General features: G+C 39.2%; 377 protein-coding genes, 3 tRNA genes, 8 pseudogenes and 1 riboswitch (2 of these 389 running past the window's edge). Of the genes and pseudogenes, 197 read left to right on the top strand and 191 right to left on the bottom strand.

Going from position 1 to position 461,373, the window contains the following annotated elements; translation table 11 throughout:
- The 3 genes from GYM62_RS09815 to GYM62_RS09805 form a co-directional block, all read left to right on the top strand.
- Positions 1–2,638, top strand: partial view of a PKD domain-containing protein gene (locus GYM62_RS09815; RefSeq protein ID WP_219959276.1) — the 3' portion only. Its footprint begins 371 nt before the window's first position; only the last 2,638 of its 3,009 coding nucleotides appear in the window; the start codon falls outside the window, past its left edge; it ends in the stop codon at positions 2,636–2,638.
- A 71-nt stretch (positions 2,639–2,709) separates the two neighbouring features.
- Positions 2,710–3,720 (top strand): UDP-glucose 4-epimerase GalE, encoded by a 1,011-nt coding sequence (gene galE / locus GYM62_RS09810; protein WP_219959275.1) that lies wholly within the window; start codon positions 2,710–2,712, stop codon positions 3,718–3,720.
- A gap of 205 nt (positions 3,721–3,925) precedes the next feature.
- Positions 3,926–4,879 carry a CHRD domain-containing protein gene (locus GYM62_RS09805; RefSeq protein ID WP_219959274.1) on the top strand — a complete coding sequence of 318 codons (954 nt, stop codon included), beginning with the start codon at positions 3,926–3,928 and terminating at the stop codon, positions 4,877–4,879.
- 95 nt (positions 4,880–4,974) lie between these two features.
- On the opposite strand, the gene ggt is transcribed toward GYM62_RS09805, so the two are convergent.
- Positions 4,975–6,669 (bottom strand): gamma-glutamyltransferase, encoded by a 1,695-nt coding sequence (ggt, locus tag GYM62_RS09800; RefSeq protein WP_219959273.1) that lies wholly within the window; start codon positions 6,667–6,669, stop codon positions 4,975–4,977.
- Between the two features lie 1,256 nt (positions 6,670–7,925).
- On the opposite strand from ggt, the pseudogene GYM62_RS09795 reads away from it, so the two are divergent.
- A pseudogene (locus GYM62_RS09795) lies at positions 7,926–9,411 on the top strand (IS1182 family transposase).
- Between the two features lie 1,117 nt (positions 9,412–10,528).
- On the opposite strand, the gene GYM62_RS09790 reads toward GYM62_RS09795, so the two are convergent.
- Positions 10,529–10,602: transfer RNA gene (locus GYM62_RS09790), tRNA-Asp, on the bottom strand.
- A gap of 209 nt (positions 10,603–10,811) precedes the next feature.
- Between GYM62_RS09790 and GYM62_RS09785 the strand changes: the two genes are divergently transcribed.
- From GYM62_RS09785 to GYM62_RS09765, 5 genes are all read left to right on the top strand, one after another.
- A complete protein-coding gene (locus GYM62_RS09785; protein WP_091655597.1) occupies positions 10,812–11,759 on the top strand; it encodes an acetyl-CoA carboxylase carboxyltransferase subunit alpha in 948 nt (315 codons plus the stop codon).
- Between the two features lie 50 nt (positions 11,760–11,809).
- Entirely contained in the window at positions 11,810–12,649 is an 840-nt protein-coding gene (locus GYM62_RS09780; RefSeq protein ID WP_219959272.1) for an MBL fold metallo-hydrolase, read from the top strand.
- A complete protein-coding gene (locus GYM62_RS09775) occupies positions 12,639–13,442 on the top strand; it encodes a patatin-like phospholipase family protein (RefSeq protein WP_091655595.1) in 804 nt (267 codons plus the stop codon). The genes GYM62_RS09780 and GYM62_RS09775 overlap by 11 nt, the downstream gene beginning before the upstream one ends.
- Entirely contained in the window at positions 13,439–13,999 is a 561-nt protein-coding gene (locus GYM62_RS09770; RefSeq protein WP_219959271.1) for a 1-acyl-sn-glycerol-3-phosphate acyltransferase, read from the top strand. Before GYM62_RS09775 ends, GYM62_RS09770 begins: the two co-directional genes overlap by 4 nt.
- A 95-nt stretch (positions 14,000–14,094) precedes the next feature.
- Positions 14,095–15,237 carry a DUF4221 family protein gene (locus GYM62_RS09765; protein ID WP_219959270.1) on the top strand — a complete coding sequence of 381 codons (1,143 nt, stop codon included), beginning with the start codon at positions 14,095–14,097 and terminating at the stop codon, positions 15,235–15,237.
- A gap of 16 nt (positions 15,238–15,253) precedes the next feature.
- On the opposite strand, the gene GYM62_RS09760 is transcribed toward GYM62_RS09765, so the two are convergent.
- Positions 15,254–15,778, bottom strand: a complete 525-nt coding sequence (locus tag GYM62_RS09760; RefSeq protein ID WP_139217522.1) for a hypothetical protein — start codon at positions 15,776–15,778, stop codon at positions 15,254–15,256.
- Between the two features lie 295 nt (positions 15,779–16,073).
- On the opposite strand from GYM62_RS09760, the gene GYM62_RS09755 reads away from it, so the two are divergent.
- The 13 genes from GYM62_RS09755 to GYM62_RS09695 all read left to right on the top strand — a co-directional run bounded on the left by GYM62_RS09755 (position 16,074) and on the right by GYM62_RS09695 (position 33,908).
- Entirely contained in the window at positions 16,074–17,219 is a 1,146-nt protein-coding gene (locus GYM62_RS09755; RefSeq protein ID WP_219959269.1) for a DUF4221 family protein, read from the top strand.
- Positions 17,220–17,271: 52 nt separating this feature from the next.
- A complete protein-coding gene (locus GYM62_RS09750) occupies positions 17,272–18,393 on the top strand; it encodes an aminotransferase class V-fold PLP-dependent enzyme (protein ID WP_219959268.1) in 1,122 nt (373 codons plus the stop codon).
- Between the two features lie 84 nt (positions 18,394–18,477).
- Positions 18,478–18,909, top strand: coding sequence for a hypothetical protein (locus tag GYM62_RS09745; RefSeq protein ID WP_219959267.1), 432 nt, complete (start codon positions 18,478–18,480; stop codon positions 18,907–18,909).
- Between the two features lie 124 nt (positions 18,910–19,033).
- Positions 19,034–19,600, top strand: a complete 567-nt coding sequence (locus GYM62_RS09740) for a restriction endonuclease subunit S (protein ID WP_219959266.1) — start codon at positions 19,034–19,036, stop codon at positions 19,598–19,600.
- Complete coding sequence (locus tag GYM62_RS09735) at positions 19,593–21,161, top strand: type I restriction-modification system subunit M (protein WP_219959265.1); 1,569 nt, start codon at positions 19,593–19,595, stop codon at positions 21,159–21,161. Before GYM62_RS09740 ends, GYM62_RS09735 begins: the two co-directional genes overlap by 8 nt.
- A gap of 2 nt (positions 21,162–21,163) precedes the next feature.
- Positions 21,164–22,156: a virulence RhuM family protein gene (locus GYM62_RS09730; RefSeq protein WP_219959264.1), complete on the top strand. Its 993-nt coding sequence runs from the start codon at positions 21,164–21,166 to the stop codon at positions 22,154–22,156.
- Between the two features lie 4 nt (positions 22,157–22,160).
- A complete protein-coding gene (locus tag GYM62_RS09725) occupies positions 22,161–23,411 on the top strand; it encodes a hypothetical protein (RefSeq protein WP_219959263.1) in 1,251 nt (416 codons plus the stop codon).
- A complete protein-coding gene (locus GYM62_RS09720; protein WP_219959262.1) occupies positions 23,408–24,628 on the top strand; it encodes a restriction endonuclease subunit S in 1,221 nt (406 codons plus the stop codon). The genes GYM62_RS09725 and GYM62_RS09720 overlap by 4 nt, the downstream gene beginning before the upstream one ends.
- A gap of 6 nt (positions 24,629–24,634) precedes the next feature.
- Positions 24,635–26,914 carry a Piwi domain-containing protein gene (locus tag GYM62_RS09715; RefSeq protein WP_219959261.1) on the top strand — a complete coding sequence of 760 codons (2,280 nt, stop codon included), beginning with the start codon at positions 24,635–24,637 and terminating at the stop codon, positions 26,912–26,914.
- On the top strand, positions 26,902–27,801 hold the full coding sequence (locus tag GYM62_RS09710) for a hypothetical protein (RefSeq protein WP_219959260.1): 900 nt from the start codon (positions 26,902–26,904) through the stop codon (positions 27,799–27,801). Before GYM62_RS09715 ends, GYM62_RS09710 begins: the two co-directional genes overlap by 13 nt.
- Positions 27,798–29,519, top strand: coding sequence for an ATP-binding protein (locus GYM62_RS09705; RefSeq protein WP_219959259.1), 1,722 nt, complete (start codon positions 27,798–27,800; stop codon positions 29,517–29,519). Before GYM62_RS09710 ends, GYM62_RS09705 begins: the two co-directional genes overlap by 4 nt.
- 448 nt (positions 29,520–29,967) lie before the next feature.
- Complete coding sequence (locus GYM62_RS09700; protein WP_219959258.1) at positions 29,968–33,216, top strand: type I restriction endonuclease subunit R; 3,249 nt, start codon at positions 29,968–29,970, stop codon at positions 33,214–33,216.
- Positions 33,213–33,908 (top strand): M48 family metallopeptidase, encoded by a 696-nt coding sequence (locus GYM62_RS09695; RefSeq protein WP_219959257.1) that lies wholly within the window; start codon positions 33,213–33,215, stop codon positions 33,906–33,908. The genes GYM62_RS09700 and GYM62_RS09695 overlap by 4 nt, the downstream gene beginning before the upstream one ends.
- Positions 33,909–33,910: 2 nt before the next feature.
- On the opposite strand, the gene GYM62_RS09690 is transcribed toward GYM62_RS09695, so the two are convergent.
- On the bottom strand, positions 33,911–35,263 hold the full coding sequence (locus tag GYM62_RS09690) for a PAS domain-containing sensor histidine kinase (RefSeq protein WP_144602906.1): 1,353 nt from the start codon (positions 35,261–35,263) through the stop codon (positions 33,911–33,913).
- Positions 35,253–36,641 (bottom strand): sigma-54 dependent transcriptional regulator, encoded by a 1,389-nt coding sequence (locus GYM62_RS09685; protein WP_091655588.1) that lies wholly within the window; start codon positions 36,639–36,641, stop codon positions 35,253–35,255. Before GYM62_RS09685 ends, GYM62_RS09690 begins: the two co-directional genes overlap by 11 nt.
- A gap of 319 nt (positions 36,642–36,960) precedes the next feature.
- Here GYM62_RS09685 and GYM62_RS09680 point away from each other — a divergent pair, with 319 nt between their 5' ends.
- The 6 genes from GYM62_RS09680 (at position 36,961) to GYM62_RS09655 (ending at position 45,555) form a co-directional block, all read left to right on the top strand.
- Entirely contained in the window at positions 36,961–38,208 is a 1,248-nt protein-coding gene (locus GYM62_RS09680) for an efflux RND transporter periplasmic adaptor subunit (RefSeq protein ID WP_219959256.1), read from the top strand.
- Between the two features lie 128 nt (positions 38,209–38,336).
- A complete protein-coding gene (locus tag GYM62_RS09675; RefSeq protein WP_144602912.1) occupies positions 38,337–38,690 on the top strand; it encodes a four helix bundle protein in 354 nt (117 codons plus the stop codon).
- 135 nt (positions 38,691–38,825) lie between these two features.
- Positions 38,826–39,524 (top strand): ABC transporter ATP-binding protein, encoded by a 699-nt coding sequence (locus tag GYM62_RS09670; protein ID WP_091655584.1) that lies wholly within the window; start codon positions 38,826–38,828, stop codon positions 39,522–39,524.
- Between the two features lie 215 nt (positions 39,525–39,739).
- Complete coding sequence (locus tag GYM62_RS09665) at positions 39,740–42,109, top strand: ABC transporter permease (RefSeq protein WP_219959255.1); 2,370 nt, start codon at positions 39,740–39,742, stop codon at positions 42,107–42,109.
- 250 nt (positions 42,110–42,359) lie between these two features.
- Positions 42,360–43,049, top strand: a complete 690-nt coding sequence (locus tag GYM62_RS09660; RefSeq protein WP_219959254.1) for a head GIN domain-containing protein — start codon at positions 42,360–42,362, stop codon at positions 43,047–43,049.
- 79 nt (positions 43,050–43,128) lie between these two features.
- Entirely contained in the window at positions 43,129–45,555 is a 2,427-nt protein-coding gene (locus GYM62_RS09655; protein WP_219959253.1) for an ABC transporter permease, read from the top strand.
- 39 nt (positions 45,556–45,594) lie between these two features.
- Here GYM62_RS09655 and GYM62_RS09650 read toward each other — a convergent pair whose 3' ends face one another.
- Positions 45,595–46,581, bottom strand: coding sequence for a bestrophin family protein (locus GYM62_RS09650; protein WP_219959252.1), 987 nt, complete (start codon positions 46,579–46,581; stop codon positions 45,595–45,597).
- A gap of 623 nt (positions 46,582–47,204) precedes the next feature.
- Here GYM62_RS09650 and GYM62_RS09645 point away from each other — a divergent pair.
- From GYM62_RS09645 to GYM62_RS09625, 5 genes are all read left to right on the top strand, one after another.
- Entirely contained in the window at positions 47,205–49,649 is a 2,445-nt protein-coding gene (locus GYM62_RS09645; RefSeq protein WP_219959251.1) for an ABC transporter permease, read from the top strand.
- A 93-nt stretch (positions 49,650–49,742) separates the two neighbouring features.
- Entirely contained in the window at positions 49,743–52,217 is a 2,475-nt protein-coding gene (locus GYM62_RS09640; RefSeq protein WP_219959250.1) for an ABC transporter permease, read from the top strand.
- A 30-nt stretch (positions 52,218–52,247) separates the two neighbouring features.
- Positions 52,248–54,659 (top strand): ABC transporter permease, encoded by a 2,412-nt coding sequence (locus GYM62_RS09635; protein ID WP_144602954.1) that lies wholly within the window; start codon positions 52,248–52,250, stop codon positions 54,657–54,659.
- Positions 54,660–54,841: 182 nt separating this feature from the next.
- Entirely contained in the window at positions 54,842–55,516 is a 675-nt protein-coding gene (locus GYM62_RS09630) for an ABC transporter ATP-binding protein (protein WP_091655573.1), read from the top strand.
- Positions 55,485–56,840, top strand: coding sequence for a TolC family protein (locus GYM62_RS09625; RefSeq protein ID WP_219959249.1), 1,356 nt, complete (start codon positions 55,485–55,487; stop codon positions 56,838–56,840). The genes GYM62_RS09630 and GYM62_RS09625 overlap by 32 nt, the downstream gene beginning before the upstream one ends.
- Positions 56,841–56,917: 77 nt before the next feature.
- On the opposite strand, the gene GYM62_RS09620 is transcribed toward GYM62_RS09625, so the two are convergent.
- The 3 genes from GYM62_RS09620 to GYM62_RS09610 all read right to left on the bottom strand — a co-directional run bounded on the left by GYM62_RS09620 (position 56,918) and on the right by GYM62_RS09610 (position 59,672).
- Positions 56,918–57,763, bottom strand: coding sequence for an OmpA family protein (locus GYM62_RS09620; protein ID WP_091655571.1), 846 nt, complete (start codon positions 57,761–57,763; stop codon positions 56,918–56,920).
- 240 nt (positions 57,764–58,003) lie between these two features.
- Complete coding sequence (locus GYM62_RS09615; protein WP_219959248.1) at positions 58,004–58,594, bottom strand: DUF4136 domain-containing protein; 591 nt, start codon at positions 58,592–58,594, stop codon at positions 58,004–58,006.
- Between the two features lie 379 nt (positions 58,595–58,973).
- Entirely contained in the window at positions 58,974–59,672 is a 699-nt protein-coding gene (locus tag GYM62_RS09610; RefSeq protein ID WP_255590658.1) for a DUF2490 domain-containing protein, read from the bottom strand.
- A gap of 40 nt (positions 59,673–59,712) precedes the next feature.
- Here GYM62_RS09610 and GYM62_RS09605 point away from each other — a divergent pair, with 40 nt between their 5' ends.
- A complete protein-coding gene (locus tag GYM62_RS09605) occupies positions 59,713–60,291 on the top strand; it encodes a uracil-DNA glycosylase family protein (RefSeq protein WP_219959247.1) in 579 nt (192 codons plus the stop codon).
- Here GYM62_RS09605 and GYM62_RS09600 read toward each other — a convergent pair.
- From GYM62_RS09600 to GYM62_RS09550, 11 genes and pseudogenes are all read right to left on the bottom strand, one after another.
- Entirely contained in the window at positions 60,284–61,180 is an 897-nt protein-coding gene (locus GYM62_RS09600) for a cation diffusion facilitator family transporter (protein ID WP_219959246.1), read from the bottom strand. The genes GYM62_RS09605 and GYM62_RS09600 overlap by 8 nt on opposite strands.
- A 2-nt stretch (positions 61,181–61,182) precedes the next feature.
- Positions 61,183–62,103 (bottom strand): NAD-dependent epimerase/dehydratase family protein, encoded by a 921-nt coding sequence (locus tag GYM62_RS09595; protein WP_219959245.1) that lies wholly within the window; start codon positions 62,101–62,103, stop codon positions 61,183–61,185.
- A 237-nt stretch (positions 62,104–62,340) separates the two neighbouring features.
- Entirely contained in the window at positions 62,341–63,264 is a 924-nt protein-coding gene (locus GYM62_RS09590) for a DMT family transporter (protein WP_219959244.1), read from the bottom strand.
- Positions 63,265–63,428: 164 nt separating this feature from the next.
- The gene (locus tag GYM62_RS09585) at positions 63,429–64,367 is read right to left on the bottom strand and encodes a DDE-type integrase/transposase/recombinase (RefSeq protein WP_219959243.1); all 939 of its coding nucleotides are present in this window, start codon (positions 64,365–64,367) and stop codon (positions 63,429–63,431) included.
- Complete coding sequence (locus tag GYM62_RS09580) at positions 64,364–64,750, bottom strand: hypothetical protein (protein WP_219956550.1); 387 nt, start codon at positions 64,748–64,750, stop codon at positions 64,364–64,366. Before GYM62_RS09580 ends, GYM62_RS09585 begins: the two co-directional genes overlap by 4 nt.
- Positions 64,751–65,036: 286 nt before the next feature.
- Entirely contained in the window at positions 65,037–65,327 is a 291-nt protein-coding gene (locus tag GYM62_RS09575; RefSeq protein WP_219959242.1) for a GIY-YIG nuclease family protein, read from the bottom strand.
- Positions 65,328–65,537: 210 nt separating this feature from the next.
- Positions 65,538–67,024, bottom strand: a pseudogene (locus tag GYM62_RS09570) (IS1182 family transposase).
- A 225-nt stretch (positions 67,025–67,249) separates the two neighbouring features.
- Positions 67,250–67,540 (bottom strand): GIY-YIG nuclease family protein, encoded by a 291-nt coding sequence (locus GYM62_RS09565; RefSeq protein WP_219959241.1) that lies wholly within the window; start codon positions 67,538–67,540, stop codon positions 67,250–67,252.
- Positions 67,541–67,659: 119 nt separating this feature from the next.
- Positions 67,660–67,950: a GIY-YIG nuclease family protein gene (locus GYM62_RS09560; protein ID WP_219959240.1), complete on the bottom strand. Its 291-nt coding sequence runs from the start codon at positions 67,948–67,950 to the stop codon at positions 67,660–67,662.
- Between the two features lie 120 nt (positions 67,951–68,070).
- A complete protein-coding gene (locus tag GYM62_RS09555) occupies positions 68,071–68,361 on the bottom strand; it encodes a GIY-YIG nuclease family protein (RefSeq protein ID WP_219959239.1) in 291 nt (96 codons plus the stop codon).
- Positions 68,362–68,403: 42 nt separating this feature from the next.
- Positions 68,404–68,477, bottom strand: a tRNA-Ile gene (locus GYM62_RS09550).
- 127 nt (positions 68,478–68,604) lie between these two features.
- Here GYM62_RS09550 and GYM62_RS09545 point away from each other — a divergent pair.
- Entirely contained in the window at positions 68,605–69,237 is a 633-nt protein-coding gene (locus GYM62_RS09545) for an HAD family phosphatase (protein ID WP_219959238.1), read from the top strand.
- Positions 69,227–70,339: a site-2 protease family protein gene (locus GYM62_RS09540; protein ID WP_219959237.1), complete on the top strand. Its 1,113-nt coding sequence runs from the start codon at positions 69,227–69,229 to the stop codon at positions 70,337–70,339. Before GYM62_RS09545 ends, GYM62_RS09540 begins: the two co-directional genes overlap by 11 nt.
- A 129-nt stretch (positions 70,340–70,468) precedes the next feature.
- On the opposite strand, the gene GYM62_RS09535 is transcribed toward GYM62_RS09540, so the two are convergent.
- From GYM62_RS09535 to GYM62_RS09510, 6 genes are all read right to left on the bottom strand, one after another.
- Entirely contained in the window at positions 70,469–70,765 is a 297-nt protein-coding gene (locus GYM62_RS09535) for a rhodanese-like domain-containing protein (protein WP_091655562.1), read from the bottom strand.
- A gap of 2 nt (positions 70,766–70,767) precedes the next feature.
- Positions 70,768–72,594, bottom strand: a complete 1,827-nt coding sequence (locus tag GYM62_RS09530) for a T9SS type A sorting domain-containing protein (RefSeq protein WP_219959236.1) — start codon at positions 72,592–72,594, stop codon at positions 70,768–70,770.
- A gap of 6 nt (positions 72,595–72,600) precedes the next feature.
- Positions 72,601–73,365 (bottom strand): PASTA domain-containing protein, encoded by a 765-nt coding sequence (locus tag GYM62_RS09525; RefSeq protein WP_219959235.1) that lies wholly within the window; start codon positions 73,363–73,365, stop codon positions 72,601–72,603.
- Positions 73,366–73,484: 119 nt separating this feature from the next.
- Complete coding sequence (locus GYM62_RS09520; protein ID WP_255590656.1) at positions 73,485–76,562, bottom strand: M43 family zinc metalloprotease; 3,078 nt, start codon at positions 76,560–76,562, stop codon at positions 73,485–73,487.
- Positions 76,563–76,576: 14 nt separating this feature from the next.
- Positions 76,577–76,825 carry a NifU family protein gene (locus GYM62_RS09515; protein WP_091655559.1) on the bottom strand — a complete coding sequence of 83 codons (249 nt, stop codon included), beginning with the start codon at positions 76,823–76,825 and terminating at the stop codon, positions 76,577–76,579.
- 4 nt (positions 76,826–76,829) lie between these two features.
- The gene (locus tag GYM62_RS09510) at positions 76,830–77,924 is read right to left on the bottom strand and encodes an Mrp/NBP35 family ATP-binding protein (RefSeq protein ID WP_219959234.1); all 1,095 of its coding nucleotides are present in this window, start codon (positions 77,922–77,924) and stop codon (positions 76,830–76,832) included.
- A gap of 156 nt (positions 77,925–78,080) precedes the next feature.
- Here GYM62_RS09510 and dnaG point away from each other — a divergent pair, with 156 nt between their 5' ends.
- The 5 genes from dnaG to GYM62_RS09485 all read left to right on the top strand — a co-directional run bounded on the left by dnaG (position 78,081) and on the right by GYM62_RS09485 (position 84,914).
- The gene (gene dnaG / locus GYM62_RS09505) at positions 78,081–80,021 is read left to right on the top strand and encodes a DNA primase (protein ID WP_219959233.1); all 1,941 of its coding nucleotides are present in this window, start codon (positions 78,081–78,083) and stop codon (positions 80,019–80,021) included.
- Positions 80,022–80,084: 63 nt separating this feature from the next.
- Positions 80,085–81,317, top strand: a complete 1,233-nt coding sequence (locus tag GYM62_RS09500; RefSeq protein WP_091655556.1) for a bifunctional 3,4-dihydroxy-2-butanone-4-phosphate synthase/GTP cyclohydrolase II — start codon at positions 80,085–80,087, stop codon at positions 81,315–81,317.
- Positions 81,318–81,405: 88 nt separating this feature from the next.
- The gene (locus GYM62_RS09495) at positions 81,406–82,044 is read left to right on the top strand and encodes a hypothetical protein (RefSeq protein ID WP_175557946.1); all 639 of its coding nucleotides are present in this window, start codon (positions 81,406–81,408) and stop codon (positions 82,042–82,044) included.
- A complete protein-coding gene (surE, locus tag GYM62_RS09490) occupies positions 82,045–82,827 on the top strand; it encodes a 5'/3'-nucleotidase SurE (RefSeq protein WP_091655554.1) in 783 nt (260 codons plus the stop codon).
- Positions 82,828–82,946: 119 nt separating this feature from the next.
- On the top strand, positions 82,947–84,914 hold the full coding sequence (locus GYM62_RS09485) for a tetratricopeptide repeat protein (RefSeq protein ID WP_219959232.1): 1,968 nt from the start codon (positions 82,947–82,949) through the stop codon (positions 84,912–84,914).
- Here GYM62_RS09485 and GYM62_RS09480 read toward each other — a convergent pair.
- From GYM62_RS09480 to GYM62_RS09455, 6 genes are all read right to left on the bottom strand, one after another.
- On the bottom strand, positions 84,900–85,757 hold the full coding sequence (locus GYM62_RS09480) for an ABC transporter substrate-binding protein (RefSeq protein WP_219959231.1): 858 nt from the start codon (positions 85,755–85,757) through the stop codon (positions 84,900–84,902). The genes GYM62_RS09485 and GYM62_RS09480 overlap by 15 nt on opposite strands.
- 160 nt (positions 85,758–85,917) lie before the next feature.
- Positions 85,918–87,198, bottom strand: coding sequence for an MFS transporter (locus tag GYM62_RS09475; RefSeq protein WP_219959230.1), 1,281 nt, complete (start codon positions 87,196–87,198; stop codon positions 85,918–85,920).
- Positions 87,199–87,270: 72 nt separating this feature from the next.
- Positions 87,271–89,712 (bottom strand): glycoside hydrolase family 31 protein, encoded by a 2,442-nt coding sequence (locus GYM62_RS09470; RefSeq protein ID WP_219959229.1) that lies wholly within the window; start codon positions 89,710–89,712, stop codon positions 87,271–87,273.
- Between the two features lie 1,902 nt (positions 89,713–91,614).
- Entirely contained in the window at positions 91,615–92,490 is an 876-nt protein-coding gene (locus GYM62_RS09465; RefSeq protein WP_255590689.1) for an IS3 family transposase, read from the bottom strand.
- A gap of 35 nt (positions 92,491–92,525) precedes the next feature.
- Entirely contained in the window at positions 92,526–92,945 is a 420-nt protein-coding gene (locus GYM62_RS09460; RefSeq protein WP_144607063.1) for a hypothetical protein, read from the bottom strand.
- 225 nt (positions 92,946–93,170) lie between these two features.
- The gene (locus GYM62_RS09455; RefSeq protein ID WP_219959228.1) at positions 93,171–94,208 is read right to left on the bottom strand and encodes a LacI family DNA-binding transcriptional regulator; all 1,038 of its coding nucleotides are present in this window, start codon (positions 94,206–94,208) and stop codon (positions 93,171–93,173) included.
- Between the two features lie 344 nt (positions 94,209–94,552).
- Here GYM62_RS09455 and GYM62_RS09450 point away from each other — a divergent pair, with 344 nt between their 5' ends.
- The 10 genes from GYM62_RS09450 (at position 94,553) to GYM62_RS09405 (ending at position 112,747) form a co-directional block, all read left to right on the top strand.
- The gene (locus GYM62_RS09450) at positions 94,553–95,587 is read left to right on the top strand and encodes a SusE domain-containing protein (RefSeq protein WP_219959227.1); all 1,035 of its coding nucleotides are present in this window, start codon (positions 94,553–94,555) and stop codon (positions 95,585–95,587) included.
- A 170-nt stretch (positions 95,588–95,757) separates the two neighbouring features.
- On the top strand, positions 95,758–98,556 hold the full coding sequence (locus tag GYM62_RS09445; RefSeq protein ID WP_219959226.1) for an alpha-amylase family glycosyl hydrolase: 2,799 nt from the start codon (positions 95,758–95,760) through the stop codon (positions 98,554–98,556).
- A 141-nt stretch (positions 98,557–98,697) separates the two neighbouring features.
- On the top strand, positions 98,698–99,759 hold the full coding sequence (gene fbaA / locus GYM62_RS09440) for a class II fructose-bisphosphate aldolase (RefSeq protein ID WP_091655547.1): 1,062 nt from the start codon (positions 98,698–98,700) through the stop codon (positions 99,757–99,759).
- A 177-nt stretch (positions 99,760–99,936) separates the two neighbouring features.
- Complete coding sequence (locus tag GYM62_RS09435) at positions 99,937–101,493, top strand: alpha-amylase family glycosyl hydrolase (RefSeq protein WP_219959225.1); 1,557 nt, start codon at positions 99,937–99,939, stop codon at positions 101,491–101,493.
- An 880-nt stretch (positions 101,494–102,373) separates the two neighbouring features.
- Positions 102,374–103,183 (top strand): polysaccharide biosynthesis/export family protein, encoded by an 810-nt coding sequence (locus GYM62_RS09430; RefSeq protein ID WP_219959224.1) that lies wholly within the window; start codon positions 102,374–102,376, stop codon positions 103,181–103,183.
- A 3-nt stretch (positions 103,184–103,186) separates the two neighbouring features.
- Complete coding sequence (locus tag GYM62_RS09425; protein ID WP_144604288.1) at positions 103,187–105,631, top strand: polysaccharide biosynthesis tyrosine autokinase; 2,445 nt, start codon at positions 103,187–103,189, stop codon at positions 105,629–105,631.
- A 3,185-nt stretch (positions 105,632–108,816) separates the two neighbouring features.
- Positions 108,817–110,028 carry a hypothetical protein gene (locus GYM62_RS09420; protein ID WP_219959223.1) on the top strand — a complete coding sequence of 404 codons (1,212 nt, stop codon included), beginning with the start codon at positions 108,817–108,819 and terminating at the stop codon, positions 110,026–110,028.
- 208 nt (positions 110,029–110,236) lie between these two features.
- Positions 110,237–110,842 (top strand): hypothetical protein, encoded by a 606-nt coding sequence (locus tag GYM62_RS09415; protein WP_219959222.1) that lies wholly within the window; start codon positions 110,237–110,239, stop codon positions 110,840–110,842.
- A 440-nt stretch (positions 110,843–111,282) separates the two neighbouring features.
- The gene (locus GYM62_RS09410; protein ID WP_144604285.1) at positions 111,283–111,669 is read left to right on the top strand and encodes a four helix bundle protein; all 387 of its coding nucleotides are present in this window, start codon (positions 111,283–111,285) and stop codon (positions 111,667–111,669) included.
- Positions 111,670–111,748: 79 nt separating this feature from the next.
- A complete protein-coding gene (locus tag GYM62_RS09405; protein WP_219959221.1) occupies positions 111,749–112,747 on the top strand; it encodes a mannose-1-phosphate guanylyltransferase in 999 nt (332 codons plus the stop codon).
- Positions 112,748–112,828: 81 nt separating this feature from the next.
- Here the strand turns inward: GYM62_RS09405 and GYM62_RS09400 are convergent, their stop codons facing one another.
- The gene (locus tag GYM62_RS09400) at positions 112,829–113,824 is read right to left on the bottom strand and encodes an IS110 family transposase (RefSeq protein ID WP_219959220.1); all 996 of its coding nucleotides are present in this window, start codon (positions 113,822–113,824) and stop codon (positions 112,829–112,831) included.
- Between the two features lie 769 nt (positions 113,825–114,593).
- Here GYM62_RS09400 and GYM62_RS09395 point away from each other — a divergent pair.
- The 22 genes and pseudogenes from GYM62_RS09395 (at position 114,594) to GYM62_RS09295 (ending at position 138,430) form a co-directional block, all read left to right on the top strand.
- Positions 114,594–114,968, top strand: coding sequence for a GxxExxY protein (locus tag GYM62_RS09395; protein ID WP_219959219.1), 375 nt, complete (start codon positions 114,594–114,596; stop codon positions 114,966–114,968).
- Positions 114,969–115,219: 251 nt separating this feature from the next.
- Complete coding sequence (locus GYM62_RS09390; protein WP_219959218.1) at positions 115,220–116,185, top strand: GDP-L-fucose synthase; 966 nt, start codon at positions 115,220–115,222, stop codon at positions 116,183–116,185.
- A gap of 554 nt (positions 116,186–116,739) precedes the next feature.
- Positions 116,740–117,594, top strand: coding sequence for a glycosyltransferase family 2 protein (locus GYM62_RS09385; protein ID WP_219959443.1), 855 nt, complete (start codon positions 116,740–116,742; stop codon positions 117,592–117,594).
- Positions 117,595–118,518: 924 nt separating this feature from the next.
- Positions 118,519–119,697: a GDP-mannose 4,6-dehydratase gene (gmd, locus tag GYM62_RS09380; protein ID WP_219959217.1), complete on the top strand. Its 1,179-nt coding sequence runs from the start codon at positions 118,519–118,521 to the stop codon at positions 119,695–119,697.
- 352 nt (positions 119,698–120,049) lie between these two features.
- Complete coding sequence (locus GYM62_RS09375; RefSeq protein ID WP_219959216.1) at positions 120,050–121,138, top strand: lipopolysaccharide biosynthesis protein; 1,089 nt, start codon at positions 120,050–120,052, stop codon at positions 121,136–121,138.
- Positions 121,139–121,143: 5 nt separating this feature from the next.
- Positions 121,144–122,055 (top strand): bifunctional 2-polyprenyl-6-hydroxyphenol methylase/3-demethylubiquinol 3-O-methyltransferase UbiG, encoded by a 912-nt coding sequence (locus tag GYM62_RS09370; protein ID WP_219959215.1) that lies wholly within the window; start codon positions 121,144–121,146, stop codon positions 122,053–122,055.
- A gap of 10 nt (positions 122,056–122,065) precedes the next feature.
- Positions 122,066–123,328, top strand: a complete 1,263-nt coding sequence (locus tag GYM62_RS09365; protein WP_219959214.1) for a glycosyltransferase family 4 protein — start codon at positions 122,066–122,068, stop codon at positions 123,326–123,328.
- A gap of 3 nt (positions 123,329–123,331) precedes the next feature.
- Positions 123,332–123,943: a DapH/DapD/GlmU-related protein gene (locus GYM62_RS09360; RefSeq protein WP_219959213.1), complete on the top strand. Its 612-nt coding sequence runs from the start codon at positions 123,332–123,334 to the stop codon at positions 123,941–123,943.
- 12 nt (positions 123,944–123,955) lie between these two features.
- Positions 123,956–125,146 (top strand): hypothetical protein, encoded by a 1,191-nt coding sequence (locus GYM62_RS09355; protein WP_219959212.1) that lies wholly within the window; start codon positions 123,956–123,958, stop codon positions 125,144–125,146.
- Positions 125,109–125,957, top strand: a complete 849-nt coding sequence (locus tag GYM62_RS09350; protein WP_219959211.1) for a glycosyltransferase family 2 protein — start codon at positions 125,109–125,111, stop codon at positions 125,955–125,957. The genes GYM62_RS09355 and GYM62_RS09350 overlap by 38 nt, the downstream gene beginning before the upstream one ends.
- On the top strand, positions 125,935–126,849 hold the full coding sequence (locus GYM62_RS09345) for a glycosyltransferase (RefSeq protein ID WP_219959210.1): 915 nt from the start codon (positions 125,935–125,937) through the stop codon (positions 126,847–126,849). The genes GYM62_RS09350 and GYM62_RS09345 overlap by 23 nt, the downstream gene beginning before the upstream one ends.
- Positions 126,850–126,871: 22 nt before the next feature.
- Positions 126,872–127,087: pseudogene (locus tag GYM62_RS21150) on the top strand (2Fe-2S iron-sulfur cluster-binding protein); the annotation flags it as partial.
- Positions 127,088–127,102: 15 nt separating this feature from the next.
- Entirely contained in the window at positions 127,103–127,843 is a 741-nt protein-coding gene (locus GYM62_RS09340) for an FAD-binding oxidoreductase (protein ID WP_255590651.1), read from the top strand.
- A 7-nt stretch (positions 127,844–127,850) separates the two neighbouring features.
- Positions 127,851–128,624: a glucose-1-phosphate cytidylyltransferase gene (gene rfbF / locus GYM62_RS09335; protein ID WP_219959208.1), complete on the top strand. Its 774-nt coding sequence runs from the start codon at positions 127,851–127,853 to the stop codon at positions 128,622–128,624.
- A complete protein-coding gene (gene rfbG, locus GYM62_RS09330; protein WP_219959207.1) occupies positions 128,615–129,682 on the top strand; it encodes a CDP-glucose 4,6-dehydratase in 1,068 nt (355 codons plus the stop codon). Before rfbF ends, rfbG begins: the two co-directional genes overlap by 10 nt.
- A 3-nt stretch (positions 129,683–129,685) precedes the next feature.
- Positions 129,686–131,002: a lipopolysaccharide biosynthesis protein RfbH gene (gene rfbH / locus GYM62_RS09325; RefSeq protein WP_219959206.1), complete on the top strand. Its 1,317-nt coding sequence runs from the start codon at positions 129,686–129,688 to the stop codon at positions 131,000–131,002.
- Positions 131,002–131,835, top strand: coding sequence for an NAD(P)-dependent oxidoreductase (locus tag GYM62_RS09320; protein ID WP_219959205.1), 834 nt, complete (start codon positions 131,002–131,004; stop codon positions 131,833–131,835). Before rfbH ends, GYM62_RS09320 begins: the two co-directional genes overlap by 1 nt.
- Positions 131,836–131,837: 2 nt before the next feature.
- A complete protein-coding gene (locus GYM62_RS09315; RefSeq protein WP_219959204.1) occupies positions 131,838–132,986 on the top strand; it encodes a glycosyltransferase in 1,149 nt (382 codons plus the stop codon).
- A 32-nt stretch (positions 132,987–133,018) separates the two neighbouring features.
- Entirely contained in the window at positions 133,019–133,729 is a 711-nt protein-coding gene (locus GYM62_RS09310; RefSeq protein WP_219959203.1) for a WecB/TagA/CpsF family glycosyltransferase, read from the top strand.
- Positions 133,726–135,378 carry a capsule assembly Wzi family protein gene (locus tag GYM62_RS09305; protein ID WP_219959202.1) on the top strand — a complete coding sequence of 551 codons (1,653 nt, stop codon included), beginning with the start codon at positions 133,726–133,728 and terminating at the stop codon, positions 135,376–135,378. Before GYM62_RS09310 ends, GYM62_RS09305 begins: the two co-directional genes overlap by 4 nt.
- Before the next feature lie 837 nt (positions 135,379–136,215).
- Positions 136,216–137,292, top strand: a complete 1,077-nt coding sequence (locus GYM62_RS09300; RefSeq protein ID WP_255590650.1) for an IS110 family transposase — start codon at positions 136,216–136,218, stop codon at positions 137,290–137,292.
- 748 nt (positions 137,293–138,040) lie between these two features.
- Positions 138,041–138,430 (top strand): hypothetical protein, encoded by a 390-nt coding sequence (locus tag GYM62_RS09295; RefSeq protein WP_219959201.1) that lies wholly within the window; start codon positions 138,041–138,043, stop codon positions 138,428–138,430.
- Between the two features lie 82 nt (positions 138,431–138,512).
- Here GYM62_RS09295 and GYM62_RS09290 read toward each other — a convergent pair whose 3' ends face one another.
- Complete coding sequence (locus GYM62_RS09290) at positions 138,513–139,415, bottom strand: Abi family protein (protein ID WP_219959200.1); 903 nt, start codon at positions 139,413–139,415, stop codon at positions 138,513–138,515.
- A 779-nt stretch (positions 139,416–140,194) separates the two neighbouring features.
- Between GYM62_RS09290 and GYM62_RS09285 the strand changes: the two genes are divergently transcribed.
- Both GYM62_RS09285 and GYM62_RS09280 read left to right on the top strand, forming a co-directional pair.
- A complete protein-coding gene (locus GYM62_RS09285; protein ID WP_219959199.1) occupies positions 140,195–141,322 on the top strand; it encodes a Shedu immune nuclease family protein in 1,128 nt (375 codons plus the stop codon).
- A 47-nt stretch (positions 141,323–141,369) separates the two neighbouring features.
- Entirely contained in the window at positions 141,370–141,747 is a 378-nt protein-coding gene (locus tag GYM62_RS09280; RefSeq protein WP_219956869.1) for a transposase, read from the top strand.
- 41 nt (positions 141,748–141,788) lie between these two features.
- Here GYM62_RS09280 and GYM62_RS09275 read toward each other — a convergent pair.
- From GYM62_RS09275 to GYM62_RS09265, 3 genes and pseudogenes are all read right to left on the bottom strand, one after another.
- A pseudogene (locus GYM62_RS09275) lies at positions 141,789–143,290 on the bottom strand (IS66 family transposase).
- Between the two features lie 266 nt (positions 143,291–143,556).
- Positions 143,557–143,826, bottom strand: a complete 270-nt coding sequence (gene tnpB, locus GYM62_RS09270; RefSeq protein ID WP_219959198.1) for an IS66 family insertion sequence element accessory protein TnpB — start codon at positions 143,824–143,826, stop codon at positions 143,557–143,559.
- Position 143,827: 1 nt separating this feature from the next.
- Positions 143,828–144,106 (bottom strand): IS66 family insertion sequence element accessory protein TnpB, encoded by a 279-nt coding sequence (locus tag GYM62_RS09265; RefSeq protein ID WP_219958384.1) that lies wholly within the window; start codon positions 144,104–144,106, stop codon positions 143,828–143,830.
- A gap of 48 nt (positions 144,107–144,154) precedes the next feature.
- On the opposite strand from GYM62_RS09265, the gene GYM62_RS09260 reads away from it, so the two are divergent.
- Both GYM62_RS09260 and GYM62_RS09255 read left to right on the top strand, forming a co-directional pair.
- Positions 144,155–144,985 (top strand): IS3 family transposase, encoded by an 831-nt coding sequence (locus tag GYM62_RS09260; protein ID WP_219959197.1) that lies wholly within the window; start codon positions 144,155–144,157, stop codon positions 144,983–144,985.
- 236 nt (positions 144,986–145,221) lie between these two features.
- The gene (locus tag GYM62_RS09255; RefSeq protein WP_219959196.1) at positions 145,222–145,707 is read left to right on the top strand and encodes a hypothetical protein; all 486 of its coding nucleotides are present in this window, start codon (positions 145,222–145,224) and stop codon (positions 145,705–145,707) included.
- Positions 145,708–145,806: 99 nt separating this feature from the next.
- Here the strand turns inward: GYM62_RS09255 and GYM62_RS09250 are convergent.
- From GYM62_RS09250 to GYM62_RS09240, 3 genes and pseudogenes are all read right to left on the bottom strand, one after another.
- A pseudogene (locus GYM62_RS09250) lies at positions 145,807–147,306 on the bottom strand (IS66 family transposase).
- A gap of 192 nt (positions 147,307–147,498) precedes the next feature.
- Positions 147,499–147,843: an IS66 family insertion sequence element accessory protein TnpB gene (tnpB, locus tag GYM62_RS09245; protein ID WP_219958385.1), complete on the bottom strand. Its 345-nt coding sequence runs from the start codon at positions 147,841–147,843 to the stop codon at positions 147,499–147,501.
- 1 nt (position 147,844) lies between these two features.
- Positions 147,845–148,123: an IS66 family insertion sequence element accessory protein TnpB gene (locus GYM62_RS09240; RefSeq protein WP_219958384.1), complete on the bottom strand. Its 279-nt coding sequence runs from the start codon at positions 148,121–148,123 to the stop codon at positions 147,845–147,847.
- A 13-nt stretch (positions 148,124–148,136) separates the two neighbouring features.
- On the opposite strand from GYM62_RS09240, the gene GYM62_RS09235 reads away from it, so the two are divergent.
- Complete coding sequence (locus GYM62_RS09235; RefSeq protein WP_219959195.1) at positions 148,137–149,237, top strand: FRG domain-containing protein; 1,101 nt, start codon at positions 148,137–148,139, stop codon at positions 149,235–149,237.
- Positions 149,238–149,400: 163 nt separating this feature from the next.
- Here GYM62_RS09235 and GYM62_RS09230 read toward each other — a convergent pair whose 3' ends face one another.
- Both GYM62_RS09230 and GYM62_RS09225 read right to left on the bottom strand, forming a co-directional pair.
- Complete coding sequence (locus GYM62_RS09230; RefSeq protein WP_219959194.1) at positions 149,401–149,682, bottom strand: helix-turn-helix transcriptional regulator; 282 nt, start codon at positions 149,680–149,682, stop codon at positions 149,401–149,403.
- Complete coding sequence (locus tag GYM62_RS09225) at positions 149,682–150,086, bottom strand: helix-turn-helix domain-containing protein (protein ID WP_219959193.1); 405 nt, start codon at positions 150,084–150,086, stop codon at positions 149,682–149,684. Before GYM62_RS09225 ends, GYM62_RS09230 begins: the two co-directional genes overlap by 1 nt.
- 859 nt (positions 150,087–150,945) lie before the next feature.
- On the opposite strand from GYM62_RS09225, the gene GYM62_RS09220 reads away from it, so the two are divergent.
- The 3 genes from GYM62_RS09220 to GYM62_RS09210 all read left to right on the top strand — a co-directional run bounded on the left by GYM62_RS09220 (position 150,946) and on the right by GYM62_RS09210 (position 157,509).
- Positions 150,946–152,787 (top strand): thioredoxin family protein, encoded by a 1,842-nt coding sequence (locus GYM62_RS09220; protein WP_219959192.1) that lies wholly within the window; start codon positions 150,946–150,948, stop codon positions 152,785–152,787.
- 20 nt (positions 152,788–152,807) lie between these two features.
- Positions 152,808–155,987: a SusC/RagA family TonB-linked outer membrane protein gene (locus GYM62_RS09215; RefSeq protein WP_219959191.1), complete on the top strand. Its 3,180-nt coding sequence runs from the start codon at positions 152,808–152,810 to the stop codon at positions 155,985–155,987.
- 163 nt (positions 155,988–156,150) lie between these two features.
- Positions 156,151–157,509: a RagB/SusD family nutrient uptake outer membrane protein gene (locus tag GYM62_RS09210; RefSeq protein WP_219959190.1), complete on the top strand. Its 1,359-nt coding sequence runs from the start codon at positions 156,151–156,153 to the stop codon at positions 157,507–157,509.
- Between the two features lie 45 nt (positions 157,510–157,554).
- On the opposite strand, the gene GYM62_RS09205 is transcribed toward GYM62_RS09210, so the two are convergent.
- Together GYM62_RS09205 and GYM62_RS09200 are read right to left on the bottom strand one after the other, a co-directional pair.
- Positions 157,555–157,836: a hypothetical protein gene (locus GYM62_RS09205; RefSeq protein WP_219959189.1), complete on the bottom strand. Its 282-nt coding sequence runs from the start codon at positions 157,834–157,836 to the stop codon at positions 157,555–157,557.
- Between the two features lie 2,181 nt (positions 157,837–160,017).
- Positions 160,018–160,455, bottom strand: a complete 438-nt coding sequence (locus tag GYM62_RS09200; protein ID WP_219959188.1) for a MauE/DoxX family redox-associated membrane protein — start codon at positions 160,453–160,455, stop codon at positions 160,018–160,020.
- A gap of 293 nt (positions 160,456–160,748) precedes the next feature.
- Here GYM62_RS09200 and GYM62_RS09195 point away from each other — a divergent pair, with 293 nt between their 5' ends.
- From GYM62_RS09195 to GYM62_RS09105, 19 genes are all read left to right on the top strand, one after another.
- Entirely contained in the window at positions 160,749–161,336 is a 588-nt protein-coding gene (locus GYM62_RS09195) for a Crp/Fnr family transcriptional regulator (protein WP_219959187.1), read from the top strand.
- Entirely contained in the window at positions 161,333–162,229 is an 897-nt protein-coding gene (locus tag GYM62_RS09190) for a hypothetical protein (RefSeq protein WP_219959186.1), read from the top strand. Before GYM62_RS09195 ends, GYM62_RS09190 begins: the two co-directional genes overlap by 4 nt.
- A gap of 11 nt (positions 162,230–162,240) precedes the next feature.
- Positions 162,241–162,435 carry a hypothetical protein gene (locus tag GYM62_RS09185; protein WP_219959185.1) on the top strand — a complete coding sequence of 65 codons (195 nt, stop codon included), beginning with the start codon at positions 162,241–162,243 and terminating at the stop codon, positions 162,433–162,435.
- A 342-nt stretch (positions 162,436–162,777) separates the two neighbouring features.
- Positions 162,778–163,422, top strand: coding sequence for a DUF6266 family protein (locus tag GYM62_RS09180; protein ID WP_219959184.1), 645 nt, complete (start codon positions 162,778–162,780; stop codon positions 163,420–163,422).
- 124 nt (positions 163,423–163,546) lie between these two features.
- On the top strand, positions 163,547–164,296 hold the full coding sequence (locus GYM62_RS09175; protein ID WP_219959183.1) for a hypothetical protein: 750 nt from the start codon (positions 163,547–163,549) through the stop codon (positions 164,294–164,296).
- A complete protein-coding gene (locus GYM62_RS09170; protein WP_219959182.1) occupies positions 164,296–164,724 on the top strand; it encodes a hypothetical protein in 429 nt (142 codons plus the stop codon). Before GYM62_RS09175 ends, GYM62_RS09170 begins: the two co-directional genes overlap by 1 nt.
- Complete coding sequence (locus tag GYM62_RS09165) at positions 164,700–164,927, top strand: hypothetical protein (protein ID WP_219959181.1); 228 nt, start codon at positions 164,700–164,702, stop codon at positions 164,925–164,927. The genes GYM62_RS09170 and GYM62_RS09165 overlap by 25 nt, the downstream gene beginning before the upstream one ends.
- A 34-nt stretch (positions 164,928–164,961) precedes the next feature.
- Positions 164,962–165,213: a hypothetical protein gene (locus GYM62_RS09160; protein ID WP_219958101.1), complete on the top strand. Its 252-nt coding sequence runs from the start codon at positions 164,962–164,964 to the stop codon at positions 165,211–165,213.
- Between the two features lie 166 nt (positions 165,214–165,379).
- Complete coding sequence (locus tag GYM62_RS09155) at positions 165,380–165,892, top strand: N-acetylmuramoyl-L-alanine amidase (RefSeq protein ID WP_219959180.1); 513 nt, start codon at positions 165,380–165,382, stop codon at positions 165,890–165,892.
- 1,735 nt (positions 165,893–167,627) lie between these two features.
- Positions 167,628–168,149, top strand: coding sequence for an RNA polymerase sigma-70 factor (locus GYM62_RS09150; RefSeq protein ID WP_219959179.1), 522 nt, complete (start codon positions 167,628–167,630; stop codon positions 168,147–168,149).
- Positions 168,150–168,286: 137 nt separating this feature from the next.
- Positions 168,287–169,258 (top strand): FecR family protein, encoded by a 972-nt coding sequence (locus GYM62_RS09145; RefSeq protein WP_219959178.1) that lies wholly within the window; start codon positions 168,287–168,289, stop codon positions 169,256–169,258.
- A gap of 73 nt (positions 169,259–169,331) precedes the next feature.
- A complete protein-coding gene (locus GYM62_RS09140; RefSeq protein WP_219959177.1) occupies positions 169,332–172,808 on the top strand; it encodes a SusC/RagA family TonB-linked outer membrane protein in 3,477 nt (1,158 codons plus the stop codon).
- A gap of 10 nt (positions 172,809–172,818) precedes the next feature.
- Positions 172,819–174,249, top strand: coding sequence for a SusD/RagB family nutrient-binding outer membrane lipoprotein (locus GYM62_RS09135; protein ID WP_219959176.1), 1,431 nt, complete (start codon positions 172,819–172,821; stop codon positions 174,247–174,249).
- 1,297 nt (positions 174,250–175,546) lie between these two features.
- Complete coding sequence (locus tag GYM62_RS09130) at positions 175,547–176,704, top strand: glycosyltransferase family 4 protein (protein ID WP_219959175.1); 1,158 nt, start codon at positions 175,547–175,549, stop codon at positions 176,702–176,704.
- 129 nt (positions 176,705–176,833) lie between these two features.
- Positions 176,834–177,970: an aminotransferase class I/II-fold pyridoxal phosphate-dependent enzyme gene (locus tag GYM62_RS09125; protein ID WP_219959174.1), complete on the top strand. Its 1,137-nt coding sequence runs from the start codon at positions 176,834–176,836 to the stop codon at positions 177,968–177,970.
- 4 nt (positions 177,971–177,974) lie between these two features.
- Positions 177,975–178,604: a sugar transferase gene (locus GYM62_RS09120; protein WP_339816477.1), complete on the top strand. Its 630-nt coding sequence runs from the start codon at positions 177,975–177,977 to the stop codon at positions 178,602–178,604.
- A 575-nt stretch (positions 178,605–179,179) separates the two neighbouring features.
- Positions 179,180–181,090, top strand: a complete 1,911-nt coding sequence (locus GYM62_RS09115) for a nucleoside-diphosphate sugar epimerase/dehydratase (protein WP_219959173.1) — start codon at positions 179,180–179,182, stop codon at positions 181,088–181,090.
- A gap of 437 nt (positions 181,091–181,527) precedes the next feature.
- The gene (locus GYM62_RS09110; RefSeq protein ID WP_144603005.1) at positions 181,528–183,108 is read left to right on the top strand and encodes an NAD(P)/FAD-dependent oxidoreductase; all 1,581 of its coding nucleotides are present in this window, start codon (positions 181,528–181,530) and stop codon (positions 183,106–183,108) included.
- A 60-nt stretch (positions 183,109–183,168) separates the two neighbouring features.
- Positions 183,169–184,548, top strand: coding sequence for an exonuclease domain-containing protein (locus GYM62_RS09105; RefSeq protein ID WP_219959172.1), 1,380 nt, complete (start codon positions 183,169–183,171; stop codon positions 184,546–184,548).
- A gap of 444 nt (positions 184,549–184,992) precedes the next feature.
- Here the strand turns inward: GYM62_RS09105 and GYM62_RS09100 are convergent, their stop codons facing one another.
- Entirely contained in the window at positions 184,993–186,186 is a 1,194-nt protein-coding gene (locus GYM62_RS09100) for a sorbosone dehydrogenase family protein (RefSeq protein ID WP_219959171.1), read from the bottom strand.
- Positions 186,187–186,273: 87 nt separating this feature from the next.
- On the opposite strand from GYM62_RS09100, the gene GYM62_RS09095 reads away from it, so the two are divergent.
- The 3 genes from GYM62_RS09095 to tnpA all read left to right on the top strand — a co-directional run bounded on the left by GYM62_RS09095 (position 186,274) and on the right by tnpA (position 190,636).
- The gene (locus GYM62_RS09095) at positions 186,274–188,205 is read left to right on the top strand and encodes an ABC-F family ATP-binding cassette domain-containing protein (protein WP_219959170.1); all 1,932 of its coding nucleotides are present in this window, start codon (positions 186,274–186,276) and stop codon (positions 188,203–188,205) included.
- Positions 188,206–188,243: 38 nt separating this feature from the next.
- Positions 188,244–189,515 (top strand): type IX secretion system plug protein domain-containing protein, encoded by a 1,272-nt coding sequence (locus GYM62_RS09090; RefSeq protein ID WP_219959169.1) that lies wholly within the window; start codon positions 188,244–188,246, stop codon positions 189,513–189,515.
- Between the two features lie 659 nt (positions 189,516–190,174).
- On the top strand, positions 190,175–190,636 hold the full coding sequence (tnpA, locus tag GYM62_RS09085) for an IS200/IS605 family transposase (RefSeq protein ID WP_144603020.1): 462 nt from the start codon (positions 190,175–190,177) through the stop codon (positions 190,634–190,636).
- Positions 190,637–191,307: 671 nt separating this feature from the next.
- Here tnpA and cas6 read toward each other — a convergent pair.
- The 7 genes from cas6 to GYM62_RS09050 all read right to left on the bottom strand — a co-directional run bounded on the left by cas6 (position 191,308) and on the right by GYM62_RS09050 (position 202,696).
- Positions 191,308–192,198 carry a CRISPR-associated endoribonuclease Cas6 gene (gene cas6 / locus GYM62_RS09080; RefSeq protein WP_144603026.1) on the bottom strand — a complete coding sequence of 297 codons (891 nt, stop codon included), beginning with the start codon at positions 192,196–192,198 and terminating at the stop codon, positions 191,308–191,310.
- 97 nt (positions 192,199–192,295) lie between these two features.
- Positions 192,296–193,393: a redox-regulated ATPase YchF gene (ychF, locus tag GYM62_RS09075; protein WP_219959168.1), complete on the bottom strand. Its 1,098-nt coding sequence runs from the start codon at positions 193,391–193,393 to the stop codon at positions 192,296–192,298.
- The gene (locus GYM62_RS09070) at positions 193,393–194,487 is read right to left on the bottom strand and encodes an AI-2E family transporter (RefSeq protein ID WP_219959167.1); all 1,095 of its coding nucleotides are present in this window, start codon (positions 194,485–194,487) and stop codon (positions 193,393–193,395) included. Before GYM62_RS09070 ends, ychF begins: the two co-directional genes overlap by 1 nt.
- Positions 194,488–194,567: 80 nt before the next feature.
- Positions 194,568–194,897, bottom strand: a complete 330-nt coding sequence (locus GYM62_RS09065) for a DUF3276 family protein (RefSeq protein ID WP_091649772.1) — start codon at positions 194,895–194,897, stop codon at positions 194,568–194,570.
- Between the two features lie 1,366 nt (positions 194,898–196,263).
- On the bottom strand, positions 196,264–196,674 hold the full coding sequence (locus tag GYM62_RS09060) for a response regulator (RefSeq protein ID WP_219959166.1): 411 nt from the start codon (positions 196,672–196,674) through the stop codon (positions 196,264–196,266).
- Positions 196,655–201,862: a PAS domain S-box protein gene (locus GYM62_RS09055; RefSeq protein WP_219959165.1), complete on the bottom strand. Its 5,208-nt coding sequence runs from the start codon at positions 201,860–201,862 to the stop codon at positions 196,655–196,657. The genes GYM62_RS09060 and GYM62_RS09055 overlap by 20 nt, the downstream gene beginning before the upstream one ends.
- Before the next feature lie 486 nt (positions 201,863–202,348).
- Positions 202,349–202,696 carry a 4Fe-4S binding protein gene (locus GYM62_RS09050; RefSeq protein ID WP_091649774.1) on the bottom strand — a complete coding sequence of 116 codons (348 nt, stop codon included), beginning with the start codon at positions 202,694–202,696 and terminating at the stop codon, positions 202,349–202,351.
- 122 nt (positions 202,697–202,818) lie between these two features.
- Here GYM62_RS09050 and GYM62_RS09045 point away from each other — a divergent pair, with 122 nt between their 5' ends.
- The gene (locus GYM62_RS09045) at positions 202,819–203,841 is read left to right on the top strand and encodes an acyl-CoA reductase (protein ID WP_370627666.1); all 1,023 of its coding nucleotides are present in this window, start codon (positions 202,819–202,821) and stop codon (positions 203,839–203,841) included.
- On the opposite strand, the gene GYM62_RS09040 is transcribed toward GYM62_RS09045, so the two are convergent.
- On the bottom strand, positions 203,838–204,140 hold the full coding sequence (locus tag GYM62_RS09040) for a sensor histidine kinase KdpD (protein WP_219959164.1): 303 nt from the start codon (positions 204,138–204,140) through the stop codon (positions 203,838–203,840). The genes GYM62_RS09045 and GYM62_RS09040 overlap by 4 nt on opposite strands.
- Before the next feature lie 6 nt (positions 204,141–204,146).
- Positions 204,147–205,595 (bottom strand): histidine kinase N-terminal 7TM domain-containing protein, encoded by a 1,449-nt coding sequence (locus tag GYM62_RS09035; RefSeq protein WP_219959163.1) that lies wholly within the window; start codon positions 205,593–205,595, stop codon positions 204,147–204,149.
- A gap of 101 nt (positions 205,596–205,696) precedes the next feature.
- On the opposite strand from GYM62_RS09035, the gene GYM62_RS09030 reads away from it, so the two are divergent.
- The 5 genes from GYM62_RS09030 to GYM62_RS09010 all read left to right on the top strand — a co-directional run bounded on the left by GYM62_RS09030 (position 205,697) and on the right by GYM62_RS09010 (position 213,896).
- Positions 205,697–207,004, top strand: coding sequence for a TIGR00366 family protein (locus tag GYM62_RS09030; protein WP_219959162.1), 1,308 nt, complete (start codon positions 205,697–205,699; stop codon positions 207,002–207,004).
- 139 nt (positions 207,005–207,143) lie between these two features.
- Positions 207,144–209,405, top strand: a complete 2,262-nt coding sequence (locus GYM62_RS09025; RefSeq protein WP_219959161.1) for an aconitate hydratase — start codon at positions 207,144–207,146, stop codon at positions 209,403–209,405.
- 74 nt (positions 209,406–209,479) lie between these two features.
- Entirely contained in the window at positions 209,480–210,052 is a 573-nt protein-coding gene (locus GYM62_RS09020; protein ID WP_219959160.1) for a hypothetical protein, read from the top strand.
- Positions 210,052–210,864, top strand: coding sequence for a DUF2490 domain-containing protein (locus tag GYM62_RS09015; protein ID WP_219959159.1), 813 nt, complete (start codon positions 210,052–210,054; stop codon positions 210,862–210,864). The genes GYM62_RS09020 and GYM62_RS09015 overlap by 1 nt, the downstream gene beginning before the upstream one ends.
- A gap of 134 nt (positions 210,865–210,998) precedes the next feature.
- Positions 210,999–213,896 (top strand): ATP-binding protein, encoded by a 2,898-nt coding sequence (locus GYM62_RS09010; RefSeq protein ID WP_219959158.1) that lies wholly within the window; start codon positions 210,999–211,001, stop codon positions 213,894–213,896.
- Here GYM62_RS09010 and GYM62_RS09005 read toward each other — a convergent pair.
- From GYM62_RS09005 to GYM62_RS08980, 6 genes are all read right to left on the bottom strand, one after another.
- Positions 213,893–214,846 (bottom strand): tetratricopeptide repeat protein, encoded by a 954-nt coding sequence (locus tag GYM62_RS09005; RefSeq protein WP_219959157.1) that lies wholly within the window; start codon positions 214,844–214,846, stop codon positions 213,893–213,895. The two genes, GYM62_RS09010 and GYM62_RS09005, sit on opposite strands and share 4 nt — an antisense overlap.
- Positions 214,809–215,915, bottom strand: coding sequence for an AI-2E family transporter (locus GYM62_RS09000; protein WP_219959156.1), 1,107 nt, complete (start codon positions 215,913–215,915; stop codon positions 214,809–214,811). The genes GYM62_RS09005 and GYM62_RS09000 overlap by 38 nt, the downstream gene beginning before the upstream one ends.
- A gap of 35 nt (positions 215,916–215,950) precedes the next feature.
- Positions 215,951–217,990 (bottom strand): M3 family metallopeptidase, encoded by a 2,040-nt coding sequence (locus GYM62_RS08995; RefSeq protein WP_219959155.1) that lies wholly within the window; start codon positions 217,988–217,990, stop codon positions 215,951–215,953.
- A gap of 264 nt (positions 217,991–218,254) precedes the next feature.
- Complete coding sequence (locus GYM62_RS08990; protein WP_219959154.1) at positions 218,255–220,690, bottom strand: zinc-dependent metalloprotease; 2,436 nt, start codon at positions 220,688–220,690, stop codon at positions 218,255–218,257.
- Between the two features lie 161 nt (positions 220,691–220,851).
- Positions 220,852–222,954, bottom strand: a complete 2,103-nt coding sequence (locus tag GYM62_RS08985; RefSeq protein WP_219959153.1) for a helix-hairpin-helix domain-containing protein — start codon at positions 222,952–222,954, stop codon at positions 220,852–220,854.
- Positions 222,954–223,775 carry a hypothetical protein gene (locus GYM62_RS08980; protein WP_219959152.1) on the bottom strand — a complete coding sequence of 274 codons (822 nt, stop codon included), beginning with the start codon at positions 223,773–223,775 and terminating at the stop codon, positions 222,954–222,956. Before GYM62_RS08980 ends, GYM62_RS08985 begins: the two co-directional genes overlap by 1 nt.
- Positions 223,776–224,340: 565 nt before the next feature.
- On the opposite strand from GYM62_RS08980, the gene GYM62_RS08975 reads away from it, so the two are divergent.
- A complete protein-coding gene (locus GYM62_RS08975) occupies positions 224,341–225,339 on the top strand; it encodes an IS110 family transposase (RefSeq protein WP_144602881.1) in 999 nt (332 codons plus the stop codon).
- A 130-nt stretch (positions 225,340–225,469) separates the two neighbouring features.
- Here the strand turns inward: GYM62_RS08975 and GYM62_RS08970 are convergent, their stop codons facing one another.
- Entirely contained in the window at positions 225,470–226,876 is a 1,407-nt protein-coding gene (locus GYM62_RS08970) for a POTRA domain-containing protein (RefSeq protein WP_219959151.1), read from the bottom strand.
- 107 nt (positions 226,877–226,983) lie between these two features.
- On the opposite strand from GYM62_RS08970, the gene yidD reads away from it, so the two are divergent.
- Positions 226,984–227,208, top strand: a complete 225-nt coding sequence (gene yidD / locus GYM62_RS08965; RefSeq protein ID WP_219959150.1) for a membrane protein insertion efficiency factor YidD — start codon at positions 226,984–226,986, stop codon at positions 227,206–227,208.
- On the opposite strand, the gene GYM62_RS08960 is transcribed toward yidD, so the two are convergent.
- Genes GYM62_RS08960 through GYM62_RS08940 form a run of 5 tightly spaced genes read right to left on the bottom strand, consistent with a single transcriptional unit; the run spans position 227,205 to position 232,431 of the window.
- The gene (locus tag GYM62_RS08960) at positions 227,205–228,308 is read right to left on the bottom strand and encodes a prolipoprotein diacylglyceryl transferase (RefSeq protein ID WP_219959149.1); all 1,104 of its coding nucleotides are present in this window, start codon (positions 228,306–228,308) and stop codon (positions 227,205–227,207) included. The genes yidD and GYM62_RS08960 overlap by 4 nt on opposite strands.
- 13 nt (positions 228,309–228,321) lie before the next feature.
- Complete coding sequence (gene nadE / locus GYM62_RS08955; RefSeq protein WP_219959148.1) at positions 228,322–230,160, bottom strand: NAD(+) synthase; 1,839 nt, start codon at positions 230,158–230,160, stop codon at positions 228,322–228,324.
- A 16-nt stretch (positions 230,161–230,176) separates the two neighbouring features.
- Positions 230,177–230,917, bottom strand: coding sequence for a ribonuclease III (rnc, locus tag GYM62_RS08950; protein ID WP_255590645.1), 741 nt, complete (start codon positions 230,915–230,917; stop codon positions 230,177–230,179).
- 7 nt (positions 230,918–230,924) lie between these two features.
- Entirely contained in the window at positions 230,925–232,175 is a 1,251-nt protein-coding gene (gene fabF, locus GYM62_RS08945; RefSeq protein ID WP_219959147.1) for a beta-ketoacyl-ACP synthase II, read from the bottom strand.
- Positions 232,176–232,194: 19 nt separating this feature from the next.
- Entirely contained in the window at positions 232,195–232,431 is a 237-nt protein-coding gene (locus tag GYM62_RS08940; protein WP_024282156.1) for an acyl carrier protein, read from the bottom strand.
- A 152-nt stretch (positions 232,432–232,583) separates the two neighbouring features.
- Between GYM62_RS08940 and GYM62_RS08935 the strand changes: the two genes are divergently transcribed.
- The 6 genes from GYM62_RS08935 (at position 232,584) to GYM62_RS08910 (ending at position 238,744) form a co-directional block, all read left to right on the top strand.
- Positions 232,584–233,012, top strand: coding sequence for an IPExxxVDY family protein (locus tag GYM62_RS08935; RefSeq protein ID WP_219959146.1), 429 nt, complete (start codon positions 232,584–232,586; stop codon positions 233,010–233,012).
- 6 nt (positions 233,013–233,018) lie between these two features.
- Entirely contained in the window at positions 233,019–234,443 is a 1,425-nt protein-coding gene (gene pyk, locus GYM62_RS08930; RefSeq protein ID WP_091649817.1) for a pyruvate kinase, read from the top strand.
- Between the two features lie 183 nt (positions 234,444–234,626).
- A complete protein-coding gene (locus tag GYM62_RS08925) occupies positions 234,627–236,492 on the top strand; it encodes a fasciclin domain-containing protein (RefSeq protein ID WP_255590644.1) in 1,866 nt (621 codons plus the stop codon).
- Between the two features lie 108 nt (positions 236,493–236,600).
- Positions 236,601–237,665, top strand: a complete 1,065-nt coding sequence (locus GYM62_RS08920; RefSeq protein WP_219959145.1) for a sensor histidine kinase — start codon at positions 236,601–236,603, stop codon at positions 237,663–237,665.
- Complete coding sequence (locus tag GYM62_RS08915; protein WP_219959144.1) at positions 237,604–238,374, top strand: LytTR family DNA-binding domain-containing protein; 771 nt, start codon at positions 237,604–237,606, stop codon at positions 238,372–238,374. Before GYM62_RS08920 ends, GYM62_RS08915 begins: the two co-directional genes overlap by 62 nt.
- A 1-nt stretch (position 238,375) precedes the next feature.
- Positions 238,376–238,744: a hypothetical protein gene (locus tag GYM62_RS08910; protein WP_255590643.1), complete on the top strand. Its 369-nt coding sequence runs from the start codon at positions 238,376–238,378 to the stop codon at positions 238,742–238,744.
- Here GYM62_RS08910 and GYM62_RS08905 read toward each other — a convergent pair.
- The 5 genes from GYM62_RS08905 to GYM62_RS08885 are packed head-to-tail and all read right to left on the bottom strand — an operon-like array spanning position 238,737 to position 242,477.
- On the bottom strand, positions 238,737–240,311 hold the full coding sequence (locus GYM62_RS08905) for an NFACT RNA binding domain-containing protein (RefSeq protein WP_219959143.1): 1,575 nt from the start codon (positions 240,309–240,311) through the stop codon (positions 238,737–238,739). The two genes, GYM62_RS08910 and GYM62_RS08905, sit on opposite strands and share 8 nt — an antisense overlap.
- Complete coding sequence (locus tag GYM62_RS08900; RefSeq protein WP_144603109.1) at positions 240,311–241,075, bottom strand: MBL fold metallo-hydrolase; 765 nt, start codon at positions 241,073–241,075, stop codon at positions 240,311–240,313. The genes GYM62_RS08905 and GYM62_RS08900 overlap by 1 nt, the downstream gene beginning before the upstream one ends.
- Positions 241,072–241,350, bottom strand: coding sequence for a hypothetical protein (locus tag GYM62_RS08895; protein ID WP_091649833.1), 279 nt, complete (start codon positions 241,348–241,350; stop codon positions 241,072–241,074). The genes GYM62_RS08900 and GYM62_RS08895 overlap by 4 nt, the downstream gene beginning before the upstream one ends.
- Positions 241,351–241,728, bottom strand: a complete 378-nt coding sequence (locus GYM62_RS08890; RefSeq protein ID WP_091649836.1) for a response regulator — start codon at positions 241,726–241,728, stop codon at positions 241,351–241,353.
- A complete protein-coding gene (locus GYM62_RS08885; RefSeq protein WP_144603113.1) occupies positions 241,725–242,477 on the bottom strand; it encodes a response regulator in 753 nt (250 codons plus the stop codon). The genes GYM62_RS08890 and GYM62_RS08885 overlap by 4 nt, the downstream gene beginning before the upstream one ends.
- A gap of 42 nt (positions 242,478–242,519) precedes the next feature.
- Here GYM62_RS08885 and miaA point away from each other — a divergent pair, with 42 nt between their 5' ends.
- A complete protein-coding gene (miaA, locus tag GYM62_RS08880; RefSeq protein WP_219959142.1) occupies positions 242,520–243,437 on the top strand; it encodes a tRNA (adenosine(37)-N6)-dimethylallyltransferase MiaA in 918 nt (305 codons plus the stop codon).
- On the opposite strand, the gene GYM62_RS08875 is transcribed toward miaA, so the two are convergent.
- Complete coding sequence (locus GYM62_RS08875) at positions 243,415–243,750, bottom strand: hypothetical protein (RefSeq protein ID WP_144603117.1); 336 nt, start codon at positions 243,748–243,750, stop codon at positions 243,415–243,417. The genes miaA and GYM62_RS08875 overlap by 23 nt on opposite strands.
- Before the next feature lies 1 nt (position 243,751).
- Positions 243,752–244,726, bottom strand: coding sequence for a 6-phosphofructokinase (gene pfkA, locus GYM62_RS08870; protein ID WP_144603120.1), 975 nt, complete (start codon positions 244,724–244,726; stop codon positions 243,752–243,754).
- A gap of 215 nt (positions 244,727–244,941) precedes the next feature.
- Between pfkA (GYM62_RS08870) and GYM62_RS08865 the strand changes: the two genes are divergently transcribed.
- Both GYM62_RS08865 and GYM62_RS08860 read left to right on the top strand, forming a co-directional pair.
- Positions 244,942–245,832 carry an aldo/keto reductase gene (locus tag GYM62_RS08865; protein ID WP_219959141.1) on the top strand — a complete coding sequence of 297 codons (891 nt, stop codon included), beginning with the start codon at positions 244,942–244,944 and terminating at the stop codon, positions 245,830–245,832.
- A gap of 71 nt (positions 245,833–245,903) precedes the next feature.
- Positions 245,904–248,078 carry an acylase gene (locus GYM62_RS08860; protein WP_144603126.1) on the top strand — a complete coding sequence of 725 codons (2,175 nt, stop codon included), beginning with the start codon at positions 245,904–245,906 and terminating at the stop codon, positions 248,076–248,078.
- Positions 248,079–248,320: 242 nt separating this feature from the next.
- On the opposite strand, the gene msrB is transcribed toward GYM62_RS08860, so the two are convergent.
- From msrB to GYM62_RS08825, 7 genes are all read right to left on the bottom strand, one after another.
- A complete protein-coding gene (gene msrB, locus GYM62_RS08855; protein WP_144603131.1) occupies positions 248,321–248,740 on the bottom strand; it encodes a peptide-methionine (R)-S-oxide reductase MsrB in 420 nt (139 codons plus the stop codon).
- A gap of 43 nt (positions 248,741–248,783) precedes the next feature.
- Entirely contained in the window at positions 248,784–251,168 is a 2,385-nt protein-coding gene (locus GYM62_RS08850; RefSeq protein ID WP_219959140.1) for a penicillin acylase family protein, read from the bottom strand.
- Between the two features lie 564 nt (positions 251,169–251,732).
- Positions 251,733–252,116, bottom strand: coding sequence for a magnesium citrate secondary transporter (locus GYM62_RS08845; protein ID WP_219959139.1), 384 nt, complete (start codon positions 252,114–252,116; stop codon positions 251,733–251,735).
- Positions 252,116–252,400 (bottom strand): hypothetical protein, encoded by a 285-nt coding sequence (locus tag GYM62_RS08840; protein WP_091649860.1) that lies wholly within the window; start codon positions 252,398–252,400, stop codon positions 252,116–252,118. Before GYM62_RS08840 ends, GYM62_RS08845 begins: the two co-directional genes overlap by 1 nt.
- Positions 252,401–252,417: 17 nt before the next feature.
- Positions 252,418–253,602, bottom strand: a complete 1,185-nt coding sequence (locus GYM62_RS08835; protein WP_219959138.1) for an aspartate aminotransferase family protein — start codon at positions 253,600–253,602, stop codon at positions 252,418–252,420.
- A gap of 10 nt (positions 253,603–253,612) precedes the next feature.
- Complete coding sequence (locus tag GYM62_RS08830; RefSeq protein ID WP_219959137.1) at positions 253,613–254,509, bottom strand: class I SAM-dependent methyltransferase; 897 nt, start codon at positions 254,507–254,509, stop codon at positions 253,613–253,615.
- A gap of 33 nt (positions 254,510–254,542) precedes the next feature.
- Entirely contained in the window at positions 254,543–255,370 is an 828-nt protein-coding gene (locus GYM62_RS08825) for an SDR family NAD(P)-dependent oxidoreductase (protein WP_219959136.1), read from the bottom strand.
- Positions 255,371–255,533: 163 nt separating this feature from the next.
- On the opposite strand from GYM62_RS08825, the gene GYM62_RS08820 reads away from it, so the two are divergent.
- From GYM62_RS08820 to GYM62_RS08810, 3 genes are read left to right on the top strand one after another with little or no spacing between them, the layout of a single operon-like run.
- Positions 255,534–256,355, top strand: coding sequence for a 1-acyl-sn-glycerol-3-phosphate acyltransferase (locus GYM62_RS08820; RefSeq protein WP_219959135.1), 822 nt, complete (start codon positions 255,534–255,536; stop codon positions 256,353–256,355).
- A complete protein-coding gene (locus GYM62_RS08815; RefSeq protein ID WP_255590642.1) occupies positions 256,330–257,319 on the top strand; it encodes a GNAT family N-acetyltransferase in 990 nt (329 codons plus the stop codon). The genes GYM62_RS08820 and GYM62_RS08815 overlap by 26 nt, the downstream gene beginning before the upstream one ends.
- A complete protein-coding gene (locus GYM62_RS08810; protein WP_219959134.1) occupies positions 257,306–257,680 on the top strand; it encodes a CoA-binding protein in 375 nt (124 codons plus the stop codon). Before GYM62_RS08815 ends, GYM62_RS08810 begins: the two co-directional genes overlap by 14 nt.
- On the opposite strand, the gene GYM62_RS08805 is transcribed toward GYM62_RS08810, so the two are convergent.
- The 3 genes from GYM62_RS08805 to GYM62_RS08795 are packed head-to-tail and all read right to left on the bottom strand — an operon-like array spanning position 257,661 to position 260,475.
- Positions 257,661–258,554, bottom strand: a complete 894-nt coding sequence (locus GYM62_RS08805; protein ID WP_219959133.1) for a Brp/Blh family beta-carotene 15,15'-dioxygenase — start codon at positions 258,552–258,554, stop codon at positions 257,661–257,663. The two genes, GYM62_RS08810 and GYM62_RS08805, sit on opposite strands and share 20 nt — an antisense overlap.
- Complete coding sequence (locus GYM62_RS08800; RefSeq protein ID WP_219959132.1) at positions 258,541–259,683, bottom strand: lycopene cyclase family protein; 1,143 nt, start codon at positions 259,681–259,683, stop codon at positions 258,541–258,543. Before GYM62_RS08800 ends, GYM62_RS08805 begins: the two co-directional genes overlap by 14 nt.
- Positions 259,684–259,725: 42 nt before the next feature.
- Positions 259,726–260,475: a bacteriorhodopsin gene (locus GYM62_RS08795; protein ID WP_091649886.1), complete on the bottom strand. Its 750-nt coding sequence runs from the start codon at positions 260,473–260,475 to the stop codon at positions 259,726–259,728.
- Positions 260,476–260,823: 348 nt separating this feature from the next.
- On the opposite strand from GYM62_RS08795, the gene gyrB reads away from it, so the two are divergent.
- Both gyrB and ppk1 read left to right on the top strand, forming a co-directional pair.
- The gene (gyrB, locus tag GYM62_RS08790) at positions 260,824–262,782 is read left to right on the top strand and encodes a DNA topoisomerase (ATP-hydrolyzing) subunit B (RefSeq protein WP_219959131.1); all 1,959 of its coding nucleotides are present in this window, start codon (positions 260,824–260,826) and stop codon (positions 262,780–262,782) included.
- 78 nt (positions 262,783–262,860) lie between these two features.
- Positions 262,861–264,984: a polyphosphate kinase 1 gene (gene ppk1, locus GYM62_RS08785; RefSeq protein WP_219959130.1), complete on the top strand. Its 2,124-nt coding sequence runs from the start codon at positions 262,861–262,863 to the stop codon at positions 264,982–264,984.
- Positions 264,985–265,009: 25 nt separating this feature from the next.
- On the opposite strand, the gene GYM62_RS08780 is transcribed toward ppk1, so the two are convergent.
- The 3 genes from GYM62_RS08780 to GYM62_RS08770 all read right to left on the bottom strand — a co-directional run bounded on the left by GYM62_RS08780 (position 265,010) and on the right by GYM62_RS08770 (position 267,348).
- The gene (locus GYM62_RS08780) at positions 265,010–265,222 is read right to left on the bottom strand and encodes a hypothetical protein (RefSeq protein ID WP_219959129.1); all 213 of its coding nucleotides are present in this window, start codon (positions 265,220–265,222) and stop codon (positions 265,010–265,012) included.
- A 67-nt stretch (positions 265,223–265,289) separates the two neighbouring features.
- Positions 265,290–267,071, bottom strand: a complete 1,782-nt coding sequence (locus GYM62_RS08775; protein ID WP_219959128.1) for an SLC13 family permease — start codon at positions 267,069–267,071, stop codon at positions 265,290–265,292.
- A 1-nt stretch (position 267,072) separates the two neighbouring features.
- Positions 267,073–267,348, bottom strand: a complete 276-nt coding sequence (locus GYM62_RS08770) for a YidH family protein (protein ID WP_144603186.1) — start codon at positions 267,346–267,348, stop codon at positions 267,073–267,075.
- A gap of 44 nt (positions 267,349–267,392) precedes the next feature.
- Here GYM62_RS08770 and GYM62_RS08765 point away from each other — a divergent pair, with 44 nt between their 5' ends.
- Entirely contained in the window at positions 267,393–268,274 is an 882-nt protein-coding gene (locus GYM62_RS08765) for a DUF3078 domain-containing protein (RefSeq protein ID WP_219959127.1), read from the top strand.
- A 368-nt stretch (positions 268,275–268,642) separates the two neighbouring features.
- Here the strand turns inward: GYM62_RS08765 and GYM62_RS08760 are convergent.
- Positions 268,643–268,716: transfer RNA gene (locus GYM62_RS08760), tRNA-Arg, on the bottom strand.
- Positions 268,717–268,725: 9 nt separating this feature from the next.
- On the bottom strand, positions 268,726–269,940 hold the full coding sequence (gene sucC / locus GYM62_RS08755; protein ID WP_091649907.1) for an ADP-forming succinate--CoA ligase subunit beta: 1,215 nt from the start codon (positions 269,938–269,940) through the stop codon (positions 268,726–268,728).
- Between the two features lie 151 nt (positions 269,941–270,091).
- Between sucC and GYM62_RS08750 the strand changes: the two genes are divergently transcribed.
- Positions 270,092–270,745 carry an ABC transporter ATP-binding protein gene (locus GYM62_RS08750; RefSeq protein ID WP_144603191.1) on the top strand — a complete coding sequence of 218 codons (654 nt, stop codon included), beginning with the start codon at positions 270,092–270,094 and terminating at the stop codon, positions 270,743–270,745.
- Between the two features lies 1 nt (position 270,746).
- On the opposite strand, the gene GYM62_RS08745 is transcribed toward GYM62_RS08750, so the two are convergent.
- A complete protein-coding gene (locus tag GYM62_RS08745) occupies positions 270,747–271,196 on the bottom strand; it encodes a peroxiredoxin (protein WP_219959126.1) in 450 nt (149 codons plus the stop codon).
- Between the two features lie 143 nt (positions 271,197–271,339).
- On the opposite strand from GYM62_RS08745, the gene GYM62_RS08740 reads away from it, so the two are divergent.
- From GYM62_RS08740 to GYM62_RS08730, 3 genes are all read left to right on the top strand, one after another.
- Positions 271,340–272,143, top strand: a complete 804-nt coding sequence (locus tag GYM62_RS08740) for a DMT family transporter (protein WP_144603230.1) — start codon at positions 271,340–271,342, stop codon at positions 272,141–272,143.
- A gap of 57 nt (positions 272,144–272,200) precedes the next feature.
- Positions 272,201–273,058, top strand: a complete 858-nt coding sequence (locus GYM62_RS08735) for a hypothetical protein (RefSeq protein WP_219959125.1) — start codon at positions 272,201–272,203, stop codon at positions 273,056–273,058.
- Between the two features lie 101 nt (positions 273,059–273,159).
- Positions 273,160–275,820, top strand: a complete 2,661-nt coding sequence (locus GYM62_RS08730; RefSeq protein WP_219959124.1) for a CHAT domain-containing protein — start codon at positions 273,160–273,162, stop codon at positions 275,818–275,820.
- Between the two features lie 48 nt (positions 275,821–275,868).
- Here GYM62_RS08730 and GYM62_RS08725 read toward each other — a convergent pair whose 3' ends face one another.
- The 3 genes from GYM62_RS08725 to GYM62_RS08715 form a co-directional block, all read right to left on the bottom strand.
- Positions 275,869–276,603 carry a hypothetical protein gene (locus GYM62_RS08725; protein WP_245756357.1) on the bottom strand — a complete coding sequence of 245 codons (735 nt, stop codon included), beginning with the start codon at positions 276,601–276,603 and terminating at the stop codon, positions 275,869–275,871.
- Positions 276,604–276,711: 108 nt separating this feature from the next.
- Positions 276,712–277,461, bottom strand: coding sequence for a hypothetical protein (locus GYM62_RS08720; protein WP_144603199.1), 750 nt, complete (start codon positions 277,459–277,461; stop codon positions 276,712–276,714).
- A complete protein-coding gene (locus GYM62_RS08715; RefSeq protein ID WP_144603201.1) occupies positions 277,454–278,062 on the bottom strand; it encodes an RNA polymerase sigma factor in 609 nt (202 codons plus the stop codon). The genes GYM62_RS08720 and GYM62_RS08715 overlap by 8 nt, the downstream gene beginning before the upstream one ends.
- Before the next feature lie 160 nt (positions 278,063–278,222).
- On the opposite strand from GYM62_RS08715, the gene GYM62_RS08710 reads away from it, so the two are divergent.
- The 4 genes from GYM62_RS08710 (at position 278,223) to GYM62_RS08695 (ending at position 281,809) form a co-directional block, all read left to right on the top strand.
- Positions 278,223–279,710: a nicotinate phosphoribosyltransferase gene (locus tag GYM62_RS08710; RefSeq protein WP_144603203.1), complete on the top strand. Its 1,488-nt coding sequence runs from the start codon at positions 278,223–278,225 to the stop codon at positions 279,708–279,710.
- A complete protein-coding gene (gene pncA, locus GYM62_RS08705; RefSeq protein ID WP_370627665.1) occupies positions 279,697–280,326 on the top strand; it encodes a bifunctional nicotinamidase/pyrazinamidase in 630 nt (209 codons plus the stop codon). The genes GYM62_RS08710 and pncA overlap by 14 nt, the downstream gene beginning before the upstream one ends.
- A gap of 4 nt (positions 280,327–280,330) precedes the next feature.
- Complete coding sequence (locus GYM62_RS08700; RefSeq protein ID WP_144603206.1) at positions 280,331–280,846, top strand: thioesterase family protein; 516 nt, start codon at positions 280,331–280,333, stop codon at positions 280,844–280,846.
- Between the two features lie 375 nt (positions 280,847–281,221).
- Positions 281,222–281,809, top strand: coding sequence for a hypothetical protein (locus GYM62_RS08695; RefSeq protein WP_091649934.1), 588 nt, complete (start codon positions 281,222–281,224; stop codon positions 281,807–281,809).
- A gap of 66 nt (positions 281,810–281,875) precedes the next feature.
- Here GYM62_RS08695 and GYM62_RS08690 read toward each other — a convergent pair whose 3' ends face one another.
- On the bottom strand, positions 281,876–282,838 hold the full coding sequence (locus GYM62_RS08690; RefSeq protein ID WP_144603208.1) for a phosphotransferase: 963 nt from the start codon (positions 282,836–282,838) through the stop codon (positions 281,876–281,878).
- A 162-nt stretch (positions 282,839–283,000) separates the two neighbouring features.
- Here GYM62_RS08690 and GYM62_RS08685 point away from each other — a divergent pair, with 162 nt between their 5' ends.
- The 3 genes from GYM62_RS08685 to GYM62_RS08675 all read left to right on the top strand — a co-directional run bounded on the left by GYM62_RS08685 (position 283,001) and on the right by GYM62_RS08675 (position 287,215).
- On the top strand, positions 283,001–284,158 hold the full coding sequence (locus GYM62_RS08685) for an acyl-CoA dehydrogenase family protein (protein ID WP_144603211.1): 1,158 nt from the start codon (positions 283,001–283,003) through the stop codon (positions 284,156–284,158).
- 52 nt (positions 284,159–284,210) lie between these two features.
- Positions 284,211–285,896 (top strand): AMP-binding protein, encoded by a 1,686-nt coding sequence (locus GYM62_RS08680; RefSeq protein WP_144603214.1) that lies wholly within the window; start codon positions 284,211–284,213, stop codon positions 285,894–285,896.
- Between the two features lie 86 nt (positions 285,897–285,982).
- Positions 285,983–287,215 (top strand): IS110 family transposase, encoded by a 1,233-nt coding sequence (locus tag GYM62_RS08675; protein WP_219959123.1) that lies wholly within the window; start codon positions 285,983–285,985, stop codon positions 287,213–287,215.
- Between the two features lie 269 nt (positions 287,216–287,484).
- On the opposite strand, the gene GYM62_RS08670 is transcribed toward GYM62_RS08675, so the two are convergent.
- The 6 genes from GYM62_RS08670 to uxaC form a co-directional block, all read right to left on the bottom strand.
- Positions 287,485–288,417, bottom strand: coding sequence for a UDP-glucuronic acid decarboxylase family protein (locus GYM62_RS08670; RefSeq protein WP_091649949.1), 933 nt, complete (start codon positions 288,415–288,417; stop codon positions 287,485–287,487).
- 104 nt (positions 288,418–288,521) lie between these two features.
- Entirely contained in the window at positions 288,522–290,297 is a 1,776-nt protein-coding gene (locus GYM62_RS08665; protein ID WP_219959122.1) for an acyl-CoA dehydrogenase, read from the bottom strand.
- Positions 290,298–290,307: 10 nt separating this feature from the next.
- Positions 290,308–290,859, bottom strand: a complete 552-nt coding sequence (locus GYM62_RS08660) for a sugar O-acetyltransferase (RefSeq protein WP_219959121.1) — start codon at positions 290,857–290,859, stop codon at positions 290,308–290,310.
- Positions 290,856–292,034 carry a mannonate dehydratase gene (gene uxuA / locus GYM62_RS08655; RefSeq protein WP_255590637.1) on the bottom strand — a complete coding sequence of 393 codons (1,179 nt, stop codon included), beginning with the start codon at positions 292,032–292,034 and terminating at the stop codon, positions 290,856–290,858. Before uxuA ends, GYM62_RS08660 begins: the two co-directional genes overlap by 4 nt.
- A gap of 41 nt (positions 292,035–292,075) precedes the next feature.
- A complete protein-coding gene (locus GYM62_RS08650; protein ID WP_219959120.1) occupies positions 292,076–292,894 on the bottom strand; it encodes an SDR family oxidoreductase in 819 nt (272 codons plus the stop codon).
- 2 nt (positions 292,895–292,896) lie between these two features.
- On the bottom strand, positions 292,897–294,336 hold the full coding sequence (gene uxaC / locus GYM62_RS08645; protein WP_219959119.1) for a glucuronate isomerase: 1,440 nt from the start codon (positions 294,334–294,336) through the stop codon (positions 292,897–292,899).
- A 126-nt stretch (positions 294,337–294,462) separates the two neighbouring features.
- Here uxaC and GYM62_RS08640 point away from each other — a divergent pair, with 126 nt between their 5' ends.
- The gene (locus tag GYM62_RS08640) at positions 294,463–295,533 is read left to right on the top strand and encodes a LacI family DNA-binding transcriptional regulator (protein WP_255590636.1); all 1,071 of its coding nucleotides are present in this window, start codon (positions 294,463–294,465) and stop codon (positions 295,531–295,533) included.
- A 95-nt stretch (positions 295,534–295,628) separates the two neighbouring features.
- On the opposite strand, the gene GYM62_RS08635 is transcribed toward GYM62_RS08640, so the two are convergent.
- The 4 genes from GYM62_RS08635 to GYM62_RS08620 form a co-directional block, all read right to left on the bottom strand.
- On the bottom strand, positions 295,629–297,302 hold the full coding sequence (locus GYM62_RS08635) for a RagB/SusD family nutrient uptake outer membrane protein (protein ID WP_219959118.1): 1,674 nt from the start codon (positions 297,300–297,302) through the stop codon (positions 295,629–295,631).
- Positions 297,303–297,319: 17 nt separating this feature from the next.
- Positions 297,320–300,337, bottom strand: coding sequence for a TonB-dependent receptor (locus tag GYM62_RS08630; protein ID WP_219959117.1), 3,018 nt, complete (start codon positions 300,335–300,337; stop codon positions 297,320–297,322).
- A 335-nt stretch (positions 300,338–300,672) separates the two neighbouring features.
- Positions 300,673–302,022 carry a Gfo/Idh/MocA family protein gene (locus tag GYM62_RS08625; RefSeq protein WP_219959116.1) on the bottom strand — a complete coding sequence of 450 codons (1,350 nt, stop codon included), beginning with the start codon at positions 302,020–302,022 and terminating at the stop codon, positions 300,673–300,675.
- A gap of 12 nt (positions 302,023–302,034) precedes the next feature.
- Positions 302,035–303,420, bottom strand: a complete 1,386-nt coding sequence (locus GYM62_RS08620; protein WP_219959115.1) for a DUF1080 domain-containing protein — start codon at positions 303,418–303,420, stop codon at positions 302,035–302,037.
- A gap of 164 nt (positions 303,421–303,584) precedes the next feature.
- On the opposite strand from GYM62_RS08620, the gene GYM62_RS08615 reads away from it, so the two are divergent.
- A complete protein-coding gene (locus GYM62_RS08615; protein WP_144602722.1) occupies positions 303,585–304,745 on the top strand; it encodes a class I SAM-dependent RNA methyltransferase in 1,161 nt (386 codons plus the stop codon).
- A gap of 66 nt (positions 304,746–304,811) precedes the next feature.
- Here GYM62_RS08615 and GYM62_RS08610 read toward each other — a convergent pair whose 3' ends face one another.
- From GYM62_RS08610 to GYM62_RS08595, 4 genes are all read right to left on the bottom strand, one after another.
- A complete protein-coding gene (locus GYM62_RS08610; protein WP_219959114.1) occupies positions 304,812–306,323 on the bottom strand; it encodes a DUF4301 family protein in 1,512 nt (503 codons plus the stop codon).
- Between the two features lie 116 nt (positions 306,324–306,439).
- Positions 306,440–307,315, bottom strand: coding sequence for a biotin-dependent carboxyltransferase family protein (locus GYM62_RS08605; protein WP_219959113.1), 876 nt, complete (start codon positions 307,313–307,315; stop codon positions 306,440–306,442).
- Positions 307,312–308,010, bottom strand: coding sequence for a 5-oxoprolinase subunit PxpB (gene pxpB / locus GYM62_RS08600; protein WP_219959112.1), 699 nt, complete (start codon positions 308,008–308,010; stop codon positions 307,312–307,314). The genes GYM62_RS08605 and pxpB overlap by 4 nt, the downstream gene beginning before the upstream one ends.
- Positions 307,998–308,720 carry a LamB/YcsF family protein gene (locus tag GYM62_RS08595; RefSeq protein ID WP_091649985.1) on the bottom strand — a complete coding sequence of 241 codons (723 nt, stop codon included), beginning with the start codon at positions 308,718–308,720 and terminating at the stop codon, positions 307,998–308,000. The genes pxpB and GYM62_RS08595 overlap by 13 nt, the downstream gene beginning before the upstream one ends.
- A gap of 106 nt (positions 308,721–308,826) precedes the next feature.
- On the opposite strand from GYM62_RS08595, the gene GYM62_RS08590 reads away from it, so the two are divergent.
- A complete protein-coding gene (locus GYM62_RS08590) occupies positions 308,827–308,952 on the top strand; it encodes a 30S ribosomal protein THX (RefSeq protein WP_219959111.1) in 126 nt (41 codons plus the stop codon).
- A gap of 37 nt (positions 308,953–308,989) precedes the next feature.
- Here GYM62_RS08590 and GYM62_RS08585 read toward each other — a convergent pair whose 3' ends face one another.
- Together GYM62_RS08585 and GYM62_RS08580 are read right to left on the bottom strand one after the other, a co-directional pair.
- Positions 308,990–309,541, bottom strand: a complete 552-nt coding sequence (locus tag GYM62_RS08585; RefSeq protein WP_219959110.1) for a dihydrofolate reductase family protein — start codon at positions 309,539–309,541, stop codon at positions 308,990–308,992.
- Between the two features lie 4 nt (positions 309,542–309,545).
- Positions 309,546–310,070 carry a YdeI/OmpD-associated family protein gene (locus GYM62_RS08580; protein WP_255590635.1) on the bottom strand — a complete coding sequence of 175 codons (525 nt, stop codon included), beginning with the start codon at positions 310,068–310,070 and terminating at the stop codon, positions 309,546–309,548.
- 119 nt (positions 310,071–310,189) lie between these two features.
- Between GYM62_RS08580 and GYM62_RS08575 the strand changes: the two genes are divergently transcribed.
- Positions 310,190–311,344, top strand: a complete 1,155-nt coding sequence (locus tag GYM62_RS08575; RefSeq protein WP_219959109.1) for a methionine aminotransferase — start codon at positions 310,190–310,192, stop codon at positions 311,342–311,344.
- A 49-nt stretch (positions 311,345–311,393) separates the two neighbouring features.
- Here the strand turns inward: GYM62_RS08575 and GYM62_RS08570 are convergent, their stop codons facing one another.
- Complete coding sequence (locus tag GYM62_RS08570) at positions 311,394–312,422, bottom strand: sugar phosphate isomerase/epimerase (protein ID WP_219959108.1); 1,029 nt, start codon at positions 312,420–312,422, stop codon at positions 311,394–311,396.
- A 283-nt stretch (positions 312,423–312,705) separates the two neighbouring features.
- Between GYM62_RS08570 and GYM62_RS08565 the strand changes: the two genes are divergently transcribed.
- From GYM62_RS08565 to arfB, 4 genes are read left to right on the top strand one after another with little or no spacing between them, the layout of a single operon-like run.
- A complete protein-coding gene (locus tag GYM62_RS08565; RefSeq protein ID WP_219959107.1) occupies positions 312,706–313,575 on the top strand; it encodes a TraB/GumN family protein in 870 nt (289 codons plus the stop codon).
- A gap of 16 nt (positions 313,576–313,591) precedes the next feature.
- The gene (locus GYM62_RS08560; RefSeq protein ID WP_219959106.1) at positions 313,592–314,644 is read left to right on the top strand and encodes a sensor histidine kinase; all 1,053 of its coding nucleotides are present in this window, start codon (positions 313,592–313,594) and stop codon (positions 314,642–314,644) included.
- A 1-nt stretch (position 314,645) separates the two neighbouring features.
- The gene (locus GYM62_RS08555) at positions 314,646–315,362 is read left to right on the top strand and encodes a LytTR family DNA-binding domain-containing protein (protein ID WP_219959105.1); all 717 of its coding nucleotides are present in this window, start codon (positions 314,646–314,648) and stop codon (positions 315,360–315,362) included.
- Positions 315,363–315,371: 9 nt separating this feature from the next.
- The gene (gene arfB, locus GYM62_RS08550) at positions 315,372–315,797 is read left to right on the top strand and encodes an alternative ribosome rescue aminoacyl-tRNA hydrolase ArfB (RefSeq protein ID WP_144602697.1); all 426 of its coding nucleotides are present in this window, start codon (positions 315,372–315,374) and stop codon (positions 315,795–315,797) included.
- A gap of 3 nt (positions 315,798–315,800) precedes the next feature.
- Here the strand turns inward: arfB and GYM62_RS08545 are convergent, their stop codons facing one another.
- Entirely contained in the window at positions 315,801–316,469 is a 669-nt protein-coding gene (locus GYM62_RS08545) for a metal-dependent transcriptional regulator (RefSeq protein WP_219959104.1), read from the bottom strand.
- Between the two features lie 131 nt (positions 316,470–316,600).
- On the opposite strand from GYM62_RS08545, the gene GYM62_RS08540 reads away from it, so the two are divergent.
- Positions 316,601–318,877 (top strand): TonB-dependent receptor domain-containing protein, encoded by a 2,277-nt coding sequence (locus GYM62_RS08540; RefSeq protein ID WP_219959103.1) that lies wholly within the window; start codon positions 316,601–316,603, stop codon positions 318,875–318,877.
- Positions 318,878–319,011: 134 nt separating this feature from the next.
- Here the strand turns inward: GYM62_RS08540 and GYM62_RS08535 are convergent, their stop codons facing one another.
- From GYM62_RS08535 to GYM62_RS08445, 19 genes and pseudogenes are all read right to left on the bottom strand, one after another.
- The gene (locus GYM62_RS08535; RefSeq protein WP_144602689.1) at positions 319,012–319,710 is read right to left on the bottom strand and encodes a PepSY domain-containing protein; all 699 of its coding nucleotides are present in this window, start codon (positions 319,708–319,710) and stop codon (positions 319,012–319,014) included.
- 46 nt (positions 319,711–319,756) lie between these two features.
- Positions 319,757–320,341 (bottom strand): DUF2911 domain-containing protein, encoded by a 585-nt coding sequence (locus GYM62_RS08530; RefSeq protein ID WP_219959102.1) that lies wholly within the window; start codon positions 320,339–320,341, stop codon positions 319,757–319,759.
- A gap of 100 nt (positions 320,342–320,441) precedes the next feature.
- Entirely contained in the window at positions 320,442–322,415 is a 1,974-nt protein-coding gene (locus GYM62_RS08525) for a copper-translocating P-type ATPase (protein ID WP_219959101.1), read from the bottom strand.
- A gap of 51 nt (positions 322,416–322,466) precedes the next feature.
- On the bottom strand, positions 322,467–322,898 hold the full coding sequence (locus GYM62_RS08520; protein WP_144602682.1) for a CHY zinc finger protein: 432 nt from the start codon (positions 322,896–322,898) through the stop codon (positions 322,467–322,469).
- A 135-nt stretch (positions 322,899–323,033) separates the two neighbouring features.
- A complete protein-coding gene (locus GYM62_RS08515) occupies positions 323,034–324,008 on the bottom strand; it encodes an IS4 family transposase (RefSeq protein WP_255590686.1) in 975 nt (324 codons plus the stop codon).
- Positions 324,009–324,655: 647 nt separating this feature from the next.
- The gene (locus GYM62_RS08510; RefSeq protein ID WP_219959099.1) at positions 324,656–325,228 is read right to left on the bottom strand and encodes a DUF3347 domain-containing protein; all 573 of its coding nucleotides are present in this window, start codon (positions 325,226–325,228) and stop codon (positions 324,656–324,658) included.
- Between the two features lie 67 nt (positions 325,229–325,295).
- Entirely contained in the window at positions 325,296–327,014 is a 1,719-nt protein-coding gene (locus GYM62_RS08505; protein ID WP_219959098.1) for an efflux RND transporter periplasmic adaptor subunit, read from the bottom strand.
- 3 nt (positions 327,015–327,017) lie between these two features.
- On the bottom strand, positions 327,018–328,424 hold the full coding sequence (locus GYM62_RS08500) for a TolC family protein (RefSeq protein WP_219959097.1): 1,407 nt from the start codon (positions 328,422–328,424) through the stop codon (positions 327,018–327,020).
- Positions 328,425–328,428: 4 nt separating this feature from the next.
- A pseudogene (locus GYM62_RS08495) lies at positions 328,429–332,262 on the bottom strand (efflux RND transporter permease subunit).
- A gap of 81 nt (positions 332,263–332,343) precedes the next feature.
- Entirely contained in the window at positions 332,344–332,676 is a 333-nt protein-coding gene (locus GYM62_RS08490) for a hypothetical protein (protein ID WP_219959096.1), read from the bottom strand.
- Positions 332,677–332,830: 154 nt separating this feature from the next.
- The gene (locus tag GYM62_RS08485) at positions 332,831–333,040 is read right to left on the bottom strand and encodes a heavy-metal-associated domain-containing protein (protein WP_144602665.1); all 210 of its coding nucleotides are present in this window, start codon (positions 333,038–333,040) and stop codon (positions 332,831–332,833) included.
- 37 nt (positions 333,041–333,077) lie between these two features.
- Positions 333,078–334,079 (bottom strand): kelch motif-containing protein, encoded by a 1,002-nt coding sequence (locus tag GYM62_RS08480; protein ID WP_219959095.1) that lies wholly within the window; start codon positions 334,077–334,079, stop codon positions 333,078–333,080.
- 110 nt (positions 334,080–334,189) lie between these two features.
- Positions 334,190–335,038 (bottom strand): prephenate dehydrogenase, encoded by an 849-nt coding sequence (locus GYM62_RS08475; RefSeq protein ID WP_219959094.1) that lies wholly within the window; start codon positions 335,036–335,038, stop codon positions 334,190–334,192.
- A 4-nt stretch (positions 335,039–335,042) separates the two neighbouring features.
- Positions 335,043–336,185: a pyridoxal phosphate-dependent aminotransferase gene (locus GYM62_RS08470; protein ID WP_219959093.1), complete on the bottom strand. Its 1,143-nt coding sequence runs from the start codon at positions 336,183–336,185 to the stop codon at positions 335,043–335,045.
- A complete protein-coding gene (locus tag GYM62_RS08465) occupies positions 336,185–337,006 on the bottom strand; it encodes a prephenate dehydratase (protein WP_219959092.1) in 822 nt (273 codons plus the stop codon). Before GYM62_RS08465 ends, GYM62_RS08470 begins: the two co-directional genes overlap by 1 nt.
- Positions 336,996–338,225, bottom strand: coding sequence for a 3-phosphoshikimate 1-carboxyvinyltransferase (locus GYM62_RS08460; RefSeq protein ID WP_219959091.1), 1,230 nt, complete (start codon positions 338,223–338,225; stop codon positions 336,996–336,998). The genes GYM62_RS08465 and GYM62_RS08460 overlap by 11 nt, the downstream gene beginning before the upstream one ends.
- Before the next feature lie 25 nt (positions 338,226–338,250).
- Positions 338,251–339,285 carry a 3-dehydroquinate synthase gene (gene aroB / locus GYM62_RS08455; protein ID WP_219959090.1) on the bottom strand — a complete coding sequence of 345 codons (1,035 nt, stop codon included), beginning with the start codon at positions 339,283–339,285 and terminating at the stop codon, positions 338,251–338,253.
- A gap of 89 nt (positions 339,286–339,374) precedes the next feature.
- Positions 339,375–340,472 (bottom strand): chorismate mutase, encoded by a 1,098-nt coding sequence (locus GYM62_RS08450; RefSeq protein ID WP_091650053.1) that lies wholly within the window; start codon positions 340,470–340,472, stop codon positions 339,375–339,377.
- 391 nt (positions 340,473–340,863) lie between these two features.
- A complete protein-coding gene (locus GYM62_RS08445) occupies positions 340,864–341,943 on the bottom strand; it encodes a chorismate mutase (protein WP_219959089.1) in 1,080 nt (359 codons plus the stop codon).
- Positions 341,944–342,100: 157 nt separating this feature from the next.
- Between GYM62_RS08445 and GYM62_RS08440 the strand changes: the two genes are divergently transcribed.
- Entirely contained in the window at positions 342,101–343,276 is a 1,176-nt protein-coding gene (locus GYM62_RS08440; RefSeq protein WP_219959088.1) for a proline dehydrogenase family protein, read from the top strand.
- A gap of 100 nt (positions 343,277–343,376) precedes the next feature.
- Positions 343,377–345,083 carry a lysine--tRNA ligase gene (gene lysS / locus GYM62_RS08435; RefSeq protein WP_219959087.1) on the top strand — a complete coding sequence of 569 codons (1,707 nt, stop codon included), beginning with the start codon at positions 343,377–343,379 and terminating at the stop codon, positions 345,081–345,083.
- 222 nt (positions 345,084–345,305) lie between these two features.
- Here the strand turns inward: lysS and GYM62_RS08430 are convergent, their stop codons facing one another.
- Entirely contained in the window at positions 345,306–346,061 is a 756-nt protein-coding gene (locus GYM62_RS08430; protein WP_219959086.1) for a DUF4197 domain-containing protein, read from the bottom strand.
- Positions 346,062–346,260: 199 nt separating this feature from the next.
- Here GYM62_RS08430 and GYM62_RS08425 point away from each other — a divergent pair, with 199 nt between their 5' ends.
- Positions 346,261–347,475: an arginine deiminase family protein gene (locus GYM62_RS08425; protein ID WP_219959085.1), complete on the top strand. Its 1,215-nt coding sequence runs from the start codon at positions 346,261–346,263 to the stop codon at positions 347,473–347,475.
- 38 nt (positions 347,476–347,513) lie between these two features.
- Here GYM62_RS08425 and GYM62_RS08420 read toward each other — a convergent pair whose 3' ends face one another.
- The 8 genes from GYM62_RS08420 to GYM62_RS08385 form a co-directional block, all read right to left on the bottom strand.
- The gene (locus GYM62_RS08420; RefSeq protein WP_219959084.1) at positions 347,514–348,581 is read right to left on the bottom strand and encodes a branched-chain amino acid aminotransferase; all 1,068 of its coding nucleotides are present in this window, start codon (positions 348,579–348,581) and stop codon (positions 347,514–347,516) included.
- Between the two features lie 71 nt (positions 348,582–348,652).
- Entirely contained in the window at positions 348,653–349,201 is a 549-nt protein-coding gene (locus GYM62_RS08415) for a cob(I)yrinic acid a,c-diamide adenosyltransferase (protein WP_219959083.1), read from the bottom strand.
- Between the two features lie 59 nt (positions 349,202–349,260).
- Positions 349,261–349,977: an ABC transporter ATP-binding protein gene (locus GYM62_RS08410; RefSeq protein WP_091650073.1), complete on the bottom strand. Its 717-nt coding sequence runs from the start codon at positions 349,975–349,977 to the stop codon at positions 349,261–349,263.
- A gap of 71 nt (positions 349,978–350,048) precedes the next feature.
- A complete protein-coding gene (locus GYM62_RS08405; RefSeq protein WP_219959082.1) occupies positions 350,049–352,838 on the bottom strand; it encodes a hypothetical protein in 2,790 nt (929 codons plus the stop codon).
- Positions 352,838–353,125 carry an Asp-tRNA(Asn)/Glu-tRNA(Gln) amidotransferase subunit GatC gene (gene gatC, locus GYM62_RS08400; protein ID WP_091650078.1) on the bottom strand — a complete coding sequence of 96 codons (288 nt, stop codon included), beginning with the start codon at positions 353,123–353,125 and terminating at the stop codon, positions 352,838–352,840. The genes GYM62_RS08405 and gatC overlap by 1 nt, the downstream gene beginning before the upstream one ends.
- Positions 353,115–353,861: a lysophospholipid acyltransferase family protein gene (locus tag GYM62_RS08395; protein WP_370627663.1), complete on the bottom strand. Its 747-nt coding sequence runs from the start codon at positions 353,859–353,861 to the stop codon at positions 353,115–353,117. Before GYM62_RS08395 ends, gatC begins: the two co-directional genes overlap by 11 nt.
- The gene (locus GYM62_RS08390) at positions 353,854–354,231 is read right to left on the bottom strand and encodes a cyanoglobin (protein ID WP_219959081.1); all 378 of its coding nucleotides are present in this window, start codon (positions 354,229–354,231) and stop codon (positions 353,854–353,856) included. The genes GYM62_RS08395 and GYM62_RS08390 overlap by 8 nt, the downstream gene beginning before the upstream one ends.
- Before the next feature lie 26 nt (positions 354,232–354,257).
- A complete protein-coding gene (locus tag GYM62_RS08385) occupies positions 354,258–355,610 on the bottom strand; it encodes a nodulation protein NfeD (protein WP_091650085.1) in 1,353 nt (450 codons plus the stop codon).
- 220 nt (positions 355,611–355,830) lie between these two features.
- Between GYM62_RS08385 and GYM62_RS08380 the strand changes: the two genes are divergently transcribed.
- The 4 genes from GYM62_RS08380 (at position 355,831) to GYM62_RS08365 (ending at position 359,086) form a co-directional block, all read left to right on the top strand.
- Complete coding sequence (locus tag GYM62_RS08380) at positions 355,831–356,976, top strand: LysM peptidoglycan-binding domain-containing protein (RefSeq protein ID WP_219959080.1); 1,146 nt, start codon at positions 355,831–355,833, stop codon at positions 356,974–356,976.
- A gap of 90 nt (positions 356,977–357,066) precedes the next feature.
- The gene (locus GYM62_RS08375; RefSeq protein WP_219959079.1) at positions 357,067–357,669 is read left to right on the top strand and encodes a hypothetical protein; all 603 of its coding nucleotides are present in this window, start codon (positions 357,067–357,069) and stop codon (positions 357,667–357,669) included.
- A 95-nt stretch (positions 357,670–357,764) separates the two neighbouring features.
- A complete protein-coding gene (locus GYM62_RS08370; RefSeq protein WP_091650090.1) occupies positions 357,765–358,319 on the top strand; it encodes a hypothetical protein in 555 nt (184 codons plus the stop codon).
- Entirely contained in the window at positions 358,319–359,086 is a 768-nt protein-coding gene (locus GYM62_RS08365; protein ID WP_219959078.1) for a TIGR02757 family protein, read from the top strand. The genes GYM62_RS08370 and GYM62_RS08365 overlap by 1 nt, the downstream gene beginning before the upstream one ends.
- 2 nt (positions 359,087–359,088) lie before the next feature.
- Here the strand turns inward: GYM62_RS08365 and GYM62_RS08360 are convergent, their stop codons facing one another.
- The 4 genes from GYM62_RS08360 to aceK all read right to left on the bottom strand — a co-directional run bounded on the left by GYM62_RS08360 (position 359,089) and on the right by aceK (position 364,645).
- Positions 359,089–360,306, bottom strand: coding sequence for an acetyl-CoA carboxylase biotin carboxylase subunit family protein (locus GYM62_RS08360; RefSeq protein ID WP_219959077.1), 1,218 nt, complete (start codon positions 360,304–360,306; stop codon positions 359,089–359,091).
- A 1-nt stretch (position 360,307) separates the two neighbouring features.
- Complete coding sequence (locus GYM62_RS08355; RefSeq protein WP_219959076.1) at positions 360,308–361,729, bottom strand: M17 family metallopeptidase; 1,422 nt, start codon at positions 361,727–361,729, stop codon at positions 360,308–360,310.
- Between the two features lie 5 nt (positions 361,730–361,734).
- The gene (locus tag GYM62_RS08350) at positions 361,735–362,859 is read right to left on the bottom strand and encodes an alpha/beta hydrolase (RefSeq protein ID WP_219959075.1); all 1,125 of its coding nucleotides are present in this window, start codon (positions 362,857–362,859) and stop codon (positions 361,735–361,737) included.
- A gap of 61 nt (positions 362,860–362,920) precedes the next feature.
- Complete coding sequence (aceK, locus tag GYM62_RS08345; protein ID WP_219959074.1) at positions 362,921–364,645, bottom strand: bifunctional isocitrate dehydrogenase kinase/phosphatase; 1,725 nt, start codon at positions 364,643–364,645, stop codon at positions 362,921–362,923.
- 408 nt (positions 364,646–365,053) lie between these two features.
- Between aceK and GYM62_RS08340 the strand changes: the two genes are divergently transcribed.
- Genes GYM62_RS08340 through GYM62_RS08325 form a run of 4 tightly spaced genes read left to right on the top strand, consistent with a single transcriptional unit; the run spans position 365,054 to position 367,924 of the window.
- Entirely contained in the window at positions 365,054–365,719 is a 666-nt protein-coding gene (locus tag GYM62_RS08340; RefSeq protein ID WP_219959073.1) for a bifunctional isocitrate dehydrogenase kinase/phosphatase, read from the top strand.
- Between the two features lies 1 nt (position 365,720).
- Positions 365,721–366,356, top strand: coding sequence for a CoA pyrophosphatase (locus tag GYM62_RS08335; RefSeq protein WP_219959072.1), 636 nt, complete (start codon positions 365,721–365,723; stop codon positions 366,354–366,356).
- A 57-nt stretch (positions 366,357–366,413) separates the two neighbouring features.
- On the top strand, positions 366,414–367,667 hold the full coding sequence (locus GYM62_RS08330; protein ID WP_219959071.1) for a DUF819 domain-containing protein: 1,254 nt from the start codon (positions 366,414–366,416) through the stop codon (positions 367,665–367,667).
- Positions 367,667–367,924 (top strand): (2Fe-2S) ferredoxin domain-containing protein, encoded by a 258-nt coding sequence (locus tag GYM62_RS08325; RefSeq protein ID WP_091650115.1) that lies wholly within the window; start codon positions 367,667–367,669, stop codon positions 367,922–367,924. Before GYM62_RS08330 ends, GYM62_RS08325 begins: the two co-directional genes overlap by 1 nt.
- Before the next feature lie 2 nt (positions 367,925–367,926).
- Here GYM62_RS08325 and GYM62_RS08320 read toward each other — a convergent pair whose 3' ends face one another.
- Positions 367,927–368,247, bottom strand: a complete 321-nt coding sequence (locus tag GYM62_RS08320; protein WP_091650119.1) for a YbjQ family protein — start codon at positions 368,245–368,247, stop codon at positions 367,927–367,929.
- Positions 368,248–368,448: 201 nt separating this feature from the next.
- Here GYM62_RS08320 and GYM62_RS08315 point away from each other — a divergent pair, with 201 nt between their 5' ends.
- From GYM62_RS08315 to GYM62_RS08270, 10 genes are all read left to right on the top strand, one after another.
- Positions 368,449–372,741 (top strand): PAS domain S-box protein, encoded by a 4,293-nt coding sequence (locus tag GYM62_RS08315; protein WP_219959070.1) that lies wholly within the window; start codon positions 368,449–368,451, stop codon positions 372,739–372,741.
- A 69-nt stretch (positions 372,742–372,810) separates the two neighbouring features.
- Entirely contained in the window at positions 372,811–374,127 is a 1,317-nt protein-coding gene (locus GYM62_RS08310; protein WP_255590630.1) for a hypothetical protein, read from the top strand.
- Positions 374,128–374,238: 111 nt separating this feature from the next.
- A riboswitch (SAM riboswitch) is annotated at positions 374,239–374,338 on the top strand.
- A 62-nt stretch (positions 374,339–374,400) separates the two neighbouring features.
- Complete coding sequence (locus GYM62_RS08305; protein ID WP_219959431.1) at positions 374,401–375,453, top strand: homocysteine S-methyltransferase family protein; 1,053 nt, start codon at positions 374,401–374,403, stop codon at positions 375,451–375,453.
- A complete protein-coding gene (gene metH / locus GYM62_RS08300; protein ID WP_219959069.1) occupies positions 375,443–378,160 on the top strand; it encodes a methionine synthase in 2,718 nt (905 codons plus the stop codon). Before GYM62_RS08305 ends, metH begins: the two co-directional genes overlap by 11 nt.
- Positions 378,157–379,110, top strand: a complete 954-nt coding sequence (metF, locus tag GYM62_RS08295) for a methylenetetrahydrofolate reductase [NAD(P)H] (RefSeq protein ID WP_219959068.1) — start codon at positions 378,157–378,159, stop codon at positions 379,108–379,110. The genes metH and metF overlap by 4 nt, the downstream gene beginning before the upstream one ends.
- Before the next feature lie 74 nt (positions 379,111–379,184).
- Positions 379,185–379,919 carry an energy transducer TonB gene (locus GYM62_RS08290; protein WP_219959067.1) on the top strand — a complete coding sequence of 245 codons (735 nt, stop codon included), beginning with the start codon at positions 379,185–379,187 and terminating at the stop codon, positions 379,917–379,919.
- Between the two features lie 175 nt (positions 379,920–380,094).
- The gene (locus GYM62_RS08285; protein ID WP_219959066.1) at positions 380,095–380,337 is read left to right on the top strand and encodes a type II toxin-antitoxin system HicA family toxin; all 243 of its coding nucleotides are present in this window, start codon (positions 380,095–380,097) and stop codon (positions 380,335–380,337) included.
- The gene (locus GYM62_RS08280) at positions 380,334–380,675 is read left to right on the top strand and encodes a type II toxin-antitoxin system HicB family antitoxin (RefSeq protein WP_219959065.1); all 342 of its coding nucleotides are present in this window, start codon (positions 380,334–380,336) and stop codon (positions 380,673–380,675) included. Before GYM62_RS08285 ends, GYM62_RS08280 begins: the two co-directional genes overlap by 4 nt.
- 258 nt (positions 380,676–380,933) lie before the next feature.
- A complete protein-coding gene (locus GYM62_RS08275) occupies positions 380,934–381,785 on the top strand; it encodes a hydroxymethylglutaryl-CoA lyase (protein WP_091650139.1) in 852 nt (283 codons plus the stop codon).
- A 3-nt stretch (positions 381,786–381,788) separates the two neighbouring features.
- Entirely contained in the window at positions 381,789–382,340 is a 552-nt protein-coding gene (locus tag GYM62_RS08270) for a PepSY domain-containing protein (RefSeq protein WP_219959064.1), read from the top strand.
- Between the two features lie 2 nt (positions 382,341–382,342).
- Here the strand turns inward: GYM62_RS08270 and dprA are convergent, their stop codons facing one another.
- From dprA to GYM62_RS08205, 13 genes are all read right to left on the bottom strand, one after another.
- Positions 382,343–383,470 carry a DNA-processing protein DprA gene (dprA, locus tag GYM62_RS08265; protein ID WP_219959063.1) on the bottom strand — a complete coding sequence of 376 codons (1,128 nt, stop codon included), beginning with the start codon at positions 383,468–383,470 and terminating at the stop codon, positions 382,343–382,345.
- The gene (locus GYM62_RS08260; protein WP_219959062.1) at positions 383,442–383,795 is read right to left on the bottom strand and encodes a MerR family transcriptional regulator; all 354 of its coding nucleotides are present in this window, start codon (positions 383,793–383,795) and stop codon (positions 383,442–383,444) included. The genes dprA and GYM62_RS08260 overlap by 29 nt, the downstream gene beginning before the upstream one ends.
- A gap of 87 nt (positions 383,796–383,882) precedes the next feature.
- On the bottom strand, positions 383,883–384,587 hold the full coding sequence (locus GYM62_RS08255; protein ID WP_219959061.1) for a 16S rRNA (uracil(1498)-N(3))-methyltransferase: 705 nt from the start codon (positions 384,585–384,587) through the stop codon (positions 383,883–383,885).
- Positions 384,588–384,659: 72 nt separating this feature from the next.
- Positions 384,660–386,423 (bottom strand): DEAD/DEAH box helicase, encoded by a 1,764-nt coding sequence (locus GYM62_RS08250; RefSeq protein WP_219959060.1) that lies wholly within the window; start codon positions 386,421–386,423, stop codon positions 384,660–384,662.
- Positions 386,424–386,652: 229 nt separating this feature from the next.
- Positions 386,653–387,444 (bottom strand): queuosine precursor transporter, encoded by a 792-nt coding sequence (locus tag GYM62_RS08245; protein WP_219959059.1) that lies wholly within the window; start codon positions 387,442–387,444, stop codon positions 386,653–386,655.
- Positions 387,441–388,361 (bottom strand): ribonuclease Z, encoded by a 921-nt coding sequence (locus tag GYM62_RS08240; protein WP_219959058.1) that lies wholly within the window; start codon positions 388,359–388,361, stop codon positions 387,441–387,443. The genes GYM62_RS08245 and GYM62_RS08240 overlap by 4 nt, the downstream gene beginning before the upstream one ends.
- Positions 388,358–388,741 carry an STAS domain-containing protein gene (locus GYM62_RS08235; protein WP_091650162.1) on the bottom strand — a complete coding sequence of 128 codons (384 nt, stop codon included), beginning with the start codon at positions 388,739–388,741 and terminating at the stop codon, positions 388,358–388,360. Before GYM62_RS08235 ends, GYM62_RS08240 begins: the two co-directional genes overlap by 4 nt.
- Before the next feature lie 105 nt (positions 388,742–388,846).
- Entirely contained in the window at positions 388,847–389,788 is a 942-nt protein-coding gene (locus tag GYM62_RS08230; protein ID WP_219959057.1) for a phosphoribosylaminoimidazolesuccinocarboxamide synthase, read from the bottom strand.
- Between the two features lie 58 nt (positions 389,789–389,846).
- The gene (locus GYM62_RS08225) at positions 389,847–390,935 is read right to left on the bottom strand and encodes a toxin-antitoxin system YwqK family antitoxin (RefSeq protein ID WP_219959056.1); all 1,089 of its coding nucleotides are present in this window, start codon (positions 390,933–390,935) and stop codon (positions 389,847–389,849) included.
- A gap of 52 nt (positions 390,936–390,987) precedes the next feature.
- The gene (locus GYM62_RS08220; RefSeq protein WP_219959055.1) at positions 390,988–392,169 is read right to left on the bottom strand and encodes an acetyl-CoA C-acyltransferase; all 1,182 of its coding nucleotides are present in this window, start codon (positions 392,167–392,169) and stop codon (positions 390,988–390,990) included.
- 38 nt (positions 392,170–392,207) lie between these two features.
- On the bottom strand, positions 392,208–392,810 hold the full coding sequence (locus GYM62_RS08215; protein ID WP_219959054.1) for a hypothetical protein: 603 nt from the start codon (positions 392,808–392,810) through the stop codon (positions 392,208–392,210).
- On the bottom strand, positions 392,807–393,451 hold the full coding sequence (locus GYM62_RS08210) for a hypothetical protein (protein WP_219959053.1): 645 nt from the start codon (positions 393,449–393,451) through the stop codon (positions 392,807–392,809). The genes GYM62_RS08215 and GYM62_RS08210 overlap by 4 nt, the downstream gene beginning before the upstream one ends.
- Entirely contained in the window at positions 393,451–394,416 is a 966-nt protein-coding gene (locus GYM62_RS08205) for a VWA domain-containing protein (protein WP_219959052.1), read from the bottom strand. Before GYM62_RS08205 ends, GYM62_RS08210 begins: the two co-directional genes overlap by 1 nt.
- A gap of 143 nt (positions 394,417–394,559) precedes the next feature.
- Between GYM62_RS08205 and GYM62_RS08200 the strand changes: the two genes are divergently transcribed.
- The 6 genes and pseudogenes from GYM62_RS08200 to GYM62_RS08180 all read left to right on the top strand — a co-directional run bounded on the left by GYM62_RS08200 (position 394,560) and on the right by GYM62_RS08180 (position 399,998).
- Positions 394,560–396,959 (top strand): TonB-dependent receptor, encoded by a 2,400-nt coding sequence (locus GYM62_RS08200; RefSeq protein WP_219959051.1) that lies wholly within the window; start codon positions 394,560–394,562, stop codon positions 396,957–396,959.
- Positions 396,959–397,786, top strand: a complete 828-nt coding sequence (locus tag GYM62_RS08195) for a DUF4249 family protein (RefSeq protein ID WP_219959050.1) — start codon at positions 396,959–396,961, stop codon at positions 397,784–397,786. The genes GYM62_RS08200 and GYM62_RS08195 overlap by 1 nt, the downstream gene beginning before the upstream one ends.
- A gap of 87 nt (positions 397,787–397,873) precedes the next feature.
- The gene (locus GYM62_RS08190; protein ID WP_219959049.1) at positions 397,874–398,248 is read left to right on the top strand and encodes a BlaI/MecI/CopY family transcriptional regulator; all 375 of its coding nucleotides are present in this window, start codon (positions 397,874–397,876) and stop codon (positions 398,246–398,248) included.
- A pseudogene (locus tag GYM62_RS21145) lies at positions 398,245–398,979 on the top strand (M56 family metallopeptidase); the annotation flags it as partial. The gene GYM62_RS08190 and the pseudogene GYM62_RS21145, both read left to right, overlap by 4 nt.
- A 213-nt stretch (positions 398,980–399,192) precedes the next feature.
- Positions 399,193–399,516, top strand: a pseudogene (locus GYM62_RS20990) (energy transducer TonB); the annotation flags it as partial.
- A gap of 74 nt (positions 399,517–399,590) precedes the next feature.
- Positions 399,591–399,998, top strand: a complete 408-nt coding sequence (locus tag GYM62_RS08180; protein ID WP_219959048.1) for an energy transducer TonB — start codon at positions 399,591–399,593, stop codon at positions 399,996–399,998.
- 162 nt (positions 399,999–400,160) lie between these two features.
- Here the strand turns inward: GYM62_RS08180 and GYM62_RS08175 are convergent, their stop codons facing one another.
- Positions 400,161–400,943, bottom strand: a complete 783-nt coding sequence (locus GYM62_RS08175; RefSeq protein ID WP_219959047.1) for a DUF1080 domain-containing protein — start codon at positions 400,941–400,943, stop codon at positions 400,161–400,163.
- 195 nt (positions 400,944–401,138) lie between these two features.
- On the opposite strand from GYM62_RS08175, the gene GYM62_RS08170 reads away from it, so the two are divergent.
- Positions 401,139–402,029 carry a neutral zinc metallopeptidase gene (locus GYM62_RS08170; protein WP_144602543.1) on the top strand — a complete coding sequence of 297 codons (891 nt, stop codon included), beginning with the start codon at positions 401,139–401,141 and terminating at the stop codon, positions 402,027–402,029.
- 3 nt (positions 402,030–402,032) lie between these two features.
- On the opposite strand, the gene GYM62_RS08165 is transcribed toward GYM62_RS08170, so the two are convergent.
- From GYM62_RS08165 to GYM62_RS08125, 9 genes are all read right to left on the bottom strand, one after another.
- Entirely contained in the window at positions 402,033–402,953 is a 921-nt protein-coding gene (locus GYM62_RS08165) for a universal stress protein (RefSeq protein WP_091650203.1), read from the bottom strand.
- 434 nt (positions 402,954–403,387) lie between these two features.
- Positions 403,388–404,863, bottom strand: a complete 1,476-nt coding sequence (locus tag GYM62_RS08160; protein ID WP_219959046.1) for a lipopolysaccharide biosynthesis protein — start codon at positions 404,861–404,863, stop codon at positions 403,388–403,390.
- Positions 404,864–404,911: 48 nt separating this feature from the next.
- A complete protein-coding gene (locus tag GYM62_RS08155) occupies positions 404,912–405,028 on the bottom strand; it encodes a FeoB-associated Cys-rich membrane protein (RefSeq protein WP_091650209.1) in 117 nt (38 codons plus the stop codon).
- A gap of 1 nt (position 405,029) precedes the next feature.
- Entirely contained in the window at positions 405,030–407,165 is a 2,136-nt protein-coding gene (feoB, locus tag GYM62_RS08150) for a ferrous iron transport protein B (protein WP_219959045.1), read from the bottom strand.
- A gap of 6 nt (positions 407,166–407,171) precedes the next feature.
- The gene (locus GYM62_RS08145; RefSeq protein WP_219959044.1) at positions 407,172–407,393 is read right to left on the bottom strand and encodes a FeoA family protein; all 222 of its coding nucleotides are present in this window, start codon (positions 407,391–407,393) and stop codon (positions 407,172–407,174) included.
- A gap of 103 nt (positions 407,394–407,496) precedes the next feature.
- Positions 407,497–408,129 carry a hypothetical protein gene (locus tag GYM62_RS08140; protein ID WP_219959043.1) on the bottom strand — a complete coding sequence of 211 codons (633 nt, stop codon included), beginning with the start codon at positions 408,127–408,129 and terminating at the stop codon, positions 407,497–407,499.
- A gap of 106 nt (positions 408,130–408,235) precedes the next feature.
- A complete protein-coding gene (locus GYM62_RS08135; RefSeq protein WP_255590629.1) occupies positions 408,236–408,613 on the bottom strand; it encodes a hypothetical protein in 378 nt (125 codons plus the stop codon).
- An 84-nt stretch (positions 408,614–408,697) separates the two neighbouring features.
- Complete coding sequence (locus GYM62_RS08130) at positions 408,698–410,029, bottom strand: IS4 family transposase (RefSeq protein ID WP_255590684.1); 1,332 nt, start codon at positions 410,027–410,029, stop codon at positions 408,698–408,700.
- Between the two features lie 222 nt (positions 410,030–410,251).
- Positions 410,252–411,076 (bottom strand): FAD/NAD(P)-binding oxidoreductase, encoded by an 825-nt coding sequence (locus tag GYM62_RS08125; RefSeq protein ID WP_219959042.1) that lies wholly within the window; start codon positions 411,074–411,076, stop codon positions 410,252–410,254.
- 192 nt (positions 411,077–411,268) lie between these two features.
- On the opposite strand from GYM62_RS08125, the gene GYM62_RS08120 reads away from it, so the two are divergent.
- The gene (locus GYM62_RS08120) at positions 411,269–411,925 is read left to right on the top strand and encodes a Crp/Fnr family transcriptional regulator (RefSeq protein WP_091650226.1); all 657 of its coding nucleotides are present in this window, start codon (positions 411,269–411,271) and stop codon (positions 411,923–411,925) included.
- On the opposite strand, the gene GYM62_RS08115 is transcribed toward GYM62_RS08120, so the two are convergent.
- Entirely contained in the window at positions 411,926–412,729 is an 804-nt protein-coding gene (locus GYM62_RS08115; protein WP_219959041.1) for a universal stress protein, read from the bottom strand.
- A 208-nt stretch (positions 412,730–412,937) separates the two neighbouring features.
- Here GYM62_RS08115 and GYM62_RS08110 point away from each other — a divergent pair, with 208 nt between their 5' ends.
- Genes GYM62_RS08110 through GYM62_RS08095 form a run of 4 tightly spaced genes read left to right on the top strand, consistent with a single transcriptional unit; the run spans position 412,938 to position 415,246 of the window.
- Positions 412,938–413,744: a sulfite exporter TauE/SafE family protein gene (locus GYM62_RS08110; RefSeq protein WP_219959040.1), complete on the top strand. Its 807-nt coding sequence runs from the start codon at positions 412,938–412,940 to the stop codon at positions 413,742–413,744.
- Position 413,745: 1 nt separating this feature from the next.
- A complete protein-coding gene (locus tag GYM62_RS08105) occupies positions 413,746–414,630 on the top strand; it encodes a sterol desaturase family protein (RefSeq protein ID WP_219959039.1) in 885 nt (294 codons plus the stop codon).
- Positions 414,600–414,884 carry a hypothetical protein gene (locus GYM62_RS08100; RefSeq protein ID WP_219959038.1) on the top strand — a complete coding sequence of 95 codons (285 nt, stop codon included), beginning with the start codon at positions 414,600–414,602 and terminating at the stop codon, positions 414,882–414,884. The genes GYM62_RS08105 and GYM62_RS08100 overlap by 31 nt, the downstream gene beginning before the upstream one ends.
- 26 nt (positions 414,885–414,910) lie before the next feature.
- Positions 414,911–415,246 (top strand): rhodanese-like domain-containing protein, encoded by a 336-nt coding sequence (locus tag GYM62_RS08095; protein WP_219959037.1) that lies wholly within the window; start codon positions 414,911–414,913, stop codon positions 415,244–415,246.
- An 18-nt stretch (positions 415,247–415,264) separates the two neighbouring features.
- Here GYM62_RS08095 and GYM62_RS08090 read toward each other — a convergent pair whose 3' ends face one another.
- Positions 415,265–415,549, bottom strand: a complete 285-nt coding sequence (locus GYM62_RS08090) for a TIGR03643 family protein (RefSeq protein WP_219959036.1) — start codon at positions 415,547–415,549, stop codon at positions 415,265–415,267.
- A 39-nt stretch (positions 415,550–415,588) separates the two neighbouring features.
- Here GYM62_RS08090 and GYM62_RS08085 point away from each other — a divergent pair, with 39 nt between their 5' ends.
- Together GYM62_RS08085 and GYM62_RS21140 are read left to right on the top strand one after the other, a co-directional pair.
- A complete protein-coding gene (locus GYM62_RS08085) occupies positions 415,589–417,058 on the top strand; it encodes a cryptochrome/deoxyribodipyrimidine photo-lyase family protein (RefSeq protein ID WP_219959035.1) in 1,470 nt (489 codons plus the stop codon).
- Positions 416,974–417,198, top strand: a complete 225-nt coding sequence (locus tag GYM62_RS21140) for a DUF2256 domain-containing protein (RefSeq protein ID WP_370627662.1) — start codon at positions 416,974–416,976, stop codon at positions 417,196–417,198. The genes GYM62_RS08085 and GYM62_RS21140 overlap by 85 nt, the downstream gene beginning before the upstream one ends.
- Here the strand turns inward: GYM62_RS21140 and GYM62_RS08075 are convergent.
- Positions 417,195–417,845, bottom strand: coding sequence for a sulfate ABC transporter permease (locus GYM62_RS08075; protein ID WP_219959034.1), 651 nt, complete (start codon positions 417,843–417,845; stop codon positions 417,195–417,197). The genes GYM62_RS21140 and GYM62_RS08075 overlap by 4 nt on opposite strands.
- Before the next feature lie 136 nt (positions 417,846–417,981).
- Between GYM62_RS08075 and GYM62_RS08070 the strand changes: the two genes are divergently transcribed.
- The 5 genes from GYM62_RS08070 (at position 417,982) to GYM62_RS08050 (ending at position 423,196) form a co-directional block, all read left to right on the top strand.
- Positions 417,982–419,124, top strand: a complete 1,143-nt coding sequence (locus tag GYM62_RS08070; protein WP_255590683.1) for a tol-pal system protein YbgF — start codon at positions 417,982–417,984, stop codon at positions 419,122–419,124.
- 210 nt (positions 419,125–419,334) lie between these two features.
- Positions 419,335–419,817: an Lrp/AsnC family transcriptional regulator gene (locus tag GYM62_RS08065; RefSeq protein WP_091650251.1), complete on the top strand. Its 483-nt coding sequence runs from the start codon at positions 419,335–419,337 to the stop codon at positions 419,815–419,817.
- Positions 419,818–419,873: 56 nt separating this feature from the next.
- Positions 419,874–420,416, top strand: a complete 543-nt coding sequence (locus GYM62_RS08060) for an NUDIX hydrolase (RefSeq protein ID WP_219959032.1) — start codon at positions 419,874–419,876, stop codon at positions 420,414–420,416.
- Position 420,417: 1 nt separating this feature from the next.
- Positions 420,418–421,767, top strand: coding sequence for an MATE family efflux transporter (locus GYM62_RS08055; protein ID WP_091650256.1), 1,350 nt, complete (start codon positions 420,418–420,420; stop codon positions 421,765–421,767).
- Positions 421,768–421,843: 76 nt separating this feature from the next.
- Positions 421,844–423,196 (top strand): M24 family metallopeptidase, encoded by a 1,353-nt coding sequence (locus GYM62_RS08050; protein WP_219959031.1) that lies wholly within the window; start codon positions 421,844–421,846, stop codon positions 423,194–423,196.
- A gap of 453 nt (positions 423,197–423,649) precedes the next feature.
- Here GYM62_RS08050 and GYM62_RS20985 read toward each other — a convergent pair whose 3' ends face one another.
- The 8 genes from GYM62_RS20985 to GYM62_RS08015 all read right to left on the bottom strand — a co-directional run bounded on the left by GYM62_RS20985 (position 423,650) and on the right by GYM62_RS08015 (position 431,531).
- Positions 423,650–424,126: an IS110 family transposase gene (locus tag GYM62_RS20985; protein WP_255590627.1), complete on the bottom strand. Its 477-nt coding sequence runs from the start codon at positions 424,124–424,126 to the stop codon at positions 423,650–423,652.
- 92 nt (positions 424,127–424,218) lie between these two features.
- Positions 424,219–424,644 (bottom strand): transposase, encoded by a 426-nt coding sequence (locus GYM62_RS20980; RefSeq protein WP_255590626.1) that lies wholly within the window; start codon positions 424,642–424,644, stop codon positions 424,219–424,221.
- A 365-nt stretch (positions 424,645–425,009) separates the two neighbouring features.
- A complete protein-coding gene (locus GYM62_RS08040) occupies positions 425,010–426,179 on the bottom strand; it encodes an MFS transporter (RefSeq protein ID WP_219959030.1) in 1,170 nt (389 codons plus the stop codon).
- Between the two features lie 50 nt (positions 426,180–426,229).
- Positions 426,230–427,331, bottom strand: a protein-coding gene (prfB, locus tag GYM62_RS08035; RefSeq protein WP_139217432.1) for a peptide chain release factor 2 whose coding sequence is annotated in 2 segments (ribosomal slippage) — positions 426,230–427,270 and positions 427,272–427,331 — 1,101 coding nt in all. Because the reading frame shifts where the segments join, the coding sequence is not laid out codon by codon here.
- A gap of 69 nt (positions 427,332–427,400) precedes the next feature.
- Complete coding sequence (locus GYM62_RS08030; RefSeq protein WP_219959029.1) at positions 427,401–427,919, bottom strand: hypothetical protein; 519 nt, start codon at positions 427,917–427,919, stop codon at positions 427,401–427,403.
- Positions 427,920–428,002: 83 nt separating this feature from the next.
- On the bottom strand, positions 428,003–428,989 hold the full coding sequence (pfkA, locus tag GYM62_RS08025; RefSeq protein WP_219959028.1) for a 6-phosphofructokinase: 987 nt from the start codon (positions 428,987–428,989) through the stop codon (positions 428,003–428,005).
- Positions 428,989–429,363: a methylglyoxal synthase gene (locus tag GYM62_RS08020; protein ID WP_091650278.1), complete on the bottom strand. Its 375-nt coding sequence runs from the start codon at positions 429,361–429,363 to the stop codon at positions 428,989–428,991. Before GYM62_RS08020 ends, pfkA (GYM62_RS08025) begins: the two co-directional genes overlap by 1 nt.
- 113 nt (positions 429,364–429,476) lie before the next feature.
- On the bottom strand, positions 429,477–431,531 hold the full coding sequence (locus GYM62_RS08015; RefSeq protein WP_219959027.1) for a S9 family peptidase: 2,055 nt from the start codon (positions 431,529–431,531) through the stop codon (positions 429,477–429,479).
- A 173-nt stretch (positions 431,532–431,704) separates the two neighbouring features.
- Between GYM62_RS08015 and mscL the strand changes: the two genes are divergently transcribed.
- Entirely contained in the window at positions 431,705–432,130 is a 426-nt protein-coding gene (gene mscL / locus GYM62_RS08010) for a large-conductance mechanosensitive channel protein MscL (protein ID WP_219959026.1), read from the top strand.
- A 35-nt stretch (positions 432,131–432,165) separates the two neighbouring features.
- On the opposite strand, the gene GYM62_RS08005 is transcribed toward mscL, so the two are convergent.
- From GYM62_RS08005 to GYM62_RS07990, 4 genes are read right to left on the bottom strand one after another with little or no spacing between them, the layout of a single operon-like run.
- A complete protein-coding gene (locus tag GYM62_RS08005) occupies positions 432,166–432,609 on the bottom strand; it encodes a Spy/CpxP family protein refolding chaperone (RefSeq protein WP_219959025.1) in 444 nt (147 codons plus the stop codon).
- Positions 432,606–432,968, bottom strand: a complete 363-nt coding sequence (locus GYM62_RS08000; RefSeq protein WP_219959024.1) for a hypothetical protein — start codon at positions 432,966–432,968, stop codon at positions 432,606–432,608. Before GYM62_RS08000 ends, GYM62_RS08005 begins: the two co-directional genes overlap by 4 nt.
- A 33-nt stretch (positions 432,969–433,001) precedes the next feature.
- Complete coding sequence (locus GYM62_RS07995) at positions 433,002–433,547, bottom strand: RNA polymerase sigma factor (protein ID WP_219959023.1); 546 nt, start codon at positions 433,545–433,547, stop codon at positions 433,002–433,004.
- A gap of 56 nt (positions 433,548–433,603) precedes the next feature.
- Positions 433,604–434,836 (bottom strand): Nramp family divalent metal transporter, encoded by a 1,233-nt coding sequence (locus GYM62_RS07990; protein WP_219959022.1) that lies wholly within the window; start codon positions 434,834–434,836, stop codon positions 433,604–433,606.
- Between the two features lie 84 nt (positions 434,837–434,920).
- On the opposite strand from GYM62_RS07990, the gene GYM62_RS07985 reads away from it, so the two are divergent.
- From GYM62_RS07985 to GYM62_RS07970, 4 genes are all read left to right on the top strand, one after another.
- A complete protein-coding gene (locus GYM62_RS07985) occupies positions 434,921–435,940 on the top strand; it encodes an alpha/beta fold hydrolase (RefSeq protein ID WP_091650305.1) in 1,020 nt (339 codons plus the stop codon).
- Complete coding sequence (locus tag GYM62_RS07980) at positions 435,930–437,174, top strand: DNA recombination protein RmuC (RefSeq protein WP_219959021.1); 1,245 nt, start codon at positions 435,930–435,932, stop codon at positions 437,172–437,174. The genes GYM62_RS07985 and GYM62_RS07980 overlap by 11 nt, the downstream gene beginning before the upstream one ends.
- 139 nt (positions 437,175–437,313) lie before the next feature.
- A complete protein-coding gene (gene trkA, locus GYM62_RS07975; protein ID WP_091650315.1) occupies positions 437,314–438,660 on the top strand; it encodes a Trk system potassium transporter TrkA in 1,347 nt (448 codons plus the stop codon).
- A gap of 3 nt (positions 438,661–438,663) precedes the next feature.
- A complete protein-coding gene (locus tag GYM62_RS07970; RefSeq protein ID WP_219959020.1) occupies positions 438,664–440,112 on the top strand; it encodes a TrkH family potassium uptake protein in 1,449 nt (482 codons plus the stop codon).
- Here GYM62_RS07970 and GYM62_RS07965 read toward each other — a convergent pair.
- Complete coding sequence (locus GYM62_RS07965; protein WP_219959019.1) at positions 440,109–442,568, bottom strand: ligase-associated DNA damage response DEXH box helicase; 2,460 nt, start codon at positions 442,566–442,568, stop codon at positions 440,109–440,111. The genes GYM62_RS07970 and GYM62_RS07965 overlap by 4 nt on opposite strands.
- Positions 442,558–444,150: an ATP-dependent DNA ligase gene (locus tag GYM62_RS07960; protein ID WP_219959018.1), complete on the bottom strand. Its 1,593-nt coding sequence runs from the start codon at positions 444,148–444,150 to the stop codon at positions 442,558–442,560. Before GYM62_RS07960 ends, GYM62_RS07965 begins: the two co-directional genes overlap by 11 nt.
- Before the next feature lie 87 nt (positions 444,151–444,237).
- Here GYM62_RS07960 and GYM62_RS07955 point away from each other — a divergent pair, with 87 nt between their 5' ends.
- Positions 444,238–444,750 carry a hypothetical protein gene (locus GYM62_RS07955; protein WP_219959017.1) on the top strand — a complete coding sequence of 171 codons (513 nt, stop codon included), beginning with the start codon at positions 444,238–444,240 and terminating at the stop codon, positions 444,748–444,750.
- A gap of 40 nt (positions 444,751–444,790) precedes the next feature.
- Here GYM62_RS07955 and GYM62_RS07950 read toward each other — a convergent pair whose 3' ends face one another.
- The 5 genes from GYM62_RS07950 to GYM62_RS07930 all read right to left on the bottom strand — a co-directional run bounded on the left by GYM62_RS07950 (position 444,791) and on the right by GYM62_RS07930 (position 451,422).
- On the bottom strand, positions 444,791–445,393 hold the full coding sequence (locus GYM62_RS07950; RefSeq protein WP_219959016.1) for a hypothetical protein: 603 nt from the start codon (positions 445,391–445,393) through the stop codon (positions 444,791–444,793).
- 14 nt (positions 445,394–445,407) lie between these two features.
- Positions 445,408–447,714: a TonB-dependent receptor gene (locus GYM62_RS07945; protein WP_255590624.1), complete on the bottom strand. Its 2,307-nt coding sequence runs from the start codon at positions 447,712–447,714 to the stop codon at positions 445,408–445,410.
- Between the two features lie 125 nt (positions 447,715–447,839).
- Positions 447,840–448,715 (bottom strand): carbohydrate kinase, encoded by an 876-nt coding sequence (locus tag GYM62_RS07940; RefSeq protein WP_219959015.1) that lies wholly within the window; start codon positions 448,713–448,715, stop codon positions 447,840–447,842.
- The gene (locus GYM62_RS07935) at positions 448,705–450,051 is read right to left on the bottom strand and encodes a sugar porter family MFS transporter (RefSeq protein ID WP_219959014.1); all 1,347 of its coding nucleotides are present in this window, start codon (positions 450,049–450,051) and stop codon (positions 448,705–448,707) included. Before GYM62_RS07935 ends, GYM62_RS07940 begins: the two co-directional genes overlap by 11 nt.
- Before the next feature lie 78 nt (positions 450,052–450,129).
- Complete coding sequence (locus GYM62_RS07930) at positions 450,130–451,422, bottom strand: acetyl-CoA hydrolase/transferase family protein (protein ID WP_219959013.1); 1,293 nt, start codon at positions 451,420–451,422, stop codon at positions 450,130–450,132.
- 222 nt (positions 451,423–451,644) lie between these two features.
- On the opposite strand from GYM62_RS07930, the gene GYM62_RS07925 reads away from it, so the two are divergent.
- From GYM62_RS07925 to GYM62_RS07905, 5 genes are read left to right on the top strand one after another with little or no spacing between them, the layout of a single operon-like run.
- A complete protein-coding gene (locus tag GYM62_RS07925; protein WP_219959012.1) occupies positions 451,645–455,022 on the top strand; it encodes a methylmalonyl-CoA mutase family protein in 3,378 nt (1,125 codons plus the stop codon).
- Between the two features lie 36 nt (positions 455,023–455,058).
- Positions 455,059–455,475 carry an OsmC family protein gene (locus tag GYM62_RS07920; protein ID WP_219959011.1) on the top strand — a complete coding sequence of 139 codons (417 nt, stop codon included), beginning with the start codon at positions 455,059–455,061 and terminating at the stop codon, positions 455,473–455,475.
- Positions 455,472–455,711, top strand: coding sequence for a hypothetical protein (locus GYM62_RS07915; RefSeq protein WP_091650345.1), 240 nt, complete (start codon positions 455,472–455,474; stop codon positions 455,709–455,711). Before GYM62_RS07920 ends, GYM62_RS07915 begins: the two co-directional genes overlap by 4 nt.
- A 22-nt stretch (positions 455,712–455,733) precedes the next feature.
- Positions 455,734–456,741 carry a cache domain-containing protein gene (locus GYM62_RS07910; RefSeq protein WP_144602464.1) on the top strand — a complete coding sequence of 336 codons (1,008 nt, stop codon included), beginning with the start codon at positions 455,734–455,736 and terminating at the stop codon, positions 456,739–456,741.
- Positions 456,741–459,587, top strand: coding sequence for a PAS domain-containing hybrid sensor histidine kinase/response regulator (locus tag GYM62_RS07905; RefSeq protein ID WP_219959010.1), 2,847 nt, complete (start codon positions 456,741–456,743; stop codon positions 459,585–459,587). The genes GYM62_RS07910 and GYM62_RS07905 overlap by 1 nt, the downstream gene beginning before the upstream one ends.
- A gap of 25 nt (positions 459,588–459,612) precedes the next feature.
- On the opposite strand, the gene GYM62_RS07900 is transcribed toward GYM62_RS07905, so the two are convergent.
- Both GYM62_RS07900 and GYM62_RS07895 read right to left on the bottom strand, forming a co-directional pair.
- Positions 459,613–460,899, bottom strand: a complete 1,287-nt coding sequence (locus tag GYM62_RS07900; protein ID WP_219959009.1) for a dihydrolipoamide acetyltransferase family protein — start codon at positions 460,897–460,899, stop codon at positions 459,613–459,615.
- Between the two features lie 86 nt (positions 460,900–460,985).
- Positions 460,986–461,373, bottom strand: the 3' portion of a protein-coding gene (locus tag GYM62_RS07895; protein ID WP_219959008.1) for a competence/damage-inducible protein A. The gene runs 869 nt beyond the window's last position; 388 of the gene's 1,257 nt are visible here — the last part of the coding sequence; its start codon lies off the right edge, out of view; it ends in the stop codon at positions 460,986–460,988.

Genomic DNA, 461,373 nt, shown 5'->3' with positions numbered 1-461,373 from the left:
TGAAAGTACTTTACTGGTTGTTGCCACAGAAAATGATACAGAAATTGAGATCATTCCTGCTGCAAGAACAGTCAATACCATTCCTGCTGGAGCACCAATTCGGATTGTGTTGAATGAGGGAGAAAGTTATCAAGTCAAGGCAGAAGGAGATTTGACAGGTTCCAGAATAAAGGTTTTAAATGCCAATCAAAATAATTGCAAACTCATAGCAGTTTTTGGAGGTAATAAGACCAGCTCTGCAGGAGATTGCGGAACCAGTGGAGACCACATTTTCCAGCAGGCATATCCTATTCAAACCTGGGGTAAAGAATATATTCATATTCCTTTAGCAGGAAGAACATCCGGTGAAATAGTAAAGGTATTAGCCTCACAGGATGGAACTATTGTACGAATAAACGGAGAGGTGAAGGCAACTTTAAATGCCAGACAAAGCGCCAAATTTGAGTTTGGTAAGAATGACATCGCCAGAATAGATGCAAATAAACCCATCTCTGCGGCTGTGATTGCAAAAAGTGCGGCTTGCAATGAATTTGGCGTTGCGCCTTTAGGAGATCCTTCTTTATTTGTTTTGAGTCCAAACTCACAAATGCTCAAGAATATAATTTTTTCTACCGGCAAGCTCATTGGTGGGTTTAATCAAAATATCGAGCATTATTTAACGCTATTAGTAAATTCAGGTACAGAGGGTCAAACTACCCTGAATGGCCAAAACGTTGGTGGTAATTTTTTACAAGTTTCCGGCACGAACTTGAGCTATACGAGAATCAAAGTTCCATTTGGAGTTAATTCTGTTTCAAACCCAGAAGGTTTGATAGGATATGTGTATGGGTCTGGCTCTATTGAGTCCTATGGATTTGCTATTGGTGCAAGTTTAGAAAATGTCCAGTTTGAAACTGAAACGAGCTATGAATTTGAAGTAGAAGGAGAGAGGGTTGCCTGTCTCAATCAAGAAGGGCTTTGGAAGATTATTCCCGAAGATCCCAAATTCATTAATTTCTTTTGGAATTTTGGTGATGGGACTACAAGTAAAAGTGGTCAGGAAGTCTCTCATATTTTTACAAAAAAAGGGACTTATGAGGTAGTTATAACTGCTTCTACAGGAACAGGAGCTTGTGATAGCGAAACAGAATTCAAATTTGAAATAGAAGTTACTTTTGTCGAAGCTGACTTGAAAGGGCCTGCCTCTCTTTGTCCCGGTGCTGAAGGTATTCGATATTATCTTGAAAATTCTCTCAATATAGATCAAGTGATTTGGGAAATAGAAGGAGGGGAGATCACTCAAAGTAATGAGGAATTTGCCTTAGTGAATTGGGATGTAGTTGAAGGCACAGGACTTATTCGCCTTACACCTATTGCTGAGAATGGTTGTCTAGGAGAGGTTTTGGAGATCGAGGTAGAAATCCAGAATAATATTGAGCCAGAAATACCTTCCGGACAGGCAGGACTATGCGGAAGTACCATCGAGCCGCTAACCTACACTGTACCTTATCCAGTGGATGGAAAAGATTATTTCTGGCAGGTTAGCGGAGGTCAAATTCTATCCGGTCAATCGACTGAAGAGATCGTAGTTTTGTGGGATGAAAATGCCTCTGAAAGAAGTGTTTTTTATGAAGAAAGCTTGTCATCTGATCCCTCTTGCTTCGGCGTTTCCAAAATTTTAAACATCGGATCTTTTGATGCACTTACTGTAACTGAAGGAAATAAAATTTCTCCTTCATGTCCTGGAGAAAGTGATGGGGAAATTTTCCTATCCATAGAAGGAGGTTCTGGAGATTTTATATTTGAATGGGAGGGATTTCCGGAAAATCAGGAGGATTACTTAAAAAACATACCTGCTGGTAGCTATCAGTTGAAAGTGATCGATCAAGCCGGCTGCGGAGAAATTCAGTTGAATATATCCCTGGAGGATCCTAAACCCATTTTGATTAATAGAATTGCGGTGACCGATGTAAGTTGTGCTGCTGAGTCCAATGGAGGAGCTGTCTTGGAAATTTCTGGCGGTGAACCGCCTTATCAAGTAATTGGATTTGAATCTGAATGGGATGGGGCCCGTCTTTCATTTTCAGGATTGAGCAAAGGAACTTTCCAGCTTTTACTAGAAGACTCCAAATCTTGTACTTTACCATTCGAATTGGTGATTAATGGTCCTGATCCCCTTGATTTGGAATTTGAGGAACTGGCACCGGGTTGTCCAGGAGGGCTTGATGGGGCATTGGAAGTTAAAGTTTCTGGAGGAACTCCACCTTATACTTATCAGTGGGAAAATGGCGAAGCATTGGCACTTTTGGAAAACCTTCCTTCAGGTGAATTTTCGGTGATAGTCACAGATTCACAAGGCTGCCAAATTTCAGGTTTGGGTAAGGTGTCGGAATCGAGGCCTCAGGTTCGAATGCCTACCGGTTTTTCCCCCAAGGAGGGCCCTTATCAACCTATATCCAATTGTAGCATCAGTTATAAATTAATGATTTTCAACCGATGGGGACAATTGATTTTTTCTGGGACAGAAGGATGGGATGGGAATCACAATGCCAATCCTATGCCGCCTGGAGCCTATTCCTACTATATATCCTATCAGTATAGCTTGGAAAATGGTTTGAATACTGATGAGAAACGAGGAACATTTACCTTAATCAATTAAAGATTTGATCAAAAATTCGGGAGATCTTATCCTTTGGATTAGATTTGTTCTTTAGGAATTTTTAATCAAGAATGAAAAAAATATTAATTACCGGTGGGGCAGGATATATTGGCTCACACACTGCCGTAGTTATGGCAGAAGCGGGTCTAACCCCAATTATTTTAGATGACTTATCAAATTCCAGTGAGTCAGTTATCGATAGACTGGAAGAAATCATGGGTTACAAACCAATTTTTTACAAAGGAGATTGTAATGACTCATCAATTTTAAATCAAATAGGAAAAGAACATCAACTTGCCGGAGTAATTCATTTTGCGGCTTTTAAGGCAGTGGGAGAGAGTACTCAAGAGCCATTGAAGTATTATCAGAACAACTTAGGTTCTTTAATGGTCTTGTTAAATTTTATGAAAAGGGAAGGAATTCAGGATTTGGTTTTCTCTTCATCCTGTACAGTATATGGGCAACCGGATGTTTTGCCTGTTACAGAATCCACACCTCGAAAAGATGCTGAAAGTCCCTATGGGAACACCAAGAAAGTATGTGAGGATATTTTGGTTGACTATGTGAAAAGTAAAGCTGGAGTTAGAGTGATTTCACTCCGCTATTTCAATCCAGTTGGTGCGCATCCAAGTGCTAAAATCGGAGAGTTGCCCAATGGAGTTCCAAATAACTTGGTGCCCTTTGTTACCCAAACAGCCGCTGGATTAAGAAACAAATTGACTGTCTTTGGAAATGATTACGATACTTCAGATGGTTCTTGTGTAAGGGATTTTATTCATGTGATGGATTTGGCAGATGCACATGTGAAAGCGCTTAATTATTTGGGCGAGCAGGATGCCAATTTTTACGATGTATTCAATGTCGGAACTGGCCATGGGAATACGGTATTAGAAGTAGTTGAGACTTTTGAAAAAGTCAATCAAATAACACTCAATTATGAAATCGGACCTAAGCGTCCCGGGGATGTAGTTAAAATCTGGGCAGATACGAAAAAAATCAATCAGATATTGGGCTGGTTTCCGAAATACTCTTTGGAAGATTCCCTTCGGGATAGTTGGAATTGGCAGAAAACTTTGAATTAAAAAAAAAATCAGCTCTCTAAAGCTGATTTTTTTTTGGTTATACATACCTGTTAATAATCATTTGGTATAAGAACTCACCCTTCCTATATCAATTTCTGCATTTTGCACTTATAAAATTGCAACTTTTTGAAAATCAGGTCAATCCAATTCCTGTTGACCTTACGTAATTCTCTTATTCGATTTTAACATTCAAACCCAAAAAATCATGAAAAATTTATTTCAAAGTGTGTACTTCAGCATTTTTGTAATGCTGTTTTTTGTTGCCTGCCAAGGCATGGAGGATGCTCAAATTCCTATGGCAGATGATTCAAATGTAGAGTTTACTGGTGACGAAAATGCCAGAAAAGGCCAAATGATGGAATTTGGTTCCTTTTTGATTGGAACTGAAGAAGTTCCTGCTGTCAATTCTTCCGGCGCGGGCGCTGCTTTTTTCTCTTTAAGCCCTGATGGCAAAAGCCTGAATTTCGAAGTGAGAGTTGCAAACACCACAGGAATTATTTTTGCTCACTTGCATAATGCAGCAGAGGGAGCAAATGGTCCTGTAGTAGTAACCTTGATTCCCGCTCAAGATCCATCTGGACTGGAGAACGGAGTGGTTGCAGAAGGAATGATCAAAATGGAAGACCTTTCAGGACCTTTAGACGGAAAAATGATTTCTGACTTAGTCCGGGAAATCAACATGGGTAGAATTTATGTGAACATACATACCTCTTCTTTTCCTTCAGGGGAGCTACGAGGACAAGTTAGCATGGTTCAACCTAACAATAATGATAATTTCACTATCAAGCTTTCTGGCTTGAATGAAGTTCCAGCTGTAGAAACTGATGCGACTGGGGTAGCTATTTTCAGATTCAATAAAAAGAATTCCTCAGTGGAATTTCAGGTGAATGTTGACAATATTTCAGATATTCGATTCTCGCATATACATCTTGCTGAACCAGGAGCTAATGGCCCGGTGGTAGTAACTTTAGATGGTGAAAAAAGAGAAGGACCTGTAGAGGGAGTATATGTTAAAGGAACCTTAACGAGCGAAAGTCTAGGAGGTAAGTTAATGGGTGGAGACCTGATGATCTTGAGGGAAGCGATGAGAACAAGCTATGCTTATGTTAATGTGCATTCAGATCTAGTTCCAAGCGGAGAGTTAAGAGGTAACTTCTAAGGATTCATTCTTTAAATGACATATAAAAGCCCTTCAGAGAATTTCTTTGAAGGGCTTTTTTTAGAGGTTGAGGTAAGAAAATACCTCTATTACTTTTAGTATCCAGCAGCTTGACCGTCTTTTCTGGATTCGGATGCGCCAAAATAAACTTTTTGAATAGGGTCATATCGGATTGCTTGATAGCCTCCATAGGGCCCAACACTAAACTCCACCCTATGTCCCATTTCCTCTAAGGTTCGAATCACTTCGTAGGAGAATCCACTTTCTAGGTTGAGCGAACCTCCGGAAGTCATACGGGAGCCAGTAGGCTGGGAGGAGCCAACATGACGCATTCTAGGAGCATCTCCTGCCTCTTGTATATTCATTCCAAAATCGATGATATTGACAACAATTTGGGCATGTCCTTGCGGCTGGACAGCACCACCCATTAAGCCAAAACTCATAAACGGCTTTCCGTCTTTGGTGATAAATGCAGGTATAATAGTGTGAAATGGTCTTTTGCCTCTTGCTAAGGAGTTCCAGTGGTTTGGGTCCTGAACGTTAAACATTTGCCCTCTGTTTTGTAAGACAAATCCCAAACCGTCAGGTACCATGCCAGACCCAAATTCATCATAAATGCTTTGGATAAAGGAGACCATATTTCCTTCCGAATCAGCAACAGTCAAATAGGTGGTATTCCCTTTTTCAATATCTCCAGCAGGATATTCATCTGCAGCTTGGTGGAAATCTATTAATTTTCGTCTTTCAGCAGCGTATTCCTTTGAAATCAGGTAATCCACAGGAATTTGATTGAAAGCTGGGTCCGCATAATATTTTGCCCGGTCTTCGTATGCTAGCTTTTTTGCCTCAGTCAATACATGTAAATATTCAGCACTTCCAAAGCCCATGGATTTGATGTCAAATCCTTCCAAAATATTTAGCATTTGTAAGGCGGCGATTCCTTGCCCATTTGGAGGAAGCTCCCATACATCATAACCTCTGTAATTGGTGCTTACTGGTTCCACCCACTCAGATGTATGATTTTTTAGGTCCTCGTAGCTTAAGTAACCTCCATGTTCTTTCATAAAACGATCTATTGTCCTCGCTATCTCCCCTTCATAAAAGGCCTTTTTCCCTCCTTTGGCAATTAGATCATAAGTTCTTGCGAGATCAGGGTTTTTGAAAACATCCCCCTTTTTAGGGGTTGATACACCATTTGGCATATAGGTCTTCCTGAAACCCGGAAGGTCTTGCATTCGAGGCCAGTTATTATTCATCTGCCAGGCAATAACCTCTGATATAGGGAAGCCCTTGTTTCCGTAATCAATGGCAGGTTGGAGGATTTCCTGCATGGAAAGCTTTCCAAAGCGCTTGTGCATTTCAAACCAACCGTCCACAGTACCGGGAACAGAAATAGGAAGAGGCCCTAAGAAAGGGACATAGTTTAGCCCTTTTTCTTTAAATACTTCCATGGTCAAACTAGCTGGAGCTCTTCCACTTCCATTGAAGCCATAAAGTTTTTGAGTTTTGGCATCCCAGATGATGGCAAAAACATCCCCGCCAATTCCACAGGCATGAGGTTCTACCAAACCCAACATGGCATTGGCTGCAATAGCTGCGTCCATGGCAGTTCCTCCTTTTTTCAAAATATCCAAAGCAGCTTGTGTCGCTAAAGGCTGGCTGGTAGCAGCCATTCCATTTTGAGCGACGATTTCAGATCGAGTAGCAAAGTTCTTTCCTGTAACCCGATCTTGTCCTTTGGTTCCCAAACTGATCAGCAAGAAGCTAATCATCAAAGCAATATATTTCATATGATTTGTCGAATTTGATTCGATATTAAGTTGGAAGCTTAATTTGGGCAAGGCAAACTTGGTTGAATGGTGAATATCTCAGATTTGGGCTTGCTATACTTTGGAGAAATAAAGTAGAAATATTTAGAAATACGCCTTCGGCGAAATAATAGAAAAGATACTTTTAAGATAATTTCAAGATACGCTTGCGGCAAGATAGACCTTGAGACCATCCCGCATCAAAAGCTCCTTAGGAGCGAAAAATAAAATAGCCCCGCCTGAGGCGGACAGGCAGGGGTTTTAACCCCTGGATCATTGTACCTAACCTCAACCCAGCGCTAACCCGAGAACTCCTTTTGGAAAAGAGGTGTCATGCCAGCAAGGCAGGACAAGGTTCTGTTTAAATCGGATTGAAAATCCTACGATAGGGCCTCGGAATTGCAAATTCCGAGGAGCTAATACGCCTGTGGCGAAATAAACCTTGAAGACAGCCTGGATCAAAAGCTCTGAAAGAGCGTAATTTATTAGCCATGCCTGAGGCGCGCAGGCCCAGGTGCAACTCAGCGTATAAATAGAAAAGGTAACCAACCCGGCGCTGGCCCGAGAACTCCTTTTGAAAAAGAGGTGTCATGCCAGCTAGACGGAGAATGAAATACAGTAGAAATATATTGAAATACGCCTTCGGCGAAATAATAGAGAAGATACTGTTCAAGATAATTTTAAGATATGCCTTCGGTAAGATATACCTTGAGACCATCCCGCATCAAAAGCTCCTTAGGAGCGAAAAATAAAATAGCCAGGGGTTTTAACCCCTGGATCCTTGTACCTAACCTCAACCCAGCGCTGGCCCGAGAACTCCTTTTGAAAAAGAAGTTTCATGCCAGCAAGACAGGACAAGGCTCTGTTTAAATCGGATTGAAAATCCTTCGATAGGGCCTCGGAATTGCAAATTCCGAGGAACTAATGGGTACAAAAACAAAAAAGTCCCGAATCTCTTCGGGACTTTAAGCGGAATGGACGGGACTCGAACCCACGACCTTCCCGAGAATCGGGACAGGCATTCTAACCAGTTCGTTTATTGAGTATTAATAAATAAAAATAAGGTTTTAACTCTCTCAGGCTACAAAAACAAAAAGAGGCTGTCTCAAAAGTAGATAGTTTAATAGGCTAGCTGATTTCTCGGCTAGCCTTTCTTGTTTAACTCAAAATAGGTATTTTGAGGTGTGCAAAAACAAGACACGAATATAGTCTTTAAAGACTATTCTCCCAACCAGCTGATGCTTCTTCCTCCGAGTTTGGAAGAATTAATTCCAGCCCATCATCCAGCCCGAACCGTTAATTCGGTGATGGATCAGATCGATCTTTCCTCGGTGTATGCCTATTATTGGCAAAACGGTGCCAGCAGCTACCATCCCCGGATGCTGCTGAAGATTTTGGTTTATGGCTATCTTGAAAATTGCTTTTCGTCCCGTAAGCTGGAGAAGGCTACCCGGGAAAACATCGTGTACATGTGGCTTTCGGGGATGCAGCGTCCCGACCACCACACGATCAACCGCTTTCGTTCCGAACGGCTCAAGCCGGTGATCGGCGATATATTCTCCAAAGTGGTACTGCTGCTTCATCAAGAAGGCCTTCTGGATATCAAGGAGGTCTATACCGACGGTACCAAGATAGAGGCCAATGCCAACCGTTACACGTTTGTCTGGGGTAAGGCGATCAAAAAGAACAAGGAGCGGATCAGCAAACAGCTCCAGGAACTCTGGGAATACGCAGGTTCGGTAGCCGCCCGGGAGCTGGGAGCCGAAGAGCCCGACTTTATCAACCCCAGTCCGGAGAAAGTGTCTCAGACCGTGGACAAGATCAACCGGGCCCTGCAGGACAAGCCTGTGGACAAAAAAGTGAAGCAGAAACTAAACTACGCCAAAAAGCACTGGCCGGCCAAACTGGAAGAATATGACCAAAAAGAACAGATCCTGGCAGGACGCAACAGCTACTCCAAAACCGATCCCGATGCCACCTTCATGCGGATGAAGGAAGACCACATGAAAAACGGACAGCTCAAGCCCGCCTACAACCTTCAGCTCAGTACCCACGGACAGTTTGTGGTCAACTACTCCCTGCATCCCAATCCCACCGATACGCTGACCCTCAAACCTCATCTGGAAAAATACTGTCAGCTCTACGGTTTCTATCCCTCCAGCTACACAGCCGATGCGGGATACGGCAGTGAGGAAAACTACTGCTTCCTGGAGGAAAACCAGATCGAAGCCTTCGTCAAGTACAACTATTTCCACAAAGAACTTCAACAGGAATCCAAAGCAAAGAAAGTCTACGGACTACTCGACAACCTCCATTACGACCCGCAAAACGACCGCTACATCTGCCCCATGGGACAGCCCATGGAAAAGAGCGGGAAAAGCACCAGTAGAAACATCAACCGGATTCGTTCAACACTATCGCCACTATCAGGCTAAAAACTGTTCCGGCTGTCCACTCTCCGCAGCTTGCCATCCCGGGGAGGGAAACAAAGTCATCAAGGTCAACACAAGACTCCAGCAACAGAAAGCCAAAGCAAAGGAACGGCTAACCTCAGAGCGAGGTATTCAGAAAAGAAAGCAACGGGCCATCGATGTCGAACCGGTCTTCGGACACTTCAAATACAACAAGGGCAGAAGCCGTTTCATGCTCCGCGGTAGCGCAAAAGTGGCCGTTGAAACAGGCCTTCTGGCCATTGCCCACAACCTGGCCAAAAAGGCGGGATGAACAGCCTTAAATGTCCATTTTTTCATCCCAAAACAAAGACAAAAGCAAGTGGAGCACAGTATCCATCCATGACCCTAAAAAACAACTCATGTGAACCCCGGTCAAAAAAATAGAGGCCGAAAATCAAAAATCGGCCTCTATTGCGCAAAATCGAATATCTCTAAATGTGAAAACTATTTATGAGACAGCCTCTTAAGCGGAATGGACGGGACTCGAACCCGCGACCTTCCCGAGAATCGGGACAGGCATTCTAACCAGTTCGTTTATTGAGTATTAATAAATAAAAATTAGGTTCTAACTCTTTCTGGCTACAAAAACAAAAAAGCCTTAGAAAAATCTAAGGCTTTAAGCGGAATGGACGGGACTCGAACCCGCGACCTTCCCGAGAATCGGGACAGGCATTCTAACCAGTTCATTTATTGAGTATTAATAAATAAAAATTAGGTTTTAACTCTCTCAGGCTAGAAAAACAAAAAAGCCTTAGAAAAATCTAAGGCTTTAAGCGGAATGGACGGGACTCGAACCCGCGACCTTCCCGAGAATCGGGACAGGCATTCTAACCAGTTCGTTTATTAAGTATTAATAAATGAAAAAAACAGGTTCTAACTCTTTCTGGCTAGAAAAACAAAAAAGCCTTAGAAAAATCTAAGGCTTTAAGCGGAATGGACGGGACTCGAACCCGCGACCTTCCCGAGAATCGGGACAGGCATTCTAACCAGTTCGTTTATTGAGTATTAATAAATAAAAATTAGGTTCTAACTCTTTCTGGCTAGAAAAACAAAAAAGCCTTAGAAAAATCTAAGGCTTTAAGCGGAATGGACGGGACTCGAACCCGCGACCTTCCCGAGAATCGGGACAGGCATTCTAACCAGTTCATTTATTGAGCATTAATAAATAAAAATTAGGTTTTAACTCTCTCAGGCTACAAAAACAAAAAAGCCTTAGAAAAATCTAAGGCTTTAAGCGGAATGGACGGGACTCGAACCCGCGACCTTCCCGAGAATCGGGACAGGCATTCTAACCAGTTCATTTATTGAGCATTAATAAATAAAAATTAGGTTTTAACTCTCTCAGGCTACAAAAACAAAAAAGCCTTAGAAAAATCTAAGGCTTTAAGCGGAATGGACGGGACTCGAACCCGCGACCTCCTGCGTGACAGGCAGGCATTCTAACCAGCTGAACTACCACTCCGTTTTGTGTGCTTCTCGTTTGAAGTGATGCAAAGGTAGGTATTTCGACTTTTTCCGCAATACCTTACCATAAAATTTTTTTAACTTTGATTCTATCTCTTTCTAATTCAGGAGAATAATTTTCAATATTTTTGAATTTAGTCTATTTCCACGAAAGGGTTTGCCTCTGAAGGATATTCCTTATCTTTGTTCCATTCAAAAATCACCAAAATGGTATTAGAATTCGAAAAACCAATAGCTGATTTAGAGCAAAAACTTCAGGAAATGAAGGATTTGGCCAAAGGTAGAAATATCGATTTAAGTTCAGATATTGAGTCCCTGGAAGAAAAAATCCTCGCTTTGAAAAAAGAAACATTTCAGAATTTGACTAGATGGCAGCGGGTTCAGCTTTCCCGCCACGCAGACAGACCTTATGCATTGGATTACATTTATGAAATCACCAACGATTTCATCGAATTGCATGGAGACCGTTCTGTAAAAGACGATAAAGCAATGGTCGGTGGTCTTGGAGACATTGATGGCCGCACTGTCATGTTTATTGGTCAGCAAAAAGGTCGCAACACCAAACAGCGTCAGGAGAGAAACTTTGGGATGGCAAATCCTGAAGGTTACCGAAAGGCACTTCGCCTGATGAAAATGGCTGAAAAATTCGGTAAGCCGATAGTAACTCTGATTGATACTCCGGGTGCATTTCCAGGCTTGGAAGCTGAAGAAAGAGGCCAAGGTGAAGCTATTGCTAGAAATCTCAAAGAGATGTTTATGCTGAAAGTCCCTGTGATTTGTATTATCATTGGCGAAGGTGCTTCAGGAGGTGCGTTAGGGATTGCAATCGGAGACAGAGTTTACATGTTGGAAAACACTTGGTACTCTGTAATTTCTCCTGAGTCTTGTTCTTCAATTTTATGGAGGTCATGGGATTATAAAGAACAGGCAGCTGAAGCATTGAAGCTGACAGCAAAAGACATGAAAGGAAATGGATTGATTGATGATATCATTCCTGAGCCACTTGGAGGAGCACACAAAGACCTAAAGTGGATGTCTAAAACTATCAAAGAAACCATCACTTCTGCCTTGAAAGAATTGGATAAGATCAAGCCAGAAAAACGAATCGACCAACGCATCGACAAGTTCTGCTCGATGGGTGTGGTAGTAGAATAAAATTTCAATCCCGGACTCATCCAAGTCCGGGATTTCTTTTGAATCAATAAATGGAATTACACGTAGTCAATACCGGTTTTTTTAAATTGGATGGAGGGGCCATGTTTGGGGTAGTACCCAAAGTTCTTTGGTCACGAACCAACCAAGCAGATGAAAATAATCTATGCACCTGGGCCATGCGCTGCCTTTTGGCTGTAGATGGAGATCGTGTGGTGTTGATTGATAATGGAATAGGAGATAAGCAAGACGCAAAGTTTTTCTCTCATTATTACCTGCATGGAGATGATTCTTTGGAAAAATCTCTTCGAAAATTAGGAGTAGGCTTTCACCAGATTACCGATAATTTTCTGACCCATTTGCATTTTGACCACTGTGGAGGTGGAGTTAAGTATGGAAGTCATGGACAGTATGAAATGGCTTTTCCCAGAGCGAACTATTGGTCTAACCCAGATCATTGGAAATGGGCAACTGAGCCAAATCCAAGAGAAAAAGCATCTTTTTTAAAGGACAATATTGAACCAATGGAAGAACTGGGTCATCTGAAAATGGTGGACTTGAGTTCCAAAACTCTATTCCCTGGTTTTGACTTCATCACAGTTGATGGGCATACGGATAAGCAAATGCTTCCAAAAATCCAGTATAAAGGAAAAATATTGGTTTTCGTTGCAGATTTACTTCCTTCTGTAGGCCATATTCCTATTCCTTATGTGATGGGATATGATACCAGGCCTTTGTTGACCATGGATGAAAAAGCCAAATTTCTGGAAGAAGCGGCAAGAGAAGAATACATTCTGTTTTTTGAACATGATCCTGTCAATGAATGTTGCACCGTTAAAATGACCGAAAAAGGTGTTCGGGTAGACCAAACATTCAAACTTGATGAAATCTGAATTGAAAATAGGAGTGGCCCTCTCAGGCGGAGGAGTTCGGGGTATTTCACACCTTGGAGTTTTAAAGGGGCTGAATGAAGCCGGGATTTACCCTACGCAAATCAGTGGAACTTCTGCAGGTGCAATCGCTGGTGCTATGTATTGTCAAGGTTATCAGCCGGAAGAAGTTTTAAAAATCATTGTAGAGACTAACTATTTCAAATTTTTAAGACCTGCCATTTCGTGGACTGGGATCCTCAAAATGAGCAGTATCGAAAGCCTTTTCAAAATCTACATGGCTCATAATGATTTTGGACAGTTGAAAATTCCTTTAACTGTGGCTGCAACAGATATCAAAAGAGGAAAAGCGGTCTATTTTTCAGAAGGAGAATTGATTCGTCCGGTAATGGCTTCTAGTTGTATCCCGGGGATGTTTGAACCCATTGAAATCGAAAATAAGTACCTGGTCGATGGAGGAGTGCTGAATAATTTGCCAGTTGAGCCCTTGGACGGAATCTGTGATTTTGTCATCGGCGTAAATTGCAATCACTTGCCTGAGGAAAGCAACATAACCAATATGAAAAAGCTGATCGAGCGATCAGTTATCATGGCGATGAATTACAATGTTTATAGCCGAAAGGCTAAATGCGATTATTTCATAGAGGCTCCTGGATTAGGCAAATTTGGTGTTTTTGATATCAAAAAAGCTTCCCAATTATTTCAGGCGGGTTATACCCAAACCATGAAATATATTGAAGAGAATCCATCTATCTTAGAATTGAGTAAACCCAATAAATCCACCCTCAGCGCATGATGAAGTTTCTATCCCGGATTGTTTTCTGGATTACCGGTTGGTCATTGAATACCAATTGGCCGGAAGGAGTAAAAAAGGCAGTTTTAATTGCTATTCCCCACACTTCGAATTGGGATTTATTATATGCCAGAGCAGCTTTTTTCCTGATGGATATTCCTGTGAAATTTACCATTAAAAAAGAAGTAATGGTTGGACCATTGGGTTGGTTTATCAAAGCTTTAGGAGGTATAGCCATTGATAGAAAGCGAATTCCAGGAGGAAGAAAACAAACTTACACTGAGGCTATGATTTCCATGCTCAAAGAATCAGAGGAATTGGTGATCATGGTTACTCCTGAAGGCACTCGAAGTGCAGTAAAGAAGTGGAAAACCGGCTTTTACCATATCGCGCTGGGAGCTGATGTTCCAATTGTTGTGGGCTATCTGGATTATAAGAAAAAAGAAGCAGGTATAGGACCATGGATACAGCCCAATGGAGAAATGGATACTCAGATTGAAGAATTAATGGCTTTTGGAAGAACAGTGACTCCAAAACATCCTGAGAAGGGGATTCAGTAAGAATAAGTTTAACTTTTTATAAGATTTTTTTAGTCGTTTTGCCTAAAAACTCTTCATATATTTTCTCCTGATTAACATTACTCATTCGAAATATTATGAAGCCTATCTTTCTATTAGTTTTTACCGCTTTTATATTTTCTTGTAATACTAAAAAAACCAAATCAAATGAAATATCAGATTCTTTTGAAATAACACTTGACACCTTGATTTTTGAATCTAATGATCAATTTCTTTATCTAGAAGAGGGGTTGAAAAGGTCTTGTTTGACGCCTGATAAAACTTTTTTATTTAATTATAATTGGAGAGACCATGCAATAGAAAAAATTGATTTAGAAAGTTTAAAGCTTGACTCTCGGATCAATTTAGAAGAGGAAGGGCCAAACGGGATTTCTAAATATATCACAAATTTCAAAGTAGAAACAAGCGGAGTAATTCTCATTTGGGGCAGTAGGTTTCATTTCGAACTAGATACCAAGTGGGATAAAACGACAGATTTTAAACTTGATGTATTGATCGAAAATAAACTTGGCAAGAGTTTGTTTCCAGTTTCTATTTTTTCAGATAAATATAACGAAGATCGTTTGGTGGGTTTTTATTATGATATTAAAGAATTCACTCCTCTACTTATAGATTTTGATTTGAAAAATCAAGGCTTGAAAATAGTAGATCTTCCTGAAATCGATGACATGAAAAAATATGTGGTCGAATTATACTCGAATGGATTAATTGGAGGAACTTATGGATTGGAGTTTTACTCTATGATGCAGAATAATAAAGTGATAATTAATTCAAATGTGTTGAATGAAGTTGTGGTTTATGATCTGAATTCGGGAGAATTAAATGTGAAAAAGTGGGATTCCCAGTTAATAGGATCTCGAAGAAAATATATCCCTCCGAAACAAGCAGATTATTTCTCTGATGAACTAGTACACCTTGTAAGGAAATCAGAGGAGGATATAACCTATGGTCCAATGTTTTGGGATGGTACAAATCAAAATTTCTTTAGATTTTCCTATAAAGGTCATTTTACTGAAGAAAAAAATGAAAATGGTTTTTTTATAAAAAATAATGTTGATGTTTTTCTAACCCGATTTGATGAGCAGCTCAATATTGTTAAAGAGTCTGAGATTCCCGAGCTTAATTCTAATTTAAACCTTCATTTCGAAAAAAATGGAGAAATATGGATTTTTGAAAACATCAATGATGAATTAGCATTTGTAAGGATGAAATGGTCTTAAAAAATTTAAGAAAAACCTAAACAACTTGAATTAACAAGCCCATATAATCTTTCAAAATCCTAAACTCGGCATCATCTACTTTGCCGTCTTCCCAGATCTTATCGATAAGCTCTTTAAGACCATTAAATTTAGACTTCAAATTCTCATCGTCTTGGTTTTCTAAAAACTGTTTTAGCTTGTAGACTTCCTGATCGTTAATGTCTCCCGAGGAAAGGATTCCCTTTAGTAATCCTTTGATAAATAGTTTGTTGGAATCTTCAACCCGTTGTTTGGATCCGATTTTCTCCAAAAATTTATTAAGAATATCCTCAATCTCTTCCAACTCCTCCTTATTCACGGAACCTGAGTCAACAATGGGTTTAATCTTAGAATATAAACCATTGAAAGGTTCATGTTCGCATAAAGACTCATTGTCTGCACACCAATTTTTCAAGGTTTCATATTCATTTCTGGTTACAACTCCGTCCAGAGAAACCCCATAAATCATTCCCGCAAGCTCTGTCGCAGCGTTTTTCCATTCAGTACTTTTCGCTTTTTCCATTCCTGTCTTTATTTGAAAAAAAATATACAATTTATCTCCTGCATTTTTATACCCTGTACAGGGTATTTTTCTGATTATGAAAGAATTGAAGTGTTTTTTATGAATTATCAAATATCCTCTTCTAGAACCTTGATAACTGTCTAAATGGCTGGAAAGCGAATTTCTTTAGGGCTGAAAACTGTTTAAAATTTACTAGTTGTTATGAATTTAACATTTAATAAAAAGCTATTAGTAGAAATAAAATCCTGTTTTTTCTATCTTTTGCCAAATTCATTTTTCACTTAAAATTTCCAATATGAGGTACTTATTTCTATTTGCTATTATTCCTTTTTTGTTTTCCTGCGGCAAAACAGATGATAAGGGGGGATTTTCAGGCGAGATTAAATTATCCATAGACACTGTGATGGTAGATGCCGGAGAGGAATTTCTTTCTCTCAATTACGATCTTAATTTTTCCTCACTTTCTCCGGATAAAAGTTATTTGATCAATTTTAATCCGGAAAGTCAAGTGGCAGAAAGAATTGATTTGAATGAATTGAAACTTGTGAGAAAGATTCAGTATGAAGCGGAGGGACCAGACGGAATAGGATCTCGAACTGCTAGTTTTTCTATTTTGCCAAATGAAAATTTGCTGTTCAAAAACTACATGGTTTACAAAGTTCATGATCAGAAAGGAAAATTGGTTGAGAACTTGGAGCTAGAAAAAATCGCTTCTGATATTTTGGGAGAGACTAATTACTATCCCCTGCAAGTTTTCAGAATCAAGGACAATCCTACCAGAGTTTTTGTACTAACGCTTCACTGGGAAAATTACAGTTATTCTCTGATCGACTTTAATTTAAGCGAAAGAACATATAAAGAAATCCCGCTGCCTATTTTCGATAAAGGGAGGGATTATAGATTGGAAATCCTTTACAATGGAAATCCTGCAGGAGGCTATGGACCAAGTGTTTATTCCTCACTTGAAAATAATAGGATTTACATGACCATGAATGCATTCAATGAGGTTCATGTATTTGACTTGGAAAAAGATAGTCTTTATTCAAAAACTTGGGATAGTCCTCTTTTGGGGAGTAAAAGTACTTACAAACCTCCAAAGGAAGTGGAAATGACAAGCGGCGAACTCAAAGAAATTACACGGAAAGCTCAGGAAGATATTTCCTATAAGCATTTGATTTGGGACGATCGCAAAAATGTGTTTTATAGGTTTTCTGAGAAAAAGAAATTCAGCGAGGAAATAAATGAATATGATGAGTATACTGTAACAGGTTCTACCCTTTATTTAAGTGTCTTTGATCAAGATTTGAATCTTTTGATAGAGTCCGAAATTCCGGAACTCACATCTTTATCCTCAAGGTATTTTGTGAAAGACGGAGCTATTTGGATGTATTCCAATATTGATGATGAATTGGCTTTCACTAGGATAAATTTTGTGGATTGAGTGATTGTTGATAGCCATCTATTAAATTTATTCTGTTAAACCTCAGCTCGAATTGGACTGTCAAAAACACTTATTTTCTATTGATTCTGAGATTTCCTATCTCAACAATGCATATCGGGGGCCTTTACTCAAGGCTTCTGAAAATGCTGCATTGACGGATTTGGGCAAAATGAGGAATCCTCAGGAATTGCAGCCTTCGGATTTTTTCACAGAAACCGAAGAGGTGAGGGGGCTATTTGCGCAATTAATTTCAGCCCAATCCGATGAAATTGCCATTATCCCAAGTACCTCCTATGGATTTGCAAGTGCCTTGTCTAACTGGACTGACCAGAAGGGCAAAAAAGCCATTACGGTGAAGGATGAATTTCCGAGTGGATATTTTGCTGTTAAACGCTGGGCGGAAGAACAAGAAGCTAGCCTTGAAGTGATTGGGGAAGATGCTGAGCTGTCTTGGAATAATAAAATTCTAGCTGCTATCGATGAGCATACTGCCTTGGTTTTGATTTCCAGCGTTCACTGGATGAATGGCTACATTTTTGACCTGGAGGCTATCGGAGCAAAATGCCAAAAAGTAGGGGCATGCTTTATAGTGGATGGCACTCAATCGGTAGGGGCAAAGCCTATAGACGTGAAGGCATGTAAAATCGATGCCTTGATTTGTGCTACCTATAAATGGCTATTAGGTCCTTATTCTTTGGGCCTAGCATATTTTGGTGAAAAATTTGAAGGTGGTAAGCCCTTGGAAGAGTCTTGGATGAACAGGACAAATTCCAGGAATTTCTCCGATTTGACGAATTATAGGCAGGAATTCTTACCCAAAGCTCACAAATTTGATGTAGGAGAAAGCAGTCATTTCATCTTGATGCCGATTCTAAAAAAATCATTGGAACAAATTCTCCAATGGAGCACAGAAGAAATTCAGCATTATACTTCAGATTTAAAAAAGTACTTATTTGAAATTTTAGAACTGGACCTTTTCCATTCTCAATCAAGTTCCAATCACCTATTTGCTTTGCCTTTAAAATCTGGTTTAAATCCACAGGCTCTTAAATCTGACTTGGAAAACGAAAAGGTTTTTGTCTCTGTCAGAGGACAATCCCTCAGGGTTTCTCTTCATCTCTATAATGACCAAAATGATATAAAAAGGCTGGTTTCTGTTTTGGAAAAAAGCTGATTTTTGACTTAGTTAAGGTAATTACGTGGCTACTTGTGTAGCATTTTGCACATTCAAAGCGTTAAGTTTTAAATGAGAGAGACCATGCTTAAAAGATATATACCCTTTGTCTTAGTTTTTATCTTGTTTTTTTCCTGTTCTGAAAAAAACGATTCAACTGCATTTCAGATTGATCAACTGCTTAGATCTGCAACCTGGAGAATAGCCGATTATTCTGAGGATGGAACTGATCAGACCAGTCAATTTAGCGGGGGAACTTTGAATTTTATTTCTGGTTCAGAAATTCAGACCCGAATCAACGGTGGTGTGGAAAATGGAATCTGGACTTTGAGTATTGATCCTGCTGATCCCAATCAAAACACGGTCAATATTGCCTTCTTTTTTAATTCAGGTTCAACATTTTCAAAAATTAATAGGGATTGGACAGTGGTGAGTTATTCCAATACAAGGATCGACATGATTTATAATCGACCTTCCGATCAGGCTGTGTTTGACTTGGTATTGCAGAAGAATTGATTATTTGAGGGTATATTTTTATAGTTAGTATAAAATATACTAAGAAAAAAAATTAAAAATATTTTGATAGTTTTCTCAAGTTTTTCTAGATTTATTTTTGTAATAAATATACTAGAATAAAAATTTGAAAAAATTACTAAAAGAAATTGCCCTCGTTCGCTCAGGTGTATTTCTTAAGTCACACGAGCCTGCAGTTGTGAATTATCTACAAACCAAGGATTTTGACATTGATGGGAAATTGAAAAATAAGCTGTATCCCAGCGTGAGCAAATCTCAGGTTTCAGAAAATCATTTTTTAAAATCAGGAGAAATATTGTTTGCAGCTAAAGGGTGGAAAAATTTTGCGGCAATTTGTGACAACAATATGCTTCCAGCCGTAGCTTCCACTTCGTTTCTAGTTATTTCTCTTTCAGTGGATTATATTAGCCCTAGATTTTTGGTTTGGTGGTTGAATTCAGAAAGGATTCAAGAGTTTTTGAAAAGTGTTGCCAAAGGAACTGCTATTCCATCTATTACTAAATCTCAACTAGAAAATATTGAGGTGATTGCTTTTCCGATGGATATACAGGAAAAGTTAATTCGGCTTTCTGAGTTAAGAATCCGAAAAAAGAATTTGATCCTCGATATTGAAAAGCTTAATGAATTTAAACTTGAGTTGAATCTCAATAAAATCATTCAAAACTATGAGTAAGAAAATTACCCAAAAAGATATAAACGATGCAGTCTGGAGAGCCTGTGATACCTTTCGGGGTAGTATAGATCCCAGTGTATATAAGGATTATGTGTTGACAATGCTTTTTGTCAAATATCTCAGTGATGTTCATGATGATAAGCAGGAAGAGTATCTCAAAAAGTACAATGGAGATCAAGAACGAGCTAAGCGTGCCATGCAATACGAGCGCTTTATTGTACCCGAGCACAGCCATTTCAAATACCTATACGAAAATAGGAATGCAGTCAATATCGGTGAATTGATCGATATCGCCCTAGTAGATTTGGAAGAGGCGAATCGGGAAAAGCTCTATAGTGAAGATGGTGCAGGGATTTTTAAAAATATCAGCTTCAACAGTAGTGTGCTCGGGGAGCCCAAAGACAAAAATACTAGACTAAAAAATCTTCTTTTGGACTTTAATCGGCCTGAACTAGATCTCCGCCCATCACATCTGGCTGGAGTGGATATTATTGGAGGGGCATACGAATACCTGATTTCCAACTTTGCCTCAGATGCGGGTAAAAAGGCGGGAGAGTTCTTCACCCCAAGTGAAGTATCTACACTTTTGGCAAAGCTCACCAAATCTGCACAGGGTTCGCGTATCTGTGATCCTACTTGTGGTTCGGGTTCTTTGCTGATCAAAGCAGGACAGGAGGTGGGTTCGCCCAACTTTTCCCTCTATGGACAGGAAGCCAACGGCAGTACATGGGCCTTGGCGGTGATGAATATGTTTTTGCATGGCTTTGACAATGCCAAAATCCGCTGGGGAGACACAATCCGAAACCCGAAGTTAAAAGAGGGCGATGCCTTGATGAAGTTTGATACAGTGGTAGCCAATCCTCCCTTTTCCTTGGATAAATGGGGAAAGGTAGAAGATAAAGACGGAGAGAAAACCACCATCACATGGGACCCTGAAACGGACCGATACAATCGCTTCTGGCGTGGAATTCCCCCCAAAAGTAAAGGGGACTGGGCTTTTATCTCGCACATGATTGAGACTACATATGAAGGTAAAGGTAAAGTCGGAGTAGTGGTGCCCCATGGTGTACTTTTCAGGGGGAGCTCCGAAGGTAAAATCCGTCAAAAAACCATTGAAGAAAACCTGCTCGAAGCGGTAATCGGCCTACCGGCAAACCTCTTTTTTGGCACAGGTATTCCGGCTGCGATTCTGGTTTTTAACAAGGGGAAAGGTTTCCATTCCGAAGTGCTCTTTATTGACGCTTCTCAGCACTACGAAGCTGCCAAAAATCAAAACAAACTCCGTGTATCGGATATCAACCACATCGTGGATACCTACCGGGATTTTCAATCAGGCAAATTTCAACCCGGCGTGGTGGAGGAGAAGTATAGCTATGTGGCCACGTTTGAGGAGATCAAGGAAAATGACTTCAACCTGAATATTCCCCGCTATGTGGACACCTTTGAAGAGGAACCTGAAGTGGATATCGCGGCGGTGCAAAAGGAGATTGATAAATTGGAAGGTGAACTGAAGGAAGTACAGGCAGAAATGGATCGATATCTCAAAGAACTAATGGGCTAAACATGGAAAGCAGCATCCTAATCTATCAGACGGAAGATGGTAAAACCAAAATCGAAACCCGCCTTGAAAATGAGACGGTATGGTTAACCATTGATCAGATGGCGGAACTTTTTCAAAAGTCTCGATCCACCATCAATGAGCACATCCTGAATATTTATTCAGAGGGAGAGCTGGATGAGGATGCCTCGAGGAGAAAAATCGGAATTTCCGATTTTTCTACCAAGCCTACCAATTTTTATAATTTGGATGTCATCATCTCTGTCGGCTATCGGGTGAAGAGCCTTCAGGGTACCAAGTTCCGGCAGTGGGCTACTGCACGCTTAAGAGAATACCTGATCAAAGGTTTTACGCTCAATGATGAGTTACTCAAGGAGGCCGGAGGAGGAAATTATTTCGATGAGCTTCTGGCTCGTATCCGTGACATACGGAGTAGCGAAAAAGTCTTCTGGAGAAAGGTTCTGGATATCTATGCCACCAGCATTGATTATGACCCAAAATGTGAGCTTTCGGTGCTGTTTTTTCAGACTGTTCAAAACAAAATGCATTGGGCCGCTCACGGCCATACAGCTGCTGAACTGATCTATAAGCGGATCGATGCCTCCAAGCCTAATCTAGGCTTGACCAACTTCAAAGGTGCTAAGCCTACCAAACAGGAGCTGGAAATCGCCAAGAATTACCTGAATGCTGAGGAACTGAATATGCTCAATAGAATGGTGACGGCTTATTTGGAATTGGCGGAGCTTCAGGCACTCAATCGCAAGCCGATGTACATGAAAGACTGGATCAGCCGATTGGATGATTTTCTCCGAATGACAGGCAATGAAATCCTTGATCATGCTGGAAAGATCAGTCATCAGCAGATGCTTGACAAAGCCCGACAGGAATACGAAAAATACAAGACTCAGACTTCTTCTGAGTTGAGTGAAGCTGAAAAGCATTTTGTGGATTACCTGGAAAAGGAAACCCAAAAGTTGCCTAAACCCAAAAAGAATTAATCCAATGAGCCTATTCCATCGCCAACGTTTACTTTCTGGCATCCGGGAAACGCATCAGGTTCCGGTTCAATCCGATTGGGCTTATGCTATTCGGAAGCAAGCCAGGTTGATCTTGTTACCCTTATTTAGGGAAGTAGTTGTTTGTTGGAAGGAGGAGAAAAATGGAAAAAGACCTTACCTCACGGAACTTTCAGAGGAGCTTTATCTCGGTTTTCAAAAAGTGGGTCAAATGTCAGATAGAATTTTTCCTCTTGCGAAAGAAAAAGTATCTGGATTTATTCAATCTCTTTCATATTCAGAAAAATCAGTATTGAAGTTCTATTTCTTGAGCGAGGATCTATCCATTGAATTGCTTTCCCAGCAAATAATTGAACCAATCACGGATGATCCTATTTCGCTTGATAAGATAGATAAGGATGTAGGCAAACAATTGAAAGCTCAATTCAAGGATTTTTCGGATGTGTATCTGGAATCACACCTACTCCATGAGCTTCGAGAAATCGAAAACATCCTCTCCAACTCAGACTTGGAAATCGGGCTGGATACCGAAGCTATTATCCGCATCAATGAAGCATTTTCAGATTATCTGGATATCCCTTATGGTGAGATTTCCCTCATTCAAAAACCAATTGATGAGTGGGAGCATTGGGAAAAAGTCGCTGCAGAAGAGCCTGAAACAGTCGGCAAGCGTATCCACACTGAACGGGGATTGGAATGGATGGAGTGCTGGCTGCTGCCTAATGGCCGAATTCGGGTTAAAGGAGATTTTCTGGATGAACCCGATCGGGATAAGGCGGCGATGGTAGCGATTCCCACAGAGCTGAGACGAGTTATCCGCCAAGTGCATGATCAGCTCAAAGAAACCTATCAACTGCTGGATAATCAGATCCATTACACCTTTTTCACGCAACGGGAATCCTTGGAAAATATCCTCCCACGTGAAGGGATCGACTTCTTTATAAATCAGATCGAGGCGCATGGGGCAGACGACTTCGCCGGACATATTAATGTTTCGATCCGACGCTATCAGCATAAAGTGCTTCAGGAATGGGGAACACAGATCTCGGTTCATTTGGACCTTCGCCATTGGCTGGATGAAGATGAGACTGACGAGTATAAAGTTTGGGTGCTGTCCATAGGGCAAGAGGAGATGCCGCTTGAGACTACCTTTTCCGATGAGAAGATCGAGTCCATCGTCCAAGCCATCCTTGCGGAAATCCAACTATCCTACCAATTAGACTACGAAAACGAATGACAGATACCAAAGTAAAAAAATCAGGATTGGAGTTCGAAGTTCCGGAGGGGTGGGACAAAAAAGGCTTGCAAGAGTTATGTTTAAAGCCTATTGTGTATGGTATAGTTCAAGCTGGACCTAATGTATCTGAAGGTGTTCCTTACCTAAGAAGTACAGATGTTGGAGGAGAAATTAACATCGACGGACTTATGAAAACATCTTTCATCATTGCCAAAAAATATAGTAGATCTGTTGTAAAGCCAGGTGACATTGTTTTCTCATTGAGGGGAAATATTGGAGAAACTAGTATAGTACCAAATGATTTAAAGGAGGCTAATTTAACTCAGGGGACTGCACGGATCTCCTGTAATCCTTATCTAATAAATTCTCATTTTTTGAAGTATTCATTATCAAACAGTGAGGTTCACAGGAGTATCATTAGGCTTGCAAAGGGAAGTACTTTTCAGGAAATTTCACTTAATGAACTCAGGAAAATTAAGGTTCCATTGCCACCTCTCCCCGAGCAGCGAGCTATCGCCCAAGTGCTGGGGAAGATGGATGAGGCCATTCAGACCACCGAGCGCCTGATTGCCCAAAAAGAACTCCGCAAAAAATGGCTGATGCAGAATTTACTGACGGGGAAAATGAGGTTGAAGGGATTTAGTGGGGAGTGGAGGGAAGTCCATTTGGGAGAGTTTTTTTCTGAAAGAAATGAGACAAGGCATATTGAATTGACTTTGCTTTCAATCGGGCAAAGTGGCATTTATCCTCAAGATGAAAGTATTAAAAAGGATACGTCCAACGCGGATAAGTCAAAATACAAAAGGATTTGTCCAGGAGATATCGGTTACAATACCATGAGGATGTGGCAAGGAAGAAGTGCTCTATCCGATTTAGAGGGAATTGTAAGTCCTGCTTATACGGTGATTTCACCCAAAGAAAATGCCGATTCGCAGTTTTTTGCCTATTTATTCAAGACTCCCAAACTGACCCATCTCTTTTGGAGAAATTCCCAAGGCTTAGTTGATGATACGTTGAATTGTAAGTTCAAGGACTTTAGTATCGTAAAGGTGGTTTTGCCTCAAACAAGAGAAGAACAAACTACCATCGCCCGAGTGCTTCAGATTGCCGATCAGGAAATCAGTTTGCTCAAGTCCAAAGCGGATAAGCTTCGGAAACAGAAAAAAGGAATGATGCAGGTGCTGCTGACGGGGAAGGTGAGACTAAAATTAAACTAGAATTTTATGCAACTAAATTATTTTCCTATACGCTTTGATTTTGAAAGGTATCAGATAAATACCCTGCCCTATACTCAGGAAAGACTTGCTGAGTTGCGGGAAAAGCACAATTCAACCCATTCCTTTTTTAAAAACGGAGACACAATCCATATATCTAACAAGGATGGTGATGAAAGCCTAGTTTTAGGAAAACTAGCCGAACGAAATACATTTGGTGATAATGAAGTTACTGCCTCTCTAATAAAGCATATATTTTTCAGGACTTTCAAAGACCGATTTCCACAATACACTCCAGTAGATTTTTATCCTTTCCGATTCTTTTCCGGGAAGGACGATATTATTAAGAATGCATTACCTGAAAAATTAAAGGATAAAGTTGCCTATAAAAAGTTAATTGAAGTTCAGTTGCGTTTGACTGAAATCAATGGAGTTAAGCGTTTCGGCTTCTTAATAAATATACGCAGAAACTGGATTTTCAATATCAGTTGTGCAGAACTACATGCTGAGGGGTTTGACCTGATGGGACTAGATGTTTTGCATAGTGAAACCCTTCCTGGATTGACCAACATACTTGCCCCGAATGAAGAATTCGTTGGCATATTAAAAGAGATAAAAGGCAATAAAGCCAGTGTAGAAACCAACGAAGGACTGAAGGATTTTGAATTGAACGAGCTGTTTATCAGGAAAACAAAGTTCAACATCGGTAATTATCTCACCTATGCCACATCGCAACAAAAAAGTAATGAAATTCTGAGTATCATTGAAAGCAAACGGTCAGACATCTACAATCCTAAAAGCTTGTATGCTGAAATAACCAAAATTGCAGAGCATCTATTTATTGATAACGGACAGCCCGTTTTATTTCAAAACAAGGATAGTTTTTGCTTCACAGTAGATAACAAACCTTTAGCCGCTTCTAATACTATACATCTAAAGACACCCACTTTTATATTTGACCATGCGGTAACCAAAACAAACAATTTCAATCCAGATACAGGGCTAACCAATTTTGGTCCTTATGATAGCATTACTTTCGATATAAAGACACCAAACATACTTTGTATTTGCAACAAAAGTAACCGTGGCGTTTTTACCAACTTTCTTTCCAGTTTAAAAGATGGACTTCCGCAGTCCAGACTTTTTCAAAAAGGTTTACAAAGAAAATATGACCTGCAGGATGTGTTATACAACATTAGGGAAATTCAGGAATTTACGGTTGAAGAATATCTTAATGCTATAAGAAGCGAAGATGAAAATAAACCACATTTAGCAATCATAGAAATTCCGGCAGCATTTAAACGATATGATGATAGAAATAATCCATACTATGCTATCAAAGCAAAATTGCTTTCCCTTGAAATTCCGGTACAGTATGTTACGTCAGAAATCATCAAGAGTCATAATGAGTTTATCTTAAATTCATTGGCATTACAGATTTATGCCAAAATGGGTGGGATTCCATGGGTTTTGCCTTCACAGCGTTCCGTTGATCGTGAAATAGTAATTGGCATAGGTCATAGCTGGCTTAGAAAAAATCAGTATGCTCGTGCTGAACAAAACAGAGTTGTTGGTATAACAACTTTTCTTTCAAGTGATGGACAATATCTTTTGGCTGATAAGGTAAAGGATGTAGCATTTGAGAATTATTTTACTGAATTACAGAGAAGCTTAAAAAATTCTATTCAAAGACTTTCAAACGAACAGGGCTGGTCTGAAGGTGAAACAGTTCGGCTGATTTTCCACATTTTCAAACCTATTAAAAACACAGAGTTTGATGTTGTAAGTCAGCTAGTAAGAGAAATCAGTCAATACAAAATAAAATTTGCGTTTGTAACCATTAGCCAACAGCATCCCAATATGCTGTTTGACATCAATCAGAAGGGAGTGCAGAAGTTTGGGAACACTATTGGCGCTTTCATTCCAAACAGGGCCAGTAATATTTTCTTAGATTCTGAAACCTGTATTGTTCAAATGTTAGGCCCAAATGAATTGAAAACAGCTAAACAAGGAATGAGTAAACCTATTCAAATTAAAATAAGAACTCCACAAGGTAATTATGACAACAATGGATTGAATGATTTGATCTTTCATGATTTAAGCTACATCACTCAACAAATATTCTCATTCACTTATTTGTCATGGAGAAGCTTCTTACCAGGTGAAGAACCTGCCACAATGAAATATTCAAATCTTATTTCTCGCTTACTTGGAAAAATGAGAAGTGTACCAGGTTGGGATGCTGATAAATTAAACTATGGATTAAAAAGAAAGAAATGGTTTCTATAGAAAATAAAATTACTTATCTAAACAGGATTGGCGATAGCCCTAAGTTATCAGCATTTAACCAGTTGCTGTCAGGTAAAACTATTGCTCAACCAATTAGTAACGATTTTAGTGAAACCGATGAAATCTACTTTGGAATTATCTCAGCTATTCAGTCCAACGACAAGTCAGCTTTTGAAAAACATTATAGTAAAAAGAGTAAAAGTAATCCAAGCAAAGAATCTCCAACCCCATTTGTAAATGATGATTTTTTTGTTTTCTCCATTATTTTGGGTGTTACAAAGTTTAATCTTGACAAAGCTTGGATTAAAAACATCGTTTCGATTAGGAGCAAAAATCCAATCACAACCACATTAGATAATCTTTTAGAAGAGAACTATTACAGCACTAGCAACCTGCAGGAAATAGTATTGATGTTTTTGCAGAATATCAATTCAAGCCTGATTACGAATGATTTTCTTAATTCCACTTTCATAAGGATAAACGCAAATACAGCATTGCTCGATAGTAAAAGTGATTTTCAAATCTTGTGTGCAATCTACGCCTACAATTCAATCATACTGCTCAAAGAAGCACCGGATGGAAGCGAAATACAAATGCTCAAATCTTTTGACTCAAGATTTGTGAAAAGCATGAAAATTTTATCGTGGATACTGCAATTGGTTTTCCTTATTGTAATTTTTTATCTACTGCTACAACTACCTGTTTATTCTCCAGAAACCATTGAGTTGATTGATGATTACGGTTATCTATTTACAGTTCTGGGAGCCTTAGGATTTACGTTTTTCGGTAATCAATTGAGCTTCATTCGGAGGAAAACTCATGAAATGACCATGAGATTATTTGGATATCCGAGGGGATTAATGAGAAAAAATAAAGAGAGCAAATGACAATAGAAGAACTAAAAAATCTGAAGGAAAGTGAAGATAAGGTTGAGTTTAAAGCTGCCGTAAAGAACTTTTCTTTTGCAGGAGGCGAACGCCGAGATCAGGAAGATCGAAGAAGGTGTTACTTGGGATATATCGTTGCCTTTGCCAATGAAGGCGGAGGGACTTTGGTGTTGGGAATGGGGGATAAATTGCCTCATGCGGTGGTGGGGACTGATTTTGCTTTGGGAGGATTGGGGAAGTTGGAAGATGAAGTTTTTACCAGGCACGGAATCCGCATCCAGACGGAAGAGATTTTTGAAGGTGCACTTCGGGTTTTAGTGACTCACATACCTTCCAGGCCAATTGGCAAAATGTTGAAATTTGAAGGAGTGCCTTTGATGAGGGTAGGAGAAAGCCTTCGGAATATGAGTGATGAGGAAATGTTTGCCATTCTTTCCGAGCAGGAGCCTGATTTTTCGGCAAAGATTTGTGAGGGCATAGAGATATCCGACCTCGATGAGTTTGCCATCAAGGCCATGAAGGAGAGTTATTCGATCAAGCAAAAAAATCCGGGATTTGCCCAATTGAGTACTGAGCAAGTCTTAAGCGATTTAAGGCTGTTAGATAATGGAAAGCTAAACTATGCAGCGCTTATACTTCTGGGAAAGAAGGAGGTTATTCGCAAAAAATTACCGCAATGCAAGACAATTTGGGAGTTTCGTGCAACGGAATCACAGATTCACCATGATGCCAGAGAAGTGATTGATGAACCGCTTTTTTTGGCTATTTCTCAGATTTGGAAACTGATCAATCAGCCTGCATTGAACAAAAAATACCCAATACAGGTAGGGGCCTATATTTTTGATTTGTTTGATTTCAATGAAGCTGTCATTCGAGAGGCTGTGCTCAACGCTGAAGCACATCGGGATTACAGTATTACCAGTGAAGTGGTGATCAAGCAGTACCCTTCCAAAATTGTGATTACAAATCCGGGAGGATTTCCAAAAGGGGTGACTATAGAGAATCTGCTGACGGTGAGTAGTACTCCCCGAAGCAGGTTGATGACTGAGATTCTGGAAAAGACGGGATTGGTCGAACGCAGTGGACAGGGAGTGGATAAAATATTCTCTATTACCTTATCCGAAGGTAAGGCTGAACCGGATTATTCTGATTCCAATATGTACCAAGTGTCATTAACCCTTAGAGCCGAGATTATCGATAAGGCCTTTCATATTTTTATCAGCCAATATCAAGCTAGTGATAAAGAACCCAAATTGGGGGTAGAGCAGATAATTACACTGATTAAGATCAGAAATGGGATTTCTCAGAATCTGAAAATGCCCATTGTAGCACAACTTGAGAAAATTGGACTGGTCGAAAAATTACCAGGGCATACGCTTCGATATACCCTTTCTGAAGACTATGAACAATTAGTAAGTGACGGTCTGAAAATAGGCAAGAGGTATATTGTACAGGAACTTGAGAGAATACTCCTCGAGCTCCAAGGCAATGCACTTAAAGTTGGGGCTTTGGAGGCGAGTATGGAGGATTTCATGAAAAGAAGTCAGATCAGGTACTTGTTGTTGAAGCTAGTTGACGATGAGGTAGTAATTGTCGATGGAGTATTAAGGGGAACAAGGTACTCCCTGTCTGATCGGTTTAAGGATCTTCGTGGGGATAAACTTATCGCAGAGGTATTGGCATTCTTAAGGAGTAAATATGATTCGCTATATCCGTAGAAAAATTCGCTATAACTCTAGCAAGATCTTATACACTCCCATAGAGAAGAATTGCTGTATTTGATTCAATATGATGGCAAGTGAGCTTGAGAACATGCTCATAGGCTCAAAAATCAATGATGTTGAACAAAATCAATTCTCCATATCGACCTTGGTTTTCTTTATAATAATCAAATCCAAATAGAGGAGTTGATTCTCTATATTGAATAGGAAATTCTCCGTATTGAAGTTTTTGCTCTTAGTGAAGAAGATGGAAAGGAATGATTAATCAGAAGTTGAAACGTGAATGCTCATCACAAGAATTCTCTATAACGATAGAAAAATTCTCTATAATTTCTGAAAAGCTCCTTTGAAGTGCGTGAAAGTTGGTTTTTAAAAGGCGACAATTCTCTATAACGGATTATAAATTCTCTATATCGTATTTGTAAAGTGATAAAATAAGTAAAGAATGAACACCCCCAGTTTTGTAGAAGACCATATTTCCCAAATTCCTGCCATCCAATGGCTTTGCAAGCTGGGCTTTGAATACCTAACTGAATCTGAAGCATTGCAAATGCGAGGGAATAAAACCCAGCAGGTGATTTTAGAAGGAATTTTGCGGAAGCAGCTTCGTTTGATCAATTCCGAAAAAAAGATCAGTTCTTCGCGTACTACTTACATCAGCGATGCCAATATTGAAAACGGAATCCGAACTCTCCAAGAAATCTCCCTCAATGAGGGATATATCCACGCGACGGAGCATGTATATAATTTATTGACCTTGGGCATGGCTGTCGAGCAATATGTCGACGGGGATAAGAAAAGTTTTACCCTGCATTTTATTGACTGGGAGAATCCGAAGAATAATAAATTTCACGTATCAGAGGAATTCCGTGTCATGCGTAGCACCTCTCGTGACCATTACGTGCCTGATTTGGTTCTTTTCATCAACGGAATTCCCATCGTCATCATTGAATGTAAGCGACCCGATATGAAGGAGCCGCTTGCCCAAGCAATTTCGCAACATCTCAGAAATCAGCAGGAAGATGGGATTCGAAGTCTTTATATCTATTCTCAGTTGTTGCTCTCATTGGCCAATCAGGAAGCAAGCTATGCGACCAACGGGACACCTGGGAAGTTTTGGGCCAAATGGAAAGAAAAATTTTATTCTGAGCCAGATGAGAAAAATTATCAGAAAAAACTGGTCAAAATCAAGGATTCCAGGCTGTCCACTGAAACTCATCAAAAACTTTTCGGAGAGCGTTTTCGGTATGTAAAGCAATATTTTGAAGCCTTGGAGGAAAAGGAGGTTCGGCTAACAGAACAGGATGAATACCTATATAACCTCTGTCGACCGGAGCGCTTGATGGATTTGATTTACAGTTTTATCCTATATGATGATGGGGCTAAGAAGGTTGCGCGCTATCAGCAGTTTTTTGCAGTCAAGAAAACCTTGGAACGGATTAAGCGCCCATCGATTGATGAGAAAGGTAGGATGAAAAGGCAAGGGGGGGTGATTTGGCATACCCAGGGTAGTGGTAAATCTTTGACCATGGTAATGCTGGCCCAAGCAATAGCAATGGAGCCTAGTATTTTGAATCCAAAGATCATATTGGTTACCGATAGAACTGACTTGGATCAGCAAATCACCAATACCTTCAGAAAATGTGGTAAAAGTGTGAGTAATGCATCCACTGGTACTCAATTGGTGCATTTACTGGAAAGTCCTTCAGACGCTGTAGTAACCACTATCATCAATAAGTTTTCCGCAGCAGTCAAGAAGATTCAGGAGCCTTTAAACAACCCCAATATTTTTGTATTGATCGATGAAGGCCATCGAACCCAGCATGGGGTTTTCAATATTGAAATGCAAAAAACATTGCCCAATGCTTGTTTCATTGCAATGACAGGAACCCCACTATTCAAAAAGGAGAGAAGCACTGCAGCAAAATTTGGAGGTACTATCGATTCATACACTGTAGATCAGGCAGTGAAAGATAAGGCCGTTGTTCCGCTTTTGTATGAAGGAAGGTTACCACATTTGAGAGTCAATTCAGCCCCCTTGGATCGATTTTTTGAAATGGTATCCGAACCGCTGAATGATAAAGAAAAAGCTGATTTCAAAAAGAAATTTAGTCGGGCTGATCAAATAAATTCTGCGGAGCAGCGGATTCTAGCCATTTGTTGGGATATCAGTAGGCATTATCGGGATAATTGGAAAGGGACAGGCTTCAAAGCCATGCTGGTCTGCGATAAAAAAGTCAACGCTATAAAGTATAAGGAGATTTTAGATGAAATTGGGATGGTCAGTTCTGAGGTTCTGATATCTTCTGTAGATGACAGGGAAGGGGAGGATTCCGCCTATGAACAAAGCAGTGATAAGGTTCATAGGTTCTGGAAACGAATGATGCAAGAGCATGGAACTGCAAAAAAATATGAAAGCCAAATCATAAGCCGCTTCAAGAATCAACCCGACCCTGAAATCATCCTTGTGGTTGATAAACTCTTAACAGGGTTCGATGAACCTAAAACAACAGTCTTATATCTAACTCGGAATCTTCAGGACCATAAGCTATTGCAGGCAATTGCCCGGGTAAATCGAGTCTATCCAGAGAAGGATTTTGGTTATGTGATAGACTATTATGGAGTTATAGAAAACTTGGATGATGCCTTAAAAATGTATTCCGCTTTTCAGGCTTTTGAGGAGGAGGATGTGGAAGGTACTCTGGTTAATATCAGTGAAGAAATCAAAAAACTGCCACAAAAGTACTCCGAACTTTGGGATTTATTTAAGGGAGTTGGAAATACCAGAGATGCGGAAGCTTATCAGCAAGTTCTTCGGGATGAAGCGATTAGAGCATCGTTTTATGATAAACTCAATTCTTTTGCGAAATCTTTGAAATTAGCATTATCTACCATATCCTTTCATGAAGAGACAGAACAGAGTCAAATTGAGCGATATAAATCCGATTTGCTTTTTTTCGTCAAGCTTCGAAATGCTGTCTCTTCTAGGTATTCAGATAGGATTGATTATAGCCGATATGAAAGTCAAATTCAAAAATTAATTGACACTCATGTGGCGGCTGAGGAAGTAGAACCGATCACTGATTTAGTAAATATTTTTGACCAAGAAAGCTTTGCTGCAGAAGTTGAAAAAACAGTGGGAGAAGCGGCAAAGGCTGACAAGATTGCAAGTAGGACTGCCAAACATATTGCAGAAAATATGGAAGATGATCCGGCATTCTACAAGAAGTTTTCACAAATGCTTTCCCAAGCAATCGCTGATTATGAATCCAGAAGAATTTCTGAAACTCAATACTTGCAAAAAGTAAAAGATGTAATGAATGGAGTCTTAAATCACACAGATACAGATTTGCCAGACTCTTTGAGGGAGAAACCAGTGGCTGCTGCTTTCTTTGGTCTGACTTCAGAATTTTTGAATGAAAAAATAAGTGATCAAAAAGTAGGGAAATTAATCTCCGAGCAGGCCTCCCATTCGATAGATCAAATGGTGAAAACAGCCGTTTTCGGAAGTGGGCCAAAGGCGATTGTGGATTGGGAAAATAAGGATGCTATAACGGGAAAGTTAATTATTGAAATAGGTGATTATTTAATTGACGAGGTCAGAGATAAATATCAACTGGAATTGTCTTTTTCCGAATTGGATGAGTTAGCAGTTAAGATTTTGGAGGTGGCGAAAAGGCGATACAAATCATGAAGGAGTCATTTCAGTTTGGTTCGAAGAGGATTGCTTATCAGATCAGGTATTCAGAAAGAAAAACCTTGGGTATCACCGTAACACCCGAATCAGAAGTAATAATTCAGGCACCATTAAATGCTGAAAAAGAGCGAATTCAAGAGATTTTATATAAAAGGGCCCCTTGGATTCTGAAACAACAAAGTTATTTTTTGTCCTTCCAGCCGAGGGCTACTGAGCGGAAATATATAAATGGAGAAACTCATTTGTATTTGGGAAGACAGTATAGATTGAAAGTTATTCAATCAAATAATCAGTCGGTGAAACTTCTTCACGGGGAATTATTGGTGGAAACTCCGAGCTTAGACCAAGTAAAAGCTCTAGTAAAGGCATGGTATTTAGGAAAGGCGAAGGAAAAATTTCAAGGATTAGCAAACCCTTGGATAGATAAGTTTAAATCCGAAGGAGTTCAACCTGAAACGATTGTTTTACGAGAAATGCCTTTAAGATGGGGAAGCTGTACCCCCAAAGGAAAAATCATTCTCAATCCAGAACTAATCAAAGCACCGAAAGGATGCATTGAGTATGTAATCATCCATGAACTCTGCCATTTGGTATACAGAGATCATTCTTCTGCATTTTTCAGGCTTCAAGCCCGATACATGCAGGATTGGGAAAAATGGAAGGAAAGATTGGAGAGGATTTTGGCTTAGATTTATCTAAAATTCAAAGTAAAAACTGTTCTTACATCCGGTTCCGACTCTACTGTCAAACTTCCTCTGTGCAAATTCATAATTTGTCGGGAAATAGCCAATCCTATGCCTGATCCGGTTTTTTTGGTAGTATAAAAGGGGACAAAAATCCTCTCCAAAGCTTCTGGCACTATTCCCGGACCATTATCTTCTACTTGAATTAAAGTTCCCAAATCCCCCTGGGAAATAGCTCGAATAATTACCTGTCTGTCTGCTTTCTTTAACATGGACTCTGAAGCATTTTTGATCAGATTGATTAGGATCATATTGATTTGATCTGGGTCACAGAGAATTTCCAATTCCTCGGGACGAAATTCAGTTTTGACAAAAACTTCTTTGGACTTCAACTCCTCCTTAATCAGGCCTAAAACATCTTCAATAAGCGTTTTTGCTTTAATCCATTCCTTTTTAGGCTCAGGGATATTGGTATAATCCCTGTAGGCATTCACGAAATTTACCAAACCTTTGCTTCGGTTAGCAATGGTATCCAAACCCTCTTGAATATCTAGAAAACCATCTTTTTTGATCAGCATTCCCTCTTGTTGCACGAAGCTGTCTTCATCCAAAATAGTCCTAAGGGACTCAACCAAACTCGAAATTGGAGTGATGCTGTTCATAATTTCGTGCCGTAAAACCTTGGTCAGGTTTTGCCAAGCTTCCAGTTCATTAGACTGTAGTTCCGCATTGATATTTTGCAATGAAAGTAATGTCCAACTTTGTCCACCCATTTTCAGGGAAGTTGACTGAACAATCAAAAACAAAGAAGGGCTTACCTTATAGGAAGTTCTTTGTCCCGGCTTCATTTCTAAAACCTCTTTCAATAAAGTGGGGGAAAGCCTGCCCAAATCACTGATATTTCTAAACTGAGGAATTTGAAGCAATTGCTTTGCGGCATTATTGATTACCCCGATTTTTCCTTCTGCATTGAAAGAGATGATTCCGGTATTGATATGCTGGATGATTACCTGAAGAAAGAGCATTTGTTCTTCTTTCTCAGCACGGGTTTGCTTAAAAACCTCCATCACCTCGTTGAAGGCAAAATTTACCTCCTTAAAAGAGTTTCCCATCTTGCTATCTGAGGTAAAAGAGCTGGAAAAATCGCCATATCGAATTGAATCCAGAAATCGAGCTAGCTTTTGATTTACAGAATTGACGTAATGGATGAGCTCTACAATCAGCCCCAAAACAATCAATGTAATGACCGCAGGTGCAAGCAGTAGATTTTGTCTGAAATATAACCAAACTCCTGTAAATAAGCAGAGTGTAATCAGAATGACCCGAACACTTATCCCTATCGAAAAGCGCTTATAAACCATACTTTTCCAATCTTCTGTAAAGGGAGGATCTTGTGAGCCCTAACTCTTCAGCTGCTCGAGTAATATGTCCATTGTGCTTTTGAAGTGCTTTTCTGATCAAAATTCTTTCTACATCTTCTATGTTCAAATGCTCCAAGCTGACATTCTCTTCCGATTTCTCAGGCTGTCCTGTTTTTTGCAAAAATAAATCTTCTGGCTGTAGCACATTGTGATTACTCATAATTACAGCTCTTTCTATACTATGCTGCAGTTCCCGAATGTTACCCGGCCAATGATACTTAGTCATTCGCTTAATCAAAGGCTCAGAAGCTTTTCGAATGTCTTTATTATATTTTTTGGAATAATAGCTGATAAAATGATCGGCCAAAAGAGGGATGTCTTCCACTCTTTCTCTCAAAGGAGGTAAATTGATTTCAATTGTATTGATTCGGTATAATAAATCCTGCCTGAAAGTATTGTCATAAACCATGGAGTGAATAGGCATATTTGTTGCAGAAATCAATCGGATATTGACATCCACAGGTCTATTGGCTCCAACTCTCGTCACTTGCCTATTCTGCAATGCAGCCAATAATTTAGCCTGCAATGGTAAGGGTAGGTTGCCAATTTCATCTAAAAACAAGGTTCCTTTATGCGCTTGCTCAAATCGGCCCGCGCGGTCCTCTTTGGCATCAGTAAATGAGCCTTTTTTATGCCCAAATAATTCTGATTCAAATAGGGTTTGGGTAATCGAACCTAGATCCACTCCCACGAAAGCTTCTCTGCTTCTTCTGGAATTTCTATGAATTGCACGGGCAATTAATTCTTTACCGGTTCCATTTTCTCCTAAAATCAAAACATTGGCATCCGTACTTGCTACGCGTTCAATGGTCTCAAAAATCTTCTGCATCGCAGGGCTTTGTCCGATGATGTCTTTGAATTTATTGTCAATATCCTGCTGTAGAGTCGCTTTTTGATCTTTAAGCAAGTTGACCTCCATTTTCTTTTGACGAAGTTGAAGAGCAGAGTTTAGGGTAGCCAGTAACCTTTCATTTTCCCAAGGTTTCAATACAAAATCTGTAGCTCCTTCTTTGATTGCCCTGACGGCAAGATTGACATCGCCATATGCTGTAATCAAAACAACCACCGCGGAAGGATCCAATTCCAGAATACGGTCCAACCAATAAAAGCCTTCTTGTCCTGAGCTGACATCTTTGGTGAAATTCATATCCAACATGATGACATCATAATTTTCATTATGCGTCAGGATAGGAAGAAGGTCAGGATTAGTTTCGGTATCTACTTGTGCAAAATGTCTTTTCAAAAAGATTTTAGCTGCTTTTAAAAGATCTTCGTTGTCGTCAACTATGAGAATTTTACCTATTCTTTGCTCATTCATGCTTTTAAGGTTTTTGCTGGAATCGTATCAAGCTACCATCTAATATTCCAAAAGTCTGCCGATTTTTCAAACCATCAATTATTTTTAATAAATGCCCGTTTCCGATCAAATTCGAGCGATTTTAAAGCATGGTCCATCAGGTTCTTGATAGGAGTCAGACTTTCGTTTTTGAAAAGTTTTGTTCGCTGGCGGACGAAATTGTTCGAGTCTCGAAAGCCCTCTATTTCCAAAAACAGGAAATATATCCTCTGAGAGGCATTTTTTGCATGGCACATCATTTGGCATAAAAGGGTACAGCCAGAAAAGGCAATCACACACAATGGATAGAAAATTAGAAAAGAAAACATGGACAGCAAAGAAAATCGCTTATCTGCTAGGTGGGCTGGTGGTCGTTGCTGTAATTATTTACCAGTTGGGTTTTGCGGACCATAGATCCACCATGAATGTGGAGAGGGACAGACTTAGTATCGCCACTGTATCTAAGGGAGAGTTTACTGACTATATATTGGTCTCTGGTCAGATTGAGCCCGCACAAACTTTTTTCCTGGATGCGGTTGAAGGCGGTATGGTCGCCGATGTGATAAGAGAGTCAGGAGCCTTAGTAGAAAAAGGGGATACTATTTTAGCCTTAACCAACTCCAATCTTCAGCTGGATGTGATGCAGCGGGAGACTATGTTATATGAACAAATCAATAATCTCCGTCAAACCCGCTTGCTTTTGGATCAAAATGATTTGAATCAGCAGGGGCAATTGGCAGAGATAGATTATCAAATCAGTCTTTTGGAACCACAATTCAAAAGATTCAAAGAATTGCATAGTAAAAAACTGGTTTCAGATCGTGAGTTTGAAGAGGTTAAAGAGCAATATGAATACAATCTAAAAAGGAGGAAGCTGACATATGAGTCTTACAAGAATGACTCGGTAGCGCGCTCCATACAATTGGCTCAGCTTCGTAATTCTGAGAGAAGAATGCAGGCTTCATTGACTGGAGTTGGCAAAATTCTGAACAACTTAATCATTACCGCTCCAATTGCAGGACAGCTGGCTATGGAGCAAATTGAAATAGGGCAAGCGATAAATCCTGGACAGCGATATGGACAGATAGATGTCATGGATGAATTTAAAGTTCGGGTTCCCATCGACGAGCTCTATCTGCCTAGAATTGGCAGAGGCCTGAAGGGTAAATTTACTTTGAGTGGACAAGAGCATGAACTTGAGATATCTAAAATTTACCCTACGATCACCAATGGAAGATTTGAAGTAGACATGGTGTTTACCGGTGAAAGTCCCAAAGGAATTCGTAGAGGTCAAAGTGTAAGAATCCGATTAGAACTAGGGGATAGTGAGCAAAGTCTATTGATTCCTACAGGTGGATTCTTTAAAGATACTGGTGGAAATTGGGTCTTTGTCTTGAATTCTTCTGGAAATGCCGAAAAAAGAAATATTCGTCTAGGCCGCAAAAACCCAGAGTACTATGAGGTTTTGGAGGGCTTGATAGAAGGTGAAAAAGTGATTGTTTCGGGGTATGAGAATTTCGGGAATAATGAGGTGTTGGAGTTGAGGTAAAGTTGGAAGACCGAAGACCGAAGACGGAAGATTGAGAGATAAAATTGTGGAAATAGATTTTATTTAAGTTGATAGTTTGAAAGTCAAGTCAAAAGCTTATATTTATTTTATTAGTTAAATAAATTGTTATGAGCTTTAAGTTTGAAAAACTTTTGATTTGGCAAAAAGCAATGGATTTAGGAGAGCATGTTCACAAAATTTCAAGACAATTTCCAAAAGAGGAAATGTACAACCTAACAAGCCAAACCATTAGATCTGCTGATTCAATTGCATTAAATATAGCAGAAGGTTCTATCTCTCAAAGCAACCCAGAGCAACATAGGTTCTTGGGGTACTCTGTGAGGTCTATTGCTGAATTGATTACCTGCCTTTATAAAGCAAAAAGAAGAGAGTATATCAATGAATCAGATTTCAAGTGGATATATCAGGAATGTTTTGACTTAATGAATATGACAATAGGCTTTAAAAATAAAATGAAATAGATGGAATTTAATCTTGGGCTAAATAATGCTAGTGATTTTCATATTTAATAAATCATTACATCGATCATTAAAAAATTAATGGATGGAGGTCCGATTGCTTCGGTCTTCGGTCTTCCGTCTTAAATCTTATAAATCATGGAAAACGTAATCAAAACAGTAAACCTTCGGAAATTATATACCACCGAAGAAGTGGAAACCACCGCATTGGATGGGATCCAAATTGAAATTAAAAAGGGTGAATTCGTAGCCATAATGGGGCCTTCCGGTTGTGGTAAATCAACCTTATTGAATATCATTGGCCTTTTGGATAACCCGGATGAGGGTGAATATCATTTCCTAGGTCAAGAAGTGGCTAACTATTCAGAAAGACAGCGCTCTTCTCTAAGAAAGGGGAATATTGGATTTGTTTTCCAAAGCTTCAATCTAATCGATGAGCTAACTGTATTTGAAAATGTGGAGTTACCTCTTTTGTACCTGAAAATACCATCCGATGAGCGAAAACAAAGAGTAGAGGAGGTTTTGACCAGGATGAATATTATGCATAGACGCAATCATTTCCCTCAGCAGCTTTCAGGTGGTCAGCAACAGCGTGTAGCCATTGCCCGAGCTATTGTAGCCAAGCCATCAGTGATACTCGCCGATGAACCTACCGGTAATTTGGATTCCAAAAACGGGGAAGAAGTCATGAGGCTATTGGAAGAATTGAATAATGAAGGCACTACTATCGTAATGGTTACTCACTCACCTCATGATGCAAATTATGCCCACAGGGTAATCAATTTGTTTGATGGAAAAGTAGTGACTGAGAATATTAGGGAGCAATTCCATATTTGATTTCAATTATTCCTTTTTGAATGAGTCGAATTAACACTATTTCGACCTTTCAATTAAATCAAATTAGTCTCGTGCGAAATCGGACAAAATTGTTCGGATTACTAATCCAGAAAATCAGAAAAATGCCCATTTTGAGAAATTTGGGCATTTTTTGCTGGCACAAAAAGTGAATATCTAAGTGTGAGGCTTTGGATGCCTCTTTTATAACATGACCTATGTTTAAGAACTATTTAAAAATCGCATTTCGAGGCTTTGGTAAACATAAGCTTACCTTCTTCATTAATTTGTTTGGCTTGACCTTGGGACTTTGTGCAGCAATTCTGATAGGATTGTGGATCAAAAGTGAACTGGAAACTGATAGAAGACTTCCGGGTTCGGATCAGGTATTCAGGGTCATGGAGCATCAGAATTACGGAGATCAGGTTTTTACCATTCCTTCTACTCCTGGAGTATTGGCAGAGGCCATGAAAGAAAATTTAGCTGAGGTTCAATATGCTGCAACCTATACCTGGAATGAGGAGAATTTATTTGTTCAAGGTGATAAACGTGTAAAACTTTCCGGGATTTATGCCGGGGCGGATTATTTGAAAATTTTCCAATATCCTCTGCTTTTTGGAAATAGAGAACAACTGCTATCAGACAAATCCCATATAGTTCTGACCGAATCATCAGCAATCAAATTATTCGGAAAAACTGATGTTTTGGATGAAGAAATTGAAATGATTTCTACTGACGGAACGGAGCTTTTCTTGGTGAAAGGTGTCATTGCAGATGAGGGAATGATCAATTGGGAGAAATTTGATTTTATCCTGCCTTATAAATTGTTTTTTGATAAACCCTACAATAGTTGGTTACAACACTGGGGGAATAATGGTCCCAATACTGTGATAACCTTGCAGGAAAATGCGGATCCAGAAGCCTTTTCGGCTTCGATAAAAGATTTCATTCGGGATCGCTTTGAAGGTTCAAATGCAGATCTATTTGTTTTCCCTCAAAGTGATATGTACCTCCATGGTTCATGGAAGGATGGAATAATTCAGGAAGGAAGAATAAAAACCGTTAAGCTTTTTGCTATGATTGGTTTTTTCATTCTGGTCATTGCCTGTATTAATTTCATGAACCTATCCACTGCCAAATCACAAAAACGCTCGAAGGAGGTAGGTGTGAGAAAAGTATCAGGTGCAGATAAATCCAGTCTTATTTATCAGTTCTTGAGCGAGTCTCTGCTAATTACCTTTTTCTCAGGCTTGTTTGCCTTGGTTTTGGTTCAGCTGACACTTCCGGTATTCAATCAATTAGCTGGAAAAGAATTGGTCCTTCCAGTCTTAGATCTTTATTTCTGGGTAGGCTTTTTACTTGTATTGGTGTTTACAGGACTTCTGGCAGGAAGTTATCCGGCTTTTTATCTGTCTTCCACCAAAGTTGTATCTGTCTTTAAAAATCAATTTAATGGAAATCGAAAAGTAGCATTCGCCAGAAAGGGCTTGGTCTTATTTCAATTTGTTTTGGCGACCTGCTTGCTCATATCTACGGTTGTCATTTTCCAACAAATCAATTATGCATTGAACCAAGATTTAGGCTATGAAAAAGATCAGTTGATTTTAGTGCCTTTAGAAGGTGAATTGCCAGAGAAGTATGAGATATTCAAGTCTAGGCTAGAAGCAAGGCCAGGGATTTCATCAGTAAGCAGGGCATCTCATAATATGATGGGTAGAAGTAATAATACCGGGGATGTATCATGGGAAGGAAAAGAACCTGGTTTCAACGCTTTGTTTGAAAGGTTCCGGGTCGATTATGATTTCTTGGAAACTTTAGGGATAGAATTGCTCAGTGGAAAGGATTTTTCCAAAGACCGTATTTCAGATTCCATAAGTGCCGTAATTGTTAATGAGAAAGCATATGAACTGATTACACAAAATAATCCAGAGAATAGCAGCTTAGATATTAATGGAAGTAGATATGAGATTATAGGGGTTGCAAAGAATTTTCATTTCCAAAGCATGCATCAGTCTATGGAACCTGCCTTCATGGTAATAGACCCTGCTTTCAATTTCAATAGCTTCATCCGTATCAATTCATCTTCCATGCAAGAAGCCTTGGCAGAAATAGAGGGAGTCTTTGCGGAGTTAAATCCCGTATTTCCATTTACCTATCAGTTTATGGATGAAAATTATGCCAGAATGTATAGAGAGGATGTAAGACTTAGGGATTTGGCTAAGTATTTCAGCTTGTTGACTATTTTGATTTCTTGTTTGGGCTTATTGGGTTTATCAGCTCATGTTGCTGAACAAAAAACCAAGGAAATCGGAATTAGAAAAGTATTGGGAGCTTCTACATTTTCTATTTTGAATGTGATCAATAAGGAATTTATCACGATTGTTTCGATTTCAATCTTGTTTGGATCTGGATTAGGTTACTGGATTATGCAGGATTGGTTATCGGGCTATGCCTACAGGATCAACTTTGAATGGTGGTTTATTCCAGCTGTAGCGGGTATTATCTTTCTGATAGCCTTATCCACGGTTTGGATTCAGTCTTATAAAGCCGCCAATTCCAATCCCGTGCAGGCGATTAAGACAGAGTAAGTTTGGTCGAAATCTAAAATGGAAATACTCTCTAAGTTAATTGGAGAGTATTTTTTTATGCAACCCATTTAAGCAAACCTGCATCTATATGACAAGAGGGATTTGATGGGCTTTAGAATATTGTTCGCCTGCGGTCAAAAACCCGAAAGATCGGACATGTAAATAATTGATATGCCGCTCTAAAGCTCAAAATAGCCTATTTTATCCCTTGGCACATTCTATGAATCTATTTATCTAAACTAACACAGCTATGAAAAAGAATCTGGCACCCATCTTAATTTTATTGGCATTCCTTATGGGATTTTCCGCCAATGCCCAGCAAACTGAAACCAGAAAATTAGATCGCTTCACCAAAGTGGAATCCGGTGGAAGCTGGGATGTTTTTATTACCCAAGGCAATGCCTATGAGGTAAAAATTGAAGCTCAAAATGTGGACTTAAACAAAGTTCTTACTGAGGTAAAAAACGGACAACTTAAGCTGAAACTTGAAAAAGGAAACTATAGAAACGTTAGGTTAAAGTTTTATGTAACCATGCCTGAAATTGAGGGATTGGGTTCTTCCGGCTCAGGTTCAATCACCGTGATGGATGATTTGGAATCCGATAAACTAGGACTGGGTGTTTCCGGTTCAGGGCTGATCAAACTTCAGAAAGTTTACGCTAATTCAATGAGCGTAGGGATCAGTGGATCTGGAGATATTGTCATAGATGGTGGAGAGGTTGAGAAGTTGGATATAGGTCAGTCAGGCTCAGGAGATTTTGAAGGAATGGACTTAAAAGCCCAGCAAGTAACTATTGGGAAGTCAGGTTCGGGAGAAACATATATTACTGCGATAGAAAGTCTTAAAGTAGGTGCATCCGGTTCAGGAAATGTATACTATAAAGGAGAACCTACCAAGCAAATAGGGACATCAGGTTCAGCCAAAGTAATCAAAAGATAAAACCAAGACCTAGCACTATGAATCCAAAAATGCCGAGTAGTATATTTTACTAAGCGGCATTTTTTTTCACCAATCAGCCATGTTTAAAAACTACTTTAAAATCGTATTCAGGAATGCTAAAAAGCATCCTTTGTATGTCTTCATCAACCTTTTTGGTTTGGCTATAGGAATGGCCGTGAGTATTGTGATTCTGCTTTATGTTCGGTATGAACTCAGCTATGACAATTATCACCCTGATGTGGATAGAATTTATAGAGTTTCGAGAGCTTGGTTTAATCCGGATGGGAGTACCAGCTTGCATCTGGGACATACTGCTCCTCCCTTTGGGCCTCTGATACAATCAGATTTTCCGGAGGATGTGGAGTTCTCAGCTAGATTGATGAATGCAGATCCTTTAATCAAATCAGGAAATAATGCATTTGTGGAGGAACGATTTTTCTTTGCAGACCCAGAGGTTTTTGATGTTTTTTCTTGGGAAACACTGGAAGGTGAATCAAAGAATGCATTGACTCAAGCAGATGGTCTTATATTATCTGAAAGTACTGCCAAAAGATATTTTGGGTCTGAAAATGCAGTGGGGAAAGAACTTCTGGTAGAGATAGGAGGGATGGAGTTTACCATGCAGGTGAGAGGAGTGGTCAAAGACACTCCGAACAATTCCCATTTTCATATTGATTTTTTAGCCTCCATGCTACCTGTCGTTCAATTTTACGGTGGACAAGATGCTTTTATGTCTAATTATGGTTCCAATAATTTTTCCACTTATATCAAACTTGCAGAAGGTGTTTCCTATAAAAATTTTGAAGCCAAGCTTCCCAGTTTGATTGATAGACATATGGGTGAAAGTAATTCTGGAATCCCCATGTCAAAAGGGACCCAGCTTCTTCTATGGCCTATTCAGGACATTCACTTAAAGTCGAACCTGGACTCTGAAATAGAGCCCAATGGAAATATTGATTATGTCTATGTCTACGGGGCTGTGGCATTATTTATCTTATTGATTGCCTGTATCAATTTTATGAATCTTAGCACCGCAAGGTCCTCCTTAAGATCTATGGAGGTGGGCTTGAGAAAAGTGATGGGTGCCGACAAGACCATCCTCATTCGGCAATTTATGGGTGAAAGCTTTGTGATGACTTTTCTGGCTATGCTTATTGCCCTTTGCTTGGTCTTTTTATTTCTTCCTTATTTCTCCGATTTTCTGGAAAACCCTTTGAGTTTGAATTTTCTAGAAAGCCCAGAACTACTGGTTTGGATACTGGGATTAATCCTTTTTGTGGGTTTGATTTCAGGAAGTTATCCAGCTCTTTTTCTTTCAGGATTTACTCCTGCCAAAGTGTTAAAAGGAGCATTTAAAGCAGGAAAAGGCCATGAGAACTTCAGGTCTGTATTAGTGGTCGGGCAGTTTGCTATTTCTGTAATACTGATAGTCGCTGTCATAGTGGTGATCAATCAGCTGAGCTTTATGCAGAATAAAGATTTGGGCTTTGAAAAAGAAGATATAGTAGTGCTCCCTAGTTCTAATCAGATCAATGAAAACTATCTCATTTTCAAGGATCGCTTAGAAAACCATCCTGATATTCAGTCAGTGAGTATTTCGAGCAGAGTTCCGTCAGGAAGGCTTTTGGATTCTCAAGGGGCAACAGCCGAAGTAGGAGGAGAGCTAACCCAGCTCAATAGCAGGATTGCGGACATTCATGTAGCTCATAATTTTCTGGATACTTATGGAATATCTATAAAGGCTGGAAGAAACTTTGATTTTCTAAGAGCTAGTGATTCTACTGAAGCATTTATTTTGAATGAAGCCGCTGTTCGGGAAATTGGATGGCAAAGCCCTGAGGAAGCTGTTGGCAAGCAGTTTTTGTATGGAGGAAGAAGAGGTTTTGTGACAGGAGTTATGCAAGATTTTCACTTTGAAAGTTTGCATCAGCCCATTGTTCCTATGGTGTTTATGATTTCCCAGGATAGGAATAATAGTGTCAGCATCAAGTTTGAAAGTGGAAAAAGAGAGGAAGTTTTGGCCTATCTAAAAGAAGAATGGGCAGTGATGAGACCTGATTATCCATTCGAACCCCTAATTATAGACCAGGGATTCAATAGGCAATATGAAGCAGAGGCAAGAGTCAAAACCATATTCACTTTCTTTTCTGCCTTAGCAATCATTATTTCTGTGTTGGGGCTTTTAGGTTTGGTGACATTTGCCACTGAACAAAGAACCCGTGAGATTGGAATCAGAAAAGTAATGGGAGCTGAAACTGGAAATATTCTGGCACTTTTGGGTAAGGATTTCCTCAAACTGGTAGCAATAGGCTTTCTGATTGCTATCCCGGTCTCCTATTTTGGAATGAAAAGTTGGCTTCAGGATTTTGCCTACAGCATAGGAATCAATTGGACCACTTTCCTTTGGGCTGGCTTAATTGCTGGGGCAATTGCAGCATTCACCGTCATCAGCCAAACAATCAGAGCTGCATGGGCAAATCCTGTGAAGAGTATTAAAAGTGAATGATGCCTTTTGGAACCATGTGGTAATTGAAAAGGGCTTTCTCTACATCAAAAAACCATTATCCACAGGGTAAGGTTGTGGAATTTCTTTCTCATCCAGCATTTCCAGCAAGTCTATCTCAATCACTCTGGTGATAGAGGATATAGGGACATCATTGTAGCCTGCTTCAAAAGGGTTTTCAGAATAATCTCCAATTCTGTCAACCAAAAAGAATATCCAGATAATGATTCCGGAAAAGGGTACCGTCAGCCAATAGTGGAGCTCTGTAGACTGCTCAAAAATATCCAAAAGACCCAAAGGAATTAATGCGCAGAAAATGTAAGTAATCCAAAGTCCAGTGGAGGCATATTGTCTTGGAAAGGGAAAGGTTTTGATTCGTTCGCTCATTCCCTGGGTATCATAAAATCTACTAATCAGCTGATGAAGCCAAACATGCTTGTATTCACTAAGTCCGTTTTCTTGATGTATTCTGTCCAACTCTAAGCTTTGTTTTTTGAGGAGTTGGGTAGGGAAATTTGTGTATCTCTGTAATGACTCCCATTCCTCAGGATCCAGATATTTTCTGATTTCAGGTTCTAAGCCATTAGCCATTTCCTCTCTGAATCCCGGTGTGAAGACCATTTTGTCTACGGGTAAATTATGTTCCCAAGATTTTCCCTTACGAAGGTTATGCTTAAGAGAAACTAGCCAAGCCAGATGTCTGAAAATCATTTGTTTCTTCCAAGAGTAGGGAACGCTCTTATCAGGTAATGATAAAATGGCCGAGGCGAAAGTTCTACAGTCATTGACAATGGAACCCCAAATTTTTCTTGCCTCCCAAGCGCGATCATACGAGGAGTTGTTTTTAAAGCCAAGGAAAAAAGATACTGCGACACCAATTACTGAAATAGGTTGCCAAGGCAATGAAAATGGCAAACCAGTGACTTCGTATAAGAAAACGATAATTGCAGAATATATCAGTCCATTGATCAGTGGCTTTTTAGACCAGCGGACTGTCATCCAGAGGCTATAGTTTCTTTTGACATACATAGGCTGATATTTTCTATAATCTACTGATTTATAGGATATTTTTCATTATTGAGTCAAATTGAATTTTATTTTGATGATTAACAATTTTATCAGAAGTCTTCATTTGTTTCATTAAAAAAGAGAGACAAAGTTCAGGTTATTGCAAGGTTCAGCCATCAATTCTTGTGGAAGCCAGCTGTCACTTATGCGGGTAGCTTACTAAGAAATGGAGAAGAAGGGTTTTTGTACATATTTGATTATTATGAATTTCGGTTTTCTTCTCAATAAAGAAATAATTATGGCTTAGTATCAGATGAATGGATCAGAATATCGGGCTTCTGTCTTCGGTCGCCTGTGCTGAGCGCCCGCCTCCCGAAGGGCAGGAAGTCGAAGTAACCAATCGGTCAAGCAAAGAAAATAGGGTAAGTGGCCAGATTGCGCATAATTAGATTCATTATAATCTCCAACCCATGTTAAATAGGTGAGAGCCAATATTTTTAAGATTTATTTGCCCGTCAGCGGACAAAATTGTCCGAGGTAAATCCTGAATTTTTGAAAAATCGCTGTATTAAGGCTGAAAAAGTACTTTTGAAATGGCATAAAACTGGAATTATCTCTGGCAAATGATGTAAAGCTTTTCGTATATGTTAAAGAACTATTTCAAAATTGCAGTTAGAAATCTTCTCAAGCACAAGCTCCATACTGGGATCAACCTGATTGGCTTATCCTTAGGTCTGGGAGTAAGTATTTTGATTTTTTTCTTCGTTCAGTTTGAACTGAGTTTTGAGACTTTCCATCAAGATTTAGATCGGATGTACCGAGTCAAAACACATGAGCGGATTGACGGGGAAATGAAGGAATCCTACTCATCCCCGGTAGTCCTTGAATCAGCTTTCAGAGAGGAGTTCCCCCAAATTGAGGCAATTACTGGCGTTACCAATGCAGACGTTCAGGCAATCTTGCCTGATCAGAGTACTCAAAACCAAAGAATCCGCTTGGTTCATCCAGACTTTTTAAAGATGCTCAACTTTCCCTTGATCAAAGGAGATATTTCTTCCCAGCTGGTGGATAAATACTCTGTGGTGATCACCGAAAAAGCTGCCAAGCTATACTTTGGGTCTGCAGATCCAATAGGCCAATCACTCCAACTGAAAATGGGAGAGGACTTTGTAGACTATCGAGTTTCAGGACTTTTGAAAAACCCGCCTGCCAATAATTCCATTCCCTTCGAAATTCTAATGCCGATTGAAAACATGGATTTCTTTGCGGATAAGGAGAGTTTATCCTCTTGGTACAATGTATGGGGATTTAACCTGGTCAAGCTGAATAATCCGGAACAGGTAGCCTCCATTCATCAAAGTATGGAAGCTTTTATGAAAAAGTCTCTGGGTGAGGATTACGAGGAAGGCGGACTTTACTTCACCCTGACACCATTAGCTGACATGCACTTTGCTGAAGGGGCAGGAAATGGGGCAGTACAGACTACCCAAAAATCTCTGCTTTGGATTTTGTCTGGGATTGCCTTTCTGGTATTGCTGATTGCCTGTATCAATTTCACTACGATGGCTATCGGAAGAGCGACCTCAAGGGCCAAAGAGGTCGGGGTAAGAAAGACCATGGGAGCCAGCTTTGGCCAATTGATCATTCAGTTTATGATGGAGGCCTTTTTGACAACCTTAGCAGCTTCCGTAATTGGGGTGGTGCTTGCTGAGTTGTTCCTGCCAACTTTCAATGATCTCTTTCAAAAAGAATTGGATATCGTCTATGGACCTACTCAGTTTGGGATTTTAGCTGGGCTGATTGTATTTATTTCAGGATTGGCTGGAGCCTACCCTGCCTTTTTTCTATCCGGACTGCGTCCAATAAAGGTATTGAAAGGAAACCTTTCCCTTCATTTTGGGAAGCAAGGCCTTCGGAAAGGTTTGGTTGCTTTTCAGTTTTTCATCTCTTTCCTACTCATTGCCACCACCTTGATTATGGTCAATCAGATGAACGCAATTCAGGAATATGACTTGGGATTTGATCAGGAGCAGATTCTGATCGTGGATATGCCAGATTATCCTTCCCAGAATTTTGTCACCTCTTTGAAAGAGAGTTTCAGAACTGCAGAGAGTTTTCGTCAGACATTGGTATCACGAACAGAGATTGCCTCCACAGCTTTGACAGTCGCTACTTATGGAGATGATGCCTTTTGGCAGGTCGGATTTCCTTTGGAAGATGGAACGATGTTTTCGTTCAAAGTCAACTTCGTTTCGGGGGACTATATGGAAACATTAGGCATGGAGCTTTTGGAAGGAAGAACCATTAACCCTGCTGTGGGAGCTGACAGTAGTGCCCTGATCATCAATGAGGCTTTTGCTAGGGCATTTAATTGGGAGGATCCTACGGGAGAAATGCTTCCAAGAACAGATTTTGAACCCCATCAGATTATTGGAGTGGTGAAGGATTTTCATCATGCCTCTCTATACCAACCTATAGAACCCGTGATGATTGCTAAGTCTCCTATGGCCGTATTCAGTGGGATTACCAATCTTATGATCAACTCCAGCACCAATCCTAAGCTGCTTGTTCGTGCCGCAGGTGGTGATATCAATCAGGTTCGAAGTGTGATCGAAGCGGAGTGGGAAAAGCAGTTTGCTGGACTTCCTATGGAAATTTCTTTTTTGGATGAAACGGTAGAAGCTCAGTACCAATCTGATCGGAGATTGGGAAAAATGGTATTTATCGCGGCATCACTTGCCATTTTGATTGCGGCTATGGGGTTGTTTGCTATGGTTGCCTTGTCGATCGCCGGACGGACCAAAGAGATCGGAATCCGAAAAGTCCTAGGAGCATCCAGCTGGAGTATTTCGTGGCTTTTTGGAAAGGAGTTTATTGTCACTACGCTGGTTGGGGTAATAGTAGCGCTTCCGCTGAGCATCTATTTGATGCAAGGCTGGCTGGATCAATTTGCGGTCAAGGGTTGGCCTTCCTGGATCAGCTTTGCGTTACTGGTTATTGGGGGAATTGCTTTCACCCTTGCCTTAGTCTATGCTCAATCTCTCAAGGCCAGTCTGAGTAATCCGGTGAATACCTTGAAGGATGAATAAAAAAGTATCAAGACCTTAGAAACAAGATCCAAGAAGCTAGAGGCTAGAAACAAATAACCAAGAAACTTAATAACTAATAACCACGATCTTATCATGCTCAAAAACTACTTAAAAATAGCCTGGAGAACCCTTCTTCGCCAAAGAATATTCTCCCTTATCAATGTTTTGGGCCTAGCAATAGGCTTAGCATGCTTTCTTTTACTGGCTTCTTATGTGAAATTTGAGCAATCCTATGATTCATTTCAAGAGGATTCTGACCGAATATTTAGAGTTTCTCAGCAAATTCGTGATTTTGGGAATTCTGCCTGGGCTGGGGGAGCTGTGGCCCCTATGCTTCGTAAAGAGTTTGGGGAGCAGTTGGAAGAGATTGTCAGCTTAATTCAAATCAATACTTATCTCAAATCTGTCGATGGAATCAATCCCGAAGAAAGTTTCAGAGAAGATTACTTTTTTTATGCAGAGCCCGGATTTGAAAACATTGCTGGGCTAAAGGTCCTTCAGGGAAGTCTGAAAGGAGCTTTTGATGATCCTTTTAGTTTAGTCCTGACCAGATCTAAAGCAAAGCACTATTTCGGAGATGAAAACCCTGTTGGTAAAGTGCTTCTGGCTACAGGAGATATAGCTTTTGAAGTAAAGGCAGTGGTAGAAGATCTTCCAGCAAATACCCACATGAAGTTTGACTTTTTATCTTCGGTTTCCACTTTCAAAAATCTTAATAATTTTCCTCAAAATGCTGATTTTGGTAGCTTTTGGTGGCCTCAAACATTTACCTATGTCAAAGTAAAAGAGGGTCAAAATGCCCAGGCGATCAGTGATAGAATACCGGAAATAAATGGGAATTACCGTGATCCTGAGGAAGCTAAAAACTACCAATACTACCTACAACCCATACAATCCATACATCTTCAATCAGGATTTGGAGGCGAGTGGACGCCAGGAGTAGATCAAAAGACTTTGTGGATTTTTCTTTCAATTGGTGGTTTTGTGCTTTTGCTAGCATGCATCAATTTCATCAATTTGGCTACTGCTCGTGCTATCAGAAGGATGAAAGAAATTGGTGTGAGAAAGGTCAATGGGGCTAAGAGAGGACAATTGATGGCTCAGTTTCTGGCTGAAGCATTTTTAACAAATGCATTTGCGCTTGTTCTAGGGTTGATTTTGGTGGGGCTGGCTCAACCAATTTTCACATCTATGCTGGGAATATCTTTTGAAGTTCCGCTATTTTCAGATAATTCTTTGATTGGCATTGTTCTGGCTGTATGGATAATTTCCTCCTTACTAGCAGGTGTTTTTCCCGCATTTTACCTAAGTGGTCTCCGACCGGATGTCATTCTTAAAAACTCCCAAATTTCAGGTGGAAAAGCCTTGCTGAGAAAATCGCTGGTAGTTTTCCAGTTCGCTCTTTCTTCCCTGTTGGTTTTCTGTGCCGGGGTAGCTTATATGCAACATACTTTCCTCAGAACATCTGATATGGGCTTTGATCACCAGGGATTATTGACCGTGAAACTCGGAAATGCTGCAAAAGCCCAAATTGAGCTCCTTAAATCGTCCCTTGAGCAACAATCAGGAGTGATTTCTGTCAATGCAATTTCCAATGCTCCCGGACTGGAAGGAGGTTGGAATCCTTCCGTAGCTTTCAGGGGAGTTGAAATAGAAGAAGCCTTTTCTATTTATGTTCAATATGTAGATGAATCCTACTTCGAAAATTTGGGAGTAGAGGTGATTGCTGGAAGAGAATTTTCGCCGGATTTTCAGGATCAGGGGGAGGTAACGGAAATGATGAGGGGACAATTTCCAAAAATGGAAAATCTTGGCGTAGTTGTAAATGAATCCGCAGCAGCCATAATTGCTCAGGCAGGGCAGGAAACTCTTGGAAATGCAGTTAGAATATATACCGATGAAAATGGTAATTTATTCTCTGATTACAATGGTAATATCGTTGGAGTGGTGGAGGATTACCATACTCAGGATTTAAAAACCACCATCAAACCCACTGTTTTCCTTCCTGTAAAAAATGCAGCTTTTGATGGAAGCAATATCTTATTAATTCGAACAGGAAATGGCTTTGATGAAGCTCAAATTACTCAATTAAAAAATGCATGGAATCAAATAATTCCAGGAATTCCTTTCGATTATTCATTCTTAGACGAGCGGATTGCCCAGAATTATGCTCAAGAGGCCCGAACGGGTAATTTGCTAGGCGCATTTGCTATACTAACCTTGTTGATCTCCTGCTTGGGATTGCTAGGACTTTCCATATTCACGGCAGAAACTAAGCGTAAAGAAATTGGTATCAGAAAAGTCCTAGGAGCCTCCGTTCAGGGGATTATTTCTCAATTGTCCAAAGAGTTTATTTATCCGGTGATTTTGGCCTTACTAATAGCCTTTCCGCTTGGATTTTATTTGATGAGTCAATGGCTAGAGCAATTCGCAACTAAAGTAAATATTTCTATTGGCTTTTTCTTGGCAACGGGGATGACTTCGCTGGTATTTGCCTGGTTGACGGTGACTTGGCAGTCATGGAAAGCTGCCACTTCCAATCCAGTGAAATCAATTAAATCAGAGTAGGATCAATTATTTTTCAAAAACGCTAAGGCTATGCTCAAAAACTATTTTAAAATCGCCTGGAGGAATCTTCTCCGCAATAAGCTCCGAACAGCAATCCATATCCTCGGACTTTCTCTAGGGATTGCGATATGCTTTTTGATATTCAATATCGTATGGCACGCATACAGTTTTGATAATTTTCACCCTGATAAAGAGAGGATCTATAGAATCATCACGGAGAATGATTATGGAGAAATGAAATACAGTTATCCGGCTGCTCCAGGGCCATTGGGTGAGGTTTTAGGAGAAGAATTGGCTGGTATTGAAGAAGTAGGTAGACTCTATACCTTAGGACAAACACATGCCAGTATTCCGGAAGAAAATAAAAACTTTGGCAGGAAGAATTACATTAGTTTCGCTGATCCTGGTTTTTTTAAAGTTCTCCCAAGAACTTGGCTGGCAGGAAATCCTGAGACAGCATTACAGGAACCTAATCAGGTTGTGATTAGTGAAAAGAGTTTGAATACTTATTTTCCCAATCAACCTCTGGATCAAGTACTTGGAAAAGAGCTTCGCTATGTGGATGCTGATACCATCATGGCAACCATTGTTGGTGTTATCCAGGATTATGATGAAAACACCGATTTTATTTTTCAGGATTTCATCTCTTTTTCCACTATTAAAAAGAATGAGAAAGAAGACTGGTATGGGCTTCATTCATGGACCAATATCAATTCCAGCAGTCAGGTTTTCTTTAAATCAGGTAATGGAATCTCTGCCAGCAACTTACAGGAAGGGCTTAATGCAATAGCAGGTAAATACTATGCCGATGAAGAGGAGGGAAGCACCTCGTTTGGATTGGAACCCTTATCGGAACTTCATTTTTCTTACGGACTACTGGATGAAACAGGTGCCTCAAAAGAGCTGATTAAGGGTTTGTTGATTGTTGGAGCCATCATTTTGATTTTGGCATGTCTCAATTTTATCAATTTAGAAACTGCCCAAGCAATCAGCCGAGCAAAAGAGGTAGGGATTCGAAAAACACTTGGAGGCAACAAATTCCAGCTGATGTTTCAGTTTCTAGCCGAAACCTACTTATTGGTATTAGGCGCAACTTTGCTGGGTTTGGTGTTTTCAGACTTGATATTAAAAACCTTCCAAAGCTATCTTCCAGACGGCTTCACGATGCCGTATTTAGCAGGATATAATTTAATATTTATAGTTCTTTTCGGAGTCTTATTGACTTTGGTTTCGGGAATTTACCCATCCTTGGTTTTGGCTAATTATCAGCCTCAGCGTGCCCTGAAAGGCGAGAAAATGGGTTCGGCGAAATTCTCCTTTGGGGCCTTTTTGAGAAAAAATCTGACGGTTCTTCAGTTTACTGTGTCCATGGTCTTTTTGATTTTAGTAATGGTTATTGGCTCTCAATTGAAATATATCAGTAGTCAGCCAGTTGGATTTGAAAAAGATGCAGTGGTCTATGCTTACTTACCTTTTATGGCAGGTTTTGAAAAGGCTTCACTCCTTCAGAGCCAGGTGACTCAAATGAGTTTTGTGGAAGGAGCCAGTTTAGGAGGAGATGCCATTTCTTCTAATGGAATTTGGACCTCTGATGTGAAAGTTCCTGTAGACAGCGCAGAGATGGAATTTTTTACACAAGTGAAAAATGTGGATTCATCCTTCGTTCAAGTAAATGGAGTTGAGCTGCTGGCTGGAAGGAATTTAACTCAAAATCAAACAGAGGTTTTGGTAAATGAACGCTTTTTGAAGGAAGCAGGGATCAATTCTGCACAGGAAATTCTCGGTAGTTTCATAACAATTGGAGGAGGGCCAAAGTCTGTTGTTGGAGTGATGAAAGATTTCAATTCCCGATCGCTGAAGGAAGAGATTCTTCCTATGGTTTTTCTTCAAAACCCTGATTATTATAATGTCATCTCAGTCAAACTGGGGAAAGGAATCAACCTCGAGACAGCATTACTTGGATTAAGAGAATCATACACGAGTGTTTATCCTTTTGAGGAAATTGATTTCAAGTTTCTGGATGAGGAAATAGCGAAATTCTACGAAGAGGATCAGCGCATAAGAAACATTCTCGGTTTTTCCAGTATGATAGCCATCCTAATCTCTGGAATGGGATTGTTTGGACTTTCTTCTTTCACCATATCTCAAAGATTGAAAGAGATCTCTGTGAGAAAAATATTAGGTGCCAGTATTGCTCAGATTCTAGGACTTATCAGTAAGGAATACGTGATGCTGGTCAGCATTTCCTTTCTATTAGCAGCTTATCCAACTTATTGGCTCGCTAAAGAATTTTTGGAAAGCTATTCATACCGGATTGATATGCCTTACCTGCAATTTTTGATGGGAGGCTTGGCATTATTGGTTCTTTGCATAGGGATAGTAGGTGCTCATTTCTGGGTGGCGGCTAAATCGAATCCTGCCGAAATTCTGAAAGACGAATAAGGGATTTGGTAATATTTTAAATCAATAAGTGATTTTGATTTTGGTGGAAAAATCGTTCGCCAGCGAACAAAAATGTTCGAGAAAATATAGGGTTGCTTAATCAAAAAGGGGCTTTAGACTTGTTCTGAGGCCTTTTTTTATGGCATGGAAGTGGAAATGGTTATTGAAGTTAATTTTCAAGTATGATACAACTCAAAGAAATCGATAAATACATTGAGTCCCGTTTCCAGAGGATTTTTATTCTAAAAGGAATAAATCTGACTATCCAACAAGGGGAGTTCCTTACTTTGATGGGCCCTTCAGGAGCGGGGAAGTCCACCTTGCTGAATATCATAGGAATGTTGGACGAAGACTACGATGGGGAATATTTTTTTGGAGAAAAAAATATCCGTAAAATGAAGGACAAGGAGAGATCCAATCTGCACAAAAGTGAGTTTGGATATATTTTTCAGGCTTATCATCTGATAGATGAATTGACTGTTTATGAAAATATAGAAACGCCACTTCTTTATAGAAATGTGGCTTCATCCGAGCGGAAAAGCATTATTGCAGATCTTTTAGATCGCTTTAACATGGTAGCCAAAAAGGACCTCTTCCCTGCTCAGTTGAGCGGTGGACAACAGCAATTGGTGGGAATCGCTAGGGCTGTTGCCGGCCGACCAAGTTTGCTTCTCGCGGATGAACCTACAGGAAATCTTCATTCCACTCAGGCCAAGGAAATAATGGAGGTTTTTCAAGAATTGCATAAAGAGGGAACCACCATCATCCAAGCTACTCACGCTAGAGAGAATGCGGATTATGGAACCAGATTAATCAATCTATTGGATGGAAAAATTGAAAGTGATGAACAGCTATAAATTTCTAATTACCCTTTTGACTTTTGCTTGTTGTTCCTTTGGAACTTATGCCCAGGATACTCTTAGGTTGGATTTTCGTCAGGCAGTAGAATTCGGACTTGATGCAAATCTGGAGTATAAAATTCAGGAGAATAATATGGAAATCCTGAAAAAGCAGAAGCAGGTAGCGGCACTATCTCATTTGCCCTCTGTGGGAATCAACTCTAATTTATTGAGGCAAAGTGGTCAGCAATTTCAACAAGTAGAAGGTGAAATTGTAGTTACCAATGTCACCAATGAAATTGTTTCCGGAGGATTAAATATGAATATACCTGTATTCAATGCGGGCAGGAGAATTTTGGATACTCAATCGGCCAAGCTGGCATTTGAGGCTGGGGAAAAGGGCTTGGAAAGGGCCAAGCAACAGGTAGTATTCGATGTAGCCCAAAGGTATTTACAGGTGCTATTGGATCAGGAGTTATTAAAAATTGCGATAGAAAACCTGGAAAATCAGCAGGAGCAACTTCGGCAAATTGAGGGTTTCGTTGAGGCTGGATTAAGAACTGTTTCTGATTTATATAATCAGCAATCTGAAGTTGCCAGACTGCAATCCGTAAAAGTGGATGCGGAAATTCAGTTGGAAAATGATCTTTGGTCTTTATCAGAATATCTGCAATTGGAGGCGGGTAAAATTCCTGATTTGGAACCCGTTGATCCTACTAATTCATCGGTAAGCTTTGCCGAGCAAAATCTAGGAGAATTATACGAGTTGGCTATGGCAAACCGTGCTGATATGAAGCAACAGGAGCTTTTGGTAAGCTCTACCAAAAAAGATGTTCAGGCAAGAAAGGCTATGTACTTTCCTAGGGTTTCTGCTTTTTATAATTACAATACCTTTTTTACATCCTTAGATAGTAGAAGTCTTAGGGAGCAGTTATTAAGGATATATCCTCAAAATACGCTCGGCTTGAATCTGGTGATTCCCATATTTTCCAATTGGCAAACCAGATTGGATGTGAGTAGAGCTAAAGTAGCCTACGAAAATCAGCAATTGACCCTACAGTCTTTGGATAGAAGGGTGTACCAAGATGTGAGATTAGCCTGGCAAAATTATAAAGCAGCTAAATTGAAAGAGCAAAACACTGGCTTACAGGTTTTGGCGGCGGAGGAGGCAAGAAATGCAGTTCAGGAGCGCTTTAGATTGGGGATTTCCAATTTTGTAGATCTATCCGCGGCTAACCAGCAATTTGTGGCTGCCCAGGCAGATCAAGCTCAGGCAATTTACACCCTATATTTTCAGGAAGTATTAATGCAGTTCGCTTTAGGAACTTTAAGCACTGATTAAAGTCAATTAGGAGGAAATAAAAAAAGCAGACCCATAAAGTCTGCTTTTTTTGATTTAATTGTGGTAGTTGGTTTTGGTTATAACATTGCAAAGAACATATCCAAATCAGGGATTAGGACGATTCTAGTTCTTCTGTTGATAGCCATATTTTCTTTGGAATCATTGGCAACGATAGGCATATAGCTCGCTCGACCCGCAGCGATCATTTTTTCAGGAGCTACACCAAAATCATTTTGAAGCTTTCTAACAATAGAGGTAGCTCTTTTTACAGATAGATCCCAGTTATCCTGAACAACTGCATTAGAGATGGTTCTTGGGTCTGTATGACCTTCTATCATCACCTGAAGGCTAGGCTCAGCGTTGATTACTTCTGCCAATTTCTTCAATAGGGGATCTGCTTTGCTGTTGATTCTGTAAGATGCGGTATTGAAAAGAAGTTTGTCAGAAACAGAGATCATCACCACCGTCTGATCAATGCTGATTTCTACGTCATCTTCTTCACCTCCGGTGTTTTCAGTGATGTTTTGCTTCAGATTATATTCCACTGCCAAGTTTACAGAATCCTCCAAAGTCTTAGCTTGAGCAAGCTTCTCAGGATCCACCTTTGCTAAAGTTTCAGTCATCTTTTGCTTTGAGTTTTTGGACATGACGGTTCCTGACTCGATTGAATACAATGAGTTATTGGACTGAGTCAAGGCATCATTGGTGTCTCTCAAAGAATTGATTCTCGCGTTGTATTCTGCTACTCTAGCCTCAATGGCTGCCATTTTTTCTTCCAATTCAGCCTTTTCCTGATTGGTCATGGCTAATTCTGTTTGAGTCTTGAAGAGATTACTCTCCAACTCGGTGTACTTCTTTTTAGACACACAGGACACTAAAACACTTGCGCTAAGTATGCCTGAAAGGATCAAAGAGTTTTTCATGGTTTTAAAATTTGTTTTTCAAGTCGATTAAAATCTGCCATGTTTAGAAATTCTTTTGTTTCCTGGCAGAATTGATTTCTAGGTTTATTCTTCTTGATCCAAAAGAACTGCCAGTGATTTTCAGAAATCATATAATGGCTTAATCAATTGAAAAACAATGATTTACTTTTTTTACATAAAAAAATCCCATCGAAAAGATGGGATTATTACTAAGCAAACTGGGGAATTATTCCACAGAATCTATTCCATGTAACGGTTTACAACTTTAAATTCATTCATCACCCGATAGGCAGCACGGGTAATGTCAGACTGAAAGCTAGGGGATTCAAAATCAAATTTAGCAGCGGTATAACCTTGCCAAATAGTGTTTCCTCTTTTATTGTCAATAACATAAATGACTAGCATTCCATTATTCTCCTTGTACTTGATTTGGTTGTAGGTTTCGTCCTTCTCCAGTTCTTTATCTTTGTCCTTTTCCAAATCCCTTTCCAATACCCGGCTTCCTGTTCTCTGCAACCAATAATCAAACTCGGGCTGCACATATCCTCTATAACGGATCGAATCGGTAAAAATCTTATAGCTGACCAATAAGTCTGGTTTATCCGTTTTCTCTACAAAGCCCTGAGATCCCAATCTAGCACCAATAGTAGCATTTAATACAGGAGTTATAGTTTCAATTTCAGGCTCGTTGATCTCAACAAATGCAAAAGTTTTATATCGTTTAAAGGTACCCTGGTAATTGTAATCATATTCTGTGACGTAATCTTTTTGGGTGAAGCAGCTTGAAATTACCAAAACAAGCAAGACTAGGTAATAGGTAGAGTTTTTCATAGGATATGAATTTATGGTTGACTAAGGCCGATATTTTTAGATTCAAACAAGTCTTAGGAAAGTCGAGGTTTTCACTAGCTGCCTTTGATGCTTTTTAGGAACTCCTTAAGCAGAAAAGCAATTGTTTCTCGATTTATCCTCTTCTATGTTTGATCGGAAAAAGCTGAATTATCTAACTCAAAAACCAAACTGCTTTACCAATACTTTGTTTCAAGTTATTGATATTCAACTTCCTGTCTTATAATTTAAAAAGATATTTGCGTTTAATCCATATACTGGATCAATCATTTAAAATTTTACAGAAAATTCCCGAAAAATATCTTTTACATATATACGATGTGGTAAAAGCTTCTGGTTTTAAGTGAGTTAAGAAAAAATATTACTTGCCGCTGTATAATTGATGGAAAACAGAGAATTGAAGCTGATTTTTTGAAAATCGATTGGTTTTTTGTTCCATAAAACCGACCTGAACAGCCAACTGACTTTGAATTCGGTATCCTAATCCTCCATAAAGCCGATTTCTGTCGAAGTATTCCACCAAACCGTCTAACTTTTCTCCGTTGATGAATAATTCGTCATAAAGCTGTAAATACCAACTCCCTTTTTCACTCAAGCTTTTAGAATTGAGCGGGACATTTAGAAATAATGCATACCTAAATCTGCTGCGAAATGGAGAGGATTCAACCCATCTTTGTTCGTAACGGAAACGATGCATGATTCCTACTTTGGATACTTTTTGCCTTAAAATTGCTTCCTGATATATTCTGCTTTCAGGAACAGAAATCGTACTCTCTCCCGGTGGTTGTGTAGTGATATTTCCGTACCCAAGAGTGAAGCTTGCGCTTCCGTCTTTTAAATTATATTGTAATCCTGTTCTGATTAGAAGTTGCTCTAAATCCCCAACTATGTTATGATTTCTATATTGTATTTCACCATGAATAGCCCAAGAACTTTCCTGAAATCTAAAGTTTCCAAAATACATATACCAAGAGCCTAATTCCGGATTATTTTGGCCAAATGAAGAAAAGCTAGAAATTAGAAATATAAATAAAAGGGAAAGGGGGAGAGTCTTTTTCACAATTCAAATTAAACCTAGAATTAGAAAAGGTCAATTTTTCATGGAAAATTTAAATTCAATTCTTCGGGAGGTTAAAAATTGCAAGCTTTGTGAAGCGCATCTTCCATTAGGAGCCAATCCAGTGCTATCGGTACATTCTCAAAGTAAAATTCTAATTATCGGTCAAGCACCGGGAACCAAAGTTCATGCAACAGGTATTCCCTGGAATGATCCAAGTGGAAATGAGTTAAGAAGATGGCTCCATGTGGATAGCAATACTTTTTATGATCCTGAGATTTTTGGAATTATGCCCATGGGCTTTTGTTATCCCGGCAGAGGCAGGGGAGGAGACTTGCCTCCGAGAAAAGAATGCGCACCTATTTGGCATTCTATGTTATCTTCACAGATGCCTAACCTGAAGTTGATTTTATTAATTGGTGCATATGCCCAATCCTATTATTTGGGAGAAAGAAGAAGAAACAATCTGACGGAGACTGTGAAAAATTTCAAAGAGTATTTACCAAATTATTTCCCTTTGGTTCATCCATCCCCAAGAAATAGATTATGGATGAGAAAAAACCCTTGGTTTGAAACTGAAGTGTTGCCCGAACTTAGAGATAGAGTGCTCGCTCTTATCTGAATGGATTTTCTTTTTGTTCCAATGCACAATTTTCCTCTGACAATTCCCACTCTATGGTGTAATGACTAAGAGGATATTTTTTGAGGGTCTCTTGTACTTGCTTTTTGGATTTAAGCAATTCTTTTAGGTTTTGAACTTGTTTCAAGCGCACATGAGCAGTAAAAACGTGGTGGGCGCCTTCCAGTGACCAAAGATGGGTATGATGAATGGATTCAACTATTGGAAGAGCACACAACTCTTTTTTGATTTGGTCTAGAGAAATATCAGAAGGCACTGCCTGAAGAAATATATACAAGGTTTCTTTCAGATTTTTTAAAACATTCCAGAGAATGAAAAGCGTGATACCCAAGGATAAGGCAGGGTCAATCCAAGGCCAATCGAAGAATAAGAGAAGTATTCCGCCAATTAAAACAGCTACCCAACCCAAAACATCCTCAATTAGGTGCCAGCTGATTACTTTTTCATTTTGGGAATGTCCGTGACCCACCTTCCAAGCTGCATAGCCATTGACAATTACCCCGAAAATTGCAAAAAAGATCATTCCTTTTGCATCACTCAATTCAGGGGTTATGAGTCTTTGGATTGCTTCATTTATGATGAAAACGGAGCCAATGATTAGCACCATGGCATTGATTAGGGCGCCTAAAAGTGAAAATCTACCGTAGCCAAAAGAGAAACTATCGTTGGCTTTTTGCTTGGATTTTTCTTGTAATCCCCAGGCCAATCCTAATGAAAGGGAGTCTCCCAAATCATGAATGGCATCTGATAATATTGCCACTGAATTTACCCAAAATCCTCCAACCAACTCTAAAATGGTAAAACCCAAATTCAGAAAAAAAGCAATCTTTAAATTATTACTATCCTGTGGATGGTGGTGATGTTCATGCATAATTATCGAAGACAGTTTTTAAGTCCTTCTCTAATTGGAGTAGGGTAGATTCCATATTTTTGCTGGATTTTTTTGGAATCAAAGCAATAATCCTGGTCTATTTGATATCGAAGTTCTTTAACCTCTTTCAGTATAGACATAAATAAGGATAAAACAGAAATAAGCCAGGCTGGCATAACTTGAACCTGATGCGAGCTGTTCAATTCTTCATTTAGGATATGTACTATTTCTTCCAAGCTGGGATAGGAAGAGTCAGTTGGTAAGTTCCAAGCTTGATTCCAGGAATCTTCCTGCAATGCCAAAAAAGCAGTGGCTTTGCCTGCGTCGGGAACATAGGTAAAGGAATGCTTTTTGGAAGCTGAGTATAGCCATTGAGGTTTCTTACCTGACTTCATTTTTGAAATGACCATTTCATTCAACATGCTATTACCAGCACCTGGTCCATAAAAATCCGCTGATCGGGCTACAAGTGCTTTTAATTTTTTGGAAGCTACCTCTGACCACAGCATTTCTAATATCTGTTTCCTAACTTTTCCTTTTTTACTGCTTGCCTCCAAAGCAGTTTTTTCAGTTAGGTGAGAAATTTCTTCCGGGTCTAAAGCATACATGTTATCAAAAAACACCAGTTTGGCTTGGTTTGCAATAGAAGCGTCTAATGTATTTCGCATGATAACAGGCCATTGTTTCGCCCAAGCTTTACTGGAATACTGGATGCCTACCAGTAAGAAAATCAGATCTGCTCCTTCACAGGCTTTATGGACTGAGTTTGAATCTAAAATATCACCCGCAAATAGGATGTCAGTATGATTAATTTTTTGAGGTTTTCTGCTGAATTGAACCAGTTGATAATCAGTTTTAGCCAGCTCTAGGGAAACATATTTCCCAATATTTCCATTTGCACCAAGGATAACTGCTTTTTTCATGTGTTTACATTTTGGCTTTAATAGTCTTATGGCATCTAGCAAGGCTGATAATTATTTTAATTTGGATTGCTTGTATCCTGCTCGATTTCATTTCCTAAATTTTTTGGAAAAACTGTTTTTACTTTTTGGTTTCAAGATTTTCTACGAAAAAAACCATTGGAAATCTGGGTTTCTTCTATGAATTTCAGAATAAAAATTGGGTTTTTCATCAAACCTCCAAGCTTTTCAGGAGGCAACTTACAGGGAAAGTTTCTTGGGCTTGGTAGCCAAGGATAAAAGTGCAATGGTGGAAAGGATTAGAAATGTTCCTAACCAATCCATAGCAGTAAAAGTGACTCCTAACCAAACTACGGCCATCATGGCTGCGGATAAAGGTTCAACGCTACAAAGTAAAGATGCTGTTTGAGCTCCAATCAATGGAATGGCGGTGAGGAAAAAGAAAAATGACAACAGGCTTCCAAAAACAATGATATAGCCAAATGCGGCAAATGACTCTACATCCCAAATTCCGTTTATCTGCCATGGCTGAAGGTAAATGGCAAAGAACAAGCCACCCAAAAGCATCCCCCATCCTGAGACGGCTGCTGCTGAATGTTTGGCAAGTATCTTAACAGGATAGATGGTGTAAAAAGCCAAAGCAAGTGCTGATAGTAGCCCCCAAATCAAAGCTTGCGGTGAAATAACCAAAGTAGACCAAGTTCCGTGGGTGACCAATAGAAATGTGCCCAGTACGGCAAAAATCATGGATGCCATTTCAGCTAAAACAGGCCACCTTCTGAACTTAATTGCATAGAAAGAAACCACGAATACAGGGCCGATATATTGGATGACTGTTGCGGTTGCAGCGTTGGAAAGTCGAATGCTGTAGAAATAGCTGAATTGTACTGCCCACATGCCCAGAATACTAAAAATTATCAGTTGGGTAATTGAGCTTTTAGATTTCCATATGGAAAGGGTTTCTTTTTTGGATTGGAAGAAACTAAAAACCAAAAGCAGTGCTCCGGCAAGGATCAGCCTCCAGCAAACCAACCAAGAAGGATCTATATTTTTTTGTTCGAATAAAAACTGGGCACAGTTTCCTGAAATTCCCCAAAAAATAGCTGCCGCCAAAGCAAGAAGCATTCCTTTGGTTTTGATCGAATCAGCCTTTTGAGCAGTCATTGGTTGCTTGTAAAAATTTCTTGAAATAGCATTCTCAAATTGGGAAAAGCAATAGGGGAAATTAAAATTTCTGACTATCCGTAATCATGCAGGTAGCCAATTTTTCTTTGACTGATTGGAAGACCGATGACCGAAGACCGAATGACCTTGCCTGATTTTGGTTGTCACAATTCCGTCTTGTGAACTGTTAATTTGTTTATATTTTGAGGTACTCTTTTTCTTGGTTGTTCAGGATTTCTGGGCTTCAATTTCAAGGTATATGCCATTGAAGGTTGAGTTTGCAACATTGATTTATATTGGAGGGGAGAAAGTCCATTGAGTACTTTCTTTCTTCTTTTCTTGTTGTGGTCAGCGACTGCTTTTTTCTGACATTTTCTCAATTCTTCAAGTTTCTTTGGCTTCCAGTAATTCAAGTATCCACTATTTATCAGATCGTTTGTTTTCTCTGCATAGGGGTTCTCGTAAGAGTACATGCACATACTTTGAAGAATTCCGTGTCGATTACACAACTTCTTGTATACCTCGCTCTCATACTGCTTGCCTCCATCGCTATGATGAATCATCCCTTTGAGTTTTACTCCATTGCCCACGGCTCTGCTGATTGCTTTTCGCATCACTGCTCTATAATTAAGTGCATGATTGGAATCATAAGCTCCATAGCCTACGATTTCTTGGTTGTACACATCGGTGATATAGATCGTGTAAAGCTTAGTGTCTCCGTATAGATAATGGGCCATATCTGCCTGCCAGACTTGATTTACTCCATTCACATCTTTCTGAACCAGCAGGTTAGAAAACTCCCGGGTACCTGATTGTGTGGCTCTCCCATAACGTTTGGGATATTTGACACGGTAACCCAACTCCATAAATAACGCTATACTTTTGTCCCTTCCTATGGGCAATTGATCACCAAACTCTTCATACATACTCCGGCAGCCTTGGCTGGGACAAGTTTTACGGACTTTACGCAGGTTCAATTCTGCCAGCCGAATGACCTCATCTTCAATTTCTGGCTTACCAGCGGCAACTTTATAATAGGACTGACGGCTGTAACCCAATATCTTACAGGCTGAGCTGATCTCAAAAGAATACGGATGGATCATTTTTTCTGAGACTTTGATGCTGGGTCGCCAAAACTTTTTTTTAAATCCACACGAAATTCATCTGATGCCTGCTCTACTATGATCCGGTACAGATCTGCCTCCAATGATTTACGTCCCAAAGCAGCTTCCAGCTCCTTGATCCTACCTTTTAATACCTGAACCCTGTTGTCCTGACTGTCTTTTTCCATAACCATTCTTGTCCCCTTCTTCAAGGTAGTCGAATATTTGTAAAGCCAAGTATATACAGTCTGTTTTCCGCCTATTCCGTACTCACGAACAGCCTGGAGAACTGTTAACTCTTTCCGTTCTATCTGACCTACAATCTGCCTACGCAAATCCTCACTGAAAATCCGCTGAGCTTTAAGTTGAAATCTTTTTGTCATCTTATTTGGTTTATCGTCCCAACAAAATGTGTCAACTTTTTTCAGGCATTGTCAGAAGCATCCGGATTTTGATCCTTTGGGCTAATAAGAAACCAAATTTTCCTTTTGTTATCAGGAAAACGGATATACCTATTAATTTTTCATTGAATTTTATATTGAGGAAATGTAGAAAAAAATAAAAAAAGGCTGGAACAATTCCAGCCTTCTGTGGGCCCACCTGGGCTCGCCCCGATAACTATCGGGGCAGGGACTTTCTGTCCCGATGAATCGGGAGAGTCAGATACTTCTATTTTGTTTGAAAGAGTATTTGTTTTACTAACTCGGGTTCGCTTTTTAGCTTCTGAATATACTTTGAGCTCTTCATTTTTTTCAAATAGATCTCAATTCTTCGAGCATGAGAAAGCGATTGGGTTTCTATGGCTAAATACAACTCCCAATCAGAGGCTTTAGCAGTGAATCGTTTTTTACCGTATCTGTGATGATTATGGTTTTCAATTCTTGCTTGAATTGATTCTTGGGTGATTCCTATATAAAACTTTTGTAGAGTAGGACTAAAAATGATGTAGCAGAAACTCATCCCGAAAAATAAAAAAAAGAGGCTGTCTCATAAATAGTTTTCACATTTAGAGATATTCGATTTTGCGCAATAGAGGCCGATTTTTGATTTTCGGCCTCTATTTTTTTGACCGGGGTTCACATGAGTTGTTTTTTAGGGTCATGGATGGATACTGTGCTCCACTTGCTTTTGTCTTTGTTTTGGGATGAAAAAATGGACATTTAAGGCTGTTCATCCCGCCTTTTTGGCCAGGTTGTGGGCAATGGCCAGAAGGCCTGTTTCAACGGCCACTTTTGCGCTACCGCGGAGCATGAAACGGCTTCTGCCCTTGTTGTATTTGAAGTGTCCGAAGACCGGTTCGACATCGATGGCCCGTTGCTTTCTTTTCTGAATACCTCGCTCTGAGGTTAGCCGTTCCTTTGCTTTGGCTTTCTGTTGCTGGAGTCTTGTGTTGACCTTGATGACTTTGTTTCCCTCCCCGGGATGGCAAGCTGCGGAGAGTGGACAGCCGGAACAGTTTTTAGCCTGATAGTGGCGATAGTGTTGAACGAATCCGGTTGATGTTTTACCGGTGCTTTTCCCGCTCTTTTCCATGGGCTGTCCCATGGGGCAGATGTAGCGGTCGTTTTGCGGGTCGTAATGGAGGTTGTCGAGTAGTCCGTAGACTTTCTTTGCTTTGGATTCCTGTTGAAGTTCTTTGTGGAAATAGTTGTACTTGACGAAGGCTTCGATCTGGTTTTCCTCCAGGAAGCAGTAGTTTTCCTCACTGCCGTATCCCGCATCGGCTGTGTAGCTGGAGGGATAGAAACCGTAGAGCTGACAGTATTTTTCCAGATGAGGTTTGAGGGTCAGCGTATCGGTGGGATTGGGATGCAGGGAGTAGTTGACCACAAACTGTCCGTGGGTACTGAGCTGAAGGTTGTAGGCGGGCTTGAGCTGTCCGTTTTTCATGTGGTCTTCCTTCATCCGCATGAAGGTGGCATCGGGATCGGTTTTGGAGTAGCTGTTGCGTCCTGCCAGGATCTGTTCTTTTTGGTCATATTCTTCCAGTTTGGCCGGCCAGTGCTTTTTGGCGTAGTTTAGTTTCTGCTTCACTTTTTTGTCCACAGGCTTGTCCTGCAGGGCCCGGTTGATCTTGTCCACGGTCTGAGACACTTTCTCCGGACTGGGGTTGATAAAGTCGGGCTCTTCGGCTCCCAGCTCCCGGGCGGCTACCGAACCTGCGTATTCCCAGAGTTCCTGGAGCTGTTTGCTGATCCGCTCCTTGTTCTTTTTGATCGCCTTACCCCAGACAAACGTGTAACGGTTGGCATTGGCCTCTATCTTGGTACCGTCGGTATAGACCTCCTTGATATCCAGAAGGCCTTCTTGATGAAGCAGCAGTACCACTTTGGAGAATATATCGCCGATCACCTAGGCTTGAGCCGTTCGGAACGAAAGCGGTTGATCGTGTGGTGGTCGGGACGCTGCATCCCCGAAAGCCACATGTACACGATGTTTTCCCGGGTAGCCTTCTCCAGCTTACGGGACGAAAAGCAATTTTCAAGATAGCCATAAACCAAAATCTTCAGCAGCATCCGGGGATGGTAGCTGCTGGCACCGTTTTGCCAATAATAGGCATACACCGAGGAAAGATCGATCTGATCCATCACCGAATTAACGGTTCGGGCTGGATGATGGGCTGGAATTAATTCTTCCAAACTCGGAGGAAGAAGCATCAGCTGGTTGGGAGAATAGTCTTTAAAGACTATATTCGTGTCTTGTTTTTGCACACCTCAAAATACCTATTTTGAGTTAAACAAGAAAGGCTAGCCGAGAAATCAGCTAGCCTATTAAACTATCTACTTTTGAGACAGCCTCTTCTGTGGGCCCACCTGGGCTCGCCCCGATAACTATCGGGGCAGGGACTTTCTGTCCCGATGAATCGGGAGAGTCAGATACTTTTATTGTGTTTGAAAGAGTATTTGTTTTACCAATTCGGGTTCGCTTTTTAGCTTCTGAATATACTTTGAGCTCTTCATTTTTTTCAAATAAATCTCAATTCTTCGAGCATGAGAAAGCGATTGGGTTTCTATGGCTAAAAACAACTCCCAATCAGAGGCTTTAGCAGTGAATCGTTTTTTACCGTATCTGTGATGATTATGGTTTTCAATTCTTGCTTGAATTGATTCGTGGGTGATTCCTATATAAAATTTTTGTAGAGTAGGACTAAAAATGATGTAGCAGAAACTCATCCCGAAAAATAAAAAAAGGCTGGAACAATTCCAGCCTTCTGTGGGCCCACCTGGGCTCGCCCCGATAACTATCGGGGCAGGGACTTTCTGTCCCGATGAATCGGGAGAGTCAGATACTTTTATTGTGTTTGAAAGAGTATTTGTTTTACCAATTCGGGTTCGCTTTTTAGCTTCTGAATATACTTTGAGCTCTTCATTTTTTTCAAATAGATCTCAATTCTTCGAGCATGAGAAAGCGATTGGGTTTCGATAGCTAAAAACAACTCCCAATCAGAGGCTTTAGCAGTGAATCGTTTTTTACCGTATCTGTGATGATTATGGTTTTCAATTCTTGCTTGAATTGATTCTTGGGTGATTCCTATATAAAACTTTTGTAGAGTAGGACTAAAAATGATGTAGCAGAAACTCATCCCGAAAAATAAAAAAAAGGCTGGAACAATTCCAGCCTTCTGTGGGCCCACCTGGGCTCGCCCCGATAACTATCGGGGCAGGGACTTTCTGTCCCGATGAATCGGGAGAGTCAGATACTTTTATTGTGTTTGAAAGAGTATTTGTTTTACCAACTCGGGTTCGCTTTTTAGCTTCTGAATATACTTTGAGCTCTTCATTTTTTTCAAATAGATCTCAATTCTTCGAGCATGAGAAAGCGATTGGGTTTCAAGAGCTAAAAACAACTCCCAATCAGAGGCTTTAGCAGTGAATCGTTTTTTACCGTATCTGTGTTCATTGTGGTTTTTAATTCTCGCTTCAATCGATTCATGTGTGATTCCAATGTAAAACTTTTGGAGAGTAGGACTAAAAATGATGTAGCAGAAACTCATCCCGAAAAATAAAAAAAAGGCTGGAACAATTCCAGCCTTCTGTGGGCCCACCTGGGCTCGAACCAGGGACTTTCTGATTATGAGTCAGATACTCTAACCAACTGAGTTATAGGCCCAATAATTACTTTTAAACAAGAAAATTCTTGATAAAATCCCGCTTGGATTAGCTCAAATGCTAAAATACCTTGGTTTTGGGAATGCAATGTTACATATTTGAAATCATATTCACAACCATATTTACGGATGAAAAAAACACCGGACGCAGACTTTTTAATTTTCGATTTAGGTAATGTAATTATTGACATAGATTATCAAAGATCCTTATCTCTTATACGTCAGGAAGTTCCGTCTAATCTTCATCATTTGGTAGATGATTTTTACAAAACTGATTTTCATTATGCCTATGAAAAAGGTTTGATAGATTCTGTAAGTTTTCGAACTGAAGTCAGAAACTATTTTGATCAAGATTGGGAAGATGAAAAGATTGATTCACTTTGGAACTCTTTGCTTGGTAAAATTCCAGCTGAGAGATTGGAATTGGTCAACAGAGTGAGGAAGCACTATCAGGTTGGAGTTTTGAGTAATACCAATATGATCCACATTTTGGCAGTCAATGATATTCTAAAAAGAGATCATGGCCTTGCAAATTTTGACCCTGTATTTGACTGGGTATTTTTAAGTCACGAAATGGGCTTGGCAAAACCTCAACCTGAGATTTACCATAAAATGATTACTGATTTGGGAACTTCGCCCGAAAGGGTTGTATTTTTTGACGATCTTGAGCAAAACGTTCAAAGTGCTAGTGAAATTGGGATTCAGGCTATACAGGTAACTGGGCCTGAGGTTATTTTTGATTATTTAAAGCATGTACAGTAAGAAGGACTACCTAAAACACACCATATTATTTATACTTACCCTAATCGCAACCACTTTAGCTGGAGGAGAATGGGTTTATGGTAAATCAGTCATTGCTAAAGGTGATGATTTTCTGAGCTGGGACTTTTTCTTGAGGTCATTTGCATTTTCGATTCCTTTCATCGGAATTCTATTGATTCATGAATTGGGGCACTTATTCACCTCAATTCATCACAAAGTCAAATCCTCCTTACCACTTTTCATTCCAGCTTGGTTAGGTTTCCTAGGAATACCTTCCATAGGTACATTTGGAGCTATTATTCAGATGAAAAGTTTCGTCAATTCCCGAAAAAAATTCTTTGATATTGGAGTTGCGGGGCCATTAGCTGGATTTGTGATTGCATTGGGAGTTTTAACATATGGATTTACAACGCTCCCTTCAGCTGAATACATTTATGAAATTCACCCCGAATATGCAGACCCTGAATTTGAAGGTTATGGTGATCAGGTGGTAGATTTTGAGTTGGGTAATAATCTTCTTTTCTCACTGATGAGCTCTACCCTAGCTGATCCGGAAAGGATGCCTGAATTGTCAGAGTTAATCCACTATCCCTTCTTATTTGCAGGTTACCTGGCCCTGTTTTTTACCGCGCTTAATCTTTTACCAATTGGACAATTGGATGGCGGGCATGTGATTTTTGGACTTTTTCCCAAAAGGCATAAAGAAATCTCTCTTAGTGCCTTCACTTTATTTCTCTTTTATGCAGGTTTAGGAATGATCAGTCCTTTTTTCCCTGCTGAAGAACTCATCATTAGAATTCCACTTTACTTAGGTTTTCTTTACATCTGTTATCATAAATCAGGGCTAACTGCTCAAACAAAATTGACATTTGCTTTAAGTATAGCGGCAAGTCAATATTTAATTGCATATTTCTTTCCAACCATCCAAGGCTATCAAGGCTGGCTGTTTTTTGGTTTTTTACTTGGAAGGGTGATGGGAACACGACATCCAGAGGTATCCGGATTTAAAGAGCTGGACTCTAAAAGAAAGATTATAGGTTGGATTGCAATTATCATATTTTGTCTATGTTTTTCTCCGCAGCCGTTTATTTTTTCTGAATAAGCTTTAAGACAATCAAATTAAACTCAAGACTTTAGCTAACCATTCTAAGGGTTATATTTAGATTTGCCTAAAAAACAAAACCCTGAAAAGAATACTCCTTCCAGGGTTTAGATATTTTTTGGACAAAACTTATAGATCTCTGTAAGCCATGATTCCACCCAAAACATTTCTGACTTGGGAAAATCCCTTACTTTCTAGAAACTTTTTGGCATTTCCGCTTCTAGCACCGCTTCTGCAATGGATGATAATTTCTTGATCTTTGTAAGAATCAAGTTCCTCCAAACGATGGGGAAGATCTGCTAAGGGGATATTTTTTGCTCCAAGATTGTCATCTTCATATTCCCACTCTTCCCGGACGTCCAAAAAAAGAAATTTGTCTTTTTTCTCCAGTCTTTCTTTCAGTTCTTTTACGTCAATATCTTCCATAATTATTTCACTAAAATTCTAAACGATTCGGCTCCTTTTTCAGAAAGCAGGTGGAGCACATAAATTCCTGACTTCTGACCTCTAAAGTTAAGGATTTCTCCTCGCTCTGTCGATTCTCTTTCCAGTAAAATCTCTCTTCCAAAGGAATCGAACACCTTAATGTCTCTAAATTTCCCCTCAACATTCAGTTGATTTTCGACAGGATTAGGGTAGATTCTGAATATCTCTGATGGGTTTTCTGATTGGGCAAAAGGAGGAGCAAGACTCACATGTGGTCTAATCATTAATGAACCTCTTACTTCAGTATTTTCAGCCCAGGTACCATTTACATTGTAAAAAATCTTATCACCTTGATCATTATTCTTATCCAGACCTATGTGTATGAAATCATTGGTAAACTGGGTAAAACCCACATAAAATTCCCCAGTCACCTGTATGTTGGTATCAAGAGAAAAGTAGGTAAGTGAGTCTATTCCATTTTTTAATGGGATCAACTCCTCTCTTCTGAAAACAGGTTGATTGTCCAGGTTTTGCCAAACCATGATATCTATAGGGAAATCTATTTGATCGGCATTGGTGAAGTTAATGGTTAGCCCCTTGATATAGACTGGCTGATCCACTTGATACTTTACTGCAAGCATCCCCGAACGCTGATTGATCCCAGCTGCATAATCAGCCCTACCATCGTCATAAGCAAAGAAATCCCTGATTGGAATAAGAGTTGTCACCGTATCATTGACCCGATAGTTTACCTGGCTGAAAAAAGTACTGTCACCGGAGTTGACGACAAATAGGTTTTTATCTCCTGTGGTTAAATAAGTTTTTACTTCTAAATCTGTTTCCTCGGAAATAGCAGGTATTTGAGATGGGGAGTTACTGGAAAATCTCCTTCTTTCCAAGGCAGTTGGAACAGGGTTAAAAGGTGTGTTTAAATTAATAGGAACTGAAGCACCGGTATTCGTATTGGTGATTAATACTGAATACTCCATTGCCCGAAACCTATTTTCCAGATTGTAAAATTCGTTTTTAATAGACCCGATAGAGGAGGGAAGGGAAGAAGAGAAAACCGCAGGAACCGCCGTGTAATCCCCAAATTTCAATTCATTAGCTTGGGTTAAGGCTCTATCCAAATAGCTTAATTGATTCAAAGTTCTGCCTGTATTCAAATAGACATAATCCAAAACCCAGGTATCAAATGGTCCTGAAAGTCGACCGAAATTCACAAATCGAAACTGGAAAGCCTCATGCTGAAAGTCGGCTAGGACCTGCACGGATTCTTGAGAAAATTGGTTAGGATCTCGTTCTGGTCCTCCGGATATTTCCCAAACGCTGATCCATTGTCCATTTCGGTTTAGAAACTGCAATACCAAACGATCATTTTCATCGGGTATTTCAGCTCTTCCACCAGCCTGCCAGAAGAAGCTTAAAAAGAGACTTGTACTTTGAGCAACTGAAAGCGTAGATAAATCAAAAGGGCGGGAAGTCAGGTAATCTCCGGCTCCTTGGTCCCTTATTTGTCTTGAATAGGGCTTTCCATTTGAGTCAGTTCCATCCAGAATAATGACTCCTAAAGAAGGTGCATTGATTCCAATACTTTCACTGTAGGAAGCTCCCTCGAATACCCAAGCCAAGGTATCCATACCTTGACTGAAATCATCCCAAAACGGAAGAGTATTGGTATTGGAAATTCTCAAATTTGAACCAATCTCAACCTGGGTTTTGAAGTTTTTGTGTGGCACAGTCGCCAATTCTACCAATTGGGCAAAAGAGGCCTCTGCGCCTATAAAAAGGAGAAAAATCAGAACATAAAAATTGGGTTTATTTCCCATATGTTTTTAGAAACTTCCTTCACCCGAAATCCAAAGATCTATAATATCGCCGGTCTTCACCATTGATTCAGCAGGAGGGGACTGACGAAACACCCTGCCAGATGCTAACGTATCATTTTTCATGTAAGTTTTTTGACCTACTCGAAGGCCTGAACCTAAAATAAGGAATTCCGCATCAATTTCATCCATCCCGACCAAGCTAGGCACATTCAAAACCTGATTTCCTAATCCGTTGCCGACAACCAAATCAATTTTTGCTCCTTTCGGAATCTCAAACCCTTCGGAGATACTTACTCCTCTGTATCTTTGTTCCAATACTACATTGGCTCCAATGTCGGGAACATAGATTAATTCCCCTCTTTCCAATCCAATATTGGCCAGTATTTCCTGTACGTTCTTCAGTGGCATATTGACCAAGTTTGGCATCTTGATTATTGGTGCATTTCGGGCATTAAGCGTCAAATAAATTTTTCTTCCACCCTTTACTTGTTCATTGGCTGGAGGAATTTGCTTCAAAACAGCCAAAGGTTTTTCATCCATATTGAAACCGGAATCTGGAGAAACCTGATAATTAAGACCAGCCTTTTCCAAAATACCCTGACTTTCATCAAAAGTATATCCTGATAAATCCGGTACAGATACTGTCTCGCCGTGATTTGTGTACATAGGAAGATAAACTTTTAGGAAAAGGAAACCCAAAAGAATTGCTATGCCTATAATAATGCCAAGGTTGATAAGAATCTTTTTCAGGGAATACTGGAAAGTGCTCATGTATAAATATTAATGCCTAAAGATAATTGGGATTTTTCATGCACCCAAAGATTGGGGACATGGCGGAATTCTGAAAGGCAAAAAATAAGCCGAAGTGTGTATCCTCGGCTTATTTAGCATTAATTAATTATCAATTTCTTTGTCTCGCTGATCGTATTACTATTGATCCTAACTATATAAAATCCTGGAGGGAAAATCTCTCTGCTGAAAGAATATGTTTGGTTCAATGTGTTAGGATATACGACTTGCTGCAAAACTTGTCCGCTGGCAGAAATAATCTGAATCGTTACATTTTCATAGCGTGGCAAATTAAAGGCAATATTGAAGTAGTCGGAAGCAGGATTTGGATAAAGAATACTCATGCCCTCTGTTGGAATTACAGGCTGAGGGTTAGCAGTCAGGAATAGCTCAATATTATCAAGATAGATAGGAGAATTAAACCCTTCTCCAGCATCAAGAGCAAAAGCCAATCTTACAGCCTGATTGCCATTTCCCGTGAACTCGGTGAGATTTACGAATTCCCTTCTAAAGTCAGAGGCATTACTTGGGCTAGCTACATTCGCTGATGTGGTTCTTAAATTTTCCCCCATTGCTTCCCAAACAGGTATATAGGTCTCTCCCGCATCGGAACTCGCAAATAGCGTCAATCTTGTTGATGGGGCCATCTCTCCAACTGCATAATCAAAAAAGACAGAGGCTTGAGTTCGATTGGATAAGTTGAATATTGGAGATCCAAGCCAGTAGGAGTTTCCGGGCTGTGGATTTTGCAACCCATTTACATTATTGGAGGTGTTATTTGTCGTAATAGTAGTCCAAGAATCTCTATTTTCTTCAGGATTGATTGTTCTCCAAGGTTCTATAGAAGTGGAGAAATTAAAGTTTTGCCTCCAGGGAACAAGTGTGTTTTGGCTATCCTCGATGATGAATCGTTCCAATTCATCTTCATTACCGGAATTTTGATCAAAATTCGGAAAAATGACTCCATAATTTAATCTGTTAACACCTTCCTGGGTCGAGTTTCCTCCGGTTAAATTAAAGCTTTCACCCGGAGCAACAGCAGATCCGGAGGCAAGAAAGCCTTGGGTGGAAGAACCATTGGTACTTTTCGTGAAAACGAACCTAGATACAGGTAGGTTACCTGTGTTTTTCACTCTAATCACCTCATCTTCATATCTACCATCAGAAATAGGTGTTGGAAGAATCAACTCTTCCAAAGTCAACTCGTATTTGAATTGCTTCTCCTGGAGAATTCTAATATTTTTCAAGTAGATATTGTTACCATAAGAATTAACAGAAATGAAAGCAATTCTGACCTGACCTAATTCAGCAAATGGGCTAAGGTTTACTAATTCGGTTCTGAACTGACTATTTTGAGTTGGAATAAACTCATTTAATGTAGGATTGGAAGTTTCCAAAGAAACCCCGGATTTATCATAAGTAGCATCAGCGATTTGAAAGGTGTTTCCACAGTCTGTTGAAACTGCCACAATCAAATCATCCTGAAATCCCGGCTGATTATAAGGAGCATGGGCTAATTCAAATACCAATTGCGCATTTGGATTGGCACTTAAATCAATGACAGGGGAGATAAAGTAATCTAATTCACCTGGCGCTTCATATTCGTAATGTCTGATATAGATCAGGTCTTGCTGGGTCCCGGAAATGGTTAGTCTGGTAGGTTCCCAGGTAAAAGATCCATCCGGATTGCTGATAGACCAGGAATTTGGAATAGAAGCAAGATTTAAACTCAGAGGTAAAGTTGCGGCCTGTTGTAAAACGGGGCTTGAGGTTAATGAATTGTTTGCTGAGTTTTCGTCGCTATTGTCATTAACTTGAACAACCCTGAATTCAATTTCATTTCCATCAGCTGAAATATTGAAATTATTAAAACTCAAAGTAGCATCTGCTCCTGTCACTAAATTCAGTGAAAATCTCCTGCTTTCAACTACAGCTCCATTTCTTCTCAGTTCAATCCTTGCCGAGGAAATAGTTTGTTTCCCGGCATTCTTCACTTGGATAGAAGGAGAAATAATTGGTGAACAAGCAAAATTTCCCGGTTCAACAATTCTTGAAATCGCTAAATCCCTATCCACTAAAACGGGCTCTTGCGTGGCTCTATTATTTACCAAAGTCCTTCTTCTCGGGCTATTAGCCAAAACCGCATTGAATCTTTCTACCTGCCCTCGTGTAAAAATATTCATACAGGCATCAGGAGTGTAATCCATGTAATTTTGGATCATATCATTGGATCCACAGCTAAACCTGGAAGGATTATCGTTACAGGTGCTATTGGAGTTATCCTGTTCGGGAGTATCAGATACAAAATCATCCACACCACAGCCTCCATCACCCCAAATATGCCTTAGTCCGAAATAGTGTCCTACTTCGTGTGTGGCTGTTCTACCCAGTGATGCTCCTATGGCATTTCCACCGCTTCCAAAAAATCTGAAATCAACTGTAACTCCATCGGTAATTGCTGGGGCAGGGGAGAAATTTAAGCCAGGTAAATCTGAAACAGGAAAAGAAGCATAGCCAATAAAAGGTTGGTTTAAGGGCACAACCCAGATATTGAGGTATTCGTCCGGATTCCACTGACTAAGCTGCCCAATTTGCGCTGCATCTTGTGGAGCATAAGAGGTTTTGGGACCTTGAATTCTTACTATTCCATTGGTTGGCAGTCCATTAGGATCTTGTTTAGCTAGCACAAATTCGATTTTGGCGTCGGCGGCCACCGGTAAAAACTCTGCTGGAGTACGGTTAGCATCTGGATTTAATCTCCTGAAGTCCTCATTTAGAGTTCTAATTTGTGATTCGATTTGTGACAGAGGCACATTAGCTCCCTGACCTATAGGAGTTCCATTATGAATCACATGGACGACCACAGGAATTAATCTTATTTCTTCCTGAGTTCTTGCAATAGAAAGTGGTTGATTCCTTTGTGCTTCTATTTTGCTGTCTATCCAGTTTTCAAAAAAATCCTTGGTGCCAAAATATCCCATTTCTTTCACCAGCATTTCCTCCAGCACACCATGAGCACATTTTTCATTATGTGCATGATTACTTTTTGAATTAGCCGTTCCTGAATAATCAGGCAAAGGTGAAATGGTGAAATTTTGAGAATTGGCTGAGGTATATGCAAAAATAGCTCCTAAAAGGAGCATAGTTGCTTTGTTGAAAAAGCTGGAAAATCTCTTCATTTAGTTCTTTTGAATTAGGCCATCGAAAGATTTACAGCCTCTACCCGTACAATTTCAGGTATGGCACGTTTGATGGCATCTTCTACTCCCGCTTTCAAGGTCATAGAAGACATTGGACAAGACCCGCAAGAACCCAACATCTCAATTTTCAAAACCTTATCATCGGTCAACTCCACAATTCTCACATTACCTCCATCGGCTTCCAAATAAGGTCTGATGGTATCCAACGCAAATTCAATCTGTTCTCGTAATTCTGCCTGCATTATATTATGCTTTTATTTCTACTACTTCTGTTTTCTTTTCCTGAGCGTTTCGGATGGCAATTTGTCTAGCAAGTGATTCTGCCAATTCCATATACGCATTTTTTGTTACTCCAGTTTTTAATACCGCCGGATAACCAGTGTCTCCACTTTCTCTAATACTCTGCACTATTGGTATTTCTCCTAAGAAAGGTACCTGATACTTTTCTGCCAATTTTTTCCCTCCTTCTTTTCCAAAGAGGTAATATTTATTGTCAGGAAGTTCTTCAGGTGTAAAGTAAGCCATATTTTCAACAACACCTAAAACGGGAACATTAATTTGTGGCTGTCTAAACATGGAAAGTCCCTTAGTAGCATCTGCCAAAGCCACTTTTTGCGGTGTGGTTACAATCAAAGCACCTGTCACAGGAACTGTTTGAACCATGGTTAAATGAATGTCAGAGGTCCCCGGAGGTAGATCAATCAACAAGTAATCCAATTCTCCCCAATCCACATCTGAAATAAACTGCCTTAAAGCAGAACTTGCCATAGGTCCTCTCCAGACAACTGCCGATTCGGCCGGTGTCAAAAAGCCAATAGACATTAGCTTTACTCCATACTGAGTGACTGGGATGATCACATTCTTATCTCCTACCTTTTTTACCGCAGGTTGCTCTCCCTCTACATTGAACATGGTAGGAATAGATGGGCCTGAAATATCTGCATCTATCAAGCCTACTTTAGCTCCCAATTCTGAAAGTGCAACTGCTAAATTTACCGCAGTGGTAGATTTTCCCACTCCTCCTTTACCAGAGGCTATTGCAATGATATTTTTAACTTCAGGAAGGATAGGAGTAGCGTCCCGAACGGTAGTTACCTGAGAAGTCATATGTAGATCCCATTGGATTCCTTTTCCGAAATCCTCTTCCAAAGCTTCTAAACAATTGTTTTTAATCACTTCCTTTAATGGACAGGCAGGAGTGGTAAGGACCACTTTCATTCGAATCAAATCACTCGAAATCTCAATGTCCTGTATCATTCCCAAGCTCACCAAATCTCGTTTGAGATCTGGATCCTGAACTCTGGAAAGTGTTTTTAATATCGCTTCTTGGGTAATCTGCATTTGTAATTAAAATTTGCTGCAAGTTAGGGCTAAGTCTTCGTTTTTGGAAGTTTATCCTAATCCTATGACTCACTAAACTGGCTCAGTCCTCAAATAGTTCTCCATTTGTCCTTTCTATTTGGCGGGGAACATTAACTTTGTTTACTCGGAAAAATTATGGGAATCAGTAAAATCACCACAGACAAGGTTAAAGAAAGAATGGACATAGAAGAGATCATCTCTGATTATGTTCCACTCAAGAAAAAAGGCCAAAACCTCTGGGCTTGCTGTCCTTTTCATGGAGAGAAAACCCCCTCTTTTTCTGTATCACCTGCTAAGCAAATCTACAAGTGCTTTGGCTGCGGAAAAGCCGGTGATCCACTTCAGTTTGTGATGGATATTGAAGGGATAGGTTTTCAGGAGGCAATCAAACACCTTGCTGGAAAGTATGGAATAGAAGTAGAGGAAGATGAAACCCGTACGCCTGAGCAAGAGCAGGCTCAGAGTGAAAGGGAAAGTTTGTTGATTGCTCTGGGATTTGCCAGAGATTTTTTTGTAAAAAACCTTCAAACTGAAGAAGGGAAAAGCATAGGCCTCAGTTATTTTAAAGAAAGGGGTTTTGGGCCTACCATCATTGAGAAATTCGATTTGGGCTATGCATTGAATGGATGGGATCATCTTTTAAATGCTGCAAAAAAGGCTGGTTTTACTGAAGATATTTTACTCAAGGCTGGACTAATTCTTCAAAAAGAAGGGGATTCTGACAGAAAGTATGATAGGTTTAGGAATAGAGTAACATTCACCATCCACAATATCAGTGGGAAACCTATTGGGTTTGGAGCAAGGATTCTGACTAAAGACAAGAACCAACCCAAGTACATCAACTCTCCTGAAACGGCAGTATATCATAAAAGTGATGTGCTGTATGGAATGTACCAGGCCAAAAAGGCTATTCGAGATCAGGACAATTGCTATCTGGTCGAAGGGTATACAGATGTCATTTCTCTCCATTTGTCTGGGATTGAGAATGTGGTGGCCTCCTCCGGCACTTCGCTTACAGATGGGCAAATCAAATTAATCAAGCGCTTTACCAATCAGGTAACCGTTTTATATGATGGAGACTCAGCAGGAATCAAGGCATCTCTTCGGGGAATTGATTTGCTCTTAGAAGGAGGTCTGAATGTAAAAGCTGTAGTTTTCCCTGAAGGTGAGGATCCGGATAGTTATTCCAGAAAGGTTGGTTCTCAGGCTTTTCAGGAATACTTAAATACCCAAAGCCAAGACTTTATTGGTTTTAAGATTGGCTTGTATCAAGATGAGATCAGACGGGATCCAATCAGGAAAGCTGAAGTAATCCGTGAGGTAGTTCAAAGCATAGGGAAAATACCAGATCCTATAGTTCGTTCCGTGTATGCGAAAGAAGCTTCTGGTCTTTTGGATATAGAGGAGGAAATTGTCCATGCAGAGCTGAACAAAGGACTTCTCAAGAGTCAGAAAGATGCCTATAGCAAGCAAAAGGAGCAGGAAGAGTCTGTTGATACACCTTTTGAAAATTTCCTCCCAACTCAAGAGCAAACTTCTTTCTCTGAACTTCTTAGGCTTCAAGAGCGGGAGATGATCAGGCTTTTGTTGAATTATGGATTGGAAAAATTGGAAGGCCAGGACCTGCAACTTTCAGATTATTTACTGAGCGAGACCCAGGAATTGGATTTTGAGACGCCTGTTTATTCAAGAATTTTAAAAATCTATCGCGAGAGGCTTGCCAGAAATGAAATTTCAGGAGTCGATTATTTTTTGTCTTTGGATGATTCAGAGATCAAGAAGGAAGTAATTGACTTGATCAGTCCTAGGCATGAAGTGTCTGTGCACTGGGAAGAGAGACATCAAATTATTATTAACAAGGAGCAGGATGATCTGACCCTAACAGGCTTTAAAACCATTTTGAGACTGAAAAGGAAGTTTGTCAAAAAAATGATGGAAGAAGCCAAGCAAAAGATCAAAAATGCTGAAACCCAGCAATTAGATGAAAAGGAGATCATTGAGCTTCAGGAAATCTATTTTGCTTTGAAAAAAGTTCAGGTAGAAATCGACCGGGAACTTGGGATTGTTATTGGGTAAAACCAAACTTTCTTTGGCATCATCCTGTTTTAAATCCGAAAGCACTTAAATTTGCTTTTCCTAATGAATTCAAACCCAAATCTTGTGGAAAAATACCAGTTGGATCCCATCGAGGATGCCATAGAAGCAATCAAAAATGGTGAAGTGATCATTGTAGTAGACGATGAAGACAGGGAGAATGAAGGTGATTTTGTTTGCGCAGCAGAGAAAGTCACTCCTGAAATCATCAACTTCATGGCCACTCATGGTCGGGGTTTGATTTGTGCGCCATTAATTGAAGACAGATGCGAGAAACTGGGCTTGGAAATGATGGTTGGGCAAAATACCGCAGCTTTTGAAACTCCATTCACCGTTTCCGTAGATCTCATTGGACATGGTTGCACAACCGGTATATCAGCTTCTGATCGTGCTAAAACTATCAAAGCATTAGTGGATGACAGCATTGATCCATCTGAATTGGGCAAGCCGGGACATATTTTCCCTTTGAAAGCAAAAAGAGGAGGAGTACTCAGAAGAGCAGGTCATACTGAGGCAGCCATAGACCTTTCGCGTTTGGCGGGTTTGCAGCCAGCGGGTGTGTTGGTTGAGATCATGAATGAAGACGGAACCATGGCAAGACTTCCGGATTTAGTGGAGGTTGCGAAGAAATTCAAGTTAAAGCTGGTTTCAATCAAGGATCTAATTGCTTACCGATTAAAAAATGAATCTCTGATCAAACGAGAAATCGGCGTGGAGATGCCGACTGACTGGGGAAATTTTGATTTGATCGCTTTCCGTCAAACCAACACTCAAGAACTTCATTTGGCATTGATCAAAGGGACTTGGGATAAGGATGAGCCTATTTTAGTAAGGGTGCATTCATCATGTATGACTGGCGATATTTTTGGAAGTTGCCGATGTGATTGCGGTCCACAATTGCACGCTGCCATGCAAATGGTAGAAAAAGAAGGAAAGGGCTTGGTTTTATATATGAACCAAGAGGGTAGAGGAATTGGTTTGATTAACAAGCTCAAAGCTTACAAGTTACAGGAGCAGGGAATGGATACTGTGCAGGCCAACTTAGCCTTGGGACTGCCTATGGATTCCAGAGATTATGGAGTTGGAGCCCAAATTTTGAGGGATTTGGGAGTTGGCAAAATCCGCTTGATTTCCAATAACCCACAAAAACGAGTTGGTCTGATAGGTTACGGATTGGAAATCGTGGAGCAAGTGCCAATTGAGATTAAGCCTAATCCTCACAATGAAAAATATTTAAAAACTAAGCGGGATAAAATGGGGCACAATATCTTAAAGTAAGTTTCTTTAAGTAAATTGGATTTGTTGGCTAGTTAAATTAGTCTAACCCAAACTCCCAAATACCGTTTAATCAAGCATGATAGTTAGCATGAAAAAAGCATTATTCACCATCACCTTGCTCTTTGTGGCTACACTTTCCTTGATTGCGCAGAATCAATTTCCTTCTCAGATTTGGCACAAGGGAAATATTTACGGAGCTGATGGACAGACCTACTCAGGTCTTGTAAAATATGACCTGGAAAATAACTTAGTTCAGTTACAAACTGAGCGAATTTCCACTTTTACAGCTTCCAATGTCACCAATTTCGAAATCTACGACGAGATCTATGGAGGCATGAGAAGATTTTACAGTTTGCCTTATTCCCTGAATGGAGATTACGAAACCCCAATCTTTTTCGAAGTTTTGACGGAAGGAAATGATATTGCCTTACTTTGTAGGGAGTACGTTGCCACCGATTCCAGAAATATGGGTGCTTGGGGTCCTATGGGGATGAATCCTTTCTGGGGGCCACAAACTATGACTGGCTATAGACTAGCTTTCAATTATTATTTTTTCAAAGACAATCAAATTCAGAAATACAGCCTGAAGAAAAAGGATCTCTTCAATCTACTTTCGGGTTACGAAGATGAAATCAGTCTTTTTATGCGAAAAAACCGTTTGGAGCATGATAAAAGAGGTGATTTACTTCGAATTACAGCCTATTACAACGAATTGAATAAAAACTAAATGTCCAAACCTTTAATTCTCGTCTCCAATGACGATGGCATTACCTCTAAGGGTATTAGAGTATTGGTATCTATCATGAAAAAACTGGGGGAGGTTGTTGTTGTAGCCCCAGATAGTCCTCAATCCGGTATGGGGCATGCCATTACCATTGGTGAAACTCTCAGGCTATACGATGAGGATATTTTTGATGGAATAGCTGCTTACAAATCCAGCGGAACACCAGCTGATTGTGTAAAATTGGCAAAGCATTATGTTTTAAAGGATAGAACCCCTGATTTGGTGGTTAGTGGAATTAATCACGGTTCCAATACATCGATTTCTGTTTTATACTCCGGTACAATGTCTGCCGCCATTGAAGGAGCTTTAGAGGGTTATCCTTCAATTGGATTTAGTCTTTGTGATTATTCTTCCAAAGCAGATTTTTCTCATGTGGAAGAGTGGGTGGAAAAAATTGCCCGGCAAGTTTTGGAAAATGGAATTCCCAAAGGGATTGCCTTAAATGTCAATTTTCCTCCAAAGCAAAATGAGGATATCAAAGGCATAAAAGTTTGTCGTCAGGCAGACGCAAAATGGCAGGAGGAATTTTCAGAGCGATTTGATCCTACGGGGCGAAAGTATTTTTGGATGGCAGGAAACTTTGTGAATTTTGATAAAGGTGAAGATAACGATGAATGGGCGATCGCTAACAATTATGTTTCCATCGTGCCCTGCCAATATGATCTCACCGCATATCATGCCATCACGCAAATGAATAAAAATTGGGATTGGGAAAAATTAAAATAATTTCTAAGCCCAATTAATCTGAATTTCAATTTTCATCCGTATTTCTAGGTCAGGATCAGAATAAGTATGTTCATAATTCACTGATTCTATTTAATTTGCACTTGGAATCCTAACATGTCGTGAAGAAACTCAGATTATTTTGCGTACCGCTTTTTTCTTTTTTTCTGCTTGTATCAGCTGCTTTAGCTCAGAATGCAAGTATTGATAGCCTGAAGAACTCTCTTTCTATTTCTGAAGGAAAGGACAGGTTAGACATTTTAATTGAACTTGCCTTTAGCTTACGTGAAATTTCTCAGGGAGAAGCATTAGCCTACGCTTTGGAAGCAGAAAAACTTGCTCAAGAGCTCGATAATCCTTCTGCGGAATCGCAGGCTACAGAACATATTAGCTGGATTTATTATCGACAGGGATTATGGCAAAAAGCCTTTGACTTTGCCAAAGAGTCTTATCAGCTTGCCAGAGAAGCAAACGATTTGAAGCAGGTTGCCAGGGTTTTGAATAATATGGGAGCTCTTTATTATGAGCAGCAAAATTATTTAATGGCAATTGATCATTTTAAAGACGCATTCGAAATCAGTCAAAAAGCAAAGGATGTTTATACCCAAATCCGAAGCTTGAATAATGTAGCTTTTAATTTTACGCTCCTTGAGAATTACGACTCGGCGCTTTTTTATGCAAAAAATGCTATTCGGGTTAATGAGGAAAACGGTTCCCCTTATCTAACTTCTTTTTCTAATCGGGTGATTGGAGACGTTTATTTTCAAAAAGGTAAGTTGGATTCTGCTCAATTGATTTATGAGAAATCATTGGCAATGGCTAGGCAGCAAGGGCTATCCACCTTTATGGCAAGTGTTTTACACAGGTTGGGAAATACATATTTACAATTGGGTAAATTAAACCAGGCGGAGGAGATTTTAGAGGAAGGAATTACAATTTCTTCTCAAAATAACTTCAGAGATGAATTAGCAAAAAGCCATAAATATATGGCTCAGGTAATGGCTGAAAAGGGCCAGGTCAATAGGGCCTTTGAGCACCTGAATATATATTCCAAAATCAATGATTCGCTGGTAGATAAGTCCAATAGGGATAGGATTGCCTTGATGCAGGGGATGTTCCAGCAAAATCTGGAAAAATCAGAACTTGAACTTCTAAAAGCTCAAAATGAAAATCAGGCGAACCGATTAGCATTTATTAATAGGGTGGTCTGGATTATTAGTATTTGCGGTGGCTTGATTATCGCACTATTGGTTTGGCTGTTTAATCTTAAGCGGAATGTTGACAAGTATAATCGCGAATTAATCATTCAGCAAAACAAAATTGAAGAGCAAAATAGACACTTAGAACAAAGTGCTAAACAGCTGGAAGAAATCAACCAAACCAAAAATAAACTATTCTCAATCTTAGGGCATGACTTAAGAGGACCAGTCGGTCAGTTGAAGACAATTATCGATATGACTGTCAATAATCAACTAAGTCAAAGTGAGTTCGAGGAATTATTGCCTACTATGAAGCGTGATTTGGACTCAGTGCACTTTACCCTATCTAATACATTGAGATGGTCTACTGCTCAGATGGAGGGTTTCACTGTCAATCCAACGAAGGTAAACTTAAGGACAATTGTTGATGCCACCTTGTCCTTATTAGATGCACAATTAAAGGCTAAGCAGATTGAAATTCTAGTAGAAATGCCTGAGCATTTAGAAGTTTGCCTGGATAAAGATTTGATGGAAGTGATAGTGAGAAATATCCTGAATAATGCCATCAAATATTCCGAAAAGGGCAATAAGATTTTGGTCACTGTCACAGAGAATCAGGGAGTTTTGGAATGGTGTGTGAAAGATGAAGGTATTGGAATGTCAGAAGGCCAAATTCAGAAAATTTTGAGCGATGAATACAGTATTACTAATTCTCGATTAGGAACAAATAATGAAAAGGGTTCTGGTCTTGGACTTCAGGTTTGTAAGGAATTTATCCGACTGATTAATGGAGAATTATCCATTGAAAGTGAGCCAAATAAGGGATCAAAAGTTTGTGTAAATATTCCCGTGGAGGTTTTAGAAAGTAACAGAGAGTTAGTCAACTCTTAAAAACTCTGAAGCATAAGGGATTTCAGAGATGATTCCCAAATCCAGCATTTTTTTCATAGCTTTTATCAAATCATCCGAACTGACTTCTTTGGTCACAGCCCAATCAGTTTGTGAAAACCACAAGGTGACATCCTCTTTTTTCAATGAATATTTCTCAGAAATTTCAGATATCGTTTGGGATGGATTCGCCTTCAAATATTGAGATTCTTGATATACCAGGTCTCTTAATTTAAAAATCCAGGTATCAAATTCTTTTAAGGCTTTATCAGAGGCTATTATCGAAAAGCAAGGCCAAGGACTTGGAACCTCACCAATTCTTTTCAATTCATGGGAATCTACCCAAGGCTTGGTAGTGAATTTTTCCCATAAGAAAATTCCATCAGCATTTTTCTTATAAGCCTCCAGGGCTCCGGGTAAGTTGCTGACTACCTCAAAACTCAAATCAGCTGCATTCCAAGATTCTCTTTCAGCCAAGACCAAGGCCATCAAATTAGATCCTGACCCTGGCCTACTTATATAAAAATGAGGTGATTGAATATCGGAAATCTGATTGATTGAACTTTTTCCTCCCACATGAACTCCCCAAATCAAAGGAGATTTGATATGATAGCCTATCATTTTGGAAGGATTGCCTTTTTGAAAATCCTGAATGAAGCTTTCGGTTAAAATCAAAGCCAAATCAGTTTCATCATTCCTCAATGCCTGATTCATTTGGCCTGAACCCCTACTTTCATCTATCCAGATCAATTCAACTCCTTCCGAGAGGAATGGCTGTTTATCTATCACTCTTCTCCAGGGCAAGTTGAAATGTTCGGGAACTCCGGTAATTCTTAGGCTTTTCATCTGTTTATTCTTGTTTTTCGACGGTCAGTAGAAATCTTGCTCAAATAATAATCCTTGCCCTATATGAAATTTTAGGCATCTCGATTTAATGACCTTATTTTCTACAAAAGTAAAAAGCCGGATCAATTTATTGTCCGGCTTTCAACATTTCTGGATTGAATCAATCGTGGATGGCTTTTTTGTCTGTGATGAGCAAATTTGAAAGTCCAGCTAAAATCAAAAGAGTTCCTGCCAGCAGCATAGTGTTGATGACTTCTTCTCCGAAAAGCAGTTTATAGAGGAAATTCACTCCTCCCAAAGCTGCGATAATCTGTGGAATCACAATGAACATATTGAAGATCCCCATGTAAACTCCCATCTTTTTGGGCTCAACCGAACTGGAAAGCATGGCATAAGGCATAGAAAGTATACTGGCCCAAGCTATTCCTACCAAAGAAAAGCAGATATGAAGCATCCAAGGCTCACTGATAAAGTAAATCAGAATAAAACCGCAACCCCCTAAAATCAAACTTGCTAAATGGAGTAATCGACGGTTGATTTTGATTTTGCTAGCAACAAAAGAAAGTATCAGCGCATAAAACATGGAGACTAGTCCATAAGTCCCTAAATAATTCCCAACACTATCAGCGGCATCATTGTAAGCAACAGACGTAGTGTCAGTCGCTCCAAAAACATGTTCCGTAATAGCAGGAGTAGCAAAACTCCACATGGTGAAAAATGCAAACCAGGAAAAAAACTGTACTACTCCCAGCTTTTTCATTACCGAAGGCATTCCGACAATATTCTTGAAGATTTCTTTTACCCCGGTCAAAAAGCCCTTGCTTGCCTCTTTTTCCTTTTCAAACAGATCCATGTCTTCTGGAGGATATTCTTCAGTAGTCAGGATTGTATAAAGGATAGAAAAGAATAAAACGAATGCCCCAATGGCAAAAGCGTATTTTACTGAGTCAGGAACTACTCCGGCAGCTGCGGTATTTGGTACTCCCAGCTGGGTCATCATCCAAGGTAGGTTGGATGCTATCCAAGTTCCGATTCCAATGATCAAGGTTTGCACTACGAAACCGTAGGACCTTTGAGAATCAGGTAATTTATCTGCAACTAAAGCACGAAAAGGCTCCATGCTGATATTGATGGAAGCATCTAAAATCCATAAGGCTCCAGCGGCCATCCATAGGGCAGAGGAGTAGGGGGCAAGAAATAAAGCGAATGTGCTGAATACTGCACCTATAAAGAAGAAAGGTTTTCTTCTTCCAAATTTGGGATGCCAAGTTCTATCGCTTAGATATCCTACAATAGGCTGAACCAATAAACCTGTCAAAGGAGCTGCAATCCACAAAAATGGGATGGCATCCTTATCTGCTCCGAGGGTTTGAAAAATTCGGGACATAAAACCGCCCTGGAGGGCAAATCCAAACTGAATTCCCAAAAATCCGAAACTCATATTCCAGATTTGCCAGAAACTCAGCCTTTGTTTGTTTTGGGTCATTGTTGATTTATTAGGTGGCTGGGTATTTTAGAATAAGCCTGATAGCTCAATTTTTTCTGGAAGATGCTCAAATTCTATAAACTTTAAAGAGCTAATTTCATGATAAGGATGATTATGCTCTGGTAATGGATCAAATTCAGTCAATTTACCTAAGAAAGCATAATCTTCCTTGCTTAAAGCTTGAGGTTCTCCATTTACAAAAATCAGGTCTGTGTTAAATCCATGTAAGTAAATCCTTACCTTATCAAAGCTTGATTTTTGCTGTCCACTTGCTTTTTCCAGAGAGAGTTTTGATTCTTCTGCCTGATAAATCAATTCCCTTTTGAAAAATGCCCCATCCTGATAGTCGAAGGTCTTTCCATCATCTTCATAATGAGTAAATTGACTTTCTCCCTCGTCTTGGGCATAAAGATGAATCCTCAAAATACCGTCATGCATCTCTTCAGTATTTGCAACATCTGATTGCATGCTGAAAATTGATCCTGCTTTAACAAATACTGGCAAGTAGTTTAGAGGACAGTCCTGATAAATTTCCTTTTCTCCAGCATATTTTTCATCTGAAAAAAGATAATACCAAAAGCCTTTCGGTAAGTATACTTTGGTGATCTCTTTGGTGCTTTCCACGGGGGCCACTAAAAAGCTGTCACAAAACATATACTGATTTTGATAGGCTGATTGGTAAATTTTGGAATCTAGAGGAAAGGAAATCGCCAAACTTGCATTGATAGGAAGACCAGTTTGAGTACTTGAATGAAACTTAGAATAAATAGTGGGTAAAAGTCTGTATCTCAGTTTCATATAATTCCTTGAGATTTCTTCTACCTCTTCTCCAAAAGCCCAAGGTTCGGCATCATTGCTATTTATCATAGAGTGAGCTCGATACAAAGGGGAGAAGGCGCCAATGCTCATCCATCTAGCGAAGAGGGATTGGGAAGCTTCTCCTGCAAATCCCCCCACATCATATCCTGCAAAGGCCACCCCGCTTAAGCCCAGGCTATTCACCAGCCTGATTCCTGCGAGCATATGCTCCTCACTTGCCACATTGTCTCCTGTCCAGGCTGCCGCATAGCGTTGAATGCCGGAGAATCCTGAACGGGTTAAGACAAAAGGTCTTTCTTCTTTTTGATTCCAAATGGCGCCTTCCTGTGCACTTCTGGCCATCTGCATTCCATAAATGTTTCTGGCTTTTCTATGGGAAGATACATCGCCTTCGAAATCAAATTCGATTAGGTTGGGAGTATGCTGCCCCCAAGAGGCAGGTTCATTCATGTCTGTCCAAAAGCCATCCACTCCAGCTTCGGTATAAAAGGCCATTTTTTCTGCCCACCAAGTTCTAGTTTCTTCTTTTGTAAAATCAGGGAAAGCACACCAACCCGGCCAAACCTGCGCTTGATATTCTGCCCCATCAGGATATTTCACAAAAAGGTCTCTTTCTTTCCCCTCTTCATAAGGGATATAACCTTTTTCAGTTTTTATTCCAGGATCCATGATGACTACCACCCGGAAACCCTTGGATTTCAAGTATGTGATCAGTGACTTTGGATCTGAAAATTTGATACTATCAAAGGTGAAAACCTTATAGGCTTCCATGTGATGTATATCCAGGTAAATCACATCAGCAGGCATATCTTTATCTCTAAAGGTCTGAGCTAAGGTTTTTACCTCAGAATCCGGATAATAACTATACCTACATTGCTGAAATCCCAATGACCATTTTGGGGGCATTTGCATTTTACCGGTCAGTTCGGTGTACTTGGAAATAATTCCACCCACTTCTTTTTCATGGAAGAAATAATAGTCCATTTCCCCATCTTCTGCTGAAAAGTAAATGAAACGATTGGTGCTCGCCCCAAAATTGAATACGGACTTATGTGTATTGTCAAAAAATATCCCATAAGCACCTTTTTGATGTACTCCGATATAGAATGGAATACTCATGTAAAGTGGATCATCTCCTGTGCCGTAAGCGAAATAGTCTGTATTCCAATTGGTATAAGCATTTCCAGCCCTATTGAGATTACCTGTTTTCTCGCCAAGTCCTATGAATTTTTCGTCTTCCTGAACTTTCTTGTAACAACTCACTTCAGTTCCGATCCAGGAAATTCCCAAAGAGTCATCTTGATTGAGAAGATTTCCGGTCTTATCAAAAAATGAGACTGCAAATTTTTTGGAATCTACTTTGGCCTGAATTTCAGAAGTTTTCAAAATCAAAAAATCATTGCTTTCTGAAACTTCAAGTGGTGCCTCATTGGGTTCCATTACTACGCTATAAGGATTGGGGTTGAATTCATCCAGAAGGCTGGCTTGAACGCGAATGATGCTTTGATCAAAAATACTTAATTGGAAAAATCCATTTTCTGTTTTCCCCTTGATCCCAATTGGAGTCCTTTCCCAATCCAGAATTTTTCCCATTCCCATGAATCTGGAAGAAGAGGATTTTTTTAAGAGTTCGGTCTGCTGGCTATTCATAGATTTATCCAAGTAAATAATTCAGGCTAATTGCTAAGTTAGAAACGAATATGAATGATAAAAACCGCATTTAAATAGGGTATAGGGCTATTTTATATCGCCTAAAAAGTTAATATAGCCACTGTTGGAAATTTTGACCTATTCAATCGATTGCACTTTTTTTCCAAAAAAGCTTTAAAAATTTTTATCAGGGATAAAATTATTCAAGGATAAATGGTCAATAAGGTGTTTTTCTAGGTCAAATGATAAGGAAGGTCTATCTCGTTCAAGGTATATGTTATTATTATCCTGAATAATATTTTTTAGAAAAATCCGATAAAGACAGAGTTTCGTTCTGTCTTGCTGGCACGAGACCCCATTTCCAAAAGGAGATCTCGGGCCAGCGCTGGGGAATCATATTCAATTTATTTTCTAAGAAATCACCGCTCCTTCGGAGCTTTTGGAGGTAGTGTTTCAAATGTCTTTAGTTACCATCTCATTAAAAGAAATTCAATACGGATCTAATATTCTAAACCTCTTATGAGGTTCATTGAACCATGAACTCTGAACCATGAACAATTGAACAAAAAACATCAATGCTAGCCTAAAGCTTGGTGCATCAATTACTCAATTGATCAATTACACAATTACGCCATATCTCGCCGCAGGCGTATTTCTAAGCTGCTCGAGATTTGCAATCTCGAGCTCCTACCGTAGGATTTGTAATCCGAAGAACCCTCCAAGGTTTGCCAGAAAGTGGAAATGGATATTATTTACGCCAACTCTTCAATTCAAAAGATCCATTGGAGGGTTGATTTAAGGTTCTCTCTCCGTCTTGCTGGCATTGAGTCATCGTTTCCGATTTGAAATTAAGGGCCAGCGCTGGGAAGGGGTCGGTGTATCAAGGTCCGTGGGTTAAAACCCACGGCTATTTAATCGTCCGCTCCTATGGAGCTTTTACTGCGGAATCGAATGAAGGCATATCTTAATCTATCTTGAAAAATATCTTTCTAAGCTGCTCGAGATTTGCAATCTCGAGCTCCTGTCGTAGGATTTGTAATCCGAAGAACCCTCCAAGGGTTTGTCAGAAAGTGGAAATGGATATTATTTACGCCAACTTTTCAACTCAAAAGATCCATTTGAGGGTTGATTTAAGGTTCTCTCCCCGTCTTGCTGGCATTGAGTCATCGTTTCCAATTTGAAATTAAGGGCCAGCGCTGGGAAGGGGTCGGTGTATCAAGGTCCGTGGGTTAAAACCCACGGCTATTTTATCGTCCGCTCCTGTGGAGCTTTTACTGCGGATTCAAATGAAGGTATATCTTGCCGAAGGCATATCTTAATCTATCTTGAAAAATATCTTTCTAGGTTGCTAGAGATTTGCAATCTCGAGCTCCTGTCGTAGGATTTGTAATCCGAAGAACCTTCCAAAGGTTAGTCAGAAAGATGGTAAAGGCATTTTTTTATTAACTACTTAATTTGATGAATCTCTTGGAGGGTTAAAATGAGATTCTCGAATGTCTTGCTGGCAAGTTGATTGAGTTTCCAAACATTGATCTCGGGCCAGCGCTGGGGAAGGGCTTTGGATTTTTTTCCGTGGGTTAAAACCCACGCCTGTCCGCCTCAGGCGGGGCTATGATATTTTACGCTCCTATGGAGCTTTTGCAGCGTGTTCAATCGAAGGTCTATCTTGCCGAAGGCATATCTTGATATTATCTTGAAAAAAATCTTTTGGAAAAATCCCCCTTGCCCCCTTTCCAAAAGATCAAGTTCTAAATTGAATTTATGTTTTCAAAGGGGGAATTGACCCGTATTTCGCCGCAGGCGTATTTCTATCTATTTCTACTGTACTTTGACTCGTCCTAAAAAAGGTTTACAGGTTATCGTTTAAATCCTGATACTGATTGACTGTTTTTGTTAGTCCGTTTATTGGTTTACAAGTGTACGGTTTTTGGGATAATAGTTTTTCCACAATCGATCTGTTTTTTGATTGGTTTGATGGATTTCCTCAGGAGTTTTGTTTCCTATACTCATGTGAGGTCGTTCTTGGTTGTAGAGGTTGACAACTTGGGAAAGCAACTCATTTGCTTCTTGAATGGAATTTACTTCGTAACAATCCAGGTATTCTCCTTTAACAATTCCATTGATTCGTTCAGCCAATGCATTTTCTAACGGATCACCGTTTTCGGTCATACTGATCGCTATACTATTGTCCTGTAATAACTTGACATACTCTTTACAGCAATATTGAATTCCTCTGTCTGAATGATGGATCAGGCCTTCTACTGGTTGTTTTAACCGATCCAAAGCCATTTGAAGGGCATGGATTGACGATTCAGCTTCCAGCGATTCACTGAGATGGTAGCCTACGATTTTATGTGAGAACACATCTGTTACAAAACTGATGTAAAGAAACTTATCCTTAAACCTCCAATATGTAATGTCGCTAACCCATAACTGATTGATTCCATCAGCAACAAACTCACGGATCAGATTTGGATATTTTCGAAGCCAATGACTTGAATAGGTTGTAGTTACCCGTCTGTTTCGGCGGCGAATTAACAACTGATTTGCTGCCAAAAGATCAAACAGCGCATCTCTACCCATCTTGATCTGATGATCGAACATGAAGGCTTCCAGCTTCACCATGAGCTTGCGGCAACCCATTTTTTTATGGAATTTTCTGATTCGTAACACCTCCTTGATCACAAGCTCCTGTTCAAAGCTAGTTTCTTCCTTCTGCCAATAATGCTGATAATAGGCCTGTCTGGTCATACCAAATAATAAACATAAACGACTCAGAGCCTGTCGCTGATGCCTTTCCTTTAAGGTGGAGATTACTTGGTGTCGGACTTTTTTCTGATCGGAATTTTCAGTTCCTTTTCTGCAATTTCGATCATGAGCTCATAGCCTTCGGCTTTCAGCTGGGCATTCTCAAGCTGACGCTCCAGCTCTTTGATGCGTTTTTGAAGGTCTCTTGGTTCTTGCGGGTTGTCTTTGGTTGCCAAAACAGGTTGTTCTTGTCTGATAAAACCTAAAGATAAATGTCTTTTTATTGGATTTTCAATTCTATCACAATAACCTAACATTCGCATCCATTTAAGCATTTTTCCATGTTCTGTAGATTGACCGGTATACTTCTTCCAAATCTCAACTTTAGAGTAATTCCCTGAAAGATACTCTTTGATCATTTCTTCCCGCTCAGCCCAACTCAGAGATCCTATGCGTCTTGTTTTTTTTTCTTTTGGTCGTTTCATAGTAGTTTACTTTGTGTAAACTCAATTCAGGACAAGTCACTTCAACTAAAATCCCCCTTGCCCCCTTTCCAAAAGATCAAGTTCTAAATTGAATTTATGTTTTCAAAGGGGGAATTGACCCGTATTTCGCCTAGGCGTATTTCTATTTATTTCTACTGTATTTCTCTAGATAAACATCTCGCCGCAGGCATATCTTGAAATATCTTAAAAAAGTATCTTATCAAATTATCCCCTCAATCTCACAGATGACTTTCTTACCAATAACTCTGTTTCCAAAGTCAAGGCTTCTTTTACTTCCTCAGGATTCACTTTCTTTTCGATGATGTCGAGTAGCATCTCGGTTGCTTTGGCACCCATATTAAATCCTGGCTGGGCCACAGAGGATAGGCTTGGCTCTATCATGGAACAAAACTGCCAATTGCTGAAACCAACGATTCCTACATCTTCTGGAACTCGTAATCCCGCCGCTTTGCATGCTAGCATGGCTCCTACAGCTGCCATGTCATTATTTCCAAAGAAGGCATCAGGCTTTTGCTTGAGATTATCCAAAAGTGATTTGGTGATTTTTTGCCCTTCATCGCTGGTGCCTATAGGACACTCCACAATGAGTTCTTCGTCAATGGCAATTCCGTAATTTTTTAATGCATCTCTATATCCTCTTTCCCGTTCTTGGCTGATTTTTAGATTTTTGGGACCAGCTAAATGGACAATTCTGGAATATCCTTGGGTGATTAAATGGGAAACAGCATCAAAGGCACCCTGATAATCATCCACCATTACATTGATAGCATTTGGAATTTCTGGAACTCGGTCGAAAAAGACTATGGGATATCCTTGATCCAATAATCTTGAGAAGTGATTGAAATCTTTTGTTTCTTTTGAATAGCTCACCAAAAAACCATCAATCTGATTGGAAAGCATGGTGTCTATACTTGATTGTTCCCGGTCTAATTTCTCATTGGTTTGAGTCAAAATCACATTATATCCCCGGGAATAGGCGACCTCCTCAATTCCGGATATTACGGTGGAAAAAAAGAAATGCACAACTTCAGGAATAATCACGCCTATGGTAAATGATCGACTTTTTCTTAAGGAAAGTGCAATGGCATTGGGCCTGTAATTCAGCTTTTTAGCAAGCTCTTTTACCTTCCGCTTGGTCTCATCACTTATTCCCGGATAATCTTTCAAAGCTCGCGAAACAGTAGAGGAAGAGACATTTAGCTCCCTTGCGATATCCTTTATAGTGGCTTGTTCAATCTTCATAAAATTATAATATTCCCAGAATTGAATATAAGGTTATTTGATCCAAAATGAATGAGTAAATAACCGCCATTTTTTTTGATTTTCACCAAAATACTGAAACCAAAGGAATTAAGTAAAAAAAATCTTTTGAAATGCAAACGTTGACGCAAACGATTGCAATAAAAAAATAGGTGGGTTTAAGCCAATCTCTATTGTTTTCTTTTTTTTCCTGACTTATAATTTGAGAGGATTATGACAAATCTTCTTTTGAAAAACTTAGAAGAAGAGAGTTGAAATTGTCTTTTTCCAAGAATTCATAAAACATTAACAAAAACACCAAAATCTATTACAAACTCTTACACGCTATGAAAGCATTCAAAAGATTAAGCCTTATTGCAGCGATAATTCCTGTGATTTGGGGATGTGACAATTACGAAATGCCGCCAATTATTCCACAAACGGGAGCAACTTTGAGCAGCCTTGCGAATGGATCAAGTTTAGTTTTAAATTCCCAAGACCCTGAGGAATTGATTCCGTTTACCGTAACTGCTGCTGATTTTGGAATGCAAGGCACAGTAACTTATTCTTTGGAAATGGATTTGGCTGGGGCAAATTTCGCGAAGCCAATTGCATTGGGAAGTAGCACTTCTAATATTATCGAAGTACTTACCTCCAAGATCAATGATGAATTAATCGCTAAGGGTGCAGCTTTTGATGTGCCTGTAAATGTCGACTTCCGTGTAAAGTCAACAATCAATCAGCCTCTTTCTCCAATTTTCGGAGAGGTGGTGACTCTTGCAGTTACTCCATTCAATACAGATGTAGAATTCCCTGTAATATATGTACCTGGAGATTATCAAGGATGGAATCCGGAAAACGAAATGACGGTATTGAAGTCAGTCAATTTCGATGATGTTTATGAAGGATATGTACACATTTTACCTGGAGGTACCGGTGAATTCAAAGTAAATGAGACCAATAGCTGGGATGTTAATTATGGGGACAATGGAGCTAACGGTACGCTGGATAGAGATGGTGATAATATCAAAGTTACCAAATTCGGGACTTTCTTCATGAAAGTTGATTTGGCTGCTAAAACCTATACTTTAAGCGAACCACTCTATTGGGGAATTATCGGAGACGCTACAGCAGGTGGCTGGGACTCTGAAACCAAAATGCAGTTTGACAGAGAAAACAATGTTTTGAAAATTACTGCTGACCTGAAGAAAGGCGAAATGAAATTTAGAGCCAATCAGAATTGGGATAATAACTATGGTGGAGCTAATGGTGAGCTTACTGCAGGTGGAGCTAATATCCAAGTTGCAGAAGCTGGTAAATACACTGTGACGCTTAATTTTAATGAGCCTGGAGCTGTGACTTACACATTGACCAAAAACTAAAAGGTTATATTTAAATATTCAATAAAACCGACTGGAGAACTAATCAGCTCTGGTCGGTTCTTTCCATTTCTACGATTCTAAAATCCAGACCTTAAAATGGAAATTCTGAATAAATTGAAAATACCTTTTGGAATAGGCTATTTTGCCTCTAATTTGAAATTAATTCCCCAATGAAAAAAAGTCTACTCTTTCTCGTTTCCATAGTATTTTTTGCCTTTAATTTTGACCTCATAGCTCAGGTTACTACTGAGCCGGCTGTACCCAATGCGTCTCAAAAAATCAAAATTATTTATGATGCCTCAAAAGGTACAAGCGGTTTAAAAGATTGTAATTGCGATATTTTTATTCACATAGGAGCGGTTACTCAAGGTCCGGCTTCCACAACATGGTCTATTGTTCCTTTTCAGTGGGGAACCAATGATCCCAAAGCCAAGATGACTAAAGTGGCTGGGCAGGCCAATATTTACACTTACGAACTGACACCCGATACTTTTTTTGACAATCCAAATGGTTTGACCATTTACCGTTTGGGAATGGTTTTTAGAAATGTTGATGGCACCAAGGAAGGGAAAACTTCCGCAAATGGAGACTTTTTTGTTGACTTAGCACAAGGATTCACTGTTCAGATTACCAATCCAAGTGGGCCCTCCATTTCTTTGGAAGAGGGCGAAAATTTCACTTTTAAAGCACAAACTTCTGCTCCTGCTGATATCAGTTTTGAATTGAATGGCACCGAGGTAAAAAAAGCCAGTAATGTGGAAGTATTAGAGTATGACTACACTGCCTCAACTGCTGGAAACTATACCTTAACAGCAAAAGCTGTTCAGGGTTCGAATACGGATACAGAGTCTGTAAATATCGTAGTTTTTGGAGCCTCAGAGGTAGCAGCCTTGCCAAGTGGAGCGAGATTAGGGATCAATTATATTTCTGATACGGAGGTTATTTTGGCTTTGCAGGCGCCCGGGAAAAAACTCGCCCATGTCATAGGGGATTTCAATGACTGGAAAGTTTTGCCTGAGTATCAAATGAAAAGAACCCCGGATGGGGAAATATTCTGGTTAAAATTGGAAGGTTTGATCCCAAAGCAAGAATACATTTTTCAGTATCTGGTGGATGCAAGTATAAGAATAGGAGATCCATATGCTGACAAAACATCAGATCCATTCAATGATCAGGAAATTATCCAACAAAACAGACATCCTGGTTTAAAACCTTATCCAACTGGAAAAACAGAATTTCAAGCTACCTATCTACAAACTGCCCAGGATAAGTACACTTGGAAGAACACCACCTATACAAAGCCATCTCCTGAGAAATTGGTCATTTATGAACTTTTAGTCAGAGATTTTGATGAGAAAAGAACCTATCAGGCTGTAATTGATCGATTGGATTATCTAAAAGACCTGGGTGTCAATGCCATAGAATTAATGCCTGTAGGGGAATTTGAAGGTAATTTATCTTGGGGTTACAATCCTTCTTTCTTTTTTGCACCTGATAAATATTACGGAACCAAAAATGATTTGAAACGCCTAATAGATGAAGCTCATGGAAAAGGAATCATGATCATTTTGGATATGGTGTTAAACCATGCCTTTGGTCAAAATCCCATGGTTCGACTTTTTAATGACGGAGATTATGGAGCTCCAACTGAAGACAATCCTTGGTTTAACCGGGTTGCAAAACACCCATTTAATGTAGGCTACGATTTCAATCATGAAAGTAAATACACCCAGGCTTTTGTAGATTCGGTCAACAATTATTGGTTGACGGAATACAAGGTAGACGGCTTCCGTTTTGATTTATCCAAAGGATTCACCCAAGTCAACACAGGAGACAATGTTGGGCTTTGGTCTCAATATGACCCTAGCAGAGTCAAGATCTGGAAGCATATTTACGATAAAATAAAAGCCAATCACCCCGATGCTTATGTGATTTTGGAGCACTTGGCTGCCAATGAAGAGGAAAAAGAGCTGGCGGATTATGGAATGATGTTTTGGGGAAATATGAATTTCGATTTTCGTGAAATGGCCAAGGGAGAAAATAAGGATTTTTCCTGGGCCTCCCATAAAAACAGGAATTGGAACGAGCCCAACTTAGTTGCTTACATGGAATCCCATGACGAGGAAAGAGTAATGTGGGAATCTTTAAATTTCGGGAAAACTTCTCCCATCAATATCAAGCAATTGGAAAATGCCGTCAACAGAAATCAATTATTGACAGCTTTTTACTTTGCTGTTCCCGGGCCTAAAATGATCTGGCAGTTTGGAGAGTTTGGCTATGATCTGGAGCTGAATAATGATCGATTAGGAATCAAACCTACCCGATGGAATTATTTGGATCAGCCTCAAAGACAGCGCCTTTTCAAATTATATCAGGAAATGATCAAGTTGAAAAAGGATCATCAGGCTTTCAACAAACCCAATAAGTCCAGTTTGAGTCTAAGCGGAGCGGTAAAATCCATTATTCTAGAGCATCCGGATATGGATGTGGTTCTTCACGGGAATTTTGGGCTTTCCAATGCAGGAAATGTTAGCCTCTCTTTTCCTAGGACTGGAAAATGGTACAACTACTTTACCGGGGAGGAATTCAATGTGAGCAGTACCACGGTAAGCTTTAATCTTAGACCTTCTGAGTTTGTGCTTTTCACCAGCAAGAAGCTCCCTAAGCCTAACCCGGGAATTGTTCAGGAAGATTTTGTGACTTCAGTTCCTAAGGAAATAACCCCGGCCGGTGAGTTCAAACTCTATCCAAATCCGGCAGCACAACAGCTGAATGTGCAGTTGCCTGAAGAGATGACTGCTGCTAATTATCGCATCGTGGATATGAGCGGAAGAGTGATGTATTCAGGAGAAAGTAGGGGGATTGATCAGATTTTAGAATTCGATTTGGGTAATTTTAAGTCGGGTATTTATATCTTTGAAGCGTTTGACAACAGACGGGTGCTGCATCAGCGCTTTATTAAGGATTAACCAAACCTAAAAACATGAAATGCCCAAGAGGAAAAATCTCACACAACTTGTCCCGTCCGCGGCGGCGGATAGGGAGGGGGATGCCCCGATAAATCGGGGTAGGGCATTCCATATTACCTCTAAAAAACAAATTATAAACAGATGAAATTTAAACCAGGAGTAAAATACGGACAGGAGCTCAGAGATTTGTATGCTTATGCAAAGGAAAATGAGTTTGCAATGCCGGCGGTAAATGTCATTGGTACCAATTCAGTGAATGCTGTATTGGAAACAGCCAAGAAAGTGAATTCCCCGGTGATCATTCAGTTTTCCAATGGAGGAGCACAATTTTTCGCAGGAAAAGGATTAGCAAATGATAAGCAGCAAGCAAGTATAGCAGGTGCTGTATCCGGTGCACATCATGTGCATCAGATGGCTGAAGCTTATGGTGTGCCTGTAATTCTGCACACAGATCATGCAGCTTTGAAGTTATTGCCTTGGATTGATGGCATGCTGGAAGCTGGCAAAGCCTATTACGCAACTCACAAGAAGCCTTTGTTCTCTTCTCATATGTTGGATCTTTCAGAAGAGCCTTTGGAAGAAAACGTGGAAATCTCCTGCAAGTATTTCAGAGAGTTTGAAAAGCTTCAAATGGCTATCGAAATTGAGCTTGGAGTAACTGGCGGGGAAGAGGATGGAGTTGATAACACAGACGTGGATTCTTCCAAACTTTATACTCAGCCTGAAGAAGTGGCTTATGCTTATGAGCATTTGAAGCAAATTGGTGACTTGTTTACTATTGCTGCTGCTTTTGGAAATGTTCATGGTGTATACAAGCCTGGGAATGTCAGCTTGAAGCCAATTATTTTGAAAAACTCACAGGACTATATCAATGAGAAATACGGAACAACCGGAAAGCCATTGAACTTTGTGTTCCACGGAGGATCAGGTTCATCAGTAGAGGAAATCAGAGAAGCTAATTCTTATGGTTCTATCAAAATGAACATTGACACTGATATGCAATGGGCTATGTGGGAAGGTGTTCTTCATTATTACAAAAAGAACGAAGGCTATCTTCAAACCCAGTTGGGTAACCCAGAAGGTGCTGATAGCCCTAACAAAAAATATTATGACCCACGTGTTTGGTTGAGAAAAGGCGAAGAGAACTTCGTGAAACGCCTGGAAATGGCCTTTGACATGCTTAACGCGGTCAATAAAAACTAAAATAGACCTCAAAAAAGTCACTTTAACCGGTGACTTTTTTATTGACCTGATCCCACTGAAGATGAGTAAATTAAAGAAAATCAAATGACCTAACTCAAAGTGTTCATTGTTCAATGTTCAGCGTTCAGAGGCGCTACTGATGAACCTTGAACTCTGAACTTTGAACCAATACCGCCTATGAAATCATCCATCTTATTAACCTCCATGGTATCAATTGCGATAGCCTCTGCTTGTACTCAAAACGAAAAGCCTGAAGTGAAAAACTATTGGCCTAAAGCAGGAGTGACCTATGAGATTTTTGTTCAGTCTTTTGCAGATTCCAATGGGGATGGAATTGGGGATTTCAATGGAGTAACGGAAAAACTCGATTATGTGAAGGAATTAGGAGCTGATGCAATTTGGTTTATGCCAATCATGCCTTCACCGACATATCATAAATATGATGTAACGGATTACAAAGCCGTGCATCCTGATTATGGTACTCTGGAGGATTTTAAGAGATTATTGGCAGAAGCCCACAAGCGGGATATTAAGATTGTGATCGATATGATTATCAATCATACTTCCAATCAGCACCCTTGGTTTTTGGAATCTAAGTCTGGAAGAGATAATCCTTATAGAGATTATTATGTGTGGGCTCAAAAAGATACCATTGCTGATTTCTTGGATAAAAAGGTCATTACACTTGATTCTGACAATATCCGTCAATGGCATGATCCGGGGCAAGGAGAGGATTATTATTATGGATTTTTTTGGGGAGGAATGCCGGATTTGAATTTTGATAACCCTAAGGTTAGAGAGGAAATCTACGATATAGGAAGATTTTGGTTGGAAGAAGTAGGTGTGGATGGGTTTAGATTGGATGCTGCAAAGCATATCTTCCCTGATGATAGACCTTTGGATAATCATGCTTTCTGGAAGGAGTTTCGAGAAAAAATGGAGGCTATCAAGCCCGATGTGTACTTGGTAGGAGAGGTTTACGATAAGAAAGAGGTGGTAGCTCCTTATTTGCCAGGCTTGCCTGCACTATTCAATTTTGATTTTCATTACACCCTTTTAGAAGCATTTGAGAAAGAGGATGGTATGCTTTTGGCGAAAAAGCAGAAAGAAATCATTGACTTTTACCAAAATATCACGCCTAATTTTATTGATGCCACCATTTCATCCAATCATGATCAGCCACGTTTATTGAATGAACTGGGTTCGGATCCATCCAAAATGAAGCAAGCGGCAGCCATTTTATTAACCATGCCTGGAGCACCCTATATTTATTATGGGGAAGAAATTGGAATGTTGGGTTTGAAGCCCGATGAGCATATTCGAGAACCGTTTTTATGGGATGTGAAAGAAAAAGATCAGTGGAGGGCTACTTGGATAGAGCCTAAATACAGTACTGATGAGACGGTTACCCCTTTGGCCTTACAAAGAGAAGATCCAAAAAGCTATTTTAATCATTATAAGGATTTGATTGCTTTGCGAAACTCCCATCCAGCTTTAGCGATAGGGGAGTTGATTCTACCTGAACAAGAATTCCCTAAATCTGTGATGGCTTACTTTAGAAAGTCCGGTGATCAAGAGATTTTTGTAATTCATAACATTGGTTCCGAGGAAGTAGAGGTAGAGCTTCCTGAAGGTTACAAAGAGGTCATTTTTGGCCTAGGAGATGGCTTAAATGTCAATGGTAATTTAAATTTAAAAGGATTTGCTTCGAGGGTTTATTTGAAAAATATATAATTGAGGAATAATCTCTCGCAAAAGCGCAGCGGCGCAAAGTTTTTTAATCCCGTAGGGATTTAAGCCAGGTAGTAAAATATCCAAAGAGAATCATTGGCATGCCGTAGGTATGGAACAAGAGATTCAAGAAATCAAAGACTTTAAATCTAGTAGATTTAATTTTGGTTTTTTTCGGATTACAAATCCTACAATAGGAGAAATACAGTAGAAATATTTTGAAATACGCCTTCGGCGAAATAATTGGAATAACTCGATAAGATTTAAAGATCTTTTTCAAGATATTATCAAGGTATGCCTTTGGCAAGATTAATCACTGGTTGTAATCGAATCAAAAGCTCCATTGGAGCGAGCTATCAAATAGCCGTGGGTTTTAACCCACGGAAAAGAAATCCGAACCCTCCCCCAGCGCTGGCCTGAAATCAACGTTTGGAAATGAAATCAAAATGCCAGCAAGACAATCGAAAGCCTCATTTTAACCCTCCAAAGGGAATAATATCTCGCAAGGGCGCAGCGCCGCAAAATTCCCTAAATCCCGGAGGGATTCAAGATAGGTAGCTAATTGATTCACGTTTTCTTTTCCATGGCGTAGGTATGGCACAAGAGATTCAAAAAAACAATTATTCAATGCCTAGGGAATTTTACTTTGAGGTTTCTTTGGATTACAAATCCTACGATAGGGCCTCGGAATTGCAAATTCCGAGGAGCAAGTAAATTTTCCCAGGATTAAAAATCCTACGATAGGAGCTCGAGATTGCAAACCTCGAGCAGCAAGCGCAGTTAGGTTTAATTTTAGTTTATTCTACCAAATTAGAGTAATATTTTTTGGGATTTTGGCTATGTTTGCCCTTTAATTTTACATCTGTCTATTAACAAAAAGTATATGCGGAAGATAGGAGCGTGGGTTGTTTATGCCCTGGTTTTTTTTGCAGCAATTAGCTGCGTTTCCAATGAAAAGATAATTTATCTCCAAAACTTAGAAGATAAAACCCCAATCCAGGAGGGAGAATTGATCTCCTACGAGATTCCTGAATATAGATTGCAATACAATGATATTATTGATGTCAATATTCAAACAGCAGAGGATATGCTGCAATCTGGGTTTGGTAATAAAGTTGTTGCTGGAAATAACCAAATGCAAATGGCTGCACAATCCGGAGGCGATATTTATTACATGACAGGTTATACAGTAGATAAAAATGGTTTTATCAGGCTTCCGATCATCGGTGAAGTTCAGGTAAAAGATAAAACCATTGATGAAGCCAGAGTCATCATTGAAAGCAAATTGAGAGAGTTTCTCAAAAATGAGTTGTATGTAAAAGTCAAGCTCGGTGGGATTCGCTACTCTGCCTTAGGGGAGTTTAGAAGACCTGGTAAATTTGTGGTTTTGCAGGACAGAATGACGATTTTTGAAGCAATCGCCAATGCCGGCGATTTGACGACGGTAGCAAAAAGAGATGAAGTTTTATTGATTAGACAGTACCCTGAAGGCACCAAGCTTCATCGAATCAATTTAAACGATAGAGGAATTATTCAGTCTCCTTTTTATTTTATTCAACCGAATGATCAATTATATGTGGAGCCTATGAAAGTAAGGGAAGTGGGTGCCGGTGAAAATGCGGCCCAATCTTTATCCTTAATTATTTCTGCTATCACAGTTGCAGTTCTTTTGATCAATACCTTTACGCGTTAAGCTATGTATCCTAATCAAGTTCAAGGAAACAATCCCAACCCCAATCCATTTTTGGTTCAGCAGGAAGATGAAATAGATCTTAAAGCTCTACTGTTTAATTATTTGACCTATTGGCCACTTATTGTCATTTTCGCTTTTTTAGGTGTTTTAGTGGCTTTTTTATTCAATAGATACACTACACCTATTTACAAAGTGGAATCTACCGTTTTGGTGGTAGATGATAAACCGACGCTAGGTGCTGACCTTTTTGAATCCGCTGGTTTGGGAATTCAAGGAAAGAGTAATATAGATAATGAAACAGGAATCATCAAATCCTATTCTTTGGCAGAAAGCGCTGTATCACAAATGGATTTGAATGTTTCTTATTATAAAGAAGGCTTTTTAAAAGTTACCCAAGTTTATGGAAATGTTCCTGTTTATGTCTCTGTTGACTGGACCAAACCACAGCTTGTAGGTGGAATGTTTAGACTGGAGGTTATAGATGAATCCAGTTTCGAACTTTCAGTAGAGGATGATCAATTTTCCGTTTTTCAGCCCAAAGACCCATTCTACAAAAGTAATTTTGAAGGGTTCGAATTGCCTAAATCCATATATTCTTTTGGAGAAAATATTCAAGGGGAATATTATGAGTTTAAAATAAGTCAAATTTCAGCATTGCCTGGTGAGGTATTCTTTTTCAAAATGATTGATACGCCTTCACTTGCTTTGAAAATGAAGAATGATCTTCAGGTTAACCCCTTAAATAAGCAAGCTTCAATTCTTACGCTAAGCTTGGAAACACCTTTGAGGAGGTTGGGAGAAAATTACATCAATACCCTCATGGATAAGTATTTGGAGCGGGAGCTGGAAGAGAAAAATCAGGCTTCAGAAAATACGATTCGATTTATTGAGCAACAATTAAGCGGAATAACAGATTCTTTGCAGTTTTCTGAAAAGCAATTGCAGGATTATAGATCCAAGAATAAGATTTTCAATCTATCTCAGGAAGGTTCTATCATTTTTGAAAGACTAAATGACTTAGAGCAGGAGAGGAGCCAGGCTGAATTGAATCTGAAATATTATCAAACCCTCAAATCCTATTTAGGTAATAATCAGGTGGGGGATTTGGTAGCTCCGTCCATTATTGGTGCGAATGACCCTCTGTTGAGCGCTTTGGTGCAAAATCTTTCCGAATTACAGGCCGACAGAGTTCGAATCACCGCTAATTTTTCAGATCAAACCCCACAGGTGAGGGATATCAATGCCAGAATTGAAAGTACTTCCAAGGCATTGATGGAGAACGTGAATTCTGCAATCCGGAATACCCAAAATTTATTAGCAGACCTTAATGGGAGGATTCGATCCATTGAAAGAGATATCAATGCATTGCCGGAGACTGAAAGAAACCTCTTAGGTTACCAGCGTCAGTTCACCATCAATGAAAATATTTATGTGTATTTGTTGCAGAAAAAAGCTGAGGCAGAGATTACCAAAGCATCCAATATGCCCAAGAATAAAATCTTGGATTTTGCTAAGGCTTCTCAGCAACCTGTAGCCCCCAAAACTAGCCTGAACTTACTGATAGGATTGATTTTGGGTTTGATTTTACCAATCGGTTTTATCACGATTAAAGACTTCCTCAATACCAAAATAGAAGATCCTAAAGAACTGGAACATCAGATTAAGGTGCCATTGATTGGGATGGTTGGAAGAAGCAATACTGAGGATAATCTTCCAGTATTGAATAGCCCTAGATCGACCGTGACAGAATCATTCCGATCCTTGCGTGCAGACATGTCTTATTTGAGTCCTAACAAGGATAAACTGACTATTCTATTCACTTCCAGTATTTCAGGTGAAGGTAAAACTTTTGTTTCCATTAATATGGCTTCAGTTTTCTCTTTGATGGGTAAAAAGACCATTTTGATAGGTTTGGATTTGAGAAAGCCAAAAATCGCTGAGGATTTCAACTTACCGAATGATAAGGGTATGAGTACTGCATTAAGTACCAATATAGACTGGAGAGAAGTGGTTAAGTCATCTGGACATAAGGATTTGGATGTGATCCTTTCTGGCCCAATACCTCCAAACCCTGCCGAATTGCTTTTACAGGATAAATTCAGTCAGATTATCAAAGAGATTAAGGAAGAATATGATGTGGTGGTATTTGACTGTCCTCCAGTAGGGCTTGTATCGGAGACCAAAGAGTTATTTGCCTATTCTGACATCAACTTCTTTGTATTCCGTCAAGGTTACTCCATGAAAGGAAATACGGCCATTCTTAACAATCTGGTAGAAAAAGGCGGAGTTTCTAAGATGTATGGTATTCTGAACGATGTTCATATTGACAAAGGATATGGCTATGGGTACGGTTATGGCTATGGCTACGGATATGGCAACAATTCCTATGGATACCATGAAGAGATCCCGCTTCCTTGGTGGAAAAGGGCTTTAAGAAGAAGGGGTTGATATTTTTACCGGTTCTTTTGTAAAGGGAAATACAGTAGAAATATTTAGAAATACGCCTGCGGTGAAATAGAAAAAGAAATACAATAGAAATAGATAGAAATATGCCTTCGGCGAAATAGGAAAAGAAATACAGTAGAAATAGAAGAAATATGCCTTCGGCGAAATATGGGTCAATTCCCCAATTGAAAGCGTAAACTCAATTTAGGACTTGATCTTTTGGAAAGGGGGTGAGGGGGATTTTGGATGGAATACATTGAAATACTGAAGAAATACGCCTGAGGCGAAATAGGAAAAGAAATACAATAGAAATAGATGGAAATACGCCTTCGGCAAAATAATTGGAATAACTAGATAAGATCTAAAGATATTTTTCAAGATATGCCTGCGGCAAGATACGGGTCAATTCCCCCTTTGGAATATTGCACAAGGTTGGGAAGACGTGTAAAATCAAAGGGGGTCAGGGGGATTTTTCCAGAAGATATTTTTCAAGATATTATCAAGATATGCCTGCGGCAAGATAAACCTTCGAAGGAAGACGCTTCTAAAGCTCCTTGGGAGCGGGCTATTAAATAGCCGTGGGTTTTAACCCACGGAAAAGAAATCCAAACCCTTCCCCAGCGCGCAGGAAAGGTTTAACCCTCCAAGGGATCTTTTGAATTAAGGAGTCAATAATTAAAAAATCCTCGTGCCATTTTCCTTACTAACCCTTGGAGGGTTTCTTCCTTTCAATAGCCATTCATAAATTTGATTTTATCGGATTAAAAATCCTACGATAGGGCCTCGGAATTGCTCCCGACTACTGTCGTGGATCCGAGGAGCGGCGAGCAGCATCGCAAAGTTTTTTTAATCCCGTAGGGATTATAGCTCGGTAGCTAATTGATTCACGTTATCTTCTCCATGCCGTAGGTATGGCACAAGAGATTAAAAAAAACAATTATTCAAAGCCTAGGGAATTCAACTTTGAGATTTTTTCGGATTACAAATCCTACGATAGGGCCTCGGAATTACAAATTCCGAGGAGCTCAGATCTAAAGATGTTTTTCAAGATATTATCAAGATATGCCTTCGGCGAGATACGGGTCAATTCCCCCTTTGAAAATGTAAATAAGGTTTAGGACGAAAGCTTTGTAAAAGGGGGCAAGGGGGATTTTAGTTGAAATACAGTAGAAATAAATTGAAATACGCCTAAGGCGAAATATTTATTCCCGACGCATTTTTTGAATTGCAATAGAGAAGATATTATCAAGATATGCCTTCGGCGAGATAGACCTTCGAAGGAAGACGCTTCTAAAGCTCCTTGGGAGCGGGCTATTAAATAGCCGTGGTTTTTTAACCCACGGAAAAGAAACGCAAACCCTACCTCAGCGCTGGCCCGAGAACAACGTTTGGAAACTAATTCAACATGCCAGCAAGATAGAAAAGGAAATACAATAGAAATATTTAGAAATACGCCTGCGGCGAAATAATTTGAATAATTAGATAAGATCTAAAGATATTTTTCAAGATATTATCAAGATAAGCCTACAGAAATATAGACCTCCAATCGTACTCGGATCAAAAGCTCCAAAGGAGCGTAATTTATTAGCCACGCCTGAGGCGCGCAGGCCCGGGTGAAACCCAGGGATATAAACGCCAACGAAAATTAACCCAGCGCTGGCCCGAGAACAACGTTTGGAAACTAATTCAACGTGCCAGCAAGATATTCGATAACCTCGAATTAACCCTCCAAGGTGAATAATATCTCGCAAAGGCGCAGCGCCGCAAAGTTTTTAAATCCCGTAGGGATTATAGTTCGGTAGTAAAAAAATTCCGAGAGAACCATTGCCATGCCGTAGGTATGGAACAAGAGATTCTAAAAACCAATTATTCAAACTCTAGGGAATTCAACTTTGAGATTTTATCGGATTAAAAATCCTACGATAAGGCCTCGGAATTACAAATTCCGAGGAGCTCAGATCTAAAGATGTTTTTCAAGATATTATCAAGATATGCCTTCGGCGAGATACGGGTCAATTCCCCCTTTGAAAATGTAAATAAGGTTTAGGACGAAAGCTTTGTAAAAGGGGGCAAGGGGGATTTTAGTAGAAATACAGTAGAAATAAGTTGAAATACGCCTTCGGCGAAAAATATCTTAAATACAGCCTGTAAAAGCTCCATAGGAGCGTAAAATATCATAGCCCCGCCTGAGGCGGACAGGCGTGGGTTTTAACCCACGGAAAAAAATCCAAAGCCCTTCCCCAGCGCTGGCCCGAGATCAACGTTTGGAAACTATTCAATGTGCCAGCAAGATATTCGATAACCTCGAATTAACCCTTCAAGGGGAATAATCTCTCGCAAAGGTGCAGCACCGCAAAGTTTTTTAAATCCCGTAGGGATTATAACTCGGTAGCTAATTGATTCACGTTATCTTCTCCATGCCGTAGTTATGGAACAAGAGATTCAAAAAACCAATTATTCAAAGCCTAGGGAATTCAACTTTGAGATTTTATCGGATTACAAATCCTACGATAGGGCCTCGGAATTGCTCCCGACTACTGTCGTGGATTCGAGGAGAAGGTCTGGTTTAACACTCCAAGGGATTTTTTAAATTAAGGACTCGATCAAAAAAAATACTCGGACCACTTTTCTGATTAAGCCTTGGAGGGTCCTCTTTTCAATATCTATTGCAGAATTCTTACACCTATTGTATTTTTAGTTACACTTATCAGCTCAAAAACTAATTTGTATTTATTTTCATTAAGATTGTACTTAATCTTGATAACACAATTAGTTTTCAGGAATAAAAAATTTACAAATTCCTCATTTAACAATACCCAAAATGCTTGTCCATTTCCAAGGAGAAATTAGGACTTTTATCTGATTTATTATTTAAAACTAATTTTACTTAATAGATAGAAAAAGCTGAAAATCAATATATGTAACAATTATGTAACTATGAAATGCAATAGTTTAACACGATTTTTACCTAGATTTTCTTTTTTTCCATGATTTATAATTTTAGGTTTGTTTCAGCATTGGTTGTCCGTGTTCGTAGATTTGAAAAAATGAGATTCCTTTTTTGTTTATCCCTAACCTTATTTTCTTCTTCATTCTTTTGCCTCAATGCTCAATCCTTGCGATTGAACCCGGAGGCAATTCATCAGATTACTAACTTTGAACAGTTAGGCCCTCATTTCAATCAAGAAATGATCCAGCAGCTCGATTCCTTACCTGTGGGAATTGATGAAGAGTTCCAAATTCTAAAAGACGATTCAGGAATTTATCTTTTCGCCGGCTGTAGGATGGAGCTTTATCGGTGGGAGGAGAATTCTTGGAGAAACCTGTATCAATTTCAAAATGTAGGTTATACCTGCAAAAGCAGACTTATAATTAAAGAAGGAAACCCTTTTCTTCTTGGCGGCTATGGTTTTTGGAATAGCCATACAGATTTAATTGAGTTTGATCCAAGATTGGGTTCTTGGTCCTTGGCGAGTGTAAAAGCACAACCAGCTAATTACAATTCTGAGTACCTAGGAATCACCGAAAAATCAGCCTTTCTATTATTGGGTTTTCATAATAATCCAAGAGAGGATGTTCACCAACTTCCGGAAAATCAAGGCTATATTCTGGATTTTGAATCAATGGCTTGGAAACATCTGGGTTTTGATTTTGAAATGTCCTTGGTAAACCCAAATGCTGCCTATTATATATTTCAGGATGGAACTTTAGACTCTCAGGATTTCTTGGCTTTCAATGCTTTTGAATCAGCCTCCCAAAACAAAGGACTTTTAATCTTTGACAAACATGAGTTGAACTTTAGGTTCTTTCCTCAGGAGTTGGATTATAATCCATTGGAATACTCCCCCTATTTTATGGTAGATGGAAACCAAGTTTACCTGCAGGATCAAAAGAATCTTGCTATTTCCTGGAATCTGGAAGACATGTATGCGAAAGCAAAAATGGTTGGTAAAGCCACAATTCTCCCAATGAGTGTGACGGAGGTTAATCGGATCAAACAGGATTATGTGATCATATCCCTTGTTTCAATCTCATTAATAGGCTTGGTATTATTTCCTGTATTCAAAAAGCGGATAGCTTCTCCGGCTCTGAAAAGAAAAGATGAAAGGCAAGGAAAGGATCTTATTCAGAATGAAAGTTTCTCAAAAGCCTATAGTCCTCAAGAAAGTCCAAATCTTCTGGAAATATTGGATCAGAATAAAGGGAAAAGGTTTACAGTAGAGGAACTGGATGAGCTCTTTGATATTCATCAGATTCCTAACCCAGAAAATAAAAGAGTCAAACGATCCAGATTGATCAAAGAAATCAATACCCAGGCTGAGGAGAAAAGGGGCTATAAGATGATTAATAGAACAAGAAGCCCGGAAGACAAACGCTGCTTGCTGTATGAAATTAAGTAATATTTCTTATGACAATATGTATTGATGTATATAAGCTGATTCTTTGAAAAACAGACGGAAGACGGAAGACCGAAGACCGAAGAAGATGGAAGACCGAAGACTGAAGATTTCCTAATCTGAACTCCCTTTCTAATCCTAAGTCTTTTACTGAATTCTGAAGAGAAAGCTTAAGGCGAAAAATATTACCTATTTCTATTTAACCCAAACTATGAAGATTTTTAACTTTTTCAGGACAGGAGGGATATCCTATAAATCCAAAGGTCGCCTGATTAGAAACCATCAGGTGAATTTCAAATACAAAGGAAAGCTTCTGGTATTTGATCCATTTACCATGTTGGAGGAGCTCAATTTCAAGTTGAAACAAGTGAAAGGACTGGACTATCAGCTAGATGAGATTTCCCAAAAAATCTTGAATCGCCATTTTCAAAAAGAGGCTGTTGTTCCCAATTCTATAGCTAAAACCAAGTTAGGAAGAGAAGAACTCATTGTTAAAAGAACAGCTATGAGCGCCACAATTCCCAGAAAAAGCATGTATGAATTTATCTGGAAAGGTGAAAGCGTTTTGAGTTTTTTGCGGATTTACGATTATGGCAAAGAGTTTGAAAAAATCTCTGAAGAAATAAAGATAAATCATATGGGTATGGATTTGTCGTCCTATGCAATTCTTCTAGAATTAGGAAAAAACTCAAATATGCTCCTAGATAAATTTGGTCAAACTCATATCTGGAAGATTGATAATTTGTCTTTGTTTCAGGATTTGATGATGGGGGTCAAGGAATTTAATATGGATGAAAAACAAAAAAGTAGCTATTAAATTAATGATAAAAAATTAAGTCAAAAAATGAGTACTAAAACTACTCATTTGATTATCTTTGAATCAGCTAAACCAACAAAAAGCCTTAAATTTTAAAATATGAGACCTTTTTTTCAATAAAGCCCAAAAAACCAAACTGTTAGCTTCGGCTAATTTTTGCAGGAAAAAATATTGCTAAGATCATTCTGAGATCCGGGAAAAAGAGATGTAAGCGCTGCGAGTATTCTCTGCCTTTTTTCTTCTCCAAACCAATCTCAAAATGGGACTGAAAGGGCGAAGCTGTACCCAATTGTGAGTAATTGTGTAATTGATTAACTGAGTAATTGATCGATTTATGCGCGAGTTGAAAAATGTTTAGCTCTCCAGTTTTTGAAGTGATGGTTCAGAAGTTCATGGTTCAGAGTTCAATAGGTCGTCGTTAAAGCATAAATTATTTTTTCTTGAAAATAGCGCGTTTTGAAGATTTAGAAATTTGGAAAGAGGCAAGAGAGCTTTCTAAACTTATAAAAAGCTTTACAAAAAAAAGTGAATTTTCCAGAGATTATAAATTGAGCTCTCAAATAAATAGTTCTTCTGGATCTGTAATGGATAATGTAGCTGAAGGTTTTGATAGGGATGGAAATAAAGAGTTTATTCAATTTCTATCCATAGCCAGAGGCTCAAATGCTGAAACACGTTCACAAGGTTATCGCGCTTTTGATTATGAGTATATTAGTAAAGAGGAATTGGAAGAAATTTTAGAAAGAACGGAAAGGCTTAGGTCTAAAATAAATTCTTTGATAATTTACTTACGGAATTCAGATAAAAGGGGAAACAAATTCTCTTAAGAAGGCAGACTTTCTTTTGAACATTGAACCCTGAACTCCACTATTTAAAAGCCCAAGCATTAACCCAAACTAGAACCTCATGTCAGTAATAAACGTCATTCTATCAGGCGGTGTCGGTTCCCGGCTTTGGCCTTTGTCCAGAAAGTCCAGACCGAAGCAATACCTTCCGATTTTTGATGGGAAAACCTTGTTTCAAAAGACAGCCTTGAGGAATTCAGCGTTTTGTGATTCGGTTTTGGTGGTGGGGAATATTGATAATTACCAGCTTTCCCGAAAAGATTTGCAAGAAGCGGGGATTCAATCCTATCAAGAAATTATAGAGGCTTGCCCCAGGAATACAGCAGCAGCCATTGGCTTTGCGGCATTTGCCTGCGATCCGGAAGATGTTCTTTTTGTAACTCCTTCCGATCATTTGATTGAATCAGTGGAGTCATACAAAAAGTCCGTGGAAAGAGCCATTGAACTAGCCAAGGATGGATTTATAGTAACCTTTGGCTTAAAGCCTAGTAAACCTGAGACAGGTTTCGGATATATCGAAGCGGATGGTGAAGAAGTGAAGAGTTTTAGAGAGAAGCCGGATTTGGCAAATGCCGAGGAATTTATTCAAAAAGGAAATTTTTACTGGAACTCAGGAATGTTTTGTTTTCAAGCAGGAGTTTTCTTGCAGGAATTGAAAAAGTTGGAGCCAAGCGTTTACGAAACTTCCTATACTACTTATCAAAAGATAGAAGAGGGGAAATTAAATGAGGAGCTATCTATGAAAATCCCATCTATCTCTGTGGATTATGCAGTGATGGAAAAAACTGATAAAATCAAGGTGGTTCCTTCTGCTTTCGACTGGTCAGACATGGGAAGTTTTGAGGCCATCTATGAATACAATCAAGCTCAGGGCTACCCGATTGATTCAAAGGGAAATATGGTTATTGGTTCTGAATTACATACTGAGTTTGTGGGACTGTCAAATAGTATTCTGATCTGCACTGCGGATGCAATTTTGGTTTTGAATAAGGACAAGGCTCAAGACGTGAAGAAGGTGTATGAGAGGTTGGAGAAGGAGAAGCAGGGCTTAGTGGATTGATATGCTCGCAAGCTCGGAAATCTTGGGACACAGACCTGCCTGTATTCTAAGGTTTAAACAAGAAGATTTTCAGTTTTTTTTTCATGCGGCATATTTTAATATGTCTACATAGCTGGAATTTCGATTGACAACGGCAAAAGCCCTTGCGAGAAGTTTGTTTCGGATGATGTTAAGGGTGCTCATCTTGCTTTTACCTTCATCGATTCTTCTCTTGTAATAGGTCTTCATTTCAGTGCTGTATTGGATGGCAGTTCCTGCACATAAAGTCAACAGTGTTTTAATTCTCTTGTTCGCTAACTTGCTCGTTTTCGTCTTTCCTCTAAAAGTACCTGACTGGTTGGGAAACGGTGCTGTTCCTGCATAACTGGCAAACTTTCTCCAGCTATCGAATAGGGTAAACCCTTCTGTTAAGACGATAAGTGCAACAGCTGTCTGTGGGCCTATGCCCTTGATAGAGTTAATCAGCTTATATTGGTTCATTAACAGTTCATCTTTGCGTAAAAGTTTGTCTATTTCTTTCTCCACGGTTTGGATCTGCTTATCCAAACAAGCGATCACTTCGGTATTGGATTTTTGATAGACTTTTAATTTGATTTCTGAAACTACAGCTTCATATTCTTTGATACGGGTGATGTAAGCTGCTCTGTCTTTTACAAGTCGCTCTCTGTAATTAAACAGCTTTTTGAGATCCTGGATGACCTTTTTGGGAAGAACAGTGGGGATAATCTTCTCCTGCTTTTCATAAAGATATTCAGCTATGTCTTTAGAGTCTGCCTTGTCTGACTTACCTCTTCTTATTCCCAAGGATCGCTTTAATTCAAGTCCTGAGATGATATAAAATGGTAGGGAGTGCTTTTCAAGAAACAAAGCAAGTTCTGAAGAATAAATCCCAGTGGATTCAAATCCGAAAAGCAGTTCTTCTGCGAGTATTAACCCAGAGTTTTCCATTACCCATTCCACCAGCTCCTGGTAACCTTTCTCATTATTTTCAAAGACTGCGTGGCATTGGTTGATCTTCAGATAGGCATCAAGTGTAGATTTACTTACATCGACTCCAATAATTGATTTGAATTTCATAATTTAGACATTGAAGTTTAACAAATGAGAGTTGCGGAAACTAAAACCTTTAACAGGCCTAAAGCCTAAAATTCTAACTGGTTACTGGCAACTCAATTAAGAATGGGGACTGATACAGGCACTAGGTCACTATCCTAGACGGCAAGAAAGTTCACCCCATTCTTTTTTAATTTATTCAATATTTGAGTCACTTAATAATCGGAAAGATATTAGCTCTTATTTTCCCAAATAATTCTCCTTTGCAAACCTAAAGGCCGGCAGGCAGGGGAACACGGAGTGGGCACAGAGGTTCACAGAGTTTGCTCGCAGGCTCGCGGGGTTTGTTACACAGACCTGCCTGCCGGCAGGCAGGGGTACACGGAGTGGGCACAGAGGTTCACAGAGTTTGGTCGCAAGCTCGCAGAATTTGTAACACTGAGTACCACAGAGGAGCACGGAGGTGCACAGAGTTTGCTCGCAAGCTCGCGGAATTTGTTACACGGAGGAACACAGAGGAGGCACGGAGGTGCACTGAGTAAGTTTCGAGACCTCCTTTATAGAGTTAGCTACTTATATATAATACCAATTTTAACTCCGCGAGACTCCGTGTTAAACTCCGCTAAACTCCGTGTTCCAAAAAAATAAAAACTCCAAAGAACTCTGTGCTTAAAAAAATTCTCCGTGAGCCTCCGTGTTAAACTCCGCTAAACTCCGTGTTCCAAAAAAATAAAAACTCCCAGGAACTCCGTGCTCAAAAAAAAGCCTCCGTGCTCCAAAAAAACTTTAGAAAATGCTTTTAAATGAAGACCTTACTGAACAAATTTTAAGTTGTGCTTTTAAAGTGCATTCAAAGCTTGGTCCAGGCCTTCTTGAATCTGCCTATCAAGCTTGCCTAAAGTATGAACTGGAGAAATTAGGTCTAGATGTTAAATCTGAAGTTCCAGTGCCCTTAATTTATGAGGAGATAAGACTTGAGTGTGGCTACAGAATTGATTTGCTTATCGAAGACCAAGTGGTTGTTGAGTTAAAAACTGTCGAGCAAATTACGGATGTTCACAAAGCCCAAGTTTTAACATATTTAAAGTTTTCGGGATATAGAGTAGGTTTATTATTGAATTTTAGGACAAAAAGCCTAATAAAAGGGATTCATCGGTTTATCCATTAGAGATTATTTAACTCCGTGGTCCTCCGTGCTATCTCCGAGAAACTCTGTGTTCCAAAAAATGTCTCAGTGGGTCTCCGTGAAAATTCCGTGAAACTCTGTGCTCCAAAAGAATAAATCTCCGTGGGACTCCGTGTAAACTCAGATAAACTCCGTGTTCCCAAATAACTCCTAGAAACTCTGCGCTCCAAAAGAATAAATCTCCGTGGGACTCCGTGCTAACTCCGTGAAACTCTGTGACCAAACAAAACTTAATGATATCTAAGAATTCCAAAATATACATCGCAGGCCATCGAGGTATGGTGGGTTCGGCTATTTGGAGAGCTTTAGAAGCAAAAGGCTATACCAATTTAATTGGCAAAACCTCCAAAGAATTGGATCTTCGAAACCAGCAGGCGGTTCAGAATTTTTTCAAAAACGAAAAGCCGGAAGTGGTGATTGATGCTGCAGCAAGGGTAGGAGGGATTTTGGCTAATAATGATTATCCCTATCAGTTCCTGATGGAAAATATGCAGATCCAGAATAATCTGATTGACTCTGCTTTTCATGCCGGAATCAACAAGTTTATCTTTTTGGGCTCTTCCTGTATATACCCTAAGCTTGCTCCTCAGCCATTAAAAGAAGAGTATCTCTTGACAGGCCCTCTTGAGCCAACTAATGAGTGGTACGCAGTAGCAAAAATCACAGGAGTGAAAGCATGTGAGGCAATCCGAAAGCAGTTTGGTAGAGACTACATTTCCTTAATGCCAACTAACCTTTATGGGCCTTTCGATAATTTTGATCTGAAAACTTCTCATGTTTTGCCGGCCATGATCCGAAAGTTTCACGAAGCGAGTCAGTTCCCAGTAAACAGTGCACAGTCTGCAGTAACCTTATGGGGATCTGGAAATCCGATGAGAGAATTCCTGTTCGTGGAAGATCTGGCAGAGGCGGTGGTTTTTGCTTTGGAAAATGAATTCAAGGATAACTTGTATAATGTGGGAACCGGCGAGGACTTGACAATTCGGGAATTGGCTGAATTGATTCAAAAAATTGTTGGGCATAAAGGGGAGATCATTTGGGATTCATCCAAACCGGATGGAACGCCGAGGAAGTTGATGGATGTATCCAAGATGACAGATGCTGGATGGAAGGCAAAAACCTCATTGGAGGATGGAATAAAGAAAACCTATCAGTGGTTTTTGGAAAATCAACAAACATTCAAGCAAGTTAAGATTTAATGCTCGCAGATTTGGACACTGAGTTGCACAGACCTGCCTGCGGTAGGCAGGGGAGCACGGAGTTTATGCTTGCAAGCTTGCGGAATTTGTTACACAGAGGAGCACTGAGTTGGCACAGAGTTTCACAGAGTTTGCTCGCAAGCTCGAAAAATAGTATCACAGAGTTTCACAGACCTGCCTGCGGTAGGTAGGGGAGCAGGGAGTTTTACTCGCAAGCTCGCGCATTTTTGAACACGGAGGACCAAAGACCTGCCTGCGGTAGGCAGGGGAGGCCCTGAGGAGCACGGAGTTTATGCTTGCAAGCTTGTGGAATTTGTTACACAGAGGAGCACTGAGTTGGCACAGAGTTTCACAGAGTTTGCTCGCAGGCTCGCTGATATTGTGACGTAGATTTGTACAAGGATTCGCAAGTAGTTTATAGCATTTGATTGAATGAAAAGCTACTTAATGCCTGAATTATAAATTTTATTTGTTAGAATTGAGCTTTTAAGAATGATATTTAAGATTAATATATCAAACTCATTGATTCACCTGGTAAATAAAAGTTTAAGCAAATAGAAGATCAAATAAAGGTAGCGGTCTTACTTACCTGTTTCAACAGAGTAAAAACGACTATAAAATGTCTTACTAGCCTTTATCAAACCATAGTCCCCGAAAATATTAAATTAGAAGTGTTTTTGGTTGATGACGCTTCACCAGATCAAACTGGCAAAAAAGTCAAAGAATTATTTCCTGAAGTCCATGTAATCAAAGGAAATGGGCAACTTTTTTGGAATAAGGGTATGAGACTAGCCTGGGAAAGCGCAGTTGCCCATGATAAATACGATTTCTTTCTCTGGTTAAATGATGATACTTTCTTAAAGAAAGACTCTCTAAAAAACCTATTAGATGATTACGTGAGAATGCCAACAGAAGGAATATTAGTAGGAAATATTCAAAGTGAGCTAACTAGAGGTTTTACTTTTGGAGGGCATGAGGAATCGGGTCCTAAGGTACCAAACGGTCAACCCCAAAAAGTCAAATATTGCAATGGTAATTTGGTCTTAGTTCCTTATTCAGTATATCAAAAAGTGGGGATGCTGGATGAAACCTACACGCATCTTTATGGGGATATGGATTATTCATTAAACGTCAGTAAGGCTGGATTTGATTGTTATGGTAGCTCCAAGTACTTGGGCTATTGTGAGGTGAATGAAGTTTCCTATTGGGGAGATCAGTCTTTGAGTTTAATAAAAAGAATCAAACTGATGCATAGCCCAAAAGGGGTGGATTTGATGAAATGCTATTATTTCAAAAAAAAGCATGGGGGGCAGTGGACAGGAATCAAAACTTTGATTGATGGATATGCAAAAGCTTTGATGCCCAAAGCATACCGAGAATTCAAAAAGTCCCTAAAATCAGCAAGTTGATTGGCTTTAAGGCTTAATCAAATTTTTCTCGAAATTAATATCTCTTTAGAATCATACTTACTTCATTTAAGCAGAGTCAAAAAAAAATAAACTCCGCGGGCCTCAGTGAAACCTCTGTGTAACTCCGTGTTCCAAGATGATTCAAAGACTAACTCTAATAATAAAAAAATAAGTTCCGTGAGCCTCCGTGTCTAACTCCGCGATACCCTGCCTACCGGCAGGCAGGTCCGTGTTCAAAAAAAAAATAATCGCACAACTCTATTAATTAGAAATAAACTTCGTGGGCCTCAGTGAAACCTCTGTGTAACTCCGTGTTCCAAGATGATTCAAAGACCAACTCTCTTTAAAAAAAACTCTGTGAGACTCAGTGTTTAACTCCGCGATACCCTGCCTACCGGCAGGCAGGTCCGTGTTCCTAAAAAAATAATCGCACAACTCTATTAATTAAAAATTAAACTCCGTGAGACTCCGTGTTAACTCCGGTGAACTCCGTGTTCCAAAAAAATCCTTAAAATCAGCAAGTTGATTGGCTTTAAGGCTTAATCAAATTTTTCTCGAAATTAATATCTCTTTAGAATCATACTTACTTCATTTAAGCAGAGTCAAAAAAAATAAACTCCGTGGGCCTCAGTGAAACCTCTGTGTAACTCCGTGTTCCAAGATGATTCAAAGACTAACTCTGTTTAAAAAAATTCCGTGAGCCTCCGTGCCTAACTCCGCGATACCCTGCCTACCGGCAGGCAGGTCCGTGTTCCAAAAAAAATATTCGCACAACTCTATTAATTAGAAATAAACTCCGTGGGCCTCAGTGAAACCTCTGTGTAACTCCGTGTTCCAAGATGATTCAAAGACTAACTCTGTTTAAAAAAAAAACTCTGTGAGACTCAGTGTTTAACTCCGCGAGACTCAGTGTCCTAAAAAAACATGAAAAAAGCATTAATAACTGGCATCACCGGCCAAGACGGCTCCTACCTAGCTGAACTACTTTTAGAAAAAGGCTATCAAGTTCATGGGATTAAGCGAAGAGCCTCTTCTTTTAATACCCAGAGGATTGATCACCTTTACCAGGATTTACATGAAACTCATGTGAATTTTGTCTTGCATTATGGTGATTTAACAGACTCCACCAATATCATCCGGATTATTCAGGAAGTGCAACCTGATGAGATTTACAATTTGGGAGCTATGTCTCATGTAAAGGTTTCCTTTGATTCTCCTGAGTATGTAGCTAATGTAGATGGAATTGGAGCTTTAAGGATATTAGAGGCGGTTAGAATTTTAGGTTTGGAGAAAAAGACCAGAATCTATCAGGCGTCGACTTCTGAACTTTATGGCGGAATGGAAGAAAACAAGAATGCTGCAGGTTTTTATGATGAGAGTTCTCCTTTTTATCCCCGTTCTCCTTATGGTGTAGCTAAGATTTATGGCTTTTGGATCACCAAGAATTATCGAGAAGCCTATAATATGTTTGCTTGCAATGGAATTTTGTTTAACCATGAATCTCCAAGAAGAGGGGAGACCTTTGTAACCAGAAAGATTACAATGGCCGCAGCTGCCATAGCTTTAGGCAAACAGGATTGTCTATACTTGGGTAACCTCGATGCACAGCGAGACTGGGGACATGCAAAGGACTATGTGAAGGCTATGTGGCTGATTTTGCAGCAAGAAAAGCCAGAAGATTATGTAATTGCTACCGGCAAAACCACAAAAGTTCGGGACTTTGTACAAATGGCCTTTGCCCATGTAGGCTTCACCATTCGCTGGGAAGGAGAAGGAGTGAAGGAAGTTGGAGTCTTGGAGTCTATCGACAAGGCGAAATTCGAGGATGCAACTGGATTTGAATTGCATGTTTCCGCCTCGGCGGACGGGCAAGGTTCAGGGTTCAGTGTTCATAGTTCAGTATTAGGTAACAATGAACTTCGAACATTGAACATCGGATCAATTTTAGTAAAAATTGATCCGGCCTACTTCCGCCCCACCGAAGTTGACCTTTTGATCGGCGACCCGACCAAAGCCAAAACCCAATTAGGTTGGAAGCCTGAATATGACCTAGTTAGATTGGTGGAGGATATGATGAGGGGGGATTTGCAAGTACTTGGTTAAACTTTTGATCTGGTTTTTTTGATAAAATTATTTAAATGAAATTGTTTACGTTCAAACTAAGAAAGGAGACATTGATATAAAAGAAGTAATTCAAAAACTTTATTATAAAGTTGAAATAAAAAGTGAACGATCAAAGAATATCACTAAGCATGTTCTTTTTTCTTTTTTATTTAAAGGAGGTAGTATTTTAGCCAATATTCTTCTTGTTCCCCTCACAATCGATTATCTTGAAACTGAAAATTACGGTGTATGGTTAACTTTAAGTTCTTTCATTGCCTGGTTTTCATTTTTTGACATAGGCTTAGGCAATGGGTTGCGGAACAAATTTGCAGAAGCTAGGGCAAAAGAAGATATGACCTTAGCTAAGGGATATGTTAGTTCTGCCTATTTTACGATTGGGGCTTTTAGTTTAGGTTTTATACTCGTATTTACAGTCTGTAATTTCTTTATTGATTGGACAGAATTTTTCAACACATCACCCAGTTTACAAAAAGAACTTAATCTTCTACTACCCATTGTTTTTGTTTTTTTTTGCTTGCAATTAGTATTCAAATTGATCACAACTATATATGCAGCGGACCAGAACCATTCCATGCCGGGGAAGATTAATTTTTATACCCAGTTTGGATCTTTGCTTTTAATATGGATGTTGACGAAAACAAATGAAAGTTCTTTGTTGTTGTTTGGAATTATTTACTCCCTGCTTCCAGTTGTTATATTGATTTTTTTAAATTTATTCGCATTTGGTAATAGGTATAAAGAATTTAAGCCTTCTTACGCTTTTTGTAAAAATGAATATATAAAAGGTATTTTTGGGTTGGGTTCAGTCTTTTTTATCATTCAAATTTCGGGGATAATTTTGTTTTCAACCGATAATTTGATCATTTCGAAATTGTTTTCTCCTGCTGAAGTTGTCCCATACAATGTAGCTTATAAATACATAAGTATAGGCTCAATGCTTTTTTCAATTATTGCAGCTCCATATTGGACGAGCATTACAGATGCATACAGTAGAGGTGAAATGAAATGGATAAAAAAAGCTATGAGAAATTTTCACCGGATAAGTTTATTTTTTGTTTTGGTACTTTTTCTTATGGTTTTGGTATCTCAACCAATATATAGTTTTTGGATAGGGTCCAAAGTTGAAATCCATTATTCTCTTACTTTGTTAATGTCTATATTTTTTGGCATTTCTATTTTTGTTACACCTTATACAATGTTTTTGAATGGAACAGGTAAGATTAAACTTCAAGCTATTCAAGGCATATTAGTAGCTCTTATCAATATTCCATTGTCAATTTTTTTGAGTCATACTTTAAAATTTGGAATAAATGGTGTTATTCTATCAACTATAATTTGTTTAATCCCAGGTTTAATCCTTGGTCCAATTCAGTACCATAAGATTTTAACAAAGACAGCCAAAGGTATTTGGAACTCATAATAAACATGGAAAAAGTTAAGTCTCCTTTAACATTAAATGACAATGTGTCGTTCATTCGAAGTATTAAGATACAGGAAATTATTTCCCAGTACAAAATTTACAATATTGATACATCTAAGTATTTTGAAGGGCTGCATGAAATATCTCTTTATCGTTGTGATGAATCGGGATACAGATTCTATTACCCGAATATTGTAGCGGGTGACAGTATTTTCTATCAACATTTTCAAGATTTTGATTGGTATTATATGCCATGGAAATGGGAACATGAGATTACCACTCAATATCTTAAAGATGGTATGAAAATACTTGAAGTTGGTTGTGCTCATGGTGCTTTCCTCCAAAGGATCAACGAATTGTTTGATTTGGATACTTCTATTGGGCTTGAATTAAATGAAAGTACACCTGTAGTCAATAAAAAATGGCAAATTGTCAATAAGTACGTACAGGAATTTGCGAAAAATCATTTAGGCGAATTTGATCTTGTTTGTTCCTACCAGGTTTTGGAACATATTTCAAATGTACACAGTTTTATTGAGTCAAATATTGCCTGTTTAAAACAAGGGGGTAAATTAATAATAAGTGTGCCAAATAACGATTCCTTTATAAAAGATTTAGATGCCGCCTTAAATAAGCCTCCTCATCACATGGGTTTATGGACTAAGGATTCATTAATTTCTCTTTCCAAAATTTTTCCTATTAAGGTTTTAAAAGTACACCTTGAAGATTTGAAAAGCTATCATGTTGATAATTATATTTGGTCACAAAAATATAGTAAGGGAAATAAGTTGTTTAATAAAATTAAACGAAAAATAGAGATTCTAATTGGAAGTTACTCGAAAATAAAAGCCAAAACTTTAGAAAATCGTAAAACTATTGTTGGTCATACTATTTTAATAGTCTTCGAAAAGTTATAGCATCTTGTCAATGAGAGTCCTTTGGTTTACAAATACTGCCTCCCTTTACGATCAGGGAAAACATCATTATAATGGTGGTGGATGGATCGAGTCATTAGAAAAGTTAATTATTAATAGGAATGAAATAGAATTAGCTATAGCATTTTTTCATCCTAATGATAATCAAAAGGTTTTTAAAAATGGAGTCCTTTATTACCCAATATTACGTAAAATAAAAAAAAATAACATTTTTAAAATCATTTTCAATAATTGGATGGGTTCATTATTCGATGATAATAAAATAGAAAGATATTTAACAATTATTCAAGACTTTAAGCCTGATATAATACAAGTATTTGGGACCGAGAGGTCCTTTAGTTTGATTCAAGAACATACTAATTTACCTGTTATTATACATTTACAAGGTCTTTTAAATCCTATTTTAAACACCTATTTCCCAGTTGAATGTTCCAAAATTGATTTTGTTTTTAGCCCAAATTATTTGATTAAAAATCTACTAGGTACCGCTCCAGCTTTTGGGTTCAGAACTTTAAGGAAACAAGCTTATCGAGAAAAGCTGATTTTAAAAAATGCTTTTATTGTTTTAGGTCGAACTGAGTGGGATAAACAAATTGTTAGGTTATTTAATCCGCATGTTAAATATTATCATATTGACGAAGTGCTTCGTCAAGATTTTTATGAAATCCATCCAAATAAAAAATTAATAGATCCAGAAAAAAAAATTATCATACTTTCAACCTTGTCTCCGACAATTTATAAGGGAATCGATATTGTCTTTAAAACTGCAAAAAAAATTAATGAACTAACAGATATTGATTTTGAGTGGAGGATTATTGGCATAGAATCTTCTTCGGAAATTGTAAAATTTTTTGAGCGAAAAGAAAGTATAAATCATCAAGATGTCAATGTTCTTTTTAAGGGAAAAATGAATTCAATGGAAGTAAAGGAGGAAATGTATTTATCTGATATTTTTGTACATCCATCTTATATAGATAATAGTCCTAATTCAGTTTGTGAGGCGCAAATGGTTGGTATGCCAGTAATTGCATGCGATGTTGGTGGGGTTAACAGTTTAATATCTCACAAAAAAACAGGGATACTTGTTCCATCAAACGGAATTTATGAAATAGTTCATTACATTCAACTCTTAAAAAACGATTTAAAATTGAGATTTCAGATTTCAGAATACGGAAAATCTGAAGCTATGAAAAGACATGATCGAGAGGATATAGTTAATAATTTGATAAATGTTTATAAAGAAGTAGGTAAATAATTAATGAAAACTATTATTGTATATTTTTTTAAAGCTTTAAAATTACTAATATCTAAAATTTTATATTTTATTGATCAATTTCTTAGTTTTTTTGTTTTTTATACAAATGGTGTTGAAATTATTTCTTTTAATAATAAAGGGTGGCCAAGAGTTAATGTAGCCTTAGGTGGTTATTGTAAAATTGGTTCTAATTTCCGTTCCAACAATCGAATAATGTCTAATCCAATCGGACGATTTAATAAATGCTCTATTGTTGTTGGTCCAAGAGGTAAATTGTTCATTGGTAATAATGTTGGGATGAGCTCCTCAGCTGTCGTATGTCAAAATTCAATAAAAATAGGGAATAATGTAAACATTGGGGGAAATGTTGTAATATATGATACAGATTTTCACAGTTTAAATTCACCTGATCGTCTAGATATAGAATTAGACCTTAAAAACACTAATACTAAGCCTGTAATAATCGGTAATAATGTCTTTATTGGGGCTCATTCCACAATATTGAAAGGTGTCATTATAGGGGATAATGCCATTGTAGGTGCTTGCTCCGTAGTGACAAAATCCATTCCTCCAAATGAAATTTGGGCTGGAAATCCTGCAAAAAAAATAAGGTGAATTAAAATGATCTTGAATAAAAAATACTTAAAGTCTTGTATTTATATATTCCTACTTGTTGCATTAAGTGGTAACCCCTATTTTAATTTGGGAGGAAAAACATCTCAATATTTATTTTCTATTTTTGTTATTTTTTTATCTCTAACACATTTATCTTATTTTTATCCTGTTAATAAAAAAAATATACCTTTTTTTATTTATATTATTTCATTTATTTTCATTTTTATTGTGCAAAGAGTTAATTTAGGCTTTCTTTCATTTCCTTCAGCAATTGGTTTCTTATTAAAAATAACTTTTGGTTATATTATTATCAGGTATTTAAATTGTAGTTTTAAAAATTATTATTTAAATATTTTATACATTATTAGCTTAATAAGTCTTTTTGGATATTCAATTACTTTATTTGGTTTTGATCTCCCTAATTTTCTTAATGAATCAAAAACTACATATAAAAGTATAATTATCTATACTGAAAATGTTAGTGATATTAGTCAAGGAATTAGAAATTCTGGGATGTTTTGGGAACCTGGAGCTTTTGCTGGATATATTTGCTTGCTTTTTCTTTTTTATTTAGGAGAAATAAGAATCTTAATATTGGAGAATAAATTCAAGTTATTTATTATTTTACTTTCATTTTTTACCACATTTAGCACAACTGGTTATTTAATTTTATTTTTTCTTCTAATTATCACGATTTTAAAAGAATTCTCTTCTAAATATAGAATTTTTTCTATTTTTTTATCTTCAGTTCTTTTCGCATTAATTTGTATAATTTATTTAAATACTGATTTTTTATATAATAAAGTTTCTAATCAATTAGCTGCGTCGAGCAACTTAGGTGGTGAATTTTCAAACTCTAGATTTGGATCTTTTGTTTTTGATCTTCATTATATAAAAAAAAATCCCTTATCTGGGAATGGTTTTCATGAGAAAACAAGATATATTGATCATCAATGGCTTCAGGGAGAAGAATTGGGTCACGGTAATGGATTTAGTAATTTTATTGCTTCAATGGGGATATTGGGTTTATTAATTATTATAATATTTTTACTTATATATTATAAAAGATCAAATCTTATATTTTTGGTTGCTTTTATTGGGTTACTTCAAGGAGAACAATTTTTAAATTTCCCATTATTTCTTAGTTTACCATTTGTTTTTCTTTATGAAAATAACAATAGCAGTTCTTTTAACCTGTCATAATAGAAAGGAAAGAACTCTTTCCTGTTTAAAATCATTGTTTAATGTAGATCTTCCAAAAAATATTGAATTGAATATTTATCTGGTTGATGATGGTTCTGTAGATGGAACAAGTATTGCTATTCAAAAATTATTTCCACAAGTCCATATTATTCAAGGGAATGGAACTCTTTTTTGGAATCAGGGTATGAGACTTGCATGGAAAACAGCTTTTAAAGTGTATGATTACGATTTCTATTGTTGGTTGAATGATGATGTTATACTTGATAAAAATAGTTTGTCTAATTTGTTGCTTGATTATCACGAAGCTATGGTTTTTTCTTGCTCTGATGTAATCATATCAGCGGCATGTAGGATAGGAGTAAATATCCATGAATTTTCTTATGGTGGAAGAACGGATTCTGGTATAGTAGTTCCAAATGGTAAAATTCAAAGATGTAAATATATTAATGGTAACTTTGTTCTAGTGCCTCGAAGTATTTTTAAAAAAATAGGGTATTTATCTAATCACTATACTCATGCTTTAGGCGACAATGATTATGGCTTGCGTGCCCTTGAAAAAGGATTTCTCTGTTTCACTTCCAAATTTTATCTAGCTACTTGTCCACCAAATGAGAAAATACCAGGATGGTGTAATCCTGAAATTTCATTATTAAAACGTTGGAAGTTATTTCATTCTCCATTAGGCTTGAATATAAAAGAATATAATTATTATCGTAAGAGATTTTGGGGCTCCCGTTGGGTTATTTTTTCGGTAAAGGCCTATTTAAAAACATTATTTCCTAGAATTTATGCAAAATTATCAAAAATTTAAAGATCTCGCCCCAATAGTTTTATTCACCTACAATCGACTAAATGAAACGATACAAACTGTAGAGGCTTTGAAAAATAATTTTTTGGCTAGACAAAGTGTTCTTTATATTTTTTCTGATGGGGCAAAAGACTCTAACGGCGTTCAGAAAGTTGATGCTGTTAGAAATTATTTAAGTTCTATAGATGGATTTAAATCTGTTGAAATTTATAAATCAGAACAAAACCTAGGGTTGGCAAACTCTATTATAAGAGGGGTTTCAACAGTCATTGGAAGGTATGGTAAAATAATAGTCCTCGAAGATGACTTAGTTACTTCTCGAAATTTTCTTAATTTTATGAATCAAGCATTAGATTATTATCAAGACGATGAAATTGTTTTTTCAATTTCAGGTTACACTCTTGATTTACCAATTTTGAGGACCTATTCAAAAGATTTCTACGTAACTAAAAGAGCTTTATCTCTTGGGTGGGGGACATGGAATAATAGATGGAAAGATGTAGACTGGGAGGTCAAAGATTACAAACAGTTTTCTAGGAACTTATCAGATAAATACCGTTTTTTTGAAATTGGAAGTGATTTGCCTGGAATGCTAAAAAATCAGATGGATGGAAAAATTGACTCATGGGCAATTCGATGGTGCTATCATCAATTTAGAAAAGAGCTACTAACTATTTTTTCCTCTACTTCTAAAGTTAATCATATTGGTGACGGTGCTGATGCCACACACGCAGCTGGTTCAACCAAATTCATTACGCCTCTTGATGACAGTAATCAAATTGAATTTTCCTTCGATAATAAATTAGAACTAAATCCAATTTTAAATAAACAGTTTAAGTATAAATTTTCCTTGTCTTATCGGATAAAAAGTAAAATAAAAAGATTTATTAGATAGTTTACCTTGGAATTTATAAAAAATGACTTATCATAAAGTAATCTTAAATGACAAAATTTTTTTTTGTTCTTCTGAAGAAACTATTATTGAAGCATCCTTAAAAAATGGTGTTTTCCTAAATCATAGTTGTTTGAGTGGTAGATGTTCTTCGTGTAAATCTAAAATTCTTAGAGGTGAGTCGATTTCAATAATTGAAGAATCTTCTTTAAGTGAAAAAGAGAAATCTGAGGGATTTGTTCTTTCATGTATAAGAATGCCAATTTCAGATTTGGAACTTGAAGCTGAAGATTTAAGCCAATATGGTTTTAATCAGTCGGTAACTATTCCGGCAAAAATTAATTCCATTCAAATATTGACCTCGGAAATTATACAAGTCAATCTCCGAGTTCCGCCAAATCAGAAAGTAAGTTTTTTGGAAGGTCAATACCTAAATGTCATTTGGAATGGAATTAAGCGAAGTTACTCCATGGCAAGCTCCTCTTTGTCCCCAGAGATAGAGTTGATTATCAAAAATTACCAAGGCGGTGTGATGAGCTCCTATTGGTTTGGTCAAGCAAAACCAAATGACCTGTTAAGGTTAGAAGTTCCAAAAGGAACATTCTTCCTAAAGAACCACCCGGAAATGGAAAACTTGGTTTTTTTAGCTACCGGAACTGGAATTGCACCAATAAAATCCATCTTGGAAAGTCCCTCCAATCAAGATAAAATAGGTCGATTCAAGCGAATTATCGTCTTGTGGGGAATGAAGTATCATAAGGAGATCTTTTGGAAACCATCTTCTTCTGAGATTGAATTTATCCCGGTTTTATCCCGGGGGAGCCAACCTAAGCGATACGTTCAAGATCTAATATCAAACTTGAATTTGGATATGGCAAAAACGGTAGTTTATGCTTGTGGGTCAAACGAAATGATCCAAGAGGCTAAAAACAAAAGTATTCAACTCGGTCTTAATTTAAACCACTTTTATTCGGACGCTTTTGTAGCGTCAAATTAAATCTTAGATGAAAGCAGTAATTCTAGCAGGGGGATTAGGAACCCGATTAAGTGAAGAAACTTCTATCAAACCAAAGCCAATGGTAGAGATAGGGGGTAAACCTATTTTATGGCATATCCTTAAATTATATTCTGCCCATGGAGTGAATGATTTCATTATCTGCTGTGGATACAAGGGATATGTAATCAAAGAATACTTTGCCAATTATTTTTTGCATCAATCAGATGTAACCTTTGACATGACTTCCAATTCCATGGAAGTTCATCATAAGCGGGTTGAACCATGGAAAATCACTTTAGTGGATACTGGGGATGAGACCATGACAGGTGGGCGTTTAAAGAGGGTTTATGGTTACATTAAAAATGAGGACGCATTTTGCTTTACCTATGGAGATGGAGTAGGAGATGTAGACATAAAAAAATCTATTGACTTTCATTTTTCTCATGGGAGGCAGGCTACAATGACTTCTACCTATCCTCCAGGTCGTTTTGGAGCCATTGATATACATGGCGATCAGATCAAAAGCTTTAAAGAAAAGCCAAAAGGTGATGGAGCCATGATAAATGGTGGGTTCTTTGTACTTTCTCCGAATGTTGTCTCTCGAATTAAGAATGATGCCTCCGTTTGGGAACAGGAGCCTTTGATATCATTAGCAGAAGATGGAGAATTGATGGCATTTCGGCATGAGGGCTTCTGGCAGCCCATGGATACTCTTCGGGATAAAATCAAATTGCAAGAACTTTGGGAATCCAACCAAGCACCCTGGAAAATATGGGAATAAGAAAAGTGAACCCTGAGTTTTGGAAATCAAAACGAGTTTTTCTTACCGGACATACTGGTTTTAAAGGTAGTTGGCTTAGCCTTTGGCTTTCCTCTATGGGAGCGCTTGTTAAAGGCTATGCTTTAGAGCCTGATACTAATCCTTCTCTTTTTAATGTGGCAAGAATTTCTTCACTGATTGATAGTGAAATTGGAAATATCAGAAATTTGGAAGCTCTTTCGAAATCAATAAAAGCATTTAATCCAGATATATTGATTCATATGGCTGCTCAACCTTTAGTTAGGTTATCTTATGCTCATCCAGTCGAAACCTATTCCACCAATGTCTTGGGAACTGTCCATGTTCTGGAGGCTGCTAGAAAATGCGCTAATCTCAAAGCTATTGTTTCTGTAACAACTGATAAGGTTTATGAAAATCAAGAATGGGTTTGGGGATATCGAGAAAATGAGCCTATGGGAGGATATGATCCTTATAGTTCTAGTAAAGGTTGTGCCGAATTAGTAACAGCTGCTTATCGTAGATCTTTTTTTTCCTCGGAAAATTCTCCTGCTTTAGCTTCGGCACGTGCTGGAAATGTAATAGGTGGTGGAGATTGGTCTTTGGACCGTCTGATTCCGGATGCTATAAAGGCCTTTGAAAATAATGAACCCGTAATTATAAGAAATCCATTAGCAACCCGTCCTTGGCAACATGTCCTAGAGCCCTTAAGTGGCTATTTGATATTAGCAGAAAGCCTTTACCAAGGTGGAAAGAAATTTGCAGAGGCTTGGAATTTTGGGCCAGAAGATAGGGATTGTAAATCAGTCGAATGGATTTTGGATGAGTTGGTTTCAATTTGGGGGGAAAATTCAGCTTGGAAGTTAGACCAAAACCCTCAACCCCATGAAGCTAGGTTTTTGAAATTGGATTGCTCTAAAGCTAAGTCTGGTTTAAGCTGGTTTCCGACATGGGAAATTGGTGAGGTATTGCAAAAGATTGTGAATTGGCAACTTCAGTTTAGAAGTGGAGCAGACATGCAGCTTTATTGTTTAAATGAAATCAAAACTTATCAAGAATAAAAAATGGAAGAAGCATTGGATATAAAGACACAAATTCTCGAATTAGTTGAGAAATATGCGCAAGAAAAATATACGCCTAAAGATTTTATCCCAGGTGAATCAGTGATTCCACCTTCTGGAAAAGTCATCGGAAAAGAAGAATTGATGAATATGGTAGAGGCCTCCTTAGATGGATGGCTTACTACTGGAAGGTTTAATGCTGCCTTCGAAAAAAAGTTAGCTGAGTTTCTAGGAGTAAAATTTGCACTCTCTGTCAACAGTGGTTCTTCTGCCAATTTGGTGGCTTTTAGTACATTGACATCCCCTAAACTCGGTGATCGAGCAATCCAAAAAGGAGATGAGGTAATTACAGTAGCGGCTGGATTTCCAACTACGGTAAATCCAGCAATACAATTTGGAGCCGTTCCTGTATTTGTTGATGTAGATTTGGCTACCCATAATATTAATGCAGACCTTATTGAGGCAGCTATCTCGCCTAAGACCAAAGCTATAATGCTTGCCCATACCTTGGGCAACCCTTTTGATTTGGACAAGGTCACTGAGATCTGCAAAAAGTATAACCTGTGGCTCTTAGAAGATACTTGTGATGCCTTAGGAGCAACCTATAAAGGACTGAAGGTTGGAACCTTTGGAGACATTGGAACTTTGAGCTTTTATCCTGCCCACCATATCACCATGGGAGAGGGAGGAGCAGTATTTACCAATAACCCGCAGCTTAAAGTTATTGCTGAATCCTACCGTGATTGGGGCAGGGACTGCTATTGTGCTCCGGGGATGGATAATACGTGTGGATGTAGATTTAGCCAACAGCATGGAGATTTACCTTTTGGGTACGACCATAAGTATGTCTATTCTCATGCAGGCTATAATCTCAAAATCACGGATATGCAGGCTGCCTGTGGTTTGGCTCAATTGGATAAACTGGAAGGCTTTATTCAAAAGCGAAGAGAAAATTTTGACTACCTTAAAAACCGCCTGCAATCCCTTTCGGAATTTATCCATTTGCCTGAAGCTACGTCAAATTCAGTGCCTTCTTGGTTTGGTTTTCCAATTACGCTTAAGGATGGTTGCGGAACCGAACGAGTGCAACTTACTCAATATCTGGATCAGCATAAGATTGGGACACGTTTGCTATTTGCTGGGAATCTAATTCGGCAGCCCTATTTCAAAGAAATTAGTTACCGTGTAGTTGGCAGCCTGGAAAATACTGACAAAACCATGAGAGATACCTTCTGGATCGGCTTGTATCCTGCCTTAGGGCCAGATCATTTTGAATTTGTAGCAGAAAAGTTAGAAGAGTTTTTTGGATTGAATTTCTAATGAGAATTTTTGTAACTGGAGCAACGGGTTTTATTGGGTCGAATTTTGTTAATTATTCACTCAGCAACGGTGATGAAGTTGTTGGATTAAAACGAAATAAACTCTCGACCCCGAGGGTTCCATTATTGAAGGAGCCAATTTGGTTAATAAAACAATTAGACGATTTATCAGAGTCAGATTTTACTGGAGTTGATGTAGTAGTCCATTTAGCCGCGCATTCTATGTTTCCTCCATATGATACTTTAGAGTCATGTATTTACTGGAATGTAATATCTCCTATCCGAGCTTTTAAAGAAGCAATCAAATCAGGTGTCAAGAAATTTGTAATTGCAGGTAGTTGTTTTGAATATGGTTTGTCAGGTGAAGAATATGAATATATCCCCGTAGATGCTCCGCTAAAACCAACTTTAACCTACGCTGTTTCAAAAGCTGCCTCCTCCATGGCATTTTATCAAATGGCAGTTGAAAATAAGCTGGAATTATCTTATCATAGAATTTTTCATGTTTATGGTGAAGGGGAAAGTGAAAATAGGTTTTGGCCATCCTTGAAAAAAGCAGCATTAGCAGGGATTGATTTTGAAATGACAAATGGTGAACAGGTTAGAGATTTTATATATGTAGGAGAGGTTGTAAAAAAGCTTTATAATTATTGTAACTCTGTAGGGGATAAATATCCTATAATTCATAACCTTGGAACTGGAAATCCTAAAACGCTAAAGGATTTTGCTACTAGTTATTGGAAATATTGGAATGCTAAAGGAAAATTAATTTTTGGGGCAAAGCCATACAGGAATGAGGAGGTAATGCGATATGTACCCTTGATTTTGGAATAAAAATGAAAAAGTTTACTATCTATTCTGGAATTGAACCGGGAAAAAAGGGAGCAGGAATGTTTATTCAATATTTTTTAAGACAATGTGAAAATAATAATGTTTTTTTTACTTTAAAATATATTCCTACTCCGCAAAATAGTCTTGTCAAAATATTAAAGAAAGCACCATTTTATGATTCATTAAAAAATTTATATTATCATGTGTATAGAGCTATTTCATCAAAAAATATTGATGTAAAAGGTAAAGTTTTGATATTTCATCCACAATCATTAGGTTTGGATTATACAAAGAATATTATAATAAATACCACTGAGGTTTTTATCTATATATTTGATAATTTTTTCTTTTGCATTAAATCTTATAATTATATTCCTGATAATAATACTGAATGTCTTTTATGTATAAATAACTTAGCGGCATCTAGGCAAAAAGGATGTGAGTCCTTTCCAAATAAGATTGGATATGAAAAATATTTAAGTTTTATTGAATTATTGAAATATTATAATGAAAAAATCACTTTTCTTGTTCAAAATCAATCTCAAGAAGATTTAATATTTCAAATGTTTGGAAGAAAATCTAAAATCAAAACATTAGGCATGTTTACAGGGGAGTTTTCATTAAGTGTTGATAGGGAGCCTTTAAATATTAAAACAGAATTTGATTTTATATTTCATAATACACTTGTAGAAGCAAAAGGTATTTTGTTTTTTATAAAATTATGTGAAGCCTTGCCCTTTAAAACTTTTCTTATTCCTTTTAAAAAAATCGAAGTAGAAAAAATAATAGGAAGGAGTTTAAAACTTAAAAACCTTGTGTTTTATCCTTGTAATTGGGATTCTGGATTAAGAGACTTTATTCGTTCATCAAAAATTACAGTTGTTCCGTCTTTGTGGAGTTCACCAGTGGAAGGTTCTTTAATTAAATCTCTTTATTATTCCAAAAATGTTGCTGTTGTTGATATCAAAACCTCATTTGTATCTGAGATACCTGATACTATTTGTATTAAACTTCCTCCTTCTATTTCTAAATCTGTGGATTTGCTCTTAGAACATCTTAAAGATGATGATGATTTGAATCTTAATGCGAAAAAATGGGTGATTCAGTATTGTGAAAATTCAAAAAATAATATTGTTCAATTTTTAAAGTCTTAATGGAGAAATATATCTTATTTTTATAATATTAAATGAATTTACTTGGATATAAAATTAAACTTGAATTACCATCTTTGGATAATTCAACAATATTAATTATAAATACAATAAATCCTCATTCTTATTGTGTAGCAAAAAAAGATAAAGATTTTTCACTTGCATTAACCTCTTCCGATTATTTAATTCCTGATGGTGTAGGAATTGTTTTAGCTAGTTATTTCTTGAATAACCAAAAAATTCAAAAAATTTCTGGATTTGATCTTCATATTCATTTTCTGAATCTGCTCCAGTCAAGAGGAGGCGGTAGAGTGTTCTATTTGGGAGCTTCTGAGGGTACTCTTTCTTTGATTAAAAAACGGTTAAAGGAGGATTTTCCAACTTTAGAAGTAAAAACGTATAGTCCTCCATTTAAGAATAAATTCACAGAAGAAGAAAATCAAGATATGATTTTGGATATTAACCGGTTCGATCCTGATGTGTTATTTGTAGGAATGACGGCTCCCAAGCAGGAAAAGTGGGTTTATCAGCATAAATCTCAATTGAAAGCAAAGGTAGTTTGCTCCATAGGAGCAGTTTTTGATTTTTATGCTGGTACTGTTAAAAGGCCAAGTCAGTTTTGGATTGATTTGGGCTTGGAATGGTTCCCAAGATTTATTAAGGAACCGAAAAGATTATGGCGAAGAAACTTAATTTCTACACCGCAATTCATTTTTGAAGTTCTTCGCGCTAAATTGGGCCAATGATTCGGCAGATTTTATTCATTTCTCTTTTTTTATTTGGGTTAACAGGCTTTTTAAAATCTCAGGTTATTCAGAATACCTACTCCAATGAAAGGGAATTGAGTAAGAGGTATAGCTTAAGCCTGTCGGACACTTCGGCCCTTCAGGATTTTAGATACGCTTTTATACAAGAGACACCTGAAGAGGTGACTGAATGGGGAGTCAGGTATTCAATTAGTCCTTTAATTTCCTTTCAGAGAATAAGTTCCAGGCCAAATTACGGATGGGATGATCGGGGTGTTTTACCAGTAAAAGGATACCAATCTTATTTGTCAGGAGGGATCAATGCAAACTGGAAATTTTTAAGATTAGAGTTTAATCCGGAATTGGTATTTGGAAGCAATGGTATTAAGCCTGAGTTTTTAAGGAATTGGTCTAATTCTCAAATTGAAGATTTTTATTTTGACTTAAATTATGGAGATTTTCCGCAATCATTTGGTGATAATTTATATACTCAATTTTGGTGGGGTCAATCTAAATTTACTGCTCAGTATGGTGCATTTGAGGCTGGTATCTCATCTAAAAATATCTGGTGGGGCCCAGGGCAATTTAACTCTTTAACTTTTTCGAATAATGCCGCAGGATTCCCTCACATTACATTGAATACAACCCGACCTTCAAAGACATTTTTGGGAAGTATTGAGTTGCAATTTCTAATGGGAAGATTGGCTTCAAGTAATTTGCCCGGTACTGGAATTAAGGAATTGGATCAACGTTTTTTTGTTCCATTAAAAGATGATTGGAGGTATTTAAATGCCATTTCTTTGACATGGAATCCTAAATGGGTAGATGGATTTTCTTTTGGTTTCAGTAGAACTGTTCAGCAATATAGTAATACCTTAACAGGACGTTTCATTGACTTATTTCCAGTTTTTCAAGGATTTCAAAAAAAGAAATTTTTTGAGGGCGGTGATACAGTAGATTTTGATGGTAATGGTCAAGATCAACAATTTACGATTTTTGGATCATTTAAAAATTCACCTTCCCAACTTGAGATTTATTTTGAGTTTGGAAGAAGAGACCATGCATTTAACTGGAGAGAATTTACGCTAAACCCTGAACACGCAAGAGCTTATATTTTTGGTTTTTTAAAATTATTTGATGTACCAGGGATTACTCAAAAAATTCAAATTCGGTCTGAAATCACTCATCAACAAGAATCTGTAAATAGATATATAAGATATGCTGGATTACAGGGTTTGAGTAGCTGGCATATGCACCATCAGGCGAGAGGGTTTACAAACTTTGGACAACCATTAGGAGTCGGAATGGGGCCTGGTGCAAATATTCAGACTTTTGAAGTTGCTTTTGTAGACGGATTTGAAAAAAGAGGAATTCTTTTTGAACGCTTGGAAAACAGACAAGGATTTTTTTATAGAACCTTTGGACAACAAAATGAAAATAAACCATGGATCGACCTCTCTCTAGGCTTCCTTTACGATAAACAATTCAACAACCTACTTCTTAGCTCCAAGCTTCAGTTTATCCATGCCCGAAACTACCAGTGGCAGCTGGATCCCGCAAGTACTCCTGATTTTCCGAAAGGGAAAAATCTGACTTCGGTGATGGGGCAGGTGTCGGCGATATATTTCTGGAAAAAGAAGAAGGAGTAGACGCTTTCTATTTTTTGAGTAAATGTGTAATCGAGTAACTGGTTAATTGAGGGGAGAGTATTTGTTATTGGTTATTAGTTATTGGGATTGTCGCGCTATTCCAAGTTTATCTGCTCTGAGGCTATGATTTCTATCCTCTCTATGTGGTTTAATAATTTTTTCTCTGTGGAGTTTTTAGCGATCTCTGCGACTGCGGTGAAAGAATATAAGTCTCTCTCAGCGACGCAGCGGTTTTTGATCTCTCGCAAAGGAGCGAAGAGGGAAAGCAGGGGTGGGAGTTAATAGTTATTGGTCATAAGGGCATAGGTTCATTGAAAGGACTCTTTTGATTCAAACTATGTGACCTATGATTTCTATGAGGTTTAAAAAAAAGCTCGCTTTGACGCAGCGACGCAGCGGTTTTTGATCTCTCGCAAAGGAGCGAAGAGGGAAAGCAGGGATGGGAGTTAATAGTTATTGGTTATTAAGGCATAGGTTCATTGAAGGGGTTTTTTTGAATTCAAACTATGTGTTCTTTTCTCTCTACGTGGTTTAATAAATTTTTCTTTATGGAATCTTTAGCGGTCTTTGCGTCTCCTATGTTAGCATCGGGTTAAAAATTCACCTTTCAATCGATTAAATTTATTGAAAAGTGGTGGGGGATGAGAGCTAATCCGCGACTAAATAATCTTAAGATATATTCTCGCAGAGAAACCGCCTCATCCCTTTCTTTCTCTTTGAGTTTAAACAGAATGTAAGACGTAGCCGATTCGGGTACAGTCAGAATATCCAACCGGGAGACAAAACGAAGGGAGACATCCACTTTGATTGATTACTTCACTTTAACCTTTTAACTCTATGAAAGCGATCAAACAAACTACCGGCGTGGATGTGGCTCAGGATGAATTGGTGTGTTCCTTTGGAATCCTTTACCAAGATCTGAGTTGGCAGATTAAAGCTCGAAAAACCTTTGGCAATCACTTTTCTGGATTTAAGGCCTGTCTCAAGTGGGCTGAATCAATGAGAGATGCCAATTCCGAAGTTCTTTTTGTGATGGAAGCCACCGGGGTATACCATGAAAAGTTTGCCCACTGGCTGGTTGATCAGGGACAACAGCTGTCTATTGTCCTTCCCAACAAGATCAGCAACTACATGAGAACCCTGTCGATCAAAACGGTGATAGACAGTACCTGTGCCGATGCGATCACCCAGTTTGGATTGGAACGAAAACTGGATCTTTGGGCTCCTCCCAAACCCATTTTCAGAACCCTCAGACAGCTTACCAGGGAAAGAGACCAGATTGTAGCCGAACGGGTTACTGTTGACAATCAGATCCATGCCGAAAAAACTGAAGCCTTTCCCAATGCGAACAGCCTGAAGCGCTTGAATGTGCGAAGAAAACTGCTCTGCAAGCAGGAACAGGAAATCAAAAACGAAATCCATCAACTGGTGAAGTCTGATCAGGAGCTAGACCAGGATTGCAGGCGAATCACTTCCATTCCTGGAGTGGGAGAATTGACCGCAGTAATTGTTTTGGCTGAGACCAATGGATTCGAACTGGTAAGAAACAAGCGACAGCTCAGCAGTTATGCAGGGCTGGATGTGAAGGAAAAGCAATCGGGAACCTCTGTAAAAGGCAAGGCCAGAATCTCTAAAAAAGGAAACCGAAGTCTGAGAAAAGCAATGCACTTGCCAGCCTTAGCAGCCATTCGGCATTGCAATATTTACAAGGATACCTTTGCCAGACTGGTTGGAAGACATGGTATAAAAATGAAAGCTGCGGTAGCTGTTCAGCGAAAACTCTTGGAACTGATATACGTCCTTTTTAAAAACAAAACCATCTTTGATCCCGACTATGAACAAAAAAGGGAAGACGGTAAAAACCATTCTTCCCTTCACAGTCTAGCTGGTGCCGACTTAAGTAATCAAATTTAAGAAAATCTATATTTCTTCTTGACTTTAAACACAGAATCTCAGCGGTGAAAAATAATTTAAAGTTTAAAAATTAGCCCCATTTTCCAGTTTGATTGCCAAGCTCCGAAGGAGCGGGATTTCTTAGAAATTAGCAATTAAAACTAATGTTTGTTTCAGCTCCAAAGGAGCGAGATAAAAGAAGTTAAAAGTGAAAAAGTTTAAGTAGGCTCCGTACCTTAATCAAATTTTTCGAATTCAAGTATCAAACCACCCTAGCGGTGGTTTTTTTATGCTCAAAAATCTGGCAAGGAAGCAGCATATGGCATATTGCTTCCACGTTAGTTTTTTAAGAAGTCGATGTATCTAATAGGTCAAGCAATGAAAATATTTTGATTGTCATTATTGGGGATAATCAAAAAATCTAATTTCAGAATGGTTGAATTGGGTAGGGGAAAACAGACTTAAACCAGAGGAGGCTTATAGTCCTTATCCAGAGATGGATACTCCCTGTGATATTTACCCCTCTTCCTATTCAGCCATTGCTCGGATCAAGATCTTTTTCCCACATCAATTAAAAGTAAGATTCAACGAAATAGAATCCCAAGCTTGGATGTTTCCTATGTTGAAAAAGTCAAAATTAATAGCGTTTTAGCTTGTGAAATTGATTTTTACCCCAAAAAATACCCTGTATAGGGTATTTTTTCTTGACTAAAAAGCCTTTTCTTTATGATAATCAATTCTTTAGTGAATTTAATTAGCCCATTACAAGATGAAAAGAGCTTCTCAAAGCCTTTCCTTTTTGCTGTTTTTGTTGATTTCATTTTCTCTGATGTCTTTTTCTTCAGAGGTAGTGGCGCAGACTGTCTTTATCACTAAAACAGGAAAGAAATATCATAAGGAATCTTGTCGCTATGCGAAGTCAGGATGGGCTGCTCCTCTTGCTGATGCCAAAAAGAAAGGACTCACAGCTTGCTTGGTCTGTAAACCTAGTACAACTGATAGTAAAACAACTGAGCCTACTTCAATTAAATCTAATACATCGGAAACAAGACCAACTCAGAATACTTTATCTCAATGTATGGCTACCACAAAGGCAGGTTCGAGATATTCAAGGAAAGCTGCATCAGGTAGTAGGTATTGTTGGCAGCATGCTGGGTAATCAAAAGTGTCAATATGTTTCGGCACCTGTAAGGATTTGATTTCGATAGTTATTTGAAAAAAACTGAATCGAAATGGATTAATTATTTCCAAAGCGCTTCATTTTGCCAAAATTCTTTCATTCCCAGAGCATTGGGATCTACATTCGGATACTTTTCAAATAAGTGTACAATTTTTTCTGTCATTCTGTTTCCAGGAGCCACAATATTCAACAGATATTTCATCAGGCACAGGTGGATATATAATTTTTGAAATTCGTGCTGTTTGGGTACATCCTCGATCCAAGGCATCGGTGGTTTCGTCAAAAGCTTCACAGTTCCTGGTAAATTGCGATTCCAAAGCCTAGCATGATGGGCACACAAGTTTCGTATTTGGGCGATGGATTGCAGCCAACTTGGAAGATAAGTGTGGTTCACCGCTCCAAATTCTTTAGCAATCAAATCTTTGGACCCAATTGTATTTTTCAGGTTTCCATATAGTTTTGATAGGGCTCCAAAACTGGTTTGCTCCAAGGTTTTCCATGCAGGAGGAAATCGACCGTCGTCTTTATACTTTTTAAAATGATTTTTGATTATGCTGTCTTTTGACCTACTGATTTCATCTTCCAGGCTGGTTAAGGTTTTGACTAGAGCAAGACTATCTGAAAAAATCTCAAAATTCTGAAACCACCAAGGGTCAAACTCATGAGAGAGATGATAGATCATCTTGGTCCTCAAACTTATTTCAAGCTTTTCGATGGTGTCGAATAAGAGTAATCTCAATTCCCTGTCGAAACAGTATAAAGCAATCACGTCAGAGAATTTACTTTCAGGCTTAAAAGTGTGAGTTTCTTTGTCAGCTTGCATAGAATGCCAATACTCCCCCAGTCTGTAATAGCTGATATGGGACAAATAATGTACAGCATCAATTTCTGATTCAATGTGAAGCCCTCTGTGCTTCAAAAGTGCTAGTTGCTGGTCGACCGTGGTGGGTTTCTTTTCAAACATCTTTAAAAATTAGTACTGAAATCCCCAAAAAGCAAAAGACACGCCCTGGGACGCTGTTCTAGTGGGTAGCGTGGCGTGTACTGTTGATACAAAAGTAAGTAAAATACTTACTACCCGCAATTTTTTCGTCTGCTAAATTTGCGTTAAACGAGCGTCAGGTTTGAAAATGAAGAATTTATTCTGCTGAATCGAAGCGGCTATCTGAAATTCAATCTTAGTCTCCTGTTTTCTAAAAAAAAAACGCCCTTCAATCTCCATTTTTGCGAATTCATAATAAAAATACCCTATACAGGGTATTTTTTCTTGCCTAAAATTCCCTTTCTTAGCAAAACGAAGCTTTTGATAGTCAACCAGATTACGTGGGAGAAGTACCAATGGATTACCGACCTTCAGTTTTCTACTGCTTTATCGCACTCTACTAAAGGATAGGGGTGAGGTGACGGGGTATTACAATTCCCACCCAGTACCATTGATCATTTGACTACACCCTGACGGGGAGGTTCTTGAGAGATGGGACGATTAAAGGCAGGATTTTTTGAATCCGGCAATTTCTTCTATTGGATTAATTAGTTGAAAGTCCGTAATTCAAAGGAGAATTGAAGCATCTAATCATTGAACTGAATTCGACTTAGCCGAATTACATCCGATAAAGTTGAAATCAATTAAAAATGGTGCTTTTGAAACGAAAACCCTTTCGACCTTAGTGGATATAGACGCCATCAATTGGGAGGAGTGGCGAAAATAAGTATGTGAGGCGTTATGAAATAAAAAACACGAGAATGGAAGAGCCTACTGAATTAGATTATTTCTTAAATAAGCGGTCTGATAAAGTTTATCTTAGCCGCTCTCTTGACACTAAATTTCTTCACAAAAACGAAGTAGGCGAAATAGTTGAACTCGTTCGACCTTTCAGAATAATATCAAAGATAATAGAGAATCAGGAAACTCATAAATTTATAAAAGACGGAAAAGAAGTTTCGTTAAGAATCACACCAAGCGGAAGACAAGAAATAAAAGCAAAATTTTATGAAGATACACGAGAAATCTCAACCTTAACTATTCAAAAATTCACAACTAAAACTGGTTCGCCACACAACACAAACTTCACCTTCCAAGGAAAAGAAATAGCTATTCTTTTTAATTTCATTAGGAACATAGCATTAATACCAATAAAAGGGAAAGATAAAGAAAGATTTGACGACAAATGGGTCGAAGAAATAATTCTATCAAAAGAACAAGCACATAAACTTATAAGTGATAATCCAGAACTAATTCAAGAAATTCTAGACAGCAACTTAACTACTGATGAAATTGCAACTTTAGGATATCGAAAACGACAATTAGAAATATTCGAAAAACTTTTAAAAGACAATGATTTCTTTGAAGAGAAGCGAATTGAATTAGGTATAAAAAAAGGAGATGAATCAGTTTGGCAAAACTTTTTTGAACAGAATACTTGGATATTCGGATATGGACTGAATTATGTGTTTAATTCTTCTTTAGACGGAAAGAAGTTAGAGCAAGTGGTTTCAGGATATAACTACAATAGTTCAGGAAAAAGAATTGATGCCTTAATGAAAACAAAAGGAATAATAAGTTCTTTTGTTTTTGGTGAAATCAAAACCCATAAAAAAGATTTATTGAGACAAGTTTCTGACTCTTACAGAGGGGAATGCTGGGCAATTTCAGATGAATTAGCAGGTTCGATAGCACAAGTACAAAAATCTGTGCAAAAATTCATCAAGGACTTACCTACGAAAAATGAAATAAAAGATCAACAAGGCGATTTAACAGGAGAACAAGTTTTTATCTATCAACCTAAGTCGTTTGTTATTATTGGTGATTTAAAAGAATTTAAAGGTGAATTTGGAATAAATGAGGATAAATATAGTTCTTTTTGTTCCTAACCGCTTAAATAACTGGACCAGTTTTGTTGCCTAAACTTAGGAACAAAATGATCGAAGACTTACTTAAAAACGCGCGACTTTCTTCCGGTGGTCGAAAGCTACTCACTTCACAACAAAAAGCCTTTATTGTAGAAGATTGGGAAAGTTCTGGCTTATCTTGTCCTGAATATTGTCGCCGACACGGGCTGATCACCAGTCAGGTGTATAGCTGGCGTTCACTTGCTAAATCAGGAGCCATTATGAGTATCAAAAATCAAGGTGACCTACATTCCAAAGCTGAATTGGAAATGCTTAGAAAAGAGAATGAAGAGCTCAAGAAGGCTCTCGGGGAATCTACTTTGGATATTAAGATCCTAAAAAAAAAGTTAGAGATGGATCAACTTCGAAACAAGAAATTGAATCGTTATCCAGACAATTCGGAGTAAGCATGAATAGGATTATCGTATCCATCCGAGAAAATGCGTCTTTACTCTGTCTGATTTTTCACTAGTGACAGTTTGTAATTTTTCGGCAGGAGTTTTTCAATTTTTTGAATGTTGGTGTCCATGATATGGTCGAAGACGTACTTGAGCCACTGTTGTGGGTTGACTTCTTCGGTTTTACACATGGCAAAAAACGAGTAGATCATTGCTGATCGCTGTGCGGCGTCATGTGAGCCTGCGAACAGGTAGTTTTTCCGGCCCAAGGCTATCGGCCTGATTTTATTTTCTATGGCGTTGTTGTCGATTTCCAGCATTCCGTCCATCAGGTAGTTAGTCAGCTCTTCCCACCGCCTCATGGTATACGCCATGGCATTTCCGATGGCGCTTTTTGGAAGTGTCTGGGCATAGTTTTCGGTAAGCCATTTGGAGAAGGCATCCAATACGGGCAGTGCCTTATCCAGCCGGTAAGCCTTCCTGTCCTGTGGGCTTAGCCGGTTTTCCCTGCAGTGGGCCTCTACTTCATAGAGCTTTTTGATGAAGGTGAGTGCCAGCTCTGCCTTTAACTTGTCGTTTTGCTGTGCATCGAAAAATTCACGGCGCGCATGTGCCCAGCAGCAAAGCTGGGTCACTCCGTCCTGTCTTCCATATTGGCCATAGACGGCATAGCCATCGCTTTGGAGATAGCCTTTGAAGCCTTCCAACAGCTTTTTGGGTGCCTCCTTGCCACGTCCTTTTTGGTAATCAAACAAGACACTCCCGTCCATAGGGTTATGGTACACCCAATAATAGCCTAGGTGCGTTTCTTTCTTTTTGGTATGATCCAGCACTTTGATAGTGGTTTCGTCCGCCTGGAGGTATCCTTTCCCGCGGGTGTCTTTTACCAGCCAGTCGTAGAGGATTTCCAGCCGTTCGAGCCCCTGTCTCACCCAGCCGTCCAGTGTGGAAGCCGCGATGGGGATGTTTTCCCGTTTGAAGCGCTGCAGTTGCCGGTAGAGGGGCAGGTGGTCCACATATTTGTCTGTCAGGATGGAGGCCAGCAACCCTGTACCTGCCCTACTTTTGTCGATCAGGCGGGAAGGAAGCGGTGCGATGGTTATCGGGGACTTGCCTTCCTGGGCTTTGGATACATATTTATACCGGATGTAGCGGCGGATGATGAACTGGGCCGAAGCTTGTAATCAAGCTCCTCGGTGATTTCTTTGCCGATGCAGGTCATCTCCTCCAGGTTCCCCTCCGGATACAGCTCGATCTCTTCCACCGGAAGATGTTCGGGCAGTTTTGTCCTGCCCGGATGTGAAGAACCGGATTTCCTGCGGACATACTCCACCTTTTCGGTCAGCTGCTCTTCCTGCTGCTTCTGCTGCTCGGCAGTGGCTTCAAAAGGAAGGCTCAGCTGGTCGGGGGATTCGAAACGTTCCCGCTTCTGGCCGAAGAGTGTACGTTGGAACTTGGCAATGATCCCTTCCAGCTTTTCGATACGCTGATCCCGCTCGCCCAACAGGGCGATGAGTTCGGCTTTGTTCAGCTGGTCCAGGGGTTTGTTCATGCACCGAAAATAACAGCCTGAGAGGAGCTGTCAAAGCATTAGTTTCCCACATGGCCTGTGGACAAGTAGGTACGCGGGATGATTTTTGTCTGAGAGTCCAAAAATCTGCCTCCAGCATCCAAAAAGGGACTTTAAGAATCAAAAACCTGAACAGAAGTCGATAAAAAAACATAAAAACCCTGAAAAAAATCATCAGGGTTTGGTGTATCTGGGAAGCTGGCGGGAATCCAGTACCTTGATACCTTCGACCATCAATACCAGGGAGCTCAAGGAAGTTTACCGCCTTTCTCCATTCCCTCGGGCGGCTGAAAGATACCCTTTTCAAGACGTTTGTAATAGATCACCAATCCCCCGCCTTCCCAGTGGAGCAGTTTGACCAGCGTACGGCTGCGGTTCAGGAAGATGTATACTTCCCCGGACAGCGGATCCCGGTCCAGGCTATTGCGAACCAGGCCGCTCAGTCCGTCAAAACCTTTGCGCATGTCCACTGCCCCGCCGTAGAGGAAGAACCGGTGGGAAGACCCCAGCGTGAACATCTTACCAGTTGATCAGTTGGCGGATCTGGGAAAGGTCCTGTATGCCACGGACCGTCACTCCGTTGGGAAACACCACTTCCAGTCCAACGGACTGAACAGGGGCAGTTACTTCTGTAAATCCGCCAACAGGAATTGCTGAAGAAACATTGACTTTTCGGTACCAATAGGAAAAGGTGGGCAACTTGATGTTCTCACGCAGACAGAATTCCCGCTGGGTAAGGCCGCTAGAATTGAAAGAAGCTACTGCCGCTTCCATTTGTTGTTGACTTGCTCTTTTCATAGGTTTGTTTTTGATGCAAACCTACTGGGGCAAAACAACTCAGAAAATATGGGGTTGCTCGGGGGGATACGGATTATCAAGACACTGGGAGTCGCCAAATCCTCTGTATATTATAAAGCAAAGCCCTATCCTGAACGAAAAAGGACAGTGCGAAAAGAACTGTGTGAGCAGATGAAACTGGCTGTTGTAGAAATCACGGCAAAGAAATCCACCTATGGGGTACCCCGGGTCATGGCGCTGCTCAAACGGGATTATGGGCTCAACGTGACCAAATACATGGTGCACCGCTACATGAAGGAAGAAGGGTTGTTGATTACCCGACACCGAACCAGAGGCAGCAGCAGATCCCATACAGGGCAGATAGCAGTAGAAACACCTAATACGCGATGGGCTAGTGATATCACTTCGATTAAATGCTGGAATGGGGAAAAGCTCCGGGTGGCCTTTCTTCTCGACTGTTGTGACAGGTCCATCATCGCCTGGAAAGCAGGAAAACATATGCAGGCAGTTGATATTGAATTAATGGTTCAAGAAGCCTTACATACCCGCTTTGGGGAGAGTTTGCCTGAACCGGATACACTGCAGTTTTTACATGACAATGGACCGGAATTCATTGAAAAAAAGCTCAGAGCCAGCTTGAAATCCTGGAATATAATCGATTGTAATACCCCAACCTATTCACCACAATCAAACGGGATGTGTGAAGCCTTCAATGCTACATTTAAACGAGATTATGTCTATGAGAGCTGCCTGGATAATCCAAAAACCGTACACAGGCAAATACAGAAGTGGATGAATGAATACAATACATATGCACCACATTCTGCATTAGAAATGAAAACACCAAATGAATTTTATAACTTTAAAATCGCTGCATAACTAGTCCAACTTTCAAGCGGAAAGAGCATTTTGAGCTATTTAGACAAAATCAAACTAACCCAGAAATAATCACTTTTGATGAGTTATATCAAAGGGCAAAATATATAGTAAAACAAAACGAAGAAAAAACACAAACGCCTAAAAAGAACTAAAAAATTATGGCTTGCCGCAGGTGCAACACAAGCCACGCTTTTTAGCCAAACCGTTGGTGGTAATTTAAAAATTACGTTGAGAAAGTGAAATGTTTTCAAGAAATATGTAATTGTAGTTGTGGTGACAGTAATGAATTATGGGAGGCAACCACAAATAGAGAATTAAACTCAAAGTTAAGTTTAAAAGAACTATGCCATTCAAATATTGGTTGGTTTTCCGACAAATCAATCTGTGATTCATACGAATTAGCAGATTGGATGGACTCGAAAATTTTTGGTATTTATTTTTTATGGCACAAAGACGATTACTGTCCAACTCATAATTTGTTTCATATGAAATGTCTTTACGTTGGTAAGGGACAAATAAAAAATAGAATAACAAGACATTTTTATTCTAAAGATTTTTCAGAAAATATGCTTGTTTATTTTACTTATTATGACCTTCCAAATAGATTATCAAAGTATTACGAACAGCTAATATTGGATATTTTTAATGTGCCTTTTAATAAATCTGAAAACAAAGGTTTGAATAATTTATGTATGTATTTCACTCAAAATGAAGTAGATTAATATGAGAGGTATAGAAGGAAAGATAACTCAAGAAATCTTGGACTTCATTGGTGGAGACCCAAAAACCGTTGCTTCGTATCCATCCGAGAAAATGCGTCTTTACTCTGTCTGATTTTTCACTAGTGACAGTTTGTAATTTTTCGGCAGGAGTTTTTCAATTTTTTGAATGTTGGTGTCCATGATATGGTCGAAGACGTACTTGAGCCACTGTTGTGGGTTGACTTCTTCGGTTTTACACATGGCAAAAAACGAGTAGATCATTGCTGATCGCTGTGCGGCGTCATGTGAGCCTGCGAACAGGTAGTTTTTCCGGCCCAAGGCTATCGGCCTGATTTTATTTTCTATGGCGTTGTTGTCGATTTCCAGCATTCCGTCCATCAGGTAGTTAGTCAGCTCTTCCCACCGCCTCATGGTATACGCCATGGCATTTCCGATGGCGCTTTTTGGAAGTGTCTGGGCATAGTTTTCGGTAAGCCATTTGGAGAAGGCATCCAATACGGGCAGTGCCTTATCCAGTAAGTAAGCCTTCCTGTCCTGTGGGCTTAGTAGGTTTTTCCTGCAGTGGGCCTCTACTTCATAGAGCTTTTGATGAAGGTGAGTGCCAGCTCTGCCTTTAACTTGTCGTTTTGCTGTGCATCGAAAAATTCACGGCGCGCATGTGCCCAGCAGCAAAGCTGGGTCACTCCGTCCTGTCTTCCATATTGGCCATAGACGGCATAGCCATCGCTTTGGAGATAGCCTTTGAAGCCTTCCAACAGCTTTTGGGTGCCTCCTTGCCACGTCCTTTTTGGTAATCAAACAAGACACTCCCGTCCATAGGGTTATGGTACACCCAATAATAGCCTAGGTGCGTTTCTTTCTTTTTGGTATGATCCAGCACTTTGATAGTGGTTTCGTCCGCCTGGAGGTATCCTTTCCCGCGGGTGTCTTTTACCAGCCAGTCGTAGAGGATTTCCAGCCGTTCGAGCCCCTGTCTCACCCAGCCGTCCAGTGTGGAAGCCGCGATGGGGATGTTTTCCCGTTTGAAGCGCTGCAGTTGCGTAGAGTAGAGGGCAGGTGGTCCACATATTTGTCTGTCAGGATGGAGGCCAGCAACCCTGTACCTGCCCTACTTTTGTCGATCAGGCGGGAAGGAAGCGGTGCGATGGTTATCGGGGACTTGCCTTCCTGGGCTTTGGATACATATTTATACCGGATGTAGCGGCGGATGATGAACTGGGCCGGCTTGTAATCAAGCTCCTCGGTGATTTCTTTGCCGATGCAGGTCATCTCCTCCAGGTTCCCCTCCGGATACAGCTCGATCTCTTCCACCGGAAGATGTTCGGGCAGTTTTGTCCTGCCCGGATGTGAAGAACCGGATTTCCTGCGGACATACTCCACCTTTTCGGTCAGCTGCTCTTCCTGCTGCTTCTGCTGCTCGGCAGTGGCTTCAAAAGGAAGGCTCAGCTGGTCGGGGGATTCGAAACGTTCCCGCTTCTGGCCGAAGAGTGTACGTTGGAACTTGGCAATGATCCCTTCCAGCTTTTCGATACGCTGATCCCGCTCGCCCAACAGGGCGATGAGTTCGGCTTTGTTCAGCTGGTCCAGGGGTTTGTTCATGCACCGAAAATAACAGCCTGAGAGGAGCTGTCAAAGCATTAGTTTCCCACATGGCCTGTGGACAAGTAGGTACGCGGGATGATTTTTGTCTGAGAGTCCAAAAATCTGCCTCCAGCATCCAAAAAGGGACTTTAAGAATCAAAAACCTGAACAGAAGTCGATAAAAAAACATAAAAACCCTGAAAAAAATCATCAGGGTTTGGTGTATCTGGGAAGCTGGCGGGAATCCAGTACCTTGATACCTTCGACCATCAATACCAGGGAGCTCCAAGGAAGTTTACCGCCTTTCTCCATTCCCTCGGGCGGCTGAAAGATACCCTTTTCAAGACGTTTGTAATAGATCACCAATCCCCCGCCTTCCCAGTGGAGCAGTTTGACCAGCGTACGGCTGCGGTTCAGGAAGATGTATACTTCCCCGGACAGCGGATCCCGGTCCAGGCTATTGCGAACCAGGCCGCTCAGTCCGTCAAAACCTTTGCGCATGTCCACTGCCCCGCCGTAGAGGAAGAACCGGTGGGAAGACCCCAGCGTGAACATCTTACCAGTTGATCAGTTGGCGGATCTGGGAAAGGTCCTGTATGCCACGGACCGTCACTCCGTTGGGAAACACCACTTCCAGTCCAACGGACTGAACAGGGGCAGTTACTTCTGTAAATCCGCCAACAGGAATTGCTGAAGAAACATTGACTTTTCGGTACCAATAGGAAAAGGTGGGCAACTTGATGTTCTCACGCAGACAGAATTCCCGCTGGGTAAGGCCGCTAGAATTGAAAGAAGCTACTGCCGCTTCCATTTGTTGTTGACTTGCTCTTTTCATAGGTTTGTTTTTGATGCAAACCTACTGGGGCAAAACAACTCAGAAAATATGGGGTTGCTCGGGGGGATACGTTGCTTCCAGTAATGCTTTTCCAATTAAAACGTTTCGTGAATTAGTTGAAAAAACAGCACAATTGTCTTATTTAAATAAAGACCATTTACTTTTTTATAGAGGACAGAACTCTGACTACAGAAATCGTGGTGGAAGTTCGACTTTTTACCCTTCTATTTATAGAGGAGATTATTTGCAACAAAGAGAAGTAAACAATCGCTTTGATATACTTGATGGAGCTTGTAAAAGTTTAACCGACTTATTTGTTGACCAAAAAGTTGAGGGATATAAGGAACTGAAAAGAAAAAAGTATATTCAATGGAGTGTTTTACAACATTACGAGGTTTGTGCTACACCGCTTCTAGATTTCACTCATTCATTAAGAGTAGCTTGCTCTTTTGCTTTGCAAGAGAATAAAAGCGAGAATGCTTATATTTTTGTTTTTGGGCTACCGTATATAACAAATAGAATTTCTGTTAACTCGGAGCACGATTTAGTAAATATAAGACTATTGAGCATTTGTCCACCACACGCACTTCGACCATATTTTCAAGAAGGATATGTGGCAGGAACAGAAGATATAACCACAACATATGACTCAAAATCTGAATTGGATTTCAATAACCGACTTATCGCAAAGTTTGAGATTCCAAATTCAGATGACTTTTGGGGAAAATCTTTTGACCAAATCCCAAAGGATAGTTTATATCCAAATAATGACCCGATTTGGGAATTGACCAAAGAGATTAAAGACCTTGCTGATAGAGAATTAAAAGCAGGCGATTTAGGAGATTTCTTGAAACTTTGGTCTGAATTGGAAGAAACAATTCTCAATGAAGTAAATAAGCGAACAGACAGATTTATGTCAGTTAGAGAAGCGATACGACTTCTTTACGACCAAGAACAGATAACAAAGGAGTTACTGAATGAAATAGACAGAATACGTAAATTTAGAAACCAAGTTGTTCACACTCCAAAAAAAATAAATCCTAGAATGATACAGGACTATATATTTGAATTGGAAAGGTTGAATAAAGAAATAAAAACTACCGCAAACAACTAGATTTTCCTCGCGTGTGTTGCAGGACCGATGAAAACCTCATAGCACTGACTGTCCAGTCCTAACTTATCTGGACCGGGGGATCCGGTGAAATTCTTATTGAGCTTGAGTCGGCATTATTGTTGGATTTGTAGCGACAGGAAGTTGCCGTGTTCAAGTAATAATTTCACCTTTCTGAATTGTAATAACTTCCAATGAATCCGCTATTACTATTACTTTTTTGACCTATATTATTGTGATTAACTAGCGCTGAATCAGTGAATAAAAATTCTGCAGGGATAGAGAAAAATTCTCCAATTTTTATAGCTTGATCAACAAATAATTTACTTTTGCCATCAATTAAAGCTTGAATTTCATCCTTGGGAATTTCAGTTCCTTTAGAGACTTCCTCAATCGATAAATTCTTGTCAATCAATAAGGTTTTTAAAATTATACTTGTTCCTGTCATTATTTTTTATCTTTCAATTTAGTCTTTAGTATGTCAATAATATCCTTTAGTAAATCAATTTGATGATTTTTTTCTTGAATGATTTGATCTTTTTCTGTCAATAGTCTTTCGTAAAGGGAATCTTGACTTTTTTCATTAATGTAGTTTTTGATATATCCACTATTGCTATTACTTTTTTCCCCAGTGTTATAATTAATTATCGGAAGTTCATTCGCCAAAAAATAATCTGGCTTTACATGGTAAAATTCTGCCAGTTGCTGAATTCGGTCTAAGGTCAGCTTGGTTTTGCCTGATTCTAGATTGGAATAGGTTTTTTGATTGATATTCAGAATATTGGCGACATACTCCTGAGAATAGTCCCGGGATTCCCGCAAAATCCGCATGATTTTCTGAGCATGTACCATGATAGTATTTTTTCGACTAGACTAGAATTTTTTTGACTAAGATAGAATTTTTTTACTTCAACTAATATGTATCCGAAAGCAATATTTGGATCTATTTGATTGCTAAGACAATATAGTAAAGCTTAAGCAAGAAAGGAACAAAAATTAGATAGGAAAGCATAAAATTCAATGACCACAAAAAAGAAAGAAATCTACCTGTTGAGGATTCTGACGAAGTGTTTTCGACATGATTATTTCTTATTGATTTCAGGATTGGCAATGGATGATATGCTTTTTCCCCGTAAACCCAAACAACCTATTTGAACCTATTTTTTCTCCCTGATTGCGCCCAAAAGGACTTTGTAAACTCCGGCGGGCCTATCCACACAAATCGGGGAGTGACGTCACTGTTGACTGTCGACTGCCGACCGTCGACTGTTAGATAAGCCTTCCGCTGCAGAGGATTTTCGCTTATCACCTTGAATCAATTTCTAATCAAGACCGACCAGTCCTAAAGACATTTGGGAGCTGGAATGGGAGAGGTCTGTCCTCGTCATTGCGTCTGCCCGCTGGGGCGGGAGAGGAAAGACACTCGACGAAGGAGAGTGTATGGACAGCTTGTCCCGAAGAAATTCGGGAGTGACGTGTCCGGATTGTGAGACTGCTTCGCTTCGTTCCTCCGCTCGCAGTGACGTACCCAATTGTGAGACTGCCGCGTCGCCCTATGGGGCTCCTCGCAGTGACGGCCAAGACATCGGGCATCGGACATCGGTCATCTAACAATTAATAAGCATGAAATCGAGCAGGACTAGAGCCATTAAAATAGGAGATATAAGCCTTGCGAGATTCCATGAGGCCATTGAAAACAAATAAAATTCTCATGAAAAAAATCCTACTCACATGCTTCCTGGTCCCGATAGCTATCGGGAGCCTATGCCTAATCGGAAGTGAATTTACCTGTTGGAGTCAAGTTGCTGATTCACCCTTGGCCGGGGAATTTCATTCCTCGGCCATTCCTCGGAGCGGGGATGATCGTTCCGATAGCTCTGAATTTTCAGATTGGGTGGCGGGGGCGCAGTACTTGGAATTGGATGGAGGACCCTTGTCTGCCGATAGAAATGAAAAGTGGACTTCAGAGTCGAAGGCCTCTTTTGGATTAAGAAAAGCCAACACTGATGCTACAGACACGCTGGTTTCAGGAACTAATTCGGTATGGATCTATGGCGAAATCATCAATCCAGACTCCCTGAGTCCCCTCGCTCTAACACTTACACCCTACTACTTCAGCAAAAAGAGCCGCTTTAGAAACAGGGTTTTTTATGCTCCCTTCTGGGAAGGGACCTTCTTTGACGGAGTGCTTGATCCTCGGGTAAAGAAGTTCAAATTTAAACTGGATGAGATACAGGATCCTGCCTACTTCTCGCTAGCCTTGGAGGAAAGAACGCTAATCAGCCAAATGCTGATCCGTCCAGGGGACAGCCTGAAAATCAAAATTGACTTAGCTACAGCCAACATCTTATTTGCAGGACCCGATGCCGATTTTTACGAAGCACAGTGGCTATTGGAGCGATCCAGACAGCAAGACTCCTTTGAGGCTCCTCGGACACTGGTCCTATCCTCAGCCAACAACCTTTTGGCTGATCCAAATAACGATTCGCTTTTTCAGGCAGCCAATGCGCAATTCGGGGCCAGACTCAAAATTCAAACCTATGGAAAGGAAGGGCTGGATCAGGCTCTATTAAGCTTGAAAAACCCCCAAGCCAGTCTTAAAAATCAATTTGAAATTCTGGAATCATTCAGGCAAAAACTGGATACTGAATCCTATGATCTATTGCTGCTCGAAACAGTCGCTTCCTATTATAAACCCTTTGTTTCTACCATCTACCGGTTTTATTTCAACGAACTGGATAGAATGGCCGAAGGAGAGGAGCTCATGAGGCTTAAAAATAGGATTGAATCCCAACTGCTCCGGATTCCTGACGCTGATTTTTTGCTTAACTCCAAATTGATTTCTGCAGCTTACCTTGACCTTCAGTTGGATAAATTGGTGCTGCTATCTCTGCTTCGGCAAGAAGATTTTGGAACCCTAGTACGGGAAAATTTCAGCGGTAAACTCAAAGATCGAATTCTCACAGGCTTCCTTTCAGTGAATCTGAAAAGCTATGATAACCCTGCCCAGACCCTTGCCAGTCTAGCTTCTCAGGTAGAATCCACCCCATGGAAGGACCGGATAAAGTCCCTTTCCAATACAGTTTCCCTACACCAGAAGATTCCAACCCTTCATTGGGAAAATACCCAGGGATTAGAATCATGTTCAGATCAATTGGGCAATGCCCCAAAGCTCTATTATTTCTACTTTTCTACCTGTCCCCATAGTGCCCGATACTTCAAAAACTACCTCTATCCATTCTTTAGGGAAAGGGGGAAAGAGCTGGGCCTTGAATTAATTGCAGTGTCCATAGATGAAGATCCGGATTTGTGGATAGAACAGATTCCGCATTTCTCCTCTCCCGAAATTCCAAATTTCAGACTTGATCCGGATTCAAAGGAGAATTTTGTAAACCATTTCGAAGTTTCGGGATACCCTTTTACACTACTTACCGACGGTACCGGAAAACTTCTCTCCTTCAAATTACCAGCTCAAGACTATGCTGACTTTTCTCATAAAATGACAGCAATCCTTTCCGACCTGGAGGAAAATAAGTCCAAAACCATCCAATAACCCTAAAAAAATCCAATCAAATGAAAAGACAACTACTCTTTTTGCTTGCCCTGCTTTTGGTCTGGGAGATCAAAGCGCAAGGACTCAATGTGTCTGGAACCGTATGGAATCCTGACCAAAGTATGCCTTTGCCGGGCGTGAATATAGTATTGAAAGGTACCAGCATTGGTACAGTTACCGATGAAAATGGAAACTTTGTGCTCATACTGCCCAATACCGATTCGCCAAAATTGGTCATCAGTTTTATCGGGTATAAAACCCGGGAACTTTCAATCAATCCAAACCAGACCGCAGATCTTCGAATAGTGATGGAAATCGACGAAGTGAGTTTGGAGGAAGTCGCCGTAGTATCCACAGGCTTTGAAGAGCTTCCTGCGGAAAGGGCAACAGGTTCTTTTGCCAAACTCGATCAAGAACTGGTAGACCGAAGGATTAGCACCAATATAATTGACCGCTTGGAAGATTTGACTCCCGGTCTAATTTTCAACAGAGACCGATCCGATCTGGACTACGGAGAGGATATCTCAATCAGAGGTACAGGAACCATCCGCTCAGATAGTCAACCCCTGATTGTCATCGACAACCTCCCGTATGATGGGCCCATTTCAAATATTAACCCCAATGACCTGGAGTCTATCACCGTGCTTCGAGATGCCGCTGCCGCATCTATCTGGGGGGCACGGGCAGGCAACGGAGTGATTGTAATCACTACTAAAAACGGATCCTTTGACCAACCGGTACGGGTAAGTCTTACTTCCAATACAACATTTGGTCAAGCAACGGATCCCTTTTATAATCCAAAAATGACTGTCAGTGATTTTATCGACAAGGAAATCCAACTTTATAGCGACGGGGCCTTTGCAGGTTCCATCAATTCCTTCTTCAAAAGTCCGGTTTCTCCTTTGGTTGAAACCCTATATGCTTTCGAGCAAGGGCAGTTGACTGAATCAGAGCGGGATGCCAGAATTGAGACATTTAGAAGTTCTGATGTTCGGCGAGACATGGCTAAATACCTATTCAGACCCTCACTTTTGCAGCAATATGCATTGAATCTCAATGGGGGAGGTAAAAAGCATTCGTATTTATTCTCCATGGGATGGGATGACAACCGTCAAAATCAAAAAGCCCAAAACAATTCCAGATTGACTCTGAATACCGTTCAGAATTTTCGTCTGGCAAAAGAAAAGCTAGCCATTTCCCTGGGAGCGTACCTAGCAATCAGTAATTCAGAAAATGGATTACCCGACATTTCTAATTTTTACCCTTATGACCGGCTCGCGGATGAAAGCGGCAATCCCTTATCGGTTTACAGATCTTTTCACCAACGATTCAAAGAATCCACAGTGGGAACAGGACTACTGGATTGGAATTACTATCCGCTGGAGGAAATTGGCTTGAGCCCAAGGATCAATCGGGCAAATGACCTGAGACTGACTGCAAATTTGGAGTATAATATCAACCGGGATTTAAATTTCAAAGTAAACTACCAATATTGGACAAATCAGCAGAACACCGAGCAAAACAGTCCCCAAACTGCCTATACTACGCGAGAATTGATCAATGATTTTACAGAGATCGATCAAAATGGCAATCTAATCTATCATGTTCCATTGGGCGGGATTCTTGATTTTTCCAATCAACGCTCGTTCAGTCACAGCTTACGGGGCCAGTTTACCTATGAAAAAAGATGGAATGACCACCAATTCAATTTGTTGGCAGGTTCAGAAATCCGGAATATTCAGTCGGATGGGAATTCAGGGAGAGCCTATGGATACAACAATCTCAATGCTACATCCCAACCGGTAGATTACCTATCCTTTTTTACACGTTATTCAATAGGTTTTCCCGGTACGATTCCATTTGTCCAGAATTTTACCGGGACTGTGAACCGCTATGTTTCAGGATTCGGAAATGCAGGCTATTCATACAAAGACCGGTATTTTTTGACAGCTAGCGCCAGAGTGGATGCCTCCAATATTTTTGGAGTGAATACCAACCAAAAGGCTGTGCCCCTTTGGTCTGCAGGTCTGGGCTGGATCATTACCGAGGAAAGCTTCTTAGAAAAAGAGTGGATTGACTTTCTCAAATTTCGGCTTTCCTATGGTTATAATGGAAATACCAACCCGAATGCGACAGCATTCACCACCGCAACCTATTTCGGTGCAGGTTCCAATCCATTGATCAATTCCCCATTTCTAGGGATCATCAGTCCACCAAACCCGGAGCTTCGATGGGAAAGAATACAGATCACAAATTTTGGACTTGACTACGAGCTGTTTAGTGGAAAACTTAGCGGATATTTTGAGTATTACCGAAAAAGAGGCTTGGATCTTTTGGGGGAACAACCGCTTTTCGCTTCTTCAGGGGTAGGCTTTGCTACGATCAATTACGCAAGCACAAAAACAAGAGGAGTTGATTGGGTCCTCAATACAAAGATTCTAAACGGCCCCGTGAAATGGACCAATAATTTCTTTCTGAGTTGGATTAAGGAAGAAGTAACAGATTTTGAAAATGACCCCACAGTAGCTCAGGTCCTTACATCCAATGCGGGGAACCCGGTTCCGGTGATTGGTCGCCCACTTTACTATACCTATAGTCTTCCTTGGGGAGGACTGGACCCCGATTCCGGTGATCCCAGGGGAATCTTAAACGGGGAACCAAGTACAGATTATAGCACAATTTTGAATGAAAGCGAACTCAATGACCTGATTTACCACGGATCTTCAAGACCGACGCTTTTTGGTTCCTTTAGGAATACGGTAGAATGGAAGGGGTTTTTGCTCTCAGCGAATATTTCCTACCGAATGGGCTATTATTTCCGAAGACAGACCATCAATTACGATAATTTAAACAGAGGGGAATTTGAACATGCAGACTATGGCAGAAGGTGGAGACAACCAGGAGATGAACTGACTACTGATATTCCTTCGGACCCTGAACGAGTCAATGCCTCAAGAAACCAGTTTCTTCTCAGGAGCGAATCGCTGGTGGAGAAAGGAGACCATATCCGCCTACAGGATATTCGACTAGCCTATCGCTTTGGAAAAGACCAACTAAAAGGAATCCAAAATTTGGAAATATATGCCTATGCCAATAATCTGGGCTTGATATGGAAGGCAAGCAGGGAAGTACCCGACCCTGATTTTAGAACATCTCCAAACCTGAAAACTCTTTCCTTGGGAGTAAGGGCAAATTTCTGATCAATAAACCACTTAGGGTAAAAGGAGTACGGATATAAACCCAAATAGCACACCTCATAAGGCTGGGATATCCCAATCTGATACTCCCGGCAGCAGATTATGGTTGATTGTTGCTGCCACCCTTTTCACAAAAAATATCCAGAAGATAGTAAATGATACAAATATGAAAAATCTACGAACACTTCTTTTCCTACTCTGTGTGGGAATCAGCTTTTCCTGCGAAAGCTTTCTTTCAGAAAAACCATCAAAAAACTTAGTAATACCAAGGGAATTGGATGATTTTCAGGCGCTATTGGATGCAAGGCTACGTGGAATGAACACCTCGCCAGCTGCTGGTTTGTTAGGATCGGATGATATCTATTTGGGTCCAGGTGCAGTAAATAGACTGCAACCACATCAAGTTTCCACTTATTTTTGGGCTCAGGATTTCTACCTACCAGGAGAATACGACCCAAATTGGTCAACTATTTATCAAAAAATATTCTATTCAAACGTCACGCTGGATGGATTGGCCGAATATAGCCCGTCTTCTCAGTCAGAGGCTTCCAGAAAGGCAGAATTAACTGCATCAGCTAAATTTTACAGAGCTTTGGGGCACTTTGAAATCCTGACTCATTTTGCTCCCCATTATCGGGCTGATCAAGTAGATCAATTGGGGATTCCCTTGAGAACCACTTCAGATGTCAATATCAAAACAACCAGAGCTACCCTGGAGGGATCCTATCAACAAATTATTCGGGATTTGGAGGAGGCATTGCCTGATCTACCTCAAATTGCGACAATTCCTACAAGACCTTCCCAATGGGCAGTCCACGCACTGCTAAGCAGAGTGTATATGACTCGCCAAGAATATACATTGGCCAATCAGCATTCTTCTTTAGCCCTCTCAATAAAAGAGGAATTGATGGATTATAATGAATTGAATAATGGATTGCCCTATTCATTTGAAATTTTCAATCCGGAGGTAATTTTCTATTCAGAGTTGATTACAAACAGGTATGCAACCAATCGAGAAACCTATATAAATCCCGACTTAGTTGATTTATATAAGGAAAATGACTTGCGGGTACCCTTGTTTTTCGCCACAGCTAGGGTAGATACCCTTTACAACATGAGGGGCCACTATACAGGTGATTTTTATCCTTTCGGAGGATTGGCCACTGACGAGCTTTGGCTGGACTATGCAGAATCCTCTTTTAGAATTGGACAGATTGAAAATGCAAAAAATGCGATCAATACCCTAAGACAGCATAGAATTCGAGTGGATGAATTCCAACCATTTGAAGGAACGGATTCAGATTTATTTGAAATCATTCTTTTAGAAAGAAGAAGAGAATTAGTCTTTAGAGGGATTCGATGGCTTGATTTGAAAAGGCTGAATACAGACCCGGCCCTTGCCATTACTTTAGTAAGAAAATTCAATACCGTGCAGGCAGAGTTACCACCGAATGACCCTAGATATGCCATTCCAATTCCCCCAGACGAAATAGATTTTAACCCAATTGAGCAAAATCCAAGATAGAAATTGAGAGGAGGCTAATCCCAAAAGAATTAGCCTCCTGTTCTGCTAAGGTTGAACCTCAGGAAGTGTACCATTCTTGATAAATTCCCCTGAAGTTTTCATAGCCGCAGAGCTACTCGGAAGTACCCGTGTACAAATATCCTGGACGTCATCACACTCGTAGGTGTTAGGTCCGGGTGTAACCGTAGACAGGTCATACCAGATCTCAGGATTATCAGGATCCTGTGCATATTCCGGGTCAAATTCTCCGGGCATATTAAACGCTAAAGCTACAAATGCCCCCAGCACTAAAGCCAGTGCGGGAAGCAGTTTTACAAGTTTATTCATTGTTGTGGACCCTTTTTTAACGCATCAAAAAGGGACAAACCGTTTTGATTATTTGCCTACTCTGACAAGGGTTTTCGGCATCTCCCTGTGGGAGGTTCATCGGACACCAATCAGTCTCTTAGCCCTGACTGTCAAGAGAAATGAGCCTCCTTCTTTTAAATTCTTTTACCTCATTTTTTGCAGCCTTACTTGCAGGTTTTCAGGCTGCCGGGTCAGCCTCCACAGCTGGCCCTCTTTTTCCTTTAACCTTTGAGGTTTTTCAAACCTCGAAGGTTTTGGGAATTGGAAAAGAAACTTAAAAATGAATGCTGAAAATCAGGGTAGCCATTTGGCGTGATGGAAAAAATAATTCATTCAAATTGAGCCATTTGGCGCGTTTTTAACAAAAAAATGATTTGAATCTAGGTAAATCCTCCAAGGGTTTCCAATCCCTTGGAGGGTTATTGGGTAGGCAGGGTTTTTAAAATCATTCAATTTGGATTTCGTCTTTATCCGCCACGGCGAACAGGTTCTTGCTGGCATTGAGTCATCGTTTCCAGACGGAGATTAAGGGCCAGCGCTGGGTTGATTATTGTTCGCTTTTATACCCCGAGTTGCACTCGGGCCTGCGCGCCTGTGGCGTGGCTATTGAAGAGTTCAAGCCTTTAAGGCTTTGAGTACCATCGAGCTTTAAGTTAAGAGTTAAGTCGCTTAGCGACGATTGGTTTGCTAGCCAGAGATTTCAATCTCTGGAAATTAAGAAGGTTATGAATTTTTCGATGTAGTCCCGTAGGGACGGCCGATAAAAATGGTTATTTGAAAGGACAATCTTAAATGATAAATTGATCTTATCTTCTTGCAGGTGTATTTCTACCTTCTTCCATACCTACGGCATGGAGAGGAAATCATAAATCCTTTTTCTACCGAGCTAAAATCCCTACGGGATTGGGTATTCCCCAAGATGTTTTTCGGATATCTTGCTGGCATGGAGATAGCGTTTCCAAATATAGATCTTTGGCCAGCGCTGGGTAATAATTGGTCTCCATTACCCCGAGTTTTGTTGGCTTCGTTCCTCAGCCTTCTCACTCGGGCCTGTGCGCCTCAGGCGTAGCTATTCATGAGTTTAAGCCCTTCAGGCTTCTGATTTAGGGGACACATCTGAGCAGAGCGAACATTGAACCATAAACGGCTGAACCAATAAATTCATCAATAATAACCATAAGCTTTGGGCTTCGATTACTCAATTAACCAATTACACAATTACTCCTTTTCTTACCGTAGGCGTATTTCTTTTATTTCTTCTGTATTTCCCTCTTCGTCCGCCACGGCAGACAGGTTCTTGCTGGCATTGAGTAATCGATTCTAAACAGAGATTAAGGGCCAGCGCTGGGTAAACCTCCTTCATCTATTTTCTAAGAAATTACGCTCCTTTGGAGCTTTTGGAAGTAGTAGCCACTCAGTTTAGTCTGTTCATCCTATTATCGGATAATAAAAAAGGAACCAATAGCTAAAACTTGTCCTAGGGTAAGATGAACTTTGAACCTTGAACAATTGAACCTTAGAAAAAAAAATCCCCCAACCCCCTTTAATGAAACCTACGTCCTACTTTGAATTTACATTTCCAAAGGGGGAATTGACCCGTATCTCGCCGAAGGCATATCTTAAAAATTATCTTTTAGGTATATTTTTATTATTTCGCCGCAGGCGTATTTCTACTTATTTCTATCGTATTTCTACCTTCTTCCATACCTACGGCATGGAGAGGAAATCATAAATCCATTTTCTACCGAGCTAAAATCCCTACGGGATAAATATTTCGCTGAAGGCGTATCTGGCTCGACGGAGGAGAGTCTATCTTGCGAAGCATATCTGTTGAATATTATTTCGCTGAAGGTGTATTTCTATTTATTTCAATTGTATTTCTCGAACATCTTGCTGGCACGGTGATACCGGTTCTTATTGGAAATTCTGCGCCAGCGCTGGGGATGGTTGGTGACTTTATTTCCAGGGGTTAAAACCCCTGGCTATTGAAAAGTTAAAGCCTTTCAGGCTTTGAAGAGGTTAAATTTTTGATCTAAATACCTTAAATCTGATTTCGAACATCGAATGATGAATTTCGAATAACGAAGTAACTAATAACCAATAACTAGTTCCTTGATTACCCAATAACACAAATACTCAATTACACAATTAGAAAATTACTCATTCTTCTAAGGCTTCGAGTCCCTCCATCCACAAACCAATCACGGAGATTAGAATCAAAAAGGAATTAAAAATTAGGTGCTCAAGCCATCCCATGGATTCTAGAAATCCGGCACAACTACAGGGTACTCTGGGAAAGGCTCCTACCCAAATCAAGCCAACATAGGTCGTAAATACCGAGAGCAACAATGCACTCCCCAATAATCCAAACCATCGGCTTGATGCAAATACCAGCATCCCTGCCAAGATTAATTCGATCGAAGGTACCACCCAAACCAAAACTTCCTCCAGTTCATTGGGCATTGGCTGATTGAGCATGGCCTTTCTGGTGCTTTCCAAATTGAGTAACTTCTCAAGCCCGGTATAGGTCCATACAAAAACCAAAAGAATCAGGATTCCCAACCTGACCAGTCCAAAATTTAAACCAACTTTTTTCATGCTGTAAGTATTTATGTCAGTAAGAGTCAAGTCGACCAAACTTACAATTCAGAACTGGTTGAAAACCAGGTCATTTGGCGCATTTCGAAAAAAAGATTGTTAAAAACGCGCCATTTGGCGTGTTTTTAACAAAAAAATTATCCGTCTAAACCAAAACCATTAGGATTTTTTAGTTTTCAAACTTTATTTTTCAGCATAAACTTTAGTCATACACCGAAATAAACTGCAAGAAATCGGGTATGTACAGCCTGATTAACACTTTTATTGTCTCACTTTTTTAACCCCTTAAAGCTGTGGAAACATACATTCAACAGATGAAGGAAGACTACGATAGTATTCTTCCTGTTTCAGAAGATCTGTATCGGTCCATCTCCCTTTTTCTGGATTTGAAAAGAAGAAAAAGAGGTGAGGTTTTGAAACCTTCTGGTTCAGTGGAAACGCTCAGCCGATATATCTGCGAGGGATATGTCGGAATCTATTATCCTCAAAAAGAAGAGTTGCATCTCCGCTATGTCTTAAGCCCGACGGATACGGTCTTCGATATGCATTCCTATCTATCTGAGGAAAAATCCTTAGTTGAAATCAGGGCATTGACGGATATCCTGTTTTTTGAATTCCCCAAAGAAGCTGAAATTCAAGTGGTCAGCCAATTCCCCGAATTTGCTCAACTGGGTATTTTGATTAATCACAGAATCCAGCAAAGGCTGGATCGGCAGAATGCCATTCTGAGAATGGATTTTAAAGAGGGATATCCTGCCTTCCTACAATCCCATCCCGGTATAGAGTTTTATCTTAAAAATTGGGATTGGGCCAGTTTGTTTCAATGCAGCCTGAGAACAGTCAGCAGAGTGCTGAATAGTCGGAAAGGAGGGGGATCATGAATAACAGTTTGATCAGCTTTCCCGCTGCCCTGAGTGTTTCAGTTAGAGAATTGGATCACTCAGCTTTAAAATGGGCTTGGTCTCAGCATCTTTTTGACAGTCCGGCTTTTGTTGAGCAGTATAGACTATATAAGATCAACTGGTTTGCTTCTTACTTATATCCCGAGATGGATCCTGAAAAACTGGAATTGCTCAGCCGGTTTTTCTTATGTCTTTTTTTGATTGATGATTACATGGATCAAGTGTCCCTGAAGGAGGCAGCTTGCTTGGTTTCAGGTTTGAAGCGTAAACCGAACCCTCTTAATAACGGGGTATTTGAGACTTTGATCAAAGAAACCTTACACCTCAAAAAGCTTATTGGATTCCATTACAACAGTTCCTGGAAGGAGGATTTTGAAAGCCATTGGTTTGATTACCTGGAGGGTTTGGACTGGGAGTTGGCCATAAAAATCGGAGGTGTATTTCCTGAAATCAGAGACTATCAGTTGATGCGACCTCACAGTTCAGGAGTTTTTCTCGCCTTGATGGTGCTATCCGAGGAGGAAGTTCCCGCATCCTGCAGAAAAGCTAGAATAGAGCAGGATGTAGCCAGGTTTATCTGTCTTTCCAATGATTTGGCCTCTCTTGAAAAGGAAAGGAAGCAAAACGACCCCATCAATGAACTCCTGATTCGGGAGCAATTTCAGGATTCTGAATCTGTAAGAAATATGGTATTTCGGGAACTGGAACGATTGGGAAAGCGAATCAGAGAAGAAGGATTGTTACTTCAAAAAGAATCCGCTGTTGAATGGCTTTGGGTGGAAAAAGTCTGGTTACTCCTTGGAGGCTGCCAAGCTTGGTCTTTCGAAAATATGCGCTACAGTAAGGGACTGAATGGGATAATTCGCTTTTGAAAGGAGGAATTATGTTTAAGAAAAGATGTGTCATATATCCCAAAGATGTGCAACTGATCACGGGCAGAAGTGAACGCTACGGACATTCTCTATTAAATAAAATCCGAAAGTTTTACAGCAAAAAATCCCATCAGTATGTCACTCTGGATGAGTTTTCGGAATTCTCCGGAATTCCATTGGAGGAAGTTGAAAAATATATTGGCTGATAAAAATTGATGGTTGGCGGTTTATAAGGATCAATATTTTGTCAGGCCTTTCCAAGGAGCATGCTTTTCAACAGAAAGGATAACCTGAGATTGAACATTGAACCATCCCACTTTCAATTACTCACATACTCAATTTCTCAATTACTCTATTACTCACTTTAAAAATAACTAACAAATAAAATCTAAAGGGAGGATACTCCATGCTTTCTTCGGCTCATCTTCGGCTCATTGACGGCTTTTCTTTGACTTACAAATTAATTCAAGCCGAGTTTGAGTGGGTATCGATACCAATTAAACCCGAAGCGCATATGCATCATCCTGCCTTTTTTAAACTTCTATCTTATGGCAAAATCAATAGAATTTCCTTTTGGGAAGATTTCCGGGAAGCTCGGAAATGTGGTTTTTTATGAAAGAAACGGCAAAGTCTGTGTAAGGAAAAGACCGGGAAAAATAAGTGGCGAGCCTTCTCCCAAACAACTCTACCATAGGGAGGCTTTTTCAAAAATCAATTCCTTTTTGCGACCGATTCGGACTGAACTGGAGTTTGGGTTTTTCAGGCCGGATAGCGATAAATCCAAGCGATTTGCCCAGGCTGTTTCACTGGGGCTTAAACGAGCTGTTTTTCCAGAGGAAGGAATCCCAGTCTTAAAACCTGAAAAGGTATTGATAAGTACAGGTGACCTTACGGAGCCGAAGGGACTTAGCCTGACTTGGATTGCAGACAATAAACTCAGTATCCATTGGCGGCCAAATCAATTTGAGGGATTGGCCAAAGAAGGAGACCAATTGTTTTACCTGGCCTATGATCCGGTGGAGAAAAGGAAATGGTCCATTTTGGAAGGGGCTTCCAGAAAAACCGGATTTCAGGAAGTTGAATTCCCGTGGACGGGTCCTCTTCAGGGGCAGTTTTATCATTATTTTGCCTTCCATAAAAATAAGCGAAAATCAAGAGAGTTTTCCAATTCAGTCTGTTTTGGAATATTCTGAATTTTAGGAAAAAAAATAGCTTTTTAAGCTCATTACGCATTATCCGCATCAACCGCACATTCGATTGAAAGCCGGAATTCCTTCCCGGATCTTAGCCTCATGTTTAACCTAAACCCATTTTACTATGGCAAAACAAACAGGAGTAATTACGCTGGAAGGTAGAGTCGGGAGGCTTTCCTTCTACAAGACCAAAGATGGCTACTTGGCCCGCGAAAAAGGAGGAGTCAGCAAATCCAGGATTCTGAATGATCCCCGGTTTGCAAGAACCCGGGAGAATATGCGGGAGTTTGCCGACAATGCCAAATCTTCCAAACTGATGCGGGATGCCTTGAGACCGGTGATCTCGCAGATAGGCGACAAGCGACTCAATCAGAGACTGACCCAGGCCTTGATGAGAGTGCTCAAATCCGATCAGCTCAATGTTCGGGGAGACCGAAGAGTCAAAGACGGGGAATGGGATCTGCTGAAGGATCTGGAACTGAACGCAGGCTCTTCTCTGAGTAGCACGCTTTTCTTTGAGCTGCAATTCGATGAAACTGGTACCAGCTGGGAAGTTCAGTTGCCTGCCTTTGTGCCCAGAGATATGATTGCGATTCCGAATGGAGCGACGCATTTCAAGATTTCTGCTACAGGAGTGGGGGTGGATTTTGATCAGAACTCCCGAACACTCTCCGGGGCAAGCAGTCCTGTTCAATCCGTTTTGGATCCGGCTATGGCTCAGACTCTGAGTGTGGACAAAAGCCAGTTGGAAGGGTCTCATTTCGCCTATTTGATCTCTGTGGAATTTATCCAGATTGTAAACGGGGTGGAATATGCCATCAACAACGGAGCGCACAATGCAGCTAAAATTATCTCTCTGAGCAAGTCTTCCTGATGAGATTGCTTTTGGTTAGAAAGTACACTCCCCGGGGTAGCCTGGGGAGGCTTTTCCTGGGTCAGAGACAGCTATGCTTTATCAGGGAGGCTCCCAAAGCCTGTTTTGGTTCCGGGTCTTCCTGCTTGGAGGAAGGGATCTATGAACTGGAGCCCCTTCACAGTGAAGCAAGCGGCTGGCAAATACGGGTAGGGGATAAGGGCATGATTTTATCCAAGGGGGCTGATCAGTTGCCGGGGACTTTTGAACTCTGTCCGGTCAGCTGTTACCGAGCAGATGGCACTCCATTGTTCACCAAACTGGCCTTTCAAAAATTATTTGATGAGCTGGGAGAATATTGGGGAAGAGGAGAGATCCTCCAATTGCAGATAGAATCCAAACCCATTCCCTATTCACTGGAAAAATGTCAGATACCATCCTGTTACTGACCATTACCGGGGCGATCATATCGGTTTTGCTGTCTGTGATCGCTTATTTTCTCAAGTTTCTGTTTCAGGACTTTAGAAAACTGCAAGAGGATTTTCTGGAGATCAAAGCCAGACAGGAGAGTCTGAGAGCTGAGATTGACAGAATCTCCGAGGTGTTGCTTTTGCTCAAAAAGCAGCTGATGCGGAAAGCTCGACTTTCTTAAAAACAGATAATTAAACAATACAAATACTAATCACATGGGAATACTATCAGAAATCAAGCAGAGGGCTTTGGCCCCCACACCACCCTTCTTTAAAAAACTGAAAAGAATAGGGTTGGTAATAGCCGCTGTAGGCACGGCGGTTTTGACAGCTCCAGGTTCTGTTCCTGCCGCTTTACTGCTATGGGCAGGGCATGCTGTGACAGCCGGAACCATCCTGGTGACCATCACTCAACTGACGGTTGATGAAAATCAGCCGGAAGATGGGGATGCATCACTGACTTATTGATCATCAAGCTGGGCGGGTTTCCTGCCCGGCTTTTTTTGAAATAACAGATGAGAGGGTTGAGAAGCGAGATGCGAGAAGCTAGAGACGAGAAGCCATATCATTCAATTACTCAGTTCCTCAATTACTCAATTACTCTATTACTCAATTACACAAATACACAATCACAATGATTTCAAAAATCCGATATATCAAACACCTTGTTATCCATTGTTCTGCGGGATATGCAGGCAGAGATGGAATCGAAAGATTTTGGAAAGAGAGACTAAAATGGAAAGTTCCGGGCTATCATTTTTTGATTGAGGTGGATGGCTTAATTCATCAATTGCTCTCATTAGACCAGGTCAGTAATGGAGTCAGGGGTTACAATCAGCACGCCATTCATATTTGTTATGTGGGTGGAGTACATCCTAACAATGTTCATTTGGCTATGGATACTCGTACTGAGCAACAGCAAGCGGGTATTCTAAACTGTATCTTTCAATCCCTAGAATGGGCCAAACAGTTTCAGGATATTTCAGCCATCAAGATTTTAGGCCATCGGGACTTTTCGCCGGACAAAAACGGAAATGGAATCATAGAACCTTGGGAACGAATCAAAGAATGCCCCTCCTTTGATGCGATCTTAGAGTATCAATGGATTATGAAGAGGGGGAATGAGGTTAAGGTTGATATTTCGTGATCCCTTGCATTGATAGGAGTTTAAAGTTTAAAGTGAGAAGTTTAAATTTTACAGGATTTCAGTTTGATTCAATAGCTCCGAAGGAGTGGGATTATTTAGGAACCAGGAATTATATCTAGCGTTTTTTGCAGCTCTGAAAGAGCGGGATAAAAGAGGTTTAATTTGCTTGCAGAGGCGCAGCGACGCAGTAATTTTCATCTCCCGCAAAGCGTGTAAGTAGCAAAGAGAGCTGGGAGTTAATAGTTATTTAGGATTTGGTCATTGAAATGACTTCTGTTTTTTTAAAACTATGTGATCTATGATTTCTATGAGGTTTAAAATAAAAATTGCTCGCAGTGGCGCAGCGACGCAGCGATTTTGATCTCCCGCGAAGAGTAGAAGAGGGGTGGAAGTTAATTTTAAATGGTTATTAGTTATTAGGGAATATGTCTATTGAAGGGGCTATTTTGATTTAAACTATGTGATCTATGATTTCTATGCGGTTTTAAATAAAAATAGCTCGCAGTGGCGCAGCGGCGCAGCGATTTTGATCTACCGCGAAGAGTAGAAGTGGCAAAGAGGGGTGGGAGTTAATTTTAAATGTTTATTAGGTATTAGGGGATATGTCTATTGAAGGGGCTATTTTGATTTGAACTATGTGATCTATGATTTCTATGAGGTTTAAAATAAAAATTGCTCGCAGTGGCGCAGCGACGCAGCGATTTTGATCTCCCGCGAAGAGTAGAAGTGGTGAAGAGGGGTGGGAGTTAATTTTAAATATTTATTAGGTATTAGGTATTAGGGGATATGTCTATTGAAGGGGCTATTTTGATTTAAACTATGTGACTTATAATTTCTATGTGGTTTAATAAATTTTTTTCTCTGGAATCTTGAGCGTTCTCGGCGACTCGGCAGTAAATGAATTTTAAGTTTAAGGTAGAGAATTTAAAGTTTGAATCTTAATATCACCTTAAAGCTCCGAAGGAGCGGGATTATTTAGAAAATTAAAATTGGAAACATCCTATGGAACAGCTCTGAAGGAGCGGGATAATGGAAGTATAAAGTTGAAGAATTTAAAGTTTAGACACTTTTCATAAATATTCAATTTGTACGAATTAAGGCATCAAACCACCCTAGCTATGGTTTTTTTACGATTAAAAAAGACTTATTCGCTCAAAATGCTGTCTAAAGCCTTAAGAATTCTTTGATGTTCTATTTTTTTGGCTAACAATTCTACTTCAATCAGATTAGGAAGAAAACTAAAATTATGCTTTTGGTTTTGCTAATTTTTTTGGATATCACCTTTCAAAGATCCCACTTCTCATATTTCCTAACCATCCTTTAAGCCCTATACCATTGATAAAGTGAATTGAAAGAAAGAATTTAAGGATTAAGTTGTTCGAACCTTATAAATGGCTTTATTGATTATTCGAAATTAGGCTAGTTGCCTTATTTTCTTAGCTTGATTGTTTGGATACTTCGATCGACTTCATTCTGCACAGGCTTTCGAAGGCCTAGCCACAGCAGGCGAAGCTTTCGGAATCTGATCCTTTAAACTGACAATAAGCCGAATTTTGCTGGTGCTGGTAAGAAAGCGGATATCCATGTTGGCTGTTATTTAATTCTGTGACAAAATCGGGGGATTCATTTTCTTTATGGGTCCAAGTTCCAAAGATGATTTAATGAAAGCTTAACCTGTTTTTTAAAACACTAAGACCCTTCTTTTTTAAATTTGATAGTCTTATTTCAAGGAATTATGTCACAATTTTTATCGGAAAATCAATTTGAAAAGGTTTTTAGAGATCATTGGAAGGATATGTATCTGGCGGCTTATTCTAGACTAAATGACCGTTTACAAGCTGAAGACCTTATTCAGGATGTTTTTATCTCAATTTGGGAAAGAAGGGAGAGCTTGGACCTTCAAAAAAACTGGAGACCTTACCTTTTGACAGCTGTGAAATACCAGGTAATGAAAAGTTTAAGCTTAAAAAGTTTTCATCAGGTCCCGGTAGAGAATTACGTTGATTCCATTCACGAGGAGGATTTTTTGGATTTGGATGAGCTCTATTCACTCATTGAAGTGGAAATAGAAAAACTACCAAAACGTGCTAGGGAAATTTTTAAATTAAACAAAATTGAAGGGTATTCAATTGAGGAAATTGCTGATACTCTAAATCTTGCCCCTCAGACTGTGCACAACCAATTAAGTATTGCTATGAAAGCGCTCAGAAAGGAGCTTAGACATATATCTCCTTTGTTTTTTCTATGGTGGTTTTGAGGTTAAGCATTGAGTTTTTGTCTTCCCAAATTACGGAGTTGTTAATTTTATTGTTCAAAATTTGATAATTCCCTAATCCGTAAATACGGTAAAAAAGTCGGGATCTCGCACTTTATCCATGAATCTAAGATAATGATATGGATAAGTTTGATCCTAAATTGATCAGGAAAATCCTTCAAGGTAAAGCCAGTAATGAGGAGTTAGTAGCTTTTAATGAATGGTATGAGCAAGTTCCTGAAGTAAAGACTGAACTCATCTTCAATGAGGGCTTTTCAGAAAAGGAACTGGAACAAAAGCTATGGATAAAAATTAATCCATATTTAAGTGCAAACGCTCTAAAAAAGAAGAATTCTATTTTCACTTTTAAAACTTGGAAAATTGCAGCAAGCTGGATTTTATTTTTGGCATTGTTCTCCTCTGTTTATTTTATTTTTTCCCAAAAAGACCAATCCAATGATCTAGGCCAAATAGCTTGGAAGTATTTTGAAAATGGAAGCTCGGGAATTAAGAAAATTCTACTCCCTGATGGAAGTCAGGTTAGATTAAACAAGGGTTCTGAGCTATGGATTTCTCCTAATTTCAAATCCAACCGAGAGGTCAAACTTAATGGAGAAGGATTCTTCGATGTTCAAAGAGACAGCTTACATCCCTTTAAAGTCTATACCCAAAATCTCGTTACAGAAGTACTAGGGACTTCATTTTTAGTTCAATCGGAGAAATCGGCTTTTGAATCAGTTCAAGTAAAAAGCGGAAAAGTTTCAGTAAGGCTACAAGGAGAGTTTTCCTATTTGCTGAGTCCCGGTAATCGAATAGAATGGAAAAATAGCCAATTGAATTTTATTGAAGATGGAGGAGAGAGTTCTTATGATTGGGTTGAAGGTCTGTTGAGGTTTGAAAATGAGTCCATCACACAAGTCATCTCCAAATTAGAATCTTGGTACGGAGTCAAAATTCACCTTGAAAACAATTTGAATCTTGTCTGTCACCTTACAGGGACTTATCAAAACCTCAGCCTGGAAAATGTCTTGGAGTTAATCAGTTTTTCTATCCCAATTGAATATAGCATTGATAATCAGGTTGTTAATATTCATCTTAAATCCTGTCATTAATCTTAATCCAATTCATATTTCAAAAATCAAGATCAGAATCATCAACCATTTATAAACTGAAAGACCTATAATCATGAAAAAAAAACTTCTACCTATTAATTGGCTGGCATTGAGATATCTTTCTCTTTGCATGCTTTTATTATGTTTTCAAAATAAAGCAAGGGCGGAATTATTGCTGGGACAAAAATTAAGTGATACTCACTTAAAATTATCCGGGACTGAAATTCAACTGGAAGACTTATTACGAAGCATTGAAAATCAAAGCGAGTTTGAATTTTCTTACAGTAACGAACTAAGCTTAAACTTTAAAGTTTCATTAAAGTCAAGGATGGTGAATTTGGCTGATCTTTTGAAAGAAATTTCATCTCAAACGTCTTTATCCTTTAGACAAATCAATCAAACTATCGCTATTTCTGGTGGTAATGTTTCACAAAAAAAGCCAATTGAATTCCTTAATATTCAAGGAACTGTATATGATGCAGAAACTCAAGAAACCATTCCCGGGGTAAATATTATAATCAAGGGAAAAAATAGAGGCACCACTACAGATGTTAATGGAAATTATAGTTTGAGTGTTGAAGAAGGCGAAACCTTAATTTTTTCTTTTGTGGGCTACCAAAAAAAAGAGGTGCTAATAAAAAATCAAACACAAATTGATATCGTATTATCCTTAGAAAGTGGGGTTTTATCAGAGGTGATTGTTACAGCTCTAGGCATCAAGAGGGAAGAGAAGGCCATAGGTTATGCTGAGCAGCAAGTCAATTCTGAAGCTCTCTTAGAGGCGCGTTCTAATAACTGGTCGGATGCACTTAGAGGGAAAGTCGCCGGATTAAATATTTTGAGTGCAGGAAGTGGACCCTTAAACTCTGCCCAAATAAGTTTGAGAGGTAATACCTCCTTAAATCCAAATGGAAATTTTGCTCTTATTGTGGTAGATGGTGTTCCTATGAATTCCGGTCTTACCTCTTCAGGGGTAAATAATGCCTATGGAGCAGGTTCAGGGAATGATGTTCCTGTTGATTTCGGGAATGGCATAGCAGATCTCAACCCTGATGACATAGAGTCTATTTCAGTTTTGAAAGGCGCCAGTGCAACCGCCTTATATGGAAGCCGTGCTGCTAACGGAGCACTAATTATAACCACTAAGGGGGGAAGTAAGGTCAAGAAAGGAATTGGAGTCACAGTCAATAGTAATATCAGTTTTAATGATGTGTTGAGATGGCCTGATTATCAATATGAATATGGTCAAGGAACGGGAAGAGCATTTAATTCTGACGGTGAATTATATTATTCCTATGGAGCATCTGAAGATGGAAATAATACGGGTGGAACGAGTTCTGCCTTTGGGCCGAAATTTGAAAATCAAATGTATTTTCAATACGATCCTACTGTTGAGGGCCAATTCATAGAAAGGCAATTATGGAGACCATATCGGGATAATATTAAGAGCTTTTGGAGAACAGGATTCAACTCAATCAATAATGTGGCTATAGATGGAGCCCACGATAAGGGTTCTGCAAGAGTTTCATTTACGCATACCAAAAATGAATGGATAATGCCCAATACCGGTTTCGAAAGATTTGTAGCCGCCCTTTCCGTCAATCAGGAAGTTTCAGATAAACTCCAAATCAACGCAAAAGCTAATTATACCAATAAAAGAAGTGATAATCTTCCTGCAACTGGGTATAATAATCAATCCATTGCTTACTTTATGATTTTCCAAAATCCGAATGTGGATTTGAATTGGTATAGGCCTATTTGGAGAAATGGATTGAAGGATGTAGAACAGGTTCATCCATTTAGCAGCTTTATAGATAACCCATATCTTATTGCTTATGAAATGACCAATGCTGTCAATAATCATACATTTTTTGGCAACATTTCCAGTACTTATACATTTAGTGATCATTTTAGCTTAATGCTTCGTTCTGGGCTGGCTATGAGCCAGGAAGAAAGATCACAAAGAAGGCCGTATAGTTCTGCCAATTTTCAAAGGGGATATTATAAGGAACAAGATATCAGTAATTATGAAGTAAATTCTGACTTTTTATTCACTTACAGAGGGAAAATTGGCGGCAAAATATCTGTCAATAGCAGTATTGGTGGTAACCAAATGAAAAGAAATTATAGACTCATTAGTGCAGATGTCAATGGATTGGTTATTCCTGGAGTTTTTAAGTTGGCTAATGGAATGAGTAACCCTACAGTGAGTACACGAGATAATAACAGGGTAATCAATTCTCTTTACGGTTTGGTGACCTTCGATTTTGATGAGAAGATATTTGTTGATCTAACCGGTAGAAATGATTGGTCCAGTACGCTTCCTTTGGCAAACAATAGCTTTTTCTATCCTTCCATAAGCAGTAGTTTCATTCTGACTGATTTAATGAAACTTCCAAAGCCCATTAGCTTTGCAAAGCTTAGAATAGCAGGAGCTCAGGTAGGAAACGATACTGAACCCTATAGAACGTCAAAATACTATAATCAAAGTGATTTTCCCGGCTCTGGGTCTGTACCCACAACACTGTTCAATACGAACTTCAAACCTGAGATTACCACAAGTTTTGAAACGGGAATCGAACTAATCTTTTTCGATAGAAGGATAGGCTTAGATATAAATTACTACCTATCCGAAACCAGGAATCAAATTATTCAAGTTCCTATTGATATTGTAACTGGTTTTTCTTCGGCTATTCTTAATGCGGGTGAAGTTCAAAATAAAGGATGGGAGGTAATCCTTAATGCTACACCTGTTCGAAGGGGAAATTTTGAATGGAACACATCATTTAATTGGGCAAGAAATAGAAATAAGGTACTTACTCTTCCTGATGAAGTGGATGGAAGTCAGGAAATAGGTAGTGGAGGCAATGCAACTTTAATTGCTAAAGTTGGAGGAACAACCGGCGATATTTATGGATTTGGATTTGTAAGATCTCCTGAAGGTGAAATCGTATATGGAAGTAATGGTTTGCCTTTAAGACCTCAAGAAATTCAATACATAGGAAATGCCTATGCTGACTGGAGAGGTGGCCTCAGAAATGAGTTTAAGTATAAAAATGTAAGGCTTTCAGTTTTATTGGATGGCCAATATGGTGGCATTGTATATTCCCAGACCCACCATAAAATGTCTGAAATGGGCAAGTTGACCCACACTTTAAGAGGAAGGGAAGAAGGGTTCATTATAGGAGATGGTGTCATAAGAAATGCAGATGGGACTTATTCACCCAATACTATACAAGTCAATCTACCAGACTATTATCGAGAATATTATCGAAGAGCTAATGTAGAGTCCAATTCCTTCGACGCTTCATTTTTGAAATTGAGAGAGTTAAGGGCTGAATTCAATATTCCAAGCTCAATTCTTGCAAAAACCTCAATTAGAGCGGCATCCATCGCTTTTTACGGAAGAGACCTGGCAATTTGGACCAAGTTTCCAATTTTCGATCCAGAAACTGCAGCTTTGAATGGCTCAACATTACTCCCAGGTGTAGAAATGGGCCAACTTCCAACCCCAAGAACTTTTGGAGCCAACCTTACCCTCAAATTTTAATTGACTTATCATGAAAAATAAAATCATATTAATTACTAGCCTTCTGATTGGACAAATCTTGACTTCTTGTACCAGTGATTTTGAGGAAATCAACACCGATCCAAATAGAATCGACCAAATAAGTCCTGGTACTTTGTTAAATCCAATTATTTATGGACTAAGTAGTTTTAATACAGATAGGGCAGATGCATTTACCTTTCAAGTTATGCAGGTTGCCCTGCCTTTTCCAAGTGCAACGGGGGGATTACATAGGTATGATGTATCTGAAGCTGCAGGTAACTCTACATGGAATACTTATTACAGGTGGTTAAACAATATAAGGGAAATGAAAGCTGCTGCCATCAGGGCAGAGGATCCTAATTATGAAGCAATCGCACTTACTCTGGAAGCATGGGTTGGAAGCCAGCTGACAGATTCATTTGGAGATGTGCCATTTTCCGAGGCAAGTAAAGGGGAGGAGGGGATATTTCAGGCAAAGTTTGATACTCAGGAAGAGATATATACCCAAATTTTAGCCAATCTGGAATTCGCAAATAAGCTATACGAGGAGTCTAGACCTATGGTATTTGGTGAGGATATTCTTTTTTTCAATGATGTAAAAAGATGGAGAAAATTCACTAATTCTTTGAATTTGAGGCTTCTTCTAAGAGTTTCAAACAGGATTAATACGCTGGATAAAATGCGGACAATTATTGAAAACCCCTCAGAATATCCTGTTTTTGAATCTACAGAAGATTCTGCCATACTTCAAATTACAGGCATTGTACCTAATATCTCGCCTTGGGGAAGAGCTATAGATTTTACTACTTTTAGATCAATCTCAGCTTTTTTTGCCGATAAGTTGAATGAGCTGGAGGATCCTAGAAGACAAAAATTTATGACTCAAGCAAGAAAACTTGACGGTCAAACTTCTATCGGCTATAAGGGTGTAACAAGTGGCTATGCAGGTTCGGATTCCCAATTCGATTTTCTGCCCAGTAATCACAATATTGCTTTGGTTCAAGCTCCAATGATTTCTTTGATTTTGACCTATTCAGAAGTGGAGTTTATCAAAGCAGAACTTGCACAAAGAGGCATTTTATCCTCAGATGCAAAAACTCACTACCAAAAAGCTGTACGTGCGGCTATGGATCAATGGAGCGTTGAAATTTCCGATAATTATTTTGATAACCCTTCTGCAGCATATGATGGTTCATTGGAGAAGATTCTACTCCAAAAGTATCTAGGATTATATTTTAATGATTATCAACAATGGTTTGAATATCGAAGAACTGGATTTCCCATACTTCCCAAGGCAGATGGAATGTTGAATAATCAGCAAGTTCCTGTTCGTTTCAGATATCCTATTAGTGCTCAAATAAATAACCCTTCCAATTACCAAGAGGCTGTTTCAAGGATGGGTGGAGATGATATCAATATCAAAGTATGGTGGGAAAGGTAGAGATTAATTTGTCAGTATAAGATTTCTGAGAATTGGATGTAAAGGAATTTTCTGCTAGGTTTTATTTTGGGATGAGTAATCAGGTTTTTGCTGTAAGAAAGCAAGTTATTCTTTGATAACATCTCGATCAATTATCGAATCCTTTGGTTTAAAAATGAAATGCGCGGTGGCAAATAGTCGCCGCGTTTTTAATTTCCCAAAATGCAAGGTATTATTTGGGTTAAAATATATAATTTATCACAGTAGCCAAGTGGCGAAGAAAAGTAGGCAAAAGCAGTAGGCAGTAAGCAGTTTTCGGGTTTGCGAGCCCTAAATAAAGCCGTCACCGCGAGGAACGAAGCGGTCTCAAAAAGGCTGAAATTTAAAGTGAGAAGTCTGAAATTAGCCTGACAAAAACGACTGGTCTCTTCATAAAACTCCATGGTCCTCTATGTTCTCTTTGGTACAAAATAGCTCGCGGTGACGCATCAGCGGTTTTTTCTCCCGCAGAGAGCAGAGGGGCAAAGTAGGGTGGGAGTTAATTGTTAATGGTTATTAGGTATTAGCGAATAGGTCCATTGAAGGGGCTATTTTGATTTAAACTATGTGATCTATGATTTCTATGAGGTTTTAAATAAAAATAGCTCGCAGTGGCGCAGCGACGCAGCGATTTTGATCTCCCGCAAAGGGTGGAAGAAAGGAGGTTTAAAGTTTTGGACCTATTCAAACTATGTTTTCTATCCTCTCTATGTGGTTTAATAAATTTTTCTCTGTGGAATCTTCAGCGGTCTTTGCGGTGGAAGAGATTAAGTTTCTCCCAGCGGCGCGGCGGTTTTGATCTACCGCAAAGTAGCAAAGAAGGGATAGGAGTTATTTGTTATTAGTTATTAGGGCCTAAATCCAATGATTTTGTCCATACACAGTTCATTAATTACTTTTTCAAATTTGAAACTTGACAATGAACCAAGAAGCGAGAGATAAGAGGCGAGAATCTAGACTTGAGATCGTTATCAATTAATCAGTTACCCAATTACTCAATTACACAATTACTCCATTTCTCCATTACTCAACTTTCACCGCTTTGAAGAAGTCTTCCTCAGATTTTGAAAACTAAATCAAATGCCCTTATTTACAGGCATGATTTTTGAAAAAATTTAATACTCAAAAAATTGAATTTAATCTTAGTTTAAATACCTGATATACATTAAATTATGTTTTTCATACTTTTCATCATATCAGGCCTTCCATTAATAAATCATTAAAGGCAGGACTTTTGTAATCAATACTTTGTAATTTTAATCAATTAAACCAACCAATTATGTTTTTTTTGTTAGCTATACTCACAGCTTTTTCGGTGGGGTTTTTTGTCACACCGATTCTCATAAAGCTACTCCACAAGGCGCAAATAGGTGATTTGCCCGGTGGACGTAAAATTCACAAAAAATTTATCCCTTCCATGGGAGGAATTGCTTTCTTTTTGGCTGCTTCTATCGCTATGTCCATTTGGGCTTGGCAGTTTCCACTTCCTGATATCCGCTATTTACTGGGTGCCATAGCTCTGGTATTCTTCGTTGGCCTTCGGGATGATATGGTGGAACTAAAAGCCACTCATAAGATCATGGGCCAGCTGGTTGCTGTCTTATTGGTTATTGTTGCCGCTGATATCAGAATCAAGGATCTACATGGATTTATGGGAGTAGGGGAACTCAACTTGTATGTTTCATACGGATTTTCTGCTTTTGTAATCTTGGCCTTGACCAATGCGTTCAACCTGATCGATGGATTGGATGGCTTGGCCTCAACCATGGCGGTGATTGTTCTAAGCTCTCTGGGTATTTGGTTCTATGTGCATGGCCTGGACAGCTTCGCCGTGCTTTGCTTTACCTTCTTGGGTGGAATTCTTTCCTTCTTGGTATATAATTGGCATCCTGCCAAAATCTTTATGGGTGATACAGGTTCTCTAACACTGGGTTTTACCATGGGAGCCTTGATTATTGCATTCATGGAATATAATGCGGCTTTGCCTGCTGGATCGGCTTGGAAGTTCGAACCTATATTTTCCTCAGGAATTGCATTGATGATTTTTCCATTGTATGATATGGCTAGAGTATTTACCCGTAGGATCATGCAGGGAAAGGGGCCAATGACTCCAGATAAAAGCCATGTACACCATTTCCTAATGAGATCTGGATTGAAGCATAATCATGTGGCAATGCTCCTAGGTTTCATTCAATTGACTTTTGTAGTCTTGGTAGTTGCATTGAAAGATTATTCAGATCATTTGGTTTTACCACTGATTTCTGTCATTGCTCTCGGCCTCGGATATAGGCTGGATCAAGTCACGGTTAAATATGTGAAGAAGAAGGTTCATGCCGAGCCAAGAGTGCTGGAAGTAAGGCCTCTTTCGCAGCAACAAAGAAGAAAAATCAAATTGGAAATGGAAGAAATTCGAGAATCCAAGATGAATCTAAACTAAGCTTAGAACCACTTAAAACTAATAAATGCCCTTCGGGGCATTTTTTATTTGAATAAATTTTATGTTTGGTTGGGTTTTTGATAGAATCTATTTAGTTTCCCATCATAAACGGTATGGCGTACCCCATAAGTGGCATTTCAGTATAAACTTTCCGCTCCAATCTTTGGTGGAAATGAACTTATTTACACCCAAGAAGCCATCAGTTCCGGGCAACTGGCAACTTCAGGCAGCTTTATCGATAAATTCGAAAGGAAACTTGGGCGAAAACTGAAAACTCATCAAGCTGTAGCCCTTAATTCTGGAACCAGCTCATTACATTTAGCCCTTGTTCTTTTAGGCGTAAAAGCAGGTGATGAAGTAATTTGCCAATCTTTTACTTTTTGTGCCTCAGCTAATCCCATCATTTACTTAGGAGCAACTCCCATCTTTGTAGATAGTGAAAAGGAAACATGGAATATGTCTCCAGAACTATTAGAAGATGCCATTATGCATAGGATTGCTCATGGCAAAAAGCCCAAAGCAATCATTGTGGTTCACCTCTTTGGAATGCCTGCTAAAATGCAGGAAATCATGGAAATAGCTGGCAGATACAATATTCCGGTTTTGGAAGATGCTGCTGAGGCTGTGGGAAGTACTGTGAATGATCGCTATTGCGGAACCATGGGAGATATCGGTGTATACTCTTTCAATGGAAATAAAATCATTACTTCCGGTGGAGGAGGAGCATTAATCGCTAATGATAGTTCTCTGGTAGAAAAAGCAAGATACCTTTCAACTCAAGCACGAGAAGATCTTCCATATTATCAGCACTTGGAAATAGGCTATAATTATAAAATGAATAATTTGGCTGCTGCAGTGGGCTTGGCTCAGTTGGAGCAGTTGGATCAGTGGATTGACAAGAGGAGGGAGGTTAACACTATTTACCGCGAACTCCTAGGTAGAATACCAGGTATAGTATTTCAGGATGAGCCCGAAGGCGTCACCTCCAATTATTGGTTGACTACGATTCTGATCGACGATAAAGTGACTGGTTTCACTAATGACAACCTGAGGGTTGCCTTAATGAAGAACGGAATAGAAACCAGATTTTTATGGAAACCTCTACATATGCAACCTGTATTTAGAAAGGTGCAGTTTTTCGGTGGTGATATTTCCAAAAGTTTATTTCAAAAAGGAATTTGTCTACCAAGTTCTGCTGATTTGACCTATGAGGATCAGGAAAATATTGTAGGTATTGTCATCAAGGAATTAGCCAAAACATTCTGAGTTTGTGATTTATAGAAAAGTCGGTAAAAGACTGCTGGATCTATTGGTGGCAGGAACCCTTTTTTTATTGCTATCTCCTCTTTTTCTATTTCTCTATTTAACCTTATTCCTTTATTTCCGGGGTAATCCAATTTTTAAACAAACCCGTCCAGGATTTCAGACCATTCCTTTTAGTATTTTGAAATTCAAGACCATGACGGATAAAAAAGATTCGTCGGGAAACTTGCTTCCAGATTCGGAGCGGATTACCAAGTTTGGAAGAGTCATCCGGAAGTTTTCTCTGGATGAAATGCCTCAGTTGCTCAATGTAATCAGAGGGGATATGAGTTTGGTAGGTCCAAGACCCTTATTGATGGAATACCTTCCCCTATACAATAAAGAGCAGATCAAAAGGCACTTAGTCAAGCCCGGAGTCAGTGGTTGGGCTCAGGTCAATGGTAGAAATACCATCTCTTGGGAGGAGAAATTTGAATTTGATACTTGGTATGTGGAAAATGTAAGCTTTCTACTGGATTGTAAAATTCTAATTATTACTTTTTTTAATGTTCTATTAGGTAAAGGAGTATCTCAACAAGGGCATGTGAGTATGGGGAAATTTGAAGGAAGTAAGCAGCAAAAGGTTCATCTTTCATAATAGCTCAAGGAATCTGCAATCCCGGAATTATTTAAGTGTATTTTTGCCCTGAGGATGAAAAATATGGCTTTGAATTAGCCCAAATGATCAGTATCCGATTGCTCCGGTCTTCGGTTGCTTGTGCTGAGCGAAGTCGAAGCATCCAATCGGTCAAACAAAGAAAATATGGCAACAGGCATAATTCCGGATTTCCAGATTAATTCAAGCTTTCGCACTTTATAATTCACACTTCCAACTTAGGGTTCCTGTGAATTAACAGATTATTCAAATAAATTTGTATATTTCATCAAAATAATTGACTACACTGTTTTTCTCTTTTTAAACCTGTTGTACTCCAAATTTTCCCATTTAAATAAGAATTAGAAAAACTGTTTCCGCTTAAATCCAATTCCTTTGTTTTTATCGTATTTCAAAAATACCTAACATTCAATTGAAATAATTCAAAATAAAATTGGATTGAACTGAAAAATACACAAGGATATTTGGTTTAGCAGGATAAAAAATCTTATTTTGCGAAGTGATAGAATTAGTGAGGCCCTACCTTTTAACCTTATCAATTTGAAACAATATCTACTATGAATTTTTTAACCAGGCTTAAAATCCTTCCTAGATGGATCATAGCTACGCTAGATGCTCTTATACTTTTCCACTGCGCGCTTTTTGGCTATTTGGTAAGATTTAATTTTGAATTAGCCTTAATAGAACAAAATGATGCTGTTGCTGGAAGTTTTACCTTTATGATAGGTGGACTCTTGGTCATGCAGAATACCCGAAGCTATGAGGGGATCGTTAGACATACCGGTTTTAAGGATGGTTCCAATATCTTTAAAACGGTCCTGATCAATTTTATTTTATTTCTCTTTTTAAATTTTTTCCATGGAAGTTTCCTGAATGATAGATTTCTACTTCCTACTTCAGTTTTGATTATTGCAAGTTTGTCCTCGCTTTTCATGCTTGTTTTCTATAGACTATTGGTAAAAGAGCTTTTTGTCTATTTGAAAAATGGCTTCATCGCAAAAGAACAAAGAAACGGAGTGATTTTTGGTGCCGGAGAGGCTGGTATTATTGCTCAGGAAGCTATTAAAACAGATAGTAAATCCTATTTCAATACCGTTGCATTTTTGGATGATGATCCTAAGAAAGATGGCAAAAATATTTCCGGAACCAGAATCTTTCACGGACTTTCTCAATTGGAAAAACTAGTCAGCCAGCATGGAGTAACAGAGCTAATTATTGCTGTCAGGGATCTTTCAGTACAGCGGAAAAGAGAAATTATCGACGAATGCCTGAGATTAAAAATATCAGTTTCTATAGTCCCTCCTGTAGATCAATGGATCAATGGAGGCTTAACTGCAGGAGCAATTCGTGAAATCAAAATTGAAGACCTTTTATCCAGAGATCAGATTCAGTTGGATAATCCGAGAATCCATGAGGATTTGATTGATAAGGTCGTATTGGTAACCGGGGCTGCAGGTTCAATCGGGTCCGAACTTTGCCGACAAATCTCTTATTATCAACCAAAGCTTCTTATCATGTTAGATATAGCTGAATCGGCTTTATATGATGTGGAGAATGAGTTTAGGGAATCTTATCCATCCTGCCCAATCAAGATCATTTTGGGAGATGTGAGGAATAAGAAGAAGATGAAGGAAGTCTTCAAAAATTTCAAGCCTCAAGTAGTATTTCATGCCGCAGCTTATAAGCACGTGCCGATGATGGAGAACTATCCGGAAGAAGCCATTCATTCCAATGTGATAGGGACTAAAATTCTGGCAGATCTTTCTGTTTTGGCTCAGGTAGATAAGTTTGTGTTTGTATCTACGGATAAAGCCGTAAACCCTACCAATGTGATGGGGGCTAGCAAAAGAGCTGCTGAAATGTATGTGCAGGCTTTGAATGAATATTTGGAAGTAAATCATAAAAAATACCATACTAAGTTTATTACCACCCGATTTGGAAACGTGCTGGGCTCCAATGGTTCAGTTATACCGTTATTTAAGAAGCAGATTTTGCACGGTGGCCCTATTACGGTAACCCATCCAGAAATTACTCGATTCTTTATGACCATTCCTGAGGCTTGCCAATTGGTTTTGGAAGCAGCTGTAATGGGGCATGGAGGCGAGATTTATGTATTTGACATGGGGGAACCTGTAAAGATTCTCGATTTGGCCAAGAAAATGATTCAGCTTTCCGGTAAGAAAGTAGATGAGGATATCAGTATTGTATTTACAGGATTGAGAGAAGGAGAAAAGCTCTATGAAGAGCTGTTGAATGATTTTGAAACAGTGAAGATTACCCATCATCCTAAGATTAAAATTGCCCAAGTACTTCCTTCCGCTTATCACAAAATAGACGGGCAAGTGGAGCTTTTTCAAGAGCTAATCAATAAAAATTCAGAAAATGAATTGGTGGCTCATTTAAAGGTGATAGTGCCTGAGTTTATTTCCAATTCCTCCCGATTTGAGGTTTTGGATAGGATGAATTGATTTTTTGAAGTGTGACTAAGTAAGATTAGTTAATTGTTATTAGATACTTCGCTATTCGACGTTCATCATTCGATGTTCGATATTTTTTTTTGGAAGTGTAAAGTGTAATTGAGGATCAGTTAATTGTTATTGGTTGATATTTATTAGTTACTTCATTATTCGACATTGGTGATTGTGTAATCGAGTAATTGATGATCAGTTAATTGTTATTGGTTATTAGTTATTAGATACTTTGCTATTCGACGTTCATCATTCGATGTTCGATATTTTTTGGAAGTGTAATTGTGTAATTGTTTAATCGAGTGTCGCCGCCATTTTAATTCTCGTCTCTCGCTTCTCGTCTCTCGCCTCTCATCGCCTTTAATCGTACCTCATCCTTCGTAAATCCCAACTCCCTTTCCTACCTTTGCTATTGATTTAAGGATAAATACCTTACCATGAAGAAGAATTTCACTTTGCAACTAAGCCCGGAAGAGGCTTATGATCCCGAACTTTTTAAGAAAGTTCTACTAAATAAAGCTGGACTTTCAACCGAAACAGCAGAGGCCTTTGCCCGGCAAACCCGAAGATCCATAGACGCCCGAGGAAGAAGAGTGCGGGTTAATGTGGAGGCAGAACTTTTTATAAAAGAATCTCCTAAGCCGTTACTGGATGCTATCCCTGAATATCCCAATGTCAAAAATGCTGAAGCCATTATCATTGTAGGAGCAGGACCTGCAGGTTTATTTGCTGCATTGAGAGCGATTGAACTGGGAGTTAAGCCTATCCTAATAGAAAGAGGAAAGGATGTTAGGGCTAGAAGAAGAGACCTTGCCGCTATCAATAAGCATCATGTGGTAAACCCTGACTCCAATTATTGTTTTGGAGAAGGTGGTGCAGGTACATACTCTGATGGGAAACTGTACACCCGATCCAAAAAAAGAGGAGATATTCGGAGAATCATGGAGATTTTGGTGGCACATGGTGCTACGGAAGAAATCCTAGTCGATGCTCATCCTCATATTGGAACAAACAAGCTCCCGGTTTTAGTAGCCGAACTCAGACAAAGTATTCTCAACGCAGGTGGAGAAATTGCTTTTGAAACCAGAGTTGAGGATTTGATTTTAAATGATGGAGAGATCAAAGGGGTAGTGACCCAAAACGGGGAGAAAATTACCGGTAAGGGTGTCATTTTGGCAACAGGTCATTCTGCCAGAGATATTTTTGAATTACTACATAAGAGAGAGGTTTTGATTGAAGCAAAACCTTTTGCCTTAGGAGTCAGAATAGAGCACAGCCAAAATCTGATCGATAAAATCCAATACCATTGTGAAGTTGACCGCGGACCTTATCTTCCCGCTTCTTCCTATTCTTTGGTTCAGCAAACCCAATTTAAAGGAAAACAAAGAGGAGTTTTTAGCTTTTGTATGTGCCCTGGAGGCTTTATTGTTCCTGCTGCCACTTCTCCTGGAGAATTGGTGGTTAATGGCATGAGTCCAAGCCGAAGAGATAGCCGCTTTGCCAATTCTGGAATGGTGGCCTCGGTGGAACTGGAAGATTTAGGAGCCTATCATCAATATGGTCCTCTAGCTGCCATGCACTTTCAGGCAGATATTGAAAAAAGGGCATGGGAGGCCGGAGGAGAAACCCAGGTGGCACCAGCTCAAAGAATGGTTGACTTTGTTCAAAAAAGGGTTAGTTCCAGCCTTTTGGACACTTCCTACCAGCCCGGACTCAATTCGGTAGATATGCATGCTGTGCTTCCGGACTTTATCTCTGAGAGACTGGCTATGGCCTTTAAGGCTTTTGGTCAAAAGATGAGAGGATACTTGACTAATGAGGCACAGTTAATAGGGGTGGAGAGCCGAACTTCCTCGCCTGTTAGAATTCCAAGAGATAGGGAGAGCTTTGAACACCCTCAGATCAAGCGATTGTATCCATGTGGGGAAGGAGCTGGCTATGCAGGTGGGATTGTATCGGCTGCTATGGATGGTGAACGCTGTGCTGAGCATCTGATTGGAACCTACGTGAAGCGCTAAGCTTTCTGACTCTTATCGTCAGAAATACTATTCCTTCAAAATCATTCCCTAAATTCGATCATGGAATTTGCCATTGTGGATATTGAGACAACAGGAGGAAACTTCAGAAATGGAGGGATCACTGAAGTTGCTATTGTCATCCATGATGGACAACAAATCGTGCATGAATACCAAAGCCTGATCAATCCTCAGCAAAATATTCCAGCTTACATCACCGGTCTTACAGGGATAGATGATGCCATGGTGAGAGAATCACCTACTTTTGATGAAATCGCTGAGGAGATTTATGAATTATTGGAAGGAAAGGTTTTCGTCGCCCACCAAGTCAATTTTGATTTCGGTTTTATCCGTGAGTTTTTAGGTAGGTCAGGCTATGAATTGAAGAATCCGAAACTCTGCACAGTCAGGTTAAGCAGGAAGATTTTTCCGGGGATGCGTTCCTACAGTTTGGGAAGAATTTGTGAACAAAGAAATATTCCCATCCTTGCTAGGCATAGAGCGATGGGTGATGCTAAGGCAACTGCCATATTGTTTGGTCAGATGCTGGAAGAAAATCCGGAGGTTATCTATTCTGGTTTAAAGAAGAATTCTGGTGAGAGTTTTTTGCCTCCAAATTTTTCATCTCAGAGGTTTCGTGAAATACCGGAAAAATGCGGAGTCTACTACATGCTGGATCAAAAGGGAAAGGTCATCTATGTAGGCAAAGCGAATAATATAAGAGATCGATTCCGAGGTCATTTTACCGGTCAGAGCCATCCAAGCATCAAGCAGGAGTTGAAAGCTGAAGTTGTAGATTTAAAATGGAAATTGACTGGTTCTGAGTTTATGGCTTTGCTATTGGAAACTTTGGAAATCAAACGAATTTGGCCGAAGTACAATGCAGCGTTAAAAAGCCCAAGGAATATTTGGGGCCTATTTTCCTATCAGGATGGGAGAGGATTCACTCGGTTTCAGATTGCAAAAGTGATTAAATCCCTGCAACCATTAGAAACTTTTTTCTCTTCCGAGGAAGCGAAGGCCTTTTTAACAGATGCGATTCAGACCTATGAACTCTGTTCCAAATTGTGCGGTATTCGAAAGGTGAATTGTGAGGTAGTGAATGATACCATTTGCCAAGGTGCATGTGCAGAAAAGGAGGATACCCTCAAGTACAATCAAAGAGCTCAGGTATTTATACAAAAGGTGAAAGACAGCAAAGGCGATATTCGACTGGAGTTAGAGGGTAGAACGGAAGATGAAAGAGCTGTCTGTGTTTTTGAGGGAGGAATGCTTCGGGAATATGGATTTATCAAAGATGAATCTGAAAAGTTGGAAGCGGTTAAACCATATCCCGAAACCTCCTACGTGCTGAGGCAATTTTTACATCAGTTTTCAGCCCAGCAAATTCAAGTCATAAGTTCAAGAAGAAACAACCAAGAAATACTGAGCTTTGAGTTTTAATGACAATAAGTAACTTGAAAGCAAGCTAATTTTTTAGCTACTCACTAACACAATATCGATCGGTCAATTTCGAAGTTCCTAATAACCAATAACAATTATCTGATCCTCAATTAATCAATTACACCTTACTCAATTACTCACAAATATCGAACATCGAATGATGAATTTCGAATAGCGAAGTACCTATTAACTAATAACTTATAACAAATTACTGATCCTCCTCAGCTACTCAATTACTCTCAAAGACCGAACATCGAATGATGAATTTCGAATAGCGAAGTACCTATTAACTAATAACTTATAACAAATTACTAATCCTCCTCAGCTACTCAATTACCCACAAATATCGAACATCGAATGATGAATTTCGAATAGCGAAGTTTCTAAGAACCATTAACTAATAACAATTAATCAATTACACTTTACTCAATTACTCTCCAAAGATTATTCCCCATAAGTAACCCGATAAATACATCCTGCCATATCATCTGAGATTAGCAAGCTTCCATCAGGTAATTCCTGTACATCCACTGGTCTTCCCCATACTTCTTGACTGGCATCATCTAACCATCCGCTAGCAAAGACTTTTTGACCAGTCACATTTCCGGATCCGTCAATTTCAGCCAGAACAACTTCATAGCCTGATTTTTTACTTCTGTTCCAAGATCCATGTTTTGCGATGATCGCATTGTTTTTATAGGTACCCGGGAACATTCCCCCCTCATAAAAACGGATTCCCAAAGGAGCAACGTGAGCGCCCATTTTCGCTGCAGGTTGCACATATGCATTGGCTGCCTTTCCACTATCTCCAAACTCAGGATCTTTGACAGTTCCGGCATGCCAGTAAGGATATCCAAAATGCTGACCTTTTTCTGTCGCTCTATTCAACTCGCAATCAGGAATATCATCTCCCATCATATCCCTTCCATTATCGGTAAACCATAGATTACCAGTCTGAGGATGCCAGTCAAATCCAACTGTATTTCTCACTCCATGAGCATAGACTTCAGGGGTAGGGTTAGGTTTGCTCACATCCAATCTGGTGATGGATGCATAAATTTCATCTTCTGGATCGCAGATATTACAAGGAGCACCAACTGGCACATATAACATGCCGTCTGGACCAAAGGCTATAAATTTCCAGCCATGATGTCCCTCTGTTGGATAAGCATCATAAACCACTTCGTAGCTAGGATTGCTTAGGGTATTTTTGATATCCTTGAAACGTAGAATTCTACTCACTTCCGCTACGTACAAGTCTCCATCTTTGTAGGCAACCCCATTGGGCATTCGAAGGCCCTCTGCCAAAATGAATTTAAAATCAGCTTTTCCATCTGCATTTTCATCCACCAAGGCATATACATTGTTTTCTTGGCGGTTTCCAACGAAGATGATTCCGTTATCAGAAATCGCCATAGATCGGGCATTAGGTACATCTGCTGCCCAAACGTCAATTTTAAATCCTTCTGGTAGCTTGATTTTATCGAGCTGAACTTCCGCAGTGGCAGTGCGGATATCTACTTTATTACTTGAGTCAGGTGTTTTGATTTCACTGAGCTTCCCCTTTTGCTGACAGCTTGCCCCCAGACTTCCTATAGTTAGGGCAGCCAATAGACATATCTTATTAATTGAGTTCATAGTATCATTATTTACTTCTAATTTAATTCTTTTGAGATACTTTCTATAGTCTTCCTCAATAAACGGTTGAATCCTTATTTTTGCGCCATGCTTTCAATTTCAAATCTTTCCTATTTCATCGGCGGTAGAGCCCTTTATGAAAATGCCAACTTACACATCAAACCAAAAGATAAAATCGGTTTGGTAGGTCAAAATGGTACCGGAAAATCAACTTTATTAAAAATTATCAGCGGAGACTACCAGCCTAGCAGCGGGGAAGTTCAAAAAGCCAAAGATTGTACTATTGGTTTTTTGAATCAGGATCTATTATCCTACCAATCTGATGAAAGTATCTTGAATGTTGCCTTGGCTGCCTTTAAAGACACTTTGGCACTCCAGGATGAGATTGATGAGGTATTGAAAAAAATGGAAACGGATCATTCTGAAGAGATTATCAACAGATTGGCTTTTCTACAAGATCGGTTCGAAGCCAATGAAGGCTATACCATTAAAGCCAAAGCAGAGGAGGTGCTAGAAGGAATTGGTTTCAAGACCGAAGATTTGGAAAAGCCTTTACGAACTTTCTCAGGAGGCTGGAGAATGCGAGTGATGCTAGCCAAGTTACTTTTGGAAAAGCCTTCGCTTTTGATGCTTGATGAACCGACCAACCACCTGGATCTTCCATCCATTCAGTGGGTTGAAAATTATCTCAAAACCTATGAAGGTGCGGTGATTGTGGTTTCTCACGATCAAACCTTCCTAGATAATTGCATTTCAACAACAGTTGAGGTAGCCAATCAGACTTTGACGACTTATGCAGGGAATTACTCTTTCTACAAGGAAGAAAAGAAAGAGAGAATGGAGATTCAGCAGAATGCTTATGAAAATCAGCAACAGATGATTAAGCAAACTGAGCGATTTATTGAGCGTTTCCGCGCGAAAGCTTCCAAGTCCAATCAGGTTCAATCAAGAGTAAAGGCATTGGATAGAATGGAGCGGGTGCACGAGGTGGTGGATGATGAAGCATTTGTGAATTTCAAATTTAAATTTTCTCAAAAATCGGGTCGGGACGTGGTCGTATTGGATCATGTGAGCAAAAGTTATGGGGATTTGACCATTTTGAAGGATACTTCTGCAAGAATAGAACGTGGGGATAAAATTGCCCTGATCGGTGCCAATGGAAAAGGGAAGTCTACTTTGCTGAGGATCATTGATGGGACAGAAAAAATCAAAGGTGAGAGAACTGAAGGCTATAATGTTATCAAGTCCTTTTTTGCTCAGCATCAGTTGGAAGCTTTGACTTTGGATAATGAAATTATCCAAGAGATGTCACAGGCAGGAAGTGCCAAAACCGAGACTGAATTAAGGAATGTTTTGGGTTGCTTTCTGTTTACAAATGAGGAAGTTTTTAAAAAAATCAAGGTTCTTTCGGGAGGTGAAAAATCCAGAGTTGCTTTGGCTAAAACACTGATTTCGGAAGCGAATTTCCTCTTGCTGGATGAGCCAACCAATCACCTGGATTTCCAGTCTGTTAATATTTTGATTCAAGCTTTGCAGCAGTATGAAGGAACATTTATCACAGTTTCTCACGACAGACATTTCATCAAAGGGGTAGCCAACAAAATCTGGTACATAGAGGATCATCAGATAAAAGAATATCCCGGAACATACGAAGAGTATGAGTTTTGGAAAAGCCAGCAAGTAAAAGAGGAGGGAACGAATCAGGCCCAGGAAAAAGCAGAAAAGAAAGAACAGAAAAAAACTATCAACCCTCAGGATCCTGAAGTTCAGCAGGCTAAAAAGAACCTGAAGAAATTAGAAAATCAGTTGGAGTCGGTTGAGAAAGAAGTGGAGAACTTAGAAGGAAATCTGGCTTCAATAGAGAAAGAATTGGCTGATCCCGAGCTATACAATGATGATGAAAAGGCTGCAAAAGTTCAGGATAAATACCAGTCGGTTAAGGGTCAATTGGACCGGAAAAATGCGGAATGGGAAGAGTTGGTGGATGAGATTTCAAAATTGCAGGAAACTATCAGCTGAGCTTTTCGTTTTGGATGCTAAAATCTCTATTTTGAAAGATGTTTAAATCCTTTAGATATACGCTTTTACTTTTTTGTTTGATATCCATTCATGCTTTTGGACAGGTAGAGGACATGGTTTACAAAGACCATATACAATCTGTCAGGATATTTCCTGTTGGTGCGGCATTTGACAGCCATTTGGATGCGCCGGTGATTTCCATGTCTGATTCCCGGCCTTTGATGTTGCTCTTTGATGATTTGGCTTATGATCCGGAATTGTACGCTGCTAAACTGATTCACTGCGATGCGGATTGGAAGCCAAGTCAACTGAAAGACAATGATTTTCTACCCACTTTCAATGAATTTAATATCCAGGATTTTGATTATTCCAATAATACCCGAGTACCCTTTATTCATTATTACTTTCAAATTCCAAGAGTTACCAAGTCAGGGAATTATGTAGTCAAGGTTTATGCAAATCGCGATGAAAACAATGTAGTTCTTACCAAGCGATTCATGGTATATGAGGAATTATTTGCGGTAGGAGCTTCCATTGTACCACCATCCCAAACTTCTCAAAGAAGAAATTCACAGCAGATAAATCTAGCTGTCAATTACTCAAAAGGGGAGGTGATGGACCCTAACTCTCAGATTAAAGTGGTTATCAGACAAAATCAGCGTTGGGATAATGCCCGATTTTTAAGCAGGCCAACATTTCTAAACGAGAGTTCAAAAACGATGCGTTTCGAGAGTTTCGATGGAGAGAATGCTTTTAGTGCCGGGAATGAATTCAGGTTTGTGGATTTGAGGTTTATTCGTGCAACAGGGGTGAATGTGGCTTCTGTGGAGGTTTTGGACGACATTATTTATGCTGAAGCTCAAGTTGATAGACCTAGACCTGCTGAGATTTACTCTCAATACCTGGATCTCAACGGACAATATTTGGTGAATACCAACGATAGGCCAGGAGGTAACCCAGAGGTTGAAAGTGAGTATATGCTGACCACTTTTCGATTGTACCATCCTCAAAGTTCTAACCCAGTTTATTTGTTGGGAGCTCTAACGAATTGGGGGAAAAATCCGGAGGCTAAAATGCAATGGAATGCCGAAATGGGAGTTTATGAAACTACGCTGTTATTGAAGCAAGGATGGTATGATTACCAATATGGTTATAAAGATGGAAGCCAGTTCTCAACTGAGGCTTTTGAAGGAGCCCATTTTGAAACAGAAAATGAATACGAAGTATTGATTTACTTCAGAAATCTGGGTTCTAGATATGATCAATTGGTAGGCTATGTGTATTTACATCCCAATAGAAGAAGATTGTAATTGGGATTGAAAACCGATAGTCCATGTTAGTTCCTCATATCATACCATTGATTGATTATATCTTTCGTCCCTATGGGACCTCTATGATTAAAAGGTAGATCGCTAAAATATCCAGAGATTAAAATCTCTGCCCGTCCGCCGGGGTGGGGCTAGGATATCTATCGTCGCTACGCGACTAATCGCTTTTTCAAATATTTTGGTGCGGCCAGAATGCCGTAGGCATGAAGTATATCCTAGCCCTGTCTTCGACAGGCAGGCAGCCATTTTAATGGCTGGAAATTAGAAATATCGAAAGGGTTTTGAATGCCGTAGGCATGACCAATTTTGATATGGACTTCTTTTTGAATTTAGGACTTCAGTTCATTCGATTTTTATTCTCATATATCAAAATCTCTGCCCGTCCGCCGGGGTGGGGCTAGGATATCTATCGTTGCTACGCGACCGATGGCTTATTCGAATATTTTAGGTTCGGCCAAAATGCCGTAGGCATGAAGTATATCCTAGCCCTGTCTTCGACAGACAGGCAGCCATTTTAATGGCTGGGATGCCGAATAGCTAATTAGGTTAAAAATGCCGTAGGCATGGCCGATACTAATGAAACCAAAAACATAAATAATCGTTAGTTTGATTTGAATTTTAAATTTTTAATCTAAATTTTTATGCCAAACACATATTCTTCTCTTTATTGCCACACCATTTTCGCGGTTAAGTTTAGACATGCTGCCATCCAAAACTCTTTTAAAAAAGAGTTATTTGGTGTATTAGGAAACCTTATAAATGAATCGGGATGTAGTACCGTAATTGTAAATGGGGTTTCAGATCACGTTCATGCCTTATTTAAGTTTTATCCGAAGAACTCTATTTCAGAAGTAATGAAAGGCGTGAAGGCTAAATCCTCTAAATGGATAAATGAGAATGGTTTTTTGAATTATAGATTTGAGTGGCAAACAGGATTTGGTTCTTTCACCAATAGCCAGAATCAGATTGGGAAACTATTTGATTATATAAAAAATCAAGATGAACATCATGAAAAAATAACCTTCAGGGAGGAATATTTGAATTTGTTAAAAGCTCATCAAATTGAATTTTTGCCTGAATATTTATTTAAGGAGTTGGAATGATTGAATAAATCGGTCGTCCCTATGGGACTTCTATGATTAAAAGGTAAATAACTAAAATATCCAGAGATTAAAATCTCTGGCTAGGACATCTATCGTCGCTACGCGACTATTTCCCTAATAAAGATGGTTCCACTAAAACGCCGTTTGATTAAGGCTTGTAACAAAAAGCTCAATTTCAAAAGATGAATATTATGTTTATGGCGTGGGTCAGAATTCTGTCGAAATGACGGATTTCAAATGGATCGTCCCTATGGGACTTCTATGATTTAAAAGTAGATCGCTAAAATATCCAGAGATTAAAATCTTTGCCCGCCCACCGCGGTGGAGCTAGGATATCTATCATCGCTACGCGACTAATTGCTAATTCAAATATTTTAGGTGCGGTCAAAATGCCCAAAGTGTGAGGCATTTTACAAAAAACTCAATTTCAAAAAATAAATATGAAGTTTATGGTATGGCTCAGAATGCCGTAGGCATGAATGATTTCCTAGCCAGCCATTTTAATGGCTGGGATGCCGAATAGCTAATTAGGTTAAAAATGCCATAGGCATGGACGATTTTACCAACAGAATTATCAGAGATGAAAATTCTTGTTAATTTTTTTTATAAAAAGTAGGAATAAAAACAAAGGTCAAAAAAAATCCCCGCTAGCTAGCGGGGATTTTATGTTTTTAATCTTCTTTGCTCTCGTCAGAGGAACCTTCTGTTTCCTCAGGAGCTACATTTTGACGAACTCTTTCAGTAGGTCGGTAAGGCACAAAGCCTTCTCTCTTGAATTTGTAAGTAGTTGTTCTGTTTCCGGCAGGGTGATTTGCCAAGTCCAACATACCAAAACCTTTGTGTGTAAAGGCACCCAACCCACATTTAAACACGAAGTCTTGAACTTCCGGTGCGGCATATAAAGTGAAAGGAAGGGTGTATCCTCTTACTTCATACTTCACATCCATGTCATAGACTGCATAGATTCTTGCGAATTTTTTCTGTTGTTCTTTGAGTTTATTGACATAGACCATGTCAGGCACTACCTGGAACTTATAGAAACTTTCCATTTGCTCTGGTGTATACCAGCCGGATCGTTCCATTCTTGTTAAGGTAGATTCATACAATAAGTCTGAAAATTCATCGCTATCAGGGCTGATGAATCTTTTGCCAATCTCCTCGTTGAATGCAGGGGTGATTAAAACCAACGGGGAAATACAAACAAATTTGTTTGAAGTTTCCAACTCAGGCTCCACTTCCAATTCAGTGTACTCTGGAGAGAGAATCAAATTTCCCAACTCAATTTTCGGAGTTGCAAATACCTGCTCCAATAAGTAATCCATGAAATCTTCACTTTGAGAAGATAACACAAGAGTTACCAAGCTGGAGTAGTAGTGCAAACCGCTTCTACTTACTTTAGTCTGACCCTTAAGACCAGAAAAATTAAAGTAGTTGTAGTTGAAGAACTCTTCTCTTCCTCCTTTGACAATTAAACCTTTAAGGAATTGTGCAAGGATGTACTGGTGATGAAAAGGTAAATAGGAACCTTTGTTTTTTAATGAAAATATTAGTCTAACTCTCACGATAAATTAAAAATAAATGAGACAATAAATTAATGAAAACAGATAACGTTTTTGGGTGGATAAGCGAGGTAAAATTACATTAAATTTTTATAATATCTTAAACATTGAATCTAAAATGCATGATATCTCCATCTTTTACGATATATTCTTTCCCTTCTATCGCTATTTTTCCATTTTCTCTGCATGCAGCTTCTGTTTTGAATTGCTGATAGTCTACAAGCTTGATTACTTCTGCTTTAATAAATCCACGTTCAAAATCAGTGTGGATTACCCCGGCAGCCTGAGGCGCCTTCCAACCTTTTTTGATGGTCCATGCTCTTACCTCCTGAGGTCCTGCTGTAAAATAGGTGATTAAATCCAGCAAGGAATAGGCGGCAGAAATCAGTTTATTAAGACCACTTTCTTCTAAACCGTACTCACTTAAAAATAATTCCTTTTCTTCAGGGTCCTCAAATTCAGCAATTTGAGACTCCAATGCTGCACATAAAACAATGACTTCAGCATTTTCTTCCTGAACTTTATTTCTAAGCTCTTCGACGTATTTGTTGCCAGTTTGAATGCTTCCTTCATCCACGTTGGCTACATATAGCACGGGCTTGATGGTTAAAAGTTGTAAGTCACGGATAATTTCCAGATCCTCCTTCTCGATTTCGATCGCTCTGGCATTCAAACCGGATTTCAATCCATCTCTGAATCTAACCAAAACTTCAAGCTCTTTTTTGGCTTTGGCATCCCCTGATTTGGCTACTTTTTCTATTCTAAGGATTTTTTTCTCTACTGATTCTAGGTCCTTCAATTGTAGCTCAGTATCGATTACTTCTTTATCGAAAATAGGGTCAACGCTACCTGCGACATGGACAATATTATCGTCCTCAAAGCATCTGATTACATGGATAATTGCATCGACTTCACGGATATTTGCCAGAAACTTATTTCCCAAACCTTCTCCTTTGGAAGCTCCTTTTACCAATCCGGCGATGTCAACAAACTCGATAACTGTTGGTAAAACCCGCTGAGGATTTACAAGTTGCTCCAAAGTTTTAAGTCTTTTGTCAGGAACAGTCACTACACCCACATTGGGTTCAATCGTACAAAAAGGAAAATTTGCCGCCTCAGCTTTCGCGCTGGAAAGGGAATTGAACAAAGTGGACTTTCCTACATTAGGGAGTCCTACTATGCCACATTGTAAAGCCATTAATTAGATGTTTTTATTTTAAATATTCTATAGGATTTATACCCCTTATAAAATTCCATCACAGAAACTCTAAAAATGGTATAAACCGGTATCGCAAAAATCATCCCCAGTACTCCGGCGATTTTTGCCCCGGCAAAGATAACAACAAAAATTTCAAGGGGATGAGCTTTTACTGATTTCGAAAAAATCATAGGCTGTAAAAGAATATTATCTATGATCTGAACGATGGAAAAAACCGAAAGAATCTTGATTAATAAATAGGTGAGTTCAGAATCCTCTGAAAAACTGCCGGTTGAAATCCCTACAATAATCCCAAAAGTAGCTCCCAATATAGGACCCGCATAAGGAATCAAATTGGCAATTGCTGCAAATAGAGCGATGGTAAGAGCATATTCTATTCTCATTATAGACAGCCCTAAGCTCGCGATCGTGAAGATGGCCAAGATCTGTAATAAAAGTCCCGATAGATAATTGGACAATAGCTTCTCAACTTTGGTGAAAGTTGCCACTGATAGTTCAAAATAGGGGTTGGGAATCAAATTGAGTAAATTCCTTCTTAATAAACCATTTTCCAGAAGCAGGAAAAAAGTGATGAATGCTACGGCAATCAATCCTATAAATAAGGAGCTGGCGGTACTGAAAACCTGACTGATAAAGGTGCCAAAATCAAAACCTGTAATTGCTCTTACAATAAATGATTTGAACTGTTCAAAAAGATAGCCTGGTTGGGATTCTATCAATTGATATTTCAGTAGGAAATTTTCAACTCGTGCAATTGGAATTTGAATTTGTTGGTAAATACCCTCTAAGTCCAAGTTGCTCAGAATAATTAATTGATTATTGATCAAAGGGAAAAAAAGCAATCCCAAAAGGATAAGAAGCAAAACGATCGCAGAATATGAAATGAGAATCGCTGTCCATCGTGGCACGTGTTGGCCACCAATGTGAAAATCATTCAATCGATTGGTTAGAGGTCGCAACAGAGCTGCTAAAATCAATGATAAAATTAGATAAGCAGTAATATTTGAAAAGTACCAACCGAAGAGAAGGAAGGCTCCAATGAACAAGAATAGATAAATAAAAAACCTCTGCATTTTGGATAAAGTAAAAGGAGGCTGTTTGGCCTCCTCTAATATACTATTTACTCAACGTGTTCTAAATTTTTGGAAATTTTCTATTCCCATTTTAATTCATCACGGTATTCGTTTTCTGAATCTTCATTTTCAAACTGAGTAAAATCCACTTCTGGCATCAATTCAGTTTTGATATGGTCTACAGACTCATTCAATGCTTCCACAAATTTGTGGAAATCCTCCTTATAAAGGAAAATTTTGTGCTTTTCATAAGTAAATGAATCACCATTTACTTTTCTTTTGCTTTCAGTGATGGTCAAATAATAATCATTTGCCCTAGTAGATTTGATGTCGAAAAAATAGGTGCGTTTACCTGCTTTCACTTTTTTAGAGAAAATTTCATCTCTGTCGTATCCTCTTCGATCTTCCACAATGCTTTAGTTTTAGTTGCTGGGGTAATTTATTTGAAAACTAAGATAGCATAAATCATTTTTAGATTTCAAGCTGAAAAAGGAATATTTTCAAGAAAAAGTTAAATTATGAGGATAAGTGGTTAAAAATCAGTTATGAAAAAAGACAGAGGATAATATAAGAGGGTTTGATTTGATGTTTATTAATCACTTTGAAAGGTATTTATCTAAAGAAATAAAATTAAAATAAATAGAAATATGCCTTCGGCGAAATGGATAAAGAAATGCAGTAGAAATAGATAGAAATACGCCTTCGGCGAAATATTTAAAAAGATACTTTTCAAGATATGATTAAGATACGCCTTCGGCGAGATATTTATCTAAAGAAAAACAGTAGAAATAGATAGAAATACGCCTTCGGCGAAATACTACAGAACTCTCGATATTTTGAAAGAATATTCCTTAAGATATTACCAAGAAAAGCATTTGGTAAGATAGACCTCAAGTCAAACTAATAGCAAAAGCTCCAAAGGAGCGACAATATTTTAGCCCCGAGTGCAACTCGGGGTAAAGATATGAGCAACAAATTCCCCAGCGCTGGCCCGAGATCAATGTTTGGAAACCGATTAAACTTGCCAGCAAGACATTCGAGAATCTCATTTTAATCCTCCAAAGGATTCATCAAATTAACTAGTTTGTATAGAAATGCCTTTAACATCTTTTGACCAACCCTTGGAGGGTTCTTAAGGATTACAAATCCTTCGATAGGAACTCGAGATTGCAAATCTCGAGTAGCTTAGAAATACGCCCTCAGCGAAATATTTATTCCCAACACAATTTTTGAGTTGCAATAGAGAAGATATTTTTCAAGATAGATTAAGATATGCCTTCGGCGAGATATGGAGTAATTGATTAATTGAGTAATTGATGCTCCAAGCTTTAGGCTAGCATTGATGTTTTTTGTTCAATTGTTCATGGTTCAAAGAACCTCAGGAGAGGTTTAGAATATTTGATCCATATTGAATTTCTCTTAATTAGATGGTAACTAAAGGCTTTTGAAATAATACTTCCAAAAGCTCCGAAGGAGCGGAGATTTCTTAGAAAATAAATTGAGTTTGGTTCCCCAGCGCTGGTCCGAGATCAATGTTTGGAAACCAATTAAACTTGCCAGCAAGACATTCGAGAATCTCATTTTAACCCTATAAGAGATTCATCGAATTAGGTAGTTGATAAAAAAATGCCTTTATCATCTTTTTGACCAACCCTTGGAGGGTTCTTAAGGATTACAAATCCTTCGATAGGAACTCGAGATTGCAAATCTAGAGTAGCTTAGGAATCTTGGGTTAAAGATATGGGTTTCAAATATTCCGCCTTGGTTTCCGATTTATTATTGCTTAATCCTAAAGGCTTCATCCTTCATTTTTTCATAAAATTCTAGAAACTCATCTGAGTCTAAGGGTTTTAAAAAGTGGGCATCGGCATTTAACCTTTTAATTTCTCTAACATCCTGATTGGCATTTGACGAAGTAAGAAATACAACTTTAAAGTTTGGGTCAGAAATCTCATTTCTAATAAACTGAAGGATTTCTATTCCAGTTTTTTGGGGTAGATTTATGTCCAATATGACCAAATCTGGGGAGTTTTTACTCAGGTTTTTTTTTGATAACTCTTTGAAATAACGCATACCAGACTCTCCATCGTTAAAGGTGGTCAGGTCGATATCAATTCCAAGCTCCTCAAATGTATCTTGAGTTAGCAGGATATCCCCTAAGTTATCTTCAATCATTACTACTTTCATGAGCTCTAGCCGGGATTTCGAAGAAAAAAGTTGAGCCGACTCCTATTGATGATTCAACCCAAATCTTTCCTCCCAATTTTTCAATTATTTTTTTAACAATAGCTAAACCCAATCCGGTGCCAGGTATTTCGTTTTTGGTATGGAGTCTAGAGAACAATGCAAAAATTTTATCTAAATATTCCTCTTTCATACCTAATCCATTATCACTTACTTTAAAAATATAAGCTTGATCTTTTTGTGTAATAGAGATATCAACTACTGGTTTTCTTGAAGGATCCGAGTATTTAAGTGCATTACTAATTAGGTTTTGAAATACCTGAAAAAGCATAGACTTATTCGAATAAATAGGGATAGAACTTGATATTAAAATTTCTGCTTTTTTATCCTTTATATCTCTATTAAGATTTATCATCAATGAATCGAAAATATCTCTGATGTCAAATAATTCTAAGGTAATTTCTTCTTGCTGAATTTTTGAAAATTCAAGTAGATTCAAAATGATTGCTCGCATTTGATTGGAACCTTCTACCGCAAAATCAATGTATTGCTTTGCTTTTGCATCTAAAGAGTTTTCATATTTCTTTTTTAACAGTCCCATGAAGCTTTTGACCATTCTCAAGGGCTCTTGTAAATCATGGGAGGCTACATAGGCAAATTGTTCTAGCTCTTTATTTGATTTTTCCAATTCCAAGGCTTTTTGTCTCAGGGTATCATTTAACCTCCTTAAAGATGCCTCATATTCCTTCTGAAAAGAAATATCTGTCATTGATCCTAAAGCTCTTATAGCCTTTCCTGCTTTATTTCTTATAATGGTACCCCGATTTATAACAAATGCATAGTCATTATTTTTCGCTTTAATTTTAAACTCATTTTTAAAAAAATTCTCATCTTTATTTTGAAAGCTTTTGCATAGTTCATTAAAAATATTTCGTCGATCTTCATCACAAACATATTTAGAGGCATCCTCTAATGATATGATATTACTTTTTTTGTTTAGGCCGACTAAGCGGTAGAAACTATCACTGATAAAAAATTTATCTTTTATTATATCGTAATCCCAAATTATATCTGTCGTTGCGTTAGAAATAATTATAAATCTTTCGTTTGACTGAATTATTTCTTCCTCTGCTAATTTTCTTTTAGTAACGTCAGTGAAAAATACTGAAAAACCAACTTCAGAAACATATATGTTTATATCAAACCATTTTTCAAAATCCGAAAAATATTCTTGTTTGTGAATGTGATTAGTCTTCCTTTTTTGAATTAGTCTAAAAAATCTAGCGAATTTCTTTCTGGTATCTACAGAAAATAGTGGCCATATACTTTTTCCAAGACAATTTTCTCTGCTTATTTTGATTAAATCCTCTGCTGACTTATTCCAATAGCTAACATGTCCATTCCAATCCAAAGCAAAAAATCCATCACCTATACTTTCTAATATTTTATTTTTTTCATTAAGAGCTTTTTGAATTTGAATCTCTCCAAGCTTTTGTGAAGTAATGTCTTGAATATAACCGAAGATTCTGACTGGCTGATTTTCAATAATTTCGGATTTCACTACAAAATGAATCCACTTTAAGACTTTATTTCTCGTAATCACAGAGAAATCTCTTTTATGCGATCCAGATTTCAAAAATGAAGTTTTTAGAATCTTCCTAAATTCAAACTCATTTTTTTTATCTGTAAACTCAAGAAAATCAGTAAAATATGAGGGTGATTTCCCTTCATATTGCAGATTTGATAGAAGGATGGTTGAAAACTTATAACCTGTAATCTGACCACCCTCAATTATTGCCTCCCAACTTCCAATCTTTGCTATTTTGGCAATATTCCGAGCCATTTCGGTTAGTTGAAATTGTTCAGTCGCATCAACGATCAATGTGTCCCATACAATAGAACCATCTTGTTTTTTTACAGGGTTTCCGAATCCTTCATGGTGAACGATTCTTCCTTCTTTATTTAAGAATCTCCACGAAGATTTAAACCTTTGGAGGTTTTTCGCAGAATCAAGAATATCTTTTTTAAGTTTTTTCGAATCACCTCCAGAAATAATTCCTTTCCATACTATGTATAGATTATTTTCAGATTCTTTGGGGCTTAAACCCCAAATTTCTTTACTTCCAGAGCTTACATGTTTAATAAAATAGGAACCATCTACATTTAAATAAAACTGAAAAATCACTCCTGGAACATTATTGGATACATCCCTTAAGCGGATTTCTGTTTTCTTTTTTTCATCAATATCTTGGATACTTCCGGTAATGGCAGAGCACTTTTCACCTTCATGTTCAATGGCACCAATTATCCTCACCCATTTTTCATTTCTTTGTCCATCTAAAATCAATTCCTCAAAATCAAATGCTAAGTTTGCTTTACTGGCTTCAAATATTTTTTGTTTGATTGATTGAAATACTTTTTCTCCAAGCACGGATTTTAACTTTTTTGAGGAAAATATATTTGGTCCTCGTAGTAGCAAAATCTCTTTTGATTGATTAGACAAATAAATTTTACGATTTGAAAAAGTGAATTTCCAACCGCCCATCTTGGAAATTTCACTTGCTCGTTCCAGCAACTTTTCCATTTTCTTAAATTCTGTAACGTCTCTACCGTATAGGAATGAGTAAGTTCCTCTACCAAATTGACCGGAGAGCGTACACGAAATCAGCTTTTGTTGCCCATCTCTACAACCAAACCTTATTATTACAGCCTTATCGTCAGGCTTAAACTCCTTAATACGGGAATGATCTTTCTCGTCTATTTGGTCCAAAATTGATTTATTAACTAGCTCATATTCTTTGAAATTTAAAAGTTTGCAAAAAGAAGGGTTGATTTTTACTAAGGAGAAATCGGAGGAAAGTACCGCCATAAGGTCAGGTGCTTGATAAAAAAAAGCATTTAATTCTTCTTCCTGTGACTTTCTTACTATTTCAGCTCCCAAATAATTTCCCAACTCCGATAAAAAAAGATTATCCCCATAAAAATCAATTTTAGAAAGATTAGAGCCAACTAAAATCACCCCTACAAAGTCCTTTTTATTTAGAATAGGAATAGCATAGGTAGATTTAATACCTGCAAATTTTGCAGCATTTATTCTCAAAAATTTTTTAGATAAGTCTTTCTCATCCAAATGCAAAAACGATTTATTCTGCCATACCTGACCAGGTAACCCTTGTCCTATAAATAACTCTTCAATTTTTTCAGGATAAGAATAGAATTTACCTGCTGCTATAGAATTTGTGGAATTTGAAACTAGGTTGATTTTTTGCTTCTCTAAATCAGTAAGCCAAATCTCGGCAAATTCAAAATCGCTCAATTCAATTAAATATTGAGTGACCTCATTTAATATCTCCTTAAGATTTTTTTTTCTATTTCTAAAAATCGTACTGATTTGTAATTGAACTTTTTTCTGTAGGTCAATAATTTTCTCAGAAGTCAAATCTCTAAGAACGCCAATTAGCCTTGTCGGATTTCCATTTGGATCTCTTAGCGCATAGACTACTTCGTCGACAAAAGCATATTCGCCGTTTTCCTTTTTAATTCTAAAGCTAAATCTCCATTGATTCTTATTTCTCTGGCTAAAAAAAGAAAATAGACTCTTTTTGTATGAATGGAGATCTTTATTGTGTATCAAACTTACAAAATCAGCTCTACTGAATTTTGATTGATTCTCTTTGAATCCAATTAGTCTAAAAAAGCTACTACCAAAATGAATTTTACTATTCGTTAAATCCCAATCATAGATTGCATCATTGGTCGCTTTATTTACGAACTCATACCTTTCATTTGCTATCTCCAAACTTTTTAAATATTCAAATTTGAGAAGAAGAATTGTAATTAGACGAGAAATTCTTTCGATCAGATAATGCTCAAGTTTATTAGGGTGTCGTTCCTCTTTTAAATAAATTGCCACAGTCGAGATAGGCTCTCCCTTGTTATTAAGGATAGGAATCGAAATACAAGATCTGATTTCCTCTATCTTAATTTGAGCATGATATTTTGACCATTTACTATCTGAAAGAATTGAGGAGCTTACTATTTTTTTCTTTAAATAGGCTGCGGTACCGCAACTTCCAGCATCAGGACCTATAAGAATTCCATTAAACAAATCAACCAGCGACTTTGGTAAGCTTGGTGAAACAAAGTTGTATAGTCTATTATTTTTAACCTTCATGATTGAAAAAATCAACGAAGGGAAAATTGCTTCCACTTGTTGTATAAAATTGCCAAAAATCTTTTCTAGGGATAAATTTCCCTGAACACTAGACTTGATTACTTTTTTTTCAATTGATTCAAGAACGCCCAATATGTAATCTTTTCCTAAAAACTCTACGGTTCCAAGAATTTGTTGAGGCTTATTGAATTTATCTCTCTTGAGAATTGCAAGACATTTGAGGTTAAAATGCTCATGATTGTCTTTTTTGATTTGAGTAAAAAATTTGACTTTTCTTCTTCTTGGATCTTTTAGCGCTTCTCCAAAAAGTGCATATATCTTTTCATATTCTTTTTCTGAAATTCGATTTAAAATTTCTAAAAAAACTTCATTGTTATCTTTTCCGGATGCGGAAATTCTCCTTTTGAAACCTTCAGATATAAAAAGAGTGTTTTTTCTGAGATCATAATCCCACAACTCTTGTCCTGAAGATTTAAGGATTGTTTGGAAATGCTCATTAGATTTAATTAGCTTGTTTTGGTAGCTTAATAATTGCGAATTTTTCGTTTTTAATTCAAAAACCCTTGATATCTGTTTACCCATCAATTTCAAACTTGAAATTTGAAATGGATCTAGCTTTTTCGGTGAATTATCAAAGACACAAAGAGTACCAACCGCTATTCCTGAATTTGTAAATAAAGGTACCCCAGCATAAAATCTTACATTAGTTTTCTTTGAAATATCTCTAATTTTTGAATATCGGGTTTCTTCCAAAGCATCCTCAACGATAAAAATAGACTCCCCACTCAATAGTGCATATTTACAAATTGAATCGTTAATGGAGCATTCAGTGTCCTCAAGTCCGAATGAAGATTTGAACTTTAATTGTTTCTTGTAAACCAGAGTAGTGAGAGAGTACTCAACTTCACATAATTCGGCTGAAAATTTGGTAATTTCGAAAAAATCGGGATCAGAAATATTCAGTAAATCATAATTAAAAACTTCAGAATCGATTTTATTATAGCTAAGCCTTTTCATTTCAAATTAGACATGTTTTAAACCGATTTTTTAACCGCTCATACACTAAATATAAAAATACACTGTGCTATTTCCAATTTTTAGGTATGCTTAAAATATATAATTGAAAGAAACTATATTACTTTTCTTAGTTTCCTAAAGTGATTTATCATAAAAAAGTATATTTTTTGTATTTCAAATACATAAATAATAGACTAAAAAAAGCTAAGCTCATTTTGACAGACTTAATCCAAAGGGAATTGTCAATGATTAGAAAAATATGTGACCATTGAGATTTTATATAAATGGAAGGCAGGAGTAGTAACGATCTAGTTCAGCTTAATTCGAAAAAGCAAGGACACTGCAAAATTTAATTAATTGGTAATTTGAATTGCTAACCAACAACTCAGCCCAACAGAATATTGATTCCTTCCTACAAAATTAAATAGTTAAAATAGTCCAAGAAAAATCAGCATTAAAACAAAAAAAGGCGTTGATACGCCTTTTTTATTCTCCATGCATCATTGCTTTTTTAGCAAGTAGCTCTTCTTCTGTTTCCCGATGATCTGGATCATCTACGCAGCAGTCCACTGGACATACTGCAGCACATTGTGGCTCTTCGTGAAAACCATTACACTCCGTACATTTTGCAGTGACGATGTAATAGAATTCATCAGAAACAGGCTCCTGCTTTTCATTCGCATCTACAACTGTTCCGTCTTCTAATGTTACTTCTTTAAGGCTTGTTCCGCCTCCCCAAGTCCATTCTACACCACCTTCGTAGATTGCTGTATTCGGACATTCTGGTTCGCATGCACCGCAATTGATGCATTCGTCTGTTATCATTATTGCCATAACTCACTCTATTTGTTCCAAAAGTAATAAGCTTAACACAGACCCACAATAAAAAGTTGTCATACTAACTAATTTAAAATAATTCTTATTTTGTTCTAAGGGTTTCTGGTAAATTTGCGGGCATGATGGAATTGGAAAAAAGAATCAAGGCTTTTGCTTCTCTCGGAACATTACTTTCAAACCTAGCACCAAATCAAAAAGAAGATTTATTCAGAAGATCAGAAAATCGAAACAACTGGTTTACTGCTGAAAGTTGCGAGCAGGCGCTGAATGGGTTGGCATTTATGCTACAAGAGTCCAAGTTACGAGAATGGGTTTCCAAGTACGAATTCCCTCAATATTCGTCTCCAAAAGACGTGGGAGTCCTGATGGCTGGTAATATCCCGGCGGTAGGTTTTCATGATGCCATGACGGGGCTTCTTTCTGGAAATAAACTCAGTGCAAAATTAAGTTCTGCAGATGAAGTCCTTATGAAGTGGCTTTTGCAGCAATTGATCCAACTCGAACCTGAATTCGAAAATCTGATTGAATTCAGTGATATGTTGAAGAACAAAGACGCCTACATCGCTACAGGTTCAGATAATTCCGCCAGATATTTCAACTACTATTTCGGAAAATATCCATCAGTTATTCGGCAAAACAGAACTTCGGTAGCCATCTTGGAAGGGGATGAAAATCGGGATGACTTAGTCAACTTAGGCAAAGATATTTTTAGCTATTATGGTTTGGGATGTAGAAATGTCTCGAAAATTTTCATCAGAAATGAAGAGCAATTGCAGCAATTATTGAAAGAACTTCAGATTTTCGCTGAAAAGGCAGAGCATCATAAATACTTGAATAATTACGATTACAACAAGTCCATTTACCTCGTTAATCAAGATTCGCATTTGGATAATGGTTTTTTGATCCTGAAGGAAAGCCAAGATCTCGTTTCTCCAATAGCTGTTCTCTATTATGAATTGTATTCATCCAAGGAAGCTTTAACTGGAAAAATAGATAGCCTCAGTTCTAAAATCCAGTGCGTGGTGGGGAATATTGATCATGGAATTGCAAGCGTCCCTTTTGGCCAAGCTCAAATGCCAGAACTTTGGGATTATGCAGATGGAGTGGATACCTTAGAGTTTTTAACAAACTTGGAAGATTAATTGCTGAGAGGAAGATAAAGGCAGAAGGTAGTTCCTTCTCCTAAAATAGAATCTACCTCAAGTTTACCATTGTTCTTTTTAACATATTCTCTCACCAAAACCAAACCAAGGCCAGTTCCGCTTTCATTATTCAGACCTCTGGTCGTAAATGAAATTCCCTCTCTGATTTTTTTCAGGTTTTCATTTGAAATACCTACTCCAGAATCTTTTATACAGACTTTGACCTCTTTGGATAGTCTTTTTGCGGTCAGTTTTATTTTGCCACCGGCTGAGGAGAATTTTACGGCATTGTTGATCAAATTTCTCTACACCAAATCAATCATATTACGGTCTGCTAAAATTTCTATGATCTCTTCACTTTCCAGTATGATTTCAATTCTTTTCTCCCGGGCTATTCTATCCAATAATTTTTGCTGCTGCGTAAGTAAAGTGACGATATTAAAATTTTGGATTTGAATATGTTCCCCTCTTAACTGACTGCTTGCCCAAGCCAATAAGTTTTCCAAAAGAATGGCTACTTGCTCCATATTTTTGGAAACTTCAGGAAGCATAGTGTAAAATTCTTCCTTACTGATAATATTACTTTGGGTCATATGGATTAACTCCTTAACACCGAAAATAGGACCTTTCAAATCATGGGAAATAATACTGAAAAATTTGTCTTTTAGCTCGTTCAGCTGAATCAAATCATTCGCCTGTTGCCTTAGCTGTTTATTTACTTTTAGTTGATCGGTCTGATCATCTAAAAGTATAATTACACCGTAAAACCCTGAGGTCTTATCTAGCATGGGGATTGATTTTACCCGTAAGTTTAACTCTTGTCCATCTTTTACTGTATTGATCAAAATTATTTTTTCTTCTACATTTCGGATGATGTTATAAATAGCTTCATTGTCGTAAAACAAAGAAGATGCAGCAACGCCAATTTTTATTTTGCCTGGATCGAGGTGAAACTGTTTAGTAGCCGGATTGAAATCGATTAATTTTTCATTGCCGTCAAAAACCAATACTCCCACAGTCAGGGACTCCATAATCCGATTTTGGGCTACTGGTTTCAAGCTGAAAAGTTGATACCTGATGATGGCAAACCCCAATATTATGTAGGTGAAAAGGAATGCAAATGGCGTCAGGTCTATTTCTGAAAATGGCTTGATTACCCCTGTTTGATAAAGAAGGTTGAAAATGACAGGAAAAAGACCTGAGGCAATCAGAAAAATACTTTGAGTTTGATAAAGGGGGTCAGCATTCTTAAATCTTCCCCACAAGATTAAAGTACCCAAAAGAAAAGCAATATACGAATAAAAGGTATGTACTAAATACCAAGGCCCAACTTCCAATTCCAACAAAGGAAAGGGGCCGGAATTAGAAATACCGACTGAGCTGTAGTGTAGATGATGGTGACCATTGGTCAATACCATCAAAAATGTGGTAACAGGTATTAAAAAAACCGGAATGAGAATTAGGGGTCTCAACCATTTTTTATACCCGGTATAAATCAAAGAAAATACTATCCAGGAGGCAGGGATGAACGATATGCCAATATATTCAAGATAAATTAGATTGATCATTTGATCCAAACTGTTGCTCGCCAGCTCTAATCCGTAGAAAAATCCCCAGATAGTCATTAAAAACATGGTCAGAGCCATCCACCTGGTTGAATCACTTAGTTTAAAAGCGATGTATATTGAAAGCCCACCTACCAGAAGACTGGAAATGATTAATGAGATTGAAAATGCGTTGTGGATAAATTCCATTTATTTTTGCATTCAGCGAATTGAAGTAGCAGTATTTTGAATTTTTGGGTGAGTACTCAAAAGATGCTACTTTAACGGTCTAACTAATAAACTCAAAATCTTTGAAATCAGAAAAAAATCAAGCCTCAATTATTTCACCTTTTAGCATTGTTTTGGCCTTAAGCCTTTTCTGCTTCCTGATAGCTGTTTTCAATTTGATAGGAGAGGGGCAATCAGCAGGGGATAGCATCTTGCAATCCCTGAATTTCTGGAAAGATGGCTTTTTCAGTTTATTGGATTTCACCATGCAGATGATGATGATTTTAGTTTTTGGCTATGCCATAGCTATTTTTAAACCTATCCATGCTTATTTGAGAAAGATTTCGAAGATCCCTTCCAGCCCTCTATATGCAATCTTGTTCACTGCCTCTATCACCATGGTAGCGGGACTTTTAAACTGGGGCTTTGGATTGATCATTGGAGCATTATTGGCAAGGTTTGTTTATTTGGCCATGGAAGATAAAGGGATTAAAATCAATCCAGCATTATTAGGAGCTTCCGGGTATTTGGGAATGGCAGTTTGGCATGGAGGACTTTCAGCTTCCGCACCTTTAAAAGTCGCTGAAGAAGGACATTTTTTAGCCAATCAAATTGGTACTGTTTCAGTATCAGAAACACTTTTTACCAGTTTCAATGTGACAATGACAGGCGGATTAATCTTGGTTTTCTTAGTGACCTTGATTTTTCTTTCCCGCAAAGATTATCCCTATCATAAACCCACTTATAGCCATCCACTTAGACCAATTTCTCAAGGTGAAATTGGGAATTTGGCTAGGTGGACAGGGCTGTTGATTCTTCTTGTTTTTGGCTTACAGTTTTTAAAATTGGATGCTTTAGGACTAGGTTTTCTGAATTTAAACTTGGTGAATTTTCTGCTTTTTGGAATTACACTATTCTTGTATAAAAATCTTCAAAGTTTTACTGAAGCAACTACGGAAGGAATCAAGAGTTCGGTAGATATTTTCATTCAGTTTCCATTCTATGCGGGGATTTTGGGTTTGGTGACATATTCTGGATTATTGGAATCTGTTTCGCTTTTCTTTCTGGAAACCACCAGCCAGTCCTTTTTTCCAGTATTGACTTTATTCTCTGCTGCGATTGTGAATTTATTGGTGCCATCTGGAGGAGGTCAGTGGGCAGTACAGGGACCTGTAATCATGGAGGTTGGTAAGTCCATGGGATTAGATTCCGGAAAATTAATCATGGTATTTTCTTACGGAGATCAAATCAGTAATCTTTTGCAACCATTTTGGGCCTTACCGCTTTTGGCGATTACCGGTTTAAATGCCAGAGATTTACTCAGGTATACCTCTTGGCTGTTTTTGATGGGAACGCTCTTTTTGGCCTTTTCTGTCTACTTTTTCTTCTAAAGAAGCTACTCTAGTCTAAAATGGTTTTAAATAAGGATGAACCCCTGTTTTGAGGTTTTGTCTGGTTATCTTTTTCAGCTTGAAGTTCCTATATTTGCACCGAAAATTTTGAACCTTTTACACACCTAAATCCAATACAATGGCTTTTGATATTGAAATGATCAAGGAAGTGTATGCCCGCTATCCTGAAAGAATAGCTGCTGCCCGTAAGGCAGTTGGTAGGCCACTTACCCTGACAGAGAAGATTTTGTATTCACACTTAAGTGAGGGTACCCCTTCACAGGCATACGAAAGAGGAAAATCCTACGTGGATTTTAAGCCGGATCGTGTTGCCATGCAAGATGCTACCGCTCAGATGGCACTTTTGCAATTCATGCAAGCCGGAAGAGATCAGGTGGCTGTTCCTTCAACTGTTCACTGTGATCACTTGATCCAGGCAGAAGTTGGTGCGGAAAAAGATTTGAATAAAGCAAAAGATAAAAACCGAGAGGTTTACGACTTTTTAGCTTCAGTTTCTAATAAGTACGGAATTGGATTCTGGAAACCGGGAGCTGGAATTATTCACCAAGTAGTATTGGAGAATTATGCTTTTCCTGGTGGAATGATGATTGGAACAGATTCTCATACTCCAAATGCGGGTGGTTTGGGAATGGTTGCCATCGGTGTAGGTGGAGCGGATGCTTGTGATGTAATGGCAGGCTTGCCTTGGGAACTAAAGTTTCCAAAGCTGATCGGTGTGAAGTTAACTGGAAAAATGTCTGGATGGACTTCAGCCAAAGATGTTATTTTGAAAGTTGCAGGTATTCTAACTGTAAAAGGTGGAACCGGAGCAATTGTAGAATATTTCGGTGAAGGTGCTAGATCTCTTTCTGCTACAGGTAAAGGAACCATCTGTAACATGGGAGCTGAGATTGGTGCTACCACTTCTATTTTCGGTTATGATGAGAAGTCTGCCGCTTACCTTCAGGGAACTGGCAGAGCTGATATCGCTGAGTTGGCTAATGGCATTGCAGCTCACTTAACAGGAGATGACGAGGTATATGCAAATCCTGAGCAGTACTTCGATCAGGTGATTGAAATCAACCTTTCTGAATTGGAGCCACATGTGAATGGACCATTCACTCCGGACTTGGCTTGGCCTATTTCCAAATTTGCAGCTGCAGTTAAGGAAAACGGTTGGCCAGCAAAATTGGAGGTTGGCTTGATCGGTTCTTGTACCAACTCTTCTTATGAAGATATTTCCCGTGCTGCTTCATTGGCACAGCAAGCTGTGGACAAGAAGTTGGTTGCCAAATCTGAATACACAATCACACCAGGCTCTGAGCAGGTAAGATACACCGTTGACAGAGATGGTTTCTTGGATACATTTGGAAAAATGGGAGGAGTAGTTTTGGCCAATGCTTGTGGTCCGTGCATCGGACAGTGGGCAAGACATGGTGCTGAAAAGCAGGAGAAAAACTCCATTATCACTTCTTTCAACAGAAACTTTGCGAAGCGAGCTGACGGAAATCCAAATACTCACGCATTTGTGGCTTCTCCTGAAATCGTAACAGCCTTGGCAATTGCCGGTGATTTGACTTTCAATCCACTGACTGACACTTTGGTTAATGAGGAAGGAAAATCAGTGAAACTGGATGAGCCTAAAGGATTGGAATTGCCAACCAAAGGCTTTGCAGTAGAAGATGCAGGCTACCAAGCTCCTGCAGAAGATGGATCCAAAGTAGATGTAATTGTTTCTCCAACTTCAGAAAGATTGCAACTTTTGGAATCTTTCCCAGCTTGGGAAGGTACTGACCTGAAAGGCTTGAAGCTTTTGATCAAGGCAAAAGGAAAATGTACTACTGACCATATTTCCATGGCAGGTCCTTGGTTGAGATTCAGAGGCCACTTGGACAATATCTCCAATAACATGTTGATTGGTGCAGTAAATGCTTTCAATGATTCTACCAACAAGGTAAAAAATCAATTGACTGGAGAATATGGAGAAGTTCCTGCAACTCAAAGACATTATAAGCAGCATGGAATCGGAACTGTCGTAGTAGGAGACGAAAACTACGGTGAAGGTTCGTCCAGAGAGCATGCTGCAATGGAGCCAAGATTCTTGGGAGTGAGAGCTATTTTGGTAAAATCCTTTGCCAGAATCCACGAAACCAACTTGAAAAAGCAAGGCATGCTGGCATTGACTTTTGCGAATGCTGCCGATTATGATAAAGTATTGGAGGATGATTCTATTGATATTCTTGGATTGGAATCATTCGCTCCAGGAAAGTCTCTTCAGGTTGTTTTAAACCATGCTGATGGTTCTTCTGACACAATTGAAGTAAATCATACCTATAATGAAGGACAGATTGAATGGTTCAAAGCAGGATCTGCATTGAACTTAATCAAAGCAGGTTTATAATTTTACTTCAATCCTAATGATAGAAACCGTGGTTTATAAGACCACGGTTTTTTTTATTTTTGGACATGCAATATATGAGAAAGCTAATTTTAGTCTTAGTTTGTTTGATTCCTGTTCTATGTTTTTCGCAGGAAAAAATAGAAAGGGAAAAAAGAGTTGACGAAAAAGCAGTTCCTAAAGCTGCAATCGAATGGCTATATGATGCATTCGAAGAAATAAAAAAGCCTAAATGGTATCAGGAATTTTTTGAGTCAGGATATTCCTTTGAAGCCAAATTCTTTAAGGATGGCAGGTATTTCAGTGTGGAATTTGATTCTTTGGGAATCATTCAGGATGTGGAAATTGAAATACCTTTGGACGAAATTCAGCCAGAGGTTCAAAAAAATCTTACTGCTTATTGGGAGGAAACTTATAGTGATTTCAAATTGATAAAAATCCAAAGGCAGTATTCAGGTGAGCCAGATGATTTGGAGGATTTTTTTGATGAGAATGAAGTGGAGAATATTCTGGAGCAATATGAGATAGAATATATAGGTAAGGAAAAAGATGGTGATGAAGAAATATGGGAAGCCACCTTTGACGCTCAGGGGAAATTTATATCCAAGCGGGTCGTAATAGTGAGAATAATGGATAACCTGATTTTTTGATGAAAGTGGAAAGACCTGAAACGAATTCTAAATCCTCCTTATCAAGAATTGAAAAAAAATTGACTTTTCTTTTGCAATTTTCTGAAAGGGAGAGAGCAAGAGGAAGTTTGGGTTTGAATTCAAGTCTCAAAAAGTATATTCTCGTTTTATTCTTGTTTTTTTCGTTTTTAGGAAAACTATTTGCTCAGGAGCAAGTTTTTTTCTTTGGATTCTTTCCGGAGGCTGCGGTTACCAAAAGTCTTTCGAATGGGAAGAAGGTCAATTTTAAGATTGAGAATCAGGAAACCTTTTTTAGAAACACAGCTAGAGAAGGGGAGCAATGGGATGTAAGACATTACCGTACTGATTTGATGGGTTTTTATAGTTGGCAAGCAAGTCCTGTGATCAATTTGGCTATCGGTGCTTTTCATAGAATTCAGGACGGTGCAAATGCCAATAGGATTATTCAGCAGATGGCTTTTCTCCAGCGTTTAAGATCTTTGAGAATAGCTCACAGAATTCGGACGGATCAAACTACTACACGAGGAGAGTCTTTAGAGTGGAGGTTGAGATATAGAGTGGCATTGGATATTCCTTTGGATGGAAAAACCCTAGATCCGGGCGAAAATTATCTGGTACTCTCCAATGAACCGATTTTCAGTTTGCAGGATGGGGAGTTTGAATTGGAAAATAGACTAGTGTTTACCTTAGGAAAATTGATCAATGAAGAGCAAAAACTTGAATATAGTATCGATTATAGAACAGATGGATTTTTCCAAGAAGGCTTTAGAACCCGCTTATGGGCAAAAATTGGCTATTTCTATAATTTTTAAAACATTTTTTTGGGTTTGAAAAGTAAAAAACTTGCTATGAAATACAAATTGCTGTATGTTTACCCTATGAATATGAATTGGATGATTCTAGGAATAAAAAAGTAGGACTTCAATTCATTCAAAAACCTAATCAAATGCAAGAAAGGGGTATCAACAGTACTTTTAAAAAGATCATTTACGAGTCTTCGGAAATGGTGTTTTTGGCTGATGATACCTATCCGTACAATATCTTTTATGCCAATGAATCCTTTGAGGAATTTATTGGAGAAAGTCTCAAAGAAAGAAATCTTGTAGGCTTAGGGTTAGATATTAATGCATACATTTTTAAAGAGGAACTGATTCTTACCCATGGTGATAAGGATTATTCTTTTCGTCTGGAGCTTCCCCAGGAAAGTTCTTCTAATTACTTTTTGTTTTATAAAGGAAAGGAAGTTAAAACTCATGGGCTTCCGGGTAAGCGTGAGATTCAGCAGTTTTTTAAAAATGGCCTAGACCTAATTGCTATCGGTCAGCATGATTTCCTGACTTATCTGAATGCCGCGGTAAAGCCAATTCTGGGATATGAGCCAGCGGAATTGATGAATACCAGTCTTTGTCCCTATCTGCATGAAGAGGATTTAGAAAAAATCAGATCATTTTGGAAGAGTAAGCGAAAGCAGGATGAACTTGGTTTCTTTGAATCACGGGTAAAATGTAAAGATGGTTCATATAAGTATTTAGAGTTTTCAGTCCAGTTTACGGCTGAATATTTTTATTTAATAGGGAGGGATAAAACTGAGTTTTACAGTGAATCTGTAAAAACAAAAAGACTCAATCAGCTTAGAAAAAAAGGTTCGGAATTAGCTAGAGTAGCTACATGGTCTTTTGATCCCGAGAGCTCTTCATTTGAATACGATGCGGTTGCCAACCTAATTTTTGAAAAGCAGGAGGATCTAAAAGTCAATTTTGAAAATTCCTTTTCAGAGAAACTGACCGATAAAAGGAGCGAGAAAAAGTTGGAATTTGAATTACTTGAATCTGAATTGGGGGTTGTGGCGGAATACCACGATGCCATTCAGGGAACAGGTTTTTGGTTGGGCGTATTATCTGATCTTTCTGAAAAGAAAAATATTGAGAGATCAGGAGAACTGCTCAAAAATATTCTTTTAAGCTCCCCAGACCCGATGCTTGTAGCTCGACCGGGTGGGGAAATCTACCTCTGCAATGAAGAGGCGAAAAAACTTTTGGGAGTAGAAGAGAACAGGGAATTTGAGCATTTGAGTGATCTCAATGTACTTTTTGAAGAGAGTGATGAGTGGAAAGACTGGATTGATATACCAGCAAACGAGGAAGGGTCCAGACGATTTTCCACATTACTGATCAGTAATCTGGGCAAGCAACTCACTTTAGAGGTAGCAGCTAAGTCTTTGCAAGAGAAAGAGGAAAGCTTTGTGGTGCTTTCTTTTAGAAATATTTCTGAGAAGGTGACTCTGGAGAAGACTCTTGAGGAAAGCAGTGATTTCTTGATGAATTTGACTGAGCAAGTTCCAGGAGGCCTTTACCAATTAGTTTTGGATCAAAACGGAAAAATGAGCTTCTCATTCCTTTCCAGAGGTATTGCCTCAGTTTTGGGACTTACTCAGACTGAAATTGAAAAGTTTGAGGATATTTCAGGAGCTATTTCCAGAGTGCATCCAAATGATTTACCACAAGTGATCATGACTTCGGTGGCCTCTGCCAGAAAAGGAGAGCCTTGGCAATGTCAGTTTAGAGTGAAAGACAATTCCGATTCTGAAGGATATCGATGGGTATTAGGTGCTGCGAGACCACAAGCACTGGAAAATGGAGATATGGTTTGGTATGGATATTTGACAGATATCAGCCAACAAAAAGAATTTGAATCCAAACTCGACGAGGCAAGAAGAACAGCGGAAAAAGCCAGTCAAATCAAGTCTGACTTCCTTTCTATGATTAGCCATGAGTTGAGAACTCCATTGAATGCGATTTCAGGATCTGTTTATTCCTTATTGCAGGAAAATCCAAATACCTCCCAAAAGAGTGCTTTAAACACGATAAATTTTGCTGTAGAGAATCTGATCATTATGATCAATGATTTGCTTGATTTCCAAAAAATCGAAGCAGGCAAACTGACTATTGAGAAAGCACCGTTCAATTTGAGAAATTTGGTAGAGCAAGTGATGAAAGGGCTATCTTTCCACGCAAGAGATAGTAAAAATGATTTGCAGCTCCACCTCAGTGAAGGTTTGGATATGAGGGTAAATGGTGATAAAACCAGACTCTCTCAAATCATGAATAACTTGATAACCAATGCTCTCAAGTTTACTCATGAAGGAAATGTGGATGTTAGCATTAAACTTCTGGATTTAAAGAATGGCAGAGCCAAAGTATATTTTGAAGTAAAAGATACGGGAATTGGAATCGCACCTGAAAATCAGACGAAGATTTTCAACGATTTCGATCAGGTAAAGCCAACTTTCAGTACCAAATACGGAGGAACCGGGCTTGGACTATCTATTACCAGGAAATTATTAAACCTGATGGGAAGTACCATTGCTTTGGAATCTGAAGTTGGTAAGGGCTCCCGCTTTTTCTTCGAATTAGAGCTTGAAGTTTCGGATCAGGAAGTTCAGGTGGAGAAGCCTGTTATAGGTTCAACTCAGGACTTTTCAAAGCTTCATTTGTTGATGGCAGAGGATAATGATGTCAATGCCTTGGTATTAGGGAAAATTATCAAAAAGTGGGGATATACTTTTGACAGAGTAGGAGATGGAGCCCAGGCAGTTGAGATTTTAAAAGATCATCAATACGATTGTATTTTGATGGATATCCAAATGCCAGTTATGGATGGCTTTGAAGCCACTCAAGAGATTAAGAAAAATATTGATACTCCGGTAATAGCTTTAACAGCTGCAGCCAAACTGGAAATCATGGAGAAAATAGAGGAATGTGGCTTTGATGGGTTTGTAGCAAAGCCAATTGACGCAGCTGAACTCCTCAAGAAAATCAAGGAAGTAATTTCTGAGAAAAATTAAAGTTCTAGCGCTTTTTGATAGTATTCTTCCAGTAAATCCATCTCAGGATAATCTTCATACAATTCTTTCAAATACGACATAGCAGATATTTTATCTCCTGTCATCACATAATAAATCCCCTTATTTCTCAAAGCAAAAGGATTATTAGAATTCATCTGAAGACTTTGATTAATAAGATCTAAAGCTTCCTCTTCCTTTCCCAGGAATAGAAGGTATAATCCTTTATTATTGTAATAATAGGCTTCTCTATTGTTAAGGCTTATCGCTTTTTCTACAGTATTTAAGGCCAGCTGATAATTTCCTTCATCAAAGGAAATCATAGACCTAAGATTATGAAGATTAGGTTCATTTGGATTTATCTGCTCCGCTTTATCCAATAATTCTGAAGCTTTAGCATATTCATCTTGATAATAATAAATCGTAGCTTGATTGACTAATAGATCTGAATTTTCAGGATTAAGTTCCAAGGCTTGTTGAAAAGAAATGAGAGCAAGTTCATAATCCTCCAGTTTTTCTGCTACCAAGCCACTTAAAAAGAAGCCTTGCCAATTATCCGAGTTGTTTGTGGTCATCCATTCGGCATCGGTACGGGCTTTATAAAATTCTCCATTATCCAAATAACTCAGCCCTCTTTGGAAGTAAGCGTCCACATAATTGTTTTTGTATCTGATGGCTTGGGAAAAATCTGCAATAGCCTCTTCCAGCTGGTTTAATTGTAAATGAGCCACTGCCTTGTTGAACCAGGCATCTGCATAAGTGGAATCAATATCCAATGCTTCCTGGTAAAATCCTAAAGCTGATTTAGGATCATTTTCTTCCAATTTTTCATTCCCTTTCAAAAGGAAGCGACCTTTTCTGTCTTCATCAGAATCACAACCAATTAAAAAAAGGATCAAAATTAGGGTTAGTATGTTATTCTGAACTTTCATTTTCAGCTTCAGGCTTTTCATTTTCTTCTGTCTTTTCTTTTTCCTCACCCATGAGGTAAGCAAATGGCTTGGTCGTTTCGCTCAAATCAAATATTTCACGTAAGATCGCCATTGCAGGAATTACCAATATCATACCAGCAACTCCCCAAATTGTTCCGCCAATTAATAATCCCAAAAAAGTGATGAATGCATTGAGGTTAACGTTGCCTCCTACAATTTTTGGAGTTAGAAAGTTGCCCTCCAGCATTTGAATAATTTGGTAACAAACAATAACAGCAACCGGATAAAACAGACTGTCCTTAGTCAAAAAGGAATAAATGACAGGAAGGAGAACTCCGAAAAAAGGGCCTACATAGGGTATGATATTCAATAATGCTCCTAAGACTCCGAAGAAAATTGCATGTTTGATTCCCAGTGCTGAGTATGCCGAAATATTCAAAATAGCCAAGATGATCATAACTTTTCCTACTCCCACGATGTAGTGTAGAATCACCTTTCTCAAACTGGTGATTCGCATTTTCACCAAGTTGGGATCCCTATCTCTATAGATCATGATCATCATTTGAGTCAAATGATGCCTATACAGCAGAAAAAAGAACATGAAAACTGGTATAAGAACCAATCCCGAAAGAGATCCCACAGTTTTCATGGCGAAATCTGAAATGCTAGAGCTATTTTCTTTAAGTAATCCTTTGAGATAATCAGTATTGGCTTTATTTCTTACCTCATAATCCATTTGAAAAGTGGATTGGGTCCACTCGTCTATTCGCTGGGCATAGGTATTTATTTTACTCGTGACATCATCGAAGTCACTGGTAAATGAGGCCACATTCCCAACAATAAATGATAAAAGACCTCCCACAATTAAGGTCATGCATAATAGAGAGATGACCGAAGATAGAATTTTCGGTACTTTCTTACTCTCCATCCAATTGCTGAAAGGAGTAAAAAGGATTGCGAAGAACCCACCTAGAAAAAGAGGGATCAAAAGGCTTTTTCCGACAATCAAAAAGAAGGTCAATACGATGATGAAGACCATCACGGATAAAGCACTCAGATAAGTCGGAATTTCAAGCTTCTTGATGCTCATTTAAATCGTATTTCTCTGTTTAATAAAATTAAGAACTACTGCTTTTTCACTAACCCAGCTCTCCGCATCAAAGCATCCGGCTGTGGGTCTCTTCCTCTGAATCTTTTGTATAAAATTGAAGGATGCTCGGTTCCTCCAGCTGCTAAAATATTCTTTTGGAATGATTTGGCCGTTTCCTCATCAAAAACTCCTTTTTCCTGAAATAGCTCAAATGCATCGGCATCCAATACTTCGGCCCATTTATAACTGTAATAGCCAGATGAATAGCCTCCCTGGAATATGTGTGAAAATGCAGTGCTCATCAAAGTATTCGGAACAGATGGAAGCAATTCTGTTTTTTTCATTACCTCTTTCTCAAAATCAAAAATATCCTCAATCTGAGAAGGATCCTGGCTATGATAGGCCATGTCCAAAAGCCCAAAACTGATCTGTCTTACCGTTTGATAGCCTTGTAAGTAGTTTGAAGCTTTTTTGATTCTTTCGATCAAATCTTCAGGGATTTTTTCTCCGGTTTCATAATGCTTGGCAAGCAAATCCAAACACTCTTTTTCATAGCACCAGTTTTCGAAAATCTGAGATGGAAGCTCAACAAAATCCCAAAACACACTAGTTCCCGATAAGGACTCATACTTACTATTTGCAAGCATTCCATGCAAAGCATGTCCAAATTCATGGAAAAGGGTAGTGACCTCATTGAAAGTTAAAAGGCTTGGCTTACTCTTAGTAGGTTTGGTGAAATTGCAGACTATGGACACATGAGGTCTTTGGTCTTTCCCTTCTAACTTGAATTGCCCCTTGTAGCTGGTCATCCATGCCCCGTTTCTCTTTCCAGGTCTTGGGAAGAAATCCGCATAAAAAACGGAAATATGATTGCCTTGAAGATCCTGGACCTCGTAGGCTGTGACGTCTTTATGGTAAACTGGAATTTCTTGATTGGCTTTGAATTTAAGACCGTATAGTTTTCCGGCAGTTTGAAAAACTCCATCAATGACATTTTCCAACTGGAAATATGGGCGAAGGAGCTCATCGTCCAATTCATATTTTTCCTTTTTCAAAAGTTCGGAATAATAGGCGAAGTCCCATTTTTCCAATCTTTCCAAACCATCCAGATCATTTGCAAACTTGCTGAGCTCCTCTAGTTCCTCTTCAGCTTTTGGCTTTGCCTGAACCAGTAAGTTCTCCAAAAAATCCATCACTGCCTTTGGACTTTTGGCCATCCGCTCTTCCAATACAAAATGAGAATGAGAGGAATAACCCAGCAAACGAGCTCTTTGATGACGGAGATTTAGGATTTTTTTGATCGTTTCCTGATTGTCAAGTTCATCACCCTTGGAAGACTTGGTATTATATGCGATGAAAAGTTTTTTTCTCAACTCCCTGTTTTTCAGATAGGTCATGGCAGGGATGTAGGAAGGGTAGTCCAATGTAAAAGCCCATTGTCCAGCTTTCCCTTTTTCTTCAGCTGTCTGCGCTGCAGCCTCTTTGATACTTTCAGGAAGTCCCTCTACTTCAGATTCTTTATCTACAAAGTGAACAAACTTGTTGGTTTCTGCCAATACATTTTCTCCAAACTGCAATGATAATTGGGCCAATTCCTGGTCAATTTTTCTCAGTTTATCTGCATCTTCTTCAGATAGATTGGCACCGTTTCGTACAAATGCCTTATATGTTTTTTCCAGTAAAGTTTTTTGTTCAGGGCTAAGTTTGAGTTCATCCTGTTGCTTGAAAATTTGCTGAACTCTCAGAAATAAATCCTTGTCTAAAAGAATATCATTGCTGTGCTGAGTTAGGAGAGGGGATATTTCTCTTGCCAATTTTTGGATTTCATCCGAGGTCTCAGCTGAGTTGAGATTAAAGAAAATTCCCGAAATAATTCCCAATTTTTTGCCCGCTAGGTCGAGTGCCTCGATAGTATTTTCAAAAGTTGGCAAGGCTTGGGACTTAATGGACTCTATTTCTTCTTTAGCCAGACGGATTCCTTCCTGGATCGCCGGCATAAAGTGTTCAGTTTTAATTTTATCAAAGGGTGCTGTATCAAATGGAGTATTGAACTCTCTCAAAAGTGGGTTACTCATTTTTTCAGATTTTTATTCGGGTAAATAACAGTCTCCTGATTCTTTGGTTCCTCTAAACTCAGGTTTTTAAAAGCAAACTCTAAGTTACTTAATTGTGCCGGATCGATAAACGAAAGAAGAAAAAATGAAAAAGAAAAGGGGCTGTCTCATATTCGTATTAATGTCAGTCTGATCAGAGTCGAAGGCCGTTTCTACTATAAAGGCCAACCTTTCGACTTCACTCAATGTGACAAAATCACTTTCGAGACAGCCCCAAGGGAAGATTTAATAATCCATATCACAGCTCATGATATCTGAGCCGATTGGTGCTCCGTCTGGAACTTTAAGGCTCTCCTGAACTGTGAGTTCTTCAGGCAATTCTAGAAATGCTGAAATTTTATCTTCCAGATATTTAGAGTGAGCTGCCAATAATGCACTGCCGCTTCTAGCAGTAAGCTTAGCATTCCCACTGGAAAGCATGCCCAATTTTGATCTCACTAATGCTCTTACTGTGTTGGAAACTTCTTTGTTTTTAGCCAAGGAGATAAGCTGATCTACCAATTTGGATTCTGTCATCAGTTTGATTTCGCCTTTCAAACCTTCCGGTAAATTTGCTGTAAATACCTGACCTGAGATTTGATCTAAAACTTGCGAAAATCCAGGAAGGCTACTGCTTTGTAAGCCCTGTAGGTAAATGCGGTTAGCTCTGCCGGATTCGAAAAGGAAGCTGAAAGTTAAATCTACAACGCTTTCAGCTGGAGCTATCGGATCGAAAACAGGTCCAGTTCTTGAAACAAATGTTTCTCTGGTTTTCCCATATCCATAAGGTCTTGGAGGAATTAGAGAAAGGATGTCACTTGGGATTTCCAACTGATCCGGGGAAATGGTATAGAGCAATGCATTTAATGCTTCCATTTGAGCATCTTTTGTAATCCACTGATGTCTTTTTTGATTATCACCTTTGACTTTGTATGTGTAATCCAAACCTCCAATCAACTTGCTGGTGGCTTCAACTTGATACCTGTGCATGAGATAAAGCGGTACCAAAACTTCTTCAAGTAAAGCTTCCGGCGTACCATCAGGAATGGCATTTAAACCAAAGGTTTTTAATTTGTTGGACCGGATGCTTAGCATTCGCATCAACTCTTTGGGAGCAGACTCGCCATTATCCCATAAATGCGACCGTGGATGGGCTCCACTTGGGTCCCTAGAATCAGAGTCAGTAATAAATTCGTACCCCTCAGCATAAGTTTTTTCCAAGGTGTTATTCAAAAATGTCTCTTCAGTCTGACCTTGAGAAGGATATCCATAGCCATAGGTTATTGCCCACATGTCCCAAGCTCCGATTTTATCATCGTAAGCATTGCTTAGATCCAATTCACCCTGAGCGTTTTGAGTAATTAAAGGATAGGGGTAATCCATTACTGAAACCCTACCTACTGCGGAGGTCGCGTAGCTATGAGCCAAACCAATAGTATGTCCAATTTCATGGGCAGATAATTGTCTTAATCTTGCAAGTGCCATTTCCAGCATTTTTGGATCGACAGGTTTTCCATCTTCAAAGGGCTGAAGTAAACCTTGAGCAATCAAATAATCCTGTCTTACACGAAGTGAACCCAAAGAAACATGACCTTTGATGATTTCGCCTGTTCTAGGATCTCTGACGCTACTACCATATGACCAGCCACGCGTTGATCTATGCACCCACTGAATCACATTGTACCTTACATCCATCAAGTCCATTCCTTCAGGCGCCAATTCAACTCTAAAGGCATTTTTGAATCCAGCTGCTTCGAAGGCCTGATTCCACCAATTTCCACCTTCGATCAAGGCAGATGCCACAGGCTCAGGTGTACCACGATCCAAATAATACACAATCGGTTCAACTGCCTCTGAAACCGCTGCTGTCGGGTCTTTCTTTTCTAATCTATGTCTGGATATAAAACGCTTAACGATAGGCTCTGAAATTGGAGTCGTGAAATCCATGTAGCTGATGGAAAAGAATCCGGCTCTCGGATCAAATTCTCTTGGCTCGTATTGATCATCAGGCAACTCAATGAATGAGTGTCTTTGTCTAACGGTAACTGCATCTGGACTAGGAGTAACTGATCTGATCAAGGCTCCAGTAGCATTTCCAGTAAGGGTTATGATGGCTTCAACTTCCGTGTTTTTCGGGAAGTTTTTGGTCATAGGAAAGTACAATGCAGATCGGGAGGCGTCGGCTTTAAAACTCCCTTGTCTTCTTTGGTTGAGCCTGTCTGCCACTCCATGGGTATCCTGCATGTAAAAGGAGGTAGCATCTACAATTAGCTTATCTCCATTTTTTTGGCTGATTTCAAATCCCCATAAAACGGATTCAGCAAATGCATCCTGAATGGATTTGACCTCATAAGGATTATCAGAATAAGCGCGGTAATCATAGTTTTTATGAACCAAGAGAACCTTATTTCCTGATCTTCTGAACTCCACTATTCTGGTGTCTCCCAACTGACCGCGATCCAATCCCAGGTCGTTTGATCCTACACCGGCTGTAAGAGAACTTACATAAAGAAATTCATGATCAGGTTTGTCTATTTCCAGGTAAATTTTCCCTTTTTCTTCATCTAGATAAAAGGTAACAAAACCGTCTTTTTTGGAAAGTTTTTCCAAATCCAGATTTTGTGCCTGAATTTGAAAAACGAGGAGTAATAGAATTAGGGTGGTGGTCAGTAATCTTTTCACGTGATTAGAGTTTATTTTTTCTTTGAATTATCTGCAGTGGTAACCGATTCAATAGTTGATTCCAATTGTTAAATACTCCCAATTGATGTGGCTAGAACAGATTCAAACTTAGCCCTCAAATTATCAAAAAAGCATGGCTTCTTTCAGCCATTGATGGAAAATTACCTGTGAAATAAATACCGGATCAAAAAACTACTTTCGGTAAGTGTAGATCCTTCAATAGTTTGGAGTCCAGAGCCTATTCTTTCTCGGTCAGTATAGCTTGTTCGTGCTATTCTTAAATACAGTCTAATTTGGGAGTTTACTGTATACTCGCTTACTAAATAACTTCGCTGTCCCTGTCCGAAAAAGGCTGGAATTGAAAATGTCCAAAGCACATTATTTTCAAATGCAAACAACCTGCTATCATAATCATCAGTGTCAAAAAGCGAATAGCGGGCAGTAAATTTCCATCTGTTTTTATCCCATTTCAAATCCTGAAGAATAAGAAAGCCCTTGCTCTTGAGACCATCCATCTGTACTTGTGACCAAAGAATGCGAGAACGAATAAATACCTCCTTACTTATTTGATACTCAAGGCTCAAGATGCCATTCGATCTTTTGATAGGCAGTACAAGATAAGGGAGATTAGGCTCTCCGGAGTCAGATGCATTTCTATCTTTTTGTTCCTCCCGGAATTGAATAAATGCCGTAAGTGTCCGAGTGGGTCTATAAGTAATTCTTGCAAGCCACTCATGACCTGCTGAAGGCGCGTACACTCTGTATTTCAGCCAAGGAAATTTGAATAAATCATAATAAGCATTGATTTTCCACACTTTGTTGGGACGAAATTCCAAACCTAAATAAGTTCCACGCTCATTAATAGGCCTGGTATTTTCGGAAAAGGCATTGCCATAAAAGCTGTGGAAGTTTCGATCGTAATTTCTCCATAAAAAAGAAAAGTCCAAACGATTGCTCAGGCTGCTGATAAATCCTAAGACCGAACCGTTTCCACCTGAACTGGAATAGGCAGTCTCTCCAAAAAGGAAAAAATTTCTCCAATTGTAATTGAGATAGACGCTTCCTACTTGATTGCTTTTTCCGGCAAACTCAAATTGATTGTAGGGTCTGGGATCTCGTCTCCATTCATTATCGAAGGAGGTATGTAAGAAGTTGACTCCGGAGTTCAGTCTTTTACTAGGCACTTTCAATTGGATGTTTCCTCCTAAGCTGAGCTCTTTAAATTGATTTTTTGTAGAAAGCTCGCTTGGGGTGCGATGAAGGCCACTTTGATTGAAAGAACTGATCCTGAATTCCTCCCGATTTAAACTGTCGAGTGATTCTGCCAATCTTCCGTCTTTGGGAGCAAAGGATCCAATGAAGCTGAATTCCCAGTTCTTATAATTATAGGTAGATCCTATTCCCCTGAAAAATCCAAACTCTAAAGCTGCAGTGTATGGGATTATGCCTACTGAACTTCTTCTTACTGTAGGCACAGTCTCTGCTCCTTTACCCAGGGAATATCCGGCGCCAAATACCAATCCCTGCCCAAATGAAGCCTGAAAATCTCCAAGGGAAATGGTTTTCCACTTTCCCACTTGATATCTGGTTAAATGAAAAGAAAGAAAATTGAAGCCATATCGGGCGGTTTTGGGATCCCAAGTGAATTTTTCACCAGGGTCTTTATCCAATGTCATCCCCATGCTAAAATCTTTGGCATGCTGAATTCTCCATCGTAAATAAATATCATTAGGGTCTCCCAAATAGCGAGTGCTTATTCTTCCTGTTGAGCTGGTATCAGGGGCTGTAAATCCTCTCCTGGTCTCCCAAACTCGGCGAGTTCTGAAAATCAGATAGGCTTGTTCTTCTTCAGAGACCCTTTTCCAAAAGGATTTTTCCCGCTTGATAGAAGGATTCAAGGTCAGAAAAGGAAGCAATGACTCTATGGTTGCCTGATCAAATCCCGGTATTGCCTGTAATTCATAAAGTGATAAAAATGGCCCCATTTCAGCTCTGTATTGGAGAAATTCATTGATTTGAAGAGGGTTAAGCAGAAATGTGGACTGTAAGGTTTCCATATCTGCTTTGTTGATATCAATGGGGTTTTGGTAAAGCTGAAAAAGTACCTCATAAATACTCTCATAATCTAAATCATCGTCTTGGACTGGGAATAATCGTTCGATTAATTCATCTAAGTTGAAATTGGCTCGTGGAGGAGCCTGTCCATAAACTGGATTAGTCAAAATGAAAGACAACAACACTATAGAAAATCCAAATGCCCGCATTAGTCTCTCAGTTGATACCCCAAACTAAGGTGATGCGTACTTCCTAAGGCAGAATTTTGCCCATAAGAATAATCAAATTGAAATTTGCCGGGTAAAACTCCCAAACCGAAAAATAAGCGTGAGGGGTTTGTGTTTACTCCTGATCGTAGGACCAAGAATTCTTGAAGCGTGTAGGCAATTCCAAGCTTAGTAATTGGCTGTATTTGAATATCCTTTTCCACTTCAAAAAATAAACTTAAGCTTTCCAAGGGTCTGTATTCCAATCCCATCTGAACCGCTGTCGGAAGGCGACTTTTGCTGTCCTGACTGATTTTTCCCCGATTGATATTGCTGATATGAGCCCCTAGAAATAGGTTGGGGGATAGTTCTGCAACTCCGCCCAAACTAATCAGTAAGCTACCTGCTGAGCCAAAATTCTCAATTTGTGTTTGAAACCACTCGGCTTTGATTCCAATACTGGCAATTCCCAAGGTATTGGAATACCCCAGGTTGAATGTTTGCTGATTGAATAATTTACCTCCAAACCGGCTAATCCCAATTCCAAAAGTACCCTTTGGAGATCGAAATGCTCCGGCGAGGTTCAAGGTTGTGAGTTCCTTTAAACCATATCTGTGATCAAAGCCAACTCCAAGGATTTCTGAACTTGAAATTCTATCCAGAGCGCCCACATTGTTGAAAATGGACCAAACGTTAGAATGATGAACTCGAATGTTTCCCAAAGCTTGATTGCTCGCTCCATGCACTTGGGTCAAGGGATCCATTTGCGCAAAAGTCAGTTGAATCGAACCGAAAAAAAAGAAGAAAAAAAATCCCTTTCTCATAGGATTGAAATTATTGTTTAAAAGTTCTGCCAGAATTCAGACAGCTATTTTCCTTTTCTTAAAGCGTGAGCTAAACCCCTTTCTTTCAGGCCAGGATTTAAAAATGGTTTACTCAAAACGCTGTGATAGAGAAAGAAAAATCTAATGATAAGTTAGTTATAAAAATTCTAACTTTTACGTTTGAATCAGGAAATTCTTTTTTTTTTAATCTGATTATCCGTAATCATGCCAGTTGCCTTATTTTCCTTGCTTGACAGATTGGAAGACCCCTGCCTGCCGGCAGGCAGGGATGACCGAAGACCCAGCCACGGCCTTTAGGTTTGCAAAGTAGAATTATTTGAGAAAATCAGAGCTAATATCTTTACGATTATTAAGTGACTCAGATATTGAATAAATTGAAAAAGAATGGGGTGAACTTTCGCCACGGCTAGGCTAGCGACCTCTTGCCAGTATCAGTCCCCATTCTTAGTTGAGTTGCCAGTAACCAGTTAGAATTTTAGGCTTTAGGCCTGTTAAAGGTTTTAGTTTCCGCAACTCTCATTTGTTAAACTTCAATGTCTAAATTATGAAATTCAAATCAATTATTGGAGTCGATGTAAGTAAATCTACACTTGATGCCTATCTGAAGATCAACCAATGCCACGCAGTCTTTGAAAATAATGAGAAAGGTTACCAGGAGCTGGTGGAATGGGTAATGGAAAACTCTGGGTTAATACTCGCAGAAGAACTGCTTTTCGGATTTGAATCCACTGGGATTTATTCTTCAGAACTTGCTTTGTTTCTTGAAAAGCACTCCCTACCATTTTATATCATCTCAGGACTTGAATTAAAGCGATCCTTGGGAATAAGAAGAGGTAAGTCAGACAAGGCAGACTCTAAAGACATAGCTGAATATCTTTATGAAAAGCAGGAGAAGATTATCCCCACTGTTCCTCCCAAAAAGGTCATCCAGGATCTCAAAAAGCTGTTTAATTACAGAGAGCGACTTGTAAAAGACAGAGCAGCTTACATCACCCGTATCAAAGAATATGAAGCTGTAGTTTCAGAAAACAAATTAAAAGTCTATCAAAAATCCAATACCGAAGTAATCGCTTGTTTAGATAAACAGATCGAAACCGTAGAGAAAGAAATAGACAAACTTTTACGCAAAGATGAACTGTTAATGAACCAATATAAGCTGATTAACTCTATCAAGGGCATAGGCCCACAGACAGCTGTTGCACTTATCGTCTTAACAGAAGGGTTTACCCTATTCGATAGCTGGAGAAAGTTTGCCAGTTATGCAGGAACAGCACCGTTTCCCAACCAGTCAGGTACATCCTATCGAGGGAGAACCAAAACCAGTCCGCTGGCGAATAAGAGAATTAAAACACTGCTGACATTATGTGCAGGCACAGCCATCCAATACAGCACTGAGATGAAGACCTATTACAAGAGAAGAACCGGTGAAGGGAAAAGCAAAATGAGCACACTTAATATTATCAGAAATAAACTTATTGCAAGGGCTTTTGCTGTTGTCAACCGAAATTCCAGCTATGTAGACATATTAAAATATGCCGCATGAAAAAAAACTGAAAATCTTCTTGCTTAAACCTTAGAATACTGGCAGGCGAAGCTTCCGGATTCTGTTCCTTTCAGCAGACAATAATCCGTATTTTTGTCAATACTGGTAAGAAAGCGGATATCCATATTTTTTAAAAAGGAGCCTTAAAGTTTAAAAAGAAATTGGCGCCTCCGTTGTTGTTAAATGAGTATTCAAACCTCAAAACTGCATCATAAAATCCTACCATGTCTATACCTAATCCGTAACCAAAAAGGTATCGATTGGTCAATAAGGCATTTTCAGGGATATTGTTTCTATCTTTTACATATCCATGATCAAAATTGGCACTGAGATAAAATGTAAAAGGAATAGTACTGAATTGTTCGAGAGGTACAACGCTTGAGATATCATATTCCCAATCGATAAACTTCCATCTAAAGCTATTCTTATGCACGTAGAGTTGCTGTCCCTCAATTACATTGAGTTCATATCCACGAATGAAGTTAGGGTTGTAACCGATACCCCTAACCAGAGTATAAGGTTGTGATTGACTGAGAAACCAGTTGGCCGTTAACCCACTCGCAAAATGAAATTTCTCATTTAGCTTCCAATATCGATTCATGGTCAAATTCACCTCAATCTCGTCCAGATTTTCTGTTCTAAAAATCCCGTATTTGGTTGCCGAAACCTGCAATAATTCCCCATCCGTGGCGTAAGCTACATTATCCCTTTTATCATGTCTAAAGGTGTACGTGGCGTATAAATATTTAAGAGAATTAGAGTTATGCTGGAAATAATTCGGGTTTTGTAAAAGAACTTCGGGGTCTATTCTGGTATTATTATAACCCAAATTGAAGAAGTGAAAATTGTAGAAAGTCCTTCTGTAGGTGTATCTAAGGGCTAATCCAAAGTTTTTTCTCAAAACATCTTCTTGCTCATTGGAGAAGAAGACTTGTTTATTGTTGCTGGATCTGAGTGGAATAGTTTTCTGCTCAAAAAATGTTACCTGAGCTGCAATCCCGTGCTTTTGTTTTTTATCAATATATGGTTTGCTGTAAAGCACATCCAATGCTCTGGTAAAACCCAGCTGGCCGGCAAAGCGAAGCTTTTCATTTCTTCCTCCTACATTGGCATGAGATAAACGTAGCCCAAAATTAACTCTAGAGAAGTCCCGGTTTTGGTTGGTCCACCATTCTGAGAAGTTTCTATCCGCCAACTCAAAAATCAAAGAGGGTAGGATATACCACCTTTCTTTGACGGCTATGAGAACTTCCACTTCGTTATTCCCGCTCATTAAAGGCGTAATTTCAACAGAGGTAAATAGCCTCAAATTGTAGATTTTCTTTTGGTCAGCCTGAATAATTTCTAAAAAAGTATTCCAGTCATAATAATAGTCGGTAGTAAAGTCCAACTCCCTTAAAATGATATTCTTTTGAGTCTTTTCATTTCCAATAATGAAAATATTATTGACCTTCACTGAGTCGGGATAACCGTTAATATACTCTACCATAGGGGCCAAAGAGGTGTCCTGAGCAAAGATTTTATCCGGCTTGAGCATTAGCCATGTAAGGCTAAGAAAAAGAATATGTGAAATTTTAAGTTTCAAAAGGAATTCAGAATCAATACTTTTGGTTAAAATAAGCGAGCTCTCCAAACGCTTGAACCATGCTCAAAGACGCCATCAGAAAGATTGCCATTTTCCCTGTTTTGGTATATCAATACACCATTTCTCCTTTATTTCCTGCAAGCTGTAGATTTACCCCGTCATGCAGTCAATATACCAAAGAGGCCATTTTAAAACATGGACCACTCAAAGGAGGATGGATGGGGATCAAGCGCATATCCAGATGCCATCCCTGGGGAGGACATGGGCATGATCCTGTACCTTAATTTTCTTTCGCAGGAATACCTTTTTTCAAAGCTCTCAAAACGAGGAGTACACCTGCAATCACAAGAGGAATACTCAAGATTTGCCCCATGTTGAATTGCATGCTCTCTTCAAATTCCACTTGGTTCTCTTTGAAAAACTCCCAGACGAATCGCATTCCAAAAACTGAAATCAAGAATAAACCAAGGAGCAAACCTTCAGGAACCCGCTCCTTATATTTTATCCAAATGCTTAATAAAATTAAGAAAATGATAAAGTAAGAAATGGATTCATAAATCTGGGTTGGGTGCTTGGCTCGGCCAAATGTTTTGACTGTGGCCACATATTGGTTAGACTCCTCAGTCAAAGTTAGATTTAGTGGAGTTTCCACTTCTTCTGCCAAATACTTTTTGGAGGAATTAAACTGGGTCAATGCGTATTTGATATCACTTCTTAAAGTAGACTCCAAGGTTTCCTTAGTGAAGTTCCCCTTGTTGATTACAATGTCAATATTCACAGGAACAATACCATTTCCAGTTAGCTCATTTTGTCTATTCTCAGGTTTATAAGCATCAATAGATTCTATAGGAACCCGCAAACTTTCCAAAACCTCCTCGGTATCTCTCATATACACAATGCCGGTGTCCGTTCCTGTGTCTTTACCCCCGATTTCAGAGTTCATTAAATTTCCGAAGCGAATCAAGGCTCCTGTCATGGCGGTTACAATGACTATTCGATCAACCACCCAAAGGTAACTTTGTCCCGGAGTCTTTTTAGCATAAAGCCAAAGCGCAAAAAGGATTGCAATAGCGGCTCCATGGGATGCAAGCCCGCCTTCCCAGACTTTGAGGATGTCTATGGGATTACTTAAGTATTTTTCTGGTTCATAAAACAGCACATGCCCCAATCGAGCGCCAATGATTGTTGCCAGCACCATGTAAATGGTCAACTTATCTACCAATGCTTCATTATGTCCTTCTTTTTTGAAGAAATAAACCATGAATTGTTGGGAGATAATAAAGCCCAAAGCAAACAAAAGGCTGTACCATCGAAGTCTTTCAAATCCTGCAAATACAGCTGGATTGGGGTCCCACACTACATAATTTAAGATAAAAGAGAGCATAAATTAGGTTTGGTCAAAGTTGATCTAATTGTTCTAATTCTTCTTTGTATCCCCCTGATAAAATTGGAAATCTGTACCAAGTTTTGGGGTCTACATTGAATTGGTCCAAATGAAAGGAGGGAGCCAATCGCTCTCTTTTCCATTGGTTTCTGGACCAAAGTTGAAAGAATTTTTTAATATATCCCTTCAAAATCTGATCTTCTATCTGTATCTCTTCTTTTAAAATAAGAAATACATCCATAGGTGATCTTCTGTCTCTGATTGCGAGTTTTTCTATTTCTACAATTAGCGAGTAAGGCATCAAATCTTTTTCATCAGTTTGAGTCCTTTCAGCCGGCCTTAATTCAGCTGAAGGCTGCAGGGAATTCACTAAAGCTAATCCTGGCCTGTTGAGATTTTTTTCTGCCCAGCGCAACCAATGAATTATAAAATATTTATCTACCGCTGCAATAGGGGAGATACTTCCGCTGGTATCACCGTCCATGGTAGTATAACCTACGTCTCCTTCACTTCTATTGGATGTAGCGAGCAGCAAAGCATTATTAATATTTGCCAGCATCCAAATAATTGGAGATCGGGTTCTAGCCTGAATATTCTGCAAGGTGATATCATCCTCTGCCCAAGTCAGTTTCCTGCCTATAGCATCTTCAATTTTCTGGGTATAAGTGCCGACCTCTTCATCAATGGTCCAATGATAAAAGGTTGCGCCTAGGCTTTCAGCCAATTCTTTAGCACTTTTAAAAGTGTCAACCGATGAATTTTTAGTGCCCTGATAAGCGGTAGTGAGAAGTTGATTTACCAACTCTTTTTCAGCAGAAGCTAAATTTTGAGGGATTGGAAAAGAGATTTTTTTGCAGAAGTTTTCTAGCCCTAATTCTTGAATTCCTCTTCTGACCATTTCTGCGACTAAAACCGCAACGGTGGAGGAATCAGCGCCTCCGGATAGGGAAAGTACAAATCCTCTGCTTTTGCTTTTTCTTAAATAATCGAAGAGGCCTAAACTGGCGGCTTGAACAAATTCTTCCTCCTTGCTTAAGATTCTTGCAATCTCTTGAACTTCTTCTTTGATTTCAAAAGTCAAAACTTGAAAATCTTGGTAGGATAGGAGTTGATTTCTATACAAAACCTTGCCTGATTTAGCCAGCATAGTCTCTCCGTCGAATATCATTCGACCAGCTTCATTTCCAAGTAAGTTGACATAGCAGTAATAGCAGTCAAATTCCTTGGAGCTAAATTCTATCAATTCTTTCCGCTCCAGGGTTTTTCCCATGGCGAAATGACTAGCACTTGGATTGAATATTAAATCTACTTTTCGTTCGCAAAGTCTGTAGCCGGGACGAATTGGCCCTCTCCAGGCATCTTCACAAATCTCAAAGCCATAGTGAATGTTTTTGTGATGGAAAGTAATATCTCCATAAGGGATTTTTTCACCGAAGAAATCCAGGTCGATAATCTCATGAGCTTTCCAAGGGGTAAACCAGCGAAATTCGTAATGAACTCCGTCTATGGCCATATACTGCTTTGCCACAAAACCTTTCAGTTTCCCGTCCTCCACAATAGCCATCGTATTGTAAACCTTATTTTCAATTCTCACAGGAAGCCCAATGGCAATAGTGATTCCCTTGCAATGGGGCAATAAGGTTTTGAGTTGATCCAGAGCTTTGATAGGAAACCAATAACTTAAAAATAAATCCTCGGATCCATAACCGGTGATGGCCAGCTCTGGGAAACAAAGAAGTTCTACCTTCTTTTCTCTAGCTTCATTGATTGCAGATATAATTCTTTGGAGGTTGCCAGACCAATCCAAAGGTGTTTGATTTAAGGGAGCTGCTCCGATTTTGATTGCAGACATGTGTAATTGATTTGAATCAGGTGGCGATATTCAGTTCTTCACAGGCATTTTTGGAGGCATCTTGTTCGGCTTTCTTTTTGGTGCTTCCTTTTCCCTGAGCTACACTTTTGCCTTCTACTTCCAGCCCCACAATAAATTCTTTGAATCGCTGATTGCCGTGTACTTGCAATACTTTAAACTCTAGCTGTTTGTTTTCTTTTTGCGACCATTCAATGATTTTACTCTTATAATTGGTGGTCGTGGCGATCATTCCTTCCAAGTCAAAGTGGAGGAGGATTCTTTTAAGAATAAATCGCTTGGTAAAATGATAGCCCCGATCCAAATAGGTGGCTCCGATGAAAGCTTCCAGCATATCTCCATAAAGAGATTTATTTCCTGTAAAGTTTCTTTCTCCTATTTCCTGATCCAGGACATTTCTGAGCCCAATTTTAATTCCCGTTTCATTCAGACTTTCCCGATTTACCAGTTTGGAACGGGTTTCCGTCAAAAAGCCCTCATCTCTGTAGGGATATTTTTGGAAAAGATGCTCAGCGATCACAGCACCTAGCACTGCATCTCCCAAAAACTCCAGTCTTTCATTGGAAATCCTGAATCCTTTGGAAGTTTCCTCTCCCAATCCGGCAGGAGTCAATGCGAGTCGGTAGATAGAAATATTAAAAGGCTTGCTCCCGGTCATTAATTTGACCGAGGCAGCAAGCCTTTTGTCTTTATTGTTGAGAAAGAGAAGATGTACTCCGAGTTTCTGAAAGAGTTTCAAACCCTGATCAGTTATATTTTTTGAAAATGACAGAACAGTTGTGTCCACCAAATCCAAATGTATTACTCAGCGCATAATTCACTTCTCTTTGCTGCGCCTTATTGAAAGTTAGGTTCAATCCCGGGTCAAATGTTTCATCATCCGTAAAATGGTTGATGGTAGGAGGGATCAAACTATGCTTGATAGCAAAGATAGATGCGATAGCTTCGATAGCACCAGCTGCACCTAAAAGGTGGCCTGTCATGGACTTTGTACTACTGATATTGAGTTTATAAGCATGCTCTCCAAAAACTTTTTGGATCGCTTTAGTCTCGCTTACATCTCCCAACGGAGTAGATGTTCCATGTACATTGATATAATCAATATCCTCAGGCTTTAAGTTGGCGTCATCCAAGGCTGATTCCATCACTGAACGAGCTCCCAAGCCTTCTGGATGTGGAGCGGTAATGTGATTAGCGTCTGCGGACATTCCTCCGCCTACAATTTCAGCATAGATTTTAGCACCTCTAGCTTTGGCATGTTCGTATTCTTCTAGAATCAATGCGCCAGCTCCTTCACCTAATACAAAGCCATCTCTGTCTTTGTCGAAAGGTCTGGAGGCTGTTTCAGGAGAATCATTTCTCTGAGACAGGGCTTTCATAGCATTGAATCCACCTATACCGGCTTCGGTAACTGCTGCTTCAGATCCACCAGAGATAAAGATATCTGCTTTTCCTAATCTGATGTAGTTAAAAGCATCGATTAGGGCGTTGGTTGCAGAAGCACAAGCCGAAACAGTTACAAAGTTTGGTCCTCTAAATCCATATTTAATGGAAATAAAACCTGCACTTATATCAGCGATCATTTTAGGGATAAAGAAAGGATTGAACCTTGGAGTTCCGTCACCTTTTGCAAAATCGGTCACTTCATCCTGGAAGGTTTTTAATCCACCTATTCCTGAGCCCCAAATGACTCCCGCTCTGGATTTGTCAATTTTTTCAAGATCTAATCCCGAATCTGCCATTGCCTCATCTGCAGTGATCATTGCATATTGAGTAAAGGGATCCATTTTTCTGGCTTCCTTTCTGTCAATAAATTGATCTAGATCGAGGTTTTTGATTTCGCAGGCAAACTGGGTTTTGAAAAGTGAAGCGTCAAACTTGGTGATTGGTGCAGCACCACTTACGCCCGTAGACAAAGCCTTCCAAAATTCTTCGGAAGTATTGCCTATGGGTGTAAGGGCACCAATACCAGTTACAACAACTCTTTTTAAATTCATGGACTGAATTTATTGGTTATTATTTTACGTTAGCCTCAAGGTAGGAAACAGCCTGTCCCACCGTGCCGATTTGCTCAGCCTGATCATCTGGGATAGAGATGTTGAATTCTTTCTCGAATTCCATAATCAATTCTACAGTGTCTAGAGAGTCAGCTCCCAAGTCATTGGTAAAGCTTGCTTCCATAGTCACTTCAGACTCTTCTACGCCCAGTTTGTCAACGATGATGGCTTTTACTTTTTGTGCAATTTCAGACATTTTGTGATCAGTTTAGTTAATAACACTCCGCAAAGAAATATATTTAAAAGCTAATTGGCAAAGAAATGATTCAAGTAAATTTTTAAGCTTTGGGGCTTTTCGTTGAGTTGAATTTTTATTTCTACCTTTGTTTTGCTCCATTTTCTTCCCAAATGAAGAAGGTAAAATTACAGATTGAACATACGTACGACTTTGAGGTTTTGGGCCTTGTATCCCCTGTAAAGGACTACAAGATGGCTTGGCTTATCAATCGTCAACTGGATTTAGACCTCATCAAATGGGAGGATCTTGAGATTGAGTTTCTTTCAGATCCACAACTGAAAATTAGTCAATATTTCCTTTCTTTACCCCATGGATTTGTTCAACTTTTGAAAAATAAAGCGATCAATTCACAAAATCAGGTCTCTTACCTGATACCTGAACTAAAAACCATGGACTATTTCCTTTTGGTCCAAGATCAGACCTTTCAAATAAGTATTAATACATTTGCGAATAAACTTGCTGAAATTCCCTTCATTCAAAACGTAATGAAACTGGATATTACCAAGCTAAAATCTAGAGAAAACCTATTAACTTATTAAAAATCAATGAGTCATATTAACAAAACCAAAATCCTCGCAACTATAGGCCCAGCCTCCAATAATTATGAAACAATCAAAAGCTTGGCTGCTGCGGGGGCAAATGTGTTTCGATTAAATTTTTCTCATGGTACTCATGACATCCACGAGGAAGTCATTCAAATCATCCGAAGGGTCAATGAAGAGCAAAATCTGAATTTGGGTATCCTTCAGGATCTTCAAGGTCCTAAAATCCGGGTAGGTGAAGTGGAAAACAATGGGGTAGAAATCAAACCTGGGGAGCCAATCACCATCACCAATGATCCAGTAGTGGGTACCAGTCGATTGGTGAGCACAGTTTATCAAAACCTCCCTAATGATGTGGTTGCAGGGGACAGAATTCTAATCGATGACGGAAATCTAGAAGTTGTAGTAAACGATACAGATGGCAAAAATGTCAACTGTACCGTTATTCACGGAGGGATTTTGAAATCCAGAAAAGGAATCAATCTTCCTAATACCAAAGTTTCTGCTCCTTCTTTGACTGAAAAAGATATTGAGGATCTTGAATTCGGTCTTTCTCAGGATGTTGACTGGATTGCTTTGTCTTTTGTAAGATCTCCAGAGGATATTTATGATTTGAGAGAAAGAATCCAAAAAGCAGGAAAGGTTTGCAAAATCGTTGCAAAGATTGAAAAGCCTGAGGCTCTTGAAAATATAGATGCCATCATTGATGCTACTGATGCGATTATGGTTGCAAGAGGTGACTTGGGTGTGGAAGTTCCAATGGAGATAGTTCCTCTCTGGCAAAAAAGAATGGTGGAGAAATGTAAGCTCGCTTGTAAGCCTGTAATTATTGCAACCCAGATGATGGAAAGCATGATTCAGAATCCGAGACCAACCCGGGCTGAAACCAATGATGTAGCCAATGCTGTCTTAGATGGTGCAGATGCAGTAATGCTTTCTGCTGAAACAGCTTCTGGAAAATATCCTGTAAATGCAGTAAAAGCGATGAGTAGTATTATCAGCTACTTAGAGCAGAATGCAGAGATCTATCATAATCTTTACAAGATTCCTGAAGACGATACCACTTTCTTAAGTAATAACCTGTTATTGATGGCTGCCAGACTTTCTAGAAACGTCAAGGCTAAAGCAATTGTAGGCATTACCTCTTCAGGATTTACAGGATTTAGAATTGCTTCCCACAGACCTTTGGCCAGTATTTTTATTTTCACTAGAAATAAGCAACTGATCACTCAAATGTCTTTGGTATGGGGCGTGAGAGCATATTTATACCAAAATCAGGTTTCAACAGATGCTACTTTTGAGGATATAGAAAAAACCCTGAAAAGGGATGATCATGTCAGCGCAGGTGATATTATTATCAACACGGCAAGTATGCCACTAAAAGCTAAAGGCAGAACTAATATGTTGAAGATTCATCAGGTAACCTGATCCTTCTAAGGTTTGATACTTTAAAATCCTCAATAGTTATTCTGTTGGGGATTTTTTGTTTTTAGGATCACAGTTCAAAGAAAAAATAAGACAGTTTAAGCTTCTTTTGATACAGGTCAGAGTAAAACTCGTATCCTAATTTCTACTTAAAAGTTTTGATAGCAAACTAACCAATTTAATGCTATGACAAAATTATTTAAGTACCTGTTCATCGGGACTGCGCTTTTTTCGATGTTTTCCTGTCAGGAAATTGTCGACGCAGATCCAATAGAAGGAAGAACTGTCGTATCTGTGGCCCAAAATGAGGGTCTAACTACGCTAGTCGCTGCTGTTCAGGCTGTACCAGGCTTGGAGTCAACTTTACAAAGCCAGTCTTCCATTACTGTTTTTGCTCCAACCAATGAAGCTTTTGCAGCTGCTTTGGATGCTTTCGGCGCAAGTGATTTAAATGAATTGGTTGCTAAATTAGGAGGAGCTACAAATCTCCAGACTGTTTTAGGCTTCCATGTTGTACCAACCAGAATTTTATCATCTTCTCTTTCTGGGACAAGTACTGTGACCACTTTGGCGGGGCAGCAATTAACTGTCACCAGAAGTGTAGGCGGAATAACTGTAGTGGATGCCCAAGGAAATACTGCCAATGTATTAGAAACTGACTTGCAGTTTCAAAATGGTGTTATGCACATCATTGATAGAGTGTTGCTTCCATCCATTGAATTGCCAAAGCCAAACTTGGTCGAGGCAGCTAATGAATTTGGTTTAAATACCCTTTTAAGCGCTGTAAATGCCGTGGATGGGTTAGGTAATACTTTACTTTCAGCTGGAGAAATAACTGTTTTCGCGCCAACCAATGAGGCTTTTGCCGCAGCGTTGGAAGTTTTTGGTGCAGCGGATTTGAATGAGCTAGTGATCAAACTGGGGGGAGTTGCCAATCTTGAAAAAGTATTAGGGTTCCATGTTGTCCCAGCAGTTGCTTTCTCAGGAGATTTGCAAGCAAGCAATACATTCACGACAGTTGCTGGACAGGACTTATTGGTTGAAGTTTCTGGAGGTTCAGTTACTGTGACTGATATATTAGGCAGAACAGTAAACGTGGTTGCTGCTGATATAGAAATTGCCAATGGAGTAGTTCATGTTGTGGACGGAGTACTTCTACCAGATTTGATGCTTCCAAATGTAGTAGAGGCCGCAACTGCTGCAGGGTTGACAACTTTGATTGATGCAGTGACCGCCGCGGATCTAGGAGGAGCATTGCTTGGAGCTGATGCAATTACAGTATTTGCGCCTACCAATGATGCTTTTGGGGCAGCTTTACAAGCATTCGGCGCTGCTAATCTTTCTCAATTGGTGACCAAAATAGGAGGCGTAGAAAACCTTCAAACTGTCCTTGGTTTTCATGTTGTTCCTGCGGTGGCTTTTTCCACTGATTTGAACGCAAGCAATACTTTTACCACTCTAGCAGGGCAGGAGCTCATGGTTACCGCTGGAGGCTCTGGAGTGACTGTGACGGATGCATTAGGAAATACAGCTAATGTAGTGACTGCTGACGTCGCCATTTCTAATGGAGTGGTGCATGTCATAGACGGGGTCTTGTTGCCGGAATATAATCTTCCAAATGTAGTGGAAGCAGCAACAGCTGCTAACCTTTCTGTTTTGTTGGACGCTGTAACTGCCGCTAATTTGGGACAGACATTATTGGATGCGGATGAAATTACAGTTTTTGCCCCTACCAATCAGGCCTTTGTGAATCTATTGAATGCTTTGGGTTTTTCTTCTCTTCAAGAAATGATCTCCAATCTAGGGCTTGAAGCTGTTCAAAAAGTATTAGGATTTCATGTGGTACCAACAACGGCTTTCTCATTTGATCTAGCTGAGGGAACTCAAATGGTACCAACTCTAGCCGGAGAAGATCTAATGGTAACCCGATCTGGAAATCAAGTGACAGTCACTGATGCCAATGGACAAACTTACAATGTTGTAGCAGCTGATGTGGCGATAGAAAACGGTGTTGTTCACGTAATCGACGGGGTATTATTGCCAACCCTTTAATCTGGTAATCAACTATAACCACAATTGAGGGGCAGGTACATCTGCCCCTTATTTTTCCATCGTAGGTTTCTGTACATTTACCAACCGTGATGAAAGTCAAGCAGCGATATGTTCAGCCATCGATTTAAATTTATCTTTCCAGGATTGTTAGGGGTTTATTCTTTCTTGAATATCCTTATTCTTGATGGTGATAGATTGTATCAGGCTGCATTGCCAGAGGCCCAATTATTTTCACTTATCCTGGTACTTTGTTACGCTGTTTGGTTGATTAATTGGAGTTTAGAGCGCTTTTTTTCTTATTCATTCAAGAATTTCCATCCGCTATTAGCTCAATTTTTGGGAAGTTTTGTTTTGGTAGCTGGATTAGCGGCACTTTCAGTACAAACCACCTCTTTTTTATTTGGAGGGCCTTTTGTAAACTCGATACCGAATTTTCTGTTGACTCTCGGTTTTTTATTTAGAATTAACCTCTTCCTAAATTGTGTCAATGCAATTTATTTTTTCTTTAAAAAATTTACAGAGAAAAAGTTAGAAGCAGATAAGTTAAGATTGCTGTCTACTGAAGCCAAATTAGAATCCCTCAATTCACAGTTAAATCCTCATTTTTTCTTTAATAATCTCAGTGCTCTTTCAGTTTTGATCCATCAGGACGTGGGGAAAGCAGATCAATACCTTCAAAAATTGAGTGCTACCTATCGATACATTCTTCAAAATAAGGTATCAGAACTAGTTAATTTAAAAGATGAATTAGTCTTTCTGGAGGACTATATAGAGCTTTTGCAAATTCGATTTCAGGATTCACTCAGCTTTAATTTTTCAATTTCTGAAAAAGCAAAAAACAAATTGATTCCACCAGCCGTACTCCAATTGCTGGTAGAAAATGTGGTTAAGCATAATTATTTCACGAAAAAGGAACCATTGATTGTTCAGATTTCTGCGGATGATCAAAGTATCAGTGTTGGAAATGTGAAGCAATTGAAAGAAGCCGTGGAGGATTCTACGGGAATTGGCCTCAAAAACATTTCCGATAGATATAGGTTTTTAAATCAGTCCATTAGGATTACCGATCAGAAAGACTGGTTTGAAGTAGTTTTACCATTGTTAGAGACCCATGAGGATACTTTTAGTCGAAGACGAACCTTTAGCTCAAGACAGAATCAAATCGATCATTGAGCATCATTTTCCATCCTGGACTATTCATTCTGCTGTACAAAGTATCAAGGAACTTCGGGAAGAGTTAAAAAGTCCTGATGCTTTTGATATTATTCTTTGCGATATCCACCTTGCTGATGGTTTAAGTTTTAAAGCTTTCGAAGGGAGGGAAATTGCTCATCCGGTCGTATTTATCACAGCCTATGATCAATATGCATTGCAGTCTTTTGACCATAATTGTATTGACTATGTACTTAAGCCTATTGACGAAAACAGGTTGGTTCAAGCTTGTCAAAAAGCTGAAAAACTCTGTATTTCAAATTCGGGTTTAAACTTAAACTCAAGATTGATAGATAGATTAATAAGTCACTATAATTCAAAATCTTACAAAAAAAGATTTTTGGTAAAAGTTGGGAATAAATTCAGTTTTATTTCCAGTGACAAAATAGCTTATTTCTATTCGGAAGAAGGTTTTACCTACGTTGTAGAAATAGGCTCTTCTTCCCGATATATGATAGATCACAGCTTGCAGGAACTTCAGGATAATTTATTGGATCCTCAGCAATTTTATAGAGTCAATCGATCCATTATTATTAATCTGGATGGCCTGATGGAGATCAAACCTTACCTGAATGGGAGGCTTGTTTTATCTTTAAATGCCCGAAGTGAGGCTGCTATAGTTGTGGCAAGAGAAAGGGTGAGTGAGTTTAAAAATTGGATCAATCAATAACATGTTGACAAAAATATTTTTTCTATTTATCGCAACTCTTTTGATTTCGAATCTAGCCCATAGTCAGGTAATAGAACGTCCAGCCTATGATTCTTTGAAAAGAACTATTCTTGCTTTGGATCAAGAAGTCTATGAAGTGAAACTGAATTTACATCAAGCTCAAAGCCAACTGAAAACCGGGATTTTTGTAGCCACCATGGGATATACAATCACCATTATTGGTGGTCAATTATTAGGGTCTAATCCTGATTTGGGAAAGTCACTCCTATATGTGGGAGGAGCCACAGGTATCGCCGGAACTTTTGTTCTAGTCAAAGGATTTAAAAAGCTCTCTCTAAGAGCTCCTGATCCTCCTTTGGGTATTAGGTAGAGAGCTCCTCTGAAGGGCCTTCAGGCGCTACCATTATCACCGATTCTCTATCTACCATGACTGCACCTGGAGCAAGACCTTTCACCTTTCTTACAAACTTTGCTTCAGTGTAAATCACTGGAGCCAAGCTTTCAGTTTTGTATTTTGAATAATAAGCTGCCAAAGAAGCCGCTTTTTCAAGCACTTGATTGGGGACTTTCTCCTTGCCCTTTGTTCTGATGACAACGTGAGATCCCGGAACCTGCCTTGCATGCAACCATAAATCATCTTTGTGAATATAGTTTCTCAGCATCTCATCATTATCCTTGGCAGATTTACCCACCCAGATAGGGAAACCGGCATATTCGAATTGCCTAAAAGGAAGACTGACACTATCCTTTTGGAGCGACTTATCTTCTTTATGTGATTTTTTAAAATCCTTTAAATCTCTATAACCATCCAGGTTTTCCAACTCAAAGAGCTTGGTTTCCAATTCCTCCTTTTTTGCTTTTTTAGAAGCGATAGCCTGTTCAATCTGGTCTAATTCAAGCTGCCTATTTTTACTTTTTCTGTAAAGGTTTTCAGCATAATCTTGAAGTTTCTGATTGGGTTTTAGCTTTACTTCGACTTCTTCTCCTGAATAAAAATTGGTAAAGTGATAGGTTAATGTACCTGGCTTAAACTCATGAATATGAGCCATTATTACATCAGCTAATTGAGAAGGAGGGGCGGCTTGAATCAATGCCTCCAGCTTCTCTTGAGATTTTTTGATATAGCTTTCAGTTTTCTTGAGTTCATCCCAATATTTCTTCAGCAAAGCCCTCTTTTCTTTTTCAAAAGAGCCCACGACCATGGCTTTATAAAAAAGCTCATTCAATGCATCTACGGGGTTGGCGAAGGTTTTTTGGATATTGGAATCAGGAAGCAAGGTCAAATAAACTTCCTCCTCTTTTTGAGCCAAGGAAAAAAGCGGGCTGTCGAGCATGTCCAACAACTCCTGCATGAGTGCCCACTTTTCATTGATGCTTGCCTGTATGTATCCCCGCTCTTTCAACCATTCCCGAGGAATCTTCCCGAGAGTTGGCAAAAACTGGGAAGCATTGCCTACAAGCCTGAAAAATTGTTCTTGACTTAAATCCAAGGGTTTTTCTAAATCGGGCCAGTATAGACTTTTATCTTCTACAAATTCATTTCTGAAAACCCGAATGGGTAGCTTATTTCCAGATTGATAATGAAGCACATTACTTCGATTTCCATGCAGTTTAAACAACAAAGTTCCTCCAGACTCCAATTCCAATCTAAAAGCCCTTTCATAGCTTAATACTTTGCAGGAACTGATCTTTTCTCTTATTAACTCTGGAAAAAGGTCTACCGAATTCCTTTTAGCTCTTTTATAATCTTCAGGAAAAGCAAAATAAATCTGAGGAGGTAAAAAGTGCGCCCGGATGTACCGATGATTTTCTCCTGATTCAGCTTCTATAACCAATTCATCTTTGCTTTGAGAAAAGCAGGAGATAATGGTCATTCCTTTCAATTCCTGCTCAAGTTCAGGGCAGAGGTATTTAAGAAAATGATAATTGAGATGCATTAGTCCAAAGTTAACTCTAATCCATCGTAGGCCAGATGAATTCCTTTAGGAAGCTCTTTCTCAACTTCAGCATGGAGTCCCAGTTTATGGGAAATATGGGTAAAATAAGTGTTTTTCGCTCCGAGACTTTCTGCCATTTCTATTGCTTCGTCCAAAGTAAAGTGGGAAATATGGGGCTTTTTTTGAAGGGCATTGAGGACGATGGTCTCAGAGCCTCGGATCAAATCAATAGATGAATCGGGAATGTGATTGGCATCTGTTATATAGGTAAAATCGCCGATTCTAAACCCTAAAACTGGTAATTTATAATGTAAAACCGGAATAGGAGTGATGGTAATGCCTTCTATGGTAAAGCTTTGTTCATCAATTTCTATGGTTTCAACCTGAGGGACTCCCGGATATTTTTGACTGGAAAAGATATAAGAAAACTCCCTACGAATTTGATCCAGCACTTGAGCTCTTGCAAACACTGGCATATCTTTTTGCTGGGCAAAATTAAATGGTCTAATATCATCCAGACCAGCGGTGTGATCCTTATGCTCATGGGTAAATAGTACGGCATCTAAAGTGCTTATGCCACTTTGAAGGATCTGAGATCGAAAGTCTGGACCCGTGTCAATTACCAAACTCAGTTCGCCCACTTGTATGTGAATAGAGGACCTATATCTTTTATCCCTAAAGTCCAAAGATTTACAGACCGGACATGAGCAGCCAATGACTGGCACTCCCTGTGAGGTTCCTGTTCCTAAAAATCGTACTTTCAAAATTTTAATTGGGTTTGTTGCAATTCTTTTAAGAAATCCTGAACGGACTTCTCTTTAAAATCCTGAGGATTGAATTGAAGTTCCCCTAAAATGTCGATCAATGCATTAATTTTCCCTTCTAGCGGGAAATATTTGTTGACAATGACGATTTTGGTGTCTTTTAATACACAATAGCCTGATTTAAAGCTCCCTTTTTCGTAGCGCAAAACGTAGTCTGATGCTGCGAATAAGTTTTCGAGCTTATCTAAAAAATGCTTTGTGTATTTGACAGCCATTTAGCTTAGGAATTTTTTCACCGTAGCCAAAACCTGATCGTAATCAAGAGGTTTTTGAATAAAGTCATCAAAACCGGCCTTTCTGAAATCATCATGAGTCATGTTGTGGATATTTCCAGAGATGGCAATGATAGGCAGTTTGGATTTTTTCTCATCTGCCAATTCACGGATTGCTTTGGTGCAAGCGATTCCATCCAAGACCGGCATGCTGATATCCATCAAAATAAGGTCGAAATCCTCCTTGGCTAAAAGATCCAAAACTTGCTGTCCATTTCGGGCTGCTGTCATTTGGTAATTTTCAAATGCCAATACATTTTTCGTCAGGTTGATAATGACTGAACTGTCTTCACCTACCAAAATTTTCTTGTCTGCATTCATAACTCAAAAATAGTTGCTTGATTTAAATATTGTTTGAAAGATTGTATTTCTTCTTCTAATTGATTCAGTTGGTCGGGGATTTCTTCTAAAGATCCTTTTCTACCGGATAGTTCAAGAGTCTGTGCCGCAAGAAATATTCTATTGGCCCCAAGGGTGCCCGAGTTGCCTTTCAAAATATGAATAGAATTGCTCAAATCCTCTAAATTTTTGCTTTCATATGCAATCTTTGATTTTTTTATCAGTTGATCGCACTCCTGCAAAAAGTCAAGATATACCTGTTTGATCATTTCTGGGTTGTTGTATTTTGTCAATTGCTCAAAAACTTCTCGGTCCAGAATATTTTTTTGGAGTGTTTTTTCTGTGCTTTCTTCCTCCGGTAAAGTTTTTGAGTCCAGGGTGTTTTGAATCAAGTTTAGAAATTCTCTTGGCCTTATCGGCTTGACCATAAACTCATCAAAACCTTGAGAAAGGAAGGTTCCCCGATCTGATTCATCTGCATAGGCCGTGATTGCAATAATCGGACAATCAGCTAATTCGCGCGATCTGATTAGCTTCATGGCGGAAATGCCATCTAATTCCGGCATCTGAATATCCATTAAAATCAGGTCGAAACTCTGATATTTTAATTTCTCCAATGCTTCCAGACCATTCCTTGCAGTTTCACAATACCAGGATTGACTGATGAGATTTTCGAAAAGCTTTCTATTGAGATCATTATCATCAACGATCAGGATGCTTTTGCTTTTCATTCCTTTACTTTAGAATTTTACATCAAATCAAATCCTCAGGACTTGTCTGAAATACCTACATTAATTTTGGTTGTTGGCCCCACTGCAGTTGGGAAAACTAACCTTTGTTTAAAGCTAGCTAAATTTTTCAATACCGAAATCATTTCTTGCGATAGTAGGCAATTTTATAAAGAAATGAACTTAGGTACTGCAAAACCTACCCCGGATGAACTGGCTCAGGTTAAGCATCACTTGATTGATTCGCTGTCTATTGAAGATGTATATGATGTGAAGAAATTCGAGCAGGATGCTATGAATATTTTAACTCAACTCTTCAAAGAAAAAAAAGTCGTCATTATGACCGGTGGTTCAGGCTTATTTGCCGACGCCATCACAGAAGGCTTGGATGAAATGCCGGAAGTTGAATCCGAAATCAGAACTCAAATTATCCAAGAGTATGAAGAAAGAGGTATAGAATTTTTGCAGGAAGAGGTCAAAAAAGCAGATCCTGAATATTTTGAAACTGTCGACAGGCAAAATCCCCAAAGACTTATGCGAGCCTTGGAAATCTGGAGGGGCACTGGCAAGAAGTTTTCTTCATTCAGGGTAAAGCAAAAGGTGGAAAGACCCTTTCAAACCATTAAAATTGGACTGAATCGGGATAGGGAGGAATTATACCAAAGGATTGACCAACGCATGGAGGAGATGATCTGGGCAGGTTTATTTCAAGAGGCAGAAAGCCTTTTCAAAAAAAGACATTTGAATGCCTTACAGACCGTAGGTTACCAAGAAATATTCTCCTACATGGAAGGTGAATATGATAGGGAAGAAGCTATCCGCTTATTAAAAAGAAACTCCCGCCGATATGCCAAGCGTCAATTGACCTGGTTTCGACGGGATTTAACTATTCACTGGTTTCATCCTGATCAAGAATCAGAAATCATCCAGTGGGTTCAAACTAGATTGTCTGAAAACCACTGATTTTTGCCACCCAATTGTAAGGTGCTTTTTTGATCAGTTGATTGTATTGAATCCGATTATACTTTAGCTCTCTGACTACCTTTAAGGCATCTTTTATTTTGGATTTTTTTTCGTCTGATTCTTTCAGTTTTTCCAAAATCACATCTGGATCTACTAAACTACCTGCAGTTAGTTGAAACTCAGGAAAGGCCAAGCTTAATTGAGTAAGCAACTCTTTTTGAAGGTTGAGTTTCCTTTGTAAGGAAGTTTTAACGGTTAAGAAAAAAAGGAGACAAGCGCCTCCTACAGTCAGAAATAAAGGGATATAGCCCATTTTAGATACTTAAGATTTCTATCAGTTTCAAATGATCTTCAATCAGTGGTTTGGTTTTACCAATGCAGTCTCCAAATGGAGTGTAAACAACCTGCTGATTCATCACTCCGGCCATGCAGTTCACTTCTCCTTTCAACAGACCTTCTACAGCTGCCATTCCACATCTACTTGCTAAAACTCTATCTCGGGCCGTAGGGTTTCCACCTCTTTGAATATGTCCTAAAGTGGTCACCTTAAATTCCTTGGTAGTGTCCTTGATTTTACTTTTAACTTTCTGCATAATCTCCTCGGCATTCCCTGCATCATCTCCTTCTGCTACTACGATAATGCTGGAAGATTTAGTCTTCCTGAGGTTTTTCAAGGACTTTACCACTCCTTCTATATCAGTAGCAGTCTCCGGAACCATCACGAATTCCGCTCCGCCTCCGATACCCGATTCCACAGCAATAAAGCCTGCATCCCGTCCCATCACTTCTATGAAAAAGATTCTATCATGAGCAGCAGCAGTATCCCGAATCTTGTCGATTGCTTCCAAAGCGGTATTAACCGCAGTATCAAATCCTATGGTGTAATCTGTTCCATAGAGATCGTTGTCTATAGTTCCTGGACAGCCGATAGTTGGTATCCCAAATTCTTCGAAGAAAATTTTTGCACCTGTAAATGTTCCGTCTCCTCCGATTGCGACAATTCCTTCAATTCCATGTTTCATCAGGTTGTCATAGGCTTTTTTTCTGCCTTCCGGAGTTCTAAATTCCTTTGATCTGGCAGATTTAAGGATGGTTCCCCCGCGCTGAACAATATTACTTACAGAGTAGGAATGCATGCGTTTTATATCACCTTCAATCATTCCTTCATATCCGCGATATACTCCGTAAACTTCCAGTCCTTTAAAAATAGCTGTTCTGACAACAGCTCTCACACAGGCATTCATTCCTGGACTATCACCTCCTGAAGTAAAAACGGCAATTTTTTTCATGTTTTCTGTATTATCTAAAAGGTCAATAAAACCAATCCCTCGATAGAATTCCCATGGGGGAAAATCTTAGATCGTCTAGTTTTAATAAAATAGGTTTTTAAGCCCCGCAAAAATAGGGATTAAAGGAGGAAAGCCGTAGTTTCTGGGATGAATTAAGTGGAAAATTTTATCTATGGAATGAAATCATATTTTTGAATTGTAAACCCAAAATCAAAATGAATAGACGAACTCTTCCCCTTGCGGATTTCCAAATACCCGAAATTTCTTTAGGCTGTATGTCTCTTCCTGATAAGAAGAACGAGGGCATAAAAATCATTCAGGCTGCGATTTCTTCTGGAATCAATTTATTGGATACTGCTGATTTGTATCAAAGAGGCTTTAATGAGGAAATGGTTGGTGAAGGCATTCAAGACCGCAGAGATCAGGTGATTTTAGCAAGCAAGGTCGGTAATGAATGGAGAAAAGATGGCTCGGGATGGGATTGGAATCCTAAAAAAGAATACATTCTACGAGCGGTGGATGCAAGTTTGTCCCGTTTGAAAACAGATTACATAGACTTATATCAGCTGCATGGAGGCACTATTGAGGATCCTTGGGATGAGACTTTGGAGGCCTTTGAAATTTTAAAGAAGCAAGGGAAAATCCGAGCTTTTGGGATTTCCTCTATTCGGCCCAATGTTATCCGAAAAGTGATGGAGTTAAATCCTCCTGCCAGCATTATGATGCAATATAGCCCTTTGGATAGGAGACCTGAGGAGGTGGTTTTTCCTGTTTTGGAACAAAGTGAAATCCGGGTTCTGGTAAGAGGGGCATTCGCAAAAGGCTTATTGATAGATAAGGAATCCTCTGATTTCTTGAGTTATCATGCTGAAAAAGTAAAGGCTATGAAGGACTTTTTAAATTCATTCGTCTATTCAACCGAGTCCTTGTTGATTCGCTTTGGCTTAAGCCAAAAGGCAGTTGCATCTTTGGTCATTGGGGCTAGTTCAGTAGGCCAGGTTGAAAAAATGTTGAGAGCCTACGAAGAAGGGATGCAGATAGAGGAAGACTTTATCCAGGCAATTCGAAGGAAATTACCCGCTAATCATTATCAAGATCACCGCTGATCAATTTCTTCTATACAGGATTTTTATTTCCCTTAATTTCAAGATTGAAAATCAACCACCCATAGATACCTATGATTAAAAATATTTGCTTGCTACTTCTGATAGCTTTTATCGCTTGCAGTCCCAAAGTTGAAACAGAATTGGATCGCTGGGAAGCCCGAGCTGCCCAAGTGGAAATAATTCGGGATGACTTTGGAGTTCCTCATATTTACGGAGAAACCGATGCTGATGCGGTGTTTGGACTGCTTTACGCTCAATGCGAAGATGATTTTAGAAGGGTTGAGCGAAATTATGTATGGGCAACAGGAAGATTAGCTGAACTGGAAGGAGAAGAGGCAATTTTCTCTGATTTGAGAGCCAATTTGTACATGACAGAAGAGGAAGCTAAGGCTGCTTATGAAACAGCTCCGGATTGGTTGAAGGAATTATGTGTGGCTTTCGCAGATGGCATAAATTACTACCTACATACACATCCAGAAGTTGAGGCTCAGGTAATTACTCATTATGAACCATGGATGCATTTATTCTTTTTTGAAGGTTCCATAGGTGGAGACATCGAGCAGATACCTCTAAAAGGAATTCGGGAATTCTACGGAAAAGAAATCAGTGTACCTGTTTTGGAGGCAGTTGCTGAATGGAAAAGCCCTGAGGCTTTGGAAGAACCTGCGGGATCGAATGGAATTGCAGTTGCCGGGGAACTGACAGAGTCAGGAAATGCTATGCTGCTTATCAATCCCCATACCTCATTTTATTTCAGACCAGAGGTGCATGTTGTATCTAAAGAGGGTTTGAACGCCTATGGAGCTGTGACCTGGGGTCAGCTTTTTGTTTATCAGGGATTTAATGAAAAAACCGGTTGGATTCATACTTCCACCCGAGTTGACTTTATCGATGAATTTGTAGAAGAAGTACTCCAAAAAGAGGATGGTTCACTGGTTTATCAATATGGAAATGAAGAAAGACCGGTGGAAGTAAAGCAAGCGACAATTAAGTATAAAACAGCCGAGGGGATTAAAGAGAAAACCTTTGACTTCTATAGAACCCATCATGGCCCGATCACTCACGAAATGGATGGAAAATGGGTGGCAACCAAAATCAATTGGGATCCTGTTCAGGCCTTGATTCAAAGTTTTACCCGAACCAAGTTGAATAATTTTGCAGAGTTTAAGGATATGATGAATATCCGTACCAACTCATCCAATAACACTGTTTTTGCTGATGCAGAAGGGAATATCGGCTATTTCCACGGGAATTTTATTCCCAAAAGAAATCCTGAATTTGACTTTTCTGAACCCGTAGATGGATCTAATCCAGCTACAGACTGGCAAGGCTTACACACGGTGGATGAAAGCATTGTGATCCTCAATCCTGAAACGGGCTGGATTCAAAACTGTAATTCCACACCTTACACAGCAGCAGGTGAATATTCTCCGAAAAGGGAAAATTATCCTATTTACATGGCTCCTGATCAGGAAAATTTCCGAGGCATTCATGCAGTTAAAGTTTTGAAAGAGGCTAAAAATTTGACATTGGATTCATTTATAGAATTGGCACATGATCCTTATTTACCTGCCTTTGAGGCTTTGATTCCTGAATTGGTTGCGGCCTATGAAAAAGTAGGTTCTAAGAATAAAGAGGCGATTCAAGTGCTTAAAGCATGGGATTTCCGTACGAGTAAGGAATCAGTGGCTATGTCTCTGGCTCATTTTTATGGGATGAATTATGCGCGAAATGTAGGTTCATTGAATCGCTTCATCGACGATCCATCAATTAGTGGGGAATATTCTAAGCCTAGCGACAATCAAGTCGTGGAGGCTTTTGATCAAACTATTGAGGAAATGAATGCAGATTTCGGATCTTGGAATACCCCTTGGGGCGAGATCAATAGATTTCAAAGACTTTCAGGCGCTATTGATTTGAAGTTTGATGATGATAAACCATACATTCCTGTAGGAATGGCTTCAGGAACCTGGGGAGCTTTGGCAGCTTATGGAGCAAGAAGTACAGAAGATACAAAGCGATTATATGGATATAGAGGGAATAGCTTTGTAGCTGTAGTTGAATTTGGTAAAAAGGTAAAAGCTAAAAGTATTTTAGCAGGAGGTCAAAGTGGGGATCCTAATTCGCCTCATTTTACCGATCAGGCGCAGCGTTATGCTGATGCAAATTGGAAAGATGTGGCGTATTACCAAGAAGATGTTGAAGCTAGAGCAGAAGAGCGGTATAATCCAGGGAAAAGGAAATAATTGTATTGACGAAAAAAGCTCATGTCAATTCGGGCAAGGTCGATGGGTTCTCGACTTCGCTCGAACTGACATTTTATTGAAAAATATATCCGATTTTCTGTCTGTAAGAAAACTGAGGTGCATAAAAGAAGCACAGCAGATCAATTCAACCAAGCTTCGGTCAACTGTCTTCGGTCTCCATAATCGATGAGCAAAGGAGATTTGGCTACTAGCAAGATTCTGGATATTGATATAACCCGGTTTTACTCTCCTTTCTTGAAATCCATACTGACCGAATTGATACAATAGCGAATTCCTCCTTGATCTTTTGGGCCATCCGGGAAACGGTGACCTAAATGTGATCCACAATTTCCACAGAGAATTTCTTCTCGAATCATAAAATGTGAATAGTCCATCTGAACATCTATTGCCTCTGGGCGGATAGGTTCTGTGAAGCTAGGCCAACCACAGCCGCTGTCATACTTTTTCGAAGAGTGAAAAATCTCATTATTGCAGACCTTACACTCGTAAATGCCAGTGTCCTTGTTTAGGTAATATTGTCCCGTAAATGGCCTTTCTGTTCCCTTTTCTCTAAGCACATGATAGGACTCAGGATCTAGTTTATTTTTAAGTTCCTCTTCAGAGAATTGAACCGGATATTCTTTTTTATTTTTCTTGCTCATAGATTTCTATTTAGAATTCTAACCCATCTAATACCAAAGAAGTTTATCTGGGCTTTAATATGAGAGGCTCCTCTGTGCTTTTGATGATGTCCTTTTTATCCATCAACTGATATCGGTATTTCCCTTTGGCGTAAAGATTCGCCTGATCTTTATAGTGTTTGCTAAAACGATTCCCACTTTGACCTGTGGGAAGTACAGAAAGCGATTTTTGAATATTTTGAAAATCTATCAAAATCCGCATAGCCGGTCCAGAGGTAACCCTGTAAATTCCTTCTCCATTTAATTTGAAGGCCAGTTTATTGACTGCTTCATCATTGGCTGGAATCGGATCAGTTTTAACATTGAATATCTTGTCCAGCGGTTTTTTACTTCCTAAAGGGTGGGGATGCTCTGCGATTATTACCTTCTTCCAGTCCCAGTCATCTATATCTTTTCCTAATTGATCGCTAAGCTCATCCAGCGTAATCTGCAAGCTATTGGCAAATATGTCTTTTGCATTTTCTTTTTCGGGGGTTTGTATATCATCCCACCAAGGGCTTCCTATGTTTTTGATAAAGGGAAGGTTGGATCGAATCATCATAAATGTGCCCAGATAATTTTCAAAGCCAACTTTCCCCAGCTCATCTTCCATTGAAAGGCGAAGTGTATGGTATAACCATTTGTAATAAATAGTTGGAGTCGGGGAGTTTAACTCATGATTTCCGTCCCATTGGTTTAGAAGCTCTCGAGCTTTTTCTCTTCCTTGAAAATCAAAGTCCGGGATTTGATCCAGCATGAATTGGGCGATTTGAGAGTGGTCTGTATTGATCACTTCAAGCTGGACCGCTTTAGCATCATCCAAGGTCCAATCATTTTTGGATTGAATAGCCTCAGCGATTCTTAGCCATCTTTCACCGGGATAATAATAGCCAGGAAAAAATACGCCATTTCTTAGGGTGTCAGGTTGATTATTAGCTGAGGCAACAAATCCCGAAGGAGGATTGATACTCATTGGGTTCATGCTGAAAGGGTACCAGCCCTGAGGCATGATTTCGGGATCTGAGCCATTTGCAAAAATCTTGGAATCTACTTTTTCAGATCGGATAGGCAATTTGGCAGCAGCCCACCAAGCGATATTGCCCAAACTGTCACCATACATGATATTCAAACCAGGCGCATGAATGAGCTCTGCGGCATGAGCTACATCCTGCATAGATTTGGCATGATTTATCTTGTAAAGTGACTCTAATGCTCTTGTGGGTTCTGAAGTATATACCCACCAAGAACTAACAGGGTTTTGTGTCAAAGAGGCGATTTCAGAAACTACCCCATTCATGATGGGACCATGAATTGTTTGACGTATTTCAAAATCTACCGGGTCTTGCCCTTTTACCGGGATTTGATCTTTGAGTATAGTAAAGGGAAGAAATTCATCTCCATATCTGTATTCATTGGGATTATTGGGATTCAATTCTACTTCAAAAAAGTCCTGATCATCGTTTTCAAACATGGTCAAGCCCACGCTGTGAAACAAGGAATGTCCAACCAGACCAAAAGGAACACCGGCCAGGTGATTTCCATAAAAATTAAAACCAGGATATTCCAAATGCGCTTCATACCAAACAGATGGAGATGAGAAGCCAATATGGGTGTCATTAGCAAAAATGACTTTTCCGCTTTTCGTTTTAGATCCAGAAATGACCCAACCATTAGAACCCTCCAAAAGAGGAACAGGAAGTTTTTCTAGCATGGATATAAGCCCGCTGCCCGAAGTAGACTTAAGAGAATCAGGATAATGATTTGGGATTACATGGTGTTCTGGAAGTGTATGAACGGATAATGCTTGCAGGTAATTTTCACCGAGTTTTCTGCTCATTTCCGTAATCAATGGATCAGACTTGACTGCCATGGCAAAAGTAAATGACATATAACCCAAAATAGAGTGAACATCATTGATAGTGAATTCCCGGGGCTTTTCTCCCAAAAGGGTATATTCTACAGGTAAAGTGCCTTCTTGAATAAATTGATTTATTCCGGCTATATAGGCTTCAGTGGCTTTTCTCCAAGGAGAATCAGGTTGAGAGTTCCAAAAGTCAGTGGAGCTTTTTGCATGCTCAGGAATTCCCAGCGTTCTGAAAAACTGGTCTATTTCTAGTAAATCCGGCCCTAAAAATTCGGCTAAGGTTCCGGTTCCGACTCTTCTCATCATCTCTAACTGAAATAGCCGATCTTGAGCATGGAGGTATCCAAGAGCCGTATAAGCATCAGCTTGGTTTGAGGCATAAATATGAGGGATTCCGTATTGGTCGAAGTAAACAGTGGTTTCTTCATTTAACCCTTGTATTGTTATTTCCCCTTCATATTGAGGAGTATGCAATGCTGTAAAAACCAATGCGCCGATTGCTAAAATAAAAAGCAAAACGCCTAATACGATTCCTGTTTTTCTCATGTGTCAAAATTTTAGAAAAGATAATTGAAATAAAAATTGAAATCTGCCTCAGGTCAAAGAGATAAAGAAATACAGTGGAAATAAATGGAAATACGCCTTCGGTGAAATAGATAAAGAAATACAATGGAAATAATTAGAAATACGCCTTCGGCGAAATAATAGAAAAGATACCTTTTAAGATAATTTTAAGATATGCCTTCGGCGAAATACGGATCAATTCCCCCTTTGGAAATGTAAACACGGTTTAGGGCGAGGGCTTTGTGAAAGGGGGGAAGGGGGATTTTGCTTGAAATACAGTAGAAATATTTAGAAATACGCCTTCGGCGAAATATTCAGAAGATATTCTTCAAGATATGCCTTCGTCAGATAGCGGAAAAAATGAACAGCGAAATATTAAACCTGAATTATGCATTAGAATTCGTAGCGAGAGCTTAAAATGCAAGAAAATCAAGCACTTTGGAGATCGAGGCGTAGCACCGCTACGGTGAGATCGAAAAGTGAAGTGAAGCGATTGATTTTGAAGCATTTTGAGATCGAAGTAGATTTTATAATGCTTATTTCAGGTTAAACTTTTGACCTAATTAAAGACCTTCTGGTATGATTGATGAATTTATAAAAATAGATACTCCCTAATCCATAGCAGAGAATATCCCAATAATCAGAGGTATAGGTTGATGAATACTTTGGCAACAAAAACTCAAATACGATTGAAACATACACAAAGGCAACTAAAACCTGAGCCTTGGAAAATGTGAAAAGCTCCTTTTTAGGATGAATCCACTGATATATTTGAAGGGTTATTCCCAGTATAACAGGCATTGCTAACAAATCATCAGCATAAGAGGAAAGGAATCCGCTTGAATGCCAGCCCATGACTTTTTCAAAAAACTGGTTCGTCCAAAAAAATATCACAGGAATAATAAAGAATGGATTTTTGATCACTTTCATTATCCGGGGAGCGCTGCAATTAACCAAAGAATGAAAGTAATGATAGCCATATATATGGTATAAAAGAAGTTTCCAATCTTTTTGAAAGTTTTGACCAAATCAGAATCATCTTCCTTGATGTAAAACATCCAGTTTTCTTCATTGGATTTCTTATCAGCCTCTCGTTTTTGTTGGTTTTCGAGGTCTTTGCCTCCCAGTGGTTTGCCACAATGCTGGCAAGTATCTGTAAGATTCTGATTCCAATCAGACCATTGCCCACAATGGGGGCATTTCTTCTGTCCCATAAAAAATAATTTTAAAATTAAGCTACATCATCAATCGCCTGCAAAATGATGCTACAAGCACCTTTTATTTCTTCTTCGGTTATTACCAATGGTGGGGCGATTCTCATAGAATCATCACAAAACAGAAACCAATCGGTAATCACACCCAATTCGATTGCTCGATCAATAATTGGTTTTAGAACTTCAAAAGATTCAAACTCAACGGCCATCATCAAGCCTTTGTTTCGGATACCTTTGATTTTAGGGTGGATGAGTAGTTTTTTGAAAAGCGCTGCTTTTTCCTCTACCTGAGCGATCAAATTTTCTTTTTGTAAAATCTGAATAGTGGCCAAGGAAGCAGCTGCGCTTACCGGGTGTCCACCAAAAGTAGTGATATGACCCAGCAAAGGATTATTCTTAAAAACTCCCATCACCTCTTTGTTGGCTATAAATGCTCCGATCGGCATTCCACCTCCCATACCTTTGGCACAAACAACTATATCCGGGACTATATCAAAATGCTCAAAAGCCCAGAATTTGCCGGTTCTGCCAAAGCCAGCCTGAATCTCATCCAAGATCAATAATGCTCCTGCTTCATTACATTTTTTCCGTAAAGCCTGAAAATAATTTGTACAGGCTACCCGTATCCCGGCTTCTCCTTGGATTGTTTCTACGACTACTGCAGCAGTATCTGAATCAATTTTCTCCAAATCTGCATAGCCACCATACACTATATTGGTGACTCCAGGTAAAAGAGGTCTATAAGCTCTTTTGAAAATTTCATTTCCTCCTATACTTAGCGAACCATGAGAACTCCCATGATAGGCATTGATGCAGGAGAAAAGCTTTTTCTTACCAGTGTATCTCTTGGCTAATTTGAGCGCTCCTTCAATTGCCTCCGAACCACTATTTACGAAATAGACATTGTCAAGCTGATCCGGTAAAGTATCACAAAGTGCCTTGGCAAGTAGGGTTTGGGGAGTTTGAACATATTCTCCATATACCATCAGGTGGAGGTATTTGTCCAGTTGATTTTGGATTGCCTCCAGCACTTTGGGGTGCCTATGACCCACATTACTGACTCCGATTCCTGAAATCAGATCAATGTATTTTTCTTGATTAGGCCCATATAGGTATACTCCCTCTGCCTTTTCCACTTCTATCATCAGTGGAAAATCTGTAGTTTGGGCTAGATGGGATAAAAATAATTGTCGGTTGTTCATGATTTACTTATCAGAAACTCGAGAATCTGAAGAAAATTCCCAAAGGAAGCTTTTTCTCAAATTTATCCTGCAGATATAATTCTCCATGCTCTGGGTTTTTTACTTCTCCGAAATTGGACTTGATCAGGTTGACAGCGATCAAAGAAGAAAAACTGAGTGAATACATGTTTAAGAGTAAGAAATGATCCTTTGGATCCAAGATTTCAGCACAGGTTTTTAGCATTTCATTGATTTGCTCTTCCAAAACCCATTTTTCTCCATCCGGGCCTCTGCCATAGGCTGGAGGATCCAAAATAATTCCCTGGTATTTATTTCCTCTTCGGGCTTCCCGTTTGATAAACTTCATCGCATCATCCACCATCCAACGGATACCATCCAGGTTTGAAGCCTCCATGTTGTGTCGAGACCAGGTCACTACCTGCTTGACAGAGTCTAAATGGGTGACATCTGCTCCCGCAGCTTTGGCTGCCACAGAAGCTGCTCCGGTGTAGGCAAAAAGATTGAGAACTTTTGGGTTTTTTACAGGAGAGCGTTTGATGGTGGAGAAAATATAATCCCAGTTGACTGCTTGCTCTGGAAAAAGGCCTATGTGTTTAAAGGACGTTTGGGCAAGATTTAGCTTGATATCCAAACCTTCCTCATTTTGATAGCCGATTTGCCAATTGTGAGGCATTCTTTTTAATTGTTCCCAATGGCCTTTTTCAGGGTTGTTTTTTTCTTTTGCAAAGTGGGCATGTGCCAACTTTTTCCATTCGGAGTCTTGCATGCTTTTATCCCAAATCGCCTGGGGTTCAGGTCTGCTGACAATAAACTCTCCGAAGCGTTCCAATTTCTCAAAGCCTCCTGTATCAATCAGCTCGTAATCTTTCCAAACTCCGGGACTAAGGGATAAAATTCTGTCTTGCATAGCTAGTTATTTGAGCGAGCAAAAATAGGGAAATTATAGCAGACCCAAATTCGCCAGGCATTCCTCACTATATTCCCAAAGAGCTCTGGCATTTTCAGCATCTAAGGAAGCGGAATTAGATGATTTAGGCTTCTTTCTGACGTAATAAGCTCCGTTTTTGAGTTCTTCTGAAGGTATTTTTGCTAAAAAAATACTGGTTTGGGCTCCTTTCTTGGCTGAAATAAAAAATAATTGAGTTGCCCGAATGATCATCTTGCTGATTGGGTCCGTTTCGGATCCGAATGCTGTTTTGACTGCTCCAGGATGTAATGAGAAAGAAGAGATGCCTTGCTCACTAAATCTTCGTTTTAATTCTTTGGTGAATAGAATATTATAAAGTTTTGCCTGACAATAGGCTGAGAAGGTATTTCCGGATTTTTTGAGACTAGGGTCTTCAGTATTAAAACTTGCGATTCTATGAGCCTCTGAACTCACATTGATAATTTTTGCTTTGCCTTTGACCAGGGCATTTTCTACTAATTTAAAGAGGAAAAAATGTCCTAGATGGTTGACAGCAAAAGTCATATCGAAGCCATCCTTTGTCTTTTTTCCAGCAGGGAACATACCCCCTGCATTATTGATCATGACATGGATTTCAGAATAATTTTCCTGAATATAAGATCCGGTATTTTGGACGGATTTCATGGAAGAAAGATCCATTTCTATCCAGTCTAGCTTTTCGGTTTTCGGGAATTGACTGGCTATCCTTTGGGCTTTTTCCATATTTCTTACCGGCAAAATAATCCGGTCAAAATAAGGATAAAGTGCTATTAGAGTTTCTAGTCCGATTCCGGAAGTGCTGCCTGTCAAAAGTAAATTCATATAGTATTTTTCTAAGACTACTCAAAAAGTACTCTCTTGGTTTTCAGTTTACTGTAGCGTTGACAACATACAAAAATGTTATGCATGCAGAATTTTTGTAATTTTAGCCTTATTTTCCCAATCTAAGCGAATAAATCCTAACCCTATTGAATAGCATTTGGCTATGTCGAAGAAATTTATTGATATAGAAAAGGCAATTGCCTCCAAAAACCCATCTTTATTGAAATGGATGCCTGGTTTTGTGCTCTCCTACATCAAGCGCGTCACGCATGAGTCATGGATGAATGGAATCATGAATCGAATCGGACATTTGAAAGGACTGGATTTTGTCAATGCATTGATAGAGGAGTTTGAGATGGAAGTAGAATTAATAGGAGAGGAAAAAGTACCCAGAGAAGGAGGCGTGATCATCGCTGCGAATCATCCTTTGGGTGGAATGGATGGAATTGCCCTGATGTATGCCTTGGGTAGAATCCGAACTGATATCCGTTTTTTGGTGAATGATCTATTAATGACCTTCGATAATTTTAATCCAATTTTTGTCCCTGTCAATAAGCATGGAAGGAATTCTCAAGAAACTTTGGATAAAATTGAAGAGGTATATTCCAAAGATTTTGCTGTGCTAATATTTCCGGCAGGATTGGTTTCCAGAAAAATAGACGGAGAAATAAAGGACTTACAATGGAAAAAGAGTTTCATCGCCAAGTCAAAAAAATATAAAAAAGATATACTTCTAAGCTTTATTGAGGGGGGAAATTCAAAATTCTTTTACAATTTAGCTAACTGGCGAAAGAAACTTGGGATAAAGGCAAATCTGGAGATGTTTTATCTTGCAGATGAAATGTATAAGCAAAGGGGTCAAAAAGTAAAGATTCGAATTGGTGAAAGAATTAGTTATAAGACCTTTACAAATGAAAAATCTGATGCTCAATGGGCTGATCAAATGAAAGTAAAAGTGTATGAACTCGGATCGAAAAATGCATAAAGAGGCTGAAATTATTCCTGCAGTGAGCACGGATTTGATCAAGGCTGAATTAAGGCCTGAGAGATTCATTCGTTACGCAAATAATGGAAACAATCTGGTTTACCTGGTTAATTACCACAATGCACCGAATGTGGTCCGAGAAATTGGGCGTCTGAGGGAATTGACTTTTAGAGCAGCTGGAGGAGGAACGGGGCAGGCATTGGATCTGGATGAAAATGATACCTGTGAAAATTGTTATGATCAACTGATTACCTGGAGCCCCGAAGATGAGGAAATTGTGGCTGGATATCGTTTAATTCATTGTAAAAAAGCCATTAATTCATCTGGGAAAATTAATTTGTCCACCACTCACTTATTCGATTTTTCACAGAAATTTATTTCTGACTACTTGCCTTACACTATTGAGTTGGGACGCTCTTTTGTTCAACCTAAATATCAGCCAAGCATAGATAATAGAAAAGGAATTTTCAGCTTGGATAATCTATGGGATGGGCTTGGAGCAGTGGTCTTATTAAATCCAGATGTCAAATATCTATTTGGCAAAGTGACCATGTATCCACATTACAATAGAGAAGGAAGAGATCTTTTGCTGAGGTTTATGAATCATTATTTCCCAGACAAAGAAAATCTGGTCAGTCCCAAAGCTGAGTTAAGACTTACTTATGAAACCGAATTGGGTACAGGTCCAAATATTTTTGAAGGCCTGGATTACAAAGAGGGCTACAAACTTCTTAATTCCCGGATTAGAAATTACGGAGAAAATATTCCGCCTTTGATCAATACTTACATGAATTTGTCTCCTACTATGATGACTTTTGGTACGGCTCTGAACGATGAGTTTGGAGAGGTAGAGGAAACAGGAATTCTAATCACATTGGATGATATTTATGATACCAAAAAGCATAGGCACATGGATACTTTCGAGAGAGACAGAGTTTTAGGAAGTAGAAATGGGCAAAGCTAAAAAAACATTAATCGTAGGTGCTACTCCCAATCCATCCCGCTATGCATTTGTGGCGGCAGGGATGTTTGATGACAGGGAGATGGATTTCATCCCCATTGGAATCAAAAAAGGCGAACTTTTTGGAAAGGAAATTTTGGATTTGAGGCAAAAGCCAGCTTTGGAAGATATTGATACGATCACTTTATATATTGGTCCGGATCATCAAGAAGAGTGGATTGATTATTTGCTTTCTCTAAATCCTAAGAGAATCATTTTTAATCCAGGAACCGAAAACCCTGAGTTTTTTCAGGCAGCAAAAAAGCAAGGTGTGGAAGTTACCCCAGCATGTACTTTAGTCATGCTTAGTACTGGTCAGTATTAGAGATTTTTTTGAAGAAATTATCCATATATAAAATATGTGGAAAGGAAACCAGGGAGATTAATACGAAAAATAAAAGAAGTAATTCCTGAGATCCTAAAAACCTGAGTCCTAAAAATAGAATAAGGCCAATTCCTATAAAACTCAATATCGAGAAGGGGAGGAGTTGAATTAGAAATTTTTTAAAGCCCCGGAATTTGGGGAATTTTTCCAGAAATCGGTATTCGACCATCATACTCGGAACAGCATGCCAGAATCCAAAGTAAATAATAAAGGAAACTAGCAATGGGCTAAAGTATAAAAGTAGGGGCAGTACAGTCAGATCAATCAAATCAGCTTTACTGAATCCAATTTTCAGATATGATTGAATTGATAAACTGCTGACCAAAAATACGCTTATAATGAGAATTTGATAATCATAGAATCCCTTAATATCTAAAATAGGAGCTAAGATGGATTGGGTCATTTCAAAATCTCCAAAGAGAATCACAGACAGCATTAACAATCCCCTGCTGCAGTATAACAAAGAATTTAAAAGTCTATTATTAGCAACTTCCCGCTTGATAAAGTGAGTTTGTCCGAAGTGATAGGCGGACATAAGAAGAAATGCGGCTAGTGCGATTTTGGGTACTACATACCAAATCAAAAGATAAGCTGCAATTAATGATAAGTAGTTGATTAAAAACCTGATAAGGCTTTTTTGGTTGGTATGAGGATTGGATGTTAAATGGTCTATTGCTCCATGGGGGATTCCGGCTGTAAGTAGTATAAGTAGAAAAATCCCATAATCCAGAATAGGAAGATCAAATGAGAAAAGTGCATATACACAGCCTATCCCTAAGCCCAATGCTTTGAAAATGCCTTCAATGCTTCTCATAATTCAGGAGGCTTTTGATGAAAATCGGAAACCGTAGTCGGCTAAGCAATTTGATTTCTTGAAAAAGACTAGTTTCTTCTCCCAAGAATTTCATAACCAAATCGGTTTCATTCCTTTTAAACAAATCCTCGAAAATTCCTTTGAGTTCATGAGGCCATTTATGGGCGATATTGAGTAGGATGTTATCATAAAAGCGAAATCTGGCAGGAGACTTTTCGGTTTTAATGTTGTTTTCACCACTCACTAGCTGATTGACAAGTGATTGAGCTCTCTTTTGAATGGTGTGGAATGTATAACCTGTAGAAGCCTTAGTCCATCCCGCTTTGGTACCGATAGGAATGATCCGTTTTGAAAAATCGGGGGCTTTTATCTGAGTTGTCATTGGAATAACTCCTTTTTCCTGAAAAGTGATTTCATAAGCTATTCCACCAAATTTTTCCTCCAGATACTCTTTGATTTTTGCGTTTAAGATTTCTTGACTTATATCCTGTCGACTGTAAGCAGTATACTCTATCAAGGCTGATTTGGAATGATAGGGTAGAATGTAAAAGAAATCAAATAGACCCTTTTCACTTTGGGTCCACTCCATCATCGTGAAGGTTGATTTATCAAAAATGTTTTGATCAGTTTCGATTTTCCATCCAGCAAAGATCTGTTTTAGAGCTTTGGAACCCAGGTGATCCGAATCTGTTAGTCTGGAATCGAAAATATAATTTCCTTGATAGATAGTATCATTTGAGGTGAATACTTCTACTGAATTTTCTTTTTCAATGATTTGATTGACAGCATTTTGTTCATGAGTCACATTGGGGTGAGATTTCAAAAAAGAATAAATGTGTTCAAAAAAATCCCTAGAATTTATATGGAAATACTGAAGGTTTTCCATTTGGTGGGTTGCCTTATCATAATTGGAACTCAAGCTAAGTTGATTCCAGGAATGAATTGCGTTTCTTGGGTGAATTGGTAAAGGCTTTTCAGCCCAATAGCACCAAGTTTTATCCGGTATTTGACCCAAGTTTGGGTCTAGAAGTAATATTTTTGAATTTCTAAAAGGACTATTGAGTAGGTGATATACCATACTAAGTCCGGCACAACCCGCACCTGCAAATATGTAATCGTAGTGCTTCATGGGAAGAAAAGAGCCGCCCGAAAGGGCGACTCTTAATTAGGTTTATGCTGCTGCAGTTTTGTTTTTGGATGATTCGGAAATTGCTACAGAGTAGATTACCAAACCAAAACCGATTTTGTTGATAGCATCAGCCAAGTTGTAGAACAAGTCGATTGAGCTTACCTCAAATGCACCTGATAACAAGTTTCCTGGCAATACCATATAACCGATTGGATAGATTGACCATCCTAGGGTGATGAAGATTTTCAATAGGAACATAGCTCTTCCTAAAGCAGGGCTGTTGGAATCTTTAGCCAATTTCGCTACATCTCCTGCGAATACTTCATATACGATATACAAATAACCTAGGGTAGATAGGATACCCCACATGATGTTGCTATCGATACCTGAAGTTTCACCGATGTAACCGGTAATTAGCATGAAAAGAGATGCTACGATCAATTTGAAAAGAGTGGAACCTTTTGCACCAAATGGTTTGGTTAACAAATAGAACTCCACACACATCAAAGGTACTGTCAAAGTCCAGTCAACATAACGGAAAGCTGTTGGACTGGAACCAGTTTGTAAATAGAAATCTCTCATGTAGTAATAGTGAACTGCGGCAATACCTGTGATCAGTCCAGATACTAAAAGAGAGGTTTTCCATTTTCCATCTACAGATCCTCTTTCTACGAAAAAGAAGACGGCAGAAGCGAACATAGCCATATACCCAATGAAGAAGGTAATGGCTACCGGGTCTGAGTTAATGATTCGATCTAGTCCTACTAGATCGGCTGCTAAGGTTAGGTTCATAATTTTTTAATGGGGAAAGTGTTAACTGTTTGATTTGCTTACTTAAATAGATTCAGAATTAAATTTGTTTAACAAAAAGACCCCATAATTAAACAAAATGGTATAAAGCGTTAAAAAACAAGTTTATATGTGCTATAATCAGGTAGGAATAGGTGAAAAAAATTTTACAAAAAATATAGAATTTAGAATAATATTTGGGTTATTAGAGCTAAGGCATACTATTGTATTCACTTAGATAATGCTGTAATTATTCTCGTTTGAGTCACTTTTTTTGCTTATCTTGCCGAATCAATTGAATTTCAGAAAATCACCGTTTAAGCCCGTTTTAAGGGTTTTTTTCCAGTTAATATGAGCGAAGAAAAAGCGAAGAATCCGGCAGAGTACGGAGCCGGCAATATTCAGATTTTGGAAGGTCTGGAAGCAGTTAGAAAAAGACCTGCCATGTACATCGGAGATGTAGGAGTAAAGGGTCTTCACCACCTAATTTGGGAAGTAGTGGATAATTCCATTGACGAAGCCTTGGCTGGTCATTGTGATGCAATTCACGTTACTGTCAATGAAGACAATTCCATCACTGTGGAGGATAATGGTAGGGGTATCCCAACCGATATGCACCCAAAGGAAAAACGTTCGGCCTTGGAGGTCGTCCTTACTGTGCTTCACGCAGGAGGTAAATTTGATAAGGATACTTACAAGGTTTCCGGAGGTTTGCACGGTGTGGGTGTTTCCTGTGTGAATGCTTTATCGACAGACCTAAAAGCTACTGTTTTTAGAAATGGGGTTATCACCGAGCAGGAGTTTAAAATTGGTGTTCCTCAATATCCTGCGAGAGAGATAGGAAAAACAGATAAAAGAGGCACTATCATCCATTTTAAGCCGGATGCCAGCATTTTTGCTATTACCGAATTCAAATATGAGACCATTGCCAACAGGCTTAGAGAAATGGCCTTTTTGAATGCGGGAATTCGAATTTATCTCAAGGATCTTAGAGAAATTGAAGACGATGGAAATCCAAAGTCTGATGAATTTTTCTCTGAAGGAGGTTTGGTTGAATTCGTAGAATACCTAGATGAGACTAGAGAGAAAATCATCGATGCACCTATTTACATAGAAGCGCTTGATCAGGAAGTCCCTGTGCAAGTAGCAATGAGCTATAACAATTCCTACACTGAAAATGTGGTTTCCTATGTGAACACCATCAATACTTATGAAGGTGGTTCCCATGTAACTGGATTCAGAAGAGCTCTTACCAGAACACTCAAGTCCTATGCTGATAAATCCGGCATGTTGGATAAGTTGAAGATTGAGGTTTCTGGTGATGACTTTAGAGAAGGTCTTACTGCGGTTATCTCCGTGAAAGTTGCAGAGCCTCAGTTTGAAGGTCAGACCAAAACTAAATTGGGTAACTCCGATGTAGTAGGTGCAGTAGATTCTGCTGTTTCTGAGACATTACAGTCTTGGCTGGAAGAGCACCCAAAAGAAGCGAAAACTATCGTAGGAAAAGTAATCCTAGCAGCTCAGGCAAGACATGCAGCTAGAAAAGCGCGTGAAATGGTGCAGCGTAAGAATGTCCTTGGAGGCGGTGGTCTACCTGGAAAGCTTGCGGATTGTGCGAATTCTGATCCTACTGTTTGTGAATTATACTTAGTGGAGGGTGACTCTGCGGGTGGTTCAGCCAAGCAAGGGAGAGACAGAGATTTTCAGGCTATTCTTCCTTTGAAAGGAAAAATCCTGAACGTAGAAAAAGCGCATGAGCACAAAATCTACGATAATGATGAAATCAAAAACATCCTGACTGCCTTAGGGGTTAAGTTTGGAACTGCTGATGACGATAAGGAACTTGATTTGACCGGTTTGAGATATCACAAAATCATCATCATGACGGATGCTGATATTGATGGTTCCCACATCCGAACTTTGATCTTGACTTTATTCTTCAGATATATGAGAACCTTGATTGAAAGAGGGTATATCTACATTGCTTTACCACCTCTTTATTTATTGAAGAGAGGTAAAGACGAGCGCTATTGCTGGACTGAAGAAGAGAGAAAAAGGTTGATCTCCGAGATGGCCAAAGACGGTAAAGAGGACAGTGTCGGTATTCAGAGATACAAAGGTCTCGGTGAGATGAATCCAGAGCAACTTTGGACTACTACCATGGATCCAAATGTCAGAACCATTAAACAGGTGACTATCGATTCGGCAGCTGAAGCAGACCATCTCTTTAGCATGCTGATGGGAGATGAAGTCGCCCCAAGAAGAGAGTTTATCGAGAAAAATGCTAAATACGCAAAAATCGATACCTAATACTTCCCAAAGGGGCTTTCGAGCCCCTTTTTTTGGCCAATAAATAAGATAAGCTATTCAGGAACAAAATTATCAGGTATGAAACTGGCAGTTGGAGATAAATATGAGTCAATCATCCAAAAAAGTGATTTAGTCAGTAGAGATTTAAGCTGGCTGAAATTTAATGAACGCGTGCTGGATCAGTCCAAAAAGGAGCATCGTTCAATTTTTGAAAAACTTAAATTTCTGGCAATCACTGCATCTAATCTGGATGAGTTTTTTATGATCCGGGTAGGTTCATTGTATAATTACCTGGATTATGATAAAGAGCGGATTGATTACTCCGGCCTGAGAGAAGAGCCTTTCAAAGCTAAATTGATGAAAGATTGCCAGCAGTTTCATGCAGAGCAGCATCATCATTTTATTGAAAATGTACTTCCTAGATTGGGTGAAGAGGGGATTTCTTTGGTCAATACTTCCAGACTGACATCCGATGAGCAGGAAAAGGTTCGTCAGTATTTTCAGAAGGCTATTTATCCAATGCTTACGCCCATGGTGTATGACGGGTACAGAACCTTCCCGATTTTGATGAATAAGCTTTTGATCTTCGGTGTGGTGACAACTAGCCCTGGAGAGAAGAAGGATATGCGCAAACTCAGCTTCGTGCAGATTCCAGCAAATATCCCTCGTTTTTTTGAAATCGAGCGGGATAACATGTTGCTCTTGATTCCTATTGAAGAGGTAATTCGTGAAAACATCGTTTCGCTTTTCAGAAATGTAGAAATAGAAGCAGTCAGTCTCTTCAGAATTACCAGAAATGGTGATTTTACTCTCGAAGAGAGTGAGGATATGGATGCTAATTTCCTGGAAGAGGTGAAGCGAAAGTTGATGGAAAGAAAAACCGGAAGGGTAGTTAGGATTGAAATTGAAGAAGGGTATAGCAAATGGATGCTAAACTCGCTATTGGAAAGATGGAATCTGAAAAGTGATTCGGTCTTTTTGGTGAAACGATCCAGCATGATTGATTTTACCGGTTTCTGGCAAATCGTAGGAAATAAAAAATTCAGAGATAGGTTACCGCAGATCCCAGAGCCGGTTAAACCTCTTTCATATAGGGATGAAGGGACTGCTGATATTTTTGAGATTTTGAAAGAAAAAGATATTCTACTTCATCATCCGTATAACAATATAGATTCTATTCTAGACCTAATTGAGAAAGCAGCCGATGATCCGGATGTGATGGCCATCAAAATGACCATTTACCGGTTGGCCAAGGAAAGTAGGATCACTAAAGCTTTGTTGAAGGCGGCAGAAAATGGAAAGCACGTTTCTGTACTTTTTGAAGTCAAAGCGAGATTTGATGAGGAGAATAATATCAGAGAGGCCAAAAAACTTCAAAAGGCTGGATGCTTCGTGATTTATGGCATCACTCATTTGAAAACGCATACCAAACTTCTTTTGATTGTCAGAAAAGACAGAAATGAGATTACGCGTTTTGTTCACTTAGGCTCAGGTAATTACAATGAGGATACAGCGAGATTGTACACTGATATTGGCCTTCTGACTACCAATGAGGTTTTGGCAAATGATGTATCAGAATTCTTTAATGTAATTACTGGGCATAGCATGCCTTCTCAATATCAAAATTTGATTACTGCTCCTCGTGACATGAGAAATCAGCTAATTGAATATATTGAGCAAGAAGCAGAAAATGCCAGAAACGGTCTTCCAAGTGGGATTTTTATCAAAGTCAATTCTTTGGAAGATTCCGAAATCATTTATGCTTTATACCGTGCTTCCCAAGCTGGTGTGATCATCAAATTAGTGATTCGGGGAATTTGTTGCTTAAGACCAGGAAGACCTGGACTGAGTGAAAATATAGAAGTGATTTCTATTGTCGGTGATTTCTTGGAGCATTCCAGAATTTATCATTTCCATAATAATGGTCAAACCCGTACCTATGCAGGTAGTGCTGATATGATGGTGAGAAGTTTTGACAAAAGACTGGAATCTTTGTTTAAGGTAGAATCTCCGTTATTGGAAAAGCAGTTGATGAATATTTTAGCTTTTAATCTCCGAGACAATTTCAATTCTTATGTGATGCAAGAGGATGGTACCTATTTGGCAAAGGAGCCTGAAAATGGGGAAGAGGTTTTCAATGTTCACAAAGAATTTTTCAACCTGGATCCTGATAAGGTGATGCAGGTCAGATTGATAGATTAAAAAAAAGCGCCGAGAGGCGCTTTTTCTATTTCTTTTTACTTGAAACAACAAGGATTACAATCCCTGCTGCCACCACAATTCCACCGGCATACTGAGGCCAAGCTAGCTTATTTTCTTTGTCAGCCGTAACTTCCAAGGGCCCTGCATCTATGACTTTTTCTTTGGTAGTAAAACTGATACTGCCACTGAAAAGCATAAAAACGCCTGCAATAATTAAAATAATTCCGAAAATTTTCATTGGAAAAGGGTTTGAATGGAACAATAACGAGTATAAAGGTTGGTTTTATTGATGATTAATCCAATAATTAAAATGGATAAAAATATGGAATTAACCAAGTTGCTAATATCCACATGATCAGGTTTAGTGGAATTCCCACCACCAAATAATCCCTGAACTTATAATTTCCTGGATTATAAATCATCGTATTAGTCTGGTAACCCATAGGAGACATAAAACTTAAGCTTGCAGCAAATGTAACAGCCATCAAAAAAGGTCTGCTATCCACTCCAATTGATGCAGCTACTGTGATGGCAATAGGAGCTAAGAGAGCAGCGGTAGCATTATTGGACATAATATTGGTCAATAAGAAAGTTAGTCCAAAAATTCCTCCCAAGACGGCCCTTGGTCCAAATTCACCTAGGTTTTCTGTGATAACATCGCCTAAGAGCTGAGCACCTCCCGTTTTCTCAAGAGCTGCGCCCATAGAGAGTACTCCGGCCAGCATCATAATCACTTTCCAATCAATAGCTTTATAAGCTTCCAATGGGTTGATCGATTTAAGTAAAACTAGAACTACCACACCACCTATTGCGCAAACTGCAATTGGAAAAATTTTGAAAGCCGAAAGTAATATTACAGCTGCTAAGGTAGCTACAGTAAGAATACTTTGAGTCTTATTGATATTTCTGCTCTTATTTTCAGCCAGTAAAAGGAGATCATTTCCTTCACTTAGCCTTTGAATTGCTTCTTCTGTACCTCTGAGGAGTAAAATGTCCCCTGCACGTAGTTTAGTCTGCTTGAGTAAGCCTTCCAAAAGCCCAGCTCTGTGTCGTATACCCACTACAGTAATCTGATCAAAAATATGCCGGAAGTTAAGGGCTAATAGCTTTTTATTGACTAAGTCTGAGTTTGGAGTGACTAATGCTTCATACAGTCTAACTTCATCATCTGTCACATTCTCCGTGCTCCATTCCAATTCTGATTTTATCGATAGACCTGCGATTTTCTTGAGTTTTTGTATGGTTTCTTTTTCACAAGTGATTCTTATCAGGTCATCTTTTTCAATTGGAGTATTGGGGTATACTTTTACTTTCCTTCCATCTGCTCTTAGAATTTGGAGGGCCTCAATTGGATAAGCTTTGAATAATTTCTGTTTGTGAAAAGGTTCACCGATTTGCTCAAACTCCTTGGTAATGACAATCTCAATGAGGTAATTTCCGAGATGGGAGCTGTCTTTTACACTGAAATGAGCCTTTCGCTTGGGAATAAGCCAAGTGCCTATTGAAATCATGTATATAATACCAGCAATAAAAAATATAACTCCCGCTTTAGTCATTTCAAATACACCAAACTCTTCCAAGCCTTCTCTTGCAGCGATTCCACTTACTAGGATATTGGTACTGGTACCTAGTAGGGTACATATTCCGCCCATTAAAGCTCCAAAAGATAAGGGCATTAAAACTCTGGATGGTGAAATGCCATTTTTTTTGGCGAGTTGAATAACGGTTGGCATCAATAAGGCGACAACTGCAGTATCGTTGATGAATGCGGATAAAATACCTGCGGAGAGCATCAAACTTAATATCAGACCAACCTCACTTTTTTGGGCTTGAAGGGTCAGTAAACGACCGAATGAGTCTAAAAGCCCTGTATTAAAGATTGCAGCAGAGATAACAAACATAGCTGCTACAGTGACTGTAGCAGGATTGGAAAAGCCGGCAAAGCCCTCTTCTAGGTCTAAAATCCCTGTAAAGATGAAAAGCCCCATGATGCCAATGCTAACGGTATCTATGCTCAGCCTTTCTGTAAAAAATAAAATCATCGCCAAACCAATGATGGCGAAAACAAGACCGATTTCAAATGTCATATTACATCAGGTGATAAGTGCCTTTTTTGAGTTTTTTCCGAACTCTGAAATAATTGTAAAAACCTAGAATGATTAAAATTAGAGATAATGCAAACGACAAGTATCCCAAATCTCGTATGTGATCCAAATTTTTTACCTCAAACAATGCCGTACCGCTTACCAGGAAATACAATGAGGTACGGATGTAGGATAGTAGGGTTCTTTGATTGGCTAAAGTAGTTCTCTGTCTAGCCAAAAAATCCCTGACTATTAATTCGTTTTCAAAGTCATTTTCCATATTTTGTTTTCTTGTCTAAGTTAATTTAATGAATCAGTATACTTATGAAAAGAATATTTACGCTTTTCTTTTTAGTTTTTGGGGTAGCCATTGCGCAAGCCCAAGAAACTGAAAAGGATACGACTTATTGGTTAAAAGAAATAGGGGGAGGTCTAAACTTTAACCAAGCATCATTCAGTGGTAACTGGACGGGTGGTGGAGTGAACTCCATTGCAGTTGGTACCTATCTTCAGGGTAGGGCGAATTATAAGAAGGAGAAATGGACTTGGGATAATACCTTGGATTTCATGTACGGTGTGGTAAAAAACCAAGACCAAGGCGGTAGAAAATCCAATGATAGGTTATTTCTAGATTCAAAAGTCGGATACAAAATTGGCGAGTTCTGGAATTTATACTCCTCTGCAAATTTCCTTTCTCAGTTTGCACCGGGCTATAACTTTGACGACACAGGCAGAACCTTGATTTCCAAATTTGCCAATCCGGCTTACCTTACATTTGCTTTGGGATTTGAGTATAAGCCCAATGATGAGTTTAGCCTTCGTTTATCCCCCTTTGCTCCGAGATTTACATTTGTCACCGATACCGAATTATATTTGAATGTCCCTCAAAATTATGGAGTGCCGATAGGAGACAAGGTCAGAACAGAATTGCTTGCCATGAATATCATGGCAGATTGGAATAAACAACTTTCAGAGAATGTTTCTCTCCTGGTGCGTTACCAGTTGTATGCAAATTACGAGACCTTGGCATTTGACACGATTGATCATAGATTGGATGTAGCATTAACAGCGAAAGTTTCCAATTTGATCAATGTGAGTTTAACCAGTTTGAGCATTTACGATATTGATCAAGACGATAAAATACAATTTAGCCAAGGGCTAGCTTTGGGGATTTCCTTTAAGCGCAGTACGTTTCCGGCTAAGTAATTAATAAAAACAAATTTTTATTTTGGATTTTGTTTTGTTAATAATTGTATTATTTTTGAATTCATTGTGGTAGTTAAATAATAGTTGGTTTAGTTTTCAAATAAAGGGCAGGAGATTTTCTCCTGCTTTTTTATTTTAATCTTGGATAAGTACAATTTATAGCTTTTAAACTTATTTCTTTACTTCACTTTTCCTACTTCATATTTTATGGGAGTTTCCTTAGGGAGAAAATATTTTCTTTGGAAGTTTCATCCTTCAGCCAATTTGCCCACAGTCAAAAAAATCGGTCTATCTATTCTCATATTACCTTATCCCTGCTAGAGTATATAACAAAAAAAGCCCAGACTAGGAGTCTGAGCTTATAAGAGTGCACTCGGAAGGATTCGAACCCTCAACCCTCGGAGCCGAAATCCGATATTCTATCCAGTTGAACTACGAGTGCTGCTATATTTTAGCCTTTTAGTACACCTTGTACTTTTTCTGCGGCTTCTTTCAATGTGATTGCAGAGAAAACCTTAAGGCCTGATTCGTCAATGATCTTAGCACCTTCTTCAGCGTTGGTTCCCTGAAGTCTTACGATAATAGGAACTCGAATGTCTCCGATTGATTTGTAAGCTTCAACCACACCGTTAGCGATTCTGTCGCATCTTACGATACCACCGAATACGTTGATCAAAATCGCCTTCACGTTAGGGTCTTGAAGAATAATTCTAAATCCAGCTTCTACAGTAGTAGCGTTTGCTCCTCCTCCTACATCTAGGAAGTTAGCCGGCTCACCACCAGATAATTTGATCATGTCCATAGTCGCCATAGCCAGACCTGCTCCGTTCACCATACAGCCAACATTACCATCCAACTTCACATAGTTAAGGCCGGATTTTCCAGCTTCAACTTCCAATGGATCTTCTTCAGCCAAATCTCTCAATTCAGCCAAATCCTTATGTCTGTAAAGTGCATTGTCATCCAGATTTACTTTAGCATCTACTGCCAAAATTTTATCATCTGAAGTTTTCAATACCGGGTTGATTTCAAACTGAGAAGAATCTGTAGCTTCATACGCCTTATAAAGCGCAGTGATAAATTTGGTCATCTCCTTGAAAGCATTTCCGCTCAATCCCAATTTGAAAGCTACCTTTCTTACTTGGAATCCCTGAAGTCCTGCTTTAGGATCGATCCATTCTTTGATAATTTTTTCAGGATGCTTCTCGGCTACCTCTTCGATATCCATACCTCCTTCGGTAGAGGCCATGATCACATTGGATCCTGTAGCTCTGTCCAAAAGGATAGAAACATAATATTCTTTAGGTTCTGAATCACCTGGGTAGTATACGTCCTCAGCGATTAAAACTTTGTTTACTTTTTTACCTTCCGGACCAGTTTGGTGAGTTACCAAAGTTCCTCCAAGTATGTTCTTAGCCTTTTCAGCTACCTCTTCCAATTTTTTGGCAAGTACTACGCCATTGGAACCAGTTTCCTGAACCTTACCTTTTCCACGGCCTCCAGCATGGATTTGAGCTTTAATCACATACCAGGAAGTTCCTGTTTGAGCGTTGAGTTTTTCTGCAGCTTCTTGTGCGGCTTCGGGACTGTCTGCTACGATGCCCTCCTGAATTCTAACGCCGTAACTTTTTAGTACTTCTTTAGCCTGATATTCGTGAATGTTCATCTCTCAAAATTTTTGGGCGAAGTTAAGCCCTAACCGTGGATAAATCAAACCTGAATTTTGCCTTTTTTATTTGTTAGGACCTTATTTGATGGCATAAATGCCCTTTGCCTCGAAGATTTGTTCTAATTTTAGGAGCGTAAATTTTAATAGTATGTTGATAGCCAGAGACATCCATAAATCCTATGGAAATCTCCATGTTTTAAAAGGGGTGGATCTTGAGATTTCCACTTCAGAGATTGTTTCCATAGTCGGTTCATCGGGTGCCGGAAAAAGTACTTTGTTGCATATTTTGGGGACTTTGGATAAGCCAGATCAAGGAACCTTGTCCATGAATGGAAAGGATTTAATAGCCATGAAAGGTGAGGGGCTGGCTCAATTTAGAAATCAGCAAATAGGCTTCATTTTTCAATTTCATAATTTACTTCCTGAGTTTACAGCTTTGGAAAATATTCAGATACCAAGCTTTATCCAGGGAAAAAATCCTCAGCAAATCGAAAAAAAAGCTGGCGAATTAGCTGAAATTCTGGGTATTTCCCATCGACTGGATCATAAACCATCCACGTTATCCGGTGGGGAACAGCAACGTGTGGCAGTGGCGAGAGCCTTGATCAATAGTCCGGAAGTGGTGTTTGCTGACGAACCCAGCGGCAACTTGGATACCAGCAATGCAAGAGCTTTGCATGAGCTGTTTTTTACCTTGAGAAAAGAGTTGGGGCATTCCTTTGTGATAGTTACTCACAATGAGGAATTGGCTGCCATGGCTGATAGAAAAGTGGAAATGAAAGACGGAAATATTCTCAGCTAACTTATTTATTGAGTTTTTTGAGCATGCTTTCTATATGTCCTTTGGATTCAAACATATCTGAAAAAACTCCGGCTATTTTCATTTCAGCATCTATCAGATAGGTAATCCTTTTTGGCATTTTTATCAACGGTACCAAGGCATCGTATTTTTGGCAAACCTTTCCTGAGGTATCAGATAAAAGTTCGAAGGGAAGATTGAATTGCTTTTTGAATTTCTCATGCGTATCCAAGTCATCTCTGCTAACGCCAAAAACAGGAATGTCCAGATCCCGAAATGCCGCAAACTGATCTCTGAATTCACATGCCTCTGCAGTACAAACTCTTGTAAAATCTTTTGGGTAGAAATAAAGGATGAATGATTTACCTTCTAAATCCCTGCTGGGTTTGAGTTCCGTTCCGGATGTTCCTTTCAAAGTGAAATCCGGAGCGATTTGTCCTAGTTTTAATGCCATCTTATCTTTCTTAACTCTTCTAAGTATAGATAGTTTATTCTGTTTTAGGAGATTTTTTTTGAACTCTCCAATGATAATTTTGCTTTGTAAGTACAACACCCTAAAAATGAAATAAAAAATTGAAGATTTCTAGCGTTCAATCCATGCTTTTGGCTGGAGTATTTTTTGCGTTGATGAATGTATCAGTCAAGTTCATTCCTCATATCCCTGCCATAGAGATTATTCTGTTTAGGTCTATTTTCTCCTTGATTTTCAGCTATGTTTTTTTGAAAAATCAAAAAATACCGGTCTTTGGGAATAATAAGAAACTGTTGGTTATCCGTGGAATTGTAGGTTCAGTGGGCCTGATAGGGTTCTTTTATACGCTTCAAAAAATTCCATTGGCCAGTGCCGTAACTATACAATATCTATCCCCAATCTTTACAACCATTCTTGGTATTTTTCTAGTTAAAGAAAAAGTCAAACCCATACAGTTTCTTTATTTCTTTATATCCTTCGCTGGCGTTTTAGTGATACAGGGTTTTGATCCTCGAATTGATTTCTTTTATGCCGGAATCGGAATCATCGCCGCACTTTTTTCTGGTTTGGCTTACAATGTGATTCGAAAGCTCAAAAACACAGAGCACCCGCTGGTGATCATATTTTATTTTCCTTTGGTAACTCTTCCAGTTGCTTCGCTGATTAGTTATTTTACTTGGGTTCAACCGATAGGCTGGGATTGGTTGATTTTACTTTGGATAGGTATTTGTACTCAGGCAGCACAATATTTTATGACAGTTGCTTATCAAAATGCCAACGTCTCAAAAATTTCCAGTCTGAGTTATTTAGGAATTTTATATGCATTGTTCTTTGGGTTCGTTCTATTTGGAGAAACCTTCGGAATAATGTCCTATGTTGGAATGGGATTGGTATTAATAGGCATTTTGCTGAATTTAAGAGAAAAATAATCTGTTATCTGATTACAATTTTATAAGTGGAATCGACTTAAAATAAAAAAGGAACTCATGCGCCCACATGCTTTACTTTCAACTTTGACTTTTGCCTTATTGGCTTTGCTGTCTTTTTCTTGTGTTCAGGATAATCAGATCAGAGATAATTCATTTGATTGCGAGTTATTTGCTTACACAGACACCATTTATTACATCAATGCGACCCAAAATGTCATTGTAAATCCTATTACCAACGCATCAGGAACTTTCACTGCCAGTCCTGATGGCTTGGCTATCAATGGAGAGACGGGAGCAATTGACGTAAATGCAAGTGAAACCGGATTGAAATATAAAGTAACATTTACTCCGGAAGGAAGCTCCAGTTCCTGTGAGACTTTCGTTACCGTCGGAGGGGTGAATTACCGGGATGGTATTTATGTCCTTGGGCAGAATCAAATACAGGCAGCTCCGATTTATAATGGAGTTCCGGGTTTGTTACTTCCCTGCGATGATGGAGATGATGACGACGATGATGATACCAGCTGTGATTTTGATGTAGAGGATCAAAACGGTATTTCTCTAGAGGATCTAGGCTTTGAGATTTCATCCAAAGGTGTTTTTGACCTTCAAAAAACAGTTGAAAATGGGACATTTGGTGCTATTCCCGTAAACGGACAAGTCCTAGATGTTGAATTGCTTTATAGATTACCTGACTTAAGCAATCTGGCACTCAATTCTATCCCATTGAGATTTTTCTATTTTGAAACTATGGCAGACATTCCTCAAGCATTATTGGATGATATTGAGGAAAAAAATGACTTGATCAATGAGCGAAGAGGAGGAAATTGGGTTAATTTTAGATCACTAAATGAAACCCGACCTGCCGGCAAGCCGAGACCTCCTTTTGTGGTAATCGTAGCTCGTCTGGAGTAGGGTTTATCCCTATTTCCGTGTTTTTAAAGAGACTTTATCTTTCCATTTTCCTAAGCTTTTGCTTCTCACCCATATGCGTATTAGCGCAAGGAAAACTGGATTTGCTGAAAAAAGCCGATTCTCTTTACCAGTTGCCTTCACCTACTGAGGAGGATGATAGGCTTGCCATTAAGCTGTACTCTGAGGCTTTGGCTGAAACTCCCAATTCTGAAGAGGTTCAGCTTTTCTTGAGAGGCTCTGAAAGGTTAGGAGTGTTACTTTCTGTATATGGAGAAAATGAAGCTGCAGCCAAATCTTACAGAAAAGGAATTCAACTAGCCAAAGCATTTAAACTTCCAGATACTTTAATTTACTCATCCCATCTATTTTTGGGAGAGCTTCTTTTTAGCTTGAGTAAGCTGGACAGTTCTATTTACCATTTAAAAGAAGCTGAAAGTCTTCAGAAATTGATTCAGGGAAAGACTCAGCCTGAACGGCTATTTAATGCTTTAGGGGTTTACTTTTTTGAAACAGGAAATTACAGCCAAAGTATCAGCTATTTCAGTAGGGCAGAGTCAGCCTTGCCTTCTTCTTTAGGGGATTATGGACGATATGCACGCTACAGTTTCTTGAGTAATAAGGCATCAGCCTTGTATAATCTGGAAAAATACGATAGTGCGAAAAAGATCTATGAGGATTTACTGACTTGGGAGATTAATCCAAATCAAGTTCGAATCAATCTGGCAAACACTCATTTGGAAGAGGGAAATCCTGATCAAGCGCTGGATGTATTAAACCAGATAAGTGAGACCTCTGAGCCTTTAAAGTTTTCGCATTGGAATTTACTTGCTAAAGGTTATTTGTTAAAAAAGGATCTTGAAGCTGCTGAATTGGCTTTGGATAGGACTAGGGACTCTCTCATGATCAAGTTGATGAGGAAAAAAGATCTTCAGAGAGGTATCTATTATAATCTTAGAGGCCAGCTCCATGAACAGAAAAAGGAGTATCAGAAGGCTTTGAATTCTTACCAAAAAGCGATAATAGAGCTGCATCCTACTTTTGAAAATCCGGACATTTTTCAAAATCCTGAAAAATCATCCTTAGGAATGTCCTCAATCACGCTCTTTGAAGTTTTAGCATCAAAGGCGGAAGTAGCCTGGATGCTTTATGAAAAAGAAGAAGATTCCAAATGGTTCAGGTTGGGCTTGAGTACCTATCTCAGTGCTTTCGATTTTGCAAATTACATCAGCTTCAATTTTGATAATGATGAGGCTAGGATTTTTTTGGGCGACCAAGTTCTCAAGGCTTATCAAAACGCCATCGAGAAGATTTACAATATTGCTCTAGAGAGAGATGAATTGGATTTAATGGAACAGGCTTTTGTTTGGGCAGAGCAAAGCAAAGCTGGGGCTTTGAGGCAAAGTGCCTATTTTGAAAGACTCAAAAGAAGGTCTGGAATCCCTTTAGCGAAGCTTCAGGAAGAGGAAAATCTCCAATTTCTGCTTTCAAAAAATTATCAGAGACAATATTTATCCAATGATCCCGAAGAGTTAAAGAAGCTTCAGGAGGAATTTATCAAACTGCAAGTTGACTTGTCCAGGTTACGTGAAGAATTCAAGAGTTTTTTGCCTGATTTTGAAAATGCAGATGTCTTCAGCTTAGCTAGATATCAGGATCAATTGGGTAGGAGGAAGGCGAGTTTATCTCTATTTCAAACTTCTTCAAAATTATTTGTTTTTTGGGTTGAGCCTGATTTTTTCGATTTCAAAGCGTTGGATATCAAAGAAATCAATTTCAGAGAACTTGAAAATTGGAGGAAGGCATTACAAACTCCTAACTTGGGCAGAAAGTATGATGCTGGTTCCTTCATCAGTCAATTTGGGAAAACACTTTTTGACCCTTGGCTGTTGAGAATGAAAAGCCGGAATCAGTTGATTGTAGTTCCTCATGCGCAGTTTAATCCTATTCCTTTTGAGGTATTACCCATTGATAGAGAATATTTAATTGAGCGAATTGCAGTTTTATATCAGTTTTCTGCTGCTTTGGTTAAATCAGAACCCAAGAAAGAATGGTTTTCCAATGCTGTTTTGGGTTTTTCTCCATTTGAGCAAAAGGGATTTCAAGGCTTATCAAGGTTGCCCGGATCCAAAGAGGAAATAAGCAGGAAAGGATTTACCGTGTTTACAGATGAGTCTGCAGATCTGGAAACTTTCTTGAAAGAAGCCCCTAATTATCCCTATATCCATTTGGCGACGCATGCAAAAGCTGAGCCCGGGGACATCAATTCTTCATTTATCGCATTCTATCCCGGTCTGGAAGAATTTAGGCTTTTTTCTCAGGAATTGAGCTATCAGGCTTTGGACTCGGTTGAATTTGTATTTCTCAGTGCATGCGAAACAGGAGCGGGGCAGTTGAGTGATTCTGAGGGGTTGATCAGTTTAGCTAGAAGCTTCGCTCTGGCTGGAGCGGATCACTTAATTACCTCATTGTGGTTAACCGAAAATCAGGTAGCTGTGTATTTATCAGATGCCTTCTATAAACATTTGCAAAAGGGAGAATCCTATGCCTCAGCATTAAGATTGGCAAAATTGGATCTACTAAGCGATCCTAAAATGTCGCAATTTTCACATCCCGGTTATTGGGCAAATTATGTGTTAATTGGTCAGCCTGAAGTAGTTTCTTTTGAGCGAAAAGTGAAAGAAGTAATAGGTAGGATAGCTTTGGTTCTCTTTATTCTAGCGGGTATAGTCTGGATAATTTACAGGTCAAATAAAAAGGAATAAAAAAATCCGGCAAATTGCTCTGCCGGATTATTTCGCTGAAAATTAGCCCTATTTTAGTTTCAGCTCAATTTCGCTTGAAGCTTCTATTTTATCCAATACTCTTTCATAGATTTCTCTATTTTTTGTTCTTGAAATTAGCAAGACACCATCAGTCAATTCTGCATTTTCCAATTCAGAATTTGAGATACTAGAGAACCAGCCTTTTGCATTAATTTCTAACATTGCCAAAGGATTATTTACTGCATCGAGGAAGAATAATTCATCATCATCTTCGGCTTCCAACTCAACTTCAAAATCCAAGTCCTCGTCATCATCTCCAAAAACTTGAAGTCTAAATGGTACTGAACTTCCGTCTTCCTTATTAAAAGTACCGTCTAGCTGAATGCTTGGCTCGTTTCTGTTATCAATCAAGTCAATTTCAAATTCAACTTCATAATAGTTTCCAGCAGGAATATTGATAAAGAAGTCGGCTCCTGAATCAAATTCATTGAAATCGATTTTCAGAATTTCCGGAAATTTATATTCAAGCTCACGCTCGAATTCTCCATTTTCGTCAACTCCTTCTGTTTCCAACTCAATTTTTTTCACTTGTAAAAAGCCTGAGTTGATATCAAGTCCGGAATTTTGGATTCTTGCGCCTGGGTTAGTCCCGGAGTTCATTTTGACTCCAACACCCATTCTCACTTCTCCTTCACCTAAGGAAAGAGGATCTTCATCATTGTTACAGGCAGCTAGCCCGATAATCAAAAATGTGCTTAGTGTTAATTTGATTAGTGTTCTCATAATTTTTGTTGGTTTAATCCTTTGTCGGAGTCAATTGCAAATATGTAACCACTTAACTGAAAAAAAATTAAAAAAACTCCCATAGGGGAGTTTTTCGCTTTATTCAATTCACTTTTTCAACTTTAGAATTCTTATTTTCCATAAGTCCGACTTCGTAAAGTTTTTGAAATATCGATGTGAAGGATCCTGCAAGATCTTTTCAAGCCGTGATTCAGCCTCATCATATTTTTCCTGCTGAAGTAATGACTGGATCAGGTAATAATCGATTTCCTCAGAAAATACTGGTTCTTCCAATTGTGAATTTCTGGTTTCTAGATCTTTTAATATGATTTCAGCCAAAGCTGACTTTTCGTTTTCCAAATCAGCCATGGCTAAAATAAATAGGGATTCTAAATCTGATTGACTGACCTGACTTCTTAAGGACTCTATCAGCTCATAATCCTGGCTGAGGTAGGCATCCTGAATTTGTGAGAATGTATTTTGTTCTCCTCTCATCACAGGAATTTGATAGCTGTAAAAATTTTCTACCATGGAATTTTGGGACGTTGTGACGAATAGTGCCACAGTTGCCACCACCAGTAAAAAAGACAGACCTGCGGCGATTCTTCCAGCCCAAGACCAAAGTGGATTTGCTTTTGAATCTGCTTTTTTTCTCTCCTTCAAAAATGATTTTTGAGTTCCGGAGATCAATTCTGCCCAGGAGTTCATAGCTATTGCCTCTCTTGAGAGTTTTAGTAATTCCAGTTCCTCTCTTAAAGAGGCGTCTTCCTTTAAGCTATTTTCAAGTAGTATTTTTTCTTCAGAAGCTAATTTTCCATCCAAATAAGCTTCCAATGTTTCCAAGTCTATATTATTCATGGCGTAAAGCTTTTTGAAGGTTTTGATATACTTGAGGTGAAGCCTGTGTTTTTTCAATCAATGATTTCAGGCATTTGTATTTTTTGTTTCTGAGAACTTGCTCTGAACTAAAGTCAAGTTTCTCGCAAATCTCCTTCATTGGAAGTTCTTCATAGTAGAAGAGTTGAAGAATCTGCTTGCATTTGTTTCCCAACTCCTGAAAGAGTCCCATGATGTATTTGAGACTCTCGGTTTTTGCTATACTTTCCGAGACATCTGAATCTACTTTTTCAGTACTTTCTTCATATTTCTCTTGCCTTGCAGCAGAGCTTTTTCTTTTTCTTAATTCTGTGATCCAAAGGTTTCTACAAATACTGTAAAGAAAGGATTTGATGGAGGACTCTGCTCTGAATTTTCCTTCAGAAATCATTTGTACAAAAATCAGCATCACTTCCTGAATGATGTCTGCCGCATCGTCTGAGCTGCCGGAATTCTGTAAAATGTAATTTTCTAAGACTCCGTAATATTGTCGATAAAGTAAAGTTATTGCCATATTCTGCCGGTTTTTGGTTAGGATCATTTCCACCAGTTCCTGATCAGTGAAATTTGGATTTAGCTTCATTTGCTATTCATCTTTAGGTCGATACAGCTTGGAATTTTGTAACCACAATATCCAAAAAAAACAGTTCATCAGTGATAAAACTTCATTTGTCCGGAAATGTGTTTAGAAAACTTTAGGGAAGAATCAATGTCTGTTATATTTTTAAGTCAGAATTGAATTTATGAAAATCACGAAAGACTTATATCAGGGAAGTTTGGCCCTTCTCACTGACTTTTATCAGCTTACCATGGCATATGCCTATTGGAAATCGGGAAAAGGTGAGCAGGAGGCTGTTTTTAATCTGTTTTTCAGAAAACATCCATTTCAAGGCGGTTTTACCTTGGCAGCTGGACTGGATTATGTCATTGACTATTGCAGCAATTTTAGGTTTGGGAAAGAGGATATAGAGTACCTCTCACAAATGAAAGCCCCTGATGGAAGCCAACAGTTTGAAAAGGGGTTTTTGGAGTATTTGAGCGAATTAAAATTCAGTTGTGACATAGATGCGGTGGAGGAAGGAACCGTGGTATTTCCCAATGCACCTATGGTGCGTGTAAAAGGCCCTTTAATCCAGTGTCAGTTGCTGGAAACACCCCTTCTGAATATCCTCAACTTCCAATCATTGATCGCTACTAAGGCTGCTAGAATTAATTTGGCAGCAAAAGGAGAACCGGTATTGGAATTCGGTTTACGAAGGGCACAAGGCATAGATGGAGCATTGGCAGCAAGTAGAGCGGCCTATATTGGAGGGTGTGCTTCTACCAGTAATGTAATGGCAGGAAAACTATTTGGAATACCTGTTTCCGGAACACATGCCCATAGCTGGATCATGTCATTTGAGACTGAACTGGAAGCTTTCGAAGCCTATGCAGATGCATTTCCCAATCAATGTGTCTTTTTGGTAGATACCTATGATACAATCAATGGAATCAAAAACGCAATTAAGGTTGGCCAAGCTTTGCGAAAAAAAGGGAAAGAGATGATGGGGATCCGAATTGACAGTGGAGATTTGGCTTATTTTTCCAATCAAGCAAGAGAACTCTTGGATGAGGCAGGGTTTCCTGAGGCAAAAATTGTAGCTTCCAATGACCTGGATGAGCATATCATTACTTCTTTGAAAGGGCAGGAGGCCTCAATCAATGTATGGGGTGTTGGAACCAAACTGGTGACAGCATTTGATCAGCCTGCCTTGGGCGCCGTTTATAAGTTGTCAGCTATTAAAACCGAGAATGGAATTTTTCAGCCTAAGATTAAAATCAGTCAACAATCCCTGAAAATCAATATTCCGGGAATTCACAATGTGAAGCGATACTACTCCAATGACAAAGCAGTGGCTGATATGATTTACTTGGAAAATGAGGAGATCAACCCGAGAGGTACGGTCATTATTGATCCAACTGATCCGACTAGAAGAAAAAGAATCATGCCGGCATTTTATCAGGAAGAGGATTTATTAAAACCTATTTTCAAAAATGGGAAAGCAGTTTATCAAAGTCCTGATATTCAAAAAATCCGTGAAAGAGCGCAGAAACAGCTGGATTCCTTTGATAAAACACATAAGAGATTGGTCAATCCGCATCTATATCCAGTGGGCTTGGAGGAAAATTTGCACCATTTGAGAATGGAATTGGTTTTACAGGCAAAAAAGATGGAAAATGGCAATGCATAATTCAAAGTCAGCTTTGGTAATCGTAGATGTTCAATATGATTTTCTACCGGGAGGCGCTTTAGCGGTCTCTGATGGAGATCAAATTGTACCCATCATTAATTCAATTCAGGAAAAATTTGAATTGATCATAGCGACTCAGGATTGGCATCCAGTAGATCATCAAAGCTTTGCGGCCAATCATGAAGGCAAGAATCCTGGGGAGCTGATTGATCTCCATGGATTGACTCAGGTTTTGTGGCCAGTTCACTGTGTACAGTTTACCAAAGGAGCCCAATTTTCCTCGGACCTTAATCAATCTCAATGGGAGGATATTTTTCAAAAAGGGACTAATCCGGAAGTAGACTCGTATTCAGGCTTTTTCGATAATGCCAGAAGAGGGGATACAGGTTTGGGAAAATTTTTAGAAGATATTGGAGTGGAAAAGGTATATGTTTGCGGTCTTGCACAAGATTATTGCGTGAAGTTTACATCCATGGATTCGAAAAGCCTGGGGTTTGAAACCTATTTAATTACGGATGCGACCAAGCCTGTAAACCTTAAAGCGGAAGATGGAGATGTTGCCTTGAAAGAAATGCAGGATGCAGGAATTCATTTAATTACCTCAAAAGACCTTTAAAAGAATGTTTGAATTTAACCCAGACAAATACTATCCCCAAGAAACGGAAAGCAGAGTTGTAATCCGCTTTCAAGATTGCGATCCTTTACAGCATTTAAATAATGCGAAGTATTTTGATTACTTCTTCAATGCGAGGGAGGATCAGGTGCCAAAGCTGTATGGCTTGGAAGTTATTGATTTGATCCGAAAGTATAAAGCTGCCTGGGTGGTGTACAATCATAATATCAGCTATGTCAAACCTGCTATGGTGGGGGAGTGGGTTCGCATCATGAGCCGAATCATCTGGCACAATCACAATACTATAGTGGTTGAATACTACATGACTGATGATAGCAAGACTCAGCTCAAGACCTTGCTTTGGTCTACTATGCGCTATGTAACGTTGGCTGAAGGGAAGTCAACAGATCATGAAGGTGCAGTAGAAGATTTCTTAAAGGCCACTTCCGGAAACCTGGATATCAGCAATTTAGATATCAAAGATCGAGTAAAAATGTTGATTTCAGAGTTTAAGAAATCTTAAAAGAAGAATTTAATTGTCCCGCGACGAACAAGACCTGTACAGAAGCGTACAGGTTTTTTTATTTGTAAAAATTGGCATGATGCGATGGAAATTTTTTTTGAATTAATTTTCCTTAACAATACCGGCAATCATGCAACCTTCTTCCAGTAAGAAATCCAAGGATTTTGTTCGGAACTGATACAAGCGAACGGGGATTTGCCCAGTAGTTATACAGTTTTTGTTAATTTTTTGACACGTTATCCAAATTTAATTTTGTTCAATTGTTAATTTTTTGAAAAATGTATTTTCTCAGTTCTAATGAGAAACTGGGATTATTCAGAGTTGGTATGTCCTTCGCAAGAGGATAGACATTGAAACACTAAACCAACTCACATTATGAAAACCTTATTCACAATCGCAATGGCCGGACTTTTAGCAACTAGCACTCTAGCTTCAAATTCAAATGAAGACTTGATGGCTTTATCTACTGCCAGCGCCAAGTTTAAAAAAGTAAACGTCCTTCTTAAAGAAGGTATTGGGAAAGCCAAAGTAGCAATCCTTGATGAGGATGGAAAAATGCTCCACCAAAGAAAAGTAAATGTAAAGGACCAGCAAGTAATCGTTCCTTATGACTTGAATGAAATGCCTTGTGGAGAATATCAGGTCAAAATTACTACGGAGGATGAGGAAGTAACTTACAAGGTGGAAACGTTTGAGCGCAAAAAAATAATTGATGAGTATCCATTGGCAGCTTACGGTAAGAAAGTGGACGATCAGACCATCAATTTATCTGTGTTTGGATTGACCGAACCTGGAGTTCGAGTTAAAGTTCGTCATGAAGATTCTGATGCAATTTTGCACTCTGAAAGAATCAATGTTTCAGAAGGCTTTACCAAGGATTTCAAATTGCAGGGATTAAGTCCTGAAGAAGTTTATTTGGAGGTAACAGACTCTAAAGGAAGAATGAAAATTCTCCATTTCTAATTCAAAAATTGAAGAAAAAAAGCTCCAGACGCAGATGTTTGGAGCTTTTTTGTTTTTCACGGCAACTTAGCCAAGAATGAGCTTTCTTCCCTTTTCCAATAATTTTTTCTTTGCTTCCAGATCAAAATTTACTGGAAGCTGGGCTATTCCTATCAACCTTCTCAAGATTTCAACCCCATGATATTGATCCAACAAAGCTTGGGAATAAGGCAGGGTATAATGATCCTGGAAAGCTTGCTGAATAATTTCAGAGTTTCCACTGAGATCTCCATGTGCCAAGACCACGCCTAGATCAAACTCGGCATCACCCATAAAACCAAATTCAGGATCAATGACTTTTAAATCACCTTGAGATTCTATCCAGCTACCTGGATAAAAGTCACCATGAAGTAAAGTCTTTCCGGTAGAAAGATATCTTTTACCTAATTCAGTGATTTTGGATTTCAGCTGTGTATCCCTTTTCCAAGCCATACTCAAATCCTGCAAGCCAGGCTGAACGCTATCTAAGTCAAAGCCATTTTCTTCTAAGAAAGGAAAATTGAAAATGTGCTCATGATTTAATTTCTTCATTTCTAGATTTTCAGGAAAACCCAACCCATCAACCTGATGTAGGAAATTGAGATATTGAAAGATGGATTTTGCATGATTTTGACTTAAAGAAAAATCAGCTTGATACATTTTCGAAAAGTCTCCTTCTGTCCCTAAATCTGCAGTAATTAAAATATGTTGATCAGGATAATAAGCCAATACTTCCGGGGAGTAGGGACGCAGACTTTCCTGCTGATTAATCCTGCTGAGATATTGGTATTCTACATCAATTCTTTCGATGGGAGCAGGGATTTGAGGGAATTTCCTGACATAAGGTTTGGATTGCTTGAGGATGACAGACCTTTCATTTGTCTGTACTCTTAAAACCAGGTTCATATTACTGTCGCCGGCAGGCAATACATTGAGAATTTTTTCTCCTTTATTCCAAAAATCCAGTACTTCTAAATCAGAAATGGGGCTGTTGATACTTAACTCGGTCATAGGAAAGCTAGATGTCTTTGTGGTTGAAGTTTAAACATAAGTCTTGTTAATCAATTTTTCAGAAAAGGAATTGTTTATTTTTCCTTAAATGAAAACCCTGAATTAACCTCAAAAACGGCTGAATTTTCTATTTTTGAGGGAATTAAAAACGATATAAACCCAATGTTTGGACTACCACGAATGTTATTTACCGAAGAGCATGAGCTTTTTCGGCAGAGTGTAAAAGATTTTATTGCCAGAGAGATTAGCCCCTACAATGCAGAATGGGAGAAACAAAAAATGGTTTCTCGAGAATCCTGGAAAAAATTTGGTGAAAACGGATTCTTAGGCATACAGGCTCCCGAGTCTTTGGGAGGAATGAACATACAGGATTTTCGATACAATGCGATTTTAATTGAAGAATTAGGATTGAGTGGATGCTCAGGACCTGCGATTGGATATCCCCTTCACAGTGACATTGTGATGCCTTATATTTTGCATTATGGCACAGAAGAAGCCAAGCAGAAGTATATCCCCAAGATGGTTTCAGGCGATTTTATCGGTGCCGTTGCAATGACTGAGCCCGGTGCTGGTTCTGATTTACAGGGAATGCGTACATCAGCTGAGGATAAAGGAGATCATTTTTTGGTTAATGGAAGTAAAACTTTCATTACAAATGGTTATCTATCTGATGTTGTGGTTGTTGCGGTTAAAACTGACCCTGCAAAAGGTGCAAAAGGCATCAGTTTGGTTCTGATTGATAAGGATATGAAAGGATTTTCAAAAGGAAAGCCTTTTGAGAAAGTTGGCCTTCATGCCCAAGATACTTGCGAATTATTCTTTGAAGATGTGAAAGTTCCAAAGGAAAACCTTCTTGGTAAGTTGGGAGAAGGGTTCAAATATTTGATGACTGAACTTGCCCAAGAGCGATTGGTAGTTGCTTTGGCAGCAGTTGCTTTGGGAGAATATATGCTGGCATCCACAGTTGAATATGTGAAGCAAAGAAAAGCCTTCAATAAAAGTATTTCGGAGTTTCAAAATACCAGGTTCAAATTAGCGGAAATGACAGCAGCTTTAGAACAGGGAAGAATCTATTGTGACCATTTGGTGCAGTTGCATAATTCCAAATTAGTTGATCCTGCTATGGCATCGGCAGCTAAATACAATATGACCGAGCTTCAGTGCAAGGTGGCGGATGAATGTGTACAATTACACGGAGGATATGGGTACATGTGGGAGTATGGAGTAGCTCGAGCTTATGCAGATGCCAGAGTTCAGCGAATTTATGCAGGTACAAATGAAATTATGAAGGAGTTAATTGCCCGAAAAATTTTAAAATAGAATTATATTAGGCTTTAATTAAATATAACGTTACACCCAAATTAGCCAATCGATGAAGGATTTTCCGTGGTTTAAACATTACCCTGCCTCTGTTGAAAAAGAAGTGAATTGTGAAGCATACTCCAGTGTTGCAGATTTATTCGATGAAAGCGTTGAGAAATACAAAGATGCAGTCGCCTATGAATGTATGGGTAAGACAATGTCTTTCAATCAAGTAAATGAATACAGTGCTCATTTTGCTTCTTACCTGACTGAGGAATTAAAGTTGAAAAAGGGTTCCCGCGTGGCAATCCAAATGCCTAATATTCTTCAATATCCCGTGGTGATGTTTGGTGCCCTGAGGGCTGGAATGGTTGTAGTAAATACCAATCCGCTTTATACATCTTCCGAGATGAAGCATCAGTTCAATGATTCTGGGGCAGATGTAATCGTGATCGTTGCCAACTTTGCCTACAACTTGGAGAAAATCCTTCATGAAATTCCCGCTAAACATGTCATAATAACAGAATTAGGGGATATGTTGGGTGGTTTCAAAGGCACTTTGGTGAACTTGGTGGTGAAGCATATCAAAAAAATGGTTCCTGCTTACAGTATTCCCAATGCTGTTTCTTTGAAATCCACACTTTCAAAAGGAGCTAAGCATAGCTTCAAAAAACCAAAGATTTCTCTTCAAGATACCGCTTTCCTGCAATATACAGGAGGAACTACAGGAGTTTCCAAAGGTGCAGAGTTAACCCATGGCAATATAGTAGCCAACATGCAGCAGATTTCTGCTTGGATGAAACCTAAGTTGAAAGAGCGAGAGGAAATTGTAATTACTGCTTTGCCATTATATCATATTTTCGCCTTGACAGTGAATTGTTTGGCTATGCTAAAAATTGGAGCACATAACCTTTTGATCACCAATCCAAGGGATATGAAGGCCTTTTGCAAAGACCTATCCAAGCATCAATTCACGGTTTTCACAGGTGTAAATACCTTGTTCAATGGACTTCTCAATCAAGAGGCATTTTTGAATCTTGACTTCAGCAAATTAAAGATCGCAGTAGGAGGAGGGATGGCTGTTCAGAAAGTTACTGCCGAAAAGTGGAAAAAAGTTACTGGAGTTCCTTTAGCAGAGGGGTATGGCTTGACAGAGACTGCACCAGTAGCTACATGTAATCCTATTGATGGAACTGAGAGAATTGGGACAATTGGAATTCCTTTGCCAAATACGGAAGTTATGATTGCCAATGACGAGGGTGAACCATTGGGATTAGGAGAAAGAGGAGAGATTTTGATTAAAGGACCTCAAGTGATGAAAGGCTATTGGAATCGTCCCAAGGAAACCGCAAATGTAATGCATGGAGATTGGTTTAAGTCAGGAGATATTGGAGTTATGGATGAAGATGGCTTCTTCAAAATCGTGGATAGAAAGAAGGAAATGATACTAGTTTCTGGGTTTAATGTCTATCCTAATGAAGTTGAAGATTGTATAGCTTCCTGTCCAGGAGTACTAGAAGTCGGGGTAATTGGAATGCCGGATCCTAAATCAACTGAGAAAGTGGTAGCCTATGTAGTAGCAAAAGATCAAAGTCTGAAGGCTGAGACTGTTATAGCACATTGCCACGAATCTTTGACCAACTATAAGATTCCAAAAGAAGTATATTTTACTGATGAGCTACCTAAATCCAATGTGGGTAAGATTCTGAGGAGAAAAATCAAAGAGGCTCATATAGAAAAGCACGGAGACAAATAAAAACATTCATGAATTAGAGCTTCACAAACGGGAATGAAAGAGTTGACTTTTCGTATAAGTAGAATATTGAGATTTACTTATCAGTTATGTCGACACAAATTGAATTCGAGCAGGTGATTCACCGTGGCTGCGGCCTAGATGTACACCAAAAGACGATCGTATCTACTGTCAGTGGTATTGACGTTGCGACTGAGACCCGAACTTTCGGGACTTTTACCTCCCAAATTGAGGAGCTTAAAGTATGGCTAAACTCTCTTTCCATTACTCATATTGCCATGGAAAGTACCGGAGTTTATTGGAAACCTGTCTATAACATACTGGAAGAGGATTTTAAGATTATTCTGGTAAATGCCAGGCACATCAAGCATGTTCCCGGTCATAAGACGGATAAAAAAGACAGTGAATGGATTGCCAAGTTGCTGCTGAGCGGTCTGTTAAAAGGGAGTTTTGTTCCTGCCGAGTGGATACGAGAGCTGCGGGATCTATGCAGGTATAAACGTAAACTGATTGCACAGCGTGTCGCCCAACGCAACAGGGTGCATAAAATTCTGGAAGACGCCAATATCAAACTGGCCTCGGTGGCTTCAGACATCTTTGGAGTCACGGGTACACTGATCATCGATGCCTTGATCCAGAAACAGGAGGATGCTGAATACCTGGCCAACCTTGCCAAAGGCTCGTTGCGCAAAAAAATAGCAGACCTCAAACTTTCTCTTCAGGGAAGACTCACCGAGCACCACCGATTCATGCTATCTACGCTGCGTGATTCCATGGATTCGATCAACTCACAGATCGGGGACATCGAGGCTAGAATTGAGACTTATGCAGTCGAGGTTCAACAGGAAGTCGAGTTACTCCAGACCATTCCCGGAGTGGGAAAAGAAACCGCCATAAATATGCTGGCCGAGTCAGGCATTGACATGGAGGTTTTTCCTGATCACAAACACCTGGCATCCTGGGCAGGAGTTTCCCCGGGCAACAACGAAAGTGCAGGCAAGAAAAAGTCAACCCGAATCACACATGGGAACAAATACCTGAAAACTGCATTGGTTGAAGCTGCTTGGGCCGCATCACATACTAAGGATACCTATTTGAGCCGTAAATACGGAGCAATAGCTGCGCGAAGAGGATCCAAAAAGGCACTGATTGCAGTGGCCCACAAAATAGTGATTGCGCTATATTATATCCTCAAAAATAAAGAGCCCTACCTTGAGCCTGACGATACGGTTTATCAGCAAAAAAGAAAGCAGGCGCAGATTAAGAAATCTTTAGAGCGCCTGCGCGGGCTCGGTGTCCAAGTGGACATCCGTCCCAATTAAATTTAAGTAAAAGTTCGAGCTTTTATTGGTGATCTACAAGTCCCGGAATAAAATAAAAACTGAACTGAAAGGCCAAGAACAAACGGTTATTGCTTCGAGCATGTAGAAAAAATTTTACTCTCTTACTTGGCCTAACTTATTTAAACCATTTTACCACCTCTATGAGGGTAGAAAAAGTATGCCCTCCCAGTTCTGAAAATAGCTAAATAGGCCACTTTCTGGTTTTTCTCTTTCAGAAAAAAAAGCCACCCGAGAGGGTGGCTTTTGATTTATATAATGCTTTCGAAATATTCAATTGTTTTGACCAAACCTTCTCGGAGTGGAATTGTAGGCTCCCAGCCTAATTCTTTCTTTGCAAGATCGATAACTGGCTTTCTCTGCATTGGATCATCCTGTGGTAATGGCATATGAACCAGCTTGCTTTTCGAGTTGGTCAGTTCGATTACCAAGTTGGCTAGCTCCAACATGGTGAATTCTCCGGGGTTTCCAATATTAACCGGACCAGTAAATCCGTCTCTGGAGTTCATCAACCTGTACATTCCTTCGATATTATCATCTACATAACAGAAAGAACGAGTTTGCTTTCCATCGCCGTAGATAGTGATATCTTGATTTTTTAATGCCTGAACAATAAAGTTGCTGACAACTCGGCCATCATTCGGGTGCATTCTTGGACCATAAGTATTGAATATTCTCATCACTTTGATCGCAACTCCATGCTGTCTGTGATAATCAAAGAATAAAGTTTCTGCACACCTCTTTCCCTCATCATAACAAGCACGAGGACCAAGCGTATTTACATTACCTCTATAGGATTCAGGTTGAGGATGGATTTCTGGATCTCCATAAACTTCAGAAGTACTTGCCTGAAGGATTTTAATTTTCAGCCTTTTAGCCAAACCTAACATGTTCATTGCACCAATCACGGAGGTTTTGGTCGTTTGAACAGGGTCAAATTGATAATGAATTGGAGAGGCAGGGCAAGCGAGATTATAAATCTCGTCCACTTCCACATAAAGAGGATGAGTCACATCGTGCCTCAATAATTCGAAATTCTTATTGTCTAAAAGATGGTGAATGTTTCTTCTATTTCCCGTGAAAAAATTATCCACACATAGTACTTCGTTACCTTCCTTTAATAATCTATCGCATAGATGGCTACCCAAAAATCCGCCACCACCACTTACTAAAACTCTTTTCATTAATATTAAATGATGTTAAAATTTATTGCTCGCCAAAATAAGCAAATGTTTTTCAATATTCATGGATAAAGATCGATTTAAACAGTAGCTCTCACTTTGAAGGATTAAAACCAATCATTTTTCATTTCAAGAGTAGGGTAGTTCTCCGATTGAAGCCTTGCTGCAAGGGATTCTATTTTTGTTAGCTCATATTCCATAAAATATTCTGAGGCCATTATTTTACCTTGATAGAAAGCTTTCTCCGGAGATCCACCATTTAATTGACTTTGGGCGATATGGGATTGATCTAGCCATTTCCAAGCTACGCAAAGGATTCCGCACATTTCTAGGAATAAAGTGGCATCGGCAAGATAATATTCTAGGCCTTTTTTACTCCTTGCCAATACTTTCTCCGCTGTTTCTAAAACTATCCTATGGTATTTTTCAAATCTTGATTTCAAATTAGGGTCAAGGCTTGACTGATTTAGGCTCTTCAATATTTCTTGGTGAAGTAATTTCCAAGCTAGTCCTTCTGACATCAAGACCTTTCTTCCTAAAAGATCTAATCCATGAATCCCTGTAGTTCCTTCATGAATAGGATGTATTCGGGCTTCACGATAATATTGCTCTACAGGAAAATCCGTAGTGTAGCCAGCCCCACCTAAAACCTGAACAGCTGCAGATGTACTATGAACACCCATTTCTGATGGGTAGCTTTTTGCAATTGGGGTTAATAAGTCCAGCAATGCTTCCTTGGCTTTTTTCTTCTCTGAGTTTGGTTCCCGCTGGACTTCATCCGCAAGTTTGGAGCAGTATAGCAAGAGTGCCAAAGAACCCTCAGTGACACTTTTCTGAAACAAAAGCATACGCTTTACATCTGCATGCTCTATTATGGGAACTTGTGGTTGATTGAGATCTTTATTGTTAATTCTCCTTCCCTGAGGGCGTTCTTTCGCATAGGCCAAAGAGGAATAATAAGCGGCAGTAGCAATTGCAACCCCGTTCATACCTACTCCAAGTCTTGCCTCATTCATCATTTGAAACATGTACTTCAAGCCCTGATTTGCTTCACCCACAAGATATCCTTCACACTGATCTTCTGAACCTATCATCAGATGAGCTATTGGGGCTCCTTTATAACCCATCTTGTGATAAATTCCCTGAGTTAATACATCGTTACTTTCTTCTGTATCAATTCGCTTTTGGGGAACTACAAAAAGAGATATTCCTTTTGTTCCAGCAGGTGCGCCATCTATTCTGGCCAGCATGAGATGAATGATATTCTCACAGGCATCATGATCTCCGCAGGATATGTAGATTTTTTGACCTTTAATTTTATAGACTCCAGCTTCATCTGTCGGAAACGCAGTAGTGCTTAGGTCTGAGAGGGAACTTCCTGCATCAGGCTCAGTCAAAGCCATGGTGCCCTGCCAAAGCCCAGAGTAGAGATTTGGTGTAAACTTTTCTATTAATTCCTGACTACCAAAAGTTCGTATCAAGTTAGCAGCTCCAGTAGTCAAAAAAGGAAATACAGAGGCTGAGTAATTTGCTGCCTGAAGAATGAACCCCGCTGCAATATGTATAGTCCAAGGTAATTGTTGGCCGCCTTCTTCGTAACTGAATGTGGCGTTAATCCAACCATCCCTTCCGAATTGTTGTATGATGGATTTCATTCCTGGATGAATCTTGATTTTCCCGTTTTCCAATTGGGGTTCATTGCGATCCATCTCGGTAAGTAAAGGTCTTAAAGACTTTTGAGCTATTTGATCTGCAGCCTCAAGGATCATTTCAAAGGTTTCCCGGTTATGGTCTTGGAAATATTCGATTTGATTTAACTCATCAGCTTTTATCAATTCAAAAAGTTGAAACTTAAGGTCTCGCTTAGAATAAAATTGAGTCATAAAATTTAGCTTATAATTTTTTGATTATTCGGGCGGGATTACCTGCAACTATCACATCATCAGGAACATCTTTGGTCACAACAGATCCAGCACCTATGATTGCCCTATTACCAATTTTTACTCCTGGGCAGATAATGCTACCACCTGCAATCCAAACATCTGACCCGACATGAATTTCTTTTCCGAATTCCCAAAGCTCTCCTCTGGTTTTTGAATCGATAGGATGGGTTGCTGGATAAAATTGAACATTTGGACCCACTAAAGTTCTATCCCCTATGGTAACAGGGACAACATCCAATATCACACAATTGAAATTAAAAAAGGCATGGTTGCCCAAAGAAATATTATAACCATAATCACAGGAAAAAGGGGGCTCGATCCAGCAGTTTTCACCGATGCTGCCCAGTAATTGGCTCAAGATATTTTGCCTTTTCTCGGATTCTTCCGGATCTGAAAAATTGAATTCCTTTAATAGCTTTCTTGCTCTTAGCCTCTCTGATGATAAAATAGGATCGCCGGCCTGATAGAGTTGGCCGGCGAGCATTTTTTCTTTTTCTGTCATTTGGTTTTGCTGTAAAGAAGTGCTTGCTCCACTCCTCTAATTTCAGCCAAACCTTTTAATCTTCCAATTGCAGAGTAGCCAGGGTTCGTTTTTTTACCTAAATCATCCAGCATTTGATGTCCATGATCAGGACGCATAGGAATACTTTTTCCCCTTTTTTCCTGAATTTTCAGTATTTCATCAATTACGGCAACCATTGGCACATCGCCCTCCAAATGATTGTCTTCAAAGAAATTCCCTCCCTCATCTCTTTTAGTACTTCTCAGATGGATGAAATTGATATGATCACCAAATTCTGCAACCATTGCAGGTAAATCATTGTCTGGTCTTACTCCATAACTTCCGGTACAAAAGCACAATCCGTTATGAGGACTTGGGTTGTCTCTTATTATTCTTCTTGCATCTGCAGCTGTTGACACTACTCTAGGCAAGCCATACAGCGAGAAAGGAGGATCATCTGGATGTATCGTCATGTAAACGCCCACCTCTTCGGCTACAGGAACTAAAGCATCCAAAAAAAGCCTAAGATGCTCTTGAAGTTTAGGTGCATTGATGCCTTCATAAGTTGAAAGCATTTCTCTGAACTCATCCAAGGTGTAACCAATTTCAGAACCAGGTAAGCCTTTCAGAATGTTATCAATAATTAGTTGCTTCTTTTCAGGAGAAAGGACTTCATAATACTTTCGCACTTCCTCAATTTCCTTGGGAGTATATTCCTCCAAAGCTGCATGTCTTTTCAAAATAAAAAGGTCGAATGCCTGAACCGCCTTCTTTTCATAAAACAAGGCCTTGGATCCATTTGGAAGTTCTCGTTCCAGATCCGTTCTTGTCCAGTCTAGTATGGGCATGAAATTGTAACAAACAGTAAAAATTCCTTCAGATGCCAGATTTCTGATGGTTTGTTGGTAATTGGCTATCAGTTCCTGAAAGTTAGCAGATCTGGTTTTGATATGTTCATGAACTGGAACAGATTCTACAACAGACCAGTTTAATCCGGCATCTTCAATAGTTTTTTTTCGAAGCTGGATCTCTTCTCTTGACCATATTTCCCCATTTGGGATGTGGTGAAGGGCAGTTACAATACCTGTAGCACCTGCTTGACGAATATCTCTTAAACTGACTGGATCATTAGGACCATACCATCGCATGGTTTGTTCCATTTTGAATAGTGCCATTGATTTTTCTTTTAGGGTTTATTGGATTGAGATCATAGGAATTACACACCGGAAAATGCGCTAAAGCCACCATCAACCGGAATGATAGTACCTGTGACGAATGTTGAGGCATCTGAACATAGCCATTGCAAGACTCCAAAGAGATCTTCTGGTTTTCCAAATCTATCCATAGGAGTATGTTCTATGATCTGATTCCCTCGACTAGTCAGCGATCCGTCATTTTCAGTTAATAAAGTCCGGTTTTGCTCAGTGAGAAAGAATCCAGGTGCAATCGCGTTCACTCTGAAATCAGGACCATGTTTCTTAGCCAGTTCTACAGCCAACCACTTGGTCATATTATCGATAGCGGCTTTGGCAGAAGCATAACCCATCACTCTCGTCATAGGCCTACTCGCAGCCATGGAGCTAATATTGATGATGTTTCCTTTATTTTGTGACAGCATCAAAGGAAGAAAATGCTTGGTTGGTAGCACTGTTCCCAAATAGTTGAGATCCATCACTTTTTTCAAAGCTTCTGCATTTAAATCGAGAAAATTTTGATCAGGCTTGATTACAGCACCCGGCATATTTCCACCCGCTGCATTGATCAAAATATCAATGCTTCCAACCGATTTTTTAACTTTATCAGCTGCTTTTTTGACTTGATCTTCATCGGTAACATCACAAAGATATCCTTCAGCCTTTCCTCCCTCTGATTCTATCGTTGCTATGAGCTCTTTTATTTTTATTTCATTTCTTCCGAGAATTAATATAGTAGCACCTTCTTTTGCTAAGTGCCTACTCATCGCTTCGCCAAGCACACCGGTTGCGCCAGAGAAGGCAATTATTTTTCCTGAAAGTTTGAAAATAGAATTGCTCATTATCAGATTGTTATATTTTTTGAATCAAAGTCAAAATAATTTTTGGCATTATGGTAGCAAATATCAGCAATGATTTTTCCAAGCCATTTCTCATCCCAGGGGAGCTCTCCATTTTCTACATCTTTTCCAAATAGATTGCAAAGGATTCTTCGGAAATATTCATGTCTTGGGAAGGATAAAAAGCTTCTGGAATCGGTCAACATACCTATAAAGCATGATATCAACCCCATATTTGACAATACATTCATCTGGGCCTCCATCCCGTCTTTTTGGTCTAAATACCACCAACCTGAGCCAAATTGAATTTTTCCTTTAGTGCTTCCATCGTTAAAATTTCCAACCATGGTTGCAAATACTTCATTGTCTCTTGGATTGAGATTATAAAGGACAGTTTTAGCTAATTGATCCTTGCTATCAAGTGAATTTAAGAAGCCTGCTAATGCTTGGGCTTGATCAAAATCGCCGATGGAATCAAATCCCGTATCCGGTCCTAATTCAGCCAGCTTTCTGGAATTGGTATTTCGCAAAGCTCCCAAATGAAACTGCTGAACCCAGCCCTTGGAATGATACATTTTGCAAAGTGTCTGCAAGGTTTTGAACTTGAAATACTGGATTTCTTTGGGTTCTAATTTCTTTTTGAAGCGAATTAACTCAAATAGATCCTGAAGATTGAATTCGTCTTTTTCAAAGAAATATAATTGCTCCAAACCATGGTCACTTAGCCTACAACCCCTCTCATGAAAATATCCAATTCTATTTTCCAAAGCAGCCAAAAGATCTTCATAATTCTGAATGTTAATTCCTGCTGCTTCTCCCAGTTTTTCTAAATAGGATAGATAGGCATCCGGGTTTTCTATGGCATAAGCTTTATCCGGCCTGAATGCAGGATACATGGTTAGGGAGGCTTTTGTCCTGCTAAAATCTACATGATCCTGAAGTGAATCTACTGGATCATCTGTGGAGCAGATTACTTCCACTTTCATTTGCCCCAATAATCCTTGTGTGGCATATTCCGGCTTTTGAAGTAATTCATTGCAATGAAGATAAACTTCAGCTGCATTGGATTCATTTAATATTTCTTCAATTCCAAAATATCTTTTCAGCTCTAAATGAGTCCAATGATACAGCGGATTACGCATGGTGTAAGGAACGGTTTGAGCCCATTTTTTAAACTTCTCTGAATCAGTAGCATTGCCTGTAATATATTTCTCAGAGACGCCCAAGGTCCGCATAGCTCTCCACTTATAGTGATCTCCAACCAGCCAAATTTGGCTCATATTATCAAATTGCCTGTTGGAATTGACCTCTGATGGTGAAAGATGGTTATGGTAATCTATGATGGGTAGATTTTTAGCGTAATCGTGGTATAGCGTCTTAGCAAAAGAGTTTTGCAATAAGAAGTCTTCGGATAGAAAATTCACTTGCGAATCAGTTGAAATCATGGGAAAAAGGTCATCAAATTAGCATTCCGTTTCAAACTTGAATTTACCCCGAATCGAGAGCATTTGAAGATTTAAATACGAAAACGTTTGCGAAATTTTCCGAACCATTTTACCAAGTGAGCGAAAATGATTCGTATTTTCAATGACTTTTATACTAACAAACCCAAAATAGTCATGAATAATGGAATCAGTCTCAAGGAATTGGCTGCAGAGTTGAATTTGGCGCCATCTACCGTATCCAGAGCTTTAAATGACAGTTACGAAATTTCGGAAGCTACCAAAAAAAAGGTGATTAGCATGGCGGAAAAACTGAATTATCAGCCCAATCCTTTTGCCAGAAGTTTGAGGGAGAATAAGAGTAAAACCATCGCCGTAATTATCCCTGAGCGTATTAATTACTTTTTTTCTCAGGTGATCGATGGAATCGAAGAAATTACTTCTGAGCATGGCTATCATTTGCTGGTTTACAGTACCCACGAGGATGTAGAGAAAGAAAAGAAAATCCTTTCTTTGCTTCAAAATGGCAGAGCTGATGCAATAGTTATGTCTGTTTCCAGCCAAACAAGTGATGTTTCTCATTTGAAGCGTTTGCATGATAGAGGCTTGCCTATTTTATTTTTTGATAGGATTTGTTCAGAAATCCCCACTACCAAATTCATTACCAATGACTATGAAAGTGCTTTTGAGGGAACCAAGCATTTAATCCAACAAGGATGTAAAAAGATCGCATTTTTGATGCTGAGCAAAGAACTCTCGATTACCAAGGAGAGGCATCGGGGCTATGTGGACGCTTTAAAAATGTCAGGAATGGAGCCTGAGCCTGCTTTTAGCCTTCATTGCTGTCATAGTGATGAAGATAATACTCAGTTGATTAGGGAGTTGTTGTTGTCCTCAAACAGACCAGATGGCATTCTTTCCTCTGTTGAAAAATTGGCTTTGGCAACTTATCAGGCCGTCAAGAAAACGAATTTGAGTATTCCGGATGATTTGAAGATTATTTCCTTCTCAAATATGAGCATTGCCGGTTTGCTCAATCCTTCTCTGACGACCATTACCCAACCTGCAGAAACTATAGGGGAGGAGTGTGCAAAGCTTTTAATCAAAAAGCTAACAAAGCCCAGACAGCCCGATCTTTTGAATCAGGTGATTACCATTCCCAGTAAAATTACGATTAGGGAGTCGACACTTGTGAGATAAAAGGTTTAGAAATTATAAGTCAGCTTTAGTGTGCTGGAAATAAAAAAACTGCTCCGAAAATCGAAGCAGTTTTTTGTTTGAAAACCAGCTAATTTTTAATAACCGGGGTTTTGAGGGAAAGCACTTGCTCCACCTTCAGCCCGATCTATTTGATTTTGAGGTATAGGTCTAAGAGTATGGAAATCCTGAATATTTGGAGCTCCTTGAGGGTTGAATGCCTTAACTCTTTCTACCAAAATACCCCAGCGTTTCAAGTCTAACCATCTAGTTTGCTCGCCAATCAATTCTCTGGCTCTTTCTTCAGTTAAGAATTCAAAAGTCATCTCAGAAGGCGATATTTCCATTTGATTTTCTTTTCCAGGAAACGCAGCTCTTCTTCTCACCGCATTGATTGTTTCTGTAGCTTCTGAGATTTTCCCTTGTCTGAACTGAGCCTCACCTAAAAGCAAATAGGTGTCAGCCAATCGCATTGCAATGTAATCTCTACCCCCTTGAAATTGTGTTCTATCAACTCTTCCGGGGTCCAAATGCTTGTTTAAAGATGGATACAGCTTTTCGGTATATCTACTTGGGGTAAGAACCTGGTAGGGCGTTTTTGCTTGCTCATCCAAAGGCATTTCAAACCCGGGTAGATAAATAGTTGTGTCTCCTTGCGCAAAGGTTACTTTCTGCTTTGTCGGGTCAAAGGTGGTATTGTATGTACCTGGTCTGTTGGCAAGAAAATGATCAACAAATGATTTTTTATATCTACTGTCATTTACTCTTTCTCCAAATACAGTTTCCAAGCAATAAGTAGTTGGCTTATAGCGCTTGAAAGGCCTACCATTTTGAGTATCCCGAATCATACCTGGTTGGATATCATATTCCATTAAGAAGAAAACGTGAGCATTATTGCCGCCACCATTGGTAAGAGGGTCTCTGGTATATTGAACCGACCAGATTACCTCATCGTTGATCTCATTTCCAAAGCGATGTACATCTCCAAAATCAGGTAATAATCGTAATCCGTAATTATTAATTACATTTTTCAATAAAGGTTCTGCTGACGCATAATCTGCTGCGCTGCCTGCAGGTGATGTTGCACGGGTTATATATACTCTTCCCAGTAAATGCTCTGCAGCAGGTCTGGTTGCTCTTCCATAATCATTGGATTTGGCTTTAGCTTCCAGATTAGGGATGGCTTCCTGAAGATCCTGTATGATGGATGCGTAAACTTCAGAAATCGGAGCTCTGCTTACTTCCTTGGTCGGCACTTTTGTTTCTGATAATTGGAGGTCAACTGGCCCGAATAATTGAACCAACAAGAAATAATGATGAGCCCTTATAAATTTAGCTTCAGCAACTCTTTGAGCACGTAAATCTGAGGAGATTCCGGTGACATTTTCAGCTCTTTCAATCACAGCATTGCAGGTATTTATCCCTCTATACAATTCATCCCAAAGCTCCCGGACATGTCCATTTTGTGAGTCAAATTGATTGGTATAGGTATTCATAAATTTCCAGCTACCATCTGATCCGTTGGTATAAATATCAGTTCCGAAAATGCTGAAATTATTGCCTCTCTCTGTTCCATACCAGCTCCTCATAGTGCTATAGGCTGCATTTATGCCGTCATTTAGACCTTTTGGAGTGTTGAGGTAATTGTTCCCGATTTGTGAAATGACATCTTCCTCCAATAATCCATCGCAGGAAATAGCCATGGAGATGCTCAAAGCCAAAAAACAGGCTTTAGCTCCATACTTTATATTATTGATTAATTGCTTATTCATGAGATTGATTTTTCTGATTAAAACTTAGCATTGATTCCAAAAGTAAACTGTGTAACAGCAGGGGATATGTTAGCATTAACTACTCCACCTTCGACCCCTTGCTCTCCATCTATGAAAACCTCTGGATCTATACCCTTATGCTTTGTTCTGTACTCTGAGAATATAAATGGCTGCTGAATACTGCTATATACCCGCAGGCTTTGCAAACCAATTTTTTTAACTGCCTCTTGAGAGAAAGTATATCCAAAATTGATATTTCTAACCTTCACGAAAGTTCCGCTGAAGTAGGACATGGAGGTATTATATTTCGGACGCTCTTGATTTTGATTTGGCCTTGGATAATCATTAGTCGGATTATTAGGAGTCCAATAATTCACGGCTAGGTTATTATATCTTCCAAAAAGCGTATTGAAATTGTCATGGAAGGCTGATCTGATCATGGAACCAAATCTTCCAAAGATGAAGAAGTTGAAATCAAAGCCTTTGTAGGCAAAACGATTAGTCATACCGATTGAGAAATCAGGGACTGCTGAGCCTAAAAATTGTCTGTCATCTGCATTGATTCTTCCATCGCCGTTGAAATCTTCCACCTTGATTTCGCCAGGAACATCGCCAAATGAATTAGCTACATCAGCTTCGCTCAATTGCCAAATTCCAACTTTCTTCAAGTCGTAAAATACAGTCAATGGACGCCCAATAAATCTACCTGCAGCGATATCATCTCCGTTGGGTAGTGAAATGATTTCTTCTCGGTTTCTTGTGAAAATCAGGTCTGTGGACCAAGTGAAATCTCCTTTTTCAACATTTAAGGTAGAAAGTGTTAATTCAATTCCCCGATTTTGTGTTTCTCCAATATTGGTAATAAAACCTCCAAATCCGGTTGAATTCGGCAATGGCTGAGGTGCCAAAAGATCGGAAGTATTGGTGACGTAATATTCCAAAGCACCTATTACTCTTCCTTTCCAAAGGGCAAAATCAACCCCAGTATTGAATGTTGTAGATGTCTCCCATCTCAAATCCGGGTTACCAATTGAGTTTGGACGATAACCAAATGCAGGAGTATTATCAAAAGCATAAGTGGTACGACCAAGAAGTGCTTGCGTTTGATAAGGATTGATGGCTTGATTTCCAATCGATCCATAAGAGACTCTCAGTTTCAATTGATCTACGGATGATGAATTTTTCAAGAAAGCTTCCTCAGATAAATTCCAGCCAACTGCCACAGAAGGGAATACCCCGTACCTATTGTTTTCTCCAAATCTTGAGCTACCGTCAGCCCTTACTGTACCTGTTAGAAGGAGTTTGTTTTTATAATCATAATTAACTCTTCCCATGAATGACATCAAAGCCCATTGAACCAAATTTGTGTTTGCTCCAGTGATTTGTGAAGCATCTCCTAAACGATGGAATAGTTGAGACTCTGCTGGTATGCCCAACACACTTACCGTAGTCTGCTCAAAATTATCCTTTTGAATGGACTGTAGAGCTGTGATGTTGATATTATGATCCTGCTTGAATTTTTTAGTGTAGGTCAAGATATTTTCGAGAGTGTAATTGAATCGAAAACGCTCATTAACACTTCCTGTAGCTGCCCCACCACGTCTTGCATTGGTTTGAGATCCCGTAAATCTTCCTGACCTTGCTATGTTAAAATCGGGCCCAAAAACAAATCTGAATGTCAAACCTTCGGCAATTTGCCAATTAGCATAGATTGAGTTGAAGATTCTGTACCTTTTGGTTAGGTCGACCTGTGCCCCTGGTACTACTTCTGCAAAAGGGTTGGTTCTCAGGCCATCAGACGTAGGTAAAAAGATCAAATTTCCTTCTTCATCAAAAGGTTTTCCTAAAGGATTTTCTTGCAGAGCTCCGCCTAAAGGATTGAAGTCTTCTCCATTTCTTTCACTGTATGACACCAGTGTGGAGGTTCCTATCTTAAACTTATCATTGATTTGATGATCGATATTCACCCTAAATGTATAGCGGCTGAAATCCTGATTGATTACTACTCCCTTGTCATTGAAGTAGTTGGCAGAAACAAAGAAGGTTGTTTTATCACTCCCCCCGCTTACTCCAATTTGATGACTTTGGATTGCACCGGTGCGAAGTAGACCTCCGATATAATCGGTGCTTCTTCCCATGGCTAAGCTTTCTAATTCTATTGGTTCAAAAATATTTGCATCAGCTTCTGGAGTGGCCGGACCTTCAGGATAGTTTCCTGTAGCTCTTCTGGACTCTCTTTTGTATTCTGCGAAAGCAGGTCCATCAAAAACTTCAATTCTTCCCAATTCTTCATTGATTCCATAATAGGAGTCTAAAGACACTACTGTTTTACCTTTTGTACCTCTTTTGGTAGTGATTAAAACCACTCCATTCGCCCCTCTTGAACCATAGATAGCGGTTGCAGAGGCATCTTTCAGAACTTCCATGGAAGTAATGTCCTGAGGGTTGATGTCATCCAATCCACCTACAATCGGAATTCCGTCTACTACATACAAAGGTTCGTTGGATGCATTGAATGATCGTCTTCCTCTGATACGAACCTGAGGTGCTGAGCCTGGCTTTGATCCGGGCTGTGTAACATCAACTCCAGCAGCTCTCCCTTGTAATGCCTGCCTGGCATCGGTGATTGGGAGCTCTTGGATTTCTTTGTTTCCAACTGAAGAAATTGCACCTGTCAGTTGACTTTTCTTGGCTGTTCCGTATCCTACCACAATCACTTCTTCCAAATCAGATAAATCTGGATTGAGGCTTACATTAATAGTAGTCTGATTACCAACTGTAACCTCTTTTGGGTCATAGCCAATAAAAGAAAATACTAAAACCCCGGTTGAAGGGGCTGAGATGGAATACTTTCCATCTAAGTCGGAGGTTGTGCCGCGGGTAGTTCCTTTCAATAGAATGGTCACCCCGGGAAGGGGATATCCGGTTTCGTCGGAAACGGTTCCGCTTACTTGCTGGTCTTGTGCTTGTGCCTGGAATACACCAAGCAAAAGAAAAAGCACTACCGTGAGGTAAGTGTAAAATTTTGGACGCATTGGATAAGGGTTTATTGTTAATTGATAGATAGATTATGGTTATAAATAGAGTTTTTCTAATGTGTATTAATGATACTTTAGAACTTTATTTATGATTATAATTTACCTATATATAAAACCCATAGCAAGGTGTCTAATAGTATAGATTACGGAATCGATTTCGTTTGCAAATAGCTATAAATCAGTGAAATAGTATTTTTCTAAGAATTATAAAAAAATATGAATGAGTTTGAAAAATAAAATTAGATAATAACCTAAAATATCGTCTCAGGAAATAAAAAAAGGAAGACCAAATTAAATAATTCAATCTTCCTTTTTTTGTTAATCAATATAAATTAAAGCTTGGGAGGTTCCCAACCTTTTTCGTATTGGCGTGTCCATAAAGCCATCCCTGCTTTGGAGTTGGTGATATGACCATTTTTAGGATCACATTGTAATATTTCTCCGGTTCTTGAAGCAATATTGGCTAAATGACAAAGCAGAGTACTTACGGCACCTTCTTCTATATTGGAGTTTTGTTTTTCTTTTCCTCTTACCGCATTAAAGAAGTTGACTACGTGAGTAGTACTCATGTCGCCACCACCTCCGAGTTGCGTTCCACCTTCGGACCCTGAGGATTGGCTATCCTTAATCAGTTTTCCATTTCGGTCAAAGTGCTTATAGCCATTTCTATTCACAAATACACTTCCTTCAGAACCGTAGATGATTGTCCCTCTATCTGCTCCATAAGTATTCAAGCCATTCCTGCTCTTCCCATCCCAAGTGATGGTCTTATCTTTTCCAAATTTAAAGGTGGCTTCCATGGTATCATACATAGTCCATCCATCATCCACAAAATGATACTTTCCAGCATCAACCATGACCTGCGAGGGGTAATCTACCTGCAAAGCCCACCTTGCCACATCTAATTCATGAGTAGCATTATTGCCTGTCTCTGCAGTGCCATAATCCCAACCATACCAGTGCCAATTGTAATCCCAAGTGTCATGAGTGTATGCTCTCCTTGGAGCGGGACCTTGAAACATGTCCCAATCCAAACCTTCTGGCACTGGAGCAGGAGAGGGGTTGACTACTCTTCCACGCTGATTACTGTAAAAGGCAACTGCTTTATAAGCTTTACCGATTGCTCCATTATGAATGGCGGCAATGATTTCTCTACTTTCAGGAGCTGAGCGTTGCTGATTTCCCATTTGAACTACCTTATTGTATTTCTTCTGTAAAGCGATCAACAGTTCTCCTTCTTTTGGATTATGGGAGCAAGGCTTTTCTACATATACGTGTTTTCCTCTTTCCATTGCAAGCCAAGTTCCCGGTGCATGCCAATGATCCGGAGTAGCATTAATCAAAACATCCAAGTCCTTGTCCTCCAAAACCTTCATGATGTTCCCTTCCAATTTGGGCTGATAAGAAATATGCTTGGAAAAATTGCCTGCTGCTTTGGTCATTTGGCTTTGCATTACATCACAGAGGTAAAGCAAATTCACATTGCTGGATTCTAAAGCGATTGGCTCGTAAAAAGCTCCCAATCTCCTTCCCAAACCTGCTATAGCTACATTCAATCGTTCATTGGCACCAATGATTCTACCATAGGATTTGGCTGAAAAGCCCACAGCTCCTAAAGCCGATAAGCCTAGGGTGGCTGCCGTACTTTTTTTGATAAACTCTCTTCTATTTTGCTTGCTCATGGTTATTGGGTCTTAGTTCAATGTTTTTATTTTGATATTTTTAAAGCTGACTTCATCACCATGATCCTGCAAAAGGATATGGCCCTGCTCTGCCTCGCCAAAGTTTTCCCAGATTTTATACTTACTGATTGCCACTAGGTCTTTGTACTCTTGGGAACCCCTGACATATTCAACTACTTTAATTCCATTTAGATAATGTTCCACTTTATTATCAGGATGCACGACTATTCTACCCTTATTCCATTCTCCGATTGGTTTCAAAAATCTAGGCTGTTTTTCTGCTTTGATCAAATCATACAAGGAAGCTAAGGTTCTGTTACCTTCTCTTCCCATTTTGGCGTCTGGATGTCTTTCATCATCCAAAATCTGATATTCCAAGCCAATCGCTGAACCTGAATTTTCTTCTTTCAAAGTGACAAAATATTTCATACCGCTATTGGCTCCTTCCGTTAACTTAAAATCAAAAGCTAAGTCAAAAGCACTGAATTCCTCTGTGGTTACAATATCTCCAGCATTTGTGGATTCTCCGCCACCTGAGGCTGCAATGGTCAATATTCCATCTGTAACAGACCAACCGAAATCAGGGAAGCTGTCTTTATAGGCTCCAACCCATCCTTCTGAGTTTTGACCATTAAATAAAAGTCTCCAACCCTGAGTTTTTTCATAATCTGTCAATTCATTCAAACGGTTATTGACCACGAAAATGTCTTTATTGAAAGGTTGAGGATCTAAGTTTTCTGTTTTGATCCTTACATTTCTGAAATAGGTTTTTCGACCTGCATCTTCCGGCTTTTGGATGCTATGAACCTGAAGACCAATAAAACCCATTTTGTCCATGTCATCTACGACATAAGCAACTTCCTGTCCATTCAACCAGGTTTTGATTTCATCTCCAATTACTTCAATTCTATATTGATTGTATTCACCTAATTTGAAAGCTGATTTTGCTTCAGGATTGAGCTCCAAAGGATATAGCCAGCCTCTTCTGGCTTCATCATATATACCAGCTGACCAAGCTCGCTCGGTTGGGTCAGCCTCAATTTGGTAACCGTAAACCAATCCTTTTCCGTCCCTTCCATTGGGATCAAATTGTCCTCTGGCCATTACTCCGGAATTAGAAGAAACATGCTCTACCTTAAGCTCTAGCTCCAGAATAAAATCCCCGAATGTATCTTCAGTGATTAAAAATGTATTGGGAGAGCCAGCAACTGCGGTTCCAATGATTTCGCCATTTTCTACAGCAAAAGTGGCTGTTCCGGCTACTGCCTTCCAACCGCTTAAATCTTCTCCATTAAATAGGTTTTTCCATCCATCCGCGTTTTCTTTTTCACCGGAAGAACATGAAAAAAGGAAAATACTACCGAGAAGGGCAAGGATGTAAATTGATTTTATATTCATACAAAGTCTTGTTTATACATTCTAAATTGAAAATTTCGAGGCTTAGGTACAAGTTGAGCATGATGTAAGTTACGCAATCGTTTGCGAGTTTTACCTTTGATTTTACATGAGCAGCTAGCAAAAATCTTCGAAGATCCTTTGGCCTGAAATCCCTACTTTTGTGCATGCTTGATTTTAATGAAAGAAGAAAGGTCTTTATTACTTGCAAGGACCGATCGGTGACCTACTTGGAAAAGGAAGTAAGAGAGTTAGGTTTTGTTCCTGAATCTGTACAAAGGACAGGGATAGAACTTATTGCCAGTATGGAAGATTGCATGGATTTGAATCTTCATCTCAGAACAGCCTCTCACGTACTCTTCGAAATCAAGTCTTTTTATCTGCGTCATGCGGATGATATTTATCGCAGAGTAAAAGCTATCACCTGGGAGGATTATCTGGATGTGGATGGCTATTTTTCTATTAATTCAGTGGCAGACAATGAAAGTGTCACTACCCCTTTGATTGTCAATGTGAAAATTAAAGATGCTATTGTAGATCGTTTCAGAGAAAAATTTGGAAGGAGACCTGATTCTGGCTCAGAATTTAGCGGGGCCGTTTTTCAGATGTTCTGGAAGGATACGCAAGCCACCTTATACATTAATACCTCTGGAGACACGCTGGCCAAGCATGGATATAGAAAAATTCCAGGCAAAGCTCCTATGATGGAGGATTTGGCAGCGGCTACCATTTATGCTACCGAATGGAATACGAGAGTACCTTTTATCAATCCCATGTGCGGTTCAGGTACTTTGGCCATAGAAGCAGCACTGATGGCTACAAAAAGATTTCCAGGTTTATATAGATCCCATTATGCCTTTATGTCAATTCTGGGTTATGATGAGTCTGCCTATCAAGCTAAAATAAAGAAGTTGGAGGCCAAAATAGTGGAGGTTCCTGAAGTCAAGATTATAGCATCTGATATCTCATTACAAGCTATTTCATTTGCGAAAGAAAATGCCATGACTGCCGGAGTGGATCATATGATTGATTTTCAGGTTTGTGATTTTGCGGAAACTGAGATTCCAGAGAAGCCAAGAGGCGTGATCATGTTTAATCCCGAATATGGAGAAAGGCTGGGAGAGGAGACGGAATTGGAGCAAACCTACCGCAGGATAGGAGATTTCATGAAACAAAAATGCGCGGGGTATCGTGGTTATATTTTTACCGGAAACCTTGAATTGGCCAAAAAAGTAGGACTAAAAGCCAGCCGAAGAATTGAATTTTGGAATGGTACAATCGACTGTAGATTGCTGAAATACGATTTGTACGAGGGAAAACGGGACTAAGGGAAGTATGAAAGATAAAGTTAGAAAGCTGAAATTTTTCAGCTTTCTAACTTCAAACTTCAGCCTTTATTGGTGTTCATCTCTGAGTAGATCATTGACTGTTTTCACCGGGTTGAAAGTGATCAAAGGAACTTCAACGAACAAGGTATTCCAGCCTGCCATTGCACCGTTCCATAAACCAGGTAATTCCAAAGCCTTGAGTTCTCTACCGCTTTTTGATTTCTCTGTAATGAATCCGGTTTTCATGTCTCTGTATTTCAAAAGATCAAATTCTTCTCCTTTGAAATTACGGGTGCCACAAACCAAATCTACCGGATTGAAATGGGTAGCAGCCTGAAAATGTTTTTTTGACTCAGGGTCAGAAAGATCGATTTGGGCTGTTTCGAGGATTTGAAGGGACTGACTGCCATCTTTTTCCATCACCCAAAAAGGTCCTCCTCCAGGTTCTCCAGTATTTTTCACCATGCCACAGACACGGATCGGTCGATTGAGCTTTCCTTTCAGAAAATTGGCTCTTTCCATCAAAGGTTGGTTTTCAAACTCATTTGGAAGCTTTGCTCCTAATACTTCAGTAAAGACATTTTTTGCCTTTTTCAGTGACTCATCCGATATCTCCTGACTCAATTCTTTTAAAGCTTCAAAAACTTTCTCCTGAATTTCCAGCAATAGCCCTCCAATGGCCATTTTATAGGTTTTTGTATCTGGTTTAAGTCGGTCAGGAACTACATTGTCAATATTTTTGATGAAAATTAAGTCAGCAGAAATATCATTTAGATTTTCCAACAAAGCACCATGTCCGGCTGGACGAAACAAAATAGATCCATCTTCTTCAAGGAATGGCTCATTATCCATCGAGACGGCAATGGTGTCAGTTGATTTTTTCTGCTGTGAATAAGTTACCTCGTATTTAAGACCTGTTTTGGACTCCAATTTTGGAACGATGCTTCCTATTTCTTTTCTGAATTTTTCTTCATGTTCCGGTGAAACGGTAAAGTGAATTTTGACAAGTTTACCTTTTCCCACTGCATACTGTGAGCCTTCGAACAAGTGCTCATAGGCAGGTGTCCTTGCTTCAGATTCGTATTGGTGAAATTTTAAAAGGCCTTTGGGAAGGTTTCCATAACCTAGTCCAGAGTCTTCCAAAAGAGTACCTACTATTTCTTTATAATCCTTTCTATCGAGACAATCGGCAATCGAAGTATTCTTTTCTTTCAATGTCGCATTCAAATCATCATAGAAAGCGAATTTTTCGATTTTGTCTATGAACTTCTGTACAAAAGCCGATTTGCTCAAGTCACCATCTCCATCCAAAAAGGAGAAGAGATCTTTAAACATCCTGGATGCAGCGCCTGAAGCTGGAACAAACTTCACTACTTCTATAGATGCCGCTTTTTTGGGATAAGTTTCTACAAAATGCTTCAATTGATCATCCGAAAGCACCTGAATGCCATCCTGAGGAGTTGCTGGGCCTGTTATTTTCAAATAAGGAAAACCATCCTTAAAGTTTGAAATTTGCTCCGCTACTGTATCAGGATCCATTCCTTGGGCGATAATTTTGTCTTTCAACAGGGTATCCATGTGGTCTTAGGGTTAATGGTAAAAACTGTAATTTAACAGGTCGGAGGGCATCACTCAAATTTCAAGAGTAATTTATTAAGAAGTGATGTTGATTTTTTTCTGGGTGGGCTCAAAATTTAATCTTCGGAAACTAGCTGGAAACGAATTTTTTGACCCGGAGCCTTTTGAGCTATAACTCTCAGGTCCTTTTCATCAATTTGTAAAACTCTTGGATAGCCTCCTGTTACTTGCGCATCTTGCTGCAGCACCAATAGTTTTCCACCCGATGTCAATTGAATAGTCCCTGGATAAACAGGAGCAGTTAGAATATCTGAGATTTGATTGGAGACCAATTCTTCCAGTTGGATTGCCATCGTATTTTTCATATTTGAAATATGGAAATCCCTGGATAGAAGCATCTTTTGTGCGGTGGGATCCAATAAGTACCACTCCGGACCAGGGTAAACCCTGATTTCTTCTTTTTCCAAATAGCTATTATCCCATTTAGGATGTGAATAAGTAGTTTTTATCGGGTCTGAGAGGTTGGTGAAAAATGGGATTTTTGCTCCTTTTGTAATAGATGCAGCATCTGTGATGCCGTTTAGTTGAGTTCTGGAACCTAAGATCTCTTGGGTTTGAAATCCTCCCCGAATTCCCAAATAAATTAAAGAACCGCGCAGAAATTTTCCTATTTCTAAAAGATCACCTTCTTGAATCTCTATAACTCCGTTACAGGCTATATTTTTCCCATTGAGCTTGATGGTAGATGAAGCACCCGAAATACAAATTTGGCAGGCTTGCTCAAACTGTAATTTCAATCCAGGTTGTTGGATTTCCATTTGGGCGTCTCCAGGTGAGTTTTTTAGTAAATGATTATTCCATAAAAAAGCTTCCAAGTCTCCAGGACCTGATTGTGGCACTCCAAATTGGGCTAAGCCAGTTCTTCCTAAATCCCTGATTTTTGTCCCTGGGCCTGTTTGAATAAGGTTCAAATAAGCTATGTCCTTGATCATAGCTGTTCTGGGAGTTTTGGGTTTCGCTTTAACCGCTCATATTCCGATTCAGAAATAGGAGTAAACTGAATCAGGTCACCTGCTTTTCCCCAAACTGGTGGGATAGAAGAGGGAGTAAAAAAAGGAATAGGGCTCCTTCCTATGATATGCCAGCCACCGGGGGATTCCAGGGGATAAACACCTGTTTGATCTCCTCCAATGGCCACAGAGCCTGAAAGAATGCTGCGGTCTGGTATGGATTTTCTGGGAGTAGAAAGTATGGGGTCTAAACCTGAGAGATACATAAACCCAGGTAAAAAACCATAGAAGAAAATCCTATAATTGGTCTGACTATGCAGTTGAACAATTTCCTCCTCTGACATTTTTTTTTCTGAAGCCAAATTGAGAAGGTCTTTTCCAAATTGGCCTCCGTAACATACGGGAATTTTCCAAACCGTATCTGAAAGAGTAGCTGTTTGAGCGGAGGTAGTTTTAATCAGCTTTTGAAACTGATCTTCAGGAAATTGATTTTTCCACTTAACGACAATTGATTGATAGGCTACCCTCAAATCATTTATTTCATTTCCCAGTTCATTCTGCAGGGATTTTTCCAATGATAATCTTTTAATTAGAAGAGAATCACTTACTTGTTCGGACCATTTTATTTCGGTGTATTGAGGACCAATTTGAAAAACTGAAGGAGTCAATTCCACCATTTCTTCCTGATTTTCGGTAAAAAATTCAATAATCCGGGGTTATCTCCGTGAAAACAAAGGGTATCAGCAGGAACCGAAATCATGGTTCCATTGACCGTTTGGATTTTGCCTGAGTTCAATATGGGTTCTAAGTGTTTTTCAACAGAATCATACTTTGTTAAAAGAGAGTCTGCCTCTGATCTAGGCCTTAATTTTAGATCTTCCCCATAAGTACGGTCGCCGAAAATTTCTCTTTTGATAGCCAATCCAGCCAATTTTGCTGCCTTTTCCATCTCTGAACCCGGTGGAACAAAGACGGTGGTTTCAGGAAGGTTTTCGATCAAAAAGTGGCAAAGTAATTCCGCTAATCTGGAATCTTTGGCTGCATCATTATACAAAGCTCCATGAAACTTGATATGATCTAATTCAAGTCGGGTATTTTGCCTTACGGATTCGAATAATTCCAATTGACTGGCTAAGGCATCGATTAGATATTCATCAGAAATATCCATGGATTTCCTGCCGAAATTTTCCAGATCAGGATAGGAGGGATGTGCACCTGCTGCTTTCCCGAATTTTTCACAGAGAGAAAGTGTGTGGGCAATGGTACTCTGGTCCCCAAAATGCCCTCCGCAGGCTATGCTGGCTGCATCAATCAAGGGAATGATTTGGGCTTCATTTTCTACCCCTTCACCTAAATCACAGTTGATCTGAATTTTGGCTTTTTCCATATTCTAAATTAAGAAAGAAAACAGGAAAAGATTCATTTATCCTCAAATTGACATCCTAAGCGCTGTTTTTTAACTTTGATTATCTTTTAACTTAAACCTGAAAATTATGGGAAAAGGAGATTTGAAATCTAGACGAGGAAAAATCAATCGTGGAACTTTCGGAGCAAGCAGACCCAAAAAAGAGGCCAATCGTCAGACCAGAAAGGCCAAAATGGGTTTGAATAAGAAGTAAAGCATTGATCAATAAAAGAGGGTTTTGGCCCTCTTTTTTATTTTTCATGTGACCTAATATAATGTAGCTGAGGTACTTTTTCTACGAAAATTTGGCTGGAGATACATTGGAATTTTAGCATTTGATCAAGAGGTCCGAATAATGAGATTCCTTCTCCCAAAATCACAGGAATTTGGGTTATTATTATTTCATCGATTAGGTCTTCTTTGAGAAAACTTTGAATAGTTTTACCCCCATCGATGTATAAACTCAAGTGACCATTCGAATGAATATCCTTAAGGACATCCTTCAAATTTCCTTGGACCAGAAAAACTTTGTCTTGTAGCTCTTTTGGAATTTGTTTGAGCGTGGTACTCATGACATAAACAGGCTTTTCGTATGGCCAAGGAATGTCAAAACCCAATACTGTTTCAAAAGTATGCCTTCCCATTACAAGTGCATCCACGCTTTGCATGAATGCTGCATAGCCTGAATCGACTGTGTTGAGTTCCGGAACTGATTCCAAAAAGTCTATTCCGCCGTTTTTATCCGCAATAAAGCCATCCATGCTTGTAGCAATGAATACCTTGTTTTTTGCCTTTTCTGCCATGAAATTAAAGATTATTATAATATTTGATCCACTCGTTTAATTGCTTAAAATCCAATTGCCCTTTGGCTAATTTCAGATGATGCATAATTGCAAGGGATTTTTTCATTCTACTTTCCGGATTTTTAACTTTAGTCACCAAGTAAATCAGTGATCTTTGTTTCCCGGGAGTAAGTGATTTAAAGAAAGCACTGCCTTCTTCATCCTGATCCATCAATACCAAAAATTCCTCAGGAACTTCGTGTCCATATTCACTCAAGTCCCGCTCCATTTGGATAGTTGCCTTTTTGTTCTCATCCAAATCAAGTTTTTTGCGGAGCTCTTGATTGATAAGGATATACCAGCATTCTTTTGCTTTCATCAAGGCCATATGAAAAGGTTGGCTTCCATTTATTTTGACCAACACTCTTCTGTGATTTTTATCCATCATCTGCGCGGCAATTACATCTGGAACCGGAAAATGATAGTGCCAATGATTGAAATCAAATTTACCTAGCCGACTTTCAAAATTGAGCATTCTTTTTCTTATCAAGATAATAATTGATTTAGCTTTTTCAGCTTTCACTCCGAATCTAGGTCAAGGAAATAAGGTTAAATTCTCCTTTTTTCAAATTAAAATTGATTACTTGTAAGAGTCAAAATTTTAGAAATATGCGCTCAAAATTGCCCCACATCGGGACGACTATTTTTACAATCATGTCTAAAATGGCTCAGGAGGAAGGAGCAATTAATTTATCCCAAGGCTTTCCGGGCTTTGGTGCCGATCCTGAATTATTGGATATGGTGGCCAAGTATACCAAAGCCGGATATAATCAATATGCACCCATGAGTGGGATTCCTTCTTTAAGGGAAAAAATGGCGGAAAAAACGCTAAGGTGCTATGGTGCCAAGGTGAATCCTGAAACAGAAGTAAGCATAGTTTCAGGGGCGACCGAAGCAATTTTTTCTTCAATTACTGCGATGATACATCCTGGTGATGAGGCGATTATACTGGAGCCCGCCTATGATAGTTATGAGCCAGCTATATTATTGAGTGGAGGTATTCCAATTCGAGTTCCATTGAATTCAAGTGATTTTTCGGTTGACTGGGAAAGGGTGAAAAACTCCATCACCTTTAAGACTAAATTGATTGTCATCAATAGTCCTCATAATCCAAGCGGATATGCATGGACTCAAGATGATTTGGATCAATTGGCCGAATTAGTCAGAGAAAGGAATATCTATGTGGTCAGTGATGAGGTATATGAACATATCACATTTGATGGCCGGCCCCATCTTTCTTTAGTTGGACATGAGGAATTGAGACAAAAATCCTTTGTGTGTGGGTCTTTTGGAAAGACTTTTCATGTAACGGGATGGAAATTGGGCTACTGTATCGCTCCTGAAAAGCTAACGGAAGAATTTCGGAAAATCCATCAATATGTAACTTTCAGCTCGGTTACTTTTTTACAATATGCTCTTGCGGAATATCTGGAAAAACCTGAGCGATATGAGTCGATTCCTGGTTTTTATCAAGAAAAGAGGGATTTATTCTTAACTGGCTTGAAAGAAACAGGCTTAGAGTTTCAGGCTACCCAAGGAAGTTTTTTCCAAACAGCCAGCTATGGACATCTTTCAAAAATTGGGGACAGAGAGCTAGCAGAGAAAATGACCAAGGAATTGAAAGTAGCCTGCATTCCTGTATCCTCTTTTTATCAATATCAAAAAGATGACAAGATCATTCGCTTTTGTTTTGCCAAAGAAAATTCAGATTTGGAAGAGGCTTTGGTCCGTCTGAAGAATCTTGGAGATTTATTCAAAAAATAAGCGGCAGAGATTTCTCCCCGCCGCGGTCGTGTTAAGCATCCTTTCCTAATCAGGCCAGGCTCTTTCTACAAAATTCCAGGCATTTTTGCACTTCAGCTACTGGATTAGATCCTTCCGGTACCTGATATTCCAGTTCTATAGTTGCTGGGAACTTGTATTTATTTTTTTGCATGAGTTTGAGTACATCTCCTATAGGAGTGTCTCCGCTTCCCCATACCACGTTTCCTTTGCCATTTTCAGGCCTCTGACGATCTTTGGTATGCATGCTGAGGATATTCTTCTGCTGTTTTTCAATCAATTGAAGTAAATCTTTGTGCCCTGCTGCGATATAATGTCCCATATCCAAATTCAGTGCATTTTTTGGGCTTTGAGCCAAGGCTGTATCCCAAAAGTCAAAGGTTTGTTGTTCGTGTCCATGATAGGCAACTGCCATACCAAACTGTTCACCCATTTTACCCAATTTCAAGGTATGGGCATCATTTGAGGGATGCTCTAAGGTTACATGACTGGCTCCGAGAGCTTTGGCTGCTTTCATTCCATAAGCGATTTCAGCATCCGTATTATTCATTCCAAATGCGCTTGGTTTGAAAGCATAGATACTCACACCAGCGTCTTTGTACATTTTTCTCAATTGTTCGAAAGGCTTCATAGAGGCATTCGCTCTCCATTGTGCAACTTCCTGAGAATATGCTTCAGCAGCTTTTCTGATTTCTGCCAATTCATTCTTATCATTGTCTGAGAGAGTTTCTCCTCTTCTTTCTCTTCCACCCAATTGCCATGCTTTCATCCTGTCAAATGTAGGGGAAGGCATACCTGCAAATGATTCCGCTGGATCTCCCATTAGTTCAACAGCACTTAAACCTGAGTCTGTTATATATTTCAGGGTTGCTTCGGCACTTTGGTCAGGAAGTGATCGGAATGAATAGGTAATGCATCCAATCTGAACTCCATTAATCTGACTATCCGGTTTATTGTAATTTTTGATGATCGAGGGGGCTCCCTGTAGCCAAGCAGGAGCTAAGGCTAAGCCAGCGGCTCCTAAAGTGGATTTAATAAGAAAGTCTCTTCTGTTCTTCATGGTCGTTTGCAGGTTAAATTAGGTTTGAAGCTATTGTTTCAAATTAACAAAATAGATTCGTATATACGAGTATTTCAATTGAAATATTTAACAGAAGAGCTTTAAAGGCCTAAAAACAAGAAACTAAGGATTAAATATAAACCTTTCTTTGAAAAGAAAGCAAGCATAACCTAAAAAAATAAAAAAAGAAAACTGCATTTATCGCTAAATTTCTGCATTGAAGGAATTAAGTATTTTTTCAAGCTCGGCAATATTCATATTTGTTTTATTAATCATTTAGATCATGAAAAAGAACTATTGTAACATTTTAAGATTAACCTTGCTTTTTTGCATAGGTTTTGTGTTTCAGCTGCAAGCACAAACAGAGAAAAGTCTTCTTTGGAAGATTAGCGGGAATGGATTAGAAAAAGATTCCTATGTATTTGGTACCATTCACATGATTTGTCCTGATCAATTTTTGATGAATGAGGAAATTAAGGGTGCTTTCACTGGTACTGAACAGTTGGTTTTAGAATTGGATATGGATGATCCAGAACTGCAGCAAAAGATGCAGGCGGTATCTATCAATTCTGGAATGAAAAATATCCAAGGAGAAATGAAAGAGGAACAATCCAAGGCTTTGGATGAGTTTTTAACTCAAAATTATGGGGCAGGATTGGCACAAATGGGAATACTGAAGCCCTTTGTATTGACTTCAATGGTCTTGATGAAGCAATTGCCTTGTGATCAAATGGAGAGTTATGAGTTCTTTTTTACGCAGATGGCTCAGCAGCAAGGAAAAGAAATTCTAGGTTTGGAAGATGTAGCATTCCAAGTAGGAATTTTTGATCAGATTCCTTTGAATGTTCAGTTGGAAGAGCTTGGGAAAATGGTAACCACAGATGAGTCCATGAAAGAGTTTCAGACTATGGTTGAGGCTTATGTTGATCAGGACTTGGATAAGTTGTACCAAACCATCAGGGAAAATTCAATGACCGGTAATTTTTCAGAAGTGCTTTTGGATCAAAGAAATGAAAAATGGATCCCGGAAATGGAGAAAAAAATGGGAGAAAAATCTACCTTTTTTGCAGTAGGGGCAGGCCATTTGGCTGGTCAAAAAGGAGTCTTGAATCTTTTGAAAGAAGCTGGCTATACGCTTTCACCAGTTAATTAATTGCTATTTCAAAACAATGGGGTTTCAGGGAAAAATATCTGAAAAACATCTTTACTGGGTTCTACAGGTGCTTGGCTGGAGTTCCATTGTTTTTATTGAAACCATCAATTATACCTTCTTTATTGTCGGAGAGTTTATTTGGGAATATGTGATGCAGTTTTTGATCATGTCATTTCTAGGATTGACTGTATCTCATTTTTACAAAACCTATTTTATCCCTAAATCTCAATTTCAAAAGAAACTTTCCAGAATCTGGGTGAAAGGGTTAGTGGATGTTTTTGGGATTACATTCATCATGACGGCTTTATTGTATCTCCCTTTAATCATGAGTTCTGATTTTGAGGGGCTTAACTCTCAGTTTATTATCAGCTACTTTGGACAACTCATGAATTTGGGACGCTACGTGATGGGTTGGGTGATTATCTATTATCTTTTCCATATCATGAAGCACACGCAAGAGGTGACCGAGCAAAAGCTTTTGCTGGAGAATTTGGCCAAAACTTCTGAGTTGGAACTCTTGAAAAATCAATTGAATCCTCATTTTTTATTCAATTCTCTCAATAGTATCAAGGCCTTGGTTTTAATTGATCAGGAGAAGGCAAGAGATGCGATAATCAAGCTTTCGGAATTGCTGAGATTCTCTCTGAATTATGAGAAAGCTCCTTTAATAGCTTTGAATGATGAAATGAAGGAGGTAGAAAAGTATCTTTTGCTGGAGCAAATCCGATTTGGAAAAAGATTGGATGTTCATATTCAGCTGGAAGAGGAAACCTTGGATTTGAAAGTGCCTCCGGCCATGGTTTTAACCTTAGCTGAAAACGCGATCAAACATGGGATTACGAAGCTTCCTGATGGGGGGGCTATCCATGTATCCAGCAAAAAAAGAGGAAAAAATTTAATTGTCGAGGTGACAAACTCAGGGCAGTTGAATGATACTTTCAACTTGGGAATCGGCCTTCAAAACGTTCAAAAAAGATTAGAATCTCTTTTTGGGGAGAATTCAAAATTCATGCTCGACAGTAACTCTTCCAATGAAGTTCGGGCTACTATCAATCTACCAATCAATTAACATGAAAAAGCGGGTTTTCCTTGTGGATGATGAAAATTTGGCTCTAAAGGAGTTACAGGTACTACTTCAACCTTTTCCGGAATTGGAAATAATCGGTAAATCTGATCGTGTTCAGGAGGCAATTATTCAATGCAATGAACTAAAACCGGACTTGATTTTCTTGGATATCAATATGCCTGGAATGGATGGCTTTCAGTTTCTCGAGCAATTGGATGAGGTAAACTCTGTCATTTTTGTAACAGCCTATGATCAATACGCCATCAAAGCTTTTGAAATTAACGCTTTGGATTATTTACTGAAACCCCTTAATCCCATACGGTTAAAAGAAGCTGTCAATCGCTTTTTGTCCAGAGAATCAGATGTGGAGAGTACAGAAGAAAGGCTTTCTCCAGAAAAGAAGATTTTCATCAAGGATGGAGATTCTTGTCATTTCGTACCGGTATATAAAATATTTTTATTGGAAAGCGTGGGGAATTATGTGCGGGTTCATTATGAAAACCAAAAGCCACTTTTACATAAATCTTTAAGCTATTTGGAATCCAGACTTCCTACAGATCTATTCTTTCGGGCAAATCGTCAGTACATATTTAATATGGATTTTATTCAGAAAATTGAACCCTACTTCAACAGTACCTTGTTGATAAAATTGAAATCAGGTCATGAAATTGACTTAAGTCAGCGTCAAAGCGTGAAGTTCAGAGAGATTACGGGTATCTAAAAAGGCAAAATGAAATCACTTGAAAAAAGAATTGCAGAGGGAGAATTTTTGAAGGAATTGGACTTTCAGACAGCCAGAAGTTCAGGTCCGGGAGGACAACATGTAAATAAAGTTGAAAGTAAAGTTCAATTGTATTTTGATGTACAAAACTCTACCGTTTTATCTGAGGAAGAAAAAGAAAAACTTTCTCAAAAATTCAAAAACAAGATAGATCTAGAGGGTAAGTTACAGCTGCAAAGTCAAGAAAAACGCTCTCAGATTCAGAATAAGGAATTGGTAGTAAAAAAGTTTTACGATTTGCTTAGAAAGGCATTTGAAAAAAGAAAAATCAGGAAAGCAACCAAACCCACCAAAGCAGCAGTAGAAAAGAGAATTAAGGAAAAAAAAGCCAGATCCGAGAAAAAAGCCGGTAGGGGTTGGACCAAAGACTATTAAACTCTATTCTTCTGACCCAAAGGTTTTTACCAAGAGTTTTTCACATACTTTTTGACTGAGAGTTTCCTTTTCAACATCTCCGTAACTGATGACCATACTTTGATCAAAAGCTTCCTTTGAAATCACCTTTAATTCTGTTCCCAAAGTCAAGTTTCGGCTATTGAGATACTCCAAAAATTCTGTGCTGGAATCTGCCAAAGCAGCTAAAATTACTTCCTGTCCCGCTTTAGCTTCTGAAAGGTTTTTGAATCTTAAGTCTTGAATTCTTCCTTGTTTATCTGGAATAGGAGATCCATGAGGATCCACCGTTGGAAATCCCATCATTTCATCCATCCTTTCAAAAAATTTAGGGGCATGAATATGCTCCACCTGCTCAGCGATTTCATGTACCTCTTCCCATCCAAAGCCCATTTTAGTCACTAGAAACATTTCTGTCAATCGGTGCTTTCGGATAATCAAAGCAGCCTCTTTTTTCCCTTTAGACGTCAGTATGACTGGTTTGTATTTCTCGTAAACACATAGTCCGGTCTTTTGCAAATTTTTGACCATGGAGTTGGCAGTAGGCATGCTAACCTGAAGTTGGTTCGCCAGGTCAGAAATATTGACTTCCCCTTGCTCATTCGACAGATTAAAAAGGGCTTTGAGATAATTTTCTTCCGTGGTTGAGGCCATAATTAAAATTTGAGTACTCAAATATGTGAAAAAAATTGATAGAATAAATTTGTTAGATAACTCTAACATTGTAATTTTGTAATTCTAATTAAAATAGTTAGCTCTTTAATCTTATTTATTTACAAGAAACTATGATCACTCGCTTACTGCTTACTCTTTCATTTTGTTATCTTTTGAATGATACTGCCCAAGGGCAACATAGCTTAAAGGGTAGGGTACTTTCAGGGGGAAAGGCTGTGGAGTTTGCCACTATATTTTTACCCGATTCTGGGAAAGGTGCAGTTTCAGAAGCCGATGGGCATTTCCAGATTTTTGGATTACAGAAAGGGCGGCTAAAAGTCGAGGTTTCCCTTTTAGGATTTAGAAGATATATCACTGAGGTAGAGATTCCATACGAGGGTGATATGATTGTTGAAATGGAATCTTTGGATTCAAGTTTGGATGAGGTGGTAGTCAGTGGAACTTTACAGGAAGTCTCTAGGCTAAATAGCCCTGTTCCGGTGGAGGTTTATAAGGAGGGCTTTTTTAAAGCCAATCCAACCCCATCCTTATTTGAATCCTTACAGAATATTAACGGAGTAAGACCTCAAATCAATTGTAACATTTGTAATACAGGGGACATCCATATTAATGGTTTGGAGGGGCCCTACACTATGGTATTGATTGATGGAATGCCTATTGTCTCTGGTTTGTCAACTGTTTATGGTCTGACAGGAATCCCTCAGTCTTTAATCGATCGAATTGAAGTGGTTAAAGGACCTGCATCTACTTTGTATGGTTCGGAGGCAGTTGGTGGCTTGATCAATATCATTACTAAAAATCCTGACTTAGCACCCAAAGTAGGAATAGATGCTTTTGGCACTGGATGGGGAGAGTATAATTTGGATCTAGGTATTCGTTCCAAGTGGGGAAGGTCCGTAAAGTCTTTGACAGGAATTAATGCTTTTTATTATGATAATCCCATCGATAATAATGGAGATGGCATGACGGATTTGACCCTTGCAAAGCGGATATCGGTTTTTCAAAAAATGACTGTGGATAGGGCTAGTAAAAAAGCCCTGAATCTAGGGCTTCGCTATTTGTATGAGGATAGATGGGGTGGCCAGATGAATTGGACTTCTGCTAACCGCGGAGGAGATGAAATTTACGGAGAGAGTATTTACACCAGTCGCTGGGAGGTTTTTGGGAATTATGAACTTCCGGGCAGTGAAAAGTTGAATTTTCAATTTTCAGCAAACGGGCATAATCAAAACTCTGTGTACGGTGATGTCATTTACATCGCAGATCAAACCATCGCTTTTGGACAATTGACTTGGGCTGAAAATTTAGGAAATCATCAATTGCTCTCCGGTTTGGCTTATAGATATACTAAATACGATGATAATACTCCAGCAACCTCTTCGGTAGAGTTGGATTTAAATCAACCTTCAATCATTCACTTACCCGGAGTATTTGTTCAAGACGAGATCAAATTGACTACTAGTCAAAGTTTACTCTTAGGGGCAAGAGCAGATTATAATTCCATTCATGGAGCCATTTTCAGTCCTCGCCTGAATTATAAAATTTCATCCGCTGATCAGACGATGGTTTTTAGATTATCAGCGGGAAATGGCTTTCGGGTAGCTAATGTATTTACGGAAGATCATGCTGCTTTGACCGGAGCCAGAGAAGTGGTATTTGAAGAGGAATTGCAGCCAGAACGTTCTTGGAATGTCAATGCGAATGCCATCAAGAAATATTACAGCAGCAAAGGGGCATTTCTCAGTTTAGATGCTTCGCTATTCTATACCTATTTCACCAATAGGATCATTCCAGATTACGAAACCAATCCAAACCAAATCATCTATGCCAATTTGGATGGTCATGCGGTTTCGAAGGGAGTTTCATTAAATTCTAATTTTGCAATGCCAAGTGGCTTGGAAGGAAGTGTTGGAGCCACGCTGATGGATGTGACTTTTACAGAAGAAGGAATCAGCACAAGGCAGCTTTTATCAGAGAGGTTTTCAACTGTATGGAATATTGGTTATACCATTTATCCTCTGGATTTGAAAATTGACTATACCGGAAACCTCTATAGTCCAATGCGCCTACCCTTATTGGGGGAATTGGATGACAGGCCTGAGTTTTCTCCTTGGTGGAGTATACAGAATATTCAACTCACTAAATCCATTGGCAAAAAATGGGAGGTTTATGGTGGAGTTAAAAATCTCTTAAATTTTACCCCGCCTGCCAATAGCATTGCCAGAGCCTTTGACCCTTTTGATAGGGGAGTTGAGTTCGGATCAGATGGATCGGTTATTCCAACGCCAAATAATCCGAATGCGCTGACCTTTGACCCCACTTATATGTTTGCTCCCAATCAGGGAATTCGAGGGTTTTTAGGATTAAGATTTACCATTTTGGATTAAATATAAGATGCTGTCTCAAAGGTGAAACTTGTCACATTGAGCGAAGTCGAAATGTGCTTAATTACAATAAAAATGGCCTTCGACTCCGCTCAGGCTGACATTAAACTGATTTATGAGACAGCATCTTTTGTGTTTTAAAACAAGCTTCGTTTTTTCTTCTTTTTTCTGGTCATAAAAAACAAGGTAAAGCCAGAAAAAACTGTAGCTAAACCAAATAGTGAAAATGCTCTTAAGAGTAAATTATTGAAATCATCTCTGCCTGCATAATCCATGGTATGAAACATCCATAGGAAATCAAACCAGCGCCAACTTCTATGTCTTACTCTTTCAAAGTTCCCGCTCTTAGCGTCAATGTAAGCTGTTAAATTTTCAGGGTGCTCAAAATGAATTGCCCAGGCAGGCAAAGGACGTCCTCGGTATTCATGATGTGAACCTGTCTCAGTGAGATATTCAGCCTCCTTGATTTGAAGATTACCTTTGATGTAAATCTGAGCTATTTCCCGAGCTTCTTTTTCAGTGATTTCCTCTTTTTTAAGGCCATTTTGAGCATGATAAAGGACATTGTCATTGACCCAATAATAGGGTTGATGATTGACAAATCGAAGTTCTAAAGAGGAGATTTGTAAAGTTGAGTCCAGACTTGAAGGGTTGATCAAATTACTTGGAGATTCATGCATCATATGTTCCTGATGAAAATGATCACCATGAATTTCATCAATATCAGTCCAACTGAAATAAAGTCCACTGATGGTCCACAATAGGAACTGGATTCCTATAAATACGCCTAAAAATCTATGGATTTTACGGGCGAAGTACTGATTGTTCTTTCTCATAGGTGGGTGATAGGTGAGTTTTCTCTTCAGTAAAATTTGTTAGTATTTAGCTGTTTTTGAAATCAAATTTGATTTGGGTTGTATTCCAGCTAACCGTAATTTCTCCCATGCCAGGAGCTGTTTCCTGAACAAAATAGGTCAGAGATTCAACAGGTTGATCGAGCTCTTTGGGTGTGACCGTAAATCGTAAAATGTCTTTTTCTTGGCTATAGTCATCAGCTAAGTGCATATCCCAGTTTTCATTTAGAATGATGGTCCATTCATTTTCTCCGGGAATGGTAAAGATTCCGTATTTCCCGGCTGGAATTTCATTGCCATTAATGCTGACAGGCTTGTCGAATTGAATTGAGGTGGCTTTATGTGCTCCTGTGACCCACACTTCTCCGTAAGCGACTAGTCCACCAAATATTTGTCTTCCTCTTACGCTTGGAGAGGAGTAATCTATGTGTACATGGTTGCCATCTATCATTGCCATAGCGCTAGTCCTAGGGCTTTTGGAGGGAGTAGCTTTCTCGGCCGGAGCTTCATGATTTGCATGGTCTTCATGATTCATTTCTCCATTTGAATCGGAGGATTTTGGACTGCAAGCAATTGCCGCAAAAAGGGTGAATAATAGAATTCTGTTTTTCATATGATTATAATTTGTTTTTCAGTGGTCAGATGGAATGCCTCGTATAATCATCCCCCTGTGTGAGATTTTTCCTCATGGGCATTTCATATGTTGGGTTTGGTTATATTTTTCTTCGTAATAGTTGAGCGTTCGCTGCGCAAATGATGGTACTTAAACTCATCAATGCGGCTCCAACAGCAGGTTGAATCATCAAGCCTGGAATAAATCCTGTGGCAAGGGGTAAGGCAATTGCATTATATCCGACTGCCCATCCTAGATTTTGAATCATCTTGTTATAAGTTGCCTTTCCAAAGAGAATTAATTTGGCTATATCTTGAGGATTGCTGTTGACCAAAATAATATCAGCTGTCTCTACAGCGACGTCTGTTCCTGAACCTACAGCAATTCCTATATTAGCTTTGGCCAAAGCAGGGGCGTCATTGACACCATCACCCGTCATAGCGACAAATTCACCTTTTTTCTGTAATTCTTCAATGACTTTTACTTTTTCATCCGGAAGCACTTCGCTGTAATACCCATCTAATTTTAGTTGTTCACTTACCGCTTTTGCAGTTTTTTCATTATCACCGGTTGCCATATATAATTTAATTCCCTTTTCTCTTAGGGTCTTTATAGCTTGATGACTTTCTTCACGAATGCTGTCTGCCAATGCGATGAAACCAAGTAGTTTCTTTTCTTCTAAGAGAAAAACAATTGTTTCTGCTTCATCAGAATCTGTCTCCTGAGGTATTGAGATTGAGTTTTCTTCCAAATAACCTGGACTGACTACTTGATAGGTTTTACCATCGATGTCTCCTTGAATTCCCTTACCTGTTATGGATTCAAAGTTGGAGACTTCCTTTAATGTGATATTTTCCTCTTTAGCTTTTTCTAGGACTCCTTGAGCGATTGGATGCTCAGAACTGGATTCCAAAGAGGCAGCAATTTTCAAAATTTGATCTTTTTTCCATTCTCCTGAAATATGAATTCGAGTTACTCCAAATTTCCCCTCAGTAAGAGTTCCTGTTTTATCAAATACAATAGCACTTACTTTTCTTGCATTTTCAAAGGCAGTTCGATTTCGAATCAAAAGCCCTTTTTCTGCTGATAGGGAAGTGGAAATAGAAACAAGCAACGGAATGGCTAATCCCAAAGCATGAGGACATGCGATGACCATAACAGTTACCATCCTGCCTAGGGAAAAGTCAAAATCCTTTCCTAAAATAAGCCAAACTGATAAAGTAATAATTCCAGCACCAATAGATATGAATGTCAGCCATTTAGCTGCGACATTAGCTAAATTTTGTGTCTTGGATTTACTTTGCTGCGCCTCCTTGACCATATTGATTACCTGATTCAGGTAGGAGTCTTCACCAGTTTTGGAGATCTTGATTTTGAGAGATTGTTTACCGTTGATTGATCCACCTATGACCTCGTCTCCTTTCTCTCGCTTTACCGGCTTACTTTCACCCGTCAACATACTTTCATCAAGATGACTTTCACCCTCTTCAATGGTACCGTCAGCAGGAATCTTTTCATTAGCTTTCACCAAAATCAAATCCCCCTTTTTTAATTCGCCCGCAGAGATATCTTTTGTTTCTCCATCGACAATCAAATGAGCCTCGTTGGGCATTAAATCCGCCAATTTTTCCAAAGCTTTGGAAGCACCCATAATTGAGCGCATTTCCATCCAATGCCCAAGGAGCATGATGACAATTAGTGTGGCCAGTTCCCAAAAAAAGCCCATCCCTTCTAAGCCAAAAGCCACAGCGGAGCTATAAAAATATGCTACTGTAATAGCAAGGGCTATTAAAGTCATCATTCCGGGATTTTTATCTGACAACTCTTCTTTTAGCCCCTTGAGAAATGGCCAACCGCCATAAAAAAAAAGAATACTGGCAAGCCCAAATATTACATAATCTTTTCCTTCAAATTGGATGTTGAAGCTCAACCAATCTTGAATCATATCTGAAAAAAGAAGAATTGGAATCGTTAGAATTAGTGAGATCCAAAACCTAATTTTAAAATCCTTGATCATGTGGGCATGATGATCATGGTGGTTTTCCTGGTGATGTTGATGGTTAGAATGTTCCATAAAAAGATTAATCAGGTTAGTTTAAAATATTGAAATTTAAATAGATATGGTCTATTTATTCTCAGGTGTTTCGAAATACAAATGATAATGCTTGCTACATCCAGGGTTAAAAGCTGCCTGGCAATTTGGACAGGTATTGTTGGAGTTCATATAATCTTTGATACTCAACTCTGTTCCACAAACACCACATAGGATGGCTTTTTGGTCAAACTCTTTTTTAGGCCACACTTGATGAGTATGGTCGGCCTCTTCTTCATGACAGGAAAAGCAGGGGTAGTACTTCTCGCAACACTTAAACTTGATAGCAATCACATCCAATTCAGAATGCCAATGCACACATCTAGTTTGATTATCTACCGGTTTTCCAAAAACATTGACACCTCGGATTTGAGATACTTTTAAAGGTTCCAAAACTTGGGTTTGGGAATAAGCCTCTAATGAATAAAGAAAGCAGGCTAAAGAGAAAAGAATTAATCGGATCATATTGGGTAGGAAATAAAAGAGGCTGTCTCAAAAGTGCAATTTGTCACATTGAGCGTCCCGACAATTGTACGGGATCGAAATGTAGGCCACATTGATAGGAATTGCCTTCGACTCCCTGCCTGCCGGCCATAGCCGTCAGGTTAAGGTTTTAAGTATCTCATTTAAGGCTAGTTTTCCTTTTTTCTTTTCTAGGTATAAAATTTTAGGAGCAAATTCTTTGAGTTGATCAAGTAAGGATATCAACTCTTTATGGTTTTTCAAAGCATTGATTAGATGATTTGATATGTTTTGGATCAGCCTGAAGTATTTCCAAACACTGCATAACACCTTGTTCTTTTGTAATACCTGATTTTGTAACCAATTGAAAATATTTAGATTAAGAATAATCCAGATCAACTTTCCATAAAGTTGGCATTCAAACCGATGGATTTTTTTGGTATTAAACTCGTCAATGGTGACCAGCGATTTCCAGGTTTTGAAGATCAGCTCGATTTGCCAACGTAAGGAATATACTTTCCTGATGTCTTTTCCTTTCAGCATCTCAGCGGGAACATTGGTAATCATGATATTTAACCTTGCCCTTGCCTTAAATTTGTCCGAAACCTTGTTTCCCGTAGATTTTGCCTGTTTTGAGGTTTTTCGGAGTCTTTTCTCGTAGGTAGTCTCATCGGCAAGCGAAACCACAATCCGAACAGGAACTCTTTCTTTTTTCCCCAGAAAAACAGACATTTCCAGATATTCCAACTTATTTTTTTTGAGCTTCTTGAGGTAGGAGTTGATCTCCACTGGATCTTTTGAGTCCCGTTCTGAATAAATATTAACCTGTGGTGTCAACCGATTGATAAAGTAGGCTTTGGCTGAGTGAATCTTGGAAAGAAATCCCAGGGTACAATAGCCCATGTCTCTGAGAAAAAGATCATTTTCCTGAATATCATGGGTAAAATCGGCTGAGTCAGACTGATCATTCATCACCCCGGAAGTAAGCCTGAGATCAAGACTCTGCCCACTGAGAAAATCATATTCATATTGGACACTGATCATCGAAGAAGAGTGATGAAGCGCCCTCCGTACCCTTTGTACTTTGCAGAAAAAGAATCTGGGAGGGCAAATTTGGTGGAATCCTTAATCCGAATCCGGTTGAAATGAGTTTTGAGTGCCTGCTTTTCGCCACTATAGCTGATCTTTTGAGTCAAAAGACAGTCAAGACACTTTTTAGAAAGTCGACAGCGGGTGAAGTAAACTTATAGGTCATGAAGCGACTGCTTGGTGATGTTAATCCCGAATTCCTGAAATAGAAAGGAAGCCATATCTAGGAGACTGAAATCTTTCCCCCGTTGATAAGAAAACATGAGGCTCAACAGGAAACCGAAACCATCGAGCTTCGATTTCCTGATCGAATAGCCGGTTTCTTTGGCGAATGAATTGATGGATTTGGGGTTGAAATTTAGGAGAAATTTTTCTTTTAAAATCTGGTCTTTTTTCTGTATAAACCATTGATTTTCTATCTTTTAACCCTCAAAAATCCGTATATTAGAAGAAGAAAAAAGGCGGTAGACCGTGATTCCAACCGCCTTTTTAAACTAAAAAAACATTATACAAATATGAGCAAAAGGAAGAAAGATCCCAATGGGGATCTACGCTTTGTTCATAAATAAACTCACCCACAAGGTTTTAGCTTGCTAAACTGACGGCTATGGCCTGCGTCAGGCAGGCGCTCAGGCTGACATTAGAGTTATTTATGAGACAGCCTCTTGAAATTATAAGTTCACTGTTAAAGTATCTTCCACAGCTCCACAATTTAGCATTGAACTACCAAAAAGCGGGTTTTTGATATCTGAGGAGGCACTTAACCACATTCCACCGGTGTTGTTTTTGTACATAGGGCAATATTGATGGTAAAGGGTTCTATCTGCACCTGCAATTTTAAGAAAGTCCTTCATCAATACGCTTAATGCCTGGAAGCTTTCTCTCTGAACAGCAATATCATCCGATGCAATATTGGAAGCAAATTGAGCAGCCTCAGTTTGGACTCTCTCCAATTCTTCAAAGTCTTCTCCCTGAGAAGAAGCAATATCATAAGCTTTTAATCCTTCTGTTAGAGCTTTGCTTTTTTCAGCAGCATCTGACGAATTATCTGCCACAAGTGCATCTTTTACAGCTAAATAAGCATCAATAATTCCTGAAGTTCCAGAATTATTAGATACTGAAGTCGTTTGACTTACTTCAGTTTCCTGCATTTCACTTGAATCTTGAGACTCTTCAGTTTTCGAGCCAGAACAAGAAATTAGGGCAAAAGCCAGTGCTAGGGAAAATAAACCTGTTTTTGTCATGAGTTTTAATTTAATGATTATGAGATGTTGAAATTGTAGTTTTCGATTGTTCAGTGGCCAAAACCGCTTAACCTTTTAGGTAGGTTTGCTTGATCTCGCCACATGTGAGCATGGAAGCTCCAAAGTAGGGGTTGGTAATATCTTTTCTTTCAGAAAGCCAAAAAGCTCCCTGATTCCCAAATGCCATAGGACAATAGTCTTTATATACAGCCTCTTTATTCAATCCGAATAATTCAGTCATTTCCAATACAGCTTCAGATAGGTTGGAAAAGCCTTTCCTTGCTTCATCTATCGATGAGGCCTTTTCCATAGTCCCAACAGCCGCGTTCAGCTGGGCCTGGACTTTCATCCATGAATCATGGGCTTTACCTTCTACAAGCTTCATATCTACTTGAGAGACTGCTTTTTTTACCTCAGTCAAGTCTTTTTGACTCTGGTTCAATTGGTCGGAGACCAAGCCATTTTTTACTCTAAAGTAAGCATCAGCAATTTGAGTGATTTGATCTCGAAAGGCCGAAGAAACTTCTAAAGACCTGGTTTCTGGTCGATTCATCATACTAAAGTTTCCAGAAAGCTGTGCTGCTGCATCAATGGCAAATACACCATTGGTGACGATTTCTTCTCCAGCTTGTAAACCGGATTCTATTTGATAATTATCTCCGACCCGAGAGCCTAAGGTGATTTCTCTCATTTCATAGGTTGGAATTTCTGAATTAGGCACTTTGAGGTAAACAACTGATCTTTTTCCCGACCAAAGTACAGCTGTACGGGGAATTGAAAGCTTGGCTTGACTTCCTTTTTGAGTACTTTGAATTCTAGCTGTGACAAACATCTCCGGTTTAAGATTGCTTTGACGATTCAAAACCTCCGCTCTGATTGAAGCAGCCCTTGTATTAGGGTCGATCATCGGATCTATGTATGTGACTTTGGCTTTAAAATTTTCGCCTGGGATACCTGCAACATTGAAATTGACTTCATTTCCAACCTTGATAAATGGGAGATCTGATTCATAAGCATCCATCAGCACCCAAAGTCTGGATAGATCCACTACATTGAATAGAACTTGTCCTGTGGAAACATAGTCTCCCACAGCAATATTTCTTTGGGTTACTACACCACTAAATTCAGCAAGGATATCAATTTTATCTTTGACTTGACCTGACTTTTCTATTTCTGAGATTTGGGCTTCATTCAGTTTCCAGAGCTTCAATTTTTCTTTTGCCGCTTGGTATAATTCAGGAAAAGAGGCCTTGGTTTTTACAGCCTCGATCAATTCCCGCTGTGCGGTCAATAGTTCAGGTGAATAAATACTTGCCAGCCTTTGCCCAACTCTAACCTGCTCTCCTGTAAATGTGACATAAAGTTTTTCAATCCTTGCAGGAAACTTTGCAGTTATCGCTGCATTTTCTCTTTCATCTGCCTGAATTTTACCTGTAAGAAAAAGGTCACCTTTTGCATCTGTTCCTCCCACTATAGTTGTGCTTACATTAGCCATGGCAATAGCCTCAGGAGTCATTTCGAATGCTATTGGGTTGGAATTTCCAGAGGAGGAATTAGAAGCAACTGGAATCAAATCCATTCCACAAATTGGGCAGTCTCCTGGCTCGTTCAATTTGATCTGGGGATGCATGGAGCATGTCCATAATTGGTCAGTAAGAGTTCCTAAATGATCATGCCCAGCTTCCTGTGAAGTTTCCCCGCTTGGCTTGACCAACCAACCCAAGGCCACTCCCAAAAGAATAAGCCCTGCTATTTTTATCCATTTATTTTCAAGTAGCTTTTTCATGTTTTAGTCATTTAAGCCAGATAGATTACCGGTTCCCAAGGATTCCAGTAAGGCTAAACTTTTATGTTGTTGTACAATTGCCAATATGGCTTTCAATTGATAATCGAGTAAAATTTGCTGAGTAGCCAATACTTCCTCAAAGTCTTTTCCATTAGAGGTAAAAGAGGTTAATACTAAATTGAGTGTTTGATTGGCCAGTTCTGTTTGTTCCTGATAAAGTTTGACTTTTCGATTAGCATCTTCTAGATCACGGATAGCCATAGACCACTCCATTGCTAGCATATTGCTTTCCCTTTCTTTCCTCAATACCGTTGCTTCTTTCAGGTAGTTTGTTTCTTTAATTCTCGATTGAGTTTTTTTCCTGTAAATAGGCAAGGTCATAGTCACCATTGGCATGATCATATCATTTCCACCCATCAACATATTTCCTTCAGGTCTGGGCTGAAAAGGCATATAATTTACTCCTGCCCCAAACATAGGCCTCCCATCTAAACGTGCCATTTTCTCTTGCTGATCCAAGGCTGATAGTTCAGATTCATACATTTGAAGCATGGGATTATGAGTAGTTATGCTGTCTAAAACCACCATTTTATCCCATATTAATGCAGTTGCATCCAACTTCTCAGGAATAGCTATCGGAGCCTGGATTTCTCTATTTAATAGTTTATTGAATTTAATTTGAACAGGAGTCAATTGATCTTTCAAGGTTTCAATTGAACTTTCCAGTTCCCTGATTTGCATTCGAATACGAAGTACATCGCTCATTCCAATACCATTATTGCTCATCCCGGAATTCATTGCTTGTGGGCTGGAGGTAGTCATAGGTTGGGAGTTGCCCATCGAGCCCATCCCGGAAGAACCGGAGCTTACAGTTTGAGTATTAGTAGAGTTTTGGGGCATGGCGCTTTTGGGACTATTCCCGGCAGAGGCAGCTCTGAATTTACTTAGTGCCAGCGTTTCATATTTCTTTAAATACTCTAAGTTTTCCTGACTGATTCTAATCTGTTCCTGAATAGCATAGAGCTCATACCAAGAATCTTTAACTTGATAGAATAGCTGATTTTTGGCGTTCAAGAAAAGGCTGTATTTGGCCTGAGCCATGTATTTAGCTTCTTCCTTTTGAGTTGCCAGCATCCCAAACCAAGGGAACATTTGCATCAATCTGATATCAGCTACCTGATTTCCCATAAAACGCTCCATGGGTGAGGGGAATATTCCCACACTCAATTCTGGATCTGGGAGGCTACCAACCTGAGGCGCAATTTCCATAGCAGCTAAGTATTCTTGATAATAAGCTTTGAGTTCGGGATTGTTTTCTCCCGCTATTACCAAATAATCATCCAAGGATTGTGTCCAGGCTGGGAAGGTAATGCAGCATGACATGAGTACTATAATAATTGACTTTCTCATATCCTTATTGATTTTCATCCTCTGCAAAAACAGTAGGATTGTTTTTTAACTTTCTTTCTGCCCACCAGCAATAGAGAGTGGGTACTATAAATACGGTCGTTAACTCCAATACCATCCCGCCCAAAGAAGGAATAGCCATAGGAATCATAATATCAGAACCTCGACCGGTAGATGTAAATACCGGTACCAAAGCAAGAAGGGTAGTAGCTGTCGTCATCAAGCAAGGAAGGACTCTTCTTTTTCCGGCCTCCAATACTGCTTCTCTTACCTCTTGGGCTGATTTTGGAGTATTGCTTTTAAAGCTTTGATCTAAATAGGAGGCAACCACGACCCCATCATCAGTGGCAATTCCAAACAGGGCAATGAACCCTACCCAAACCGCTACGGATAAGTTGTACACTTTCATTTGGAACAATTCCCGCATGTTAGTTCCCAATAGAGAGAAGTCCATAAACCAATCCTGACCGTACAACCATATCATCCAAAAGCCTCCAGAAAAAGCCATTGCAATTCCTGTAAAGACAAAAAGCGTGGTGGATACCGCTCTAAATTGGAAATAGAGAATGAGAAATATGATGATGAGGGACAAAGGAACCACAATGGAAAGCCTTTTTTCTGCCCTGATTTGATTTTCATAGCTTCCTGAGAATTGATATCGAACTCCCGAAGGAACTACCAATTCTCCAGAATCAATTTTGCTTTTCAGATAGCGCTGGGCATCTTCTACTACACTCACTTCAGCAAAACCCGGTTTCTTATCCAATAAGACATAGCCTACCAAGAAGGAATTTTCACCCCGTATCATATCCGGTCCGGGTCTGTAGGTAATATCCACCAATTGCCCCAAAGGAATATAATTTCCCATTGGAGTCGGAACTTGAAGATTGGCAATGGCGTCAGGATCATCGCGGAATTCGCGGGCATATCGAACACGTATTGGGAAGCGTTCTCTTCCTTCAACCGTAGTACTTAATTTCATTCCGCCAATAGCAGTCTCTATAAAGTCCTGCACATCGACCACATTCATTCCATATCTGGAAATTTGCTCTCGATTGATGTCCAGTTCTAAATAAGGCTTACCGACAATTCTGTCTGCGAATACCGCTTCACTTTTGACAGAAGGAACCTCTTTGAGATAGTTTTCTAACTTTAATCCAAACTCTTCAATGGCTTGTAAATCAGGACCATATACCTTAATTCCCATAGGGACTCTCATGCCAGTTTGTAGCATGACCAGGCGGGTTTCAATGGGTTGAAGCTTAGGAGAGGAGGTGACTCCAGGAATATTAATTACCCCTACAATTTCATCCCAGATATCGTCAGGACTTTTGATTTCTTTTCTCCATTGTCTGAAGTATTCTCCATCAGAATCTGGTATCAACTGTGAGGTGTTAATTAAATGAGGTTCTGAATTCTCTGGATCATGAAAGAGTCCGTTTTTCAATTCATAATGCCCATCCTTATTGACCTTATACCTGATCCTGTTTCCATTGATATCTGTCGCATACTCGCTCTTGTAATTGATGGTATTTTCAAACATGGAAATAGGAGCAGGGTCGATGGCAGTTTCGGCTCTACCCGCTTTTCCAACTACTAATTCTACTTCTGGAATGGCAGTTACTAACATATCCAGTTTTTGGAGTACCTCCTTGTTTTCCTGAACTCCAGAGTGAGGCATAGTGGTTGGCATCAAAAGGAATGAACCTTCATTCAAAGAGGGCATAAACTCTTCCCCTAAACCAGGAAATGTATGGCTTAATCCAGACCAAACTGAACTGGTGCGAATATTCCATCCAATTTGGTCAAATGTTTTAGGAATGAATCCAAAAACCGTATTGAATCCCAACCAAATACTGGCGGCCGTGGTGATTACTAGCGCAGGGAAAATTAAGAATGTCTTCTTATTGTTTAAACACCAGGTAAGGAGACTTGGATAGGCTTTTATGAATAGAGAGAATCCTCCTAAAACCAGAAGTAAAAGGAGACCTATAAATAGAAAGTTGACAAAAGTGCTGTTGCTCACCCCTAAAGGCATCCACTCTGTAGTCAAAAGTCCTGTTACAGCCACTAAGGTTACTGCTATAATCAGAAATTTTTTTCTGAGTTATATTTTTTCAGGGAAATGAAAAGCAAGGGTATGAACCAGTCCATATCCAACCAGAACCCAACCTCCCCATGCCCAAACAGTCCAAGCGATCACCAGACCGAGCAAAACCAAGGCATAATTAAAGTACCTGCTTAACTTTCCTTTATAGCCTTTGAATGAGAAGAACCAATGCGAAAATGCCGGCATGATCAAAAGCGTGAAAATCAATGCAGCAACCAATGCGAATGATTTGGTGTAAGCCAATGGTCCAAAAAGCTTTCCTTCTGCAGCCTGTAGTGTGAAGACCGGTAAAAAGCTGATGATCGTAGTACTCACTGCAGTCAGAATTGCTCCTGAAACTTCAGCTGTTGCTTCATAAACGATCTTCAATTTGCTTTTGCCCTCAGGTGCCTGCTCCAGATGCCTGAGTATATTTTCATTGAGAATGATACCCAGATCCACCATGGTACCAATGGCAATAGCAATACCGGATAAAGCAACAATATTGGCATCCACTCCAAAGTACTTCATGAAAATAAAGCACATCAATACAGCTAATGGAAGCAATGCTGAAATCAATAAAGAGGCTCTTAGATTATACACCATCACTATAATGACAATGATGGTTATCAGGATTTGAAGTGAAATAGCTTCATAGAGTGTCCCCAGCGTTTCATAGATCAGGCCCGTTCTGTCATAAAATGGAACCAATGTGACCTTTGATACCGTGCCATCAGCTAATGTCTTGCTAGGTAGGCCCTCAGACAGCTTTTCAATTTCTGCTTTTACTCCCTCAATTACTTCCAGTGGATTGTCACCATACCTTGCAATAACAACTCCCCCTACAGCTTCAGCTCCGGATTTATCCAAGATTCCGCCCATATTTCTGGGCTGAGGGCCAATATTAACCCGCGCTACATCTTGGATCCTGATTGGAACGTTGTTGGTAACTTTGACTACAGCCTGATCCAAATCAGAAAGTTCTTCTACATATCCTAAACCCCGGATAAAATAATCCACCCGATTTACTTCGATGGTATTGGCAGAAACATCCAAGTTGGATTTCCTCATCGCTTCCATCACATCCATCAGGCTCACTCCATTAGCTTTAAGAGCGGCTGGGTCAACATCTACCTGATATTCTTTGATATAACCTCCAACCGATGCGACCTCTGATACGCCTGCCACAGATGTCAGTGCATATCTGACATAATAATCCTGAATGGTTCGGAGTTCGTGAAGATCCCAGCCTCCTACAGGATTGCCTTCAGGATCTCTTCCTTCTAAAGTGTACCAATAAACCTGTCCCAATGCCGTCGCATCAGGACCCAGCTTAGGTTGTACACCTTCAGGTAATAGACCTGCAGGTAATGAATTGAGTTTTTCTAATACTCTGGACCTGCTCCAGTAAAACTCAATATCTTCTTCAAAGATGATATAGATGCTGGAAAAGCCAAGTGCTGAGCTAGAGCGTACACTCTTAACTCCGGGAAGTCCTAATAAAGATGTGGTAAGTGGATAGGTGATTTGATCTTCAACATCCTGGGGGGATCTACCCATCCACTCAGTAAAGACGATTTGTTGATTTTCTCCGATGTCCGGGATGGCATCTACAGGAACCGGGTCCCGAGGTAGAATACCGATATTCCAGTTGAAAGGCGCTGTGGCTACTCCCCAAGCAATTATTAGGAGAAGCAAAAGCACGGTAACTAGCTTATTTTCTGGGAAATATTTTATGATGGAATTGAGCATAATTCATTCTAATTGTGCGAATTGAAAATACAAATGGACATTAGGTCCATGCACTAAGCGGAAGAACCGCAAGAATGAATTTTATATCAAAAAGCTTTGAAACAGAATCTGATAATCCTGTTCAATAGGAGGGGGGTAATAATCATTTACTCTTTGATCTTCCTGCGGAAAAACTGTGGTATTCCATATAAAGACCTCAATAAAGGCTAAGGCAAAGTGGATATTTACCTGTGAATTTGATTTCTTAAAAGATGATTCTTGGTCAAGCTGTAAATGCTGACTCAGGTTCTCACAGCATCCGCTTGGATCTACATGAGATTTTTCATCATGAGATTGGTGGGATTTAGGACTATCCATTCCACAATCTAAATGACTAGCGGCTAAGCTGAATTTACTGTCCATTTCCTCTCCCATACAAAAATGCGTGGTTTTGCCATTCCCACAGAGGAGAATAGAACAATCAATGAGAGCGCTATGGAAATAAATTTTTTCAACAGCTCAAATCTACGCAAATATCCACCAAATGTTCAAGTGATTCTTAATAAAATCTGATTTTCAGTACTTTAACTTACTTTGGGTTGGCCAAAAAGCCAGATTTCAGCACAGTTTTTTTGATGTCATCAGGATTTAAATCTACCGTTTTGACGGTTAATGTTTTTTCGGGATCCTGTAAATCAACATTCCATTCAGCAATTCCAGATTCAGCATTCAGGATAGGACTAACTTTGGAAAGGCAGTTACCGCAATTGATATTGGTTTTAAATTTTAGTGTTTTCATACTTGGTTTGTTTCCATTCAAAAATAGCTTTTCCAAGCTAAAGGTTCCCTTCTATTGAATTTTGAATGGCCTTTTTCCAATCCAAAATCTCTAAAGAATTCAATTCAGGCCCTCCACCTCGATTTGCAGAGCCAGCTGCCACGTAGATTTTTCCTTTAAAAATTACGGCTCCAGTTCCGTGTCTACCCTGATTAAGGCTTGGAAGTATGATCCATTGATTAGTTTCAGTATCTAATACTTCCACTTCTGCGTGAGCTGGGACTTGAGCAGCGCTCTCCCCATTCATAACCACCAAGTACTTTCCAATTCCCAAGTTAGAGTTTCCTGCTCTCGGCGTTGGGATTTGTGTGGTGTTACTTATCCATTTTCCTTGTTTGAAATCAAAGTAATCCACTTCTTCAATGGTAGTTTCCAACACTTTGCCAATAGCGGCATGGGAAGTCCTTCCGCCTGCCAAATACAATTTATCACCTACCATAGCAGCACTGATGTGATCTCTGGCCCTAGGTGCATCTGGCAGGACTTCCCATTTTCCTGTTTTTGGATTTAGTACGTCAAACCAAGAAACAAATCCTTCATAGTGTCCATCTTGAATACCCCCTGCCATATAAATCAAGCCATCTTTTACCACTACCCCTGCTGATCCCCTTTCCCTTCCCATCGGTAATTTGGGGCCTTCTCTCCACTTTCTTGTTTGAGGATTAAAAATCAATGCTGTAGGAATTGGAGTTTCATGCGGATAAGATCCTGTAAATGCCCCGATAACCCAGATTTCTCCATTCAGAGCCACCGCCTGAAAGTGGCTGATTTCCATGGGAGCATTAGCATATTTTTCCCATTTTTGAGTTTTGGGGTCAAATTTGTCTACCGAGCGAACACCTCTTCCTCCCAGGGCATATAGTTTTCCTTTACATGCTACAAATGAATTTTCATGCCTAGTCATGGCTTCTCCCTGGACTGCTATATTTTCCCAAGAACTTTGGGCATGTACTCCTAAGCCAAAGAATAAGCCGATTATCAATAGTAGGGTAGGTTTCATAGGTTTATTTTAGTGACTGAATTTACAATTTCACATTGGCTCTCCCAATACCTTTTATCAATAAAAAAACCAGGAGATTGTCCTGGTTTGATAATTGGATAGAATAGAGCTTATCTTCCCAAATCCAGAATATCCCGGATTTTGTTAATCTCTTCCAATTCTTTGTATATGGCCTCTCCATCGGAAGAAGCTATTTTTTCCCTTATTGCTGTCAAATTTGAAATATAGCCATCCAAGGATGCTAAAATATTATCCTTGTTTTCAGTAAGGATAGGAGCCCACATTGCCGGACTTGATTTGGCAAGTCTAACTGTAGAAGCGAAACCTGATCCTGCCATATCGAATATGTTTTTTTCATCCTCCATTTTTTGAAGGACAGTTTTTCCTAGCATAAATGAGGAAATATGGGACAAATGAGAAACAAAGGCCAGGTGTCGATCATGTTCCTCAGGATCCATAAATCTCAGTTTGAGATTCAATGCATCAAAAAGCTCATAGGCCTTTTCTTTCAGGTGGAGGTCTGTTTTCTCCATTTCGCAGAGGATCATCACTTTTCTATCCAATAGATCCGCAAATGCTGCTTTGGGTCCTGAATACTCTGTACCGGCAATGGGGTGTCCTGCTAAATATTGCTTTCTTTTAGGATGACCAGCCAACTGAAGGCAAAGCTTGGACTTGGTAGAACCTAAGTCAATTACCAAGGTATTTTCACCGACCTGATCCAAAGTTTGAATTAACAAGTCTCCCAAAGTATCAGCAGGAGTGGCTAGAATAATAATATCAGTGTCTAGGTCAGGCTTTTCTTGGGCCTTAGTAATGATTCCCAAAGTCAAAGCATCTTTCAGATTTTGGGTAGAAATATCTGTTCCCGTGATGGTCATTTCAGGGAATTTTCTTCTGGCCCCAAGTCCGAAAGAACCTCCCAGAAGTCCTAATCCTACAATATGTATTTTATTCATGATTTTAAGGTTTGATTCGTTTGATTGCCTCTAAAATTTTGAACTCTGGCATACAGAGTGAAATTCTCACGTAATTTTCTCCTCCTGAACCAAAGATTTTTCCTGGCGTGATAAAGATATTTTTCTCGTATAATAGATAATCGACCAATTCATCTCCTGATTTTCCTTCAGGAATTTTGCACCAGACAAAGAGTCCACCGTTAGACTTGGAATAAGATAAATCCAGTAGGTCTGCCAGCTTCCAAACCAGCTTACGTCGGTTTGTGTATAGCTCATTTAAATCCTGAAACCAATTTTTTCCCAACCTAAGAGCTGTAATGGCACCTTTTTGAATTCCTAAAAACATCCCGGAGTCCATGTTGGATTTGACCTTCATGACAGCTTTCACCCATTCTTCCTTTCCGCAAAGCATGCCTACCCTCCATCCCGGCATATTGAAAGTTTTACTCAGAGAGTTAAGCTCCATCGCTACTTCTTTGGCGCCAGATACTTCCAATAAGCTGATTGGCTGAGGATTCAAAATGTGCGAATAGGGATTATCATTAATCAGGATCAGCTGATTTTGCTTTGCAAAGGCAATTAAATTCTCAAACAGTTCCAGACTTCCCAAGGCTCCGGTTGGCATTTGAGGATAATTCACCCACATCAACTTGACTTTGCTACAGTCAAGAGAATTCAATTGATCCCAATTTGGATTTCCTGACTCATCCAATTCATAAAATATGGGTTCAGCTTCCAACAATTGGGTAACACTCCGGTAAGTAGGATATCCTGGATTTGGAATAAGCACTTGATCCCCGGGATTTAAGAAAGTCATGCTGATATGCATAATACCTTCCTTTGAACCCATCAAAGGAAGAATTTCAGTCTGTGGGTTTAATCTTACCCGAAACTCCCTTTGATAAAATTCAGCCATGGCCACCCTAAGTTCAGGGATACCCTGATAAGCTTGATATCCATGAGATTGCGAATTTTCTGCTGTATGGTTTAGGGCTTGGATTACTTCTTTGGCTGGAGCCAGATCAGGACTTCCTATGCCCAAATTGATAATGGGTTTCCCATCCGAAATCATTTGATTGACTTCTTTGAGCTTGGCGGAAAAATAATATTCCTGTACCTCCTCAATGCGCTTTGCAAATCCCTTCATTATTTTCTGCTCCTGTATTCTCCAAAAATTTTAACATCCCCAAAATCCCTTTGGATAAGAATCATCGCATCCCGATAATTTTCATAATTCGTAAAAACTGCATCAATGAAAAAGGAATATTCCCAAGGTTTTTCAATGACTGGAATAGATTGAATTTTACTTAAGTCCAATCCTTTATAAGCCAGCATACTGAGTAATTGGGCGAGGCCTCCTTGCTCATTTTTGATGGTTACTTTGAAAGAGGCTTTGTTCGATCCTTCATCTGAAGGATTGATCTTATTTGCCAATAAAATAAAGCGGGTGAAATTGCTTTTAACAGTTTGTATATCTCTTGCAAGTATTTCCAATCCGTAGATTTCTGCTGCTATTTCCGAAGCAATTGCGGCTAGGCCCTCACTCTGTTCCTGGCTAATTCTTTTGGCTACCGTTGCTGTATCTATATCATCTACTTGCTTCATATTTGGATGTTGGGCAAGAAATGTTTTACACTGCAATAAAGCCATTGGGTGGGAGCGAACCTCCTTAATCTTGTCAATTTGCTGACCAGGCAAGGCCATCAATTGATGAGCAATAGGCAAGTAAAATTCGTCACTTATAAATAGCTCATACCGATCGAGGAGATCGTAATTAGGCAAAATAGCTCCAGCTATGGAATTCTCTATAGCCATCACTCCAAAATCAGCTTCTCCCTGAGAAATGGATTTTGCCACTGCTTCAAAAGTATTGAAGGGAAGAATTTCAGCTTCATCTCCATAAGCCTTTAAGGCCACTTGATGATGGAATGAACCAGGGATTCCCTGTATGGCAATTTTAAGACTCATGGTTTGAAAGATCTATTCCGGCAAGCTGGCAGTGCTTCCAGAAACTAGGATAGCTTTTATTTACCACATCCGGATCCTCAATTAGTACTTGAGTTTTTGTCAAAAGAGGCATAAATGCCATCGCCATTCTATGATCATCGTAGGTGTGAATTTTTACCTCGTGTGGCATAGTCACAGATGGAATCACTTGAAATACTTCAGGCTCAATTTCTTTAAGCTCAGCATTAAACTTGGCTAATTCTTGCTGTAAAGCATAAATTCTATCAGTCTCCTTTATACGAAGACTTTCCAGTCCTGTGAATTTCGCATTTTGGCCAATGATTGCGCAGGTAACAGCTACAGTTTGAGCCAAATCAGGGCAATCTGTAAAGTCAAACTCTTCCAATCCCTCCACAGGGATTTTTTCTAACAAAACGCCATCCTTTTGGAAGCTGCTTTTCACGCCGAGTTTGGACATGATTTCCACAACTTTAGAATCTCCCTGAAGGCTATTTTCTTTCAACCCTTTCAAAAAAAGTTGTCCGGAATCTGAACAGGCTAAAAGGCTAAACCAATAACTTGCCCCAGACCAATCGCTCTCCACCATGAATTGGGTTGGCTGATAGGCTTGGTTTTCAACTTTAATGGTATTTTTTTCCCAGGTATAGTTGATCCCGAACTTGGCCATCAATTCCAAAGTCATTTCGATATAGGTGCGGCTTCCCACTTTTCCTTCCAACTCAATTTCCAGTCCTTTAGGTAATATAGGAGCAATCATCAACATGGCGGAAATGTACTGACTGGACACATCTCCGCGAATTTTTACCGCAGATTTTGTCTGATCTGAAAGTCCATGAACCGCCAAAGGAGGATAACCTTCCACATTCATGTAATGAATTTCAGCCCCAATTTCCCTCAAAGCATCAACCAAAATTCCGATAGGTCTTTGACACATTCTGGCCGTTCCTGTCATTACTTTATTTTGATTGGTGACAGCAGCATAAGCTGTCAGAAATCGCATCGTGGTACCTGCATCCAATACATCGTAAACAGGAGGGTTGGTTTGAAGCAGGCGAATCATAGTCTGCGTATCTCTCGCTTCTGCCAGGTTCTCGATAGTATTTTGACCTTCAGTCAAAGTATCTATGATCAAAACCCGATTAGATTCGCTTTTAGAGGAAGGAAGAGGGATAGTGGTGGGAGTAAAAGCTGATTTCTGATTCAGTTTTAGTAGCTCCATAGTGTCAGTTGGCAAGGTAAATAGGTTATAGGTTTTGATAATAGGTTAGGGCAGCTGCTATTTCGCTTTTGTTCACGGGAACGTTAAAGGTGCAGCTTCCAATTTTTTCCAGTAAGGAAAATAAAATCTCCTTTCCTTCATTTTTTTTGTCTTGGAGACAAAGGTTCAATACGGGTTCAAAATCTGATTTATTGAGTTTGATTTTTCCATATACTTCCAAAAGACTCTGGGTGATTTGCTCAAGATCGGCAGAAGACATTTGACATTTTTCGACGGACAACCAGGCCTCGCAAATCATTCCTGCGGCTATAGCTTCTCCATGCAACAAATGGTAAGGACTATCCAGAAAATGTGTTTCTAAGGCATGTCCTATGGTATGACCAAAATTGAGGATCTTCCTTAAGCCGGCTTCCTTGGGGTCTTCTTGCACAACCGATTTTTTAATTTCCACGGAATGCGAAATCAGACTTTTCCAGTCATTTTCTTTCCAATTTTTAAAATCTAAATTTTCAAAATATTCTTTATCCCGAATAAGTCCATGCTTGATGATTTCTGCAAAGCCTGACCTTAATTCGTTCGAAGGAAGTGTTTTGAGAAAATGGGGACAAATAAGAACAAGTTCTGGTTCATTAAAGACACCCAGATGATTTTTGAGACCTTCAAAGTCAACCCCTAATTTTCCTCCCACACTGGCATCTACCTGAGAAAGTAGGGTAGTAGGCAAATTGATAAATCGAATGCCCCTTTTGTAAATACTGGCGCAAAAACCGCCCATATCTCCCAACACTCCTCCTCCCAAATTCAAGACAAGAGCCTTTCTATCCAATCCCGCCTCGGTCATTTCTGTCCAAATTTCAGCGCAGGTTTCTAGGTTTTTATGCTTTTCTCCCGCAGGAAAGGTGAAATGAAAATAAGATTCCGGCAAGGCATTTTTAACCAGAGGAAAACAATATTCTTGGGTGTTTTCATCTGTTAGAATAAATAGAGATGAAAATGAAAGGGAAGAAAGTGCCTTAGATAGACTTTTAGATGGCTGTTCCGCAATTATGATTGGATTCACAAAACTCAAGTTTAAAACCTAAAGGTACATCAAATTAAGAAAGGGATGGGTAGATTCTTCCCTTTCTTTAAGGTGCTCAGCCGTATTTGTTATTTCTTGAGAGGCTCTGCTTCCCGAAGTTGTTTTTCCTGTCTCTTCACAGATTCTTCGTGGATACAATAAAGCAGTTCTTTCATGAATTTTTCGCTCAACTGCTTAGCCACTCCTTTTTGAGTTCTGCTTTCCATTACTTCTTTCCATCTGTTAGATTGGAATACTGTCAAGTGATGCTCTCTTTTATGCGTACCAATCTGATCAATCACAGCAAATCTTTCTTGTAAAATATCCAATAGCTGGTCATCTAAATGATCTACTGCTCTTCTTAAGTCCTGCAACCTTTCGTCAGGCTTCATATTTTCCAAAGGCTCTTTGAAGTCAATTGATTGAATCATTTGCTTCAGCGCTTTTGGAGTAACCTGCTGCTTGGCATCAGACCATGCTTTGTCAGGGTCATGATGAGTTTCTATCATCAATCCATCCAAACCAAAGTTCATAGCTCTTTGAGCAACTTCAAGAAGTCCATCTCTTCTTCCGACAATGTGGGAGGGATCATTGATTACTTCCATTCCTTGCCAAACGCGCTTAAGGTGGATAGGCATTGACCAATTGGGCTTGTTTCTGAAGCGCTTATCATAAGCATCAGAGAAACCTCTGTGAATTGCGGCTAATTTGTCAATACCCACTGCATGCATTCTTTCCAAAGCGCCCATCCATAGGTCTAGATCAGGATTCATTGGGTTTTTAACCATTACAGGAACATCCGAGCCTCTCAATGCTTCCGCAATTTCCTGAACCGCGAATGGATTAACTGTGGTACGAGCTCCAATCCACAATACATCTACTTTATGCTTCAGTGCCAGTTCAGCATGTGCAGCATTTCCAACTTCCACTGTAATAGGAATATTGAGGTGATGTCGGACGATCTCCATCCATTTTAATCCTTCTTCTCCAACTCCTTCGAATGATCCTGGTCTTGTTCTAGGCTTCCAGATTCCTGCTCTAAATAATTGAGGAACAGTGTTTTCCTCTTTCATCTCCTTGCAGATCTGTTCGATCTGCTCTGGCGTTTCCGCAGAACAAGGTCCTGCGATGATCAAAGGGGAGCTGAGTCCCAATCCCCAATCTTTGATTTGTTTGTGTGGTTTCATACGGCTTGAGCGTTTAAATGAAAAAAGCCCGACTCTTTCGAATCGGGCTTTTGTGATATTTATTTTCTTTTAGTTTTTGGCTAGACAATACACAGCTCCGATTCGATTTTTCATTCGAAAGTAAAAGTAAAAGAAAGTAAAATAGATCGCTGCTGTGATTAACATGCTGTAAATGTAAGCGGAGGAATTTTAATTGCAAAATATTTTTTTCACCAATTGATTATCAAATATGTAAAGTGAAGGGCTCTTCTTTGCGTTTATTTCAAATGAGATAAAAATATAGAATCAATTCAGAATAATTAATCACTAATGAATATAGTAACGGAATTATATATTGAAAAATAATTTTTCAACAAATAAAAGAATACTTCCTTTCATTATGTCACTTGCTTCAATTTTTTGATTCTATTTTATCCAAAATTTCTGTTTGAGTTCGAATAGACTCTTGATGTAGAATTCCGAAAATCTCCTGAATCAATTCTGGGTTCAATCCTAAGGATTCTCCCCACCTAGGTCGGCTATCGAAAATCTCTTTCCAACGCTCCATCTGCAATACGGCCACGTTATTGAGTTTTTTGTATTCACCTATTTTTTCTACCAATTGCATTCTTCTGTGCAAAGCTTCTAATAGGTCATGATCTGCTTGATCAATCTGACTTCTTATTTCTGCCAATTGATTGAGCATTTCTGCAGCTTCAAATTTCACCTTTCTGGTTTTCAGCTGAGAAAGCATGAATTCCAGGTTTTTAGGAGTTAATTGTTGGGCAGCGTCGGACCAAGCTTGATCTGGATTACAATGGGACTCAATGATCAAGCCATCAAAATTTAAATCAAGAGCCTTCTGAGCAATGATGGGAACTAGGTCTCTCTTTCCTGAGATATGACTTGGATCATTGATCATCATCAAATCAGGGAAATGAGTTCTGAATTCAATTGGGATCTGCCAAAGAGGGGAGTTACGGTGAATTTGATCCCTAAAATTTGAAAAACCTCTATGTATTACTGCCAGATCTTGAATCCCAATTTTTTGGAATCGCTCTACCGCTCCAATCCAAAGGCTTAAATCTGGATTGACAGGATTTTTAATCATCACCGGAATATTAACTCCTTTGAGACTTTCGGCTATTTCCTGAACGGTAAATGGATTGGCTGTGGATCTTGCTCCAACCCAGAGTATATCAATTTCATGAGCCAGGGCTTCCTCAACATGTTGGGCAGAGGCAACCTCTATCGCAAATTTGACTGGGTATTTATTTTTGATTTCCTGGATCCAAGGAAGGGCAATGGATCCTAAGCCCTCGAAACTCCCTGGTCTTGTCCTTGGTTTCCATACACCTCCGCGTATTAAGTTGATGCCTTGAGATACCAATTCCTGAACAGTATTATCCAGTTGTTCGGGGGTTTCTATGCTGCATGGACCTGCAATAATTAAGGGCTGTGAATGGGAATTTTTATTGAAAAGGGTTTCCAAAGTATTCGGGTTTTTGTTCTTTAAAACTCAAGTAGGGGCGACTAGGTTTAATTTCCTGATTTTTTGATTTTTTCAGTATCAGATTCCGCCCAAATATCCCAACAAATCATCTGCTGAAGAGGTTTTTTTAATATCTTTGCACCTTTATTTGAGCAATATGCCAGTAAAACCCAAAATTTCTTTCGAGAATCTAGAAGTAGCCTTCGCCTCCAAGAGCGATGCTGAATTGCGTAAAATGTATTTGATTTTCGCAACCCTCAATAATAATCTGATCTCCGATCTGGGTATTGGATTAGCAAATTTGGCCTTTAAACTCAAACTTCCGGTCAAAGGTATCATGAAAAAGACCATGTTTGGTCATTTTTGTGGAGGAGAAACTATCAAGGAGTCCATTCAAGCCTGTAAAAAGTTGGCGGAATACGGGGTAGAATCTATTCTCGATCTTTCGGTAGAGGGAAAAGGAGATGAAGCCAGCTTTGATAAAACTACGGAGGAGATTTATCAGACTTTGGTCGAATCAGCCAAAACCGATTACATGCCTTTCGGTGTATTTAAGGTAACCGGACTGGGAGATTATCATATCATGATCAAAATCCAGGATGGGGAAAAGTTAAGCAAAGAAGAGCAAGCGGCTTTTGATAGGATGAAAGCTAGGGTGGATAAACTTTGCAAAGCTGCTCATGATTTGGGATTAAGGATTCTTGTGGATGCAGAGGAATCTTGGTTCCAAAACGTTATAGATGATTTGGCCTATGAGGCCATGGAAAAATACAATCAAGACCGTTGTGTAGTCTATAACACCTATCAAATGTATAGGCACGACTCTTTGTCAAGATTGCAAAAAGCCCATTTGGTAGCTCAAGAAAAAGGTTATTTGTTGGGTGCCAAACCTGTAAGAGGTGCCTATATGGAAAAGGAGCGGGAAAGGGCAGAGGAGATGGGTTATCCTGATCCGATTCAACCTAATAAGGCAGCCACTGACAGGGATTATGATGCAGCCATCGCTTATTGTGTTGAGAACGGGATTTATCTGGTTTGTGCTACCCATAATGAAAAAAGTAGCCTTCAACTGATAGATTTGATGAACCTCAATGGGATAGACCCTAAGTCAGACCGAGTTTTCTTCTCTCAACTTTACGGGATGAGCGATAATATTTCCTTTAATCTGGCTAACTCGGGATATAGGGTGGTAAAATATGTTCCTTATGGACCTGTAGAAAAAGTGATGCCATATCTAACCCGAAGAGCAGCAGAAAACAGTTCCATAGCTGGACAAAGCAGCAGAGAGTTTGAGCTGGTGAAAAGAGAAATGAAAAGAAGAAAGAGAAATTAAAAGTGTGAAGTCTGAATTCAGAAGGCTGAATTTGAAATCAGAAAGCTGAAAAAGAATAGTCAAGGAATAAAATAAAAATTAGAACTCTCAAATCTATACCATGCAACTTTTGAGTGAACAGGAAATCGAACGAAGAAAAGACAGGGAAGAGCTGATGCAATTAGGGATAAACCCTTACCCAGCTGAAGCTTTCCCAATCAATGTCACTTCAGAGGATATTCATAAAAATTACGAAAATCATAAAACCGACTACAAAGATATCTCAATTGCTGGTCGATTGATGACTAAAAGAATCATGGGCTCAGCTTCATTTGCTGAGATTCAGGATTCTACTGGAAGGTTACAGATTTATGTAAGAAGGGATGATATCTGTCCGGGAGAGGATAAAACACTTTACAATAGTGTATTCAAAAAGCTATTGGGTATAGGAGATTTTATAGGAGTTAAGGGATATATTTTTACTACTCAAACTGGAGAGATTTCCCTTCATGTCACTGAATTGAAGGTTCTTTCTAAATCCGTTAAGCCATTACCTGTAGTTAAAAGAGACGAAGAAGGGAATGTCTACGACGGATTTACAGATCCTGAAATGCGCTATAGACAACGCTATGTGGATTTGACTGTCAATCCAGAAGTGAAGCAAACTTTCATCACCAGATCCAAAATTATTTCTACCATGCGTAGATATTTTGATGATCACGGATGGTTGGAGGTAGAAACTCCTATTCTTCAGGCTGTTCATGGTGGTGCTGCTGCAAGACCTTTCCAGACTCATCATAATACGCTGGACATGCCTCTGTTTTTGAGAATCGCGAATGAACTATATCTAAAGAGGTTGATTGTTGGTGGCTTTGATGGAGTTTATGAGTTTGGGAAAATGTTCCGTAATGAAGGAATGGACCGAACTCACAATCCGGAATTTACATCCATGGAAATCTATGTAGCCTACAAGGATTACATCTGGATGATGGAAATGGTGGAAGATCTTCTTGAAAAAGTTACCCTAGCGATTCACGGAGATACCAAAGTCAAAGTAGGAGAGAAGGAAATTGATTTTGCAGGTCCTTACCGTCGTTTGACAATGTACGATTCGATTAAGGAATATGCTGGTATTGACGTAAGTAAAATGGGAGAAGAAGAACTCAGAAAAGTTTGTACTGAGCTAGGCATTGAAGTAGATGATTCTATGGGCAAAGGCAAACTGATTGATGAGATTTTCGGAGAAAAAGTTGAGGAACACTTAGTTCAGCCAACATATATCACCGACTACCCAATTGAAATGACTCCCTTGGCAAAAAAGCACAGAACAGAACCTGGCTTGGTGGAGCGATTTGAATTGTTCGTGAATGGAAAAGAAATAGCTAATGCCTACACGGAATTAAATGATCCAATTGATCAGCGAGAGAGATTTGAAGATCAGTTGAAACTAGCCGAAAGAGGAGATGATGAGGCGATGGCCATGGATGAGGATTTCTTGAGATCTTTGGAATATGGAATGCCACCTACTTCGGGATTGGGTATTGGAATCGATAGATTGACCATGTTGCTGACCAATAAGACTACTATTCAGGAAGTATTATTCTTCCCTCAAATGAGACCTGAGAAAAAGCAGGTGGAAATGACTGAGGAAGAAAAGATGATTTTTGAATTAGTAAAGGGAAATCAGCCTGCTTTATTGCCTGAAATCAAGGGTATGACTGATTTGAGTAATAAAAAGTGGGATGTTGCTATGAAAGGCTTAAGCAAAAAAGGAGTGGTATCTGTTCGAAAAGAAGGTGAAAACCTTTTTATTGATTTGGCAGAGTAGTTCTCTTAATTATTGAATCTGATTATCCGCAATCATGCCAGCTGACTTATTTTCCTTGCTTGACAGGTTGGAAGACCGATGACCGAAGACGGAAGCTTCTGGATTCTGATCCTTTCAGCAGACAATAAGCCATATTTTTGTCAATTCAGGTAAGAAGGCGGATATCCATATTATTGAATAAATAAAAGACCCCGGTCAATTTCTGATTGCCGGGGTCTTTGTTTAGAATCCTGGATTATCTTTTTTACGCGCTTCTTTTTCTCTCTCTGCGTAGCTAAAAACTTTAAGAAGTAGAGGACTAGTTCTCTCAGTTACCAATTCCCGGATTTTGTATTCTTCTTTGGCGATTTCTACAAATAAGCCATCTATAGCTTTCTGGGTAACATAAGCAGTCAAGTCGGTATTAACAGGTTTTACTAAAGGAATCTTGTTGTACTGAGTCATCACATCAGACCAATAGTTGGTGGCGTTTACTTTTTGTAGGCTGCTATTAATTATGGGTGAAAATTTCTTAGTAAGCTCCTGACTGGTGGTTCGCGCGAAATACTGAGTTGCCGCATCATTTTCTCCCAATAAGATTCCCCGGACATCCTGCAGGGTCATCTGCTTAATAGCCGCGGTAAAAATGGGTTTAGCTTCCTTAGCTGCTTCCTCTGCGGCTTTGTTCAAGCTTTCAATAGCTTGATCGCAAACTGAGCCCAAGCCGATTGATCGAAGTGTTTTTTCAACATTTTTGGCCTCTTCAGGAAATAGAATCTTCACATCAGGATTTTTAAAATACCCGTCAACGGCAGATAATCGATCTGTACTAACTCCGGTTCCTTTTTCTAAAGCCTCTTTCAGCCCCGTTGCAATTTCAGAATTATTGGGTGTGCCTAAGGTTTGTTGGATTACCTTGTTTATCTGAGCTGTGGATTGACAAGAACTGAAGATTAGTAATCCTAAAAAAAACAGTAAATTTCTATATGTTCGACTCATGGTCATGGGATGATGGTTGATTGTATGATTGAAAGAACGGACAAAACGCCAAAAAGATTTTAAAAGCAAGCCATATCAAGGGGATTTTAAGTTTTAGGATAAAATCAGGAAGTCTTAAAATTTTGAGAATTTTTTATTAAAATTGATGATATCATTGATAAAATTTAATAAAGTGAGTCATTTAATGAAATATTGATAAATGAATTTAAGATTAAACTCGGAGTTTGGAACTCTCAGGGCAGTGTTGATGCATAGGCCGGGAAAGGAAATTGATAGGCTAACTCCCTATAACAAAGACTTTTTACTATTTGAAGATGTTCCTTACTTGGAGGCTTTGCAAAAAGAACATGACGTTTTTTCCAATTTAATTAAAGAATCAACCGGAGCTACGGTTTACCAACTCAGAGAATTATTGATCCGCGTATTATACGACGAGGATATATTATTGAGATTGATGAGGGAATCTCTCAGACGATCCAACATGGTTCATTTGGCTGAGGATATTTTGGAGCGATATTCTACAGCTGAATGTGCAGGGATTTTGACAGCAGGCTTAAAAGTGCATGAATTGAAAAGAAAAATCCCAAACTTGAATCAGGGAGAACTTTTGGATTATGCTTTTGTGATAACTCCTTGTCCTAATTTGTATTTTCAAAGAGATCCTATGGCACTCACGCCGGGCGGGATTATTTTTTCTTCGATGAAAATGGAAGGTAGACAGCGAGAAGCAAATTTGTTAAGGACCGTTTTTGAAAACCACCCGGAGTTCAAAGACCACGTCAATAAATTATACCCCATCAATGGTCATGATAATCCTCCAAGTATTGAAGGAGGAGATGTCATAGTCTTATCCCATGAGGCAGTAGCTATAGGGAACTCTGAGCGGACCGATGAAAAGGCAATTTACCATGCAGCCAAAGCTCTTCTGGCAGAGGGATCTGTGAAAAGGGTTTATGAGGTTCACTTGCCTGAAAAGCGAAATTATATGCATTTGGACACAGTTTTCACCGTTTTAGATGAAAACCTGGTGCTGACTTATCCTGATGCTATGAATGCTGTCCTTCAAACATCTCTTTACACTTTAAAGGAGGTGCAGGATGACAAGGTGCATATCAAACGCGAAGTACTGAAGGAGTCACTATTAACGGTTTTGGAAAGAGAAATTCCTCATTTAGAGGTTTTGGCAACTGCAGATGGAAACCCAGACTATTCTATGCGTGAGCAATGGTTTGATGGAGCTAATGTTTTTGCTATTGGACCGAGAAGAGTGATATCCTATAATAGGAACATTCACACCAACAGAGCCTTAAGAAATATGGGAGTGGAGGTATTGGAAATTCCTTCCTCAGAATTATCCCGAGGTTTGGGAGGTCCGAGATGTATGACTATGCCACTGAGTCGAGCTAGGGTGTAGGAATAAAAAAGGCCAGTTAAGTCAACTGGCCTTTATTTTTATAATTTAATGATCCAATTGTGTGGATCTTTTTGGCTTCCATATTTAATGCCATCCAATGCGGCTAAAACTTTGTGTGAAAAAGCATCTGCTGGTTTTTCTGGCAAGACATAATCTTTTCCATCAATGTGGATTTTGGCAATATGAGCAATAGTCGCCGCAGTTCCCGTTCCAAATGCTTCTTCCAAAGTTCCATTTTCCAAAGCTTCTTTCAACTCAGAAACGCTTAAAAATCGTTCTTCGATTGGCTGATTCCAGTCATTTGCCAATTGAACTACTGAATTTCTTGTAATTCCCTTCAGGATTGTACCCGTATGAAGTGGAGCTGTAATGAGCGTTCCGTTTATTTTAAACATTACATTCATAGTACCACTTTCTTCAATATTACTATGGCTTTTACCATCTGTCCATAGTAGTTGATCGTAGCCAGCTTTTTGTGCCTGTAAGGCCGGATATAATGAGGCAGCATAGTTTCCAGCTGTTTTTGCAGCTCCCGTTCCTCCTTCAGTTGCTCTCGTAAACTTGGTTTCTACTTTTACAGAAACAGGCTTAGAGTAATAATTTCCTACTGGGCAGGTAAAAATGATGAATTTATAGGTATCAGATGGTTTTACACCAATGTAGTCATCCGTAGCAAACATGAATGGTCGGATATAAAGGGAGGCTCCTTTGGCTGTCGGAACCCAGTCTCTATCCAAATCCAAAAGCTGAAGCATACCCTCCATAAAGACCTCTTCAGGCAAGGATGGCATGCACATCCTTTCAGCCGATTCATTCATTCTTTTCCAGTTAGCATCCGCTCGGAAAATCAAAATTTCACCTTCTTCATTTTTATATGCTTTCATTCCTTCAAAAATGGACTGCCCATAATGAAGAGCGGCATTGGATGGGTTTAGCTGTAATGGTGCATAAGGTTCAATTCTCAAGTCAGTCCACTCTCCATTTTTATAATCTGCCACAAACATGTGATCAGAGATGGTTTTTCCAAAAACCAAATTGGAAAAATCAGTTTGCGGTAATCTGGAAGATGCTGTCTTGTGTACCGGTATGGCTAGCGAAGTTTTCATGCTAAATCGGATTCAGGCAAAAAGCCTTTGTTGAAATTTTATTTTACTATGGGCAAAATTTACCCAGTTTTTTAAACTCTAGGTTTCCAAGTTACTTCCTCTACATCTAGTTCTTGGGCCATTTTTCTTCCCAAAACAAAGAAGTAGTCCGAAAGTCTATTCAAATATTGGATCACCATTTCATTCACTTGTTCGTAGGAGGCGAGTTCAACTGCCAATCTTTCAGCTCTTCTACATACTGTCCTTGCTAAGTGGCAAAATGAAACAGATTGGTGTCCACCTGGTAAGATAAATGCTGTAAGAGGAGGCAAATCAGCTTCCATACTATCCATTTGATGCTCTAGCATTTGGATATCTTCAGCATGCAAATCTGGCTTTTTTACTTTATCCTTTCCCGGAACAGTGGCTAAATCAGCTCCAATTGTAAAGAGTCTATCCTGAATTTCTTTCAAAATATCAGATCTGGAATTATTTACTTCCTGATCTCTGAGAAGTCCCACATAAGAGTTGAGTTCGTCAATGGTACCATAAGCATCGATTCTTAAATCTGATTTTGGTACTCTGACTCCTCCCAACAATGAGGTAATTCCTTGATCTCCGGTTTTGGTATAAATTTTCATGAATAGCCCTTCAAATCTCCGACAAAAATAAGAATCTATTTGATAATACTTTATTTGACTTAAGCGTGAACGCCTACCCCTCGGGTTGGATTTGGGTTCACCGTATCACTTTCTACCAAGCCGTCTCTTAATCTGACAATTCGGTGCGCATAGTGGGCAATATCGTCTTCGTGAGTTACCATGATGATGGTATTTCCTTTTGAGTGTAGCTCATGAAAAAGCTCCATGATATCATAGGAAGTCTTAGAGTCTAGGTTTCCGGTAGGCTCATCCGCCAATATGATAGATGGATTGTTGACCAAAGCTCTTGCAATCGCAACTCTTTGTCTTTGTCCACCGGAAAGTTCATTTGGTCTGTGCTTGGTTCGATCACCAAGTCCCACATTGCTCAAAGCCTGAAATGCCATTTCTTCTCTCTCGGCTCTGCTAAAACCTGCATAAACCAAGGGCAGGGCTACATTCTCCAGGCAACTGGCTCTCGGAAGAAGATTAAAAGTTTGGAAAACGAAGCCTATTTCTTTATTTCTGATCTCCGCCAGTTCATTCTCAGTCATATCACTGACATCCTTATTATTGAGAATGTATGTGCCGGAAGTAGGGGTATCAAGGCAACCGATGATATTCATCAAGGTAGATTTACCTGATCCTGAAGGACCCATAAAAGCTACATATTCCCCTCTATCCACTGTGATAGAAACGGATTTAAGGGCTTGAATAATTTCTGCCCCCATTTTGTAGGTTCGGTTGATATTATGGGTCTCAATAACTCTGCTCATGGTAAGTTGGGTTAGTGGTTTCAGCTGAATTTTAAAAATACAGCATTTCTGTCAAAATACGAGATTATCTTCTAATAGTTGGTTAATTGGAGTCTTTCTAAAGTGGCAGGATCTATCCATTGGGCCATTTCAACCAGGGCATCTGTTGCGTAATTGCTCAAACCTATTGCTCTTGCCAGTTGAACTTTTTTGATCCAGAGAATAGGGTCTCGGTTGAATTCAGTAGCCGCATTGATGATTTCATATTGAGCCAAAGGATCTGGATTGATAGCTACAGCGGACCAAATCAAGGGGCTGAAATAGGGGTTGCCTGTCAACTCATCTCCCAATTGAAGCCAATTGAGCAGGGCTTCTACAGACTCTTTATTCTTCAAATCAGGATTGGCCAAAAATTTACTCAGATCTTCCTGAATACCCTTTTTATCTTGAATATGCTTCCCTAATTCCCTCAAATCAGACGCGTCGATTCCATGACTTTTAAATGCAATCAATCGAATTGCGAAATCAGTTTTGAGTTCTGAATCAGGAAGAGTTTTCCATTCATCGTATAAAGTTTTTGGCAGGCTTTCGTGGAATTTTTGAATTAACTCGAGGTAAAACAAGGTTGCTTCATCTGGCTGAGTTAGATAATCCGGCATTTGAAGACCATATTTTACTCGAATCAGTTCCGCATTTTCATAATATCCACCAAAGCTCAAAATACTCCAATGGTAAGACTGAAAAGCCTGAAATCCCTTTTCCTCTGCCGCCAGTAATTCTTTGGCAGCTTTTTTAAAGTCCATTTGCTGAGCTAAAATGCTGGTTGATAAATGTAGAAAATAACCAGCATCACCGGGATTTCTAAAAGCCAAGCCATTCAGGTTTTTGACTGCATCTGCTATTTTTCCGGATCCAAGGCTTCTGATGACGGCCGTTTCCTGAAGCTGCATTATATAATCCTGCATTTCCTCTTGCTTCCACAAGCTGTCAAGCATTGCAATGTCGGACTCAATGTTGATATGGTTTTTTTGAGAAAAGATATTTCTCCAAGCAGCCTGTACCAAAAGGGGAGAATTTTCTTTTTCTATTTCCTTCTTTACTTCCGCTAGAAGTTTCTCTTCAGGATAGTTTCCCAGAGCGTTTTGTCTGGCTATTTCATTGATTTTTTCTGCCAATGAATTCAAGGCCTTGGACTCACCCTCAATTTGACCCATTTTGGCTTTCAAAGCCAATAGATTACTTTGGGAAACAGGGTGTGAGACTGAACTTGAATCCAATAATGCCAAAGCCTCTTCAGCACGGTTTACCTTGGTGAGCAATAGTGCCAAATTATTCAGCAATAATTCATTTTCAGGGAAAAATCGAAGGCCTCGTTCTAAATAAAATATAGATTCAAAAATCTTATTTTCTCTATGTAGCCTGTCTGCCAGAAGGATAATATTATCCACCTGAGGAGCTTCAGAAAAGCTTTCTTCCAAGTGTTGTTTAGCCAAAGTAGGCTGGTTTAATTGAAAAAGAAGGTGTGCTATAGCATTCTTGGCTTTTGGGTTATTTCTATACCTGGACCAGGAGTTTTCATAAATAATACTAGCCTCTAATTTTTGACCTGATCCGTAATAATAATCACCCAAAATATTACTGCTCATAGCATTGGCTTGCACTCCAACTATTCCTTCTGAGTAAGCAGTGGCTACCAACATGGCAATCAAACCTCCAATTCTTAAATGATAATAAGGCAAGGAATGAGGCTTGAATAATACTTTTTCGGCAGCTTTTCCGGAATTCATTACCTCATAGAAATTGGTAAGAATATAGACCAAGAAAAATAGGCTGAAACCGATTTGAGAGTAAGTGAAAATATGTTTGAGAAACTCTTCCGCGGGTTGATTTCCGGAGATTTTGAGTTTCCAGCTCAACCATAAAACCAGTCCAAATCCAATCAGATACATTCCTTTCAACGTCTTTTCAGACCCCACCAAATCCTGACCTGATTCAACTCTTTCTTTCAAAGTAAACCAGCCCAATATTCCTAATGGAAATAGAAGAAACAGTGGATTGAAGCTTGGCAGAAAATCCATAGGGAAGCCTGTGAAATCCATCAAAATATTTACCATTAATAGTAGGTAAACAGCTGTTATTAGAGTGATTTGAATGGATACTTTCAATGATAAATTTCTTCCTGCTTTTAGCAGTAAAATATAAATGCCTGAAATCACTCCGTGTCCATTCCATAAGAGCCAAGCAATTGATAAAAGTATAGCTGGCATGGTTAGATGTTCTGCTAGAAAAAGCTCGGGTCTGGAAATCGGACTCAAGGTTTCCAACGCATAGCCAGTGACCATCAAGCAAATTAAATTGAGAAGAAACCTGAACTCAAATCGAAGAGACTTTCCAGTAATATGAAAAAAAACAGGAATTACTAAGGTGCCAACTATGGCAATGATGAGGGGGTAGTTGCTACTTGGACTTCCAATATTCAATCCGTTCAGATTGGAAAAAGTGAGAATGGCAATCCAGGCTATTCCAAAAGCCAGAAAAAAGTACTTTTTCAATTCGCTGACTAATGTCAAAATCAGGGCAAGAATGAGCCCCATTAAGATACCAAAGAATAAAGACTCAGCAACAAAAATATTGGGGCCCAAATCTTTGAATTCCTGAAAAATCAGGAAATTATCTACCAAAATAGGAAATGATACGGGTCCAAATTGAGACCAATCAAAAGGGATAGAAATACTATCCAAAAAGTACCCGGCTTGGATATTCCTGTAAGGTATGGGATTGAAAAGAAAATAGTAGTAAGCAAAAAGCCCTCCCGTAATAATCAAAAGGAGGGCCGGGATAATTGCTTTTTTAGAAAGTAAGTTGGTGGAGTTTTGCAGCATTATTCTAAAACCTTTGGAACGCGGAAATAATCAGAATCTCTTTTTGGGGCATTTTTCAAACCAGCTTCGTGGTCTAAATGCTTACCTACCTGATCTTCCCGCATGTCATTGACTTCGGATGACATAGTGGTCAATGGCTCCACTGAATCTGTATCTAATTCATTGAGCTTTTCCACCCAGTCCAAAATCTGACTCATATCTTGCGACATTTTTTCAGCACTGCCTTCATCGAATTCTAGCCTTGCCAAATGCGCTATTTTTTTGATTGCTTCTTTGTCAATCTTCATGTTTGTTATTCACTAAATTATCCTGATTGAGTTGAGCTTGAATTACTTCAAAACACTTCTCTTTCAAGCTGTCTTCTGTATCTTCTACTGAAGTAAGTATGGCCTCATGTAAGACCATTTTTGCTCTTTTCAAGTTGAGTAAGAGTCCTTTTCCTTCAGGCAAAATTAGATGATTATAAGATAAAGTGACAGGAATGATGGGGATTTGTTTCTCCACAGCTAGCCGAAACGCCCCATTTTTGAAAGGAACCATTTGTGGTGGTTGGGTGGAATAGATTCCTCCTTCTGGAAAAAGAACAATACTGCTTCCATTATCCAGTGCTAAACCTGCCCTTCTCATAGTTTCAGCACGGCTTTTAAGTCTTGACCTGTCAACTGCGATGTGGAGTTTTTTAAAATAGTAGCCGAAAAGAGGAGCTTTCCTAATTGAGGCTTTTCCCACAAACTGCACGTCACCAGGAATAAATCCCATCATGGCAATGTCAAGGTAAGAGAAGTGATTGGCTAAAAAAAGGTAAGGTTTGCCTTTTTCTAGCTTGCATTTTTTCTCCATGTGAACGGGGAGAAAAATCAAGGTGAAATAAACTTTAGCCCAATAGCGGTTGATTTTTCTTCCAAATCTTTGCCATCCAGGAATCCAAATACAGATCAAAAAGAAAGGGAATATCGCCAAAAAGCTTCCAATGAATAATAAGCCGGCATAGACTGAATAAATGATCCGTAGAAGTTTAATCATGATTGACCATATGATTTGCCACCTTGATAAAATAATTCATCATCAACTCTCTGACTTCCTGTTCCACCTGAATTTTATCCAAAGCTGTGAGCATGGCATTCATCCAGTGATTCCTCATTTTACCATCTATTTTCCACTGAAAATGTCTCATTCTAAGCCGAGGATGTCCCCGCTCTTCCGAATAGGTTTGAGGTCCACCAAATACCTGCATTAGAAATAAGAAAAGTCTCCTTTCTGCTGGAGCCAGATCTTTTTCTGGATAAAGTCTTCTCAACTCTTCGTTCTGGGACACTTCCTCATAAAAATAAGCGGTCAGTTGTTTTATTTTTTCTTCTCCGACTGCTTCATATATGCTCTGAAATGGGTTCATTTCGCAAACTTAACAAAAGCCAGGAATTAGGATTCCAGTTTTTTGACTTTCAAAGATGTTCCTTCTGTGGATATTACAATCACTTTTTCACCTTGGTCTATAAAATCTCCTCTGGAATAGGCATCATAAATCTCTCCGTCAATTTCTACCCTTCCGCTGGGCCTTAGTCTGGAATGTACTATACCTGATTTTCCCTTTAAATCATCTTTGTAAAAACTGGAAGTATACCCCTCTGTTCTCTGTTGGGTACTGGCCAAAGTAATGGTTTGAAATGCCTGCCATTTATTCACCTTGGGAGTGAGCCAAAAGATTAAACTCACAGCAGCAATTGCCGAAAGGATCACGGTGAGCAAGGCAGTGAATAATTGAGAGGCAGGTACAAATTCAAAGTCGAAATTCTGATTCGGAAGCATACCTAAGACCAAACCTGCAAGGATACAAGTGATCCCTAGCACCCCAAAAATTCCAAAACCTGGGATGACAAATAGCTCGATTGCCAATAAAATCACACCTGCCACAAATACAATTACTTCCCAATTTTCAGCTAGTCCATTTAAATAATAAGGGATGAAATAGAGGATGGTAGCAACGATTGATGCGAGAAGTGGAAAGCCAACTCCGGGAGTTTGAAGTTCGAAATAGATTCCTCCTATAATAATTAAGATCAATATCCCACTGATTGCAGGATTTAGGAAAAAAGAAATGATTTGTTCCGTGTGAGAAACTTCATATTCAATAATCTCAGCGTCTTGAAGCCCCTGAGCTTCAAGGATGGCGTTGATGGAGCGGTATTCTCCTTCACAAAAACCCAGCTTAATGGCTTCAGAAACGGAAAGTGTAATGACTGAACCTGCTTCAGATACACCTTCAATCTCCAATTTTTCGTCTACCATTCCTTCAGCAATTTTGGGATCTCGTCCTTTTGCTTCGGCAGTACTTCTCATCATGGATCGCATGTAGGACTGATACTTATCAGGTGCTGCAGCTCCATCTGCCCCATTGACCACAGTGGCGGCTCCAATGCTTGCTCCGGGTGCCATGTAAATACTATCGGTAGCAATCGAAATCAAGGCTCCGGCGGAGGCTGCATCCTTATTGATAAAGGTGTAAATCGGAATTTCGGATTCCAAAAGCATGGTTCGAATATCATCTGCATCATTGACCGCACCTCCGTAGGTGTCCATTTCGATGATAATCAAGTCTGCATTTTTTTCTTTTGCATCTTCCAAAGCCAGCTTCACTCTTCTATTCATTGCAGGATCAATATCTCTGTCAATTTTAAAAGTGAATATTTTCTTTATTTCAGCTTCCTGGGCATTAGTGCTTGAGAAGCTGCTAAAGAAAATTGACATTAAAAGGCAGTAGAATAATGTTTTCATGGTTAGTTAATCAGAAACAAAAGATACGCATGAATTTCCTTTAGGACTTATTTTTTGAAAGATATCAGGCTTTTTTTCTAAAATTCCTTGACTTTCAGTTGATTTATGACGTTTGATTCACAACCTGGGATTCTTATTCGAGAAAATTAGTCTTTTAGCATAATTATTGATGTTTATATAGATAGAATTTTAGTACAACCCATCAAAATCAGCTTTCTATATGCAAATTAATAAACGCACTTTCTACCTAGTTCCTGCACTTTTTATCTCCATTTCAACCTTCGCTATGACTGAAATGGACTCTGTAGGAATCGAAAGGGTGGGTGATAAAACCTTTATAATCCATAATGTTGAGCCTAAGGAGACTCTTTTCGGAATTTCAAGAAGATATCAAACCCCGGTAGGAGAAATTGTAGATGCAAATTCCTCTTTGAAATCGGGTTTAAAAATCGGACAGCAAATCAGAGTTCCCTATGTATCCAAAGAAACTGTTCCTTCAGGTGCAGCCTTGCATAAAGTAGTTCCAGGTGAAACGCTATTTGCGATTTCCAAAAAATATGATGTGACAGTTTCTGAGATCATGGAGTGGAATGGTTTAAAAGGAAATGATCTAAGTGTCGGCCAGGCATTGGTCATTCAAAAACCACAAGCAGCTCCTCAAAAGACGGTAGCTGAAGTGAAAGAAACTACACCTGCACCTACCACTGCTAGTGTTCCTGCAAAAAAAGAAACTACTCCAAAGCCGGAGCCAAAGCCGAGTCCTGTAAAGCAGGAAGCTCCTGCAAGAAAGGAAGAAACAAGACCAATGACTGAGCCGAAAACCCAACCAACAGGTCAGGTTTTGGTTCCTGGAGACTGGATTTCACATGAAGTTAAAACCGGACAGACCTTGTTTTCAATTGCTGGGCAGTACAATGCAAAAGTGGAAGACATTATCAACTGGAATGGTTTGGTCTCAAATAATCTAACTGTCGGACAGGTGTTGAAAGTTGGGAGAGCAGAGCTCAAACAATCAGACGTGCCGATTGTAGGTGAGCCGAAGGTGGTAAGTAGCCCTGAAGAAATGCATGTTGTTCCTGATGGAGCGAACTCAGGTGGATTTAAAAATATTAGAGAAACAGGCCAAGCTGAACTGATAGAAGGTACAGGAGGTCATAAAAAATATTTGGTTCTTCACAGAACAGCGCCTGTAGGAACTATCATGCGAGTGAAAAATGAAGAAAATGACGTGACCATTTTTGCCAGAGTGGTGGGAACACTTCCTGAAACTGGAGATAACTCCAAGTTGGTCATTAAACTTTCACAAGCTGCATTTGATCAACTCAAAGCTGTGAATGGAAGATTCCCTGTTGAGGTGATGTATTAAGAAGTTTTGATAAATTAATTGGAGCTCCGAATTATCGGAGCTTTTTTTTTAATTATCATAACTATCCGCTTTTCAGTAAGTTTGTTTGATATGAAAGCTATTTCTCCACTTCGAACTCTCCTTTTTCTAGCACTATTTTTTATTGCTTTTGAAAGCCTCAGTCAGGAAATTCCTGCATTAGAATCTTTTAATCAGACCCGATTAGATTACAATCAAAAAGGGATGTTGATTTTAGGCTCTTGGGCTGTGGGAAATATGATTTGGGGTGGGATAGGAGCAAGCCAAAGCATGGGAGAAAACAAGGCCTTTCACCAAATGAACCTGTATTGGAACTCCGTGAATCTGATTATTGCAGGGTTGGGTTATTGGCAAGCTACCAAGGAGAGTCCAGGTACCGATTTTTGGCAAACAATGGATGCTCAAAATGGAATTGAAAAAATTCTCCTTTTTAATGCTGCATTAGATTTAGCTTATATGGGAGGAGGCTTATACTTGAAAGAAAGAGGGCTGAGAAAATCAAATGAGCGATTGATTGGATTTGGGAAGTCGGTAATTTTACAAGGTGCATTTTTATTGGCCTTTGATGGCATCATGTATAGCTTCCACAGTGCGAATGCAAAAGACTTACCTGGAATAGTTCAAAACATTAGTTTAAGCCCAACAGGAGTAGCCTTGAGAATTCCCCTGAGATAAATCATATTTTTTTGAATAGATTTTAGTTATTACTCTGTAGCTCTAGTTTGTCATTCTTATTTAGTCAGGGTACCTTTGCATGCAAGTACCCCATTATGAACAAAGTACAACTCTTCTTTCACCACGTATTTAGATTTATCTGGAATTTGATATTCGTGGTATCTTATCCAATCCTTGCAAGCTTTGGCTTGCTATTTATTGGCCTTACTTGGCTCTTTTCCAAACTTTCCCAACTCTTGACCAAGTTGAGACCTGAGGGTAAAAAAATAGTCATTAAGGAAAGTGAATGGGAAGTTCTCCCTTATTCCAATGACATGCTGGAGGCTAAATTGGTTAAACAGATCATGTTTGGCCCTTCTGGTTTTAGACTAAGAAGAATGGATGGGGTTCCATCGGTTTTATCGGATTTTGTCTTTGGAAATAAAATCAGAGTTATAGAAGAGGGATTTATTTTAGAAAAATGGAATAGCACTGAATCCAAGGATCTTCCTGACTTTGACATTTGCTTGTATAATCCAGATGAAGATTCCTTGAGATCGCTTACAAATATTAAGTGCTTTGACTGGCATGTTTCTGAGAAAGTAGAAAATGAGCTTTCTTTTAAATGGTTTGACGGAACTCAAGGCGGAGAGGTGAAAGTTGCTCTTTAATGAATGATATCAAGGGATTTTTAGACGAAAAAGTCGAACTCTACAATCAGCCGGGATTTATAGCCAACGATCCGATTTCTATCCCGCATCGCTTTTCAAAAAAGCAGGATATAGAAATTTCAGGTTTTTTTGCTGCAATATTAGCCTGGGGTCAAAGAAAGACCATCATCAATAAATGCTTGGAGCTTTTTGAGAAAATGGATAATGCTCCCCATGAATTTTTGATGAATCATCAGGAAGATGACTTGAAGCCATTTCTCAGTTTCAAACATAGAACCTTTAATGATGTGGATACGCTTTATTTCATCCACTTTTTGACTTGGTTTTATAAAAAATACGATTCCTTGGAACAGGCCTTTTTGCTGGGACAAAACGGGGAAATTGATGCTATGGAATCAATTCTATCCCGATTCCATGAGTTTTTCTTTTCCCTCCCCGATGCTCCATCTAGAACCCGCAAACATATAGCAACTCCCGCAAGAAAAGCAGCATGTAAGCGCATTACCATGTATTTGCGATGGATGGTAAGAAAGGATTCGAAGGGTGTCGATTTTGGAATTTGGGAACAGATTAAGCCGGCTCAATTGATTTGTCCCTGTGATCTGCATGTAGATAGGGTCGCGAGGAAACTTGGCTTAATCACACGTAAACAAACGGATTGGCTAACAGCTCTGGAACTGACAGAGCAATTGAGAACCTTTGATCCAATGGATCCAGTCAAATATGATTTTGCTCTTTTTGGACTTGGAATCGAAGAAAAGTTCTAGGCTTAATGAAATTTTTTGATCTCTGGAGCAGCCGCTGAGGTAGAAAATTCATTTGCAAATCTTTCTGCATAGTTGTCCAACAAGTCCATGATTTTTTGCTGGTTTTTGGATCTAACTATCAGCCCCGCATGATATTCTAAGGGAACTCTAAAATATACCTCGGGATCGTCAAAACTGCTCAAATCAGGATGTTCATACTTGGATAAAGTAAGTACAATACCCGCATAGTTTTTAGCTACTTTTGGCAATTCATACTTGTAGCCTTTGGCTAAAGAGTCTTCAATTTTGGCCCACTCAGCCCATAAATTGATGTCTGTTGCTGCTTCCACCATTTCAGCCAAATGAGCCCCGCCAACTCTGGATGATGTTTCCAAAAAGTAGATTTCTCCATCTTCATGGCATTTGATAAATTCAGTATGCGTTGCTCCTGATTTCATCCCAAATGCCTTCATAATTTCCAAATTGGCCTTCTTAATTGCTTTATCATCCGAAGACCCGTATTTGATATTTGCAGAACGAAAAATTCCACCTCCTTGGGAGATTTCCATAGGAGTCGCCAAATACTTTGAAACAGTTAAAAACAGACTTTTTCCATTTAATAATAAGCCATCGGCATGATAGACATCTCCCGGTTTGAACTGTTCGACGAGGTAGTATAAGCGGTTATCTCCCAACTCGTTGATATGGTGCCAAAGTTCTTCTTTCGAATTTACCTTGATAATTCCATGTGCAGAAGCTTCAGACCTGGGTTTGAGTACCCAAGGCGCGGAAATATGATCTGCAAATAAATTGATGTCTTCATCATTGAAAAGAGGAGAGAAGGCAGGAACCCGAAGACCAGAGTCCTGAGCTTTGATTCTCATGGCCAACTTATCTCTGAAAAATCTTCCGGTGGTCTGTCCCATTCCCGGTATTCTCAAACTTTCCCTCAGGAAAGTGGCTTTTTCAACATCATAATCATCCAAGGCAATGATGGATTCGATTTTATGGTTTTTCATTAGTCCACCAACTCCCTGAAGCAACAGGTTTAAATCCCAATCTAAATCTTGCCCTGGCATGAAAAAAACCTCATCTATGTATTCATAGACCCAAGGTTTGTCTTTCAATTTTTCAGAGGTAACTAGGAAAACTCGATTACCTTGTTTCTTCAATGCTGTTAAAAATGCATTGCCTTTGAAAAAGTTGGAAATGCACAGAAAAGTTTTGCCTTGTTGATTCATATTACAATTGATTTTCTATGAATTTAAGCAATAATCCCACACCAAAGGCAGTTCCTGATTTGGTTTTTGCAAAATCAGTGTCCGCAAAAGCCACCCCAGCAATATCCAAATGAGCCCAAGAAGGATGCTCATGAGTGAAGGCTTGCAAAAACTTTGCAGCTGTTATGGCTCCTGCAATTGGCTTTCCATGATAATTTCTGATATCAGCAATTTCGGAGTCCATCTCTTTAGCATATTCTTCCCAAATTGGAAGTGGCCAGGATTTTTCCCCAACACCTTTTCCGGCGTTTTGAAGAGATTCAGAGAGCTTGGAATCGTTAGAGAAAAGTGCAGCACACTCATAACCAAAGGTACCTACGGCACTGCCTGTTAAGGTAGCCATATCAATGACTTGATCTGGTTTGTAAGTCTCAATGAGATAGGAGAGACCATCCGCCAAAATCAGTCTACCTTCTGCGTCAGTATCCACTACCTCGATGCTTAATCCTGCATGAGATGCAATAATTTCGGAAGGTAAATAGGCATCCTTATCTACTGCATTTTCCACTGCCGGAACAATGGTAGTGAGATTGATAGGGATTTTCAAATCTGCAATCACCTGAGTTGCCCCTAATACTGCAGCAGCTCCTCCCATATCTGATTTCATATGATGCATTCCCTGAGTTTTGATATTTAGGCCTCCTGTATCGAAGGTTACTCCTTTACCGACCAAGCCTAAATGTGTTTTTGCTTCAGGGTGCCTATATTCTAGAATAATGAATTTGGGTTCCTTAGCAGAGCCTCTTCCCACAGCCAAAAAAGCTTCCAATCCTTTATCTTTTGCGTCTATCCCGCTGATAATTTCTGATTTCAAGGAATATTTCCCCGCCATTTCTACGGCCCATTCTGCCAAGTATTCTGGAGTAAGGTTATTGGGAGGTAAGTCTACGAGCCTAAATGCTTCCTTCTTTGCTTTTGAAATTTTTTCTGCTCGTTGTACCAATTTCTCAGCGTTTTTATGTGCCAACTTGATATGCACCTCTAGCTCTTCGAAATTATTTTTACGCTCTTTTTTGAAAAAATCAAGATGATAGTCTCCTAGAAATAAGCCAACTAAGGCTGGTTCAAGATAATTATCATCAAAGCCTTCCGGGAATTCAAGCAGGATACTTTGATCGATTAGATGATCATGCTTGTGAAGCACTTTTCTGAATGAATTTTCTATGGATTTGTACTCAGGCTCCTTTCCCAAACCAACGAGAAGCACCATTTCCTTTTCCGCTTCCAGGACATAAAAACTGTCTTTTTTTCCGGAAAAAATAGGGCTTTTCACATTTACAGAAACTCCGTTTAATGCAGAAAAGCTGATTTCTTCCTTTTCCAAAAATGGAATTACTCTTAAAAAGGTTGAGCTGGAAACTTGAGTATTAATTTGAATCTTCATAAATCTTATTCTTCTTTATTGCTGAAAAAAAGCCATTCTATCGCTTTGGGGAATTCATCACTCCAGTAGCTTTCATTATGTTTCCCCTGCTCATTGATGGATAGCCGGATTTTCATTTTTCCTTGTAGGCTCTCTCTTTTAAGAAGCCTTTTTCGGAGTTTACTCACATGCTCAACCATGGTTTCACTCTCATCTCCTCCGGCATATAGATAAAGTCTGGTTTCCTGCGGATCAAAGAAATCTAAGAATCCTAGTTTGATTTTGGGAATTACCCAAAGGGAAGGAGAAAATACCATGAGTTTACCAAACACCTCTGGATAAATCAAGCCTGAAAAGATACTAACCAATCCTCCCATAGAGCTTCCACCAATTCCTGTGTGCTCTCTTTCAGGTTTGGTTCTAAAGGTTTTATCTACAAATGGCTTAAGCGTATCTGTTATAAATCTGATGTATTGCTTCCCCTGACCCTTGCCTAAAAGAGTTTTACCAACATTGTATTCCTGAATTCTTTCTGATTCAGCATGTTCTACTGCGATGATGATGATTTTCCCAATTCCATAATCTGACATAACAGCCAGTTTTTTGTCGATCTGCCAGTTTCCAAATTCAGCGTTTTCATTGAAAAGGTTTTGAGCGTCCTGGAGATAAAGAACCGGATAATGTTCATCGCTACTCTCATAATCGTGAGGTAGCAATGCCCAGATTTTTCTCTTTTTATTCAATTGGGGGATCTCAAATTCCTCAGAGATCAAATGAATTTGTGGAAGTTGACTTGGGCGATAAGGGAGCCAGTTTTTTCTCCATTTGGCAACTTTTTCAATTCGTGAGGTTTTGGAGTCACTCCATATTCTATTGGGAGTTCTATTGCCATATCTATCTATTTCTACTTCTGACCAGTCTCCTTTGGTGAATTTGTAAATCAATTCTCCCTGAAAAATCTCCTCCTCAGGAAATTCGAACTCATACTTTCCCTCATCGATTTTTTTCATTTTAAACCGATAATCTTGCGTAGCCCAATTGTTGAAATTACCTGAAATATAAACAGGTCTTTCATCATCGTCGGGGGTGTGCAAAATCAGTTTACGGGTTTTGATACTGCTATCTTTTAGGTCTGTCTCTAGGGAAATCATAGGTGAGGCGAGCTGCCTTTCAATCTTTGCAAAAGTAAGCTTTGAACCATTAAGAAGAAACTTAAACTTTTTCTTCTGGCCTAAAGCGGATTTCATCTGGATAGGGGAAGGCATGTATAAGCTCGCCTTTCAAAATCCTTTGTTGAATCTTTTTCCAATGCTCTGGATCAAAAAGATTCTGATGATAGCTTAAAAAATGTTCCTTCAAATCACTTCTTCCAATCATCCAACGCCTAAAATCTTCCGGAAACACATCGTTTTTAGCTATATCATACCAAGGTTCAGAAGCATAGATTTGCGCATAAGTTTCGGCCTTGGGTTTGGCTCTAAAGTTCATATCCGTTAGAAACTCGATTTCGTCATAATCGTAAAATATCACCCTTTTTTGTCTAGTTAACCCAAAATTCTTTGTCATCATATCCCCCGGGAAAATATTAGCCTGAGCCAATTGTAAAATAGCTCTTCCATAATCCTCTGCCACTTGATTTCCCTCCTCTGTACTGCAGTTTTCCAGATATATGTTCAAAGGAGTCATTCTTCTTTCAGTATATAGGTGTTTGATAATTAAATGCTTACCCGCTGTCTTTAAAAGGGAATTAGTAGTGTTTTTTAGTTCCTGAAGCAGTTCAGGGCTTAGTCTATCTAAGGGAATTTTAAAGTATTCGAATTCATGTGTGTCAGCCATTCTGCCTACCCGGTCATGTAAGGAAACCAACTTATATTTTTCCCGAACTTCCTGTCTGGTCATGTTTTTTGGAGGCTCAAAATGATCTTTGATGAGTTTGAATACCACATTAAAGGAAGGAAGAGTAAATACTGTCATGACCATTCCCTTGATGCCGGGAGCGATTACAAATTGATCTTTAGACTGTGCCAAGTGCAATAAGAAATCCCTGTAAAATAGTGTTTTGCCGTGTTTGTTAAATCCGATCGCATTGTATAGCTCATGTGTTTTTTTATGAGGAATAACCGAACTCAGAAAGGCTACAACTTGGGAAGGGATTTCTGCCCGCACCATAAAATAAGATCTGGTGAAGCTAAAAAGTGAGCTCATAATATTGGGATCAAATATTAGAGTGTCTACAAAAACACCTTTGGGTCCATGAAGAATTGGGATGATAAAAGGCATCCATTTATGTCCCAAATAAGTTCGGCCGATTAAGTATGCCGCCTTATTTCTATAAAAAACTGACTTAAGAATCTGCGTGGTCGTTTCAGGTCCGGGATTATATCGTGTAAGAATGACCTCTTTGACACTTTGGATCAGGAACTGGATATCAGCTTCTTTATCCATCAAAGGAGCTCCAAAATCATAATCATCCAATATTTTTCGAATAATGGAGTCCAATCCCATTGAGCTGGGATAGGAATTGAGCAACTCTGCCGTAGAAAAAATCTCACAGGAACTATGACCTTCCATGAGGTACATCAATTCTTCGTCGCTGGACATACCTGGAAATGCCTTTCTAATGACTGAATTGAAAAAAGTTTCTGCAAGTTCTATATCAGGTCTTTCAGCAATCGATTCCTGATAATGCTGCCTTATCAATGTCCATATTTCCCTTTTATCGGCATCATCACCGAGCATTTTTCGAAACTCTTCAACTAATTGAAATAATAAGTCTTTATATAAACGCAGCCTTTGTTTATGATTTAATTGGGTGGCTGCCCAGTTTCTTTCCTTGAAATAAAGAGGAGCTAGCTCCGTGTAAGTATTGAAGGAGCGAATGTAACTTTCGAATCCTTGAAAAATTTTTTCTGCAAGAGGTATGGCTCTGTGTGGCATGATTGAAAATAATATAAAAAGTTAATACCTCTGAAGCTAGTGGAATGATTCCTATTTATTTTTCTTATAAAAAGATAGTGCAACAGGAATTTATGCACACGATTGCATTGAAATTTCCTAATTGATCTCAAAATCCTACCAAAAAAATTCTGTAAAAAAATGAAAATAAATAAGCTTGATTTTGAAGCGTTTAGGGCGAAAATTACTAGAAGAATAAAATTTTGAAAATCTTTCGCAATCGATTGTTTGGAGTATATAAAAACATTTTCTACTTTTCGACAGTATTCATGAATTGAATATCTACAATAGGTTTAATAGGTTTGAGAGCAGGAAAAGGTCGGATTAGTAGTCCGGCCTTTTTTGTTTTTTGATCGTCCTGGTTTAGCTTCATGCATTCATCTTTTTCTTATGGATAAATCAATAAAAATTCTTTTCTTCATTTGCCTTATCGGGATAGCTTTTGCATGTGAATCAACTTCGGAGAAAAATGAGACTGAAGTGAAAGTGGATTCTTCCGATTTGTTGGATGATTTTCCCACCAAACTTGACTTAGTTTTTGCACAGAAATCTGAATGGTACGAGCATTGGGCTCAGAAATTAGGAAGGTTCGAGGCGGATGATTTTGAATTGATGCTTTCCGATACGTTGGAGGGCTTTGAGATGCCTGAGAAAAACCCTATCCTTCCTAGCGACCCTTTATTTCCATATCAATTTCCACATCCAGGAGGAAACGGAGTAATGGATATCTATTCTTACAAAATTGAAGCTCAAGATGAATTGGATTCTCCTTTTTTGAATCCTGACTCTGAGGTGGTATGGTATAAAGCAGATGGAATGAAAGAGCGCCTTCTATTTATGGGGCCTTCCGGAGCATTTGAAGAGGGCTTATGGCTGAGCGAGGAAGAGTTTATAGTATTGGGCTTTTTTCAGGAAGTAGAGGGATTTAGACCCTTGGTTTGGTTGATCAGACCAAATGAAAATCTCGTATATCAATTTAGAATGAAAAAAGTTACCTCTGATTATAAGATAGAATCTTACCTAAATAAGAAAATCAAGAAGGTTGAATTGATTTAAAATGGATTTTGAAGAAGTCATCCAAAGACTGAAAAACTCGCTTTCAAGGCAACTTCCGGGTAAAGAGGCGCAGATGAGGATGTCACCTCAGCCGGTGGATATGAGAAGGTTTGATCCAAAATTACCTTCTAATTACAGAAAAGGTGCAGTTCTGATTTTAATCTATCCACAGGAAAAGCAGGCTTTTTTTCCATTGATCAAAAGACCTGAATACATTGGAGTACATAGTGGGCAGATAGCTTTTCCAGGAGGAAAAATGGACGAAGGAGACGAAAACGAAGTTTTTACAGCCCTTCGGGAAGCTGAGGAGGAAGTGGCAGTAAATGCCAGTAAAGTCGAAGTTTTGGGAAGAATGTCTGATTTATTTATTCCTGCCAGCAATTTTTTAGTAAGTCCTGTAATCGGTTATGTAGATCATATTCCTGAATTCGTTCCTGAGGAAAGGGAAGTTCAAAGAATCATTTCAGCAAGAGTTGCCGATATCGTATCCCCTGAAATCCAGAAAAAAACCATTTTGGAAATAGGAAATCAAATCAAACTGGACACTCCTTATTTTGAAGTAGAGAAAGAAATGGTTTGGGGTGCTACTGCCATGATTTTGGGAGAGTTTATAGAACTTTTGGAAAAGGGAAAATAAGCTCATTTTTGGGCATATGAGCATTTGTTGGTATTGTTGTAACCTTTAAGCAAAACTATGGAAGAACAAGCTCCTTTGATCATCAATGATGCTGTGGTTTTTGGCTTACTAGTAGCCACTCTAGCAGTAATTTTCAGCACCTCAGCAAGCCAAAATCGTATTTTTCAAAAATTTTATAAGGTTGTTCCGGCAGTGCTACTCTGCTATTTTATTCCTGCGGTTTTTAACTCCTTGGGAATTATTTCAGGTGAAGATTCCAACCTGTACTTTGTTGCTTCCAGGTATTTATTGCCTGCTTCTTTGGTTTTATTTACAATCAGCATTGATATCAAGGGTATTCTCAAATTAGGGCCTAAGGCATTGACGATGTTTCTGGCAGGTACATTAGGGATCATGCTGGGAGGTCCATTGGCACTGATGACAGTGGGCTTTATTCAGCCTGAACTCCTAGGTGGCACTGGTCCGGATGCGATCTGGAGAGGTTTGGCTACGATTGCCGGATCATGGATAGGAGGGGGAGCCAATCAAACTGCCATGTTGGAGGTATTTGGAGCAAGTTCCAGCCTTTTCGCACAAATGATAGCAGTAGATGTTTTAGTGGCTAATCTTTGGATGGCTTTCTTGCTGTACTGGGCTGCCAAACCAGAAAAAATCGATAAATTATTTAAAGCTGATTCTACGGCAATCTATGAGTTGCGAGACAAAATAGCGGATTTTAGATCCAAGATAATGACGATTCCAAGTTTGGCTCAGACCATGACCATACTGGGAGTGGGTTTTGGGATTACCGGGGTTTCGCATTTGATAGCTGACTGGATAGCTCCGATTATTTCCAGTGATTATCCTGCATTGAAGCAATACTCCTTGGACTCAACGTTCTTTTGGATCGTGGTGATAGCCACTACTGCAGGTCTTGCACTTTCTTTTACTAAAGCAAGAAACTTGGAAGGTGCGGGTGCATCAAGATTGGGTAGCGCCTTCTTATATGTCTTGGTGGCAACCATTGGAATGCAGATGGATTTGGGAGCAGTATTGGATAATCCAATTTTGTTTCTGATCGGTATCTTATGGATGTTCTTCCATATTTTAATCATGCTTTTGGTTGCTTGGTTGATTAAAGCACCATTTTTCTACGTGGCAGTTGGTTCTCAGGCAAATGTGGGAGGAGCTGCATCTGCGCCGATTGTGGCATCGGCCTTTGATGCTTCTTTGGCACCGGTTGGAGTTCTTTTGGCGGTATTAGGCTATGCTGTGGGAACTTATGGGGCCTACTTATGCGGTTTAATGATGCAGGCCATTTCTATTGGATAATGAAACACAGTAGACAGTTAGTCTTTATATGTACAGGTTCAGATTGCAAAAAAGCAGGTTCCAAGCTGATCAAGAAGGATCTGAAAATTGCAAGCAAACAAAATCCTTGGAAAGGTTGCTGCAAACTGATCCAAACCAAATGTTTGGACATGTGTAAGTCTGCTCCGGTTGCGATAGTCGAAGATCATTTTTTAAAAAAAACCAGTACAGAAAAAATATTGGATCAAATGAAAAAAGCCCTGAAAGATCAGGGCTGAGATTAAAGTTTGGTTGTCTTGACAGCAGTACCGCTGGCAGTAACCATCAGCATTCCATCTCGAATCGTTTCGTAATCCAAGTCAATTCCTACAATAGCATTCGCTCCGAAGGTTCTAGCTTGCATTTCCATTTCTGCCATAGCAGTAGCTTTGGCTTCTCTTAGAACGCGCTCGTATGAGCCGGATCTGCCTCCTACAATATCAGTAATACTGGCAAAGAAGTCTTTGAAAACATTGGCACCTATGATGGTTTCTCCAGAAACAATGCCTAAATATTCATCGATTTTGTAGCCTTCTAGTTGGTTGGTAGTTGAGATAATCATTGTATTTAAATTAAGTGAAACATATCTAATGCACGCATAATTTAAGGCGCAAGTTTGAATAAATCATTTAAATTGATTTTAGGTGATTTATTTAACTGCGATAAGTTATAAAATGAATTTGTTTCTCTAAACTTGTTTTTAAGATCATCTTTTTTCAATATTTTCCGAGTTGTAAATAAACCCAAGTAAGTAGTTAATTAAATGAGTCAATTCCATCAGTTTGATATTTCGGATTTCTTCAATGAAATCAACGAACCTCTGTTTCTGATGGATTCTGAAGAAATCATATTTTGGAACAATACCGCAACTGAAAATTTCAAAAACCTTCCTGAGGATTGGAAGGCTTGGATTTCAAACGAGGAGCTAGAACAAAAACTACTTTTATTTTTCAAAGAAGGGATTCTGCCCCAAATCACTTATTTCAAGTCTTTAGAGAAGAAATGTGGTGAATTCCAGCGGTTTGAATGGGTTTTTGTAAATCTACCTTCTAGTTATAGCAGTAGATTTTTGATAGTTAAGGCCAATCCCATCAAGTTTTTGGGTAATAAAGCGGTTGAGAATTCAATTTTGGATAAGCATGAGCAGACAGTAGGGGAACTGAGTTATATCCAAAGTATTCTTCATCATAGTCATGATTTAATTGCCATTTTGGATGAGCAAGGAAATTATAAATTCATTTCCGATTCGGTGGTCCAAAAGATTGGTTTTCCGGTAGATTATATAGTTGGGAAAAATTTCCGTGACTTCATTGATGAAGGGATCATTGAGTTGGTAAAAGGGAGTTTCGAGGAGGTTCTAGACTCTACAGAGGAGGTTGCAGTTGATTTCTGGATTAATAGATCCAAGGGCAAACGAATCTATCTTGAAAGTTTTGCCAAAAACTTAATTTATCATCCTGAGATCAATGGCGTTTTATTTTCGAGTAGAGATATCACTGATTTTATTGAAACAGACAGGTCTCTTCAGAAAAGATATGAAATAGAAAACCTGATCAATCAGGTTTCCTCCCGTTTGATCAATAGAAGGTTGAGTAATCTGGAAGAAGACTTTCAGGAGTTTTTAAGAAAATTCAGTCATTTTTTGAGGGCTCATCGTGGTGTAATCAGCATATTCAATCAGGAAACCCAAGAGCTTGATATTATTAATACCTGGAGTTTATCCAGCTGGAAAAGTGAGTCAGAAATTGATTTCAAAGCGATCATTGATTCCCGTAAAAAAAGGTTGGAGGCAGGCATAGTAAAACTGATTGACTTAGAGTCGGAGGGCTTTGAATCTACTTCAAGGCTTATTTTGATTCCAATGATATCTGCCTCAAAGATTTTGGGTGTCATCTATTTTGAAATAGATCAGGAAGACTTGGAGTTTACTGAGAAGGAGTTGCAGATTTTCCGACAATTGGGAGATATACTTGCCGGAGCATATATCGGTAGTTTGATGACTCGACGAATCGAAAGAAACGAGAATCTTCTAGCTACTACGGAAAGGCTATCTAAATCCGGTTCTTGGAGATACAGTACTACAAGAAATCTATTTTATATCTCAGGTGGTTTAGCAAGAATTTTTGACTTGGGGATTCAGCCTGTAACAGCTGAATTTTCTTCTTTGATTCTTCGGATTGATAAGAGCTACAGAGAGGGTTTTGTCAAAAATCTGAAAAGAAGTATTCAGGAAAAAAGTCATGCCTCGGGAGAGTTTACTATTCGCAATGAGGATGGTAAACCGGTTTACATTTCCTATGAAATAGAAACCAAACAGGACTTTTTTACCCAGGGAATTGAAGTAAACGGATTTTGTACCGATATCACGCACAAACGGGCAAGTGAGGAGTATCTAAGGCTTCAATCTCAGATTCTAGCCCAGGTTAATGATCCCATTTTGGTCACTAATCTCGAATATCAGATCATATATCTGAATAAAGCTGCTGTGGAATTATGTGGTATGGTGAAGGAGAATGCCTATAATAAACACATAGATTCTGTCATCAAATTTAATTTTCCAGATGGTAGCAGATTTGAAAAAATCGGCAGGAAACTGGAAATAGGGGATGTAAAGAAACAAGAGTTATTTATAGAAACAGGGGTTCAGCCTAAGGCTCCTTTTGAAATTTCTATGCAGGCAATCCATGCAGATGGAAAGGAGAAAATAGGCTACTCTTTGATCCTCCGGGACCTTTCTGAGAAATACGAAAATGAACGCTTGGCTATGAGAGCCAGCATGATTGTAGAGAATAGTCCAGCTGTATTATTTCAGGTGGATCCTAATGATGACTACAGAATCTATTACATCTCGGAAAATATCAACCAATTTGGCTATCAGTCTAAGGAATTGATGGAAAATAGGGTTCCATTCTTGAATATTGTACATCCTGATGACGCCAAAATCATCAAAAAGATCAATAGCAAATCAAGGGGTAAGTCAGGAGTAGTTTCCTTTTCTGGGGAATATAGGATCAAAAAAACTGATGGGACATTTATCTGGGTTGAGGATAAAACGTCAGACGTGAGAAACGAAGTGGGCGATATTATTCTACATCAGGGTCTATTTCAGGATATTACCGAAAGAAAGAATTTTGAAGAGTTCAAAGAAGAAAAAGAAAAACAATATCGAGTCTTGGCTTCCAATATTCCCGGAACGAATATTTTCCTATTGGATAAAAGCCGAAAATACATTTTGGCAGAAGGAACCAACTTTGAAAACTGGGGGCTGAGTCCATCAGATTTTGAAGGGAATTACCTAACTGATATCGCACTGACTGATTCTAAGGAGGTATCCAAATTACTGGATAGAGTTTATGAAAAACGTGAGATCGTCGAGACTGAATTCTTTTTAAGAGGAAGAAGATATCACAGAGTGATCAGGCCTATATTAGAATATGGCAAAGTGGAATATGCACTAAGTATCGTTAGGGATATCACAGAAGAGCATAAAGCCAAAGAAGATTTAAGACAGTCAGAGGAAAAATATAGAACCTTGGTAGAAGAGTCAACTGAGATCATATTTTCCTTATCGGAGTCATTTATTGTGGATTATATCTCACCCAACGTCAAGCAATTTATGGGCTATGAGATGGATGAGGTTATCGGAAAAAGCGTATTTGAATTTTTGGACCCGGAAGATCTGGATGTTTTCCAGGTACTTTTGGAAGAGACCAAGGATTTCTTCTCCCAAAACCAATTTTTGGAGTTCAAATTGCGCCATAAAAATGGAGAATACCGAGTGTTCAATTCCAATGGAAAAGTTATTCTGGATAAAGATGGAAAGAGACTTTACACAGGTATTGCGAGGGACATATCCAAACTTAAAGAGGCTCAGGGAGAATTGCTCAAAGCTAAAGAAAAAGCGGAGCAGGCGTCTTTGATAAAATCCCAGTTTCTTTCTGTGATGAGCCATGAAATCCGGACACCAATGAACGCAGTCATTGGTTTGGCTCATTTTCTTTTGGAGGATGATCCTAAACCTGATCAGTTAGAAAACCTTAAAACACTACAGTTTTCTGCTGAAAGCCTGATGGCCCTGATCAATGATATTTTGGATTACAATAAGATTGATTCAGGGAAAATAGAGTTGGAGGAGATGCCTTTTGATTTAAAGAATTTCATTCAGCGAATTGTGCATTCTCATAGTTTTCAGGCTACAGAAAAATCTCTGTATGTGATTTCCGAAATTGATGAAGCACTTCCTAAAAGTATCTTAGCAGACTCTGTTCGATTGGGTCAAATCGTCAATAATTTGGTTTCCAATTCGATTAAATTCACCGAAAAAGGCGGTGTAAAAATAATTCTCAAATCCGAGGGAATCGATAGAGAAGGAAAAGCCATAGTCAAATTTAGATTTGAGGATACTGGAATTGGAATTCCAGAAGAAAAGGTCTCCACTATTTTCGAAGCATTTACACAGGCCTCTTCAGAGACTACTAGAAAGTATGGAGGCACAGGCTTGGGATTGGCTATTGTAAAACGCCTGGTGGAATTATATCAAGGGGATATTACCTATTCTCCAAATCTAGGTGGTGGAAGTGTCTTTGAATTTGTGATTCACTTGAAGCCTTTTGAAGAGAGGGCGAACAATGGTTCAGCTGAGGATAAGCCTCAAATCAAATCTCTGATGGGGGCTTCTATACTAGTTGCGGAAGACAACATGGTCAACCAGATTTTGATCCAGAAATTTTTGAAAAAATGGAATACCGGAAATGTGGTTGTGGCTTCTGATGGGCAAGAGGCTCTGGAATTTTTTGAGAAGGAACATTTTGATTTAATTCTATTGGATTTGCAAATGCCAATTTATGACGGCTTTACAGTTGCCAAGAAAATCAGGTCTATGGCAGATCTGGTAAAAAGTAAAGTTCCTATGCTTGCATTGACCGCTACCTCTTTACATGAAGTAAAAGAACAGTTAATGGAAGTAGGTGTAAACGACTATGTGGCCAAACCATTTACTCCGGAAAATCTCTACGAGAAATTGTTGAAATTTCTTCGTCCCAAAGAAAGGGTCTAAGACATCTTTAGCATTAATTTTGCCTAAAGGCTGTGGGTTATTTATTTACAGCCGAAATTTTCCTTACTCATGTCCCTTTTTTTTAGAATAAGCATTGCAATAGTTTTCTTCTTTGGTTCTGGCTATGCTTTTTCTCAGCAACTTCTATCCAAGCGAACCACACTGTATACCGTGGTAGGTACCAGTGGAGCCAAATTGAATCAATTTGACCAAATGCTGGAAGATAGAGGTTTAACAGGCTTGAGAAATAGATATAGAACCTTAGGATTAGGCTATCAAAGCAGAATAAATGATTTCGTGATTGGGCTTGAGCTTTATCACAATCGTGGTGCAAACAGTGATTTGGATGGCTTTAAATTGGGGTACCGGACTTCCAGAGTTTTACTCAATGTGGGATATGCTTTTACCGAGGAATCCAAATTTCAGCTAATACACTACATGTCTTTGGGTATGGGTTATTTGAATTTTCAAATGCTTCCATCCGAAAGGCCTTCCAGTTTGGAAGAGTTTCTGGCTGACCCAAAGCAGGGATTTATTATTCGTGAAAATGATATCCAAAAAGGATCAAAATACTATGGGAACTTTTTAACAGAAATAGGCTTCCATATGACCTACGACTTTGATCTTCCCGGCAGGAGAGAAGCACTTTCCATCATTGCGAAAGCAGGATACGCATTTAGCCCATTTGAAGGAAAATGGGAGCTAAATGGGATGTCTTTCGATAATGCTCAAAGTGGTGCATTTCTTAGACTAGGAGCAGGTATTTCCATTCCAGATAGAAACTTCTTTTATAAAGATGCCTCAATTGGGCTTCACCTGATTTCTGGGGTTCATTTCACAAGTCCAGATACTTTTAATGAGGTTTTGGAAGAAGCTGGCTATGATCCCTTAGATGGCAGGCCTTCCAATTTGGGGATTAAGATTAAAGGTGAATCCGAACGCATGCTTTATGGAGTAGACGTTTATAACTTAGCCATGAATGGTAGTGCAAGCGAGACACAATCTCATTCTCTCAACAGTTTGAGAGTGTATGGAAATTTGGGATATAAAGTTATTCAATACAAAAATTTTGGATTTGGAGCTTTGGCCGGATTGGGCTTTGGAAATATACGATACACCTTAGCGCAGAGAAATAAGCCGGACTTTCCAGAATTATTTGAGCGGAGAAAGTTTGACGGGTATTTGAGAAATTCTGGTTTGATGGGTAAACCCGAAGTGTTTTTAGAGTATGGAATTCCAATGACCAAAAGGAAGTTGGTTGACCTTGTGTTTACCGCATCTGCCGGATATGAACTTGCATTGGCAAATTATAGACTAGGTGAGTTGGATATGGCTTCTTACATGTCAGCCCCTTATTTGACTTTTGGAATAGGGGTAAGACCTTAAATTTTAGAGTAATCGCATTTTCACTTGCCGAATCTTAAAAAAAGAGGGCGAAAAGTTTTAAAAATCCAACGATAGCGGTGTTTTATTGCCAAATAGCTAGTACATTTGAGTTGCTTATCGAGAAAGACCGAGGGAAGGGCCCTACGACGTCTTAGCAACCTGTAATCAAGGTGCTAACTCCCGTTCCGGAAATGCCGGAAAAAGATGAGCGGAAAAGTATTTTTACTTTGCTCCGTGGTTTTGCTCGATTAGCTTTTTAAACTTAATAGAATGATGCAAAATAGAACGGAAACCCTGCTTCAGGCAATTCAAGATAGGATCTTAATCCTTGATGGAGCTATGGGTACCATGATTCAAAGATACCAGTTAACAGAAGAGGATTTCCGCACCGAAAGTCTCAAAAACCACCCAAAATCTCTAAAGGGAAATAATGATTTACTTTCTCTTAGTAGACCAGATATTATCAAGGCAATTCATGCTGAATATCTTGGGGTTGGAGCGGATATCATTGAGACCAATACTTTCTCAGGCACCAGTATAGCTCAGGCTGATTATGATTTATCCCATTTAGCATATGAGATCAATTTTCAATCTGCAAAATTAGCCAGAGAAGTTGCTGAAGAATTTACTTCTCAAAATCCTCAAAAACCAAGATTTGTAGCAGGAGCCATGGGCCCCACCAATAGAACCGCATCCATTTCTCCGGACGTGAATGATCCGGGATATAGGGCAATAAATTTTGATCAACTGGCGGAAGCTTATGCCGAGCAAGTGAGAGGATTACTGGACGGAGGTTCAGATATTTTATTAGTGGAAACAATATTCGATACTTTGAATGCAAAAGCAGCGCTGTATGCAATTCAAGAGGTGTTTGAAGAAAGAAATATACCATTAGACCCGCTTGAGGGAGGTATTCCTATCATGATCTCTGGAACTATCACCGATGCCTCAGGAAGAACTCTTTCAGGGCAAACTACAGAGGCTTTTCTGATTTCCGTATCGCATGTTCCTCTACTTTCAGTAGGATTAAACTGCGCTTTAGGTGCCAAAGAGTTAAGACCTTATTTGAAAGTTTTGGCAAACAAAGCCCCATTTTTTGTATCAGCCTATCCCAATGCGGGCTTGCCTAATGAATTTGGTGCGTATGATCAAAATGCACAGGAGATGGCCGCACAAGTCAAAGAGTTTTTGCAGGAAGGCATGTTGAATATTTTGGGAGGTTGCTGCGGAACCACCCCAGACCATATCCGGGAATTGGCAAAACTAGCGGATGGTTTTGAGCCAAGAAAAATCGGAAAAAAGGAATTAGCGGAAAATGAAGATTGAGGAGCAGGCAATGAATGACTATTTGAAATTATCAGGCCTTGAGCCTTTAGTATTTACACCCAACCTGAATTTTGTCAACATTGGAGAAAGAACCAATGTGACAGGCTCCAAGAAATTTGCCCGTTTGATTTTGAATGGGAATTATGATGAGGCCTTGGAGGTAGCATTAGATCAGGTACGTGGAGGAGCTCAGGTTCTGGACGTTTGTATGGATGAAGGAATGCTGGATGGAGAAGCGGCAATGGTTAAGTTTTTGAACCTAATCGCTTCAGAACCCGAAATCAGCCGAATTCCTATAATGATTGACAGTTCCAAGTGGAGTATCATTTTGGCTGGTTTGAAGTGCGTTCAGGGCAAAGGAATTGTAAATTCGATATCTCTCAAAAACGGGGAGGAAGAATTCATCCATCAAGCCAAAACCATCAAGAAATTTGGAGCCGCGGTAGTAGTAATGGCATTCGACGAAAAAGGTCAGGCGGATACCTATGAGAGGAGAATTCAGATTTGTGAGCGGAGTTATAGGATTTTGGTGGATAGGGTACGATTTAATCCTCAGGACATCATTTTTGATCCCAATATATTCCCGGTTGCAACAGGGATGGAAGAGCATAGAAAGAATGCATTAGACTTCTTCCTTGCTACCAAATGGATCAAAGAAAATCTGCCCGGAGCAAAAGTAAGTGGCGGGGTTAGTAATGTATCTTTTTCATTTAGAGGAAATGACCGAGTGAGAGAAGCTATGCATGCAGCTTTTCTTTATCATGCGATTCATCATGGAATGGATATGGGTATCGTCAACCCTACCATGCTGGAAGTCTATGATGATATTCCTAAAGACTTATTGGAGCGGGTTGAGGATGTCTTTTTTGATAGAAAAGAAGATGCTACCGAAAGGCTCTTGGAGTTTGCAGACACTGTCAAATCTTCTGGCAAAAAAGAGGTAGTGAATGAAGCTTGGCGTTCTGATCCTGTGGCAAAGCGAATTGAGCATGCCTTGGTAAAAGGTATTCTCGATTTTATTATTGAAGATACGGAGGAAGCCAGACAGCTACTTCAAAACCCATTGAAAGTCATTGAAGGCCCATTAATGGACGGGATGAATGTGGTTGGAGATCTTTTTGGGGAAGGCAAGATGTTTTTGCCCCAGGTGGTGAAGTCTGCCAGAGTGATGAAAAAGGCTGTAGCCTATCTTGAGCCATTCATGCCACTGCCGGAAGAAGGTCAAGAGGACAGTTCCCTGAAGAAAATTTTGCTGGCAACAGTTAAAGGGGATGTGCATGATATCGGTAAAAATATCGTAGGAGTCGTGTTGGCTTGTAATAGCTATCAAATCATTGATTTGGGAGTGATGGTAGATGCCCAAAAGATAATTGATGAAGCGATTAAAAATAAAGTTGATATTATAGGATTGAGTGGATTGATTACTCCTTCTTTGGATGAAATGGTCAATGTGGCATCAGAAATGGAGCGCCAGGGATTGAAAATTCCTTTGCTGATAGGTGGGGCCACTACTTCCAGAATTCATACTGCTGTAAAAATTGATCCTGTGTATTCCGGAACGGTGATCCATGTAACTGATGCAAGTAAGTCTGTGCCTATTGCGGGTGAATCCATTTCTGAGGAGACTAGGGATCAATATCATCTAGATATCAAGGAAACTTACAAGCGATTGAGAGAAGAGCATGAGGCCAAACAATCCGCCAAACAATTGATTTCCTATTCAGAGGCTATGGAAAATCCTGTGGAAATTGATTGGACTGCTTTTGAACCTATTGAACCGAAGGTTTTGGGAACCCAAATTTTGGATGATTTGGATTTAAATGAAATCCGAAAATATATTGACTGGACCCCATTCTTCAGTACATGGATGTTAAGCGGGAAGTATCCTAAAATTCTTGAAGATCCAGTCGTGGGTAGCGAAGCAAAAAAGCTTTTCAATGATGCCCAAAGAATGTTGGATCAGTTGATTGATGAAAAATGGTTGACTGCAAAAGGTGTTTTTGGACTGTTTCCTGTTCAGAGAAAAGGAGATGATGCGGTTGTATTCAGTCCTGAAAAGAAAGGTTTGACTCTGGGTCAATTTCACTTTTTGAGACAGCAAGGTAAAAAAGGAAAAGGGGTTCCAAACCGTTCTTTAGCTGATTACCTGCATCCCGAAAAGGTGGATTACATGGGTTGTTTTGCAGTAACTTCTGGATTGGGAATGGAGTCTAAATTGGCAGAATTTCAAAAAGCCGGGGATGATTACAATGATATTTTGTTTAAGGCCTTAGCGGATAGATTGGCAGAAGCAGCAGCCGAGTATTTACATGAGCAAGTCCGAAAAAACTATTGGGGCTATGCGCCTGAGGAGAATTTGGAAAACGATTCCTTGATCCGAGAAGAATATACAGGAATCCGACCTGCACCCGGCTATCCAGCCTGTCCAGAGCATTCTGAAAAGGAAACTATCGCCAGCCTATTGGAAATGGAAAAAGCCATTGGAATCACTTTGACTTCAAGTTATGCCATGTATCCGACTAGTTCTGTTTCAGGGTTTTATTTTGCCCATCCAGATGCGAAGTATTTCGGCTTAGGAAAAATCGCCCAAGATCAAGTGGAGAGTTATGCGAAGAGAAAAGGCATCAGCCTAGAAGATGCCGAAAGATTATTATCACCCAATTTGGCCTATACGCCTGCTAAATTACTTGTGAATCAGACTGTATGAAGATTACCGAACACCTGAAAAACGCGAAATCTACGCTGTTTTCTTTTGAGATTTTACCGCCATTGAAGGGACAAAGTTTGAAAGAATTGTTGGAAGGAATCGCTCCTTTGATGGACTTTAAGCCCCCCTTTGTTGATGTGACTTATCATCGTGAGGAGTTTATTTATAAAAAGCATCCCAACGGCCTGTTGGAAAAGATCAGTACCAAAAAGCGGCCGGGAACGGTTGGAATCTGTGCAGCAATTATGAATAGATTTCAGGTAGATGCTGTTCCTCACTTGCTCTGTGGAGGTTTTACCCGAGAAGAAACTGAAAATGCACTGATAGACCTCAATTTCATCGGGGTGGAAAATGTATTGGCTTTAAGAGGCGATGCACCCAAAACTGAAGGAAGATTTGTTCCAGAAAATGACGGCCATCATTTTGCCAGTGAGTTGGTAGAGCAGATTATCCGAATGAATCAGGGGAAATATTTGCATGAAGAAACAGAAACCAGTTTCCATACTGATTTCTGTGTAGGAGTTGCAGGCTATCCTGAAAAGCATTTTGAGGCGCCTTCCATGAAATTTGATTTGAAGTATCTGAAAGAAAAAGTCGAGAAAGGTGCTGAATACATCGTGACTCAGATGTTCTTTGATAATGAGAAGTATTTCAAATTTGTGGAAGACGTAAGAGCGGCGGGGATAACAGTTCCCATCATTCCGGGAATCAAGCCCATCACGACCATAGGCCAGATTACCATGCTTCCTCGAACTTTCTTCTTGGACTTACCAGATGCTTTGATGGACGAATTGGAAAAGTGCAAGACCAATGGAGAAGTGAAAGAAGTGGGTATAGAGTGGGCCATTCAGCAATGCAAGGAACTGGTAGCAGCGGATGTGCCGAGTCTCCACTTTTATACTATGAGTAAGGCAGATGCGACTTATAAGATTGCGAAGGAGGTGTTTTAAGACCATTTCTGACAAAAAAGGCTATTAGATTTTGTATTTCTAATAGCTTTTATTTTTTTAGTGGAAAACCAATTATGATGTCTCGATTTTTATTTCTCTTTTTATCCCAATGTATAATTTGCTTAGGGCAGGAAGTTGTATACCTAAATAGTTTTGGGTATCCTATAGTGGATCTCAACGCCTATCCAGCTGAATTTATTAAAGTCACTACCCAAAAAAACGGGGTGATTCAAAGCTTTACATATAATTTGGATACAGTAAAGGTTGAGCATTCTACAGTTTTGACTGACGAGAATGGAGAAAAAATCAGTGAACGAATTTTGGGATATTATCCCAATGGAGAAATGAAATTCAATAAGCGTATTGATTACGCGAAGGACGAGTTTAAAGAGACCAACTATTATGAAGATGGTAGCCTTAAAAGTGAAATAATTAGTTCCTCGATGGAAATCTTATCAGAAACCTATTATGGTGTGGATGGAGTGGTCATTGACAAACCCTTAATTGAAGACCCTGAACCAAAAGGAGGAAAGAAAAGCTGGAATAATTTTTTGGTAGCGAACTTGCAATACCCGGTAGAAGCAAGGTCTGAACGGGCTGAAGGTACGGTTATTTTAGCCTTTGATTTGGATGAGGAAGGAGCTATTGTTAATCCACAGGTTGCAAATCCAGAACAGGTTCATCCAGCCTTGGCTGCAGAAGCCTTGAGGATACTTCTTATTTATCCAGAAAACTGGAATCCAAAAAAAATCAATGGGATTCCAGTTCCTTCAGAAATGAAAATTCCAATTCGATTTAAGTTGAGTTAATACAGGTTATGCTTTCAATTTTTTGAAGACTTAACTTATTCTGCTTCATCCAAGTTTTTTATTGTAGTAGCTGTTGGCCCTTCGAGGAATCAATGCTTATTTAACCCTGAGTTTAACTAGTTAGAGTTGAGTTAAAAATTTGTAAATTGCAACTGAATACAGTTACTTTGAGTTTATGTCTAAGAAGGAAAAACTGATTGCTAGGTTTTTGGGCATGCCATCTGACTTCCATTATAATGAAATGGTGAAACTCCTTGGATACTTTGGTTTTAGTGAAGTAAAGAAAGGTAAAACCTCCGGTTCTAGGGTTAAATTCGAGAACGAGGGTGGGGCTCCTATCATGCTCCATAAACCACATCCAAGCGGGATCATGAAGCAATATCAAATGAAACAGATCAAAGAACTATTGGAGTTATGAAATATCTGGAATATAAAGGTTATACAGGCAGCATTGAATACAGTCCTCAGGATAGTCTTCTCTATGGAAAAGTGTTGGGGATTAAGGGTCTGATCTCTTACGAAGGAGAAACCGGTAAACACCTGGAAGAGGATTTTAAAGAGGCGGTTGATACTTATCTGGCTCATTGTAAGGAAAAGGGGATATCGCCTGAGAAGCCGTTCAAAGGGAGTTTCAATGTAAGAATACCGGCTAAATTACATCAAAAGGCTGCATTATTGGCCATGGAGGCCAAGACTTCATTGAACAACTTCGTTGCTGAAGCGATTCGGTATAGGGTAGAAAAAGATCCCGCCTGATTATTTTTTTGTATGAATGGGCGATTGTCTAGTTGGAATACTGCTTCTTGTTTGAACGAAGCATTTGCGCTCGGTGTAATCTTTGACAATAGTTGGTAGTAGTTATGCCATAATATCTTTTAATTCCCGATTAGTAAACACAATTTATTAAGATTTCAAAGGAGGTGTTTTAATTTCCTTAGTGTCCAATAGGACTGTTAGAATTGACCATTCTTCCCAAATTTTCCCTCTTTTTCTCATTTCTCCCTATCTTCGGGCATGATTAAATTGATCGAATGTCCTCGGGATGCCATGCAGGGACTGCCCGATTTTGTGGATACAGCAATCAAGGCGGCTTACATCAACCAGCTATTGGAAGTAGGCTTTGATACAGTGGATTTTGGAAGTTTTGTAAGTCCCAAAGCAATACCCCAAATGAGGGATACTGCGGAAGTATTGAGTTTGTTGGATCTGCATAAATCCCAATCCAAACTTTTAGCTATCATAGCAAATGTTAGAGGAGCAGAAGATGCCTTTCATTTTCCTGAAATTGATTACTTGGGATTTCCTCTTTCTCTTTCTGAAACCTTTCAACAGCGAAATACCAATGCATCCATTTCTAAGGCTTTAGAAACAGTAGAAACCGTTCAAAACCTTTGTCAAACCAAGGGGAAAGAATTGGTAGTCTACTTGAGTATGGGTTTTGGGAATCCCTACGGTGATCCTTATTCTCCGGAATTAGTGGCGGAGTTTGTTCAAAAACTAGATGACCTTGAAGTCAAAATAATATCTTTAAGTGATACAGTAGGAGTAGCTGATAATGAATTGATTAAAAATCTATTTGAAGTGCAAATTCAAGCCTTTCCCCATATAGAATTCGGTGCTCATTTGCACAGTAGAAGAGAAAGTATAGCTGAAAAGGTAATTGCTGGATTGGCAGGAGGATGCAAGCGATTCGATGGGGCGTTAAAGGGATTTGGCGGCTGTCCTATGGCAAATGATGACTTGGTTGGAAATATGGCTACCGAAGTCATGATAGAAACTCTGGAAGGAGAGGGGCACTCCTTGAACCTCAATAAAGCCGAGTTGGGAGAATCCATGAAGTTGGCTAATTATGTTTTCCAGTCCTAAGTAATGAGTACTCCATTAATTCAAAGTAAAGTCAAAGCCCTGAGATGGCTGAGGGTGCTTCATAAATGGATGGGTGTTCCATTGATTATTTTCTTTTTCATAATTGGAATTACCTCCATTCTCTTGGCCTGGAAAAAGAAGGTAGACCTTTTACCTCCAACACAGAAAAGTGAATTTTTAGATCAGGGAGAGTGGATTTCTCCAGCAATGATGATTACCATTGCCGAGCTAGAAATGGAAAGGCTAGGAGAGTCCAAGGAAGTAGACAGAATAGATATTCGGCCAGATAAAGGCATAGCTAAAGTGACTTTCAAAAATCACTTTAAAGAAGTGCAGGTCGATGGATTTTCGGGAGAAATATTATCAGTAGACATCCGACATTCGGATTGGATAGAGAAAGTTCACGACGGAAGTATTATAGACTTTTATACTTCAGGAGATGAAGGTGCGAAGTTGACCTATTCAACATTGGTTTCTTTAGGATTGATTTTGCTGGCAATCAGCGGGTTTTATCTTTGGTATTACCCAAAGTTGATTAGAAGGTTGAAAAGTTAGGATTAGTATTGAATTTTATACTTTTTCCCAGGTAAGGATTTAATGATTCCCTCAAATTCCAATTCCAACAATTTGGATGATAATAATCCCAAAGGTATACCGGTTTGATAGGATATCATGTCTATTTCCAGTTCCTTTTTGTCCAGCAATAATTCTAAAATCAGTTTCTCCTCACCATTTCTGGAACTCAAATCTAAACTTGGTTTGCTGACTTTTTGCTCCCCTGGTTTGGTCCAAAATAAGGCTTCAGCAATATCATTCGGACCTGTATAAATGGATGCTTTCATCTTTTTAATTAATTGATTGCATCCTTCGCTGAAGGATGATTGCAAATTGCCCGGTACCGCAAAAACTTCTTTATCATAGCTGTAAGCTATTTCAGCGGTGATCAAGGCTCCGCCTTTTTCTGCTGCTTCCACCACAATAAGGGCATCGGAGAGTCCTGCAATAATCCGGTTTCTCGCTGGGAAATTTCCCGGCGCCATTTTGGATCCTGAGGGGTACTCGCTGATCAAAGCTCCCTTTTCCAGCATTTGCTCGGCAGTACTTTTATGCACAGCGGGATAAATCTGGTCGATTGGAGAACCTAATACTCCAATGGTGGGAAGGTCTGTTTTGAGGCTCAGTCTATGAGCTTCTATATCAATGCCATAAGCTAAACCAGATATTATAACAGGTTGATATACAGCTAAATCCTCAATAATTTTTCGAGTAACACTTTTCCCATAATCGGTGGCATTTCTGGTGCCGACTATTCCTACTGTTCTCTCAAAATTCAGGGTACTGTTTCCCTTGATGAATAGTACAACGGGTCCATCTTCTTGCGCTTTTAATCTTTGTGGGAACTCAGGATCCAAATGGGTAAGAATCCGGATATTTTTCTTCTCAGAATTCTGAATGAGTTGATCAGCTGCTCTGAGTAAAGTGTCCTTTTGCTCGCGTAATTCAAGTAGCTTAGGGCCTACTTTTGGAATTTTAGCTGCTTTTCCTTTAGGGATTTGGAAAAAATTCTGAGCAGATCCTGCATAAGCCAAAATTGCTTTGAATACTCCCGGTCCTATTTTTGGCGCCAATGATAAGGCTAAAAAATACCTATACTCCTCAGGTGTCGTTTTTTCCTTGAAGTTCATTTTTCAGATTGATTAAAAAGTTTTTGATTTCCTGAAGTTTCTGAACGGCCTCTACCTTGTCGAAGCCTTTGTCTTTTCCTTGTGCTATAACCTCACGAGCACCATCTAGTGTGTAGCCTTTTTCTTTTACTAAATGAAAAATGTAGCGAATTTTCTGAATGTCATCCTTGGTGTAGCGACGGTTTCCCTTTTTATCCTTTTTAGGGCGGATAATATCAAATTCTCCTTCCCAGTAACGGATCAATGAGGGAGCTACTTTGAACATCTGAGCAACTTCACCAATGGAATGATATTTCTTTTCTATTTCTCGCTCTTTGTACGGCACAGCAAAAATGGTTTAAACTCTAAATTAGTGAAAATATAGATTTCTCTTCAAGTAAAACTTGAGCTAATTGATTTTCAAACGAAAAAATTATCGATTCAGTATTTGAAGCATTTGGACAGCTGCAAGTCCGGCTGTTTCTGTTCTCAATCTGCTTTTTCCTAGCGATACAGGTTGGAAGCCGAATTCAAATGCCTTTTTTATTTCTTTAGGGTCAAAATCTCCTTCCGGTCCAATTAGGATGCAATAACTCTTTCCTTTACTGGCTGCATCAAAAAGATGCCTGTCATGATCCTCGTCTATATATGCAATGAAATTCTCATGGTCTTTGTGGATATGATCAGCAAAGAAATCCTCCAAAGAGCAGGAAGGGTTGAGTTTCGGAATCCTAAATTTTAGACTTTGCTTACAAGCAGCAATGATTTTTTTCTCCAGCCTTTCAGTTTTCAGAAAGCTTCTTTCAGAATTCATCGTCTTGATTAGAGTCAATTCATGAAAACCCAGCTCAGTGATTTTTTCCACCATCCATTCCATTCGGTCAGGACTTTTCGTTGGCGCTATGACCAAATGGATATGAAACTCATCCTCTGCTATTGTTTCCTGATGGAGTACCTGCAGAATGGTTTTTTTAGGGTTGGCCTCCGTGATGGTACATTCAAATAAATTCCCTTCACCATCGGTGACAAAAACCTGATCACCGACTCTTTTTCTCAGAACCTTGGTGAGGTGCTTTGATTCTTCAGACTCCAGATAAATAGTAGGAGGGGCTATATTTTGTTGAAAAAAGAGTTGCATATCTGCCTACAAAAAAAACACAATTCCCGAAGAAATTGTGCTTTTAACCAATTAACCTTATAACCTAAAAACTCAACCTTTAGAGATTTCCATATTAACGGACTTCCCTTTGATAGTGTTGTGTTTCATAGTGCGGATTACATGATCAGCATCTTTCTGTGGAACGTCCACAAAAGAGAAGTTGTCAAATATGTCAATTCCTCCAATGCTTCTGCCTGGGATGCCGGCTTCACCTGCAATTGCTCCCACGATATCATTAGGACGGATTCTGTCTTTTTTACCTAGGTTTAAGAATAGACGGGCCATGTTGGCATCACGAACTCGCTCAGGTCTTCTTCCACCATCTCTGCTGTCTCTTCCACCTTCACGTCTTTCTCTTCTGCCTTCGCCTCTTTCTCCACGTCCGAATCGGTCACTTCCACCTCTTTCAAATCTTCCGCCTCTTTCTCCTCTTTCACGACCTCCGTCACGTCCACCTTCTCTTCTTCTTTCATTGAATGAAGGAAGCGCGAAGTCTTGGTCTCTCATTTCTTTCACAGCATCTCCCATGGTCATCTTTAGTAATCCTAAAGCAATTTGGTCCATGCTTAAACCTTCAGCCAATAATTGGCCAATAGTCGCTTCGAAAATTTGATTATCCTCTTCTTTGCTTAAATGTCTGTAAACATCCTTCACCAATTGAGCTTTTTTCAACTCAATCAAGTCAGAAACTGAAGGAGGATCCATTTTTGCGATTGTGGCCTTGGTGAATTTCTCCAAGTCACGAATTTTCATGAAATCTCTTCTGCCAGTTACAAAGTTGATAGCAGTTCCTGATTTTCCAGCTCTACCGGTTCTTCCGATTCTGTGTACGTAGTATTCCTCATCCAGTGGAAGATCGAAGTTGAACACTGCCTCAACATTGTCTACATCAATACCTCTTGCTGCTACGTCAGTCGCAACCAATACAGTACAAAGTCCTTTTCTGAACTTGCCCATTACTTTGTCACGCTGAGCTTGAGATAGATCTCCGTGAAGTGCTTCAGCTAGAATTCCTCTTGAACCCAAAGACTCAGTAACCTCATCGGTCATTCTTTTAGTATTACAGAATACCACAGAAAGTGCATAGTTGTTGACTGTCATTAGACGAGTCATCAATTCCATTTTCAAAGAAGGCTTCACCTCATAAAAAACCTGCTCGATTCTATCGACGGTCAGTTCTTTTTTGGCGACCTTGATGATTTGTGGATCTGTTTGATATTTTCTGGTTAAGTCCATAATAGGCTTAGCCATAGTAGCTGAGAAGAAGACAGTCTGTCTTTGTTCTGGCATCTCCTGCAAGATCGCCTCGATATCATCCCTAAAGCCCATGTCTAGCATTTCATCTGCCTCATCCAAAACGATGATTCCAGCATCTTCCAGCTTCAATGTGCCTCTGTTGATGTGATCTTGAACTCTACCTGGAGTACCTACTACAATCTGAACGCCTTTTTTCAGTACGCGAATCTGCTTGTCGATAGATTCACCACCGTAGATGGCTACAGAGTTTATTCTTTTGTGAAATTTGGCAAGTTTTTGAATTTCGCCTTCAACCTGAACAGCAAGTTCACGGGTAGGGCAAAGGATAATAGCCTGCGGTCTGTTGTATTCCGGATCAACCAAATCGATGATAGGAATAGCAAAAGCTGCGGTTTTTCCAGTACCAGTTTGAGCCTGACCAATTACGTCACGACCTTCTAATACGAAAGGAATGGCTTGAGTTTGGATTTCGGAAGGTTGGGTATAGCCCATTTCTTCCACTGCCCGTAAGATTTCTGCTGAAATCCCCAGGTCTGAGAATTTTGTGTTGTTTTCCATGATGTTTCCTTACTTTTCTTGCCATGTACTCCTTGTGATTATCCCACGACAAGCGACAGTAAGGATTTCACGGCTCAGAAAAATGTTCTATGTCTTATTGACGGTGCAAAAGTAATAGTAATTATTTTGTAAACCTAACGGACTCTCAGTCTTTTTAGAATATTCTTAAAAATTAACATGATTTTGGAGTAAAATATTTGGCAAGTTTGGCTTCATAGTGCTATCCAGACTATAAAAAGGACCTGTCTGAAGATGCCTCTTTCATCATTTCCTGTGAAAGTTCTTCTCCCAAATAATTGTCAATCAATCCGTGGGCTAGGTAAAGTAGAGGTGTCAAAATCACAGCTACAGTGAATTTATAGATGTAATTGATAATGCCAACAGCAGCCACTTGGGACAAGTCCCAATTTCCAAATACATAAAAAGCAATTCCCAAAACCACGAAAGAGTCAATGAATTGTGACACTAAGGTAGATCCAGTTGCTCTCAACCATATCATTTTTGCCCCTGTGATCGCCCTTAACTTCTGGAAGACAAAAACATCAATCAGCTGTCCCAATAAAAAGGCAGTCAGGGACCCAACAATAATCCCAAGACCTTGTCTGAAAATGGTGTTGAAGGCATAACTGATGTTGAAAGCATTTCCCTCCGGATCTGTTGCATTTACTTCCAGCCAGAAATCTGCCGGAGTCAGCATGGTCACCAAGCCAATTACTAAAAATGAATAAGCAATTAACCCTGCAGTCAGAAAGCTGATCTTTTTTACTCCCTTTTTGCCAAAATACTCATTGATAATATCCGTGGTAATAAATACCACTGGCCAGATTACCGCCCCCGCAGTCAAATTAAAATCCAATAAATACTCCCCAAAAATATTGAGATTAACCGGAGAAAAACCCAAGGTCTTTTCAGCGGAAAAGATTTTAACTCCAATAATCTCTGCAAGAATAGCATTGGTGAGAAATATCCCGCCAAGAATCATAAACAAGTTAGTCTTCCGGGAATTATTGGCTTTGTTCATAAAGTATAGGTTTGACCTTCCAAGCTTAACACGGAGTTTTCAAATACTGTTTTGGCTTCTTCCAACATGGGTTCCAAGTCTACATATCTGGAAGAAAAGTGTCCTAATAAGAGCTGTTTCACTTGAGCAGCTTTTGCTATCTCTGCAGCTTGCTTTGCTGTACTGTGGAAAGTTTTTTCAGCTCTGGCTGCGTCTGACTCCATGAAAGTTGATTCATGATATAATAGATTCACTCCTTTGATAAACTCGATGATATCGGGATTGTAAATTGTATCGGAGCAAAAGGCATATGAACGCAAAGGTGCTAGGGGATAACAGTATTCCCTGACGGAGTAAAAGGCCCCATCACTTCCAATGTAGTCCAAACCTTTTCTCAAAGAATGAATAGCTTCCAGGGGAAGATGTTCCTTTTGCAGCTTTTCTTTGATCAGATTTCTAAATCCAGCTTTTTCCCGAATCAAAAAGCCTGTAGTCGGAAGTCTATGTTTGAGTGGAAAGCTGTAAACCTGATAGTTAGCTTGATCTGTCAATAAACTGAATCCTTTGTCTGGATTAGTCTCTTTAAAATGAAGAGGATAGGAAAGCTGAGTATTACTATACCTGAAATGAGTGGTTATGATTTCATCCAGACCTTTGGGGCCAAAAAGAAAAATGGGATCAAGACGCTTGGATAAATTGTAACTGGACAGCAATCCAATCAATCCAAGGTAATGATCCCCATGCAAATGAGAAATAAATATGTGTGAGATTTTTGAGGTTTTGACCTTATACCTTCTCAGTTGTAACTGCGTGCCTTCTCCGCAGTCGAGTAAAATTAACTCCCGACCAATTTGGACCACCTGTGATGTATGATTCCTACCATGTACAGGAATAGAGGAGGTGTTTCCAAGAATCGTTACCTCAAAATCCTTGATCAATCTTCTTCCTCTTCTTCTTCCTCTCCGCTTTCGATTTCATGAATGAAAATAGCCTCACTGGCTTCCTCCAATGAGTTGACTAGATTCAATTTCTTATCAAGCATGGAGATTTTCAATAGCTTCATCACGTGATCCTGAACTCCGGAGATGATAAAAATTCCACCGTTTTTGTTGAATTCACGATCTCCAACTAAAAGAGCACTTAGTCCGCTGGAATCTACATATTTTACCTGGCTCATGTCCAAAACCAAGTTTTCATAGCCTTCAGCATGAACTGTCAATAGCTCAGATTTTAGGGCTGGTGCAAGAATAGAATCCAGTTTTTCCTCCATTGGAGTGAAAACCACATATTGTTCTTTTTTATCGATGCTGTATTTCATATTTAGACGATTGTATTTAAGTGGTAATCCCGAATTTAATCGGTTGAGATCTTGTCAATTCACTTCTAGATTTTCTTGTTATTGACTGACCTTATAAATTTAGATTTATTTGGAAAGATAAGCGTTTATCGCTTTTTCAATCCTATTTTCAAGTTGGTTTGTCTCTGCTTTCTGAAACTTTTCACCGGTGATCTTCTCGAAAAGTTCAATATAACGATCCGAGATGCTATCTACAATTTCATCGGTCATTTCAGGCACTTGCTGTCCCTCTTTCCCCTGGAAACCATTAGCAATCAACCATTGTCTAACAAATTCTTTGGAAAGCTGTTTTTGTGGCAAGTTTTTTTCTTGATTTTCCTCGTAACCTTCTGCGTAGAAGTATCTGGATGAGTCTGGTGTGTGGATCTCATCGATCAGAAATATTTGATCTCCGTATTTCCCGAATTCATATTTCGTATCTACCAGAATCAATCCTTTTTCTGCGGCCATTTCTTGCCCTCTTTGAAAAAGCGCACGCGTATATTTTTCCAAAACAGCATAGTCTTCCGTACTTACGATTCCTTTTGCCAAAATATCCTCTTTGGAAATATCTTCATCATGACCTTCTGAAGCTTTGGTGGTAGGAGTGATAATAGGAGTTGGAAAGCGATCATTTTCTTTCATGCCCTCAGGCATAGGTACTCCACAAATCATTCTTTTCCCTGCCTTGTATTCACGTGCAGCATGACCGGATAAATAGCCTCTGATTACCATTTCAACCTTAAATGGCTCACATCTTTTTCCTATGGTCACATTTGGGTCAGGGGTTGCTGCTACCCAGTTTGGAACTATATCAGCTGTGGCAGCAAGAAATTTCGCTGCAATTTGATTTAGAACTTGTCCCTTGAATGGGATGGGTTTGGGTAAAACCACGTCAAAAGCAGAAATCCTGTCAGAGGCTACTACAACCAATTCTTTTTCGAAGATATACACATCTCTTACCTTTCCTTTATAAAAGCCCTGTTGGCCGGGGAATTGAAAATTGGTTTCTTTGATCGCTTGACTCATGCTTTTGATTTTTGGCAAAAATAGGAAAAGCTTTGCCTTTATACTTTGGGTTTAGGGATTATTTCTCTTCGATTTTACCTGCTTTGTAAATTTCTACTCTTATAAGTTCTCCATTTTCATCATAGAACTCCCTTTTACCATCCAGTTTATCTTTTTTGAAATTCTTGATTTCTTTTAAACTCCCATCTTCCCTAAATATTTTAACTTCTCCCTCCAATAAACCATTGAGATAGGTATTTTTCATCTGAAGCTGTCCATTTGGAAAATAAAAGCTCTCACTAAGTACCAAATCTGAATTAGGAACAAACTTTCTTTCGATAGCAATTTTTCCATTTGCATGATAAACCAAAAGGGGAGTGGTAGGGATTCCTTTTTTATAGCTTATTTGGGATCTTATACTTCCATCAGGAAAATATTCCAGCAAATCACCTTCAGCTATCCCATTTTTGTAAGTTCCCCGTCTTTGAGGGCTTCCATCTTCAAAATTTAAAATATATGCCCCATCTAAGAGGCCTTTTTTGTAATCGATAGAAGACTGAATTTTACCATTTTCATAATACTGCTCTTCTTTTCCATCCAAAACTCCTTTAGAGTAGGTTGCAACTCTTAATTTTTGACCACTTTCATCAAACTCCTCTACCAAGCCATCAAATTGCCCCATGGAGAAATTGCGCCTGCTTTGGATTTCCCCATTTTCATAAAAAGATTCACTCAACCCATTTGGCCTGTCATTTTTGAACTCAGTCAGGTCCTGAAGACTTCCGTCGGGATAATAAGTGGTAACCTTTCCCTGAATTTGGTTATTACTGAAATTAAGTTCCTGCTGAACTTGTCCTGATGGATAAAAGCTTTTGCTCAAGCCATTTCTTTGATTTTCCAAAAAGGGGACAATGCGAATTGTATCTCCGGTAGCCGGATCTAAATCAACAAATAATCCATGTCTTTGGTCGTCTTTTAAAAAACCGATTTGGATCAATTGTCCATCTTCACTATATCTTTTGATTTGGCCCTGAGCTTTGCCGTTGATCCTGACATAAATTTCCTTTAACAGCTCCTGATCCTCATCGTAATAAGTGCGAATTGTATCCTGAGCTTTTGCAATCAAACAAAAGGAAAGAAAGAGTAGAATTGAAAGGGCTTTTTTCATAAAAATAATCCTTGGTGAAAATAATTCACCAAGGATCAAATTAATTGCTTTTTTAGACTTTTTCTAATACTAAAGCAGAAGCACCGCCTCCTCCGTTACAGATACCGGCAACTCCTATCTGTCCTGATTTTTGATGCAAGACAGAATTTAAAGTAGCGATGATTCTAGCTCCAGAAGCCCCTAGTGGGTGACCAAGGGAAACTGCACCTCCGAATACATTCAGTTTGTCTGGATTCAAATTCAGTTGTTTTTGATTGGCTAATGCCACCGCTGAGAAGGCTTCATTGATTTCATAAAAATCCACATCATCTGCAGTCAAACCTGCATGCTTGATAGCTTTAGGAATCGCAAGTGCTGGAGCAGTAGTAAACCATAGTGGGTCAGTGGCTGCATCTGCAAACCCTCTGATTTTCGCCAGAGGCTTTAATCCCAATTCTTCCGCTTTTTCTTTGCTGACTAATACTAATGCAGATGCTCCATCATTCATGGTGGAAGCATTGGCTGCTGTTACTGTTCCTTCTTTATCAAATACAGGACGAAGGGAAGGAATTTTATCAAACATGACATTTTTATATTCCTCATCCTCATCAATGAGAATTGTTTCCCCTTTTCTTCCTTTAAGTTCCACAGGAATTACTTCGTCCTTGAAGTATCCTTTTGCCCAAGCATCAGCAGATCTCTGGTAAGACTGTATTGCATAAGCATCCTGCTCTTCTCTGCTGATTTTCATCTCTTTGGCAGTATTATCTGCGCAATTTCCCATAGGGAATTTGTAGTAAACTTCGAATAAACCGTCTTTTACGAGACCGTCCACGAACTCTGCATTTCCATACTTGTATCCAAATCTGGCTTTAGGGACATAGAATGGAACATTGGACATGCTTTCCATTCCACCGGCAACGGCGACATCATTGATTCCAAGCATGATGGACTGAGCGGCAAACATTACTGCTTTCATTCCAGAAGCACATACCTTATTAATAGTAGTACAAGGGACTTGGTAACCAATTCCTGCTCCAATTGCAGCTTGTCTTGCAGGGGCTTGACCTAGATTGGCCGATATTACATTTCCCATGAAAACCTCCTGTACGTCATCCGCTTTGACACCGGATTTTTCTAAGGCACCTTTGATCGCAGTGCTCCCTAACTCAATGGCAGTAAGTCCTGAAAGCTTTCCTCCAAAACTTCCGAGTGGTGTACGAACTGCTGAAACAATATATACTTCTTTAGACATGTTTATTTGGGTTTAATTAAAAGCTTGTTTAGAAAACTTTACCAATCAGGAATTCCCCTTTTAGGTCTTTGAGTTGGTTTCTTTTTATTCTGTTGGATATACCGTAATTCAGCTGCATTCATGCTCTCTAAAATCTGAGCAGCTTGCTCTGGGGTCAAATTCATAGCCTTAAGCTTTTCCTTGAATTCCTCCATGGCTTTCTGTCTGTCAGCTAAATTGGCATCCATTTGATCATTGGCATTTTGGCTTGCAGGGTCATTGCTCTTGTCTGTAGGATTTCCGGACTGAGATTCCTTAGCTTTATCCTGATCTGTCTTCTCCCCTTGATCTTTGGACTCCTGCTGTTGGCCTTCTTCCCCTTGACTTTGCTGATTTTGCTGCTGCTGTTCCTGATTTTGTTGGTTCTGCTGCTGCTGATTTTGATTTTGTTCCTTTTCTTGATCTTGCTCCAGCTTTTCTTTCAAAGCTTTTAATTTTTGATCCTCAGGATATTTACTTAATCCCTGATTAACTGTTTTAAGAGCATCCTCTTTTTCAGTTTTGACATAGGATCTAGCAGCTCGGTTAAAGAAATCCCCAGCAGTTTGAGCTTGAATGCTCAAAGCGAAAAGCAAGAAAATGATGCTTAATAGGTATTTCATTTTTTCTCTATTTCTGTTATTTCTTGGAGACTGTTGATAAAGTCCTGATAAGCTGCAACCGTCTCATCCTGTTGCAGAGCATCAGTCATTACCTGTAACGCATTCTGGAACCTAAATTGTTCAACAAGGCGATCAGCCTCTGCTTTTTTGCGCTTGGCAAATTCAGATGGCTCGGGCTTATTCTGCTCCTCATTTTTCCTTTCCTCGTCTCTTTTCATCCAGCGAGCAAGTAATTCGTAATTATGCCTTGCTACCTCATTGAATGGGTCTTGAATTAAAGCAGATTTAAATTTATTAAGAGCTACTTCATATTCCTTCTTATTTCCCAAAATCACTCCACCCTGATTGTATGCAAAAGATGAGAGTAACTTATTCGGGCTAGTGGATGCTTTGTCAAAATAAGTACTGGCTTCATCGGGATTTTCTGCATAATGATAGCTGAGTCCCAAGTTGAAATCCAATGCGTAGGATTGGAGCTGAAACTGTTCTAATATAAATAAGTGGTCTTTAATAGACTGCTCATAGTCTGCTTTGGCATAGCTTTCAGCAGCAACATCTATCGCAGCATTCAACCTGGAGTCCCGGGTCCATGATGCAGGGATTATTAGGAAAATTGCTATGATGACTTTGCCCCAGCTCATTATAATCTAATTGTTTTGATAGGTAAAATCATGTCAATGAGAGACAGAACCAGTCCTGCCAAAAGAAAATAGAAATACTTATTGGAGGAGGTTTCTATTTTTCTGGTACCTACAGTTCCTCCTTCTAACCTCTCCAATGCTGCAGTGAGATCACCCAGCTCCTGGGCTTCATCTGAAATTTCAAAATATTGACCTCCCGTTTCTGAGGCAATGTATTTTAATGATCCTCTATCTAATTTCGTTTCAGCAGGTTTCCCGGTCTCAGGATTGATGATTACTCCATTTCCTCGTGGAATAGAGCTTCCTTTTTCTGTTCCAATACCCAAGGAGTAAACCTTGATCCCAGCATCGCTTAGTCTGTCGCCCACGTCGTCCAAATCATCCCCGAAATTCTCTCCGTCGGAGATCAAGACTATGGACTTGGATTTTACTTCCATGCTTTCATCATTGTTGAATCTTTCCAAGGCCATTTTTAAAGGACCTGTCAGGTCCGTGCCTGAATTCGGGACCAAACCGGTATTCAATCCATCTAAATAAAGCTGGAGCACACTTTGATCAAATGTCAAAGGACACTGCATAAAAGCCTCAGAGGAGAAAATTATCAAACCAATTCTGTCAGATGGAAAACTTTTAATCAAATTTTTCAACTCAAACTTGATTCTCTGTAAACGACTTGGTCCAATATCCGTTGCATTCATAGATTGGGATAAATCTATTGCAATGAAAATATCCTTTCCTTCTTCTTTGACTTCTTTGGTAGAGGTACCTATGGATGGTCCTGCCAAAGCGATTAGAAATAATATAAAATAAAGGGTTCGGATAACCAGTTTGGTGAAAAGTCTTCGCTTTTCAACTTGCAGCCTTCTATTGATGGCCCAATATCTTGATAAGTATACCAGATAGAGCAGAATAAAAATTCCTGCTAGTAGTGCAATAAGCTTGATGTCAGGATATGCCCAAATCATGGCCTGAAATTATAAAATAAAGCTTACTTTGAAAGGAACTTTCATGCAAGTGGTCGGTTATAAATTCAATGTTTGTAAATATTAACAATTATTAAATTCCAAATCCATCCAAGTAATTTGAATGGGTTCAATATTTTTGGTCAATGAATTTATCCAAAGTCAATTTTTGTTTGCTGATAGTCTTAGCTTTAAGTCTATTTCCGTTTATCCTAAGTGCTCAGGAAAGTACGAAAATCAGTGGACAGGTTTTGGATGTGAAAGATTCATCACCATTGACGGGAGCAAATATTTTTTGGGAAAATGATTTAAAATCTGGAGTAGTTAGTGATTTAGATGGGAATTTTGAAATCCAGCCCACTAAACTTCCAGCCAGATTGATTGTCTCTTTTATAGGCTATGAAAAATCAATCAGAGTTCTTACTGAAAAAGATTTATCCAAATTTCAGAGATTTTTTTTGAATCCTGAGGAGTTATCTCTTGAGGAAGTGATTATTCAGGAAAGGCGTCCGGATGAAAATGTTAGAAATCTGGAGACTGGAAAAGCAAGGGTTCCTATCGAGACTATTAAGAATATTCCCGCTTTATTTGGAGAAGTCGATTTGCTTAGAAGTTTGCAGCTACTACCTGGAGTTCAAACTGCAGGGGAGGGCACTACTGGTTTATTTGTTAGAGGAGGCTCTGCCGATCAAAATTTAGTACAACTGGATGGAGCTCCTGTTTACAATCCTTCCCATTTCTTTGGATTCTTTTCGGTCTTTAATCCAGATGCATTAGATCAGGTGGAATTATATAAGGGAAACATGCCCGCTTCCTATGGAGGAAGGTTGTCTTCTCTAATTGATGTTAGTTTGAGAGAAGGAAATTATGATCAAATTCATGGAGAGGGTGGAATTGGAACAATTTCTTCCAGGTTTACTATAGATGGTCCATTATTTTCCGAAAAATCCTCTTTTGTATTTTCGGCGAGAAGAACCTATGCAGATGTTTTTTTGAAACTGGCTAATGATCCAGATCTAAGAGATAATAGGCTTAATTTTTATGATTTAAGCGGGAAGCTGGCGTTTAAAATCTCGGACAAGGATAAGATCACTTTCTCTACCTATCAAGGGAGAGATTTCTTGGGAATAAATAGAGAGTTCGGGTTGGGTTGGAGTAATTGGGTGAGTTCATTGAAATGGTCTAGAAATATTTCTGATGACTTGTTTTTTGACTTAGATGCTTATCACTCTTTTTACAATTATAAAATCGAAATCAATGATCCGGATAATGGGTTTATTTGGAATAATAACCTTTCTGAATCAGGAATTAAGGGAAACTGGTCCTTAAATAATAATTCAAAAACACAGACTTACTGGGGCTTTCATTCCCAGTTTTATAATTTTTCACCCATCAATTTAGAACCTCTTCCGAACAGTAATCTGGACCCAATCAATACCAATCCAAAAAATGGAGTTTTGAATAATTTATTCGCTGGACTGTCTCATCAATTCTCTTCAAAATTGAGTGCTGAGGCTGGGCTCCGATGGGGTTTTTTCAATCAGCTGGGTAGAGGTGTGGACTATAGATATGCGGGAGGTATTCCGGGACCGGATGTGGAAGTGATTGATTCTGTTCAATTCAATTCCTTCGAAAACATCAAGTTTTATCAAGGCTTGGAGCCAAGGTTGGCTTTCAGATATTTGATTAATGAAGAGTTTTCCTTGAAAGCCGCCTACAACAGAAATTTTCAATACGTGCAGATTGCTTCTAATAGTTCTGCAGGATTGCCAATTGATAGATGGATTTTGGCTGGCACTTATGTGCCTCCAATTCGATCTGATCAAATTTCAATAGGAATGTTCAAAAACTTCCAAAATAACAAATGGGAGTTTTCAGTTGAATCTTATTATAAAGACCTGAGAAATATCATTGATTTGAGAAATGGAGCCCAAGTTCTGTTTACAGACCAGGTGGAAACAGAAATAATTACCGGAAAAGGCTGGGCTTATGGAGTGGAGTTTTTACTTCGAAAAAATACCGGAAAAACTACAGGCTGGCTAGCATATACTTGGTCTAGGACTTGGAGGTTGATTGAAGGAATTAGTGAAAACCGAAAGTATAACCCAAGATTTGATAGACCTCATGATGTGACTTTGGTCTTGAATCATGAGTTTTCTCCTTCCTGGTCTGCTGGTTTAACCTTCGTTTATACCACAGGACAGGCAGTTACATTTCCAATCGGAACTTATCCAGTAGACAACCAGCAATTACCACTTTTTTCCAAATTCAGAAATCAGGATAGATTCCCGGATTATCATCGCATGGATGCCTCAGTCACGTGGAAAAACCCCAATAAAGGGAGAAAATTGAGAGGAAGCTGGAACTTCAGTGTTTACAATCTATATGGAAGAAAGAATCCTTTTGCCTATGAGTTCCGTCAGATATACAATGATGATTTTAGATTTAGTGCGGGGGATGGTCCTATTGAATCAAGTCGGCAAGGAATCGTCATGACCTATTTGTTTACATTTCTTCCTTCAATTACTTATAATTTTCAGTTCTGATGAGACGATTGCTTATTCCTCTGTTGAATGTGCTGTTTTTTTCCTGTCAGGAAGAAGTGGATCTTCCCTTGGCTACTATAGAAGGGGAGATCCCCGTAATAGAAGGTACATGGACCGATAAGGACTTTTATAATGAGGTGACTATTAGCCTTGCTAAGAATTATTTTGATGAATCCACTAGAATAGTGATTTCTGATGCTGAGGTGGTAATCAGTATTCCAGGGACTGAAGTTTTGATCCCATTTGTCTACAATTCCAGTACAAGGAGCTATAGGCCGAAGGATAGGAGAAAGGTGGCAAAAGTAGGAGAGCGATATAATCTTTCCGTCAAATGGGGGGGTAATATTTATCAAGCTTCGGGACTGATGTTAGAGGCTCCAAAAATTGATAGTTTGACCTATGAGTTCAAAGAGAAAAGACTATTCTCTGACGAGGGATACTATATTAAAGCCTATGGCAAAATTCCATTCACCAGAGATAACTATTATCGGATTAGAGTCATTGAAAATGATACCTTGAAAAACAATAGGGAGGATTATTTACTATTTGATGACACCTTTGGATTAAGTTTTTTCGAAAGAGGTTTGGAGTTAAATTATGCATTTCAGCCTGGAGATAGAGTTAGACTGGAGCTTTTTCGTATGAATCGAGATGTTTATAATTATTTTACCCAGTTGGTAGGTTTGTTATTTAATGATGGTGGACTCTTCAGTCCTCCTCCTCAAAATCCAGAAACCAATATTCGGGTCATTCAGGGAGAGGGTGAGGTATTGGGATGTTTCCTGGTTTCGCCTTTATTATCGGAATCCATTTTTATTCGCGAATAACCTATATTTAGTAAGCCAGAAATTATTTTTCAATAGATCTACTAATTTTTAATAGGTTATTTAAAAAATTCATTTTAAATTAAAGTCATGAAAGAATTATCAGAACAGGAAGAGCGCATCATGCGCATACTATGGAAGATGGGACAAGGTCTCATTCGTGACGTTTTGGACGAATTTCCAGAACCTAAGCCACCTTACACCACTTTGGCCTCAACAATCAGGTTACTGGAGAAAAAGGGGTATTTGACTCACAAGGTTTACGGGACAGTTCACATGTATATCCCGACAATCAGCCAGGAAGACTATTCTAAGAAAAGTATCAATCATATGGTAAAGCATTTCTTTGAAGGGTCTGTAGGTAATTTCTTATCCTTCATGGTGAAAGAGAAAAAAATCAGCAAGGATGAAATTGATGATTTGCAGAAGATGATTGATGACTACGAAAAAAAGGATAAACAATGAATAATGTTTTAAATTATCTTTTAGAAGGAAGCATTTGCCTTGTAGGCGGATGGGTTTTTTATAAGGTAGTATTAGAAAAACTGACCTTCTTTGACTGGAATAGAGTAACTCTTCTGGTTTTGATGCTGCTGGTTCTTTTTGTGCCCCTTTTGTCATTTGAGATGACTCAAGCGGCGGCACCTCTTGCGGAATACACACTTCCTACTTTTGATTTTGGAAATACTACTGAGCAAGTAGAAACCTATACTTGGCAGGATATGATCTTGGTGATATATGCCATTGGATTGGTTTTTTCATTAGGTAAGTTCTGTTTGGGTTTGGCTAAACCTATTTTTCAGCTACAGTTGGTCGAAAAGAGGAATTATCAGGGAATGAAATTAGCCATCCATCCTAGCTTTGAACCAGCATCTTTCTTCAATTATATTTTATTGCCAAAATTTGACCCAGAGGATCCAGATCAAAAACAGATTTTACTTCATGAGTCAATTCACGTGGCAAAAAAACACACTTGGGACTTGATTCTGATTCAGTTTACCAAGGCTATTTTTTGGTTTAACCCATTCATTTATGCTTTAGAAAAATCTCTTCGGGAAGTGCATGAGTTTCAGGCTGACCAAGGGGTGACCAAATCTTTTTCTCAATTCGATTATTCAAGATTGCTTGTTAGACTTTTGGCTAAAGACCAAGGCTGGCAGTTTATGAATAGCTTTAATCAATTTCAAACAAAAAAACGCATTGTAATGATGAACAAAACTAAATCAACTGAACTGCAAAAGAGCAGATTTTTGTTAGTTCTCCCTCTTTTTTCACTAATGGTTTTTGTATTCGCCTGCGAGCAAAACTTATCAGATGAACCACTCAAGCCAGAACAGATAGTGGATGTTATGAAAGCTGATGGAACTGTCGAACTTAAAGGTATGGTGAATGGAAAAATGGTTGACATAGCTGCGGAAGAAATATTTGACGTGGTGGAAACTCAGCCTCAACCACCGGGGGGAATGTCTGGATGGAATAATTACTTGAGCGCGAATCTTAAATACCCGGAAGCCGCAAGGGGAGAGGGAGTTGAAGGTACTGTAATTGTCGTTTTTGTAATTAATACTGATGGTTCAGTTCAGGATGTGGAAATTTTGAGAGGAGTGGGTTCTGGTTTGGATGAAGAGGCACTAAGAGTGGTTCAAAATTCCCCTGAATGGAAAGCTGGCGAACAAAGAGGTCGGAAAGTAAGAACTCGAATGAGATTACCAATTCGGTTCAAGTTGAGTTAAGCAAATAATCGTGTTAAGTAACCTGAAAAGCTCTCCAAGCTATTGGAGAGTTTTTTCCTTTAAAATTCAAAATCATGAAAAACGATAAATTAACCCTAGTATTTATTCCCCTTTTCCTATTTTTAATCGGGGTGGAGTTGAAAGCTCAAACTGGCGAAACAGTTGAGGAACAGATAGAAAAATTAGATGTTGCTCCTCAGCCTCCCGGTGGATTTCAGGGATGGACGCAATATCTTATCAATAGTTTAAAATATCCTGAAAAGGCCCAATCCAAAGAAATAGAAGGCACTGTCATTGTTTCTTTTATTGTAGAAAAAGACGGCTCACTTAGCGATATTGAGTTGATGAGAGGGATTGGTGGAGGATGCGATGAGGAAGCCTTGAGAGTAGTCAAAGGCTCTGGCAAATGGTCTCCAGGTGAAATGAATGGGAGTATTGTCAGGACAAGAATGAGACTTCCAATTCGATTCAAATTGGGATAGAAAAAGAGGCTGTCTCAAAAGTGAAGTTTGTCACATTGAGCGTCCCAACAATTGTTAGGGATCGAAATGTGGGCCAGAAAGAATAAAATGGCCGTTGACTACCTGCCTGACGTTAATCAGGCGCTCAGTCTGACAATCTACTAAAAAGACAGCCTTTTTTTATTAGAAATCAGTTGTCTTTCCATCCAAATCCAATTCCTTAATCCAGACATTTTTGTAAAGGACATCGTGTCCTTCAGCCTGAAGTTTCAAACCTCCAGGTCTGTCTGTAATACCTTTACCACCGTCATTTCCACCGTCTAGACCAGAATTTGGACCGCCCCATACCTGTTGGATTACCACATCTTCGTGGATTTTTTTACCATTAAAATAAACTGTGACCCTGGCTTTTTCTTTTAATATTCCATTTTCAAAGCGAGCTGCTTTGAATACTATGTCATAGGCATTCCATTTCCCAAGACCATTATAGGCCTGTTCTTTTGGGAGATGTTCATTGATCACTGCAGCCAATCCATGAAGTCCATAGTCTCCATCCAGGATTTGAATTTCGTATCGATTCTGAAGATAAACCCCGCTATTTCCTCCCTCATTTTTTATCAAAAACTCCACATGAGCCCTGAAGTCCTTGTATTTCTTTTTGGTAACGATATCTGCAGCTCCATATTTCCCTCCTGCTCCTGCTGGGTCATTGGAACTGATTGCTTTGCCTCCTGTCACAGGATCTTGAACTTCAGGCCATTTGATAGGTGCCTCAGCAGAAAATCTAGGTCCTTCCCAATACTCCCATTTTTCAAGCAACATAGACTTGGTACCATCTAACATGAGTTCTGCTCCTTCAATAGGTTTGACACCCACTCCGACTTGTGCAGTGCTTTCACAGCTTAAGAAAAGGAAATAAAAGAATGCCGATGAAAGGCATAGGATGGAGGTTTTTGTGTTTTTCATAGGTTTTGGGTTTGATTTATTAAAAAGCTATTGATTGCTTTTTGGTCAATTTGGTTAATTTTAATGATGTAGGAAATAAATTTTACACGGAGAATGCGAAGTAATCTCCCTTTCTTTAAATTATTTTCTATGCTAGGCCTTGTTTATCTTTTTCATGAAGAGAATAAAAGGCACTTTAACATCAAAAGGAATACTATGAAATGGCAAGGCCGCAAAAAAAGCAGCAATATCGATGATAGAAGAGGAAGAAGTTCTTCTGGAGGAGGAATGAATCCATTATTGATAGGTTCATTGCTCAAAATCCTCTTTTCCAAAACGGGACTCATTATAGTAGGGATATTAATTGCATTTTCCATTATTACGGGCACCAACCCATTAAGCTTTTTAGGTGGATTTTTGCAAGGTGGAGGGCAAGGATTTACGACGGAATCCAATTACCAGCCAACTGCTGAGGAAGATGAATTGGCTGAATTCAGTGCAGTCATATTGGGGGATACAGAGCAGGTATGGAATCAATTGATTTCAAATTATCGGGAACCCACTTTAGTTCTTTTTACTGGATCAGTTTCTTCGGCTTGTGGTAATGCCAGCGCGGCAACAGGTCCTTTTTATTGTCCGGCTGATGAAAAACTGTATATAGATTTAAGCTTTTTTGAGGATATGGAAAGGAAATTAAATGCGCCGGGAGATTTTGCTCAAGCCTATGTTATTGCCCATGAAGTAGGACATCATATCCAAAAAATCATGGGAATTACTGATGAGGTTCATTCCCTGAGAGGTCAGATTAGCGATCAAGAGTATAATCAATATTCTGTCAGACTGGAGCTTCAGGCGGATTTCCTTGCGGGAGTTTGGGCTCATCACAGCCAAAAGAGCAGCGGGATGATGGAAAGGGGGGATTTGGAAGAAGCACTGAATGCTGCTAATGCTATTGGAGATGACAGGCTTCAAAAACAGGCAGGGGGTAGGGTAGTACCTGATTCTTTTACCCATGGCACATCTGCTCAAAGAATGCGCTGGTTCAAAAAAGGATTTGATACAGGGGATTTGAGCCAAGGCGATACCTTCAGCGCCAAATCACTATAAGACTTAGATTTCCAGAATATAATCAAGAATACCTGCGTTTTTGCCTTTAGGCCTTGTGACTAAAAGAGGAAGGCTGTCATTGAATTGAATTAGCCTTTCAGCCATACTACCTATAAAAAGTGCGGTAGCAGCTGTTCGTCCTTTAGCCCCGATAATGATGCCATCAGCATTGATTTCCAAGGCCTTGTTGACAATTTCCTGAACGGGATCATCATCCTCGTCTTTGGTATAGACAGGAGTGATTTTGATTCCTTTGGTATTTATTTTTCGAATGAATTTTTTGTAAGCTATCTCAGCATGCATCTGCATGATTTGAGTAAACTCTTCGTAGCTTTTTCCTGTGAAATGATAACCGGAAGGGATAGAGAATACATTCTGGCATACGATTTCCACATTTCCATGTTTTTCAGCGATCATAATCGCTTCTTCTAGCGCATCTTTGGAATAATCAGAAAAATCCGATGGAACCAGAATTTTTTGAACTTTAGGTTGGGAGTTTTCAGGAACGATTAATAAGGAACAAGATGCCCGTCTTGCCAGCCTCAAAGATACTACACCAGTGCCTGGGAGATGAATTTTTCTGCCTACAATAATCATATCAGCAGATTTTTCCTCAGCTAATTTGAGTACCTTTTTAGATAAAGAACCCTCTTTTACAATATAGTTTAAGGAGATACCTTTTTGATCAGGGAAGTTTTCAGAGACAACCGTTTCCATGGCCGCTTGTCGTTCATTGATCATGCTCTCCACCAAATTTGGAAACTCTTCCAAAACCTCCTTAGGTACAGATAGATTTTTGATCACATTGACAAAGTAAATCTTCTTGGTTTGATTCACTTTGGCAATAAATGCCGCATATTGAATCAGGGTCTTATCCAAAGAAGTTTGGTCCAGGCAAACGATCATTTTTTTAATCAAGTACATAGTTCTCCGGGTTTTGGAATTACAAAGTTAAGGCTAAATGAAATGTTTAAATATAGAAACGGTATAATATTTTGTTGCGAACGCTAAATTTTTGATTTGGTTCTAATTTTTAAAGAAAAATACCTCAATAATCAGAATTATATTTCATTTTAATCGATTTGACATATTGTTTTCTCCGAATATTTCTGGAATTATCCTCTATTTACTTAACCCCTCTCTCATAATATCGTATATTTGCACAAGTCCGGGTCGCCGACATGTTCAAACTTCACAATTAACATAATTACCGAGTGAAGCCCTTTCCAAAAACAGGCCTCACCTCGATCCCGATGTTATCGGACTAATCGGGGCCTCGCCCAAAAAAGCAGGATAACAGTGGAAGTTTGCGGATTAAAGGCAGCTCAAATCTTGTCTATACGGAGGTTTGTAACACTCTAAGACCCGGACTTTTTAATTTTTTCCTTTATCCAGTTGAGTTCAGTTTTTCCATAAAAACCACTCACCGCAATTAACCAAAATATTCCTAGAATCAAGATTGATCTAATTGTTATATCGATCAATGGATTTTCCATCATTGGTAAAATGGAAGTCATAATCAGAGCAAAAAGACCTAAGCCTATGATTTTTACCGTGTCCAATGAAAAAGGGTTGAAGTCCAATCTGATTTTTAGAAAGAGGAATTTTACTGTATTAAAGGCCAACATGACTAATGCTGAAGCGATTGCAGCCCCCTCTATTCCATAAATAGGAATCAACCAAAAGTTCATCAGAATAATCAGGATACTCATGGCTATAGTTGCTATCAGGTTAAACCTGTAATACTTGGAGAAGACCAAGATCTCAGAATTGATTGAAAAGGCCACATCAAAAAGTTTTCCCAATCCAATAAAGAATACAATCCATTTCCCGCTTTCATAAATTTCCCTATTGGGGATAAAATGGTAGATGGAATCAATATTAGCCCAGATTCCCAGAAATAATAGGATACAGATGTAGAATTGCCTTGTGGAAACTTCCTTATATAGCCGGTTAATTTCTACTAGATTGTTTTTTGAAAAATGATCGGCAACTACGGGCATCACAACTTGAGAAATAGCTCTTCTTGGCATTTCTATGACCAATGCCATGCTAAATGCAATGGTATAAATTGCATTTGCCTCCAAACTGACCATAGAACTGACCATGATGCTGTCAATTTTCATGATGAGGGTAGAGGCAGCAGTGGCTAGAAAGGTTATAAGACTGAATTTTAAAAATGAGCTTCTGAATCCTTTTGGAAATGACCTCCAATTCAGATCAACTTTCAAAACTTTCAACCATGACAAATAAACCAGAATCCCCAAAAGCGGTATCCCATATACTGCTATGAGCCCTGCCATCATCCAATCAAAATTGATCCATTTCATCAAAAAACAAATGACCCAAAGGCCTGTCAGTAATCTAAGCAAAACCTCCCGGAAGAAGGTAGGAATAGCTACTTTGAGAAAAGATCTGCTATAGGCATCTAAAATGGAATTGGCCAAAGCCAAAAATGTGATCAATAAAACGATCCATAAATAATTGATCAGCTCGGGAGAATTAGAGGAAAATAAACCAATAATTTCTTCTTTGAATACGAAAAATAGGAAACTCACTAAAACAAAGCCTGCAGTGGCGAGAAGCAAACTAAAACTCAAAAAAGCAGAATGACCTGCTTTTAATTTGGGGAAATACCGGGTAATTCCATGTCCCAATCCTAATTGAGCAAAGGGAACAAACAGTAAAGCTAGATCTTGAATTGTGCGAAAAGTACCTAACTGAGCAGCTTCTAAAGCATAAGGATATAGCCAAAGGACATTAAAATAGCCAATGACTACACCTAAGTAGGAAAAAAGTGTGGTTTGAATACTTTGACTGGCAACTTTGCCCATAGGGTGAAATTATCAAAAAATTGGAAATGCTACCTTTTTTTCTTCAAATCAAGGTTTAGCACATTTATCACAGCCCGGTTCGGTTTTAGGTTTATAGAAAAACCTTCTACCCAAATAGACTACAGCTCCCAACACGATGATTCCTACGATTATTTCTTGCCACATTTTAGGATAAAATTTGATAAGTAATCAATGCTGATACATAAGCCAAAGCGGTCATGTATACTGTTTGGATTAACGGCCATTTCCATCCTTTAGTTTCCCTGTACACAATCGCCAGGGTACTCATACACTGCATAGCGAAAACATAAAATACCATCAAAGAGAATGCGGTGGCTTTGTTGAATACTTTATCGCCCGTCACCGGGTTAATTTGAGCATTCAACTTTTCCCGAATGGTGGAATCGTCTTCCGGATCACCCCCTATGCTATAAATAGTCGCAATGGTGGATACGAATACTTCTCTAGCCGCAAAGGATGTGATCAATGCTATTCCAATTTTCCAGTCATAACCTAAGGGTCGAATAGCTGGCTCAATAGCTCTTCCCATGATTCCTATGAAGGAATTTTCCAATAAGTCTGATGAGGCTTCTGCTCTGATTTCTTCTATTTCCACTTCAGAAGACGCCAATTCTATTTTTTGGTCTCTTTCTGCTCTGATTTCCTCCATTTTTTCAGGAGGGCCATAGGTGCCCAATACCCATAGAATGATTGAAATAGCTAAAATCACCTTTCCTGCCTCTGTCACAAATGTCTTGGACTTATTGTACATGGTAATGATCACGTCTTTCCATCTTGGGGTACGATAAGATGGAAGTTCTACCATCAAAAAGCTCTTTTCATCGGTTTTGAGGATGCTTTTAAGTCCAAAAGCTGTAAATAAAACACCAATCACTCCCAAAAGATAAAGAGACAATAAGGCGACAGCTTGAAGATTAATAAACCCTAAAACGGTCTCATTTGGAACTACCAAGCCAATTAGAATGATGTATACCGGCAGCCTTGCTGAGCAACTCATTAGCGGAGTCACCATGATGGTTATGATTTTCTCTTTCCAGTTACCGATATTTCTGGCAGCCATAACTCCTGGAATAGCACATGCTACTCCTGAAACCAAAGGCACTATACTTTTACCGTGAAGACCAAAGGGGCGCATCCATCTGTCCATCAAAAAGACAACTCTGGACATATACCCTGTGTCCTCCAGAATGGCTAAAAATCCAAAAAGCAAGGCGATTTGAGGAATAAAAATGACTATACCTCCTATACCTGGGATAATACCTTCGGCTAAGAGACTGGTCAATACTCCTTCTGGTAAAACTGTACTCACCCAAGTTCCCAAATCAGCAAAAACCCCGTCTATCAAGTCCATCGGAACTGTGGCCCAGGCAAAAATTGCCTGAAAAATGACCAATAAGATGGAGGCGAAAACGAGATATCCGAAAACAGGATGTAAAATTATTTTGTCTATGGTGTTTGAGGACTCTTTTCTATCCTCTTTTTTCACCAGTACTTTTTCTATTATACCGGTGATTTTTCTATACCTGAGCTTGGTTTCCTCAAGTTGGGCTGATTCCAAATTGATATTCAAGCTGTCTATCTTATTTTTAACCCATTGCCTTTTTTCCAGAGGAAGCCCTTTATCTTTCAATCCAAACCTTAAAATTTGATAAGCCTGATAGTCATTGGATAGGTCGAACTTTTCTTTTATGTCTTGTAGAAGAGAAGAGTCTATGAAATCGTCTACCTGAAGGAATTGACTTTTTTTGGAAAAATTCTTCTGATGGATCAATTCCCGGATTTGCTCCAATCCTTTGGAACCTCTTGCATCCGTGTTTAAAATTGGTACTCCTAAAGCTTTGAATAATTCGAAGCCTTTTATTTCCAGATCGTGCTTTTCAGCTAAATCTGACATGTTCAGCACCAAAGCCAGATTCAATCCAAGGTCAATCAACTGCGATGCTAAAAACATCCCTCTTGATAGCTGAAGAGAATCAATAACCATCAACACATAATCAGGTCGCTCAACTTCACTCAACTGATTTAATACTCTGTGGGCTATGATTTCATCTTCGGAGTTTGGATAGAGGGAATAAGTCCCAGGAAGATCTATAATTTCATAAGTTGACCCTTGGTAATTCATCATACCAATTTTCTTATCCACAGTTACCCCCGGGTAATTACCTATTTTCTGGCTTAGACCGGTGAGTTGGTTGAATATGGTCGACTTACCAACATTGGGGTTTCCTATGATGGCAATCTTGAGTGGCTTGACTAAAGGTGATTGAGTCTGTTCAGGCATGTGGGATTATAGTAATTGAATATCCAGCAATGCAGCTTCGGCTTTTCGAAGTGCTAAAGTGGATTCTTCCAGTCTGAATGCCATAGGGCCATTCAAAGGAGCAACGTGTTGCAAGGTGATTTTTTTTCCTGGAAGAAAGCCCAGTTCCATTAAGTTGATTTTCAAAGGGGAGTCTAAAACATCCTTGATAACGGCACTTTTGGAAACGGGTAGTTGGTCAGCTGTCATGTACTAAATGTCGGAGTCCTTTGTAAAGAGTTGCAAAAATAACTTATTTGGAATGAATCTAAAGAAAAAGGGAGAAGATTTTTGCCAGTTTTTAGATAGATGGTCATGAACGAATACTTAGGATTTCATTTGGTAAGTTAAATTCCAGGCCACCTTCCATCATAATTCTTAGACTGAATTCAAGTTGGATTTCTTTACCAGGGTCTTTAATCCAAATTAGTTTGAATAAATCATCCCGAAAAACTGTTAAACCGTTTTCCAGAAACTGATTGATAGGTCGTGTTGTGTTGTTGAAAAAATAATTCATTTGAAAGTAATTACTGATGTCTTGTCCAACTTTGATGACTTCACCGTTTCCCAAGATGACTTCTCTGGTATTGATGATCTGAACTCCAATCATTTTCTCGGCAGATTTTGGTAAAGGTGGGCTACAGGCCATTGCCGTCCCTAAAGTAAAGTAGGAGGGATTGGACTCCAAGTATGCAAGTGTCTGTGTTTCTTTTATTCGGAATGATTTCGTAATGGTTGAATATGGAAGCACGGTACTGGGGCTTACCTGCTGGCCATCTGTGGTGAGGGAGAGGGTTTCAAAGGATAAAATCCTAAAATCCTTGATGGCAAAAACCGGTCCGCAGCCGCAAGAGTCATTACAGAAATTGGTACAACTCATAGGTAAAATTGCCAATGAGGAGAAAATTAAAAAAGTGAGTAAAGTAACTTTACCGGCGTTTTTCATTTTTTGAGAGGTGCTATGATCTTTAAACTCAAGTATCCATGAAAAGTTAGGAATAAAAAAGCCCATATCCAGAAAATATAGGCTTTAGGCTTGTTGGTGGTTGATTTTAGGCTTTTCCTCTCAGCATCAAGTTCCAATACATTAAAGGCAGTCCATATTTTTTCAAAAGCCACATACTATACTGTTCCTTCGATGTATCCACAAATTTTGAGATTAATGGATCACTGTCTCTTACATTATCATATTTGAATTCAGCCAAAACCATTTTACTATATCCTGTGACCAATGGACAGGAAGAATATCCAGAATAAGCCTCTTCTCCAACTTTATTTTCCCGAATCAATTGCAGTAAATTTCCCACTAGTACGGGAGCTTGTTTTCTGATTGCAGCACCGGTCTTTGCAGTAGGAAGATGTGCGACGTCTCCCAAAGCAAAAATATTTGGGAAACGCAGGTGCTGTAGGGTATGGATGTCTACGTCCACCCATCCTTTTCCAGGCCCTTCTTTAAGGGATATGTCACTTTCTTGAATGAACTTGGGAGCAGCCTGCGGTGGTGCTCATAGCCGTCAGGTTAAGGTTTTAAGTATCTCATTTAAGGCTAGTTTTCCTTTTTTCTTTTCTAGGTATAAAATTTTAGGAGCAAATTCTTTGAGTTGATCAAGTAAGGATATCAACTCTTTATGGTTTTTCAAAGCATTGATTAGATGATTTGATATGTTTTGGATCAGCCTGAAGTATTTCCAAACACTGCATAACACCTTGTTCTTTTGTAATACCTGATTTTGTAACCAATTGAAAATATTTAGATTAAGAATAATCCAGATCAACTTTCCATAAAGTTGGCATTCAAACCGATGGATTTTTTTGGTATTAAACTCGTCAATGGTGACCAGCGATTTCCAGGTTTTGAAGATCAGCTCGATTTGCCAACGTAAGGAATATACTTTCCTGATGTCTTTTCCTTTCAGCATCTCAGCGGGAACATTGGTAATCATGATATTTAACCTTGCCCTTGCCTTAAATTTGTCCGAAACCTTGTTTCCCGTAGATTTTGCCTGTTTTGAGGTTTTTCGGAGTCTTTTCTCGTAGGTAGTCTCATCGGCAAGCGAAACCACAATCCGAACAGGAACTCTTTCTTTTTTCCCCAGAAAAACAGACATTTCCAGATATTCCAACTTATTTTTTTTGAGCTTCTTGAGGTAGGAGTTGATCTCCACTGGATCTTTTGAGTCCCGTTCTGAATAAATATTAACCTGTGGTGTCAACCGATTGATAAAGTAGGCTTTGGCTGAGTGAATCTTGGAAAGAAATCCCAGGGTACAATAGCCCATGTCTCTGAGAAAAAGATCATTTTCCTGAATATCATGGGTAAAATCGGCTGAGTCAGACTGATCATTCATCACCCCGGAAGTAAGCCTGAGATCAAGACTCTGCCCACTGAGAAAATCATATTCATATTGGACACTGATCATCGAAGAAGAGTGATGAAGCGCCCCTCCGTACCCTTTGTACTTTGCAGAAAAAGAATCTGGGAGGGCAAATTTGGTGGAATCCTTAATCCGAATCCGGTTGAAATGAGTTTTGAGTGCCTGCTTTTCGCCACTATAGCTGATCTTTTGAGTCAAAAGACAGTCAAGACACTTTTTTAGAAAGTCGACAGCGGGTGAAGTAAACCGGTCATGAAGCGACTGCTTGGTGATGTTAATCCCGAATTCCTGAAATAGAAAGGAAGCCATATCTAGGAGACTGAAATCTTTCCCCCGTTGATAAGAAAACATGAGGCTCAACAGGAAACCGAAACCATCGAGCTTCGATTTCCTGATCGAATAGCCGGTTTCTTTGGCGAATGAATTGATGGATTTGGGGTTGAAATTTAGGAGAAATTTTTCTTTTAAAATCTGGTCTTTTTTCTGTATAAACCATTGATTTTCTATCTTTTAACCCTCAAAAATCCGTATATTAGAAGAAGAAAAAAGGCGGTAGACCGTGATTCCAACCGCCTTTTTAAACTAAAAAAACATTATACAAATATGAGCAAAAGGAAGAAAGATCCCAATGGGGATCTACGCTTTGTTCATAAATAAACTCACCCACAAGGTTTTAGCTTGCTAAACTGACGGCTATGGCGGTGGTGCTAGGTGAAGCATATCAAAGTGAATTTTGATCTCATTATTACCAAGCTGTTCTTCTCCTATTTTCATACCTGATTCATCAAAAGAATGGACAGAATCAGGTTTAATGTATTTAAAATAAATATCCTGATTTTCAGCATCTATTCTTACTGGAGCATAAAAGGGCTTGAATATTATATCTCTATCCTTGATGATTTTGTTGAGTGTTTTTGCAAAATCCGGGACCCCAAATATCACGGTTCCGGGGGTAGCAAAAATCACGTTGGTTTTTTCTCTGACTCCAGCTTTTCTAAAAAATTCTTCAGCCAAATACATAATCTTTTGAGGCGCTCCTCCGCACTTGATTGGTGTTGTAGGTTGGGTGAAAACAGCATTGCCTCCCTTGAAATTCTTTAATACTTCCCAGGTATGTTCGGGGTCTGTGTAATTGCTACAAACAACCTTTTTATCCATTGCTTCGCTTAGCCCAGGCAATAATTCCGGTGCCATTACCAAACCCGGAGCTACTACCAAATAATCATAAGAAACATCCCCTGATTTTTCAGTTGAAACCTTATTCTGTTTAGGATCTATGGCTGAGGCCTTGTCTTTAATCCATTCCACTCCTTTGGGGATGTAGTCGACCTCCTCTCTTTCGGTATCTTTAAAATCAAAAGTACCAGCGCCTACAAGTGTCCAAGCTGGCTGGTAATAGTGTTTTTCGGAAGGTTCAATGATGGCTATTGCCAGATTTTTATCCTTACGTTTTAACTGGGCAGCAACTGTAATTCCGGCGGTACCTCCACCGATGATTACTATTTGATAATGTTTCATGATTCGGTTGTTTGACTGATAGAAAGGTATTTAAAATCAAAAGGCATTTTAGTGACTTTCATCACCTTTGCTGGGAAAGATGAGATATATCACCTTTCTGATTCAGTATTATTTTAAAAGTACGATTACTGCATTGTGACAATTATCACTAACTTCCATTTCAGTCAAGACTAGTTTCGTTTTTTTATAATTATGACAGTAGAAGAACTCAAATCAGCACTTCCAAATTTCACAGATCCAAGGCTTTTAGAAATCCTTTTGGACAAAGGTCAAATCATGCGTCTTGAGCCGGGAAAGGTTTTGATGGAGCCAGGGAAATTTATCAAAATGGTCCCGATTGTCTTGAATGGATCCATTAAGGTTTCCAGGATGGATGAAGATGGGAAAGAATTGTTTTTATACTACTTGGATGCAGGGGAGACTTGTGCTTTGTCCTTGACTTGCTGCTCCGCCTCCAAACCTAGTGAGATCAAAGCAGTAGTGGAAGAGCCTACAACCATTATAGGGATTCCAATTACAGTTCATGAACAGCTTTCTGATGAATTTAAGCAATGGAAGGATTTTGTCTCATCCACTTATCAAAGTAGGTTTCAGGAAATGTTAATAGCATTAGATGCAGTAGCTTTTAAAAGAATGGATGAGCGTTTGATGCGATATATTGTCACCAAAATGAAACAATATAAAACCAATGAGCTTCAAACTACCCATCAGGATATTGCCACAGAATTAGGCACTTCCCGAGAAGTGATTTCCAGACTTTTAAAACAATTGGAAAAGAAAAAATGGATAGAATTGGGTAGAAATATGATTTATATTCGAGATGATTTCGAAGAATTGATTTCCAAATGATCAAAGCATAACCAGAAGCGGCACATGCGTATGATAAGCCATTTCCAATGATCTACTTTTTCCGGTAACTTGCTCCCAAAGGCTTTTATGTTGATGGCACATGGCTAAAATTGAATCAGTCTTATCATCAAAATATTGGTCTAATCCTTTGATTAATTCTTTGCTTTTAATGGTGATTAGTGTAGACTTTAAATCTGGAAATTCTTCTTTTAAAAATACCTGTAAGCCCTTTTCGGCTAGTTTTTCCCGAAAATCATCACTTTTCTCAAAATGTAGGATTTCAAGAGATAATTCCCATTTTTTTGCAAGTCCAACTACCTTATGAATATATTCTTCTTCATGATTGGAGATTTCCAAGGCCAAAGTAATTTTTGTAATTGAAGAGGTTTTTCCTTCTGAAGGGATTAACAATACAGGTGTCCTAGCTTCTTTAATTACCTCTACAGCTGTTGAACCCACCAATACTTTTTTGATTCCTGAGACACCATGGGTTCCCATTATGATCATATCAACATCTTCTTCTTCAGCAATCCGAGCAATACTAATGGAAGCAGTTCCTTCCTTAATGATTGACCGATAATTGATTGAATCAAGCTCATGATTCTTTTTAAGCTTGGAAATCATTTCGCGCGCATCTTTATGCATATTGTCCAAAGCTATAGCTGCTTGGGAGGCAAAATCATAGACGACTTCTACCACATGAAGTAGAATGATCTCATTTTCGCCTTTTTTGCACAAGCCTTTGGCGAATTCTAAAGCCTTCACCGAGTTGTCTGAGAAATCTAAAGGAATAAGGATTTTCATGCCGATTTGAATTAAACTTCTCTAATTTAACCTTAAGATTCAGCTTATACTATGATAAAAATCAATCTGAATTCAGATTTAACTACACTGGTATAATATCTTGCTGGGCTCCCTTGGTATTTATGTAATTTTGGATGTAACATTTGTCACTGCTTAAGCCTATCACACACATGTACTTTTGTACAGGTTATTTAAAATCAAAAAAACTATGGATTTGATAGTCCTTTTAGGATATGCAGCTGCAATAATTATTGGTGTAAGCTTGGGTTTGATAGGTGGAGGAGGATCAATTTTAACAGTTCCTGTACTGGTTTATATTTTAAATGTAGATCCGGTTCTGGCTACAGCATATTCATTATTTGTTGTGGGAGCTACATCTTTAGTTGGAGCAGGCAATTATATGAAACATGGACTAGTTGATTATAAAACTGCCATTGTATTTGCCATACCTTCATTTATCGCAGTATTTCTTACCCGAAAATTTTTGGTGCCCTGGCTTCCTGATCCTCTGTTTTCTATAGGAGAATTGGCGATCACAAAAAGTGTAGGCATTATGGTTTTCTTCGCAATAATTATGCTGGCGGCTTCATATTCCATGATTAAGAACAATCACTCAGAGGATGTTAGCGAGGAAGGGGAAGTTAAGTTTAACATTCCTTTGATAGCGGTGGAAGGTTCAGTGGTAGGAGTCATTACGGGAATAGTGGGAGCAGGCGGAGGATTTTTGATCATTCCAGCTTTAGTCTTATTAGCCAAACTTCCCATGAAACTTGCAGTCGGTACTTCTTTGTTAATTATAGCAGCAAAATCATTAATTGGATTTTTGGGTGATTTGGGAAATCAAACAATCGATTGGAATATGCTCTTGATTTTCTCTGGACTATCAGTGGTGGGTATTTTCATAGGTAGTGCACTTTCAAAGAAAATCAATGAAAAAGCACTTAAAAAAGGATTTGGCTGGTTTGTCTTGATCATGGGTATTTATATTATTGGGAAAGAATTAGCAGGGATTTAAGTTGGAAAAGTATTTCAAAATCTTTCTGGATGGTTATTATGGGTACTGGAACTACCTTCAATCAGAAATATTGTATCCATCTTGGCACAACTATTTTTATTGGCTGATAGGCTTGTCCTTATTAGTGTGGATGCTCGAAGTAATTTTTCCATGGAGAAAAGGTCGTCCCTTTTTCCGCAAAGACTTTTGGTTGGATGCATTTTACATGTTCTTCAATTTCTTCCTGTTTTCATTGATTCTCTACAATTCCCTTTCCAATGTATTTGTAGAAGCATTTAATGATTTCTTAGGGCTTTTTGGAATCACGAATTTGGTAGCTATTGAGGTCAATTCCTGGCCAGTTTGGGGTCAGTTCTTACTCTTATTTGTAGTAGCTGATTTTATTCAATGGAATGTACACCGAATGCTTCATCGGGTTCCATGGTTGTGGGAGTTTCATAAGGTTCACCACTCAGTCGAGCAAATGGGCTTTGCCGCGCACTTAAGATATCACTGGATGGAGACAATTGTCTATAAATCAATGCAGTATATCCCATTGGCGATGATAGGTTTTGGGCTGGCAGATTTCTTTGTCTTGCATATTTTCACTATTGCAATAGGGCATTTAAATCATGCGAATGTCAAAATATCCTATGGTCCACTCAAATATATTTTCAACAATCCCGTGATGCATACCTGGCATCATGCTAAGCATCTTCCTAAAGGAAGCCATGGAGTGAATTACGGGATTTCTCTAAGTCTATGGGATTATTTGTTTGGAACAGCATATATCCCCAATGATGGAGAAAATGAACCATTGGGCTTTGATAAAGTGGAGGAGTTTCCTCATACATTTTGGACACAAATAACATACCCATGGCTTCGAAAGAAAAACAAAAAAGCTTAAACCCATTAAATAGTTGGGCTACAATTATTTTGCTGTGCTTGGTCTTGGGATTGGCACCTTTTACCCCTGAACCACATGTTTGGGGAAAGATCAAGTGGGTATTAGGTGGGGCAGATGGCATGAAATTGATGGATTGGGGAGATTTGGTATTGCATGGTTTTCCCTGGCTTTTATTGGGAAGACTATTTGTTTTAAAAGTTAGGGACATTTATCAGAGGACTGTGACTTCTGGTACTGAAGGAGAGCTAGGGTAGGTCTAATTTTGAGAAAAAAACAAGCTATGTTTGATTTCTTTAAAACAAAACCTAAAAACTACGAGGATATACCTTCAGGTGTATTTCACGAATTGATGTTGAATCCTTCAACTGTAATATTGGATGTAAGGACTTCCGGCGAAAATCAATCAGGGAAAATTAGAAATTCAAAAAATCTGGACATCATGTCTCGGGATTTTAAATTGAAAATAAATGAGCTGCCCAAAGACAAAACATACTTGGTGTACTGTAGAAGTGGAAACAGAAGCGCCCAAGCATGTGAGATAATGGCTGAAATGGGCTTTAAAAAACTTAAAAACCTCAGCGGGGGAATTATGAGGTGGCCTTTTGAATTGGTTTAGATAAGTGGGGTAACCCACTTATTTTTTTGAGATTTTATTCATGCTGATGGATCGTTGTAAGTTTGATTTGAAGCGATCCATATCTTCTGGACTTTTTTGAGCGTGCTTTGTTTTTCTGCCTTGAACTCTGGCTCTCCACATTTTGAAACTGCTTCGCTTCATTTCTCTTCTCATTAATTGAATAACCTCGGCCTCTTTTACGCCAAATTGGGATTCAATTGCATCGAATGGGGTCCTGTCCTCCCATGCCATTTCAATGATACGATCAATATCTCTTTCACTTAAATTCTGTAATTTCTTCATATTCTTCAAACCCTTTGAGTCCATTAAGGTTTTTAGAAGGTGGAGAAAATTTCTGTTGTCTGGCTAAAACGAGATTTAAGATTAAAGGACCATCCAGCTTTGGATGCTGCCATTAATCTGGGGCATCCCATTCTATTAGCCTATGTTTTTGAGCCTTCTTTGATTCAAGCTTCTCAAAGTGATCTTCGTCATTGGAGGTTTGTATGGGAATCTCTAGAAGATCTGAATCGGCAGCTTCAACCTTATCAAACTGAGGTTGCTATTTTTCATCAAGAAGTAAATGAAATTTTCAGCCAATTGGAGTTAGGGTTTGAAATCGCTGCCGTATTCTCTCATCAGGAAACAGGAATTCAGATAACTTTTCAGAGAGATTTACAAATAAAATCCTGGCTTCAATCTAGAAATATACCTTGGTATGAGTTCCTTCAACAAGGAGTTAGAAGGGGTAGAAAATCAAGAGCTAATTGGAGAAAGGAATGGTTTTCCTATGTGGCAGCCACACAAGTAGACCCGAAATTAAATCAAGCAAGATTTCTCTCTAACACGGAAATAGAACAAATTCTAAAAAGTAATTTGAATATTCCTGAGGATTGGAAAAAACCTAATCCATTGATGCAGAAAGGAGGGGAGACTATTGGGCACAAATACCTAAAAAGCTTTGTAGAAGATAGAGTTTCCAATTACAGCAGGAATATTTCAAAGCCTGAAAGAAGTAGAAGGAGCTGTGGAAGAGTTTCGCCTTATTTAGCTTGGGGATGCTTATCGATCCGGCAAGTTTTTCAGGCTTCGGAAATTAAAAAGAAGGAAAAATTTCAGGTTAGAAACTTCACCAATTTTCAATCCCGACTAAGATGGCATTGTCATTTTATCCAAAAATTTGAGATGGAATGCCGAATGGAGTCTGAACCTATTAATAGGGGGTTTTTAAAAGTTGAATACAAAAAAAATCCAGCCTTTATTCAGGCTTGGAAGGAAGGAAATACCGGCATTCCATTGATAGATGCCTGTATGAGATGTTTGATTCAAACAGGTTATTTGAATTTTAGAATGAGAGCTATGCTGGTTTCATTTCTTACCCATCATTTAGGGCAAAATTGGAAAGATGGCTCAGATCATTTGGGGAGACAGTTTTTAGACTTTGAGCCTGGTATACATTATCCTCAGCTACAGATGCAGGCGGGAGTGACAGGAATCAATACAGTGAGAATCTATAATCCTATCAAACAATCCAAAGATCATGATCCTGAAGGGGAGTTTATTAAAAAATGGGTACCGGAATTAAGCCAAATTCCATCTGCTTTGGTCCATGAACCATGGAAAATCAGTCCTTTAGAGCAGGAAGATTTAGACTTTCACTTGGGAAAAGACTATTTATTTCCAATAGTGGATCCCGAAAAAGCAGGAGCAGAGGCCAGAAAGAGAATATGGGCAGCGCAAAAAGATCCAGCGGTCCTCAAGGAATCAGAACGAATAGTGGAGCAACATACTTTACCAAACAGATGGGCATGAAAAAACAGCATTTACCTTCCAAAATATGTCCGGTTTGCCAAAGACCCTTTTCTTGGAGAAAGAAATGGGAAAAGAACTGGGAAGAAGTCAAATATTGCTCTAAACGATGTTCTGGAGATGCTAAAAAAAGCAGGCATTAATCTCGGTAAACCATTACAAACCAGGTAAGCCAAATAGTCAAAGGAACAAAATAGGACACCACAACAGCTAAAATAGATTCTTTGATACTTCTATTGCTGATCATATGAAATCCCATGACCCAAAGAACTCCATATCCTAATTCGAATAAGTTGAGAGTACCAAGGGGATAATACCACCTTGGATTTAAATTATCAAAACCGATAAATGATAAGAGGGAAAGGGGCCTGTATTCCAGGATTTCCTGGTAAGTGCTCGCTGAATGCGGGTTGATATAAACCAGGAACCTTATCAACTCTGGAAATAAAAATATCCCCTCTGTCACCAAAGCAAATTTCCAGAGTTCTTTGTAAGGGATTTTATAACCCAGAAAAAAAGCGCCCAACCAAAAAAGAAAGGCTATTACCGTAAACTTCCATAGAAGGGCAAATGGTGTCCAAACATATTCCAACGTATTGAAAATATGAAATATCATAAAATCACCTCTCGCGTCTAAATTCTCCGAATCGGGAATTGCTTCCAATATAATGGTGTTAGAAAGGTATCGGATGAGAATAAAGAGTAAAACCAAAAGAAAAAAATAAAGCCTTTTATCAAAATCTAAATAGTCAGAAAGACGTTGTGCTAATGGAGAGCGTTCTTTAGGCATATTTCGAGGTTAAGTTTGCTTAAATCTAATTGATTGTCTGAGATAAGACCTAATTTTGCGCGCTGAAGGAGAAAAATCTATGTTAAAGAAGTTTATTTTAAGTTTTACATTCATTTTTTGCTGCTTAGCAGGAAGCATGGTGAAGGCTCAATCTGCGCCTTCGGATAGCTTATTTGTTAAAGCCTCTCCTTATCTATTGCTGGATCGTGGTTTACAATACAGGATTACCAAGTCAATCAACAGCATGTATAATTTTGATTTTGATGTGGCTGAAAGAGACTTCAAAGTAATTGCTTATCAATACCCTGATCATCCATTACCTGATTTTTTGATGGCATTGAGTTACTGGTGGAGGATAGAAGTAGATGTGACCAATGAAAAATACGATAAGATATTTTTGGCCTACATTGATCGGGCAAATGAGAAGGCTGAAAAGCTCTATGACGAAGATAAAACCAACAAGGAAGCGGCATTTTTCTTAGCTGCAGGATATGGATTCCAAGGAAGGCTTTTATCAGAAAGAAAAAGCTGGACGCGTGCAGCTTGGGCGGGAAGAAATGCATTGAAATACATGGAATTAAGCAGAGGAGAGGAAGAGTTTAATCCTGAGCTTCTTCTGGGGGATGCTCTTTTTAATTACTTCTCTGTTTGGATTCCGGAAAATTATCCGCTTTTGAAACCAATTTTAGCCTTATTTCCTAAAGGCAACAAGCAGCTTGGCTTGAAGCAGCTGGAACAAGTGGCTGAGAATGCCTTTTACACCAGAATTGAGGCTATGTATTTTTTATTTAGGCTCTATGCTTCTGAAGAAAAGAAACCTTATGAGGCCCTCAGAATTTCAGAATATCTTAATGAAAAATTCCCAAACAACCCATATTTCCATAGATCCTATGCAAGGCATTTATATACCGTTGGAAGGTGGACTGAGTCATTGAGAGAGTCAGAAGAGATTCTGAGAAGAATTGATGCGAAGCAAACGGGGTATGAATCAAATAGTGGTCGCTATGCAGCTTTCTATATAGCTCAGTACTATGATAGAATCGAGAATAGACCGGAAGCCAAAAAATATTATCTCAAAACTCTTTCTTATGGTGAGGAGTCAGAATCCCAGGAAAGTGGGTATTATTTACACTCTTTGGTAGAGTTGGGGAAAATTGCACTGGTAGAGAAAAACAAAGCACTTGCAAAAGAATATTTCAAAAAAGTAAAGAAATACGCAAAGCGAAAACACCCCGCTCATCAGGCTGCAAGGGATTTTATCAAAAAGAATAAACTTTAATCAAAAAGTTTGCGTTTTTAGCACTTACTGCAAGAGATAATTTGAATTTTTCCAAGAGAAGGAGGATTTTTAGAAGGAATCTTTGCTAAAATCCCCACTATCCTAAAGAAAATTTCGAATTAGGTCGATATAAAAACGGATAATAGTTTTAAAATTTTCCTTAATTATTATAAATTTGCACAGCATAAAATTTTGTAAAAACAAGAAATCATGGATAATAGCGTAAGAATAAAATTCGATAAAATTGATCGCAGGATTCTAGAAATCCTTCAGGGAAACGCAAAGATCACTAACGCTCAACTTTCAAAAGATATCGGACTTTCTCCTGCTCCAACCTTGGAGCGAGTGAAAAAACTTGAGCAGTCTGGTATCATTAAAAGTTACCATGCGAAATTAGACCCAGAAAAAATTGGCCTTGGGGTAAGTACATTTGTTTTGGTATCTCTTATTGGTCACAACAAAGGTAATATCGATGCATTCATGAAGGAAATCAACGGAATTCCTGAGGTAATTGAATGTCACCACATTACAGGTACAGGTGATTTTATTCTTAAAATCATTGCAAAAGATATCACTGCTTATCAGAAGTTGATGTTGGAAAAAGTTTCTGAAATTAAAGAAGTGGACTCCATGCAATCCATGGTAATTTTGTCCACATTTAAAGACTCAAAGGTATTGCCTATCCCTGCCTAATTATTAGAATAGAATAGAATTTAGGGTGGCAATTGCCACCCTTTTTTTTTGAAGCTATGGAACATAATCCTTGGAAAACCCTAAAAATTAAACCCATTTACAACAATCCTTGGATAAGACTCGAAGAACACGATGTCTTAAATCCCGCAGGAAAGGAGGGGATCTACGGTAAAGTGCATTTTAAAAATAAAGCTATGGGTATTATACCGGTAGATAAAAATGGTAACACTTGGCTGGTGGGGCAATACCGGTATACTTTGAAGGAATATTCCTGGGAAATTCCCATGGGCGGGGGTCCTATTGGTCAGGACCTTTTGGAATCTGCCAAGCGCGAATTAAAAGAAGAAACTGGCTTAGTTGCCGAAAAATGGACTGAGCTTCTCAGAATACATACTTCCAATTCAGTTACAGACGAGGAGGGCTTTGTTTATCTGGCTGAAGATTTAACTCAACTTGATACGGAGTTCGAAGAGACTGAAGTATTACAAATCAAAAAGCTTCCACTTCAGGAAGCCGTTACTATGGTTATGAATGGGGAAATTACTGATGCAATCAGTATTGCCGGAATTCTAAAAGCTGCCCGAGTTTTGGGTTTGTGATATGACAATCAAAGATCATTTTAAAATCACTTCCAAATTAGCTTATCCAGTTGTCTTGAGTCAATTAGGGCAAGTGATGGTTGGAGTGGCAGACAGTATGATGGTGGGGCAATTGGGTGCCGTACCTTTGGCTGCTGCCTCCCTGGCGAATTCTATATTTTTCGTATTACTCATGTTTGGAATGGGAGTATCCATGGGAATTACCCCTTTGGTTTCTATTGCAGAGGGTAAAGGGAAATCAATTCGTATCGGACGTTTATTTCAGCATGGATTGTGGATCAATCTTTCTACAGCATTGGTTTTAACCATCATTATATTGGGTCTCTCACAAGGGCTTTCCCATCTCAATCAACCTGAAATTGTGGTTAAAGAGGCAATACCTTACCTTTTTATCATCACTGCTTCTCTTTTTCCATTTATGATTTTTCAGACCTTCAAGCAGTTTGCCGAGGGTCTTTCTCAAACGAGACAGGCTATGTACGTGACCATTTTTTGCAACTTGGTCAATGTGTTTTTAAACTGGGTTCTCATTTTTGGTAAACTGGGAGCTCCGGAAATGGGCTTGATCGGAGCTGGGTTGGCTACCTTGATTTCCAGAATTTTGATGCCGATAATGATAGGTTGGTATGTGATGAAGTCTTCTAGGTATAAAAATTTTCAGTTGACTCTAGGATTGACAAAAATGAGTTTTCCCATGATCAACAGAATATTGAAAATAGGGATACCCACTGGTTTTCAATATATTTTTGAAGTTAGTGCCTTTGGATCTGCAGCAATTATGATGGGTTGGATAGGCGTAAACGCCCTTGCAGGACATCAAATAGCTTTAAACTTAGCTTCGATCAGTTACATGATGGCTGCTGGATTAAGCACTGCTGGGATGATCCGTGTAAGTAATCAGATTGGTAAGAATAATTTCAAAGCAATGCGAGAAGCAGGTATGGTAGTGTTTGCCATGGTGCTGATTTTTATGGCCGTTACGGCAGTTATTTTTATTGCTGGCAGAAACTTCCTGCCTACTTTCTATATAGATGATCCTGAGGTTATAGCTACTTCAGCTACTTTGTTAATCATAGCTGGAATGTTTCAATTATCGGATGGTGTACAGGTTGCGGGCTTAGGTGTTCTCCGAGGTATGGAGGATGTGAAATTTCCCACAATTATCACCTTAATTGCCTATTGGGTTCTAGGTCTCCCATTGGGGTATTTTCTTGCTTTCGAAATGGGACTGGCAGAAAAAGGGATTTGGTATGGCTTGCTGATCGGCTTGAGTATAACGGCAATAGTTCTTTTTTACCGATTCCATAAATTATCTAGGAAAGCAATTTTGGAAAAAGGAATTAACCCTTGATCAAAAAGTCTTTTTTAAAGGGTTTCTGAATCAATAAAGGAAACTTTATATTCAGGACTTAATTAATATTCTACTGATGAAAAAAATACATTCCCTTACCCTATTACTTTTCTTGTTTAGTCAGTTCACCTTTTCTCAGAAACTTGCTGTTTTAACTCAACGCGAACAGGCCGAATTGATTGACTCTTGGTTGGATGTCAGGATCAACTCCCTATTGCCTCAATTGATGACAGAGACTGGGGTGGATATGTGGATCGTGATCTCCAGAGAGTACAATGAGGACCCGGTTATACGAACTATGCTTCCTGCCACCTGGATGGCCGCTAGAAGACGAACTATATTGGTTATGTATCAGCCTAAGCCAAATTCTCCAGTGGAAACTTACGCAATTGCCAGATATGATGTGGGAAAGGCATTCAAAAGAGCTTGGAATCCTGAACAGCAGCCAGATCAGTGGAAAGCATTAATTAACTTGGTAGCAAGTAAGAACCCTCAAAAAATTGGTTTGAATTATGCGAAAGATTATGGTCATGCTGATGGCTTGACTTATTCAGAACATCAGGCTTTCGTCAATCAATTACCCAATGCTTTGAAATCAAAAGTTGTATCTGCCCAAACATTGGCAGTAAGATGGTTGGAAACCCGAACTGAACAAGAAATGTCTACCTATAGACATGTGCAGCAATTGGCTCATGATATAATCCAGGAAGGATTATCTGAAAAAGTGATCACTCCCGGAAAGACAACAACTGAAGACGTTGTATGGTGGTATAGAGAAAAGATTAAAGAAATGAAGTTGGATACATGGTTTCATCCAACTGTAGATATTCAGCGTCCTGACCCTTCTTCCAATGAAGCAAACAGGTCTTTTGCAGTTCGGCCCTCTGAGATGACCATTATGCCGGGAGATTTACTTCATATTGACTTTGGAATAACTTACCTCAGGTTAAATACTGACACTCAGGAATTGGCCTATGTCCTTAAGCCAGGGGAAACAGAAGTTCCAGTCTTCCTTCAGCAAGCATTCGAAGTAGGAAATAGACTACAGGATATTCTAACGGAAAACTATGTAGCTGGCCGTACAGGAAATGAAATTCTTAGGGCATCCAGACAGAAAATGGAATCAGAGGAAATTAGAGGAAGTATTTATACGCATCCATTGGGATTTTATGGACATTCAGCCGGACCAACCATCGGAATGTGGGATAATCAAGGGGATACTCCAGGTGCTGGAGATTTTCCGCTTCATGCCAATACTGGATATGCCATTGAATTGAATGCCGTGGTTTATGTCGAGGAATGGAAAAAAGATGTGAGAATCATGCTGGAAGAAGGAGCGTTTTTCGATGGTGAAAAAGTGACTTATTATAATGGAAGACAGAAAAAGATTCTATCCATCCCACGTATGAGTAATTATTTGGGGAATTGAGATTGATCATGAGAGAAGATGCTGTCTTATAATTCGAATTAATGTCAGCCTGAGTCTTAAATATTCTTTGAACATATAAAAAATGATATGGCAGGGTCATCCAAAATGGATTCGTCTGTAGTCCTTTCGCAAATGATATCCATTTCTTTTAGAAAAAACTATTTTAGTTAGGGCGCGGTGGGCTGACGCAGCAGCGGGCCAGCGTCCGGCCTAGTGCGGTTGGAGCTTTGCTGCGTCTTGAATTTTGGGTTCTTTTGCTTCAAGGCAAAAGAACGAAGAGAAAAAAGAAAATGCTCAATAGAAGCAGAAGGATTTTAAGTTAGCTAAAGCTTACTTTCCATAACAAAGAATTGAATTCCGAAATAAGTGAAATTTCGGAATTTAATTTAAACTGTCATTGGTAGCGCCTGCCTGTATTCTAAGGTTTAAACAAGAAGATTTTCAGTTTTTTTTTCATGCGGCATATTTTAATATGTCTACATAGCTGGAATTTCGATTGACAACGGCAAAAGCCCTTGCGAGAAGTTTGTTTCGGATGATGTTAAGGGTGCTCATCTTGCTTTTACCTTCATCGATTCTTCTCTTGTAATAGGTCTTCATTTCAGTGCTGTATTGGATGGCAGTTCCTGCACATAAAGTCAACAGTGTTTTAATTCTCTTGTTCGCTAACTTGCTCGTTTTCGTCTTTCCTCTAAAAGTACCTGACTGGTTGGGAAACGGTGCTGTTCCTGCATAACTGGCAAACTTTCTCCAGCTATCGAATAGGGTAAACCCTTCTGTTAAGACGATAAGTGCAACAGCTGTCTGTGGGCCTATGCCCTTGATAGAGTTAATCAGCTTATATTGGTTCATTAACAGTTCATCTTTGCGTAAAAGTTTGTCTATTTCTTTCTCCACGGTTTGGATCTGCTTATCCAAACAAGCGATCACTTCGGTATTGGATTTTTGATAGACTTTTAATTTGATTTCTGAAACTACAGCTTCATATTCTTTGATACGGGTGATGTAAGCTGCTCTGTCTTTTACAAGTCGCTCTCTGTAATTAAACAGCTTTTGAGATCCTGGATGACCTTTTTGGGAAGAACAGTGGGGATAATCTTCTCCTGCTTTTCATAAAGATATTCAGCTATGTCTTTAGAGTCTGCCTTGTCTGACTTACCTCTTCTTATTCCCAAGGATCGCTTTAATTCAAGTCCTGAGATGATATAAAATGGTAGGGAGTGCTTTTCAAGAAACAAAGCAAGTTCTGAAGAATAAATCCCAGTGGATTCAAATCCGAAAAGCAGTTCTTCTGCGAGTATTAACCCAGAGTTTTCCATTACCCATTCCACCAGCTCCTGGTAACCTTTCTCATTATTTTCAAAGACTGCGTGGCATTGGTTGATCTTCAGATAGGCATCAAGTGTAGATTTACTTACATCGACTCCAATAATTGATTTGAATTTCATAATTTAGACATTGAAGTTTAACAAATGAGAGTTGCGGAAACTAAAACCTTTAACAGGCCTAAAGCCTAAAATTCTAACTGGTTACTGGCAACTCAATTAAGAATGGGGACTGATACAGGCACTAGGTCACTATCCTAGACGGCAAGAAAGTTCACCCCATTCTTTTTTAATTTATTCAATATTTGAGTCACTTAATAATCGGAAAGATATTAGCTCTTATTTTCCCAAATAATTCTCCTTTGCAAACCTAAAGGACGGTAGGCAGGGAGTCGAAGGCCATTTCTATTGTTTTAAAGGATGTTTCGATCCCGTAAAATTGTAAGTACGCTCAATGTGACAAGATTCACCCTTGAGACAGCCTCTTTTTATGTTTGATACTTTCTTTTTCTAATACTAACCAAGACTAAGAAAGCCAAAAAGGCCATGCCCGCACTGCTGAGGAATACGAGTTGAAAGTTTTCTGCCTTATTGGCATACAAAAAGCCTGAAACGATCGCTCCAATACCGATTCCTGCTTCCAAAAATATATACATGGTCGCTAAAGCCCTACCTCGATAAGCATCCAAGGAAAGATCCACCACCCAGGCAGCCGTGGTAGGACTATACATCCCAACTGCAGACCCAAACAATACCCCCGCAATCATCAGCATGGCTTTCGTTTCTGCAAATGCAATTGTCATCATTGCCATAATCATAAAAATACTGGCTACTCTTAGAACAGGAATTCTTCCATATCGGTCTGAGTTTCTTCCAGCTATCAATCTTATCCCTAAAGAGGAGAGTGTAAATACAGCAAAGAAAAGTCCTTTGTTTTTGATTCCTAAATGCTCCGAGAGATCTGGAATTATGGTAAGCACCACTCCAAAAGAAAAAACAGACAAGAAAAGTATCGCTGACGGCATCAATACCCGCTTTTCTATGATTTCGTCTTTTTTAAGTTTGAATAAATTCAATTTGAGAGGCTCTTTGTTTGGAAGCGTTTCTTTCAGCTTTAATAGAATTAGAATGGAAAAGATTGCAGTAAAGGCAGAAGCATAGAAAAGAATTTCCAACTCCCAAATACTTGCAATCCAACCACCTATGGCCGGGCCTGCAGCCATGCCCAAAGAACCAAAAAGGGATTGAATTCCCATTGCTTCTCCACGTTTTTGGAAAGGAACAATATCGGCTACATAGGCAGAAGTGCCGGTGGGAGTAAATCCAGCTGAGAATCCATGTGCAAATCGCAGGAATAAAAACCCGCCGACAAAACTTAAAATTGGATACAATAAGCCCACAATAAAGCATACTGAAGCACCAAAAATCATCACAGGTATTCTTCCGATTTTATCTGCAAGCTTACCGGAAAAAGGTCTGGAAAGACCAGCAGATAAGGTGAATAATGAGATGATCAAACCTTTGTAATCCTCACCTCCCAATGAACTTAGGTAGGAGGGAAGCTCAGGAATAATCATATTGAAAGAAGAAAAAAACAAAAAGGAGCTCAGGCAGAGCAGGAAAAAATCCAGACTGAAAAAGGATGGGAAGATTTTCATGAAGTTTGGATTGAAAAGGAACAGGGCCGAAAATAAAATCGGCCCTGTAATTATTCTTTGTTTGCTTCTTCTTCGCTTTGAGCGAGTAGAAAGGCTTTCATAAATTCATTCAAGCCCCCGTCCAATACATGCTGGGTATCAGAGGTTTCAAAACCTGTCCGATTGTCCTTTACTAGTTTATATGGATGCAGGACATAGTTTCGGATTTGGGAACCAAAATCTACCCGAAGTTTGGAAGATTCTATCTTCGCGATCTCAGCATTCCGTTTTTCCAGCTCCATTTGATAAAGCCTGGATTTCAACATCTGCATGGCTTTTTCCCGGTTGGCAAGCTGTGATCTTTCCACCTGGCATACCACAACAATTCCGGTTGGCTTGTGTGTCAATTGGACTTTGGTTTCCACCTTGTTCACATTTTGACCACCTGCACCTCCGGATCGGGAAGTATGGAGTTCAATATCGGCAGGGTTGATATCGATTTCAATGCTATCATCCACTTCAGGATAGGCATAAACTGAGGCAAATGAAGTATGTCTTCTTCCTCCTGAGTCAAAAGGGGATATCCTTACCAGTCGGTGAACACCTGTTTCAGATTTCAGGAATCCATATGCTAAAGGACCCTCGAACTCCAAAGTGGCAGATTTGATACCTGCAACTTCACCTGGCTGAACGTCTACCTCTTTTACCTTGTAGCCATTCTTTTCACCCCACATGATGTACATTCTCATTAGGATGGAAGCCCAGTCATTACTTTCAGTTCCTCCCGCTCCAGGGTTGATTTCCAGCACTGCATTCAGCTGATCTTCCTCTGAGGAGAGCATCTTTTTGAGTTCAAGATCTTCTACAGCTGTTTTGGCTTTTTGGTATTCAGTTTTGATTTCTTCTTCGCTGACTTCATCAGCTGAATAGAATTCATACAATACCTCCAAGTCCTGAATAATCTGCTCCAGATCTTCAAATGATGAAGTCCAGCCTTTTCTAACCTGGATTTGTTTCATCGTTTTTTCAGCCTCTTCCGGATTATTCCAAAAATCAGGCTGGGCAGATACTGCCTCTAAATCTTCTATTTCTGCTTTCTTCCGATCGTAGTCAAAGATACCTCCTTAAAGCCGAGGTGCGAGCTTTCAAGTCTTTCAGTTGGTCCGAAGTCATGATTTTAAAGTTGAAAATTGAGCTGCAAAAGTCTGAAAAAAAATCCGTTTTTACTAAGTAAAAACAAAATCAATCCGGTAATCTCATTTGGATAATCTGAATTCGATTTCGCCCTTGATTTTTGAATGTTTTGTACCGAATAGGTAAAAGTGCTAAACCTGTTCCAGTTAAAATACCTCCAATCACTCCGACGCCCCTATCAATGGAAAACTCCCCAGTTTGGTAAATGGAATTTATACTCTCGACCCCCAGTAAGATTACACCTGATCCTAAAACTAGGGCATTCATGTTTCTTAGGGTAGAGTTTCTGGGATCTTTTCTTCTGATATCAATTTCCAAGATATCATCAGGAGAAAGTATATTCTCACTCAAATAGATATAATTGTCATTGAGATCTTTGATCACATCTGTGATGTAATATCCTAGCTTCGCACTTTTGTAGGTGATCGGTTCACCTATATAAAATCGGATTTGGGTTTTGGTATTACTGCCTCTTTTCAAGAGTAAAAAATCTTTGGATTGAGCATAACTTGAAAAACTCAAGATTGTCAAAAAGATCGTAAAAATAAGTAAGTTGATTGCTTTCATGTACAGCGGTTAAGTTAGTCTTAAAAAATTCTATACGAAAGAGAAAGAAAAAAAGCTGTTGAATTTTCAACAGCTTTTGGTTTTTATGTAGAAAGGATTTTTGCAACCCTGAAATCATCTTCATCCACTGATTTGTCATCTACGATCGCCTTTTTAATAGGAGTGTATACAACTTTATGATTGATTAGCCCTGCCATCACATCATATTTACCTTGTAATAGACCCTCTACAGCAGCTACTCCTAGTTTAGATGCCAATAATCTATCATAAGAACTTGGAGCTCCGCCTCGCTGCAAATGGCCAAGGATAGTTACTTTGATATCGTAATAAGGAAGATGTTTCTTTACCTTTTCAGCTATTTCAGCAGCACCACCACTTTTTCCGCCTTCTGCTACAATGACAATGTTGGATGATTTTTTTGCTTTAGTTCTAATTTTAAGTTTTTCTACCAAATCCTCAATTGGCATTTTCTTTTCAGGGATCAGAATTGCTGCCGCTGCAGAACCAATTCCCGCATTGATTGCAATAAAACCTGCATCTCTACCCATCACTTCCACAAAGAAAAGTCTGTCATGGGAAGTAGCGGTATCCCTGATTTTATCAATCGCTTCGATGGCAGTATTGCAGGCAGTATCAAACCCAATCGTGACATCAGTTCCAGATAGGTCATTATCGATAGTTCCTGGTAAACCTACGGCAGGAATTCCAAACTCTTTATAAAACAAATGGGCTCCTGTAAGTGAACCATCACCACCAATCACTACCAAAGCATCAATGCCATGACTTTTAAGGTTATCATAGGCTTTTTTTCTTCCTTCAGGTGTTCTAAATTCTTCACTTCTTGCAGATTTTAGAAATGTACCGCCTCTTTCAAGAACGTGAGCGATGTTTTTTGAATCTAATTTTTTGATATCATTTTGGATGAGGCCTTCATAGCCTCGATAGATACCATACATTTCCAGATTATAGTAAAATCCTGCCCGGACGGCTGCTCTGATAGCAGCATTCATACCAGGAGAATCCCCTCCGGAAGTAAGTACACCGATTTTACGGATAGTTTTAGGTTCCATTATAAGGTTTGAGTTAAGGCTTTAAACATTAATTCGGCAGATGCTGGATTGGTAGCTAGTGGGATATTGTGAACATCACAGATTCTCATCAGCATTTGCACATCCGGCTCATGGGGGTGTTTGTCCAAAGGATCTCTGAAAAACACAACCATGTCAAGCTCTTTCTGTGCAGCCATAGCGGCAATTTGTGCATCACCTCCAATTGGGCCGGATAATAATTTCTGAACCTCAAAACCAGCTTTCTCGATATGCGACCCAGTTGTGCCTGTTGCAACAAGCTGAACATCTACTCTTTGTAGGTTATTCTTAAAGCCGCTTAAAAAATGAACCATGTCGGCTTTTTTTCCATCATGGGCAATCAATGCAATTTTCATGAAATCTGGTTTAATAGGTTGGTGCCAAAGTTAGGAAAAAATCCTTTTTTTAAGCTTTTGATGGTTTGATTTCAGGTTTATTTTTCAATAAGCAGAAGATAATTTGGAACTAATCAACCTTTCTTAGGAATCATATTTTCCAGTTTGAAAAGGAAGGCATATTCCAAGGCGATTTCTTTCAAAGCATTAAATCGCCCGGAAGCTCCTCCATGTCCCGCTTCCATATTGGTGTGTAAGAGCAAAAGGTTTTGATCTGATTTTAGTTCCCTGAGTTTTGCTACCCATTTGGTCGGCTCCCAATATTGAACCTGAGAATCATGCAAGCCTGAAGTTACCAAGAGATTTGGATAGGATTTAGTTTCTACATTATCATAAGGAGAATACGAAAGCATGTAATCATAATAATCTTTCTCTTTCGGATTTCCCCATTCTTTAAATTCACCTGTTGTCAATGGAATAGTTTCATCCAGCATTGTAGTCACCACATCTACAAATGGAACAGCTGCAATTGCTCCATTGAAAAGCTCTGGACTCATATTGATTACTGCACCCATCAAAAGTCCTCCTGCACTTCCTCCCATTGCGTAAAGATGGGCTGAGCTGGTATATTTTTCTTTGATTAGATGATTGGCGCAGGCAATAAAGTCTAGAAATGTGTTCTTCTTCTTTAGCAATTTCCCATCCTCGTACCAATGTCTTCCTAAATCTTCTCCCCCTCTAATATGGGCGATAGCATAGACAAAGCCTCTATCTAATAAGCTCAATCTGCTGCTTGAAAAATAAGCATCCATGCTAAAACCATAAGAGCCATAGGCATATAAAAGGAGAGGGTTATTTCCATCAGGTTTAAATAGAGACTTCTTGTAAACCAGAGAAATTGGGATCATTACTCCATCTTCGGCTTTTGCCCAAATCTTAGCGGATTGATAGTCACTCTCCTGATAGCCTCCGACAACCTCTTGTTGCTTTAATAAGGTTCTTTTCCTCGTGACCATGTGGTATTCAAAAGTTGAAGCTGGAGAAACCAAAGAATTATATCCAAACCGAAGAATCTCTGTTTTGAATTCGGGATTATTTCCTATCCAAGCTGTGTAGGTTTCTTCTTCAAATTCCAGTTCATGACCAGCACTTCCATCCCAGGGTTTGATGAATATTCTGGTCAACCCATTACTTCTTTCCTGGGAGACAAAGAAGCTTTCAAATAAATCAAAGTCTTCTATTAATACCTGGTCCCGATGGGGAATGAAGTCTTCCCAATGTTCCAAAGAAGGGTTTGAAATTGGAGCTTTGACCACTTTAAAGTTTTGAGCTTGATGATTGGTTCTAATCCAAAAATGCTCTTCATAATGATCGACTGCATACTCCAAATGAGGAACTCTACTTTGGATCAAGTTCCATTTTCCGTTTGGATTTTTTGCTTCTAAATACCTGATTTCCGAAGAAATGGTGCTTTCAGAATGAATGAATAGATAGTATTGGGACTTTGACTTGTGAATATGACAAGTAAATTCTTCATCTAATTCTTCAAAAACTAACTCAGAGTTCTCAGGCTTAGTACCAAGTTCATAACGATATATTTGATTAGACCTCAGCGTATCAGGATCCTGTTTGGCATAAAATAAAGTGTAATGGTCTGTTGCCCAGGCCATGTTTCCTGTTATTTGTTCGATTTTTTCGGCTAGGATTTCTCCGGTTTCAAGATTTTTGAAATGAATGGTATAGATCCTTCTTCCAACCTCATCTACCGGAAAGGCCAACATTTTTTGATCAGAACTGACTGCGATACCGGCTACATGGAAATAGGTTTTGCCTTCAGCCAGTTCATTGACATCTAGGATGATTTCTTCCTGATTTTCAAGGCTATCTTTTTTTCTACAATAAATCGGATATTCACCTCCTTGACGATATCTTACATACCAATAAAACCCAGATTTGAAATAGGGTACACTTTCATCATCTTCCTTAATCCTGCCTTTCATTTCATCAAAAAGATCCTTCTGAAACTCTTCAGTATCTTTCATAACCTCTTTCAGATAGGCATTTTCATCTTTTAGGTATTGAATGACTTCCGGGTTTTCCCGATCTCTCATCCAGTAATAATTATCAATCCTTCTGTGTCCGTGCGCTTCTAAAATTTCGGGCTTCTTATGGGCTTTCGGTGATTTCATCAAATTTCGATTTAGGCTGCAAGTTTACTAAAAAGGCTTGAGGAGGACCTGATTTTGAAATTAAATGCATTTTTTTAGGTATAAAAAATCACAAAAATGTGATGAGCTATTGTTTCATTCAATATTTATTAAAATATTCATGGAAGTATTAATCAACCATCAACCTTTCACCTATGGGAATGTTAAAAGAATTTAAAGAATTCGCTGTCAAGGGCAATGTTGTCGATTTGGCCGTAGCGGTAATAATTGGAGGAGCTTTTGGCAAAATTGTGTCTTCTTTTGTGAATGACATAATCATGCCTCCATTGGGGCTACTTTTAGGAGGCGTAGATTTTAAGGATCTCGCTGTAGTGCTGAAAGAAGCTGAAATGGATGCCGCCGGAGAAGTTGCAGTTGCAGCTGTTACTTTAAACTACGGGATGTTTATCCAAAACGTAGTGGATTTCGTAATCATCGCTTTCGTGATTTTTCTTGCTATCAAAGGCATGAACAACATGAAAAAGAAAAAGGAGAAAAAAGAAGAAGCTGCTCCACCTCCAGCGCCACCAAAATCCGAAGTTCTTTTGGAAGAAATTCGGGATTTGCTTAAGAAACAGTAAAAATCAAACGGCTCTCATTTTTGGGAGCCGTTTTTTTATTGTTGGATTCTACCTCTTTGCCTCTGATAAAGCATTCTGGTAAAATCTCTTGAAATTCCATTCAACTTGAGAATTTGTTCATAGCTAATGACTGAGGCTACTTCCTTCACAAACCTTTCTTCATCATCAATCATTTGCCTTTGTATCGCAAATCTTTTGGCAATCATTTCTTTAGCCTGAGAATCTGAAATAGAATTCGCTTCTCTTCGAGGATTTAGCTCTGCAAGTTTTCGAAGGTTTGCCTCTCTTTGATTTGAATATTGATTGTATAAAGGCCAGAATTTTTGGGCTTGTTCCGGACTTAGGTCTAATCTTGTAGAAATAAAGGCGATTTTGGCATCCTCTAATTTTTGTCTGTCAAATTGCTGACCCGGCCTTTGAGCATATGCCTGCAAAGAAAAGAGAAAGAGGTAAATGCCTATCCATAGGGTTTTTCTCATAATTCATATAAATTTTGATCTTCAGTATCCCACAGTTCATCCACAACAGGGAATTCCTCCTCGATGATTCCTTCCAATAATTCATCAGGATTATCACTCATGGATAAAATGTCTTCCGCAGTCCAGTAATTTGCGTCAATGTACAGATTGACTTGATTGTCCAAAACTAGATATTCATCGGTTTTGGATTGGGGAAGAAAGGTGTAAATCCCGACTGACAATGCTATAATAGCAACTGCAGCCCATTTGATCCATGAATAATCAGTTTTGGATTGCACACGTGCCATGATTTGATCAGGCAAGTCTTCAAAGTAGCCTTTTGGCTCTTTAAATGGCTGAATAGGAGGGATAACTGACATATCGTTGGTTAGACTTAATTTAGTGCTTCAGGTTTATTGATTACTGATAATTTCTTCAATTTTTTTGACTGCATGATGATAACTGGCCTTTAAAGCACCCACACTGGTACCTGTAATGGCCGAAATTTCATCATAACTGAGGTCTTCTTGGTATTTCAAATGAAAAACAAGACGCTGCTTTTCAGGTAATTTTAGCAATGTTTTTTGGAGCTTGAGTTGAATCTCATCACCGTTTAAGCCAGAAGAATGATCCAGATAAGACTCCATTTTTTCTTGATGATCATCCAGCGAAAATAAATAGCGTTTCTTTTTCTTCTCCAAAAAACTCAAGGCTTCATTGGTCGCAATTCGATACAACCAAGTAAACAAACCTGATTTCGACTCGAATTTATGGATATGATGATAAGCTTTGATAAAGGTATTTTGGGTGAGATCATCGGCATCCTCATGGATGATAACCAATCTTCTAATGACATGGTATACCCTTTTTTGGTAGACTTGGATCAATTGTCTGAACCCCATCTCCTTGCTATGAGGGTTTTGAATTAGATTCAGAATTTCTTGATCACTAATTTGCATTGCTGCTTGGTTAGACCTGAAATGATGGGCAAGGTTTATTTCTTTCTTTCAAAATTTTAAAATATTTGAAATCCCAATACAGAATCCAGGCTTTTCAAGCCCAAAATCAAGGTAATGATCCATATAAAAATTGCCAGTGAATTGATCCACTTTGAGTTTTTATATTCTTTCATCCAAACTTGTTGATTTGCAATCCATATTAGCCAGGCACTGATTAATGGCAAGAGAACTCCATTTGCAATTTGTGCCAGAGAAATTAATGCCACAGGTCTAATTCCAAATGACGAAAATACCAATCCTGCTCCTACAATTATCAGAAAAGATACTCTCATACTTTGTGATTTATTTTCCTGACTCCAATTCATAATTCCGCAAATCACCAAAGCACCTGCGAGCGGAGCCGTAATCGAAGAAGTCAGACCAGCGGCCAACAATCCAAATCCCATCAAATAAGTGCCTGATTTTCCGAAAACTGTTTCTAAACCGGAAGCTACGTCCTGAGCCGAATTAATAGACTCGCTCGTATTGAATGTGCCTACTATCAAAATCGCCATAGAAACCAATCCTCCCAATAAAACGGATAGAATAATATCCCTTCGCATAAGCTTGATTCCGCTTGGATTTTTCCATTTTGCTTTGGCCAAACTTGCATAAAGGAACAGGTTGTAGGGAACCACGGTAGTTCCGATTAAGGCAACCAAGCTTGGGACTTCTTCATTCTTCAAAGATGGCCAGAATCCTGCAAGAACTTCCGACCAATCCGGTTTTACTAATATTGCGGTGCTGATAAATGCCAAAGACATCAATACCACTAGAGCGATTAAAGTCTTTTCTAAGGTTTTAGAATTTCCTGACCAGAGTATCAAAAGAGCGATTGATCCTAAAAGAAAGTTACCGGAGTCAAGAGAAAATGGACCAAAAGAGAATATTGGAGCTTTCCAAAATGCTCCAAGACCAAGATTTGCGCCCGTAATATTACCCGATTCATAGGCGATATTTCCAATAACTATAGCTGTTAGAACAAGAATGATTTGTACTATTTTGAATAGAGCAGAGCCCTTTTGGGATCTGATGATTTGACTTAGATCCTTACCAGATACTAAGCCTATCCTTCCGCTCATTTCTTGTAAAATAACTGTTGCTAAAACGGAAAGGCCCATTGCCCAGATGAGGGAAAACCCAAAATTGTATCCAGCCAAAGTGCAAACAGTGACCGTTCCGGGGCCAATAAATGCCGCTGCGATGATGGGACCGGGGCCAATGCCGCTAAGTAGTTTTTTTAGACTCAACTGACTTCTTTTTTTGCCAAAATAGCTTTTTGGGAAGACTTTTTGTTAGAATTATGGTTATTCTTTTGGCTTAAAGAAATTCTTATGATCTGGATGCGACGTGTCTTTAAAATTTTGCTGGGAATACTTCTTTCCTTGGTGTTTTTCCTATTGCTTCTTTTTCGCAACGATATATCAGAAGAAAAGATCATCAACAAATATAGCTATCCTGAATCTCATTTTATCGAAGTAGATGGGGTTAATCTGCATGTTAGATTTATGGGAAAAGGAGATCCGGTATTTTTGATTCACGGGAGTTTTTCTTCCTTACATACTTGGGATGATTGGCAAAGAGAAATGAGCCCTTATTTTATGACCATTTCGGTGGATTTACCGGGACATGGTTTGACTGGGCCTGATGAACTCCAACGTTATTCAATTGAAGATTATGGTCAGTTTATATTGAGGTTGGCTGAGAAGCTTTCTATCAACCGCTTTCACCTAGCGGGAAATTCCATGGGTGGAGCAGTGGCTTTACAAGTTGCAAGCACTCGGCCGGATCAAGTTCTCTCTTTAAATTTAATTGACTCTTCAGGTGCTCCAAAACCTGTAAAAAGGAGTTTGGAATCCTCCTCAGAATCTAGTGCTAGAGGAGGTGGAGCTTGGGTTTTTCAACTGTTGGAAAATCCTCTTTTTTCAAAAGTGCTTCTAAAATGTACTCCGAAATTTCTCTTTTCAATGAACATGAGAGAGGTCTATGGTGATCAGGAAAAAATCAAGTCAGGCACGGTAGATCGTTATTTTGAATTGATGCTAAGAGATGGGAATAGACAGGCAACCTTGGATAGACTTTCTGGGCCCAAACAATCCTCTATTGATTTCAATAGGTTGACTATGCCCACTCTCATAATGTGGGGAGACAGAGATTCTTGGATTCCTATTTCTCAGGCATATTCCTTGGAAAAAGCAATACCAGGAAGTAAAGTCATAGTTTTCGAAGGAGTGGGCCATGTGCCCATGGAAGAGATACCGACAGAATCTGTCGCAAAATACCTTGCCTTTCTAGGGGTCGAGATCAGGAAGGATTATCTTGATGGTCCCAAATTGATGACTTATGCAAATTGAATTTATTTTAGGACTCATATTTTTTGTACAACTGATTTTTCTGATTCTTTATCTATTGGACAAAAGGAAAAATCTTAATTCAGAGTTACTTCAATCCCAAATTTCTGAACTTAGAAATGAGCTCGATAATGGTTTGGCTTTAGCCAGAAAAGAAAGTAGAGAGAATTTACAGTCCCAATTTCAGCTGGTTTTCACTTCGCTAAGAAATCATGCTCAGGATCAAAAAGGGGAGCTCAAAACCTTTGGAGAATTATTTAGGCAAAATGTTCAGGATTTTAATTCAGTTCAAAGGGAGAAGTTTGGTGAATTGAATAGAAGACAGGATGAATTGATGAAATCTACCGAATTGAGATTGGAAAAGATTCGGGAAACGGTAGACGAGAAACTGCAAAAGACCCTAGAGGCTAGGCTTGGTCAATCTTTTGAAATGGTCAGTAGGCAGCTACAGGCTGTTCAAAAAGGCCTAGGAGAGATGCAAAGTCTAGCCAATGGAGTAGGAGATCTCAAGCGGGTTTTAAGCAATGTTAAAAGCCGTGGAGTTTTGGGTGAATATCAATTACAGGCCATTTTAGAAAATCAATTGGCACCTGATCAATACTTAAGCAATGCCGAAGTTGGAAAAGGAACGCGAGAAAGGGTGGAATTTGCCGTCAAAATGCCTGGTCAGGATCATCCGGTATTATTACCAATAGATTCTAAATTCCCACAAGAATCCTACTTGAGATTGGTGGATGCTTATGATACAGTTAACAAAACAGAGATTGATATCAATCGAGCTGAGTTGATTAAAGCAGTAAAAAAAGCAGCTTCAGATATTCAGATAAAATATATTCATCCTCCCTACACCACAGATTTCGCGATTTTATTTCTTCCCGTAGAAAGCTTGTATGCGGAAATTCTCCGGGAACCAGGTCTAGCGCAAGCAATTCAACTGGAATATAAGGTACTGGTAACTGGCCCAACCACACTTTCAGCTATCTTGAATAGTTTACAGATGGGCTTCAGAACTTTAGCTATTCAAAAAAGGAGCTCTGAGGTTTGGCAGATATTGGGAGCAATTAAAACTGAATTCGGAAAATTCGGCGAGCTGATAGAGAAAACACAGAAAAAGCTGAATGAAGCAAACTCTGAATTAGATAAGTTGGTGGGAGTCAGAACAAGAGCTATTCAGAGAAAATTGAAAGATGTACAGGAACTTCCAAGTGCAGAGAGTGAAAAGCTCTTGGATGAGTAGTTAAAATTGAAAAAAAATGAATTTTTAACTACCTGCTTTGTTACCTTAGCCTATTAGCACAAAAGAATTGGTTTAAATACTGATAACCATTAAGAAAGGTATTACTTTTGTGCCTGTTTTTATCACCAGAACAATTTCTATGGGGATGCACATTGTAATTGCCGGTGCGGGGGATATGGGTTATCACCTGGCTGAGCAATTAAGTTATGACAACAAAGACATCACGCTAATCGATACTGAGCGAGAAGTCTTGGATTATGTTTCATCCAAATTGGACGTCCTAACCGTATTGGGAGACGCCACTTCAATTGAGATTTTACAGAGGGCGAATGTGACCAATGCCAGCATGGTATTGGCAGTTACTACTTCTGAAAAAACCAATATTGTTGCGGCTGTTCTTGCAAAACAGCTAGGAGCCAAGCGTGTGATGGCCAGGGTAAGAAATCACTCTTACCTCAATCCTGAAAATGTCAATTATTTTCAAAATCTAGGAATCGATAACCTGATCTCTCCGACTATGCTCTGTAGTAGAGAGATTTTCAATATGATTCAAAATTCTTCTTTCACCGAAGTTTTTGACTTTGGAGGAGGAAAATTAAATATCGTTGGGGTTACCTTGGATCAATTTAATCCTTTGGTCAATCAAAGGATTATGGATATGAAGACCAACCCAATCTTTGAGGATATTCGCATCATTGCGATTTTAAGAGACCAAAAGACTATAATTCCAAGAGGATCCACAATTATCCGAAATAGTGATCACGTGTTCTTTATTTCTAATAAAAAGCACACTGAGAGTATTTTGGAATTGATCGGTCAGGAGAAAAGAGAGGTGAAAAATATCATGATCATCGGAGGCGATGACATGGCTCTAACTACTGCCCTCAAGCTTGAAAATCATTTCAGGGTAACCTTGGTCAATAAAGATAAGGAGAGATGTAAGTGGCTTGCAGAAAACCTTCCTAACACATTGATTATCAATGGTGATTACAAGAATATAGAGCTTTTAATTGAAGAGGGTTTAGAGCAGATGGATGCTTTTTTGGCACTTACTGAATCTTCAGAGACGAATATTATTACCAGTTTGTCAGCTAAGAATCACGGTGTGTATAAAACCATCGCACACGTGGATACAAGGGAGTATATTCATATTTCACATAGTATTGGGGTGGATTCCTTAATCAATAAAAAATTGGTTGCGGCCAATGAAATTTCCAGGTATTTGAAAAAAGGAACTGTAGAAGCTGTATCCGGAATCTATGGTGTAGACGCGGAATTTATTCAATACTCTGTCTGCAAAAATAATCGCCTGACTAAAAATGCCCTGAAAGATCTTCACTTTCCTGATACTGCTATCGTAGCCGGGGTTATCCGTGGAGAGGAAGTTTTTATTCCTGATGGAGATTTCCAGCTTCAGTTAAATGACAAGGCTATTGTATTGGCACTTCCACAAGCCAAAGGTTCCTTGGACAAACTTTTCCATTAATCTATGATTCATTTTAAGGAAATAGCAAAAATCATGGGAGCCCTCTTGGTGCTCATCTCGATTTTGATGCTTCCTGCAGCGGGGTGGTCAATTTATTTTGGAGAAGACCCTTGGCCAATTTTGGTTGCAATGTGTATTTCAGCCCTTTTTGGCGCATTTTTCTTTTCTTCCTTTTCCAAGCAGGATCAAAATATCCGAAAAAGAGAGGGCTATTTGATTGTGGCTCTTTCTTGGGTTTTTATGACGCTGTTTGGAATGTTGCCCTTTATTTTAAGCGCCGAAATCACCTCTTTTCACGATGCTCTATTTGAGACCATGTCGGGTCTTACCACAACAGGTGCCAGTATTTTGACAGATATAGAGGCAATGCCTAAAGGTCTTCTTTTCTGGAGAAGTATGACGCAATGGATTGGTGGTTTGGGAATTATTGTCTTGACGGTTGCAATTTTCCCACTTTTGGGAATTGGTGGGATTGAACTCTTTGTTGCCGAGTCACCGGGGCCAACTTCTGATAAAGTGCATCCTAGGATTTCCGAAACTGCCAAGAGATTATGGTATGTCTACGTGGGATTGACATTATTAGCAACCCTTCTTTATTGGGTCGGTGGAATGACTTTTTATGATGCCATCAACCATGCCTTGACGACCTTGGCTACGGGTGGATTCTCTACCAAAAATGCCTCAATGGCTTATTATGATTCGGCTTTTATTCAATATGTAGCTATTGTCTTCATGTTTTTGGCCGGAACCAACTTTACCATCATTTATTTTGGATTGATAGGTAAATTCAGAAGAGTATTAAGAAGCGATGAGTTTAAAACTTACGCTTTTGCTTTGCTGGGGATATCTGTGATATTATTCTACCCGATTTTCGCAAAAGGAGGGGTAGACTATGAATTGGCTTTTAGAAAATCCCTTTTCCAAGTGGTCTCTCTGGTAACTACAACTGGATATGTCACTGACGACTATACCCAATACGGACAGGGAATGAGCTTTATTTTCTTCATGCTTCTGTTTTTGGGGGGTTCAGCAGGATCAACAGCCGGTGGGATCAAGTTCGTACGTCACCTGACTTTTATTAAAAATTCCTGGTTGGAGTTTAAAAGGCTGGTTCATCCAAGGGCGATCGTACCATTGATGATCAATGGTGACCGGGTAACTGGAAGGATCATTACCCATATTATGAACTTCCTTTTGATTTACCTTTTGACTTTTGTCATTGGGGCATTGGTACTCTCTCTGATGGGCTATGATTTACCAACTTCTCTGGGTGCCGTGGCTACCTGTTTGGGTAATGTTGGCCCAGCCATTGGAGAAGTAGGACCTGTTGACAACTTCGCTTTTTTCAGCGGATCCGCTAAAATATTCCTTTCCTTTATCATGCTTCTGGGAAGATTGGAATTATTCACCATTCTGATCTTATTCACTCCATTCTTCTGGAGAGCGAACTAATCAAAAACAGTAAACTGAGCTTGTATTTTGGCAATTCTATCTTCCAGACTTTCTGAAGAAATGGTTGTTCTGCTCAATCTATCCACCATGATAGGAAAAGCGAATGGGGTAAATTGAACTGGGTGTTTGACCACGATCTTCAATCGATTGATCTTTTTTAATGCATTAATCAACTTATCCCTATCCATCTGCTGATTGATAGCTTCTTCATGTGCTTGCTTCAACAATAGGTTGTCTGGATCATATTGCTCAAAAACCTGAAAAAGTAAGCTGGAATTGGCCTGAATGTGCTTGAATGTGGTGGGTTTCCCGGGGTATCCTTGAAAAACCAATCCTGCAATACTGGCAATTTCTCTGAATTTTCTCCGGGACATTTCACTTTCATTCACACAGTGGAGAATATCCTCTTTGATATTTTTTAGGCTGAATACATCTTCTTCCAAAATTTCTTCAATAGGAATTGGCATGTCTGAAAGAAGCTCAAAGCCATAATCATTCATCGCCATATTGAAAGTGACTGGATAGCTTGCTGAAACTCTATAGGCAATCAAAGCACTCATCAATTCATGCATCATTCTACCTTCAAAAGGGTAGAAAAAAATGTGATATCCCTGCTTGCTTTGATGAGACTCTATCAAGAAGGTGCTTTGATCCGGTACAATGGAAAGCTTGCTCTGAAGATCCAAAATTGGTAAAACCTGCTTGACTTCTTCTGACTTATGAATGCCATTATTATACTCTGAAAGTATTTGGAGAATTTTATCTGACAGCATGGAAGAAAGTGACATTCTTGCACCCATCCAGCTTACCACGTTATTGGTTTTTTTCTCACTGACTTTGACTATGGCACTTAGGTCTCGAATTTGAAGAAGCTCTAATGATCGACCTGCAAAAAAGAATCTATCCCCAATTTTCATCTTTGAAATGAAGTACTCTTCCACTGTGCCCAAGTAGGTTCCATTTTTGAACTTCACTTTCATCATTGCTTCCGAAACAATGGTTCCCATAGAAAGCCTATGTTTCATTGCTATTCGTTTGTTTTTGACTTTGTATAGCCCATCCTCATCTTGACTGACTTTGAGAAAATCCTCATAGCTTCCCAGAGAATTTCCTCCCTTTGTGATGAAATCCATAGCCCAGTCCATTTCCTCTTTGCTTAAATTGGAAAAAGAGTAGGTCCGTTTAACGATAGGATAGATTTTTTCCGGTGCAAATCCTTCGCCTACTGCCAGTGTGACCAAAAATTGAATGAGGACATCATAGGGTAGGATAGGAGCAAATTGAGACTCTATGGCTTCATTTTCCATGGCATCCCTTAAAGCTGCTGCTTCAATTAACTCTAGAGAATTGGTAGGGACGAAATAAACTTCAGAGGGAACACCCGGTTGATGTCCAGCTCTTCCGGCTCTTTGCATAAAGCGCGCAACACCTTTAGGACTTCCTATTTGGATGACTTTGTCAACTGGTCTAAAATCTACTCCGAGGTCCAAACTTGAGGTGCAGACCACTAGTTTTAATTTTCCTTCGTGCAAAGCTTCTTCTACCCAAGATCGGACAGACATGTCCAAAGAGCCATGATGCATGGCGATCCAGCCTGCCCATTCAGGTTTGGCTTCCAAAATTTTTTGATACCAAATTTCCGTCTGAGATCGTGTATTGGTAAAAAGTAAGAGGGATTTTCCTGATTCTATGATTGGAATTATTTTGTCCAGCATCCTAATTCCCAAATGTCCAGACCAAGGATATTTTTCGATTTCATCTGGAAAAACTGATTCTAGTCGGATTTCTTTTATTACCTCAGCTTTGACAATATTTATGGGAAGGTCTTTTCCTAAAAGCGCTTTGGCAGCTTCCTCCAAATTACCAATGGTAGCAGATATAGCCCATCTTTTGAAAATGTTCGGGCAGATTGCCTGTATGTACTCTAAAGCAAGCTGAACCTGAACCCCTCGCTTATTTCCAACCAACTCATGCCATTCATCAACCACTACAGTTTGCACCGTTTGAAAGAGTTTATGATGATCTTTTTGGGCGATTAATATATGGAGTGTTTCAGGAGTTGTGATTAAGACTTCGGGAGGCCTTCTTTTCAATGCAGCTCTGGTTTTGGCATCAGTATCTCCATTTCTGACTGCCACTTGCCAAGGTAAACCAATAGCCTCGCAAACCTCTTCCATAGCCTTTTGTATGTCTTTCGCCAAGGCTCTAAGGGGAGTGACCCAGATAAGTTGAAGTCCATTTTTTTTGCTGTTCTGCCAATCGTTGGGATGCTGTTGGATAAATTCCAGAATTACCGGAAACCATAAAGCAAAAGTTTTTCCTGATCCCGTTGGGGCATTTAATAGACCTGATTTTCCATCTAAATAGTCTTTCCAAGCATGAAGCTGAAAAGGAAAGGCTGTCCAACCTTTAGACTTGAAGTAATTTAAGGCAACCTGAAAACGCTTATCCTCCATACAGTTTTAAAAGATCTTTCAAGTCTTGAAGTGTATTTGCCTCTTCTTTAGGCTTATCTTTTCTCCATCTTAAGATACGGGGAAATCTCAAGGTTATACCGCTTTTGTGTCTTGGGCTTGACTGAATTCCTTCAAATGCAATTTCAAATACAAGTTCTGCTTTCACTGTTCTTACAGGACCAAACCTTTCTCGAGTGTTTTTTTTGACAAATTGATCTACTTCCCGCATTTCGGAATCGGTAAGTCCAGAGTATGCTTTTGCAAAAGGAACTAGATTTTCTCCTTCCCAAACCGCAAAGGTATAATCACTGTATAAGTCAGCCCGCCTTCCGTGTCCCTTTTGGGCATAAATCATGACTCCATCAATCGTCAAAGGATCGATTTTCCATTTCCACCAATTCCCCCGTTTTCTACCTGTCTCATAGGGAGAATCTTTATGTTTCAGCATCAGGCCTTCTGCTAAATTAGCTCTAGAATTTTCTCTGATTTTGGCATATTCATCCCAATTTTCAGCTAGAAGTGGACTGGATATTTCCAATCTTGGATGTTTAGTCTTCCGGACGACTTCTTCCAAAATTTGTCTCCTTTTTTTCAAAGGATAGTCTCTGAAATCCTCACCTTCAAACTCCAATAAATCATATGCCAATAGGCTCACAGGGGCATCTTTCAGTATTTTTTTACTAATGGATTTTCTTCCAATCCTTGTTTGCAAAATACCAAAGGGTAGGGGCTTTCCTTCATCGAAAGCCAAAATCTCTCCATCCAATACCAAACCGTCAGGCAAGGAACTTCCTAAGTCAATAAGCTCAGGGAACTTTTCATTGACAAGTTCTTCTCCTCTGCTCCAGATGAAGGTTTCTTGGTTTCTCCTTATCAATTGTCCTCTAATTCCATCCCATTTCCATTCAACTTGCCATTCTTCTGTATGCCCTAGCTCTTCTGGTATCTTTTCTAAAGGATGGGCTAAGAAAAAAGGGTAAGGTTTGCTTAAGTCTTTTTCTGCTTCTGTTTGGTAAAAAAGCTGATCAAAGGTTAAAGTTTCAGGATCCCAATTTCCCATCAATGCATAGGCAATGTCTGCTTTTTCCCGTTTTAGAAAATTAGCAAGGGCCTGAGTGATTAAATTTTGGCTGACACCAATTCTGAATCCTCCTGTGATAATTTTATTGAATACAAAGCGCTCCATTCGGTCCAGTTCGCTCCATGCATTCAGAATGAAATCTTTCTTTTGTTCGTCGGATTTTTCCTTTAAAGCTATCAACTGATTGATCCAATCACTGAGTTGATAGCTCGACTTGGAAGTGGGTAGAGGTAGCAAGAGAGAAATGGTTTCTGCCAAATCTCCTACTGTGTGATATGATTCTTCAAAGAGCCATTCTGGAATTTCTGCCATCTCCATACACCACTCTCGTAATTGTCGGGTATTCACTTGCCTTTTCGGTCTTCTATGAGTGAAAAGGGCGATTGCCCAGACTTTATCTTTTGAGGAAGATGTTTCAAAAAAATGTTGCAAAGCCTCCAGCTTATCTTTGGTTTTGTTGGTTTGATCCAACTTAGTGATTAGCTCTGCAAAGTTTTTCATTCAAATGGATAATGAGTAAGAGTATTTAAATTGAAATCTTAACTTAATGGACTTCTTGCCGTTTACCAATTTGAAAACAAGCTATTCATGAAAAAGTTAATTTTTGCGCTACTTTCCGGGTTAATTTTCATATCCTGCACTGACTCATTTGAATCAAATAAATACACCGGCAAGCAGGTTGAATATTCTTTATTCAAAGCCTCAGATTTTGATTTTTCAGGAACTGCGACCGTCAGGGAATTGATCGGAGGGAATTTGGAGATGAGTATTGATCTGGAAGGCTCCAGAGGTGATGCAAGTGTGAGTTACCCGGCTCATCTGCATTTTGGGAATATCAATACCCCACAAGCCACAATAGCATTTATGCTCAAGCCGGTAAATGCAGCATCCCTAAAATCAGTGACTGTATTGGAGCAAATGACCAACGGAAATCGATTACTGTTCAATGAACTATTAGGATTTGAAGGGCATATCAAAGTTCATCTAGCTGCCGATGGACCTGATTACAATACGATTTTGGTTGCTGGAAATATTGGAAAAGCTGCGAATGCTTCCAATTTTGATCCGTCTCAAATGGTGATCTGCGGGAAGGATTATTAGAATAAAAAAAGGCCTAATTTTTCATCAGGCCTAATTTTTTTTAATTTAATACTAGTGGGAAAGTGATGTCTAAATCGGTTTCTCCACCTGCCATCACAAAATTTTCAAAGTTTGGATTATTAGCTCCTGGATAGTTTTTATCCAAATCGTGTCTCAAGACAATTCTCATTTGAGCATTGTTGAAACCTGGAGAAGATGCTACTGTAACGATACCTCTTACACCGATTAGTTCTCCGCTCTCATCATCATAGACATAAGTGAGTGGTGCGGAAGATCCCACGAAAGCTGATCCCAAGAAATAAAACTGATGCTCATCAGCTTCCTCTAAAATCTCTTCTGTAATATCCTCGTTTTCGATAGCATTGAATACTTCAATGTCTAAACGGTAGGTTTTACCTTTCATAAGGCTTACAGTCTGCACTACAGGAGAAGCTCCTACTTCAATTCCTTCTGGGTCAGAAGCTGTGAAACTGATTGTTGTACCAACAGGATTACCAGAAGCATCAAGCTCTGTAAAGTTTAAAGTTACATCAGTGATTACTTCTCCGTCATTCTCTACAACCGGCTCTTCAGGTTCACAGGCTGTGAATACGAATAAACTTACGATCAGTGCGTAAAAAGGAAGTTTTTGGATAGTTTTCATTGTGTTTATATAAATTAAAATTGGTAATTGATTTTCAAAAGGATGTTTCTTCCGATATCATCAGTGAAGTATCGAAATCTGTTCATGTACTCTTTATAGCTGGTATTGAAGATATTTTGAACCTGTAGCCCAAGATTCAATTTGTTTTGTCCAATTGGCAATTGTCTTAAATATCCAAAGTTGAATAGAGCATAAGCATCAGGAGCAGGAGCCAAATCAAAATCAGGCTCTCGATTTTGTCGCGCAACCAACTGATTACTGATAGTGAATTTGTGTGTCTTTTTTTCCTGACCTAGCTTATATGAAAGTCCCCAATCCATTCTGTCCGAAGGAATAAATGGAAAGAAATTGTTTTCGTCTGTATTTTTTGCTCTAATGATGGAACCTTTGACGTAAGCATTGAAATTGGAGGTGAATTCATAGCTTCCAGAAAAATCAAATCCATAAAACAGCGCATTTGCCTGCAGGTACTCATAAACATTGAAAGTACCTCTCAAACTCACAAAAGTATCTCCTGTGGGATTGAGGTAAATGTAATTTGAAATCCTGTTAGCGTAGGCGGTCAATTCAAAGGTTGATTTATTGGAAGTAAACTCAAGTGAGTTTACCCATTTAAGGGATTTTTCTGAGTTTAATTCTTGATCACCTATTTCCACAGCAGCTGCCCCATGGTGCAAGCCTTGGGAAAATAACTCGTTGATATTCGGTGGTCTCCAAGCAGAGCCCAAATTGGTAGAAAAAGTAAGGCTTGGGGATAATTGGTAATAAGCACCTAGAAAAGCTGTGAAATTGCTGTAGTTCAGGTCCACTTCCTCCAGCTCATTATTGACGAATCGTGCTGTAGAGACATCTCTAAAATCAAACCTAATACCGCCTTCAATTTCCAAAGGTCCTTTGGAATATTTTTCAATTCCATAGAAACCCATGTTAAGCATTTGATAATTCGGAATTAGGGGAGTTACTCCAGTTCCTGGAATGTTGCTGTTTGCCTGTTGAATAATATTCAACCCCCAAGTACCGCTAAACTCATTTGGGTGGGTATGGTCTACGAATAAGTCAAGAGTATTGGTGAATAGCTCCAAATCCAAACTGGCTCGTTCATTTAAATCTCCTCTTCTTCTATCAAATTCCTGTCTTTGGTTGAGCTGAAAACCATATTGAAGATTTGCTTTCCAGTTGGAGTTGATATGATAATGAGACTTGATTTTACCTAAATGATGGGCAACTTTTTGCTTTGGATTTAGAATATCATAGGTGAAACCCACATTGGAAAAAGGCCTTCCATTGGCAATAATTTCCTGTAAATCAGTCAAATTTCCAGTATGGGAATCTCTCAAAATCCCCAATTCGGTATTGAAAAAACTATAATAAATCTCTGCTCCTAATTTTGGACTAGTATATCCAAGTGCACCAGAAAAGTTGATTTCATTCAGCCCGGTATTTGCCTGATAGTAATCCGGACTTTGAATATTACCTGCCCTTTTTACCGATCCTTGAACTCTGTAGCCCAGGCCTTTGATGCTTTTGAATCCATCTTGGTGAGTAACAGAAATATTCCCCATTCTACCATTACTTGCGCCTAAAACATATAGATCTGTCTTGCTTTCACTTTTGGTAGGGATTTCAGCAGGGCTTACTAAAATCACTCCACCCATAGCCTCCGGCCCAAAGCGAACTGTCTCAGCACCTTTTATTACTGTAATTTCATCTGCCAAAAAAGGATCAATCTCAGGGGCATGCTCAGCTCCCCATTGTTGTCCTTCAAGTCGGATTCCATTATTCAGAATCATGATTCTATTGGAGTGCAGACCATGAATCACTGGCTTTGCTATGCTATTTCCCGTGGAAAAAGTAGTGACACCAGCAACTCTTTTGAGGCTTTCTCCTAAGTTTTCTCCTCTGGATTCTAATAATTGCTCACCATATAGAGCAGTTACCGCTGTAGTCGTTTGAACGGCATCTCTATGTCCATGAATTTCAACCCCAGAAAGAGCGAAGGACTCTTCTTCCATTCGAAATGTTTTATTGAATGAATTGGATGCCAAGTCTATTTTTTCCTGAATTTCCTTATGACCCAAAAACTGGATTTTCAAATTGAATGCACCCTGACAAAGATTTCTTATGAGAAAGTTGCCGTCTAGATCAGTCACCACACCTTGCTTGGTTTCTTCCAGCCACACGTAAGCTCCCGGGATGGGTTGGTTATTTTCTAAATGAATCACCTTACCCCGAATAGACAGGTTGCAGTTCTGGGCTTTAGAAGGAAAAGCCAGAATTAGGGTTGTCAGAAATACAGTAATGTAGGGTATCAGTTTCTTCACGCCACAAAAATAAAGTGCTTTGTAGCTTTATACCAGAAAAAGTGAAACAAAGTTGCAAAAAGGGATAAGTGGTTTTTATCCCTGAGGAAGAAAAATGCTCAATTATTTCAAAAAACAGCCAAATTTCAATGTATTTGATTAATGTCGCTTACTTGATACTTGGGTGTGCCCCCTTCCTGAGTTGCTACAAATGCTCCGATTTTACAGGCAAAATCCAAAATCTCCTCTGAATTTTTGCCGTCTAGGTATGTTTTGACAAATCCGCTCAAGAAAGCATCTCCAGCTCCTATGGAGTCTTTCACTTTAATTTTATACCCAGGGTGCTGTGTGATTTGTCCATTTTGATAAATCATAGCGCCCTTGGATCCCAAAGTGATGCAGATGATTTCAATGGGAAAATTATGATCCAAAAATTCACATAGACTTTCCACTGTTGCTTCTGTATTGAAGTAATCTGCGAAAATTTCTAATTCATCTTCGTTGATTTTTAGAATTTCGGTGTACCCAAGGAGAGTTTCAATCACTTCGAAATCGTAAAATGGACTTCTCAAGTTGGCATCAAAAATCCTCAATTTTTGCTTCGGGAGTAATGCTAGAAGAGTTTTGAGACTTTCATTGCTTCTAACTCCCAATGTTCCAAAAATAAAAGCATCACAGTTCTGGCTAGCCTGAATCAATTCATCTGTAATAGAGATATGATCCCAAGCCACATTGGGTAAAATGGTATACTTGATATTTTCAGGATCAGAATTGTCAACCAGGACTTTTGAGGTCTGATAAGCGTCTTTTCTTTGAATAAACTTATCCGAGATCCCATAACTCTTTATGTATTCCACTAATTTTTCTCCATCTAAATCATTTCCTATTGCGGAGATAAAATTGGAATTCAGTCCTAATTGGTGAAGATTCAGGGCCACGTTCAATGGGGCACCACCTGCTTTCGAACCGCTAGGTAAGCAATCCCATAGCATTTCACCGAAAATAAAAACTTTATGAGGCATAGTCTTGATGTAAATCTTTTTGAATTTCTTCTAGAGTTCTTCCTTTGGTTTCCGGCATTTTAAATTTCACCCAAAGGAGTTGCCAAACCATCATCAATGCAAAGAAAGCAAAGATATAGCCTGGTCCGAATGCATTGGCAAAGAAAGGAAAGACATTGGCAATTACAGCGGCTAAAATCCAGTGGGTAAAAGAGCCAAGCGATTGGCCATATGCTCTAAGTTCATTAGGAAACATTTCTGAAATGAATACCCAAATCACCGAACCTTGTCCTACTGCGTGAGAAACAATAAATCCGAAAACAAAAATAGGGAGCCAGAAAGATGGAATTCCAGGCCCCAAAAAGTTATATGCCATCAAGGATAATGAGATAATATAACCTGCGGAACCTATATACATTAACTTTTTTCTTCCCAACCGATCTATTAAATAAAGTCCTAGAAATGTGCCCAGCAAGTTGACTATTCCAATTCCTATAGTTGATATTAAAGCGTTTTCCGTGGAAATCCCCGCCATTTCAAATACTCTGGGAGCAAAGTAGATGATGGCATTAATTCCTGATACCTGATTAAAAAAGGCAATCATAACCGCTAGAAGAGTACTGGAAAGGTATTTTGAATTGAAAAGAGTTGAAATGCTTGCTTTGGACTTTTGCCTCTTTTCTTCTTCAATGGCAAGTCTAATTGCCTCTTCGGCGCCTTCAGGATCTGTCCGAGTTAAAATAGTTCTAGCTTGGCTTTGAGCATTAAATTTGGCGATCAGCCATCTTGGACTTTCAGGTATTCTGAAAATCATTGCACTGTATATCAAAGCTGGTATTCCTTCAACAATCAGCATCCATCGCCACTCTTCTGGCAAGCCAGCAGTTCCAATCAGATAATTGGAGACATAGGCGATTACAATCCCAAATACAATATTAAACTGATACAGGGCTACCAAGAGTCCCCGGTTTTTTGCAGGAGCGATTTCAGAGATATACATAGGTGCAACTACAGAGGATGCACCTACACCTAAGCCACCAATAAATCTAAAAATAGTAAAAGAGGTGACGTCCCACGCCATTCCTGAACCCACAGCGGAAACTAAATAAAATATACCTATCCAGAGTAAGCTTTTCTTTCTTCCAAACTTGTCTGCAGGTATTCCGCCTAGCAAGGCACCTATTACAGTTCCATACAAAGCTGATGCTATGGCTAATCCATGCATCCAGTCACTTAATTGCCATACTTCTTGTATCGCTCTTTCCGCACCTGAAATTACAGCTGTATCAAATCCAAATAAAAAGCCGCCAAGAGCGGCTGTGATGGAAATGAAAAAGACATATTTATTAGAAGACATAAAAAGAAATGGGGTTTATCATTCGCTAATCTAAGTAGAAGCGGCATAATTCAAAACCCCATTTATGAAATTGCCAAATCAACGAAATGGATAGATATAGCTACCAAATCTTTCTACAATAGCTCTTTCCAGACTATCTCTATGATCTGGATGAGCGATTCTCATCAATTCGTATGATCTCTGTCTCAGATTCTTTCCGTACAAATTGACGACTCCAAACTCTGTCACTACATATTGAACATGCGCTCTTGTCGTAACTACTCCAGCTCCTGGTTTTAGGAAAGGGACAATTTTTGATTCTCCTGATTTTGTGCAGGCTGTTAATGCCATAATGGGTTTTCCTCCAACGGACAGTGAAGCTCCTCTCATAAAATCCATCTGTCCACCAACTCCCGAATAATGATAGCTTCCTATCGAATCGGCACAGACTTGTCCTGTCAAATCAAGTTCAACACAGGAGTTGATCGATACTACTTTCGGGTTTTTCCTGATTACAGAAGTATCATTAACATAGGCTGCCTCATGAAAGGAGAATTCAGGGTTATCGTGGATTTCCCGGTATAATTCTGCTGAACCTGCAGTAAAAGCGGAAACTACTTTGCCGGGATGTTTTTTCTTATAGGCATTGGTGACAGCCCCCGATTTCATCAAGTTCAGGATGCCGTTGGAAAACATTTCTGTATGTACTCCCAAATCTTTATGATGATGAAGGCTATTTAAAACTGCATCAGGAATTGCACCAATGCCCATTTGAAGGGTTGATCTGTCCTCTATAATAGAAGCTATATGATTGCCAATCTGAATTTCCTTTTCCGTAATTTTTCCGAGATAGTTTACTTCAGGTAGTGGTTCGTCTACATAGATAGCTTTATCAAATTTTGAAATATGAATATGTCCATCTCCATGTGTTCGAGGCATTTGCTTATTGACTTGCGCAATAATCAATTTGGCGGTTTCAACTGCAGGTTTGGCAATATCTACTGAGGTTCCCAACGAACAAAACCCGTGTGCATCAGGCTCTGAAACCTGAATCATTGCTACATCAATTTCCAAAATTTTATTCCTAAAAAGGTGTCCGATTTCACTCAAGAAAATAGGGACATAGCCCCCCTGATCTGTATTGACGGCAGTTCTGATATTAGTTGAAACGAAAAGAGAATTCATAAAGAAACTCCCTTTACAATCGGGTTCTACCAAAGGCATAGGACCTAGCGTAGTGATTGCTACGATTTCGACATTTTTCAATTCTTTTTTTCTGTCTGCCAATGCATACAAAAGAGTGGTGGGGGTTGCTGCACTTCCGTGAATAAATACGCGTTGATGGCTTTGAACTAGCTGAACCGCATCAGCTGCTGTGGTATAGTTGATCATTTTCAATTTTTTTATTCCCCAAAGGTTTAAATTAAGATGATAAAAAAAGATGACAATTGTCAGCTAACCGCTTGATTTATCTGTTTGCCTACCAAATAATATTTTGTTTGATCACATGTTTTAAACCTAAGGCAGCCTTAAATTTGTTATATTCGCAGACTGAAAAGATCGGCTTGAATGTCGTTTCAAAGCCCAAAAAATAGAGTACATAAACCCATAAGTATGACTACCCAAGCGGAGATTTATAAGCCAAAAAATCACATTCGTATTGTCACTGCAGCCTCACTTTTTGATGGGCATGATGCAGCGATCAATATTATGAGAAGAATCATTCAATCCACTGGTTGTGAAGTGATTCATTTAGGACACAATCGCTCGGTTCAGGAGATTGTCGATTGTGCGATTCAGGAAGATGTCCAAGCTATTGCCATTACTTCCTATCAGGGAGGGCACGTAGAATTTTTTAAATACATGTATGATTTGCTTCATGAAAAAGGAGCGGGGCATATCAAACTTTTCGGAGGGGGAGGTGGAACAATCCTTCCTGAAGAGATCAAGGAATTGCATGAATATGGTATTTCCAGAATCTATGCTCCTGACGATGGAAGAGCAATGGGTCTTCAGGGAATGATCAATGACTTAGTAAAGCAATGCGACTTTCCAATTGGAGATGAGTTGCCGGAAGAATTTGCTCTGGAAAGAGATAAAAAAAATCATGTAGCCAGACTGATCTCTGCTTTTGAAAACTTCCCTGATCAATCCAAAAAATTGTTGGAAGAAGTAAGATCAAAAAGCAAGGCGTCAAAAACCCCGGTTTTGGGAATTACAGGAACTGGAGGGGCTGGAAAATCTTCCTTGGTTGATGAATTGGTCAGGAGATTTGTTTTGGATTTTGAAGACAAAACTCTCGCAATCATATCCGTAGACCCTTCCAAAAGAAAAACTGGAGGAGCTCTTTTGGGAGATAGAATCCGCATGAATGCAATTCATCATCCCAGAGTGTTTATGAGGTCTCTGGCCACCAGACAATCAAACTTAGCTCTATCTCGATATGTCCAAGATGCTGTAGATACTGTGAAAGCGGCTGGATTTGACTTGGTGATTTTAGAAACATCAGGTATTGGTCAGTCAGATACAGAAATTATCGAGCATTCAGATTTATCCCTCTACGTGATGACTCCGGAATATGGTGCCGCATCTCAATTGGAGAAGATCGATATGCTGGATTTTGCAGATATCATTGCACTGAACAAGTTTGATAAAAGAGGGGCTCTAGATGCTATTCGGGATGTGAAAAAGCAATTCAAACGCAATCACAATCTATGGGAAGCGAAAGACGAAGATTTACCTGTTTTCGGTACCATTGCTTCTCAATTCAACGATCCGGGAATGAATCAGCTTTATAAGGCAATCATTTCCAAAGTCAATGAGAAGTTTGAGTCTTTTGAAAGCAGTTCCGAATTGACATCCGGTAGTTCTGAAAAGATCTATATTATTCCACCTGCAAGGACCCGATATCTAAGCGAGATTACTGAGAACAACAGGAACTACGACAAGTGGGTAGAAGAGCAAAAAGAGATTGCTCAAAAGCTTTATTCGATTCGGAAATCAATTGACACTATTGAAGAATCCGGTGTAGAGGACAAAGACAGATTGAAAAAAGAATTAGAAGAAGTCTATACTCAAGTCGAGCTGAATTTAGATCCAAAAAATAAGAAATGGCTGGAAGAGTGGCCAGAAGAAGCCGCTAGATATCAGGAGGATTTCTATGTTTTCAAAGTAAGGGATAAGGAGATCAAGGTAAAAACTTTCCATAAATCACTTGCGGATTCAAGAATTCCGAAGGTTTCACTTCCTAAGTATGAAGCTTGGGGTGAGTTATTAAAATGGGGACTTAGAGAAAACGTACCTGGAAAATTCCCTTACACTGCTGGAGTTTTCCCTTTCAAAAGAGAAGGTGAAGATCCTACTAGAATGTTTGCGGGTGAAGGTGGGCCTGAGCGTACCAACAAGCGATTCCACTATGTTTCGAAGGATATGCCGGCCAAGCGATTGTCCACGGCTTTTGACTCCGTGACTCTTTATGGTGAGGATCCTGATTATAGACCGGATATTTATGGCAAAATTGGTAATTCTGGAGTAAATGTTTGCTGCTTGGATGATGCTAAGAAGCTCTATTCAGGATTTAATCTGGTAGACCCTTTGACTTCAGTCTCGATGACTATCAATGGCCCCGCAGCTACCATGACTGCATTTTTCATGAATGCAGCTATTGATCAGCAATGTGAGGTTTATATTAAAGCCAATGGTTTGGAAGATGAAATCAATCAGAAAATTGATGCCATTTACCAAAAGAAAGGGCTGAAAAGACCAACTTACAATGCCGAGATTCCTGAAGGCAATGATGGCTTGGGCTTGATGCTTTTGGGTGTGACCGGAGATCAGGTTTTGCCGAAAGAGGTATATGAAAAAATCAAAGCAGATACCATTTCTAAAGTAAGGGGGACTGTTCAGGCAGATATTCTCAAAGAAGATCAGGCACAAAATACCTGTATTTTCTCCACGGAGTTTTCTCTGAGGCTCATGGGTGATGTGCAGCAATATTTCATTCAAAACAAAGTCAGAAACTTTTATTCAGTTTCTATTTCTGGATATCATATTGCTGAAGCTGGAGCTAATCCTATCACGCAATTGGCATTAACGCTTTCCAATGGGTTCACGTATGTGGAATACTATGTTTCCAGAGGAATGGATGTCAATGATTTTGCCCCAAATCTATCGTTCTTCTTTTCCAATGGAATTGATCCGGAGTATGCGGTAATTGGACGAGTGGCTAGAAGAATCTGGGCCAAAGCGATGAAGCTGAAGTATGGGGCGAATGAACGCTCGCAAATGCTGAAGTATCATATTCAGACCTCTGGAAGGTCTCTACATGCACAAGAGATTGATTTCAATGATATCAGAACGACGCTACAGGCATTGTATGCGATTTATGATAACTGTAATTCCCTACATACCAATGCGTATGATGAAGCGATTACAACTCCAACTGAAGCATCAGTAAGGAGAGCAATGGCGATTCAGTTGATCATCAATAAAGAATTAGGATTAGCTAAAAATGAAAACCCATTGCAGGGCGCTTTCATTATTGAAGAATTGACTGATTTGGTGGAAGAAGCGGTTTACGTAGAGTTTGATAGAATCACAGAAAGAGGGGGAGTACTGGGAGCTATGGAGACCATGTACCAAAGAGGAAAAATTCAGGAAGAGAGCATGCATTATGAAATGCTGAAGCATACTGGAGAGTATCCGATTATTGGTGTGAATACATTCCTATCCAGTGAAGGTTCTCCAACTGTAACTCCTGGGGAAGTGATTCGAGCTACTCAAGAGGAAAAAGAAGCTCAGATTCAGACTTTGAAAAGCTTACATCAAGCTTATGAAGGCAAAGAAGAAGAGCAATTGATGTCCTTGAAGAAAGCTGCTATTCAAAACGAGAATGTATTTGAGCGATTAATGGAAGCATCTAAGTATTGTTCTTTGGGACAAATTACGAGAGCGCTTTATGAGGTTGGTGGTCAATATAGAAGAAACATGTAAGGGTAAGCCTTTCAAATAGAATAAAGATTAAGTGCTATGTCAAAAAGAAATGTAACTGTCCGAATGAAAGCGGACTATGAATACGAAGCTGTAAATCCCCAGGGAAATGTAGTTCAGATCGATATGTACGATGCCCCTACCAAAAAAGCACAATCTCCCATGGATTTGCTATTATCGGCAGTGGGTGGCTGTGCTTCTGTGGATGCAGTTTTGATGATGAAGAAAAAAAGAAGAGAGATAGTCGATTTTTCGGTGGAAGTGGAAGGAATTCGAAATGACGGAGTACCTGCATTTTATACCGATATCCACTTAAAATTCATTTTAATTTCCCCCAATGCAACAGAGGAGGAGTTTGAAAAAGTGGTTGCGCTATCCGTTGACAAATATTGTTCAGTTGCTTCTTCTTTAAAGTCCAGATTAACGTATAGTTCTGAGGTAAAGAGACCAGGATGAGAGTAGTCAAGGAATTAATCCGGGAGGAAATACGAATTAGTATTTTCTCCTGGAATAATAAGTACATCTTGAAATTTGAGTTTGGTCCCATGGAGCAGACTTTCAAGTTAAACGAGATGGATGTTTTGGAAGAAGCAGACTTGGAAAGCTTTCTGGAAGGAGATTTTTTTAAGCAAATAGTTGAAAGATTTCATGAAATGGGAAAATCATTTCGTGCTCAGTTGGAAAATCTTTAATTTCCCGCAAAGCATATGATACATGAGAGCCCCAATACTATTTTTAGTTTCTATTCTACTTCTTTTTTCGGCATGTTCTGACCTTCGGGAAAAGAAAAAGAAGGCTGATAAAGCAAGTTTACAGGAATTAGTATCTTCCTTTGAAAGCCACGCAAATGCACTTGAAAAAGAGATTGACTCGGTCTCAACTTTTTATGATTCTTTGATCAGGAACAAAGACAAAATTCTTAGAGACTTAGAGGGGTATAAGTACAAGATGAATGGGCCATTCTCTGAAGGTCTGTATGTGAAAGAGGAAAATTACAGTTCCATTATCATCTTGAATTCAACGGAAGATTATGCCAAAGCGAGGCAGGAAGTGAAATTTACCAATGGTTTGGATGAAATTTTTTCTAAGATTTATAAGCGTTATGATATCATAGCGCAGATCTATTCCAATTCAGAAAATCAAGTTTCGAGAGTTTATCCCTTTTATGATGCTGTGGGAATAGTAGACCCAAATATTAATGTCAAGGACTTTAATTTTTATTACAAAGCAGATCAAGAAAATAATCCTAGTAGGGAATATGTATGGATACCCGAACCATATATCGATCCGGCTGGGCAAGGATGGATTTTGTCACTAATCAAGCCGGTGTATGATCAAGATGAATTATTTGCTGTTTTGGGTATTGATATCACAGTAGACCATCTGATCCAAAGATTTTTGGAAGACACTAATGGGGACTATCTAATTGTAAACAAAAAAGGGGACATAGTAGCAGGAAAGTCTTCTGCTATCGAGGCATTGAGCATGCCTCCATTGAAAAACCATGTATACCGGGAAACTATCCAATCGGATAATTTCAGAATTTCTGATTTTAATCTATTCAATAGTAAAAGTAGAGAAGTTCGAAAAATGGGGCAGGCTTTCCTTTTGGAATCTAAAGATCAATTTGAATTCAAAGAGGAAAGTTACCTATCTGATGCAGTTTGCAGGGCTTTCAAAGAGATAGAGTGGTATGCCATTAAAATCAATATCAAAAGCTAATGGAAACTAATAAGCCTTACCGTATTGATTTTTGGCTAACCTTAGTCATTGGGTCACTTTTAGTCCTTTTGGTAATCACCTTGGGATTTAGCTTTTTCATGGCAATTTTTAATGCTCAATTAAATTCCAGAAAGGAATTTTTAAATAAACAAACTGAACTCGCCTCACGGGGTATTGAACTTGAGATTAGAAGATTCGAAGAAGAGTCCAAGGAATTAATCAACTATCTGGAGGATCCCAATCACGAGTTGGATGACTATGATGAAGAATTCACTTACGCGGTTAGAAGATTGTTTAATTCTTTCCCCCAATTAGTAGATACAGTTTGGGTGGATATGATGGATTCGGTTTTGGTCTTCAATAAAAATGATAGAACTGAATTTTTTCGAACACAGTCTGATAAAGGTTTCCCCTCGACTGATGAAAAGAGATTTTCCAATTTGATTTTAGGGAAAAAGGGCTTTCGTGTTCTTTATTCACTGGATTTAGTCTCCTATGCAAAGGAGTTTGTGATGAATTATTATCTCAATCCTGGCGGAGGTAAATTTTTGATTTATAATGATCGGCTTATCCCTTTAAACAGTAATTCTATTCAGATTCAAGCAAGCAAAATTGCAGATTTAGAGAATGATTTAGCTTTAGGGTTGAAGGGCTTTTATGAAGCTTCTTGGCAAAGGAATGATGAGGAGACAAGCGGTATTATTGCTCAATATCCATTTAGTTTTGTGCTTTCCAGTGAATCTGGAGCGATGGTCTTTGCCGTTCCTGCAGAAAGTTTGACTTCAGGTATTTACCAAACATATTTTTTCCTTTTTCTGGGTTTTGTTGCCTTGTTGATTTTTACTGTAGGATTTTTTGTGGTTTCTATAAAGAATAATTTAGAGTTTCAGAGAACTCAAGAAGCTAATATTCAAGAGATCAGCGAGTTATTTGATCAACAGAATTTATTGCTTCAAGAGCTCAAAGGTTTTGTTTATTTCCATGATGCCAAAGGGCAGATAACTCGCATCAGTGATGAGGTTCGGGATATTTTAGGCATGGAACCTCATGAGTTTAGATCTGCTTTCAAAGCTGAATCAAATAATGTGGAGGTTCAGAATCTCCGTGCAATTATTTTTCAGGCATTGGATGAAAAAAGGGACTTGGTTGACTTTGAGTATGATTTTATCATGCCAGATGGAAAAAGGATTAGGCTCAAAGTTTTTGAAAAATTGATTTTTGATGCTTCAGGTCAGTTCAACGGTGGAATGGGTATCTGTACAGATATCACAGATACTTATCAATCGAGAATTAAGCTGATTGAAAGTGAAAATAGGTTGAGAACTCTCATTGGCAATATCCCGGATAATATTTTTCTGTATGATAATGACAGTAGAGTTATTGATTTCCATGTTCAGGACAAAGAAGAATTGGAAGAACCCTCCCGTCAGACTTTAGGAAAGAGCCTGCAAGAATTTGTGCCACATGGTCAAACAGGGGTGGTTTTAGAGGCTTTTTATAAGGCAAGAGAAAAACGATCCATTCAGACCATCAATGTAAAATGGGAAGGCCCAAAAGGGGAGAAGCATTTTGAAATGAGATTCTTTCCTTTAGATGCTGAGAAAATGATGTCTATTTCAAAAGATATTACTACTCAGAAGATTTGGGAAAAAGGATTGGTGGATGCTATGAATGCTGCGGATCAAGCTAGCAAAGCGAAGTCGGACTTCCTTGCCAATATGAGCCATGAGATCAGAACCCCGATGAATGGATTATTGGGAATTATAGATCTCTTGGAGCAAACCAAATTGAATGCAATTCAACAGCAATATGTTGATATCATCAAAAATTCCGGAAATATGCTCTTGGGTATAATCAAGGATATTTTGGACTACTCTAAAATTGAAGCCGGAAAAGTTGAAATTTTCAATGAGGTATTTGATCCTATGCAGGAGCTTGAGAATCAGGCACAGATACTTTCAGGACTGGCAAATAAAAAAGACATAGCATTCAATTTTGAATCAGCTAGCAAACAGGACTTTTTAGCACAGGGAGATAAAGTGAAAATCAATCAGATTTTCTTGAATCTTGTGGGAAATGCGATCAAGTTTAGCCCTGAAAAAGGAAAAGTAGACGTCAGCGTAGGATTGGAGCAAATAAGCGGTGATGCTTATTTTATCAATTGTAAAATTATCGATACTGGAATAGGCATATCCGATGAGCATTTAGAGAAGTTAAGCGAACCATTTTATCAGATAGACAGCTCTGCAACCCGAAACTATCAAGGAACCGGCTTGGGACTAGCTATAGCGAAAAAGCTTATAGAGCTCTTAGGAGGAGATTTAGTTATCAGTAGTGAAAAGGGTATAGGTTCTGTATTTGAATTTTCTGTTTTGGTCAAAAAAGTAGAGAAGGATAGTCTGAAAATTGACAAGAAGGAATTGTCTTGGGCTGAGGTCAAAGAAATGGGTGAGACACACCCTCTGAAAATTCTTTTGACTGAAGATAATGACTTGAACCTACAATTGATGAAGTTAATGCTAAATCAATTGGGTTTTCAATACGAGGTTGCCAGAAATGGAGAGGAAGCTGTGGAAAAAGTAAAAGAGCAGGATTTTGATATAGTCCTGATGGATGTACAGATGCCTATAATGAATGGTCTTGAAGCTACCGATGAGATTAGAAAGCTCCCTAAGAAAAGGGATCTTGTGATTATAGGACTTTCAGCAAACGTTTTTGATGAAGACCAAATGAAAGCAATAGAGTCTGGGATGGATGATTATCTAACAAAGCCAATACGATTAGCTGTATTGGCTGAAAGATTGGAACATTATTATAAAAAAATTATAGAAAAGAGGAAAAAATAAACCCCGACTCAAGCCGGGGTCAATATTAAAAGGAAGAATTCATATCAAACTCCTCTAAATAATCTGCTACTTTTCTGACAAACATTCCTCCCAAAGATCCGTCAACAACTCTATGGTCATAGGAATGGGATAAGAACATTTTATGTCGAATGGCAATCACGTCTCCAGTAGGTGTTTCTACCACCGCAGGTTTTTTGACGATTGCACCAACGGCCATAATCGCAACTTGAGGCTGAGGAATGATAGGAGTACCCATGACATTCCCGAATGAGCCAACATTGGATACGGTATATGTGCCTCCCGAAAGGTCATCGGCAGTCAATTTGTTATTTCTTGCTCTATTGGCTAGATCGTTTACTTTTTTGGAAATACCCACCAAGTTTAACTGATCCGCATTTTTAATGATTGGAACAATCAGGTTTCCAGACGGTAATGCTACAGCCATTCCTACGTTGATATCCTTCTTCTTGATAATTCTATCTCCATCCACGGAGATATTGATCATTGGGAAATCTCTGATTGCTTTGGCGATGGCTTCAATGAAGAATGGAGTATAGGTAATAGATTCTCCGTATTTCTTTTTGTAGGCTTCTTTATTTTTCTCCCTCCATAATACGATGTTAGTCATATCAGCCTCAACAAAAGATGTTACGTGCGGAGAAATTCTCTTGGAATCCACCATACGCTGCGCAATCATCTTGCGCATTCTATCCATCTCGATAATTTCATCATTGGCCGAAACGCTCACTTGAACTTTAGGTTCAGCTATGGATGGGCTTGGAGAGGAAGCACTTGGTGCAGCTTTTCTGTTTTTTACATATTCCAACATGTCCTGCTTAGTTACTCGGCCTTCTTTGCCGGTACCAGGTATTTTGGATAGTTCAGAAGCGTCAATTCCTTCCTCTTTTGCAATGCTTTTGACAAGAGGAGAATAGAATCTATCATCTCCATCCGCTACTACTGGCTCTGGGCTTGAGATCAAGGTCTCAGTTTTCTCCGGAGCAGCGGCTACTAGTTCGTCTTTAGCCTCTTCCTTAGGCTTAGAAGCATTAGCTGGGGCGGCTTCTTCACCGGCAGTTTCAATGATGGCAATTGGAGCACCTACAGCTATTACCTCTCCCTCTTTAGCCAATATTTTTTTCAAAACACCAGCATGGGTTGCAGGTACTTCTGTATCCACCTTATCAGTGGCAACCTCCAGGACAGATTCATCCTGCTCAATAGGGTCGCCTTCTTTTTTTAACCAGGTAAGGATGGTGCCTTCTATGATACTTTCGCCCATTTTAGGCATCAGCATTTCTACACTCGCCATACTATTTTCGGTATTTAATTGGGTTTACATTCAACTTTTAAAATTAAATTTTAAAAACATTTGAAACAAACCTTTAGTATAAAATTTTATTTGTTGTATTGAGAGATACAAACTCTTAATAAATTCAAAACAGCAACCCCAGTTAATTGAATATTTAATAATCTGTCTTGGGTCAATTGTAATTTTTTTGCTTCTGAAAAGCCATCTCCGGCACAAGCTATCCAAACAGTTCCAACTGGTTTTTCATCTGTTCCACCATCAGGTCCGGCTATCCCACTAGAGGCTAAACCGAAGTCGGCATGAAATAAACTTCTTATTCCTTTTGCCATTTCATGGACAGTTTCTTCGCTCACAGCTCCAAAATTCGCTAAAGTATCCTCTTTTACTCCTAGGATATCTATTTTGTATTGGTTGTGATAAGGAACCAAAGAACCTTGAAAATAATCACTACATCCAGGGATGCTTGTTACCAAA

It is taken from the genome of Algoriphagus sp. NBT04N3 (assembly GCF_019443765.1).
Lineage (GTDB): Bacteria > Bacteroidota > Bacteroidia > Cytophagales > Cyclobacteriaceae > Algoriphagus > Algoriphagus ornithinivorans.
The sequence above is the reverse complement of the archived record's forward strand: the minus strand, read 5'-3'. Positions and strand labels throughout refer to the sequence as shown.

Coding starts and splice junctions, on each gene's coding strand:
- msrB (WP_144603131.1), bottom strand. CDS start 248,740: ATGAGCAAGAAAAATAAAAAAGAATATCCGGTTCAATTCTCTGAAGAG.
- GYM62_RS09710 (WP_219959260.1), top strand. CDS start 26,902: ATGGTTTCTATAGAAAATAAAATTACTTATCTAAACAGGATTGGCGAT.
- GYM62_RS09145 (WP_219959178.1), top strand. CDS start 168,287: ATGGATAAGTTTGATCCTAAATTGATCAGGAAAATCCTTCAAGGTAAA.
- GYM62_RS07920 (WP_219959011.1), top strand. CDS start 455,059: ATGTCAAAAAGAAATGTAACTGTCCGAATGAAAGCGGACTATGAATAC.
- GYM62_RS08120 (WP_091650226.1), top strand. CDS start 411,269: ATGACAGTAGAAGAACTCAAATCAGCACTTCCAAATTTCACAGATCCA.
- GYM62_RS09540 (WP_219959237.1), top strand. CDS start 69,227: ATGTACAGTAAGAAGGACTACCTAAAACACACCATATTATTTATACTT.
- GYM62_RS09020 (WP_219959160.1), top strand. CDS start 209,480: ATGAGAAAGCTAATTTTAGTCTTAGTTTGTTTGATTCCTGTTCTATGT.
- GYM62_RS09315 (WP_219959204.1), top strand. CDS start 131,838: ATGAAAAAGTTTACTATCTATTCTGGAATTGAACCGGGAAAAAAGGGA.
- GYM62_RS08255 (WP_219959061.1), bottom strand. CDS start 384,587: ATGCAACTCTTTTTTCAACAAAATATAGCCCCTCCTACTATTTATCTG.
- GYM62_RS08415 (WP_219959083.1), bottom strand. CDS start 349,201: ATGAAAATTTATACCAAAACCGGAGATCAAGGAATTACCTCATTGTTG.
- GYM62_RS08340 (WP_219959073.1), top strand. CDS start 365,054: ATGGATAAATCAATAAAAATTCTTTTCTTCATTTGCCTTATCGGGATA.
- GYM62_RS09285 (WP_219959199.1), top strand. CDS start 140,195: ATGGAAGAGCCTACTGAATTAGATTATTTCTTAAATAAGCGGTCTGAT.
- GYM62_RS09475 (WP_219959230.1), bottom strand. CDS start 87,198: ATGAGTTTCGGATTTTTGGGAATTCAGTTTGGATTTGCCCTCCAGGGC.
- GYM62_RS08275 (WP_091650139.1), top strand. CDS start 380,934: ATGATTAAATTGATCGAATGTCCTCGGGATGCCATGCAGGGACTGCCC.
- GYM62_RS08115 (WP_219959041.1), bottom strand. CDS start 412,729: ATGAAAATCCTTATTCCTTTAGATTTCTCAGACAACTCGGTGAAGGCT.
- GYM62_RS09455 (WP_219959228.1), bottom strand. CDS start 94,208: ATGAAGATTGAACAAGCCACTATAAAGGATATCGCAAGGGAGCTAAAT.
- GYM62_RS09405 (WP_219959221.1), top strand. CDS start 111,749: ATGTCAGTAATAAACGTCATTCTATCAGGCGGTGTCGGTTCCCGGCTT.
- GYM62_RS09220 (WP_219959192.1), top strand. CDS start 150,946: ATGAAAAAAATCCTACTCACATGCTTCCTGGTCCCGATAGCTATCGGG.
- GYM62_RS08720 (WP_144603199.1), bottom strand. CDS start 277,461: ATGAATAATATAGACTTGGAAACATTGGAAGCTTATTTGGATGGAAAA.
- GYM62_RS09100 (WP_219959171.1), bottom strand. CDS start 186,186: ATGAACTCAATTAATAAGATATGTCTATTGGCTGCCCTAACTATAGGA.
- GYM62_RS08365 (WP_219959078.1), top strand. CDS start 358,319: ATGAATGATATCAAGGGATTTTTAGACGAAAAAGTCGAACTCTACAAT.
- GYM62_RS08665 (WP_219959122.1), bottom strand. CDS start 290,297: ATGACTCAATTTTATTCTAAGCGAGACCTTAAGTTTCAACTTTTTGAA.
- GYM62_RS08745 (WP_219959126.1), bottom strand. CDS start 271,196: ATGGCATTAAAACTAGGACAAATCGCTCCGGATTTCACTTTGAAAGGA.
- GYM62_RS09720 (WP_219959262.1), top strand. CDS start 23,408: ATGACAGATACCAAAGTAAAAAAATCAGGATTGGAGTTCGAAGTTCCG.
- GYM62_RS09010 (WP_219959158.1), top strand. CDS start 210,999: ATGCAAGAAAGGGGTATCAACAGTACTTTTAAAAAGATCATTTACGAG.
- dprA (WP_219959063.1), bottom strand. CDS start 383,470: ATGAACTTCAAGGAAAAAACGACACCTGAGGAGTATAGGTATTTTTTA.
- GYM62_RS08570 (WP_219959108.1), bottom strand. CDS start 312,422: ATGAAGAACAGAAGAGACTTTCTTATTAAATCCACTTTAGGAGCCGCT.
- feoB (WP_219959045.1), bottom strand. CDS start 407,165: ATGCCTGAACAGACTCAATCACCTTTAGTCAAGCCACTCAAGATTGCC.
- GYM62_RS07925 (WP_219959012.1), top strand. CDS start 451,645: ATGACTACCCAAGCGGAGATTTATAAGCCAAAAAATCACATTCGTATT.
- GYM62_RS09185 (WP_219959185.1), top strand. CDS start 162,241: ATGTTTAAGAAAAGATGTGTCATATATCCCAAAGATGTGCAACTGATC.
- gmd (WP_219959217.1), top strand. CDS start 118,519: ATGAAAAAAGCATTAATAACTGGCATCACCGGCCAAGACGGCTCCTAC.
- GYM62_RS09520 (WP_255590656.1), bottom strand. CDS start 76,562: ATGAAGAGATTTTCCAGCTTTTTCAACAAAGCAACTATGCTCCTTTTA.
- GYM62_RS08690 (WP_144603208.1), bottom strand. CDS start 282,838: ATGACCGAGTTAAGTATCAACAGCCCCATTTCTGATTTAGAAGTACTG.
- yidD (WP_219959150.1), top strand. CDS start 226,984: ATGCTCAAAGACGCCATCAGAAAGATTGCCATTTTCCCTGTTTTGGTA.
- GYM62_RS08235 (WP_091650162.1), bottom strand. CDS start 388,741: ATGAAATACAGCATCGATAAAAAAGAACAATATGTGGTTTTCACTCCA.
- GYM62_RS08910 (WP_255590643.1), top strand. CDS start 238,376: ATGTTGACAAAAATATTTTTTCTATTTATCGCAACTCTTTTGATTTCG.
- GYM62_RS09095 (WP_219959170.1), top strand. CDS start 186,274: ATGCTTTCAATTTCAAATCTTTCCTATTTCATCGGCGGTAGAGCCCTT.
- GYM62_RS09625 (WP_219959249.1), top strand. CDS start 55,485: ATGGAAAAATTGAAAGTGATGAACAGCTATAAATTTCTAATTACCCTT.
- ggt (WP_219959273.1), bottom strand. CDS start 6,669: ATGAAATATATTGCTTTGATGATTAGCTTCTTGCTGATCAGTTTGGGA.
- GYM62_RS09110 (WP_144603005.1), top strand. CDS start 181,528: ATGAAGAAGAATTTCACTTTGCAACTAAGCCCGGAAGAGGCTTATGAT.
- GYM62_RS09135 (WP_219959176.1), top strand. CDS start 172,819: ATGAAAAATAAAATCATATTAATTACTAGCCTTCTGATTGGACAAATC.
- GYM62_RS08335 (WP_219959072.1), top strand. CDS start 365,721: ATGGATTTTGAAGAAGTCATCCAAAGACTGAAAAACTCGCTTTCAAGG.
- GYM62_RS08390 (WP_219959081.1), bottom strand. CDS start 354,231: ATGAACCCATTTCAGAGCATATATGAAGCAGTCGGAGAAGAAAAAATA.
- GYM62_RS07900 (WP_219959009.1), bottom strand. CDS start 460,899: ATGGCGAGTGTAGAAATGCTGATGCCTAAAATGGGCGAAAGTATCATA.
- GYM62_RS09420 (WP_219959223.1), top strand. CDS start 108,817: ATGATCCAGCAGCTCGATTCCTTACCTGTGGGAATTGATGAAGAGTTC.
- GYM62_RS09105 (WP_219959172.1), top strand. CDS start 183,169: ATGGAATTTGCCATTGTGGATATTGAGACAACAGGAGGAAACTTCAGA.
- GYM62_RS09300 (WP_255590650.1), top strand. CDS start 136,216: ATGAAAGCGATCAAACAAACTACCGGCGTGGATGTGGCTCAGGATGAA.
- GYM62_RS08885 (WP_144603113.1), bottom strand. CDS start 242,477: ATGAAAAGCAAAAGCATCCTGATCGTTGATGATAATGATCTCAATAGA.
- GYM62_RS09690 (WP_144602906.1), bottom strand. CDS start 35,263: ATGGTTTATAAGCGCTTTTCGATAGGGATAAGTGTTCGGGTCATTCTG.
- GYM62_RS08610 (WP_219959114.1), bottom strand. CDS start 306,323: ATGGATACCCTGTTGAAAGACAAAATTATCGCCCAAGGAATGGATCCT.
- GYM62_RS08065 (WP_091650251.1), top strand. CDS start 419,335: ATGGATAATAGCGTAAGAATAAAATTCGATAAAATTGATCGCAGGATT.
- GYM62_RS08620 (WP_219959115.1), bottom strand. CDS start 303,420: ATGAATATAAAATCAATTTACATCCTTGCCCTTCTCGGTAGTATTTTC.
- GYM62_RS08585 (WP_219959110.1), bottom strand. CDS start 309,541: ATGGCAGAAAAGGCAAAAAACAAGGTATTCATTGCTACAAGCATGGAT.
- GYM62_RS08735 (WP_219959125.1), top strand. CDS start 272,201: ATGCGCCCACATGCTTTACTTTCAACTTTGACTTTTGCCTTATTGGCT.
- GYM62_RS08040 (WP_219959030.1), bottom strand. CDS start 426,179: ATGAAAATCTTCCCATCCTTTTTCAGTCTGGATTTTTTCCTGCTCTGC.
- GYM62_RS09495 (WP_175557946.1), top strand. CDS start 81,406: ATGAAAAAAGCATTATTCACCATCACCTTGCTCTTTGTGGCTACACTT.
- GYM62_RS08750 (WP_144603191.1), top strand. CDS start 270,092: ATGTTGATAGCCAGAGACATCCATAAATCCTATGGAAATCTCCATGTT.
- GYM62_RS08940 (WP_024282156.1), bottom strand. CDS start 232,431: ATGTCTGAAATTGCACAAAAAGTAAAAGCCATCATCGTTGACAAACTG.
- GYM62_RS07915 (WP_091650345.1), top strand. CDS start 455,472: ATGAGAGTAGTCAAGGAATTAATCCGGGAGGAAATACGAATTAGTATT.
- GYM62_RS08165 (WP_091650203.1), bottom strand. CDS start 402,953: ATGTACTTGATTAAAAAAATGATCGTTTGCCTGGACCAAACTTCTTTG.
- galE (WP_219959275.1), top strand. CDS start 2,710: ATGAAAAAAATATTAATTACCGGTGGGGCAGGATATATTGGCTCACAC.
- GYM62_RS09675 (WP_144602912.1), top strand. CDS start 38,337: ATGAGCTTTAAGTTTGAAAAACTTTTGATTTGGCAAAAAGCAATGGAT.
- GYM62_RS09460 (WP_144607063.1), bottom strand. CDS start 92,945: ATGAAACGACCAAAAGAAAAAAAAACAAGACGCATAGGATCTCTGAGT.
- GYM62_RS09130 (WP_219959175.1), top strand. CDS start 175,547: ATGTTTTTTTTGTTAGCTATACTCACAGCTTTTTCGGTGGGGTTTTTT.
- GYM62_RS09590 (WP_219959244.1), bottom strand. CDS start 63,264: ATGACTGCTCAAAAGGCTGATTCGATCAAAACCAAAGGAATGCTTCTT.
- GYM62_RS08470 (WP_219959093.1), bottom strand. CDS start 336,185: ATGAAGGGATTTGCAAAGCGCATTGAGGAGGTACAGGAATATTATTTT.
- GYM62_RS09415 (WP_219959222.1), top strand. CDS start 110,237: ATGAAGATTTTTAACTTTTTCAGGACAGGAGGGATATCCTATAAATCC.
- GYM62_RS21140 (WP_370627662.1), top strand. CDS start 416,974: ATGGGCAGCGCAAAAAGATCCAGCGGTCCTCAAGGAATCAGAACGAAT.
- GYM62_RS08725 (WP_245756357.1), bottom strand. CDS start 276,603: ATGAGAACACTAATCAAATTAACACTAAGCACATTTTTGATTATCGGG.
- GYM62_RS09545 (WP_219959238.1), top strand. CDS start 68,605: ATGAAAAAAACACCGGACGCAGACTTTTTAATTTTCGATTTAGGTAAT.
- GYM62_RS08975 (WP_144602881.1), top strand. CDS start 224,341: ATGAAATTCAAATCAATTATTGGAGTCGATGTAAGTAAATCTACACTT.
- GYM62_RS08895 (WP_091649833.1), bottom strand. CDS start 241,350: ATGGCTGTCAAATACACAAAGCATTTTTTAGATAAGCTCGAAAACTTA.
- GYM62_RS08215 (WP_219959054.1), bottom strand. CDS start 392,810: ATGAAATACCTATTAAGCATCATTTTCTTGCTTTTCGCTTTGAGCATT.
- GYM62_RS09180 (WP_219959184.1), top strand. CDS start 162,778: ATGGCAAAATCAATAGAATTTCCTTTTGGGAAGATTTCCGGGAAGCTC.
- pyk (WP_091649817.1), top strand. CDS start 233,019: ATGAGTCATATTAACAAAACCAAAATCCTCGCAACTATAGGCCCAGCC.
- GYM62_RS09235 (WP_219959195.1), top strand. CDS start 148,137: ATGCAAACCTACTGGGGCAAAACAACTCAGAAAATATGGGGTTGCTCG.
- GYM62_RS09340 (WP_255590651.1), top strand. CDS start 127,103: ATGCCAATTTCAGATTTGGAACTTGAAGCTGAAGATTTAAGCCAATAT.
- GYM62_RS09600 (WP_219959246.1), bottom strand. CDS start 61,180: ATGCATGAACATCACCACCATCCACAGGATAGTAATAATTTAAAGATT.
- GYM62_RS08270 (WP_219959064.1), top strand. CDS start 381,789: ATGAGTACTCCATTAATTCAAAGTAAAGTCAAAGCCCTGAGATGGCTG.
- GYM62_RS08220 (WP_219959055.1), bottom strand. CDS start 392,169: ATGTCTAAAGAAGTATATATTGTTTCAGCAGTTCGTACACCACTCGGA.
- GYM62_RS08565 (WP_219959107.1), top strand. CDS start 312,706: ATGAAAAAGAACTATTGTAACATTTTAAGATTAACCTTGCTTTTTTGC.
- GYM62_RS08245 (WP_219959059.1), bottom strand. CDS start 387,444: ATGAACAAAGCCAATAATTCCCGGAAGACTAACTTGTTTATGATTCTT.
- GYM62_RS08590 (WP_219959111.1), top strand. CDS start 308,827: ATGGGAAAAGGAGATTTGAAATCTAGACGAGGAAAAATCAATCGTGGA.
- GYM62_RS08715 (WP_144603201.1), bottom strand. CDS start 278,062: ATGAAGCTAAATCCAAATTTCACTGATCAGGAACTGGTGGAAATGATC.
- GYM62_RS09230 (WP_219959194.1), bottom strand. CDS start 149,682: ATGACAGGAACAAGTATAATTTTAAAAACCTTATTGATTGACAAGAAT.
- GYM62_RS08030 (WP_219959029.1), bottom strand. CDS start 427,919: ATGAAAGCAATCAACTTACTTATTTTTACGATCTTTTTGACAATCTTG.
- GYM62_RS08485 (WP_144602665.1), bottom strand. CDS start 333,040: ATGAAAACACTAAAATTTAAAACCAATATCAATTGCGGTAACTGCCTT.
- GYM62_RS08575 (WP_219959109.1), top strand. CDS start 310,190: ATGCGCTCAAAATTGCCCCACATCGGGACGACTATTTTTACAATCATG.
- GYM62_RS08100 (WP_219959038.1), top strand. CDS start 414,600: ATGGCTTCGAAAGAAAAACAAAAAAGCTTAAACCCATTAAATAGTTGG.
- GYM62_RS08145 (WP_219959044.1), bottom strand. CDS start 407,393: ATGACAGCTGACCAACTACCCGTTTCCAAAAGTGCCGTTATCAAGGAT.
- GYM62_RS09395 (WP_219959219.1), top strand. CDS start 114,594: ATGCTTTTAAATGAAGACCTTACTGAACAAATTTTAAGTTGTGCTTTT.
- GYM62_RS09695 (WP_219959257.1), top strand. CDS start 33,213: ATGAAGGAGTCATTTCAGTTTGGTTCGAAGAGGATTGCTTATCAGATC.
- GYM62_RS08480 (WP_219959095.1), bottom strand. CDS start 334,079: ATGAAACCTACCCTACTATTGATAATCGGCTTATTCTTTGGCTTAGGA.
- GYM62_RS08155 (WP_091650209.1), bottom strand. CDS start 405,028: ATGTGGCAAGAAATAATCGTAGGAATCATCGTGTTGGGAGCTGTAGTC.
- GYM62_RS09175 (WP_219959183.1), top strand. CDS start 163,547: ATGGCAAAACAAACAGGAGTAATTACGCTGGAAGGTAGAGTCGGGAGG.
- GYM62_RS08825 (WP_219959136.1), bottom strand. CDS start 255,370: ATGAATTTACTTTTGACAGGCAGCACTTCCGGAATCGGACTAGAAACT.
- GYM62_RS08800 (WP_219959132.1), bottom strand. CDS start 259,683: ATGAAGCACTACGATTACATATTTGCAGGTGCGGGTTGTGCCGGACTT.
- GYM62_RS08530 (WP_219959102.1), bottom strand. CDS start 320,341: ATGAAAAACAGAATTCTATTATTCACCCTTTTTGCGGCAATTGCTTGC.
- GYM62_RS08740 (WP_144603230.1), top strand. CDS start 271,340: ATGCTTTTGGCTGGAGTATTTTTTGCGTTGATGAATGTATCAGTCAAG.
- GYM62_RS07985 (WP_091650305.1), top strand. CDS start 434,921: ATGATCTGGATGCGACGTGTCTTTAAAATTTTGCTGGGAATACTTCTT.
- GYM62_RS09015 (WP_219959159.1), top strand. CDS start 210,052: ATGAAAGTGGAAAGACCTGAAACGAATTCTAAATCCTCCTTATCAAGA.
- GYM62_RS08920 (WP_219959145.1), top strand. CDS start 236,601: ATGTTCAGCCATCGATTTAAATTTATCTTTCCAGGATTGTTAGGGGTT.
- ychF (WP_219959168.1), bottom strand. CDS start 193,393: ATGGCTTTACAATGTGGCATAGTAGGACTCCCTAATGTAGGAAAGTCC.
- GYM62_RS09370 (WP_219959215.1), top strand. CDS start 121,144: ATGGAAAAAGTTAAGTCTCCTTTAACATTAAATGACAATGTGTCGTTC.
- GYM62_RS09025 (WP_219959161.1), top strand. CDS start 207,144: ATGGCTTTTGATATTGAAATGATCAAGGAAGTGTATGCCCGCTATCCT.
- GYM62_RS08980 (WP_219959152.1), bottom strand. CDS start 223,775: ATGAGAAAGGGATTTTTTTTCTTCTTTTTTTTCGGTTCGATTCAACTG.
- mscL (WP_219959026.1), top strand. CDS start 431,705: ATGGGAATGTTAAAAGAATTTAAAGAATTCGCTGTCAAGGGCAATGTT.
- GYM62_RS08675 (WP_219959123.1), top strand. CDS start 285,983: ATGTCGACACAAATTGAATTCGAGCAGGTGATTCACCGTGGCTGCGGC.
- GYM62_RS09685 (WP_091655588.1), bottom strand. CDS start 36,641: ATGAATGAGCAAAGAATAGGTAAAATTCTCATAGTTGACGACAACGAA.
- GYM62_RS09780 (WP_219959272.1), top strand. CDS start 11,810: ATGGAATTACACGTAGTCAATACCGGTTTTTTTAAATTGGATGGAGGG.
- GYM62_RS08775 (WP_219959128.1), bottom strand. CDS start 267,071: ATGACATTTGAAATCGGTCTTGTTTTCGCCATCATTGGTTTGGCGATG.
- GYM62_RS09470 (WP_219959229.1), bottom strand. CDS start 89,712: ATGAATAGCCAGCAGACCGAACTCTTAAAAAAATCCTCTTCTTCCAGA.
- GYM62_RS08305 (WP_219959431.1), top strand. CDS start 374,401: ATGCAAAATAGAACGGAAACCCTGCTTCAGGCAATTCAAGATAGGATC.
- GYM62_RS08095 (WP_219959037.1), top strand. CDS start 414,911: ATGTTTGATTTCTTTAAAACAAAACCTAAAAACTACGAGGATATACCT.
- GYM62_RS08850 (WP_219959140.1), bottom strand. CDS start 251,168: ATGAGAAAAACAGGAATCGTATTAGGCGTTTTGCTTTTTATTTTAGCA.
- GYM62_RS08905 (WP_219959143.1), bottom strand. CDS start 240,311: ATGCATCTCAATTATCATTTTCTTAAATACCTCTGCCCTGAACTTGAG.
- GYM62_RS09595 (WP_219959245.1), bottom strand. CDS start 62,103: ATGAAAAAAGCAGTTATCCTTGGTGCAAATGGAAATATTGGGAAATAT.
- GYM62_RS07940 (WP_219959015.1), bottom strand. CDS start 448,715: ATGCCTCATAAAGTTTTTATTTTCGGTGAAATGCTATGGGATTGCTTA.
- GYM62_RS09705 (WP_219959259.1), top strand. CDS start 27,798: ATGACAATAGAAGAACTAAAAAATCTGAAGGAAAGTGAAGATAAGGTT.
- GYM62_RS09045 (WP_370627666.1), top strand. CDS start 202,819: ATGATGGAATTGGAAAAAAGAATCAAGGCTTTTGCTTCTCTCGGAACA.
- GYM62_RS08015 (WP_219959027.1), bottom strand. CDS start 431,531: ATGAAATCACCGAAAGCCCATAAGAAGCCCGAAATTTTAGAAGCGCAC.
- GYM62_RS09305 (WP_219959202.1), top strand. CDS start 133,726: ATGATTCGGCAGATTTTATTCATTTCTCTTTTTTTATTTGGGTTAACA.
- GYM62_RS08000 (WP_219959024.1), bottom strand. CDS start 432,968: ATGTCAGTTATCCCTCCTATTCAGCCATTTAAAGAGCCAAAAGGCTAC.
- GYM62_RS09295 (WP_219959201.1), top strand. CDS start 138,041: ATGAAAAGAGCTTCTCAAAGCCTTTCCTTTTTGCTGTTTTTGTTGATT.
- GYM62_RS08425 (WP_219959085.1), top strand. CDS start 346,261: ATGAATTTAAGATTAAACTCGGAGTTTGGAACTCTCAGGGCAGTGTTG.
- GYM62_RS08310 (WP_255590630.1), top strand. CDS start 372,811: ATGTCCCTTTTTTTTAGAATAAGCATTGCAATAGTTTTCTTCTTTGGT.
- metF (WP_219959068.1), top strand. CDS start 378,157: ATGAAGATTACCGAACACCTGAAAAACGCGAAATCTACGCTGTTTTCT.
- GYM62_RS08410 (WP_091650073.1), bottom strand. CDS start 349,977: ATGAGCAGAGTTATTGAGACCCATAATATCAACCGAACCTACAAAATG.
- sucC (WP_091649907.1), bottom strand. CDS start 269,940: ATGAACATTCACGAATATCAGGCTAAAGAAGTACTAAAAAGTTACGGC.
- GYM62_RS08640 (WP_255590636.1), top strand. CDS start 294,463: ATGATTCGTATTTTCAATGACTTTTATACTAACAAACCCAAAATAGTC.
- GYM62_RS08875 (WP_144603117.1), bottom strand. CDS start 243,750: ATGGGCTATATCCCTTTATTTCTGACTGTAGGAGGCGCTTGTCTCCTT.
- GYM62_RS09160 (WP_219958101.1), top strand. CDS start 164,962: ATGGGAATACTATCAGAAATCAAGCAGAGGGCTTTGGCCCCCACACCA.
- GYM62_RS09165 (WP_219959181.1), top strand. CDS start 164,700: ATGTCAGATACCATCCTGTTACTGACCATTACCGGGGCGATCATATCG.
- ppk1 (WP_219959130.1), top strand. CDS start 262,861: ATGAAACTGGCAGTTGGAGATAAATATGAGTCAATCATCCAAAAAAGT.
- GYM62_RS08370 (WP_091650090.1), top strand. CDS start 357,765: ATGAACAAAGTACAACTCTTCTTTCACCACGTATTTAGATTTATCTGG.
- GYM62_RS09310 (WP_219959203.1), top strand. CDS start 133,019: ATGAATTTACTTGGATATAAAATTAAACTTGAATTACCATCTTTGGAT.
- aceK (WP_219959074.1), bottom strand. CDS start 364,645: ATGCCACACAGAGCCATACCTCTTGCAGAAAAAATTTTTCAAGGATTC.
- GYM62_RS09200 (WP_219959188.1), bottom strand. CDS start 160,455: ATGAAAAAAGTTGGTTTAAATTTTGGACTGGTCAGGTTGGGAATCCTG.
- GYM62_RS08660 (WP_219959121.1), bottom strand. CDS start 290,859: ATGACAGAAAAAGAAAAAATGCTCGCCGGCCAACTCTATCAGGCCGGC.
- GYM62_RS08635 (WP_219959118.1), bottom strand. CDS start 297,302: ATGAATAAGCAATTAATCAATAATATAAAGTATGGAGCTAAAGCCTGT.
- GYM62_RS09445 (WP_219959226.1), top strand. CDS start 95,758: ATGAAAAAAAGTCTACTCTTTCTCGTTTCCATAGTATTTTTTGCCTTT.
- GYM62_RS08595 (WP_091649985.1), bottom strand. CDS start 308,720: ATGGAAAAAGCCAAAATTCAGATCAACTGTGATTTAGGTGAAGGGGTA.
- GYM62_RS08560 (WP_219959106.1), top strand. CDS start 313,592: ATGGGGTTTCAGGGAAAAATATCTGAAAAACATCTTTACTGGGTTCTA.
- GYM62_RS08005 (WP_219959025.1), bottom strand. CDS start 432,609: ATGAGAAAAACCCTATGGATAGGCATTTACCTCTTTCTCTTTTCTTTG.
- GYM62_RS08450 (WP_091650053.1), bottom strand. CDS start 340,472: ATGAAACCACACAAACAAATCAAAGATTGGGGATTGGGACTCAGCTCC.
- GYM62_RS08865 (WP_219959141.1), top strand. CDS start 244,942: ATGAATAGACGAACTCTTCCCCTTGCGGATTTCCAAATACCCGAAATT.
- GYM62_RS07980 (WP_219959021.1), top strand. CDS start 435,930: ATGCAAATTGAATTTATTTTAGGACTCATATTTTTTGTACAACTGATT.
- GYM62_RS09345 (WP_219959210.1), top strand. CDS start 125,935: ATGCAAAATTATCAAAAATTTAAAGATCTCGCCCCAATAGTTTTATTC.
- GYM62_RS09155 (WP_219959180.1), top strand. CDS start 165,380: ATGATTTCAAAAATCCGATATATCAAACACCTTGTTATCCATTGTTCT.
- GYM62_RS08540 (WP_219959103.1), top strand. CDS start 316,601: ATGATCACTCGCTTACTGCTTACTCTTTCATTTTGTTATCTTTTGAAT.
- GYM62_RS09680 (WP_219959256.1), top strand. CDS start 36,961: ATGGATAGAAAATTAGAAAAGAAAACATGGACAGCAAAGAAAATCGCT.
- GYM62_RS09000 (WP_219959156.1), bottom strand. CDS start 215,915: ATGAGCATCAAGAAGCTTGAAATTCCGACTTATCTGAGTGCTTTATCC.
- GYM62_RS08170 (WP_144602543.1), top strand. CDS start 401,139: ATGAAATGGCAAGGCCGCAAAAAAAGCAGCAATATCGATGATAGAAGA.
- GYM62_RS08125 (WP_219959042.1), bottom strand. CDS start 411,076: ATGAAACATTATCAAATAGTAATCATCGGTGGAGGTACCGCCGGAATT.
- uxaC (WP_219959119.1), bottom strand. CDS start 294,336: ATGATTTCAACTGATTCGCAAGTGAATTTTCTATCCGAAGACTTCTTA.
- GYM62_RS08070 (WP_255590683.1), top strand. CDS start 417,982: ATGGTGAAGGCTCAATCTGCGCCTTCGGATAGCTTATTTGTTAAAGCC.
- GYM62_RS08175 (WP_219959047.1), bottom strand. CDS start 400,943: ATGAAAAACACAAAAACCTCCATCCTATGCCTTTCATCGGCATTCTTT.
- GYM62_RS09365 (WP_219959214.1), top strand. CDS start 122,066: ATGAGAGTCCTTTGGTTTACAAATACTGCCTCCCTTTACGATCAGGGA.
- GYM62_RS09560 (WP_219959240.1), bottom strand. CDS start 67,950: ATGAGTTTCTGCTACATCATTTTTAGTCCTACTCTACAAAAGTTTTAT.
- GYM62_RS08935 (WP_219959146.1), top strand. CDS start 232,584: ATGAAGAAGGTAAAATTACAGATTGAACATACGTACGACTTTGAGGTT.
- GYM62_RS09745 (WP_219959267.1), top strand. CDS start 18,478: ATGCTTAAAAGATATATACCCTTTGTCTTAGTTTTTATCTTGTTTTTT.
- GYM62_RS08710 (WP_144603203.1), top strand. CDS start 278,223: ATGAAAATCACGAAAGACTTATATCAGGGAAGTTTGGCCCTTCTCACT.
- GYM62_RS09585 (WP_219959243.1), bottom strand. CDS start 64,367: ATGATCCATCCGTATTCTTTTGAGATCAGCTCAGCCTGTAAGATATTG.
- GYM62_RS09660 (WP_219959254.1), top strand. CDS start 42,360: ATGAAAAAGAATCTGGCACCCATCTTAATTTTATTGGCATTCCTTATG.
- GYM62_RS08060 (WP_219959032.1), top strand. CDS start 419,874: ATGGAACATAATCCTTGGAAAACCCTAAAAATTAAACCCATTTACAAC.
- GYM62_RS08835 (WP_219959138.1), bottom strand. CDS start 253,602: ATGAACAACCGACAATTATTTTTATCCCATCTAGCCCAAACTACAGAT.
- GYM62_RS09425 (WP_144604288.1), top strand. CDS start 103,187: ATGTATCCTAATCAAGTTCAAGGAAACAATCCCAACCCCAATCCATTT.
- GYM62_RS09170 (WP_219959182.1), top strand. CDS start 164,296: ATGAGATTGCTTTTGGTTAGAAAGTACACTCCCCGGGGTAGCCTGGGG.
- GYM62_RS08205 (WP_219959052.1), bottom strand. CDS start 394,416: ATGATTTGGGCATATCCTGACATCAAGCTTATTGCACTACTAGCAGGA.
- GYM62_RS09375 (WP_219959216.1), top strand. CDS start 120,050: ATGACCTTAGCTAAGGGATATGTTAGTTCTGCCTATTTTACGATTGGG.
- uxuA (WP_255590637.1), bottom strand. CDS start 292,034: ATGGCACTATTCAAAATGGAACAAACCATGCGATGGTATGGTCCTAAT.
- GYM62_RS20980 (WP_255590626.1), bottom strand. CDS start 424,644: ATGAAATTCAAATCAATTATTGGAGTCGATGTAAGTAAATCTACACTT.
- nadE (WP_219959148.1), bottom strand. CDS start 230,160: ATGTCTGCAATCAAAATCGGAGCAGCTCCCTTAAATCAAACACCTTTG.
- GYM62_RS07905 (WP_219959010.1), top strand. CDS start 456,741: ATGGAAACTAATAAGCCTTACCGTATTGATTTTTGGCTAACCTTAGTC.
- GYM62_RS07935 (WP_219959014.1), bottom strand. CDS start 450,051: ATGTCTTCTAATAAATATGTCTTTTTCATTTCCATCACAGCCGCTCTT.
- GYM62_RS09260 (WP_219959197.1), top strand. CDS start 144,155: ATGGGGTTGCTCGGGGGGATACGGATTATCAAGACACTGGGAGTCGCC.
- GYM62_RS08230 (WP_219959057.1), bottom strand. CDS start 389,788: ATGAGTCAAGCGATCAAAGAAACCAATTTTCAATTCCCCGGCCAACAG.
- arfB (WP_144602697.1), top strand. CDS start 315,372: ATGAAATCACTTGAAAAAAGAATTGCAGAGGGAGAATTTTTGAAGGAA.
- pxpB (WP_219959112.1), bottom strand. CDS start 308,010: ATGGTGGAATTGACTCCTTCAGTTTTTCAAATTGGTCCTCAATACACC.
- gyrB (WP_219959131.1), top strand. CDS start 260,824: ATGAGCGAAGAAAAAGCGAAGAATCCGGCAGAGTACGGAGCCGGCAAT.
- GYM62_RS08460 (WP_219959091.1), bottom strand. CDS start 338,225: ATGGAGCTACTAAAACTGAATCAGAAATCAGCTTTTACTCCCACCACT.
- fbaA (WP_091655547.1), top strand. CDS start 98,698: ATGAAATTTAAACCAGGAGTAAAATACGGACAGGAGCTCAGAGATTTG.
- GYM62_RS08285 (WP_219959066.1), top strand. CDS start 380,095: ATGTCTAAGAAGGAAAAACTGATTGCTAGGTTTTTGGGCATGCCATCT.
- GYM62_RS09240 (WP_219958384.1), bottom strand. CDS start 148,123: ATGAAAAGAGCAAGTCAACAACAAATGGAAGCGGCAGTAGCTTCTTTC.
- GYM62_RS09115 (WP_219959173.1), top strand. CDS start 179,180: ATGAATTTTTTAACCAGGCTTAAAATCCTTCCTAGATGGATCATAGCT.
- GYM62_RS08650 (WP_219959120.1), bottom strand. CDS start 292,894: ATGAGCAATTCTATTTTCAAACTTTCAGGAAAAATAATTGCCTTCTCT.
- GYM62_RS08770 (WP_144603186.1), bottom strand. CDS start 267,348: ATGGAAAATGACTTTGAAAACGAATTAATAGTCAGGGATTTTTTGGCT.
- GYM62_RS09360 (WP_219959213.1), top strand. CDS start 123,332: ATGAAAACTATTATTGTATATTTTTTTAAAGCTTTAAAATTACTAATA.
- GYM62_RS09785 (WP_091655597.1), top strand. CDS start 10,812: ATGGTATTAGAATTCGAAAAACCAATAGCTGATTTAGAGCAAAAACTT.
- GYM62_RS08020 (WP_091650278.1), bottom strand. CDS start 429,363: ATGAAAATTGCATTGATTGCCCATGATGGAAAAAAAGCCGACATGGTT.
- tnpA (WP_144603020.1), top strand. CDS start 190,175: ATGCCAAACACATATTCTTCTCTTTATTGCCACACCATTTTCGCGGTT.
- GYM62_RS08465 (WP_219959092.1), bottom strand. CDS start 337,006: ATGAGTCTTAAAATTGCCATACAGGGAATCCCTGGTTCATTCCATCAT.
- GYM62_RS08605 (WP_219959113.1), bottom strand. CDS start 307,315: ATGATCAAGGACATAGCTTATTTGAACCTTATTCAAACAGGCCCAGGG.
- GYM62_RS07950 (WP_219959016.1), bottom strand. CDS start 445,393: ATGAAAACTATCCAAAAACTTCCTTTTTACGCACTGATCGTAAGTTTA.
- GYM62_RS09055 (WP_219959165.1), bottom strand. CDS start 201,862: ATGAAAAGGCTTAGCTATAATAAAATCGATTCTGAAGTTTTTAATTAT.
- GYM62_RS09050 (WP_091649774.1), bottom strand. CDS start 202,696: ATGGCAATAATGATAACAGACGAATGCATCAATTGCGGTGCATGCGAA.
- GYM62_RS09430 (WP_219959224.1), top strand. CDS start 102,374: ATGCGGAAGATAGGAGCGTGGGTTGTTTATGCCCTGGTTTTTTTTGCA.
- GYM62_RS09715 (WP_219959261.1), top strand. CDS start 24,635: ATGCAACTAAATTATTTTCCTATACGCTTTGATTTTGAAAGGTATCAG.
- GYM62_RS09530 (WP_219959236.1), bottom strand. CDS start 72,594: ATGGGAAATAAACCCAATTTTTATGTTCTGATTTTTCTCCTTTTTATA.
- GYM62_RS09730 (WP_219959264.1), top strand. CDS start 21,164: ATGGAAAGCAGCATCCTAATCTATCAGACGGAAGATGGTAAAACCAAA.
- GYM62_RS08780 (WP_219959129.1), bottom strand. CDS start 265,222: ATGAAAATTTTCGGAATTATTTTAATTATTGCAGGCGTTTTTATGCTT.
- GYM62_RS07960 (WP_219959018.1), bottom strand. CDS start 444,150: ATGAAAAACTTTGCAGAGCTAATCACTAAGTTGGATCAAACCAACAAA.
- pncA (WP_370627665.1), top strand. CDS start 279,697: ATGGCAATGCATAATTCAAAGTCAGCTTTGGTAATCGTAGATGTTCAA.
- GYM62_RS09210 (WP_219959190.1), top strand. CDS start 156,151: ATGAAAAATCTACGAACACTTCTTTTCCTACTCTGTGTGGGAATCAGC.
- GYM62_RS08315 (WP_219959070.1), top strand. CDS start 368,449: ATGAGTCAATTCCATCAGTTTGATATTTCGGATTTCTTCAATGAAATC.
- GYM62_RS07955 (WP_219959017.1), top strand. CDS start 444,238: ATGAAAAAGTTAATTTTTGCGCTACTTTCCGGGTTAATTTTCATATCC.
- GYM62_RS08860 (WP_144603126.1), top strand. CDS start 245,904: ATGATTAAAAATATTTGCTTGCTACTTCTGATAGCTTTTATCGCTTGC.
- GYM62_RS08830 (WP_219959137.1), bottom strand. CDS start 254,509: ATGCAAGACAGAATTTTATCCCTTAGTCCCGGAGTTTGGAAAGATTAC.
- GYM62_RS08200 (WP_219959051.1), top strand. CDS start 394,560: ATGAATTTATCCAAAGTCAATTTTTGTTTGCTGATAGTCTTAGCTTTA.
- GYM62_RS09500 (WP_091655556.1), top strand. CDS start 80,085: ATGAATTCAAACCCAAATCTTGTGGAAAAATACCAGTTGGATCCCATC.
- GYM62_RS08615 (WP_144602722.1), top strand. CDS start 303,585: ATGCTTGATTTTAATGAAAGAAGAAAGGTCTTTATTACTTGCAAGGAC.
- GYM62_RS09775 (WP_091655595.1), top strand. CDS start 12,639: ATGAAATCTGAATTGAAAATAGGAGTGGCCCTCTCAGGCGGAGGAGTT.
- GYM62_RS09575 (WP_219959242.1), bottom strand. CDS start 65,327: ATGAGTTTCTGCTACATCATTTTTAGTCCTACTCTACAAAAGTTTTAT.
- GYM62_RS08355 (WP_219959076.1), bottom strand. CDS start 361,729: ATGAAGATTCAAATTAATACTCAAGTTTCCAGCTCAACCTTTTTAAGA.
- GYM62_RS08350 (WP_219959075.1), bottom strand. CDS start 362,859: ATGATTTCCCTAGAGACAGACCTAAAAGATAGCAGTATCAAAACCCGT.
- GYM62_RS09150 (WP_219959179.1), top strand. CDS start 167,628: ATGTCACAATTTTTATCGGAAAATCAATTTGAAAAGGTTTTTAGAGAT.
- GYM62_RS08810 (WP_219959134.1), top strand. CDS start 257,306: ATGGGCAAAGCTAAAAAAACATTAATCGTAGGTGCTACTCCCAATCCA.
- GYM62_RS08700 (WP_144603206.1), top strand. CDS start 280,331: ATGTTTGAATTTAACCCAGACAAATACTATCCCCAAGAAACGGAAAGC.
- GYM62_RS09435 (WP_219959225.1), top strand. CDS start 99,937: ATGAAATCATCCATCTTATTAACCTCCATGGTATCAATTGCGATAGCC.
- trkA (WP_091650315.1), top strand. CDS start 437,314: ATGGGGATGCACATTGTAATTGCCGGTGCGGGGGATATGGGTTATCAC.
- GYM62_RS08845 (WP_219959139.1), bottom strand. CDS start 252,116: ATGAAAGTGATCAAAAATCCATTCTTTATTATTCCTGTGATATTTTTT.
- GYM62_RS07910 (WP_144602464.1), top strand. CDS start 455,734: ATGAGAGCCCCAATACTATTTTTAGTTTCTATTCTACTTCTTTTTTCG.
- GYM62_RS08545 (WP_219959104.1), bottom strand. CDS start 316,469: ATGGCCTCAACCACGGAAGAAAATTATCTCAAAGCCCTTTTTAATCTG.
- GYM62_RS09565 (WP_219959241.1), bottom strand. CDS start 67,540: ATGAGTTTCTGCTACATCATTTTTAGTCCTACTCTACAAAAATTTTAT.
- GYM62_RS09515 (WP_091655559.1), bottom strand. CDS start 76,825: ATGCAGGCAGAATTACGAGAACAGATTGAATTTGCGTTGGATACCATC.
- GYM62_RS08320 (WP_091650119.1), bottom strand. CDS start 368,247: ATGATTATCTCAACTACCAACCAACTAGAAGGCTACAAAATCGATGAA.
- GYM62_RS09620 (WP_091655571.1), bottom strand. CDS start 57,763: ATGAAAAACTCTTTGATCCTTTCAGGCATACTTAGCGCAAGTGTTTTA.
- GYM62_RS08375 (WP_219959079.1), top strand. CDS start 357,067: ATGAAAGCTATTTCTCCACTTCGAACTCTCCTTTTTCTAGCACTATTT.
- GYM62_RS08140 (WP_219959043.1), bottom strand. CDS start 408,129: ATGAAAAACGCCGGTAAAGTTACTTTACTCACTTTTTTAATTTTCTCC.
- GYM62_RS08180 (WP_219959048.1), top strand. CDS start 399,591: ATGAAAAACGATAAATTAACCCTAGTATTTATTCCCCTTTTCCTATTT.
- GYM62_RS09005 (WP_219959157.1), bottom strand. CDS start 214,846: ATGAAAAGCCTGAAGCTGAAAATGAAAGTTCAGAATAACATACTAACC.
- GYM62_RS08490 (WP_219959096.1), bottom strand. CDS start 332,676: ATGGGAGAGGAAATGGACAGTAAATTCAGCTTAGCCGCTAGTCATTTA.
- GYM62_RS09805 (WP_219959274.1), top strand. CDS start 3,926: ATGAAAAATTTATTTCAAAGTGTGTACTTCAGCATTTTTGTAATGCTG.
- rfbH (WP_219959206.1), top strand. CDS start 129,686: ATGGAAGAAGCATTGGATATAAAGACACAAATTCTCGAATTAGTTGAG.
- GYM62_RS08960 (WP_219959149.1), bottom strand. CDS start 228,308: ATGCTCTCTTTTATCTTAAATTATGTAGTGTGGGACCCCAATCCAGCT.
- tnpB (WP_219959198.1), bottom strand. CDS start 143,826: ATGTTCACGCTGGGGTCTTCCCACCGGTTCTTCCTCTACGGCGGGGCA.
- GYM62_RS08160 (WP_219959046.1), bottom strand. CDS start 404,863: ATGGGCAAAGTTGCCAGTCAAAGTATTCAAACCACACTTTTTTCCTAC.
- GYM62_RS08250 (WP_219959060.1), bottom strand. CDS start 386,423: ATGGAAAACAACACAAAATTCTCAGACCTGGGGATTTCAGCAGAAATC.
- GYM62_RS09645 (WP_219959251.1), top strand. CDS start 47,205: ATGTTAAAGAACTATTTCAAAATTGCAGTTAGAAATCTTCTCAAGCAC.
- GYM62_RS08985 (WP_219959153.1), bottom strand. CDS start 222,954: ATGCGGGCATTTGGATTTTCTATAGTGTTGTTGTCTTTCATTTTGACT.
- GYM62_RS09650 (WP_219959252.1), bottom strand. CDS start 46,581: ATGTATGTCAAAAGAAACTATAGCCTCTGGATGACAGTCCGCTGGTCT.
- GYM62_RS08995 (WP_219959155.1), bottom strand. CDS start 217,990: ATGAGTAACCCACTTTTGAGAGAGTTCAATACTCCATTTGATACAGCA.
- GYM62_RS08330 (WP_219959071.1), top strand. CDS start 366,414: ATGGAAGAACAAGCTCCTTTGATCATCAATGATGCTGTGGTTTTTGGC.
- GYM62_RS08510 (WP_219959099.1), bottom strand. CDS start 325,228: ATGACAAAAACAGGTTTATTTTCCCTAGCACTGGCTTTTGCCCTAATT.
- GYM62_RS09060 (WP_219959166.1), bottom strand. CDS start 196,674: ATGAAAGTAGTAATGATTGAAGATAACTTAGGGGATATCCTGCTAACT.
- GYM62_RS09140 (WP_219959177.1), top strand. CDS start 169,332: ATGAAAAAAAAACTTCTACCTATTAATTGGCTGGCATTGAGATATCTT.
- rfbF (WP_219959208.1), top strand. CDS start 127,851: ATGAAAGCAGTAATTCTAGCAGGGGGATTAGGAACCCGATTAAGTGAA.
- GYM62_RS09070 (WP_219959167.1), bottom strand. CDS start 194,487: ATGCAGAGGTTTTTTATTTATCTATTCTTGTTCATTGGAGCCTTCCTT.
- GYM62_RS07930 (WP_219959013.1), bottom strand. CDS start 451,422: ATGATCAACTATACCACAGCAGCTGATGCGGTTCAGCTAGTTCAAAGC.
- rfbG (WP_219959207.1), top strand. CDS start 128,615: ATGGGAATAAGAAAAGTGAACCCTGAGTTTTGGAAATCAAAACGAGTT.
- GYM62_RS09480 (WP_219959231.1), bottom strand. CDS start 85,757: ATGAAAAGCCTAAGAATTACCGGAGTTCCCGAACATTTCAACTTGCCC.
- GYM62_RS07965 (WP_219959019.1), bottom strand. CDS start 442,568: ATGGAGGATAAGCGTTTTCAGGTTGCCTTAAATTACTTCAAGTCTAAA.
- GYM62_RS08385 (WP_091650085.1), bottom strand. CDS start 355,610: ATGAAAACATTATTCTACTGCCTTTTAATGTCAATTTTCTTTAGCAGC.
- GYM62_RS08290 (WP_219959067.1), top strand. CDS start 379,185: ATGATGTCTCGATTTTTATTTCTCTTTTTATCCCAATGTATAATTTGC.
- GYM62_RS08050 (WP_219959031.1), top strand. CDS start 421,844: ATGAAAAAAATACATTCCCTTACCCTATTACTTTTCTTGTTTAGTCAG.
- GYM62_RS08680 (WP_144603214.1), top strand. CDS start 284,211: ATGAAGGATTTTCCGTGGTTTAAACATTACCCTGCCTCTGTTGAAAAA.
- GYM62_RS09555 (WP_219959239.1), bottom strand. CDS start 68,361: ATGAGTTTCTGCTACATCATTTTTAGTCCTACTCTCCAAAAGTTTTAC.
- GYM62_RS09605 (WP_219959247.1), top strand. CDS start 59,713: ATGGAAAATTTAAATTCAATTCTTCGGGAGGTTAAAAATTGCAAGCTT.
- GYM62_RS09670 (WP_091655584.1), top strand. CDS start 38,826: ATGGAAAACGTAATCAAAACAGTAAACCTTCGGAAATTATATACCACC.
- GYM62_RS09580 (WP_219956550.1), bottom strand. CDS start 64,750: ATGACAAAAAGATTTCAACTTAAAGCTCAGCGGATTTTCAGTGAGGAT.
- gatC (WP_091650078.1), bottom strand. CDS start 353,125: ATGAAGATTGACAAAGAAGCAATCAAAAAAATAGCGCATTTGGCAAGG.
- GYM62_RS09290 (WP_219959200.1), bottom strand. CDS start 139,415: ATGTTTGAAAAGAAACCCACCACGGTCGACCAGCAACTAGCACTTTTG.
- GYM62_RS09615 (WP_219959248.1), bottom strand. CDS start 58,594: ATGAAAAACTCTACCTATTACCTAGTCTTGCTTGTTTTGGTAATTTCA.
- GYM62_RS09755 (WP_219959269.1), top strand. CDS start 16,074: ATGAGGTACTTATTTCTATTTGCTATTATTCCTTTTTTGTTTTCCTGC.
- GYM62_RS08440 (WP_219959088.1), top strand. CDS start 342,101: ATGCCAGTAAAACCCAAAATTTCTTTCGAGAATCTAGAAGTAGCCTTC.
- GYM62_RS08360 (WP_219959077.1), bottom strand. CDS start 360,306: ATGAATCAACAAGGCAAAACTTTTCTGTGCATTTCCAACTTTTTCAAA.
- GYM62_RS09735 (WP_219959265.1), top strand. CDS start 19,593: ATGAGTAAGAAAATTACCCAAAAAGATATAAACGATGCAGTCTGGAGA.
- GYM62_RS09760 (WP_139217522.1), bottom strand. CDS start 15,778: ATGGAAAAAGCGAAAAGTACTGAATGGAAAAACGCTGCGACAGAGCTT.
- GYM62_RS08210 (WP_219959053.1), bottom strand. CDS start 393,451: ATGAGCTGGGGCAAAGTCATCATAGCAATTTTCCTAATAATCCCTGCA.
- GYM62_RS09640 (WP_219959250.1), top strand. CDS start 49,743: ATGCTCAAAAACTACTTAAAAATAGCCTGGAGAACCCTTCTTCGCCAA.
- GYM62_RS08685 (WP_144603211.1), top strand. CDS start 283,001: ATGTTTGGACTACCACGAATGTTATTTACCGAAGAGCATGAGCTTTTT.
- GYM62_RS08630 (WP_219959117.1), bottom strand. CDS start 300,337: ATGCGTCCAAAATTTTACACTTACCTCACGGTAGTGCTTTTTCTTTTG.
- GYM62_RS08195 (WP_219959050.1), top strand. CDS start 396,959: ATGAGACGATTGCTTATTCCTCTGTTGAATGTGCTGTTTTTTTCCTGT.
- GYM62_RS08225 (WP_219959056.1), bottom strand. CDS start 390,935: ATGAAAAAAGCCCTTTCAATTCTACTCTTTCTTTCCTTTTGTTTGATT.
- lysS (WP_219959087.1), top strand. CDS start 343,377: ATGCAACTTTTGAGTGAACAGGAAATCGAACGAAGAAAAGACAGGGAA.
- GYM62_RS08500 (WP_219959097.1), bottom strand. CDS start 328,424: ATGAGAAAGTCAATTATTATAGTACTCATGTCATGCTGCATTACCTTC.
- GYM62_RS08915 (WP_219959144.1), top strand. CDS start 237,604: ATGAGGATACTTTTAGTCGAAGACGAACCTTTAGCTCAAGACAGAATC.
- GYM62_RS08840 (WP_091649860.1), bottom strand. CDS start 252,400: ATGGGACAGAAGAAATGCCCCCATTGTGGGCAATGGTCTGATTGGAAT.
- GYM62_RS08820 (WP_219959135.1), top strand. CDS start 255,534: ATGTCGAAGAAATTTATTGATATAGAAAAGGCAATTGCCTCCAAAAAC.
- GYM62_RS09630 (WP_091655573.1), top strand. CDS start 54,842: ATGATACAACTCAAAGAAATCGATAAATACATTGAGTCCCGTTTCCAG.
- GYM62_RS09635 (WP_144602954.1), top strand. CDS start 52,248: ATGCTCAAAAACTATTTTAAAATCGCCTGGAGGAATCTTCTCCGCAAT.
- dnaG (WP_219959233.1), top strand. CDS start 78,081: ATGGGAATCAGTAAAATCACCACAGACAAGGTTAAAGAAAGAATGGAC.
- GYM62_RS08475 (WP_219959094.1), bottom strand. CDS start 335,038: ATGAATAAAATACATATTGTAGGATTAGGACTTCTGGGAGGTTCTTTC.
- GYM62_RS08430 (WP_219959086.1), bottom strand. CDS start 346,061: ATGAGTCGAACATATAGAAATTTACTGTTTTTTTTAGGATTACTAATC.
- GYM62_RS08925 (WP_255590644.1), top strand. CDS start 234,627: ATGACAAAATTATTTAAGTACCTGTTCATCGGGACTGCGCTTTTTTCG.
- GYM62_RS09665 (WP_219959255.1), top strand. CDS start 39,740: ATGTTTAAGAACTATTTAAAAATCGCATTTCGAGGCTTTGGTAAACAT.
- GYM62_RS09390 (WP_219959218.1), top strand. CDS start 115,220: ATGATATCTAAGAATTCCAAAATATACATCGCAGGCCATCGAGGTATG.
- GYM62_RS08795 (WP_091649886.1), bottom strand. CDS start 260,475: ATGAACCTAACCTTAGCAGCCGATCTAGTAGGACTAGATCGAATCATT.
- tnpB (WP_219958385.1), bottom strand. CDS start 147,843: ATGTTCACGCTGGGGTCTTCCCACCGGTTCTTCCTCTACGGCGGGGCA.
- GYM62_RS08555 (WP_219959105.1), top strand. CDS start 314,646: ATGAAAAAGCGGGTTTTCCTTGTGGATGATGAAAATTTGGCTCTAAAG.
- GYM62_RS08280 (WP_219959065.1), top strand. CDS start 380,334: ATGAAATATCTGGAATATAAAGGTTATACAGGCAGCATTGAATACAGT.
- GYM62_RS08190 (WP_219959049.1), top strand. CDS start 397,874: ATGAAAGAATTATCAGAACAGGAAGAGCGCATCATGCGCATACTATGG.
- GYM62_RS08405 (WP_219959082.1), bottom strand. CDS start 352,838: ATGCTGCAAAACTCCACCAACTTACTTTCTAAAAAAGCAATTATCCCG.
- GYM62_RS09725 (WP_219959263.1), top strand. CDS start 22,161: ATGAGCCTATTCCATCGCCAACGTTTACTTTCTGGCATCCGGGAAACG.
- GYM62_RS09535 (WP_091655562.1), bottom strand. CDS start 70,765: ATGGAAGATATTGACGTAAAAGAACTGAAAGAAAGACTGGAGAAAAAA.
- GYM62_RS08520 (WP_144602682.1), bottom strand. CDS start 322,898: ATGATCCGATTAATTCTTTTCTCTTTAGCCTGCTTTCTTTATTCATTA.
- GYM62_RS09450 (WP_219959227.1), top strand. CDS start 94,553: ATGAAAGCATTCAAAAGATTAAGCCTTATTGCAGCGATAATTCCTGTG.
- GYM62_RS08055 (WP_091650256.1), top strand. CDS start 420,418: ATGACAATCAAAGATCATTTTAAAATCACTTCCAAATTAGCTTATCCA.
- metH (WP_219959069.1), top strand. CDS start 375,443: ATGAAGATTGAGGAGCAGGCAATGAATGACTATTTGAAATTATCAGGC.
- GYM62_RS09265 (WP_219958384.1), bottom strand. CDS start 144,106: ATGAAAAGAGCAAGTCAACAACAAATGGAAGCGGCAGTAGCTTCTTTC.
- GYM62_RS08670 (WP_091649949.1), bottom strand. CDS start 288,417: ATGAAAAGAGTTTTAGTAAGTGGTGGTGGCGGATTTTTGGGTAGCCAT.
- GYM62_RS09770 (WP_219959271.1), top strand. CDS start 13,439: ATGATGAAGTTTCTATCCCGGATTGTTTTCTGGATTACCGGTTGGTCA.
- GYM62_RS08325 (WP_091650115.1), top strand. CDS start 367,667: ATGAAACACAGTAGACAGTTAGTCTTTATATGTACAGGTTCAGATTGC.
- GYM62_RS09215 (WP_219959191.1), top strand. CDS start 152,808: ATGAAAAGACAACTACTCTTTTTGCTTGCCCTGCTTTTGGTCTGGGAG.
- GYM62_RS09765 (WP_219959270.1), top strand. CDS start 14,095: ATGAAGCCTATCTTTCTATTAGTTTTTACCGCTTTTATATTTTCTTGT.
- GYM62_RS09090 (WP_219959169.1), top strand. CDS start 188,244: ATGTTTAAATCCTTTAGATATACGCTTTTACTTTTTTGTTTGATATCC.
- GYM62_RS08765 (WP_219959127.1), top strand. CDS start 267,393: ATGAAAAGAATATTTACGCTTTTCTTTTTAGTTTTTGGGGTAGCCATT.
- GYM62_RS08695 (WP_091649934.1), top strand. CDS start 281,222: ATGAAAACCTTATTCACAATCGCAATGGCCGGACTTTTAGCAACTAGC.
- GYM62_RS08535 (WP_144602689.1), bottom strand. CDS start 319,710: ATGAGAAAGAACAATCAGTACTTCGCCCGTAAAATCCATAGATTTTTA.
- GYM62_RS08380 (WP_219959080.1), top strand. CDS start 355,831: ATGCAAATTAATAAACGCACTTTCTACCTAGTTCCTGCACTTTTTATC.
- GYM62_RS09350 (WP_219959211.1), top strand. CDS start 125,109: ATGAAAATAACAATAGCAGTTCTTTTAACCTGTCATAATAGAAAGGAA.
- GYM62_RS07995 (WP_219959023.1), bottom strand. CDS start 433,547: ATGCAAATTAGTGATCAAGAAATTCTGAATCTAATTCAAAACCCTCAT.
- GYM62_RS09320 (WP_219959205.1), top strand. CDS start 131,002: ATGAGAATTTTTGTAACTGGAGCAACGGGTTTTATTGGGTCGAATTTT.
- GYM62_RS08625 (WP_219959116.1), bottom strand. CDS start 302,022: ATGAGCAAGCAAAATAGAAGAGAGTTTATCAAAAAAAGTACGGCAGCC.
- GYM62_RS09700 (WP_219959258.1), top strand. CDS start 29,968: ATGAACACCCCCAGTTTTGTAGAAGACCATATTTCCCAAATTCCTGCC.
- GYM62_RS09510 (WP_219959234.1), bottom strand. CDS start 77,924: ATGCAGATTACCCAAGAAGCGATATTAAAAACACTTTCCAGAGTTCAG.
- GYM62_RS08075 (WP_219959034.1), bottom strand. CDS start 417,845: ATGCCTAAAGAACGCTCTCCATTAGCACAACGTCTTTCTGACTATTTA.
- GYM62_RS09525 (WP_219959235.1), bottom strand. CDS start 73,365: ATGAGCACTTTCCAGTATTCCCTGAAAAAGATTCTTATCAACCTTGGC.
- fabF (WP_219959147.1), bottom strand. CDS start 232,175: ATGAATTTAAAAAGAGTTGTTGTAACTGGTATTGGTGCCCTTACACCC.
- GYM62_RS08805 (WP_219959133.1), bottom strand. CDS start 258,554: ATGAGAAGCATTGAAGGCATTTTCAAAGCATTGGGCTTAGGGATAGGC.
- pfkA (WP_219959028.1), bottom strand. CDS start 428,989: ATGGAACCTAAAACTATCCGTAAAATCGGTGTACTTACTTCCGGAGGG.
- GYM62_RS08890 (WP_091649836.1), bottom strand. CDS start 241,728: ATGAATGCAGACAAGAAAATTTTGGTAGGTGAAGACAGTTCAGTCATT.
- GYM62_RS09205 (WP_219959189.1), bottom strand. CDS start 157,836: ATGAATAAACTTGTAAAACTGCTTCCCGCACTGGCTTTAGTGCTGGGG.
- surE (WP_091655554.1), top strand. CDS start 82,045: ATGTCCAAACCTTTAATTCTCGTCTCCAATGACGATGGCATTACCTCT.
- GYM62_RS08395 (WP_370627663.1), bottom strand. CDS start 353,861: ATGATTAAACTTCTACGGATCATTTATTCAGTCTATGCCGGCTTATTA.
- GYM62_RS08090 (WP_219959036.1), bottom strand. CDS start 415,549: ATGAAGAAATTACAGAATTTAAGTGAAAGAGATATTGATCGTATCATT.
- GYM62_RS09225 (WP_219959193.1), bottom strand. CDS start 150,086: ATGGTACATGCTCAGAAAATCATGCGGATTTTGCGGGAATCCCGGGAC.
- GYM62_RS08420 (WP_219959084.1), bottom strand. CDS start 348,581: ATGAAAACTTCGCTAGCCATACCGGTACACAAGACAGCATCTTCCAGA.
- GYM62_RS09035 (WP_219959163.1), bottom strand. CDS start 205,595: ATGGAATTTATCCACAACGCATTTTCAATCTCATTAATCATTTCCAGT.
- GYM62_RS08110 (WP_219959040.1), top strand. CDS start 412,938: ATGGATTTGATAGTCCTTTTAGGATATGCAGCTGCAATAATTATTGGT.
- GYM62_RS09655 (WP_219959253.1), top strand. CDS start 43,129: ATGTTTAAAAACTACTTTAAAATCGTATTCAGGAATGCTAAAAAGCAT.
- GYM62_RS09280 (WP_219956869.1), top strand. CDS start 141,370: ATGATCGAAGACTTACTTAAAAACGCGCGACTTTCTTCCGGTGGTCGA.
- GYM62_RS08505 (WP_219959098.1), bottom strand. CDS start 327,014: ATGAAAAAGCTACTTGAAAATAAATGGATAAAAATAGCAGGGCTTATT.
- GYM62_RS07970 (WP_219959020.1), top strand. CDS start 438,664: ATGATTCATTTTAAGGAAATAGCAAAAATCATGGGAGCCCTCTTGGTG.
- GYM62_RS09400 (WP_219959220.1), bottom strand. CDS start 113,824: ATGAAATTCAAATCAATTATTGGAGTCGATGTAAGTAAATCTACACTT.
- GYM62_RS09190 (WP_219959186.1), top strand. CDS start 161,333: ATGAATAACAGTTTGATCAGCTTTCCCGCTGCCCTGAGTGTTTCAGTT.
- GYM62_RS08815 (WP_255590642.1), top strand. CDS start 256,330: ATGAACTCGGATCGAAAAATGCATAAAGAGGCTGAAATTATTCCTGCA.
- GYM62_RS08970 (WP_219959151.1), bottom strand. CDS start 226,876: ATGCTCAAGCCGGATAAAATCTTTGCTCAGGACACCTCTTTGGCCCCT.
- GYM62_RS08525 (WP_219959101.1), bottom strand. CDS start 322,415: ATGGAACATTCTAACCATCAACATCACCAGGAAAACCACCATGATCAT.
- pfkA (WP_144603120.1), bottom strand. CDS start 244,726: ATGAAAAAAATTGCCGTTTTTACTTCAGGAGGTGATAGTCCAGGAATG.